Raw genomic sequence first — 438,963 nt, forward strand, 5'->3', positions numbered from 1 at the left:
ATAGGCATATTCTTTGTGGTGGCTCCCTTCGTAGCTAGGCTTGCCGCGAAGCTGATACACTTCATAGTTCACAGGCTTCAGGATTACGACATAATACCACCTCTAATACTCTCCCTCGTCCTGTTTACGGGCTACGGAGCTTACAAGGTCGGCTCTCCGGAGATACTCGGCGCCTTCACAGCAGGTCTTGCCCTTTCAAGACGCTTCGTGGTTCCCTTTGCCGCCTTCCTGAAGTTGGACGAGAAGGTTCTCCACAGCGTTGAGGAGAACATAAGACCCCTTGTCTGGGTCGTCTCCCCCATATTCTTCGTCACAGTGGGACTCGCTCTGAACTTCAAAGCCATAGACTTCAGCTCTTCCCAGTTCTGGCTCCTTTCCCTCTCACTCATCGCCGTTGCGGTTTTGGGGAAGGTGGTTTCCGGACTTTTAATACCCCTGAGCTTCCGGGACAGGTTGAATATAGGACTCTCCATGATGCCCCGCGGAGAGGTGGGTCTCATATTCGCCGAGTTCGGTAGGAGCTTCGGAGCTATTGATGAGGTAGGTTACGCTGTCGTCGTTTTCGTAGTCGCCGTTACCACTCTTATCGCCCCCGTACTCCTGAAACTGAACATCAGAACCTGAGAATGTAAAGGCTCAGGAGAGCAACAGCTGTTGAGAGTATGGCTACGGGAGTTCCGTACTTCATGAAAGTCAGGAAGGATATGTGGTAGCCCTCCTTCTCCGCTATCGCCGCGGCAACTATGTTCGCAGATGCTCCTATTATCGTGAAGTTACCTCCAAGACAGGCTCCGAGGGAGAGGGACCACCAGAGGGCATCAAAGTCCCCGGTTATATGTTGAGCCATGTTCTTGAGGACAAAGGACATGGACATAGTGAAGGGTATGTTGTCAACGAAACCGGATATTACCGCCGAAGAGGCTCCAATTATCCATATACCCTTGCTCACGTCCGTTCCCATTAAACCCATGAGATAATTGGCGGCTTCCGTAAAAACCCCCGTGTGTTCCAGAGAACCCACAACAATGAAGAGACCCACGAAAAAGAGGAGTGTTGTCCACTCAACCTTTTCAAGGACGTAGGCAGGGGAAAGGCCCGACCACATCATGAGAAGGGTGGAGGTAAAGAGCGCAATAATCCCCGGTTCTATGTGGAGGGTGTGCCCGAGGATAAAGAGGACTATCGTTCCCACGAAGGTTATTACTCCCTTCCTCATAAGGTCAGGGTAAACCTCCTCCGATTGGAGCTCTTCAAACTCCTTCAGGTCTATATCCTCCTTTCTCGGCTTCATCAATCCTTTGAACTGCAAATACAGTAGGTTTACAACGAGACCGACAACGAAACCGATTATTGCGTGGGGTGCAACGTGGATGAGGAAGTCGTTGAAGCTCTTCTTGGCTATGCTCCCTATGATGATGTTGGGAGGGTCACCTATCAGGGTAGTTGTTCCTCCCGTGTTTGAGGCTAATACGAGGGCTATCACGTAGGGGACGGGAGGTAAATCCAGAACCTTGGCAATCCTTATTATTATCGGTGTCATGAATAGAACCGTGGTGACGTTGTCTAAAAAGGCAGAAAAGACCGCCGTCAGAATGGTGAAGGTCAGGAGTATCTTGAAGGGGTTAGTCCCCGTTACCTTGAGAGCCTTTATTGCAAGGAGGTTAAAGAAACCGCTGTGGGCGAGGACCGTGACTATGTTCATCATACCGAAGAGGAGGAAAATGGTGTTGTAGTCTATAGAAGACCAGGCGTCGTGGGGAGAAATCACACCGAGAACCATTATCACTGAAGCTCCGAGGAGAGCGGCAACGGTCCTGTGGAAATACTTCTCCAAGACTATCATCACGTAAACGAGGATGAATATCCCGAGAGCTAGCTTCTGAAGACCAGTCTGAGAAATGTGTATGTGAAGAGCCTGAAGTAATCCCCCTATCTCGTGGGCTTCTATCATGGCTTTCCTCCACTAAGTTTGTATTAAGATTATATCGGAGGGTTTCGTAATGGGTATAACGGTTATAGGAAGAGAGAAGGAAGAGATAACGCATCTGACCGCTTACGCAAGGGATAACATAAGGGACATTAAGAGCTTCCTCATAATTTACTTAGTTCCTTCCGAAAGGGATGAGGAAAAGGCAAAGAGCGAGGTAGAAGAGGAGGTGAAGAAGATAAGCGGAGATACTCCTTATGAGATAAAGACCTTCACCGGAAGTCCGGATATGGCCATAGAGACCTTCCTCGCAAGGAGGGAGGACATAAGGATGGTGTTTCTGCACGTGAGAAGAAGGGATATAAGGGAGATCCTTGAAGACGACGAGTATACGGTTATATTAAGGAAATTGCAGAAGGGAGTTGTAAAGACCCCTGTAGTCTTTGTTCCCCACCGATGAGGGTTGAAGAATTTGATTACGAGCTTCCCGAGGAGCTAATAGCAAAGTATCCGGCGGTTCCGCGCCACTCGGCACGCCTTATGGTTCTTGACAGAAGAACCCAGGAGATTAAACACGATACCTTCTGGAACCTGCCCGACTACCTTGAGAGAGGAGACCTTTTGGTTTTTAACAACACCAAAGTTCTTCCGGCAAGGTTATACGGGAGAAAGTCAACAGGCGGCAAGGTGGAGGTCGTTCTGACGGACTATATAAAACCCGATATGTGGAGAGCCCTGATAGGTGGAAAGAAGATAAAACCCGGTCTTGTCATAGATATAGCCCCAGACTTCAAAGTAGAAGTCCTTGAGCACATAGAGGAAAGCAAGTTTCTTATCAGGCTGGTGGGGGATAACCCCTTAAAGCTCCTTGATAGATACGGGTACATACCAATACCACCTTATTTGGGTAGGGAAGAAGAGAGCATAGACAGGGAGTATTACCAGACCGTATTCGCAAAAGAGGAGGGAGCCGTTGCAGCCCCTACAGCTTCGCTGCATTTTTCGGAAGAGTTGCTCGGTAAACTTGAGGACAGGGGTATAGAAAAGACCTTTGTAACCCTGCACGTTTCCTACGGGACCTTTAAACCGGTTAAAGTAAATGAGGTTGAAAAACACCACGTTGAGCCGGAGTACGTGAAAGTGGACGAAGAAGCCGTTGAAAAGATAGTGAAAGCCAAGAGGAGGGGAAGTAGAGTTATAGCTGTTGGAACTACAGTGGTGAGAGCTTTAGAGACCAGCCCCTTTAAATCCTACGAGGGCTGGACGGAACTCTATATCTATCCCGGCTTTGGGTTCAAGGTCGTGGACGCTCTCATAACCAACTTTCACCTTCCGAGGTCCTCTCTCCTCTTCCTCGTCTGCGCCTTCGGAGGTAAGGATTTCGTTTTAAGAGCGTACCGCGAAGCGGTCTCTAAGAGATACAGATTTTACAGCTACGGGGACGGGATGCTTATACTTTGATAAAATATCTTCCCATGGCAGAGAAGATTGATATAAACAGGATAACGAGGGACATATTCATTGAGCACAAAGGAGAACCGTACAGGGTTCTGGATTACGAACACGTGAAGCCGGGAAAGGGTCAGGCTTTTGTAAGGGTCAGGGCAAAGAACATGCTCACGGGTAACGTGATAGAGATCACCTACAAATCCTCCGATACCATACCCCTCGCAGACTTTGAACAGTTTTTTGCCGAGTACTCCTACTCCGACGGAGAGAACTACTACTTTATGAACACACAGACCTATGAGATGGTGGCTATTCCAAAGGAAAAGATAGAGGAAGAAGCTAAGTTTTTGAAAGAGGGCATGCAGGTGGTCGTTTTCTTCTATCAGGGACAGCCGGTGGGTATAGAGCTCCCCAAGCACGTGGAGCTGAAGGTTGTTGAAACCGAACCTGCCTTCAAAGGTGACACGGCGGCAGGAGGAACGAAGCCTGCAAAGCTGGAAACGGGAGCTGTTGTCCAGGTTCCTTTCTTCGTTGCTGAGGGTGATTTAGTGAAGGTAGATACAAGAACAGGAACGTACATAGAAAGGGTGAAATGATGGACAGGGACTTTATAAGAGAACTTATAGAGCTCGTCAAGAACTCAAACATAAGGACCTTAAAGATTGAAAATCAGGAAGGAAAAATCGTAATAGAAACCCATCGGGGCGAGGATGTACAGCCGAAGGTAGAGAAGAAGCCAAGGCTTACCGATGAATACAGACACCAGGAACTTCTACCTCCTTCTGAAGACATAAGCGAGGAGGAGAAGAAGTACCACGTTATAAAGAGCCCTCTTGTTGGAACCTTCTACAGGTCTCCCGCTCCAGGGGCACCTCCCTTTATTGAAGTTGGAGACATAGTCTCTCCGGGTCAGGTTCTCTGCATCATAGAGGCTCTAAAGGTAATGAACGAGATAGAGAGCGATGTGAGGGGAAGGGTGGAAAAGATTTTGGTGGAGAACGGGGAGACCGTTGAGTACGGTCAGCCCCTATTTTTGATAGATACGGAGATTTAAGGGTTGTTTATACTCGCTGTCACATACTCCATCCCATCTATTGCGGTTCCGTCAAAGTAAAGGTTTAAGAGGTCTACGGTAGTCTTGTTGGAGGTGTATGCCACGAGGTCTCCCTTGCCTGCAGAGGAAGGATTGTCCGGGTACCAGTTATCGTCCCAGCCTGTAAGGGAACTTAAGTTGGGGAACGTGTAAGTGTAAGATGAGTTGTTCCCCAACCAGCCTATTGTCCAGTGTATGTACCAGTAATAGCTCCCTCCGAACATATACTCATTAAGCTTGTAAACCTGAGTCTGGTGCCCATTAAGCCCACTTGAGTAAGCGTTCCAACTTACCTGTATCCTCTCGGTGGAAAGGTTAGCGTCAACCACGGTAAAGGTGGCACCCTGTGTCATGTGGGGTGGAAAACCCTGACAGTTATAGTTACTTGGCTGGTCGTGAAACTCTTGAAAGCTTGTGGTAGCGCTGCCAGATGTGGCTGTTGATGCGTAGTTCCAGAAATCACCGTTTTGGAATAAGGAGCTCGGGATTAAAGGTTGATATGAACTACCTCCTATGTTGTAGATAGTAGTTCCACCGGCACTTAGGAAGCTTACACGGTGGCTATTTGTATTCGTATTACCACAGCTCCAGGTGTAAGATGTTGAATCAGCTGTGGGAGCATTTGTAAAGTCTACGTTGTGAACGGTGTTTGTAGTAACAGATACGTTTCTATCTATTACAACGTGAGAGTTTAGTATGTCCAGATTACCATCGTTTGAATTACCATCTTCAAGTATTGTTATGATATCATGGGTTCCCGGGGGGACACCAGGCGTGTTAAAAGCATAACTCCCAGACTGGGTAGTCTGCCAATACTGTGTGCTCCAATACACAAACTTATCTACACCAACATATTGTGGATTAAAAGACCCCGATAACGTGTACGTTGGCGTTCCACAATCAACGTATAATCTATTCCTCTCCGAAATCAGACCATGGAAAAGGTTGCCATTCATGTTTGAAGTGCAGAAAACGACAGCTCCGTATTTTCCTGACGCATCCGTAACGTTAAATTGGTAAGTATATTTGTATCCAGATATCGTCGGAGAAGCAGTCTGCCAAGCTCCAGCGCCGTCCTGATAGGCAAAGAAGACCTGACTTCCTCCATTATTGGCTACCTCAACGGTAACCACTCCGGCAGGTGAGTTGCCTCCACCTCCTCCACATCCTGATATAAAAGCTACTGCTAAAGCTGTTGGAATTAGAAAAATTTTTTTCATACATTTACCCTCCTGCATATATGTTAAGTTTCTTTACACTCTTTTATATGGTATTTTTCACAAAAGGATTAACTCACAGTATGTCTTATAAAGAGGATACTTCCGACGACCATTATAAAACCTAAGAAAGATAAAAGGGAAAGTCTTGAAGGTTTTAAGCCTTTAACCAGATTTAAGTGAATAACAATAGCGTAATAAATCCACATCATCAGGGTCAGAATCAGTTTGGGGTCGTTTATCCAGTGTTTACCGAGGTAGTTTTTTGCCCATATACTTCCGAAAATAAGCGTTAAAGTTAAAAAGATAAAACCGAGGTTTAATAAAACCCTTTCCATCTTTCTCAAAAGATTGACTGGAACCATGAATCCTTCTATGTGTTTGGCTTTGAGCTTTCTCTCAACTATGAACTTTACGCCCGAAGATATACCTGCGAGTATAAGGGAGGCGTAAGCTACTCCAGCGGAGAGTATGTGATAGACATAAAAGGGGTTCTTGTAGCCGACCTTCTGAGCCGGTAGTCCTACGAGGGTCGTGAGAAAGCCTATGAAAGCAACTATGAGCCCGAAGTCCGCCACGTTCTTTCTGAGTACAAGGTCAAGGGCTATAAAAATCAGCGTGAGTAAATTCCCCATCAGCGAGACCATACCGTAAACGTCCCCCACCGGAAAGCGTCCCGTAGAGTGGTAAACCCCGAAGAAGTGCAATATATAGAGTATTAGGGCAAGCAGCAGACCAAAGGTAGGAAGGTTCTTTAGATTTACACCGAAGAAGGTCCTCAGAAGGAAAAGGACACCGCTCAGGAGGTATATAATGACCGACAGGAGCAGTAAAAGCATAGGTTTATTTTATATGAGAAGGGATACCGGCTCTCCTGCTCGTTAAAAAGAGAAAGAAGAGTGTGAGCATTATGCTGAGGAGACTTATGTAGGAGGCTATTTTGAGTGCATCCTGAACGGCGTAGATACCGGCAAGGGTGTTCTGAAGTCTCGCCAGCATGAGTTTGAACTTGAGGGAGAAATCAGCGATGTCCTGACCGGAAAGGAAGGCTCTCAGGGCGTTTATTTCATCGTAATGAAAAGCTCTTCCGGTCTCAAACTGGTAGGTTGCTATTGATGTGGCAAAGGAAGCTCCCATGAGTCTTGCGTAGTTATAGACTGCAGAGCCGATGGGAATCTGAAGGGGCTTTAAGCTCTTAAAGGCAAGGGCTGTGAGGGGAGAAAAGAAGAAGCCCATGGCAAAACCGAGGAGACATAGGTAAAGGAATATCTTGGCTTTCGGTGTTTCGTAATCAAGGTGGGAGAGGAAGAAGAAGAGGGCTATAAATAGTGTGCTCTGGGATACGAGAAGGAGGAGCTTTGGTTCCATCCTGTCGCTCAGCCTTCCACCTACGAGGGCAAAGAGGGCTAAAAAGAAGGCAAAACCCACAAACTGCAAGCCCGTCTGAAAGGTGGGTACGTCCCTGAGCCTCTCAAAGTATATGGGTATTAGGTATATAGTCTGGAAGAACACAAACCCGTAAACCAGCACAAAGGTTATAAAGGCATACAGGTAGTTGGGTTCTTTGAAGATGCTGTAATCAATAAGCTTTCTTTCGCTGATAAGCTCGGACACCATGAAAAGAAGAAAGGTAAGCAGGGCTATATAAAAAACGTAAAAAGTCTTGTCCGAATAAAACCAACCCCAGCTCTCGCCCTTTGAGAGAAAGACTATGAAGCTTACGGAGGAAACCGAGAGGAGCGTGTAACTGAGCAAGTTAAAGGGAACGGGTTTCCTTTCCCCTATATCGGGAAGGAAGAAGTATGCAACGGGTATCAGCAGCACTATGACGGGCAGGTTCATGTAGAATATCCACCTCCAGGAGAAGTACTCTACGAAGTAACCCCTACGGCGGGTCCAAGACCGGGTGCAAAAGCTACAGCCATGGCGTAAAAGCCCATAGCCGTTCCCCTACTCTCAGGGGGGAAGAGGCTGAAGAGTATGGATTGGGAGGAGGGTATCAGGAGACCTTCCCTATTCCCTGCAAAAAGCGGGAGGCTATCATGAACTCCAGACTTCCCGCCTGACCGGAAAGAGCGCTGCCAAGTCCGAACAGAGAGAGTCCGAGGACGTAGGTGTTCTTGAGTCCTATCCTTGAGCTGAGAGCACTGAAGGCGAGTATTGTTATGGCGGTTGCGGTTATGTAACTTATAGCGACCCATTCTATACCGTATATATCCGTCTGGAGAGGAGCTATCATCTTGGGTATGGCTACGTTGGTGCTGGTTATCCCCAGGACGGCAAGAAAGGTTCCGAGAACTATCAGGAATGTATAGAACCAGACCATTCCTCAGCTGAGTTCTAACATCCTCTCTATCGGTCTCCTCGCTCTCTCTATAATATCCTCAGGGAGCTCCACCTCGTTTATCTCGTTCTTTATGGTCTCATAGACCTTTGGCAGGGTTATCCCCTTCATTGTGCAGCAGTAGACGGTTCCGCAGTAGTTCATTGACTCGGGGAATATGTACTCCTTGTTGGGGTTCTTCTTCATGAGGGTGTACTTGAGACCCACCTCTGTAATGACTATGACCCTCTTTGCGTCCACGCTCGTTGCGTACTTGATTATCTGGGAGGTAGAACCCACGAAGTCGGCGAGCTCTATGACCTTGGGATGGCACTCAGGGTGAACGGCAACCTTGGCGTCGGGATACTTCTCTTTCAGCTTCATGACCTCCCTCGCGGTGAACTCAAAGTGGGGAGGGCAGAAACCCTTCCATATTATGAACTCCTTTTCGGGAACCTGCTTCGCTACCCACTGACCGAGAGCCTGGTCGGGTAGAAAGACTATCTTCTTAGCTTCCAGCTTCTTTATTATCTTCGGGGCGTTGGCGGAGGTCACACATATATCTACCTCAGCCTTCACGTCGGCGGTGGTGTTTATGTAAGCCACGAACTCCGCATCGGGATGTTCTTCCCTTAACTTCCTAACCTGCTCGGCGGTTACCATGTCCGCCATGGGACAGCCGGATTCGGGGTTAGGGTGGAGAACCTTCTTCTGGGGGCTGAGAATCTTCGCGGTCTCGCACATGAACCTGACACCGCAGAAGACTATTATGTCCGCATCGGTATTCGCAGCCTTACGGGAGAGTTCTAAGGAATCTCCCACGAAGTCCGCTATATCCTGAACCTCCGGTCTCTGGTAGTAGTGGGCTAAGATTATTGCGTTCTTCTCCTGGGCTAACCTCCTCACCTCCTTCTGGAGCTCCTTTATCTCCTCGGCTGTGAGTTCCCTTTCCTGTATCTCAAATCCTACATTCATATCCTTCCTCCTGTGTTGGTAAATTTATAATTTAACGCCTGTGATATGAGGTTCAAGCCATGGGAAGAGTAGTGCTCGCTTCAGCCTCACCGAGGAGGAGGGAGATACTTTCCCTGTTGGGAATAGAGTTTGAAGTCGTCCCTTCCGGGATAGAGGAGCATACCCATGGGGACCCCATAACGACGGCGAGGAGGCTGTCCTACGAAAAGGCTCTGGACGTCTGGAAGAGTAATAAGGACGCTCTCGTGATAGGGGCGGATACCCTTGTCTTCGTTGGCAAGGAGATAATAGGAAAACCAAGGGACGAGGAGGAAGCCTTTCAGACCCTCTCTTTCCTTTCGGGGAGGTGGCACAGGGTGGTGACGGCGGTCTCCTTTGTCTCTAAAGGTTTCAGAAAAACGGTCCACGACGTTGCGAGGGTTAAGTTCAGAAAGCTGTCCGGGGAGGAGATAAGGTTTTACATATCCACCGGTGAGCCGATGGACAAGGCTGGAGCTTATGGGGTTCAGGGCTTTGGAGCCACAATAGTTGAGAGGATAGAGGGGAACTTTTACACGGTCATGGGTCTTCCCATCCACAAGGTCTATGAGGTTTTGAGGAAACTCACCATGTCATAGAAAAGCCTTATTTTTTACCTGAGATGGAAGAAGAGAAAGACCTGGGGAATGCGTGGGAGTACAGAGGATGCATAATCCCGAAAGAGCTTTACTACTATATAGACCTACAGGTCTGGGTAAAGGTGAATGAGGACGGCACCGTATCTTTGGGAATTACAGAGGTTGGACAGACCAGAGCCGGGAAAATACTCCACATCCGGGTTAAACCTGAAGGTAAGGAGGTCAGTAAGGGAAAACCCGTTGCTACCCTGGAGAGCGGAAAGTGGGCTGGACCTATCCCTGCTTTGGTTGAAGGCAAGATAGTAGATGTGAACGAGAAGGTTCTTGATTCTCCCGAAATTTTAAATTTGGACCCTTACGGAGAGTGGATAGTGAAGCTAAAACCTTTGAGTGAGGAAACCCTTAAGAGAGACTTAAGCGAGCTGGTGAGCGGCGAAAAAGCGTATGAGGAGATGAAAAACTACATAGGAGAGTGGGATATCATATGTATGAAGTGTGTAGAGGAGGAGCTTTACAAGAGAAAACCTGAGAAGTCACTTAGACCTCAAGACAGGCACGTAATACTCTTAACAGCAACGTGGTGTTCGGCAAGTCAAGAAGCGGACGCCATGTGGAGGAGGTTTAAGGAAGAACTTGGGTTTAAGTATGAAGCCTTAGATGTTGAAACGCCAGAGGGAAGATTTTGGGTCACGAAATTCCTAATAAAGAGTGTCCCTACCACTATCGTTGATAGAAACATCGCTTTTGTGGGCGTTCCGAAAGAAGAAGAGATAAGAGAGCTCATAACCTAAGGAGGATGTGGGTTGATTAAAGTCAAAAGAATCTATGAAAAACCGTCAGAAGAAGACGGACTCCGCATATTGGTAGACAGGCTGTGGCCAAGAGGGATAAAAAGAGAAGACGCAAGGGTTGACCTCTGGTTAAAGGAAATAGCACCCTCAGATGAGCTAAGGAGATGGTTTTCCCACAGGAGCGAGAGATGGGAAGGATTTAAAAGAAAGTACAAAGAGGAACTAAAGGGGAAAAAGGAATTAATAGAGCGGATAAAAGAGCTTGAAAGCAAGCATGGAACCGTAACGCTCCTGTTCTCAGCCAGGGATACTGAACACAATAACGCCGTTGTTTTAATGGAGGTGATAGAGGAAGGGAGCTGGTGAACCCTCAATTTCACCGCAGGAGTGTTTCAAAGAGCATCTCATTTCCCTCAACGGAAACCTTTATCCTGTCGGGTAGTCCATCGTACGTATTAAACTCCCTGTCCCTCTCATAGACCCTTATACTGAAGTCGTGGAAGGTGGCAACCCTCTGAAGCTTATCCTCCTCTATCTCGTCTATCGCTCCGTAAGGATAAGGGAACTCGTAGTAGTAGAGCCTCCCGTCTTTGAATATGTAAGCGCACTTGACCACCCCCCGATAGATGGTTCCTCCGCTCGTTATCATATAGAGGTTGTTGTTCTCTACCCTTATCCTCTTAGCTCCAGTTATCTTCCTCTGTATGTCCCAGAAGAGGGAAGCCTTAAGCTTCAGCCTTTCCGATTCCTCCGTTATACCAAGGCTTGAGTCTATGCCCCTTGAGAAGACCAGGAGGAGGGCGGAGAAGGTCAGTCCGAGGAGGGTGAGGACTACGAGAACCTCTATTAGGGTGAAAGCTCTAACCTTCATCTCTCAGGAGTTCCTCCACCTTTTCCTCCGGCATGGGTCTGGCAAGGTAAAAGCCCTGTGCGTAGGTGCATCCCATTTCCTTTAGTATCCTGAGCTGTTCTTCGGTCTCAACCCCCTCGGCTAAACTCTCCATCCCTATCCTGCCTGCGAACTCAACTATAACCTCCACAAGCGCCCTGTCCCTCTCACTCTCCATCATCCCCCGTATAAAGCCCATGTCTATCTTGACTATGTCCACGGGTAGTTCCTTCAGATAGGCGAGGGATGAGTATCCCGTCCCGAAGTCATCAACGGCGACCTTTGCGAACTCTCTTATCCTGCTTAGAATCCTCTTCGTCCTTTCAACATCTTCAACGAGAAGCCTCTCCGTTATCTCCACAACGAGCTTGCCGGGGAAGTCTTCAGCAAGACCGAAAAGCTTATCCATGAACTCATCGTTCCTGAAACTCCTCGCCGACACGTTCAGGGAGATGGGAACTCTGAACTTCTCAAGGAGTCTCCGAAGCTCTTCCAGGGAGGAGTTCTCAAAATCTCTCAGGAACCTGCTGTTTTCAAGGTAGTCTATGAACTCGGAGGGATAGTGAAGGGTTCCGTCCCTCTCCCTTATCCTTAGGAGGGCTTCCAGACCCGCCACCCCCATGTCCTTGAGCCTGAAGTAGGGCTGAAACTCAAAGACAAAGAGTCTTTCCCTTACGGCTTTTTCTAAAAGGCTCTCCGCCCTCACGAAACCTTCAGCTTTCCTCTCCATCTCCTCATCGTAAAACCTCACCTCGTTCTCTCCTTCCGATTTAGCCGCATGAAGAGCCACAGAAGCCTTCTCGTAAAGTTCGTGGAAGGTTCTACCGTCCGAGGGGAAGATGCTGACCCCCGCGTTCATGCCGAGGGTTAACCTCATGTTTTCAATTTCAACGGGCTGAGCGAGAACCTCCTTTAACTTCTCCGCAACTATGAGAGCGTCTTCCCTCTTTCTCATAGGGTATATAAAGAGGGCGAACTCATCCCCTCCTACCTTCGCGACAAGGTCGTAGTCCCTGAAGGTGTTTCTTAACCTGTTTGCCACTTCCTTCAGAACGGCGTCCCCTACCCTGAAGCCGTAGTTCTTGTTTATGAAAGCCATGTTGTAAAGGTCAAGGACTATGAGGGCTCCCGCTTTCTCTCCCTTCTTAAGGGTTTCGGAAACCTTCAGGGCGAGGTTGCTCAGGTTGAGCAGTCCCGTGAGGGCATCGTAAAACTTGAGCTTCTCAATCTCTTCCGACATCTCCAGCTCGCGGGTTATGTCCCTTCCGACGGAAACGAACCTTTTCTCACCTCCCGGCAGTTCCACGGGGGCGATGGTCTGTTCAATATGGAACAGCTCCCCGTCCTTCTTCCTGTTTACGAAGACCGCATGAAAGCTCTTTCCCGAGAGTATGGTCTCCCAGAGCTTCTTGTAGAAAGCCTCATCGTGTAAGCCCGACTTGAAAACCCTCGGATTTTTACCTATCAGCTCCTCCCTCTCGTACCCGCTTATCCTGCATACGGCGTCGTTCACATAGAGAATATTTCCGTTCCTGTCGGTAACGAGAACCCAGTCGTTGGTCAGCTCAAGAGCTTTAGAAATTATAAGAGCATTCCTGAACTCCCTCATCCTGCTGAGACCGAACTCAATATCTCCTTTCAGCTCCTCCAGAACTTCCCTGTTCTCCTCCTCAAAGAAGTAAGGTTCGGAAGCGTAGAGGTTCAGAACGTAAACCGTCTCACCCTCAACCTGAATGGGTACGGCACAGGAGGAGAGGTAGCCGCGCTTTAGCATCTCCTCCCTCCAGGGTCCCATCGCCGGGTTGCTCTTCGTGTCGGGGTTTATAACTATCCTCCCTTCCCTGAGGGCTGTTCCCGTGGGTCCTCTTCCCTCCGGCACTTCCGGGTTTACGGATATTCTGACCTTCTCAAGGTATCCCTCTTCGTGCCCGCACCTGACCACAGGTCTCACCCACCCATTTTCATCGGGCTTCCCCACCCAGACGAACCTCAGCCCCATCTTCTCGGTCAGGGCTCTGCATATCCTCTCAAAAAGCTCCTCCTCTAAAAGGGATTGGGTTATGGCTTGATTTACCTCTCTGATGAGCTTATAAAGTCCTTCAAGTCTCTTCCTCTTGGTTATGTCTATAACCACCACAAAGCCCGCATACTTCCCCTCGTAGAGTATGGTGCTGGAGAAGACGGAGGTCCAGACCTCTGAGCCGTCCTTCTTCCTGAACTTCAGTTCCCTATGAGTAAAGGTAAACTTCTCACCCGAAAGCCTCTTCCTTATGACCTCCCGTATTCTCTCCCTCTCCTCCTCCGCGACAACTATCTCCGCCGGCTTTCCTAAGAGCTCCTCTCTCTCATAGCCCAGAAGCTCACAGAGGTAGTTGTTCACATAAACAATCCCTTCCTGATATATGAGGATTCCCACCGCCGGGGCGTTCAGGACAGCCATCGCTATATCGTACTCCTCCCATCTTTTGAGAAGCTTCTCAAAGCGTTTCTCAAGCTCAAAAACCTTTTTAATATCCTCCTCGCCGGCGGGAACCACCTTCGGTAGTCTCAGAAGCTTATCCCTGATATCCACGACCCTTTCCCCTTTAACCATAAAGAGGTGGGAGGTTCCTAAGTTAATCCTTTCAATAACCTTCAGCTCTCTTCCTTTCCAGCTCTCAAGGTTCTCCTCATAGACTATCCCGTAATCGGCAACTCCGCTATCTACGAGCTGAAGGGTCTCCTCATGGCTCTCCGTATAGAGAACTCTGATTTTACCGAGGTCTATCCTTTCAAAGGCAAGGAGTCCGTACTTTACCGCTTTAAGGTCGGCGAGGGCTACCGTGTACTCCTCCTTTGGAGGTTCTTTTCCCACGAGGAGGAGCGAATCCTCCTGTTCCCTTATCTTCGCAGCGGGCATGTAGCCCTTCTTATACAGCTCTGCGGCAATACTCGGGCTTGCGTAGTATATGTCAAAGCTTTCCTCAAGCCTCTCCCTCTCCTCCCGGAAGGAGCTAAAGGTTATAAGCTTGACCTCTGATTCTGCTAACTTGCCGAGCTCACGGGTAAACTTTATCCACTTTGCAACACCCTTGTATGTATCGTGGGGGCAGACGGCGAATTCAAGCATCACCTAACTTTATATCGGACGAAGAACACGTCCCTGTAAGTGTAGGTCGTCTCTATTATCCGGGGGAAGTCGGGGAGTTTCTCCTCCCTTACCTCCAGACCCTGGTAGTCGTTCCTCTTTATCTTCCCGTCAAGGTAAAGGAAGTCCCTGAAGGTCTCCTCCGCTTCGGCGAGTCTGCTCCTTGCTACCGAAACGAGCTCTATCAGTGTAGTGAAACCCACGGCTATTATCGTGAGGGCAATTACAACCTCAAGGAGGGTAAACCCCTTAGAGGTTCCAGACATCTATGTCGTCCTCCGTTCCCTCCTCTCCGTCCGGACCCTTAGACCTGAGCTCGTAGGGGTGGTTCACTCCGGGGGATATGTAGATGAAGTCCCTGTCCCAGCCGTCCTTAGGAACCTTATCTAAGTACTTCCTCCACCTCGGAGGTTCGGGAGGAGTGGTGGGCTTTTCAACGAGGGCTTTGAGTCCCTGCTCGGTGGTTGGATACATGCCGTTGTCTAACTTGTACTGTTCTAAGGCGTCCTTGATAGCTTTGAGCTGTATCTTCGTTGTCTCTATCTTCGCCTCGTCCACTCTTCCCGTTATCCTCGGAACTATTATGGCGGCGATGAGACCTAAGATTATGAGGACTACGAGAACCTCTATGAGGGTAAAGCCCTTTTGCTTGTATTTATCTTCAAGGCTCTTCTCTATCCTTTTAGCAAACTTGTTGTAAACCGCCTGGGACACCAAGACCACTATAACCAGAAAAGGAATACCTATAAGTGCTGCAAGTATCAGAACCTTTAACAACCACAGTATCCATGCCCACAGGGTTATGTCCTGTTCCATAACCGCCTCCTTTATCCCAGAACTATGTTTATGAGTTTGTTCTTTACGTATATAAACTTCTTAATCTCTTTCCCGTCAAGGTAACTTCTAACCTTCTCATCGCTCAAGGCTATCCTCCTTGCCGTTTCCTCATCGGCATTGAAAGGCACCCTAATCCTTGTCCTGAGCTTACCGTTCACCTGAACAGGGACCTCCAGCTCCTCAACCTGCAGAGCTTTCTCATCAGGCTCCGGTATTGACTGAAGAGCTATGAGCTCCTCGTGTCCTAACCTCTGCCAGAGCTCCTCCGATAGGTGAGGTGCGATAGGTGCCAGCAAGAGTAGGAGAGTATCTATGCCCTCTTTTAACACCTTCCTGTCGGTTTCGTCCTCAGGCTCAAAATCTGAGAGCTCATTAAAGAGCTTCATTATCTTCGCTATCGCTGTATTCAGTTGGTATCGCTTCTCCATGTCCGTCAGGTAGTCTGCTATAGTCTGGTGCACAGCTCTCCTGAGTTCTCTGGCTTTCCCTTTCAGGTTGGCGAGCTCTTCCCTCGTGTAGGCAACCTCCCTGAGCCACTCTTCCCTATTAATTACAAAATTCCAAAGCCTGTTCAGGAACCTGTAAGCACCCTGTATGCCTTCGTCGGTCCACTCAAAATCCTGCTCAGGTGGGGCAGCGAACAGGATATAAAGCCTGACAGTGTCCGCTCCGTAACGTTCAACAGCCTCCTCAGGGTCAACCACATTCCCCTTTGATTTGGACATCTTTGCTGTTTCACCTATCTCGGACTCAAGCTTCTTCAAGAGTCTCTCATCGTCTATACCGAGCTTTTGCAAAAGAAGGACGATGTTGTCTCCCACGGAAAGCTGGTTCGCTTTCAAAAACTCGCTAATCTTCATCAAGGATACAATTATATCAGCCATGAAAAGGGCTATAGTAATTCCTGCCCGTTTAGCCTCCACCCGGCTCCCCAGGAAACCGCTGAAGGATATTGCCGGAAAACCCCTCATAAGATGGGTGGTTGAAGGGTGTCTAAAAACGGGAGAGAAGGTAATACTGGCAACAGACAGCGAGGAGGTAAAGGAGGCTGTATCAGGGCTGGGTGTTGAGGTTGTTATGACCCCTTCCGAACTTCCCTCCGGCTCAGACAGGGTAGCCCATGTGATTGAAAAAAGTGACATTGAGCTGGTGATAAACTATCAGGGAGACGAGCCTTTTGTATATCCAGAGGATGTAAAGAGGGTGTTTGATGAGCTTATAAGAGGGGAAGAGGTGGTAACCCTTGGAAAACACGATAAGACCTGTTACGAGAGTAGCTCAAATGTAAAGGTCGTTCTTGACAGGAGAGGCTATGCTCTTTACTTCTCAAGAGCTCCTATACCCTATTTCAGAGAGGCTAATGAGAACCTTTACCCCATAAAACATATAGGTATATACGGTTTCAGAAGAGGAACTCTTTTGGAATTTGTAAAGCTACCCCAGACTACCTTAGAAAGAACAGAGGGGCTTGAACAGCTGAGACTTCTGGAAAACGGATACAGGATAAAGGTCCTTCTGACAGAGAACTTCTACCACGGCGTTGATACGGAGGAGGACCTAAAACTTGTGGAGAGAGTCCTCAAACGTCAAAAATAAAAGCAACAGACAATTGGATTATCAACACCTTTACAGGTATCTATGATAGTAATCATTTACATATCTACGGAGGGGTTTTTATATAAAATTATCTGAGATGAACCCGCTGACGAAATTGAACTTGCTCCTGAGTTTTCTGTACCTGCTTATAGGAAGCTCTCTGGGTCTTATGCTCGGCTTTGAACCCGCACGAAACTTTCTATACTCGTTGAAAGGCATTCCATCTTACGCCCACGCTCATATACAGCTTGTTGGGTTCGTTACCCAGATGATAGTTGGAGTTACATACCATATAATCCCGATGTTAACCAGGGGAAAAGTTTACAGCTTCAGGCTGGGTTACTTACATACAGCTCTGCTGAATGTCGGTCTTGCGCTCCAAATTTACGGGTTTCTGTCCGGTAATCCCTACTTCAAAGCCCTGGGTTCCCTGATTTTGTTCTTGGCAATTTTAATGTATATCTTCAACATCTTAAAAAGCGGAGTCTGGAGGTGAATCATGAAACATAGCCTTTCAAGCTTTTTTCCCACATCCTCTCAGTTAAAGAAGGCTCTCCTGGTAGATTCCAAGGAGGCAAGGGTTATAGTGTTCTCTATGCCTGCAGGCAGTGAGATACCGGCTCACACAAGTCCTGCCAGAGTGCTTCTATACTGTGCCAAGGGAAGCGGTAAGTTTCTCAAAGGTGAGGAATGGATAGAGGTAGAGGAGGGAGACCTCGTCCCCTGTGAACCGCTGGAGCCTCACGGAATGAAAGCCGACAAGGACATGGTGGTCATGGCGGTGATAGCACCTGCACCTTGAAAGGAGGTGGAATATGATAGACAGGAACATGACCGTTAACGAGCTTTTAAGGAAGTTTCCCCAGGTGCAGTCTGTGCTTGACAGGTACTACATAGATTACTGCTGTGGAGGACACAGAACTCTGGAGGAAGCTGCCAAGGAACACAACTTCAATCTTGATGAGTTCATTAAAGAGGTTGAAGGCAAGATAGAGGAAAGCGGCAGTTCATAAGGGTAATAGGAAGCTCATAATCTCGCTTTTAAAAAGGACTCCTACGAAACACCCTAAGGAGAGAAAGGGTCCAAAGGGTATAACAAACTGAACGTTTTTGTTCCTCACTATGGAAGGCAGTGCAAATAGAAGACCAAATAAACTCCCAAGGAACAGAGCTGAGAACACTCCGTAAACCCCAGTTACAGAGCCTATCAAGGTGAGAAGCTTCACATCCCCGAAACCAAGCCCCTCCATCTTCCTTACTTTTACGTAGTAAAGGTATACAAATGCGGGTATAAGGAAACCAACTATCGCACCCAAAAAGCTCTGGGATACGGTTATGTCGGAACGAAAGAAGGAGCTGCCAAGACCAAGGACTATACCCGGCAGAGTGATAAGGTCTGGAATTATGAAAAATTTTAAGTCAATAAGGGAAGCCACCATGAGAGCTGAGAAGAAGGCAAAATATACCAGGGCATCAAGGCTCAAGCCCCACTTGAAGTAAGAATAAAGAGCGAGGAGTCCTGAGGAGAGCTCAACGAGAGGGTACTGGAGGGATATCCTTGCACCACAGCTTCTGCATTTTCCCCTCAAAAGCAGAAAGGAGATGAGGGGTATGTTGTCGTACCACCTTATCCTCTCCTTACACTCAGGGCAATGAGAAGAGGGAAAGACAACGGAGACATTTCTGGGAAGCCTGTAAATAAGCACGTTGTAAAAGCTCCCCAGGGTTATACCGAAAAGGAATACAACCAGATAGTCCATCAGGCTGTCTCTTCCTGAGATTCCTCTCTCCTGAGCCTTATAAATCTACCCATATCAAGAACAAAGGAGCTTGCCACAAACACCGATGAGAAAGTTCCAACCACGACACCTACAACAAAGGCAAACATTATGTTGGAAAGAGCGTATCCTCCGAGTATGAATAGGGTAAAGGCTGTGACGAAGGTTGTAAGCGAGGTCATTATCGTCCTGGAAAGGGTCTGGTTAATGGATATATCCATGACCTCCTCAAGGGGCAGGGTCTTCCTGAGACGAAGGTTTTCCCTTATCCTGTCAAATATCACAACTGTATCGGCAACGGAGTACCCCGCTACTATGAGCAAAGCCGAAACCACCTCAAGGTTAACCTCTCTGTACGTCAGGGAGTAAGCTCCCAGGACTATAAGAACGTCATGGACCAGAGCGAGGAGTGCACCGACCCCCCACACAGGTTGAAAACGGAAGGCAAGGTAAAGCAATATACCGCCCAGGGCGGTGAGTATGGCAAGGACGGCTTTTTCACGGAGTTCCTCGCTTATTACACCTCCTATCCTTTCCTCCCTCACCAGTTCGTATTTCCCAAACTTCTTTACCGCATCCTTTACAGCCTGGTAACTCTCTCCCTCCCTGACCTTTACTATGTAAGTTCCCTCCTTTGTCTCCTGAACAAGGAAGGACTCAATCCCGGCTTCCTTTATAGCCCTTCTGAGATCACCCGTCCCAGGCTTTTTCTCAAACCTCAGCTCAATAACCCTTCCACCGGTGAAATCAAGTCCAAGGTTTAACCCTTTGTAATAAAGAAGGAAAAGACTCCCAAGAACCAACAGGAGTGAAACAAAGTAAGATATGAAACGGTAGCGGAGAAACCTGAACCTGTACTCCATACCCTTTCCTATGAGAACTTACACTTAGTGTTTATAAGCCCGAAGTTGCCTCCTTTCTTCCTGTAGACGATCCTGAGGTTCCCGGTTTCTATATCAAGGAACGGGAGGAAAAAGGCATGGCTCTGCTCAAGTTCAAACAGCGCGTCTTCAACACTCATGGGTTTATCAAGTACAAGCTCTTCCTCCACTATAAGAGGCTTCTCCCTTTCCTCAGGTGCTATTGGCTCGGGAGCATGCATCTGCTCCTTTATCTTCGCAGACACTCGCCTCTGTTCAAGCCTTCTCTGCTTGAGTTTTATAAGCTGCCTTTCTATCTCGTCAAGAACCTGATCAAGGGCTGTAAATACGTCTATATCCTCCTCCCAGGCATGAATTGAGCCATGGGGGATATTCTTCAGGTACATATGCATATCAACCCTGTAAACAATGGGTTTGCTGTCCCCTGCAAAATCCTTATGTCTTGAACGTACAGCAGAAATGGAGACTATTATCTCTACCTGGTCTTCTCCCGCTTCCTTCAGGTACCTGTCAAAACGCTTAAGCTTGCCCTCAATAAAACTTTTCATCGCGTCCGTTATCTGGACGTCAACGCCTCTGAACTCAATGTTCATACCTTTACCTCCGTGTTTTTATTATTTTAACCGTACTCTTCTATTCTAAAAGCAGGGTTCTTCAAAAGTTTACCAGGTCTGGTTCCCGGATTGAAGGGCTGGCTTTCCTCATAGGAGTTGGGCACGAATATCACATCATCGGCTATGTTGCTGTTCTTCTTCACCTTCAGTTTTGTCCCTCTTATCTCTATCTCTTCCTTAACCCCTAACCTTTCCATGGTTTTACTGTTCATATAAGCTAACTGCTGACTCTCCATATCATGAGTCCATACGTTCCAGTGCCCAATTTCATCAACAAGCGTGTTATCACATAGCACGTAAATGCCTCTGTCCTCAACCTCATACAAGTTAAACTCCCCTTCCCACTCCTCTATGTAGGGTATATCTACGTCCGCTCCACCTTCTGCCTCTCTCACCTCCTCTAACCCTAACCCAAGCTCATTAAGAAATTCCTCTATGTCCCTTCCATTACCAAGGAGTTCGTGCGGGGCAAAGGAATTCTCAATGGAGGGGAGAACCTGAGGAGAGTAGGCAACCAAGCCGAAACCGTTTTTATAAGGGAAGAACTCTCTCTCTGCAAAGAGTTTAACAGGTATAACGAGGTCTACATTGTTTGCCGTAAGGTTAGGGAAGAGGGTAAGGTGGACGGTTCTCTTTTCCTTAAGCTTGTTTAGGAGGGTTTCATCCATGAACATTGCAGGGTTACCTGTAAGGAGCAGGCTATCAAAGTCTGTGAATTCTTTTAAAAACTCCTCAAGACCTTTAGCTTTGAGGGGAGACACGTTCCCAACTATACTGTAGTTAACCCTTACCTTATCTCTTATTCTCTTCAGAGCGCTTAGTACGTTGCCTCTCCATCTACTTCTTAATAGGGTTTCTCCTATGAGGATAAGGCTCTCCTTTACCAGGGATATAGATTTTGCGAGTCTTTCAATCTCCTCTTTGAACATCAGCTCCTTGTCCTTTCCCTCTATGTAGTCTGCCAGTTCCTCAATGAACCTTACCACAAGGGAAGGTTTTACAAGAATTCTCCTGCTTGCCTTTGCAGAGGTTGTACCGTATCTGGAAGAAACAGCTACTATATAGGAGGAGCGCTCAAAGGCGTCAACAAGCCAGCGGGTTGCCATTACCTCTGTGAACACCGTCTCACATTCAAGGGCAAGTATAACCCTCTGCTCCCTCCACTCCTGCGGTCTGAGGGTTGTAGCCCTGAAAGGTAAATAAAGGGAATCCGTATAGACGTGCTCGGTAAAGCCAACCGCTGAAACGTAATCCTTGAGGTCGGAAAATCTATCCAAGAATACAGCGACCCTTCCCTTTAAATTTCTATTTAGCCATTCAAGGGCGTCCTTTTGATCTATCTCCTTGTAGTTTCCTCCGTCTCTTAGGATAGCTTTCCTCAGCCTGAGTGGGTTCTTGGGTGTCTCCTGAATCAGGGTTAAACCCTTTGTACAGAAACTCCCTATACCGTTAGGGTCATGGGGATGCCCGTAAAGGTCAACGAGGTCTTCCCCTTTAAGGTAAGCTATGTATCCGCAAGCGCATCCACACCCGGCGCACACACCACAACGCTCGCAGTCAAAATCCTTTACCGTAAGGGGTACGTTTGTTGGTTTCAGGCTCACTTCTTGAAGACCCCTTCCTTTATCTCTTCCTCCCTTCCAAAGACTCCCATTATATGGTAGCCGTTGTCAACGTGTATTACCTCACCTGTAACACCTCTTGACCAATCACTGCACAGGTAAACCGCGGTGTCACCCACGTCTTCTATGGTTATGGGTTTACCGAAGGGATTAACCTTGGTGGTGTGCTCCATGAGAAGGTGGAAGCCGGTTATACTGTATGCAGCAAGGGTTTTCACAGGCCCAGCAGATATCGCGTTTATCCTGTGTCCATACTTAGCTATATCGTAAGCGAGATACCTGACCGTGCTCTCAAGGGCAGCCTTCGCTATACCCATAACGTTGTAATGAGGAACCACCTTCTCAGCTCCGTAATAGGATAAGGTCACTATTGACCCTTTCCTACCTTCCATAAGGGGTAGAAGTTCCCTTGTCATGGCTATCAGTGAGTACACGGATATATCCATGGCTACCTTGAAGCCATCCCTGCTTGTGTCTATAACCCCACCCTTAAACTCTTCCTTCGGAGCGTAAGCTATAGAGTGCACTATTATGTCAAGCTCCCCCCAATTCTCCTTTAAAAACTTCCTAAGGTTGGTTATGTCCTCATCAAGGGAAACGTCACACTTCACGGTAAGCTTGCTCCCGAACTCCTTTGCAACCTCCTCTACCCTCTTTTTGAGCTTATCGTTTGCGTATGTGAAGGCAAGTTCGGCTCCCTCCCTATGGAAAGACTCGGCTATTCCGTATGCTATGCTCTTTTCGTTAGCTATTCCTGTAATCAAAGCCTTCTTTCCTTCCAGAAGTCCCATTTAATACCTCCTAAAAAAACTTAATTGATACAAGGATATCTATGTTTGAGTTTGACCCAATATTTCCAAAGCCTCCTCAACACTACCACCTTCGTGGACTATCTTTGCCATAGCGCGAACCATAAGACCTGGGTCCTTAGCCTGAAATATATTCCTCCCTATAGAAAGACCAGAGGCTCCAGCCCTTATCGCGCCGTGAACCATCTCAAGAACGTCCCTTTCGGACTTCATCTTGGGTCCTCCCGCTATAACCACAGGTATGGGGGAGCCTTCGGTTGCAAGCCTGAAGCTTTCAGGGTCTCCCGAATAGGGAACCTTTACTATGTCTGCACCCAGTTCGGCTCCTATCCTTGCACAATGGGCGACAACCTTTGGATCGTACTGATTCTCAATCTTTGGACCTCTTCCATAGACCATAGCAAGAAGAGGCATCTGCCATTCTTCACAGGCTCTGGAGATAATACCGAAATCCCTGAGCATGTCTCTTTCCATATCTGCACCGATGTTTACGTGGATTGAGACGGCATCTGCACCCAGTCTTATCGCCTCTTCAACGGAACAAACCAAAACCTTATCATTCTTTGAAGGAGATAGGTCTGTGGAAGCGGAGAGGTGTACTATCAAACCTATATCCTTTCCTCCACCTCTGTGTCCAGCCCTGACCATTCCCTTGTGAAGAACAACCGCATTGGCTCCTCCCTCGGCAACCTTATCCACGGCGACTTTTATATCCTTTATCCCCTCTATGGGTCCAGAGCTTACACCGTGGTCCATCGGAACGATTATCGTCCTTCTTGTATTTCTGTTCATTATCCTCTCAAGCCTGACCACCTTACCTATGTTCATACGATTAACCTCCTCGGAAGCTGAAGGTTATTTCTCCCACTTGAACTTCTTCATCTTCAACCTTCTCAAACCTAATCCCTCTAACGTAAGTTAGCAGAGTATTATCTATATTAACATTTCCGCTCCTCTGAAGTAAGAGGGCTTTAACCACCCTCCCCTCCGGGGAGACCCATATTCTGACTCTGACAGCACTGGGGAACTCTGTTGATATAAGTTCCGGAGCCGGAGGCGTGTAAACTATACTCCTTGAACCTCCTTTTATCCTGACCTCCTTTCCCGTAAGCACAGCCGATAGAGAACCAACCTCCTTCTTTTTTGTTTCCCGTTTTTTTAGCCGACTTTCTATCTTTTTCTCCAGGGCTGAGAGTACAGAAACGTCTTCCTCCCTCTGAACCGGTACCTTGACGTCTCCTTTCTCGTGGGCTTTTGTAACTGTAGCTCCAACTTTCCTCTCTTTACCTACACCTTTCTTTTCCCTGGATATAGTCTTCCTCGCTTCCGACTTTGCCTCCACAACAGAGCGCTGCTTACGAGGCTTAGCGACCTCAACCTCCTTTATGTCAACCACTCTCAGAGGGTATATCTCAGGCACCTCTTTAACTTTAACGATAAAGACTGTGGTCAAAAGGGAAAGCAGGAGCAGGTTTATCAGTATTGATATAATCCAGTAAAGAGCTTCCTCCACCGCAGTCTTTAACATATTTGTTCAAATAGTATAATCCTAAGACATGAGGTTTGCTGTCATAGGAGGTGGACGCTGGGGGACAGCCTTGGGAGTGCACCTTGGGCGCAACGGAAATGAAGCCCTAATCTACGACATAAACGAGGAAACGGTGGGAAAGATAAATCAGGGAATACACCCCTATACGGAGGGGGTAAGAATACCAGAAGGTGTCAGAGCAACAACCTCAATACACAATGTGGAAGATTATGAGAATCTCGTGTGCGCCCTTCCAACCCAAACTGTGAGAAGCGTATTCTCCCAGATAAATCTCAAAGGCAAGAGGGTAATAAATGCTTCAAAGGGACTTGAGCTTAAAACTTTTAAGAGGGTTTCCCAGATAATAAAGGAGATAGAACAGGAGTGTAACGTTTTCGCTCTGTCGGGTCCGTCCTTTGCCGAAGAAGTGTCCAAGGGGTTGCCCACGGCGGTAGTCTTGGCTTACGAGCAAGATGAAGAGGGGGCTCATCAGCTCCAAAGGGCTATAAACAGTGAAAACTTCAGGGTTTACCTGAATCCGGACATAGTGGGTGTGGAGCTGGGAGGAGCTCTGAAAAATGTTATCGCCATCGCCTGTGGTATCTCCGATGGGTTGGGATTTGGTTACAATGCCCGTGCTGCTCTAATCACCAGAGGCTTAGTTGAGATGACCAGGATAGGCGTGAGGCTCGGAGCAAAGAAGGAAACCTTTTTTGGTCTGTCCGGGGCTGGGGACCTTATACTTACATCAACCTCAGACCTCTCAAGGAACAGAACCTTTGGTTTTTTACTCGGTAAAGGGTTAAGCCCTGAAAAAGCCCTCAAGGAAATCGGTCAGGTTGTGGAGGGCGTAAAGACAGCCGAGGCTTTAAAAGAGCTTACAGACAGGGAGGGTATATACGCACCTATAACCGAGGCAGTTTACAGGGTAATCATTCGTCGTGAGGAGTTGAAGGGGGTTCTTCGGGAGATGCTTCTCCGTTCTCCTGGGGAGGAGTTTTCTCTATAAGCTCTCCGTAGTAAAAGTACTCCCCACACCCATCACACCTCCAGATACCTCCACCGCAGCATTCCACTATCTCAAGGGGGTATCCACATAAAGGACAGCACTCCATGCCGATATAAGAGAATATAGGTTAGTTAAAGATGCTTGGGAATACAACAGGTCACACCATATTGATTGGTCTGGACAGAAGTAGCTTCGCCATGGTAGAAACCCTTCAGAGTTTCGGTGAGAGTGTGGTAGCCATAGAAACAGATGAGGAGAAGATTAAAGTCTTTAAAGAGTTCTTCCCTCATGTTCCAATTATAAAGGGAAGTCCAAAAGGGGAAGAAATCCTTGAACGTGCAGGAATAAGGGGTGCTAAAAGACTTCTTGTAAACACACCTTCGGATGAGGACAATGCTATCATCACAGCAATAGCAAGGACTATGAACCCGAGTATATTTATATCTTCACGAGTTATAAAACGGGAAAGCGAAGGTAAGCTCAGGGAAGCAGGGGCAAACCAAACCTATAGCCTTGAAGATATGAGCGGTAGAGCCGCGGTATTATCCACTGTGAAACCAGACATATCAAGGTTTATATCCGAGATATTGCTCTCTGAGAATACACCTTACATGATAGATTCCTTTGAGATAGGAAAGCACTCTCCAGTGGTTGGGAGGAGGCTTGAAGAATTCTATAATGCGGAAGTCTTTGGTATTCTGTTGGCTGTTGTAAAAGGGAACCGCTTACTGGTAAACCCTCCCAGAAGGACGGAGTTGCTGGTAGGTGACAGACTGATAGTCCTGGGTAGTCTTGAGCAGATAGAGAACCTGCTTAGTACAATAGGAGCTTAGGCAAGAAAGGTTTTTACACTTTCCTGGGCGTAATTGATATGCTCCTCAAGCTCCTCCTTGTCTATCCCTAAGGTCTTTGCAAACTCATAAACCTCTCCTCCGTCCATGAGGTCTATCAGCTTCAGATAAGGTTCAAGTCTCTTGTCTCCGTAAAGGTTCTTGATCTCTTCAGGAAGCTGCATGGAGTTGAAAAAGACCTCCGGTCTTACACCAAAGGCTGAAGGCATTTTGTAGAAGAGTCCCACAAAGAAGAGTTCATCCTTTGGTATACCTTGCAGATTTTTAGAAAAGCTTTCCAGTAAAAAGGCGTTGCTCAACATCTTCCTTATAAATTCTATGAAGCTTGGATCTTGTCCAAAAAACTGGGACATCCAGACCGCTATTAGGAATTTTTTCAAATTTTCAAGCCCAAGGTAGTTTATGGCGTTCTTTATAGACTCTATCTCCTTCCTGTGAGGGAAAAGTGGAGAGTTAACGTACTGAAGTAGCTTGGTTACAAGAGCCGGGTCTCCCTTTATAGTTTGAGTCAGAGAGTCAACGGAAGCTTCCTCTGAAAGCATAGATATAAGTCTTGACACAGCTCCCTGCATGTGTTTTAGAGAATTTATAATGAGAACATCCTCATACTCGCCTTCACAGAAGAAGTCAAAGCCCTCAACGTCTAAGCTCTCAGAGCATCCTATGGTGAGCTTACCTTCCAAGTGCACAGGCTCATCTTCAGAATATACGTAGGTTATATACTCAGAAAAGGTGTTGAATACCTCCCTGTTGCTTGAAAGCAACCTCTTATGTATAGAGAACAAAAATCCATTGTCCTGATAGTAGCCGAATAACTCTTTGAGGGCATTCAGGTGCTTTGAAGTCAAAGCCTTTCTGGGAAGTGTCAGATTGAGTATGAACTTTGTACCGTTAAGAACGTCTATTACGGACTTTGATACGAGCATATCCACGGGAATATCCACCAGCCCCCTTCTGCTCCCGAGCAGCTTCTCCTCAACCTCAGGAGAATAATTGGCAACGAGATGGAGTATAAGGCTATTTACGTCTACGGGCTCTCTTTCCTCTTCCCACTTGTCAATCCATACCTTATAGAAGGATATATCTCCAGCACTGTCTCTTATATTCTGCCTCTTAAATATAAAAGAACTAAGCTTTACCTCCATTTCCAACCCCTTCTAAAATTTAACCGCATATCTCACTCAGCTCTTCCAGGTATTCCCTGAGCATCTTCAGGTAGCTTTTATATCTTTCGCAACTTATCTCACCCTTTTTAACAGCCTCTTTGACCCCACATCCCGGTTCTTTAACGTGAAGACAGTCTGGATACCTGCACTCGTACCTTAGAAACTCTCTAAAGTAATTCTTTACACTCTTTCGGCTTACAAACTGCAAAACCTCAACCCGAGAGAAGCCCGGTGTGTCCCCGATAAAGGAGTTTTTCCCAAAAGGTATAAGCTTCACGCCCGTAGTGGTATGCTTTCCTCTCTGGGTTTTCTCGCTTATCTCTCCTATCCTGAGCTCTTCACCTGTAAGGTACTTAAGTATGGTGCTCTTGCCCACACCGGATGGTCCAGCAAGTATGCAGATATCACCTTCAACAAGTTCAACAACTTCCTCAATACCCTTTCCAGTTTTAGCACTGACATGAACGACCTCATACCCAGCCTTGGAGTATAGCTCGCTCCACCTTTCAAGCTCTCCTCTGCCCTCCTCATCAAGGAGGTCAGTCTTGTTGAATACCACAACAGGCTCACAACCCACATGGTCATACACAACGAGCAAGCTGTCAAGAAGGTAGTTATCAAACTCTGGTTTCTGAATTGTCATTACACATATAACCCTGTCCACATTGGCGATAGGGGGTCTTATGAGAATGTTTTTTCTCTCTTCCACTTCCTCTATCGCAAAGGTTTCGGCATCAACTATATTTCCCAGAACTCTATCCCCTGCATATATTTTGGTCCTCTTCAGGAGCTTTCCCCTGGGGATTCCTTTAAAGGTCTTCCCCACAGATGGAACGTAAACTCCTATCAGCTGGGCGACTCTCTCTATGACTAAGCCTTTTTCCACCTCAGTTTTTATTCTATACTTGACTGGAAAAGACCCTTTGCACAAGATACTTTTGATGCTTGATAAGTCAGAACTGGATGAGGAACTCCTCAGGGAAATAGCAAGTGTAAGCGGTGGTTATGGAGCCAAGATAGAGAAGTGTATGAAGGAGATGGAGAGGATAGAGAGGGCGGTACGTTATCTCAAAAAGAGGATAGAGAGAACCAGCGGGACTCCTGTCTTCTCAATAAAACTATCGGTTAGATTGAGAAAGAAGTTTTTCAAGCTGAAGGAAGAGGCTCTTGAGCAAAGAAGGTATCTAATCATATACAGGGAAGCTCTGGGGCTTTTAAAACACAGGGAAGTCTTTGAGATATACAACTTAGAGAGGTTTAAACTCTGACGGTGCAAACTTCAAGGAAATTCCTGAGTATGTCCATTCCGTGCTCTGAAAGAACAGACTCTGGATGGAATTGAACTCCAAACACCGGATACTCAACGTGCTGGATTCCCATAACCTCTTCATCCTCAGACCAGGCTGTAACTTTTAAAACTTCAGGAATACTGTTTCTGTCTATAACCAGGGAGTGATACCTTACGGCTGTGAACGGGCTTGGGATACCTTTGAATACGCCTTCACCCGTATGGTAAATCTTAGATACTTTACCATGCATAAGTCTCTTCGCTCTTACGATACTACCTCCGAAAGCTACCCCTATTGATTGATGTCCAAGGCATACACCCAAGATAGGCAGTTTCCTATAGAAGCTCTTTACAAGCTCAACGGATATACCAGCTTCAGCCGGTGTACACGGACCTGGAGATATAAGGATACCTTCCGGATGTATATCCTCCACCTCCTGCAGGGTTATCTGATCGTTTCTCTTTACCACAGTTTCAGCCCCCAGTGAGCCAAGGTACTGCACAAGGTTGTAGGTAAAGGAATCGTAGTTGTCTATTACAAGTATCCTCATATGAAATTAATATAGCTCAAAGAAGGGCTTCAATAGCTTCCCTGAGATTGGTAACGGGGATTACCTCCATATCCTCAACTTCCATATGTAAGCTTGCAGGTATAACTGCCTTTTTGAAGCCAAACTTCTTCGCCTCTTTAAGCCTCAAATCTCCAAAATGGACAGCTCTAACTTCCCCCGATAGACCAAGCTCGCCAAATATCACCGTATCTTCGGGCACGGTCTTATCCTTCTTGGAGGAAGCTATCGCAAGCGCTACCGCAAGGTCCGCAGCCGGTTCCCTAACTGATAAACCGCCGGCAACGTTCACAAAGACGTCCGAATCCCTCGTAAATATGTTTGCCTCCTTCTCAAGGATAGCAAGGAGAAGGGAAAGCCTGTTCACGTCAAAACCCTGGGTCTTCCTCTGAGGGGTGGTGTAGAGCGCAGGAAGAACCAGAGCTTGCACTTCAAGGAGTATGGGTTTACTACCTTCAGTGTGGGGAAATATGACGCTGCCGGGGGAGTTTACCCTTTCACCTATAAAGAAAGCGGATGGCTCTAAAACCTCTTCTAAACCGTGATCTCCCATCTTGAATACTGCAACCTCTCCTGTTGAGCCGAATCTGTTCTTAACTACCTTTACGACTCTATAGAAGTTAAAGCGTTCCCCTTCAAATTGGAGAACAGTATCAACTATGTGTTCCAGAACCTTTGGACCTGCTATCGCTCCCTCTTTTGTAATCTGTCCCACTACAAAGCAGGGAATTCCCTTTTCCTTACACAGCTCTGCGAGTCTGAAGGTAACCTCCCTGACCTGGGAGACAGAGCCTGCGGAGGATTCCAATCTTTCAGAGTAAAGGGTTTGGATAGAGTCCACAACCAATAGATTTGGTTCTTCTTGCTGCAGTACATCTACCACATTCTCAAATGATGTTTCAGGATAAAGCAACAATCTGTCGCTGGAAATTCCAAGCCTCCTCCCTCTGAGAGCTATCTGGGAACCTGATTCCTCACCAGACACGTAGAGAACCTTTCCGTACCTGGTGTATCTATCCGAAACCTGAAGGAGAAGGGTTGACTTCCCGATTCCTGGCTCTCCGGCTATGAGGACAACCTGTCCGGGGACTAATCCACCACCAAGAGCCAGGTCAAGGTTACAAAAGCCGGTACTCGTCCGCTCACCAGAGTCCTCTTCCCAGCTATTAATGGATAGCACCTTTACCTGACTGGGAATTTTGAAAACCTTACCCTTCTCTACAAGCTCTTCAACAAGGGTATTCCATTCTCCACAGGACGGACATCTACCCATCCACTTTACCGAGTAGTATCCGCAGGACTGACAGACATACCTAACACTTTGCTTGGCCATGCTCTTTAATATAAGTCATGAGCTCCCTTATAAGGGTTGCAGGCTCTACCTCCTTTGGACAGGTGCTGTTGCACTTGTCGCAGGAGAGACAGTGGTAGAGATGACCCTCCACGACAGCCTCCTTAAATCTGTATTCTTTATCCCTATCCCTCGGGTCTTCTAAAAACCTGTAAAACTTGGCGAAGAAGAGAGGACCCGCATACTCAGTCTCTAAGACTTGAGGGCAGTAAGATTGACAGGCAGAGCACAGGATACAGTCAGCCGCCTTCTCTATCCTTTTACTCACCTGTGGGGGTATCCTGACCTCTCCCTCATACTCCTTAATCCAGGTGTGAAATTTCTTCATCCTTTCTATAACATCCTCGTGGTTCACGGCAAGGTCTCTTATAATGGGAAACTTATCCAATGGCTCAACGATTATCTCCTCTTGTGTAAGTATATAAGGGAGAACCTGCTCTTTACAGGCGAGCTTGGGAAAGCCGTTTATGAAAACGGTGCAGGTTCCACATATCCCAGCCCTGCAGAAATGCCTGAAGGTAAGGCTTGGGTCAACATTTTCCTTTATCCTGTGGAAGGCTGTAAGGAACGTCATTCCTTCTTCGTATTCAACCTCAAAGGTATCAAAACCCTGCCTACCGTTGGCGGGGTCGTATCTGAAAACTTTCAAACGGAGTTTTAGTTCCATGGGGGAATAATATAGCCTGCAAGGTAGAAAATTCAAAGGGGAGACACTATGTCTGATATCCCACGCTATTGACACTTTATATCTTCCAGATTCAAAGGGTTTTGCTTTCAATTTAATTGAGCTATTCCGAGTTTGTAGGTGAAATTTACCTTAAAATTTCCTTATGGAAAAACCATGGTCTGGAAGGTTCTCGGAAGAGACAGATGAGTTTGTAGAGGAGTTCACCGAGTCGGTCAGTTTTGACAGGGAGCTTGCCCTTGAGGACATAAGGCAGGACATAGCCCACGTGAGAACCCTCCAGAAAGCCGGCATCCTCAGTGAAGAGGAAACAAAGAAGATAATAGAGGGACTAAAAGGTATAGAAAAGGACATAAGGGAGGGGAAGTTTGAGTGGAAGAGAGAGCTGGAAGACGTTCATATGAACATTGAGGCGGAGCTTATCAAGAGGGTAGGAGATGTAGGCGGCAAGCTCCACACCGGAAGGTCAAGAAACGACCAGGTGGCAACAGACGAAAGGCTATTCTTAAAAAAAGAAACCGAGGAGATAATAAACCTCCTCAAGGAATTGAGGAAAGCCCTCGTAATAACCGCTCGGAACAGCATAGATTTAATTCTTCCCGCATACACCCATCTCCAGAGGGCACAGCCTATCAGGCTCGCCCATTACTTCTTAGCCTTTAGGGAAATGTTTTTGAAGGATACGGAGAGGTTCTTGGACTGTTACAGAAGGATTGACGAACTCCCCTTAGGCAGCGGTGCTGTTGCCGGTGTGGACTTTCCTATTGACAGACACTACACGGCGGAGCTTCTGGGGTTCAATAAAATTGTCAGAAACTCTATATACGCTACTGCAGACAGGGACTTTATAGCGGAGTTCTTATTCGTGTGTGCTCTGACGGGCATGCATCTATCAAGGCTTGCCGAGGATTTGATAATCTGGTCTTCCGAGGAATTCAGTTACGTTGACCTTCCAGACAAGCTCTGTACGGGTAGCTCCATAATGCCCCAGAAGAAAAACCCTGACGTTTTGGAACTCATAAGGGGGAAGACAGGCAGGTTATACGGAAATCTCCTATCCCTTTTAACCGTGCTCAAGGGTATCCCTACAGCATACAACAGAGATTTACAGGAGGATAAGGAGCCTCTCTTTGACAGCGTTAAGACTTTAAAGGGTTCACTTATCGGTATAAGAAAGGTTATAGAGGGCTTGAGCTTTAAAGAGCATAAGATGTACCCAAATGCAGGAAATTTCGTTCTAATAACAGATGTAGCCAACTACCTAGCTCTGAAAGGCATACCCTTCAGGAAAGCCCACCACATAGCCGGAAGCATAGTTGCCTACCTTATTGAAAAAGGTAAAAGGCTTGAAGACATTACCCTTGAGGAGTTAAGGAGCTTTTCGGAGCTCTTTGAGGAAGATGTGTTTAACCTCTTCAAACCTGAAAACGTTGCGGATAGGAGAAAAACTTACGGAGGGACAGCAAGAGAACAGATTACAAAACTGATAGAGGTAGCCTTAAGGGAAGAGGGATTAAAGTAGGATTATAGTCTTTGCCCTGTGTCTGAGTATTGAAACGGCTACAACCAGTGATACGTAGGTCATCATAAAAGTCAGACCCAAAAAGGAAACGAGCTTGGCATAAGAAAAGAGAGGGTCTATATAACGTATCAGTAATCCGCTCACGTTATCAAGGAGGGCAAAAATCAAAGTAGAAGAACTTATAAGAACCTTATTTCTAACATTTGTAAAGAAAACAAAGTGAATTAGCGCGAAAAGGTAAACACCCATGGTTATAAAGTGGGGGTTTACGACCTTCAGAATACCTTCTAAGGTTTTTGGCTTCAAAAACTTCTCCGGTGCTCCGAGGTAGTACTCAGCTACGTGATGGGGGGCAAAGCCCAGTTTAACCAGGAACAGGAAGAAATTCAAGGTTGTAAAAAACAGCGTGAATAGGGAAAATATAAAAACCAAAGTATACAGGATTGAGCGTTCAGGGGGCTCTTCTTTCTCTTTAGAGAGATAAAGCTTGAGGGTAAGGAAGAGCATAGCCCCTGTGATTATCTGAAAGGAATAAAAGAAGAAGATTTTCAAATATATAAACAGGGGTGATACATAGTAAACCCCGAACGCTGACAACGGCTCAAGTATGCCAGCCAGAAAGGAGGAAGCTATCAACGTATACTTAATCCAATCCCTAACGCACTTATGTATGAATATTGAAGATAGGACTAAGATAAAAGTAACAGACATAAAGAGCTGTATATGTATATCCTCAAGGAGTTGACCTAAAGGCAGCCTTTCGGGAAAGCGGGGGTCCGTGAAGAAGTAAGCGTACATACGCTCGTAGGTAAGTCCAAACTTGAAATGGTAAAAAAACCAACTGACAACCCAGTAAAGTAGAGATGAAAGCAGGAATAAGAGCACGGTAACATAGAGAGGAGCGTTGCTCTTTATATTTGAAGATATAAAAAACCGCATCAGTTCTTACCCTCAAAGAGAACCTTCCATATAGCGAGGGCTCTCCGGGCAGCGTTAGTTAAAGCCCTTGCCGTAAGTGTTGCTCCTGTCATATTTGGTATGTCCCTTTTCAACTTCACAGAGTCTTTACCCAGAGTTTTACCCTTAAAAAGGGCAAGCCAGTTTTCGTCAGCCATATACTCAAGAGGCTCATTAAAAGACATAACCTCAACGAGCTCTATCTCACCGGCGGTGTTTATTACAAAGAGCACGCTTTCAGTATGGGTTCTCACCCTGTGGGTATCCACATAACCGTACGCTATCACCTTTCCCCCTTTGTGTACCAGATACACAGATATTAATCGGGTATCAAGGGGAACTTTTGCAATCTCCTCTACACGTCTCCTCTGCTCCTCGCTCAGGACTATATTCTCAACCTTTACCGTTGCTCCGGGAAAAAACGAGCTGAGAGCCTTTTCCGGGGTGTTGAACTCCCTTTCTTCAGAAAAGCTCACGAAGCTAAGGGCAGCCGCGATAAGAAGTATGAAAAGTCTCATGGTAATGAAATTATAATAAAAACTTACATTCAATCTCAATTTTAAAACCTCCGGTCTTTATTAGCATATTAGAATTTACTTATAGACACTGGTTGTTCAACGGGTGGGATATAATTACTCATTGAGCCGGAGTGGCGGAACTGGCAGACGCGGGGGACTCAAAATCCTCTGCCCGCGAGGGCGTGCGGGTTCGACTCCCGCCTCCGGCATTGAGGTAAAAGATATGCACGTTCTACTTATAGGTCTTGGCAATATGGGCATGAAGTATCTGGCAAAGTTAGAAGAACTTCAGGAGTTGCCTGTCCTATGCGATGTTGACCCCTACAAAAATATAGAAAGGTACCCGTTCTATTGTCACTTTGGCGAGGTTAAAGAGGAAATAAAGAGGGTGATAGTTGCCGTGAACCCTGAGCAGCACGTAGCCATAGCCAGGGAATTTCTCAGTAGGGATATACCGGTACTCCTTGAAAAGCCTCCAGCCAGAAAAAGTTCAGAGTTCAGGGAAATAGCCGAAAACAAGAACCTTGAGATTTCTGAAATAGAGCTGTACTCCTATCCTGTAAAGAACTTCCCCAGGGGAGTTGAGGTTAGAGAGATTCTTGTTGAACGGTTAAACAAGGGCAGAGGGTACATAAACCCCTTATGGGACCTAGCTTGGCACGATATGTACATTCTCCAGTACCTCTTTGGAGAGTTAAAACTTGAAGACTTTAAAGAAGGCAAGGTATGGGAGCTTACCGGGACCGCAGGAGGGATACCCTTCAGGATAAGGGTAGCCTGGGAATATGAGGGCAACGTTGTAAGGAGATGGGTATTGAAAACTTCCAAAGGGGATATCCTTATGGACCTTTTGAAGGAGGAGATAGCCTACGACGGAAAGGTTCTCCGTAAGAACCAGGGGGATAAGCTAAGGGAGATGGTGGAGGACTTTCTGAAAGGTATGAGAAGGGAAGGCTCTGCAGAAAGGGCACTTAAAAACCTTGAGCTTTTAGAGTCTCTAACCTAATCGTACCTTTCTGTCTTTATCTGTTTCCTGTCAACACCGAGTTCCAGAAGAAGCGCCTTCATGTCATCAACGAATAAGGGGGGACCACAGATGTAATAAAGGTTTGCGGGGATATCCTCAACCTCGTTGGTTATCTTGTTTGCATCTATCCTTCCCTTCAGTCCGTCCCAGTGGTCGGGAGCGCTCCTTGTAAGGGTAACTCTTACCTTTATGTTTGAATGCCTGCTTAAGTCCTGGAGCTCCTTCCTGTAGATTATCTCCTCGTAGGAGGTGTAAGAAACAAGGAGTGTAGCTCTGACGTTTTTGAGCTCTTTATCCCTTATATATCTAAGTATGCTCATGAGGGGAACTATGCCGCTCCCAGCACCGATAAGGACTATACGCGTAGAGAGTTCCTCAGTCCAGTAAAACCTTCCGTAGGGTCCCTTTATGTAAAACCGGTCTCCTTCTTTAACTTCAGTGGTTAAAAATACAGAGGCTTTACCTCCTTCCTTTCTCTTGACCGTTAGCTCCAGCCTGTCTTTCTTGAGTGGACTTGAAGCGATAGAGTAGGCCCTCTTGAGCTCTTCACCGGTTGGTGGGTAGGGAACTTTAAGCATAACGTACTGTCCTGGGTAAAAATCAAATTCCTGCCCCCTCAGGTCAAAGACGAGGGTTTTCGTTGTAGGTGTTTCCTCTATAACCTCTACAACAGGGGCAACAAATTCCACAAGGGGCTTCCTTTCAAGTTCGGTCACTGCTCCCTTTCCTTCTTAAGTTTCTCGTAGGTCGCTATTATATACCCTAAAAAGGCATTCTCAGGCTGGGCTCCAACAAACTCGGCAACGCCGTTATTTATAACTATCTTGGGGACACCAACAACCTGGAACCTTTCTGCCAGGTCCGGGTTTTCTGAGGCATCCACAACCTTTGCGGTTATGTAGTCACTGGCAAGGGCAAAGTTGTAAGCCATAACAGCAGCTGCAGGGCAGTATCCACAAGAGGTCGTGACAAAGACCATAAGCTCAAGAGGTATGTCCACCTGCCTCACCATTTCAAGGGTTTTCTCCGACAGGTTAGGCTCTCTCTTTGACACTTGGAGTATCCCTTGAATGAGAGTGCTAAACTCCAGACCGGCCGGCAATCCCACGTACCTTATGCCGTAATCCTTATCTCCTTCAATAACTATCGTAGGTATCCTGTCAACACCGTATTTCTGAGCAAGCTCCTGCTCCAAGACAGGAGTGTGAACCTCGTACTTCAGTCTGTCCTCTCCAACCACGCTAACAAGCTCCTGCAGGAGCTCTTCAACTGTCTGACAGCTATCACATCCTATCGCCTGGGAGAAAACTTTTAAAGTAACAGGCTCCTTAAACTCCTTCTCAAAGATGTCCTTTATCTGAGTTCTAACATCCAAGCCTAAGAGCATCTTTACACCTCCTTTTCAGGATATAAATATATTCTAATTTTCTTAAGTTGCACCGAAAAGGCTTCTCCTTCTAACCTGCTGAAGTAAGTTATGGGCAAGTCTAGTCGGTTCGGGTATGCGATACCTTGATGTTTCCAGAACCAAGTTTATAGCAGTTTTAAGACTTATCCTATGACCCACAGATACGAAGATAGGTGCGGTTTTGTCCTTCGTTCTGACCACAGCTCCCACCACTCTTTCTCCATGTTTGAGGTATGAATAAGCCCCTCTCCTCTCTTCGGGTTCTTTGTAGTGCCCAAAGAGTCTGGTTTTTGCAACTCCAACACTAACCTCTCCCGTTTCAACTCCAAAGTGGGAAGCTATTCCGCATCCACGGGGGTGTGCTGTCCCCTGCCCATCTATAAAATATACATCCGGTTTAACCTCGGTTTTCTCATATAGCTTTAGAAGTAAAGGCATCTCACGAAAAGCCAGAAAAGTTGGGATGTAAGGGAAGCTCACCATATCCTCTACCACCAAGCTGTATATGGGTTTTAAGGTTCTTATATCAATGACTACAAGGCTCGCCCAGGCTCTGGTTGGGTTCTCCTTCACGCTTTCAAAGGTAAGGTCCATACCGCCTACAGTTTGGAGCTTTTCAAAGTCGTCCCTGCCGATTACTCTCCTTGCACACTCAAGCTGAATTTTCTTAAGCTCTTCTATCCGCAGTTCAGAGCTTCTATCTTCCTGACTTCTCCCCACGGTTCAACCTCCTCAAATATCTCGCTTTCAAATCTGAAGACCCTGGTATCCGGGTCCTTCCAGCAATCTCTGTCAAGACCGGCTTTTAGACAAGTATTCTCAAGGAAATCTATAGGTTCCCACCCGTACCTGGGTGCTACCTGTGGTAGGAGTAATCCCCTGATACCATGCAAATCAACTATGAGCCCGTCTCTACCCACACATATACTATCAAGTAACAGTTCTTTTGGTACCTCTTCCGGCTCTGTAAGTATTGAAAGCTCCCAGACGATCTCCCCTAACTCCTCCTCCCTTAGGGGTGGAAAACGGGGGTCTTTAAAGGCTGCACTGACAGAGGAGTAAATCACAGCATACCATAAGGGGTACTGAGGGTAGGGAACCCCTATGCAGCCTCTCAAGTTTTTTTCCGGGTAGGTGAGCAGGGTGGTAAACACTCCCCTCTTGTAGGGGTATCTTTCCTTGATGGGTTCAGGGACTATTAACTTCCCTCCCCTAAAAACGCTTAAAACCGCATTTCTACCGAGGTGGATTAACTCCTTAGCCTCTTCTGAGTTCAGCATTAACTTTCTCCTCAAGGGCTTTGAACTTCCTCTCTTCCTCACCTCCCAGCTCATGGTCGTAACCGAGCAGGTGTATGATTCCATGAGCCAGAAGCCTTTCAACCTCCTCATCAAGACCGCATCCCCACTCTAAAGCTTGCCTGTTAGCTGTATCAAGGGAGATAACCACGTCCCCTAATATGAGTCTGTCCCCCACTTTCTCTCCTATAGGAAAGGAGAGAACGTCCGTAGGCTCGTCCTTCCCCCTGTACGCTTTGTTTAATTCCCTAATCTCTTCATCGGTCGTTATCAGGATACTCAGCTCAGAGTCTTTAACCCCTAAGATGTCCAGGATAAGCTCAGCTCTCTCCTTCAGCCACCTCTTCCTGAGCTTTCTTCTCTTCAACTTTATCGCTATCTCGTTCATGAGCCTCATAAGCCTCTATTATCCTGGCTACTATAGGGTGCCTGACTACGTCTTCCTGAGAGAACCAGACGAAATCTATCCCTGGAACACCCTTTAATACCCTTAAAGCTTCCACAAGCCCGGAATGCTCTTTCTTGGGAAGATCTATCTGGGTTATGTCACCGGTAACAACCACCTTTGAACCAAAACCTATACGGGTCAGGAACATCTTCATCTGTTCCTTGGTTGCGTTCTGGGCTTCGTCAAGGATTATGAAGGAGTCATTCAGCGTTCTACCTCTCATGAATGCGAGGGGCGCTATCTCTATTATGTTTCTCTCAAGCATATACATAGCCTTATCGTAATCAACCATGTCATAGAGGGCGTCGTACAGGGGTCTCAGGTAGGGGTCTACCTTCTCGGCTATGGTTCCCGGCAAAAATCCAAGCTTTTCACCCGCCTCTACGGCAGGTCTTGTAAGTATTATCTTGTTAACCTTTTGTTCCTTAAGGTGGGCAAGTGCCATAGCCATTGCCAGATAAGTTTTACCTGTCCCCGCGGGTCCAACTCCGAAGACCACGTCGTTGCTCTTTATTGCCTGTACGTACCTTCTCTGGGTAGGGGTTTTTGGTGCTATCGCCCTTCTTCTATGGGTTACAAGGATTATCTCCCCTTCCTCCTCAGGGATATTCTCGTGTCCCTCCGCCTTCTCAAGGAAGTCCTTGGCATACTCCCTAACTTCCTTTGATGTAAGCCTTTCCCTGTCAAGCCTCAGCATCGTGGCTTTCAGGAAGGCAGTGAACCTCCTCACCTTGTCGTCTTCACCCTTGATTATAAGCTCGGTGCCTCTTGGAATGATACGAACATCAAAGGGCTTTGAGAAGTATTTTATGTTCTCATCGCCCCTACCAACTATGGCGTAGAACCTCTCGTCGTACCTTCCGAGGTCTATCTTCTCTTCTAAGGCAACTCTACTCGTCATTTCCTCTTGACTTCTCAATAGCCGTAGAATAAATATAAATCCCCGTAAAGGGAATTACAACCACAGGAAGGAGGTTTATAAACATGGGATACATGCTGAGGACAGTGTTGCTCCTCGGACTACTTACCGGCATACTGCTCTTTATAGGAAACCTGATAGGAGGGCAGACCGGCGTAATAGTGGCTTTCTTGATAGCCGCTGTCATGAACTTTATGGCTTACTGGTTCTCGGACAGGATAGTTTTATCAATGTACGGAGCTAAGGAGATAAGCTACGAGGAGGCACCGTGGCTGCACAGGATAGTGGAGGAGCTTGCAAGGAGAGCTAACATTCCCAAACCCCCTATATACCTTGTTCCTATGGAACAGCCTAACGCTTTCGCCACTGGAAGAGGACCGGGACACGCAGCGGTGGCTGTAACCAGAGGTATCCTTGACATACTTGATGAGGAGGAGTTAAAGGGTGTTCTTGCCCATGAGCTTGCCCACATAAAGAATAGAGACGTTCTTGTAGCTTCAATAGCAGCTACCATAGCAGGCGCAATATCCATGATAGTTCACTGGCTTCAGTGGGCTCTGATATTCGGCTGGGGAAGGGACGAGGAGAACAATAATCCACTCTCAATAGTAGGTAGCATACTAATGATAATAATTACGCCTATAATAGCCGCCTTAATACAGATGGCTATATCCCGTTCAAGGGAATACCTTGCCGATGAGACAGGAGCCTACATATGTGGGTGCCCGTTGTCCCTTGCAAAAGCCCTTGAAAAGATACACAACTATGTGACACGGGTTCCTGCTCCTGTCAACGAAGGGACAGCCCATCTGTTTATAGAGAATCCTCTCAAGGGAGAGGGAATAATGGAGCTATTCTCAACTCATCCCTCCACCGAGAAGAGGATCGCAAAACTCGTGGAAATCGCAAGGAAGATGGGTCAGGTTAGCTAAGCAGTTGGGAGGGCAAGAAGCCCTCCCTTGCCATTCCTGACTTCTGATAAAATATAAACCCTGACGAATGCTGAAACTCATAATAGCAAGGCACGCTGAGAGCCAATGGAACCCCGTAGGACGTTATCAGGGTCTCCTTGACCCCGAACTTACGGAAAGAGGAAAGGCTCAGGCAGAAGCTCTCGCATATGAGTTCCAGAAGGAGAAAGTTTCTCGGATATATTCGTCCCCCCTCAAGAGGACCTTCCAAACTGCCAAGATAATATCCGACAAGCTTGCAGTACCCCTGCACAGGGAGGATAGGGTGATAGAGATAGACCACGGGAACTGGTCAGGCATGCTAGTTGATGAGGTGAAGGAGAAGTATCCCAGAGAATTTGAGATGTGGCTTAAAGAACCCCACAGGGTGAAGTTTGAAGGCGGAGAAAGCCTTGAAGATGTCTTCAGAAGGGTAAAGGACTTCTTAGAATACGTTAGGAAGGAACATGAAGATGAAACAGTGATCGTGGTTTCCCACACTGTACCGATAAGGTGTATGTACTGTGCACTTCTGGACATAGACCTTTCCAAGTTCTGGAGCTTTGGCTGTGACAACGCTTCATACTCTGTTGTTATTATGGAAGATGAAAGGAACGTTTTACAGAAGCTGAACATAACTTGTCATCTGGGGGAGTTGTATGTACAAGCCCATAAAGCTCTTTAGTTTTATACTTCTGGTGGCCTCCTTATCCCTTGGCTCAAACTTGAGTGAAAGTATAAGCCTGAAGGTGAAGGTTATAGGGAGGGTCGCTGAGGAAAAGCCACGTTTGATGCCTCCGGATACGGTCTCCCTTAAAGGGGACATACCACCCCTTGACCTCTCTGGAGAGTTGCTTGAACCACCAAAGACGATAGAGGAGCCGCCCATAGATATACCTAAGGAGGGAGGCGGGTGTGGAGAACCTAAGGATAAAACCTACTACATAGCCGGACTAAAACACTACGTTGAGGGGAACCTAAAGAGGGCGGAAAGTAGATTCCTGGATGTTCTATCCCTCCAGAGTTCTGCCTTTGTTCCCCAATCAGAGTACATGCTTGGGCTTATATACTCCAAAACCAACAGGGAGGAGGAAGCCCTAAAGTTCTTCCAAAGCTCCTGCTCAGCACAACATCCCTTTAAACAGGCAGCCTGCGAGTCTATGTACGCTCTTGAGTTCAAGTTGAAAGGAGAACCGGTTGAAACCGAAGAGCCGGAGCTATGGGGCAGGGTTTACGAGATAAAAACCTCCTCAGGCATAAAAGCCCCATACTGTGAGGGTGTCGTGTTCGTAAATTACTGCAGGTACGTTCAGGACTTTGCGGAAGGGAGGGTAAACGAAGACTACAGGGAAAGCACGGAGTTGAGGAAAGCTATAGTGCTTATGAATTCAGGAGACCTCGGTGGGGCTAAGAGCATACTCAGGAGATACAGCAAACCTCTGAGTCCTTACAGGGAGGAGGCTCTATACTATCTTGGGGTGATAGCCCTCAAGGAAGGCAGGAAAGAAGAGGCGTACAAGCTCGCCTCTCTTCTTGAGGTATCAAACAGTAACTACGCTCAGCATCTGTTTCTGATGCTCTCCCAGGAAGACGTCCTCTTTTCCAAGGTCGCCTATGAGGTAACGGGTTCAAAGGAAGCTCTCAGGAGCGCAGGAGTTCACTCCTACAACAGGGGAGATTACAGATTAGCCTATGCCGAGTTAACAAAGGCTGGGGAGTATCTAATTGCTGCTTACGCAGCCATCAAGGAGGGAGATTATCAGAGAGCCTATGAGTCTCTTCAAAAAGTGGAGAAAAGGGATCAAGGCTACTACACATGGCTACTGGAAACCCTTTACTGGCTTGGGAAGGACGGGGAGATGGAGAAAGTCCTGTCCGAGATAAAGGACAAATATCCCAAACTTTACAAGGAGTATAAAGGGTGGCTCGCCTTCAGGAAAGAGAACTGGATGGAAGCTTACAGACTTTTTGACGACCCCTATCACAGGGCTTTAGCCCTCTTCAACGCGGGCAAGTATCCGGAAGTTCTAAAGGTCATAAGTGAAGCTAAAGACCTAAAGAGCAGGCTTTTAAAGGCAAAGGCTGCCATCTCTTTAGGGAACGGGTCTCTTGCAAGGGAGTTTCTCACAGACCAGAGCGGTGAGGAGATATACCTTACGGGGATGAGCTTCTTCATTGAGGGGAAGTATCAGGAGGCTATAAACTACTTCAACAAACTCCTTGAAAACAAAGAATACAAGAGCAGGGCACTCCTGAGAATTGCAGACTCCTACTATAACCTCGGTGAATATGAAAGGGCAAAGGAGCTTTATAAGGAGATACTTACCTTTTACGCGGACTCCCCTGAAGCCTTAGATGCAACCCTCGCCTTAGCCCAAATAGAGCTACAGAAACCAACCAAAGACCTTGAAAGGCTCGTAAGGGACTTTGAAAGTAAGTTTCCTGGTTCCCCAATGATAACCGACCTCAAGTACCAGCTTGCGGGCATGTATATAAAGGAGAACAGAAGGGAAGAAGCCAGAAGTATACTTGAAGAACTACTTGAGAAAGAAAACTACAGAGCCAAGGCTCTTATAAGATTAGCTCAGATAGAGGAGGACCCCAAAAAGAAGGAGGACCTCCTGAAGGAAGCGATTCTGAAGGGAAGAGGTGAGGACAAAGAGAAAGCCACAGGCATGCTTATGAGCCTGTATCTTGAAAAGAAGGAGTTTGAAAAGCTCGCAGATTTTCTGAGTACCGGAGACTTTGATGACAGAAAGAAAGCCCTATCCATATACCTATCCGAGAATATAGAGAAGGCGATAAAGCTCTTTGATGAGCTGATCAAGGAAAATCCGTCTGATCAGGAGCTTAGAGATAAGGCTATGGAGCTTTACAATAAAACCAAGGGCAGAAAGTACCTGACGATAGCGAAAGATAGCCAGAACCCGAAGGTGAGAGCAAGGGCACTCTATCTGCTTGGACTCATTCAAAAGAAGACGGATAAGAATAAAGCCCTTGAGTATTTCGTTGAGGTCGTTCTCTCCGCAGAGGGAATTCAACCTTACTACAACAGAAGTATCCTTGAGGCGGTGGATATACTTCTATCAATGAACGCCCGTAAGGATGCATCGTGCCTACTGGCTAAGCTGGACTCCCGCTACCTTACCAAGAAGGACATAAAAAAGGTTAATATATTGAAGAATAAGTTACCCAAGTGTGAGGTGAAGAAGTGATGGAGGGAGCTTTAGGACAGGTGTTTGAGCTCATAAGGAAGGGTGGTATAGTTATGTACCCCCTGATCATACTCTCGGTGCTATCGTGGGTTTACATAATTGAGAGGGTAATAAACTTAAGGGTGGGCTCTTTCTTACCCTCTAACCTGAATGAGGTTAAGCTTCTTCTCCAGAAGATGGATGTTGACGGAGCCTACAAGGTGCTTTCCCTTAACAGGGACATATTCTCAAGAGCTTTAAAAACGACCCTTGAAGAGTACCTGAAGGGAAACAGAAGAAAACCTGAACTCACGGCAATCGCCGAAAGGGAGCTCTCGGCTGTAGTTCCGGCAGTTGAGAAGAACCTTATGCTTCTTTCCGCAATAGCCTCCATAGCTCCCCTGTTGGGTCTGTTCGGAACTATAACGGGTCTTATAAAGGTGTTTTCAGCTTACGCCTCCGTTCAAACGGAAGAAGCACTTAGGCTTTTGGCATCAGGGATAGGGGAAGCACTCACAGCTGCAGCCACAGGATTGATAGTGGCTATACCTGCCCTATTCGCCTACTGGATATTTAGAAATCTCGGAAGCGACATAATTGAAAAGGTTGAGAAGGAAGCTCGTGAGATATTAGACCTGTTGGAGTAACTTATGAACCTGAGAAAGAGAGCCCGCTTTGGCGCTGATGAGAGAGCCTATATAGACGTTGTCCCTCTCGTTGATACTCTTCTTGCGGTGTTCTTGTTCCTTGCTGTCCTTGCCTTCCAATCACCCTTAACTTTCATAGCCGTTAAACTCCCTGAGGCTGAAAAGGGTGAAACCCAGAGGATAAGAGCAGCAAGGGTTCAGGTTACCCAGAAGGGAGCCCTGCTTTTAGAAGGGAAACCCACAGATATAAAAACCATAGAGCGGTTCCTGAGCGATAAGAAGCCCCAATATCTGATAATTGAAGCCGATGAAGACACAAAACACAAATTTGTCGTTTACGTAATGGACACCGCCAAGAAAGCTGGTGTGGAGAATGTGATAATAGCTGTCCGTAAGAAACGTTAGACATGTTCTTCTTAAAGAAATTCATCTCTTACCTGATACTTCCACCCGGTATATTCATAGCTCTATTCCTTTTCATAGCCGTTTTAAGTCGCAAGAGAAAGATTGTCTACATACCTGCTCTGGCTGGAGCCCTATCCCTTTACCTGCTCTCCATAGAACCTTTTAAAGACCTGCTCCTATACCCGTTGGAAAGCCCCTTTAAGACCCCAAAGGTTGTAAGGGGAGATGCTATAGTAGTCCTCGGAGGGGGAGCCTACAACTCAGGTTATCTGAAGGCGAGCTCTTACAAGAGGCTCATTACCGGTTTCCTCCTCCATAAGAAAACAGGCAAGCCTATTATCCTCTCCGGAGGAGCGGCTATAGGTGTTATCCCAGAGGCAAAGGTTATGAAAGAGCTCCTTATGGAGTTCGGTGTGGAGGAGAAGGATATATACGCAGACCTGGAAAGTAGGGACACCTTTGAAAATGCCAAGTACGTCCTGGGTATATGTAAAAGAATTGGTTGCAGGAGTTTAATTTTGGTTACTTCAGCCTTTCACATGAGGAGGGCTCTCTCTGTGTTTGAGAAAACAGGACTTGAGATACAACCCTACCCCACCGACTTTAAGTTTGAGGGAAAGTACAACCTATACAGTATGTTTCCTAAGTACAGCGTTTTCTATGATTCCTCAATAGCCGTGAGGGAGTACATAGGTCTCGTGTTTTACAGCCTATACTATTGAAAAACTACCAGATGGTCCCTGTGTATAACCTCCTCCTTCTGAGTTTTTAAAAGTTTTTTTACCTCTGCTCCTTTCAGCCCCTTAACCTTTTCAATCTCATCCTTAGAGAAGTTCACTCTGCCCTTTCCTATGACGATACCTTCAGAGTTCATAACGCTAACCACATCACCTGCTGAGAAGCTCCCCTCAGCCCTTATAACACCAGCCGGTAGTAAGCTCATACCCTTCCTCAACGCCTCAACAGCTCCGTCATCTATCACGATGGCACCCTTAGGTTCCTCTATCATGGCGATGGATTTAAGTCTCCCCCTGAGCCTCCTCTGAACCGGTCTGAAGAGGGTCCCAGCGGTTTTTAACTCCCTTACCTCAACGAGGTTGTCCTCCTTCCCCGTTATGATAACGGGTATGCCTATTGATACAGCAAGCCTTGTAGCTTCAAGCTTACTTCTCATTCCCCCACTTCCAAACTTGCTTCCGGTCCCCTTCACAAACCTGAAGGCTTCTTCCATATCCCTTACCTCTTGCACCAAGTTGCCCTCCTCATCAAGTAGCCCTCCGGCACTGGACAGAATCACAAGGAGGTCAGCTTTAAGCATATAGCTCACGTATACTGACAGGAAGTCATTATCTCCAAAAACAAGCTCACTCACCGCCACCGTATCGTTCTCGTTCACAACTGGAATTACTCCAAGTTCAAGAAGCTTCTCAAGGGTATTCTGGGCGTTGGCAAACCTGTCTTCATTCTCCTTGCGAAAAATATCGTTGGTGAGCAGGACCTGAGCTACAGTTAGTCCGTAGTTGGAGAAAACCGTATCATACAGGTGCATAAGGTACGCCTGACCTATACCGGCAAGAGCTTGCCTCAGTGTAAGCTCATTAGGCTTCTCTCCGTATCCGAGTTTCTTTGCCCCGCACAGGACAGCTCCTGAGGATACGAGGAGCAACTGGTCTCCCTTTTCCCTGAGCTCTTTGAAGGACTCTGCGAGTTTCGCTATAAATTTAAGGTCAATATCGTTCCTCTCCGTTTGAAGGAGGTTTGAACCCACCTTAAAAACTATCCTCATCTGAGCACCTCAAAGAGTTCCAAAAAGAGGAGAGTCATGTTTTCAAGTTCATCTATGGCTATGCTCTCCCTGGCAGTATGACTGTCTTTCAAACTTCCAAATCCAAATACCACACAACGATATCCAGCTCTGTGAAAGTTAGCTCCGTCGGTCCAGGAGGGCATGGTTCCCAACTCAGGCTTTTTATTCAGAGCTCTCTCGTAAGCAAGGCTCAGCTTGTCAAGCAATCCTTCATAGTTAAACTCCAAGAAGTCTTCGGCATCCTCCAAAGTGTAATGCACCCTGCAGGTGGTTCTGACCTCCTTTATAGCCTCCCTTATCCTTTCTTCAACTTCCCTCCAGCTTTCTCCAGCCCATAGCTTTACCTCAAGCAGAGCCTCACAACTCTTCGGGACAAGGTAATTACCGTCGCCTCCATGAAGCATAAGCACGTTTACTGGCTTAGAAAGCCTGTTCTCTATGGTGTATATGAGCTCCATACAAACCCTTATAGGGTTTTCAACCTTCTCAAATTCAGCGCCATGGGCACTTTCCCCCTCAACCCTAAGAGAGAACTCAACCGCTCCGTTCTGAGCCGTGCAGAGAGCCCCGTAAGTCGGTTCAAGGACGAGGCAAAGCCTATCCTTACCAAGGACATCAACGACCTTCTGAGAACCTATAGCTGAGTTTGTCTCCTCATCAACCACAAAGGCAAGAGAAACAGGAAGTTCCTTTTCCTGGTTCTTTTCCTTAAAGAGCTCAACAGCCGTGAGGAGGGCAGAGAGAGCTCCTTTGACATCGCTTGCTCCTCTTCCGTATATCCGACCGTCCGTTTCTTTAGGCTCAAAAGCACCATCCATGTCAATAGGTGGAACCGTATCAACGTGGCAGGATATCACGTAGGGTGAGTCATTTAAATACACAAGGTTGAACCTGTCCTTATCAACCGCCTGCCTTTTAAGCTTAATCCCCACCCTGTTCAAACGGTTTTCTATGAATTCCTGTATCTCCCTTTCTTCTCCCGATACGCTCCTTATACTTATAAGTTCCTTCAAGAGGTTTTTTACCCTTTCCCTGACTTCCATAAGGAATAGTTTATCCCCTGTTCAAGGATACGATAGTATGGTTTATTTTAATTTTAGTGCTTTACAGGTTGTTAGCTTTCTTTCTTGTGGGAGGGGTTTTGGCTCTTATTTATGTCCTAAAACCTGCCCTCATAGAGCGTGTCTCTTTGAGGATTGAAGACACTAAGTTTTACGTGAGGAAGTCCCTTGGGCAGAGTCCAAAACCAACAGACAAGGTTGTAGTTGTTGCCATTGACGAGAAAAGTGTAAACAAGCTTGGGAGATGGCCCTGGAGCAGAAAGGTTATAGCCAAGCTCATAAGCGAGTTGTCCGTTGCAAAGGTAACAGCCCTTGACATCGTTTTTTCCGAGCCTGAGAATGAAGAGAGTGATAGGGAGCTTGCAAGGAGTATAGCTCAGGCTGGAAACGTGGTATTAGGTTTTTTCTTTCGGTTAAACTCAACCCAAAAGGAAGACCCTTACGCATTGAACCTCCTACGGGAAAGCGAGTTCCTGAGGTACACACTGAAGACCAAGAAAGTCGGGCTTTTAGATATACCCTATGTGGAGTTGAGTTTGCCGGAGTTTATGTCTGGTGCGCTGAGTGCAGGATACCTGAATGCGGAGCCGGACGTTGACGCCATATACAGAAAGTATACCCTCGCCCACCTATTTAGGGGGAGTGTATATCTTCCCCTTGCCCTTCAAGCATTACGCTTTTACGAAGGGAAGGACATACACATGGAACTTTCCGAAGGAGGTATAGATAAACTCCTCTTCAAAGGGGAAGAGGTCCCAATTTACGAAGGGAGATTTCACAGAATAAACTTCTATGACCCAGACGAGCTCAAGGTTGTATCAGCCGTTGACATAATTGAGGGGAGGGTTCCGAGAGAGAAGATTGAAGGAAAAGCGGTCTTTGTAGGTGCTACTGAGATAGGTATATATGATGTAAGACCCACACCGCTTGACCCGGTTATGCCAGGGGTTTTTCTACATGCGTTCGCATTCTCAAACTTTGAGGAGTTCCACTTCATAAAGCAAAGCCCCTACCTGGACTTATCCATCATATACCTAATGGCAGGTATTCCCTTTCTGTTAATTACGATAAGGAAGTTTGCTCACAGATTTTTCTTCTACACCACGCTGCTGGTTTGCTACCCAACCGTGTCTTACGGACTCTTCTCCCTTGGGAGTTATGACCTCAACCTATCCTATCCTCTTCTTGCCCTAATCCTTTCTCTTATATCTCAAGAGGGGCTTAAGATAATCACCGCTGAGAGGAACATACGGGAGCTTAGAAAGGCTTTTAGCAGCTATGTATCTCCCCAGCTCCTTGAGATAATAACGAGAAATCCAGACAAGCTGCGTCTTGGAGGTGAAAAGAGGGAGATAACCGTTCTGTTCTCAGATATCAGGGGGTTCACCTCACTCTCTGAGAATCTTAAACCAGAAGAGCTCGTAAACCTGTTGAATGAGTTTCTCACACCCATGACGGACATAATCCTGTCCCAAGGAGGGACACTTGATAAGTACATAGGTGATGCAATAATGGCTATATTCAACGCTCCTGTAGATGTTGATAGGCACGCGGACAGAGCCTGTAAGTCAGCTCTTGAGATGGTCAAAGCTCTCAAGGGTATTAATCACACCTTTAAAGAGACCTTCGGTGTTACCCTTGATATAGGTATAGGTATAAATACGGGGGAAGCCGTGGTTGGGAACATGGGTTCCAAACAGAGGTTTGATTACACAGCGATAGGTGATACGGTTAACCTCGCTTCCAGATTGGAAAGCCTGAACAAGCTATACGGTACGAGAATAATCATCAGCGAATACACGAAAGAAAAACTTGTAGATAACTTCCTGACGAGAGCACTTGATAAGGTAGTGGTAAAGGGAAGAAGGGAAGCCGTGAAAATATATGAGCTCCTTGAGGATACGGAAGAGAACAGGGAAAAGGCAGAAAGGTTTGAAAAAGCCCTTGAGCAGTACTTTGCCGGAAACTTTGAAAGTGCCATGTTGCTATTTGAGGAGGTAAGTATGAGGTTCGGTGATAAACCAAGTTTCGTGCTCCTAAAAAGGTGCAGAGAGATGATTGAAAAGCCTCCAAAGAACTGGAAAGGCATATACGTCGCAAGGGAAAAGTGATGAAGGTCAAAATTCTGGGTGCTTACGGAGGTCGCTTTGGAGACCTCGGAACTACCTGTATCCAGATTTCTGAGGATACGTTGATAGACGCTGGAAACATAATGCGCTCCCTGGGAGAAAGGTGTATACAGGTGAACAACATATTCCTCACCCACGCACACCTTGACCATATAGTGGACATACCCTTCATGATAGATTACACGTTCCGGTTCAGGGAGCAACCCCTCAACATCTACGGGCACAGAGAGACCATAGAGGCGGTCAAGGATTACATTATGAACTGGAATATCTGGCCGGAGTTCAGCTCCATAAGACTTATAAACTCTGGAGACTACGCCGTGAATTACTACGAGCTTCTGCCAGAAACGAGCTTTCACACGAACGGCTTTGACATATACGTGTTCCTGAGCAACCACACTGTTCCTACCCTGAGCTATGTGGTGAAGCAAAATGGTGTAGGCTTCCTTTTCACGGGTGATACATACCGCAACCCGGCTGTATGGGAGATACTGAACAGGGATAGGGAGATAAAGGTCCTCATCACAGAGGTTTCGTTTCCGAGTTATATGCATAACCTCGCCGAGGTGAGCAAACACCATACACCCAAAACTCTGAGGGAAGAGTTAAAATACCTTGAAAGGGATGACCTGGAAATTTACATAATGCACTTGAAACCTAACTCCTTGGAGGAGCTGAGGGAGGAGATAAGAGCTACGCTTCCCACTGTAAAAATCCTTGATGATGGCGATGAAATTATAATATAGAAAGGAGGGGAATTATGGAACCCACAAAGCTTACCGAAGAGCTTGTCAACCTTCTCAAAAACAGAGGAAAGGAAGAGACCTACAACCTCGGTGACATACTCATAGAGGAAGGGAAGGAGTCGGACAGGATATTTATAATTGAGAAGGGTTACGTGAACGTGACCAAAAAAGACCCTATGGGGAACGACGTCCTTATCGGAACAGCAGGACCAGGTTCAATAATCGGCGAAATGGGAGTTTTTATGGGAGTTGAGAGGACGGCAACCGTCAGAGCAGTATCAGACCTCAAGGTTATAAGCTTTGGGAAGGAAGAGTTCTTTGAGGTCATAAGCAGTATCCCCGAGGTCTCCTCCTACCTAATCGGGATTCTTACAAAGAGGCTCTATAACCTAAACAGGAGGCTAATAAACGCGATAAACTCAAAACTCATGATAGTTATGGGTAATTACATAATTGACAAGATAAGGGAAGGGAACGTTCAGGAAAGTTTTGGAGAGAACGCCAAAATCAGCTTTGACCTCTCAACGGCTGCTTTAGAAACGGGACTTGATATAGAAAAGGTGATAACAGCCCTGAACAACCTGGCGAAAGCGGGTGTACTGCAAGACTACAAGCTTATTGAAGAAGTAAGAGAAGGTGGGGGTGAAGGTGAAGAAAAGAGAACAGTGACAGAGCTTATAGCTGACCCCCAGCAGATAAAGTCTTACCTGAAAACTATCTCCTATATCTAAGAAGTAAAAAGCCGAGCAGTAGTGAAAACAGGCACAACATTCCCGCCGATGCAAGTACGAAGAGAGTTCCGTCATACCAGAACTTCATGGGATATATCCTCAGCAGTGTGTCCGTGTAATTGAATTTCCAGGAGTATGGGTCAAAAACATAATTGTGGAAAAGCTCAAAGGCAAGCTCGTAATTCGTTACTGAGAAGCCTCCAATCAAAAGGGTAAGGCACAGGGTAAAGAGGGAGGAGAGTGCAAGGGTTTTTCCAACCATTCTGAAATCCCTCAGATAAATCAGGCAAAGAAGGGAAAGGAAGGAAGATATGTAAACCAGAGGGAAAAAGAAACCAAGGAAGTTCTTAACATCTTCCATATGCCTTATCTCTTTTTCCCTGAAAGCTCTCCTACCGTCTGGAAGCTTCGCCCTTTTAAAGTCCTCCATACCCTCATCGGAGAGTACCGCTCTCAGTCCCAGCTTTGCAAGATACTTTCTGTATTCATCTTCCATACCGTATCTGTCCTTAGGAAAGCTCACCTTTGAGTACTCCCAATCTATAAACCATTCGTTGAAGGCAAGTCTGGTGGGAATACCGATGAAAATTATCGGACTAAGGAGAATGACTATTAAGGAGGCAAGCAATCTATCAACAGGGGTTTTCCTTCCAGACATCTTATCAGGTCTCCCACCCCTTCTCTCCTGATAAAGTATATCCTACCTCCGAAAGGGTCACCTTCTTCTTTGAGGGGTGTTATTCTCACATAGCCGTACTTAGAGGAGGCAACGTAGCCCGTGATGTAGTCTGGGTCGTCACTCCAGCATAGCTCAGCAACAACACCGCAATAAACGTTCTTCGTAGCTATTGCAAGGGCATCAAGGGTTCTCTCGGTAAAGCCCTGCCTCCTCAAATGCTCCATAACCTTGAAGCGGTCTCTCCAATCAACCCTAACTGTTCTTACACCCCTTTCGGGGTCAGGCTCAAGCCTTTCACCGGTTTCTATGTCCATGAGAACAGCACCTCTCGTATTTCCACCTCTTGGGTTCGGTCCCTCCGATAAAAGCTGAATCCCCCTTCTGACCGTGCTCTCCGGGACTCCGATCTCCACAAGTTTTTCAAGGGCAAACTTACGAGCTTCTTCAACCGAAGCAAATTCAAAGGAACTCACTGCAAGAGAGTATTCAAGAACCTCAACCTCACCTATTCTCTCCAGGGTAAGTTTCAAGAAATCGTGCTCCCTGGGTCTTTTTAGGAGCTCACATAAAGCTTCAGGTATCGCTTCTTCCGTGATTATTCTCTCTCCCCCGGATACGTGTTTTCCTTTTAAAGAAGCCCTCATACGGAGGCTTAGGAGAGACATCTTTGTATACTCTCTTCGTTCACAGGTTTTATTATTCCTCTCTCCGTAATTATTGCCGTTATATTCTCTGCTGGGGTTACATCAAAAGCCAAGTGGAGGGCAGGAGTATCTCCAGGAGCTATCGCAGCACCAAAACAGTTCTTAACTTCTTCTTCGCCCCTCTCTTCAATCGGTATATCCTCACCACTCCGTGTAGATAGGTCAAAGGTTGAGGAAGGTGCAGCAACATAAAAGGGAACTCCGTGCTCTTTGGCAAGAACCGATAGGGAATAGGTACCTATCTTGTTGGCAACATCTCCGACCGCTGTAATCCTGTCAGCACCAACTATCACAAGGTCAACCAACCCTTTCTTCATAAGGAAACCCGCCGTTGAGTCTGTAATGAGTTTGTGGGGTACGCCTTCCTTGAGAAGTTCCCAGGCTGTAAGTCTTGCCCCTTGAAGGTATGGGCGGGTTTCATCAACCCATACACTTATACCCTTGCCTGAGTAATGGGCTGTCCTTATAACCCCCAGAGCTGTCCCCCAGCCTGCTGTAGCCAAAGCTCCCGTATTACAGTGAGTCAGCAGCCTTGCCCCTTCCGGGATAAGCTCATTTCCAAGCTCTCCTATCCTTTTGTTGGCTTCGTAATCTTCCCTTTCTATGAGCTGTGCCTCCTGCTCTATGTCCTTTCCAGAGCTGAGAGCTGAGAGCATCCTATCCAACGCCCAGAAGAGGTTATAAGCGGTGGGTCTGGTGCTCTTTAGAACCTCATAAACCTCCCTTGGATCAACACCCCTTTTAACTCCAAGAACGAATCCGTAAGCGGCAACACAACCTATGGCGGGTGCACCCCTGACAGACATGTTTATTATTGCTTGAGCTACCTGAATATGGTCTCTGAGTTCAAGCCAAACCTCTTCCTGTGGCAGTTTCCTCTGGTCAAGGAGGAGAAGGTAGTCTCCCTTCCAGTAGAAGGCTTTAACTTCCATTCTCAGGCTCCGTACTTCTTCAGCCTGTGAGAGTTAGCCAGCAGTAAGTTCATAATTTTTTCGGCTGGTAATATCCCAAGCTCTCCTTTAAGGCACTCGCGCTCTGTGAGTCTATCCGAAGTCCCTCCCAGAACATAAGGTGAGTGTATAAGCAGTGGAACCGGATGCCAGGAATGTCCCTTTATTTTGGAAGGGGTTGAGTGATCTCCCGTTATGGCAAGGACGTCGGGCTTCAGTTCAAGGAATTGAGGTAAATGTTTGTCAAAGTCCTCTATGACGGAAATCTTACCTTCCCAGTTTCCATCCTCTCCGTAGGAATCCGTTTTTTTTATGTGAAGGAAGAAGAACTCATAACCTTCCCAAACCTTTTTCAAGGTATCTATCTCAGATTGAATTGTAGTCCCTTCAAACTCAACTATCTCCATACCCACGAGACTTGCAAGCCCCTTATACATCGGATACACAGCTATGCAGCAAGATTTAACTCCGAAGCGCTCTTCCATCGTGGGTATGTTCGGTTTCTGGGCAAAACCCCTAAGGAGAAGGTAATTGGCTTTAGGCTCGTCTCTCAAAATCTCCGCTACCTTCCCGATGAACTTCTTAACAACCTGGGCTACCTTTTGAGCATTTGGATTCCCTCCAACAGGCTCCAGAGGTTCCTTGCCTACCTCCTGGGGATCGGTATCGTTTATCTCATCACTTCCCTCCGGTAAAGGTTCTGGAAACCTAAGCACTATCGCTGTTCTATGCTCCATTCCCGGAGCAATTATCACCTGGACGCCATCTATCTCCTTTAAGTTCTCCTGTATCTTCTTAGTTATCCTCCTGTTCTCCTCGGTGGGTATCCTCCCAGCCCTTCTATCCTTAACTACAGGCTTACCGTCCACATACTCAACCGTAGCATAGTTTCCTCTTATAGCCACATCCGTATGCCTTACTTCAAGACCAAGACCAAGGGCTTCTAAAATCCCTCTCCCTATCTGGTACTTTAGAGGGTCATAACCGAATATGCCGAGGTGTCCTGGTCCACTACCGGGTGTTATACCGTAATCAACAGGTATATGCATTCCCAAGGCTGAGCTTTTGGCAAGTTTATCAAGGTTTGGAGTCCTGGCAAGTTCAAGCTCTGTTTTACCATCTTTTACGGGGAGCCCGCCGAGCCCATCAAGGACGACCATAAGTATCTTTGAGTTGCTCTTCTCCAAGAGACCTTTCAGGATGTCCATAAATTTAGTATGCCACAGCTATTCCTTGTTTAAAATGTTCGTGATAGATCCCAAGGAGGGTACTGAGATGAAAAAAGTGCTTACAGGAGTATTCGCTATTTCCTTGGCTTCAGAAATCGCCCTGGCGGGCGGTTACAAGATACCTGAGCAGTCCCTTCGCTCAACGGGAACAGCGGGAGCCTACTTCTCCTCTGCAAATGCACCAGACGCGGCTTACTTCAACCCGGCGAACATGTCCTTTATGAAGGACGGATGGGGCTTAGAGGTCGGTATGAGATATATAGTGCTCCCGAGTATAGACTTCAGCGGAAGAACTTTAGACCCTGCAACAACATCATTTACAGCCAATCAAAACTTTTCCTCTGAAAAGGAGTCTTTTCTCGCCCCCTACTTTCACTATGTAAGTCCAAAGGTAGGTAAATTAAGGTTTGGTTTATCCTTCACCACACCAGGAGGGCTTTCAAAGAAGTGGGAAGGAAATATAGCTCAGGCATACGCCAAGAACTTTCATCTGGAAGTTTACGAGGCGAGCCTATCCGCTTCCTATGAAATAACGGAGTCTATATCTGTAGGTGGTGGACTCAGGGGGGTTTACTCCAGGGGAGAAGTAGAGTTCGCACATCCTGGGGGAGGATACAGTATATCAATGGACGGGGATACGGCCATAAAACCAGGTTTGTTTATCTCTGCTTCCGTAAAACCTACAAAGGAGTTAACCATTTCTACACTATACAGATCCAAAGTTGATCTGAAGATAAAGGGTGACGCGAGCGGGTACTTTGTTACCAATCCCGGACCCCCACCTACGATATACTCCTTTGATACTTCCGGAAATGTAAAAATACCCCTCCCCGCTGAGTGGAGACTGGGAGCTTCTTACAAGTGGAACAAAACCACCTTTGAGCTAACCTACGAGAGAACCTTCTGGTCAGACTATGAAAAGCTGGACTTTAACTTTGGTGACCCTAACGTTGAAGGAAGCAGTTTTGGTGAAGCTAAACCCAAAGATTGGAAAGATACCAACACCTACCGCTTTGCGGTCCTTCACGAGTTCAACGACAAACTCACCGGTATGGCGGGCATAGCCTACGACGAAACACCTGTTCCCGAAAGGACGCTTGGATTTGAACTCCCTGACTCAGACGGATGGATACTCTCCGCCGGAGGCATTTACAAACCTGAGCCCAAGGTGGAGATAGGTGTGGCTTACCTGTATTTCATGAAGAAGGACAGAAGCGTAAACAACGATAGGATACAGGGAAAATTCAAAGACATCTCCGCTCATATGCTCACCCTTTCCATAGGATACTCCTTCTGAGGGTGAAGCCATGCCCTACAGGTTTAGAAACTTCTATGAGGTTATAGAAGAGAACACGAAGCGCTTTCCCAAGAAACCTATAATCTTCGAAGAGAAGTTAAAGATACGCTGGAAGGAACTTAAACACTACGTTGATTCCTTCGCAAGGTATTTAGAGCTTGTAGGTGTGAGGAAGGGGGACAACGTTGCTCTCTTGATGTCCAACTCCAAGGAGTTCGTTATAGCCTTCCTTGCCATAGGTAAGCTGGGAGCCGTTCCCGTCCCCCTCAACACCTTCCTGAAGAGAGCGGAGCTTGAGTACATACTCAACGACTGTGAAGCGAAGCTCGTTATAACTCAGGGAAAGTTCGCAGAGCTACTTGAGGGAATTGGAGGAAGCACCAGAGTTGAAAAACTTATATGGGCAGAAAACCCACCGCGTCTGGACGAGAAAAACCTGAGCTTTGAAGAGGGTCTCACGATAGAGGATTACGAGCACATAACACCTCAGGCAGAGCTTGAAGACCTTGCGGTTATGCTCTACACCTCTGGAACAACAGGAAAACCCAAGGGGGTTATGCTGACCTACAGGAACATCTTTTCCAACATAGAGAACATAGTCAAGGTTTTCGATATAAAACCCAAGGACAGGTTCATCGTTTACCTTCCCATGTTCCACGCCTTTACCCTCATCGCCACGGTTCTTCTTCCCCTATACACCGCGAGCCCGATAGTTATAGTGAAGTCCATAATGCCCTTCTCCAACGTGATAAAGCAGACCTTGTTAAAGAGGGTTACCGTATTCATGGGTGTCCCGGAGGTCTTCAACGCCCTCTCCAAGGCAAAGCTTCCCTGGTACTTCATGTGGTTCAACAGGATAAGGTACTTCGTCTCCGGAGGTGCACCTTTGCCTTTAGGCACCCTGGAGAGGATGAGGAAGAAGTTCAAGAGGGCTGTTCTTTTAGAAGGATACGGACTGAGCGAGTGCTCTCCTGTCGTTTCCGTAAACCTTCCGCACAAACAGAAGCCCCTTTCGGTGGGACCTCCTCTGCCTGACTACGAGGTCAAGATAGTTGATGACGAGCTCGTGGAACTCCCTGTAGGTCAAGTTGGGGAGATAATCGTTAAAGGGGATTGTGTGATGAGGGGTTACTACAAGAACCCTTATGAGACGGAGAACACTATAGTAAACGGTTGGCTCAGGACGGGAGATCTCGGTTACGTGGACGAGGAGGGTTTTATCTATATAGTGGACAGGAAGAAGGACCTTATCATATGCAAGGGTATGAACATATACCCGAGGGAGGTGGAGGAGGTTCTCATGTTACATCCTAAGGTGGAGCTCTGTGCTGTGGTAGGAAAGAAAGACGCCCACCACGGGGAGATACCGGTAGCTTTCATAAAACCTGCGGAGGGCGAGAGTATCACAGAAACCGAGTTGAGGAACTTCTTGAAGGAGAAGCTTGCCAACTACAAGATACCGAGACAGTTCATCTTTGTGGAGGAACTTCCTAAGAACGCCACAGGAAAGGTCTTGAAGAGAGTTATTAAAGAAAAATTGAACAAGGGGGAATTTGAACACGAGTTTACGAAAGGTAATTAACCCTGAAGCTACCTTTACATTGGCTTATAATGTAAAATATCCATTTTCCCGGAGGAGGACAGTTGGCAAAGGTCAAAGGGCTCAGGTGTAGAGAGTGTGGCAGGGATTACCCCGTAGAGCCTATACATGTATGCGAGTTTTGCTTTGGACCCCTTGAGGTCGTGTACGATTATGAAGAAATAAGAAAAAGAGTATCAAGAGAAAAGATAGAAAACGGTCCAAAGAGCCTATGGCGATACGTTGACCTTCTGCCTGTAGAGAACCCGACCGTAGGTTTAACGGCTGGTTTTACACCCCTAAAGAAAGCTGAAAAACTCGGTGAAGTGCTTGGGTTAAGAAACCTATACATAAAGGACGATTCCGTGAATCATCCCACCCTATCCTTCAAGGATAGGGTTGTTTCAGTGGCTATATCTAAAGCCCGAGAGTTCGGTTTTGACACCGCAGCCTGCGCCTCAACAGGAAACCTCGCCAATTCGGTAGCTGCCCACTGTGCACAGGCAGGACTTAACTGTTTTGTGTTTATACCCGCTAACCTTGAAACGCAAAAAATATACGGGAGTTTGGTTTTCAATCCTACAGTTGTTGCCGTTGAAGGGACTTACGATGACGTTAACAGGCTCTGCTCAGAGATAGCCAACGACCTTGGCTGGGCTTTCGTGAACATAAACATAAGACCCTATTACGCTGAAGGCTCAAAAACGTTAGCTTACGAGGTTGTGGAGCAGCTCGGATGGAAAGCTCCGGATGCGGTCGTTGCACCGGCAGCATCAGGCTCTCTCTACACAAAGATATGGAAAGGCTTGAAGGAAATGAAGGAAGTCGGTCTAATAGATTCTGTTAATACGAGGATGTACGGGGCTCAGGCTGAGGGTTGTTCTCCGATAGCTCAGGCATGGAGGGAAGGCAGGGACTTTATAAAACCTGTCAAGCCAGACACCATAGCTAAGTCAATAGCCATAGGAAATCCAGCGGATGGTATATACGCTCTGCAAACTACTAAGGAGAGCAATGGAGACTGGGAGACAGCAACAGATAGAGAGATAATTGAAGCGATGAAACTACTTGCCCAGACAGAAGGCATCTTCACCGAGACCGCCGGAGGTACAACCATAGCAGTGTTGAAGAAGCTAGCCCAGAAAGGTGCCTTTGACCCAGACGAGGTGGTAGTTGCCTACATAACTGGCAACGGATACAAGACCCTGGAAGTCCTTGATGGTCATCTCTCCGAGCCTGTTAGAATCCAGGCAACCCTTAGAGATTTTAAGGAAAAGGTTCTTGCTAAAGTTTGAGGAGGTAAGAAAAGATGGCGATAACTGTTAGAGTACCCACCCCTCTCAGAAGACTCACCGACGGGCAAGGGGAAGTTGAGGTTGAAGCAAAAACCGTCAGGGAAGCTGTAGAGAAGCTTGAAGAGCTCTACCCAGGCTTTAAGGAGAGAATACTTGATGAGAACGGTGAACTCAGAAGGTTTGTAAACCTGTACCTGAATGACGAGGATATAAGATTCCTTAAGGGAGTGGATACAGAATTAAAGGATGGAGATGTTCTCTCCATAGTGCCGGCAATTGCGGGAGGAAGATAAAGTCTACTTTTTAGGATGCTCCGGTTACTTTTACTGGGGCTGGAAGGGTAAATTCTACCCACAGGAGCTTCAGCCAAAAGAGTGGTTATCTTACTACGCCAGGCTTTTTAACACAGTTGAGATAAACTCCACCTTTTACAACTTTCCCAAGGTTTCCAACCTGAGGAGGTTTTACAAGGAAACACCCAGAGGATTCTTATTCTCTGTAAAGATGAACAGAACGATAACACACGTTAGGAAATTAAGAGACGTGGCAGATATGATAAGAGACTTTTACGGTGTGGTAAGGGAGGGACTTAGGGAGAAGCTTGGGTGTATCCTCTTCCAGCTACCTCCCTCCTATAAGTATTCAGAACAGAACCTTGAAAGAGTCCTGTGCCAGCTAGACTCTGATTTCAAAAACGTAATTGAGTTCAGACACGAAAGCTGGTGGAGGGATGAGGTTTATAAGGCTCTCAGAGACAGGGATATCACCTTCTGCTCTGTCAGCTCACCTAAGTTTCCTGAGGTTCTGATCCAAACCTCCGACACAGTCTACATCCGCTTCCACGGGAAAGAGGGCTGGTACAGATATAACTACTCGGAAGAGGAGTTGAAGGAGTGGGCAGAGAGAATAAGGAACTCTTCGGCGAGGGAAGTTTTCGCCTACTTTAACAACGACTACAACGCTTACGCTCCCCATAATTGCCTAAAGCTAGCGGAACTCTTGGATATCAAGCCATACCGGGAGGTATCCTGAAGGGAACGTTCATAAGGGGATTTTCCTCTTCCTGGGGGAAAACAGCATAAACACCAAAGCAGTATTTACCTATCTCAACCACCCTACCAACTTTGACCCCCGAATCATCTAAGATAAGCCCTATCTCCCATTCGGAGAGAACCTCTTCTGGGGGAGGTCCTTTATCCCTCTCTTCCTTCTTCCAGTCTATTACAGCCAGGTAGGCAAAGGGTTTTGCTACCCGCTTTAGCTCTTCCACAAAGGCTTTAGGGTCTTCCAGCTCGTGAAAGGTAAAAGCCATAAAGATAAAATCAACGGAGTTGTCGGGCAGAGGTATCCTGGTCTCCTCCGACTTAAGAACTTCTACGTTCTTTAAACCATCTCTTTCCACCCTCTCCTTAGCTCTCTTTATCATCTCTTCCTGAACATCTATCGCATAGACTTTGCCCTTATCTCCCACGAGCTTAGACAGGTAAGGAAGATAAAATCCTGGTCCGGTACCAACGTCAAGTACAACTAACCCTTCTCTTATACCGAACTCCTTTAAAACCTTCTCTGGGTCAAAGAGCTCAAGCCTTGAAGGGTCCTCAAGTTTATGCACGTTTTCGGGGTTGAATTTGTGAGCCATCTAAACCTCCTGAGATAGAAGGATAGCACCTCTACGCTCAGGCTTCTCTGACCTCAACCATAATATCACCGTAAGGCTCCTCCTGATAGAGTTCCACCTTTCCCTCGTAGTAGAGGTACATGAGAGCCATGAATTGAGGAACGAAGTTCACCCTGTCCAGAAAGGTGAAAAACTCTATCCTCTTACCAACATCCATGTTGCTGAAGAACTCCCACATATCCTTCAGTACATCTTCAAACCTTGATATGTGAAGGGGTATTATCCTTCCCCTCTTCCTCTTTCCGCCACCATTCTTAGAACTCTTCTTAAAGGCTTTCCTGACCTTTTCAAGGTTATCAGCAAGGTTTTCCTCAACCTCCTTGCTCTCCTCTTCAAACATCTCAACTATTTCTTCCAGGGTGTAATCTTTTCTCTCCCTCGGCTTCCTTTCGGGTTTTGGGAAGATAACCTCAACCTTCTTTCTCAGGAGAAAGGAAGCCGCAACGACAGCCCTCGCAGGAACTCTAAGGTCAAGGGTCTCCCTCTTCCTGAGCTCCTCTATGTAAAGGTTGGCAAGTTCAACTATGTCAACCTTCCATGGGTCAAGCTTTCCCTCTTCTATCAACGGAACCACAAGTGCGAAAGGATGGTCCTCTTCAAATACTAAACTCCCCATCTCTACCTCCAGATATTTTATTCGGTTTTCTGGGCATACTTTACAGTTCTGAGCTCCATAACTGCCTCCTCTGGCGCAACGCTCACTATCACGTTTTCCGTTTCAAGCTCAAAACCCCCGAAGACGGAAACACGCGGGAGTATCCTTATGTAGTATCGGTAATCCATGTCCCACGGTGGGGCAGACTGAAGGGTAAGGTTGTAAGGAAAGCTCTCCCCAAAAAAACTTTTTAAGAGCTTTACCGTTTCTCTGACCACTGAGGCTAACTCTTCAAATCTATTCTCAAATACAAAGGAGCTTATCCTCTCTTTGGGAACTATCCATATCTCGTAAGGTGTAATGGGAGCATAGGACATAAGGACGGCGAAGTGCTCTGAAACAAAAAGAACCCTTTCTTGAAGCTGGAGTTCCCTGACAAGAAAATCCCCAAGTATGTCCCTATTCTCCTTCTCGTACTTAGCCTTCTCCTTTAAAAAGCGAGCCGGATAAAAGGGGGTAGCCAGTATCTGAGAGTGAGGGTGGGGTATGGAAGCACCCGCGCTTTTTCCCCTGTTTCGGAACACGGCAACATACTTAACACCCTCTCTGTTGTAATAGTGGACAAGCCTTTCCCTGTAAGCCCACAGGAGTTTATCAAGGTGCCCGATACTGTCCAGGTCATCATCGTGTCCTGGAGAATCAACGACCACATCATGCATATGGGGTATAGCGGGGAACTTGTTAGGAATAACCCTCACAAGCCACCCGGATTCACCTTTAACCAGGTAAAGCTCCTTAGGGGTGAGCGACTCGTTCCCAGGGCAGAAGGGACATTGAAAAGGCTCCTCCTCAACAACTTCCTTTATAAAATGGGGTCTCCTGCTTCTGACGGAGGCTATAATCCTTCTATCACCTGTAAGGGGGTCTTCTCTGATAAAAAAACTCATAGCTATATTCTATAATCGGTACGTAAGCCAGTAGAAAACAGGCGCTGCGAAGATAACTGCGTCAAACCTGTCAGTAAAGCCACCGTGACCGCCAAGCACATGGGAGAAATCTTTTATTCCCAACTGGCGTTTTATAAAGCTCTTGAAGTAGTCTCCAGCGACCCCTGCCAGGAGAAACAGCACAGCTATAAGGAGCGATTTCAAGAGCGGAAAGGGGGAAAGTAGGGCAAACGCTAAGGCACCTGCGGCTATGCCTCCCAGAAACCCTTCCACTGTCTTTTTTGGAGAAAGCTTAGGAAGAAGGTGTGCCTTTCCGTATCTCTTGCCGATGTAATAGGCAAAGACATCGTTAGCCCAAACGCTCAGTACAAAGGCAAGTATCGTAGTGAAACCCATCTCCCTGATATGGACAAGGTATGAAGTAAAGAACCCAGTGTAAAACAGGATAAAAACTGACCTGAGAAAACTGTCAAGATTCCAAGTCCTGTAGCCATAAGCCAGAGCTATCAATCCGACGTAAATGCCTCCCAACGCAGGATCAATCACGAATAGAAGCGAAGAAAAGAACGTAGCTGGAAAAACGCTTTCAACCCCCAAGGCAAAGGATAGCTCCCTGCCTATAAGGAGGGCAAGAAACGCAACAACAAGTGTGAATATAGAGATGGGGAGAGCCAGGGCAAGTAGAGTAAGAGCCCCTATCAGTGCTCCGTAGAGTTCTCTATTCATCCAAGACTCTTCCAAACTTTCTCTTTCTTCCAGAAAAATCCTCAATAGCTTTGTGAAGTTCCTCAGGGGTGAAATCGGGCCAGTATGTCTCGGTGAAGTAGAGTTCTGTGTAAGCTATGTTCCAGAGTAGGAAATTTGATACCCTTTTCTCCCCTGCCGTTCTTATGAGAAGGTCTGGATCAGGTACGTCTCCAAGGTCAAGGAAATGAGAGAAAGTCTCCTCATCAATATAGTCAAATTCAAGCCTTATGAGTTTATTGACAGCTCTGAGTATATCATCCCTTCCACCGTAATCTACGGCAAGTATGACGTTTATCTTGCTGTTCCTTTCGGTATCCCTCTCAAGCCTTTCCATAAGAAGCCTCAGGTCCTTTCCTATCCTGTCCCTCCTTCCTATGAACCTGAGTCTTACCCCGAGCTCTATAAGCTCCTCTCTCTTCTCCTTCAGATAGTTCCTCAAAAGCTCAAAGAGGAGCTGAATCTCTTCTTCAGGTCTGTTCCAGTTCTCTGTTGAAAAAGCAAAAAGGGTCAGATACTCAACACCAAGCTCAATGCAAGCTTTGGTTATCTCTTCGGCTGCTTGAGCTCCTTTGTAGTGCCCCATTATACGGGGTAATCCCTGCTTTCTTGCCCAACGACCGTTACCATCCATTATTATCGCTATGTGTCTGGGAATATTCATAGGGCTATTCTCCCAGAAGGAGTTTTTGCTCCCTTGCTCTAACCGCAGCATCAGACGTTGGGAAGCGTTCTATCAGTGTAGAGTAATACTTGTTTGCTTCAGCGACGTTCCCTCTATCTATGTATATCCTCATCAACTGAAAGTATGCATCAGGAAGCTTGTTGCATTCGGGTAATTTTCCCTTCTCACACTTGTCCACCAAACTCTTGTATATCTCTTCCGCCCTCTGGGTATCCCCCAGCTCCTGGTATATCTTTCCGATCCAGAAGAAGGCGTTGTCCGTGTACTTGTTCTCAGGAAACTTCTTTATAAAATCTAAGAAGGCATCCCTCGCTTCATAGAGTTTTTTCACACTGTAAAGCTCTATAGCTTTTTTGTATGCAGTTTCAGCGTCCTCAACAGCCTGCTGCTCCTGCTGGGGTTGGACAGGGGCTTCCCCTCCTGTCTCCGAAGGAACAGGTACCTTCTCCGGAGAGAGTCTTGCTTGTGTGTCCATCGTTGAGGTTTCCTTTGGAGGTGCTTGTCCTGTCTCCCCTGTGCCCGTCAGCAATCTGAGCTTTAGCCTCTCTATCTCAAGCCTGAGCTCAGAGATAAGTTCCGTAAGCTTGTCTATCCTTTCGTTGGTTTTCTCAATGTCCTTCTCAATGTCCGCCTGCTTCTGTTCAAGGCGAGTGAGCTTTATCTCAACCTCGGAAACCCTTTCGGGTTGTTGGGATACAGGAGCACATCCTGCGAGAAGCGCTCCCGCCACAAAGAATGGAAGTATCCTCATGCCTCCTCTTCCTCCTTATAAAAATAATACTCTCTGTAAGGTATCCTGTGCTTGAAGTAATAGAAGTAATAAAGCTTCCCCGTTTCCTTATCCTTGGTTACCCTTACAAGTATCCCGTAGTTATCGCTCACCTGCTGGACATAATTGAATTCCTGGTCTGTCTTCTTGAAGTGTTCTTTTATAAGCTCCCTGATATCTCGCTTTATATCCTGAACGATACTGTAAAGTTTAACCTCCCTCTTCAGTTCCTCCTCGGTGAAGAACTTCCCCTTAAGCTTCTCTATCTGATGCTCGTGTATCATCCTTCCCTCCCGAAGGTCTCGGAATTAGTATTATATACGGAGGAGTGGTATGAAAAAGTTTACTATAATAGCGGGACCCTGCGCCATAGAGAGCGAAAAGACGGTTTTTCCCGTTGCCCAAAAGCTCAAAGAGCTTAGTGAGAAACTTCCAGAGGTGGACTTCGTGTTTAAGTCCTCTTTTGATAAAGCGAACAGGTCCTCTATAAACTCTTTTAGGGGGCACGGGCTTGAGTATGGACTCAATGTTTTACAGAAGGTTAAAGAGGAGCTTGGCCTAAAGGTAACTACTGACATACATGAGAGCTGGCAAGCGGAACCCGTAAGTCAAGTGGTGGACCTGATCCAGATACCCGCCTTTCTATGCAGACAGACGGATCTCCTGCTCGCCGCTGCGAAAACTGGAAAGGCTGTAAACGTGAAGAAAGGCCAGTTTTTAGCTCCCTGGGATGCTGAGAATATCGTAAAGAAGCTCCAGTTCGGAGGGGCAAAGGACATATTCATTACGGAGAGGGGGGTTTCCTTTGGATACAACAACCTGGTTGTTGATTTTAGAAGTCTCCCCATAATGTCAAAGTTTGCAAAGGTAATATTTGACGCCACCCATAGCGTACAGCTTCCAGGTGGGATGGGTGACAGGTCGGGCGGTCAGAGGGAGTTTGCCTTTCCCCTTATGAGAGCTGCAGTTGCGGTGGGATGTGACGGGATATTTATGGAAACGCACCCCAACCCGGAAGAAGCCCTATCCGATGGACCAAACCAGATACCTCTGAAAGACCTGGAGTACGTGATTGAGGCAGTGCTGGAGATAAGAGAGGTAGCTGTAAAGTACAGAGATGTGCTTGTAGGCTAAAAAAGTTTATATTGAAATCTCATATGGGAAACTTTAGTTTACCCTTTAACTTTGTGGACGTAGTTGATACCATTGAAGTTAGCAAGGAAGGGTGGGAGAGGCTTCTGTCAAGTCCAAGGGAATTCAAGATATACCTGGACAAATACCTCTGGCTTGCAGGAAGAACTCGCCGTGAAAGATTGATTCTTTCAGGTATAAGGTTGATGCCCTTCGGTCTGGGTAGAGAACCTATACTCATATCCCTGTGGAGAAGTGAATACCTGGGTTTCTATGAGGTGGAAGACCTGCTTAGAAAGGAAGGACCAAGAGCTCTCCTCAAAGTTGTAGAGGACCTACCCGAAAAAGTTGAGTTTGGACAGAGGGAGTTCAGGTACCTGTTAGTTCCCCCAGCGGAGGAGTTCACCAGGCTTACCTCATGGGTATTTAAACTCGGTAGAAAGGCTCCGGATATATTCGGCTGGCCTGAGGTAAAACACCCACCTCCCCAACAGGTGGAGAGAATCATAAAGAAAATGGAACTTGAAGGCATAAGACAACCTGAGAAGTATAAACCCCATCCCTCCTACAGACCTACAAACCTATCCTTCTTCCTGAAACTCTTCATCGTGGTATGGAGGAACGCCTTTCTTAAAGCCTACGGTCTGTCTATAAAGAAGGAAGGGGAAAGACTTATATATCTTGCGAGCCCTTATGAGGCAGAGGACTTACCCTTACCAACGCCCCTGAAGGAGATAGAGGGCATTGAGTTTACGAGCATAGGAAGTGGGGGTGTTGATAGGACTCTGGAGGAGGAAGCTACCGACCTCCTCTTTAACCTTGGCATCTGGTGACTATATTAAGAAAGGAAAGGAGGGTTTAGCTATGGAAGAGAAACCCAAGATAGAACCTACCGTTCCCGTTGAGCCTATAGACCCGGACGTGCATCCCGAATGGGAGCCAAGAAGACTCTGCCCTGACCAGAAGATAGACCATACAGTTCCAGATGAACCTACGGAGCCCTAATACTTTAAAATATTAAGCATGTACTCCCTCAGAATGGCAGAGTCGGTGACGGAAGGTCACCCTGACAAGATAGCCGACCAGATAGCGGACACTTTACTTGATGAGTTCCTCAAAAAGGACCCATACAGCAAGGTATCCCTTGAAATACTGGTCACCACAGGGCTCGTTATGGTAGGAGGCGAGCTCTCTACAGAAAGCTTTGTGGATATACCTAAGGTGGTCAGAGGTGTCGTAAAGGATATAGGTTACACAAAACCCGAGCTTGGTTTTGATGCGGACACATGCGCAGTAATAACATCTATAGATGAGCAGAGTCCAGAGATAGCCCTGGGTGTGTCTGGTGAGGGTGCAGGAGATACAGCCATAGTTGTTGGTTATGCAGTGAAGGAAGCTCCTAACCTTATGCCATGGGCTATAACCATTGCTCACAGGATAACCCGGAAGATATCAGAGCTTAGAAAAACTGGTAAGTGCCCATTTCTTAGACCTGACGGGAAGGTTCTGGTAAGCATGATATACGAAGACGGCAAACCCCAGTTCATCAAAGATATAGTAGCCTATGTGCACCATGACCCAGATATATCAATCCAGAATCTGCGAGAGCTTGTGATTGAAGAGGTTATAAGGAAGGAAGTTCCTTCTGAGCTCCTTGGGAACAGAACTAACATAAGGGTAAATCCAACGGGAAGATTCGTTATAGGAGGACCCGTTGCTGATACAGGACTGACAGGAAGGAAGATAGTTTCTGACGCATACGGGGATATAGGTTTTTCTGGAGGGAGTGCCTTTTCTGGCAAGGATCCCACAAAGACAGACAGGTCTGGCTCTTACATGGCAAGGATGATAGCCAAGCATATCGTCGCGGCGGGTTTGGCGGACAAATGTGTTGTTCAGATAGGGTACGCCTTTGGACTCACCGAGCCTGTGGCTTTTGATATAGAAACCTTTGGAACTGAGAAGGTGGATAAGGAGAGGATAGAGGATGCTGTTCTAAAGCTGTTCCCTTTGAAACCTTGCGACATAATAGAGCTCCTAGACCTAAGAAGACCTATATACAGGGACACTGCCTGTTATGGGCATTTCGGAAGGGAGAAGTTCCCCTGGGAGAGGCTTGATTACTTAGACAAGCTTAAGGAACTCCTCTAAGCTCACAAGGTAGTAGTCCTTTACCGTCGTGTATACCTTAACGTCCTTCTCGTCAGTTACAACCACGACCTTTTTGTATCCCTCGGAAAAAGCGTAATCTAAGGAATGCTCAAGGGCTCTCCTTACTATATCCCTACCAACCTTGTACCCCTTTGAACGTAGGAGTGAGGCTACTTTAAAACCGAACTTCTTTTTATGGGATAGGTCTATCACAAAGAAATCCTTCTCCTCAGGTTTGGGTTTTAACAGAGGGAGGAGTTTATCTATGTATACACTTCCACCTGTTGCAGGAAAACTCTCACCGTAAGCTTGGGATAGGGTATCGTATCTGCCACCCCCTGCTATGGGTGAGCCGATATTTGGATGAAAGAACTCAAAGACCACACCTGTGTAGTAAGGGAAATCTCTAACCTCAGAAAGGTCATAAATAAAATCAATCCCAGCTTCCTCCAGATGCCTGCCGAGCTCTTCAAGTTCAACCCTCTCCTCTTCAAGTCCCAGCTCCGACAAGACCCTCAAAGCCTCTTCCTTTCCTTGAATCAGCGGAAGCCGGGATATCAGCCCGTTGTCAAAAATCTCTCTTAAAAGGCTAAGGTTCCTCTCCCTAAAGGCTTCTCTCACCTCGTCCCTAAGTTCATCCTTCAGATTTTCCAAAAGCTTCCTGACTATGTTTACATGACCTATGGTTGCAACCACGCCCTTTATACCTAGGGTTTTTATATACTCCGCTGTTGCGGATATAACCTCGGCATCACCTTCAACATTTTTTACTCCTATAAGTTCAAGCCCTACCTGAAACCTCTCCCAGGTGTTGTTCTCTGAGGAGAAGAGAGTTCCAAAGTAGTAAAGCCTAAGGGGGAAGTGCCAGACCTTAAAGAAGCTAACGCTCCTCACAACTTGTGTAGTAAAATCTGACCTCAAGCCTATCAGCTCGCCCTCCTGTGTATCTTTAAAGACTATCGTCCCCGAAGATTTGCTCCCCAGGGCTTTCACGTGAACCTCATAGTGGTCAAAGGCAGGCAGTTTTATATAGTTATAGCCCCATCTTTCAAAAACCTCCATTGCGGTCAGTATGCTTCTCTTTATAAGGTTTGATTCAGGGACGGTAAGAATTCTCTCAAAGGGTAGGAGTGTAGGTTTTGTCATTTCACAGCTTCCTCCAGCTTTATCTCTTCTATTATGTCCCTTAACTCTATATATCTATCCGCTGCGTTAACCACCTCTATGGAAGAACTATCCCTGGTGGAAACACATACGACCTCTTTTCCAAAGGAGCGTAGAACGTTTATAAGCTTCTCAAAATCGCTGTCTCCGGAGCACAGGATAGCAACATCGTAGTTATCCTTAGTAAGGAGCATATCTATAGCCATTTCAACGTCAAGATTTCCCTTAAAGCTCCCATCCGGCAGGTGTTTTATCGGCTTTCTGACTACGGTTATACCACTGAAAGCCAACATCCTGTAAAACTTCTCTTGCTTTTCATCTTCCTCCCTGTAAGCCAGGTAAAAGAAGACGTTGTATATTGAGTAAAACCTCTTGAAATACTCCACAAATTTGACCAGGTCTATCTTCACATTCAGGTAGTTTCTCTGTATGAAGTACAGGTTTGTACCGTCTATGAATATACCTGCCCTCCTCATTTCTCTTCACCGACTGTGTACCATACCCTTATCCCCACAGAAACATGGGAATTTCTCTGCCAGAGGGTTTCAACATTTATAACCTTTACCCTGTTGAGTCTTATCCATTCATTTACCTGCTCCTCCAGAAGCTGTTCCATGCTTTCATCTTTAAAGGGTGCCAGCTTCCTGTGAAAGTCCTTAAACCTTATCTCCATCACGTTATCTCCTCTTCCGGCAGGGATACAACCACCTTTGCGGGTCTTATAACTTTCCCGTGAAGTTTGTAACCTTTCTGAAGAACCTTGACGACAGTGTTTGGTGGGTGTTCCTGAGCCTGGACGGTCTCAACCGCCTCTGCCAGGTAAGGGTCAAATTCTTTTCCTTGAATGTCTATCTCCTGAACATTGTACCTTTCAAGAATTCTTCTGAGCTCTGAATAAATCATTTCAACTCCTCTGAGCAAGGAGTCAAAGTCCTTCGTGGTAGCGGCAGCCGATAAAGCCCTTTCAAAGTTATCAAGCACATTGAGTATATCAAGGGTCAGAGCCTCATAACCAAACTTTCTCTGCTCCTCAATGTCCTTCCTGTACCTCTCTTTCAAGTACTCTATCTCTCTCTGGAGTTCCGCTGCCCTTATGTTTGAGTTCTTAGCTATGGTTTCAAGCTTCTTTACCTTTTCTTCCAGTTCTCTTATCCTGTTTTGGAGTTCTTCAACCTCTTCCTCTTCTTTCTTCAATTCTTCTTTAACCTCTTCAATTTCCTCTTTAAGCTCTTCCTTCCTTTCCATTCCTTACCTCCTGGTTCAATTCTAAGTATAAGGATAAGTTTAAGCTCAGCGATTTACAAGAGTTTGAGATGAGAGTGACGCCCTATACAGTTTAAAATAAGTCAAATGGAGAAACTGGGGCTCTGCACAGACCTGTACGAACTCACTATGGCTCAAAGCTACCTTGAACATGGAAAGACCGGCAATGCCGTCTTCAGCCTCTTTGTCAGAAAACTCCCGGAAGCGAGAAACTTTCTTGTATCCTGTGGACTGGAAACGCTCCTTGAACAGTTAGAGAGGTTTCGGTTCGGAGATGAAGAACTCAAATACCTCAAGAACCTGGGCAGGTTCTCCACAGACTTCCTTGACTATCTTAGGGACTATGAGTTCAGGGGAAACATATATGCGATACCTGAGGGAAGAATATTCTTCCAAAACGAGCCCATAGTTCAGTTTGAGGGGAGTCTCCCTGAAGTTCAGATACTTGAAACCCTGGTGATAAACATTATTCACTTCCAGACAGTTATAGCCTCAAAGGCTGTAAGAAGCTTCCTGGTTTCAAGGGGAAAAGCTCTGGTTGACTTTGGATTCAGGAGAGCCCACGGGCTTGAAGCGGGCATATACGCTGCAAGGGCTTCCTACATAAGCGGTTTTGCAGGGACATCTAACCTTGAAGCGGGAAGGAGGTTTGGCATACCTGTGTTCGGAACGGTTGCCCACTCCTACATAATGATCTTTGACCGGGAAGAAGAAGCCTTTAAGGCTTTCGCTGAAAGCTTCCCAAAGAACGCTGTCTTCCTCCTTGATACCTACGATACGATTGAAGCGGCAAAGAAAACCGTCCAACTCGCAAGGAAGGGGGTTCCCGTCGTGGGTGTGCGGCTTGACAGTGGGGATATAGAGTACCTTTCAAAGGAGGTGAGGAGAATCCTTGACGAAGGGGGACTAAAGGAGGTGAAGATAATAGTCAGCGGTGGTGTTGATGAGTACAGGATAGATAAGTGGCTCTCTAAGGGCTGTCCTATAGACGCCTTCGGGGTCGGAACCAAGTTCATAACCTCCGCAGATGCCCCATACCTTGACATGGCTTACAAACTGGTAGAGTACGAGGGCAAACCCAAGGTCAAGACAAGTCCAGGAAAAGCTACCTTCCCCTTTAAGAGACAGGTATACAGGTTTTACGGGGAAAAGGGGATGGAGCGGGATGAGGTTGTGATTTACGGAGAGGAGGCTGAAGGGGAAAGTCTCGTAGATAAGGTGATTGAGGGAGGATCTCTGAAGATAAAGCTACCGAGTTTGAACGAGATAAGAGAGAGGATGATGGAGGACATAGAAAGGCTACCCCCGGAGTTAAAGTCTTTAGAGAAACACGATTACAGGGTTATCATAAAATAATCAGTGCCCGTAGCTCAGATGGATAGAGCACGGGGCTCCGGACCCCGGGGTCGCGGGTTCAAGTCCCGCCGGGCACGTGAAAGGAAGATGCTGTTTCTGGAGAGTATAGAGAGAAGGCTTATTGAGGAGCTAAACCCAAAGGTACGGCTCGTTTTAGAAACCGGCAGATACCTTATAGAAGGCGGCGGGAAGAGGTTGAGACCACTTGTAACGGTCTTAGCCTGCGGTATGTGTGGGGGTGAACCCGAAAGAGCTCTCCCCTTAGGGGTAGGTCTTGAATACATACATGCTGCCTCGCTTCTTCACGATGACGTTGTAGATGGAGCTAAAAAGAGAAGAGGTAGGGAATCAGCAAACCTTATATTTGGAAACGAGGTGGCCGTTCTTACAGGAGACTACATGTATGCGAAAGCCCTTCACTTATTTTCAACTTACGGTACTATGGAGATGATAAAACTTGTCAGTCAGGCTGTTATGGACATGGCTGAAGCTCAGGTGCTTGAGTTGAGCAAGGTTGGTGAGCTTATAACGGAGGAGGAGTACTTTCAGATTATAGATGGAAAAACGGCAGTCCTGTTCGGGACATGTATGGCTGTCGGAGGTATGTCCGGAGGATGCGATAGTAAGGAAAAGCTCTACGAGGCTGGTTTGAGAATGGGGAGGGCATTTCAGCTCATTGACGACCTTCTGGACTACGCCGGAAATCCAGAAAAAACAGGCAAACCTGTGGGTAACGACCTCAGAGAGGGGAAAACCACCTATCCCCTACTATCTGTCCTAAAAGGTCTGGATGAAGATGAGGTCAGGAAAGTTTTAAGGGATACAAACCCATCACAAGAAGCTATAGATGACCTCAGAAGGGCGGTTCTAAGCCTTGGAGGCGACCTAAAAACTAAAGAAAGGGCAATACTGGAGCTTTCTGCAGCCAAGGACATACTGAGCGAGTTTCCGGACAACCCGTATAAGGAAGAACTTCTCAAAATCATGGACTTCGTAGCCTTCAGAGAACTTTAGCGAGAATAAAGCTTATATTATCACTCCCCCCACGGTAAGCTTTCTCAAAAAGACACACGGACCCTTCAAAGGTTGACATGCCCGTACAGAGACTCATATCACCTTCGTGGAGCTCTCCCCATAACCCGTCCGAGCATATAAGGAACAGGTCTCCGGGGTTTACGTCAACCTCATGAACGAACACTTCAAATTCCTCAAAGTACCCACCCGTAATAGCGGAGGTAAGGATGTTCCTGTAAGGATGATTTCTAATTTCCTCTTCGCCTATTATCCCCCCCTCATAGAGTTCGTAAGCCTCTGTATGGTCTCTTGTCAGTCTCTGGAGCTGTTCCCTCTTCCTATAAACCCTGCAATCTCCAACGTTGAAAACCACCGCTTTAGAGCTCTCAATAAAGATACCCGCAACGGCTGTACCCATACCCCTGCAGCGCCCATGGACTTCAACGTAGCTGTCAAGATGTCTTTTTGCTTTCTTTAAAAGTATCAGAAGCTCCTCCCTATCTGAAACATGAAAACCTCTGAGGTATTCAAGGGTGAGCCTGCTGGCTTCCTCACCACAGGGAAGACCTCCCATACCGTCCGCAACAGCTAAGGAAACTTGGCGTTCAACATGAAAGGTTTTCAGGACAGGCTTATCCAGGGACAGCCCACAGATAACTTCCTGGTCTATAAGCAAAGCATCTTCATTTTTGCTTCTTACCCTGCCCCTGTTTGTTAAATAGGAAACTTCCAGCCTCACTGTTGAAGCTCAAAGAGTCTCACCACAATTATATTTTTAAGCTTCTCAAACTGTTCGGGAGTAAGAGTCTCCCTTAAAAACCTGACACTTCTCGCGTTGAGCAGGGACATCTCCATTTTCACGGAAGCTATGTCAGCAAGCACTTCCCTGAGTTCCTTCTCATCACTTCCCTCAAGGATCATAAGTTTGGCTTTTCTGTTAAGGTACTCCAGTATCTTTGTGTTCCTTTCAGTTTCCTTCTCATTCTCCTTCACAAAGTTTTTTATCTTCTCCATCTGGGAGTTATCAAGTCCTATCTCATCTGCATATTTGAATACGAAGGGCATAAGGAACACCCTCTCTACAAGGTAATACTTACTCAAGCCTTCCTGAGAAAATGAGACTCCGATAAGAAGCATCAGCGAAAGCACCACTCTCTTCATACCGTAGAATATTATAGATGGACATAAAGAGCTTCGTTATCCCAGCTATAGATATAAAAGAGGGCAAAGTCATAAGGTTGTTCAGGGGTGAGTTTGATAAAGCCAAGGTGTATCCATACATTCCGGAGGAGCTTGCAGGAATTTTTGGTGCCGCAGGTTTCAAAAGGATACACCTGGTTGACCTTGACGGAGCTGAAGGCGGAAAGCCAAAGAATATCCAGCATATAAAAAGAGTCCGAGCCGTTTTTAACGGGGAGATAGAGTTCGGTGGAGGCGTAAGAAGCTACGGGCTTGCAAAAGCACTTTTTGATGAGGGGATAGACTACGTTGTAATAGGTACGCTTGCTCTGAAAGACCCTGATGAATTTGAGAGGATAATTTTAGACTTCCCCGGCAAGGTGATACTTTCCATAGATTCAAAGGAAGGAAAGGTGGCTGTCGGTGGGTGGAGAGAGGAGAGTTCCACAACCCCTGAAGAGCTCGCAAGTGCTTATGACAGCAAACCTATATGGGGCTACCTTTATACGATAATTGAGAGAGATGGAAGTCTTGAAGGCGTGGATGTTAAACCTTACAGGGAGATAAAATCGGTGGTTAAAAAGCCTGTCCTTGCATCCGGAGGCGTATCCTCTCTGGAGGACGTTGAAAAACTCTACGGTGTGGTTGATGGTGTGGTCGTAGGAAAGGCGATCTACGAGGGAAGGATCCCCGTAGAAGGGTTTTAGGAAAGGAGTGAGAATGCCCTACGTTTACAGGTTCAGACCCTGTCCCAATAAAAAGCAAGAAGAGCTCTTCAATAAACAGGTGAGACAATGCAGGGCAGCGTTAAATTCCTTGAAGGAAGGCTTCACCCGCCTTAAAAGGGTGGTAGGGGTGGACTGTTCCAAGCTCATACCTGTGGAGGGAATGCTTGTTCCCTGTGAAGAGGTGAGGAAGCCACAATGATATGGAAGAGGAGACTCTCTAAAAAGGTCGGTGTACCTCCTGGAACGCTGGTCTATACAGGTGAAAAGGAGGAAGAGTTTGAATTAAGCCTCATCACTTATTCTCCAGATAGTTACAGCGAGCGCAATCTTGAAAGGGTTGAGGAATTAATGCCCTTCAAAGACACCCAGACTGTAACGTGGATAAGGGTTGTGGGACTTCACAGGGTAGAGCAGATTGAGAAGCTCGGAGAGCTTTTTGGTATACACCCTCTGACCCTTGAGGACATTCTCAACGTACACCAGCGTCCGAAGATAGAGTTCTTTGAAGACTACATATTCGTCGTTATGAGGACACTCAGCTACGAGAAGGGTATGAAATCCGAGCAGATAAGTTTGGTCCTCGGGAGAAACTTCCTCATATCCTTCCAGGAGAGAAAGAGTGATATCTTCAAACCTGTAGAGACAAGGCTAAGGAATAACAAGGGGAGCATCAGAAAGAAAGGGGCTGACTACCTCCTTTACTCCTTCCTTGATATTGTGGTTGACAGCTACTTCGTCCTGCTTGAGACACTTGGAGAGGTCATTGATACCCTTGAAGATGAGGTCCTTTCTGAACCTTACCCACATATAGTTAAGGACATACACCTCCTTAAAAGAGACCTTAACTACGCCTTTAAGGTTTTCTGGACTACAAGAGATGAAATGAACAGGCTCCTGAGGGAGGATTCAAGCCTTATAAGGAAGAGGAGTCTTATATACTACAGGGACGTTTATGACCACATCATAAGGGTCATAGACATCACGGAAACTATGCGTGATACCGTGAGTGGGCTCCTTGACGTTTACTTTTCAAGCGTGAGTAACCGTATGAACGAGATAATGAAGGTTCTTACCATAATAGCCACGGTCTTTATACCTCTGACCTTCATAGCTGGCGTGTACGGTATGAACTTCAAGTACATGCCCGAACTTGAGTGGAAGTACGGATACCCGGCTGTTCTACTTTTTATGCTGCTCATAGGAATGGGGCTTCTTTTTTTCTTCCGCAGGAAGAGATGGCTGTAAAGAAAAACGTATGGTAATTAATCTGAGCAACCCAAGAGCCAGAATTATTCCTCCAAAGGTTAAAGCTGACTGAGTGGGAATCTCCTTGTTGGAGAAGGTAAGGACTATCAGCTCCCTTATGAAAAACACTATAGCTGTGTCAACCACGTAGGTTAGCTTTATCCTCTGAAGTTCAAAGGCACTGGTAAGGGTAACGAATATCTCATAGATAATCAAGATGTTTAAAAGCTTAACTACAAGCCTGTAAGTGAAGTCTGGAGTGCCGGGGAAGTTCTGGAGAGCCTGGAGTATAAAGCTCCCTATCTTCAACAACTCCAGGGCTATAACGAACCACATTAAAAGCTTCATCAGAAAGAAGAAAACCCTGTTTACATTTACAAAGAAAACGTCAGGTAAGCTCCTCTTCATGACGGTTTAACAGAATTTTAACAGAAGGTTTCTTTATTTTTATTTTAAAGGTTATGGAAGACAGGGAAATGAAAGTTTTCCTGATTGAGGATGATGAGGATATCGCCCTCGTTGTTCAGGAAGCCCTTAAGAGAGAGGGATTTGAGGTTACTCACTTCAAAAGAGCTTTAGAATTCTTCTCCCATATTGAGAAGGAAGTTCCGGACCTCGTGGTCATAGACATAATGCTCCCGGACTTTGACGGCTTCCGGATAGCGAGGTTTTTAAAGAACAGACCGGACTTTGCGGACATACCCGTTATCTTCCTGACCGCTAAGGTCTCCGAAAAGGACAAGCTGGAAGGCTTCGGGCTCGGAGCGGACGATTACATAACTAAACCCTTTTCCATAAAGGAGCTTGTAGCAAGGGTGAAGGCGGTTCTGAGGCGGGCAAAGGGGAAGAAGGATACCAAAGTCTTCAAGTTCGGCGGGCTTGAGGTGGACACGGAGAGGGTGAAGGTCACCGTTGAAGGTAAAGAGATAAAACTGACTCCTTCTGAGTTCAGTATCTTAAGGTTCTTGCTTGAGAACTACGGAAAGCCTGTGAGCAGAGAGAGAATAATAGAGGAGGTTTGGGGCTTTGATAGAGATTCAACCGACAGGACTGTGGACGTTCACATAAAGCACCTGAGGGATAAACTGGGGGAATACGGAAGGTTTATAAAGACAGTGAGGGGGTTTGGTTATAAGATTGAGGATTAACTCTCAGGTAAAGAAACCCTCACCTTAGTTCCCTTTCTCTCCTCGCTCTCTATTTCAAGTTCAGCTCCAAGGAAGTTTGCTATCTTCTTGCTTATCGCAAGCCCAAGACCCATACCCTTTTTATTTTTTCCTCCCACGAAGGGCTGGAATATCAGGGGCAGCTCCTCTTTGGATATCCCCTCTCCTGTGTCTTCAATTCTTACCTCAACCCCGTTAGGGGTTCTCTCAAGCTCAATAAGAACCTTTCCTCTCTCTCTGTTGTATCTGACGGCGTTCTCTATCAGGTTCTTGAGCAGAACGTATAGCTTCTCTCTATCGCTCTCAATCTCTACTTCTTCACCCTCTATCTCCACGCTCACCCCTCTGGTGTCTATCTCCTCTCTCAAGTCCTGAATCACGCTGGAAATCAGAGATTTCAGGGGAAGCCTTTCTCTGTTCAGCACAGCTCTGGTATCCAGCAGGACGAGAAACCTAAGAGCTTTTATAAGATTCTCTAAACCCTCCACACGCTTTAAAGCTTTCTCAACAAACTCCCTCTTCGGAGGTTCGTCCAGGAGTGCAGTCTCAAGGAGTCCCCTTATCGCGGTTATGGGCGTGCTAAGTTCGTGACTCACCGATGCGGCAAACTCCTTCTGGAGCTTTTCAAACCTGACGAGCTGTGTGATGTCCTCTATCTGGAAAGCCGGAATGTTCTCTAAAGGAACAGCTTTAAAGGTTCTTCCAGAAAGCTCAAAGTTCATAGGCTTTGCCTTACCCTCTAGAAGCTCCCGCACGAAACCTATGAGGTCAAGGCTTCTCATTACTTCATAGTACTTCCTTCCTGCGTAGTCTGGTGGGGTTATTCCTCTTTGGGTGCAGAATTCATTTGCATACTCTACAACTCCCTTTTTAGAGAGGATCACAACTCCTATTGAAACCTTATCCAGCACTTCCCTCATGACTTAAGGTAATAAAGATAAGCTTTAACAATTCCTTAACAATTCCTCCATAAAATTAGCTCAGTTATGAAACAAACTACAAGGAGGTGTTAAAATGAAAAAGGGAATGCTGAAGGCTGCCGTTCTCTCCGTAGGAACCGTTGCGCTGGTGTCCGCACCGGCAAAGGCGGTGCCCGTTATAAAGATTGACGGCTCTTCTACAGTTTACCCAATAACTGAGGGCGTAGCGGAGGAGTTTCAGAACGCCAAGAGGGGCAAGGTCAGAGTTACCGTAGGAATCTCTGGAACGGGAGGAGGTTTTAAGAAGTTCTGCAGGGGAGAGACTGATATATCTAACGCCTCAAGACCTATCCTTAAAAAGGAAATGGAAAAGTGTAAAGAGAACGGTATAGAGTACATTGAGCTTCCCGTTGCCTACGATGGTCTTGCGGTTGTCGTTAACCCTGAGAACAACTGGGCTAACTGTATGACTGTCCAGCAGCTTAGGGAGGTATGGAAGCCCGAATCTCAGGGTAAGACCTTCAAGTGGTCAGACCTAAATCCCAAATGGCCCAACGAACCTATCAAGCTATGCGGAGCGGGTTCAGACTCGGGGACCTTTGACTATTTCACGGAAGCTATCGTCGGAAAGGCAAAGGCAAGCAGAGGTGATTACACAGCCTCCGAAGATGATAACGTCCTGGTAAACTTTGTTTCCAGAGACAGGTACGCTCTCTGTTACTTTGGTCTTGCCTACGTTGTTGAAAACAAGGGAAAGGTTAAACCTGTTGCCATAAAGAATCCCAAAACCGGAAAGTGCGTATTGCCTTCAGAAAAAACGGTTAAAAGTGGTGAGTATCAGCCACTTTCAAGACCTCTCTTTATATACGTTAACGCCAAGAAAGCAAAGGAAAGACCTGAGCTTAAGGAGTTTGTTGAGTTTTACCTGAAGATAGCTCCTGAAATAGCCAAGGAGGTAGGCTACATACCCTTGCCAGAAAAGGCGTACGAGATGGCATTAGAGAGGTTCAGGAAGTTTGAGACGGGAACAGTTTTCGGAGGTCACCCAGAGGTAGGTCTTACGATAGAGGAACTCTTAACCAGAGAGCTTAAGAAATGAGGTTAGAGACGAAGAGGAGGCTGGACACTTTCCTTTACGCCTTTCTCTTCCTTATGGGTAGTGCCACCATACTGGTAACCTTAGGTATAATCTACGTTCTCCTAAGCGACGCCATAAGGTTCTTTACCCACCCCGATGGGGGTGGGTTTCCAAGTTCTCTAATAAGGTTCTTCACAGAAACCGAATGGTCTCCTACCTTCGTCACGAAAAAGATAGGCATATGGCCCCTGCTTTCTGGAACCTTTCTGATAGCAGGAATAGCCTTGCTTGTATCTTTACCCTTAGGTATTCTGATAGCGGTGTATCTGAGCGAGTATGCTTCTGTAAAGGTCAGAGAAACCGTAAAACCTTTCCTTGATTTCCTTGAAGCTGTCCCAACGGTAGTTTACGGATATTTTGCCCTCTTGCTTGTTACACCTTTACTTCAAAAATTACTGAGTCCTTTAGGTCTTACCCTTGAGGGCATGAATGCGCTGTCTCCGGGCATAGTCTTAGGTATCATGATACTTCCCTTCACCGCCTCTATGGTGGAGGATGCCCTCAAAGGGGTGCCCCAGTATCTGAGGGAGGCTTCCTATGCGCTGGGGGCTTCCAAACTGAAGACAGCTTTCTCAGTGGTTATACCCGCTGCCCGCTCCGGAATACTCGCCGCTTATCTACTCGGTGTATCAAGGGCTATAGGTGAAACGATGGTGGTTGCCATAGCCGCGGGTATGTATCCCCAGCTTACCTTAAACCCTCTTCAACCCGTTCAGACGATAACGGGATACATAGTGCAGGTAGCTCTGGGAGACCTGCCTTTTGGCTCCTTTGAATACCTATCCATATTTGCAGCTGGACTTACCCTGTTCGTTATTACACTTGTATTTAACTCTCTTGCCGTTTACGTGAAATCAAAGGTGGTAGGGTACTGATGGAACCGGTTGATGTAAGGCTGAGAGAAGAGATACTTAAGTTTGACGTGAACTCATACATATCTGGAGTTAAAAGGAAAGACCTTCTCTTTAGATTTCTCGGAGCCCTCGCGGTTTTCTTCGTTATAACGTTCCTCTTTGCGGTAGCTATAGACCTGCTTATAGACGGCTGGTCTAAGATCACAGACCCCAAGTTTTATACCTCCTTCCCCTCAAGGAAGGCTGAAAGGGCAGGCATCCTTTCGGCATGGGTCGGAACGATTTACGTGATGGGGGGAGCTATATTCTGGTCCATCCTATTGGGAATACCTGCAGGTATTTACCTTGAGGAGTACGGAAGCAAAGGTAAGATCGCAAGAATTATAGAGGCGAACATAGCAAACCTCGCTGCGGTTCCATCAATAGTTTACGGTCTCTTAGCTCTCGGAATATTCGTATACAGGCTCGGCTTCAGTGAAAGCATATTAACCGCTGGACTGACCCTAGGTCTTTTAATGCTCCCCGTTGTGGTAGTGGCAACGAGAGAATCTATAAGAAGGATACCCCGTTCCATAAGGGAAGCTGCTTACGCCTTAGGAGCAACCAGATGGGAAACGCTTTTTCATCATATACTTCCCTACTCTTCTGGAGGCATCCTGACTGGCGTGATAATAGCGGCTTCAAGGGCGGTGGGCGAAACTGCACCACTTATAACTATCGGAGCTCTCACCTACATAGCCTTTCTACCCCCAGCCCCATGGGAAGATTTTATAGGTATGCTCAAGTCTCCCTTTACCGTGTTGCCCATACAGATGTTCAACTGGGTATCCCGTCCGCAGGCTGAGTTCCACACAAATGCAGCAGCTACAGGCTTTGTCCTCCTTGTGGTAGCCCTTATCATGAATTCAGTAGCTTTCTATCTGAGATACAAAATAAGGAGGCGCTACGTTTGGTAGTACAGTCCGATAAGATATTTAAGGAGGAGAAGAAAGAGAGAATGGGCAAGGAGACTTTGAAGCTTGAGGTGAGAAACTTGAACTTTTACTACGGCAGCTTTCATGCCCTCAAGAACATAAACCTTCCCATATATGAAAAGAAGGTCACAGCCATAATAGGACCTTCAGGGTGTGGAAAAACAACCCTGCTCAGATGTTTCAACAGGATGCACGACCTCTATGAGGGGGCAAGATACGACGGTGAGGCTATACTTCATCCTGATGGCATAAACCTGATAAGCCCGAACGTTGATCCCCTCAAAGTCAGGATGAGGGTGGGGATGGTATTTCAGAAACCTAACCCCTTCCCAAAGTCTATATACGAAAACGTTGCCTACGGACTCAGGATAAGGGGGATAAAAAACAAAAATTTGCTGGACGAAGCGGTTGAGTTAGCCCTCAGAAGGGCAGCTCTCTGGGACGAAGTTAAAGATAGACTGCATATAAACGCCTACTCCCTATCGGGTGGACAGCAACAGAGACTCTGCATCGCAAGGGCTATAGCAGTTGAGCCTGAAATACTTCTCTTTGATGAACCGACCTCCGCCCTTGACCCAATATCAACCTCAAAGGTTGAAGACCTTATAGTTGAACTAAAAGAGAGAGTTACTATCATTATAGTCACCCACAACATGCAGCAGGCTGCAAGAATATCCGACTATACAGCCTTTATGTATATTGGAGAACTTGTGGAGTTTGGAGAAACTGAGAAGATATTCACGAAACCAAATGAGAAACTCACCGAGGACTACATAACCGGAAGGTTCGGCTGAGTATGAAAAGAGAGGAAAGGACAGAGTATATAGGGAAAACGTGGAACATCTTAAACTTGATATGGTTTGCAATGTTCTTTTCAGTCTTAGGGTACACTGTTTTAGGGCTTTTTCTGAAAGGTTACGTGGGCTTTGAGTTCGGAGAAGAATCCCTGAATAGACTGAGGACGCTTTTCTACCTCCTGAGTATAGGTACAATTACCTACTCGGTTTACGCAAGGAGAAGTTACCTAAGAAGGGCTGGGAAGGAGAAGAAATTAGAAAAGGCTCTTGAAGTTTACAGGATAGCGGTCATAGTCTCTTTAGCCATATCAGAGTTTATAGGTATATTCGGGTTTCTACTGCTCGTATTGGGAGACAGATTCTACGGCTTTCCTCTTCTGATAACCTCCGGACTCACGATGCTCTACCACAGACCTAAGAGGTCAGAGATACTTTCCCTTCAGTCTCTTAAGTAGTCTGGGAGCGTTTCCTTTCCTCCTCTTCAAACTTATGAATCCTGACCACAACCCACCACATACCGTGGGGTATCAGCAGGTAACCCAAAGTAGCAAAGGAAAGGAGTCCCTTCCAGAAGGAGCTGAAGACAGGACTTGAAACCATAACGTAAGCACAGTAGAGCATGAGCCCCATAAAGGCAAAAGCCACGTACTCGTACTTTCCGTCTCCCTTCAGTCTTTTGTAGGTATAGAAGAAAGTGTATCCACCCGCACCAAGGATGTAAAAGAAGCCGGCGGCGAGCAGCGCCACCACCTCATAAGGACTTATCATGCCGGTTTCACCTCCGCAACAGTTACCTTTTTACCTATCGTGGCAAGGTCATATAGGAGTACCAGATAGGATAGGAAGAATATAACCCCAAAGCCGAACCTCCAGAGGTAGGGTACGCTGACCCATGGGTGCATCTGGGCAGTTATGAAGTCCTGCCAGGTAGCACCGCCTACGGCTCTTTCAAAGAAGGTCTGGGCAAAGCCTGCCACCAACAGTGCACCAACCATTCCCACCATGGACACTATCATTCCTATATAAGCCACCTTCCAGGTCTTACTGTCAAGTATAGGACCTTCTGGGGCTCTTATGTGCTGGAGGGCTATATATATAAGGGCTACGTTCGTTGCAACGTAAGCTCCAAAGAAGGCAAGGTGCCCGTGGGAAGCTGACATTTGCGTTCCGTGGGAGTAGAGGTTTATCTGAGGGAGGGTGTGCATGAAACCCCATACGCCTGCTCCGAAGAAGTTCCCGAAAGCCTGAAGGAATATCCAGAAGAGGGCTGGTCTGTTGACTGTCTGGAGCTTGTGAACGCCAGCATCGTAAACGGCGTGGACTATCATGGCAACGAGAGGGAGGGGTTCCAAGGAAGAGAAGAAGCCGCCTATACCGAGCCAGTACTCGGGAGTTCCTATCCAGTAGTAGTGATGTCCAAGTCCTAAAATCCCTGTTCCAAAGACGAGGAGAACTTCAAGGTAAAGCCACCCCTCAACTATCCTTCTCGGAGTTCCCAAAACGGTCATTAGGGCGTAGCCCATAAGGACACCGACAAGAACCTCCCAGGTAGCCTCAACCCAGAGGTGAACAACCCACCACCACCAGAACTGATCATGAGTTATGTTCGGTGTGAAGAACATACCTGCCACGTACAGTCCGGCGAGGGCAAGGAGGTCTACAAGCAAGACGCCGAGAAGACCGGTTATCTTCCCCGCCTTGAGAACTGTAGCAGCCACGTTGAAGTATATTATGAGCATAACCGCGACTATACCAAGGTCTGCCCACCTCGGTGCTTCTATATACTCTCTCCCTTCCGTTATAAACCAGAGGGTAAAGATATCTCCCTTACCTATCTGCTTGAATAAGTAAACCAAAACAACGATGCCAACCGCTGCGGTCAGCAGGAACCAGGCGAGTTTACCGAGCTTAGCCCCCACAACGTCCCTGCCGGTTTCCGAGGGAAGGAGCCAGTATATACCGCCTATGAACCCCATCAGCAACCACACGACCATTGCGTTTATGTGAAGCATCCTGGTTACAGAGAAGGGAAGGATACCGTACAGGAAATCCGGGTTTATGTACTGGTAGGCGGCAATCAAGCCAAAGAAGAGCTGTGCCCCAAAGAGCACAATAGCCACGGAAAAGTAAAGGAGAGCTATCTTCTGACTTTCATAGAGTTTGCCCATCTTCAAACCTCCCTTTAATCAAGCTGGACAAGCTTTGAGTTCCCAAAGTGGTCAGGAAAACCGTTGGTATTTATGGCGGACATCCACTTCAGGTATGCAACCACTGCCTTAGCCTCATCCTCACTTAGATGGAGGTTTGGCATCCTCCTCGTCCAGGTAGCGTACCTGTCCGGGTGCATAAGAAACCTCACCATAGCTTCTTCTCTGGTTTTTGCTCCGGTCATCGGAATCATGATTTTCTCCCACTTGGGGTCAAGCCAAGCCTTCGTAAGGTCGGGAGCGTAGTAAGCTCCATTGCCCAAAAGGGTATGACAGTCCATACAGTTCCTGCTCTGTATAACGAGTTTTCCTTTAACAAGGAGGGCGGTAGCCTCCTCCTCACTGTAGGTTTTTCCAAAGAGGGGTTCATCACCCAGAATAACGGGAGTGAAGTAGCCCTTTTCAGCGTTCAGTTCATATCCTATCCTCTTGTTTATAACCGTGGGGTTTGGAACTCTGTCAGTTCCAACGGAAGTTTTGCTCAGGGTATCAAAGGTCAGAATCCATAAGAATACGAACATCACCAACGAGCCTATTATGGCAAATCTCTTCCAGAACACCGGGTCAAGCCAGCTTCTGCCTCTGGTAAGTATGGTGCCGCCAACAAGGGTGAGAAGTAAGGACGCTATGACTACTTCAAGCCATCCAAAATCCATCTCTCTTCCCTCCTGATATAAAAGTAAACACTTACTTTCAGATGTCAAGGGGTAAAAAACTTAAAATTAAGGTATGCCTCTCGTGTCGGGGAAACTTCTATTTGAGAGGGCTAATGAATTCGGCTTTGCAGTTGGTGCTTTTAACTTCAACAATATGGAGTTCCTAAAGGCTATCCTTGAGGCTGCTCAGGAAGAGGAAGCCCCGGTCTTTCTCCAAACTACAGAAAGTGCCATAGGATACGCCGGGATAGAGTTCCTTGCAGGTATGGTCCATGCGGTAAAGGACTCTTACAAGGTTCCCTTCGCCCTTCACCTTGACCATGGCAGGAGTGTGGAAAGTGTCTTGCTCGCGATTAGGTACGGATACACATCGGTGATGATAGATTATTCGGACAAACCTTACAAGGAAAACCTTGAAGTCACAAGGAAGGTTGTCTCCCTGTGTTCTCCACTGGGCATATCAGTTGAAGCCGAGCTTGGAAGGCTTGTTGGTAGGGAGGATGAGGTGGAGAGTGTGGAGGAAGTTTTAGTAGACCCGGAGCAGGCTAAGGAATTTGCCCTGGGCACTGGCATAGACGCCCTCGCACCGGCAATAGGAACAGCCCACGGAGCTTTTAAGTTTAAAGGGGAGCCAAGACTTGATTTTGAAAGGCTTAGAAGGGTGAAAGAGAGAACCAACCTTCCCTTAGTTCTTCACGGAGCTTCTGGCGTTTACTATGAATATGTGAACGAGATAAACATGTACGGCGGAGAACTGAAAGGTGCCAGGGGCGTGCCTGACGATGATGTAAGAAGAGCTATTGAACTCGGCATAAACAAGGTAAACACCGATACAGACCTGAGACTTGCCTTCATATCAACATTGAGAAGGATGATGAGTGAAGAAAGACGAAACGTTGACCCAAGAAAGTTCCTAAAACCTGCCATGGAAGAGGTAAAGGAGGTTGTCAAGAGGAGGATTCGCCTTTACGGAAGCTCAGGGAAGGCTTCTCTTTTCTGATTGCACTCTTCTTTGAAGTTCCTTTACCCTTTTGAAAAAGTCATCCCATACGTCACTGTATCTGTAATACATCCACTTGGCAACGGCTTCCCTTTCTTCCTCGGACATTCCCTGACCTATGGGTGGCATGGTTCCAAAGAATAGGTAAGCTGCAGGTTTACAAACACCTTTTACCCTTGAAGGGTGTGTTATATAGTCGTTTACAAACTGTACAAACTCAAGCTCAGTGGGATAGAACTCCTTAATCCTCGCGGAGACAAGGTTCATAGGAGGGGCATCTATGTTTTCTGGCTTCTGACCATTCAAGACGTTAAGACGAGCTTTCAGGAAGTCCCACAGGGTTGCCTGTTCCATATGGCATATAGAACAGTTGTTCTTGTAAACTTCGTAACCTTTCTCCAGGTCTTGCTTTGAGATCTCCTGCGGAAAGGAGAAGCTTACCAATAACAGGAATAAGTAAATAAGTATATTCATATTTTCTAATATATGAAATCCTGAGCCTTTAGTCAATTAAAATCCTCCTTATGAGGGAAGTTGTTGTAGTTTTTGGGCTTTCAGGTTCAGGAAAATCTTTTGTCTCAAGGATACTCCATGAGGAATTCGGATACGAGTGGTTGAGGAGTGATGTGATAAGGAAGGAGCTTATGGGTATGAAACCGGAGGAGGAGGCTAAGGCTGAGTTCGGAAAAGGTATATATACGGAGGACATAACCAGAAAGGTTTACGAAGAGCTTGTAAGAAGGGCAAAAGAGCTTTTGTCTGAAGGTAAGAGGGTGGTTCTTGATGCAACCTTCTTAAAGAGGTGGCAACGGGAGCTTGTGAAGGAGAACTTTAAAAACCCCCTCTTCATACTTGCAACGGCAGGTGACAGTGAGATAAGGAAAAGGCTCTCTGGCAGAAAAGACGTTTCAGATGCAGATTACAGGATATACCTAAAACAGAAACAAGTCTTTGAGCCACCCGAGGAAATTCCCTATATCCCGCTCAGCACAGAAAGAAGACGAGATGAGCTCAGGTCAGTCCTTGAGAACCTGGTCAAGGATTAACTCCGTTGCCTTTGGATTTGCAAAGGCTCCTATGGAATTCCTCATTCTCTTGAGGTTTGCAAACACTCTATCCACAAAGGCGATCAGCTTTTCAAGGTTCACCTCTTCCTGCCGCACTACGAATCCACCCCCAAGGTCTTCTATCTCTTTAGCGTTGTAATACTGGTGGTCTCCAGCTGCGTGAGGGAAAGGAATGAAGACTGCAGGAACCTTAAAGAGAGACAGTTCAGTCACAGTCCCAGCACCAGCCCGGCAAACGGCAACGTCTGACGCCGAGTATATAAGTCCCATATCAGTCCTGAAGGGGAAAACCTTCACCTTTTCAAGCTTAGTTGACAGCTCAAGAGTTCTCTCATAATCTTGCTCACCGGATAGTATCAAGACCTGTACCCCAGTCTTTCTGGCGAAGTCAATCCCTAACGTGTTAAGAAACCTCGCCCCTTGACTTCCTCCCATAAACAGGACCAAGGGGGACTTGGATTCAAAACCTAAAGCTTCCTTTGCGTTACCCTTTTCCATACTGAACTCTAAAAGCTCCCTTCTCACGGGCACTCCAGTCTTGACCACATGCTCTCCCCTGAAGAACCTCCTTGTATACTCAAAGGTTATGAAGACACTTCGGGCGAAGGGATAAAAGCTCCTATTGGTCATACTGGGCACGGAGTTCTGCTCATGGAGGAACAGTGCTCTCCTTTTAAAAAGGGTTAAAACACCCACCGGTACACTGGCGTAACCTCCGAATATCAGGGAACGAAAATCCCCACCTACCACACGCCTGAGCTCCATAAAACCTCTTACGTAACTAAGGAGGGCTCTCAGCTTATATTTAACGGAGACACCTCTGTAAGGGTAAATCTCCAAGAAGAGCTTTTCAGAGGGTATCTGGGATTCAAGCTTCTTTTCTATGCCCCTCTGAGCTCCAACGTAAAGCAGGTTTAGCTTTCTTTCCTTTGCAGACCTCAAAACTTCAAGAGCCGGGAAGAAGTGCCCTCCGGTACCTCCACCTGAAACAACCAAACGCATAGGCATAAATTCTAAAGGAAGGAGGTGAGTTATGGTTGCGATAATAACCCTTTTATTCTTGATAAACGCCGCCTTTGCTGTACATGAAGGGGAAATCCTGTTCAAGAATCACTGCATAAAGTGTCACGCTCAGGACAGCAAGAAGCCCTTGAAGTACCTCAGGCAGAAGTTTCAAAATAACCCAGAGGGTGTAATCCAGCTCGCTAAGAGGTGTCCGTGGGGGCAGGGACTCTCGGATATGGAGGTAAAGCTGATAGCGGAGTGGTTGTCGGGGAGTAAATAAGGAATTTATAATATAAGATAATGCTTATAGCAAAGCATCTTCCTTCCGCAAAGGACGCCCGAATATACATGTCCGTGGAAAGAACCTACCTGGGTTACATTAGGTTCTCCCTTTATACCCTCTCCTTCGGCGTGTTTCTGAGGAAGCTGGAGATACTTTCGGACTTCAAGCAGGTTATACACGTTTCCGTGCTGATAGACTTTCTCGCTAAGGCTTCTGCAGTCATTGGAGTTATTCTCATAGTGACCGGTCTTTTGACCTTTTACCTGGACTTAAAATACCTTGATGGAGGTGTTGAAGTGTCGCCCAAGGAAACCACGGACCCAAGGATATACATGGCTTCAGAGAGGACCTTCCTCGCCTGGATAAGGACAGCTATAGCACTGATAGTTTTTGGTTTCGTGATAGAAAAATTTGAGTTCTTCCTGAAGCAGCTAAAGGAGGTTTTTAACTTCCCCATAAAGGGAAACCATGACAGTTTGATAGGCATAGGGCTATTCATAATAATCGTGGGTCTTTTGACCCTTGCTCTTGGAACCCTTAACTTCTACAGGACGATAAGGCAGGTTGACGAGGGTAGATACAGGACCCACACCTGGCTCTACAAGGCATATGGACTCATAATATTCTTAGCCTGTCTGGTTCTTACCTTCCACATCTTGAGGGTGATATAACTTCCGGAGTGTTGTTCAGAGGAGCTGAAGCTATATACTAATTATATTAAGAGAGGTATAAATTGAAACATTTGACCGAGGAACAGGTAAAGGAGCTCAGGGAAAGTCTCCTCAAGATGAGGGAGAAGCTGATAGAATCTGCCCAGGAGCAGATAAGAGACCCTTCAAACGTCACCTTTGAGGGTGGAGACGAGATAGACAGAGCAGACCTTGAAGAGGAGAGGTATCTGACCTTCAGGATAAAGGGAAGGGAGGCAAAGCTGATACACAAGATAGACTATGCCCTCATGAGGATAGAATCGGGAACCTACGGTATATGTGAGAACTGCGGCGCTCAGATTCCTTACGAGAGGTTAAAGGCAAGACCTGTGACCACGATGTGTATTGAGTGTAAGGAGCTTGAGGAGGAATACGAGAATGACTGACAAAGAGATGGAGTGGGCTTTTCCAAGGATAAAGAGACTCCCCCCTTACGTGTTCGCTGTTGTGAATGAGCTCAAACACAAGCTTAGGAGAGAGGGAGAGGACATTATAGACCTGGGCATGGGGAATCCAACGACCCCTCCAGCCCCCCATATAATAGACAAGCTCTGCGAGGTTGCCAAGCGTCCTAATGTCCATGGTTACTCAGCTTCAAAAGGTATCCCCAGACTGAGAAAGGCTATATGTGATTTCTATGAAAGGAGGTTTGGAGTAAAACTAAACCCAGAGAAGGAAGCGATTATGACCATAGGAGCCAAAGAGGGCTACTCACACCTTATACTTGCAATGATAACTCCAGGAGACTCAATCTTAGTTCCTAACCCCACTTACCCGATACACTACTACGCACCCATAATAGCCGGGGGTGAGGTGAGAACCATCCCGTTGATATTTGGGGACGATGAAGATCCCCAGGAGGGTTTTTTGAGAAGGCTATATCAAACCGTAAAAGAGTCTATGCCGTCGCCAAAGGCAGTTGTTGTGAGCTTTCCCCACAATCCCACAACAATATGTGTTGAGAGAGAATTCTTCAAAGAGCTGGTTGGGTTTGCAAGAGAAAAGGGCATGTGGATAATCCACGACTTCGCTTACGCGGACATATCCTTTGACGGCTACAAGCCCCCCTCTATCCTTGAAATAGAAGGGGCAAAGGACGTAGCTGTTGAGCTTTATTCTATGTCAAAGGGTTTCTCAATGGCAGGCTGGAGGATAGCCTTTGCCCTTGGCAACGAAAGGATAATAAGGAACCTTGCCCATCTTAAAAGCTATCTTGACTACGGTGTATTTACCCCTATTCAGGTTGCAGCGGTTATAGCCTTAGACAGCCCTTACGAGATAGTTGAGAAAAACGCCAAAATTTATCAGCAGAGGAGAGATGTCCTCGTTGAGGGGCTTAGAAGTGCGGGTTGGGAAGTAGAAAAGCCAAAGGGCTCCATGTTCGTATGGGCAAAGATACCCGAATGGGTGGGCATGAACTCCCTGGACTTCTCCATGTTCCTGCTCAGGGAGGCAAAGGTTGCGGTCTCCCCCGGGATAGGTTTCGGAGAGTATGGTGAGGGGTACGTAAGGTTTGCCCTGGTTGAAAATGAACTCAGGATAAAACAGGCAATAAGGGGTATAAGGAGAGCCTTCAGAAAGCTCCAGGCAAAGGTATGAACAGGACCCTTTACTTCGGAGAAGGGCTCTTTGAGACTATAAAGTGGTTTGGTGAAAACGAGAAGCTCAAGCTCCACTACGAGAGACTTAAAACCTCCGCAGATTTTTTAGGGTTACCCTGCCCAAGTTATGAGGAGTTCCTGGCTTACATAAAGACCGTAGTGGGGGAAGATTCGGGGCTTTACGTCAAGTTTCTTCTTCTATCAAAGGGGAGCAGTTATTACGTAGACAAACCCGAAAGTTATGAGGTGAGGGTGCTGGTCCGAGAACCTTCTCCACCGCCCAAAAGTGTGGAGCTTGCCCTGTCTTCCTTTAGAAGACATTCCCAGAATCCTGTGTTTAGACACAAAACCACCTCTTACCTTTTTAACGTTTTAGTTAGGAGGGAAGCCAAGGAAAAGGGCGCCTTTGACTGTATAGTACTCAACGAGAGAGAAGAGTTAACAGAGTGCTCAGCGTCAAACCTGATACTTTTGAAAGGGAAAAGGTTTTACACTCCAGACAGGGAGAGCGGACTTCTATGGGGCACGACTCTGGAGTATTTGATAAGGAAGGGGGTAGATATACGGGAGAAGTCCTTAAAAGTTAAGGAGCTATCTGAGGCGGATTCGGTCTTTATAACAAACTCTCTAATGGGTGTTGTCCCGGTGAGGAAGTTTTTGGAGAGAGAGTTTACCGTCAATGAGAGCCTTTGCAAAGAGCTTAACAGCTTACTGGAACCTTCAGGGTGAGGAGCTCATCTCGGCTCCCAAAGTCCAGCCTCCTTAGCCTTCTCTATATAGCTCAGGGTTTCCTCATCCGATAATTGATGGAAATCCTTGTAAAACATACCCACAGCAAAACTCATCTCAGACGAGGAGTGATAGCAAATGAACTCATCCGCGTATCCCATGAACCTCTTTGCCGTTCCCTTTGGACACACAGGCACCGCAACTATAACTCTCTTGGCACCCCTCTTCTTGGCGAACCCTGCGCTCGCGACTGCGGTGTAGCCGGTAGCAACTCCATCGTCCACAACTATAACCTCTCTACCCGAGAGCTCTGGATATCCGTTGGGGAGAAACTTACGTTCCCTCTCTTTGAGCTCCTCCAGCTCTTTCTTGGCTATGCTTTCTATAGTTTTTTCATCAAGCTTTGCGTAACTTACCAGTTCCTGATCTAAATAAGTCTCTCCATCGGAATCTATGGCTCCAAAGCCTGCCTCCTCATTCCATGGCAGACCAAGCTTTCTGACCACAACTATGCTCATAGGTATCTGGAGCTTCTGGGAAACAGAGTAGGCTATAGGTATCCCGCCCCTGGGGATCGCAAGGATTATGGGTCTATCGTCAGGATGTATCTTATCTCTAAGAGCTTCAGCCAGTAAACTCCCTGCTTCCTCTCTGCTTTCAAAGATCATACCAACTTCTCAAAGAGAGAATTTATGCTGTCAAGTTTCCTGTAAGCTTGCATAACAACATAACTCAGCTGGTCACCCTCCGCTATGGAGAGGTCGTAAAGTATTGAGCTTACATCTTTCAACACCTGATAAAGGGTTGTGTAAAGTTCTTCTCCGAGCTTTTTACTAGGGTTGGGTATCTCCTTGTAAACTTCTAACACCGTATCGCTTATTCCCTTGAGATGCTGGGCAAGGGAAAGTATCTCAAAATCGTTTCTGTATATGTCAACTACATCGTTGTATCTCTCCTCAATCTCGGAGAACATAGTATTAAAGAGCATCTGTTCCAAAAAGCCTATTTCTTGATTCATAAAACTCCTCCGTTCCCTTAATAATTTCGTCATAGAAAGGGAATATTTCAAGCTGTTATTAATCAGTAATTTTTAATATCAATTGCCCGCGGTAGTTTTAAAGAACTCATCTACCTTCCCCAAGATTTCTTCCTTTGTACGTGCAAAATCCACACCTTCTATACCGTGGGTTTTGTATCCAACTATATACTTTCCCAGGATGAGAGCGTAGGCTATCTCCGAGAGAGTTCCCCAATGACCACCTATGGCGATCACCATCTCACCAGAAGCCACGACTATCGGGTTCCTGTTCCAGCCCATACCTGTATTTATCTTTATATCAACGTAAGGGTTTGCTTCATTCCCCTCGTAAGAAGGCATTATACCTATCGTAATGCCTCCCTCCTCCTTGGCTCCTCGGCACACAGCTTCCATCACCCCGGTCCTCCCACCACACACCACAGCTAAACCCCTCTTAGCCAGCTCTTTGCCAACCTCATAGGCTATCTGATACTCCTCCTCTGTAGAGTTAGAAGACCCGATTACAGCCACAACCCTCATGCTACTCCATAACCTTTATGTGAACCTCTTTCAGCTGTTTTGGTGTCACATAATCGGGAGCGGACGTGAGCATGCATATCCCCTTCTGGGTTTTCGGGAAGGCTATCACATCTCTTATGGATTCAAGCCCCCTCATTAAAGCCACGAGTCTGTCCAGACCGAAGGCTAACCCTCCATGGGGAGGCGCCCCAAACTTGAGAGCCTCAAGCAGAAAGCCGAACTTCTCCTGAGCTTCTACCTCACCTATGCCCAAAAGCTTAAATATCAGTCCCTGAAGGTCTGTCCTGTGAATACGGATTGAGCCGCCACCTACCTCTTCACCATTTATAACAAGGTCGTAAGCCCTAGCCCTGACAGAATGAACAAGCGCCTTCTTTTCTGCAAGGTCCTGGACCTTTACAGCCTCTTCAAGCTTTGGAATGTCTTCCTCTACCGGAGCGGTAAAGGGGTGGTGAAGGGAAAGGAATCTACCTTCCGTCTCATCCCATTCCATAAGGGGAAAGTCCACAACCCAGAGGACATCCCATTTACTCTTATCTACAAGCCCGTATGTCTTTGCAAGCTCAAGCCTAAGAGCTCCGAGTATCTTGTAGACCATCTCCTTAGTATCTGCCGAAAAGAATATAACGTCCCCTTCCTCAGCATTGACACGCCTAAGGAGGTTGTCGGTCTCCTGCTGGGAAAAGAACTTGACTATGGGCGATACGAGTTTTCCTTGCTCTACCTTTATCCAAGCAAGCCCCTTAGCACCGAGCTTCTGGACAAAGAGCGTTAGGTTGTCTATCTCCTTCCTTGATAGGTTGCTCCCTTTGAAGTTTATAGCCTTTATTACCCCTCCTTTATCAAGCACACTTCTGAAAACCTTAAATTCTGTATTCCCGAATATGTCAGAGAGCTCTATAAGCTCAAGACCAAACCTCCTGTCAGGCTTATCTGTACCGTAACGCTCCATGGCTTCCCGATAGGAAACCCTCTCAAAGGGGGTCTTCAGCTCAACACCCAGAAGCTCCTTAAAGAGTCTAACCACCAGCCTCTCAGCAATGTCCATAACTTCTTCTTCTCTCACAAAGGACATCTCATAATCTATCTGGGTAAACTCCGGCTGTCGGTCTGCCCTCAAGTCCTCGTCACGGAAGCACTTAACTATCTGGAAGTACCTGTCAAAACCGGAAATCATAAGTATCTGTTTGAACAGTTGAGGAGATTGGGGAAGGGCGTAAAATTTGCCTGGGTGTAACCTAGAAGGAACTATAAAATCCCGGGCACCCTCAGGAGTGGATTTGGTGAGGAAAGGGGTCTCTATCTCAATAAAACCCTCCTCTTCAAAAAACCTTCTCGTAGTCTGGTAAAACCTGTGCCTAAAGAGCATGTTCTGGCTCATGGAGAACCTTCTCAGGTCTATATACCTGTACCTGAGCTTGAGCTCTTCAGAAACATGGGTTTCCTCCTCTACCGGGAACGGGGGAACTTCAGACGTATTGAAGACCTTTATATCGCTCGCAAAGACCTCCACATATCCTGTTCTCAGCTTTGGGTTCTCTGTACCTTCTGGTCTCTTCCTAACCTTACCCACTACACCTATAACCCACTCGGGTTTAACCCTGTCCGCCTTCTCATAGGCTTTCGGGTTGGTTTTTTCCTCAATCACAACCTGGACTATACCTTCACGGTCCCTCAGGTCTATGAAGACAACGCCGCCGTGGTTCCTGACCCTGTGAACCCAACCGCACAGTCTGAGCTCCCTATCCACATCCTCTAAGGAGACTTCTCCACAGTATTTGTCCCTCTTGAAGTTTCCGAAGTCCTCTATCATGGAGGAATATTATAGGAGGTATTGGGTATTGAAGGGGGACGTGAGAGTCCCCCTGGCGGTTTTACTTGTGGCTGAGAATGAAATCGGCGAGAGCCTTGAGCTGGTCTTCGGGAAGGTTCTTAACCATGGTGAGCTGAGCCTTCATTATGGCTTCTTTCGCCGGGTCAACTATGGCAGGTGCTTCACCTTTCAGAAATTTAACAAGCTCACCTTCCTTACCTGCATAAGCCTGAGCTATCTTTTTAAGTCCGGGTCCAACGGTATCGGCTGCAGGTTGGTGGCAGGATGCACATCCCTTGGATTTGAATATGGCTGCACCATCAGCGGCAAAAGTCATTCCTCCAGCGATAAGCATTACTGCGAGTAGTTTCCTCATATTCGCACCTCCGTTTAAGGAAATTCTAATAATATGATAGCACATCAGAGGTATTCCCATACGTCCACATCGCTGCCTGAGGGTTTCCTTATCCCACCTGTTGCCACCTTAAAAATCACCTTTGCCACCTTTTCCGGGTGTACTCCACTGTAACCCGTCATTCTGGTAGCGGTCATCCCTGGATTCACCGCGTACACCTTTATGCCCCTCTCCTCCTCAGCAAGAGCCTGTGTAAAACCCCTCACACCGAACTTGGTAGCGCAGTAAGTGGTGAGCTCGGAAAAGCCTGTCTTGCCTGCACCGCTCCCTATGTTTATCACCATTTCCTTCACGTAGGGTAGTGCTGTTTTTGTAAGTTTTATCAGACCCTCAAGGTTGACCCTTATCTGGGTCTCTATCTCAAGGAAGCTCTGTTCCCTGAGGGGTTTCCAGGCAAGGACACCGGCGTTGTTTATCAGTATGTCTATGTTTCCATACCGCGAAGCGGTCTCTTTAACACAACTCATTATACTTTCGTTATCCAGAAGGTTCAGGTAAAGTAAGGTCGCACTCTGGGCTCCGAGTTCAAGGCATTTCTCCAGGGTCTTTTCCCCTTCCTCTTTGTCCCTGTAGTAAGTAAGCACAACGTTTGCCCCGGCTCTTGCAAACTCGTAGGCTGTGTACCTACCTATACCTACGCTTGAACCTGTTATCAGAACTACCTTACCCTTCAACTCTTCTCTTCAATTGGAGTACACCTGTTGACGTCTCCAAAGCACTCAGGGCAGAGGTCAAAAAATACAAGGAGACCCAAACCTCCAAGCATCATGTTTACCTGCGTTACCACGAGGTTTTCCTGTCTGTCAGGGAGTATCTGGTAGTTTTCCAGCTCCTTTCCGCATCCGGTTTTGTTCTCCGCATCTCCGAGTTTATGAAACTGGAACACGATTCGTTTCGTCCTCCTGCACTTCATCCACTTAGGACTAAGGTCAAGGATGACGAAGTTTATCTGAAGGTTCTCATCGGCAAGCTTTGCCTTCTGCATAAGCTTCTTAACCTTTTCCGGGTCAGTCATTGTTATACCTCCGCTCTGTAGTATTATATGTGTTCACAGAGGATGCAAAAATGATACCGATTAGAGACATAAACCCCTCAAGAACTTTCCCAGCCATGAACGTCACCATAATAGTCTTGTGCTCTATCGCCTGGCTTTACGAGTGGGGTTTGTCCCAGAAGGTGATAATAACTATACAGGGTCAGGTGAACGCCCTTGAGGTCTTCATAAGAGAGTTTGGTCTGGTACCGGCAAAAGTTCTTGAAAAACCCTATACACTGCTTACCCACATGTTCCTACACGGTGGCTGGTTCCACATTATCGGAAACATGTGGTTTTTGTGGGTTTTTGGGGACAACGTTGAGGACAGGTTAGGTAAGTTCAGATATCTGCTATTTTATCTAAGCGCAGGTTTATCCGCCGCACTGGTTCAGACCCTTATAAGTCTCCTTTTTGGAGGGGGGCACGTACCGATGGTTGGTGCGAGTGGTGCAGTCAGCGGTATCCTGGGAGCCTATATAAGACTTTTCCCCCACGCAAGGATACTTGCACTGGTTCCTGTTTTCTTCTTTATGACCTTTATGGAGCTTCCCGCAGCGGTATTCATAGGACTATGGTTCTTCATACAGCTTGTGAATGGTTTTGTATCCCTTCCCCTGGTAGGAATAGGAGGGGTAGCCTGGTGGGCTCACATAGGGGGGTTCCTCGCTGGATACTTTTTAATTGATAAGTTCCTTGGAAGGCGTAGATATTATTATTAATGAAGTATGAATACGTTACGGAAAGAGGGTCTCTGGTTAGAGCTCTATCCAACCTTGAGAACAGTCCCTATGTATTTCTGGATACGGAAACAGCGGGAAACAGGATAAGGCTCTTCCAACTGGGAAACGAGGAGAGCATATTTGTAATTGACCTCTTTGACCTGCCAGAAGCCGTTGAACTTATCAGGGAACTCATATCAAGGAAAGGTATCGTGGGACACAACCTCAAGTTTGACCTCAAGTTCATGTATCCTTTGGAAATTATCCCTTACGCTACCTTTGACACCATGATAGGTAGTTTTCTGTTAGGTTACGAAAGGCACTCCCTGAGCTATGTAGCAGAAAGGTTACTTGGATATACACTGGATAAATCCTTACAGCTCTCCGACTGGTCAAGAACGAACCTCACAAAGCAACAGATTGAGTACGCGGCGACCGACGTCCTCATAGTGAGAGAGCTCTTTGCAAAGATGAAGGAAAGACTCAACTCTATAGGAGGTACCGACAGAGGGGAGGAGCTGTTAAACACAAGAACAGCCCGTGTGTTCGGTCTTACAAATCCGGTAACCATAGTTGAGATGGCTTTTGTACAAGAGGTAGCAAAGCTTGAGCTGAGCGGCATACCTGTTGATGAAGAGGAGATAGAGAGGCTTTCCAGAGAGTTTGAAAAGAAGCTCCAGAGGTTAATAATGGACTTTTACATAAAGTACCGTATTGACCCTATGTCCCCTAAGCAGATAGGGAACTTTCTTACCAGGAGGCTTGGACTCAGCCTTCCAGAGACCCAAAAAGGGAACCTGTCAACGGACGATAAAACCCTCGCTGAGTTCTCCCACAAGAGGGAAGTTGGAGAGATACTTGAGATAAGAAGAATAAAGAAAGCCCTTGACAAGTTGAAGGAGTTGAGTGGCTACATAAGTAAAGGGAGGGTTTATCCTGACTTCAAGCAAATAGGGGCTGTAACCGGCAGGATGTCAAGTTCAAATCCTAACGTTCAGAATATACCAAGGGATATGAGGAGCCTCTTCAAGGCAGAGGAGGGTAACCTCTTTGTTATAGCGGATTTCTCTCAGATTGAGCTAAGGATAGCTGCGGAGTACGTTGGCGATGAGAGTATGTTAAGAGCCTTCCGTGAAGGGAAAGACCTTCACAGGTACACAGCAAGCCTCGTTCTTGAAAAACCGGAGGAGGAGATATCCAAGGAGGAGAGACAGCTTGCAAAGGCTATGAACTTTGGTTTGATATACGGGATATCTGCAAGAGGTCTATCTGAATACGCAAGGAGCAGTTATGGGGTTAATCTTGAACTGGATGCAGCTGACGTCTTCAGACAGAAGTTCTTCAAGTTCTTTCACGCCTTTAAGGAGTGGCACGACAGGGTGAAAAGGGAGCTAAAGGAAAACAAAGAGGTGACGGGAACGACCCTGCTGGGAAGGTCTTACAGGGCAACCACCTTCACCGATGCGGTCAACTATCCCATCCAGGGAACAGGGGCTGACCTGCTGAAGCTTGCAGTTCTGATGTTTGATGTTGAAATGCGTAAGAAAGGTCTGGAGGGGCGGGTTGTAAACCTGGTACACGACGAGATAGTCGTTGAGTGCCCTGAAGATTCAGCCCAAGAGGTGAAAAAAGCCCTTGAGCATGCGATGGTTCAGGCTGGACACATAGTCCTAAAAAATGTTCCTGTTGAAGCTGAAAGCGTTGTAAACGAGAGGTGGGTAAAGGGCTAAAGCTTTCTTGTCACCCTCTCAAGGATGTCCCTCCTGTAACTCTCAAACTTGCCTACTTCAATGGCGGTTCTAATATCTTCCATTAGTCTCAGATAAAAACGTAGGTTATGAATAGTGTTTAAAACGTAAGAGCTTATCTCCTCAGCCACAAAGAGGTGTCTCAGATAGGCTTTGGTGAAGTTCCTGCAGGTGTAACAGTCACAGTTAGGGTCAAGGGGAGAAAAGTCCTTCTTGAATTTCTCATGCCTTATGTTCACGATACCCAGAGAGGTAAAGAGGGTACCCGTCCTGGCGTTCCTGGTCGGGACAACACAATCAAACATGTCCACGCCGGCTGCCACAGCGTTAATAATATCCTCGGGTTTTCCAACTCCCATTAGGTAGCGAGGTTTGTCTGCCGGCAGGTATTCACAAACCAGTTCTGTCATTGAGTACATGATCTCCTTAGGTTCACCCACCGAAAGACCACCTATGGCGTATCCGGGAAGCTCCCTTTCCACAGTCCTCTTAGCCGCTTCAACCCTTAGGTCCTCAAAGAAAGCTCCCTGAACTATACCAAAGAGAGACTGCTCCTCTCTGCTCTTTGCCTTTATGCTTCTGTCAAGCCAGCTCAGAGTCCTCTCCAAAGCTTTTCTTGCGTACTCTTTGTCAACTGGGTATTCAACACATTCATCAAGGGGCATTATTATGTCCGAGCCGAAGGCTTCCTGAATCTGAACGACCCTCTCGGGTGTAAAAAAGTGGAGGTCTCCAGCGAGATGGTCCCTAAACTCAACCCCTTCATCGCTCACCCTTACCTTGGATTTTCTGTCTCCGAACCTCCCCTGCGCAAGGGAGAAGACCTGATAACCGCCGCTGTCGGTCAGTATCGGTTTGTCCCAGGATATGAACCTGTGAAGTCCTCCCGCCCCGGTAATCACGTCCAAGCCAGGTCTTAGGTAAAGATGGTACGTGTTCCCAAGGATTATCTGGGCTCCAATCTCTTCAAGGAGCCTGTGGGTCATCGCCTTAACGGTTCCCTGAGTTCCAACGGGCATAAAGACCGGGGTATCTATCTCCCCGTGAGAGGTCTTCAGCTTCCCCCTACGTGCCTTGCCGTCCCTGGTTATAACCTTAAAATCAAACATAGGTGGTATATTTTATTACTCAAAGAGAGGAGGGTGAGCCATGAAACTGTTGGTTTTTCTTTTATCGGTATTCTTCTCCGTATCCTGGGCTGATGAGTTCATAGAAAACATGATAAAGAAGCTTGATGAAAGGGGGGACAAAGCCTGGTGGTGGGATGAGAGGTGGTGGAACGATGGATACATAGAGCCTCCTAAGAATTATCAGGTTGAGGTTAACTGGGTTACCGTAAAGAACGGAGAGGTTGAGATTCCCGTGATGGTAGCCAGACCCAGAGAGAAAGGTAAGTTTCCGGGCGTTCTCTTCCTTCATGGAAGAAGGGGTTTAGATGAGTTATTCCAGCTCCACGCCAAAAGACTGGCGGCGAGAGGCTTCATTGTTGTAGCACCAGACCTTTACACGGGAAGGTTTATAGAGAAGTTTCCAATTGAGCACGACCCAGTGGTTGAAGAGGACGCCAACAAGGTGCTGGACTATGCCCTATCAAGGGAAGATATAGAGCCTAAAAAGGTCTGCGTTTACGGGCTTACAAGGGGAGGTTTTTACTCCCTCAGGCTTCTCGTGGCAAAGAACAGGCAGGTTAGGGACATAGCTTGCTGGGTTGGATACTATCCTCACCTGCAGGACCCAAACAGACCAGAACCCATGCAGGTTTACAGGTATCACGAAGATATAGAGAAGGTTACAGTTCCCGTAATGTTCTTCGTTGGAAGCGAGGAGCAGTATCAGCGGCTTAGACCAGCTCTTATGGCGATTGACTACCTGAAGAGCCATGGGAGAGAGGCATATATAGTCGTTTACCCAGGAGTTGGAAGGGGCTTTGACTTCAGGGATGGGAACAGAAGAAGGTTTGCCGATGACCTTGCCTCAAAGGACGCTATAGTGAGAGCGGCAAAGTTCATGGAAAAAAACCTTAAAGTTAAAGAAAGTCCTTGACTTATATAGAGCCTTAATCTATATTGTTCAGTGAACTTGGAGCCTAACGATAGGGGAGGGCGCCTTACCCTTTCGCGGTTTCAGGTTCAAAGAAATTTTTAGGAGGTTTTAGTTCCATGGGTCTCACAGGCACAGTTAAGTGGTTTAGCAAGGACAAAGGATACGGGTTTATCACCCGTGACGACAACGAGGGCGATGTTTTCGTCCACTTCACAGCCATCCAGAGAGAAGGCTTCAAGACCCTTGAGCAGGGTCAAAGAGTGGAGTTTGAGATTGAAGAAGACGCAAAGGGTCCAAGAGCCAAGAACGTCGTAATCTTAAACGGTCAGTAAAGAGCAAGCTCTCTAAGTATGTGAAGTTTTTGGAGGTTCCCCCTCTCCGGGGGAACTTCTTTATCACCTAATTTCAAACCCACCGGATAACCCAGTCTGATTAGCTCAATTGTAAGGTAAGCGAGTTTTGATAACCTTGTTTCTATGTCTCCCTCAACCATATCAAGGGTAAGCACAACAGGTTCTTTCTCCTCGTCAAGCATCTCTCTAACCAGCAGTTCATCCTTCTTAGCACTCAACTTCCAGTGAATGAGCTTTATAGGTTCGCCCGCATACTCCCTTATGCTCTTGAGTTCTTCATAGCCTTTGGTAAGAAAAGGATAGGGAGAGTGTCCCTCCATTGACGAACCTGAGCTCAATATGCGAAGGGAAGTTACGATAGGAGCAGGAAAGACCACAATCGGAACGTCCAGGGATATATCCATAGACCTTACAAACATACCGAGTGGGAAATCGGAGCTGAGGGTGAGCCTAACCCTATCAACTCTTCCCCGCTTTTCAAATAGAAAACCTAAATGTGTCTCCCTTTCCCTTCTGTCTACAATCGGGAACAGTGTCTCGTCTATTCCGGAGGAGACCCTTATCAAAAAGGAAGGAATAACACTGCTCTTTCTAGCGATAACCCTGAAGGATGCTCTCCTGTGGGCATAAATTTCTGGTGGTGGGATGAGGCGGACTTCTATGTTTTTAAGGTTTATTATTGAGCTAATACCAGATGTGAGCATAAGGGCAAGCATTGATGAGACAAGTATGTAAAGAAGGTTATTGCCCGTGTTTGCTGCAGCAACTCCTAAAAACACAGTTATCCCTATGAATATAGCCCCGGACCTCTTTACCTTAACCTTCATCTCTTCTTTATCAAATTGTCTCCCAGTATATTGAAGGCAAGTATCGTTAAGAATATAGCCATGCCTGGAGAAAGCATCCAGGGGAAAGAGGAGAGTATGTTCGTATTCCTGACCTCTGAGAGCATGTTTCCCCAGCTTGGTTCTGGTTCCTGTATGCCCAGACCCAGAAGACTCAAAGCAGCTTCGCCGAGTATGTAAGCAGGTATAGAAAGGGTAGCAGATACAATGAGGTAGTAATAGGTGTTTGGAAGGATATGTTTTCTGAGTATTCGGAAAGTTCCAGCACCGTAAGTTTTAGCTGCTAATACAAACTCCCTCTCTCTTATGGATAGGACCATACCCCTTACAACCCTTGCAAGTCCAGCCCAACCCAGGAGAGACAGAATGAAAACGATCATCAGAAATATCTGTCCACTGGAAAGTTCCAATGGGAATACAGCTCTCAGGGAGAGAAGTAGGTAGAAGGTCGGTATGGACATGAGAATTTCAACAAGTCTCATCGTAAGGGAGTCTATCCTTCCCCCGAAGTATCCAGAGATTCCTCCCACGATTGCGCCTATGAAGAAGGTCACCAATGTACCTATTATCCCCACACCGAGAGAGTACCTCGCTCCGTAAAGGAGTCTTGAGAATACGTCCCTACCCAGCTTATCACCTCCAAGCAGGTAGAGCTTACAGGGCTTTTCAACGCTTACGAGCTTAAAACCGAACTCCGTCTTTGATAAGAACCTCAGCCTACAGGATATACTTTCATTCTCCCTGTACACTTTAAACAATGGGTCCTGCAGCTCATAGAGATTAACGTAAGGTAAGGTGAGCCTTCCTTCCTTCACGATATGTACCCTTGTAGGAGGATGGTAAGGAGACTTCCTATTCTGAAGGTCGTAAGGATATGGAGCTATAAAGTCCGCAAGCAGGGCAGACAGGAAGAGCAAAATGATAAGTGTAAGAGAGAATTTGACCCCTGCGTTCATAGTCTGTTATTGATTATATCCTTACCCAAGTACCCTGCTCAGCAAGCTCTCTTTTTTCATAGAAAGAGCCTCCGGACCTAAGGAGAAAAGCCCAAAGGTTCTGAGTATGCGGTCATCTATAAGGACTCCTTCCCTGTTCCCCTCAAGCCTTTTGATAACCTGCTTCACCTCTATCTCCACTCTCCTCACGTCTCCATGGTACCGGTCTCTTTCAAGTATATCAGCGAGCCTTCTCTCAAGTCCTCCCTCAACGGCATTTAAATTCTCAATGAAATCCTTTGTCTTTCCACCTATGGGCGGTGGCTGTAAAGCCTCTTCCCGTATGAGCCTCTTCAAAAGGTTAGCCCTTATATGCCCTATCCCCTTTATACCTCCTAAGGAGCTGTACTCTTCCGTGAGTCCGTACTTCACCGAGTGGGCTATCCGGAGTATCTCTTCGTTTGACCAATCCAAGTCCCCAAAGCTCCTTATATCAAGGAGAATTCTCAGGAGGTGCAAGGCATCCGTCCCAAGATAGGAGAACTCACCGGGTGGGTTCTGAATATTCCTGTACTTAAAGGTCAGCCCTTCTATGTAGAAGAGAAACTGGTCCGTGTTGTCCGCAAAGCACTCACCACCGCAGGGTGCAAGCTTACTCCTTATGTAAAACTCATCTTCGGGGAAACTCTCTCCCCTCTTGACGAACTCGTACAAACCATCAAAACGCTTCACGAAGAGCAAAGGTCTGACAACTGTAAGCTTATCAAGCCTCAGAAGTTTCCTCCTCAGGAACTCTTCGTAGTTTATCGGGGACATACCTGACCTTATACAGAAGAGCGCTTTGTCTGATAACCTGTTGTTCTCTATGTACCCCCTTTCCTCAAGCCACTCATAAATATCATCTATCATGGGGTCTCTTGAATACTCTTTCAGGGAGAAGGTTCTCTTTAGGAAGTTTCTAAACTTCTTCCCCTCATACAGAAAGCCTATGAGAACAAATAAACTCAAAACCTTCTCAAGTTCCTCACTGAGCTCGCCTTCCTCAACCTGTTTCTTCATGTAGGGGGTGAATTCGCCCTCAAGGCTTTTCCGTAACTCTTCCTCAAGGGTGTGGGGTTTTGCCCCGTAAGGGAGGAGGTAGGAGTATCCCTTTTCCTTTATTCCAAGCCTTCCCGCTCTGCCTTCCATCTGGAGTATATCAAGCTGACTCGGAAATACCTTTATCTTCCCTTCCCTTCTGTCATAGAAGGCTCTCACACCTATCATAACGGTGTCGGCAGGAAGGTTTACCCCGTAGGCTAAGGTGTGGGTAGCCACCAGCACAGGGAGTTCCCCTTTCCTGAAGGCTCTCTCTATCTCCTCCCTCTCCTCCTTGGGTATGTCAGCGTTGTGAAAGGCAAGCTCCACCTCTTCACGCTCCTCCTTGTCAAAGGGGACGGTCTCGTTCATAACCCCTATCTTCTCCCTGTTGGCAAGTTCAAGAACCTTCCAACCAACGTTCTTCTTGTGGACGAAGAGTATAACCTGCTCGTCTGGCTTCTTTAGTTCGTAGAGGGCAGTCAGAAGCTTAGCTGCGAGCCTCTCATCCTGCTCCTTTACCTTTACAAATTCCCTGAACTCGGTTAGAGGTATGACCTTTCTTTCAAGGGGCACAGGCCTCCAGAAGGATTCTATGAAAAGCTCAGCCTTTATCCACTTAGCAAGGCTCACACTCCCGGGGAGAGTTGCAGAGAGTCCAAGGAGTTCAACTCCCCTCTCCAGAAGGTGAGTGATTATCTCCTCAAGAACCCAACCCCGTGAACCCATGAGGTGGTGAACCTCATCTATAACTATGCTCCCAGCCTCCATAACCCACTGGAGCTTGTTCCTCAAAGCAAGGGCTAAGTTCTCGTAGGTTGCTACAACGACTTCCGAGCGGCTCGTTTTATAGAGTTCAATTATGTCCCCCGTTCTGACATCAACCCTTTCACCGAACAAACCTTTGAGCTCAAGGGCTTTCTCATATACAAGGGATTTTGTAGGAGCCGTATAGACCTTCTTCCCCTTTTTTCCCTTCATAAAGGCAAAGGCTATCAGGCTCTTTCCTGCCGAGGTGGGAGCTGTCACAAGGGCGTTGCCTTTTCTGTATTTTTTGAAGAAGAGTGTCTGGATAGGGTTAAGAAACTTGAAGGGGACCCTTTCATCAAGGGTTCTCCCCTCCACAAGCTCCTCCCTTATGGGTTTGCCCGCAGGGGTTTTGTAAAGTAGCATTCCACCCGGAGGGTCTATGCTGAACTCGGAGCTCTCAAGGACAAGGTAGTGTTTCATACAGAGGTAATTATAAGCTTACGGGCAACCGCTACCATCAGTTTCAAAATACTCACCAAGGCACGCGTCAAAACAGAAACCCCAGTTGGGGAGCAATGCATGAACACCGTGTATTTTATAAACCTCTCCCCCAGTCCCAGCACAGCTCGCTAACTTTTCATAGGACAATTGGACATTTTTAGAAACAGAAACTACGTTCTGCATGGTATTTGTTCCGTCGGTCAAACTGCATACTGAGGGACCGAATCCAGAAGCCGGACAGGAGAAGTTCGTAGGAACCGTTTTATAATCGGATAGAAAAGCCTCAACGGCAAGAACTGCATTTTTAACATCGGATATGACCGTTCCTCTGTAGGCTTTGGTAACGTACCTTGTATATGCGGGTATAGCTATGCTGACGATTATCCCTAATATGGCAAAGACAACAAGTATTTCTATAAGAGTAAAACCTTTCCTCACATTCTCCTCCTTTCTTCAAGAAGCTTTTTCTTTATCGGGAAAAGCTCGCTTTCACTCCTTACTTTCCCATCTGGAGTTATATAAAACTTTCCACCCGCACTATCCTTCAAACCTTTCGGTATAAGTCCAGCAGTCTCAAGCTCTTCTATGCTTTTAGGGTTCCTTCCAAATTTAAGCCTGAATTGGTCTATGGCTTTACTTATCTCGTAAGCGGTCTGCAAAGTCTTAAGTCTTGAAGCCACAGCCTTTTTCATATTTTCATCTTTCATTATCCTGAGCTGCTCTCTGAGTAAAATTATGGCGAGCTCATACTTTCCTTCCTCATAGTAGAGCCTTGAAGCTAAAAGGGGCAGCAAGTTGTATTCCCTAGCAGATGGATGCCTCGCAGCTATCTTCAGATATTCAGCACCGTTCAGGTTGTCATTCAAGAAGTAAAAGTATATGAATCCTATATAAAAGGGAATTCGCCAATCGTCTATATGAACCATGCCCCTCTTCAATAGAGTTATAGCCTCCTCATAAAGTCCCACATCCCACGTGAGAAAGGCATTTGCCACGTAGTAAGGGTCAAAGTATCTGGGATTGTATGTTGTGATTGCGTCAAGACTTGTGTAAACCTTTAGCGCCACCTTTCTGTTGATATGACCTCTCCCCACATCCAGGGAGTAACCAATAAAGGAGAGAGTGTTTACAAAGTTCATGTCGCTAGTCCCGAAGTGGATATCCCTTGGCACAGCTATCAGGGCAGCCTTGTTTAAGAGAAGGTAACTTTCCGAAAAATCTCTCTTCAAGTCCTTGGCAATAAAATGAGACAGCATAAGATTCATGCAAAAGAAGAGTAGTGAAATAGAAAGTATAATAAATGACCTCATGAGAGCTCCCTTCTTCTAAATACAAGCATGCTAAGTCCTAAAAGGAAACCACTGTAAGTCAGAGATTTTAATAGCTCCAGCACAACCCTACCTACCTTTAAAGGTTCTGTACCCAGAATAACATCAACCCCAAGAGTTGAAAAGTTGGGCAGTGCATAAAACAGAATCTTAACAGCGTAAGCGACTAACGGGCTTACCTTGCCCTCATTAAAAGTTATGAAGTAGTAAAGGTTCTCTATAGAAGAACCTGCCAGGTAAATCACAACGCTTGCTAAAAAAACTAGAAAGAAGGTACTCATGAAGCTTGAGAAGAATATCACCACCGTGGAAAGAGAAAACAGCTTGACCCATAGAACTGCAATGACGACAAGCCCTTGAATAAGAAGTACTTCCTTTTTATAAGCATCGGGTATATAAACGTTCAATCCTTTCACAGACACAAGGAATAAAAATCCCAAAACAGCTGTCAGTATGAGTGTAAAAACTAAGAAACTGAAAGCTCTTCCTACCACATAACCATCCCTTGAGATACCCTTTGATATTATGGTGTATATAGCCTTCTTCTCTATATCCTTTGCCATTACATCCGTTGTTATAAAGAGCGTAGATACTACCAGAAAGAAGGTCAGGAAAGAGTAAGAAAAATCGGTTAAGAACTTGGTAAGGTCCTGAAGTGAAAATTCTGTCAATACCCTTGCAAATAGAAGCGATAAAAAGTATACGATGGCAACACCATAAAAGCTCTTCCTTCTGACATTTTCCTTAACCGTTATGTATGCAAAACCCAAGAGCCTGTTCAATCACAAAACCTCCTTCAATCCAGCTTCTTTAACCCTTTCAAGAAATAGCTCTTCTATGTTCTCAATATCTTTACCCTCAACTATATCTGTTAAGCGCCCCCCCACAATAACACCTACCCTGTCACACACCCTTTGGACATCGGGAAGTATGTGAGTGCTGAAGAAAACCGTTTTACCGTTAGCCTTCAATTCCAATATGAGATCCATGACTATCCTTCTCCCTATGGGATCCAAACCTGACATGGGTTCGTCAAGTATTATCAGTTCGGGTTCACATACAACAGTCTGAAGTATTCCAAACCTCTGGAGCATACCTTTTGAGTATTCTGACAGCTTCTTATCAAGAGCCCAGCTTATCTCCAACTTTTTCCCATAAATGTCAACCCTGTTCCAGAACTCCTTGGGCTCAACCCCTGAAACCAACCGAACAAATTTAAGAAACTCCTTTCCTGTAACGTTTGTGTAAAAGTAAGGATGCTCAGGAAGGAAGCCAACCTCTCTCTTCAGGTTAGAGTCGGTGTTTTCCTTTCCAAAGATAAAAACTTTTCCGGAAGAGGGCTTTATGAAACCCATTATTATCTTCATGGTGGTTGATTTTCCGGCGCCGTTTGGACCTATGAAGCCAAAGATCTCACCACGGTGAAGGGATAGGCTTATCCCTTTCAGGACCTCACGCTTGTTAAAGGATTTATGTATGTTTTCAAGCTTCAGAATTTCCATTAATCATATAAGAGCCCCCGCAAGGGGGGGCAATAGATTGATTACTGTACAACCCAACCTACGAGACCACCGCAACCTACACCGTTTAGGTCATCATTATCTGGAGTTGGAGCAGGTGGGTTAACAGGTAGTGCTCCTGCAGCGTTTCCAACGTAGGTGTCGTCTCTACATATATAGATGGCTGTTGAATCCGCGTCCTTAGCATACTCGGTATTTCCGTTGTTATGGTGTGCAGCCGCAACATATGTAGAACAGTTGGCATCCGTGTTAGCAACTATATCAACGTTTGCACTAACACCAAAGCCGACACCTGTAACAAGACCATCTGTAGCTCTTGTTCCTGCAACAGCAGCGCCTGCAACGGTTTGGGTTGCCCCGTTCAGCGGACCCGTGAGCGTAGCTCCGTTACCACAGGTACCTGTTAATCCATTCAATGGATTATTCTCTGAGCTACCGTATATCTGAAAGTCCGCATACAGAGCTTCTTCAGCGGTTGCAAGGTTCCTCAGGTCTGATTCTGCCGCGCTGTTGAATGCCCGCATCCTGTACTTTGCAAACTGCGGAATGGCTATAGCCGCAAGTATGGCGATAATTGCGATGACAACGAGGAGTTCAATCAGGGTGAAACCCCTCTCCCTGTTAAGCTTCCTTGCCTCTGCAAAGGCTTGGTAAAGGTCTCGCATGGCACACACCTCCTGTAAGGTTTGTTTACACATTATATCTTCATCGTGAAATTTTTGTGAAAGTTTAACTCGGCTTATGGCAATCTACCTATAAGGTCAACGGGGACGGGAAGCCCCGTGGTGTCAAACGAGGTGTAAATGGAGAGCCTTTACAACCTTTTCCTCCGCTTGCCTCAACCAGTCATAAGCTCTGCCGGGCATAAATTTAAGATACTATATTCCCGTTATGGAGAAGCGCACCTTTGAAGAGCTTGTAAAGGTTATGGAGGAGCTAAGGAGTAAGTGTCCCTGGGATAGGGAGCAAACCCACGAGAGTCTGAAGAAGTACCTCATAGAGGAAGCCTACGAGGTGTTGGATGCCATAGATTCTAAGGACGACGAAAAACTGAAGGAGGAGCTGGGAGACCTTCTACTCCAGCCCGTCTTCCACGCCCAGATAGCTAAGGAGAGGGGTGCCTTTAATATTTATGAGGTTATAGACAATCTGGTAAAGAAACTTATAGAGAGACATCCTCACGTTTTCGGAGATGCAAATCCCGAAGAAGTCTTAAAGAACTGGGAGAAGAAGAAGATGGAAGGAAGGGAAAGCGTTCTGGAAGGTATCCCCAAGCACCTGCCTGCCCTTATGAGGTCCCAGAAGCTCCAGGACAAGGCTTCACAGGTTGGCTTTGACTTCACGGACATATCTCAGGTATTTGAAAAGATAGAGGAGGAGATAAACGAGCTGAAGGAGTCCCTTGAAAAGGGGGACAGGAATAACATTAAACACGAGATAGGAGACATACTCACGGCTGTTGTAGAGCTGGCACGCTTCGTAGGAGTGGACGCGGAGGAAGCCCTGCAGGAGGCAAATGATAGGTTTATAAGAAGGTTCAGCTATATAGAGGTAAGGGCAAGGGAAGAAGGAAGAGACCTAAAGGATATGAGCCTTGAAGAGATGGATAAGTTGTGGGAGGAAGGAAAGAGGAAACTGGAAGGGGGTTCTCAGGGGTAATCCAGAACCCTGTCTATCTTCCTGCCTGTTATCTCCTCAAAGTACCTCTGTCCCACGCGTCCCAAAGAATGGGCTCCGAGAAGGATTATTGAAGTCTTCCCCTCGGCTATATCCTTCGCACTCTTCTCTATAAGTTTGGAAACCTCCTCCTCTTTATATCCCCTTCCGTCCTGAAGGGTGTCAGCAGGCACACCTATCAGGTTCTCTGCCTCTTCCTTGCCTATCAGGAGAACTCTCGTCTTTTCTGGCACGAACTCGGCATTTAATCTTACCTCTATTCTATTTTCAAGAAGCAGACCCTTGTACTCCTTTGGCACTCTGAAAGTAGGGGAGGTATGAGCGGGGATTTCTTCAAGAGGACAATCTTTCAGGCTGTCGGTTAAGATAATCCTTACGAATTGTTTGTTGAGGTAAAGGGTGTCTCCTACTACCCTTTCTACGTCTGCCCTTACTTTACCCCTTATCGGTTGTGAGTAGGGTACCACGATGGAGGGTATGGCTTTGTTATTAACCCAGACTCCTCCTTCCAGGAGTTTCCAGCCGAGGAAGGGAATTTCAAACTCCTTTACGGGAAGCTTAAGCTCTTCCACCTTAACTCTCAGGGTCTTTATAAATAGGCTCTCCTCCTTGGAGCCAGGTCTCCTTCCACTGAAGGATACGAGGTCCCAGAATATCTCCCCCTCTTTCTGTTTGAAGAGTCCATATATACAACCGCAGTAATCCTGCTGGTAAAGCTCGTTCTCCTTAGTCAGACGGAACATCTCCTGGGTCCCCCCGCCCTTTCTGTAATCGGGGGCTATGAATCTAACCCCATACTGCGAAGCAGTCTTCTCCCCGCTTTCCTTCAGCTGCTGAAATTTCTTCTTTGGGCTCATGAGCAGGGTTGTGGTAAAGCCCTCACACCCGAGTTCCTTTGCAAGCTGGGCAGACCTCTGCAGCCTCAGGTCAAAGCAAACGGAGCATCTTTCTCCCCTTTCAGGTTCATGTTCAAGACCCTTTACCGCCCCAAGCCAGCCCTCCACGTTATACTCACCCTCTATAAGCTTAATTCCCAGTCTATTGCAGGTTCTTTGGGTTTCAATGAGCCTCAGTTTATACTCCTCATAAGGATGGATGTTAGGGTCGTAAAAGAAACCTATAAGCTCTGAACCGGGATTGTCCTGCCGGAACCTTTCAAGGAAGTAAAGGGCATCGGGCGCACAGCAGATATGAACGAGAAACCTTCCCATGAAAAAGAGTTTACCTGCCCGCTTTCTTGGAGGGTATGATATCGTCCAGCTTCATAACCTTCCTTTTAGGAACGCTCACTATAGCCTTACGGAGGTCTTCACCCTCATAAACCTTTGAAAGTTCTGTCTGTATGAACTCAAAGAGTTGGTCTATCTGCTTCTGTAGCTCCTCAAGCTGCTCTTTCATATTGAGTATTATGTCAACACCTGCAAGGTTCACACCGAGCTCCCTTGTGAGGAATAGGATAAACTCAAGTCTCTCCAGGTCCTCTTCGGAGTAAAGGCGTGTATTCCCCTCAGTTCTTGAGGGTTTTAAAAGCCCCTCTCTTTCATAAAGCCTGAGAGTCTGAGGGTGTATATCATACATTCTTGCAACAACACCTATAGTGTAAAGTCCCTTCTTTTTCATGGCTCTTACCTCTTTTTAATTCTTTCGGGTTCTGGCAATAGCTCCTTAAGTTCTTTCAAGAGCTTCTCTACTTTCTTCCCGTCTTTAAACACCTTTTCCAGCATTCCTATCTTTGGCACTTCTATGTTTACCCTGACGTACATGTCCCCTCTACCGTTGCCCCTCAACCGGGGCATGCCGTGCCCACTCACCTTTATCAAGTCTCCATGCTGGGTACCCGATGGTATCTTTACCTTCACCTTTTCCCCTGAAATCGTCGGTACCTCTATCTCCGTTCCCAGGACTGCCTCGGGGAAGGTAACATTTACATCTATGTAGAGGTCATCACCTCTTCTCTCAAACATCTTGTGAGGTCTTACCCTGACCTGGATGTACAGGTTTCCGGGTGGTCCACCGAACCTGCCCGCATGACCTTTCCCTTCCACGAGGAGTTTTGAACCCGTATCAACACCAGGGGGAATTCTAACCTTTATGCTTTCAGTCTTTCTTACGGTTCCTCTCCCGTTACACTCCTTACAAAGCTCATAAACCACACCCTCACCGTAACAGGTGGGACAAGTCTGAGCTATGGTCATAAAGAACTGCCTCTGGACCACCTGCCCGCTTCCCCCACATGTAGGGCAGGTCCTCACACCCTTGCTCTGGTCATAACCCATGCCTTTACAGGAGGGGCATTCTACCTCTCTCTCCACGTCAACGTTAACAGTTGTTCCATTAAAAGCCTCCTCCAAGGACACCTCTACGGTTCTGTATATGTCATCTCCCCGGACAGGTCTGTGTCCTGCCCTTCTCTTTCCACGGGTAGCCCTCTCAAAAATGGTGTCAAAAAAGTCTCCAAATCCACCTCCACCAAATATCTCGTTGAGGAGTTCATCTATGCTCGGTATGTTCTGGTACACCTGCTCCTGAGCGCCCATACCTTCAAAGGCTGCGTGTCCATACTTGTCGTACAGCTTCCTCTTTTCCGGGTCTGACAGAACCTGATAGGCTTCGTTTATCTCTTTGAACTTTTCCTCCGCTTCTGGGCTCTTGTTAATATCAGGATGATACTTCCTCGCGAGCTTTCTAAAAGCTTTCTTTATCTCTTCCTGGCTCGCATTCTTTGGAACTCCAAGTATCTCATAGTAATCCTTCTTAGTGGAAGGCATTTATAAACCTCCTATAAATCTTTCTCCTGCGTTATTAAGATAAAATTTGAGTGGGTTTATGTCAAGTTTGTGAGCCCTCGGGCAAGACCAGCCTCTCCGGTTTCAAGATGGCGCTCTTAACGCTCCCTATCCCAACGAAGAGGCTATCAATGTAAATGGTAACATAACCGTCCTGCACCTTGTTCTTTATGAGGACAGGATTCCCGTTAAGAATCCTTTTTCCGGTAAAGAAGTCAAGGCTTATCTTGGGCAGAAAATAGAAGGCTTCTTCCATAGAAAGTACATAACTCCAGGGGTCAGAGGAGCTAAGGAATTCTTCAAGACCCACACTTTCCTGAAGTGAGAAGGGACCAACAGATTCTCTCACAAGCTCCTTAACTACAGCTCCTACACCAAGTCTCTGACCGAGGTCGTGGATAAGAGTTCTTACGTAAGTGCCGGAAGATACAACCATCTTCAGTTCAAGCTCAGGAGGTTCACACCTCTCCATACTCAGCTCGTATACTTTAACCTTTACAGGTTTTAACTGAGGTTGAATCCCCTTTCTCGCAAGCCTGTAGGCTCTCTTCCCCTCCACCTTTTTTGCCGAGAAGGGAGGTGGCAACTGCTCTATCTCTCCCCTGAAGTCTTCAAGGGCTCTTTTAACCTCACCACAATCTACAGAAACCTCGGCGGTTTTTAAAATTTTCCCCTCAACATCGTAGGTGTCCGTGCTGAATCCTAAGAGCGCTGTTACCCTGTAAGTTTTATCCATCTCCACAAAGAGCCAGGAAAAACGGGTAGCTTTCCCTACAAGTAGCACAAGAACACCCGTAGCTAAGGGGTCAAGGGTACCTGTATGACCCACCTTTGCTTTGAGCTTCTTCTTCACCTTTTCAACTACTCTGGTGGAGGTTATCCCTCTTGGTTTATTTATTACAAGAAGTCCATCCCTCATCAGCTCAAAAAGTCCTTGAGGTGTCTCTTCATAGCTAAACTTCTCAACTTTCTAAGAGCTCTCGTCTCAAGCTGACGGACCCTCTCCCTTGACACACCCAAGATGTCTCCTATCTCTCTAAGGGTTTTAGGCTCATTTCCCTTCAAACCGAAGCGAAGCTCAATAACCCTTCTCTCCTTCTCGGGAAGCTTATCAAGAAGGTCGTATATTTCCCTCTCAAGTACTTCCTGTATAACACTCTCTTCAACCTCAGCTGTTCCGTGTTTGCTGAGGAAGTCTACAAAGAAGGTATCCTCATTCTCCCCCACAGGTGCATCAAGGGATAACGGTATCCTGCATACCTGGAGGTATTTTTCAACCTCTTCTGGAGAGACCTTGTAGCCCTCCTCATTGAACTTCTCTTCTATCTCCTCTTCCGTAGGCTCCCTGCCGAGCTCCTTAGCTAACTCCTTGGCTATCATCTCCTTACTGAGCTGTTCGGCAACCTCTTCCGGTACAGGCTCCCTCTCAAGCTCCTTTGCCAGCTCTGCATATATAGTGCCTATCTTACTGATAAGATGAGATTGCTTCAGAGGTATCCTCACGGCACCGGTTTGTTGGGAAAGGGCTTGCATTATTGCCTGCCTTATCCACCATACTGCGTAGGATATGAACTTTACGCCCCTCTCCGGGTCAAACCTCTTGGCAGCCTCTAAAAGACCTAAGTTGCCTGCAGCTATCAACTCCGAGAAGGGAAGTCCGTAGCCTATGTACTGCTTCGCCACGCTTACCACGAACCTAAGGTTAGACTCTACTAGCTTCTTCAATGCCTCTTCGTCCCCAGCCTGAGCCTTGCGGGCAAGCTCTTTCTCCTCTTCAGGCGTGAGTAGAGGTATCTTTGAGATTCTCTTAAGGTACTGATTTATAAGTTCCTGTTCAGTGTCAGGCATAGCTTACCTCACCTTAACCTTAAAGCCACGTAAACATTGTTTTCGCCTCTGCGCACAAGGAGAAGGGCTTTCGCCTTCCCAGCCTCCCTTAGGGCTTCTATTATGTTCTGAAACTCCCTGACACTCTTCACCTCTTTATAGTTTACCCTCATTATAACATCTCCAGGTCTGAGTCCGCTTAAGTCCGCCAAGCTCCCAGGAACCACACCAACGACAAGGACACCTTCAACACCCAGACTCGCCTTCTCCTGAGGACTTAAATCTCTGAGGGAGATACCGAGGTCCTCAGAACCTCCTTCAATCTGGCCACTTCCCACCTTTTCAGGTAGTTCCCCTATCTTCACCTTTATATTTTTCTCCTTACCGTTTCTAATCACGGTAAGTTCAACTACAGTGCCCGGCTTCGTTTTCATCACAGTAAACTGGAGGTCTCTAACGCTGTCAATCTTCTTGCCATCCAAGGAAACTATGATGTCTCCCACCTGAAGCCCCGCTTTGTCCGCTGGACCACCTTTTACAACCTGTGCTACGAGTACACCCTCCTTTACACCTATAGCCTCCGCTATATCCGGGGTGATGTCTTGAATGACAACGCCAAGCCAGCCTCTAACGACCTTCCCGTGCTCAAGGATCTGGTCCATTACCCATTTGGCAAGGTTTATAGGAATGGCGAATCCGAGACCCTGTCCGGAAGCCACAATAGCCGTATTTATACCTATGACCTCTCCGTATATGTTTATGAGAGGTCCCCCGGAGTTACCTGGATTTATGGCGGCATCTGTCTGGATATAGCTCTCATACTGGGTTATGCCTATGCTTCTCCTGAGAGCAGAGACCACACCCACAGTAACGGTCCTCTCAAGTCCGTAGGGATTTCCTATAGCTATGGCGAGCTGTCCAACCTTCACCCTGTCCGAATCACCCAGGGTCGCAATCCTGCTCTGGGCATCCTCAATACCCTTAGCATCAACCTCTATAACCGCAAGGTCTGTCTTGGGATCGGTTCCCACCACCTTGGCAGGCTTTTCCGTATGCTTATCAAATCTGACAGTTATGCTTTTTGCATTCTCAACCACGTGGTTGTTTGTGAGTATGTAGAGTTTACCCTTGTCATACTTTACTATCACTCCAGAACCAAGGGAACGTCTTTCCCTCTTAAAGGGTTCTATGGGCAGGTTAAAGGGAAGGTCAAACTGTTCAAAGGGATTAAACTCTACCTCCTGCCTTGCGAATATGGTGACAACGGAGGGAGAAACCTTATCTATAACTTTTGAAAGTTCATTCTGAAAAGCTTCCAGAACACCTCCGCTGTTCATCTCATGCCTTGGCTCCGAAACGGTTGATATCTGCGGCTCCGCCTTACATCCCAGAAAGAAGGATAGCGTAAGTATGGAAATAAGGGTTAGGACTCTCATTCTGGTCCTCCTCATCATAGCCTTACATACAAAAATAGCACACGAAAGAAAGCTCTTTCTATAGAGTTTATCAGGTTCAGGATTTCCCTTTTGGTTAGAGGTCGTTTGCGAAGGGGATTAAGGGAGCTGCCTGTGTAATGAAAGAACTTGACCAACTCCCACCCCTGAAAGGGGACTTCTATATTCTCAAGGAAGTATGAGCTCTCATAACCTTCTACAAAGTTCATCACACGACTCACACTCGGGAAGGGGAAATTCAGTCCTTGGAGACTCCCCTCCACAGGTACAGCAAGCCCAATACCTTCCCTCGCGACCCTTAAAGCCTCCGGCAGGCTTCTGGAAAGCTCTGTCCAGTGAAGAGAGAAGTTACTCAGAACGAAGTCAAAACTCTTATCCTTAAAAGGAAGGTTCTCCGCATCCCCAACCACAGCAGTGCCGAACCTCTCCCTATAAGCCTGAGCCATCTTATCTGAAAGGTCAAGACCAAGGGTGACGCATCTGTCTGGAAGAAGAGAGGACACGAAGCCAGTTCCGCAACCAAGGTCAAGAATTACACCGCTCGGTCTTACAAGCTCAACGAGCCTCAGAGCGGTCTCTCTCTGGGGGAGAGCCCACTTTTCATAGGTCTTTGCCGACCTTGAGAAGCGTAGAGAGTAAGCCCGTTTCATCTTCAGCAGGGAAATGACCTCCAGGGAGGACTATAAGTTTACTCCCTTTTATAAAATTGTAAAGCTTTAAGGCTTCTACAAAAGGAACTATCCGATCTCTCTCCCCATGGATTATAAAGGTCTTCTTTCCAAGAAGCGATAGCCACGGTCTTAGGTCGGTCTCCACATAGTCATCAAGCATCTTCATAGCTTGGTCCTCTTCAAGCTTGTCTTCAAAATCTCTGGGGTAGGCTAACTTTCTGAAGTAAGAAAGTCCCTCCTTCTTGATTCTGAGTTTGAATGCCCGCAAGTTCTTCTCAGACCAAGCATCTCCGAAGTAAGGGGACGTTCCAACGAGGAACAGTCTGTTAACCTTGGAGGGAAATTTTAACGCAAGCAAGAGTGCTATTGTTCCCCCCATTGACCACCCTACAAGGTCATGCTTGCCAGGTAAAGAGAGAGCCAGGGAATTGACAAGGGAGTTGAAGTCTCTATAAGGCTCCCTACTCTCACCGTGGGCAGGGAGGTCTATCTTTATCCCCTCTAACCTTCCAAAGACCTTTGAGGAGAAAGCCCAACCGTGAATAAACACAGGACTTATCAGAGCCATAGAGGAAATATAATAAGAGAAACCCATGCTCAGAGCCAAAAACCTGAAAAAGAATTTCAAGGGTAGGAAGGTCATAAAGAACGTAAGCCTACGGTTGGAAAGGGGAGAGGTTGTTGGGCTTCTAGGACCAAATGGAGCGGGGAAAACAACCCTGTTCAACTCCCTTGTAGGTTTCGTGAAGGTAGATGGAGGTGTCATAGAGATTGACGGGGAGGACATAACCCACCTCCCACCCCACGAGAGGGCTAAGAAGGGGATAGCTTTCCTTCCTCAGGAGCATACTCTCTTTGAAGACCTGACGGTGATTGATAACCTACTGATCTTCCTTGAGTTCTTTACCGACAGCTGGGAAGAAGCTGTAACCAGAGCTGAGGCACTCCTTGAGGACTTTGGTCTTCTGTCCTTTAGAAACCAGAAAGCCTACACCCTATCAGGAGGGCAGAAGAGAAGACTTGAGATAGCCAGAAGCCTCATCACAAAACCAAAGTATATCTTCTTTGACGAGCCCTTTGCTGGACTTGACCCTATAATAGTCAGCGACATAAGGAAGATGGTAAGGGACCTTAAACATCAGGACATAGGTATACTCATAACAGACCACAACGTAAGGGAAACCATAAGCATAGTTGACAGGGTTTACATAATCTCAGAGGGAAAGATAATAGCCAAGGGGCATCCATCGGATGTAGTTGAGCTTGAAGATGTCAGAAAAACCTATCTGGGGGAGGACTTCAGGCTATAGCCCTTACATCTCCTTTACCGAAGTAGTATCCCTGTCCGAACCTTATCCCTATTCTCTTGACCTCGGTCAATTCCTCCTCGCTCTCTATATATTCCGCAACCAAGTCTATGGAAAACCTGTCGGCAAGGGTCTTTATGCTCTCAACTATAGCTCTGTTGTAAGGGTCTCTGTGTATGTTCTTAACAAAAGAGCCGTCCACCTTTATGAGGTCAAGATACTTGACAAAATGCCTTAGCTGGAATATTGAAGAAAAACCACTACCAAAATCATCCAGCACGACCCTGAAACCCATATTTTTCAGGTTCTCAATCTGCTTTAAAGCCCCTTCTATGTTTGCAAAAGTCTCTCTCTCTGTTATCTCTATGTATATCCTTGACCTCTGGTGTCTCGGTATCAAATTCAGCTCTGAGAGAACCCTACCTCTATCAAGGGAAGAAGGGGAAACATTTACAAAGAAGCAAAGGGACCAGAGTTCTTCATCCTGAAGGAGCTTAGAGAGCCTGGTTAAGGTAAGTCTGTCAATGTCCTCTATCAAACTCCGGTCTTCCACGTACTTGACAAACTCGCCCATAGAGATGGAGTCCTTCCCGTCAAAGACCCTGAACAGAAGCTCATATCCGAACACGCTATCGTTATTAAGGTCGTATATAGGCTGGAGGTGATGAACGGTTTCTCCCTTGCGCAGGTGAGCCCTGAGCTCCTTCTCTTTCCTGAAGCGTTCAAGAAAGAACTCCCTGTCGGAACCATCCAGCAAGGTCACCGTCCTGTCCTTCCCCTCCGACTTAGCCTTGTGAAGGCTTATGTCAGCCACTGTAAGGAGCTCCTCCGGCTTATCAGTATCCTCAGGAAAATTAGCCACACCAAGGCTCACGGTTATGTAAAGGACCTTACCTTTACCTATGTGAAGCCTCTTCCTCCTTACCGTTTCCCTTATCCTTTCAGCAAGCTCATAGGCTCCAACCTTATCGGTTTCGGGGCACAGCACCGCAAACTCTTCTCCTCCGTACCTGTAAACCGAGTCCGTTTCCCTCACGTTCTCCCCTATGAGCCTGGCTATCTTTTTAAGAACCTCATCTCCGGCGGAATGCCCGTAGGTATCGTTAATTCCCTTGAAGTTATCTATGTCTATCATTATCAAACTTAAGGGTTTTTTATACCTCTTTGCTATTCTTGAGTATTTCAGCAGGTCGTACTCAAGAACCCTCCTGTTTGGTATACCCGTTAGATGGTCTGTGGTTGCCAGGTAGGTAAGCTTTATAGTGCTAAAGAGATGCTGGCATATAACCTTCATGTAGCCTTCGTTCACTGAATCCATATCGCAGTCCATGTCCAAAACCACACCACCCCAGGTTATCTCATCTATCCGAAAGAGGGAAACACTGAGGCAACCTCTTCCACCGCTCTCCCTTATGCAGGCTGGCTCCTCAAGAAAGAGCTGTCCCTTCCTCTTCTCTTTGTAAACCTCAAGTAGGCGGTCAACATCCTCGTCGCTGAGTCCATCAGAATATACAAGGTAAGGGAACTTCCCACTTAGACCGTCCTCCACAACGAAGAGCGAACCCCTCACACCAAAGATGGTGTTGATCCTGTTTAAGGCTTCCTTTACGAAGTCGTAAATCTCCTCCGGGGAGCTTATGCTCCCGAGGGCGGTGTCAAGGACCAGCTCCAGCTTATCAAGTTTCCTCTTTGTTTCTTCAGAGAAAGCTCTGAGTAGCCTGGCTATGCTTCCAAACTCATCCTTAGCCTCCGTCATATCGGAAAATTCAACCCCGAAGTTTCCCCTCTCAAGCTCCCTGACTATATGCCTGAGCCTGTTTATGGGATAGTTTATGAGCCTCCCCCATATGAGGTAGGAAAGGGAAAGAAAAAGCAGGAATACGAAGTAAAGCCTTACATATAAGAAAACCCTCTCAACCACCAGTGCGCCTATTATGCTCCTGAGGGGAACGACAACGTACATACTGGCGTTGGAGTAATTATTGCTGTAAGAGACAAATATGTCCCCCTCGGAGACTTGGGGGCGTTTACCGAAATAAAACTCAGCTCCGTACTTAGCTATAGCTCCGAGCTTTTTAGAGAGCAAGTTTTCAATGTAAGGAACGTTGTGGCAGAAAAGGTAAGCCTTTCCGTTCCACCTAACAACGGATATACCAAGCCAGTTATCAGGAAAAAGATGGAAGTAAAGTACCCTTCCATTGGAGCTTTTCAATGCCTCCTCTACAAGCTCTCTCTTGATCTCCCCCAGGTAAAAGCCTTCACCTACAGCGCAGGTAGTAAAGGTACCCATGAATGGTTCCAGCGCTCTCGTTCCTTTCTCCTCCACTAGCCTTACAAGAGAAACATCAGCCTGGAAAAGACCGAGTATAACGCTCCTTATAGCAGTGGTCCGGAACTTGGCTCCCCTTTCTGCGGCAAGCTCTATATCCCTACGCACCTCCTTAACGGAATGGAGAACATCAACCACGAAGGCGAGAAACATGGAGAAGAGTATGATAAGGGCAAAGAGCAAAATCACCTTCATAGAGTAGCTGTGAATCTTTAGACCTTCCTCAATAAGCCTGTTCAGGCGGTAGTATAGCTTCACCGGAGGTGTAAATTATATCAGGTAGAGTAGGTTATGTCATGGTACAGGGAGAGGAGTGCCTTTGCCCCTTCCCCGGCGGCGGTTATTATCTGTTTGGCAAATATACTTGTGCAATCGCCAGCAGCGTAAACTCCCCGCTCTGAAGTTCTGTTGTTACAATCTACCACTATCTCACCCCTCTCGTTTCTCAGTATACCGAGCTGCTCTGCAAGCTCAGTCCTGGGGACAAGACCGATCTCAACAAAAACCCCTTCAACGGGAAGTTCATAAACCTTTCCATCGGTCAAGCTTTCCATAACAACACCTGTAACCCTCGCTCCATCTCCCTTTACCTCTTTAACTGCATGTTTCAGAAGGAGTTTAACCTTTGGAGAGGAGAGAACCTTGTCCTTTAGAACCTCATCGGCTCGCACGCTATCTGTTACCTCAACTATGTACACCTCTTCAGCGTAGTTTATAAGCTGTTCAGCCGCCTCAAACCCTGCGTTACCACCCCCAACAACCACGACCCTTGCTCCCTTGAAGAAGGGTGCATCACAGGTGTAACAGTAAGAAACCCCGCGACCTGTATACTCGGACTCTCCGGGAACGTTAAGTCGTCTGTGGTCTGAACCGGTGCAAAGTAAGAGTGTCTGTGAACTTATCTCCTTTCCTGACATAGTTTTAAGTGAAAAGCCATGCCCTTCCTTTCTCACCTCAACAACCCTGTCCAGGAGGGGTTCTATCTCAAAGTGTTTCATATGCTCCATCATCTTCTCTACAAGCTGAACACCGTCTATCTCCGAATAACCAAGGAAGTTTTCTATCTCCCCAGAAGTGAGGACCTGCCCACCCACAGCCTCTGTGACAAGGAGGAAGTTCAGTTTCTTTCTTGCAGCGTATATGGATGCGGATATACCTGCGGGACCGCCTCCGACTATTACAACTTTATACATACCTTCCCTCCTTTCTCCAACCTCCGTAATAGTATTTTGCCTTCTCCTCCCCCAAAATTTTCTTCGCGTAATCCAATCCGTAGTGGGGTTCAAAGGGCATCATATCGGAGCCAAACACCATATCTACCCCCAGAGAATCAAGCATGCTTATAGGTACACATTCCCTGTACCTTTTCTTCCCCAAAGCTTTCAGGTAGGTTTCTCTGAAGAAGGGTTTAAAGTTAGGTTGGACACAGATGAGAAGGTTTAGGTCCCTCGCCCTCAATGCCTGCTCCCTGCTCATAAGAACTGCGTGCTCAATCCTGTGATACTTCAGCGTGGGCTTGACCTCCTCAAAGGCTCTCAGGCATTCCTCAACAGCCCCGTCTCCTACAGCATGCAGAGAAACTCTCAGTCTCCTTTCCTCCAGCTCCCCTATTATCCTAACAAGTTCTTCCTTACCCCTCAGTAGGTTTCCCCTCCAACCCTTTTTATCTTCGTAAGGCTCAGAGAGATAAGCCGTTCTTGCCCCTACCGAGCCGTCCACGAAGACCTTGACCCAGCCCAGCCTTAGGCTCTTGAAAGCCCTTCCCTCAAAGAGCTGTACCACATCCATGTAGTTTTCATAGTAGGGCATCAGGACTATCCTTATAGGGAGTTCTGTATCAAGCTCACGGTAAAGCCCCGCAACCTCTGAATCAACGTAGTCATGAACTTCAATGACTCCCATTTTGAAAGCATACTGGGTTGCCTTTAAGAGCGTATCTCTCATCTTTCTGCCCTTAGGTTTCATCTTCTCAACAACGCCCCACAGTAAGGTTTCATAGAGAAAACCCCTATCGGGGTCAAAGAACTCCCCCTTTTCCTCTAAACCCATATCCTCTATGAGTTTGCTGTTGGCAACACCGACGTGGGCATCCATCCTGAGTAAGAGGACGGGAACGTCAACACTGTCAAGGTCTTCTCTGAGGGGTGCTCTGCCCAGTTTCTTCTCATCCCAACCCCAGGCGAGGATGAAATCCTCCCTAATATTCCTCAAGTAAGAAAGCAGCTCCTCTACAGAGCTTAAACTATCAAAGGGAACCTTTCTCAGGGCAAGAAGCTCTAAATGGGTATGGGCATCTACAAGGCTCATGTTTTAAAATAAATTCCATTGTGAGGGATAAGGTAGAGTGTGAGTTACACAGAAAGATAGTAAAGGGGGAGGCTCTGAGCGAGGAGGACTACAAGGTCCTAAGCGGGATAGTAAAGGAAGTTCTCACCTTCATGGCTAAGGAGAAGATACTACCTTCACCCCAGAACTACGAGAGGTGGTTCAGGATATTCTGCTACGCAAAGGAGAACAATCTCAACCTTTCTAAGAGTGAACTCATAGACCTTTACTTTGACCTTTACCAGGTGAAGCTGGAAAAGGGTGATTTGGAGTCCGCAAGCGTGGTTGAAAGGATAGCCGAGGAGTTATTTGAAGAGATACAGAAGGTTTTAAAGAGCGTCAGCGAGCACGATAGAGGGCTCTCTGAAGGGGGACAGAGGCTTGAAAGCATGGTCTCTTCCGTGCAGACGGAAGAACTTCAAAAGCTCCTCAACAGGATAATGCACGAGGTTAGGGGGCTAAAGAGTGTAAACAGGAAGTTCATAGTGAAGCTGGAAGAGCAGAGGAATGAGATAGAAAGGCTCAGAGAAGAGCTGAGGAGGGTGAAGGAGGAGGCAAACGTTGACCCCCTGACAGGTTTAAGGAACAGGCGCTCCTTTGAGAGAGCCCTTAACGAGTTCTACCGGGACTTCAAGAAGTTTGGCTATCCATTCTCCTTAATAATGCTTGACCTTGACAACTTTAAACAGATAAACGATACATACGGACACCTGGTTGGCGATAGGGTTCTGAGGGAGATAGGAAACATCCTCAGAAACTATCTTCGTGCAAAGGACGTTCCCGCCAGAACCGGCGGGGAGGAGTTCACCATAATCCTGCCCGGCATAACCAAGGAAGAAGCCCTGATGGTTGCAGAGAGGTTGAGAAAGGTTATATCAAACCACATCATAGAACACGAGGGCAAAAGCATAAGATTGACGTCAAGCTTTGGTGTCGCCGAAATGTCAGAGAATATTGAAAACCCCGAGGACCTGCTCAGACTGGCAGACCAAAGACTATACAAGGCAAAGAGGGAGGGCAAGAACAAGGTTGTAGGTTAGGCTACTTCCTCTTCCCTGCTTACGTACTTCTTCAGATATATACCCGTGTAAGAACCCCTGTGGGAGGCTATGTCCTCAGGAGTTCCTACCGCAACTATCTCCCCTCCCCTTTCACCTCCTTCCGGACCAAGGTCAATTATCCAGTCTGCGCACTTTATTACATCAAGGTTGTGCTCTATAACCACAACTGTGTTTCCTCTATCCACAAGCCTCTGGAGAACGTTTATCAGTTTCCTTATATCATCCATGTGAAGACCCGTGGTGGGTTCGTCCAGTAGATAGAGGGTTCTACCCGTTTCCCGTTTGGAGAGTTCCCGGGCGAGTTTTATTCTCTGAGCCTCACCGCCGGACAGGGTGGGCGCAGGCTGTCCGAGTCTGAGATAACCAAGCCCCACATCCTTAAGTAACTGGAGTTTCCTTCGGAGGGAAGGGATGTTCTCAAAGAACTCGTAAGCTTCGTCTATGGTCATATCAAGCACATCGGAGATGGTTTTGCCTTTATAGAGTATATCCAGGGTCTCCCGGTTGTACCGTTTGCCCTTGCAGACATCACAGGTCACGTAAACAGGAGGAAGGAAGTGCATTTCAACCTTAATTACACCTTCACCCTGACAGGCTTCGCACCTGCCCCCCTTAACGTTAAAGGAGAACCTTCCTGGCTTGTAGCCCCTCGCCTTTGCCTCCGGTGTGCTCGCAAACAGGTCCCTTATCTGGTCAAAGACCTTCGTATAGGTGGCTGGATTGCTTCTCGGGGTTCTACCTATGGGAGACTGGTCAACGTTTATGACCCTATCAAAGTTTTCAAGCCCTTCTATCCTGTCCACGTTTCCAGCCTGTTCCCTCAGACCTTGAAACTCTCCCTTCGCATACCTGTAAAGGACATCATATACAAGGGTTGACTTCCCGCTACCCGATACACCAGTTATGCAGACAAAAAGACCTACAGGTATCTCAACGGTTATGTTCTTCAAGTTATGTTCCTTTGCTCCCACAATTCTTATAAACTTATCCCTTGGCTTCCTCCTCTTTTGCGGAAGAGGTATCTCAAGCCTGCCGGAGAGGTAGGCTCCCGTCAGAGACCTTGGGTTCGTGAGTATCTCCTCAAGGTTTCCCGTTGCAACCACTTCTCCTCCAGCCTTACCTGCGCCCGGTCCGAGCTCAACTATGTAGTCCGCTGACTCTATGGTCTCAGGGTCGTGTTCAACCACTATTACCGTATTACCTATATCCCTGAGTTCCTTGAGAGTGTTTATAAGTCTGTTGGTATCTCTCGGGTGCAAACCGATAGAGGGTTCGTCAAGGACGTACAGAACACCGGTTAGCTTCGCTCCTACCTGGGTAGCAAGCCTTATCCTCTGCATCTCCCCACCTGAGAGGGTGGTGGCACTCCTTGACAGGGAAAGGTAGTCAAGACCCACCTCAACCAGAAAACCGAGCCTTTCAGATATCTCTTTTATGAGCCTCTGTCCTATCAGCAGGTCTTTCTCACCGAGTTTACGAGGAAGCTCCTCCATCCAAACCCTTGCCTTACCAACGGGCATATCCGTCACATCCCATATGCTCTTACCCTCTATGAGAACAGCAAGTGCTTCATCTCTCAGCCTTGAACCACGGCAGGAGGGACAGGGTTTCTCAAGTATGTAGTCCTGTATTTCTTCCCTTATCCTCTCAGAGTCCTCCTCCAGAAACCTCCTCTCAAGATGTCTTATTATTCCCTCAAACTCAAACTCCTGGGTGGAACCGTACAGAAGAATCTTCCTTGCCCTTTCTGGAAGGCTTCTGAAGGGCGTCCTGGGGTTCAGCCCGAGCTTCCTAAGAACGTTAGCAACAGGGAACTTCAGGTAGTTAAAGAGGGCAGAGTCCGCTATTCTAAAGGCATTCACCGCTGGCTCGTTCTCATCAATGAGAAGTCCTGGGTCAATCTCCCACTTGACACCGAGTCCCTTACAGCTCGGGCAGGCTCCGTAGGGAGAGTTGAAGGAGAAGAGCCTGGGTGATAGTTCAGGTATGGTGAAACCGTGGTCTGGACACACCAGCTTCTCACTGAACAGCTCCTCCCTACCGGTTTCCACATCCTCTATCTTTACAAGACCGGTAGCAAGCTCTAAAGCTCTCTCCAGGTCTGTCAGGAGTCTGGAACGCTCTTCCTCGTCAAGTGTTAGCCTGTCTATGACTATATCTATGCTGTGTTTTTTATTCTTCTCTAGGGGAGGTACCTCTATAATCCTCCTTAGCTCCCCATCAACCTTTATACGGGAGAAACCCATCCTGTCTATGTCTCTGAGCAGGTCTCTGAACTCTCCCTTCCTGCCCCGCACGACAGGTGCAAGGATCATAACCCTCCTGCCCCTGTACTTGTCAAAGACCTTTTCCAGTATCTCGTGGGCTGATAAACCCTCAAGCAGACGGTTGCACACAGGACAGTGAGGTTTTCCTATATTCGCCCAGAGAACCCTCATATAGTCGTATATCTCTGTCACCGTCCCGACGGTTGAGCGGGGGTTTTTTGAGGTGGTTTTCTGGTCTATCGCAATAGCCGGAGACAACCCTTCAATAAGCTCAACCTCCGGTTTTTCCATCACACCGAGGAACTGACGTGCATAAGAGGACAGGGATTCAACGTACCTCCTCTGTCCTTCAGCGTATATGGTGTCAAAGGCTAAAGAGGATTTGCCCGAACCCGAAGGTCCGGTTATTACAACAAACCTGTTCTTCGGTATCTCAAGGTCTATGTTCTTTAGGTTGTGCTGACGTGCCCCTTTTATAACTATCCTGTCCATATTCTTCTTATTTTAAGTTTTGTCCAGAACCGCTTCCACCCTCTAAGGAACCTCCGTGTCTATAACCACCTTCACGTTCCTATCACCCGCCTTTGCGGTTGCACCCCCAACAAGGTCCCCTTTCTGGGCTTCCGCCATTGAAGACTTGCTGACCCGGACGCTTATCAGGAGGTCACCCTCAATCAACCTGTCCTGCCTGATTTTGTTTTTCCCGGTGATTTTAAAGCTAAAGGGAAACTCAGGATTTTTCACTCTGAGGACAGCTATTGGCTGTGGGTCGTCAGGACTCTTAACTGCTATTATCAGGAAGAAGGGTTTCTCGGGAAGCCTATCCCTGAGTTTGTCATCCAAAACAACTACCCCTTTAACAAACTGGTTTTCATATCTCTCAAGCTTCTTTCTCCCTTCCTCACCCCTGTAATCCTTTGGAAGTTCTTGGCAGGAAAGGGTCAGAACGCCAAAGAAACTCAGTAAAAGGAGAAGAGCCTTCATTCAGAACCTTGCCTCCTTAACGTCCTTCCTCTTCCAGTATCCTATCGCTCTGTTTACCTCATATAGAGCCTTCTGCAATTCCACAAGCTCAGATATACCCTTTAGAGCCAGGTCAAGGAGGTTATCCAGCTCATCTCTCGTGAAGGTGTACTCCTCACCCATAGCCTGCACCTCAGAGAGTTTCCCCTCTCCTGTGCCAACGACATTCATATCCACCTGAGCCACGGAATCTTCCTCAAAGTTGAGGTCCAGAAGTTGTTTTCCGTTAACTATGCCCACACTCACCGCGGCAACGAAATCCTTTACAGGAACTGTCGGGATAGTACCATTCTCGTACAGCTTAATCAGGGCATCCGTAACCGCAACAAAGGCACCGGTTATTGAGGCTGTCCTTGTACCACCGTCAGCCTGTATAACGTCACAATCAACCCATATGGTTCTCTCACCGAGTTTAGTAAGGTCAACAGCCGTTCTGATGGCACGACCTATCATCCTCTGTATCTCATGGGTTCTGCCACTTATCTTTCCCTGAACGGACTCCCTTATGTTCCTTGTATGGGTAGCCCTTGGGAGCATTGAATATTCAGCCGTTATCCAGCCCTGTCCCTTCCCCTTCAGGAATGGTGGGACACTTTCCACCACAGATGCGGTGCATATAACTTTTGTGTCACCAAACTCAATCAGACACGAACCCTCCGGGTGGTTCAAGAAATCCCTAACGATTCTCACAGGTCTCAGCTCATCCTCTCTTCTTCCTTCTTTACGCATGGTGGACTATTTTAAATTAACACGCTCACAAAAGTGCACTACTTTATTCTTTCCACTCCTCTTAGCTTCGTAGAGAGCCTTATCTGCCTTTAAAAGGAGCCTCACAGGGTCGTCTTCCTGGGACAACTCGGCAACCCCAAAGCTTGCGGTTGAGACGACACCATTCTCAAACTCGCAGAGTTCCACCTTTTCCTTCAGTTTCTGAGCGACAAGGACAGCTTGTTCACAGTTGGTCTTCGGAAGTAGAACTATGAACTCCTCCCCTCCCCAGCGGGCTACTGTGTCTGACTCTCTCACATTTTTCGCAACCATGGAGGCTACCTCTCTCAGAACCATATCACCAAATAGATGCCCGAACGTGTCATTAACCTCCTTAAAGTTATCCAAGTCAAATATGATAAGGGAAAGCGGTTCACCGTAGCGTTTAGCTCTTTCCACCTCCTTATTCAGGAGTTCCTCAAAGAAGGCTCTGTTTAATAATCCCGTGAGGTTATCCTTCTGAGCTATACCCTGCCAAACTTCTCTGTATCTTTCTGACATCCACGCATAGAAATAGAGGATCACCGTTATAATTGCGTAGCTTAAGTAGGTATCTATAAGGGATTCAACATACACCCTCCTGACGAATAAGATCAGAGAAAGATGGATAGCCAGATAGGCTACGGACAAGAAAAGGGCTTTTCTTCCTTTTAGGATAAAGGATAGGGCGGGGACAACACTCAGCCACAGGAGGCTTGACCTATCTTCTGGGAGCTCGTCAAATACAGCCACTATTAAGACAAATCCAAAAAGCGCTATCGCAACCGTGGCAAGGTTTTCAATGTTTCTATACTTTCTGGCTACAAAGGGAGCAGCAAGGAGAAAGGAGCTAACCGCAAGCTCCGCTAACGCTACCGCAGTATCACCCTCCCTGAAATCTGCCAGTGAGTAAAACAGAGCCGCAATGGAACCTATGAAGGATAGGGCTGTCAGCAAACCGATTCTTAAGAAAACTGTACGATATATAAGTGGATTTGTAGCCCTCTCCTCCGGAGGTATAAGCTCAGATATAAAGCGGGAAACTCTTCCCCTAATCCCCATTTATTTACTTGGACTATTTTAAGTTATATATTTATCAGTATGGCAAAGAAGAAGGAAGAACTCAAGGTTGAGAGTTTAGAAGAGGAAGTTCAAGAGTTAAGGAAAAGCCTTTTTGGTATATTTGAAGCGCTACTACCACCCAAGGAGGTCAGGGAAGAGGTTTTGAAAAACCTTTATACAATTGAACTTTCCTTTTTAAAGGTCTTTAAAACCCTGCTTGATTATCAGGTTGAGAGCTTAGAGCATAAGATTGAGAAAAAGAGCTCCAGAAAGAGGGCTCAGAAGATAGAAGTTGAATAGTTAGAACCTCCCCTTTATCTCGTAGCCACATCTTCCACAGCTGCCGTTTACCAGGTCTATGTCCGTAATCAGGTAACCTCTCCTCCCTATCACCTTGTTCCCACACTTTGGACAGAATGTGCTCTCGTGGTCATTTCCGAAGACGTTCCCTACAAAAACATACTCTAACCCAGCTTCCTTACCTATCTGATACGCCCTTTCAAGCTCCTGTATAGGCGTTGGTGGAAGGTCCTTAGCTTTATAATGGGGGAAGAACCTTGATAAATGCCAGGGAACCCACGGAGCAAGCTCATCAGCTATCCATCTGGCTATTCCCTTTAACTGCTCTTCGTCAAGATAGTTGGGAACCAAAAGGGTTGTAAGTTCAACCCACTTTCCCCTTTCAAAGACATACTTTATCGTGTCTAAAACAGGTTGTAATCTACCCTTTGAATACTTTCTGTAAGAATCGTCAGAGAAAAACTTTAGGTCTATGCTGTAAGCATCCATGTACCTGTCTATTTCCTCAAGGGGTTCACGGTTTATGTACCCAGCTGTGACCATTATGTTTTTAAGCCCTTTTTCCTTAGCGAGTTTTGCCACATCAATCATATACTCAGCAAATATGGTGGGGTCTGAGTAAGAGTAAGATATACTCTCACATCCCTGTTCAAGGGCTTTTTCAACTACCAATTCAGGAGGGACATTGGTACTGACGAAGAAAGTGTTCTGGATTACTTCACCCTTTGGAACCTGGGAGATCTCCCAGTTCTGGCAACCCTTACAGTGTAGGTTACATCCAGGTGTGGCTATCGTCAAAGTCCCATGTCCCGGGTAAAAGTGGAAGAGGGGCTTCTTCTCAACAGGGTCAATAGCTGCAGAGATTACAGAGCCGTACGTGTAAGTGTAAAGCTGACCCCCATGGTTTACCCTCACTCCACAGGAACCTACCTGTCCATCCTTCAACTCGCATTTTACGGGACAGAGGTAACATTCAACCTTCCCGTTTATAGGCTTCCAAAACTTGGCTACCGTTTTCATTATCTAATAATATAAAGCTTAAATAATTTTAGTCTAGTCCTATAAAAGATATGCGTTTAACCCCACCTATCTCTATAACATTCCCAAGGTTCAGCTGAGGAGCGTAGGTGGTCTCACAACTTTAATGTAAAATACTTGGCATGTATTTCCAGGAGATAATCATGAACCTGCACCGCTTTTGGGCGGACAAGGGTTGTTTGATATGGCAACCTTACGATGTAGAAGTTGGAGCCGGGACAATGAATCCCGCCACCTTCCTCAAGGTTCTCGGCAAAAAGCCCTGGAACGTAGCCTACGTTGAACCCTCCAGAAGACCTCAAGACGGCAGGTACGGGGAGAACCCAAACAGACTCCAGCACTACTACCAGTTTCAGGTGATACTGAAGCCTGCCCCGGAAGATCCGCAGGGCATATACCTTGAGAGTCTTGAAAAACTTGGTATAAACGTTTCTGACCACGATATAAGGTTCGTAGAGGATGACTGGGAGTCTCCAACCCTTGGGGCGTGGGGACTCGGATGGGAGGTGTGGCTTGACGGCATGGAGATAACCCAGTTTACCTACTTCCAGCAGTCTGGAGGATTGGACCTTGACGAGATTTCAGTTGAGATAACCTACGGTTTAGAGAGGATAGCTATGTACATTCAGGAAGTAGACAGCGTGTTTGACATAGAATGGAAGGAGGGAGTAACCTACGGAGAGATATTCAAGAAGGCTGAGTGGGAATGGAGCACCTATAACTTTGAGAAGGCTGACACCGATATGCTCTTTAACCTCTTTGAGCTTTATGAAAAGGAATCCAGAAGACTTATAGAAGAGGGACTTGTGTTGCCGGCTTACGATTACCTTCTTAAATGTTCTCACACCTTCAACCTCCTTGATGCTAGGGGTGCCATCTCCGTTCAAGAGAGGGCAAGGTACATAAGAAGGATGAGCAACATGGCTAAGGAAATAGCCCAGCTCTACCTTGAGCTTATGCAGTAATATATTGTTAGCGATGGGTGACCTCCTCATTGAAATCGGGACAGAAGAGCTTCCCTCCTCGGTTATAGTTCCTGCACTTGACTTTTTCAAGGGTAAGTTTTCGGAGATTTTAGGTAGAGAAGATATAGATACTTACGGTACACCCAGGAGGCTTGTGTTTCACATTAAAGACTTTACCGATACAAAGGAAGTTAAGGAAGAGTTGGTGTTTGGTCCCCCCTGGGCAGTTGCCTTTGATGGAGAGGGAAAACCCACAAAGGCTTTGGAAGGTTTCCTGAACAGATACGGTGTAGGTCCTGAAAGAATAGTAAAAGAGAGGAAAGGAAAGGGGGAATACGCGGCTTTAAGGATAATTCACGAAGAAAAAAGCAGGCTTGAGCGCCTTAAAGAAGAATTTGAGGAGCTTCTCCTTTCAGTACCTTTCCCGAAGCGAATGAGATGGACATCTTCAAAAAAGATTACCTTCTCAAGACCGGTGAGGTGGATTCTCGCCCTGCATGGAGACAGGGTGGTTGAGCTCAGGTTTGGAGAGTTGTCTTCAGGCAATAAGACCAAGGGGCACCGATTTCTCTCAAAAGGTTGGATAGAAGTACGGAAAGCTGAGGATTACTTCCATCTTATGGAAGACAATTTTGTAATACCGTCTCTTGATAGAAGGAAGGAGCTTATACTTAAAGGTATAAAAGAGGAAGCCAAGAAGCTTGGAGCGGAGCCTAAATACCCTGATGGACTCCTTGATGAGGTTGCCAATCTTGTTGAATATCCCTTCGTAGTTACGGGCGGTTTTGAGGAAAAATATCTTGAACTACCTGAAATGGTGATAATAACCGTTGCAGCCCACCACCAGCGATTCTTCTGTCTGTCCAGAGAAGGGAAGCTCATAAATCGCTTTATAGGTATAAGCAATAACACTCCCAAAACAGACCTGATAAAAAAGGGGTATGAAAAAGTTTTAAGAGCAAGACTTGAAGATGCCCTATTCTTCTACAGAGAAGACCTGAGAACCCCCCTTGAAGAGCTTGTTCCAGCACTCAAAAACGTACTTATACACCCCAAGATAGGTACGGTTCTTGAAAAGGTTGAAAGGTTAAAGAGGATATCAAAGGAACTCTGTAGAAAGCTGGGATGCGATAAAGCTACGGAAAGAAGGGTTGAGAGGGCTGCCCTCCTATCAAAGGCTGACCTTCTCACAGAGATGGTAAAGGAGCTTGACGAGCTTCAGGGATACATGGGATACGTTTACGCCCTGAAACATGGTGAGGACGAAGAGGTTGCAAAGGCTTTATACGAGCAGTACAAGCCTAAGGGGGTGGAGGATACAGTTCCCCAGACACTCACGGGTGCAATCCTTTCCCTATCTGATAAGATTGACGACCTTATAAGCTTCTTCTCCGCTGGAGAGATACCAAAGGGCAGTTCAGACCCGTTCGGTCTCAGAAGGGCAGCTTTTGGTGTATTTAGAATCCTTGAAGACAAAGGATGGGATATTGACCTGAGGGAGTTCTTTCCCCTTTATCCAGAGGTTAAGAACACAGAAGAGCTGGAAAGGTTTCTTGCCCAGAGGTTGGAAAGCTATCTTGAAAGGTACGGTTACGATATCATAAGGGCGGTTCTCAAAGCTGAGAGTCCATTTAAGCCTTACAGTGTAATGAAAAAGGTTAAAGAACTGAGCAGGGTCAGGAACACCGAAGCGTTTGTGGATATATACGAAGGATACAGAAGAGTTGTTAAAATATTACCCAAGGAGTGGGAGAACTTTGAGGTGAACGAGGAGCTCTTAAAGGAAGCCCAGGAGATAAACTTATGGAGAGAGGTGAGGGAGTTGGAAGGAAGGGACTTTACCCTTGAGGAACTTGCAGGTCTCAGGAAACCCATAGATGAGCTCTTTGATAACGTCCTTATCATGGATAAGGATGAAAACATAAGAAACAACAGGCTGTCTCTACTAAACAGAGTTAAAAGACTGTTCAATAGATATGCTGACTTAAGTGAGGTAGTTTTGCAGGAGGTTTAGTATGAACAAAGAAGCTCTCGTTCTGTGGCTTGACGAACTCACAATTGAGGACATTCCAATTGCAGGAGGCAAAAATGCATCCCTCGGAGAGATGATAAAAAACCTCAGCCCCTTAGGCATAAACATACCTTACGGTTTTGTCGTTACCTCAACCGCCTATTACAGGTTCATTGAATTCAACAACTTGAGAGATAAGATAAGAAAGACTCTTGAAGGGCTTGATGTAAATGATGTCAGAGACCTCGCTAAGAGAGGATACGCCATAAGAGAGCTGATAAAGGGCGGTGAATTCCCACCCGAGATAGAGGAGTTGATAAAAGACTACTACCACAGACTCTCGGAAAAATACAACACCCATGCGGTAGACGTTGCCGTTCGTTCCTCCGCGACGGCAGAGGACCTTCCAGATGCATCCTTTGCGGGACAACAGGAAACCTACCTGAACGTAGTTGGAGCGGAAAACGTCCTGACAGCCATCAAAAACTGTTTCGCATCCCTCTTTACAGACAGGGCTATATCTTACAGAGAATCCTTTGGCTTTGACCACTTTAACGTAGGTATAGCGGTAGGTGTCCAAAAGATGGTCAGATCCGATATGGGAGCCTCAGGGGTTATGTTTACCCTTGATACAGAATCTGGCTTTGAGGACGTTGTGGTAATAAACGCCGCCTACGGTCTTGGTGAGCTCATAGTCCAGGGTATGGTTACACCCGATGAGTACATGGTTTTCAAGCCAACCTTTCAGAACGGTTACTCGGCGATCATAGAGAAAAAACTTGGCAAGAAAGACAGGAAAATGGTTTACGGTACTGGCGAGGAGAGGACAAAGATAGTGAACGTTCCCCTTACAGACCAGAAGAGGTTTGCCCTTGAGGACGATGAAATACTTAAGCTTGCCCAATGGGGAGTACTCATAGAAAAACATTATTCAGAGAAGAAAGGAAAATGGACTCCTATGGATGTAGAGTGGGCAAAGGATGGGCTTTTGAACGAGCTCTTCATAGTCCAGGCAAGACCTGAGACAGTTCATTCAAGAAAGGAAAAGAATGTAATAAAGGTCTACAAGATACTTGAACCTGAATACAAGCGTGCCGAAAAGAGGATAGTTCAGGGTATAGCTGTAGGGGATAAAGTAGCCACAGGCAGGGTGAGGGTGCTCTTTGACCTTAAGGACGCAGAGAAGTTTCAGGAAGGAGAGGTTCTGGTTACAGACATAACAGACCCAGACTGGGAACCTATAATGAAAAAGGCTGCCGCAATAGTTACAAACAGGGGAGGAAGGACAGCCCACGCCGCCATAGTAGCCAGGGAACTCGGAATTCCCGCCGTTGTGGGAACAGGAAATGCGACAGAGGTTTTAGAGACAGGTATGGAGGTAACTGTCTCCTGTGCCGAGGGAGAAACGGGGTACGTCTATAGAGGTATTTTGGAATTTGAAGTTGAAGAAGTAAACATAGAGCAACTCCCCAGACCGAAGACAAAAATAATGATGAACGTTGGAAATCCTGAATCTGCCTTCAGACATGCATCTATACCAAATGACGGAGTTGGGCTTGCAAGAGAAGAGTTTATAATAGCGAACTACATAAAGATACACCCGCTCGCCCTCATACACTACGAGGACATAAGGGAGCTTTATGAAAGGTTGGAGAAACAGGGACTCGTTGATGATAGAGGTTTTGTCACCTTCAGAGCTATATACGCGAATGCCAACGGGGCTTTGAAGGAGAAACTTTCTAAAGGAAAGGAAAAGAGAAACATAAATCTGAAGCATTTGCTTTCCGAGATAGACAAGTACACCTTTGGATACGACGACAAGAAGACTTACTACATAAAAAAGCTCTCCTACGGAATAGCAAAGATAGCAGCCGCCTTTTACCCAAATCCTGTGATAGTGAGGTTTTCAGATTTCAAATCCAACGAGTATGCAAACCTCATAGGGGGACAGCTCTTTGAACCTGAGGAAGAAAACCCTATGATAGGATGGAGGGGAGCCTCTCGTTACTACTCGCCCATATTCAAAGAAGCATTCGGTATGGAATGTCAGGCTATCCTGAGGGTCAGAAACAAGATGGGTCTTACCAACACAAAGGTGATGATTCCCTTCTGCAGAACCCCTCAGGAAGGTGAGAGGGTTCTCTCGGTTATGGAAGAGTTCGGGTTGAGGAAGGGAGAAAATGGACTTGAAGTATACGTGATGGCAGAGCTACCAAGCAACGTTGTGTTGGCGGACGTATACGCGGACATATTTGATGGGTTCTCCATAGGCTCCAACGACCTCACCCAGCTGACTCTTGGAATAGATAGGGACTCAGAGCTTGTCGCCCATCTTTACGACGAAAGAAACGAAGCTGTTAAGAGGTTAATAGCTCAACTCATAAAAACAGCCAAAGGAAAGAATAAGAAGGTTGGGATATGTGGACAGGCGCCTTCAGACTTTCCAGATTTTGCCCAGTTCCTTGTGGAGCAGGGTATAGACAGCATATCTCTAAACCCGGATTCCGTTCTTAAAACATTGCTCGCAGTAGCCGAAATGGAAAAGAAGATGGGGGTAGTCAAATGAAACTGGCATTGAAAATGCCGAGTCTGGGGAGGGTTTTCAAGAAAACCAAAACGGGTGTGTCCGTGTACTTAACTGACAAGGTATTCCGGGTCCTTGAGCTCGGTGCAGACCGGAAACCTATTTTTGAGCCTGTAGAGCTGGTGTTTGAGCATGAAACCGATGAGGAAAAGAGCAAAGTCATAACTAACGTTATAGATAAACACAAGCTCAGGGGCAAGGAAGTTGTGACCTGCTTAACCGCAGATGAGGGAATGCTGAAGTTTCAAAAATTCCCAATCGCCATGGCTAAGAAAGACCTCATGGAAGCTATTGACTGGTACATAAAGTCTGAAACCCAGCAGATCAAGGAAGAGACTATATACGACTATTACTTCCTTGAGAAGGAGCCAGATGATAAATACATCAGGGTAGTCATAACCATAGCCCGAAAGAACTCAGTTGATAAGCTTAAAGAGAACCTGAAAAGGTTTGGACTTACACCCAAGATAATAGACTATGAGATAGTTGACATAATCAATTACGGTTTGATGAATAAGCTCCCGCTTCCCTTCTCCATACTTTACATTGATTACTATGAAGCCGTTTTAACTTACTACTCAAAGGGAGCTATATCTTACAACAAGATAGAGTTTAACTATAAACGCTTCAAGGAGGATATGGATACAACCCTACTTGACACATTCCTGATTGAGGTGAGGAACCTGCTCGTAATAAACGAGATATCAAACGTTTACCTTGCAGGACCGATAATAGCGGATGAGGAAACCCTTGAAAATATCATGATGAACTTACCGGTCCTGGGAATACTTGACCTTGAAAACGTGCCTCCAGCCTTCTTTATACCTTACGTTCTATCGGTAAGAGGATTGGAGGAGTAGGAGATGATAAGGATAAACTTTATAAAGAAGGAGAAGAGGGGGTTCGCTCTCCCCAGCGTTTCCCTTGAACAGCTTAAGAAACTGGATGTAAGGGAACTCGCTAAGGACAAGGCTATACTTGCAATTCCAGCTGTGGGTGTTGCCCTTTTAGCTGGGGAAATATTCTACAGCTTCCAGCTCAAACAGGAGATAGAATCCTTACAGAGAGAGGTTAACAACCTTACAGCCCAAAGGAACGACCTTAAAAAGAAGGCGGATGCAATTCAGGCAAGAAAAAAAGCTCTAACGGCTGAGATAAACACCGTCAAGAACAGGATAAGACAGCTTGAACTGAGCAAAGACCTTATACTCGTCTTAAAAGGCTACTATGAACCTTTTAACAGCTCGCTGGTTTATCTATACAACTTTGTCCCTTCCACGGTGTGGTTTAACAGCCTATCCCAGAATATGGACTTTCAGAGGGTGAACGTTGAGCTCTCCTTTGGTTCCTACGATATTGACTCTATTAAGAATTTCTTCACCATAGTAAAGAAGGAGTTTCCCCAGCTTACGCCGAGTGAGATAAAGAAGCAAGAAAATCCAAACGGGATAATTTATTATGTATCCTCAATAAAATTTGGAAGAAACTTTACAAGTGGGGGAGAATAGATGCCTAGCATTAAAGAACAGTGGGAAGCTACACCTCTATGGCAGAAGGCTGTAGTTTCTGTAGCGCTACCTCTCGTAGCCATAGGGGCTGTTTGGTTTTACGTTATATCCCCGGACATGGAGAAGAAGGACAAGCTCTTGAAGGAGAAAGACCAATTAAATCAGGAGATTGCAAGGTATAAAAGATTAATAAGGCCTGACGCCTTGAAATCCCTTGAAGAGCAGTTAGAAAAACTTAAAAAAGAGGAAGAGGTTAAGAAACAGGAACTTGAAAAAGTAGTCGGTAAAATACCAACCCAGGAAGAGATAGAGAAGGTCTTTGGTGAAATAAACGATATAGCTGCCTCAAAGGAGCTCATAATAACCAGGATATCCATATCACCGCCAAGGACACAGAGCCTGGAGCTCGTTGAGAGCGAAGGCAAGAAGTTTGTCAAAACTGCAGCACAGCCTCAGCAGCAACAAAAGAGGAGGGGACGAGCGCCTCAAAAACAGGCTCAACCGGTCGCTGAGCGTGGTGTCCCCGTAACCACAATGGAGGTTTCCATGAACCTTGAGGGGACAACGGAAAATCTATACAGTTTCCTTGAAGCTATATACAAAAGGGGTCTGGTATCCTATCCTAAATCTTTGAGCATAAAGCCCGTTAGTGGTAAAGGAACAGTTGAGGCTGCCGTTACTATAGATGTAATATTGCAAAAATGAGGTGAGAACCATGAGAGGAAAGATTACCGTTCTTACAGCCGCATTGGTTATAGGTGTAATGCCCTCTCTCGGGAAGGACCCGTTTATGAATAAGGAAAACGCCGTAGGTTACATAGTGATTGACAACCAGGGAATGCCAGAGAAGTATCTGGTTCTTGAGAGTAAAGATGAAGGCGTCAAGCTTATAAGAACAGAGTACGAGCCAAAAGAAGTACTCAAGCAGGGAGGGAAAAAGAAATGAAAAGGGTTATAGTTGCTTTTCTCGTCTTGGTTTTTTCTATTTCATTCTCCCAGACAATCCAAGAGATGAAGTTTGAGGAGGTAAGCCTTGATACGGTCGTCAAAGCTCTGGCTAAAGCTGTGAAGAAGAACATAATAATAGATCCAGCCATAAAGGATATCCTAAGTACAAAGGCGAACATATATATACAGAAACCTGTCAGCGTCAATGAGGCTTTTAACCTGATACTTAAAGAATACGGTTTAATTGCCGTTCCGGTGAATGAAGGTATATACAAGATAACCAAGGCTGGAGAGCTTGAGATAAACGTAGGGGAGCTTGATGAATCCGACATGGAAAAGGTCATAGACCTCCTCAAGAGACGGGTGAGCCCTTCTGCCGAGATAGTCATAGATAAAACTTTGAAAACCTTATACATAAGAGACAGTGAGAGTAACGTAAAGAAGCTGGAAGGAATTTTGAAAAAATACATAGATAAACTGCTCGCCGCAAAGACGGTGGGCATTGAAGAAAGACCTGAGGCGGTAGTAACCAAGGTCTTTTACTTAAAAACCATAGGTATTGATGACGCAAAGCAACTCCTGGCTCCACACATATCAAAGGAGACGTTAATAACTGAAGCTCCTACTTTCAACGCCCTTGTGATAACCGACACCACAGAGAGGGTAAAGAAATACGAAGAGGTGCTCAAGGAGTTCCTTGTCTCGTCTCCTGCAGCCCGAAAACCGGTAACGGAGATATTCTATCTCAGGTACATAAGCCCCCAGGAATTCATAAAGATGATAGAACCTATCAGGTCGGAGGCAGGGCTTATACTTACAGGTGGAGCTGTAAAGGTTGAGAAAGGAGCTGCACCAGGTCAGCAGGGGCAGGCACAGCAGAAGGAAACTGTAACCCCAGTACTTAAGGAATTCAACGCCGTCATGATTACAGACTACCCTGAGGTCATAGAGAAGATAAAGGAGCAGTTCAGTGAGTATATAAGTGACGTTCCGCCCCAGGTAAAGATAGAGGCGAGGATTCTTGAGGTCAGGAACGAGGTCGTCAGAGAACTCGGTATAAACTGGAGTGCACTCCTCTCCAACGTCAAGGTCTCTCAGAGCTGGAGTGGAGGGGCAGGTGTTAACCTTGGAGTGGGGCAGGCAGGAGCCATAACACCAGGACTGAGTGCAACACCTGGAGGCATATTAACTTTCACCTACGCCAAAGGCGCTTTGAATGCGTTAAACCTCAGACTGTCCGCCTTTGAAAGGATAGGTAAGATAAAGAACTTGGCAAAACCAACCATAATAACCATAAACGGACAGAACGCTGTGATAAAACAGGGTCAGGAGATCCCCTATCAGACTGCTGTTATAGCAGGTGGAGCTGCCCAAGCCAACGTTCAGTTCAAGGAAGCTGTCCTTGAGCTTGACGTTCTGCCTATTATATCCCCGGACGGAAGGATACTACTTGACATAAAGCTAAAACAGGACACACCTGGTGTTCAAACACCCCAGGGACCGGCGATAAACAAGAAAGAGGTCACTACAAAGGTGATAGTTAACAACGGAGATACCATAGTCATAGGCGGAATTATAGATACCCAAAGCAACAAGACAAACGAAGGTGTCGCAGGGCTTGTAAGGGTTCCTATACTGAAGTGGCTGTTCGGTCAGGAGAGAATATCAAATACGGACGTTGAGTTGCTTATATTCATAACACCAAGTATCTTGACCGAATAGGCTACTCAACTCTGTAAACGAATTCAACTATAGCTCTCTCTGCCGAGGTCGCACCCCGGGCTTCTACCTGTATGGCGTAGACGTATGTTCCAAATCTGTTTATGTCCCCAAGGTAGGTTGCACTAACCGTATATCCAGGAATATTTGATACATATGTTTCCAGGTCTATGGAACCTCCAGCAGAGCATACACCTCCACCATTGCAGGATAGGGTTCCATCAAGTATCTTCTGAACTATGTATTCAGATGCGCCTTTTGCTGCTTCAAGAGCTCCGGAGTACCTTTTGCTTATACCGCTTATCTGAGTACCTGTAACCAGCATGAACATCAAGGCAGCAATTATAACAAGAGCTATCAATCCCAAAATGAGTGTCGTTATTAAAGCTATACCCCTTTCATTGCCGCCCATACTAAATCCTCCTAAAGGTTCATAGCTTTAACAAAGAGCTTTAGAACCTTCCATCTGTAATTCTGAAAGTCAACAGGCAGGTTTAGGTCCAGTGAGCCAGCTCCTGTGTCCGTCCTCACACAAGCTCCACTTGGAGACGTTCCGCAAGGCACGGTGTTTACAAAGGTAAATCCAGGGTCTATTCTCCCTTCCTGAACAAGTACGTATATGTTCACCTTCTTAAGCCCACTTCGTACTTCCTGAGAAGTGACAAGGCCATCATTGTCAAGGTCTAAGTCGTTGGTGTCCGTAGTAGAGTTAAAGACACCGTCGTAAACGTCTACGGAGCCATCTCCGTTTCTGTCTATGTCAAACCTCACTCTCCAGTCTGCTACACAGTTGAGTAACGGGTTTCCTGCACCGTCACCAACAGCTCTAAGAAGGTTTCGTGTATTGGGGTGACACGTGCTCAAGTTCTGTGAGTTACTTAATACATAACTTATCCGGTTACAGTACTGAGTGATACACCCACCAGTAACAGTATTATCGTAGGGTATGGCTACATAGAACCCACTGCCGGGGCAGGTGCCCACTGTACCATCAGCGATATACTCCCTGTTACCGGCTCCTAAGAACACTACGTTTGTCCCTGAAGGTATATCATCACCTGCAATCCTGGTATAACCGGCACTGCAATCAACAAGATTCCACCCAACAGTGCTCTGATTAGTATTGTTCATAACGGAACGTATGGTGAGCTGCTCTTTGTTTGGATACAGGGTATCAGATGTGGCAACATTACTAACTTCAACCGGCAGGTCGGGTTGGTCTTCCCCTATACCGTAGCCTGCGTGCTCTATATCAAGCCTAAGAAGCTCCAGGCCGACCGAAGTTTCCACCTGGGTTTCTATAGATTTACTCTCCCTCTTAAAGCCTCTGAGCAAATTCGTAAAGGCTATGTAAGCTCCCGCTAGAACTATGAATATTATTACCATAGTAACCAGAAGCTCAATTAACGTAAATCCCCTTTTCATGCTTTACCTTCCTATAAAAGTTCTGGTTTCGTAAGAGTAATTCCTTTCCCTATAAGTCCAGCAAACTTCCACGTATAACTCCTTTATGTTGGTCCTATCCGTAACCGTCCATCCCACTCTGTAATTTACATTAGTATTCCTTACCTGTCTGGTAACCACGTTAGCACCGCTCGTGTCCAGGCACGGTGTAGAAACGTTTACCGTGGTGTTGTCGTTACAGTCTATATTTACGACAGGTATATTAGCAAAGGGGGTTGACCTCATATTTTCAATACACTCCTGAGCCACGCTTCCAGCTTCCTCCCTCATAAAGTTTAAGAGGTTATACTGTAACGATATAAGCAGACCAGCCAGCAGACCGAATAAAATTATAGCCAGTATGACAAGAGCAACCAGAGCTTCCACCAGGGTAAAGCCCCTATCACCTCGGATTGCAGTTAGTTCCATCGTATACCCCCATCCTTACTCTTGTAACCACTGATACAACACAGCTGTACTGTGGGTTCACGTTCGCGGTACCGTTGTAAACTATAGAGCTGTTATTAAATACACCCCGATCTGTAATGGATATAGCACCTATAAAAGGATTCTCAAGATTTATGCAGTCTATATCTGTTGTGCCATCGTTTATACATATTACATGTCCATTAGCAACCACATTCAGATTCCTCTTCTGGGAAAAGGCTATCGCCCTCGCTTTCTGGACGAACACGTAAATGTCTTTCGTGTCAGCTTCAATTGACCACCTCACCCTCCAGTCCTTATACATAAGCGTAGCAAAGCCCAGCATCACAGCTATTATCAGGAACAGAATCAAAAGCTCTATCAGTGAAAGTCCCCTGTTCATTTCTCTATCCACAGAATAATCTTACCGGAAGCTCCACCACCGCTTGGTAGGGTAGGAGGCGATTCCGGTGTAGTTCCTTTGAACCATTCGGTCGTACTTCCACTCTCCTGAGTGAAACTTCCCTTGCCAACAACCTCAATATTTCCTCTGGAGAGCTGTAGCAGGACAGCCATGCTTTCCGGGACGTTAGCTATGTAATTGGGGCAGCTTGTATCAAGTAATCCTTGCCCGGTAGCACAGTTGAGCCCCCACAGCCGCGACCTACCCCCAAAACCGCACAGATTCCCTGTTGGCTGGGTTGTTGCAAACAGAACAACGTCAAAGCTTGTCACTGCAGGGTCGGATATGAGCCTCTCCTTTGAGAAATCTGTATCCTTTGGTGCAAGCTCCCTATACCAGCTGAAGAGACCGCTTCCACCCTCAAGCTCGCTGCAAGAGTTATTGGAACTCTTTGCTGCGTTTATGTTACAGCTCCCACCAGTCAGACAATCATCAATCCTGACACCATAGAGTTTCTCCTTGTCGTTAGCATTCTGCCCAGGTTCATCGTCCTTGTAGAACCACCGACCAGTACCGAAGAATATGTAGTTCATACCGAAGCACTTCATGTATTCAACTTTTGAGGTAACAGGCTCCACAGCACTGTTGAACACCTTTACAACATCCCAAGGATTCGTTGCGTCTGCCGGATTATCTCCAGTAACTTTAATACCCAGAACGTTACCCTGCCATGTGCTTCCAGAAAGTTTATTAACACCAAAGAAAACCATGTCCGTGTTGCCGTCCCCGTTGTAGTCTATCCCTTCTGTAAATAGACGACCGCCAAAGGAGTTGTTGAAACTTGAGAGGGTGCTATCCTCAATAACCGTATAGCCTGTTGTAACGGTCAGACGGGTAGCGTCATCAGCTACTATGTACTTGTTTGCTATCTTAAAGGAGTCATCCATTTCCAGTATAAAAAGCCTCAAGTCCTGAGCCGCATCACCACACAGGGAGGTCGGACCTGAAGCGAACATTATAAAATGCTTTCCGTTTACTTTTATATGGGCTGGTCCTGAGTATGTTAAACCCAGGTCAGGATGGGTGAACTCCCATAGAAATACGGGGTTTTGCGGGTCGGTTATATCAAGGGCGAAGTACGAAGAGTACCCAACACAGCTACTGGGGTCTGAAGGGTCTGAACAGGTATCCGAGGGGGGATTTGTACAGCATGTTGATGATGGTGTTGTAGTGCAACTGCCGGAGCACCCGCATCCTCCACCAAGTCTCATACCGCCTATGAGTATCGCCGTTTCTGGTATACCATCTCCATTCTTATCAAGGCGCATCACATAGGGCTGCATATCAACTATGTATATGTGGTTATAGTTAGGGTCAGCGAGTTTTTTTAGGTAGGGAAGGGCGTTCTTAGGAATGAAAGCCCACTCCTCGTCACCGAGTTTGACGTCTGTACAGTTACCCGTGAGCTCATCGCAGAGTTTGACTATGTCGTTTGTGGAGAGACCGTCTGTCCTGAGGGCACCCACTCTGAAGGCGTGAAGCATACCATCGTTTGCACCCACGTAAACCATCCCGTAGTTACCATAATCCACTATCGCAGGGGTTGAGTATACTATGTCCCCCAGCTTCCATACGTTACCCGAAGAGTCTGCACGTCTGTCTCTACAGCCGTCTACGTGCTCCCCCCTGATAAACTTGATTAGATCCTCCTCACTGCCGATACACCCAGGAAAGTCTGTCCCAAGGAGACTCTTAAACTTGTCCTTGTCAGCAACAGTAAACGTAACCATAACGTCGTTTCCGAAATTATCTTCTCCGACCGTATATATTGTTCTGTCATCAGGGTCTTTGTTTTTCAGGATTTCTCCGGCTTCCCAGACATCGTGAACTTCATCTAAGGAGTTGTAAGTTATGTCAGGGTTCACCGTTGGTGTGGTTGGATCGTCTCCGCGTATAATCAAGTTACCGGATGTATCCACATCAAAGTCAAGTATATAATCCTCATTTACGTTCAATACCCTATCCTCAACGGTATCCTCCCTTATCTCCTGGGCTGAAGATGTGTAATAGAACCAGTAATTGTATAGGTATCCTATCCAGTTGACCTTGTATCCTCCGAGGAAAGGCTTTTCCGGGTAGAATACAGCCTGTATGACTGAGTTACCCTTTGTTCCTCTCCTTGAGAGGATTGAGACCGAGCTTGCTGAGGATGTTTTCTTAAGGATATCCCTTATGAAAGCCAAGATACTGTCCTTTATCTGTACAGCGTTCTCGGCTTTGAGAAAAGTATCGGGCAAGCCGTCGCCGTTCTTGTCCCAGTCGGAGTAGGTTGTATCTATAATTCCGTCATCGTTCGGGTCACTCGGGAGAGGGGTGCATCCGCTACCTCTCCCGCTTCCACAGTCGTCCATTGTGCAAGTTTGCCAGGGATAGTGCGCACCAGAGCCGTTCCAGAGTGAACCTGAAGTTCCGCCGGGCCAAGTACCTACAGCGGTATCAAAAGAACCGTATATGGCTACGTTCTGCAAGGACCTTTCCCCTGTTCCACCGAGGAACATCCCGAGAGAGTAAACACCCGAAACGTTTATGTCATAATCCTCACCAAGGGTGCTCACCGTCCTAAGCACGTCAGTGTGTATCCTATAGGCAGGTACCACAGGGTCAACGGAGTAATTCTCATACCCAGAGCTGTCTATTGAACAACGCCAGTCGGCAGGGTTTCCTCCATAGTTCCACTGCCCATCGGAGGCGAGAATCACAAAGTTTTTTGCACAGGGTGCCAGCTGACAGTTCTGCTTCTTGTAGTCACATACGTACAGAGGGTCCTTATACTTGTCACTTGTCCCTGCAAGGTCAAAACCATTGGCGTAGTTATGGTCGTTACTCTGTTTAAAGTAATCGTAAGCTTCCCATAGGGCAATGGCTGTCCCTGTTACACCGTTTGGCTCAACCCTGTTTATAAACCTCTTCAGATAGGTATAGGGATGGTCAGGGTCAGCATCGCCTGGGTCACCGCTCCCCGTGTAAGGGTAGTCTCCTATATAGACCTTCTGGGACCTTAGCCCTGCAGAGTAAAAGAGGGCTCCGAACCTTGGCTTTGCAGGCTCGTTTTCCATAACCTGCAGTATCCCCTGTATCCTGGACTTTGGCACACGCACCCTTTCAAATAGAGGTGTAGCCTCAAGCACACAGTAGTCTCCAGTACAGACCAGGTCAGGGTCACAGTCGGTAGCAGTAAAAGCGTCACTGTAATCACACTCCCGTGGTCTTCCCCCGGTTATAGCCCACCTGAGGAGGTCTATCCTTGACATAAAGTGAAAGTTCAGACAGGAGCCCATGTAGAGCTTGTTATTGTCTATATAGTTGTATCTCTGAGGGCACGGCTCCGGAGTTCCGGTTGTCTCCTCCCAGTAACCTGCACTGTCGTTAAATCTGTACACGCGGTCAGGTATAAAGTAACCTTCCTCCTGCCCTGTGTATGTCCCCCTACAGGTTTCTGAACCGTCGCAAAAGCCAACTCCATCGTCCTTAGGATTATAGGCACTCCAGTCCATACTACCACTCACGTCTATCACGAAGAGTATGTTGGGAGAAACGGCTGTAGTCAGAAAAGGAGGCACGTTACAGGTAGCCGCACCGTAAACCAGACCAAAACTCATAAGAGTAAGTAAGGCTCCAAACAGACTTCTCATGGCTGCTCCCTCTCTTCCTTGTCTAACAGCTCTTCAATACCCAAGAGATGTACATCCCCGGGGTACTTACATGGGTTTGCTGTTGCCTTGAAGGCTATCTTCTTTCCAACATACAGGTCCAGCTGTTCAGGATTATTTGCAAGCAACTCCTGGACTCCATAACAATCGTCAGCTTTCACGTATACAAGTACCTTATTTCCCTCTATACCCTTTACTATACCTGTCGCTCTGTATTCTCCAGGGTAAGCCTGCCCCACCATAAAGAGCAACACCAATACAGACAGAATAGCCAGCACCTTCATACCTGAACCTCCACGCTTCTAAGGAAAGGATACAGAGGTTCTATGAAAGAATCGTGAACTTAAAAACAGACAACAACTGTGAATCTTCCCTTAGTTCTTATCCGCATACCAAACCCTAATTTTTCACATATATACCTCGCTATCTTTAAACCCAAGCCACTACCTTCTTCTCCTCCTTTTGGTTTCACATCATTACGAACGACCAGAATATTTCTCCTCTTATATCTGAGTAGGCGAACGTAAACCCTATTGTCAGAGTGCTTTATGGCGTTATCTACGAGGGTATCTATCAACATATACATGTAAGTCGGGTTTCCTTTCACTCTTATGCTTGAGTTTACCTGTAATCTTATATCTTTTTTACTGGTATCACCGTAAAGAACTGTTATTTCAAGCAACATCTGGGGTAAGTTTATACTTTTTACAGCTTCCTCTTGACCAGACTGGAGAGTCTCTATAGCATCAATGGTACTGTTGTAAGTGTTTTCAAGAACCTCTATACTTCGCCTTAGCCTCTGCTGGAGCGTTGGCTCTTTCATCAGTTCTACGTTCAGCTTGTGGGTCGCCAAGAAATTACCGAGCCTATGGGTCAAAGCAAGGAGCATAACATTTAAAAGCTCTTTGTTGTCTCTCTCTCTTCTTATGTATCTGTAAAGAGTATAGTAGAAAAGCAGCAGTAAGATTATCAGGGAACTTGCCTCCCAAAGAACAACAAAAGTTGTATAGGATATCAGCTTATCTTTGATATATTCATCCTTTACGAGTACATAATGTCTACCTGTATAGGCAAGAATTGAATAATCTTTTTTTAAAATCGGCTTTTCTGATAGAAGAAGGTACTCTGGATACGGTTCACTTCTGTTATAAAGAATTAATTTTGAATATATATACGCTTCTCTTATCAGATTGTCTTCAATTATAGCCTTTATATACAGGACAGTTGTTAAATTTATTATAGAAAAACTGGCAATTATAACTGTAATAAGTGTGATAATGATCTTATTTTCAAACTTCATCCTGAACCAGCTTGTATCCTACACCTTTATAGGTTTTTATATACTCAGGAGGAATCACTTTACGAAGCTCTTTTATGTATGCTCTGACTACATCCGTCCCCACGGGTTTGTCTTCCCATATGCAGTTCAGTATAGTTTGAGTGCTTACAACTCTTCCCCTATTCCTTATGAGTAGAGTTAGAAGTTCCCATGCTGTCTTGGAGATGTGGACTTCTTCACCTGACTTGCGAATTACCTTACCTCCCAAATCTATTTCAACATCTCCTATTGAAACCAAGTTATCCGTACCCCTTCTCCTGAGCAAAGCCCTGAGTCTGAGAATCAATTCCCTAGGTTCAAAGGGTTTGGTTATGTAATCATCGGCTCCAAGGTTAAAGCAAACCTCTTTATCCTGTAAGGTCCTCTTGGCAGTGAGGACAAGCACAGGAATATCTATACCTCTTTCTCTTAAATTCTTTAGTATCTCCTCTCCGCTTCCGTATTTCAGTATCAGGTCCAAGACCAAAACGTCATAAGCTTCCGCAACGGTTGGGTCGTAAAATTCCCTGTCATCCTGTATCCACCTTACCTCGCACCCTTCTCCCTCCAGGTACTCCTTCAAACTCTCCCCAAGTATAGGGTCATCTTCTATCAACAGAACCCTCATCTCCCAAAATTCTAATATATTTGAGATACTTAAAATATAAACCCGTGACACTTGACATCTATCATAACTGGGTTGTGGCACAAACAGATATTTATACTTGTAGAATTTAAAAATTAGGAGGTGCTGAAATGAGCTTTGAATACAATGAGAAGGTGCTTGACCACTTTTTAAACCCCAGGAACGTGGGTGTTCTTGAGGATGCAAATGGTGTGGGACAGTGCGGTAACCCTGCCTGTGGAGACGCCATGCTCTTTACGATAAAGGTAAATCCCGAGAATGACATAATAGAGGATGTCAGATTTAAGACCTTCGGATGCGGTTCCGCTATAGCGGTGAGTTCCCAGCTTACGGAGATGATAAAGGGCAAAGACATAAACTACGCCCTGAACCTGACTTACAAAGACATATTTGATGAGCTTGGAGGTCTGCCTCCCCAGAAGATACACTGCACAAACCTGGGTCTTGAAACCCTTCATGTGGCTATAAAAGACTATCTCCTCAAGCAGGGCAGAGAAGAAGAAGCCGCTAAGATACCTGACTGCTATGAAGAGGAGGAAGAAGAAGAACAGGGCGAGTTTGAGTTTCTAAGCACGTAATATGGAAAAGATAAGGGCTGTCGCTCTTCTTAGTGGAGGTTTGGATAGCAGCTTGGCTGTTCGTGTGATTCAGGAACAGGGTATTGACGTAAAGGCGCTACACTTTTACACAGGCTTCTGTATAACGGAGCACAAGAGGCGCCTTGGTATAACTAAAGAGAACGGTCAGCACTATATGAACCCAGCACTGAAGGCGGCAGCCCAGCTTGGAGTTCCCATTGAGATAATTGATATATCCCAAGAATACTACAACATAGTCTTAAACCCAAAATTTGGTTATGGAAGGAACGTAAATCCCTGTATAGACTGCAGGATATTTATGCTCAAAAAGGCAAAGGAGATAATGCAGAAAGAAGGTTATCACTTTGTAATTACGGGTGAAGTTCTATATCAGAGACCTATGAGCCAGACCCCAGACAGATTGAGGTTGATTGAGAAAGAGTCAGGGCTTGAGGGTTACATACTGAGACCGCTCTCAGCAAAGAGGCTATCCCCAACGATTCCAGAGATCAAAGGGTGGGTTGACAGGAGTAAACTATACGGGATAATGGGCAGAGGAAGAAAGAAACAAATGGAACTTGCCCAAAAGCTCGGTATAAAGGAGTATGAACAGCCCGCAGGTGGATGCTGTTATCTAACTGATGAAAACTACGCCTTCAGGTTCAAGGAGGCTTTCGCAAAGGAAAAGCAGATAACCAAAGATGACCTTGTTCTCTTCTCCGTGGGTCGCCACCTGAGACTCCCCTCTGGAGTGAAGCTGATAGTGGCAAGGAACGAAGGAGAGGTTAACTTCCTAAAGGGATTCAGAGGCAGATACAACTACGCTTACAGGAAGGACGGCAAGGGAACATTCGCCCTAATAAAGGGGGAACCCGAAGAAGGAGAGTTCCAAACTATAGCAAACATCATAGCAAGATACTCAAAAAGAGAAGAAAGTGATATAGAGATGAGGGTCGGAGATAAAACCCTTGTGCTTAGGGGCAAACCCGTTGAAGACAGATTTATTGAGCAGTTTAAGATATATAACAGAGAAGGAGCGCTAAAATGAAGTTGGACGATATAAAACCAGATATAGTTCATGATGTTACCGGCACCTACTGTCCAGTTCCAATAGCTGAGACGGCAAAGCAAATTAAAGAGATGGAAATCGGGCAAATACTTGAGCTTATAGCAGATGACCCTGGGGTAGTTGAAGACATTCCCGCCTGGTGTTCTTCTACGGGGCAAGAGTTCCTCGGAATGTATGAGGAAGACGGTGAGTATCACCTCTTTGTAAAGAAGGTAAAGGAGCTAACATGACGACGGTAAAGATTACGGAGGATATACTCCTTAAGGAGCTCTTTGAACTATTCCCAGAGGCTAAGGAGCTTCTTAAGCCATACGGCTACAGTAAGGTCGTTGACCTTGGGATTGAAGAGGTTGTGGTTGATAAGCTCTCACTTAAAGGACTTCTAAGGCTTGGAGAGGTAGAAGAGGAGAGGTTCGGTGAGGTTATAAGGGAAATCCAGTCCCTTTATAATAAAAAGCTGGAGGAGAAATGATGGTAGAGAAAGAGTTTGACGAGGTTGAGAAAATCCTTGAAAGGATAAGGCCAGCTCTCAAGGATCACCAAGGGAGCTTAAAGATAGTCAATATTAAGGATGGCGTTGTGTACCTCCAGTTCGTGGGAGGTTGCTCGGACTGCCCAGTGGTTGATGTCTCTCTCAAGAACGTGGTTGACATAGCCCTTAAGGGAAACCTTAACTGGGTAAAGAAGGTTGAGATACTTCCGGCAAAGATAGAGCTTTCATGAACCTTAAGGGTTCATCTCAGATATACGGGGTCATAGGGTACCCTGTACACCACTCTCTATCCCCTGTGTTTCAGAATGCCGCCTTTGAATATCTGGGTCTTGATGCCGTTTACATACCTCTGGAGGTGCACCCCGATAACCTTGAAAGTTTCTTGAAGGGCTTAAAAGGTTTGGAAAATTTTGTAGGCTTGAATGTTACAGTTCCTCACAAGGAGAAGGTTCTTAAGCTTGCAGATAGTCTCAGTGAAGAAGTTGAGAAGATAGGAGCTGCAAACACTTTGAAATTCAATAAGGGTAGGATAGAAGCCTACAACACAGACTGGCTCGGGTTCCTAAGAGCCGCTGAGCTTTTAAGTTCGTTAGAAGACAAGAGAGTCCTTGTCTTGGGGGCAGGGGGTGCTTCAAGGGCTATACTGTACGCCCTGAACAGGGTAGGCGCTCAGGTGTTCCTGTGGAACAGAAGTAAAGATAAAGCCGTCAAGCTATCTCGGGAGTTTGATGTCTCTGTAGTTGAAGACCTTGAAGAAACCCTTAGAGACAGCGACATCGTTGTAAACACAACCAGCGTGGGACTCAAGGAAGAGGATCCCCCCATCTTTGATTACTCACTACTAAAGCCTGAACATATCGTAATAGACATAATCTACAGAGAAACACCCCTTATAAAGGCTGCCAAAGAGATAGGATGCCTATATCAGACAGGATTTCCAATGTTGTTATACCAAGGGGCAGAGAGCTTCAAGATATGGACGGGATGCGAACCCCCACTGAAGGTTATGGAGCTTTCCTTAAAGGAGTATGGGTATCCTACAGAGAACTCCAGAACTCACCAGCAAACTTGATTCCAGCTCGCTTTATAGCTTTGAGAATGAGAGCGTCCTGAGAGGGAAGTTCATCGGTTCTCCTTATGCCTTTGGAACATTGACGGGCTGTTGTCTCCCCATCGTAGACCCCGCCAAATATCTGACTTCCAGTCTTAGTTTCAAATACCTTTGCAGCTATGAGTACCTCAGCTCTCCGAGTTACACAGAACTCCTCACCTCTTTTAGAAGACCCTTCTGAAAAATCAACCTTCAAGGGTTCAAGAATTATAAGCGTGTTTATATCAGACTCCTCTGCGAGTTTTACCACTTCTTCAGGTGTGGAAGCGGGTATTTTCTGGACTTCTTTTCGGGTTATAAGCACGAAGTCTATCTCTTTACCACTAAGAGTGCTCCTTATAGAGAATGTCACAGGCTTCTTCAATAGCTCGGTTTCAAATTCCCTGACGGTAGCTTTCTGGTAAGCGAAATCTATTTTTGGGTTCTCAAGTAGAACGATTTTAGCCCTCACAACATCCGAGTTAACTATCTTGTGTATGGAGGTTCTTGTGGAAGATGCACAGCCTAATATTAATCCGAATAACAGGAATAAATACAGAATTCTCCTCATCAGGATTAATATTTTAAACCTACAATGAGGAACGATGACAAACAAATATCCCGAGGAATATAATTTAAAGTGTAATGGGAGACATATACGCCCTGGGGGTTAATTTTAAAACTGCCCCTGTTGAAGTGAGGGAGAGGTTAGCGTGCAATTTAGAAGAAACCAAGAAGCTCTTACCTATTTTAAAAACCGAATCTGGGGTGGAAGAGTTATGTATACTCTCAACCTGTAACAGGGTAGAGATTTACGCTTACTCCTCTCTGGAGAGCAATATTGAGCTGCTCTTAGCTCTCTTCCTGAAAGAAAAGGGTATTGAAGAGGATAGAAAGCACATCTTCTTGTACAAAGGTGAACAGGCTGTTTTCCACGTGTTCAAGGTAGCCTCAAGCCTTGATTCAATGGTCGTAGGAGAACCACAGATAGTTGCCCAATTTAAAGAGTCTTTCGGAACAGCCCGCCAGCTTGGTGCTACAGGGAAGATACTAAACAGGCTTTTTGAGAAAGCCCTCAGAGCATCAAAGAGGGTTAGGCTTGAAACAGGCATAAGCAGAAATGCAGTTTCAGTGAGCTACGCAGCTGTTGAACTCGCGAAAAAGATATTCGGAGACCTAAAGAAGGCGAAGGTCTTGCTTGTCGGCGCAGGGGAGATGGGAGAGCTGGCTGCAAATTATCTGAAGCGCCTTGGCTGCCAGGTCTTTATAACCAACAGGACCTATGAGAAAGCGTTGAAGTTATCTCAGGAGCTTGGCGGAAACGCCCTTCGTTTTGAGGAACTTGAAGATTACCTATCAAGCATGGATATAGTTATAGTTTCAACAGGCGCCAAAAATTACATACTTACGGAGAATATAGTCAAGAGGGCAATGAAGCAGAGAAACTACGAACCCATGTTTCTGATAGACATATCCGTCCCCAGGAACATTGAACCTTCGGTGGGTGATGTTGACGAAGTCTTTTTGTATGACATAGATGACCTGAAAGAGGTTGTAGAGAGCAACCTCCAGGACAGGTTAAAGGAGGCAAAGAGAGGGGAAATCATCCTGTGGGATGAGGTAAAGAAGTTTATGAACTGGCTTGAGAGCCTCAAGATAGAGCCGTTAATACTCAAGCTCAAGGAGAGGACGAGAGAAATGGAGAGGGAAAACCCCTACGTAAGAAGGCTTGTTTTCAGGGCGATAAGGGAAATGAAGAGAAACCCAGAGGCTGCGTCTATAATATTCAGAATATTCAATGAGGAGGTAAAAGATGTCAACAGAAGAGAAGGTTTATCCTATGTCTATAACAGAGCTGATGGAACTTGAAGGAGAGAACGCCATAAGGGCTTATATACTTATAAAAGCAGATCCAAGGGAGATACCCTCCATAATGCTCGCTTTATCCACCTTTGAAGGTGTAAGAACCGCAGACGTTGTTACAGGACCCTACGACACCATTGTATTCGTTGAAGTACCCAACCAGGATGAGCTTGGAAGGCTTGTAATAAACAAGATACACTCCCTTGAGGGGGTTAGGGAAGCTCTTACCTGTGTAGTGGTGAGGATATGACTTACCCAAAGGTTATTGAAGAGAAGGACAGGATAATTGTTATATATTCCAGCGAGCCTGCACACTCCCAGGAGGAAGATGAAGGGATAATTATCTTCTACAATAAGCAAGGAGATGTTGTTAAGATAATAATTCCAAAGGATGATGAACACCACCTTATATTCCTCTGATACCTTTCTGATTGAGGGAGGAGCACACCTAAAAGGACAGGTAAAGATTTCCGGAGCCAAGAACGCCTGTCTACCGATAATATTCTCAACTATCCTTACAAAGGAAACCTGCCTCATAGAAGACGTACCAGACCTGCTTGATGTCAAAAATGCCTGTGAGCTTCTACATATTTTAGGGGCTGAAGGGTGTAAGCCTACGGAGGGCAAAATCTTAATAAACGCTTCGGATGTAAAGAGTTACGAAACACCTGAGGAGATAGTTCGGAAGATGAGAGCCTCGGTTCTGAGCATGGGACCATTGCTGGCAAGGTTTGGTAAAGCGAGAGTTGCCCTGCCTGGGGGATGCTCCATAGGAGCACGACCTATAGACCAGCACTTAAAATTCTTTGTGAGCGCAGGAGCTCAGGTTTCCGTGAGGAGTGGTTATGTAAACCTTGAAATAGAAAAGAAAAAACCTACAGAGTTTGAGTTTGAGCTTATAACCGTTACCGGAACTGAAAATGCCCTGCTCTACCTATCCAACGTGAAAGGCATAAGCATTTTAAAGAACATAGCCATTGAACCCGAGGTTATAGACCTTATTGACGTTCTTAGAAAGATGGGAGCCAACATTGAGCTTGAAGGAAGGACGGCTATAATTGAAGGTTCTGAGGAGCTCAGGGGCTTTGAACACAGGGTAATACCGGACAGGATAGAAGCCGGAACACTTATGGTGGCTGCGGTCCTGACCGAAGGTGAAGTGGAGCTTTTAAATGTTATCCCAAAGCACCTGGAAGCTGTTATAGAGAAATTGGAGCGGGCGGGCGGTGAGGTTCAGCAGATTGGTGAGGATAGAATCAGGGTAAGAAGGAGGGAGGAATTGAAGCCCCTTGAAATAGTGACAGCAGAATATCCTGGCTTTCCCACGGATATGCAAGCCCAGTTTATGGCTATGCTGTCTGTGGCTAAAGGCAACTCTATGGTATATGAGAGTATATTTGAGAACAGATTCCAGCACGCTTACGAGCTCAGAAAGATGGGAGCAAGTATAGAGATTAGGGGAAAGTCAGCCTTCATAAAAGGTGTGAAAAGACTAAAGGGAACGGAGGTAATATCCACGGACCTTCGTGCTTCCGCTTCCCTCGTCCTGGCAGGTTTAATAGCTGAAGGGACAACCGTAATCAGAGACATCTACCATCTTGACCGAGGTTATGAAAAGCTTGAGGAAAAATTAAATAAGCTGGGAGCCTATGTGGAAAGGCTCCCGGCAACAGTTAGCTGACCTGAATCTTAGCCTCTTTGGATACCTTTACCTTAGGTACCCTGATCTCAAGCACCCCATCTTTGTATTCTGCCTTTGCCTCTTCGGTCTTCACCTCTGTAGGTAGGGGGATTACCCTCTCTATAACCCCGTAGTACCTCTCAACCCTGTGGATATTCTCGGTCTTTTCTTCCTTCTCTTCCTTCCTTTCTGCCTTCAGGTGAACTGTGTTCTCTTTAATGGTGACGTCTATGTCCTCCTTCTTTACACCTGGGAGTTCTGCCTTAATAACCACTTCGCTGTCAGTTTCATATACATCCACGGGCGGTATTAGCGCCTGCTCCTTCTCACTAACGGGAAACACGTCCTCTAAGAGCCTATCAAATTCCCTTCTTATCCTTTCAAGTTCCGCAAAGGGTGTCCATACAGCTAACCCTCTTCTCATAGCTTCCACCTCCTTTACATTAGTTTTCTTATATAATTTTAGTCCATTATTATCAAATTGTCAAGAAGAAATCTCCCCTACTAAAAAGCAAGGAGTGGAAGGTTTAGATCAGGTAAGTTCTTTTACTTCAACCCCTACAGCTCCCATATCAAGCATAAGCTGAATAGCTCTCTCACTGTCTCCAGGATTCACATCCACACCCTTTATACCGTCAAGCAGGAGAAAAGCCTCATAACCCAGATTTATAGCCCCCAGAACGGTGTTCTTCACGCAGTAGTCTGTCGCTACACCCCCTATGAAAACCCTTCTAATACCCCTTTCCCTGAGAAGACTATCCAGAGGGGTTCCCTGGAAACCCGAGTAAGCATCAAAATCGGGCGATGTCCCTTTTGATATGATGAATTTGTTATCAAGGGGCATCTTGAGGTCTTTATGGAACATAGCCCCTTCTGTATTCTGAACGCAGTGAGGGGGCCACACACCACCGTGACCTTTGAAGGATATGTGGTTTTCGGGATGCCAGTCCCTTGTAAAGAATACCGGGAGACTCTTTCTCTCAAAAAGCTCTATGTACTCATTCAAACGGGGAACTATCCTATCACCCTCTGGAACAGGAAGGGCGCCCCAGGGCATAAAATCATTTTGCATGTCCACAACTATGAGAGCGTCCCTGTATCCTATCTTCACCTTCATAACCTACCTCCTACAGTCTTCAATATATAACAGGTATCTCCTCTTTTATGGTTATCTCTTCCAGATTGACCCTGCACACAAAGGCTCTGACAGTGAAACCCATACTGGAGAATCTTTTAAGGGCTTCTGAGAAAACCGGGTCCATGGTTTTGTTAGGTGTAAATCTCAGGGCGTCTTCTCTCTGGACTATAAATACAATTTCAGGTTTGTAAGTGTCAGCACTGCGTATAAGTTCCTCTACATGTTTACTACCTCTTGTAGTTGGTGCGTCCGGAAACATCGCCGTACCATCAATAACCAGGTTTACTGACTTGGTCTCCACCAAAATTCTTTTGTTTATGAGAAGGTCCAACCTTGAAGTCCCAACCCTGAACTCGTACTTGTAGTCTAAGAGCTTCCATGGATAACCTGTTTTGAGGGCGTACTCAACTAGAAGTTTTGGCGGCAGGTGAGAGTCAACACATACAAGAGTTTTATCTAGTCTGACAAGAAGTAGCTCATATCTGTATTTGCCTCCCTCCTTATACCGCAGATATACCTCCCTGCCGGGAGTGAGTAACTCCTTCAATCTCCCTGTATTTCTTATAAGGACTTTCTCCAGTTTGTCATTCAGATTCACAAGACATACAAACCTGTTCAAACGTTCTACAAAGGTTGCAGGTGTCAGCTCTCCCAACTCCATTAAAACTTCTTTATTTCTATACCGTACTTCTTTATACGATAATCAAGCTGTCTGAGCGTGTAGCCTAGAAGCTTAGCAGCTCTGGATTTCACATAACCTGTTGTTTCAAGGGCTTCTATTATCTTCTCTCTCTCAGAGGCTTGAAGCCTGTCGGGCAGGTTTGAAAGTCCCTCAAGGGCAGTCCGCCTACGGTAGGCGAGTATGTGGGGCGGGAGATCTTGACTTCTCACCGTGCCGTCATGCATCACGACAAGCCTCTCAACTGCGTTTTCAAGCTCCCTTATGTTTCCAGGCCAGTTATACTCTACCAGAGCTTCTACAGCGTCCGGGGATAGTCTGACCTTTTTCCCATATCTGGAGTTGTAGGTCTGGAGGAAGTGTTCCAAGAGTAAAGGAATATCTTCTTTGCGTTCTCTGAGGGGAGGCACATGGACCGGAACTACGTTAAGTCTGTAATAAAGGTCCTCTCTAAACTTTCCTTCATTCACAAGGGTATGGAGATTTTTATTTGTTGCCGCTATTATACGGACATCAACTCGTATCGTCTTTTCCCCACCAAGTTTTTCTATTTCTCTATCCTGCAAAACTCTGAGTATCTTTGCCTGTAGAGTAAGAGGCATATCTCCAATTTCATCAAGGAAGACCGTACCACCGTCTGCCAGTTCAAACTTTCCCTTCTTTGGGCTTTGAGCTCCCGTAAAGGCTCCCCTCTCATAACCAAAGAGCTCTGCCTCTAAAAGGGTCTCCGGTATAGCTGCACAGTTTATTGTTATAAAAGGTTTGTCCTTTCTGCGGCTGAGGAAGTGTATAGCTTTGGCTATCAGGCTTTTACCTGTGCCACTCTCACCAGTTATTAGTATGGTACTGTCTGTAGCAGCAGCTTTCTTCACCAATTCAACGAGATTAAGAATCGCATCACTTTGACCAACTATGCCGTGTATGCTGTAGTTTTTTTTGAGCTCCTCCCTCAGTGCCCTTTTCTCTTCCTCCCATTCAAGCCTTTCCTCTTCCACCCTTTCGCTGAGCCTGTAAAACATACCTATGAGAGTTCCCAGTATCATAAGGGTCTCTATTCCGCTCTCAACACTCTCACGGGATGAGAAGGTCTTGAATACGGAAAGGGTACCTACTATGTCTCCTCCTACCTTTATAGGAACAGATATAAAGGTTTCATTTCCTGTAAGTTTGCTTCCTATCTTCGTTTTATTCAAGAAAGCGGGGTTTGAAAGTACATCTGTTAAAACTACGGGTATTCCGCTCTTAAACACTTTACCTGTTATTCCCTCACCTTTTTTAAATATACCCCTCTTTATCTCCTCCTCAGAGAAGCCAAAAGCTTTCACTATTTGAAGTGCTTTCAATTCTCTGTTAAATATGGCTACAAAGCTAAGGTTCACATCCCAGAAGGAATACAGGACCTTCAATATGTCCCTAACCGCCTCCTCAAAGTCAAGAGTTCTACTGAGGACCCTTGCAACTTCGTTGACTATTGTAATCTCTTTGGTCTCTAAACTTTTTCTTCCCTTAAGGGTTTTCATACCGTACAACTTAAAAGTATAATTTATTATCCGTATAAAGGGGACGTAGCTCAGACCGGGAGAGCGCCGCCCTCGCACGGCGGAGGTCGGGGGTTCAAATCCCCTCGTCTCCATTTTCTATAGAAAACCTGAAGGTCTCTGACCAGTCTAGGATAAAAGGGAAGTTTAATGTATCTGGGGAGGGTGACGGGAGTCGAACCCGCGACATGGGGATCCACAGTCCCCCGCTCTGCCAGCTGAGCTACACCCTCCTTGCAGGGTTAAAATTATACCACCCTGAAGGTTGGATAAGCCTTCAATGGCTTACCTTCTTTTAATTTATGCAGAAAATCGTTAGCTTGAAGCGATAATTCCCTTACATTAATGGGAAGGGGTACTTTACATCTTTCTAACTGAGGAATTGCTCTCCTTAGAACGTTTTCCGCCCTTTTCTCTTCTCCGCTCTGGTAATGGTGTAAAGCTATAGCGAAGCGTATAACCCCTTGATAACATTCCTTTTTTTCAGGCTCCTTCACAAGTTCCCACACCTCCTCAAGCACCTCATGAGCTTCGTAAAATCTTTCCTCACCCCACAACCGCTCTGCAACCTTAAGGAGTTCAAATTCCCTGTTTATACCCAACAGGTGCTCAGTACCAATCCTCTTTGAGGGCACCCTTTCGTAAAGAAGATGTAAGAAAGCATAAGCCTCTATGGGTTTTATCCTCTTTTTTCTTGTAGCTTCTATAAGTCTAAAATAGCTCCCCGGTTCATTAAGAGACAGAGCTTCTCCTGTGCTTTTTGTAATAGGTATAAAAATATGAGGATTTATCATATAGCCAAGGTGGGTAGCTATATAAAATTTTTGGTTTTCGGGCAGGTCAACAATCTCAATCAACCTTCTCAAAAGCTCTTCTGGGTCTTTTTCTTCAAGGACACCTTCAACATCCATACTCCTAAAAAAACTTTTTAGCCAGCCAAAAGCCTGTTTCCTTCTTTCTTTATCCGATATCAAAACGTCATAAAAACTCTCCCACGAATTTATTAGAACAAAGGGAGAGAAACACTCTGCAAGGGTAAGGGTTTTTTCCTTTGCTATGTACCCAAAGTATCTCTTGTATATCTGAATTTGAGAGCTGTCCTCAAGCCACAGTGACAGGTGCTTCTTGGTTCTTTCAAGCATAGAGAGGGCGATGTTCTTAGGACCTTTACCAACACGAAAGTTAGTGAGAGCCTTTGAGGCTTCTAAAGGTAAGCTCCTCTTTTCTATATGGATATAAAAATACTGAGCTGCTCCTAATATTCTCTCTTCCACATAGAAAAGATTAAAGGAAAGAAGGGGGCAAGAAAAAGGAGATATATCAGGTTACACCTGAGCCCCCATGCTCTTAGCCTTCTCTACAACCTCCTCTATGGTTCCAACCATGTAGAAAGCGTTTTCGGGAAGATGATCGTACTTGCCAGAGAGTATTTCCTTAAAGGACCTAATGGTATCTTCAAGCTTAACGTATTTACCCGGCATACCCGTAAACTGTTCGGCAACGTGGAAAGGTTGAGCAAGGAACTTCTGTATCCTTCTCGCCCTGTTAACTATAGCTTTATCCTCTTCGGATAGCTCCTCCATACCGAGTATCGCTATTATCTCCTGAAGCTCTTTATACCTCTGAAGTATCCTCTTAACTTCCATGGCAGTTTCGTAATGCTCATCTCCGACAAACTCAGGGGCAAGGTACTTAGAAGTTGATTCCAGAGGGTCTATAGCCGGGTATATCCCAAGCTCTGCAAGCCTCCTAGCCAGAACGGTTGTTGCGTCAAGGTGAGCGAATATGGAGTAAGGAGCAGGGTCTGTTATATCGTCTGCCGGTACGTAAACAGCCTGAACTGCAGTGATTGAACCTTTCTTAGTTGAGGTTATTCTCTCCTGAACTTCACCAACGTCCGTATTAAGGGTGGGCTGGTATCCGACCGCTGAAGGCAACCTACCAAGAAGTGTAGAAACTTCAGAACCCGCCTGAACAAACCTGAATATGTTGTCTATGAACGTCAGAACGTCCTGCCCTTCAACATCTCTGAAGTACTCAGCCATGGTGATTCCTGTCTGAGCAACCCTAAACCTAACCCCTGGAGGTTCGTTCATCTGTCCATAAACCATAACAGTGTAAGGAAGAACTCCCGATTCTTTCATTTCAAGCCAGAGGTCGTTCCCTTCCCTTGTCCTCTCGCCGACTCCAACAACAACAGAGTATCCTTTGTGGAACTTAGCTATGTTGTGAATAAGCTCCTGCATGAGAACTGTTTTTCCAACACCAGCACCCCCAAAGAGGCCAACTTTTCCACCCTTAACGTAAGGTTCAAGGAGGTCTACAACCTTTATACCTGTTTCAAGTATCTCAACCTTAGTGGATTGCTCATCAAGAGCAGGAGGCTCTCTGAACATGGGCCAGTACTCCTTAGCCTCCACAGGTCCTTGCTCATCAATGGGTTGTCCCACAACGTTAAATATCCTCCCGAGAACTTCCTTCCCAACAGGCACTCTTATTGGTCCTCCAAGGTACTCAACCTCCTGTCCCCTCACCAAACCATCTGAGGCACCCATTCCTACAGCTCTGACCCTGCTCTCTCCTATATGCTGAGCCACTTCAAAGAAAAGCTCCTCCTGCGCCCAATTTCCCTTGTCGTCTATGTACCTCCTTACAGTTTTAAGTCCGTGTTTGATAGGGGGGAGTTCCTTTGTGTCAAACTCAACGTCCACAACGGGACCTATAACCTGAACTATCCTTCCCACAAGCTTCTCTGCCATTACAAAACCTCCTAAGTGTTTACTTCATCGCCTCAGCGGCACCAACTATATCAATAAGCTCAAGAGTTATAGATTCCTGCCTTGCCTTGTTGAATATGAGTGTCCACTGCTTAACGAGATCATCGGCGTTCTTGGTAGCGTTGTCCATAGCTACCATTCTGGCAAAGTGTTCCGCAGCGTTGGATTCAACCATAGCCCTGTAAAGCTGGAAATTAAGGTAGAGGTCAAGAATTCTGTTCATAAACTCCTCTTCATCAACCTCAAAGGTGTAAATGTTATGAGCGTCCAAGGTTTCCTCCTCGGGCAGCTCAAAGGGCAGGAACTTTCTTATAACAGGCTTGTAACTAGCCCTTGTTATCATCTCGTTGTTTACAAGGTAAACAGCGTCAACCTCGCCTTTTGTAAACCTATCCCTAACAGTTTCAGAGACTTCTTTGGCTATGCCAAAGTTAACCTCCTTCCTGAAAACCTCGTCATAACCCTTCACAACCTTGTAGTTTCTTCTTGAAAAGTACTGATATCCTTTACGTCCTATAAGTATAAGGCTTGCATCAATACCCCTTTCACCTTTCTGGGCTATAAATCTTTCCGTTTCCCTGATTATGTTTGAGTTAAAGGCTCCGGCAAGCCCCCTGTCCGCCGTCACAAGTATAACATCTATCCTCTTCTCGTCTCTATCTTGCAAGAGGGGGTGGCTTTCTCGGTCTACATGGGCTGCCATGTCTCTAACCAGCTCGTATAACTTATCGGAGTAGGGTCTAGATGAGTAAAGAAGTTCTTGGGCACGCCTCAGCTTTGCTGCCGAAACCACCTTCATCGCGTTGGTTATACGCCTCGTGTTCTTGATACCCTGTATCTTCCTTCTTATATCTCTAGGAGACAGCTTTGGCATAACGGAGAGGTATTATAGCATAAGTCCTGTGGTAAAATCTTTGCTCATGGAATACGCCTTCTTTGAAGGAAAATTCGTCCCCATAGAGGAAGCAAATATAAACATAAAGACAAACTCATTCCATTACGGCACAGCTATATTTGAAGGCTTAAGGGCATACTGGAACGAGAAGCAGGAGCAGCTTTACATACTTTTTGCCCAAGAGCATTATGAGAGACTCTTAAGAAATGCAAGGGCTCTGTTCATGGAGCTTCCCTACACGGTGAAGGAGCTTGTTGATATAACAAGAGAACTCCTGATAAAAAACAACATAAGGCAGGATGTTTACATAAGACCCATAGTTTACTTTAAGGACTTAGCTCTCACTCCTAAGCTTATAGGCTACACACCTGAATTAGCCATGTACACTTACAACTTTGGTAGGTATCTTGACACCTCAGAAGGTATAAAGGTAAAGGTCTCCTCATGGAGGAGGAACGACGATAACTCTATACCTTCAAGGTGGAAGGTTGCAGGTGCCTACGTGAACAGTGCCCTGGCTAAAACGGAAGCCCTCATGGCAGGATACGATGAGGCGATACTTCTCAACTCCCAAGGGTACGTTTCGGAAGGTTCTGGAGAAAACATATTCCTTATAAGGGACGGGAAGGCTATAACACCTTCGTACAACGAGCATATCCTTGAAGGGATAACAAGACGAGCCGTGATAAGTCTGCTTAGGAACGACCTTGTTGTGAAGGTTGAGGAGAGAGCAGTGGCTAGAAGTGAGCTCTACGTTGCTGATGAGATATTCCTAACAGGTACAGCTGCGGAAGTAACTCCCGTGATTGAGGTTGACAACAGGAAAGTGGGAACAGGGAAGATAGGAGAGGTCACCAAACAGCTCCAGGAGTTGTACTTCAACGCTGTTAGGGGGAATATAGAAAGGTACAGGAGTTGGCTTACGCCGGTATATGAGAAGTGAACTTTTAGAAGAGCTTAAAGAACTCACCTACTTCTTCTCAACACGTACCAGAGTGTCCTCATCGGAAGGGATAAAGGAGTCTCAGGACAAGGTTAGGGAATTCATAAAGAGGAAGTTAAAGCTACCTTTCATAGAGGAAAGCTTTGAGGTTGATAAGAATATACCCATTGAGGCAAGTATAAAACTTAACGGGACACAGGTGAAGGGATACCCCTTTGTAGGCAGCCTGTGGGGGGATAGGGAGGCTGAAGTTGTTAGAGAGGATGAAGATGTCAACGGGAAGATAGCCTTAGTTGAGGTCGGAGGGGAAAGGGAGGGCGAAAAGGTCAAAAAGCTCAAAGAAAGAGGAGCGGTTGGAGCGATATTTTACCTGGAAGAGCTTGAATCTCCCTACATAGGAAACGTAAGCGATGAACCCTATATGGCTCTTTCCGTTGACAGGGAAACTGCAAAAGCCCTGTTGGGAAAAAAGGTGAGAATTGAATCAAAGGTAAGGAAGTTGAGGGTAAAAGGTAAAAACATATACTTTGATATAGGGAAAGGACCCTTCCTATACATAATGGCACACCTTGACTCAAAGCCTTTCGTCTATGGAGCCCTTGACAATGCTGTTGCGGTTGCGTTTTTACTGATATTGGCTAAGGAGTTAAGAGATAGTTACTACTTCCCTTTCCGGCTACGATTTTTAGTCACAGACGGGGAGGAACTGGGACTTGAAGGGGCAAAGCACCATGTGAAGAACCTCAAGCACACTTACTATGCTATAAATATTGACTCTATAGGGTGGTTGAATCCTGCCGTGATATACAAGGATTCGGAAGGTTTCAATGGGGAAAAGATTATGGAAAAGTTTTATAAGCATCTCAGAGACCTGAAGATAGACATTCCCTTCCGGGAAGGGAAAAGGGGAAGGAGCGACCATATACCCTTTAAACAGAAGGGAGTTGAAACCCTCTTCCTGTCCTCTAACCCGTTTACCTTCAGGCACACCTTTTACGACAACTACGAGGCTATTGACTGGGACGTAATGGATATGTGGTTTGACGTTTTAAGTTCATTCCTGAGAAGATTCCACAAGCTGTGATATATTAGGCTCATGCTTCCCATAGCTATCCTGTTGTTAATGATAATACCCTTGACAGGTTTATCCTCAACTTTCAAAGAGCTGGAGAATAAGCTTCAAAACACAAAGAGTATAAGAGTTGTCTTTATCCAGAAAACTCAGTATTCCTGGTATCCCAAACCGGAACTTAGCAAAGGTGTCTTTTATGCCACAAAGGATGGGAAGTTCAGAATAGAGTATACATATCCGGATAAAGTGGTTATGGTGTCCAATGGAAAGGAGATAATAATACTGAATGAAGAGGACAAAGAGGCAATAATTGATAACGTTGAAAACAACACGTCTCCTGTAATAGAATCCCTCTTCTTCTTTTCCAAACCTCTCGGAGAGGTCTTTGAGCCTGTGGGCGAGCTTGAAAAGTCAGGGCTAAGAGTCCTCATACTCAAACCAAAACAGAGGGACGAAAATATAAAAGAGGTTTACGTGGAACTTGATGCGGAGCTTGAAGTGAAAAAGGTAAGGGTTGTGGACAGTGAAAATACCCAAACAACATTAGAATTCATAGAGGTCAGGAAGAACTTTCAGCCTTCCTCTGGACTGTTTAAAATAGAGCTTCCACCGGACGTGAAGGTCAGAAGAGCAGGAAGCCTGAAATGAGAAAGGAAAAGGTTAGTTTTGAGATAGAACGGGCAAGGGAAGACCAGCTTGACGAGCTTGCACGGTTATACCTTGAAGGTTACAAGGGGCTTGAAGAGTATTCCTACACACACCCGGATGATGTTAAGGCGTATATGGAGTGGCTCTGGAGAAGGGACCCAGAAGGGATATTCGTTGCAAAAGCAAACGGCAAGATAGTAGGTTTCGTGGCAGGAGACTCAAACTGGTTCAGCAAGAGGGAGCATAAGAAGGTTGGAGCTATACATGAAATCGTTGTCCACCCAGATTATAGAGGTATGGGCATAGGACAGGCTCTAATGAAGAGGATTCTTGAATATTTCAAGGAGAAAGGTCTTCACACAGCCGAGCTCTGGGTTGGGGATGAGAATTATAAGGCGATTGATTTTTACAGGAAGCTTGGCTTTAAGGAAAAGGGTCAGTACAACTACTGGGTCAGAATGACCCTTGACCTCAACCACAGTAAAGCTCAATGATCCTCTCTATTATCCTGGAGGTAGATATATCGTACTCAAAGGGTATAGTTTTCACCTCACCGCCGTAAGATTCTACGAATTCCCTACCAACGATGTTTTCAACATTCCAGTCACCACCTTTAACTAAGACATCGGGCTTCACGACCTTTATAAGCTCTAAGGGTGTATCCTCCTCAAAGACCACTACGTAATCCACCGGTTTTAAAGCCGATAAGACTTTAGCCCTGTACTCTTGAGGTATTACGGGTCTTTTATCTCCCTTTATTCTTCTTATTGAGCTGTCTGAATTCATACCGACGATCAGGATATCTCCAAGGGACTTTGCCTTTTCAAGGTAGTCAACATGACCTGCGTGAATTATGTCAAAACATCCGTTGGTAAACACTATCCTCTTGCTACCTCTGACAGGTATGAGGAGCTTTTCAATCTCCCTCTTTGTCACCATCATAGCTAAATGATAAATTTAAATCCATGGGTAAGTTCCTGCGCTTTCTTTTAGCCTGTGCCGGCTGTATAGGTTTTGCTGTAATTTTGTACCTGCTCCTCCATCTGGCAGGTATAATTTAAGAATCCCATGGTTGTTAACTTTTACAGACCCGTTGAGGTATTCTTTGGAAAGGGAGCCGTTAACAGGGTAGGTGAGATTGCTCGCAGATACGGGTTTAAAGCTCTGATAGTAACGGGAAAGAAGAGCGCAAGAGAGAGTGGAGCATTAGAGAAAGTTATAAGGTCTCTCAATTCCCACGGCATACAGGAGTATATCCTCTACAACGAAGTCATTCCCAATCCGACAGACCAGGTAGTGAACGAAGGTGCACGTATCGCGGTTGAGGAGAAGATAGACTTCATAATAGGACTTGGGGGCGGTAGCGCTCTGGATACAGCAAAGGCTATTTCTATAACTTCCTCAAACGAAGGTTCCGTATGGGACTACATGAAGTACCCTGAAGGTCCCAGGCTTGTTCCCTACCTGAACCGACCGGTGATATGTATACCCACAACTGCCGGAACTGGAAGCGAGGTTAACAAGTACTCTGTGATAACCAACTCATTAAGAAAGGAGAAGCTTGTTCTTTCCCACAGTTTGAATTACCCCAGGGTAGCCCTAATAGACCCAGAGCTATCCATTACAATGAATGCAGAGCTAACAGCCATAACTGGTTTTGACGCTCTCATCCATGCTTTAGAGTCCCTCACCAACAGGGCAGAGAACTTTATGGCTGAAGAACACTCTGTAAAGGCAATAGAGCTGATCGCAAAGTGGCTCCCGGTGGCAATAGAAGAGCCGGACAATTATAAAGCAAGGGAAGCGATGTCCTACGCTTCTATGCTGGCTGGTGTTGCCATTGACCATCTGGGTGTTGCGTTGATACATGCCATGGAGCATCCCGTTTCCGCTCACTATCCTGATGTCGCACACGGACTGGGTTTAGCTATACTTGCACCTTACGTAACAAAGTTCAACTACAAAGGAAATCCGGAGAAGTACGCTCTTTTTGCAAAGTTGATGGGCTACGAGGAAAAACCGGAACTCGCTGTTGATGCCCTCGTGGATTTTCTTGAGAGGATAGGTCTTTTAAGGACCCTAAAGGATGTGGGAGTTGAGGAGGGTATCCTTGAAAGACTGACAGAGGACGTTTACATGCTTGCAAGACACTCTTTCTTGATAAATCCCGTGGAACCCACCCTCGATGATGTGAGAAAAATCTATCAAGAAGCCTACGAAGGAAAGCTTTAGTGGTTATGGCTTTCCTTATGGGTAAAGTAAAGGGCTAAAGCTATACCTAGAGCTCCTACGGAAAGGTAAAGCACATCAAGGGGTGTCTTGTACTTCATCTCTACCGCCTGCTTGAAGAAGGTAACTATGAGAACCATTATGACCACCCTGCCTAACTTCGTTTTAAGGTCCTCAAGGTTGGTTATGAATAGGACCTTAGAGCTCTTTGGGTCCTCTTCAGCCACATCTATCTTTGATATGAAGAGCTCATAGAGTCCAAGAGCAAATATCAGAAGGAAGGTTGCTATGAGAAACATATCTATGGAAGCTATAGCAGACGCCACGAGCTTTTTGGAAAGCAGTTCATAATCAAAGCTCTTTAAAAATTTAAAGAGGGGTAAGAGGACTTCAACAAAACCGGCCAGAAAGAGGGCAAAGGCTCCTATCAGGGAACTTACAACCGCAAGGATAACTAAAAGCCTGGATTTCCACAACAGGCTTTCAAAGATATGTTCCAGCTTCTTCATGAAGTGGATATTATAGCCTTATCCTACCTTTGAACTCCCTCTCAAGCTCTCTTTTCACAGCTTTCTCTTTGAGTTCCTGTCTCCTATCATAGAGCTTTTTACCCTTCACAAGGGCTATCTCCACTTTAACCTTCCCGTTCTTCCAATAAAGCCTGAGTGGGATTATCGTATAGCCCTTTTCCTGGGACTTACCCAGAAGCCTCATTATCTCCCTCTTATGGAGAAGAAGCTTCCTCTTCCTCAGAGGGTCTGGAGGTTTTATGGTAGCGAATCTGTAGGGTGATATGTACAGATTATAGAGCCAAGCTTCACCGTTGTCTATACGAACAAAGCTGTCTTTAAAGGAGACGTTGGCTTTGCTTCTGAGAGACTTAACCTCAGGACCTTCAAGGGCTATACCTGCTTCATACTTCTCAATTATCTCATACTTAGCCCTTGCCTCTCTATTCTCGGCTATTGGTACAACTTTATCCGCCTTCTTTGTCATAGGTTTCCACCGGGGCGGTGGGAGTCGAACCCACAACCTCGGGATCCGTAGTCCCGCGCTCTATCCAGTTGAGCTACGCCCCGTTCCTCTTTAAGTAATTATAAGTTCTGAAGGGTTTAAAGGCAGAGGTTTACAACTTATTGGAAAGCTCTATAAACTCCTCCAACTTTCTCTTAGCCTTACCGCTGTCTATGGATTCTCTTGCCATTTCAAGAGCCACCTTCCTATCTTCCACTTTCCCCGAGGCAAGTATACCGAAGGTTGCGTTCAACAGAACTATATCCCTGTGAGGACCCTCTTCTCCCTCCAGAACGGAGAACCCAACCCGGAAGCTCTCCTCTGGAGAGGTTATGCAAATCTGAGCAAGCTCTTTCCTCTGAATACCCAGTTCCTCGGGTATAAACTCGTAAAGCTTGACCTCCCCTCTGTCCACCTCACCTATGAGGGTTGCATCGGATATGGAAACCTCATCTATGCCGTCCTTTCCATGTACAACAAAGGCTTTTATTATCCCAAGCCTGTTTAGAACCTGGGATAACTTGTCTACCAATTTATCCGAGAAGACTCCAAGTATCTGTCTCTTCGCACCGGCAGGGTTTGATAGGGGTCCAACCAGGTTAAATATTGAGCGCACACCGACCTCTCTCCTAGGACCTATGACTCTCTTCATAGCAGGATGGAAGAGAGGAGCGAACATGAAACCTATACCTATCTCCTCTATCATCCTTGCCACCTTCTCAGCAGGGAGGTCTATCTTTGCCCCTGTCTGCTCAAGGAAGTCGGCACTCCCGCATCTTGAGGACACAGAACGGTTTCCATGTTTTGCCACACGAATGCCAGCTCCGGCAACAACAAAGGCAGTCACTGTAGAAACGTTGAAGGTGCCGGACTTGTCTCCTCCGGTACCACACGTATCCACAAGCTCGTCGGGAGCTGAAACCTCTACCCTGGTTGCCCTCTCTCTGAAAAATCTCCCCGCTCCTTCAATCTCATCAATGGTCTCACCTTTCATCTTAGTGCCCATTATGAAGGCACCTATCTGGGCATCCGTAGCTCCGCCATCCACTATCTCTTCAAGAGCTCTGTACATATCCTCAGCAGAGAGGTTCTCTCCCTCTGAAATTCTGTGGAGTATTTCCCTCATATCCATGGCTAAATTTTATAACATGAAGCTTCTTGAAGGAAGAAAGGTGCTCTTAGGCATCACCGGCGGTATAGCTGCTTACAAGGTTGCTCAACTTGTAAGGGAACTGAGAAAAGCTAAGGCTGAAGTCAAAGTCATAATGACTCCCTTTGCTGAGAGGTTCGTGGGAAAGCTTACCTTCGCAACCCTCTCCGGAAACAAGGTTTACACAGACTCCAGTTGGGAAGAAGAACCCTTAGCCCACATAAACCTCGCCCGCTGGGCTGAGGTGCTTCTTCTCGCACCCTGCACGGTGAACACCCTTTCCAAACTCGCCTTAGGTCTTGGGGATAATCTGCTCACTACGACGGTTTTAGCTTACAACGGAACGCTACTCATAGCTCCAGCAGCCAACACGGTTATGTATAAAAACGCAGCTGTGCAGGAAAACCTCAAAAAGCTCAAGGAAAGAGGTGTGATAGTGATAGAACCGGAGTGGGGAGTCCTTGCCTGTGAAGAGGAAGGGGAGGGAAAACTCGCAAGTGAAGACAGGTTGATAGATTGGGTCATCTGGTCTTTTTACCCCAAACTACTTTTAGGTAGGAGAGTCTTGATAACCTGTGGCTCCACACGAGAGTACATTGACCCCGTCAGATTCATTTCCAACGACTCAAGCGGTGAAATGGGTTTTTCACTCGCAAGGGCGGCAAGGTGGCTGGGAGCTGAAGTGAAGGTAATAGCCGGGCATACAACCGCCAAAGAACCCCCCGAAGTTGAAATAGAGAGGGTTGTGAGCTCGGAAGACATGCTCAAAGCCGTTCTTAGAGAATTTGAAGAAAGCGATATAGTTATAATGAACGCCGCTGTTGCGGATTACAAGCCTAAAGAGGCAAAGAAAGGAAAGATTAAGAAACAAAGCTCCCTTACCCTTGAGCTTGAGAAAACAACCGATATACTCGCGGAGCTTGGGAGAAGAAAAAAGCACCAGATGCTGGTGGGATTCGCCCTTGAAAGTGAAAATCTCCTTGAGAACGCTATGGAAAAGCTAAAGAGAAAGAACCTTGACTTGATAGTTGCCAACCCGGTTGACGTCATGGGGGCAGTTCACCACAGAGGTTATCTGATAGACCCAGAGGGTTATAAGGAGTTTGAGTTCAAAACAAAGCTTGAGAGTGCAGAGTTTATCTTGAAGACTATCTCGGAGTTCATATCTTCCTAAGGTCAATATAAGAGCCACTCTCAAACTCCCTTAACTTTGGTAGGCTCTCAAATATGAGTTTTGCTGTCTCTTCAGGGGTTTTCTTTGGTGACTCAATTATCCTCTTTACAGAGGGAAAGCGCTCTGAATCCTGCTTCATAACCTCCTCAAGCATAGGTGTAAGGACCAATCCGGGAGCGAGAGCGATTATGTGGGTGCCCTCCATTTCACGGGAGTATAACTTCAGCAGGCAGTTTAGAGAAGCTTTTGATAAGGCGTAGGCGTTCCAGCCTCTGTTGCAGTTAACAGAAGCTCCTGAAGATATACCCACTATGCTTTCAACCCTTATTCCCATAGCCATCAAAGAGTCAAGTATCACTTTGTTTGCCCAAACGTTTACGTTCATAACTTCCTGAAATCTGTGGAGGGGTACCTCATGCATATCCCCAAATTCGCCCAAAATACCGGCGTTAAGTATAACAAGGTCTAAGGAGGATGTTCCCTCAAGCAGCTTCTGTAATCTTTGGTATACCCTCTCAAGCTCTCTCAGGTCAGCCTTAACGAACTTGACCTTTCCCGTGAGCTCTTGAGGCATATGTCTGCTCAGGGCATAGACTTCATATCCCCTTTTCAGGGCTTCCTCAGCCAGTGCCTTTCCAAGACCCGAACCTATACCGGTTATTAAGAGCTTCATCCTCTAACTCCCCCCTTACTGAGCAGGTCCTTAAGGCTCTTTGATATCTCCTTAACTATGGCGTCAAACTTCGGATTGAGTTCTTTAAGGGTGCTATAGAGCTCTTCAGGTGGAACTTCCCAAGTGCTTATAAGCTTATTCTTCAAATTGGTTAGTTTAAAAACATCCATATAGTACTCCTGGGGTATGACTCCTGCCTCAACCAGCTTGGAGAGACAGTCATCTCCAAACCTCTTGACACCAAACTTAGGAGCTAGATGCTTGCATATATCAAACAGCGAATCGTAAGCAACCTGGTAGAAGTACTTTACCCTGTCGTAGTACATGGGTTTAGACTTGAACTCGGCATAACCCTGCTGCAGAACAAAGTCTATCTTCTTCACCGACTCCTTTATGAACTTGGATTTCTCATTTAACAGGTCAAAGTCTATAAGAAGGTAGTTCCCTGTTGTTTCCTTTATGTAGTTAATAACAGCTCTAGCGTATTCCTTGAACATACTCAGGTTTTCTTTAAGAAAACGGTAGAGCTCTTCCGGAGACACTGCTTCCTTAAGGTCTCTATATTTGAAATAGAACTCGGTAAAATCCTGAAGCTTGTCAACCTCCTCCATACCTATATGTTGAGCGAGTTTAACGAGGCAATCCTTGGAGGAGGTCTTTAAGCCTAAAACGCTGGACATGTGCCTACACACCCTCATAGAGCTTTCAAAGGCTAAGTTGAAATCAATTCTAACCCTATCAAGAACAAGCTTATTACTGACGAATTCGTCTTCGGGCAGGGCTATATGCTTTTTCAGGTCAACGTAGGACTTCTCCAGGTTTTGAAAAGCTTCAACTATCAAACTTATCTTGAAACCCTTTTTCTTAACTCCGGACATCGTGCTTTAGAATAAAGGAGATAAAAGAGCAAGTCAAATGATGGGGGTCAATGACCTTACGCATGGTATTGTCATCACACCTCTATATTGTTATCTTATAAACTCAAGTGAGGTTAGAGCATGTTTGAAAAGTTTACAGAGAGAGCAAGACAGGTAATACTCCAGGCAAGGGAAGAGGCACTTGACCTGGGGCACAGCTATCTTGGGAGTGAGCACATACTGCTCGCTCTTATAAGAGATGAGGACATTCCTACTCTTGTCATGTCAAGGTTTGGCCTTACAACCGACAAGGTCAGGAAGGCTATAATGGGGCAGGTCAACAGGGGCTCCCATACGGGAGAGATACTCTTTGCCCCAGATGCCAAGCGTGTGATAGAGTTTGCCGTTGAGGAAGCAAGGATATTACATCATCAGTTTGTTGGACCTGAGCACCTTCTCATAGGTATAGTCAGGGAAAAAACCGGACTGGGCGGAAGGATACTCAGGGGTTTTGGTCTTGACGAGTATTCGGTTAGAAGGGAAGTACTCCAGATACTCGGTGAGCTGCCTCCTCAGGAAAGTGTCAAGTACGCCCCAACACCCAACCTGGACAGGTTCTCAAGGGACCTTACCCAGATGGCAAGAGAAGGTAAGCTTGACCCCGTAATAGGAAGGGAAAGGGAAATAGAAAGGGTTATCCAGATTCTCGTGAGGAGAAGGAAAAACAACCCTGTTCTCCTTGGAGACCCAGGAGTTGGTAAAACGGCTATAGTTGAAGGTCTCGCCCAAAGGATCGCCAACAAGGAAGTGCCAGAACCCCTTATAAATAAAAGGGTTGTAGCCCTTGACCTTGCGGCTTTGGTTGCAGGAACCAAGTACAGAGGTCAGTTTGAAGAGAGGCTTAAGAACATCCTCAAAGAGCTTGAGAAAGCCCCTAACGTAATTCTGTTTATAGACGAGATACATACCTTGGTTGGTGCAGGTTCTGCTGAAGGCTCAATAGACGCCTCCAATATGTTAAAACCAGCCCTCGCAAGGGGTGAGATTCAGGTCATAGGAGCAACAACCCTTGATGAGTACAGAAAGTACATTGAAAAGGACGGAGCCCTTGAGAGAAGATTCCAGCCTGTGCTCGTTGACCCGCCTTCTGAGGAAGACACCGTGCAGATACTCTACGGTCTGAAGAGGAAGTTTGAGGAGTTTCACAGTGTTGAGTACACACCCGAATCTTTGGAGAAGGCTGTAGGTCTTTCGGTTAAGTATATAACCGACAGGAACCTTCCTGATAAAGCCATAGACGTGGTTGACGAGGCAGGAGCCCTTGTCAAACTCAGAGCTATGGATTTACCTCCAGAGTTGAAGGAGCTTGAGGAAAGGATAAAGGAGCTTGAGAAGGAAAAGGAAGAGGCTGCAAACGAGCAAGATTATGAGAAGGCGGCAAACATAAGGGATGAGGAGCTAAGACTCAGAGCCAAGTTTGAAAACCTGAAATCCAAGTGGAAACAGGATATAGAGAAGAACAGACCGAAGGTTACAGCTGAGGACGTTGCTGAAGTTGTAGCCAGGTGGACCGGAATCCCTGTAAAGAGGGTTCATGAGAGCGACATGGAGAAGCTCCTCCACATAGAGGATGAGCTCAAGAAAAGGGTTGTAGGACAAGAAGATGCAATAAAAGCGGTTGCCAAGGCTATAAGAAGGTCAAGGGTAGGTCTAAAAGGTAAACACAGACCTATAGGTGTATTCTTGTTTTTAGGACCTACCGGTGTAGGTAAGACAGAAACCGCTAAGGCTCTGGCAGAGTATCTCTTTGGGACAGAGGACGCTTTAATAAGGTTTGATATGTCCGAGTACATGGAGAAGCATACAGTCTCAAGACTTATCGGTGCACCACCGGGATACGTAGGGTATGAAGAAGGTGGACAGCTCACGGAAAAGGTAAGGAGGAGACCTTACTCGGTTCTTCTGTTTGATGAAATAGAGAAAGCTCATCCCGATGTCTTCAACGTATTCCTCCAGATATTTGACGATGGAAGACTCACGGACGGGCTTGGAAGAACAATTGATTTCTCCAATACGATAATCATAATGACCTCTAACTTGGGTGCCCGTATGATAGTCCAGGGCGGCACAATGGGATTTGAGAAAAAGTTCGGAATGATAGATTTTGAGCAGATGAGAAGGAACGTGCTTGAACAGGTAAAGAGAACCTTCAACCCCGAGTTCCTGAACAGACTTGACGAGGTTATAGTTTACAGACCTCTTGAGAAGAAGGATGTTGAGAAAATCCTTGAGCTTCAGGTGAAAGAGGTAAACGAGAAACTAGAGGAATGGGAGATAAAGGTGAAACTGCACAAAAGCTTTGTGGACTGGATTATTGACAGGGAATACAAGCCCGAGTTCGGGGCGAGAAGCTTGAAACGTGCCTTACAGAAACACGTTGAAGACCTACTTGCGGAGGAACTCATAAAGGGAACTCTCAAGGACGTTGAGCTGGTTGAGATAAGGGTCAGAAACGATAAACCTTACATAAAGCCTGCTAAGAAGAAGAAAAAGTTAGAGGAGGCTCTGCTTAAGGAAACTTGAGGGTAGAGCCTCTCCTCTCCCTTATTCTGTTATAATACGTTCTCTGTGATAAGACTCTTCCTGAGTATCCTTTCAATTGTCCTCTGGATAAGTCTGTCCTTTTCCCAAGTTGTCAGCAGGATAGAGGTACAGGGCAACAGATACGTCCCCGAAGACCTAATAAAGGAGATACTCTTGACCAAAGAGGGCAGTGAGTTTTCCATAGATAAGGTCCGTAAAGATATAAGAAGACTTTTCAGCACTGGGTTCTTTAAAAGAATAGAGGTTCACAGGTTTGATGAGGATGGCAAGGTGAGACTCCTATACGTGGTTGAGGACCTTCCGGTTATATACAAGATAGAGTTTGAGGGTAACAAAGAGCTTGACGATGAAGACTTGGCGAACAAGCTCGGAATTGAAACAGAAGTCGGAAAGATGGACGTTGATGAGCTCATAACTGGTTACACCTCAAGCCCTGCTATAGAGGAAAGGCTTGAGATACAGAGAAAGATAAAACTCGGTAGGGTTCTTTCAGAGAAAGATATAAAGTTTCTCGTAGAAAGGATTAAAGAGATATACAGGGAAGAGGGATATCCGGACGCTGAGGTTACTTATGAGATAGTCCCTAAGAAGGGTGCCTCCAAGATAGTTTTCCACATACAGGAAAAGGAGCAGAAATACGTTGTAGATATAGTCTTTAAAGGGAACGAGACCTTCTCCAGCGGAGAACTTGAAGACCTGATGAAAACCCAGGACAGAAACATATTCATATTCAGACTGAAACCTCCCTTCAGTGAAGGGGTCCTAAAAGAGGATATAGAGAGTATAAGAGAGTTTTACAAAAACGAGGGTTTTCTTGAGGTCAAGATTGATTACAAGGTTGAAAGGAAAGACGGTAGGCATGACATATATATATTCATAGAAGAGGGACCCAGGTACAAACTCAAAGAGTTGAAGATTACAGGAAACACCTACTACGCCTACTCTGAGCTGGTGGGCAACTTTCTTGAAAAGAACAGGAGGAAAGGGGGGTTTTATAGGGAAAAGGTTATCCAGGACATAAAAAGGAACATCGGAGACCTTTACTCAGATATAGGCTTCGCCAACATATTCATAGAGGAGAAGAAGAGTGTAGACCCTGAGAAGAAGGAAGTCAGCGTAGTTCTGGACGTAAAGGAAGGAGAACCCGTTTACATAGAGAAGGTCAAGATAAAGGGTAACTACGAAACCAGGGATTACGTCATAAGGAGAGAGTTAAGGGTCCAGGAGCAGGAGCTGGCTGTAAAAGGAGGCATAAAGAGGTCAAGGAGCAGGATACTAAACCTCGGATACTATGAAGATGTTCAGATACAACCTTTCCCAGCGGCGGACAACAAATGGGACCTACTGGTAAACCTAAGGGAACGTTTTACAGGTCAGTTCTCCGTTGGTCTATCTTATAATGAAGTGACAAAGCTTTCAGGCTTTGTATCCATTAAAAAGGGGAACTTCCTTGGGACGGGAGATATCCTCGGGCTCTCCGTAAGTTACGGTTCTCAATATAAGGACAATACCTTATCCTACACGGATAAGTGGTTTATGAACAAGCCCATTGACCTGACATGGTCAATCTTTGACAGGAGGATAGAGTACACCACCTACACCGTTGAGAGGCAAGGTATAAGCGCTACTTTCTCCAGGGAGTTCTGGGAGTACTGGAGATGGGCGTTGGGTGCCAGTTTTCAGAGAATAAAGTATTCGGATATAGACCCGAGTGCCTCTTCCTTTATAAAGGAGCAGGAGGGAAAGAGAGAATCAAGGAAGCTCATATTCTCCCTGTCGCGGGACACCAGAGACTTCTTCCTCTTTCCAACGGAAGGTTCCTACGTCAACCTGAGCTACTCCGTAGCTGTTCCCGTATTGGGAGGCAGCGAAAAGTTTCACAGGGTTGAACTTACAGGTTCAAAATTCCTCAAAGATACCTACTTTGACTCGGGTTTTGTCCTGTCTACAAAGGGTACAGTTGGATTTGTAGAGCCTTATGGAGGCGAGGAAGTTCCCCTTGACGAGAGATTCTTTGTAGGCGGCGATTTCACCATAAGGGGATACGAGTACGGTATGGCTGGAGTTATTGACCAAAACAATGAGCCTATAGGTTCAACAAAGGAGCTCATACTTAACTTTGAGCTCAATTACAAGCTTCATGAAATGCTTTACACAGGTATATTCTATGACACCGGACTTGGAGCAAACAGCTGGGGAGACTTTAACCCTAAGAACTGGAGGGGAGGTTACGGTGTAGGCATAAGGTTCATAACCCCGATGGCTCCAATAAGGCTTGACTGGGCATGGAAGACAAAGAAGGTTCCGGGCGATACCTCAAGTTCAAGGATACATTTCGTTATAGGGGGCTTCTTCTAACCTATATTATTCTTCATGGAGAGAATTCCAAGAGCTCTTACCATAGCCGGGTCAGACCCGAGCGGAGGTGCGGGGCTTCAAGCTGACCTGAAAACCTTTACAGCTTTAGGTGTTTACGGTATGAGTGCCGTAACATCCGTAACTGTGCAGAACACAGAGAGGGTAGTTTACGCAAAAGAACTTCCACCAGAGCTTGTTTATGACCAGATAAAGGTTGTTGCAGAAGATATAGGTATTGATGCCGCAAAGACGGGTATGCTTTCTGGAGAGGAGGTGATACTGGCGGTTGCTAAAGCTGTTAGAGACTTCAAGATAGACCGACTGATTGTAGATACAGTTCTCAGGTCAAAGAGTGGTTATTCCCTGCTTAAAGATGAAGCTATCAGGGTACTTGTAAAGGAACTGTTTCCTCATGCCCTACTTATAACGCCAAATATTCCTGAAGCTGAAGTTCTGTGCGGTGACAGGTTGGTGAAGTTAAGGGATATTGAACTGTGCGCCAAAAAACTCCTTAGCATGGGACCTAGAGGAGTTCTAATAAAGGGAGGACACATGGAAGGGGATAAAGCCATAGACGTTCTGTACACAGGAGGAGATGAGTTTCATTACTTCGTTGGTGATAGGGTAAGGACAAAGAATCTTCATGGGACGGGATGCACCTTGTCTGCAGCCATAACCGCATTACTAGCAAAAGGCTATGAGTTTTACGAAGCTATAAAGAAAGCTAAAGACTATGTGCAGGGAGCCATAGAGAACAGCCTTCCTCTCGGAAAAGGACATGGACCTTTAAATCACATGTGGAACATAAAGGGATGCGTGGAAGACTTTTAGCTTACGGGGGACTTTTAGCAGTCCTCTTCATAGCTAAACTCTCGCCCCAACTCAATCTCCTGCCTCCCCTGTACATGATCGCACCCCTCTTCCTTATACCCGAGGAGAAGCTTGGCTTCAGAAATTACGGAAAGGGAGCCCTGTACGGCTCTTTGTTCTTGCCTTTGCTTTTGATAGCACCACCGGAGCTCTCCTGTCCAGGGTGGATTTTGAACCAGCTGGGTATATCTATCTCGGAGGAGGTATTCTTCCGTGGTTTTATGATGGGTAGCCTGGGAAACCTAAAAACCTCCTTCCTCTTCTCCCTCGCTCATCTTATACACTTCCCTACACTTAACTCTCTTCTGGTTTTCTTCCCTTCCCTTATATTCGGATACGCTTATATAAAAAGTGGTTCTATCCTTACCCCGATTCTGCTCCACTTTACGGCAAATCTATTCTATCACTCACTTGTAAAAGAGTTCCCGGAGCTTTACCACATCCTCCAGAGGCAACTGACCGGGAGCTAAACTTTCACCAAGGGAAGCGTAAGTTATAACCGACCCGAAGGCGTACCCGGCTATCCTGGAGACCCTACCTATATCACCCATAGCTATCAGTATCTTTTCATATTTCTCCTGAGCTCCAACGCACAGGAGCCTTGAAACGTCTTCATAGGAGTTTGCCTTCACGGCTAACTTTGGTATCCCTCCGTATCTGTGACCCTCTCGGAGAACCTCCCTCAATATCCAGTTAGGGGGAGTGAGCTCAAAGTTATGGAAAGAAACTATAAGTTTACCTCCATTCTTTGCAACAGCATTCCTGACAGGTATTATCATCTCCCGGGAGGACAACTCTATATCAGCAAAATCACACAGAGGGGCAACTTTATCAAATATATCCCTTCTATTTGCCACCTCTCTACCGCCCTCTTCTGGACTCCTAACGGTAAGGATAACCTTTAAACCTTCCTCCTTTGCCTTCCTCACACAATCTTCAACGAAACCCACTTCTGTATTCTGGAACTGGTCAACTCTAAGCTCAACTATATCGGCTCCCTTTTCAGCGACCTCCCTTATCCTCTGACTGAATTCCCTGTCAGTGAGCGGTACAGCTATCAGCATGGTTATTCATTATATCAGGCGCTTTTTACTCGCATACCAGAACAGGATGAGTCCAAGGATAGGAAAGGCTGCCATCAGGCATGCCGATAAAGGAAAGTTATTGTCAGTCAGGAGGAGAAAGGTGCCCCAGAGAAAAAGACCGGTTGTGGACGCAACCCTTTCCGTAAGGGACAGGAAAGACAACCTGATGGAGGCTTCCCCTTCGGGGAACTCGCTCAGTATAAGTACCCGGGATGTAGTCCATACATGAGCCAGAGATAAGCCAGCCCAAAGACCCCACACGAGGAGGAGGGATTTTGGAGCTAAAGGTAAGCTTGCAAGGAAGAGGGTCCATAAAAGGAAACCTAACGGAAACACCCTCCTGACTCCGAAGAGGTCGCTCAACTTACCCCATAGCAGACCTCCTAAAATTCCGCCAAAAGCTGAAAACCCTATGACTCTGTAAATCTCAACCCTATCTAACAGGTAAACCTCTTTAAGGTACACACCCATCATGGCAACCAGCGTGTTGGCAACTTCCGTAACGGTAAGTATGGACAGTATCAGTAGCAGGAAACTCCTATCTCTGAAAACCTCTTTCACACTGACCTCACTCCTGTGGTGAGGGTTCTCCAGTCTGATTACAGAGGGGAGAAGCAGCACAAAAAATATACCAGCTACTACGAAGTAAACCTCTGGTTCTTTAAGCTTATCTGCTAGAAAGATCAGTGCGAGAGCGGAACCCACATAACCGAGGGCAACGCCGAGACCGGAGGTAAAGCCCCTATACTCAAAGTCAAGGAGTAGAGAGTTATAAAAGACGAAAGCTTGCTGATGAGCCACAGCCATAAGGAGGAAGAAGAAAAGGGCAAGTGCAGGGTAGGGTAAAGATAGCCCCACAGAGATACATAAAAGAACCACAAGGATGCCAAAAATGGTAAAGAAGGGCTTTCTAAGGGCTCTTCTGTCTGCTTCCTTGCCAAGATAAAGGGCTAACAGAAAGGAAAGGAGAAAGGAAAAGCCGTAGAAAAAGCTATAGAGGGAGGGACTTATATGTTGAGTTATGTAAAGGGGGAAGAAGGTAGAAAACACGAGGGCACCGAGGATAGTCTCCCCGGTGTCAAACAATCCAAAGGAAAGCTTCTTTATCACCTACCTAATATCTCTACCTCGCAGACGTCAGATTCCCCGTATGGGTCTCTCTTGCACTGCTCAAGGGGTATAACCTTCCAGAACTTGCCGAGGTACTCTTCAAAGTTAGCAAGTATATCCTTTGCCCTGGGGCTATTGGTGTATTCATAGTGTCTCTGAATCAGGTTTTTGAGCTCTTCTATCTCATCCTCTCCCACAAGTCTCCTGGCATACACGTATGAGTAGTTGAGTTTGTGCTCAAGAGTTCCCTTCTCATCAAGTATGTAAGCGTGTCCACCCGTCATCCCTCCTCCAACGTTGTACCCCACATCTCCCAAGACAGCTATAACCCCACCGGTCATGTATTCACAGAGATGGTGACCTGTACCCTCAACCACGGCAACAGCTCCACTGTTCCTCACACCGAACCTCTCTCCCGCCCTACCTGCTGCATATAGTTCTCCACCTATAGCTCCGTACAGGCATGTATTTCCCATTATTACGTTCTCATGGCTGTTCTCAACTCCATCGGGAACAAGGATTATCTTGCCTCCCCACATACCTTTGGCAACGTAGTCATTTGCCTCACCGATAAGCCTGAGAGTCAGTCCCCTGTGGTTGAAAGCACCGAAACTCTGACCAGCTGTTCCTCTAAAAGTGAGTTTTATGGTATCCTCGGGAAGACCCTCATCCTTATACTTGAGAGCTATGTAGTAATTGAGTTTTGTAGGTATTGTTCTGTGGATGTTCCTTATCTGGTATTCTTTCTCAAAAGGTTCTCCCCTCTCTATATAAGGCAGCACCTCTTTGAGTATATCGTCATTAAAGTTGTGAGCCGGGTTATCATTACGCTCCACGAGGCACCTTCTCGGTCTATCTTCCGGATAGCTTTCCAGGAGAGCTTCAACTTTCATCCTCTTTGAACCAGGAAACTCATCGTAACGAACTACCTCTATGAGGTCTGTCCTGCCTATGACCTCATCTAGGCTCCTCACACCCATCTCGGCAAGTATCTCCCTAACTTCGCGGGCAACAGCTTTGAAGTAAGCCATTACGTTCTCAACCTTCCCCTTGAACTTTGCCCTGTACTTGGGGTCCTGGGTTGCAACACCGGTTGGGCAGGTATTCAGGTGGCAGGCTCTTGCCATGACACAACCTTCCGCTATCATAGCAGCCGTTCCGAATCCGAACTCCTCCGCTCCCAGCAGCGCTCCGATTATCACATCTTTGCCCGTCCTCATGCCTCCATCAACCCTAACCCTTATCTTGTCCCTCAAGTCATTTTCCATTAGGACTCTCTGGGTCTCCATTAATCCTATTTCCCAGTAATTACCAGCGTTTTTTATAGAGGAGTAGGGAGAAGCTCCGGTACCACCTTCAGCGCCGCTTATTTGGACTATATCGGCGTATGCCTTGGCAACACCAGCTGCTATAGTGCCAACACCATGCTCTGCAACGAGTTTCACACATATCCTTGCTTCCGGATTAGCCTGTTTGAGGTCATGTATTAGTTGAGCAAGGTCTTCTATTGAGTAGATATCGTGGTGGGGTGGAGGTGATATAAGGGTAACTCCCGGCTGGGCATGTCTCAACCTTGCTATATACTCGTTCACCTTGTGTCCGGGGAGCTGTCCTCCTTCTCCGGGTTTTGCTCCCTGGGCTATCTTTATCTCAATATCTTTTGCAGTAGCGAGATAGGTAGGCGTTACGCCGAACCTTCCGGAGGCAACCTGTTTTATAGCCGAGTTCCTTATAGTCCAGTACCTGGCTGGGTCCTCACCTCCTTCACCTGAGTTAGATTTCATACCTAACCTGTTGCAGGCTTCAGCTATCACCTCATGGGCTTCAGGTGATAGCGCACCAAGAGACATACCGCCGGTAACGAATCTCTTGAGTATCTCCTCCTCAGGCTCCACCTCCTCAATCGGAATAGGCTTTTCAGCCTTTCTGTAAGAGAGAAGGTGTCTTATAAAGGTAGGATGTTGGGAGTTTGCAAGCCTTGAAAATTCCTTATAGTCCTCATAGTCCTTCGTATCAAGGAACTTGTGAAGTGCCCTCACAACGTGAGGTGACCAGGCATGAAACTCTCCCCCTTTCCTGAACTTCATGTCACCCCCATAATCCAGCTGGGGTTCCTCGGTTTCATAGGCTGCGTTGTGCCTTGCAAGGGTAGAGAGTTCTATCTCATCTATACCATCAGCTTCAAGGGTTACAGGTGTTCCAGTGAAGAATCTGTCAACCACCTCCCTGTTGAGACAAATGGTGTCAAATATCTGAGCTCCATGATAAGAGTTCAAGGTAGATATACCCATCTTGGACATTATCTTTAGCAGTCCATCCTCAAGAGCCTTCTTGTAGTTGAAGACAGCCTCCTCATAGTGAATATTGAGCTTGCCGCTATCACAGAGCTCCTTTATAGTTTCGTAGGCGAGGTATGGATAAACCGCACTTGCTCCGTAACCTATAAGGCAGGCTATCTGATGGGTATCACGAGCCTCTCCCGTTTCAACTATAAAGGATACCTTTGTGGATAAGCCTTCTCTTGCAAGATGTTTAGTGCAAGCAGAGACCGCCAGCAGGCTCGGTATGGCAACCCTGTGCTTGTTAATGTATCTATCTGAAAGTATTATTATCTCAGCTCCATCCCTTACAGCCTCTTCAACCCTTCTCTGTAAGGTTTCTATACCCATCATAAGGTCGTTTATAGGTATCTCTTCGTAAAGGGCGTCCATTATAAGCTCGGAAATCCTCCTCTCTCCAGCCATGTCCTGAAGTTCAACTATGTTGTAACTCCTCTCTTTTGGGTAGCAGATGGGGATTCTCACCACCTTAAACTCGGTCTGTTCCTCTATAGCCTTGAGCTGGTAATCAAGCAGTATGGGGGAGTCTATCTGGAGACGTCTCGCATGCTCCGGTGTTTCTTTGAGAAAGTTCCTCTTGTGTCCAAGGTTCATCTTCAGGGACATGACAAGTCTTTCCCTTATCGGGTCTATAGGCGGGTTAGTTACTTGGGCAAACCTCTGCTTAAAGTATCTGAAGAGGAGTTTAGGTTTCTCGGAAAGGGGAGGAAGGGGTGTGTCATCACCCATGGAGAAGGTAGGCTCCTTACCTGTCTCTGCCATGTAATGGAGAATGTTTTTTATCTCTTCCTCTGTCCAGCCAAAGGCTACGAGCTTCCTAATCCTATCCCGGTCTTCCTCAGGAAAACCCAAACTCTTTCCTTCGGTAAGCTTTGATAGTCTTAGCAGGTACTTATCAATCCAGTCCTTATACGGTTTCTGAGAGGAGAGCTCCTTGAGTATCTCTTCCGTTTTCTTTACCTCTCCCTTGCTTAGGTCAGCAACGATGGTGTCTCCAGGTCCCAGCCTCCCCTTCTCTTTAATTCTCCTATCGGACAGGTCTATCATACCCACCTCTGACCCAAGAACCAAGATACCGTCCTCAGTGAGGACGTACCTGGCTGGTCTGAGTCCGTTCCTGTCCAGGTGAGCACCTATCTTATCCTTGTAGGTAAAGGCTATAGCGGCAGGACCATCCCAGGGCTTCATAAGAAGGGACTGGTACTCAAAGAAAGCCTTAACCTCTTCGCTTAGCTCAGGCACATGTTCCCACGCAGGAGGTATGAGCATGTTTATGGCGTGCTCAGGGGAAAAACCAACGATACACAGGAGCTCAAACACCTTGTCAAGGGAAGCTGAATCACTCTCATCAAAGGAAACCAGAGGCTTTATAAGTTCGGCTTCATCACCAAAAAGCTCATGTTCAAGCTCGTGTTGCAGCGCGTTCATCCAGTTCCTGTTGCCCTGGACTGTGTTTATCTCACCGTTGTGGGCAAGCAGTCTGAAGGGTTGAGCCAGTCTCCAGTTAGGGAGGGTGTTGGTTGAATACCTCTGGTGGAACAAGCAGTATGCACTCTCATAATCCGGGTCGTTAAGGTCCGGATAGAACTTATCAAGCTGAGGCGCCACAAGCATGCCTTTGTAAACGATAACCCTTGAGGAGAGGGAAGGTATATAAACCTTTCCAGCCCCGAACTTGTTTTCAATTCTCCTGCGTAAAAGGTAAAGTTTTACATCCCTCTGGTCCAGGGTTATATCCTCCGTATCCAGGAGGAGCTGCTTTATCTTCGGCATAACTTTTAGAGCGGATTTTCCAACCGCATCCTTGTCGGTAGGGACATCTCTCCAGCCAAGCACCTTTATACCAGACTTGGCGACCTCTGCGGTTATCTTGTCCTCAATATCCTCATAGAGGAAAAAGACACCAACAGCAAGATTATCAATATTTGAAAGCTCGTAACCGAGTTCCCTTATGACCTTTTCAAAAAACTTCTTAGGTATCTGAGTGAGAACACCTGCGCCGTCACCAGTCTTTCCATCACCACCGATGGCTCCTCTGTGTGTCAGGTTTTTGACCGCTTCCACACCCCAGCGAACTATCTGGTTATCAGCCTTCCCCTTTATGTTACAAACGAAACCAACTCCACAGGAATCGTATTCAAGTAGCTGCATTTTCACACCTCACGCAGAAAGTATATATAATATACTCCCTAACGCTCTTTTATGACGAAACTCCTTCCCCCTGGAACCTGAGAGTATATTATTTTCCTATGGAAAGAGAGATACTTCAGGCTCTTACGGAAGTGAAAGACCCTGAAATACCCATAGATATAGTTAACTTGGGGTTGATTTATGGGGTACGTGTTAGGGACGGCGTTGCATACATAGATATGACCTTGACCGTTCAAGGATGTCCTGCCAAACACTTCTTTGCAGAGCATATTAAGGAAAAGATATTAGAAAAGTTTCCTCAGCTGAAAGATGTTGTTGTAGAATTTGTATTTGAGCCTCCTTGGACGAAGGAGAAGATATCAGAAGAGGGAAAGGCTCAGCTGAGGAAGTTAGGATGGGATATCTGAAGGATAACATACGAGCTCTTGCCGAAGCGATAGAACGGGAGTCTGTTCTTATACACAGGGACGCACTCATTGACGGTTACAGAGACGTATACAAGCTCTCCAAACTTGGGATAGACCGTATCATAAAGAAAGCAGCCGAGTACGGTGGAAGGAAAGGAGCCAAGACCCTTAAAGAGAGGTACGGTGTATACACGGATAGGCTTGATGAAGCCCTTGAGCTGCTCACCATAATAGCGGAATCTTCAAGGCTCATAGACCTGCTTGAGTACGACATAGAAAGTCTGGAGATACATATAGAAGGCTCAATCCTGGTTGAAGCGATAGGTAAGAACCAGAAGCCCGTATGCAAGCCCATGGCTGGGTTCTTTAAAGGTTTCCTCAGCGACCTCTTAGACAAGAAGTATGAAGTTGAAGAGGTCACCTGTGCAGCACAGGGATATGAAAGGTGCACCTTCAAGATTAAACAGAAATAATTACCTCATAGACATAAGTTTTATCTCACATTCAAAGAGAAATTCATAGGCTTCGGCATGGAGGATGGCTCTCTCCATACTTTCACCCCAGGTGTAAAGCCCGTGAGAACCTATTAGAAAGCCATATACATTGCTGTGCTTTTTAATGTAGCCTTCCACCTTTTCAGAGAGCCTCTTCATGTCCTGGTCGTTTTCAAAGACAGGGACGCTCAGTCTTGTCTCGTGAGTCTTTATTTCAGGAAAAGCCTTCAAGAGTTCATAGTCCTCAAGCTCCACCCGTCCCTTGGCAATCCTTGATATAAGTGTTGCGTTTGGAGAGTGGGTGTGAACCACTGCGTTAACATTAGGAAAGGTTCTGTATACGAGAAGGTGCAAGAGAGTCTCGGCTGAGGGCTTCTTGTCGCCAAGAGCCTGTCCCTCAAGGTCTACAAGGATTATATCCTCGGGTTTGAGCCTTCCCTTATGCCTACCGGAAGCTGTTATGGCAATCTTATCTATATCAACCCTGACTGACAAGTTACCGCTGGTAGCAGGAACCCAACCCTTCGCATCAAGAAAGCGCCCTGCCTCAATTATCTCAACAATAACTTCTTCTAACTTTTTCATTTGATAAAAAATCTTATATTATCTTCAGTTGTTTGGAGGTGTGAGATGGACAGATACGAGAGCTTAATCATAGAGCTTTACGAAAAGTCTTCCCGATATGAGCCCCTTACAAGGGAAGAAGCCTTAGAGCTCTTGAAGGTGCCCGACGATTACGTGCCCTTCCTTACCCATTTTGCTCAGAAGTTGAAAAAACAGTTCTTTCCAGAGAATGAGCTTGAGTTCTGCTCAATAATAAATGCCAAGAGCGGAGCCTGTTCCGAGGACTGCAAGTTCTGTGCCCAGTCAAAGTTCTACAAGACACCTATAAACGTCTATAACCTTGTTCCCAAGGAGGAGATAGTAGAAGGTGCCGAGAGGGGTGTTGAGTTCGGTGCAAACAGATACTGCGTGGTGCTTGCAGGAAAGCAGGCTACACCTGAAGAGGTTGAGAAGATAGCCGACGCCGTGAGAGAGGTGAAGGAGGTTGAGAAGCTCCCTATAAACGTGTGCGTTTCGGCGGGAACTATGGACGAGGAAAGTCTGAAAAAGCTCAAGGAAGCAGGCGTAAAAAGGGTAAACCATAACCTTGAAGCGAGCCGGAACTTCTTCCCGAGGATAGTTACAACCCACAGCTGGGAGGATAGGTACGAGACCATAAAGAGGATAAAAAAGGTAGGGCTCTCCACCTGTTGTGGGGGAATATTTGGAATGGGTGAGACGGAAGAGGACAGGGTTGACCTTGCCCTAACTTACAGGGAGCTTGAGGTGGACTCTATACCCCTTAACTTTCTCATGCCCATTCAAGGGACTCCCCTTGAAAAAGCCCCCGGTATAACTCCCTTAGAAGCCCTTAAGGTCATAGCTATGTTCAGGTTCACTAACCCCAAGGCGGAGCTCAGACTGTGCGGAGGAAGAGAACAGAACCTCAGAGACTTCCACGGCATGGCTGTCCTGATGACTAACGCCATGATGGTGGGGGGATATCTGACAAGAGCCGGAAGGGACATAAAGAAGGACTACCAGCTCCTTGAAGACCTGAGAGCGAAAAGAAAGGAAGAGGTTCTAACCTGAATGGAAAGCAAAACGGGTGTTGTCCTTTTGAACATGGGTGGTCCCGACAGCCTTGAGGCTATCCAGCCTTTCCTATACAACCTCTTTTCTGACCACGACATAATAAGAATCCCGAGACCCATTCAGAAGCCGGTAGCGTGGCTCATATCAAGGATTAGAGCCAAGAAAACGAGGCACTACTACGAGGTCATGGGAGGAAAATCCCCTCAGAGAGAGCAGACCGAGGAGCAGGCGAAAGAGCTCCAGAAGCTCCTGGGAGAGGGTTACAGAGTTGTGGTTGCGATGAGATACTGGCACCCCTTCACGGAGGAAGCTCTGAAAGAACTCTTTAAAGAGGATATTGAAAGGATAGTTCTCCTGCCCATGTATCCCCAGTTCAGCACCACCACAACAGGCTCTTCCTTTAACGAGTTTTACAGGGTTTACCAAAGGAGAAACTACCCACAGGTGCCCGTCCTTGAGATAAGGAGCTACCACAACCACCCCGAATACATAAGGGCGATGGTTGAGAACATAAAGGAGAACCTACCTAACTGGAAGGGGTTCTTCTTCCTGTTTACAGCCCACAGCCTACCTATCTATGTGATAGAGGAGGGAGACCCCTACAAGGAGCAGACCGAGGAGACAGTCAGGTTGATAATGGAGCACTTTCCCGGGGTTGAACATGCCCTCGGTTATCAGAGCAAAGTAGGACCTGTAAAGTGGCTTGAACCCATGACCGACAAGCTTATAGAGGAACTGGCACGGAAAGGAGTAAAGAACCTATGTGTGATACCGGTGTCCTTCGTATGCGAACACTCAGAGACGCTATATGAGCTTGACGTTCAGTATAGGCAGCTTGCTGAGAGTCTTGGGGTTGATAACTTCGTAAGGATACCCACTCTAAGGACACACCCAACATTCATAAAAGCCCTCAGAGATATAGTGGAGAGCAGCTTGAAACCTGAGCAAAGCAGTTTCTTAACCTCTTGATAATTCTTAAAAATTTTTAAAGCTGACGAAGATCATATTTGCATTTTCAGTACATCTGCTTAAATTGTTGTGTAAGTAAGGGAGGGTTGAGATAGCCCTCATGGCTCCTTGACAACTGAATAGGGGAAAATTAGCTCAAACCCTTGTGGGACAGTCTAAATCAGAAACTCGTTGATAACTCTGCAAAATCGTGACGTTGAGTCTAATTGAGAACAATTCGCACTCTGTCCCCCTTGAAAATCAAGGACTTTTAAAGGACCTCTTGCAATGCCCTAAAGAAAGAGAGGGATTGCGACCCGTCCACGTCCTCAATCCACAGCCCCCCTACGATCCTCTTGCAATGCCCTAAAGAAATGGAGGGATTGCGACCGTATACTGCGCCCTCTTGTCTTAGGGAAATAAAACCTTGCAATGCCCTAAAGAAATGGAGGGATTGCGACATAAGAAAGTCAGCGTTTTAGCTACTGAGATAAAACATTTAGCTTGCAATGCCCTAAAGAAATGGAGGGATTGCGACCTGAGGTTCATTTTTCTTATTTCATCAATCATATCAGAAGACTTGCAATGCCCTGAAGAAAGAGAGGGATTGTCTCACAGGTTTTCTTTCCTATACATAAATGAATGCCTGTGAAACCTAAGATAGTTGTGAGCGCATGCCTTGCAGGTGAGAACGTCAGATACGACGGCAAGCCTGTTGAAGATGAGTTTTCCCAGAAGCTCATAAGATACACAGAGGTCATAAAGGTATGTCCGGAGGTTGAGCTCGGTCTCGGTGTGCCGAGGGACAGGGTCATAGTTTACCTTCAAGGTACAGAACTGAGGTTGTCTCAGCCCTCAACAGGTCTGGAGCTTACCGAGAAGATGTCCCAATTTTCTAAAGGCTTCCTTGAACAACTGCCGGAGGTTGACGGCTTCCTGCTCAAATCCAAATCACCCTCCTGTGGCGTCTCACGGACAAAGACTTACGGAGACTCTAAAGGTGAACATTACAGAGGTCTGGGAAAGGGTCTCTTCGCCTCAGAGGTTCTTAAGAGGTTTCCCCATCTGCCAGTAGAAGATGAGCTTAGACTGAGGTCCTATAGGGTCAGGCTGTTGTTCACGCTCTCGCTCTTCGCCCTCGCCTACGTCAGGGAAAGGTCAGCCGAAGAGTTTCACCGCAGGTTCGGTGAGCAACTCAGATACTTCCTCCCTCGGCTGGAGCGTAAGCTCAGAAGAGCGGACACACACACATACAGAAAACTGCTGTTAAAAGTCTTTGGAGGACTCCCTACGGGAGTGTTAAATACCCTTGCACAGAAGCTTGTTCCCCCAAATTTGCTTCCTTAGAGACTGCTGAGGAAATCCTTTAAGCGTCTCACAGCCTCTCTGAGCTCCTCCGTATCCCTCGTGTAGGCAAGCCTTATATACTCGTTCGTTCTGTTTCTGCCAAAGTCTACGCCGGGTGTCACGGCAACATGTGCTTCCTCAAGAAGCTTTAAGGCAAACTCGTAGGAATCCTGCGTGTATCTGCTGACGTTAGCCCAGATGTAAAAGGCACCCTGAGGTTTTGCATCTACTTCAAATAGCTCCTTTACACCCTCGTAGAGGGTCTCTCTTCGCTCTGCAAAGGTTTCCCTCACTCTGTTCAGATACTCCCAGTCAAAGGCTTCAAAGGCGGCATACTGGCTCAGGGTGGGTGCAGAGATGAAGACGTTCTGAATCACTATCTCTGCGCTCCTAACAAGCTGTGACGGGAGTATAGCCCAGCCTATCCTGAAGCCTGGCATACAGAAGAACTTGGAGAACCCGTTTATGACTATAGCTCTATCACTGAACTCAAGGGCTGTATGCTCCTTACCCTCATAGACAAGTCCGTGGTATATCTCGTCGGATATAAGGTATATGCCTTCCCTGTCGCAGTAGTCTGCCAGCTCCTGCAGTGTCTGTGCAGAGTACAGGTTGCCTGTAGGGTTTGAGGGTGAGGATATGTGGAGAGCCTTTACATCTCTACCTTTGAGCATGTCAGGTTTAATCTCGTATTCGGTTTCCTTTGATATGGGTATAAACTCTGGCTGTATATCAAGAAGGTGAGCAAAGTTCTTGTAGCAGGGATATGAGGGGTCTCCGAGGGCGATCCTATCACCTGCGTCCATCGTTACCGCATAGGCTACAAGGAAAGCTCCGGAAGTCCCGGTCGTTATAACAACCCTGTCGGGTGAGAGGTCAACACCATACTTTACCCTGTAAAACTCAGCCACCTTTTCCCTCAGCTCCGGAAGTCCGAGAGCGGGGGTGTAAAAGTAATTCCTGTCCTTTATAGCCTTTTCAAGAGCTTGAAGAACCTTCGGTGATGGGTCAAGGTCAGGTTCCCCTATCTCAAGGTGTATAACGTCCTCCATCTCTTTAGCTTTGGCGAGGATGTCCATCACTATGAAGGGTGTGAGCTTATCTATTCTGTGCACTCTTCTTCCTCCAGCTCATTATTATCTCCGTTACCACAGCCGCTTTCTTTGGGTCCATTGCAGCGAGTATCTGCCCAGCTTGACGCTCCTTAAGTCTTATAAGTATCTCAGCTGCTATGTGGGGTTTGACCTCATTCAGGATAGCACCCGCTTCATCTGCCGGGGTTTTGCTGACTATACCTATAAGTTTCTCAACCTCCTTCTCCTCTTCCTCCGTTAAAGGTCTCTTTCTGAGAGCTTCAAGCCTCTCCCTCTCTTCAGTTAACTTCTTAAGTTTCTCCTCTATAACCTTCTCAAGCTCCTTTAAGCGTTTCTCCTGCTGACTGCTTTCCATCTCTTTGAGCTTCTCTTGCACGGCACTCTGGGCAAAGGTAAGGAGTGAGAATAGAAGCAGAAGCTTAAAACCCTTTTTAAATAGCTGGATTAAACCAATCTGCAGAAACTCCCTCTTCAAACTGTTGGCGTAATCCTCATAGGCTATTTTATCTTTCAGTATCTTTACGGCTCTCTCTTCCCTCTTGAGCTCCTTCAATCCCTCGGCTTCTTTCTCTTTGAGGCTTTCAAGCTCCTTTATCTTATTTTCAACACTCTCTATCTTCTGAACAAAAGCTTTCTGTTGAAAAATCAGCCTCATAGCTTCTTGAGACTTAACAAGCTGCTCCTGGCAGAGCTTTAACTCTTCCTCATACTTTCTCTTCTCTTCAAGGAGACTTCTTATCTGCTCCTCTATATCTTTCAACTTCCTTGATTTTTCCTTCTCTTCAATCTTCTTTATACGCAGAATTCTTTTCAGGTTCATCTTATCTTCTCCAGCAGCAGTGAGAGGTCTTCTCTTGTGTTCATGTTTATAAAGGAAGCCAATTCTGGGTCAACAGGCTTTACACTTTCTTCGGTGATAACCTTACAGGGGACGTTTTCAAGGAAACCTACAAGACTTCTCTTGCCAAGGGCTATATACTCTTCAAGAGCCTTCAGAATTTCTGTTGAGTATATAGCCGTCAGAGGGTAAAGCTTTCCATTGATTGAAAACAAGGTGACAGGCGAGCTATAGCTATCCATAAGCAGTTTTAATACCTCTTTCTTTACAAGAGGCATATCTCCGGTCAGTATTAGAACCTCCTTTGAACCTGAACTCTTCAGGGCTGTATAAACACCCACTATGGGTGCCTGAAAAGGAAGTAAATCCTCAAGGACAGGGATATGTAAGTCTTTAAACTTTTCCCTGTCCTTTGCAACTATGAATACCTTATCGCATACCTTCTGAGCTTCCTCAATTATGTAATCTATAGTTCTCTTTGAACCGAGCTTATACAGAATCTTGTCCTCTCCGAACCTCCGACTCTGACCCCCTGCAAGGATAAAACACTCCATCACTCTTTAATATATAAGACCGCACCGTTACTGAGGGTAATCATCTTAGTTTTAACGTTAAAATCTTCCCCAACTCCTTTGATAACTATCCTCTCACTTCCCCTCTCAGGGGGCTTCTTATGAGTTTTTCCCTTTTTGGCTCTATTGACTTTACCTTTTAAAGTGGGTTTAGTTTTTACCTCAACCACAGGTTTAGGAGTTATAACTTTTGCAACCTTCACAGGCCTGGGCTTGGTTTCTTTACTTTCCTCTTTCACTCTCTCAGGTGGCTTTGTTTCAGTCCTCCTGGACTCAGGGAGAGGTTTAGAAAATACTCTCTGAGGTACGTCGGTAATTAAGGGAGCGCTTGCCAATTTTATATCCACCTTCTCAGGTAGGTAAACGTAAGTACCAGCGGGTATGTAAGAACCCTTGATGTGGGGGTTGAGGTCCTTGAAGGTACTCTCTTTTATGCTGAGTTTTTCAACAAAGCTCCTGACCTTCTCCGGCTTATCAACAACCTTTTTCTGAATGTTAAGGCTATCCAGGTCAACATTTATACCGTACTTATGGGGAGACTTAGCGATAAGAAGAGCAGCGAAGAACATCGGGACATATTTTCTCGTTTGCTCAGGTAAAGCCCACTTAGACCTCCAGAAGTCAACACCTTTTGTCCTTCTGCTTACGCAGCCCTCCCCGCAATTATACGCTGCAAGGACAAGCTCCCAGTTTCCAAAGAGCTCATGAAGGTCCTTCAGGTATTGGGCGGCAGCACGGGTGGATTTGACAAGGTCAAAACGCTCATCAACTTTTCCGTCCACTCTAAGACCGTACCTCTTGGCGGTAAAGGGCATAAGCTGCCATATACCACCTGCTCCTGACCTTGAAAGGGCAAAGGGGTTAAAACCACTCTCTATAAAGGGGAGAAGCGCAAGCTCCTCAGGCAGACCGTACTCTTCAAGTATAGGTTTTATGTAGGGTATGTAAAGGTTTGCCCTTTTCAGAGCTATTTCCAGACTTCTCTTATCCCTCAAAAAGTAAATCAGATGTTCTTGTACCTCTTTCCTGTTGGGAAAGTTTATCCCCAACTTCTGGGCTTCCTGGTTTATGAACCTATCTTCCTCCTCCGCAAAGAGGAACTTCCCTTCCTTAACTATGACGATATCCTTTTTCCCTTTATAGAGAGCTACCTCCTTCACCGTGGGCGTACACCCAGCAAGAAAAAACGTTCCCACCAAGAGTAAGAGTTTCTTCATCCTCAATAATTATAAGCTTCGGAAGAAAACCAAAAGTTTATAATTTTACTTACCATGAACAACCAAAAATTAATTCAGGAAGCATTAGAAGTATTACCAGGTGGTGTAAACAGCCCAGTGAGAGCCTTTAAGGCTGTTGGTGGAGAGCCTGTGGTCCTGGTTAAAGGCAGGGGTTGCAGGGTATGGGATGCGGACGGCAATGAGTACATAGACTTCCTTGCCTCATGGGGTCCACTCATACTTGGGCACGCGTATCCCAAGGTGGTTAAAGCTGTCAAGGAAGAGGTAGAAAGGGGCTTGTCCTTTGGTCTTACAAACCCACACGAGGTGAAGCTCGCTCAACTTGTAGTTGAGATGGTACCAAGCGTAGAAAAGGTCAGGTTTGTAAACTCTGGAACAGAAGCTACTATGTCCGCTATAAGGCTTGCGAGGGGAGTGACAGGAAGGAAACTTGTGGTGAAGTTTGAAGGGTGCTACCATGGACACTATGACAGCCTTCTTGTCAGTGCGGGTTCAGGTGTCGCGACCTTTGCCATACCGGGAACCCCTGGAATCCCAGAGGAGATAGCGAAACTTACTCTCGTTGTACCTTTTAACAACAGAGAGGCTGTAAAAAAGGTGTTTGAGGAGTACGGAGAGGATATAGCTTGCGTGATAGTTGAACCTGTAGCGGGAAATATGGGAGTTGTCCCACCGAAAGAAGGCTTCTTGAAGTTCCTCAGGGAGATAACTGAAGAACATGGCTCATTGCTCATATTTGACGAAGTTATAACGGGCTTCAGGCTCTCCAAAGGTGGGGCTCAAGAGCTTTTTGACGTGAATCCAGACCTGACTTGCCTGGGAAAGATACTTGGAGGGGGTCTTCCCGTTGGGGCTTACGGTGGTAGAAAGGAGCTTATGTCCCAGGTGGCTCCCGAAGGACCCGTATACCAGGCAGGAACCCTCTCAGGAAACCCTGTGGCTATGGTTGCAGGTGTAGAAACATTGAAGGAGTTAAGGGACAAGGAACCTTATGAAGAACTTGGAGAGAAGGCGAAGAGGGTCTCAGAGGCTGTATCCGGTATGCTGAAGGAAAAAGGGATACCTCACCGTATAAACAGGGTAGGTTCAATGTTTACCGTATTCTTTACAGACAAGGAAGTTGTGGACTTTGAAAGTGCAAAGTCCTCGGACCTTGAACTCTTCGGAAAGTTCTTCCGAAAGCTCCTTGAAAAGGGTATTCTCATACCTCCGGCACAGTTTGAAGCCTGGTTTTTAAGCACAGCCCACGAGGAGGAAGATATAGAGGAAGCCCTTAACAGAATAGAGAGCGCTATTAGAGAACTCTGATGAGGAAGACATTCATATACGGGACCATAATTCTTGTGGTTATTCTCCTGATGAGCTTCTCCTACATAATTTTTAAGACTGTAACGAAGGAGACCCTCGGTGTACTCCTGAATTTAAAGAAAAGGTATCTCCTGTTGACATTCTTGTTTTTGATTCTCTACCACACCTTTGATAACCTTAGGCTTTACATACTTTCAAGGGCTGTAAACCTTAAATACTCACTCTTCTACGGTTACGTAATGTCCTTTGTAAACACCTTCGGAGCAACGGTTACACCCGCCCACGTTGGAGGTGAGCTGGCTGCAGTGTATATGCTCCTCAGAAAGGGTGCAAGCGTCCACAAGGTTATGAGTATAGTTACGATGAAGACAATATCCGGTCTTTTCTTCTTTATACTGGGCTTGCCCATATTTCTGTGGCACCTTTACAGGAACCCCCAGCAGGTCATACCTGTTTTACAGATATTCATCGGTGTGGTTGTCGTCTTTGGTTTAGCCTACGTTGGTGGGAAAATCTTATTCCAGAAAAGTATAAGCAGACCATCGGTTAAGAAGATTAAGGAAGGGTTAAAAAGGTACATTTACTACATGAAGATATTCGGCTACAAAAGGAAGGGCTATTTTTTAGGTTCAATCCTATCAAGTTGTGGTCTTTACATATCTTTTCTTCTCATAGCCCCAGCCCTTGCCAAATCCTTTGGGAGGGATGAAGGCTTTTTTGAGCTTTTCTTATCCCAGATAAGCCTCCTTTACGTAATATTCATGAGTCCTACCCCTGGAGGCAGCGGTGTGGGAGAGCTCGGAGGGTTGGCAGTATTCGCAGCCTTTTTGGAGCCTTTTGAGCTTGGCGTATTCGTCATACTGTGGAGGTTAATAAGCCAGTATATAAGTGCTCTCATAGGAGGTGTGCTCTTTACCCTATGCTTGATAAAGGACTTAAGAAGATAATCTTTTCAGCCCTCTTTGGCATACTTTTTTACCTGTCCTTTTCAAAGTTCAACCTCTGGTTTCTGTCCTTCCCTGCGTTCTTCCTGCTGTACAACTTCAGGTCATTCACATCCTGGTTTCTTGCTGGGGTTTTCTCCTTCTTCCCTTCACTCCTATGGATAAGGATAGCGATGGTTGATTACGGTGAGGTAAATCCCCTCACAGCCTACTCCCTTATAGCGTTGTTGGTTTTGTTTCTCGTGCTGATTCAGTTTTCCGTGGTCTTTTTACTTTGGAAGTTCTTCAGATTCAACATGCTTGTGTTGCCTTTTCTTTGGGTTGGTATGGAGATGCTCCGCTCCCATATACCCTATGGAGGTTTTCCCTGGCTCTTAACGGGCGAACTCATCGTTGATGCACCCCTGCTCAACAACTACCTGAGTGCGGGAGGTGTTTACTTAGGCTCACTGTTGGTCCTTATGTTATCTATGCTTCCCTTTGGAGCGGTAGACAGGAAGTTTGTTACAGCAGCTGTAGTCTCCTTACTTTTACCTATACCTTTTATAAACTCTGAGTTCAAGGCTCCCAAAGATATAAAGATAGCCATAATCCAGCCCTACGTTGAGGAGAGTATAAAGCTGGACAGGGAGAAGTTTTATAACTACCTGCCTGTGTACTGGAAGCTCCTTAAACGTGCCGCCGAGGAAAAGCCAGACATAGTTTTCCTTCCAGAATCTGCCTTCCCCTTTACGGCGAACAGGCTGCACTCAGAAGGTAAGAAACTTATGTCCTTCTCAAAGGAATTCCTGATCGTTACAGGGTTAATAGACATAAGATTTGGCGACAGTTGGGAACCTTACAACTCGGTATTTGTTCTGGGAAACGGCAAAGTGATTGACTTCTATGACAAGGTCAAATTACTTCCATTCGGGGAGTATGTTCCCTTTCCTTTTGGTTTTGCAAAGGAAGTATTCGGCGCCATAGGAGGAACCGATTACGTCCCCGGGAACGAACCCAGATGCCTAAAAACCAACGGTATAAGTATCGGAACACCCATATGCTTTGAAGTTTCCTATTACCAGTTAGTTAAGAAGTTTTCCAGGTGTGCAGACCTTATAGCAGTCTTCACCAACGATGGCTGGTTTAAAGACTCGGATGGGACGTTCCAACACCTGAGACAGGCAAGGGTTAGGGCTGTTGAAAACAGGAGATACGTCCTCTGGGTGAACAACACTGGACCCTCGGCAGTTATATCCCCTACGGGTAAAATTCTCAAGCAACTCCCCTATGGCGAAGAGGGTATTATCTTCTTTTCCTTTCAGGAGTAAAGCCTTGAGCAGGCTTCAACACCCTCAACGGATTTTATAGACCTCATGACCTCTCTCAGGTGTTTTTTATTGGTGACATCTATGGTAAAGTCCATAAAGGCAGTCCCATCTCCCATAGTTTTTGTACTGGATTCCCATATATTTGAACCTCTCTCCGCTATATTCTTAGCTATCTCAGACAGTATACCTATTCTATCACGGGCTTTTACCCTTATCCTTGTCTTGAACTTACCCTCCGGTTTCATCCTCACCCTGAAGACTTTTTCAGGAAAGTGTTGAATCAGATACTTAAGGTTTGAGCAGTTCTTCTCATGAAGGACTATACCCTTACCTTTTGTAACCACACCGTATATCTCATCACCAGGAACAGGGTTGCAGCAGCCTCCAACTTCATACATAACACCTTCAAGCCCATCCATAGACACGCGGCTTCTGTTCTCTCCTTTGGCTTTCTCAGCGGAGGCTTTCTTCTTGGGTGAGAGAAGGTTAATCACTTTATTAATTGTGAGCTTTCCACTCCCAAGGGCTATATAAACCTCCTCCTCATCCTTAAAACGCACTTTAGTTCTAAGCTTTGCAAGGAAATCTTCCGACGATAGGTTGAGGGCCTCACGTGCCTTTTCAAACAGCCTCTTTCCATTGGCTATAAAGCTTTCCCTCTCCTGCTGCTTTATGTAATGTTTTATTCTATTCTTGGCTTTTGATGTGACAACAAACTTCAGCCAGTCCAGATTCGGTTTCTTGTTGGGGCTTGTTATTATCTCTACCTGGTCGCCGCTCTGAAGTCTGTAGTTCAGAGGAACTATCCTGCCGTTAACCTTAGCTCCCGCACAGTGATTCCCCACTTCGGTGTGTATGTGGTAAGCGAAGTCAATAGGAGTAGCTCCAACCGGAAGTACGATAAGGTCTCCCTTCGGAGTGAAGACAAAAACCTCCTCGGAAAATAGCTCTCTCTTCAGGTTATCAAGAAGTTCAACGGGGTTCTTACTACCTTGAATGTTTTCAACTAGGTCTCTCAGCCAAGAGAATATCTCCTCATCATGTGCCCTAACCTTGCCCTCCTTATACGCCCAGTGGGCTGCTATACCCTTTTCAGCTCTGAGGTGCATCTCCCACGTCCTTATTTGAAGCTCCACCATCCTACCCTTTGGGGCTACCACTGTCGTGTGTAGAGATTGGTACAGGTTAGGTTTGGGCAAGGATATATAATCCTTGAACTTACCTGGTACGGGCTTAAAGAGGCTGTGAATTATTCCAAGAACTATGTAGCATTCCTGAACGGTATCCACTATTATTCTTACGCCTAACAGGTCATGGACCTCTTCAAGGCTTATGTTCTTCCTTATGGTTTTTTGCCATATGCTGTAGAGGTGCTTCGGTCTGTATGTGATCTCAGCCTTGATTCCAGCTTTTGCTATCTCTTCCTTTATCTTCGGTATAACGAACTTTTTAAGGTAAACCTCCAGGTCCTCTAAGGACTGGCTTACAAAGCTCCTAACCCTTTCATACTCCTTTGGATATAAATACTTAAAGGACAGGTCTTCTAAGTTCCTCTTTATCTCCCATATACCCAGCCTATGGGCTATGGGCGCGTAGACCTCTAGGGTTTCCTCCGCTATGCGTACCCTCTTGTCCCTGCGAAGGTAGTGGAGTGTTCTCATATTGTGAAGTCTGTCTGCAAGTTTAACTATTACTACCCTTATGTCTTTGGCAGTGGCAAGGATTAACTTTCTGAAGTTCTCAGCCTGAGCCTCCTTCAGGTTTTTAAACCTTATCTTGCCTATTTTGGTAACACCCTCTACTATATCCGCCACATCTTTACCGAAGAGTTTCTCCACCTCCTCATAGGTGGCATCCGTATCCTCTAAAACATCATGGAGAAGCCCAGCCACTACGGTCGTGGCATCCATATTCAGTTCTGCAAGTATCCTTGCTACGTGTAGAGGATGGGTAACGTAAGGCTCTCCTGACTTCCTTAACTGCTCCTTATGCTTTTCCGATATGTACTCGTAGGCTTGGTGTATAAGCTCCCGCTTATCGGGGTACTTTCCCTCCAGTTCCTCTAAAATTTCACCAAGCTTTAATTCTTTAACTGCCATTAGAATAAATATAAGCGCTTTTTAGGGGAGGAAAGATGCTGTTAGACAAGATTTTTGGTTTTCTTTCCAACAACGTGGGTATTGACCTGGGAACAGCAACTACGGCAGTTTACATGCAGGGTAAAGGCATAGTTATGTACGAGCCCTCTATAGTTGCCATTGATGTGAAGACAAGAAAAGTCCTTGCGGTAGGTAAGGAAGCTAAGGATATGGTGGGAAAAACGCCGGAAAATATCCAGGCTATACGCCCACTTAGGGACGGTGTTATAACCGATTTTGAGGTTACCCAGGTAATGCTTTCCTATTTCATAAAGAGGGCTTTGGGTAGCACCCTATTTAAGCCCAAGCCTCGTGTGGTGATAGGTGTACCAACCGGTATAACTCCTGTTGAAAAGAGGGCTGTTATAGATGCCGCAAAAAGCGCCGGTGCAAGAGAAGTGTTTCTCGTTGCCGAGCCTATGGCCGCAGCCATAGGAGCTGACCTGCCTGTAGATGAACCTCTGGGTAATATGGTCGTTGATATAGGCGGGGGAACAACTGAGATAGCCGTTATATCCCTCGCAGGAATCGTGGTCTCTAACTCCCTCCGTGTGGCAGGAGACGAGATGAACGAAGCTATAATCCAGTACATAAAGAGACAGTTCCACATACTGATAGGCGAACAAACTGCCGAAAGGATAAAGATAGAGCTGGGCAGTGCGGTTATGGAAGATGAAGAGAGAAGTATGGATATAAGAGGAAGAGACATGACCGGTCTTCCAAGAACCATAAAGATTACCAACCACCATATAACCGAAGCCCTTGAGGATACAATAAGCTCCATAATAAACGCCATAAGGGTAACCCTTGAGAGGACGCCTCCAGAGCTTGCAGCGGATATAGCCGATAGGGGTATAGTGTTAGCTGGAGGGGGGTCCCTCCTGAAGAATATGGACAAGAGGATACAGCTTGAGACGGGAATCAAAGCTTACTACTGCGAAGAGCCGTTAATAGCCGTGGCAAGGGGTGTGGGAAAGATACTTGATAACCTTGAGCTTATAAGCAGAATATCTATGGAATGACTGGAAAAAGATTTCACCTGCTTTCTATTCTGGTAGTCCTTCTTGGTTTGCTCCTGTTCTTTTCTGAGCTTTCCCGTTTCTCTTATGTGAGAGCTTTCGTGAAGGTTACAAACATGTTGATATCACCTGTTATTGAATTTAAGGAGCAAACTACCGCTGAACTCAAGGAAGAACTCAGCGCATACCTTTACTTTGTTGAAGCGGAAAAAGAGAATATCAAGCTGAGGAGAAGGCTTAACTCCCTGCTTCTCACCGAGAAGGAGCTAGACGCCTGTCTGTCTGAACTTGAAAGTGTAAGCAGAAAGCTCAGGGCTTCCACTAACTTTAAAAGGCTCAACTACGCTGTATCAAGAGTCATATACTATGACCCTTCGGGTTTTGACCTATTTATAGTTATTGAGGGTGGTGAGGATAAGGGATACAGTGAAGGTGACTTGGTTGTCACTGAAAATAAAGTCGTTGGCATCGTTGAAACCGTTTATGGTTCCACAAGCAGGGTGATAACCCCCTTCAATGAAAAGTTCTCCACCTCTGCAGTGGTGGGTGCCTCTCCCAAGAAATACATATACAAGGGAGGATACCCAAACGGAAACTTACTCCACGTGAACGTTGAGGACGACGTTGCTCCTGAAAAGGATGTATATATGGTAGATATAAAGGAGGTTCTCCCTCCCTTCCTTATAGGGAAGGTTGTAAAAGTTGAACGGGGAAGGGACCCCTTCTTTAAAGAGGTTAAAGTTAAACCTGAGATTGACCCCAGGGCAGAGGAGTATGTGTTCGTAGTTAGGAGGAAACATTGAGATACACGGCTCTATTCTTAGTGCTTCTTTTCTTTGAAGCTGCAGTTCTCCAGACCCTTTTCAAACCTGGATTTATAGCCCCAGACCTGGTTCTAATAGCTTTAATATCAAGGGCTTATCTTCTTGGACGCTCAACTGTCCTATGGGCTGTATTTGGAGGTACAGTCCTTGACCTTATGACTGATACCGTAGGACTCCATATGTCCCTTGAAACTCTGTCTGTTTATATATTCCTGCTTATACATGAGAGACTCCTTTTCCGTACCGTACTGACCTACATAGTTCCAGGGACAGGTGTACTTCTACTTAAAAAGTCTCTCGCTTTCCTAATAATGAGGAGCAAGTTCTCCTTTGAACTGTCTCCAGAAGCATTTTTCCTGTCATGGCTTTTTGAGGTAGGTTTGCTATTTTCCATATACTATCTGTATATCAGAAGATATGAACAGGCGTAAGTTTATACTCCTATTAAGCTTCTTTGTTGGTATATTCCTGTTGATCTTCAGCAGGCTCTTTCAAGTTCAGGTTCTAAAGAGAGAAAGGTACAGAGAACTGTCAAAGAGGAATTATCTGCGTGTAAGAAACCTGTACCCCCCCAGGGGAGACATATACGATAGAAACGGAGAGAAGTTAGCCTATGATGAGCCAAGGTACGTTCTCAGTCTGGACTATAACCGGTTGAATAAGGAAGAGCTAAAGAAACTTGAAATCTCCCTTAAAGAAACCTTTGGGATTGAACTAAGTAAGGTGATTGAAGAGCAGAAAAGCGGTATTGAACCGATAAGACTTAAGGAAAACCTGACCCAGGAGGAGCTTGACCTTTACTACTCCAACGCGTACAGGCTCCCTGGTGTATTTATTGAAACTGTGCCTAAGAGGGTTTACCCCTTTGGGAAAAAACTCTGCCACGTCATCGGATACGTGGGCTACCCTTCAAAAGAGGAACTAAACAAGTATGGAGACAAGATAGCCCCAAAAAGCTTTGTAGGTCAGCTTGGAATTGAGAAGAGTATGGATGATGTCCTCTTGGGAGAGCTTGGCAGGGAAGAGGTCATGATAAATGCCGTTGGAAAGGTCTTGAAGACCCTTAACAGGAAAGAACCCAAAAAGGGAAAAAGCCTAATTCTCACCATAGACATGAGGATGCAGAGTATCGTAGAGGACGTTTTTTACGAATCAGGACAGCCTGCAGGAGCGGTTGTTCTGATGAATGCAAAAACTGGCGAGATTCTCGCCTTGGCAAGCTTCCCCGGATACGACCCGAATAGGGTATACGACGAGTGGGAGAAGCTTAGTAAAAACAAGTTAAATCCCATGTTCAACAGGGCAACCAGTGGAAGGTACCCCCCTGCCTCGGTCCTAAAGGTAGCTGTATCTTACGCCATACTTGAAACCAAAACCGCCTCTCCCTGGGAGAAAGTTTTATGCACCGGTAGCTTTTATCTTGGGAATAGGAGGTTTTTTTGCTGGGACATATACGGGCACGGCTCTGTAAACATGATTAAGGCTCTGCAGGATTCCTGTGATGTTTATTACTACACTTTCGGGTACGACCTTGGTCCTTCAATGATAATAAGCTATGCCAGAAAGTTCGGTTACGGAGAGGATATACCCCTTGAAATACCTGTTAAAAGAGGGTTCCTACCCACACCGGAGTGGAAACAGAGACGTCTCGGAGAGCCGTGGTACGATGGGGATACAGTTAACCTAAGCATAGGGCAGGGTTATATGCTTTCAACCCTGATGGAGCAGACCCTTATGATGATGGGGATAGTGAACAATGGCGTGATATATCAGCCAACGCTCATAAGGGAGATAAGAGACCCTTCAGGTAAAATCGTGTGGAAGAATACGAGAAAGGTGTGGAAGGTTGTAAAGGGGAAGCAGGAGTACTTTGCGCTGATAAGGAGAGGTCTCAGAGAAGCTGTTAAAAGGGGGACAGGATACGGAGCTTTCTCAACCATTGTGGACATAGCCGGGAAGACCGGGACAGCTCAGGTTGCCTTTATACAGAGAGGCAGAAGGAAAAGAACGCTCCCCTGGAAACTCAGAGACCACGCTTGGTTCATAGGGTTTGCTCCCTATAGGGACCCCCTCTTTGTCATAGGTGTCCTTGTAGAGCATGGAGAATCTGGAGGCAGGGTTGCAGCCCCTATAGCGAAGAGAATAATGGAAAGAATATACATAGAAAAGCTGAATAAAGAGCTCTAAACCTCGTCAGAAAAGATGACCTCTGGTATGTCTGTCTTTATTATTCCCTTCTCCTTGCCCAGCCTCAGGAGTAGCCTTACGGCTTCTCTCCCATCCTCTCCGTAATCAACAGTCCTCCGATTTACATACATACCCACAAATCTGTCCGTCCTCTCCCAATCTTCCTCAAGGTCCCTCGCATAATCTATAGCGTAGGAGAGAGCCCTCTCTCGTTCCCTGAGAGAGTATTCAACGCTTTTCCTCATAAGCCTCTCTATCTTCCTGATGGTCTCTTCTCCAAGGTCCTTTCTCACTATATTGCATCCGAGTGGTAAAGGAAGGTCATACATCTCTTTCCACCACTCCCCCAGGTCAACTATCTTAACAAGCCCATGGTCAGAGTAAGTGAGCTGTCCCTCGTGTATAACCAAACCTGCATCAACGTTTCCCTTCAAAACTTCATCAATTATCCTGTCAAAGGCAACTACAACCTCTTCAAAGTCTGGTTCATAAAGCTTGAGCGTTAGAAAAGCGGTGGTAAGAGTCCCCGGAACTGCTATCCTTTTCCCCTTCAGGGAATCGTATTTTTCCTTTGCGACAACAACAGGTCCGTACCCTTCCCCTACACTTCCTCCACTGGGCAAGACCAAATATTTATCAGCAACATAAGGGTAAGCGTGAAAAGATATAGCCGAAACTTCATAAGTGCCTTTCAAAGCCTCCCTGTTCAAGGTCTCTATGTCAGCAAGCACATGCTCAATTTCAAGACCTTCTGTGTCTATTTCACCCTTTACCAGGGGGTAGAACATGAAGGCATCATCCGAATCGGGACTATGGGCTATACGTATCTTCATGGCTGAACTATTTTAGCAGTAGAAAGAGGATAATGGAAGTAATTATCCCTGCAACGAGGTCGTCCATCATAACTCCGTAGGCTCCGTGTAGCTTTTCAAATAGGTTTATGGGAAAAGGCTTGAATATATCAAGGAGCCTGAAGAGTATAAAGGCCAATATGTACGTTTTTAGAGTGGGTTCAACAAAGGTAAAACAGGCTATGTAGCCAACTATCTCATCTATTACGACTTCTTCTGGGTCCTGGTCTCCGGTTAGCTTTATGACTTCGTTTGAGCTTACGAGTCCTACGACAAACAGTGCGACTACAGTTGTTATTACTGTCCATGAGTTAAAGGAAACGAGATATACAAGAGGTACACCCAGCAGAGTACCTAAAGTCCCCGGAGCATAAGCGAGCCTTCCTACAAAGAATCCTGTGGCTATAAATTCGTGGAGCATGGTTTACCTGTTATTCAAACGGTACCGGCTAACTTCTTCCTGTAAGCTTCAAACTCCTCAGGAAACTTCTCCATAGCCTGCTTTATAAGCCTACCTGCAACGGCACCCAAACCGCATATTGAAGTTGGTTGTATGTATCTATTCACAAAGAGAAATCCTTCCCAGTCTTTTTCAGTGGCTTCGCCTCTGCGAATCCTATCTAACAGAACAGCCTGCTCATGACAACCAACCCTACAAGGTGTGCACTGCCCACAGGTCTCATGTTCATAGAATCTGGCTACCTGAAGGCAGGCTTCAACTATATCATCATCCTCCGTAAAGGCTATTACCGTTCCAGTCCCTCCAAAACCGAAGGGTGAGTAGTCCATCGGCATATCAAGCTCATCCCCAGCAAAGCAATCCAAGGCACCAGAGAAGACCGCTTTCACTTTTTTGTTGCCTATGGTCCCTCCCGCATACTTGTATATCACTTCTCTTAAAGTTGTATTCATGGGTAATTCGTAAACACCGGGCTTCTTAACCTTACCACTTACAGGAAATAGCTTAGGTCCAGCATAATCACTGGGTCCTATGTACCTGTACTCTTCCCACCCCATGTTTATGATGAAAGGAACGTTACATATGGTTTCCACATTGTTCACCACTGTCGGTCTTCCAAAGAGTCCGTACTGAACCGGGTAGGGGGGCTTAAGCCTGGGATGTCCCCTTTTGCCTTCCAGAGATTCTATCAGTGCCGTCTCCTCTCCACAGATGTAAGCCCCTCCTCCTCTTGCAACGTATATCTCAAGGTCAAAGCCTGAACCGAGGATGTTCTTACCCAAGAAACCCTTTTCTCTTGCCTCCCTTATAGCATCAAGGAGTATATAGTACCCAGCCGTATACTCACCCCTTATATAGATGAAAGCTTCATTTGCACCTATGGCGTAGGAGGAGATTATTATTCCCTCCAGAAGCAGGTGAGGGTCTCTCTCTATTAGAATCCTGTCTTTGAAGGTACCCGGTTCTGATTCATCAGCGTTACATATAAAATATCTGGGTGTAGGGTTCTGAACAGCGAACTTCCACTTTGTTCCTGTGGGGAATCCCGCACCTCCACGTCCTCTGAGGGTACTCTTTTCAACCCAGTCTATTATCTCTTCAGGAGACATATTAAAGGCTTTCTCAAGAGCCTGATAACCGCCGTCTTTCAGATACTCTTCTATGGAATGTACCCTCGGTTTTTTTGCTCTCTTCAGGAGCATGTTAAGGGTTGTCTCTGCATATATGTTAGGTATAGCGGGATAGGATTTCATTTAACTTCTCCTCTCCTTCAAATTTATAGGTATCCTCATTGACCATGAAAACTGGCGCCTCAGAACACGCCCCAAGGCACTGCACGGGAACTATCTTAAACTTCCCGTCTGGCGTAACTTCCCCAGGTTTAATCTTCAAAGTTTTCTCCAGAGCCTTTAGAAGCTCCTGCTTTCCCAGGAAATGACACACGACACTCACGCAAACCCTGATTCTGTACTTGGCTGGGGTTTCCCTGTCAAACATATCGTAAAAGGCAACAACCTGCTCCACATGGTTCAAGGGAAGGTCAAGGAGTTCAGCCAGGGGTCTCAGGCTTTCACGAGGAACGTACCCGTAATGGTCCTGTATCGCATGAAGACACAGGAGTATTGCCTGCTCTTTACGGGGAAAGTAATTTATGTGCTGGCTAAGCTTATCAAGCAACTCCTGCTCAAACATGGTTATAAATTTTACATTCCCAAAGGGAAAATGCAAAGTCTGAATTTATCAAAGTTTCTACCCTTCTTTATATCGCTTAAGAACCTGAAAAATCTTGATTCAGAACCGCGGTATAGCTCCCAATCTCCTGAAGATTTGCAGTTTATCAATCCCTCCTTAACAAGGGCTATTGCGGGAGTTTTCAACTCCTCAGGTCTTACGTTTCTTATAACCACCCTGTCGGCGTAAAAGGGTAGATTATGGTGGTAGGCGCCCACCTCATAGGTTCTGTACCTTCCTTCAGGGTCAATCTCCCGAATCTTATTGCCTATCTCCCTGTAGGGTCTGTGTTTTTCAACTTCCGGTAGAAGAACCCCCGATAGGTACAGCAAGAGACCAAAACCCGCAGCCGCAGGGGCAAGCTTTAGGTTTCTTTTCAGGAGGAATGTCAGGGTTAAAAGCGTAGCCAACCCCAGGAAGAAGATGTTAACTTTAAACATAAAAGCTCCTACCCATACGGCAGCCGTTATCAAAACTGACAGAAAGATAGAAGCCATTACAAAGGCTCTCCTGTAGCCTTCTGAGGCAAGGAAAGTTCCGACGACCACAGCCATAGCAGGAAAAGCCGGCATTATGTAAACGGGTATCTTCATCTTCACAAGGGAGAATAGAAAAAAGGTGAGAAAGAACCATGTAAGGGGGAAAAGCAGCTCCTTCCTCTTCTCCCTCAAAGCCCATACCAAAGCCATATAAAAGATGAAGGAATAGGGCAGAAAGGAGACATTTATATCAAGGAGGTAGAAATAGACCGGGTCCTCCTGAAGGGCATAAATCCTCTTCACGTTCTCCTTCAGGAAAACTTCAAGGAAAGCCTCCCTGTTCACAACATACTGGTAAAGGAACCACCATCCCGCCGTCAGGATAACAAAGAGGGTTCCAAGATAGTACTTTGGGTTCAATAACTCTCTCCTGTCCCTGAACAGGAGATACAGGAATATCACCCCAGCTGGAAGCAGAAAACCTACGGGTCCCTTTGTGAGAACTGCAAAGGTTGAGGAGATAAGAGCAAGTAGGAAAAGGAGGTTGCTTTTCCTTTCATAGCTCAGATACCAGAGGTAAAGGGATAAGGTTACGAAGAAGGTAAGCAGTATCTCCGGAGAGGTATACCTTGCGTTTGCCACAAACTGAACAGAGAGGGTAAGAGCGAGAAAGGAATAAAGGGCAGCCCTCTCCCCGGAGAGCCTTCTTGCGAACAGGTAGGTAACTACACCTGTACCAAGTCCGGCAAGAACCTGAAAGAGCCTTAGGGAAAATTCGTTAACTCCAAAGAGGAAGAAGCTAAGAGTGGTCAACCAGTAGGTCATAGGAGGCTTGTTCAGCCGCAGCTCACCATTGTAAATAGGAGTTAAAAGGTTTCCAGTCTTGAGCATATTCCTTGAAGCGTCAGCGTAAAAGGCTTCGTTCGGTTGCCATACTTGATTAAGCCCAAGGTTGTAAAAGTAAAGGAAGAAAACAGCCAGAAAGGGTATGTATCTGAGCATGTCAAATATCTTACTTGAGAAGTTACCGGGCAGCATAAGGTATAACTCCAGCTACGCAGAGCACACCCTCAAAGCTTGGCTATCTTTCTGATGGAGTCTTTCAGCACATCAAGCACATAACTTATATCCTCTTCGGAAATAACCAGGGGCATCATGAGGACCATAACGTCCCCAAGTGGTCTGAGGAAAACCCCCCTCTCCCAACACAGCTTAGCTACCTTAAATCCAGTCCTTTCGCCGTAGGGGAAGGGTTCTCCTCTCTCCTTATCCCTGACGAGTTCTATCCCAGCCATAAAGCCGAGCTGACGAATGTCTCCCACATGCTCAAGCTCCCAAAACTCTTTAAGTCTCTCCGTAAGAAGTTCAATCTTTGGCTTCAGTCTATCAAGAGTTTTTTCCTCCTCAAAGAGGTCAAGATTCGCAAGGGCTACAGAGCAAGCGAGATTGTTTCCTGTATAGGTGTGTCCGTGGTAAAAGTGTTTTGCCTCTCCAAACTCTCCAAGGAACGCCTCAAATACCTCATCGGTAGTCAAGGTGGCAGCAAGAGGAAGGTAGCCTCCTGTTATACCCTTTCCCAAACACATAAAGTCTGGAGTTATTCCCTCCTGCTGGCAGTAAAACATTGTTCCCGTCCTGCCAAACCCTGTAGCAACCTCATCCACTATGAGCAGAACGTTATTCCTCTTAGTAAGCTCCCTTACCTCCCTCATAAAACCCTTTGGATAGGGGAGCATGCCCGCCGCAGCTTGTATTCCACTCTCTAAGACCACAGCAACAACATCTCTCCTTGCCCTCAGAAGTTCCTGAAGTTTCATCACAAGGTCAGCCATGCAAGTGGGGGATAGCTCCCCAAATTCCTTCTTGCAATAAAGATACGGTGATGGAAGTCTTATAGTTTCAAAGAGAAGGTCTCTGTAAGTCCCGTGGAAGAGGTCTATACCTCCTACACTTACAGCACCTATGGTGTCTCCGTGGTACGCTTCAGACAGAGTTATGAACACCCTCCTCTCTTCTCCCTTGTTCCTCCAATAGTGGTACGCCATCTTTAAAGCTATCTCAACAGCTTCTGCACCGTCCTCTGAGTAGAAAACTTTTGTTAGTCCTTCAGGAGCTATTTCGGAAAGCCTTTTAGCCAGAAGTATAGCTGGAACGTTAGAGCTTCCAAGTGTGGTTGTATGGGCAACTTTACATAGCTGTCTCATTAGAGCATTGTTCAGTTTAGGATGGTTATGACCATGAACGTTGCACCATAAAGAAGATATAGCGTCTATGTACCGCTTACCGTATATATCCCAGAGGTAAACCCCTTCTCCCCTTTCAAAAATGATATTCTCCTCCTCTCTGTAAACCTTCATCTGGGTAAAGGGGTGCCAAAAGTGTTCCTTATCCCACTTTTCCAGCTGCTCAGGTCTTATTTCCATGGTGCTTAATTTTATAACAATACCCTTGTAGCGGTTGATAGGTAATTCAATTAAAATATTTCCATGAAGAGAAGACCAATACTGGTAGTGAACTTTGGCTCCCAATACGTTCAGCTTATAGCAAGGAGAGTCAGAGAGCTGGGAATTTACAGCGAGATAGTCCACTGGGATACACCTATAGATGAACTTAAAGAAAAGGAACCTTACGGGCTTATATTTTCTGGAGGTCCCGCCTCAGTATACGCCAAAGATGCACCTCTACCTCCCAAGGATATATACGAGCTTGGAGTCCCCATACTTGGTATATGTTACGGACTTCAAGTTATAGCTCACCAACTTGGAGGAAAGGTTGAAAAGTCTGACCATCAAGAGTACGGAAGGGCACGGCTTAAAGTAGTTAAGAGGGATAAGATATTTGAAGGTATCCCCGATGAGTTTGATGTATGGATGAGCCATGCAGATAAGGTTGCACAGCTCCCAGATGGTTTTGAAACCTTGGCAGTATCTGACAACTCCCCTCATGCGGTTATAGCCTCAAGGGAGAGAAAAATATATGGTTTTCAGTTCCACCCAGAGGTGGTCCATACGGTTTACGGTAGGGAATTGCTTTCTAACTTCGTTTACGGGGTGTGTGGAGCCGAAAGAAACTGGGAGATGGGGGACTTCATTTCAGAGAAGATTGAAGAGATAAGGAATATAGTTGGAAACGCTCAGGTGATAGCAGCTTTATCTGGGGGTGTTGACTCAACTGTGGCTTCCCTTTTGGTCCATAGGGCTATAGGTGATAGGCTCCATTGCTTCTTCATAGACCACGGGCTCCTCAGATTGGGAGAGAGGGAAGAGGTTGAAAACAACCTCAGAGCCCTCGGGCTACCTTTGAAGGTTGTTGATGCAAGCGAGCTGTTCCTTGAACGTCTCAAAGGTGTTGAAGACCCAGAGGAAAAGAGGAAAATCATAGGAAATACATTTATAGAGGTTTTTGAGAGGGAAGCGAAAGGTGTAGAGAGGGCGGAGTTCCTGCTTCAGGGAACTTTATATCCTGATGTGGTTGAAAGTGCGGGGATCAAAGGCTCTGCCAAGATAAAGACCCACCACAATGTAGGAGGGCTCCCACAGAGGATGCACCTTAAGTTAATTGAACCTTTCAGGGAACTCTTCAAAGACGAAGTAAGGGAGATAGGAAAGCTGCTGGGTATTCCGAAGGAAATCCTTGGAAGACATCCATTCCCTGGACCGGGTCTCGCCATAAGAATCATAGGTGAGGTGAACAGGGAAGATTTAGAGATACTCAAAAAGGCAGACAGGATATTTATTGAAGAGCTAAAGAAGAACGGTTTTTATGACAGGATATGGCAGGCTTTTGCGGTGCTACTGCCCATCCGCTCTGTGGGAGTTATGGGTGATGTAAGAACCTATGAAAAGGTGATAGCTCTTAGGGCTGTTGAGAGCACAGACGGAATGACCGCAGACTGGTACAGGTTCCCCTACGATTTCCTTGACCATGTGATGCGAAGAATAATTAACGAGGTTCGGGGGGTAGGAAGGGTTGTTTACGACGTATCTTCCAAACCCCCCTCTACGATAGAGTGGGAGTAATCATTTAGGAGGACACTTGGGTGTCTTCGGTCTGTTTTTAAATCTGAGGTCCCACTCTATAGCCTCCTTGACGGCTTCTCTCTTCTCCTCCTCGCTCAATTCCGTTTTGTACTTTAGAACCCAACCCTGAGCTAAAATCCAGGGATCACTTCCTATCTTGTCCCTGTTCAGGTTATATATGGAAGGCCAGTAAAGGGTATTCCCGTATACCCTCTCCGATATATCCCACAGGGTATCACACCATCCAACGGTAACCTCTCCGTACTCAGCCTGGGCTGGTGCTACCTCTTCAGGGGGAGGTGGAGGTGGTGGCGGTGTGTGGGCTTGTTTATCCGCCGCGTGGGCTTCCAGCTTTTCCTTTGCGGATTCAAGTAGTCTCTTAGCGTCACTCAAGAGGTTTCTGCTCTCTTTAAGGTTGTTTTTAGCCTGAGCCACATTCTCCTTGGGTTCTTGGGCTTCCTTTTCAACCTCCTCAAGGGCAGACTTCGTTGCACAGGATTGGTTTACCACAAAGGCTGCGGAAAGCCCGAGAACAGGAAGAAGGGCAATTATCTCTCTTCTCATACCTTCTCCTCCTTACTGCTGAAGACCCGGATGTAGAGTCTTGTCGCTCATATGCTCTTCTATCTTCCTGCTGAGCTCTTCGGCAGCATTTTTGGTTTCCTGAGCTTCCTTCTTAACTTCTTCTGTTTCCTTCTTGACCTGTTGGGTTTCCTCTTTAAGAGCCTCTACCTCCTTCTTTAAAGCTTCTACCTCGGACTTGCTGGCACAGGATGAACCAAAGAGAACCAGCCCTGTCACTCCGATAACTGGGAGTATAGCTTTAATCTTTTTCATACTTGTTCCCTCCTATGTTTAGTTGTATCGTCTACTATAATATCATTTTTAATGCCCAAAAGAGAAGACTTGAAGAAGGTACTTATCATCGGCTCAGGTCCAATCGTTATAGGTCAAGCTGCCGAGTTTGATTACTCAGGAAGCCAAGCCTGCAAAGCCCTGAGGCAAGAAGGTTATGAGGTTATACTTGTAAACTCAAACCCTGCTACCATAATGACAGACCCAGAGGTGGCAGACAGAACTTACGTTGAACCCCTTGAGTTAGAAGTGATTGAGGAGATAATAAAGAAAGAGAGACCCGATGCACTCCTACCAACCCTTGGTGGACAGACGGCTCTTAACCTTTCCGTAAAGCTGTATGAGGAGAAAGTTCTTGAGAGTTACGGAGTTGAACTGATAGGAGCAAGCTATGAAGCCATAAAGAAAGGGGAGGACAGGGAGCTCTTCCGGGAAGCTATGAGAAATATAGGGCTTAAAGTTCCAGAGAGCGCTGTTGTTTCTTCAGAGGAGGAGGGTTTAAAAGCTGTAGAGAGTATAGGTTTTCCCGTTATACTGAGGCCTGCCTTTACCCTGGGTGGAACGGGAGGTTCCATAGCTTACAACGTAGAGGAGTTTAAGCAGAAGTTAGCCGTGGCTTTAAAGACTTCTCCCATACATCAAGTTCTTTTGGACAAGTCCCTTATAGGCTGGAAAGAATTTGAGTTTGAAGTCATAAGGGATAAGGCAGATAACGTGATAATAGTTTGCTCCATTGAGAACTTTGACCCCATGGGTGTACACACGGGAGATTCTATCACGGTCGCTCCAGCTCAGACCTTGACAGACAAGGAGTACCAGATTCTAAGGGACGCCTCCATAGCCGTCATAAGGGAAATAGGAGTTGATACGGGGGGCTCAAATATACAGTTTGCAGTAAGCCCCGAGAACGGTGATTTCTACGTTATAGAGATGAATCCAAGGGTATCAAGGTCATCGGCTTTAGCCTCCAAGGCTACGGGCTTCCCAATAGCCAAGGTTGCGGCGAAGCTCGCCGTAGGTTACACCCTTGATGAATTAAAGAACGATATAACTAAGTTTACTCCAGCTTCCTTTGAGCCTTCCATAGACTACGTGGTGGTCAAGATTCCTCGCTTTGACTTTAGGAAGTTCCCAGAGGTTGACCCAACCTTGACCACCATGATGAAGTCCGTAGGGGAGGTTATGGCGATCGGAAGAACCTTCAAGGAGGCTTTACTCAAGGCTATAAGGAGTCTTGAACTTGACAGGTACGGGCTTGCCTTTCCGAAGATGGAAGTACCAGACCAAGAGCTTGTAAGGAACTTAAGAACCCCTAACGAAAACAGACTGTGGTACATAGCCGAGGCTTTCAGAAGGGGATATCCTCTGGAGGAAATTTACAGCTATACGCGTATAGACCCATGGTTTCTACATAACATAGAGGATATAGTTCTCTTTGAGAGGAGACTCAAAGAAGAGGAGCTTACAGAAAACCTACTCAGGGAAGCAAAAGAGCTTGGATACTCAGACTTGGAGATAGCTCTCTTGCGTGGGGTAGATGAAAAACATATAAGAGAGTTAAGGGATAGGTTTTCTATAAAACCTACCTTCAAGGGGGTTGATACCTGTGCAGGCGAATTCGTAGCCTACACACCCTATTACTACTCCTCCTACGAGGTTCCCTATTACTCTGTGGATGGACAAACCTTCTTAGATGAGGATTAGTGTATTAGCATATTTTTATAACTTTTCCGAATATTAAAAACTCTTATCTTGAAGTCCACCCCAGTGAGGATTTAATAGTATTCCATCAAAGTCATCAGGGAGGTGGAAAAATGAAAAGGGTTTTATTTAGCTTCCTTTTAGCCGGAGGTGTGAGCCTGGCTCAGCCGGTCTTTATGGATGGGGAGTGGGCTAAAGCCTTCTGCGAGGTCTGGAATAACACGCCAGCCTTAGTGAACGAGCTGGGACAGAACGATGCATGGAAAGAGGTTCCTGAGAGGAAGCTGTTCCTTTACAGAAAGGACTGCGGTGACGAGAAGATAGTTCAGCTCACCATAAAGAATGAAAACAACCAGGCTATGTGTGTCTATGGTGGTCCTAAGAAGGACGATATCACTGATAATGACTTCCTTATGTACGCGGACACGGAAAGGTGGCTTGAAATGGGCAGGAAGGAGTATGGACCAATGAGGGCTATGATGTTTGGGAGACTTAAGTTCAGAGGACCAAAATTTGTAGCGATGAAAAATATGGGACCCTTTGAGTCTTTTCTGGACGCCGTAGATGAGGTAAAATCTGATACGAACAAATGTCCATAAAGGTTCTGTATAGAGGTAAGGAGATAGAGCTACCCGAAAATAAGCTGAAAGCTAAGGAACTTCTGAGGAGATTGGGGCTCTCGCCCCTCTCTTCCCTTGTAATTAAGAACAACGAAGTTATATCCGAGGATGACTACGTTGAAGAGGGAGATAATATTAGAGTTATAAATGCGATTTCTGGGGGAGTTTAGGGGCTTAGACTGGGTTCTCTTGTTACTGCTCGCGGGCATACAGCTCTTTGGTATTGTAGGTGTGCTCAGCGCCTCTTACAGCGAAGGTATGCCGATTCTATTCAAAAAACACCTGTTGTACGTAGCCTTGAGCTGGTTGATAATCTTTCTGCTATCAAGAGAAAAATTCAGAAATATACTTGACCTTTCACTGTACATATACCTCTTCAATCTCTTTCTTTTGGTTTTGGTACTTATTATGGGTAGAGAAGTTTACGGTGCAAAGAGGTGGTTAAACCTTGGGTTCATAAACATACAACCTTCTGAGTTTATGAAACTCTCCCTTATACTCCTGACGGCTTACGTTCTACCTCACATAAGGAGGTTAAGGGACAGGAAGGTTCTTCTCCTGGTTTTTGTATTCTCAATACCTGCAGTTGTTACCCTCAAACAACCCGACCTTGGGACTGCAGCAACGTACTTTGTTCCTTTAATGGTGATGCTATTTGTCAAAGGTGTCCGAATCAGATACTTTATCCTCGCAGGTCTAACCCTACTGATAACGTCCCCTCTTATATGGAATCTTCTTAAAGACTACCAGAAGAAGAGAATCCTTGCGGTTATTGATCCTTACAGCGATTACCTTGGAAGTGGCTATCAGCTCATACAGTCGGTTATAGCGATAGGCTCAGGTGGTATAACGGGTAAGGGAGTTTTAAAAGGTACCCAATCCCAGCTGATGTTTCTACCTGAAGCCCATACAGACTTTATCTTCTCAGTTATAGGAGAGGAACTCGGCTTTATGGGAACATCTCTCTTTGTCCTTCTTGTATTCTTTTTCCTCCTAAGGATATTCAGCTATCTCAGAATAGCTATTACCAGCTCAGAAGTGCTGTTCATAGCAGGAGTTTTCTCTCTGTTTTTCTTTCAGTACTCGGTCAATATCCTTATGACCCTTGGACTGTTCCCTGTAGTGGGAATACCGCTACCTTTTGTGAGCTTTGGGGGCAGTTCAATGCTTACCTTCAGCATTATGATAGGTATACTTATGAGTATATATCGCGAGCTGACGGGTGTCGTACCCGTTCTCGCCAAAGAAGTAAATTATGAGTAATGGTGAAAGGAATTTATATTCACATACCCTTCTGCTCTTACAAGTGTCCCTATTGTGATTTTACGTCCGTAGTAAGCTATCCCCTGAAGCATGAAGATTACATAAAACTCCTTATAAGGGAGGCAAAGCTGTACGGTGATGTCAGTGCGAAGATAGAGAGCGTTTACTTTGGTGGAGGAACCCCAACCCTTTTACCTCCCTACCTGTTGGGCAAGCTCCTTGAAGAGTTAGACAGGCTCTTCAACCTATCTGGAGTTCTGGAGATAACGGTTGAATGTAACCCTGAAACTTACCGATACAATGAGTTTAAAGAACTGCTCAGTGCAGGTGTAAACAGGTTGAGCATAGGCGTTCAGAGTTTTACCGAAAAGGGTCTCAGGATACTGAGCAGAGAGCATAGTGTTGAAGAATCTATTAGGGCTTACATGGACGCCAGAGAAGCAGGTTTTGAAAACGTAAACCTTGACCTTATATTTGCCTTCCCGGAGCAAAAGCCAGAGGATATCAGCACAGAGCTCAATTGGATTGGCAGCTTGAAGCCAGATCACGTATCAGCGTATATGCTTACACCTTACGGGGGTACACCGATGGGTAATAAGATACTGGGAGGAGAAATGCAAACTCCAGAAGAGGAAACCCTTGAGGATATATATACAAGGCTGTGGAAAGGACTAAAGGAGCTGGGTTACGGAAGATACGAGATATCCAACTGGGCTAAGGAGGGAAAGGAGTGCAGGCACAACCTGCTGTACTGGACGATGGAAGAGTTTCTTGGACTCGGTGTTTCCGCCTGGGGTTTCTTAGAAAAGAAACGCTATGGAAACAGCAAGAACATAGGAAGCTATATAAAGGCAGTTTCCGAGCTCAAAAGACCTGTGCAGAGCGAAATAGGGCTGAGTGAAAAAGAGCTCTATGAAGAAGAGCTCATGCTTAAACTCAGGCTCAAGTGGGGTTTAAGGGAAGAGGAGTTAACTTTGGTTCCAGAGCATTTAAGGGGGTTTTTTGAAGTAAGAGAAGGGAAGGTGGGCATAAGGGAAGAGTTTATGCTCTTGACTAACGAATTAATAACGGATGTCCTGTTATATAATTCTGATAGAAACATAACGGAGGTAAGGAATGGCTAAGATATACTACGACAGCGACGCTTCCCTTGAACCTATCAAGGGAAAGAAGGTAGCCATACTTGGTTACGGCTCTCAAGGCCACGCTCACGCCTTAAATCTTAAGGACAGCGGAGTGGACGTTGTTATAGGCCTTCATGAAAAGAGCAGGTCCAGGGAAAAGGCAAAGAAGGACGGCTTTGAAGTTCTGACACCCTCCGAAGCTTCCAAGGTAGCGGACATAATAATGTTTCTTGTTCCAGATACGGTTCAACCTGACCTTTACAGAGAGTGTGTTGAACCCAACCTTAACCCTAAGAAAACCCTCGCCTTCGCCCACGGGTTTAATATTCACTTTAAGCAGATAGTTCCTCCCCCGGATGTAGATGTCTTTATGGTTGCCCCAAAGGGTCCAGGACATCTGGTCAGATGGATGTATGAGGAAGGAAAGGGGGTTCCGGCACTTGTAGCCATATACCAGGACGCCACCGGAGGCTGTTTGGATAAAGCCCTTGCTTACGCCAAGGGGCTCGGTGCCACAAGGGCTGGGGTTATAGAAACCTCCTTCAAGGAGGAAACGGAGACAGACCTATTCGGAGAACAATCGGTGCTGTGTGGAGGGGTGACAGCCCTTATAAAGGCTGGTTTTGAAACCCTTACTGAAGCCGGGTATCAACCGGAAGTGGCTTACTTTGAGTGTCTCCACGAGCTAAAGCTCATTGTTGACCTTATATACCAGTACGGAATAGCCGGTATGAGATACTCAATCTCTGACACCGCAAAGTACGGAGACGTTACCCGTGGTGAGAGAATATACGAAGCCGTTAAACCCTTGATGAAGGATATACTTACAGAAATTCAGAAGGGTGAGTTTGCAAGGGAATGGGTCCTTGAGAACAAAGCGGGAAGACCTGTTTACCACGCCCTCCTTGAAAGAGACAGGGAACACCTGATAGAGAAAGTGGGAGAAGAGCTTAGAAAGATGATGCCCTGGATTACGGGGAAGGAGCTTAAATGAACCTCACCAGCAAGAGAGAAAATCTTAAGAAACTTTACGTTCCTCTGGGGCTTGCGATCGCAAGGACGGGAATACACCCCAACCTTATAACTCTGATCTCCCTGTTCCTTGGCACAGTCTCCGCCTACTTCTTCTACAACGAAAAGGTCCTCACGGCTGTGAGCTTTCTGATTCTTTCCGGACTCTTTGACCTCATAGACGGAGTTGTAGCCCGTGAGACGGAGAGAACTTCCAAGTTTGGGGAGGTCTTTGACTGGGTTGCAGACAAATGGGTGGACGGTTTCGTGCTGGGTGCGGTAGGCTTTGCCTTTGCCTCTCCCTTTGTTGCTACAACTGCCGTTGTGGTCTCCATGCTTCACTCCTTTATAAAGCCTGTAGCCTATGCAGAGATCGGATATTCAGAGAGGGTGAGGGGTAAGATAAAAGACCCTCTTGAAGGTATAGGTTTCTTTGGAAGGCCTGAAACACACCTTACCCTTATAACCTTTGCACTGCTGGAACGTGCTCATTTCCCCCTGGGACTTAACTTTGGAATCAAGCTTGTAGCTCTTTTAACCCTAATATCCTTGCTGGTCAGGATAATTTACCTTTACAAACACTACGGTAAGGAGTACGAATAATGGAAAAGAGACCGTACGTAATAATTGTTTCAGAGGTGAGTATAGATGGGAAGCTTACCCTTTACAGGGGAGCTTCATCTAAAGAGCTTATGAGCCTCATGGATGAGGAGGCTTATCGTTATCTCCACGAGATCAGGGCGAAGGTTGACGGGATAATGGTCGGCTGCGAGACCGTAAGGACTGATAACCCAAGCCTTACAGTAAGGTACGTGAAGGGGAAGAACCCAACAAGGATAATACCCTGCTCAACGGCAAACGTCCCCCTTGATGCAAACGTTCTGAACACCGAAGAAGCACCAACCATAATAGCAACTACAGAAAGGGCTCCCAAGGACAGAATTGAGAAGATAAAGGAAAAAGGAGCCCAGATAATCTTTGCAGGGGACGAGCTTGTAGATTTTGACCAGCTCTTACCAAAGCTCTACGACATGGGTATAAAAACCCTTATGGTTGAAGGCGGTGCCTCCATAAACTGGGAGTTTGTGAAGAGGAAAAAGGTTGATGAGATAAGGCTTATACACCTACCTGTCATAGTAGGTGGAGAAAACGTTCCAACCCTTGTAGGAGGAGAGGGCTTTAAAAAACTTAAGGATATCCTTCATCTCAGGCTCAGGTCTCACTTTAAAAGGGGAAATCAACTCATAACCGAGTGGGAAGTGGCCAGGTAAAAGTTGGTAATAGTCTTCGTGCTATCCTTCTTCCTCCTGCTTTCAGGATACGTGGTTAGCACCCTCCAATCCACGAGTTCAACAATCAATATAGTTGAAAAGGTTTACAAAAAGCAGCAGTCCTACCATGCTCTCCTATCCCTACTTCCCTACATAATTCAGAGTTTGAAAAGTGAGGATGCCAGTTACGATGCCCTCTCCGACCCATGGGCGATGCCCTTTGCGGTTCAAACCGAGAAAGGTAGCCTTGAGGTTGTAATATACGACGAGGACAGGTTCTTAAACCTCAACAAAGTGGGAGAAGACCCCCTGTACAGAGAAGTCTTTGAGAGACTCCTCAACCTCTTAGGGGTAAGTCAGGGTTACACCGATAGACTCTTAGCGTGGATAGGGAAAGAGCCTAAGAACTTTGAAAGCGAGTATCCTTTAAAGAGAGCTCCGATGGATTCCCCCGAGGAGCTTGAATTCCTGGGTATGAAAAGGGATGAGCTGTACGGAAAAACTGAGGGGGACATAAGTTATCCAGGAGTCCTTAGCCTGGTGACCACGTACTCCTCAGGAAAGATAAACGTGAATACGGCACCAAAGTATATCCTAATGGCTCTTGACCCGGGGATAGATTCCAGTTTGGCAGATAGAATTATTGAGTACAGGGCTAAAAAGCCCTTTAAAAGCATCAACGACCTTGTTCTTGTGGAAGGTATGAGTTTTGATATCCTTTACAGAATTCAAAAGGTGATAGACGTTAAGAGCTCCTTCTTCAGGTTAAAGGAGACGGTTAAAACAGGGGATGTTGAAACCACCCTTGAAGTGGTCTACGATAGAAGTAAAAATGAGATAGTCTACAAGAGGCTCTATTGATGGCTGAGTACATATACGAAGGCATAAAAGAGGGAAAGCGGATCAAAGGCAAGGTTGAAGCGAGCACAAGAAGAGAAGCCTTAAGCAGACTTAAAGGGGAAGGTGTACTTCCCACCTCAGTAGAGCCTGTATCACAGAAGACACCCCTGTGGAAGAGGGAGTTCCATCTCGGTAAACCCTCGGAGGAAGAGCTGTCCTTTATCCTCCTACAACTTTCCATACTTATTGAATCAGGCATACCTCTCTCCAAAGCGCTTGAACTTGTATCCTCCCAGACAAATGACAGTAGGATAACCAGTGCCCTGCTTGATATCAAAAGCAGCGTTGAGCGTGGAGAAAACCTCTCTTCAGCTTTCAGGAAGAGCGGCATATTTCCTGAGTTCCTCTCAGAGATGCTAACAGCGGCGGAAACAGGGGAAAACCTGGAGAAAGTCTTTGAGGTAGCAGGTAAACATCTTGAAACGGTAGCCGAAATGAAGTCCAGGATAGTAAGTGCCATAACCTACCCCTCCGTGGTTATAGGTTTCAGTATCTTTGCCCTCTTCATAGCCATAAAATTTGTTGTCCCACGGATAGCAAAAGTTCTTGAAGGCTTCGGTAAGGAACTTCCTCTGGTAACGAAGGTTGTTATTCTCTTCTCAGACCTGTTGACCTATGTTCTTTACCTCTCCCCGTTGATATTACTGGGGTTCCTCTACAGAGAGAAGCTTATCGGAAAGGGTAGGATAGACAGGCTTGTCCTAAAAGTCCCAGTGGTAGGAAGGGTTGGTTTTTACTTTAACCTGTCAAGGTTCGCTTACACCCTTTACATGACCCTCCTCTCCTCAGTCCCCATAACAAACGCTTTCAGGATAGCCACAGGAAGTGTATCAAACACCTACATAAGGAGCAGACTGGAGGTCCTATCTCAGGAGATAGACAGGGGGCAGAGTCTTTCTTGGGTGTTGAAAAAGACAGGGCTTTTCCCCCCTCTCTTTATAAACCTTGTAGAAACAGGGGAAAGCAGTGGGGAGCTTGAAAGAATGCTACGTCTTGTTTCAGAGCTTTACCAGAAGGAAGCCCTCAGACTTATAAACCTCTGGGTTAGACTCATTGAACCGATATCAATCTTGCTGATAGGAGTGATAGTTGGTGTGATAGTTGTGAGCGTTCTCCTGCCTTTAACAGAGATAACTTCAGGCATAAAGAGGTAGTAAAATTTAATTACCTTGGTAAGGGAGCTAAAACATCCAATACTACTCCACAAGCTCAACAGGATGAGAGACCTATCAACCCACCGTGAAGTGTTTAGGAAGCTTCTTGAGGAGTTAGCCACCCTTATGGTTTACGAGGCTCTTGCAGACCTAAAGACCCATGCCAGGGAGATAGAGATATGGACGGGGAGAAGGGAGTTTTCCTTCGTAAACGAAGAAGAAGTCGTATTTATCCCTATACTGAGGGCTGGAGTTCCTATGCTTGAAGGGGCGCTGAAGGTGTTGCCTAACGCCAGCTCAGGCTTTTTAGGTATAAAGAGGGACGAGGAGACTTTAGAGTCAAAGATATACTACTCAAGGCTTCCCAAGCTTAAGGGGAGAATAGCGGTTATCCTTGATCCGATGCTCGCAACAGGAGGGACACTTTTGAAAGCCCTTGAGGAGGTTGCTAAAGGCTATCCTTTAAAAACACTGAGCATTCACATAGTATGTTCACCGGAGGGCATTGAAAGGGTCTGCAAGGAGAACGTCCAACATGAGCTCTTTACGGTTAGTGTAGATGAAGGACTTAACGATAAAGGATACATAATACCCGGGCTTGGGGATGTAGGGGATAGGCTTTTCTCCTAAAAGTAGGATATGAGCCTTAGGGATAGGGTTTGCTTCTCGGATTCGGGCTGGAGTACGTAGCCGCTACCGTAAGGCTCGGGTTCCGAACGTTTAAATTTAACATAGGAGTAAACCAGCTCAACTCCGTAAGACGCTCCTTTCATACCAACCCCCAGTTCATAGGCAGGTCCCATCTTGGGTCTGAGTTCGGGAATTCCCTCAAGGGAAGCTTGCATGCGGGCATCCCTGAGCATGAGCCTGTAGGTACCAAAGGCGTACAGTTCCCCAGAGGAAACCTTTAATCCCAAATCTAACGAATCAAAAAACCATCTCTCCGAGTAGCCGACCGCCTCAGAGGTAGATTCTATATCCCTGACCCACAGGTCAAAGTGGTAAAGTGCCTCTCCTCTAAACCTGATAACCTTTCCCGTCTCAAACCACATCCCACCCGCCAATGATGTCCCAATGTAGTTGGTGTCAGTCTGGACGGGGTCTCCAACCTGAGTCTGACCGTCATAGTCCACCGTCCCTCCGTAAAGTTCCGCTTTTCCCGTAAAGTAGCCCACATCTCCTCTCAAACCAAGACCCAGCAGGAAACCAGATTCCTCCAGGAGCTTTCCTCCTGCAGGACTGAACTCTTTCCAGAGGAAATACTGGGGGTAAAGGTACACCTCAAGTGAGAAGGCAAACTTAAACAGAAGTAGAGAAGCGGCTATCTTTCTCACAGAGCTATTATAAGACCTTTAAAATTCTGTCCACCGCTTCTGAGACTTCCTCCTCCCCGTTTAAGAGTCCAAAGGAAAAACGCACCATACGGGTTGCCTCCTCCTGGGAGAACCCCATCTTTATAAGGTGTTCATTAGGAATGACTTCTCCAGAAGAGCAGGCTGACCCAGAAGAGCAAAACAGGTCTCTCTCAGACAAACCATTCACTATATCCCGGCTGTTTCCTCTGGGAAATATCACGGCTGATATTGAAGGGCTTCTCCTGGAATACTTACCGACAATCTTTACGTCAGGAATTTTTTCCAGAAGCAGGCTTTCAAAAGAGTCTCTCAGTTTCTCAACTTTACTTATGTTCTCATCAAGGTTTTCGTATATAAGTTCTAAAGCTTTTGCCATGGCAAGTATACCGGGTAAGTTCTGGGTTCCACTCCTGAGTCCTCCCTCCTGACCTCCGCCCAACAGGAGTGGTTTTAGAACACTTCCCTCCCTAACAAACATAAAACCTACACCTTTGGGGGCGTGGAACTTGTGGGCGGAAAAGGTAGCGTAATTAACCCCTTGAAGGGAGAAGTTGACCTTGCCCAAAGCCTGAACAGCATCAGTATGGAAAGGTACACCTCTCTCCATGCAAAGTTTTGATATCTCATGTATGGGCTGGATAGTTCCGAACTCGTTGCTAACGCTCATCACAGAAACAAGTAAAGTATCTTCGTCAATTAAAGTTTGTAAAGCTTCAAGCTCAACAATTCCATCTGTTCCGACTATAGCTTCCCGAAGCTCTATACCCTCCTTTTCAAGCTCTCTGGCTACCGCCTTAACAGATTTGTGCTCTATGGAGGAAATGACTATATTCCCCCTTCTTTTCAGATAAAGCACATTTCTCAGAACCGTGTTGTTCCCCTCGGTAGCACAAGAGTTAAAAACTATCTCTGACGGTAATACGTTCAAGAAGCTCGCTATGTTCTCTCTGGCAAGTTCAAGGAGCTCTCTGGCTTCCTCCCCTATCCTATGAGAGCTTGAAGGATTTCCATAAAGTTCAAGGGCACGACACATAAAATCCTTTACTTCCGGAAGCAAAGGCGTCGTTGCTGCGTTATCTAGGTATATCCTCTTCATAGCTCCCCCTGGCGGGAGAGGGAGGGAATTGAACCCTCCGGAGACCCCCTGCAGGACCTCCCACGGGATTTGAAGTCCCGGGGCGGCACCAGCCTACCAACCTCTCCCTACTCCTCCACTTTACTACAATCTATATCTTCCTTGATTATAACCCCTTTAATCTCTTCATATACCTCTTCTACCCGTTGTAAATTTCTCAACTCCTCCGGTTTTGTAGCCTTTATCTTCGCTATCCAGTAGGTGTAAGGCTTCCTGTTTACCAGTTCTGGGTTTTTTATCACCTCTTCATTAACGGCGACCACCTCACCGGATAGAGGTGTTGGAAAGGTTGCGATTCTCTTACCCGCTTCAACAGTAGCTAAGTTATCATCAAACTCCAGATTAGTTCCAACCGGTTTAACCCTTATAGAGTAAAGGGGATAGGATAGGGCTGCAAGGATAGAAACCATACCAACGGAATAAACTCCGGCACCCTCATCTTTAACCCATTGGAAGAGCATTCTATAGGGTTCTATCCTGTAGAGTCTATCAGCCTTTAGGGTACATCCGAGAACCTTTACATCTTCTCCCATGGCTAACCTAGAATACAATAGAGGAAAAGCAAGGACAGCCTTTATGAAGTCCCTCCTGAGCATACTCAAAAACCCAACAGGTTCTTTTCCACCTTCGTGTAACCTTCACCTTCAGCCCACAGGTCAAGGCTGACAGAAGCGATATCTTCAAGGTCAGGGACTGCAAGACCGTCCTTCCTCATATCAACGAGCTTTATGTACCTGTGGCACTGGGTGCAGGCTTGCAGCTCAATATAGCTAACATCCTGACTGACAAAGTAATCAAGTTTATCGTCCTCATTGTTCCCACACTCAACACATTTAGTCCTTATGTAAAGCCAGTCCGTCAGGCACAGGCTACACCTTAAGAGTCTGCCTCCTTCCCATTCTTCCGTATCGGTTAAGAAAGATACTGAAGGTTTGGAGCCACATACTGGACAGGTATTCTTGAGCCAAGCTTCCTGTTTAAAGCTCACGCTGTCGGAGACCACGTAAAGAATCGGTTGCAGAAAAGCCATGAACAGTAATCTCTCTATCGGGTTAGTTTCCATACCCTCTGTGAAATTAACGAGCTGAGCCAAAAGCTCCTCCTGAGAGGAAAGTCTTAACCTGTCTGCCTCAGCCTTGATTTCCTCCGTTCCGATATCAGAGGCGATGTCTAAGAGCTCCCTCATGTAAGGCAGGAAGGGCTTCCAGTCCACAGAACTCAGATTAAGGGCTGGCTTTCCGTGTTTTATCCTGCCCTGCGCTTCAGAGGTGTCTATCGGAATACCTTTCTCCGAGATGTCTTCAATAACCCTGTTCTGAAACTCAAGAATCCTTTCCATAAAGTCAAGTATCTGTCTTGACTCTGGAAACTTTTCCTTAAGTTGCTTTACCCTTGCCAGGGCAAACTCTCTTTCCTTCTGCTTGAATATATTCATCTAATCACCCCACAGGCTATTCTCTTGCCGGCATTCCCAGCCGGGTCAGAGGTGTAATCATCCGGTCCTCCGTGAACCATCAAAGCGGTCCCACCCTCCTTAAAGAGGCTATTCTTCTCTCCCCTTCTTAGTGTTACGAAAGTGTTCAGAACCTGAACCTTTACGTTTCCCCTTCCGTCCGTGTAAATATTGGGCATGTCTCCCGCATGGGGTCCCTCAGGATTCAAAAGCCCATGTTTACTCCCGTAAGGATTGAAGTGTCCACCAGCACTCTTGAAGTCAGGAGGTTCACATACACCGAGCTCATGAATGTGAAAAGCGAGCTCAGCGTTTGGAGGAAGGCCACTCGCCTGGAGCTTTATAAGAACTCCAGAGGTTGTTTCTATAAGCTCAGCCCTACCAATAACCTTACCTTCGCCATTTACCAACTCAGCCTGAGCTTTAAGCTCCTGAGAGTAAGAGAGGGAAAGGAGGCAAAAGCCCCCAAGGAGAATAGATACGAAAGTTTTCACTTCTTCACCTCCCTGTACCACTTGGGGTGATGAAACTTAGCCCACGTGGCGGATACCTTCCCCCCTATCATGGATCCCAGTGTGCCCGGAACCCCGATGGTTCCCATGTAGATGTGTATTATCGTGAAGGCTCCGGCTATTATGAAACTTATCTCGTGTATAACCACAGACCAGCGCACAAGTCCCATACCGAAGTTCTCGGGGAACCACATGACTATACCTGTCAGGAAGAAGACTACGGCACTAAGGAAGACTATCCAGGCGTATAGCTTCTGCCCTGCATTATATTTTCCGACCTCGGGAAGTTCCTCGTGCCTTCCGCTTATGTAGGCTTTTATCTTCGTCAGCCAGAGTACGTCCTCACCGGTTATCACCATGTCCCTCGCCCATTTGAGGATCATGAGAACCGCACCTATTGAAAAGACGACGCCGGCCCACGGGTGGAGCCAGCGGGCAAACTCACCACCACCGAGAAAGGTCAAAAGCCAGTGAAACTTCGGATAGGCTATACCTATACCCGAAAGAAGGCAGTAAAGGAAGGATAGGGCTGTAGCCCAATGGAGCACCCTATCAATCGCAGAAAACCTCTCTATCTGCTCCTCATAAACCTTTGTGCTTTCAACAGCCATGATCAACCCTCCTCACTCTTTTCCTCTTTTCCGCCGAGAACCCTTATCGGTCCCCAGAGGACAAGCTGCAGAAATGCCCCAAGCAGCGTACCCCAAAGAGCAACACTGCCTATCCATTTCAGAGGTCCCTTCCAGAGACCTATTGATGCGTCTATCCTCGGGTTTTCCGGGAGGTTGTAATCCTTAACATGGTCTCCATGGGGTAGAACGTACATATAACCCGTTCCATTAACCCCTGGAGGGTCATAGAGGATTGCATTCGGGTAACCCATGTTCTTTAGCCTTTCCACTATCTTCTTACCCTTCTCAACCATATCCTCCTTCAGGCCGAAGGTCAGACAGTTGGTAGGACAGGTCTTAACGCAGGCAGGTTCAAGACCAGCCTCAACCCTGTCTATACAGAAGTTACACTTCCAAGGCTTGTTGTTGGCGTCGTACCTCGGAACGTCAAAGGGACAACCAACCAGACACATCTTACATCCTATGCACTTGGAGTGGTCAAAGTCCACCACGCCGTTCTGGTACTGAATAACAGCTCCAGGGGAGGGGCAGGCAATCAGACATCCTGGTTCCCTGCAGTGCATGCACTGGTACTTGGTTATGAACCAGGTGAACCCCCTGCTCGTCTCCCCCTCGTTAAATTTCATCAGCATGAATAGGTCCGGTCTGAGGTCTGGATGAGACTGATAACCTGCGATCTTTCTCTGAACAACCTCTTCAGGGGTCATTATAGGCGGTGTTAGGTCGTGCCATTGCTGACAAGCAGCTTCACAGGCTTTACAGCCTATACATGAAGATATATCAACGAGTATAGCCAGATCCGGGTAGCTTTTTACAGTTGTGTCCGGCTCCTTAGAGGCGGACATTCTCCTTATCCCAAGTCCAACAGTTCCACCGGTTGTTAATGCACTCATCTCATATCCCTCCTTAAGCTCTCACCTTTTCAATATTTGCAAGGAAACCCTTGAACTCAGGCGTCCTTGAGTTAGGGTCCCAAACGTTTGGCGTTATGAAGTTGGCTATCGCACCCTTTACAAGACCTTCAAAACCCCAGTGTATCGGTATACCTACCGTGTAAACGGTCTTGTCTGCAACCTTTAGGGGTTTTATCCTCTTCGTGACTAAGGCAACCGCCTCTATGGACGCCCTCGCCGTCTCCACTTTAACCATGTCTCCATTTTGTATTCCTTTCTCCTTTGCAAGCTCTTCGGGTATCTCAACAAACATAACCGGTGCTAAATGAGAGGTCCCATAGATGTGCTTTGTCCAGAAGTGGTAATGTTCGGTTAGTCTGTAAGTTGTAGCTACGTAGGGAAACTTATCGGGCGTGCCTAAGAGGTCTATGTCTGCCTTGTACACTTTTGCAACGGGGTTGTGGGGAACGTTGGGGTGGAGGATGTTGGCAACCGGGGACTCGTAGGGTTCGTAGTGCTCCGGCAGTGGTCCTTCAGCAAAGGTGGCGTAGCTCTTTGCGGCAAAGAGTCTTCCTCTTCCCTCTGGGAGCATTATGAAGGCACCAATCCCTGCTTCTGGAGGTTTTGTAGCAGCCGTGTCGGGAGTATCTCCTACCCACATACCCTTTTCAGGGTCCCATCTCAGGAGTGGTCTCTCCGGGTCCCATGGTCTTCCCTTTTCATCGCAGGAAGCTCTGTTGTAAAGAACCCTCCTGTTGGCGGGCCAGTTCCAGGCGTAATTGGGGTAGGTTCCCAGCCCAAGTGGGTCGCTCAGTTCCGTTCTCTTAGCCAAGTTGCCTTCCGGCGGGAAGACACCCGAGTAAAGCCATCCACCGCATGCGGTAGAACCATCATCCTTCAGAGCTGTAAATAGCTTTACCCTCTCCCCTTTCTTGTGCTCCTCCACATCCCTGGTATAGTACCCGTTTATCTCAGTTAGTATCTCCTCGGCGGTCGGATAGTAAGGGTTCTGATAGGGCCAGACGAGGTTGAGTATAGGGTCGGGGAACGCTCCTCCTTCCTTCTCATAAAGCTCTTTTATCCTCATGAAGAACTTTCCGAATATCCAGTACTCGTCCTTGGCGTCCCCGGGAGGATCGGTAGCCTTATACTTCCACTTTATCCACCTCGCACTGTTGGTCATTGAGCCTTCCTTTTCAAGGAATGTTGCCGTCGGTAGAACAAGTACCTCGGTCTTAATATCAGCAGGGTTTATACCCTCAGCCTTCCAGAACTGGGCAGTCTCTATCATGAAGGGGTCCATTACGACCATCCATTTGAGGTTCTGCAGGGCTCTTACCGTCTTCTTGGCGTTAGGTGTATTGTTAACGAAGTTAAGAGCTGCCGTTACAACCCCCTCTATCTTTCCTTTGTACATGTCGTCTATAAACTTGTCCCAGGAGTTGTAGCCTCCTTCAGGTTTGTAGAGGTAGTCGTAGGCGAAGTCATTTTCAGGCGTTGCGGCGTCACCCCACATACACTTCAGGAAGCTTATAAAGAACTTGGGATAGTTTGCCCAGTAGTTCATGCTTGTGGGATGGAGCTTTTTAGGTGTTCTGTTCTTAAGGTGTTGCTCCAGGGTTTGCTCATCCGGTTTTGGTGGCTTTATGTAAGTGGGCAGGTTCTTGTTTTGCCCGGCGAGGTCCGTCATACCCTGAACGTTGGCGTGCCCTCTGAGGGCGTTTATGCCTCCCCCAGCGACACCGATGTTACCAAGGAGCAGCTGGAGCATACAGGCTGTTCTTATGAGCTGGGTTCCGTAGGAGTGGTGGGTCCATCCGAGAGCATAGAGTATGGTCATATTCCTGTCAGGTGTACCACACTTGGCAACCTCTTCAGCTATCTGAAGGAACTTCTCCTTGGGGATTCCCGTTATCTTCTCAACTACCTCAGGTGTATAACGGGAGTAATGTTCTTTCAATATGTTCAGCACACATCTTGGATGCTTTAAGGTTGGATCCATCTTTGGGTACCCTGTGGCTGGGTCAAACTCATAGTCCCAGGTAGTCTTGTCGTAACTCTTTGTCTTGGGATCGTATCCAGTAAAGAGACCGTCCTTGAAGCCGTAATCCTCTCTAACTATGAAGGGTGCGGTCGTATGGAGTTTTACGTACTCCTTCTGGTACTTTTCATTCTGGAGTACGTAGTTAATAAGACCACCCAGGAGGGCTATGTCCGAACCTGGTCTTATCTGGGCAAATATGTCTGCAACAGCCGCGGTTCTGTTGAACCTTGGGTCTATGCATATTATCTTCGCCCCCCTCTTCTCACGAGCCTTTATAGCCCACTTGAAACCGCAAGGGTGGTTTTCCGCCGGGTTTCCTCCCATAACAAATACGAGGTCCGAGTTGGAGATGTCCACCCAGTTGTTGGTCATAGCTCCTCTTCCGAAGGTTGGGGCCAAACTGGCCACCGTAGGTGCGTGTCATATAGTCGCCTGCGTTTCTCGTGCCGAAAGACCTAAGGCAATACCAACTTTGACCATGAGCCACCCCTCTTCATTACCGAGGGGAGAGCCTACAGCCCAAACTATGGAGTCACACCTGTTTACAACCCTGCCTGCCTTATCCTTGTGTACAAAGGTCCTGTCCCTCGTGTCCTTTACCCATCTTGCGAACTTCTCTATAGCCTCATCCCAGGTTATCTCCTTCCACTCGGAGGCTCCGGCAGGTCTATACATAGGCTTCTTCAGTCTGTCGGGAGCGTTCACGAAGTCCCTCAGGGTTGCTCCCTTAGGGCACAGAGTTCCCCTGTTTATCGGGTCGTCCGGGTTACCCTCAATGTGTATTATCCTGTCCTTAACGTTCATAGCTCCGTCCGAAAGGGAGTAAGCCAAAACTCCGCAGGAAACAGAGCAATATGGGCAGATGCTTTTGGTTACCTTTGCCTTTGCGATCTTCAGCTCCCTAACGCGAGCATGAGCCTGGGTGAGGTCAAAACCGAGACCTCCAATGACACTGGCTCCCAAACTCCCAGCCGAGAGCTTGAGAAATCCCCTCCTTGAAAGCTCCATACTTGCACCTCCTATACGAAAGATTCTTCCCTTTAATATAAGGGACCTTTGTAAAACACCAAAAACACGTCCTTCCGGGCAGCCATAAGCGACAGGAAAAGAAAGCGAAAGGAACCAGGTTTAAAACCTTGTGCTACAAGAGATATGAAAATTTAATTTTATTAGAATGTCTTTATATAACCTGGAGATTATATTTAAATTTTAAAATTTTCAGTTTTAATATTTAACAAAGTCTTTTAAAACATCGTTTTGGAATTTAAAATTAGGAACTCTATAAGTTCCTGGGCGATGATAGGAACCGGTCTGCTCCTGTCTCTGATAAGGTAAAACCTTCTGGTAACAGGTTCAAAGTTTGCTATTCTGAGCTTCACGAGAAAGTTATCCTTGCGCACAGCGTATTCGGACAGGAAGGAGAAACCAACAACATACCTGAGTATGCCTTTTATAGCCTCATTGCTTCCGACGGTAGCAACGATGTTCATATCCTTTATGGACACTCCGTACCTCATGAGGACCTCTTCCACCTTCCTTCTCGTACCTGAACCCTCCTCCCGAATCACCAGGGGAACTTCCTTAAGCTCCTCAAGGTGGTAAGTTCTCTCTTCAAGTTCTGGGTTTGCCACAGCCCATATCCTGTCTTCATAGAACTGCATGGATTCTACCCTCCCCTTTTCGGGGAGGTAACCTACGATACCGAAGTCAAGCTCACCCCTCAACACTCTTGCGTACACATCTATGCTGTCTCCAATAACAAGCTCAACACTTACGTTCCCCCTGTAATCCTCCATAAACTTCCCTACGAGTTCCGGGAGTATGTGGTTCCCCGGAATACTGCTTGCACCTATTCTGACAAGACCTCCCCTCTTACCTGAGTACCTGCCTATATCCTCAATCAATCTGAGTTTAAAATCCATAAGCTCTTTCGCATAATCGTAGAGTCTATCAGCTATGGTCGTTGGGACAAGCGACTTACCCTTCCTGTAAAAGAGTTTCTGCCCAACCTGCTTTTCAAGGTTCTTTATATGGAATGATAGGGTTGACTGGGAGGCATGTAAGCATTTGGTAGCCTCCGTAAGGCTCTTCTTTTCATAAACACAGCAGAATATCTCCAGTAGCCTGAGGTCAATATCCCTCAGCAATCCGCCACCCCCAGAGTTTGATTATAGCAGCCTGAAGTCAATATTTTAGGCTCCAGATCATAAGCGGGCAGGCAGTACCCATAACCTCTCGTTTCCAACCCTTCTCGTGATACCAAGGTTATCAAAGTACTCTAAGAGGGGAATAAGGTACTTTCTTGTCAGTCCGAGGACCTCCTTTGCCTCCTGAACAGAAAACCTGTCACCCAGAGTTCTGAGTTTCCTCTCGTAGTTCTTAAGAAGGTCATCAGAGACTATGAGAAACTCCCCCAGTCTGTGGGCGTATCTTCTCTTTATTGAAAGGCTGAGTATCTCCTTTGGAACTCCAGAGTTTAAAAGCTCCCTCTCCTCCTTTATACCTTCTCCAAGTAGCTCCATAAGCTTTAAAAAGTCTGGATTCTCTTTAAGGTCTGAGGCTCTCTCATCTATCACATACTCCCCTATAACCCTGAGGACTCCCGCCTGAGCCAGAAGGTATTCCAAAAGGACATCATTTAAGCCGAAGCGCTCTATCAATTCAGCTTTCTGAACACCGAATACTCCTCCTTTTATCTTTGCACGGATAAAGCTATCCACTTTACTTTTCAGATTACCCAGAAACTCCTTGGAGTAGAAACGCTCTCCCAGCTTCACAGATACCTTGTCCAGAATACCGGTGTTTGGCGCCCTCCCTGTCAACCTCCTGAAGAACTCCCCTGATAGACCCTCAGGACCGAGCTCCAAGACAAGATACTCCTCATAACCATTTATAAGGAGTTTAAGATTCTCTCTCAGGAAACCCTTCTTCAGAATTCTGGGTAGGGGGTGTAAAACCTCTGCACCTCCCTCAAGTTTTCCGGAAGAATCCAAAATGACAAACCTATCTCCCCTACGAGCCACAACCTCATCTTCAAGCCTCAGCACATAGGTTTCATTGCCCACGCTGGAGAAACGCCCCTTAACCTCTTTCATTCCAAAGAACAAGGTGTATACGCGACCGCTCTTTAGACTGGTACCCGAAGACACTACGAGCTTCCTCGTTTTCACGTAGGAATCGGGTTTGAGAACCCAAGAGCCTCTTTCAACCTTGTCGTGTTCAATGTCGGGCAGGTTTAAAGCCACCCTCTCTCCTGCCTGGGCTTCCTTCACGAACCGCCCATGGTTCTGAATTTTCCTAACCTTTGAACTCATACCCAGAGGTTCCACCACAACCCTTTCACCCTCTTTAACCTTACCTTCAACACAGCTACCCCTCAAAACAGTTCCGTATCCCTTTACCAAGAAAGCAGAATCAACAAGTATCCTAAGGGGGATGGTTTCCTTACTCTCAAGGCTTGCAAGAGCCTCCTCTCTCAGAGCGTTTTTGAGGGCGTCAATACCCTCTCCTGTCAGAGCCGAAACCTTGACGACAGGAATGTCAACCCCTTCTCTCTTCAAGAACTCCTTGAGTTCCTCCTCAGCCAGCTCAAGCAGTTCCTCCTCAATTCTATCTATCTTGGTCAGAACAGCTACACCGTGCCTGACACCGAGAGCCTTTGCAACCATAAAGTGTTCTAAGGTTTGGGGCATTACACCTTCCCCCGCATCCACTACAAGTAGAACTCCAGAGACTGAAGATAGTCCTGCTATAGCATTCTTTATGAATCTTTCATGTCCAGGGACATCAATAAGTTCAAGCCTTAGATCGTCCTGAGGAAAGTCAAGGTAGGCAAAACCAAGGTCTATTGTAAGCCCTCTCTTCTTCTCTTCCGGGAGCCTGTCGGTATCAATCCCCGTTAGAGCCTTTACAAGGGTTGTCTTTCCATGGTCAACATGACCTGCCGTTGCGAACAGAACAAACTTCATTTCCCGTACTTTAACTCTACCTTACCACGAACACCTATATCAAAGTTACTTTCACTACCACCCTTTGGTGCGCAGGAAAAAACCGTACATACGAAGAGGAGCCACAGAACACCCCACATTAATTAAGATTATAGTAGTTATGGATAAGCTTCTAAGGGAAATACCTCAGGTGGCAAAGATAATTGAAAGGTTCAAGGGGGTTTACCCGGAGGAAGTCATAAAGAGAGCCGCACGTGAGGTCACCCAGGAGTACAGAAGGGAGATAAGGAACGGGCTGAGGGACAGAACAGATACTCTACTTGGAGATGTGGAAAAGAGAATAAGAGCCCTTCTATCAACGAACCTCAGAAAGGTCGTAAACGCAACAGGAATAGTGATTAACACCAACCTGGGGAGGGCACCTCTACACAGGGAAGCCCTTGAGTTTGTAAAGGAGATAGGAGAAGGCTACTCAAACCTTGAGTATGACTTGAAGAAGGGTGAGAGGGGCTCAAGAAACTCTCACGTAGAGGGAATACTCTGTGAGCTTACCGGTGCTGAAGCCGCTTTGGTGGTGAATAACAACGCGGGGGCAGTCTACCTCGTGTTGAACACCCTCGCAGCAGGAAAAGAGGTTGTTGTGTCCAGAGGAGAGCTGGTGGAGATAGGTGGGAGCTTCAGGATACCGGACATAATGAAGGCTTCCGGTGCGGTGTTAAGGGAAGTGGGAACCACCAACAAAACAAAGACAAGAGATTACGAAGAGGCTATAAGTGAGAACACTGCCCTGCTTATGAAAGTTCATAGAAGCAACTTCTATATGGAAGGTTTCGTTCAAGAGGTAAACCTTGAAGAGTTATCCCAGCTCGGCAAGAAATACGGCGTTCCCACTTATTACGATGCCGGCAGCGGTTTGCTAATAAACATAAGGGAGATGGGGATAAACTCCCAAGAGCCGAGCTTTGGTGAATGCTTAAGAAAGGGAATTGACGTGGTCTCTGGAAGTGGGGATAAGCTGCTTGGGGGTCCCCAGGCTGGGATAATACTTGGTAGGAGAGAGCTGTTGGAGAAGGTCAAGAGAAATCCTATGGCACGCGCTCTCAGGATTGACAAGCTGACCCTGGCAGTCCTTGAAAAGAGCCTAAGACTGTACCTTGAGGGGAGATACAGGGAAATCCCCGTTATAAGAATGCTTTCTCAGACAGAGAAGGAGTTAAGAGGGAGAGCAAGAAAGCTCGCACGCATGCTTAGGAAACTTGAAGTGTTTGAAACTGAAGTTTTGAAGGATATGGCAAAACCCGGAGGTGGGTCTATACCGGAGGTGGAACTACCAACTTACTGCGTAGCTGTGAAACAGAAAGGTATGAACCCGGAGGAGCTTGCAAGGAGACTGCGCCTGTGTGAGCCTCCAGTAGTGGGCAGGATAAAGAGAGACGTTCTTCTCCTTGACATGAGAACGGTATCGGACACAGAGCTCACGGATATACTGAGAGCCTTCACCTCACTTCTATAAGGAGCAGCTTCTTACCGAACTCGTTGCCCTTGAGGAGAACCATTGCCCCGGGAAAGTCCTTTAGGTCCCTCTCCTCCACCACAACAAGGGCTGGCTTTTCAATCTCTCGCAGTGAGGAGACTTTCTCTATAAACTTCCTCGTGTAGAAAACGAGGGCTGAGTTCTCCGTCTTATAGAAATAAACCTTTCCTACGTAGGATTTCAGAACCTCAGCAGCTTTGGGCACGAAACGCCCCTGCTCAACCTCATGGGTGTAAAGGACCAAACCGGTAAGGGTCAGGACAGAGACGATAAGAACAGCGGTGATATATCTCCTGCCTACGTATCTGCTCAGCATTATCGCAAGGGGTGGATACAAGAAAAGGACGTAGTGATGGAGCTTGTTCTTTGCGAGGCTGTAAAAGAGGAAAACGAATACAAACCAGAGGAGGTAAGGGTTGAGCCTTCTGTCCCAGCCCCTTATAAGTGAAGGGAACTTCGGAAGGTAAAAGAGGGAACTCGCCACCACCACAGGGACGTAATACCAGAAGGGATAGGGGTGGATACTCTTGTGTCCCGTGTAGCGCATTATGTTTTCATACAGGAAGAACTTGTAAAAGTAAGCAAAACCGAACTTCCAGAGCATTACAAGATACCAGGAGGAGCCTATGAGAAAGAAGAGAACTATGCCACTAAAGTTAATTAACCTTAGGTCTCTCCTCCACAGGAGGTAAACGCCCACCGGAAGGATAACACCAACCGGACCCTTTGCCAGAAAAGCAAAAGCCAGGGCTACCCAGCCAGCCCTGAATCTACCTTTAAGAAACAGATATAAACCGAGTGTCATAAAGAAAGTAAGGAGAATTTCAGGAGTCGCAGCCCTTGCCTCCACCCAGTTGTGAACCAGTGTATCAAACACAAGCGCAGAGAAGAGAGCCCCCTCTGGTCCGAAGCTTTCCAAAGCCATGAGGTAAGTGAACACATCTACCCCCACTGCCGAAAGACCAGAGACAAGCCTCCCGCTAAACTCGTTCACGCCGAAGAGAGAAAAAGACACATCAGTAAGCCAGTAAAATAGAGGAGGTTTTTCAAACCTGTAATTACAGTTGTACTTGGGAATTATAAAGTCCCTATTCTCAAGCATTCTGAGGGCTGTGTCAAGGTTCTTGCCTTCATCGGGTGAGGTTACAGAGAGGGTCCAGCTTCCGAATATCAGGAAGAAAGAGGACAGGACAACAACGAGAGCTAAAGAGCGGCTCATAGATTTTTGATTTTATCAAAGGGGAAGGCTTGTAAGCTTCTAAAAACTCTAAAGAAAACCAGCTTTCACAGGCTTTAAACTTTTAGGCATGGCAGAACTTCTCAAGCTCGTTCGCTCCTCTGGTTGAGCTGCCAAGCTGGGTCCGGGGGACCTGCAGGAGATACTGGAAGGGCTCAACGTTTACACGGACGAGCATACGCTCGTTACTGTGGGAGACGATGCGGGAGTCTATGAGTATGGAGGTGTGGTTTGGGTTCACACCGTTGACTTCATAACCCCTATACTCAACGACCCCTACCTGTGGGGCGCGATAAGCTCTGCCAACTCCCTGAGCGACGTTTACGCTATGGGAGGAGTTCCCTTAAACGCCCTTGCCATAGTGGGTTTTAACAACTGTGACCTGGAGGTGAGCACTTTTAAGGAAGTTATGAGGGGGGCGGTGGACAAGCTAAGAGAGGCAAAGACGGTCCTCCTCGGGGGGCACACGATAGACGACAAGGAGCCTAAGTTCGGTCTCGCCGTTGCAGGCGTGTGTCCCGAAGGTAGATACATAACCCAGGGCGGAGCAAAACCGGGACAGCTCCTCATCCTGACCAAACCGATAGGGACAGGGATACTCGTAAAGGGAGTTAAGGAAGGGCTTCTTAGGGAGAAGGACATAAGCAATGCCATTGAGAACATGCTCACCCTCAACGATAAGGCGAGGACCCTGATGCTCTCCCTCGGAGCTACCTCCTGCACTGACGTTACCGGTTTCGGGCTTCTCGGGCATGCATGGAACGTATGTAAGAGTTCAGAGGTCGGTATGAGGATTTACTTTGAGAAGGTTCCTGTTTATGAGCTCTCTGCCCATCTAGTTAAGAAGAAGATCTATCCCAAAGGAGCGATGGACAACCTGAAATTCGTTAAGGAGAACTTAAGAAGCGATCTGGATCTCTGGAAGCTTATTCTTCTATGTGATCCCGTGACCTCTGGAGGGCTTCTTTTCACGGTTGATAGAGGAAAAGAAGGTTATTTACAGAACAAAGCTAAGGAACTCAACGTTAACCTCTGGATCGTAGGGGAAGTTTTGCCCGAGAGGGTCTTAGAGGTAGTTTAATTGATGACGGCTCTTTCAAAATTTGAGCAGGTCTTACTGCTCTGTCCAAGAAATCTGTTAGGGTCTCCCTGACCTGAGTATTCTCCCGTCCTCATCAACTCCACCACACCCATCTCTCATACCACCTGAGCCATCATCAGCGTGTTCATTATCCCAACCATAAACACAAGCTCCTTCCTCATGTTATCAAACCTCTTGCTCACTACATACTCTCCAAACCATCGCTTGAAGGTTGAAAAGAAGCTCTCAATAAGCCACCTCTTGCCATATCCCACCGCCTCCTTCCATTTCTTCTTCCCCTTCCTTATCTGCCTTATCACCCTGTCCCTCACGGGATTTCCTTTTATCTTAGCCCCCTTTCTCACAAGTACTGCAGGCTCTATACCTTCCTCTCCTAAATACCTGAAGAACTCATGAGTATCATATCCCGCATCCGCTATAACCTTGCTAACCCTCTTCCCTTTTCCCTCTGCCTTCTTCTTTGACTTCTCTATAAGCTCTTTAGCCTTCTGGGAATCATGAACTCTCTCATCTGTTACTTTCATAGCCACCACCTTCTTCCTCTTCAGGTCTAAGGCTACGTGTAGCTTTATCCACCCTTTCCTTGTCTTCTTCCCATGCTTCTTCCTTAGCCACTCCCCTCTATTTGTTACCTTCACTCCCGTAGAGTCAAGAATGATTACAAAGTCGTCAGGTAGTTCTTCAGGATCAGGAAAGTCAGATAGGTTGAAGTTAGAGGTTGTGAACCTATAGTGGAGTGTTCTAAAGTTAGGCACCTTTAGTCCCAAGGAACCGAATAACTCTCTTGTAAGTCCTTCAGTTTGCCTGTAGGGAAGTCTGAGGGCAAACTTTATGAATAGCAGAACCCAGATAAGCTGCCATGGATATGTATATGGTCTTTCCCGCTTCTTTGCTTTTTCCTCCCTTGGGCTGAAATTGGAGGAGTCAATTAGAATCTCTCCTCTCTTAACAGGCTCCTCGTTATACTCTCTCCAGTTCCTGCCTATGGACAGGTATTTTATCTAATACAGCCTTGTTGGACAACGTTCCGAGCGTATCTAAAGTTCCGCTGAAGCGGAATTTGGGCGGAGCGTCGAAGGCGCGAAGCTAGATTCGTTCTGTTAGGCGACGTGTGTGCTTTTCAAATCGTAATTACCTCACTTCTTCTATATTTTGAGTATATTTGAGCAGAGGATGAAAATACTCCCAAAAATATATTTACACTATACCTATTTTGAAGACTTCTCTTGATGAGATCGGTATGATAACCACCTTTTCCCGAAACTATCAATGAAGGTGCTATATGAGCGGGTCGATTAGATTTGTTCTTCTTCTTAAGAAGAGAAGGCATTAATTCATTTACGATCCCGATAAAATTAATAATCATCTCGGGAGAGGGGTTATAATGTTTTGCTTCTGCAAAGGAAATCAGAGACTCATTTGGAATGAAGTAGAGTTTTCGCATACCTCGGTAATATCGCCAATCTCTTTTGGAAGCAATGTTATTTTCACATATCACGATATCTGGGGTGATAAAAATATTACTATCATGTTTCGATTGTACTGGAATATTGTGGCGGATCTCATACTGAAAAGTTTTTGGATTTTTTCGGTAGAGGTAAGTTTTTGAAACGATAAAATAAGAAAAATTATGTGGGTATCCTAAAGGTCCCAATTTATATTTGAAACTTCGAGTCTTTTCATCCAAATTTTTTACTTGGACAGTGAATCCCGAATTTTCATAGTATTTGATGATATAGTTGTAACATGAAATTTCGAAATATGTGGAGATTTTTGAGGTATGTTGAATTAAAGTGCTGCCATATTTTTCTAGAAAATTATTAATTCCCCATATTAATAGTCTCTTATCCTTGAAGGGACTTTTATGATTCATATTTGTCTCTCTCTTTAAGTTCCTTTATATTTTGCAAAAACTCTTCTATCCTATCAAAATCGAAAAATCTAGCATTAAAACCAAATCTATTTAAAATCCTCTCGAATTCTTGAACAGCACTGGAAAGCTCTATTAAATTCTCTGGTGTTAATTTAATAGAACCTACTTTCACATTTGGGACACCTAATCGGTTCACACGATTTGTAAATTCAACACTTCCAGAAATTGGATCAATCACTCTTCTATAAAATATACCTAAAGAAAGTAAGTATTTGACTACTTCGACATCTTCATCTTCAAGCCATTGGTATTTATCTGGTTTCCTTTTTAATAGGTACTCTAATTCTCTTTCCCTTGACTTGTATTCCGAAATTATCTGATTCCGCAATTCAGACGGCAAATTCTCAATAAAACTCAGTACCATGGTAGAACCTCGTCCTCCATATGTCGCCTAACTCAATCATATCCGCATTGCGGATATCCTGATGATTTGGTGGTATATACGCAATATTGCGGATATACATCCCTCTGGGTGCAATCATGGTTTCCTCTCCTTAAAAATTGTGTCAATAGGGCTTTTTATACTTGCTATGCTTGCTTTACTAACATGTGTATAAATCTCCGTTGTTTTACTACTTTTATGTCCGAGTATTTCCTGAATGTATCTTAAATCAATCCCACTTTCAAGAAGATGGGTAGCAAAACTATGTCTTAATGAATGAACTGTTACATCCTTTTTTATTCCTGCCTTCCTGCATGCCTGTTTGAAGATTGCCTGAACGGTCCTTGTTGAAATGTGCCCGCCTTTCCTTGCACCTTCAAATAACCATTTTGAAGGCTTGTATTCCTTATAATACTCTCTTAAAATCTTCAAAGCAGTTTGAGAGAGAATTGTATATCTGTCCTTACGCCCTTTGCTGCCTTTGATATGAATTAGTCCTCTCTCTGAATCAATATCCTCGGGCTTGAGTTTTACCACCTCTCCAACTCTTAAACCTGCTGAATATACTACCATCAATATTACCTTATGTTTAATGTTGGAAGGTGCATTCAAAATTTTATGAACCTCTTCTTTGCTCAAAACTACAGGTAATTTTTTATCCTTTTTAGGACGCTTTACTTCATAGATAAACTCCTTTCCTAAAACTTCTCCATAATAAAATTTCAGTGCATTTATAATAATGTTCAAAGTAGAAGTAGCTACTCTCTTTTTCTCTACCATATAATAAAGATACTTTTTAATATCTTCATTTTTGATCTCCTCTGATTTCTTCCCTGCAAATAGGAGAAAATCTCGATTGTACCGCACATAAGATTTAATTGTTTTTCTGGAATATTTCCTTATTGAAAGTTCCCTTTGCAATGGGATAAGATAAAAGTAAGGGTCAATAAAAAGATTTTCACCAAAAAGATTTTGAAGTTTTGCTATTAAACCATCACTGTAAGGAACTTCCCAATATTTTCCTTGTGGATTCCATTTCCTTCCAGAAACTGTCTTTATTTTCCTTATCAATTCCTGATCATAAGGAACACGGATTATAACCTTGTTATCCTTTCCAGATTCAATTTTCACAGCAGGGATTTTTCCTTCCCTTGTAGTTTTTAAATATTTTGCGGTCTCCTTAAGGGTCATTATTTCAGAGAGACCTTTTATCATAAGGTTAACTCCTTCATACGATAATTGATATATAGCAAAAGAAAAGCAAAAGGTCAAGTTCCTCTGTGCGGGTAAGTCGGAAGGAGACTCTGAAGGAGTTTGAAACAGCTATCAAAATGGCTCCGGGGGAGGGATTCGAACCCCCGACCAGGTGGTTAACAGCCACCCGCTCTGCCGACTGAGCTACCCCGGATGCAGAACTTTAATTTTATCCTTCGGTTCTTCAAAAATCAAGGTCGTAGTCCTCATCGGAGAAGCTCTCTTCCTCTTCAAATATTTCCTCTTCCGCCTCTCCAACAGGTGTGGTAAGGGAGGCAAACTTAGCGAAGTCTTTTATGAACGCAACCTTTATTATGCCTGTTGGACCCTGTCTCTGTTTTGCAACTATAACCTCTGCTATACCCTTTTCCTCTGGGGAAGGATTCTTCTTGTAATACTCCGGTCTGTGAAGGAATATTATCAGGTCTGCATCCTGCTCTATCTGTCCTGACTCCCTCAGGTCTGCCAACTGTGGACGCCTGTCACTCCTGTGCTCTACCTGCCTTGAGAGCTGGGCAAGAGCCAGCACCGGAATTGAGAGTTCCTTCGCAAGGGCTTTGAGATTTCTTGATATCTCTGCAACCTCCTCCTGACGGGAGGATTTCCTAACGGGTGAGCGAAGCATTTGAAGATAGTCAACAGCTATGAACTCAATCCCTTTTTCTTTCTTAAGCTTCCTTGACTTTACTCTAAGCTCGGTGGTAGTTAAAGCTGGGGTATCATCTATATATATCTCTGCCTTTGAAAGCTCCAAAGCCGCAGAGAGGAGCTTTTCCCTTTCATCATCGGTAATAAATCCAGACCTCAGCTTCTGAAGGGGAACCTCAGCCATACCTGAAAGCAGCCTCATAACGAGCTGTTCCTTGCTCATCTCAAGGGAGAATATAGCAACGGGTTTCTCTTCCACGAAGGCAGCGTGACTTACCAGTGTGAGCATAAAGGAGGTTTTACCCATACCCGGACGGGCGGCAAGGACTATAAGGTCTGAAGGGTGAAAACCCGTGGTCATCATATCAAGTTCGGTGAACCCGGTTGAGAGTCCGGTAACGAGCCTCTCTGTTTTACGGAACTTGTCTATTATCTCTATCACCTCTCGGGCAACATCCTTAATATGGTGGTAATGGGTAACCGTCGTCTTTTCTGATATCTCAAATATCTTTGATTGGGCGACCTCTATTATCGTGTTGAAATCCTGAAGCTCTTTGACATCCTTTATCAGGTTCACCGAAAGCTCAAGAACAGACCTGAGACCTGCCTTCTCCTTAACTATTCTGCACGCTGTTTCCAAAGTATTTATAGGCGCAGCCTCTTCGTATATGCCGAGTATCCACTCAAAGGGCAGTCTCTCCTCAAGACCTTCCTTCCTGATATAGTCCCCGAGAATTACCTCGTCCCAGTTATTTCCGTGCTCCTGCCAGAGTTTGACTATTATATTGAACAGGAGTTTATGCTCCTCTATGTAAAAGTCTTCCTCGGTGAGATACTCAAGGACAACGGGTATATTGTCCGGGTCGGCGAGCATCGTGCCGAGAACCGACCTCTCAGCAGCCGGGTCGTGGGGAGGTTTTATGTTAAGAGAAAGCATACTTAATAAATTTAAACCTTTACAGCGGTAACCTCTACTTCTATTTGAGCACCCAAGGGGAGTTCTTTTACCCCAACGGTAACACGAGCAGGCTTTGGTTCTATCCCTTGAAAGAAGCTCTCATAAAGGGAGTTAAACTCTTTGAACTTCGTTATATCTGTCAGGTATATAACCACCTTAACTATGTCTCCCTTTGAGTAGCCTGCCTCCTGTAATACGGCTTCCACATTCTTAAGAACTTGCTCAGCCTGCCCCTCAAAGCTTTCCCTCAGCCGATTAGTCCCAGGGTCTATACCTATCTGTCCAGAGACGTAAAGGGTCCCATTAACTTCAATAGCTTGGGAGTAAGGACCAACGGGTGCAGGGGCGCCCTCTGTAAAAATAGCCCTCTTCATAAAAAGAGATTATAAAAGGAAGGGGAGGCAGGATGGAAGGACTTAATCAACGGGCTTGGCATCTACAACGTCATCTCCGCCTTCCTTCTTATCCCCTTCCCCTGCCTGTTTGCCAGCACCTTCATATATACTGGAACCGACCTTAGAGGAAACGTTCAGAACTTTGTCCATAACAGTCTTAATCTCCTCTACCGATTGGGCTTCCTGCATGACCTTCTTAGCTTCCTCCACAACTTCCTGGGCTTCCTTCACTGTATCTTCTGGAAGCTTGTCCTTGTTCTCGTTCACTATCTTCTCAAGGTTGTAAACCAGCTGGTCAAGCTGGTTCTTGGTTTCTATGAGCTCTTTCTTCTTCCTGTCCTCCTCTGCGTGAGCCTCCGCCTCTTTAACCATTTTCTCTATCTCCTCCTGAGTGAGCCCAGAAGAGGGCTGAATCTTTATAGACTGTTCCTTACCCGTACCCAGGTCCTTGGCTGTAACGTGGAGGATGCCGTCTGCGTCTATATCAAAACATACCTCTATCTTGGGGACACCCCTAGGTGCTGGAGCTATCCCTGTAAGGAAGAACTTTCCTAAAGACTTGTTGTCCTTTGCCAGGGGTCTCTCACCCTGCAGGACGTGAATCTCAACCTCAGTCTGGAAGTCTGCTGCCGTTGTGAACACCTCACACTTTTTATAGGGTATAGGAGTGTTTCTCGGAATAAGCGTCGTCATCACACCTCCGTATGTTTCAACACCCAGCGATAAGGGAGTAACGTCAACGAGGAGTATCTCCTTAACCTCTCCCGAAAGGACACCAGCCTGTATAGCAGCTCCAACCGCAACAACCTCATCGGGGTTAACCCCCTTATGGGGCTCCTTACCGAAGAATTCTTTAATCCTTTGCTGTACAAGAGGTATCCTTGTAGAACCTCCAACGAGAACCACGTCATCTATATCCTGGGGTTTTAACTTGGCATCCTCAAGAGCTTTCTTGACTATATCCATGGTCCTATCTATGAGGTCTTTAATCATCTCCTCAAGCCTTGCTCTGGTCAGCTTCTTCTGAAGGTGAAGAGGCTGGTTGCTATTTGGGTCTATGGTTATGAAAGGAAGGTTTATCTCCGTCTCAAGTTTGAAGGAAAGCTCCTTCTTAGCCTGCTCTGCCGCCTCTTTGAGTCTCTGAAGGGCGGTTTTATCTCCCTTGAGGTCTATACCCGTCTCCTTCTTGAATTCTCCTATGAGCCACTCCATTATTCTCTCATCTATGTTTGCTCCACCCAGATGGGTATCTCCACTCGTAGCCTTAACCTCTATAACACCGTCTCCCCCTTCAAGGATTGAAACATCAAAGGTTCCACCTCCGAAGTCATAAACCAGTATCTTGACGTCGTTCTTCTTATCCAGACCATACGCAAGAGCCGCAGCCGTAGGTTCGTTAAGAATTCTGAGGACTTCCAGTCCCGCTATCCTGCCTGCATCCTTCGTTGCTTGCCTTTGCCTTTCATTAAAGTAGGCAGGCACAGTTATTACAGCCTTTGTAATCTTCTCTCCGAGGTAAGCTTCGGCTGCCTCCTTTAGCTTCCTTAAAACATGAGCTCCAACCTCTTCAGGTCTTACCAGCTTTCCAGCGTTAGGAACGTCAAAGGCAGCGTCTCCTTTATCGTCCGCGACAACCTTGTAAGAGACCCTTTTGGCTTCCTCCTTTACCTCTTCGTACTTCCTACCTATAAACCTCTTGGACTCGTATATGGTGTTCTCAGGGTCCAAGACGGCTCTCCTCTTTGCCGGTTCTCCAACTAAAATCTCCTTATCCTTCGTCCACGAAACTACAGAGGGTGTTAATCTTGCTCCCTCCTGATTCTGTATAACTTGGGGTTCATCCCCTATTATCACCGCAACTACAGAGTTCGTTGTCCCAAGGTCTATACCAAGAACCTTCTCCGCCATCCTTCACACCTCCTCTTTTCTGAAAGATATTTTAAACCTTTAGTCTTTCTATGTCAAGTTTTATAAAAAGAACTTTATTAACTTACAAAGAGCCAAACCTCAACCTATGAGATACCAGTGTTTGGATTCGGGGTACTTAGTCCTTCTTTACTATTGAATTTATAAGTCTATCAACGTCAAGTATCTCCATCAGACCGTACTCGGTCTGTGCTACATTGCTCACAAAGGCACTGTATCTGCCCGCCATAGGGTTGGGTTCAAGCTTCTCCTGGGGAACCCTTACAACTCCTATTATTCTGTCCACCAGAACCCCAGCCTTTCCGTGAACGGAATCAAGCACGACTATCCTTGTCGTTTCCCTCTCCTCTCTCAAACCCAGGAGCTGTTTCAGGGATAGAACGGGGATTATCTCCCCTCGCAGATTTATCACACCCACGATGTAACTGGGGGTGTAAGGTACCTTAACCGCATCAAGGACCTTTGATATCGTCAACGTCTTTTTCAGGGGTATACCTATCAGCTCCCTTTCAAGAGATATACCGAGAAACTCTTCAACACCTGTGAGAGCCACGCTCGGCTTTGTCTCTCCAACCGGCATTATGTCAGCCATAACATTCACCTCAAACAAGACTTAATGTTCTCATCTCACGCTTCAGTATTCCATCAAGGTCAAGTATGAGCACAACCTTTCCGTCCCCCGTTATGGTAGCTCCAGATATGCCCTGTATCTCACCTATTATCTTCCCTAAAGGTTTAACGACTACCTCCTCGTCTCCAAAGAGCTCTTCCACAGTAAACGCTACCTTCTGGCTTCCAACCTGTGAAACTATAACGTAACCTACGTTCCCCCCACCCATCTCAAGGGCTTCCCCAAGGTTTATTAGAGGTATAGTAAGCTCCCTAAGTATAAGGACTTCCTTGCCGGAAACCGTTGTAATCTGAGCGTCCTCGCCCTGAATTATCTCAAGGACAGAGTATATGGGTATGGCGAAGAGTCTTCCACCTACTGAAACGAGAAGAGAACGGATTATCCCAACTGTGAGAGGGAAGGACAGGATTATCCTGGTTCCGTTGTTATGCTCGGTCTCAATATCTATAGTTCCCCTGAAAGCGGAGACTGTATTCATAACCACATCCATCCCTACACCCCTTCCCGAAACTTGCGAAACTCCTTCAGCTGTTGAGAAACCAGGATGGAATATTAGAAAGAGGAGGTCCTTTTCGGTCATCTTTTCAGCCCTGTCGGGAGAAATTATGCCCTTTTCAAGGGCTTTCTTCTTCACCCTCTCAATGTCTATGCCCCTCCCGTCATCAGCTATCTCAATAAATATTCTGTCTCCATGGTAATAGGCACTGAGCTTCACAGTGCCTTTTCTGGGTTTGCCAAGTCTTACCCTCTCATCGGGGAGTTCTATCCCATGATCCACAGCGTTCCTTATAAGGTGTATAAGAGGCTCTTCCAGCTTCTCAAGGACGGTCTTATCCATCTCTGCATCTTCACCCTCAAGGACAAGCTCAACTTCCTTACCCAACATCCTCGCGAGGTCTCTTACAACCCTGGGAAACTTCTGAAAGAGTCTCTTTACCGGTTGCATACGGGTTTTCATAACGGCAAGTTGCAGGTCTCCAACTATCCTGTCAAGGGAGGACATCACGGTCTCAAACTCATCAACAGTCTTTGACTGATACTCTTCATAAAGCTTTTGGAACACCCTGAGGAGTCTGTTTCTCTCAAGAACAAGCTCCCCAACTAAGTTCATGAGAGCTTCTATCTTTTGAACATCTATCCTCAAAATCTTCTCGCCTTCCGCTTTTACAGGTGCTTTCTTCGTTTCCGGCAAGACTTCCTCTTTCTCTTCAGGCTTAGGTTCTCCTTCTAACTCCTCTTGAACTGTTTCAAGAGCCCTTTCCTCCGGAAGTGCAACCTCCTCGGGAGCCCCACCGCTCGCCACTATCTTGTCAAGCTCATCTATCAGTTCAAGGGGTCTCTCATCAGGAGGAAGGAGTATCAGCTCCTCAAGTATATCCTCAATGGGCTTGCCCTTAAGATGAGCGAATCCGTATCTTTCAAGAAGGTCATCTATACTGCTCTCTCCTTCCCCTTTTTGGGCAACTGCGCTTCCAGACTGAAGCTCCCTGAGCCTTTCTATCAGGTCTCTTGGGGTTTCAACCTGTTCACCGGACTCATAAAGGGAAAGAGCAGAACGTATAAAATCAACCGCTTCAAGCACAGCATCGTTTATCTCCGGGGTCAAGGTGAGCTCCCCACTTCTCAGCTTTCCGAGAACATCCTCCGCAGCATGGGCTACTTCAACTATGGCGTTCAGCCCAAGAAAACCGGCACCCCCCTTGAGGGTGTGCATAGCCCTAAAGGTAGCGTTAAGGAGTTCCTCGTTTTTGGGGTCTCTTTCAAGCTCCAGCAGAGCCTCTTCAACCCTATGAAGGTTCTCCTCAGCTTCAACGACAAACTCATTGAATATCTCTCTCATATCGTCGCTTATCATACCTGCTCTCCTCTCATAGCAAGCTTATTAACCATCTCAAGAAGCTCCTCGGCATCAAACTTGACTATAAACCCGTCCGCGTTCACTCTGAAAGCTCTCTGTCTGTTGGACTCATCGCTCAGGGTCGTGTTCACAACAACTGGAAGTCCCATAAGTCCCACCGTTTCCTTTATCTTCTTGGTCAGGGTGAGCCCATCCATGTTAGGCATCTCTATGTCGGTTATGACAAGCTGAATAAACTCTGTGATAGCCTTACCTTCCTCCTTTGCCTTGTTGAAATATTCATTCAACAAGTTCCACGCCTCAAGTCCGTCCTCAGCGAGGATAACACTGTGGCCGGCAGCTTCAAGGATGTCCTTTACGATTTTCCTCGCAACGGGTGAGTCCTCAGCCACAAGTATGGTAGCTGACTTTTTAGTTTTCTTTGCCTCTTTATAGGCTTCGGCTTCGTGAAAGACCTTTAAGAGTCCTATGTCATGGAGGATACCTTCAAAGTCAAGGACTATAAGAAGCCCATCTTCCGTGTCCACAACTCCGGTTATCCTACCTCCCATCTTCTGGTTAAGGGTGTCCGGAGCCTTCTTTATATCCTTCCAGCTTATCCTCCTTATCCGCTTGGCATCGTGAACTATAACACCTACGTTCTCTCTGAGAAATTCAAGGTGTAGGAGAAGTTTCTTCCTCTCGGGAGGTTCATGTATACCCATCCAGCGGGCAAGGCTTATAACGGGGACAAGTTTTCCCCTAATCTCTGCCATACCCTCAACTTCTGGGGGGAGGTTTGGTACCTTTGTTATCTTTGGTATTCTGAGAACCTCCCTAACTTTTGCAACGTTAACCCCAAATATCCACTCGTAAACCCCTTCCTCCCTATCCTCATATATCCTGAAGTCAACTATCTCAAGCTCATTCTTCCCCGTTTCCAATATATCGGGAAGAGCACCCGTTCTCTCAGGCTTCATGCTTATCCTCCACACTCAGGGCTTTTGTAAGCTGGTCAACTATCGTCTTTATCTCCTTAGAAAGCTTGGAGGTGTTATCGGCAAGCTTTCTGAACTCCGTAGCAACAACAGCAAAACCCTTCCCAGCTTCGCCAACCCTCGCAGCTTCTATGGCAGCGTTGAGAGCAAGGAGGTTTGATTGCTTGGATATCTTCATAAGGTTCTCAGTTAACTTTGAAAGCTCCTCCATATACTTTGCACATTCCTGAACTTTCTCCTCAGCCATCCTAAAGCCTCCAGTTTTACATTATAGGTTTTATATCGGAATGTTAATACTAAAATCTATGAAAGGTTGATGCAAAATTCACGTTAGCTTTGCTATATTTAATCTCATGGCGGAAGAGGATTTCCTCTCTCAGGAAGAGATAGATATGCTCCTCCAAAGCCTCGGGAAGGAAGAGGAGAAGAGCGAAGAGCAGATTAAGTATAGACCTTTTGACATAAACGAGCTTGAGAGGATATCACCAACAAGGCTCGTGAAGCTTGAGCAGGTGGTTAACAGATGGGTTGCAGGCGCTACCGTTGAACTAAGGGGGATAATCTTCAACCTTGACAACATATCCCTTTCCGGGATAAAAACGGAAAAGATATCAGACTTTGTTCTGAAGATACCCCTTCCGGCAGCGATAGCAGTCCTGCAGATAGAGTCCTTGAACGGCAGAGTTTACATGGTATTAGACACACGTCTTATATACACGATAATCAGCATAATATTTGGGGGACCTGCCCAGCCTTACAAGGTGGAAGGAAAGAGCTTTACCAAGTTTGAACAGAAAATAATAAACAACCTGATTGAGCTCCTCGTTAAGCACTTGAACAACACCTGGGTTGAGCTGGTTAGGGAAGGAGAAATTAGGTTTATAGGAATTGAAGATAATCCAAGGAGGCTTATAACAGTCAGCAGGAACGAGATAATGATAATAATAACTCTGGAAGTAGAGATAGAAGGCTTTAAAGGAAACATATACCTGGCGATACCCATGAAAACCATAGAACCGATAAAGGATATACTCAGGACTACAGACACCGAGAGTGGCAACTACAGGGACTTAATTCTTGCAAGCCTTATGAACACCTCAGTAACACTGGAGGCAACATTCCCGGTCATGAAGATGCGTGTAAGGGAACTCCTTGAGTTAAAAGAGGGAGATTTTGTACCCCTCTCTCCACGAGCTCCAAACTCGGTAACTGTTAAAGTTGCAGGCGTCCCCATGTTTACAGGAGTTCTTGGAGAGTCTTCAGGTAGAAAGGCTGTTAAAATAAAATCATTCGTTAAGCACCACGTTAGAGGAACAGAATGAAGGAACTTGAGGAGATAATCAAGGAGCTTATAAGCAACGTAAAAGAGCTTGAAAATGTAATAGAAGGCATTAAGAAACCGGTTAGTGAAAGCTCCCAACTCTTACCAGAAACTGCAAAGAACATTGAAGATGTTATGGTTTTCCTTGAGCAGACCTCACACACCATAATGAACTACCTTGAAAAGGTGAACGAGAACTCCGAGAGCATAGAAAAGGACGTTGAATTCCTGCTCTCCTTGAGCCCAATACCGAAAGTAAGGGAGAGGTTAGAGAATATAAAGGGCAAGAATCAGGAGAATTTAAAAATACTCATGGAGCTATACACCCACATGTCCTTTCATGACCTCGCAGGACAACAATTGAAAACCGTTTTGCAGGTTCTTGAAAATATTAAGAGAACTCTCTTAGACATAATTGTTTCCCATGTGGCAGCGGGCAAGAATCTGAAAGCTGAAGAGGTTTCTGGAATAAAAGGTAAGGTGAGTGAACTCCTGTCCCAGGATAGAATAAATCAGGAGGATGTTGATAAGCTCCTTGAAGAGTTTGGACTTTAGGAGGTTAGAGGATGCCGATGCCCCCTACCAGCATAAAGATTCTCGTGGTTGACGACATGAGCACTATGAGGAGGATAATAAAGACCATACTTAATCAGCTGGGTTATACAAACATAGAGGAAGCTGAGAACGGAAAACAAGCTCTTGCGAAGCTCAAAAAGGAGAAGTACGATTTTGTTGTGACCGACTGGAATATGCCTGAAATGGATGGACTCTCTCTAGTCAAAGCTATAAGGAACGATGAAGAGCTGAAACATATACCCATACTTATGGTAACCGCGGAAGCCAAAAAGGAGAATGTAATGGAAGCTCTGAAGGCCGGTGTGAACAACTACATAGTTAAGCCTTTCACACCGGAAGTGCTTAAGGAGAAGATGGAAAAGATATTCAAGTGAGGTGAGCTATGTTTTGGGGTAACAAGGAGGAGTTAAGGAAACTAGAGGGGGAACTCGCAAAGTGTAAGGAAGAGAACCTTCTTCTGAAAGAGCTTATGAACCTTATGGAGGAAGGTGTCATCCTATTTGAGAACGGAAAGATATACTTTATGAACGAGAAGGCAAGAGAGATATTAGGCGGCGGTTCACCCGAGGAACTTTCAACAGAGAACATAGAGATAGTAGCTCAGAGGCAAAACTTTTTGGTTTTCAGGGAGAAAAAGGAAGAGGTTAAAGAGGAGAAACCAAAAGAGGAAATTGAAGAAAAGTGCATTGAGGGTGTGACCTCAAGGATAGAGCCCCTCGTTGAAGAACTGAACAGGCTCTCATCTCAGTCAGCGGCAAGCTTTACCGAACTGGACGAGGTTTTCAGGATAGTTACGAATGGTTTAGCCATAGTACAGGAGATGAACGAAGCTGCAAGGAAAACAGAAGAATCTCTGAGAAAAGATATGGAGATAATAAACGAGCTAACCCACCAATCTGAGAACATTATCAAGATACTCTCCCTTATAAATGAGATATCTGAGCAGACAAACCTCTTAGCCCTAAATGCGGCGATAGAGGCTGCGAGAGCTGGGGAAATGGGAAGAGGCTTTGCGGTGGTTGCCGATGAGGTGAGAAGGCTGGCGGGGAAAACTATGGAGTTTACCGACAATATAGACAGTGTCCTTAAGGAGATAGGTAAGAAGATAAACGAGGCAAAGAAGCACATAGAGGAGGTGGCAAGGGAAGCTGACCTTCAGAAGGAGCAGTCTTCAAACGTTGAGGAGCTCTTCTATCTTGTACAGTACAGAATGGAAGCTCTAAAAAGCAAGTATGAGGAAGTCACTGCAAACCTTGAATCTCTAATGAGCCTGATGCAGGATACAGTGAGAGTGATAGAGTCCCGTTCTTCAGAGGGAAGCTGATGAGCTTCTTCTGCAAAAAGGTGATTGAGTATATGTACGAGAATCGTCTGAATCAGTTCATATCTTCCTTCTACGAGCTTTACCAGAGCTACAAAGACCTGGGAGAAGAGAGATTTCTCAGGGAATGGTTCCACCGTTCAATAATACGTAGCCTGCTCCTCTACTTCCCGCCTTCAACCCTTATAGACTCCTTTGGAGAGTTTGAGAGTTCAAAGGGACACCTACTGAAGACCTACGTGAAGACTTACTGGAGCTTTTGCAGAAATCCCAAGAAGCACCCCGTCAGAATTGAGGAAGCCATAGAGTTTTTCGGGCTTAAAAACCTCACAGAGTCAGAGCTGAAATCCTGCTACAGAAAACTTGTCAGGAGATACCATCCCGATAGGATTGGTAAAAGCAGAGAAGCCCACATGACCATGGTGAAGATAAACTATTATTATCAGATTCTCAGGAGGTATTTGAGTGACAGACGCAACCAAGCTCTTCCGGTCGGGTAAGCGCTACAGGGGATTCGCTCAAGTGAATGGAGGTTACCAACCGGTAGCCTTCACCCTTTACGCAGTAAATGAGAGAGAAGTCCGTCTTAAACACATCTTTCCAAACAGCCTTACGAGCAGGTTTAAAGAGGGTAACGTGATATACGTGCTAATAGAGGAAGAGAAGAGACTTATAGGGGAGCTCAGGGTTGTTGAAAATGACCCGGATAAGAAGTTTATCCTTGCCAGACTTGATTTTTTGACGGAGGATAGGAGAAAACTACCGAGGGTTTCTGTAGAAGGCAATTTGGATATAGAAGCGAAGTTAACCTGTGGAGGCAAGAGGTTTGAGGGTAAGGTCAGGGACATAAGTTTAGCCTCCGCCAGTATTGAAGTTGGCACAGACCTGAAAGAGCAGGAGTGTGAGGTTGAGCTCAACTACAGGGGTTTTAAAACGAGAGCGGCTGGAAAGGTTGTCAGGAGCTCAGGAGGAAGCGTAGTTATAGAATTTACCAGCGATGCGGACGATATAGCAAGCCTGCTAAGCAGGGTTTACTCAGACCTCTTCCTTAAACTCCAGAGAGAATCTTAGGAAGATAGAAGCTTTTTCCCTTTGCCTTTGAGAACCCTCTGCTCTCCCCTTTCCACGGCAAGGGCTTCATCGGGAACATCCTTAGTTATAACCGACCCACCAGCTATGTAAGCATAGTTCCCTATCTTAATAGGCGCCACGAGCAGTGAGTTGCTCCCTATAAAGGCATTTTCTCCTATCTCTGTTTTGTGTTTTCTTCTGCCATCGTAATTTGCCGTAACCACACCAGCTCCTATGTTTGCGTTATCCCCTACGGTTGCATCCCCTATATAGGCAAGGTGTTTAGCCTTTACCCTACTACCTAATCTGCTCTTCTTCACCTCAACGAAGTTGCCTATCTCACCCTTCTCGCCTATAACTGAATTCTCCCTCACGTGAGCGTAGGGTCCAACAATGGCACCAGCTCCGACCTTGCTCTTTCTTATAAAGGAGTAGGGCTCTACAACCACACCCTCTCCAAGCTCGGAGTCCTCTATGACCGCTCCCGTTTTCACCACAACATCCTTAGAGAGCTTCGTCTTCCCCCTCAGGGTTACGCCGGGGAATATCTCCACGTTTCTGGAAAGGGTTACATCGGGCTCTATCCAGACAGTTTCAGGGATATGGAAAGTTACGCCCTTTTCAGCCCAGAACTTTATCAGCTTGAGCCTGAGGATATTCTCAGCAAAACTGAGTTCCCAGCGGGTATTTATACCCAGTATCTCTGTCGGGTCAGAGGCCATAAAACTCCTCACCTCATAGCCCCTTGAAACCATGTAACTTACCACGTCAGTAAGGTAGAGCTCTCCGGTTACCTCGCTGGGCTTTATTTTGAAAAGTGCCTCAAGAAGGTAGGGCACATAGAACATATAGACACCGCCGTTCACCTCCCTTATATTCCTCTCCTGCGGGCTTGCGTCCTTCTCCTCCACAATTTTAAGTATTTTGTCAGTTCCCTCCTCCTTGACGATCCTTCCGTACCCGGTTGGGTCACTAAGCACCGAGGAAAGCACAACCCCGGCAAGCTTAACTTTTTCATACTCTTCAACAAGCATCAGGAAGCGCTGCATATTCTTTATGGTGTCAGAGGTGACAAGGGGTGTGTCCCCATTTATTATCAGGATGTAGCCCTCATGGTTTCTCCAGAAGTCCATTGAGGACAGTACCGCGTTCGCAGTTCCTCCCTTGGGATTTTCCTGCAAGAAATACTTAAAACCGTCACCGAGAGCCTTCTTCACCTCCTCAGCTCCGTATCCTACCACTATAGCGATGTCCTCTATACCTCCTCGCTCCACAGCGTTGACCACATACCAGAGCACGGGTTTCCCAAGAATTTCATGCAAGACCTTAGGTTTATCGCTCTTGAAACGTGAACCGAGCCCAGCGGCGAGGATAACAGCTTTCATATCTCCTCCTGTCAGGCGCCAGCATCCCTAGCGACGCCTCTCTTTGAGCTTTCTATAAAGTTTATCAGGAGCTCTACGTCTTCGTTATCTTTAAACTCTTTCTTCAATATATCAATAGCCTCTTTCCTCAGGAGATTGCTTCTGAATAGAATCCTGTAAGCCCTCTTTATAACCGCTATCCTCTCGGAGGAGAAGCCTCTCCTCTGCAGCCCGAGGGTATTTACGCCGTAGAGCTGAGCATGTTGACCGGAAGCCCTTGTAAAGGGAGGAATATCAAGGGATACGCCTGTAAGCCCTCCAACCATGGAGTAGGGACCTATCCTTGCCCACTGGTGAACTGCCGATAAGCCCCCGATGAAGGAGTACTCACCAACCTCAACGTGACCTCCCAAGGTAGCACAGTTTGCCATTATAACACCTCTTCCAACCACACAATCATGGGCTACATGGGAGTAAGCCATTAGCATAACATCGTCCCCTATTATAGTTTTCATCTTGTCAATCTTGGTTCCCCTGTGTATGGTTACGTACTCCCTTATGAGCACGTTATTTCCAACTATCACTTCGCTTTCCTCCCCCTCATACCTGAGGTGTTGGGGCTCTTCACCTATAACCGCACCATCATATATTCTGCAGTTTTCCCCTATTTTGGTCTTTCCTTTTATGGTAACCCTGTTGCCTATCTTAGTTCTATCGCCTATCTCAACCTTACCCTCTATGACGCAGAAAGCTCCTACCTCTACATCTTTGCCAAGCTTGACTTCGTCTCCAATTATTGCCGTTGGATGAACCTTCATGTTGCCTCCTCTAAGATAAGTTTCCTCAATTCATTAAATGCTACCTGAGAAGACAGAAAACGGTTGGGATTTCTACCCGCCCCGAAAACCCTCTCCTCTATATGGAACTTCTCTCTGTAATATACTCCTATGTACGTTAGTCCCTCAGGTTTGTGGTCTGAACCGCCAGGTCCAGCTACACCTGTTATCGCTATCCCTGCATCGGTTCCAAACTTTTTCCTCAGTCCCTCAAGCATCTCCAGGCACGTCTCCCTAGAAACAGCCCCAAACTCATTGAGTGTCTCCTCTTTAACACCGAGAAGCTTGACTTTCAATTGGTTTGAGTAAACCACGACGCCCCCTAAGAAATACTCCGAGCTCCCCGGAACGTTAACGATTCGTGCAGAAAGGAGTCCACCGGTGCAACTCTCAGCTGTACTCAAGGTTTCCCCTCTCCTCTTTAAAAGTCTTCCAACCACTTCCTCCATAGAGGAGGTGTCTGTGGAGTACATATTTATCCCAACTTTCTCCCTTGCCTTCCTCCAGTCCTCCTCCTTTTCAAAAAGTATATCAACACCTGAAAGGGTAACCTCAAGCTTAAAATCAAGTCCCCGTAAACTCACTTCAATCTCTTCCGGAGAGAGGTCAAAGGTTCTCAGTATAAAACCCTCTCTGAAGTCCTTTTCCTCAGAAAGACATACCTCACAACCCATAGATAGGAAGTTATTATAAAGGGAAACATCAGCGGCAATTAAGAGTGTATACTTAAAGCATGAACTTTGACCCCAACAGATATCCGAGACCTCCTCAGGTACCTAAAGGTTTTATAGCCCTCGGTGTGGTCTTGGTGGCTCTTGTGTTATTAGCTCTTTTATCCAACCCGTTCGTAGTCATACCGAGCGGATACGTAGGTGTAAAGTTAACCCTTGGAAAGGCAAGCCCTGATGAGCTGAGCCCTGGTCTGCATCTTATAGTGCCTTTTATCCAGAGGACGGAAAAGATGTCAGTCAGAACCCACAGCTATGACCTTACAGGACTAAACTCCATAAACGCTCTCTCTAAGGACGGGCTAACTATAAACGTAGAGCTCACAACCCTTTACAAGATAATGCCCGATAAAGCGGCAGAGATATTTATAGAGTATGGACTAGCCTACGAAGACAGGATCATAAAACCCGTGATAAGGTCTGCGGTCAGGGACGTAATATCCACCCTTGATAGCGCCCAGGTATACCAGGAAAGGTCAATGATACAGCAGAGTATAGCCAGACAGGTGAGAAATGAGCTTGAAAAGAGGTTCATCCTCCTTGATGAGATACTTATCAGGGACATAAGACTGCCTCAGAAGGTTGTAGAGGCTATAGAACAGAAGAGAAGAGCCCTTGAGGAAGCTCAGAGAATGAAGTTTTTGGTAGAAAAAGAAAAACTTGAAGCTGAGAGAAGGAAGATAGAAGCTCAGGGGATAGCAGAGGCAAATAAGATAATAGCCGGCTCTCTGACCAAAGAATACCTGATGTGGAAGTTCCTTGAAAACATAAAGTCTTATGCGGAGAGTGGAAACAACACTATAATCCTCATTCCTTATGATACCAAAATGACACCGATAATCCAGCTCCCCGAGATGAAGAAGAAATAGTAAGAACTATATTTATAAACCTGTAATGGAGGAAAAAATAACGGTAATAGGAGGAGGTCTTGCAGGTTCAGAGGCTGCCTGGAGACTGGCACAGGACGGGCATAAGGTTATCCTGTATGAAATGAGACCTAACAGGTCAACACCAGCCCATAAAACAGATAGACTCGCCGAGCTTGTCTGCAGCAACACCCTCGGAGGAACAGAAATAACTACCGGAGCCGGACTTCTGAAAGCGGAGATGAGTATATTGGGGTCTTTAGTTATAGAGGCAGCGAAGGAGGCGAGAGTTCCAGCGGGTGGAGCGTTGGGAGTGGACAGGGAAGTTTTCTCAAACTACATAACGGAAAGGATCACCGGTCATCCGAACATTGAAGTCATAAGGGAAGAAGTAAAAAGGATTCCTGAGGACCGGATAGTAATTGTTGCAACCGGACCCCTTACCTCAGAAGCGCTTACCGAGCATATAAGGGAATTGGTAGGACACGAGACCCTTTACTTTTACGATGCTATCTCCCCTATAGTTGAGGCTGAGAGTGTAGATTTCACAAAGGGTTTTTGGGGCTCAAGGTACGGAAGGGGGGGAGACGATTACTTCAACTGTACTCTCACAGAGGAGGAGTACAAGGTTTTTTACGAGGAAATTTTAAAGGCGGAGAAGGTCAAACCGAAAGATTTTGAGAAAGCGGTTCACTTTGAAGGGTGCCTCCCTATAGAAGAAATGGCTGAGAGAGGCTATCAGACACTCCTCTTTGGTCCGATGAAGCCCGTAGGTCTCAAAGACCCAAGAACGGGGGAGCAGCCCTTCGCAGTAGTTCAGCTTAGGAAAGAGAACAGGGAAGGGACCCTCCTATCCCTTGTAGGTTTTCAGACGAAACTGACTTACCCTGAACAGAAAAGGGTCTTTAGACTCATACCCTGCCTCAGGAACGCCGTCTTCGTTAGACTGGGTTCAATGCACAGAAATACCTTTATTCAGTCAAACAGGAGCCTCACACCCTTTCTGAACATGAGGAAGAGAGAGAACATATTCTTCGCGGGTCAAATAACTGGGGTTGAGGGATATGCTGCCTCAGCTGCAACGGGAATACTCGCCGGGATAAACGCAGGCAGGCTTTCACGGGGAAAAGAACTGGTGGTTCCCCCTGAAGAGACTATGCTTGGCTCCCTTGTAAGGTACGTAACCTCCAAAGAGGGTGAGCTCCAGCCGATGAACCCGGTTTTTGGGCTCCTTCCCCCTCCAGAGAAAGGAATAAGGGGCAAGAAGAGAAGAAAGGAGTTCCTTGCGGAGAGGGCTTTGAATAGAATGGTGGAATGGGTAGAAAACCTTCAAAGAGGGTGATACTTACACGCTCCCGTGAAGATATAGAAAGGGACAGAGCCTTATTTGAGAAACTCGGCTTTGAGGTGATAGAACTTCCCCTTATAAAGACCGAGCCCTTAGACTACGAAGTTAGGGAGGAGGATATCAGTTACATAGTCTTTCAAAGTACCAAGGCTGTGAAGTATTTCTTGCGAAGGTCAGGAATCCCTGAGGACGCTAAGGTGGTGGCTGTTGGAGAAAAAACCAAAAAGGAACTTGAAAGTCTGGGCTGTAAGGTATGGCTTGTACCTGAAGACATGAGTGCCGAGGGCATCCTCAAAGAATTTCCAGAAGGGAAAGGAGAGAAAGTCCTTATACCCAGATCGGAGCAGGGAAGGGATGAGCTTATAGAAGGTTTATCCAAGAAAGGTTATAAGGTGCTACCCTTGAACGTTTACAGGACGGTCAGATTAATTCACCCAAAAGAGACATTGATGAACCTACTTAAAGGAGGAGGCTTTATTATATTCGCCAGCCCTTCCGCCGTTCAGGGATTTTTTGAAAATTTGCAAGAAAGCACGGCACTGGCTTTACTGAACAACCTCATAGTAGTTTCCATTGGCAAAACTACAAAAAAAGAGCTGGAAAAGTTCGGGATAATACCGAACATAATCCCAGAGAAACCGTTGATGGAAGAGGTTGCGGGTAAAATTCACAGGTTTTGGCAAGAAAATTGCATAGGTTAATATTGCTATGAAACAGAGGACTATAAAGGAATCTTTGGAATTTGATGGGGTTGGCATACATTCGGGAGAAAGAACCAAGATAATACTACACCCGGAAGGAGAAAACACCGGCATAAGCTTCTACAGGGACGGTGTCAGGATACCTGCGAAACCAGAAAACGTGGTAAACACCTTTCACTCTACAGATTTAGGTAAGGACGGAGTGGTTGTAAAAACGGTTGAGCACCTCCTTGCCACATTGCATCTTTTAGGAATAAGCAACCTTACCATAGAAGTTCAAGGAGGAAGTGAAATCCCAATAATGGACGGGAGCGGATACTTCTTTTACCGAAGCTTAAAGGATAAGGTTATCAAGCAGGAAGAGGACTTGGAAGTCTTGCAGATAAAGGAAGAAGTCAGGGTTCAGAGGGGAGATTCCTATATAGTTGCTCTCCCGTGTTCCTGCTTTGAAATCACCTATGAGGGGGAGTTTCAAACCTACTTCGGCAGACAGAAGTACACTTTCCGAGGAAACGCAAGGGATATAATCCTTGCAAGAACTTTCTGTTTTGAACACGAGATAGAGTTCATAAGACAAAACGGACTCGGGAAGGGTGGAAGTCTTGATAACACACTGGTTATAGGTAGGGATAAGGTATACAACAAAGGGGGTTTAAGGTATCAGGATGAACCCGTCAGACATAAGGTCTTTGACCTTATAGGAGACCTTTACCTCCTTGGTGTATCCGTGAGAGGAAAGTTTATATCATACAAAGGAGGACATTCCCTGAACTACGAGCTCGTTAAAGCCCTGTATAAAAAGGCTGTTGCCGCATAGATAAAGGGAGATGCCCCCCCTCGGAAGGGGGCATGAGTTATCTTACAGGTTTTGGGGTTTCCTTCGTGGAGGGAGGAAGCACAGGTAATTCAAGGGCGTGTTTGGGAACCTCTCCGTCAAGAGCCTTTAAGAAGGCTACTATCTTCTTGACCTGGTCCTTGGAAAGCTCCTTTCCCAGCTGAACCTTCGCCATAACCTGAACCGCATCCTCTAAGTTCCACACGGAGCCGTCGTGGAAGTAGGGGTAAGTCCTTGATATGTTCCTGAGGGATGGAACCTTGAAAACGTAAAGGTCTTCTTCCTTATGGGTAACCGCAAACTTGCCTACATCCATAGGCATAGTTGGTTTCTCAAGGGTGACATAGTCCCTTGTTGCGTTCCAGTACGCTTCAACTATACCGAACCTCGTAAACATGTTCCCTCCAAGGGCTACACCGTTATGGCAGCTTGCACATCCAACCTCTATAAAGGTTTTAAGTCCTTCCTTTTCCTCTTTGGTAAGAGCTTCCGTGTTTCCTCTAAGGAAGTCATCAAACCTTGAGGGTGTGGTAAGGGTTCTCTCAAAAGCGGCTATCGCCTTAGCAATGTTTTCATAATTTACAGGGTTTCTATCATTGGGAAATGCTCTATTGAAGAGCTCCACGTATTCCGGTATTGAGCTTATTCTTTTAACAACCTCTTCTGGAGAGTCCATAGCCATCTCTATAGGGTTCAGTATGGGACCCTTCGCCTGCTCCTCAACATCTTTAGCCCTTCCATCCCAAAACTGAGCTACATGGAAAGCGGCATTCAAGGTCGTGGGTGCGTTTCTGGGACCAAGCTGCCACCTGTGTCCCACCGAGGTGGGAAGGTTGTCCACTCCATAAGTTGCAAGGTTGTGGCAGGTATTACAGCTTATGAGACCGCTCCTTGAAAGCCTCGGTTCATAGTAAAGCATCTTGCCTAATTTCACCTTTTCCGGGGTGACAGGGTTGGTCTCACTCTTGGCTACACTGGGCAAAGGTTGAAAGTATTTCCTTGCCTCTTCAAGGAGTTTCGCGTCTTCAACCTTGCCTGCCCCTGCGAGCAAAGCACCACCCACCGATAAAGCTATCACGGCTGCAACCTTTTTCATCTCTTACCTCCTTATTTATAAGTAAATTGTAATATCATTATATAATAATTGCGAATTATTCTCAAGTAGATTTTCTGTAAAATATACCCATGAGGATAATCCTATTCTCAGGAAAGGGTGGAGTTGGTAAAACCACGGTTTCCGCTGCAACAGGGTACAAACTTGCAAGACTCGGATACAGGACGATAGTGGTTTCCCTGGACCCCGCCCACTCACTCGCAGACGCCTTTGATATACCCGACAGGGAGAAGTTTGAAGCCAGAGGACTTCCCATAAAGATAAACGATAAACTGCATATCCAAGAGATAGATATACAGGAAGAGATAGACAGATACTGGGGAGACGTTTACAGGTTCCTTGAACTCCTCTTCAACACTACCGGGCTTGATGAAGTTCTGGCAGAAGAGCTCGCCATACTGCCCGGAATGGAAGAGGTTACGAGCCTCCTTTACGTGAACAAATATTACAAAGAGAAGGAGTATGATGTTCTTGTACTTGACCTTCCTCCGACCGGAGAGTCTCTTAGATTCGTCTCTATGCCCACAGTCTTGAAGTGGTACATGAAAAAGATATTTAAGACAGAAAGGCTTGTAATGAAGGTAGCCAGACCTGTAGTTGGAAGGCTTACAGATGTTCCTCTTCCCGACGAATCCTACTTTAAAGCCCTGGAGAATTTCTATGAAAAGTTAAAGGGTGTAGATGAGATACTTATAAATCCTGAGATAACCTCTGTCAGGTTGGTCTCCAATCCCGAAAAGATGGTCCTCAAGGAGAGCCAGAGAGCCTTTATGTATTTCAACCTGTTCGGTGTAAACGTTGACGGTGTTATAGTGAACAAGGTTATACCGCCCGATGCAGGCGACTGCACCTATCTCAGAAACTGGATCAGTATTCAGAAGAAGTACGTGGAAGAGATAGAAGACTACTTCTCGCCCGTACCCGTGTTTAGAATACCTCTCCTTGAGGATGAAGTCTTCGGTCTTGAGAGGCTTGAAATACTCTCTGACCTTATATACAGAGATAGAGACCCTTCGGAAGTCTTCTTCAAGGAAAAGCCCTACGAGTTTATTCAGGAAACAGGGGAGTACGTAATAAGGGTCCGAGCACCCTTTATAAAAAAGGAGAGCGTATCCCTCCTCAAAGGGGAGGACGAAGTTATCATAAGGGTTGGAAACTTTAAAAGCCATATAATGCTCCCCAGAAAACTGAGGGACCTGGAACCCAAAGGGGCAAAAATTGAAGATGGTTACATATACGTGAGGTTAGGCTGAAAACTCCCTGGTAGCCCTGCCTATATCTGTCCTGGCTATTATCCCAACCAGTATTCTGCTTCCTTTCTTTTCCACCACAGGTAATCGTCCCACCCCTTTCGTAGTCATCAACCTGAAGGCGTTTGCCAGACTATCCTCTGGCGTAACCACTATAAGATTTGTGCTCATAACTTCATGAATCCTAACCTTACTCCTATCCCCTGGTGCGACGGAGAGAACATCGCTCTTGGTTATTATCCCTACAAGCTTGCCCTCGTTAACAACCGGCAGACCTCCTATAAGTTTTTCAGTCATTATCTTGTAAGCCTCCTCAACCGTATCGTAGGGCTTCACAAATACAGGTTTATTCATGTAATCACCCACTTTAAGTTTTTCAAGCACATAAAGCCCCCACTCCTCCATATGGGCTGGTGAATCAAGCCGTGTATTCACCTGACTGGGGAAAATACTCCTTTCACCGCTTAGAAAGTAGGAGATGAAAACCGATATCATTGCCGGAACGAGAAGCTCGTATCCCCCGGTCATTTCAGCTATGAGGATGAGCGTAGAGAGAGGAGCCTTTGCCGCCCCTGCAAAGAGTGCAACCATACCCACTATGGTAAAGGAAGGGACATGTAAAAAGAGGGAGTAGTATTCATTCAAAGCGGTGCTGTAGAAAGCCCCAGTAAGTCCTCCGATCATAACTGAGGGTCCAAATATACCTCCAGAACCTCCCGAACCCAACGTCAATGAAGCCCCAAGCATCAGTGCGATAGCACCCATACCTATGAAAGCCAGGTTGTTGAGTTCACCGTTGATTACAAGCTGGAGCCAACCGTAACCGTTACCGATAGCAACAGGAACAAAAGCCCCTGCTAACCCAGCCATAAATCCTCCGAGGGCAGGCTTCAGGTAAGGAGGTATATTCATCCTTTCAAAGAACTCTTTAACTTTGAAAAAGAGAAAGGTAAAAACCCTAACTACGATGGCACAAAAAATTCCAAGACCTACATAGGCAAGAAGAGAAAGAGGGTGCACGTTAAGAAACTCGGGTATGTGAGCTGAAAATATCGGATGAAAGCCAAAAAAGAAGCCGAACAGGCTGTAGGATGTAATTGAAGCCACAAAGCCAGGGATCATAGCTTCTATCTCAAAGTCCCTCTTAAAGAAAACCTCTGCGCTGATTATCGCTCCAGCGAGGGGTGCCTTGAAAATGGCAGCTATGCCCGCACCCAGACCCACAGCCAGAGCTGTCCTCTTCTCCTTGGGGTCAAGTCTAAAGAGCTGTGCAACTGTTGAACCCACACCCGCGCCTATAAGGGCAATGGGACCCTCTCTTCCAGAGGTACCTCCGCTACCTATGGTCACCGCAGAAGTTAAAAGCTTAATTATGGAGGACTTTAAAGATAACTTCTCCCGGTTGTGGTAAGCCTTTATAGCAGCATCAGTTCCAACACCGGCAGATTCTGGAGCCAGGAAATGGGCAAGCAAACCGGAAACCAGTCCGGCAAAGGCAACGGTTAGCGGAAGCAGGTAAGGTCTCTGGGGGTAAAAGGTGAAATGCTCTCTCCCGCCTTCACCAGCCGGCAAAGGCTGAACATAACCTACAAAAAGCTCAAGAACATAGTGATTAACATATTCAATTGCGAAAACAAATAGGACGGCGAATGCCCCTGTAACTATCCCTATAACAACAGGAAGCAGCAGGTACCTCCTGAGCATAGGTTAGAATTTTAGCCGATGCTGGAGCTTGATGGCTCTTACGGGGAAGGTGGAGGTCAGATAGTAAGAACAGCTCTGTTCCTGAGCACCCTTCTAAAAATCCCTGTAAGGATAAAAAATGTACGGGTAAAAAGGGAAAAACCCGGACTGAAGAGACAGCATCTGCACATAGTAAAACTCCTCAAAAAGTTTGCTTGCGCCAAGGCAGAGGGAGACAGACTCGGTTCTTTAGAGTTAACCTATATACCTGGAGAGCTGAAGCCTGGTTACTACCACGTTGACTTCGGGAGTGCGGGTTCTATAAGCCTCTTCCTACAGACCGTACTTCCCCTTTCCCTATTGACACCAGGAAAGGTTGAAATTGAAGCTATAGGGGGAACTGAAGTTCCTATGAGTCCAACGATAGACTGGGTGAGATTCGTTTACCTTCCTCAGATTAGCTCCGTCGCGAAGCTTGCAAGAATAGAGGTTCTCAGACGTGGGTACTATCCTGCAGGCGGCGGTATCATAAAACTCACCGCCGAGGGTGCGGTTCTCAGAGAGGTTGGGAATTTAAAATCTCTGAGGGAATTTTTAAAAGGGAAGCTCAACCTTTTTAAAGAAAAGCAGGGTCTGGTTAAAAAAATCCACCTCCTTTCTATAGCTGAAGAAAGGCTCAGAGAGAGAAGGGTAGCTGAAAGACAGGCTCAGGGAGCCGTTGAGTTCTTGGAAGGGATAGGCATGCAAAAACCGGAGGTTTACAGACAGTATGTAAGAAGTTTATCTATTGGAACGAGTGTAACCTTATGGTTGGAGGATACGGAAGGGAATACAATGGGTGCCGATAGCCTTGGTGAAAAAGGTAAACTTGCAGAATTAGTAGGTCAGGAATGCGCTCAAAAACTATGGGAGGATTGGAGCAAGGAAGCTACAGTGGATAGACACCTTGCAGACCATTTAATTCCTTGGATTGGGCTCGCAGGCGGTAAGGTAAAAGTTCCGATGTTCACAGGGCATCTGGAGACTAACCTTTGGGTGTGTGAAAGGTTTCTCGGAGAAGGGGTTTTTAGAGTCTCAAGGGAAGAAGGAACCATTGAGGCTGTGGTATAATAAGGTCAAATGGAAATCATTGAAGTCCCTATAGAAGAGGAGGTAAAGCAGTCTTATATAGACTACGCGATGTCTGTCATAGTGGGGAGGGCAATCCCCGATGTCAGGGACGGATTAAAGCCCGTTCAGAGAAGGATACTATACGCCATGCACGAGATGGGGCTTACCCCTGAAAAGCCCTTTAAGAAGAGTGCGAGGGTGGTCGGTGAGGTCCTTGGAAAATTTCACCCCCACGGAGATCAGGCGGTTTACGATGCGTTAGTGAGGATGGCTCAGGACTTTTCTATGAGGTATCCTCTCGTGATAGGTCAAGGGAATTACGGGTCCGTGGACGGTGACCCTCCGGCTCAAATGCGATATACAGAAGCAAAGCTCTCCAAGATAGCGGTGGAGATGCTTGAAGACATTGAAAAGGAGACGGTAGATTTCATACCGAACTTTGATGAGTCCCTTACCGAACCTACGGTCCTGCCCTCCAAGTTTCCCAATCTCCTGTGCAATGGAACAGCCGGAATAGCTGTGGGGCTCGCCACCTCCATACCACCCCACAACTTAAGGGAGGTTGGAAAGGCTCTGATAGAGCTTGCCAAAAATCCAAACCTGACCACTGGAGACTTACTTCAGATAGTGAAAGGTCCGGACTTCCCAACGGGCGGAGTTATAGAAAACGCTAAAGAGCTGATTGATATATATGAAACTGGTAGGGGGATAGTCCAGGTAAAAGCTAAAGCTCACGTTGAGAAGGTACCCGGAGGAAAGGAGCAGATAGTTGTCTCAGAGATACCCTATCAGGTCAACAAAGCCGAGCTTATAAAGAAGATAGCAGACAACGTTAGAAGTGGAAGGCTCAAGGAAATTTCGGATATAAGAGACGAATCGGACAAGGACGGGGTGAGGATAGTTATAGAGTTGAAGAGGGAGGCAAAGGGTGAAAAGGTACTCAAAAAACTCTTCAAATACACCCAGCTTAGAAAAGGTTTTCCGGTGAACCTTGTTGTTCTCATAAATGGAGAGCCCAAGCTCGTAGGTATAAAAGAGCTTCTCAGGGAGTTCCTCAAACACAGGTTAGATGTGATACTCAGGAGAACACTCTTTTTTCTCACAAAAGCTCAAGACAGGCTTCACGTTGTTCAGGGACTCCTTATAGCCCTCAACAGTCTTGATGAGGTTATTGATGGCATAAGGAAATCAAAGGACGTAGCAGAAGCCAGGGATATGCTTCAGGCTCGCTTTGGGCTTACAGAGAGACAGGCACAAGCTGTCCTTGACCTGAGACTCCACAGACTCACGTCCCTTGAGAGGGATAAGCTCAGGCAAGAAGAAGCGGAGCTACTCCAGAAGATAGAGTACTACAAGAAGGTTATTGGGAGCGAAGAGGAGAGAATCAAGATATTCATTGAGGAAACCGAATCCCTCGTGAAAAAGTATGGCGATCCGAGGAGAACCTACATAGAGGGAGTTGAGGAGGAGATAGAAGAGGGTTCGCTTGTGGTTGCCATACTTGAAAATGGTAAGGTTACACCCATAGAGAACATGCCCGAGGGAGAAGCTCCGGTAGTTGACATTCTTGACGTGCCCTTTACAGAAGGTCTCTTCCTGGTATCCAATAAGGGGAGGGTTTACTGGCTAGCCGGCTCCCAGGCTCTTCAGGGGAGTAAGGTCAACTTTAAGGAGTCCGAAGAGTACATAGTTGGAGCCTTCATAAGGGAACAGTTTGCAGACAGACTCCTCCTAGCCACCAGAAATGGGATGATAAAGAAGATTCCCCTTGTGGAGTTTGAGTACAAAGCCCAAGGAATGAAGATAATAAAGCTCTCCGACGATGATGAGGTTGTCAGCATATCCCAATCCATTGACAAGAGCGACATACTTCTCTTTACAAAGAGGGGTAAGGTTGCCCGTTTCAGCGTGAGGGAGATACCAGCGGTAACCGCGGGAACCAAGGGCGCACAAGGCATAAAGGTTGAGGAAAACGATGAAGTAGTTGGGACGAGGATAGTAAAGGAAGAGGAACCTTTCCTGATAGTGGTAACCTCCGACGGAAAGGTAAAGAGGATATACCAGCAGGAGATAAGTGTAAGAAACAGGGGAGTAAAAGGTATAAACGTCATCGGTTCCGCGAGAGAGAGGCTTGTTGATATACTACCCATAAAAGATGAGCTGGAAGTTCTCATAACAACTAAACTCGGCAAAGCCTTTTATGACAGGATAAAGGTTGATGAGGTTCCCCTCTCCAAGAGGGACAGACTTGAAAAAGAGCGTTGGAGACTTGAAGAGGATGATGAAATCCGCAGGATAGTTATAAAATCTGAGAGGAAAAGTTATGAAGAGAGTGAGGATTCTGATAAAACCTAAAGAGGGTCTTCTTGACCCGCAGGGGAGAGCCGTAGAAGAAATGCTAAGAGACAACGGTTTCAACGCTCAGCACGTGAGGGTTGGTAAACTCGTAGAGATGGAGGTTCCTAAAGGGGAAGATGTAAAAAGCATAGTTGAGAAGTTCATAATAAACCCATTGATAGAGGACTACGAGATAGAGGAACTCTAATGAAATTCGCCGTATGTGTCTTTCCGGGTTCAAACTGCGACTACGATACCTACTACGTCATAAGGGATGTGCTTGAGAGGGACGTTGAATTCGTGTTTTACAACGAGAAGGACCTATCAAGGTATGACTGCATAATTCTACCTGGAGGCTTTTCCTTCGGCGACTATCTGAGACCAGGGGCTTTAGCTGCGAAAACGCCCCTCGCGGAAGCGGTTTACGAATCAGCCCAGAGGGGTAAGTTCGTTATAGGCATATGTAACGGTTTTCAGATACTCACAGAGCTTCATCTCCTTCCTGGAGCTCTGCTTCCAAATCTTAATATGCGTTTTATATGCAAAGACGTGTTTCTCAGGGTTGAGAATGGGGAAACCCCCTTTACAAGGGAATTTGATAGGGGTGATGTGCTGAGAATTCCCATAGCCCACCATGACGGAAGATATTACGTGAGTGAAGCTGAGCTGAAAGAAATGGAAGAAAGAGGACAGATCCTTTTCAGATACGTTGATACGGAAGGAAAACCGACGGAATCTGCGAACCCGAACGGCTCCGTTTCCAATATAGCCGGGGTCATGAATAAGGAGGGGAACGTATTTGGTATGATGCCCCACCCAGAGAGAGCTTCGGAGGACATCCTTGGGAGTCACGATGGTCTTATGCTCTGGTATTCATTGATAAGCGAGTGATGCCAAAGGAAGGCTGACAATAATAAAGCTGACGTAAACTTTGTGCTATCCTCATATAGGTGATTGACGTTAGCCTCGTCAGGGAAGCTATAAAGCAAAGAAAGGCGAGATCCGAATCTTTCCTTGGCTTTGAGTATTTACGCTTTTCTGACGACTATAAGGATATACCCCGTGGGACAGCTGTATTTCAGGACACGATAATATGGGGTTATCCCCACATAGGAAGGATATTCATGCTTGAAAAGGGTCTAAAGGAACACTTCAAAAACCCCTTCTGGGTTGAAGAGAAGGTTGACGGGTATAACGTCAGGATATTCAAGGTAAGAGACAGGGTTATAGCCCTCTCCAGGGGAGGTTACCTATGTCCCTTTACTACAGATAGGGTGGGCGATTTTATAGACCTAAAGTTCTTTGAAGAGAACCCTGACCTCATACTCTGTGCAGAGGTGGCAGGTCCTGACAATCCGTACATAGAAGAAAGTCCACCCTTCATAAGGGAAGACATAAAGTTCTTCGTCTTTGACGTAATGAAGAAAAACCAGCAGACTTTCCTAAAACAGGAGGAAAAACTCTCGCTCTTGGAGAGGTATTCCTTACCCGGAGTAGAGGTTTTTGGGAGGTTTACCAGCGGTGATACAGAGAAACTCAAAGAGCTATTACTAAAACTCAACAAGGAAAAGAGAGAGGGTGTAGTTTTCAAGGAGGATTCAGAAGAAAACAGGAGGGCAAAATATATAACCAGTTACGCAAATCTCAACGACATAAAGGTAACCACCAAGAACATGCTCCAGCTCCCTCCTGAGTACTATACAAACAGGATTTTAAGGCTTGTCCTCTTCATGGAAGAGGAAGGCATAAACAGGACGGAACATCTGTACGAAGAGCTGGGCAGGGCTTTCATAGACGGGCTCTTTGATGCCATAGAGCAGTTTAAAAAGGAACACAAAGTTTACAGAACTTTCAGGTGTAAGTTTAGGAACAAGGACAACGCTGTAGCGCTTATGGAGCTATTACATAGAACATCAAAGCATATACAGGTTATAGAAAGGGAGTTGAAACAAGAAGGGGAGTTCTGGGTTCTCACCTTTGACAAGGTATTCCTGAATATGACAGGGTTACTTGGACACCTACTAAGCGGAGGTCTTGTGTTTGATTAAACTTTCAAGGATTCCCCTGAAGTTCCTTGGATTTATAAGCTTTATACCCACCTTGTCAGCCCACCTTCTCAGACCTTCATCCGCCGTAACCACCGTGCCGTCAAGCTCGTAAGCGAGGAGGAGCACATCCACATCCTCCCTGCTGTCTATTATTCCCTGCCTTAAAGCGTCTCTGTACTTTTCCCTGAGCTTATTTATAACCTTACCCACATCGGCTTCAGTTATTTTCCCCGCTTCCTTGGTATGCTCTTCGGCTATCCTCAGCCCCTTGTTTATCCTATGCCTTACTTCCTCTATAAGCTCGTAGAGAACTTCGCTGGGTATCCTTATATCGTACTTCCTCGGAGAGCGTATCCTCACAACCATCTCAAACTCTGCAGACAGAGGTCCAAGGTCAAGCATCTTTAACATCTCATCGTAAACCGAGGAGGGCATGTAAAATTTAGCCCCCGAGTGAATGGCGAGGTGTATAAAGTTTTCTATTGCCCCAAGCTGGTCTCTCTCTCCGAAGGTTTCGTAAACATCCGGGTTGGTGAAGACGCTTGTATCAAGTACAAAATTCTCCATAAGTCTTATTTTAATGCAGGAAAGCATTTCTAATTGACAGTGCTGTGAAATGTGACAAAATTGACACTCATGGAAGTGAGCATCCTGGTAATTGAAGACGATGAAAGCCTTAACAGGCTTCTCACTAAGAAGCTAAGGCAGAAGGGTTTCAGGGTAGACTCCACAAGGAGCGGGGAAGAGGCTGAAAAACTCCTTAAGGAGAACAATTATGAGATAGCTCTCGTTGATATAAAGCTGACCGATATGAGCGGGCTTGAGCTTATCAGGGAGTTATCCCCCCACACCAACACAAAGTTTATAGTGGTTACGGGGTACGGAGATGTAAACACGGCAGTTGAAGCTATGAGGGCAGGTGCATCCGATTTCATACAGAAGCCTTTCAGTTTTGATATCCTTGAGGTTAGCATAAACAGAGCGATAAGAGAGAAGCAGCTTGAGGAGGAAAACAGGACTCTGAGAAGTTTCCTATTTGAAAAGGAGCATGATATAACCTTTGAGACAAGAAGCCCCATCTTCAGACAGGTCTTGGAGATTATAGAGAATGCGGCGCGCAGCGATATAAATATACTGCTCAGGGGTGAAACTGGAACAGGAAAGGAGGTCATAGCCCGTTACATCCACAGGGTATCGGACAGGAGAGATAAGCCTTTTATAGTCGTGGACTGCAGCGCTATACCAGAGCATCTTTTTGAAAGTGAGCTCTTCGGACACGAAAAGGGAGCTTACACCGGTGCGGTTCAAAGAAAGGTGGGACTCGTAGAGATCGCAGACGGTGGAACACTCTTTTTAGATGAGATAGGAGAGGTACCTCTACCTGTTCAGGCGAAGCTCCTCAGGTTCGTTGAAACGAGGAAATTCAGAAGGGTCGGTGGACTCAAGGAGATAGGTGTGAACGTTCGGATAGTGGCTGCAACCAACAGGAATCTGAAGGAGATGGTCCAAAAAGGCGAGTTCAGGAGTGACCTCCTTTACAGGTTAAACAGTATGGAGGTGGAGATACCACCTCTAAGAGAAAGGAAGGAAGACATACCTATGCTCGCCCAGCTCTTTCTAAAGAGGTTTAAAAAGAAAATTGGGGAAAAGGGAATAAAACTCCTTATGGGCTATGACTGGCCTGGAAATGTAAGGGAGCTTAAGAATACTATAGAGAGGGCTTCTTTACTTTCTAAAGGAGACTACGTAGACGATAGCTTATGCCTTCCATCTATATCGGAGGAGGAAGCCTGCCTTGAAGACCTATTCTCCAAGATGCCCACTTTAAGAGACCTTGAACTCTTCTATGTGAGCTATTTATATCGGAAGCTCGGAAGTGCTGAGAGGGTTGCAGAGGTCTTAGGGTGTAGCAGGCGAACCGTTTTCAGGAAACTCAAGGAGCTGAGGGATAGGAACGGAGACCTTGAAGGTAGACCCCTCCCCTGGAGTGCTCTTGACATCAATTGAACCACCGTACTCCCTAACTATGCTGTCAACGATAGCAAGCCCCAAACCCGACCCTTCCTTCTTGTTTTTGCCCTGGTAGAAGGGTATGAATATCTTGCTCAGCTCTTCCTGGTCTATTCCAGGTCCATGGTCCGCAACCTCCAGTATCCATCTACCCTCCTCCCTGTAAAGCCTCACGTGAACCTTCTCCCCTTCAGGGGAAGCTTGTATAGCGTTCAGGACAAGATTTAAAACCAGATGTCTTATATCGGTCTCGTTAGCCAGGAAGTAGCCTACCTCCTCAAGCTCAAACTCCAAAGATACGCCCTTTTCCTTGGCGTACACCTTTAAAAGGTCAACAGCATCGGAAACGGATTTGGTTATATTTACAAGGTCCCGGTTTGAACTTCTCTTGACAAGGAACAGGAGCTTATCAACGTAATCCTTGCAAGTATTGACCGCATTCCTTATAAGTTCGGTCTCATCGCTTGCCCCAAGCTTCTCCTCCAGGTCCTCTAACGCCAGAAGTATAGTTCCAAGGGGCGTACTCAATTGATGGGCTATACCAAGAGCGAGGAATCCTACAGAGCTGAGTTTCTGGGACAGGCTGAAGAGGTAGTACTTCTTTTTATCGCTCCTTATATCCCTGATTATCTGGACTATCTTCTCCCCGTTTTCTATAGGGAAGGCGCATATCTCAACGGGAACCTCCCGGTCGTCGTGGGTATAGTGGGTGTGAACAACGTTCACTGACTTGCCCGTTTTTTCTATTTCCCTGAGGGGACAAGGATGGCACTCCCCTTCACAGGGCTGATCCTGGTGATGGGAAACGGTGTAACAGAAGTCTCCTATTATCTCCTCAGGGTCTGAATAACCCATATCCTCGGCATACTTCCTGTTTGCGTACACTATCCTGTAGTTCTTGTCTATAACCACCACCTCTTCTTCAAAGTGGTCAAAAATGGAGAAATCCATCGGACTTAATTTATGCCCAACTACATTTATGGAAAAGATGTCAGAAATGGCTCCGGCAGTGTCAATTTTGACACTACCACAAGGGAGGTTTTTTTGTTTAAGTTTTTGATAAACAAGGGTTTTTAAATTGGCATGATACTTGCATAAAATGAAGAGAAAAACTCTAAAGGGGGTGTTTGAGATGAGTGTAAGCAGGAGGGACCTATTAAAGGCTACAGGAGTTGGAGTGGCACTCGCTGCAACGGGCGGGGCTTTTAACTTCACCTTCGCTAAAACGACAGATACACTCAACCTTCCCAAACCATCAAAGGGCTCGCCAAGGGTAGTTATAGTCGGTGGTGGTTGGTCCGGGTCAACGCTGGCTAAGTACATAAAGAAGAACGACCCAAACATTGACGTGGTTCTCATAGAGAAGAACAACGTTTTCATGTCCTGTCCAGTTAGCAACCTCTGGCTCGTTGATCTGGTTGACTTGGAGTTCTTGATTCACGATCACCTCAAAGCCGCTGACAAGTACGGCTACCATTTTGTAAATGCTGAGGTTCACGATATAGATAGGAAAAAGAGGGTTGTCTACACGAGCTTGGGGAAGCTCCACTATGACTACCTTGTTCTCGCAACAGGTATAGACTATGACTATTCCCAGTGGGTAGGAACTGACCCCAAAGATATAGAGATAGCTATGAAAAGGTACCCGGCTGCCTTTAAACCCGGAGAGGAGCATTTCCAATTAAAGAAGAAGATCAGGGACTTTGAAGAAGGAAACTTCGTTATAACCGTCCCGCCTGGTATTGATTACAGATGTATACCTGGTCCTTATGAGAGAGCCACCCTGATAGCATGGTACTTCAAGCAAAATAACATACCCGGAAAGGTTATACTCTTAGACCCGCACAATGACCCTCCTGTAAAGGCAGAAGGCTTTCATAAAGCTTGGAATGAGTACGTAAAGGGTTACATAGAGTACTATCCCCAGACAGACATAAAGGAGGTTGATTTTGGAAAGAAGAGGATAGTTACAAGCCTCGGAGACTTTGACTTCACAGACCTGAACCTTTACCCGAGATGCAAGTCTGCACCCCTGGTTTACAAGGCAGGTTTAGTTCCCAAGGGAGATAGGTGGCCTGCCCTCAGATGGCCTTGGTATATGGCTCAGGCAGATGAGAGGATATTCTGTACCGGAGACGCAAGGAACCAGCCCTTCTCCAAGAGTGGAAATACGGCAAACTCTGAAGCTCACATAGTCGCTGACCTCATAGTTAAACTTGCCCACGGAAAGAGCATGGACTACAAACCCCCCAGAACCCTATGTTACTCAGGTGTTGATAAGGGTAAGGCGGTATGGGTGGACCTGACCTACAAATATGACCCTAAAAAGAACGAGTTTGCCTTCCATAACGTCAAGATGGACAACAACCCAACGGAGGCAAACTGGAAGGCTTATCTAGAATGGGCTAAGGCTATGTACAGGGACATGTTCAGCTGAGCGGAGGAGGAAATGGACAGGAGGGGATTCATAAAGACGTGCACTGCCGTTGCCGCCGCTTCCCTTGCTTCCCCCTCCTTTTTTCTTAGCTCTTTAAAAGCTCAGGAGCTTGAACTTAAACCTTACAAGAAGGCTGTTTTGCTCAAAAAGGATGGAACGCCTTTGAAACCGGAAGATATAGACCCTGCAAAGCAGTACATATTCTTTTATCCTTACAGGTCAACCCCGTGCGTGCTTGCGAATCTTGGCAAAGAGGTTCCCCCTACGGAGGTTAAACTCTCAAACGGTACAAGTTATACATGGCAGGGGGGTGTGGGACCCCGGAAAAGCATCGTCGCTTACTGTGCCATATGCCCTCATCAGCTCAGCTACCCTACGCCAGAATTCTCCTTCATAAATTACTATCCAGAAAACATACCCTCCAAGATAGTCAAAAAGGGAGGTATTATTCAGTGCTGTGCCCACCTATCGGTCTTTGACCCCTCCCAGGGCGGCAGGGTTATAGACGGACCGGCTCCATTCCCCCTCACAGCCATAGTCCTGAGTTACGAGGATGGGAAGCTGTACGCGGTTGGTACACTTGGCAAGGAACTCTATGAGGACTTCTTTGATGCCTTCAAACCAGACCTCAGAGAACGTTATGGCTCTTCAAGGAAAGCTAAGCAGCTCGTTGATAAGTGCGAAGTTATAGAGGTGAATGAGTATGCAAAAGAAGTCATCAGGTGTTAGCAGGAGAGGGTTCATAACAGGCTCGGCTATCGCTTTAGCCATGACGGGAGTTCCCACTGTTGTAGCCAAGAGCAAAACCTCCCTGCTTTCCGAACCAAGGGGCAAGAGGGTCGTTGTGGTCGGTGGCGGTTACGGAGGGGTCACAGCGGCAAAGTATATAAAGAAAGAGAATCCTGAAGCTGAGGTTGTTCTCATAGAAAAGAACCAGCTCTTCGTATCCTGCCCCCTGAGCAATCATTATCTCGTTGGTTTGATAGACTATGGACAGCTTTGTTTTCCCTACAATAAACTTTACACAAAGTACGGGGTCAAGGTTATAAACGACCTTGTAGTTGATATAGACCTAACCAAGAGGAAGGTGTTTACATCAAGAGGTTACATAGATTACAACTACCTGGTCCTATCCACAGGGATAGAGTACGATACGGAAAACTACCCCTTCTATAAGGAAGCACTCTGGCACTTTCCTGCAGCCTTCAGTCCAGGTTCAGAGCACCTTTACCTGAGAAGACTGATAGAGGAGTTTGAGGGTGAGAACGTAGTCATAACGGTCCCAAAGATGCCCTACCGCTGTCCCCCAGCACCCTACGAGAGAGCTGCGATGCTACTTAGTTACATAAAGGAGAACGGACTTAAAGCTCACATGTACTTCATAGACGCCAATGAACATCCACCTGTGCTGAGCGATGGCTTTATGAAAGCCTACGAAGACTTTTACAGGGGAACAGCCACCTACATTACTGGGGCAACGGTTAAAGATATAGACGTGGGGAAAAAAAAGGTTATAACCGACAAGGGTGAATTCGTCTTTGATTTTGGCTCCCTAATACCACCTATGAGGGCTCCCCGTTTCCTGAAAGAAGTGGGTCTTCTCGGAAAAGGCGACAGGTGGGTTTCGGTTGATCCGATGACTTACGAGACAGAGTTCAAGAACGTCTTTGTCATAGGGGATTCCTGTGAAACCTACCTGCCAAAGAGCGGATACGCAGCAAACTCTGAGGCTAAAGTGGTAGCCAAGATAATAGGTGGAAGAATAAAGGGCAAGGAATACAGGGGTGAGCTTATACAGCACGGAATTTGCTATGCAATGGTGAACCTCAAGTCCGCAATAGTCATGGAAGTAGAGTACAAATACAACGTGGAGACACGGGAGATACAGAAGATCCTCAGGGAAGACAACACATGGAAGGTATCCACCGCAAAGAGATACTACGAATGGGCAAGGGGTCTTTGGAGAGACATGTTCCTGTAATAAGGCTCCCCTCACCCCCTTTTCCTTTTTTTTAAACTCTTAAGCCCCCGTGCCGTATAGTATAATCATGACGGGAGGGATAGGTATGTTAAAGGTGGTCACGGCTATAGCCCTGCTTGTAAGTGTAGCCTTTTCCTTCAGAGTTACCCAAGGAATAGACGAAGCCCAGAGGGCTGTGATAAAAGCCTACAACGTTGGAGCAAAGGATAAAGCCCCCTACCTGTACTCAAAGACCAGAGGATACAAGGAGGTAGCCTCCGTACTGGCATCAGAAGCTGACGATGTGGGTTCAAGGGTTTTTGCTATACGTACTATGAACTACGCTTCTAAAGCTATAAGTGCAGCTTTCAGTGGCAAAGAAGAGCTGACACCTGTTGACACTGTTCCAAAAATCACCGAGGAGAAAAAGGACGTTTTTCAGCTTGTTGATATAAACGACATCAAGAACAGGATAGAGTTCCTTAGAGAAAACCGGGGTGTGAGCTGCTCGCCCCGAGAGCTTGGCAGGGCTGAAGCCTTTTACGATGCTCTCCTTTACGAGCTGGGCAAAGAGGAGCCAAACTCAGCCCTTATACTGAAGTTCTACAATGAGGTCAGCACAGAGAGCAAGATAGCCGAGAGTAAACTTAAGGTAGCTATGGAGAACGAACTTGAGTGTTACACAGGCGTTAGGAAGGTTGTTACACCACCCCCTCCGGTGGAGGAGAAACCCAAGGAGGAAACCGTAGCAAAGGAGGAGGAGAAGAAGCCTGAAGAGAAGAAAGAACCCCAGATAATTGAGGAACCGCTGAAGATAACGGCAAGAATCCACTTTGATTTTGATAAGTACAACATAAGGAGAGAGTACATACCTATACTCAACGAAGTTGTCAAAACCCTGAAGGAAAATGAGTTTATAAAGGTAAGGATAGAAGGCTTTACTGACATAATAGGAACGAAAGAGTACAACGAGAAGCTGGCAAGAAAGAGAGCTGAGGCAGTCAAGAGTTACTTGCTTGAGAACGGCATACCTGAAGACAAGATTGAGGTCGTCGGTTTTGGAAAGGAAAGATTTATAGCGAGCAACGAGGACAAGATAGGTAGACTAACCAACAGAAGGGTTGAGTTCATAGTTATTAAGCTTCAAGAGGAGTAACATATGCCCGATATCCTTATGGGCGTTGGAAAAGCCGGACTCAAGGAGTCTGGCAAACCCGATATACTGGTAGTGGTTCTGCCCTACCCATGTGTGTCTTCCTTCCTTTTTACCGATAACTACTTCAAGGCAGGGTCTGTGATTTACTCTGAGAGGGTAGCCAAAAGGACAGAGAAAGTCAGTGCTCTCGTTATAAACAGCGGGAATGCGAACTGTGGCACAGGAGAGGAAGGGATTATGCACGCCGAGCTCATGGCACGCCAGGTTGCCCAGAAACTTGATATAAAGCACGACGAAGTCCTAGTTTTTTCCACGGGAATAATAGGTAAACCTCTGCCCATTGACAGGGTTCTAAAAGCAATAGATGATGCCTGTTCTATCCTAGAGCCCTTAGACCTGGAGAGGGCTTCGGAAGCGATATCTACAACGGACAGCTTCCCAAAGTTTGATTTTGTGAAAAAGGAACAGCTTGAGACCTTTGGTTTCGCTAAAGGGGCAGGAATGATAGCTCCGTCTATGGCAACTATGCTTGCCTTTGTATTTACCAAAGCGGATGTGGATTATGAAACCTTGAGGCAGATACACAGAGATGTGAACGAAAGAACCTTTAACTCTATAACCGTGGACGGGTGTGAAAGTACCAACGATAGCTTTGGATTGATAGCCTTAGGAGAAGTTCAGGCTAACCCAGAAGATGTGAAGGCTCAGGTCTTTGAAGTTACGGAAAACCTTGCAAAGAAGATAGTTGAGGACGGAGAAGGGGCGACAAAAGTCATAAAGGTCACCGTAAAGAGGGCAACCCTTGAGATGAAGGCTAGGGAGATAGCCAGGGCTGTCGCAAACTCACTCTTGGTCAAAACCGCTATGTACGGCAGAGACCCTAACTGGGGAAGGATAGCCGCAGCAGCCGGAAGCACCGAGTTCCCCATTGATCCTTTTTCAATGAAGATTTACATAGGGGGGCATCTCTTATACGACGGAAAACCTCACCCAAAAGCGGGAAGCATGGCAAAGAGATATCTTGAAGAGGAAAAGGAGATAGAGGTTGTTATTGACTTAAACGAAGGCAGAAACTCCTGGACTTACTATTCCTCAGACATAGGTTATGAGTATGTGAGAATAAATGCAGAGTACCACACGTGAGGTTGAAAATGAGAGGTTTGATTGAAGCCTTACCCTTTTTCATATTCGTGGCGGTGTTCTTAGCTATAGCCATGGGTGGAAACATATTCAAGTACATAGGAGGGTTTGCCATGATTTTCTCCCCGATAGTTGTCCTCGTTATATTAGTAATAATCTTCTTGCTCGCTGCAATAAAGATAATACCTGAGTACGAAAGGGCAGTTGTTTTCCGTTTGGGGAGAGTTATCGGAGCAAAAGGTCCCGGACTGATAATCATAATACCTATAATTGACCGTATAGTCAGGGTGTCTCTCAGGACGATAACCCTTGACGTCCCGACCCAGGACATAATTACGAAAGATAACGTCTCAGTCCAGGTTGATGCGGTCGTTTACTTCAGGGTTGTTGACCCTATCAAAGCGATAATTGAAGTTGAAGATTACCTCTACGCTACCTCCCAGATAGCACAGACCACCCTGAGGAGTGTCTGCGGTGAAGCGGAGCTTGACGAGCTCTTAGCCCAGAGGGAACAGATAAACCTCCGACTTCAGGAGATAATAGACAGGCAGACAGACCCGTGGGGTGTCAAGGTTACAGCTGTTGAGCTCAAGAAGATAGACTTGCCTGAAGACCTGCGAAAGGCTATAGCGAGACAGGCTGAGGCGGAAAGAGAGAGAAGGGCTAAGATAATATCCGCTGAAGCGGAGTTTCAAGCTGCTCAGAAACTACTTGATGCTGCCAAGATACTCGCAACAGAACCTATAGCCATACAGCTAAGATACCTTGAGACGTTACACACAATAGGTTTGCAGAACACTAAAACCGTAATATTCCCTTTCCCCTTTGAGTTCGTAGAGTTTATAGGGAAGAAGAGGGAAGGAAAGGATACCTCCTCCCCCCAACCATAGTTTAAACGTCAGGCGCTCAACAGTATACTTCGCAGTTCCTCGGACTGCCTGTGCTCACCAACTATACCCCTTTCGTGCACCTGTTTGTCAACCCTCTTAGGCTCCAAGGTATTAACTATGTACTCCATAGCCCTGTAAGCTTTGGACGGGTCTCCGCAGGTGTACACATCAATGGTAGCAAGACCATGCTCCGGCCATGTGTGAATTGATATGTGAGATTCGGCAAGAAGGACAACTCCTGTAGCTCCGTGGGGCTGGAACTGGTAGTAGTGAGATGATATTTTTGTGAGGTCGGCGACCTTAACGGCGGTCTCCAAAAGGTTTCTGATATCCTCTACGCGGTCAATACGCTCCGCGTCAACACCGTAAAGGTCCGCTAGGATATGCAGTCCGAGGGTCTTTGCCATTTCCTATCCTCCCTTGAAAAGTTTTGGAAAAGCTTGAAAAACATAAAGCAGCTCATGGCTGAATACCTCCTAAAAAGCAAATATACAGTATAATCTCTTTTTGTGAAAAAGACAAGAAGGGTTCAAAAACTCCGCCCCACCTCTTCCCTGGTAAAAAACGCCCTTTTCAACATACTTGGGAATATTGAAGATTTGGCATTCCTTGACCTGTTCGCTGGAACAGGACAGATAGGGCTTGAGGCTGAAAGGAGAGGTGCACAGGTAATATACGTAGAGAAGAACCCGAGTCGGGTACTTGAGATAAAGAAGAAGGCAAAGGGAAAGGTTATAAGAGGTGATGCTCTGAAAGTCCTTGACAGACTTGATATCCAGCCCAACATAATATTCGCTGATCCACCTTACAACTTTGAGGAGTATGAGCTCCTTATACATAAATCTTTAAAAGCTCTTGCCCCCGGAGGGCTCTTTATCCTTGAGCACGACAAGAGGAAGGAGTTCCAAGCTGATGAGGTTAGGATTTACGGAGACACCGCTTTATCCTTCTGGAGGAAAAAGGAATGAAAAAAGCTGTGTACCCGGGAACCTTTGACCCGCCTCACCTGGGACATCTTGACATAGTAGAAAGAAGTCTAAAGCTGTTTGATAAGGTGGTTGTGGCTATTGCAAAGAACCCGAGGAAGAACATCCTCTTCCCACTGGAGGAGCGCTTGGAGATGTTCCGTGAGATGACCAAACCTATGGGTGACAAGGTTGAGGTAAAAGGATTTGACTCTTTACTGGTTGACTTTATGAAGAAAGAAAAGGTGGACATAATAGTCAGGGGGGTAAGGCTTTTCACAGACTTTGAGTACGAGCTACAGATAGCCATGACCAATTTCAAACTCGCCCAGGTAGAAACTGTGTTCATGATGCCCTCCCAGGAATACATACACATAAGCTCAACCATAGTCAGGGATATAGCCTCCTACTGTGGAGAACTGGAAGAGCTTGTTCACCCCTTCGTAGCCCAGAAGCTCAGGGAGAGGTTCAGATGCGGGTAATCCCTTTAGCGTTAGCTTTATACTTCAGTCTCGTCTTCTCAGAACCTTTCTGTATAAAGGGGGTGGAAAACGATACCAGAGAGCCCTATCTGAACTACGCCCTCCTAAAGACCGTGGAAAAGGCTGTCCTTGAAATAGGTGGAGAGTTAAGGTGTGAAGGTGATGCTAAGGGGATACTCATACGTATAAAAAATTTCAAAGAAACCCCCATAGCCTACACACCACAACAGAGAGTCAGTTCTTACAACTTAAACCTTTCCTTTGAAGTGGTGGTTGGGGATAGAAGTTTTTCTCTCAGCGGGGTTGTGCCTTACTCACTGGTAAGCGGTGGACTTGGAGATATACCGAGAAGGAGAGCGATTGACGACCTACTTGATAAAATATACCTGGATTTACTTCAAAACCTAAGGAGGTAAGAAAATGCTCATAAACGTTGAGAGCGCCAAAAGCGTTGAAGAGGTCAGACAGAAACTTGAAGAAACAGCAAAGGCTAAAGGTTTCGGTGTAATGAGCACCCACGAAGTTACAAAGATACTTGAGAGCAAAGGACAGCCCATAAACTATTCCTGCGTGATAGTTGAGATATGCCAGCCCAGAGCAGCGAGCCAGGTTCTGTCAAGGAATCCTTACATATCAACGGCTATGCCCTGTAGGGTAGCAATATTTGAGCAGGGTGGTAAAACCATCCTCAGCACTATCGCACCCACAGAAATGCTTAACATGTTTAACGAGCAGGAGCTTGAAGGTATAGCTCAAGAGGTAGAGAAGCTCGTAAGAGAAATAATGGAAGAATCAGCTAAATGAATGAAGCCGGTTACATGTCCCTTGCCCTTTCCCTCGCCCGGAGGAGGAAAGGTCTGACCCATCCAAATCCAACTGTAGGTTGCGTGGTGGTGAGGGAAGGGGAGATAGTCGGTCTAGGATACCATGAAAGGGCTGGGTACCCCCATGCCGAAGTTGTAGCTTTAGAGCAGGCTGGAGATAGAGCCGAAGGAGCAACAGTCTACGTGACCCTTGAACCCTGTACCCACTTTGGCAGAACTCCCCCCTGTACAGATGCACTCATAAGGGCAAAGGTAAAGAAGGTTGTCGTAGCGGTTCAGGACCAGAACCCCATGGTGAGAGGAAAGGGCATCCAGAAACTCCAGGAGGCAGGCATAGAGGTCGTTACAGGTGTACTTGAAAGGGAAGCTTACGAGCTGAACGAAGACTTCTTTACATACGTGACAAAGAAGAGACCTTACGTTACCCTTAAACTTGCCCAGACAGTAGATGGAAAGATAGCTACCCTATCGGGGGACAGTAAGTGGATAAGCTCCCCTCAGAGCAGGCGCTTTGCTCACAGGCTAAGAGCTGAAGCCACCGCTGTACTTGTAGGTATAAACACGGTCCTGAGGGACAACCCCTCTTTAACGGTCAGGCATATACCCTTTGAGAGGCAGCCTACAAGGGTGGTCATTGACCCGGAACTTGACATACCCATTGATTCTGACCTCGTCCGTGATGGTATAGCTCAGACCCTTGTCGTTTTCTCACAGCGAAAACCCAGCAAGGAGGAAGGACTGCTAAGGTTGGGGGTGCAACTGCTTCACATGGAGGAAATTGACCTCACGGAGCTTCTGGGAGAACTTGCAAGGAGAGATATACTTCACCTCCTGGTAGAGGGAGGAGCTTACACGGTTAGCACCTTTATAAGAGAGGGTTTATGGGACAGACTGGTTTTATTTCAAGCTCCCAAACTCTTGGGAGAAGGAGTATCCCTGAGCGGTTTAGGAATTGAAAGGATAAGCGACTGTTTGAACCTTAAGCTCAGGAAAGGCTATAGGCTTGGAGAAGACATGGTTTTTGAGTATGTCCCCGTCATGGAAAGAAGGCTCTTGAAATGGTAAAGTCATTTCAATGAGGTGGATAAAGCTCAACAGGAGCAAGATAAAGGTATTCGGAAAACCTGTAAAAATCCTTATGAAGGGTATGACAGCGCCAGAGGAACACACCCATTTCCTGCACAGCCTTCTTACCAATAACATAAAGGCGCTCCAGCCAGGAAGTTTTAACTACAACCTATGGTTAAAACAGAACGGACAGCCTGTAGGTGATTTCTTTGTTTACAGGGTAGGAGAGTACTACATACTTGATACGGAGAAGCCTGCCCATGAGGTTATAGAAGAGTTCAACCGCCTCAAGCTCTCTTTAAAGGTCTTCTTTGAGGATTTGACCTCTGAAATGGAACACATTTTCATCTTCGGTGAGGGAAGCTCGGAATTTATAGAGAGCAACTTCAACACAAAGCTTGAAGACTTACACTTTAAAGAGGTTGACGGCTTAATAATAGCCAAGAATCCGCTGAGGTTGAGGCAGACAGGCTACGACCTCATGGGAGACCTGTCGCATGTAAGAGAGATACTGCCCAAAGATAAATCTATTCATGAAAAAGAGTTTGAGGATGAGAGGATCAGAAACTGTGTACCTAAGATCGGCAAAGAACTCGGGGAAGGATATTCTCCCTTAGAAGCTGGGGTTTTAAACTACGCTATAGACATGAACAAGGGATGCTATGTGGGGCAAGAAGCCATAGCACGGGTTTACTTCAGGGGAAGGACTCCAAGGGTACTCACAAGGATGGTAAGGTTAGAGGGTGAGATCTCAGAGGGAGATAAGCTCCAGGTTGGAAATAAGGCTGTGGGCATAATAACCTCTCTAAACTCCGAAGGCAGCCTTGCTCTGGGATACGTTTTAAGAAGCCTTTACGAGCCTGGCAAAGAACTGGAAACTCAGAAGGGAAGGGTTAGGCTGGAGGAGAGTTGTGAACAAGAGAGAAAGAGCTAAAGAGCTTTTAGGTGAGCTATTAGAGAAAGCTTGTCAGGGTCTTGAGCAGGAGGAGAAGGACAGTAAAAGCCTTTTCTTCTGCAGAGGTGAACTTGTCGGGTCTGTAGTCCAGCTAGGGGAGGATAGGCTTGCCGTAAGCGTGTATTCCCAAAAGATAGATGACCCCATTCACAAAGAGTTCCTTAATAGGGTCAAGGAGACCTTTGAAGGTCAGATTCTAGAGCATGGAACAAAACTCTCAAGTGGTGTTGAACAAAACTTTTACTACACCTATGTTCATGTAAAATTATGAAAGGAGGGAACAGGTATGGGAAGGAATGTAGAGTTTGAGGTTAGTGGGGTGAAAGTTACCGGATACCTGGCAGAGCCTTCAAACAAAGGACCTGCGGTTTTGATAATACATGAGTGGTGGGGACTGGATTCTCCCCTATCAAACATAAAGGAGCTCACAGATAAACTTGCAGGGGAAGGATTTGTAGCCTTTGCCCCAGACCTGTACAAAGGCAAAAGTGCAGATAATCCGGACGATGCGGGCAAGCTTATGACGGATATGTTTCAGAACAGGATGAACGAAGTGGATGCTATGTTCAGGGCGAGTGTTGAATACCTCAAAAACCTGGACATAACAGAACCAGCAAAGGTTGGTGTAACGGGTTTCTGCTGCGGTGGAACCCTTTCTATGTACTTTGCAAGCAAGTTTCCTGAGCTGATTGACGCGAGCGTTCCTTTCTACGGATTGCCCCAGCTTGCCCCAATTGACCCGCATACGATAAAAGTTCCAATATTCTTTATCATGGCACAGAACGATGAGTTTGTGGACAACGACAGTGTAATAGACCTTTTCAAAGGGGTATGGAAGAACGGCGTTGAAGCTCAAGCGAAGGTCTATCCGGGTGTGAACCACGCCTTTCTTAACGACAGGAGGCCTGACGTTTACAACGAAAGCTGCGCAAAGGATGCCTGGAATCTGGCAGTTGAGTTCTTTAGGAGACATCTCGGCTGATTTCTGATACAATATTTCACCTTCTGGAGGTAAAGTATGGCTGCCTGTGAGATATGCGGTAAGAGAGTTATGCACGGAAGGAGAGTTACCTTCTCTGCAGAGAGGAACCCCAGACTGTTCAAGCCCAACGTCCACAAGTTAAGGGTCAGATTGCCCGATGGGACTGTAAAAAGGGTATACGTCTGCACCAAGTGTCTAAAAGCTGGCAAGGTTGTAAAGGCTGTTCGCGTCCCGAAAGAGTAGTAGATGTCCCTTCGCGTTCTCCGATTCCTAACCGCAGGGGAGTCCCACGGTAGAGGACTCACAGCTGTCCTTGAGGGCATACCTGCTAACCTTGATATATCCACAGAGTATATAAACAGGGAGCTTCAAAGGAGGCAGAGGGGGTACGGTCGTGGGGGGAGGATGAAGATTGAAAAGGACAAGGTTGAGATACTCTCAGGTGTTCGTTTTGGAAAGACAATAGGGTCCCCTATAACCCTCTGGATAGAAAACAAAGACTGGAAAAACTGGGAAGATAAGATGGCTGTGGAGGGAGAACCTACGGAGAGCGTAGTTCCCTTTAAGAGACCGAGACCAGGGCACGCGGACCTGGTGGGGGGTATAAAGTACAACCAGAGAGACCTGAGAAATATTCTTGAAAGAGCCTCCGCAAGAGAGACAGCAGCCAGGGTAGCTATCGGTGCCGTCTGTAAAAGGTTTCTTGAAGAGTTTGGCATACGGGTCGGTAGCTACGTTATAAACATCGGAGAGTGCTCATTTCCACTGGAAGAAAAGGACCTTCTCAAAAGACATGAGCTTGCCGAGCAATCGGAATTGAGATTCCCAGACCCTTCAAAGGACGAAGAATTCAAGAGGTACATAGACAGTGTGCGGGAGAAAGGAGAGAGCGCCGGCGGAATGTTTGAGGTGTTTGCAGTTGGTGTTCCACCTGGTCTTGGAAGTCATATCCAGTGGGACAGAAGGATAGATGGAAGGATAGCACAGGCTATGATGAGTATTCAGGCTATGAAAGCCGTTGAAATAGGGCTTGGTGTAGAATCCGCTACAAGACTTGGTTCTGAAGTCCATGATGAGATAGGCTATGACCCGGAGAGAGGCTACTTCAGGTATTCTAACAACCTGGGCGGTACAGAGGGAGGGATAACCAACGGCATGCCCATTCTGGTGAGGGTTACAATGAAGCCCATACCAACCTTAAAAAACCCCCTCAGGAGCGTGGATATAGATACGAAGGAAGAGCTCAGTGCAGGCAAGGAAAGGACAGACGTCGTTGCAGTACCAGCTGCTTCCGTTGTTGGAGAAGCTATGCTGGCTATAGTTCTTACAGACGCCCTTCTTGAGAAGCTCGGAGGCGATTTCATGGAAGAGGTGAAAAGCCGGTTTGAGATCTATATGAAACACGTAAAAAGCTTCTGATATCCTATTTTTAAAATGAACTGGTTTGTAAAACTCACCGAAGAAGTTGGGAGGGCTTCTCTCCTAGCACTTCAGGCTGTGTACTTTTTATTTAGAAAACCTCCCAAACTTAAACACTTTGTAAGTCAGTTTACCTACATAGCAGCGGAGACTTCCCTGGTTGTTCTTGTAACCTCAACCTTTACCGGAGGGGTGATAGCCCTTCAGACTTATTCAACGTTCCACAGGTTCAACGCGGAGTACTTGATAGGTGCGGTTGTAGCTCTTTCCATGGGAAGAGAATTGGGGCCCGTGCTCACCTCCCTTATGGTCGTTGCAAGGGTAGGCTCGGCTATGACAGCTAACATCGGAACCATGAGGATCACCCAGCAGATAGATGCGCTTGAAGTTATGGCTGTTAACCCTGTAAGGTACCTTGTTACACCACGTCTGTTTTCCACCACCATAGGTGTTCCTTTCCTTACAGTTCTTTCAAACGTCGCTGGTATGTTCGGGGGATGGGTTGTTGCAACAAAGCTCTTTCAGGTAAACGAGTACCTGTACTGGCAAAAAATGGTGGACCTTACGGAGTTTTACGATATACTCGGTGGGCTGTATAAGGCTGTAGTGTTCGGTTTCATAATAGCCACGGTAAGCTGTTACTTCGGTTTTTACACAGAGGGTGGGACAGAAGGTGTAGGCAGAGCAACCACCAATTCGGTGGTAACCTCCTCAATGCTCATACTCATAACGGACTACTTCCTGACGGCGATAATATTCTGAAAACCCAATTCTGATAAATTTTTAGCATGGACAGGAAAAACAGCGTAAAGGTTCTCGGGATAAGCTTAGCTCTGGTATTCTCCTTTGCCCTCGTTGAACTTGTGGGTGGGTTTCTCACCAACAGTCTCGCTCTCCTATCGGACGCAGGGCACATGCTCACCGACAGCGTGTCTCTGCTCATAGCTCTCATAGCCCAGCTCATAGTCCAAAGGGCACGTGGAAAGAGGATGACCTTCGGACTTTACAGGTTAGAGGTTGTTGCCGCACTTATGAACGGAATATTCCTGATTGGACTTATAGGTTACATAGCCTACGAAGCCTTTCAGAGGTTTTTAAATCCGGAACCCGTGCTTGGTCCTCAGATGTTAGCCATAGCAGGTGTAGGTCTTCTGATAAACCTAATGGCTGGTTACATGCTCTTTAAAAGTGCCGAAGAGAACATAAATATTAAAGCGGCTTTTCTTCATGTTGTTACAGATACTCTGGGTTCTATAGCTGCAATAATAGCCGGTATTGCTGTTTCCCTGTGGAAGTTTTACCTTGCAGACCCCATACTGAGCGTAGCCATATCCCTTTTGATACTTCCAGGAGCCTACACTGTGATAAAGGACTCTCTTAATGTCCTCCTTGAGCTTGTACCTTCTGCGATTGACCCGGAGGAGATAGAGGAGGAGATAAGAAAACTCCCTGGAATAATTGACGTCCATGACCTTCACGTATGGTCAATAACTTCCGGGAACGTGGTGCTTACAGCTCATGTTGTGGTAAGCAACATAGAAGCGTGCAATGATGTGCTCAAAAGTATAGAGGAAGTAGCGTCAAGATACGGGATAAACCATACCACCATACAGGTTGAAAGGGAAGGGTACTCCTGTCCTCCCTCGTGTCCTCTCCTGCACAGAGAAGGGGGTTTAGAGCACCACCATCACCACCATTGATATAATATTCTCCAGTGGTAGAGATAAAAGGTGTCACCCTTCCTGTAATAGCTATCAGGATAAAGGAAACAAAGGACCTGAACTCTGTAAAGGAAGAGATAAAGAGCAAAGTGAAGGGAAAGCTATTTCAGGGAAGTTACTTTATCCTTGAGAACGCTGAAGAGTTACCCGAAAACTGGCTCCCAGAGTTAGAGAGCTTTCTCAAAGAGATGAGCCTGGAAAACATAAGCAGAATGGGCAGGGACCAACAAAGAGAGACAAAATGCGACAGACTCCTGGTAGTTGACCGTTCCCTAAGGTCAGGGCAAAAAGTAGAGCACGGTGGAGATGTTCTCGTACTGGGCGATGTAAATAAAGATGCAGAAGTGATAGCAGTAGGTAATATTATTATTATGGGTGCGCTGAGGGGTATAGCTATAGCCGGCGCTCTTGGTGATGAGAATGCAGTGGTTGTTGCTATGAAGATGGAACCTCAACAGATAAGGATAGGAAAGAAGATAGCCATATCCGACGAATCAGAACGTGTATCACCAGGCTACCCTGAAGTAGCCCGTGTTGAAGATGGTATGATAGTTTTAGAGAAAGTTTAAGAGGTGGGGATATGACAGAGGTAATCGTTGTTACATCGGGAAAGGGAGGTGTAGGCAAAACAACCCTCACCGCCAATCTGGGAGTGGCTCTCGCTAAACTGGGAAAGAAGGTCCTCCTTATAGATGCCGATATAGGACTTAGAAATCTTGATATGATTCTGGGACTTGAAAACAGAATAGTTTACGACATACTTGACGTTCTGGAGGGGAGGATTCCCCCTGAAAAAGCTTTTGTAAAGGATAAGAGGGGGTTAAACCTCTTCCTCTTACCGGCAAACCAGACAAAGAATAAGGATGCAATAAACACCGACAAGTGGTTGGAGCTTATAAATAGCATAAAATCTAAAGGTGATTTTGACTTCATAATAATAGACTCCCCCGCCGGTATAGAGCAGGGTTTCAAGATAGCAGTTACTCCCGCAGACAGAGCGTACATAGTTGTAAATCCAGAAGTTTCATCTGTAAGGGACGCTGACCGAGTGATAGGTATCCTTGAAAGCATGAACAAAGAGGACTACTGGGTCATAGTTAACAGGATAAGGTGGAAAATGGTAAAAAGAGGAGAGATGCTCTCAGTGGAGGACATAGTTGACATACTGAAAGCTCCCCTTATAGGGGTTATACCCGAAGAGGAAAAGCTGGTGGACTTTACCAACAGAGGAGAACCTATAGTTTTACATCCCAAATACAACGCTGCAAAGGCTATAATGGACGTAGCGAGGAGAACTTTGGGCGAGGAAGTACCCTTTGAACGCTACGGGGAGAAAGAAGGATTTTTAAGTAAGTTTTTTGGAGGTTAAGGCTTGTTGAATATAGGCTCGTTTTTTAGAAAGAAGAGTAAGGACGTAGCAAAACAGAGACTTATGCTCGTCCTGAGCTACGAGAGGCAGGGTCTCCCTCCAAGTATGGTTGAGAAATTAAAGGAAGACCTTATATCTCTTTTTTCCAAATACCCCCAATTTGATGCAGAAGGTATTGATGTGGCCCTTAAGAAAAACGAGGAAGAGAGGGAGGAACTCTGGATAAGCATACCTTTCAAAGTTAGTTAAGCCGTTTCAACCAGCTTAAGCCTTTCTTCCAGCTCCTTTGCCCGCAGAGCATCTATAATCTCGTCCAGCTTGCCTTCCAGTACATCCTGAAGTTTGTAAAGGGTGAGATTTATTCTGTGGTCTGTAACCCGGTTTTGAGGAAAGTTATAAGTTCTTATCTTCTCGCTTCTTTCACCTGTTCCTACCTGCTCTTTTCTCTCCTTTGCAATCTCCTCCATCTTCTTGCGCTCATAAAAGTCCTTGAGCTTTGCATAAAGGATCTTAAGAGCCTTCTGTTTATTCTGAAACTGGGACCTCTCATCTTGGCAAGATACAACTATACCGGTGGGTATGTGGGTTATCCTTACAGCGGTCTCCGTCGTGTTTACATACTGCCCCCCAGCACCGGAAGCTCTGAAAGTTTCAATTTTAAGGTCCTGAGGATTTATCTCAATTTCTGTTTCGTCAGCCTCCGGGAGAACCGCTACCGTTGCTGTTGATGTATGAATCCTGCCACCGCTCTCGGTTGCAGGGACCCTCTGAACTCTGTGGACTCCACTTTCATACTTTAGTCTTGAATAGGCTCCTTCACCCTCTATAAGTGCCACGACCTCCTTGTAGCCACCAAGTCCAGTTTTGTTAGCACTAAGAATGGAAAACTTCCAACCTTTATCCTCCGCGTATCTCTGATACATCCTTAAAAGATCTGCAACAAAAAGGGCTGCCTCCTCTCCGCCAGTACCGGCTCTTATCTCAAGTATCACGTTTTTTGAATCATTCGGGTCCTTCGGAATAAGGAGGAGTTTCAGTCTATCCTCAACTTCAGAGAGTTCTTTTTGAAGCTTCTCAACCTCCTCATGGGCTAACTCCCTAAGCTCCTTCTCGGAGCTTTTAAGAAGTTCTCTTGCCTCCTTTAACTCCTTCTGGAGTTTTTTGTACTCCTGATAAAGCTCGTACAACTCAGAAAGCTCTTTATGTTCCCTGCTGAGTGCCCTGTAGCGATCTATGTCCTTGATGACTTCAGATTTAGACAACTCCTCTTCAAGCCTTTTATACTTTTCCGAGAGCTTCTCCAGTTTATCTATAAGCTCTCTCTTGAGCATCAACCTTCCTTCTTTTCACCGGGTGAAGCAAGTTCTAAGAACATCGGCTTCAACCTTAACTTGCCGGTGTAAAAAGGATGACACTGATTACACACTTCAACATGAATGGTTCCCCCTTTAGTGGAAAGTAAGGTGAAGGTATTTCCGCAACCGCACACAAAGGTAGTAGGTTGAAGTTCGGGGTGTATGTCTCTCTTCATCTCAAACCTCCGTTCCTGAAGCTAAATATTATACTATGCATTCATAGCTTTAAGAAACTCCCTGTTGGTTTTAAATCTCTTAAGCTTGTCTATCAAGAACTCCATAGCTTCTACAGGGTCCATCGTTGAGAGAAACTTTCTGAGAACCCACATCCTCTGAAGTTCCCAGTCTTCCACGAGGAGCTCTTCCTTTCTAGTTCCGGATCTCTCTACGTTTATTGCAGGGAAAACCCTACGCTCCATAAGCCTTCTGTCCAAGTGTATCTCCATGTTACCTGTTCCCTTAAACTCTTCATAGATAACATCATCCATCCTTGAGCCTGTCTCTATAAGGGCGGTAGCTATTATCGTTAGGGAGCCTCCTTCCTCTATATTCCTTGCTGCTCCAAAGAACTTTTTTGGTCTCTGAAGGGCGGTAGCCTCTATACCTCCTGAGAGCACCCTTCCTGTAGGTGGGGTAACAGCGTTGGAAGCTCTTGCAAACCTCGTCATTGAATCAAGGAGTATCACAACGTCGTTCTTTAGCTCAACAAGCCTTTTAGCTTTCTCAATAACGAGTTCCGCAACCTGCATATGTCTCTCAGGGGGTTCATCAAAGGTAGAAGCTACGACTTCTGCACCGTCACCGACAATCCTACGCATCTCCGTAACTTCTTCGGGTCTCTCATCAATCAGCAATATTATTAGATGAACTTCTGGGTGATTCTCTATCAAAGCCCTTGATATCTTCTGAAGCAGAACAGTTTTACCCGCCTTGGGAGGTGCCACCAGCATACCTCTCTGTCCTTTACCTATAGGCGCTACCAGGCTTATAACTCTGGTTGATAGTTCCCTTGGGTCGTATTCAAGGTTAAACCTTTCGGTGGGGTGGTAAGGTGTCAGTTTATCAAAGGTAGGCCTACTTCTTAGAACTTCCGGGTCAGCTGTAAGTCCGTTAACAGCCTCCATCTTTATAAGAGCCTTATACTTTTCCCCCTCCTTCGGAAGGCGCGCAAAACCAACTATGGTGTCACCTGTCCTGAGCCCGAACTTCTTTATCTGAGAAGGTGCAACGTACACGTCTTCCCAGCTTGGCATGTAGTTGTTCTGGGCGCTCCTCATGAAACCGTAACCTTCTGGGAGGACCTCAAGGACTCCCTTAACAAAGACCAGACCACCATCCTTAGCCTGGGCACCCAAGATCCTCTCAATGAGCTCTTCCTTCTTCAGACCTGTAGTTCTCTGAAGCCCAAGCTCCTTACCCAGCTTCTGAAGTTCCTGGAGAGTAAACCTCTTAAGCTCTTCAAGGGTGTAAATCTTCTGAAGTTCCTGCATACTGTCCTCCTGTTATTTTCCTATGCAAAATCTTGAAAATATACTTCCCAATACATCTTCGGTAGTTATGTAACCCACTATCTCTCCCAGGTAATCGGACGCCTCCCTTACATCAAGCATGGCTATCTCCGGACTTATATACTCCTTTTCATAGGTTTCCCTGAATCTTTCAAGGGTATCCTTAGCCTTCTTAAGAAGTTCCTCATGCCTAACTGAAACATAGATGTTTAATCCTTCTTGAGCTAAAGCTCCTGCCTTTTTGAGAATTTTCTCTTCAAGGTTTTTTAGTCCATACCCCTTGAGGGCACTAACCTTTATTATAGAATGTCCTTCAAAAATTTCAAGAGGGACTACATCTCCGAGGTCGGTCTTGTTGAATACCACGATAAGGTCCCTATCCTTGATCTGCTCGTAAAGTTTCAGGTCCTCTTCACCAATGGGTTGTGAAGCGTCAACCACAAATAAGACAACATCAGCTTCCTCTATCTTCTTCAAACTCCTTTCAATGCCTATCCTTTCAACTGGGTCATGAGCTCTCCTTATACCGGCTGTGTCTATAAGTCTGACAGGTACACCCCTTAGGTTAAGGGTCTCCTCTATATAGTCTCTCGTTGTTCCCTCTATATCGGTAACTATAGCCCTGTCCTCTTTCAGAAGGGCATTAAATAGGGAGGATTTACCAACGTTGGGTTTACCGACTATCGCAAGCTTCATTCCTTCCCTTAGGAGTTTTCCCACCTTTGCAGTTCTCAGGAGCTGGTCAATTCCTTCAATAACCCTGTTAACCATCTCTATAACCTGATCCCTGGTTAAAGTGGGGATATCCTCTTCCGAGAATTCTATATCCGCCTCTATAAAGGCTGAAAGCTCAAGGAGGCTTTCTCTGAGAGAGTTCACATACTTGCTCAACTCGCCTTTTAGTTGTCTCATGGAAGCCCTACGAGCTAATTCGGTTTTTGCAGATATGAGTTCAGCGACCGCCTCCGCCTGGGCAAGGTCAAGCTTCCCGTTGAGAAAAGCCCTCTTGGTGAACTCACCTGGCTCGGCAAGTCTGCAACCCGCTCTAAGGAACAGCTCTATGGCTCTCTGGAGTATGAGGGGGTTTCCGTGAAGGGATAGCTCAATCATATCCTCTCCCGTATAGCTGCGAGGTGCTTTGTAGTAGATAAGCACTCCTTCGTCAAGCACTTCCCCCTCCTCGTCCGTAAGGGTGCCGTAGTGGGCATACCTTGGCTTTATATCAGAATTGGTTCTGAAGAATTTCTTAGCTATTTCTAAAACACCTTTACCTGTAAGCCTAACGACCCCTATGGCACTTTCTCCAAAGGGTGTTCCTATAGCAACTATGGGTTCTCTCATGGGGAAGTCTTAAAATATAATATAGCTCTTCGTCAGGGGGTATGGCGGAACTGGCAGACGCAGCGGACTTAAAATCCGCGGGCCGCACGGCCGTCCGGGTTCGACTCCCGGTACCCCCATGAGAAAAGAATGAAAACAATTCAAGAAGGTAAAGCTCAGATATTCGTCCCTGAACTTAGAGAGATCGTCTCCTCCGATATGCCCGTCTTCTATAACCAGAAAATGAGAGTGAACAGAGACCTCGCAGTCCTTGGTTTGGATTATCTGTGCAGGAAACTGAGAAGGGAGCTGAAGGTAGCAGACCCTCTGGCTGCAAGCGGTATAAGAGCGATAAGGTTTATCAAAGAAACCAACTGCGTCGGTAAAGTTTACGCTAACGATATAAACGAAAAGGCAACAAAGATAATGGAGGAGAACTTCAGGCTGAATGAAATTTCTCCAGAGAAATATGAGATTCACAGGGAGGACGCCAACTTCTTCCTTAGAAAAAGCTGGGGCTTTGGTTTTGATTACGTTGACCTAGACCCCTTCGGAACTCCTGTTCCCTTCATAGAATCAGCAGCCCTGAGCATGAAGAGGGGAGGGATATTGAGTCTGACCGCCACCGATACCGCACCCCTCTCTGGAACTTATCCCAAAACATGTATAAGGAGATACGGAGCAAAGCCTCTAAGGAACGAGTTCAAGCACGAGGTAGGCATAAGGATACTCATAAAGAAGGTCATAGAGCTCGCAGCCCAGTATGATATAGCGATGATACCGATATTCGCCTACTCCCACCTTCACTACTTCAAGCTCTTCTTCGTCAAGGACAGGGGTGCCAGGCTGACCAACTCCCTCATAGACCGGTTCGGATACGTCCTTTACTGCTTCAACTGCATGAACCGCGAAGCGGTCTTTGACATCCTGAAAACTAAAGAGCACTGCCCCGTGTGCGGGACGAGGTTCAACGTGGGAGGTCCCATGTGGCTCGGGGAGCTCTGGGACGAGGAGTTTACCGATTTCCTTTACAGGGAGGCTCATGAGAGGGAAGAGATAGCTATGGAGACTAAGAGGATTCTAAAGTCAATCTGGGAGGAAGCGAGACTCCAGACTGTAGGCTTTTACACCGCCTCAAAGTTAGCTGAGAAAATAGGGATACCCCAGCAACCTCCGATAAGGAAGGTGGTGGAGTTTTACGAGGGTGTGAGAACCCACTTTGAGGGGGACGGCTTCAGGACAACTCTCCCCCACGAGGAAGTTCTGAGAAGGTCGGAGGAGTTAAAGGTTATAATAGAACGGCGTTTGAAAGGAGGGGTGTGATGAGTCCTGAGGAGATGCTCAAGAGTTTTCCCAAACAACTTGAGTGGGAGAAGCTTGATATAGACCGCTCACTATATCACACGATAACCTTCTGCGGAATGGGTGGCTCCGGAATAGTGGGAGACATAGCAAGGTCCTGGCTGGAACACAAGGGATGTAAGGTAATAACGAGCTCCCACAGGGGTTACGGACTCCCTAACTACATAAGCGGCGAGGAACACCTCGTTGTATGCATAAGTTACAGCGGAAACACGGAGGAGACCCTGAGCAACTTCGCAGAGGCTCAGAAAAGAGGAGCGAGCATAATCTCAATAAGCTCTGGCGGGAAACTTGAGGAACTCTCTGAAAAGAGCGGAGTACTTCACCTTAAGGTCCCCAAAGGGTTTGCTCCCAGGTATGCCCTCGGATACATGCTCTCAAAGGTTCTTGCGGTCTTGGGAATAGAGAAGGAAGAGCTTGAGGACGCAAGGGAAAACATAGAGAAGAACTACGAAGAGATAAAGAAGAAGGGAGAGGAGATAGCAGAAAAGCTCTACGGTTATATCCCAATAATCTACGCAACGCCTCTGACCGAGGTGGCAGCCTTCAGGTGGAAGACGCAGATAAACGAGAACTCCAAGACTCAAGCTTACTTCGCCACCCTCCCGGAGATGCACCACAACGAAGTGGTAGGTCTTGACAACGCCGAGATAAGGTCAAAGTGTGCCTTTGTGGTCATGTTTGACCCCAAGGACCACGACAGGGTAAGGAGAAGGGTTGACCTGACGATAAGACTACTTAAGGACCTCGGGATAGTCCCGATAGCTATCGGAGGGGACGGGAACTCTTATCTGGCGAGGCTCCTTCACCTTATACACGTTGGGGACTGGGCGAGCTACTATTTGGCGGGTAAGTACGGCTTTGAGCCTCTCCCCGTTAAGGTTATAGACTGGATAAAATCGGAGCTTTCAAAGGGTTAGGTCTCCTTATTGAAGGATGATACAACCCTCTTTAGTAACTGGTTTCTGTCCTCGCTTACAATTCTCAGGATGGGTTCCGTTACCTCGGATAAATCTTTGGATAAGGATGCACTGCTTAAAACTGGCAGAAGGTGGGTGTTAAGGAATCTAAGTTGAGCCATTTCGTTTTTCCGAGCATCAGCAAAATTACCTATTTCTAAGAGGTAGAGCTCCTCCTGAAGTTTTGCCGCTATAAAGCCAAACATAGCCGTGAGGCTATCCGGCTCTATATCAGTTATCTCATATCCTTCTCTTGAGTAAAACTCCATCAATGTTTTAGGTATTAACCCTCTGGAAAACTCCTTAACGTTCGGTTTAAGGTATCTCGCCTTCAGCTTTACGGTTTTATCCTTTAACAGCTTTCTCTTCTTTATCAAACTCAATAGCTTCTGCTCCTTTTCCTTCAGAAAATCTTTCACTTCCTCCGGTAATCTTTCTCCCGTTTCCAGAGCTTTAAGTAAAAGGAAGAGGGAGAGGTAAAGGGAAAGCCTCTCCCTGACTAACTGAATATCTTCAAAGGGATCACCATACAAGGTAAGGGACCTCAAACTTGTGTTTTTTTCCGGTAACCTTTACCTGTGCAGGCGTATAGTAGAAAACCTGTGCAGCACCAAGCCAGCTCAGGAGGGGCCACTTATCCAGGGATGGGTCGTACATCTCCACGGGATTGGGCGATACTCCGTTGAACCTCCACTTGTCCGGATAAAGACCGTTTTCATAATACTGGGCTGGGCTCTTTGTAAAGAGGATCCTTTTAACCGTTTTGGGTAAGCTCCGTACAGGGTTTACAGCTTCTTCTGGTATATCAACCTTATCGGGTAGGTTTTGCAGCGTCTTTGCAACCTTTTCTTCTTTAGGGATAAAGTACTTGGGTTTAGATACTACCGTATCGCTCCATCTTCCGAAACCGTAGGGTATGTGAATTGAACCTCTCTCAACGGTCGGTTCCACGAGAACGGGAACCTCCAATTTTCCTGTTGGTGTATCAACTTCAATAACGTCACCTGTACTTACACCCAATTCTCTTGCGGTCTCCGGATGAATAACAGCGAAGTTTTCAGGAGTAATCTGAGCTATGTAGTAATAAAACTGACTCCTGTGCTTGGTGTATAGGGGACCTGTTGAGAACATAAGTCTGTAAGGATACTCTTTGAAAAGGTCCGGAAGCGAACGATTATCGGCAAAGGGTTTTGGTTCGTAGTACCTAGCTCCCCCCCAGAACTTCTCTCCCGTTATGGTATTGACGGTTTTGGCGATATCCTCGCTCCACACCATAAGGACATGTTTGTAAGTCTTTCTCTTTTCGGGTATTTTTCTCTTTGAAATGCCTTTCTCGTCAAAGGAGCTTTCATAGTCGGTAAACACACCACCTCTTGCAAGGCAGTAAGCCACATACTTCCACTCTTCCTCCGAGAGTATATCTCTGAACTTAGCGACAGGGTAATTGTTGTTTACAAACTCAACCTCTTCAGGAGGAACATCTTTCGGGACAAGCCCTCTCTCCATAGCGTGGTAGGCGCCGTTAGCGTAAACCCTGAGTATGTATTCCCAGAAGCAGTTCAGGGAATAGCTTCTCCCCTCGTTGTGTTTTAGCCCCTTTACGGCTCCCTCTCCAAATCCGGGCATACCTAAAGACTTTCCGAGGTCTATAAAGAACTCCCAGAAACTCGCATATCTCGGGTGTCCGTCGGGGCAGGTTCCTATCTTTTCGGTTTTGGGCATCACTGCTGGCGTACGCCACGCTTCTGCAAGGAGGACACCCCCGCTTGTGGCGTAAAGGTACTGTATCCCCGAAGTACCCGTCTCAAGGTAGGTGGTGTCGGGAACTATGTAGTCCGCATACATGAAAGTTTCGTTAATCGTTGTGGTTATACCTATAAAGAGGGGCAGCTTCTCAGGGTCCGAGAGAACTTCAAGGAACTTTATCCCGTAGTTAGAAGAAAGGACTGGGTTTGCGTAAAAGAGTATAAGGGCTTTTATGGAATATGGATAGGAGTAAAACATACCTGCGAACATTTCTGTATAACTTTCCTCTGCTGACAGGGGATACCAGGGTCTCTTAGTAGGGTAGGGTTTACCCTCCCTTAACCTTATCCAGTACTCCAAGGTTTTTTCGTAGCCGTATTTACATCTATCTATGGGAGGTCCCCATTTCGGTGGCTCACCAAATTTCTTCTTATCTACATGGTATATATACTTGTTGTACTTTGTATGTCCCGCCCTTGCCAGCAGTCCTCCTTTTCTGTGGTAGTTTCCAATCAGTATATCCAGCATTCTGTAAGCCATTACGTTGTATTCCCCCTGAGGGTGCATGGCTACACCTCTGTGTATGTATGTAGCGCTGTAGGGTGCGTTGTCCGTAAAGTCCTTCGCCATTGACACTATAAGGTGCACAGGAACACCGCATATATCGGACCACTCCTCTATACTCTTTGAAAAGGCTTCCTCCTTCAGTATCTGGAGGGCTGTCTTAACTTTTACTTTCTCACCCTTTATATAAACCTCTCCTTCATAAAAGAGTTCGGCTCTTTCAGTTTTATCGGCTGGTACAAACTCGCCGTTGGAAAAGACCAAAGGAGTCTCCGAGTCCTCAAGTCCGAGGTCCTTCGCCTTAAGGAATTCGCCACTTCCCGGTCCCTCCGTTATTACGAGCCATGTGGCGTTTGAAGGAACCGGGTAACCCTTCCTCTTTGCGCTTTCCTCGTTTGGTATCTCCAGATACTCCCTGTTGAATCGCTCATTCTCAAATATCCACCTGAGCATACCCATGGCAAGGGCACCGTCGGTGCTGGGCTTTATGGGAACCCAAACTATGTTGTCGCTGGCAAGGGTTCTGGGTGCTACGGGGTTCACGTAATAGACCTTAACCTCACCCCTAACGGCTCTCTCTATGAGTAGACCTTGTCCTGTAGCCCCTGGGTGAAGCCTTCCCATGGAAGCGCCCGCCATTATCACAACCTTCGCGCTTCTGATGTCCGCCTGTATGTCGTGATAACCAAAGATATGCTTGTCTGCCGTGTAGTATGCGTTTTGACAGGCTGAGGTGTGCCTGAGCCAGTTCACACTTCCGAAGGCGGCGATCCATCTTGCTGAAAAGTAATCCGTATGTCCCTGACCCCTTCCCCTCATGTAAACGACCTGATTTGCCTTTGTGCCCAAGTCCGGTCTGTCAGGATCTATAAGGATGTCCTCAAGTTTCAAGCCACGCTCCCCGAGGATGTTGCTCCACTTAGCCTTGAACTCCTCTACGAGTTTTTTTGGATCTTCCCCCTCCTTCGCCTTTTTAAGGATGCGTTCTGTGTCTTCCTTCATTTCCTTTAAAATTGAGTTGGGGTCATCAAATCCAGCCTCTTTCAGTTTCCCATACACGAAGAGGTCTTTAAGTCCGGGCAATTTTTCCCCCGTCTCTTCAATCACTCCACCTTCCACTATCTCCCTTATGAGCTGCTCCCAGGATATAACCTTCCACTTTCCACTACCCCTCTTACCGGCTCTCTTAAGAGGTTTTAGAACACGGTAAGGGTCGTAAAGGTAATGTATGCCGTCCTGACCTCTCGGACACAAAGAGCCAAACCATTTGTATGCCTCCTTAACGGGTGTTGAGTAGGGGAGGGCATCGTACTTTACCGTCTGCTTTTCAAAGCTCGCAGCCCTGTTGTAGGGATGGTAAGGGTTTCCCTCTATCCTGTCTACTATCTCCTCGTTTCCGACCTTTCTCACTCTGACCCTTATGCCGCACCTGACGTTACATCCCAAACAGGAGGAGTAAACATATCTAACATCTTTCCCGCTCTGAGGATCAGGAAATACACGCTCCCACTTGGGGCGGAAGACTCTGTTCAGGACTGGAAGGTAGGACAGAACGCCAGCACCAAGTAGACCGCCCGCTATCGCTCCCTTTAAGACCTCTCTTCTATCAGCCATTTTCCACACCTCCGAGGATCCTTCTCTCAAAAACCTTCATAGATATCAGGGCGTAGAGACCAAAGGCGAAGAAGAAGAAGGCTAAAGCCTCCGGCAACCAGTGAGATAGAGGGACGTTGTAGTCTAAAGTGGTGAGCGTTGTTTTTGAAACGAGCTGGGTGTTCACAACGATATTCCACCTGTCTAAGACAAGGGCAATTATGGTCAGGACCGAAGAAAGCAAGTTCAGTAGGGAAACCCCTTTGAAAGTTGAAAGATAGGATAAGCCGAGAGCTAAGAGAAACAGGAAAAGGGAAAGCGTATTGAGTCCTGAGTAGACTTTGGAAGCGTTTTCCAGTAGAGGTGTTCCTCCAAAAAGGATAAAAAGTCTTAAGCCCTCAAGAGCTCTCAGGAAAAGGAAGGAAACCAATGTCCAGAAAAGAATCTTGGAGGAAAGGGAATTTATCCTTCCGGAAAGGAAACCGTAAAGGCTCACGGAAAGGAGTATCGCTCCAAGGAAAAAACCCATGGGAAGAAGGGGAAGGAAGTTGTAAAGGTAAAGCTTTGTATCGGCAGTTATGAGCAGACCGGCGTAGTAGGTAGACCATACAGCTCCAAGGAATAAGGCAATGTAAGCCAAGAATTTTGAAACCACTGGCTTCCGTTTAAGGAAGAAGAGGGTTCCCCATACAGATAGGACAAAAGGTAACCAAAGGTTGGCAAGTATGGCTATGAGGGAGGAACCCGGATGGGTCTCTGATGGAAATATATGGGAATAAATAAGGACGAATATTCCCCTTTCAGGATGTCTTATATCTGCCAGAGGACCGAGCAGTATTACGGGAGAGGTGGCTGCCGCCAGTTTTAGGAAGAACAACCTGTTCTCCCTGAACCACGTCCACGGCGTAATAACACCCAAAGCTCCGATAATAGCCGAACCGGAAGCTATTGATATAAGCAAGGTATAGGCAACCATAACCGGGAGCCACAGAATCGGCTCAAAAAACTCATTCGGGTAAAGGTAACCGTGAGGATAGGCAAAGTAGCTCATCTTGCCGCCTCCTTAGGAAGGTTTTTGTAGAAATACTTGGGCTTAGTGCCGTATTCGGGCTTGAGCACCTGAACGGGTGTATGACTGACGTACTTCCTAACTTCTGTTTCTTCGTCTAAGATGTTGCCGAAAACTCTTGCCGCCGTTGGACAAGCCTCAACACAGGCGGGTAACCTTCCTTCGTAAATCCTGTGAACGCAGAATGTGCATTTATCTGCAGTCCCTGTTACGGGATTCATAAACCTCGCACCGTACGGACAAGCTTGAACGCAAGAGGCACAGCCTATACATATCTCGCTGTTGACCAGAACTAACCCATCCTCGTTTATATAGGTGGCTCCTGTTGGACAGGGTTTCACACAAGGAGGGTTCTCGCAGTGATTGCATTGCTTCGGAACAAAAACTACCCTTCCGTCCTCAAACACGTGTCTCTCTATCCACGTTCTGAAGGATTCAATAGGAACGTTATTTTCCGCCGCACATGCAACGACACATGCCATACAACCGTAGCACTTATCAACGTCAATGAACATAGCCCACTTTATCTTCTTCCCCTCTTCTGTTTTCACTGCCGCAGCTACGGGAGCTAAAGAGAACAGCTTTATCGCCTCTCTCCGGCTGAGCTCTACCTTCGTTCCCATCTCACCCTCCTGAATGAGCATTCATTAATTCTAATTATATGACAAAAATCATGAAAGTCAAGAGATGGTGAATAAAGATTCAGAGCTTTCTGTACTTCCCCTTCCTCGCCTTGGCCATACCCTTCCAGTAGATAAGAAGGATGCCATGAATAAAGGCAACGACGAGTACAAGGGCTACAACGTCACTCATAGTAAAACTCCCTGGGAGCGCTTACTTCCCCGACCTTTACCAGTATGTTCTTAACCTTGTGGGCTTCTCTCAGAACTTCAAGGTAGTCAAGCTCACCCCTCTCTATCCTGTCCATCGCCTCCTCAAGTCTTCTCGTGAGTTCCTCGCTCGTGTAGTCCGGATAATGCTTCCTCAGGTAGTTGTAAACTTCTATACCCATCTTTGTGGGAATGAGCCTTCCCCTCTCTTCTTTTACGTATCCCCTGTCCAGAAGGGTCTGGACTATATGGGCGTAAGTTGAGGGTCTTCCGAGACCTCTTCTCTTCATCTCCTGAATGAGCGTTCCCTGGGTAAAGAGGGGAACCTTTGGAACCTCTCTGAACTCCACGGGCTTTATATCAAAGGGTTCTTTCTTCTCAAAGACCCTGAAGGTGGGGAACATGAGGTCAAAGCCGTGTTCTATAACTTCCGTTACGACCTCTTCCTCCCAGTCGTAGTAGGGAAGTTCAACATGGAGCTTCTCTACCCTCACCCTGGCGGGTCTCATCTGGGAAGCAATGAAGCGTTTAAATATGAGCTTGTAGAGTTTCAGGGCGTCTTCGGGCTCTTCAAGGTCTATAAGTCCGGCGGTTATCATGAACCTGAGGTTTGAAGGCTCCAGGGGTCTGGTGGGCCTTATGCACTCGTGGGCTCCTCCCTCTCCCCAGCTCCTCGGATAGAAGTACTCTTCGCCAAACTTCTCGCTTATGTAAGGCTTCGCCACGAGATACCTTCCAGCCTCGGAGACACGGGTGGAGTCCGTCCTGTGGTAGGTGATGAGTCCCGCTTCAAAGAGATTCTGTAGAAGTTTCATAGTCTTTTGTGCAGAGAAGTGGAGTTTCTCGCTCGCATCCTCCAAGATGGTGTCCGTAGAGTAGGGAGGCAGGGGCTTCTTCTCTGTCTCTTCGGGAGAGTGGGTATAGACCCTTGCAAGCTCGAGCTCCTCGTAAACACTTCGGGCAACCGTCAGGTCCTCTATCTCCGCTCTGAAGCTCTGTCCGTTTACCTCAAAGATAACCTCCCCTTTCTTCTCCCTGGACTTTTCGTACCTCTCTATCACCCAACCTAAGACGGGCGTCTGAACCCTTCCGGCGGAGAACCAGTTCTTGTTAAAGACCTTCCATAGGACCCTTGAGAGGGTGAAGCCGACCCACCTGTCCAGGACCCTCCTCACTATCTGGGCTTTGACCATGTTTACGTTAAAGTCCCTAGGACTCTCCACAGCTTCCTGGAAGGCTCTGGGCGTTACCTCGTGGAACTCGGCACGTTTCAGGTTCACGTTGAAGGGTCTCAAAAGGAGAAAGAGGTCGTAGGCTATCTTTTCACCCTCTGCATCGGGGTCCGTGGCTATGAAGACCTCGTCCACCTCGTAATCAACTTCCCTCAGCCCCTCAATAATTGTAAGCTTGTCTTCTATCTTTCCCCTGCACCTCTCTTTAAGATACTCGTAGTCCGTGTGCTGTATCCCCTGAGGCTTACACCTCTTTATGGTGTCGTAGACGGGTATGAACCTGTCCCTGTCCTCCAAGACACCGAAGAATCCTTTATCGGTTACAAGGTCAAGGACGTGTCCGAGGGAGGCGGTAATCACGAGAAGCCTCTCACCAAGGGGAACCTCGTAGGCTATTGTGTCCTTGACGAGCCTCATCTGGGGCTTTCCGAAGAAGCTCGCTATTGTTTTAGCCTTGTTGGGAGATTCCACGACCACGAGGGTTGTCTTGAATAGGTCCTTTATCTTTTGAGCAACCTTGTGCTCTAAAATGAGCCTTGCCCTCCCCCTGTCCTCATCTATCTCCTTTATAAGCTTCTCAAGGTCTATCTCTTCAAGGCTCTTGAACTCAACGTCCGACTGCATGAAGTAGGCAGCGAGCCTTCTCTTCAGAGACCTGAAAGCCTTGGGGTCGGAATAGAAGAGGATGGAGAGTCCCTTTGTCATCCCTCCCGCTATGAACCGTGATGTTCTCCCCGAAGCCTGGATGTAGGAGTTCGCATCCCCGACGACCACGAAGAGCTGTCCATCTCTATGGACGAGGGATATATCCTCCGACTCCTCAATCTTTTTCAGGAACTCCCTGTCTGTGAGAAAGCCTTCCAAAAAGTCCTTTATCTCCTGAACCCTCTCCTTTATACGTGGGTACTTATCTAAGTCCTCATCCCTCATCGTCAGGTATCTCTTCAGGTAGTTTATGTACTCAATAGCCTTGAGCCTGTCCTCCTCCTCAAAGAGGTTCAGAAGAGCTAAGAGCATGGAGTGGAGGAGGGAGGGCTGGAGCGTTAGCTCCGTCGGAAATACGTGCTTGGGAGGGTCTAAGAAGATGGCGTAGCGAATCACGTGAGGCAGATCTAACCCCCTTACGAGCGGGTTCGTTATGTGGGATATTCCCATCGCAACGTCAAACTCACCCTTCTCTAAAGTTTTGTAAAGCTCCTCAGCTTTATAATCAAGGTAGTTTATAGCCTTAATCCCTCCCTTCCTGTAAAACTCAACAACCTCCTCAACCTTGTCCTTTCCATAAAATACGGATAGATAAACGAGCCCTCCTTTTCCGAGCTTCTTAATTAACTCCGCCGAGCGTCCAAGGGCGTCCTCCAGGTCCTTAGCAGGCTCAGCTACGTCCACTATGTTCCTTACGGTTGTTACAGCCTTCTGAACGTCAAAGCCTAAGAGGTTTCTGAAGAGGAAGACCCTGTTCCCTTTGGGTTTCAAGGTTGCGGAGGAGACTATCAGAACCGTATCCCTCTCCCTCTTCCTTATCTGGGAAAGCCTGTCCCAGTCCTTCTCGGTCTTGTTCTCTTTAAGAGCTAACTTTATCTCGTAATCGGTAAAGCCAAGGAGCTTGAAGAGGTTATCTACGTTCTTTGAACGCTTCAAAAAGGAGTCTATGTCGTCTATGAAGATGAATTTGAACCTGAAGTTCATTAGGTTTTCAAAGTTCCTGTGAAGGAACATGTTCGTCCCGCAGAGGATATCAAAACCACCGCTAAGGAACTGTTCTTTAACCTTCTTCTTTGATTCATAAACGAGTATCCTCTTCTCAAGTCCAAGTCTTTGTGAGAGCTCCCTTAACCTTTCTCCTGCCTGATTGGCAAGGAGTTTCGTGGGAAATATCAGGAGAGCTTTGGGCTCTAAAAAAAGGGAGGTAACGAAGCCGAAGGTCGTCTTACCAACCCCCGTAGGGGCAACTATAGCAAAGGATTCCTTTCTAAGAACCCTCTTAGCCCAGAGCCTCTGGAGGCTCCAGGGTCTTGCCCCTACTGCCCTTTCAAAGAAGCTCTCAAACTCACCGAGCCTTCTGTCGGTCTCGCAGTAGGGTTTGAGTTCCCGAAGTTTATTTAATTTCTCAAGAGCCTCACATACCTCTTCTTCCGGTTTTGGAAGACATTTAGAACAGGGAAGCCCCTTAGACAGCCTCTCATCGCTAATCGCTCCCCCGCAGTTAGGACACCCCCTCTCTATTATTAGTAAGCTCATGGGGAAATTATATCTTTAATGCCTCATTATCTCCTTTACTATCCTGTCTATATCTTCGGCGAGTTTGAAGTCCCTCTCCGTTATACCTCCCGCCTCGTGGGTGGTGAGCTTGACCTTAACCCTCTTAAAACCTACCTCAAGGTCTGGATGATGCCAGTGGGCTTCGGCAAGGGCTGCTATGGCGTTCACCACAAATATCGTCGTCTTCCAGTTTTTGGTTTCATAAACTTTTGTTATGTAATTTCCTTCCAAGCTCCAGTCTTCAAGCTCTTTAAGTCTTCCCTCTATATCCTCAGGACTCAGCCTCTCCATCTAAAGCTCCATGTCCAGCTCGTTAAAGACCCTGTAAACGTTTCTCAGATGGAAGACGTCGTACATCGGAAGGTTCTTATAGGGGGTATCCTTCAAAGCTTCCCTTATTTCATCTATAAACTTCCCCTCATCTTTGAGCCTTGCTACATTTTCCCTAACAAAGGCTATGTAATCCTGCGTTTCCTTTATAACCTCCAAACCTCCCGGTTCACCGTGTCCGGAGAGGACGAGTTTAGGCTTGAGTTCTTTCAGTTTGTTCAGCACTTCAACCCAGCCTTTAGAGGAGGCGTTTCTATCCCCCATGAACACTATCCTCCTTTTGGCTGTAAGGTCTCCCGCAAAGAGAACCCTATTCTTGAAAACAACTATATCCGTGTTCGTATGTGCCGGTGTCATGGGAATTATCAGGAAGGTGTCATTTCCAACCCTCAACTTAACCCTGCTGTCCACCACCACATCCGGGGGTGTGAGCTTCACGTTATCAAAAACACCCGGGAAAGAGCTTTTAACGCCATTAAGGACCGAATCCGCCTCTCCTGAATCGTAGAAATCCTTCAGATTCTTGTGAGCAACTATCTTCGCCCCTGCTTCCTTAAAGGCTGATGCTCCGAACCAGTGGTCCATATGGTAGTGGGTAACTATCGCATAGAGGATAGGAGCGTCCTTAATTTTTTTAAGTTCTGAGATGAATTCCCTCCCAAGCTCGGGAGTTGATAAAGTATCCACCACAACCCACCCTTCATCTGTAAGGACGGCGTAAGCGTTGGACATAAATCCTCTGTTTTCTTTAGAGGGAAGTGCGTTTACTCCCTGAGCCATATAGATGCTCTCGGAGACTTTCTTCAGCTCCATACCGAAGATGAACCCTAAAGAAATTAGAAATGTTAGCAAAGTCCTTACCATCTCCTCTTCCTCCCGCTCTAAATTTAATCTCCCCGATGGTTACGTTCAAGGATCGCGCTTGAGATAACACCACCGTGAACGAAACCCAGATGCTGGAGGTGGTAGTCTTTTATATCTATACTCAGAATAGCTCTATCTCTGCTTAGCTCTTCCACGACCGCACCGATGTGTTCAAGAAAAGGGAGCCTCACATCGTTCATACTATAATTACTTTAAGATAGCTGAGAAAGGAGGGTCTGATATGGACTTTTTGGGAAGAGAAGATTCACCCCTGACCGCCGAGGAGTGGAAACAGATAGACGAAGCGGTTATAAGCGTTGCAAAAAACACCCTCGTGTGCAGAAGGTTCGTTCCCGTCATGGGTCCCATAGGTCCCGGCCATCAGATGGTTTCTTACGATGTCATCTACGGAATGGAGCCGGGAGTCTGCGAGATAAAGCCCGGACAGGAGTACGAGACCTGTGAGCCTGTCAGGACGGGGGTTAGAAAACACATACCTATACCTACACTATACAAGGACTTCATAATATCCTGGAGGGACCTTGAGTATTACAGACAATTCAATATGCCCGTAGACACCTCTAACGCAGCGGCTGCAGCGGTGGCAACGGCTGTTGCTGAGGACACCCTAATACTGTTGGGGAACAAAAACCTCGGACTTGAAGGTCTTATGACGGCAGAAGGTATAAACACCATGTCTATGAGTGACTGGTCGCAGGTGGGAAACGCCTTCAGCGACGTGATAGCTGGAATTTCCAAACTCGTAGAGCAGGGTTTTTACGGTAACTATTACCTTATAGTTAACCCCAAGCAGTATTTCCAGCTTAACAGGATGCACGACAACACGGGCTTGCTGGAAATTGAGCAGATTAAGAAGGTAGTTGAGAACGTCCTTCAAACACCTATAATCCCTGAGAACAGAGCACTTCTCGTATCTGCTGGACCTCAAAACTTTGACCTCGTGATAGCCCAGGACATATCGGTGGCTTACGTTGAGTCCACCAACATGAATCATGTCTTCAGAGTACTGGAGATGGCTGCTCTGAGGATAAAGAGACCAGGCTCTATCCTCGTCATAGGGAAAGGTAAGTAAAAGCTATTAAATGTGGGTTCTTGGACAACACGACGAACATTACCGGAAGGCGAGAAACTCTGTACTAAACCTGATTGGCAATACTCCGCTTGTAAAGATAAACAAGGTTATCCCCGAGGATGTGTCTCCTGAGATAGAGATCTATGCAAAGCTTGAGAGTTTTAACCCTGGAGGTTCCGTCAAAGATAGACCGGCACTATCCATGTTTCTCACAGCTTTGAAAGAAGGTACTATCCAGAAAGGAAAGGTGGTGATAGATGCCACCTCAGGGAATACGGGGATAGCCCTTGCTATGGTGGGAGCGGCACTTGGAATTCCTGTTGAACTTGCCATGCCCGCCAACGTTAGCGAAGAGCGTAAGAAAATAATAAAAGCCTACGGTGCCAAAGTCTATCTTACAGACCCTCTTGAAGGAACTGACGGAGCCATACTGTACGTTAGGGAGCTTGTAGAGAAAGACCCAGAAAGATACGTATACTTAGACCAGTACAACAACCCCGCCAACTGGAAAGCCCACTTTTATTCAACAGGCATAGAGGTCTGGAATCAAACCGAAGGAAGGGTGACCCACTTCGTCGCCGGCATAGGCACGGGTGGAACGATAATGGGGACGGGGAGGAGGCTAAAAGTTTACAACCAGAATATACAGGTGGTTGGAGTCCAGCCCGCTTACCCCTTCCATGGGATTGAGGGGTTAAAACACATAGAGAGCTCCATAAAACCGGGCATATTTGATGAGAACTTCCTTGACAGAACCATATTCGTTGAAACAGAAGATGCTTACGAGTGGGCACGTAAACTTGCGAGGGAGGAGGCTATATTCGTAGGACAGTCCTCGGGAGCAGCTCTGTGGGCATGTATAATGCTCGCAAGGGAGCTCACGGAAAGGGGAGAAAAGGCGGTCATAGTAACCGTATTTCCCGACGGAGGGGAGAAGTACCTGACCACAGCTCTCTTTGAATAGGTCAGGTTATTTCCTCTATAGACTTGCCTTTAGCCTCTATACCGAACAGGCTCCATAGCAGAAACGCTAAAACACCAACAAGCCACAGGGAAAAAAGTCCGTATATACCATAGGTATAGCCAAACTGGGATACGCTAACAAGCAACGGCGGAGCCATAACGCCACCGAGCCTGCCAATTATTGATATAAGCCCTACTGCTGTAGCCCTTATGAACGAGGGGAATATCTCTATAGCACTTACATAAGCCACGCTTGCAAAGGAAAAAGCTATAAACGAGTATATAGCGAAGGCTGTATAAAAGTTATCAAGGTGGACAAGGGTAAGGGTGCTTAAAGCTGAGAGGAGAGCGACCCCTAAACCGGTCGTCTTCCTTCCAAGAAGGTCAGAAAATATAGACACGACCACACCACCAAAGAATCCCCCAACGCTCCCTATCAGAAATAGGTTTGGCACGTCCTCCGAGGGAATCCCCATAGAAGGCGCAAGGCTTATGGGCAGGAGGCTTACAAGTCCGTAATAGGTAGTAAGTATAGTAAGGCTGAGGGAGCTGGCAAAGACGAACCTCCAGGTGTACCTGCTCATGATGAACCTCAACCCATCAACAAGGCTGCCTTCAAATACCGGAACAGGACACTTAACCGCCACAGGAACTACACCAGCTTCCCTCTCCAGCTCCTCAACTATCTCCTCAGCTTTCTCCTTTTTACCTTTGGATAGAAGCCATCTTGGAGACTCCGGGACACTCCTCCTGACCCAAACTATTAGCAGAGCTATAACCCCTCCCAAGAAGAAGGCAAACCTCCACCCCCATTCAGGTGACAGATTCTCAAGAAGAAAAAGAGCTACAACAGAGGCGAGTAAACTCCCTATGTTCCAGGAGGCAACCACAAAGCCGTCCACTTTCCCCCTATGTCTTGCCGGTATGAACTCATCAATGGCGGAGTGTATAGCCGCGAATTCACCCCCTATACCCGCTCCGGCTAAAACCCTAAGGAAGAAAGCACTGTAAAAGTCCCAGGCAAATCCTGTCAGAAAGGTTCCAAAGGAGTAAAGGAAGAGGGTAATCAAGAATACCCGTTTCCGCCCGAACCTGTCCGCAAGGTAACCGAAAAGAAAGGAGCCTATTATAGCGCCAGCGAGAAAACCGCTTATAACTAAGGAAGCTTGAAAGGGATTCAAGTTTAAAGATTCGGTCATACTTCCGAGAACGTTTCCGACTATAACGACCTCAAAAGCGTCCAGAACCCAAGTTATTCCAAGCGCTAAAAGGAATTTAGTGTGAAACCAGCTCCAGGGCAAAGCATCCAGTCTACAGGTTATATCTGTCTCTATAAGACGCATCCGTAAGAAGTATAAAAGAGTGATAACATATTAGACATGCCCTACGTCAATGTGAAGGTAGCCGGTAAACTGACCAAAGACCAGAAGAGAAAGATAGTTGAAGGTATAACTAATCTCCTTGCAGAAGTTGCCAATAAACCCCCTTCGGCAACATACGTGGTTATAGAGGAGATTGACAGGGATAACTGGGGTAAGGGCGGGGAACTTCTATCTGACAGGGACTGATGGGAAAACTTTACGTTGTTCCCACCCCCATAGGAAACTTGAAGGACATAACTCTGAGAGCCCTTGAAGTGCTTGAAAGGGTTGAGTACATAGCCTGTGAGGACACAAGAAGAACGAGCATACTACTGAACCATTATAAAATTAAGGGTAAAAAACTTATCAGCTATTATGAACCCAAGGAGGAAAAACAGATTCCCAGGATTCTCAAGGTTCTCAAGGAGAAAGATGTAGCTCTGGTCTCCGATGCAGGTACCCCGTCCATATCTGACCCGGGCTACAGGCTTATAAGAGCCTGCCTTTCGGAGGGAATAGAGTTTGAAGTCCTCCCCGGTCCATCGGCAGTGATAACGGCTCTGGTCGGTTCAGGTCTTCCAACAGACAGATTTCTGTTTGCGGGATTCCCTCCTAAGAAAGGTACGAAGAGATTTCTTGAAGAGCTCTTGAGCTGTGGAGAGGTAACCTTTATACTGTACGAATCTCCCAAGAGGGTACTGAAAACCCTTTCCCTTCTGAGGGAGTTGGTTGGTGAGGCAGATGTATGTATAGCAAGGGAACTTACAAAGCTCCACGAGGAGTATATAAGAGGCAGCCTATCCCATGTCATTGAAGAGCTTGAGAGGAGAAGTAACCTAAAAGGTGAGGTGGTGCTGATATTCAGTCGGAAAAGAGTTTTTACCTCTTAGTGGTTCTTGCCTGTATAGGGGTAACTTTCGTTGCCTCCTACATACACCACAGGGTTATCCTCGGTATACCCCAAACCGAACTGTCCCAGTATGTGGTTCCGTTCTTCGTAGGTTCGCTCTTTGGCTTACTTATATCACACCTTATAAGACTCCACAGGGCTCTCAAGCAGAAGGAGAAAGAACTTAAGGAGCTTGCGTTAAGAGACCCCCTTACGGGGCTTCCAAACAGGAGGATCCTTATGGACTTCCTGGGTTTTGAGATAAACAGAGCAAATAGGAAAGGAACCCCTCTCTCTATTGCTTTCGTTGACATTGATGATTTCAAGCAGATAAACGACACCTATGGACACCTGGTGGGGGACAGGGTTTTAAAGGCTCTATCCGGGATACTCAAAAAGAACCTGCGTTCAACAGATCTGGTGGGAAGGTATGGGGGTGAGGAATTTTTGATAATCATGCCAGAGACAGACCTTAAAACAGCGGTCAAGGTTATGGAGAGGCTCAGGAAGAGAATTGAAGAAACCCACTTTGAACCTGTCGGTAGGGTAAGCGTTAGCATCGGCATAACGGAGCTCAGAGCAGGGGATGATATGAACTCCGTTCTTGGAAGGGCAGACGAAAAACTTTACCAAGCGAAGAGGGAAGGTAAGAACAGGGTTTTAGCCGGTTAACTGGCTTTCGCCTCCTCTTTTTTGTCCTCCTTTACCTCTTCAGCCTTCACCTCTTTAATCTTCTTCTTCTCCTCCTCTTCAACCTCCAGTTCTCCCGAGAGAGCCTTTTTAAAGTTCCTTATACCAGCTCCCAGAGCTTTACCTGCTTCAGGAAGCCTGGACGCACCAAAGAGTACAAAGACTATCAAGAGGATTATAAGGAGCTCCGGAATAGTTGGCATGTGAAACATACTTTTAACCTCCTTACGGTATACAGTTCATTAATATAAACCTTTAACAGCATCTTATCCACTCCAAAGGTGAGTGTTCAAGTCCCATTCTCCTGTGCCAAGCGTGGAACTCTTCCAGAAGGTCAGGGTAAGCCTCCAAAAAGAAAAGCTTGTAAGGGTTTGGAAGCCCGAAGTAATCGGAGAACACAAAGAAGAGGAAGACCTCATCAAGCTTCCTCGCCTCCCTCGCAAACTCCTGACCGAACTTGAGTCTATAGAACTCAGATATAAACTCAAACAGCCTCATGCCTGCACTCTCCTGCCTTCGGTTCTGATAGCATTCACAGACTCCAGAATTATCGCAATTTCCAGCATGAGTATTATCCCACTCACACCTGCGAGCAGATAGTCTCCCTTCACAGCGTTATTGACCAGGTTTAAGAACATAGCCAGTGATGTAATTATCAGAACCAGAATCAGCGGAACCAAAACGTAAAGGGTGGGTCTGTTTTCCCTTCTCAGATACAGATAGGTTACAAGAAGGGCAAGACCAGCAAGGAGTTGGTTCGCAGCACCAAAAACAGGCCAGAACAGTAGCCCCCCTTTCCCTCCTTCCTTTGCAAGGACTAAACCCATTGAGCTCAGCACGGCAATAAGCGATGCAAACCACCCATTCTTAAGGGGCTTTATAGAGTATATCTGTCCAAGTTCATTCAGAATGTACCTCTGAATTCTAACGCTTGTATCCATGGTGGTAGCTGCAAAGAGGACTATCAGTGTTGCCAGGAGAGTACTGGAGAGACCGGTACCTATACCCAGGGAGGATACGAGATTAGCTCCGCCTTCAACCACAGCTGGGATAGCGGATTTGTTTATGTTCGCCCATGAAGAGTATAACTGTGCAAACCTGTCTGAGGAGACCATAGCTATACCCGCTGTGCAGGCAACTATAACCGCTACCGCAAGGGAACTCTCACCCAAAAAGCCAAGATACCCTACAGTTCTGGCGTCACTCTCCCTGTAAAGCTGTTTTGAAGTCGTACCGGAGGAAACGAGGGCATGAAAACCGCTTAAAGCACCGCAGGCTATGGTTATAAACAGGAAAGGGAATATGGGAGGGGCTCCTTCAGGGAAAAGGGTGAAGGAAGGGGCTGCCACCTTAGGATTTGCAAAGAGCGCACCTATGTATACAAGAACGAGAAGGACCAACACCTGAAGACCGTTTAAGAAATCCCTTGGTTGCAGGAGCAGCCATACGGGAAGGGCAGAGGCAAAGAAGGTGTAAATGAACAGTACAATTATCCAGAACATAACAGGACCGACCCCCAGAGAGGAGGAAACCGGTCCTATATCAACAGGATAAAGACTGCCCACGTACATAGACAGGTAAAGGAGGAGTAAAAAGACAACCGTAGGCACGAGGAAGTTTATCTTAAGCCTGTATACACTGAAGCCAAAGAGGATAGCCAGGGGAACGATGACCCAGGCTGGAATGACACTGGAAGGGTACTTTATAAAGAGCAGAGCTATGACGTAGGCAAAAACCGCGTTCACAAGGATTGCGAGGGCAAGTATAAGCAATAGGAATAAAACCCTCGCCCTTTCCCCGGCGTACTCGCCAAGGATAGTACCTATGGACTTTCCCTTGTGTCTAATTGAGGCTACGAGAGCTCCCAGGTCATGAACAGCGCCTATAAACACGGCACCGAGGACAACCCACAGGAGTGCAGGAACCCATCCCCATATAACCGCTATAGCTGGACCAACTATCGGTCCCGCTCCTGTAATGGAGGTAAAGTGGTGCCCCAAGAGTATCCACTTGTTGGTAGGAACGTAATCAACCCCATCCTCAAGTTCGTGGGCTGGTGTCTTCCTCCTATCATCAAGCCTGAAAACCTTCTCGGAGAGAAACCTTGAGTAGAAGATGTAGCCAAGGGCGTAAACCAGAAAAGCGAAGGCTATCAAACCTACCGCATTCATAACGGAAAAATTATAAAACGCCCTAAAAGGGACATGTTTTATATTAAGGTTTATGAATATCCTTATAATCGGAAGTGGTGTCATCGGGCTATCTACAGCCTTTGAGCTTAGCCTCAGAGGGCATAAGGTGAGGGTTTTGACCAGAAACTATGAAGAGGGAGCCTCATGGGTTGCAGGCGGAATGCTCGCCCCCTTCTCTGAGGGGCTTGAAGGAAATCTTCTGGATTTTTCCCTGGAGAGTTTGAGGCTTTACCCCGACTTCGTGGAGAGGCTTGAGGAGGTTTCCAAGATAAAGCTCTTCTATAACAGAAACGGCATACTGAGACTGAGCCTGACGGAGGAGGAGCACAAAGAGATAAAGGAAAATGCGGAAAGGTATAGAAATATGGGCATAGAACTGGAAGAGATACCTACAGAAGAGCTTGAAAAGAGAGAGCCAAACATCTCCAGGGAGATTTTTGGGGGGGTCCTCTTCAGAGAAGAGGGAAACGTGGACGCTGAGAAGCTTATGGACGCCCTCATATTTGCCTGTGAAAGTTTAGGTATAAAGATTTTGATAGATGATATAACCGAAATAGAGCGCTCTGGGGAAAGTGTAGAATGCATAAAGGGATACAGAGATACCTACAGAGCTGACTTTTACGTTTTTGCCACTGGGGCGTGGAGTAAGTCCCTCCTCAAAGTTCCCGTTTACCCTGTTAAGGGGCAGATTCTAAAGGTAAAAGGTCTTGAACTGGAAAAGGTTTATTACTCCAGCATCTCCTACATAATACCTAAAGAGAACCACGTACTCATAGGTGCCACCTCCGAGGATGCTGGATTTGATAGCAGGACAACTCTCTCAGGGATAAATAGGCTTATAGAAGGTGCTGTGAGGGTGATACCTGCTCTAAGTGAGGCTGAGCTTTTGAGTGTAAAGGTCGGTTTCAGGCCCGGTACTCCCGATGAGATGCCCATATTTGACTTTGGGGAAAACTTCGCCATACTGACAGGGCACTACAGAAACGGTATACTGTGGGCACCGGCAAGCGCGAGTTTAGCCCTTGACCTCATAGAAAATGGTAGCATCTCCAGGTACTTTGAGCTTTTTTCTCCCAAGAGGTTCGTAAAAAAATGAGAAAAAACCGTCAAAAATCATATTGTTATTTGCAGGAAAGATTTTTATTTTTTTAAAAGTTCAAACCATAGGAGGAAGGATATGCTTAGAGCTGAATGGGTTGAAAAGAGGAGCAAATTTAAGAATAAAAGCCAGATGCACTTAGCCCGTCAGGGGATAATCACCGAAGAAATGGAGTATGTGGCAAAGAGAGAGGGACTGCATCCAGAGTTTGTACGACAGGAGGTTGCAGCTGGCAGGATGATAATACCGGCGAACGTAAACCACCTTCACCTGGAGCCTATGTGTATAGGTATGAACTCAAAGGTAAAGGTGAACGCCAACATAGGAAACTCCGGGCTTGCATCGGATATACCCACGGAAATTGAAAAGGCGAGAGTTGCTATAAAGTACGGGGCAGACACCATAATGGACCTCTCTACAGGAGACGCTATACCTGAAACCAGACAGGCGATAATAGAGGCAAGTACGGTTCCCGTAGGGACTGTCCCTATATACGAAGCCTGGAAGCTGGCTAAAGGGGATATAAAACAGTTGACCATAGACTTGATACTTGACGTGATAGAGGAGCAGGCAAGACAGGGCGTCTCTTACATGACCATACATGCAGGCATACTGAGGGAGCATCTTCCCTTCGTTCAACACAGAGTGATGGGTATAGTGTCAAGGGGCGGAGCTATTTTAGCTCAGTGGATGACCGAGCATAACAAACAAAACCCCCTCTACGAACATTTTGATAAGATATGCGAGATATTTAAAAAGTATGATGTTTCCTTCTCTCTTGGAGACGCTCTCAGACCCGGTTGCATAGAGGATGCCACTGACGATGCTCAACTTGCAGAGTTGAAGGTCCTTGGGGAGCTCACCGAAAGAGCCTGGAAACACGATGTACAGGTCATGGTGGAGGGACCGGGACACGTTCCACTTCACGAGGTTGAGTTCAACATGAAGATTCAGCAGCTCTGGTGCAAAGAGGCTCCCTTCTATATACTAGGACCGCTGGTTCTTGATGTTGCTCCAGGATACGACCACATAGGTAGCTCTATAGGGGCAGCCGTTGCAGGTTCCGTTGGTGCTTCCATGCTATGTTATATAACTCCGAAGGAGCATCTCGGACTCCCCAATATAGAGGATGTGAAACAGGGTGTAATAGCATACAAGATAGCTGCCCACGCTGCGGACATAGCCAAGCATTGGCCTGGTGCAAGGGATTGGGACCTTGAGATGTCAAAGGCAAGGTACGCCTTTGATTGGAACAGGCAGTTTGAACTTGCCATGGACCCGGAAACTGCAAGAGCTTACCACGATGAGACCCTCCCACAGGACGGTTACAAAACCGCAAAGTTCTGTTCAATGTGCGGTCCTGAGTTCTGTTCCTATAAGATATCCCAGAAGGTCCAGGAAAAGGTTGAACCTGCCGAACTGCTCGCCAAGGATAACTGGGTAGCGCCATGAGGTCCTGGACTTACTTTATACAGCTTGTAGGAAGAAACGATAAGGGAGAAGAGATGCAAGAGGGGGCACTGTACATAGTCGCGGTGCCCCTGGACAAAAACCTATTTCAGGCGCAGAAACTCAGCTGTTTCTCAGAGCATTATCTTCCAGAAGAGAGCGCAATAAATCACGGAAAGGCTTTCGCGGTGGGGGTAGAGTTTGAGGTCAAAGACCCGGATAGCTACGGGCTTAGCTTTTACAGGGAAGATGACGAACTGTACATATTCAAGGAAGGTATAAGCATGAAGGAAGGGCTAAAGAGGGTTTACCGCCTACTCATGGATAGACTCAAAGAGCAAGGTTACGGGGTTGATTACGATACCATAGTGGACATGGGTAATCCCTCAGAGGAGCTGATGAGAGAGTGCCTCCTTGAAGCCATAAAAGGATTTGAACCCAGTAAATAAAACGTCGTTTTAGTCTGTTGACCTATCTCATACTTTATGCCTTGACAATATAAGAAATTCCTAATAAATTGTAGGCTACTTACACAGGAAGTGAGCGGAGGTCAAAGTAATGGATAAAGAGAAACTTGTCACACCAGGACCATCGGGGTATATACCCGAACCAGCAGCTTTTATGGGCGTTGAATTGCCACCACCTGGCAAGGCTCTCCTTTACGGTGAAATAGTTGATGAAGAAACAGCTATGAGAGAAGCGGCTAAAGCCATGCTTACCAGGAAGAATCCGACCATATTCCCAGGACCACTGGTCTTGTGGGGATGGAACGCTGGAGCCATGGAGAAGGCGAAAGCCGTTCTTGAACTCGCGATGGAGATACCGAACTGCAGAATAATTCCCATGCCCGACTACAGACCCAAGTATCCCAAGATAGACCCGGAGGCTGAGATAAACCCAAACCACCCAAACCTCACCATACTTCACAACAAGATAGAAGCCTGCATATTCGTTGGAGTTCACTGCCACTATGCAAACCTTTCCCTAAGAATGATAAGGGCAGGCACAAACTGCTTTACGATAGCCCTATGTGCCGAAATGGGACACGAAGACGCCATGGTATCCCTCAGGGATGTTCACGCTGAAGAAATAAGGAGATTCAAGGACGTTCTCATCCAGGTAAGGAACGAGCTCGGAATAAAATGGGAGCCCAAACCACCACCAGAGAACCCATCTCTTCCAAAAGAGGAGTGGACAAAGGTATCCGCGCTGGACTTCGGTGAGTATGCAGCCTTGCTAATGCCCAGAAGGGGCGAAGTAATTGAGGAATCTGAGTAAATTTTAGGAGGTGTATTATGCCTGAGCAAAAAGTTGTTGAACCTGAGGAGCTTCTTTTAAAGGCTCCCAGAGAGAAAAAGTTTATAACCGGTTCACAGGCTTTTGCAGAAGCTGTAAAGAGAGCTAACGTTGATATAGCCATAGCCTACCCGATAACCCCCCAGTCGGAGACCATGCACCTGGTTGGAGATTTATACGCCCAGGGTTACGTTAAAGACTACTACAGGGCTGAGGAAGAGTACGGAACCATGTCAGCCATCGCCGGTGCCGTCAGAGGCGGAGCAAGAGCTTTTTCTGCAACCTCCGGACCGGGACTCCTGAGAGGTCTTGAAGCTATAGTCTCATGGCCAGGACACAGGATACCTGTAGTTCTAGGTGTTATGACGAGGGTTGTTAATGCACCCTTGTCCATACAGCCCGACAACGTGGAAATAGCCTACCTCCTACACTCTGGACTCGTCGTTCTTCATGCGGAGAACCAGCAGGACGTATTTGACTTCACCCTGGCTGGCTTCCCCATATCGGAAAAGGTTGACGTATATCTTCCAGTGGTAGTGGCAACCGAAGGTTTCTTCGTGACTCATGCTAAAGGGTACGTTGAGTTGCCCCCTGAGGACATGAAGCTTCCGCCGAGAGACCCTTACAAGGCTCCTGTTCCTCCAACGGACTGCGAGATACCCCCTGCAAGGATTCAGAGGGATGCTCCCGTCCAGAAGTCAAACTTCATGAGCTATCTGATCCATGCGGTATGGCAGCAGGAGGTCTGGTCAGCTAACAGAAGAGCTATGAAATGGATTTACCACTATCTCGGTGGACCGATAGAGGTTGTCAATCCGGATGCTGAGGTGTTCATAGTCGCCTCCGGATGTGCGGCAGCACAGGGAAGGGAAGCTCAAAGATACGCTGAGCTTGAAGGTTTACCTGTGGGTTTAATAAAAGTTAAAGCTCTCAGGCCTTTCCCTGAGAAGGAGATAAGGGAGGCGCTGAAAAACGCAAAAGCCGTTATAGTTCCCGAGCACAACATAGTTGGATGGCTCGCCAAAGAGGTAAAGGCAGCCATACCTAACGGAGGCATAGTTGTGGACGGACCGAGGGTTTACGGCGGAATGACTCTCCCCGTTGAGCTGATCATGGATGAGGTTTACAAAGCCCTCGGCATTAAGAAGGAAAAAACCTTAGCTTAAATTAAATGATAGGAGGTGCATCATGGGACTTGAGTACGTAAAGATATCACCAGGATTTGAGAAATACATGCCCAGGGACTACGTTGACCTGGTCCAGTTCGGGCAGTTTGGGAAGCAGATAGACGTTATGCAGATGGGGCAGTTCAAAGAGCTCGTAGAAGAGCACCCCATGTGTGCAGGATGCTACATGGCTTACTTCATAAGGGTGTTTTACGCAGCCCTGCCAAACCCTGAAGACACAATAGTCTTGGGAACGGCTGGATGTGCAAGATTAGCCCTTTCACAGGCTGCAGTTCCTTTCATATATGGAAACTACGGAGATACGAACGCTGTCGCTTCTGGTCTGAAAAGGGCACTCTCCATAAGGTTCCCCGATAAGGTAAAGGACGTTGTAGTGATGGCAGGTGACGGTGGTCTGATGGACATAGGCTTCGGTATGACCATGCACTCCTGGTTCAGAAGGGAGAAGTTCACCACCATTATGGTGGACAACGAAGTGTACGGAAACACCGGAGGACAAGAGAGCGGAATGTCCCCCAAGGGGATACAGCTCAAGATGGCACCCACCGGGAAGAAGTTTGACAAGATAAACGCTGTTGAACTCGCTCAGGTTGCTGGGTGTGTTTACGTTGCAAAGATATCACCAACCAACCCCAAGAGGATAGCAAAGACGATAAAGAGAGCCATACTCGCTGCAAGGGAGTTTGGTCCTACCTTCATTCACGCCTACACTTCCTGTAACATTGAATACTCAATACCCACCAGAGAAGTTCTTGCAGATGCAAGGAACAGAGAAAAGCAGGACTTCAAGTTCTACGAATGGATGACCGACGAGGTTAAGGAGTACCTTGAAGAGATAGAGAGGAAGGAGAAGGAAAAGGCAAAGGAGGAGGTAGGTCAATGAAAAGGTATAACATAAGGATAGCAGGTGTCGGTGGGCAGGGGGTCGTTACCTCCGCCCACATCCTTGGTAACGCTATGTCTGCGGCAGGTAAGTACGCATCGTTAGTTCCCTTCTTCGGTTCTGAAAAGAGGATGGCTCCCGTTGAGGCATACGTGAGAGCTTCAGACCAGCCGATATATGAGGTCGGTGAGGTTGTTTATCCAAACGTAATAATGATTTACCACCCTCAGGTCATCACCCACGGTAAGTCTTACACCATGCCCTTTTACACGGGGCTGAAGCCCAACGGTATGGTGATAATCAATACAGATGTAGATATAATTCCCGAGGAGGACAAGCAGGTTCTTGAAGAACTGAATGCGAAGATATTCATGATACCTGCAACCCAGATAGCCAGAGATATAGCCGGAACAGAGCTGGCTACCAATATGGCTATGATTGGACTCTTCTTTGGAATAACCAAACTCGTCAGCTTAGAGCATATAGAGAAGGCTCTCGTGGAAAGGTTCCTTGGGGGAACCTTTGTGGCCTCAGGTGGAACAACAGCCCTTGATAGCGCCATAGAGAAGAAGTTTAAGAAGAAGCAGGAGCTTCTATCAAAGAATATGGACGTTATAAAGTACACGATAAAGTTGGCAGAGGAAAACAAGTGGGTGGAGGAGGAAGAGGAGAAAGTAGCTACCTGAGGAGGTTATGAATGTATTTTGTGGCTGAAGTAAATGAAAAGGAGTGCGCAAAGTACAACTGTAAACAGTGCGTCCTGTTCTGCCCTGAGCCTAACTGCCTGAACTACAAGGAAAGCGACCATACCGCTTGGGTCTGGTCTGACAGGTGCAAAGGTTGTGAGATATGTGTCTACGTGTGCTCTGACCTGCTTAAAAGGCACTGTATTGAAATGGTTATGGTAAAAACAGGAGACTGACCTAAACCCGCCGTACGGCGGGTTTCTTATCCCTTTACAAAAACAGTGGTCGTAGTCTAACATATTAGCCAAAAGCTAACCGGAGGTATAGTATGGACAGAGAAGTGAAGGAAAAGTTTGAAAGGCTTGCTCAGGAGCTTAAAGACCTAATGGCAAATCCAGACATTGACATTGAGGTCTGCTTCAAGGACATTGAAATGGGTGATAGCTGTGACATTGACAAAAAAATACCCTACGTGAAGGTCAAGTATATTACCGAAGAACACGACGTTCATGAGAAGGACATTGAAATAGCTGAGGATAACTGGAGTAAGAGCGTTGAAGAGCTTAAGGAGTACGTGACCTTCATGATAGAGCAGTTTATGGAGGAGATAGACAGCGTTGAATACGGCGGTGAGTGATGACCCCCGCCTACGTTATAACCGGCTTTCTTGGGAGTGGGAAGACAACCCTTCTCCTAAACTCGGCAAAGGAGTATTTCAGAGATAAGAAGGTAGCGGTCATAGTGAACGAGTTCGGCGAGGTGGGGGTAGATGGAAAGGTTCTTCAGAACGCCTATTCCAAGGTTATGGAGCTTCCGGAGGGTTGTATCTGTTGCACCTTGCACGCAGAATTTGAAAAGGGGCTTGCACAGATAAGAGCCGATTACAACCCAGAAGTCCTCTTTGTGGAAACCTCTGGAGCCTCAGAACCTTTTCCTGTAATGATGAGCCTTCAGAACTTAGGCTGTTCAATAGAAGCAGTTATCTGCGTGGTGGACTCTAAAAACTTCCATAAGTACAGAGAAAACCCCACAGCCCTGCACCAGATAGGAAGCTCCAACGTCATAGTTCTAAACAAAGCAGACCTGGTGGACGAGGAAGAGTTAAAAAACCTTGAAGGTGAAATAAGAGACCTGTGGGAAAGATACAAGCTAAAAAACCTCTTTACAGGAGAGGAAATTTTCAAGAGGGTTGCTGTTTACAGAGCTGTTTACGGAAAGGTTCCTCCAGAGGTATTCAGCGGTTCTTATACTATGAAGGAACTCATTGATATTCCCTCTCATGCCCATGAGCTCAAACTCTCTCAGGAGGTCCTCCTGCTTGAGGAACCTGTGAATTATGAAGAGCTGGAGAAGTTTATAAACTCCCTCCCTGAAACCATAGTCAGGGCAAAGGGTATAGTGAGGCTTGAACATAGTCCAAACCCTGTTCTTGTGAACTATTCCTTCGGACTCTTTGAGATAGGTACAGAGGTGCCAGACTTCAGGGGGCGCTCCTTTTTAATTCTAATAGGTGAACCTGGTCATAAAAAGGTAGAGTTGAATCTGTAAAATATTGCGAGACAAGAAGGCTGAATCATGGAAAGGTTGGTTCTTGTAACGGTTCTGCTGCCTTTAGTATCTGCCCTTGTAGTTCTGCTCGTAAAAAGCGAGCGGCTCTTTCCTAAGATAAGTACGAACCTTACACTGCTCAACTTTCTCTTGAGCCTTACACTTCTTATCTTTGGAAGGGGAGAGAGTCTTAAAGCAGGTTCTTTAGAACTGTACACTGACAACCTCGGGCTTCTACTTTCAACTTACATACTCCTTGTTAGTCTTGTGGTTCACAAGTTCTCAGAGAAGTATATGGCTGATGAAGAGGGTTACAGAAGATTCTACTTCCTCTTAGACCTTATGACCGGCTCTCTCGTGCTTCTGGTTCTATCTGCCAACCTTCTGGTCTTTGCACTTTGCTGGCATCTTATGGGTTTTATACTTTACTACCTCCTGAGTCAGAACTTAAAACGCAAAGAAGCGGTCAGATATGCAAACCTTACCTTCTTTACCCACAGGCTTGCCGACGTACCACTTCTGTTTGCTCTCTTCCTACTTTACAGAGAGTTTGGAACCTTCAGCATGACTGAGATATTTGGAAAAGCTCTTGAAAACGGCTCGGAGGTGCTTCCCTTAGTCACCTTGCTCCTTACCTTGAGCGGAATGCTCAAGTCAGCCCAATTCCTGTTCCACCACTGGATAGTTTATACAATGGAAGGACCCACACCGGTCTCAGCACTGATGCATGCGGGCATAGTGAATGCAGGAGCCTTTCTTGTGAACAGGTTCGCACCCCTGTATACCCATGACAAGCTTGGTCTTCAGCTTGCATTCATAGCAGGTTCAATAACCGCAATAGTGGGTTCAGTTCTCATGCTCCTCCAGAGCGATATAAAGAAATCCCTTGGCTACTCAACGGTAGGTCAGATGGGTTACATGGTTATGGAGCTGGGGGTGGGAGCTTTTGCCCTGGCAGTCTATCATATGATGGCTCACGGTATATTCAAGGCTACCCTTTTTCTATACTCAGGAAACGTCATACACACGGCAAGACATGACCCCAACATACCTGAGGATGAGGTATATACAGCCTTGAAAAGAAGGACAGAGATAACTCGGGCTATACCATGGGTAGTTTACGGAGTACTTACGATAGCGATACCTCTCTTTCTCGTTTTCTTCTCCCACTACATAATTGAGGAGAGGCTTTTAGAATACAAGACATCCCTTGTTCTTCTATTCTTCGGGTGGGTAACGGCAGCTCAGGTACTGATAAGCGTCTTTAAGCTCGGTAGGGAGAGACCTCTACTTACAGCTTTGATGGCTGTCCTGTCATTGACTGTAGTCCTGATGGGTTACGTTATAGTAGGTCACAGCCTACAGAAGTTCCTCTATCCCCAGGAGAGGTTAGTGGAGAGGATATATGAGGTTGCCTTCGCCTCTTGGGAGATATTCCTCTTTGAGGTCATATTCATGGTTCTAGTAATAGGTGTTGGCTGGTTCTTCATATACAACGCAAGCAGAGAAAGATATCTACCCCTGTATATAAACCTTTACACCCATTTTTCAAGGGAGCTCTACATCCATGATATCTATGACATACTGAAAGCGCTATTTCTAAGGTTTGCTTCCCTTACATCAAGGTTCTCATTCTTACCGGCGGCAGGTGGCTCTGCCCTTTTCTTCCTTGGAACTCCCTCTGAGAGGGATATTATGTTACTGATATTAGCCCTGTTTATACCCCTCTTTCCTCTCAGCCTCCTAACTTCAAGAGTCCTTTACAGGTTTGGTTTGCCCATTTATTTACTATTCCCACTTGCGGGATACGCTCTTATGCAGTTTTACGAACCTCCACAGTTTGCAGAGCTCATAGCCACCTTCACTTTCCTGTTTCATTCTCTCAGAATGTTTACAGTTAGGAACTTCAAGGCGGTTGGAGCGGAGCTCTACTGCTCCCTAATGCCTGTCTTGTATATCTCTGAAAGCATTTACCTCCTCCTGGCAGCGCTTCTGCCATTGGCGGTTAGACTCCTTGGAGTGTTTCTTGAGAGGGAGTTCGGAACTGGAGAGATAACTTATCTGAAGGGTCTTGTAGCTAAGATGCCCCTTTTCTCCTTCCTCCTCTCTCTCTTTATATTACTGTCTTATTCGGTTACCCTCCCTGTTATGACTTCTCTTGATGGGGTAACCCTACTCCTATTTATCGCAGGCTCCTTCTTCCTCAGCCTTGCCCTGCTTACAAATGCGGCTAAGGTTCTCTGGGGTGAACCCGATGGTAGGTTCGTGTATAGGGACCTCCTTGGAGGTGGTAGATGGACTTAGGAAGGAAGCTCTGGATAAGGTCTCTCGTAAACGTTTCAGCCGAGCCCATACCCTACTTTTGGCCTATGAGAACTTTCGTTCACCATAACCCCTTGCATGAGCTTGAAGAGCTCTCTTTCTGGGAGGCGGTAAGAGAAGGGGAGAGGATATTCGGAGGAAGGGGTTTTCTGAGCAGGGAGGGGTATCAATACCTTATGGAGAGGGGGAGGATAAGGGAGGAGTACCTCAGAAACAGGGTGGTAGAGTTCCTTGAAGAGGAAAACCTCCATATATCCGGGCTGGATACAGCAGAGTTGGTGGTAAGGTTAATAACGGATAGAAGAAATTTAAATCCGAGGGTAAACAGAATCAGGAAGGATATACCGGAGGACTTGGTTGAGTTCGTCTTAGGGGAGTTCAGGGAAGACCCGGCAGAGGAGATGGAGACGTTGTTCACGTCCGTTGGAAAAGAACGTACCCTTTATGAAGCGATAGATGAGCTGACTGGTTCTGACCTATCCTCCGTAATAGATGACCTTGTGGCGAGGAGCATGATAGGGTTCCTGGACGAGGGTCAGGCGGCTGTTGCTATGCCCAGGAGGGAACTTGGACTTTTCAGGGCATGGAAGGAGCTTGCAAAACACAACGTAAGGTTTCTCTTGAGAGCCGGCTTTGGGTTCTGGAAGCTGGTTCAGAAGTTTGAGGAACCTGAAGAGGCTATAGAATATGTACTCCAGGACCTCAACATACCCGAATACCTGTGGAGTGATTACATAACGAGGGAACTTTCCCGTCTTAAGGGGATAGTTGGGTTCTTGAGGTGGAGACAACACAACAGGGACTACTTCTGGCAGAAAAAGTATCCCGCAGACGTTGTAGATTATGCTGCTGTAAGACTCATTATAGTCAGGGCGGTTCTGAGCTTCAGAGCGAGAAGCATACCCTTCGGAGCCGATTATAGGTGCCTGGAAAAGCTCCTCAGGGAGGATAGGAAGAGAGCTTACCTTATGAGAGAGTACTTTAGCGGAAGGGCGGTTCCCCGCTACGCCGAAAAACTCCCCGAATACTTTAAAAATCCAGAGAGTATAATTGAGGAATATTTGAGAGAGAAAGCCCTCTGGAATGCTAAGGTTTTCCTGTCTTTCCTGTACGAGTGGCTCTCCCTCTCAGGTATAGGGCTTGAGGACATAGGTCATTCCGAAGTTCTGGGGCTCGTGAAACTCCACAGAAGGCTTCAAGAGAAGGAAGGTGTTATATGGCTCAAGGCTATGGAGGATACACTCCTTGAGTCCCTGGTATCCGGTATGAAACCTGTACGTAGAGAAGAGGATAAAGTTGCCCAAGCTCTATTCTGTATAGACGTTAGGTCGGAGAGGTTCAGGAGAAACCTTGAAGCCCTGGGAGGGTATGAAACACACGGTATAGCCGGCTTTTTCGGAGTTCCCATGGCTTTCGTTGAGTTAGAGAAGGGGCACGAGGAGTTTCTTTGCCCTGTAATCCTGAGACCGGGGAACGTTGTCCTTGAGCTTCCCGTCAGGAGGGAGAGCTCCACCTCACCAAAGGGAGCTGTAGAGGAGATATTCCATGACCTGAAGGAGAACGTCCTTACTCCATTCGTTACAGTTGAAGCCATAGGTTTTCTCTTCGGTTTTGACTTTATAGGTAAGACTTTCCTGCCCACAGTCTATTCACGGGCGAGGGAGAAGGTTCTGGAGCGGAAACCTCCCACCCGTTTGCTTCTGGAGAAGCTTGGTGATGAGGAGATAGAGCATGTTGTGAAGTCTGTTCTTGGAGCTATCGTTAGAGTAGCCCTTGACAGGGAGTTAGGAATAAAAGCTGACGTGAGGACAACCGAAGAGGTTTTGGAAACCATCCTTGAGGGTAAGGAGCTCTGTGAAAGCCTTCCTGTGAGTGAAGAGAGGCAGAGGGAGTTCTTCAAGAAGCTCAGAACAGATTACAGGGTGGACAGAGGGTCTGCAAGCCTCATAAGGGAGAAACTCAAGCACGTAGGTTTCTCTCTGGAGGAGCAGGCTGCTCTGATAGCTGTTGCTCTGAAGTCAATAGGTCTGGTTAAAGACTTTGCTCCTATAGTCCTGGTTCTGGGACACGGCAGCAGGTCTGAAAACAACCCTTACGAATCCGCCCTGGACTGCGGAGCCTGCGGTGGGGCTTCGGGAACCCATAACGCCCGGGCTTTCTGTGTAATGGCGAACAATCCAAAGGTAAGAACCATACTCAGGGAGAGGTTTGGCATAGATATACCAGAGAGCACCTACTTCGTTCCAGGGTTGCACAACACCACAACGGATGAGATTAAACTCTATGACCTTGAACTTCTACCTCCCAAGCTTTTACCCCTCTTGGAGAGGATAGAGGAGGACCTCAGGAGAGCCGGGGAGACCACAGCCCTGGAGAGAGCCAAGGAACTCGGTGTGGGGCAGGTCTATAGAAAGGTGGTGGAGAACGCCTATGACTGGTCCCAGGTCCGCCCCGAGTGGGGACTCTCGGGCAACTACGCCTTTATAATCGGAAGGAGGGAGCTTACCGCCGGTATGAATCTGGGTGGAAAGGTGTTCCTCCACTCCTACGATTACAAGGTGGACCCAAAAGGTTTCCTCCTGGAGAACATACTTTCGGGACCTCTGGTGGTAGGACAGTGGATAAACATGGAGCACTACTTTTCCACGACGGACAACGAAGTCTACGGGAGCGGTAGTAAAGTCTATCATAACGTTGCAGGAAGGATAGGAGTGATGACCGGAAATCTGAGCGACCTCAGGACGGGACTCCCGGCTCAGACAGTCTTGAAAAAGGGAAAACCCTTCCACACCCCCGTGAGGTTGATAGCTCTGATTGAAGCACCCTTGGAGTTTGTGAAGAAGGTGGTGGGCAGAGTCCACAAGATAAGGGAACTGGTCCATAAAGAATGGATAAACATGGTAGTTCTTGACCCGGAGAGGAATACCTTTTACAGGTTTATGGATGGAGATTGGGTTGAGATAAAGAGCATATCCGAGGAGGTAAAAACATGAAAGACCTGAAGCTCTATTCTATGAAGAAGGTTGAGATAATAGTCCGGGGAGAGGATATAGATTTTGTTATTGACATCCTGGAAAGAGCTGGAATAAGCGGTTACACCATATTTCACAACCTTTCAGGTAAAGGCAGCCATGGTTTTCATGAAGGACACCTCCTCTTTAACGAAGAGGATACACTGGTTATGGTGGTTTCGGTCATGCCCGAGGAGAAAGCCCTCTCTATTCTGGAAGGGCTAACGCCCTTTCTTAACAAGCACTCTGGGGTAGTATTTATTTCCGACACAATGGTGAGCAGGCTTGAAAAGTTCAAGAGATAGTTTACTTCAGGTCTTTAAACTCCTTCTGGTCTCTTATGGAAAACAGAATTGGTGGCCTGTAGACAGAGAGTATCACAGGAAGGAAGGAAGTGACCCCAGAGAGGAGATAGTTATCGGTGCCATACTAACCCAGAACACCTCCTGGAGGAACGTTGAAAAAGCCCTTCAGAACTTGAAAAGGGTAAAGGCTCTCTCCTTCAAAAGGATTATAGATATCACTCCTGAAGCTCTCCAGGAGCTCATAAGACCAGCGGGTTACTACAGACAGAAAGCCGTATATTTAAAAGAGGTGGCTTTTAGGCTTTACCCGGTGTCAAAGGTTGAAAAAGTAAGCAGGGAGGAACTCCTTGAGATAAAGGGTATAGGAAGGGAAACCGCAGACACGATTCTCTTGTATGCAGGAAATAGACCTTACTTCGTTATAGACGCCTACACTAAGAGGATAGTTAAAAGGGTATTCGGGATAGAGGACAATTACGAGGGGCTTAGGAAATTCTTTGAGGAAAATTTGCCTGAGGACATAGAACTTTACAAGGAGTTCCATGCTCTTTTAGATGAGCACGCCAAGAGGTTCTGCAAAAAGATTCCCCAATGCGAAGGCTGCATTCTCACTCAGCTCTGTACTCAGCCTTTGAGGTAGAGGTCTCCCAGAGAACAACCTTAACTACCTGAACCTCGCCCAAAAGCCCTGCATCCTTAAGCCTTTCAGTGAGGAAGTCATAGAAGAACTTTGCGAGGGCTTCTGCTGTTGGGCAAAAATCCACAGGAAAGACCTTCATTGCCCCGTACTTAGTAGCCACTTCCTCCAGCTCAGGATATATAGGGTCGTTCCTGTCCACTATGAAACTGTGGTCTATCCTATCTATAAGCTCTTTAAGGGCGTTCTTTATGTGGTAGAAGTCCATAACCATGTCCTGCTCGCTGAGGGTATCAGAACCAACGGTAACCTCCAGAAGGTAACTGTGACCGTGCAGATTTACACACTTGTTCTGGGGAACTTCCACGTTTCTTGTAAACTCTGCACCCCTACCGTAGGTGAGATTTTGCTTCCATACCCTGTGCCCCGCTTCAAACCTGAAGGTTTTTGATATCTCCCATCTCACCAGACTATAACCCTCCTTGAAGCCTCAATGAGCTCAACTATCTCCTCATACCCCTTCATAAATTCTTCGGGAACTTTCAAGCCTCTGGCTAGCGCATCCTCTTTACAAACGTACCATCCCTTTCGGGTAGGCCACCTGAGAACACCATCCTGTATAAGGATAACCACATCGTTGTCGGAGAGAAGCTCTGAGGAGAAGTCTCCCAGCTTTCTGACAAGCCAGAGGGTGTTCACCATACGTAAACCACCTCCGCAGAGTTTATCAGCTCACTTATCTCCTCGGCAGACTTAACCTTGACCTGGCACACGAAATCTGCCTCCTTTAAGCCTCTCTCCTGGATAGATGCATCCTCAACCACCAGCTCTATGTTGACATGCTCAAGCACGTCATAAAACTTTTCAAAGGTTTCAACACCAAGCTCCTCCGGAGACCATCTGGTAAGGGTATAAACGCCATCCCTTATAAGGACAAAGGTAAGCTCATGGTTCATGCCGACAGCAATAGCTATTCTAAACGCCTCGTGAGCCTTCCAGGAAAAGGGGTCTCCCTTAAGTATGAATACGACTTTCATATCATCACCTTCAGTTGAAAACTATCACTTTATCAAACTCACCCATCATGCGGGAGAGGTTATAGGTGGAGCTGCTCTGTGCCCATCCCGGAAGCTTGTCCACCCCTCTCTGGTGGGCAGAGTGGGCACAGAAGTATACCTTCACACCCAGCTCCGAGAGCTGAGAAGCATCTGGTCTTATAAGGTAGTAAGAACCGTTACCAGAAAGAAAAATAGAAACGTCGTGTCCCTTATCCCTTAGCTTCTTAGCTATGTTCAGGATAGTGTTATAGTCTTTTGCGAAGGGTACACTTGTTATAACTATAAGAACCCTCATCTCTTCTTTCTTACTATTATCTCCCAGAGGTTTTCCCCTATCTTGTTAACCGCTATGACATCTTGCCCTTCCTCTCTCATACTCTTGGGAACGTTCTCCGCTGAGGGCTCGTAATCTATAAGAACCCTGAGAACTTCCCCTTCGTCCATCTGCTCAAGGACAAGCTTGCTCTTCACAAAGGTGAAGGGACAAACCTCACCTCTAATATCAAGCTCTTTATCAACCTTTACTTCCTGCATAGTTATAAAATTATATGCCATGGGAGTCTTTAGGAAAGAGGATATAGTGGCAAGGAGCGTTAAGATAGAGGTTGTCGGGGAAATAGAGAGGTGTCATAGGGCTGAGGATACGAAGTTTTACTGCCTCCCCGTAAAGATACACTTTGACAACGGGGAGGTGAGAAACTACGTTCTCAAGTCCCATAACGAACCTAAAGGGTTAGAGAACTTCCTCCAGAATAAGAAAGGCATAAGGGATAGACTTGAAAGGAGTTTCGTTCTTTTAAAGAATGGGGATATAAGGGTTGTCTACGAAGCAGGAGAGACTACCGCCAAAGCCAACTGAACATCCTTCTCAATCTGAGACTTCAACTCCTCTACCGAGGGAAACTTTCTCTCTTCCCTCAGGAACCTTATAAACTCAACCTTTATGCTCTTGCCCCTTAAATCTCCTGAGAAGTTAGGAATGTGCACTTCAAGAACCCTCTTGCTCCCCTCAAAGGTGGGCCTGAAACCGAAGTTTGCAACACCGGGCAGTCCATCATCAACTAAAACGGCGTACACACCTTCTTTTAAACAGAGTTCCTCCGTATCTTTCAGATTTGCCGTAGGGAAACCTATCCTTGAGCCTCTTCCATCCCCCTTGATTACCTCTCTCCTTATCCAGTATCTCCTACCGAGGAATTGTGCAGCCTCTTCAAGCCTCCCCTCAGACAACAAACGCCTGACAAGGGTACTGCTAACTATATGCCCGTTCTTCTTAAAGGGTTTTGCAAGTTCAACCTCAAAGCCAAGCCTTTCACCTACCTCTTTAGCAAGCTCTATCTCACCCTCCCTGCGATAGCCGAACCTCCAGTCGTACCCAACAAGGAGATACTTACACCCAAGCCTGCGGTATATCACCTCTTCAAGAAAGTCTTTTGCACTCATACGAGAGAAGTCTTCATCAAACCTTATGAAGCATAAATAATCTATCCCTTCCTCCTTAAGAAGTTCCATCTTCTCCTCGGCAGTTGAAAGCTCACACAGAAACAGCCTAGGTGCAAGAACCTTTAAAGGATGTGGGCAGAAGGTAACGACCATAGACTTTAATCCTTTCTCGTGAGCTCTTCTCTTAAGAGTATCTATGAGGTACTTATGTCCCAGGTGGAGTCCGTCAAAGTTTCCCACTATCAGAGCTGTATCCTCACTTACTCTCTCCAGAAGGTCAACCCCTATAGGACACCTTTGCTCCGATAACTTAAGAAAAAAAGGTTTCATGCTTTATCCCGGAGGCCAGCCCATAGCCCTTCCGCCTATTAGGTGGAGGTGAAGGTGAAAAACACTCTGTCCAGCATCCTTACCAACGTTAAAGACCAGCCTGTACCCACCGTTCAAGCTTTCATCTGGAGCAAGCCCCTGCTCCTGAGCTATCTTCTTTGCCACATAGAACATATGCCCTACAAGGCACTCGTCCCTCTCTTCCAGCTCTTGGATACCGAATATGTGCTTTTTGGGAATTATGAGTATATGGACCGGGGCAACCGGGTTGATGTCGTGAAAGGCGTAAACACTTTCGTCTTCATAAACTTTCTTTGAGGGGATTTCCCCCTTCACTATCTTGCAAAAGATACAGCTCTCGTGCTCCATAGAAATTATTTTATCATCTCAAGCTCCTCAAAAGCCTCCTCCGCCCTTTTCTCACTCAGAGACTTTGCTATCTCCCTAACTCTGGCTTTCTCGTACGTTACAAAATCCTCCCTTGATATACACCCCCTCGCAAAGGCTATGCCTCTCTTCTTGTCGTACTCAACGTTCTTTACCCTAAGGTTGCCCTCCACAAAGAGGGAGAGCTTACTGTCCTCAACTACTGAAAGTATAAACCTACGCTCTTTCTGGTTCTTCACTTCCCTGAAGTTTTCGTAAACTGCCTTCTTTATAAGCCTCTTTAGCTCCTCCTCCATCTTCGGGTAAAGCTTATCCTTAGCCTCTTCTACGGCTGACATGTAGCCGTAAGCGTGGGTTGATACACACAAGCTCCCCCTCTCATCCTTCATATACCAGTCAGGAGCACCTTCCACATTTACCTTCGTGCCGTCCCTCACGGAGCTTTCAAAGATAAATACCACGATCGTCTTGAGCAGAGCTACTGCTAGAGATTCAAGCATTATATTATTTTTCCAAACTCCTCAAACTTAAATCTGTAAGCTCTTGGAAGTAGTTCCTTTTCCGGATGCTTATAACCTATAGCTATTATCAGAGGCACGAGTTTATCCTTCCCTATACCCAGGAATTTTTTAAGTTTTGCCTCGTCAAACCCCTCCATCGGATGCGTTTCAAGTCCAAAGTATCGGGCTATTATCATGACACTCATAGCAAAGAATGCGGAATCCCTTATAGCCTTCCTCTTTCTCTTTTCAGGGCTCTTCCATCCTGAGAGTATCTGTTCCCTGAGAGTGTTCCTATCCTTCCTCTGGATGTATCCGAGTTCAACCCAGCTATCTAAAACCCTGTCCACGTGTTCCTCAGCAGCATTTAAGTTAGCTATCACAACTATGTTAGCGCTTGCATCCTCAGCCTTCTGTTGACCGTAACATATATCCTTCAACTTCCTTTTCTTGTCTTTGCTCTTTACTACTATAACTTCCCAAGGTTGGATGTTATAACCTGAAGGAGCAAGGGCTGCCGTATTGAGTATCTCTATTAAAACCTCATCGGGCACCTCCCTGTTGGGGTCAAAGAAGGTGATAGACCTCCTCTCCTTTATATATCTGAGACACTCCTCTCTCTTCTCCTTCTCACTGACCTCCTCTACCCCCTCAAGGACACCCGTTATTACCTCTCTTACGCTCGCGGTTGCCTTTCCTGTAAGTTCCTGGAGAGTTCTTACAACACTCTCAAACCTTCCCCCCACGTCCTTTCTCACATCCTGTATTCCTTCAAGGATGCCCTCCGTAATCTCCTTTACCTTCTCCTTTGATGGCTGCATACCCTTAAAGGTTTTATCGGTAAGCTCTTTTATCGTCTGGGAGGTGGCTTTCTGAATATCCTTACTCTTCTCAAAGAACAGCTTAAATAGGTCTCTTGCTTCTTCCCTTAATCCTTTTTCTTCTTTCTTCTCCTCGCTCATCACTTTCCCTCCTTCACTTAATAATAATAAGTCTCCGGAGCGAGGTCATCTATCTGAATGCTTCTCAATAGCAACCTCTCCTCCCATACCTACTCTGAGCAAGTTTTTTTGCCCCTTGGTTATCTCAACCTTCACAGGTATACGTTGGGCAACCTTAGTAAATTCTCCTGCCGTTATATCCCTAGGTATAACCGCAAACTTTGCGGCTGTAGCTCTGTTTATCTCCTTTACAACCCCTTCAAACTTTATATCTGGGAAGGCATCAATTGTAATACTCACTCTGTTCCCCTCCTTAACTCCTTTAAGCTTAGTCTCTTCAAGGAGAACAAGGAGGTAAAGGTCCTTAGGGTCGTAAACTGCGTAAACGTACTGCCCCTCCCTGACCACATCTCCTTCACTAACGAACCTTTTGACCACGTATCCGTCTATAGGACTCCTGAGAAGCGTTTCACCTATCATGTTTTCTAGGTCTTCCTTTCTCTTAAGGAGCGCTTCTATCTGTCTACTGAGTGCTTCTATTTTCCTATCAAGTTCTTGAGTCTGTTTTAACTTCGCTTCTAGAACCTTTCTCTGAGATAGAGTTGCTACCTTTTTAGCTTCAAGAGCCGCTATCTCTTTATCCAGAGAACGCAGGTTTGTATCCACGTCTTCAAAGGTTCGGGAGGGAACAACACCTTTAGCGTAAAGTTTTTCAAAACGTTCCCGGTCTCTCTCAAGGAGCTCCTTCTTCACCACAAGGGAATCTATCTGTTTCTGGACTGCTTTCGCCTCCAGGCTTACAAGTTCCATGCTTCTTCGTAATTCTTCCCTTAAAGCCTTTGCCTTAACCTGCAAAGCTTCCCTTTCCTTACGAACCTGGTCTATAGTACTCTCAAGCTCCTGCAATCGTACCACGTAATCTCTGTCATTTATCTTGGCAAGGGGTTCTCCCTTCTTGACCTTATCACCCTCCTCCTTGAAGAGTTTCTCTATCCTGCCGGAAACCCTCTTGTAGGCTACCTTTGTAAAAGTCTCACTCTCCACGAATACGGCATCAGTTATAGCATGAGTTAACCTGTAATGGAGCCACTTTATACCCACGAGGATAAAACTCAGGGTAAACAGAAGCAACAGGAGTAAGCCAGCTACCCTTTTACCTCTCATAACCCACCACCCTTAAGAGTCTAAAGCGCTGGAGCAAAAGTTCATACTCGTTTATCCTGAGGGTGTTTTCTGCCGTTATAAGGTAGTTCTGGGCGTCCAGAACCTCCGTATTGGTCCCAAGCCCAGCCTTGAACTTCTCCTGGGCTATCCTAAGGTGCTCTTTGGCATCTTCAAGCTGCTGACGTGCAAGCTCTATCTTTGCTTTAACAGCCTTTATGTCTTCAAGAACCCCATCAAGTTCAAGTGCCAGCCTTTGCTCAGTGTCCCTGTATCTCTCGTAGGTTTGTCTCTTTGTAAGCTCACTGAGCTCCAATGCTCTGAATCTCCTAAAACCGCTGAAGAGATTCCATCTGAACGCAAAGCTTATCAAGTATCTGTCCTTCGGGAATATATCGGACTCCTCTGTCCTCTGGTAAACAGCTTCAAGAACAGCAACAGGATAAAAGGAGCTTCTGGCAAGCTCAACGTAGCTTTCAGACAGTTCAAGGTTACCCTTCATATACTTCAGTATGGGTCTATTTTCAAGTAGAGCCTCAAAGAGTTCCTGTCTTGAAAGTTCCGTCAGGTCGGGCTTTTCCCGGTCTTCAATCGGTTTTACCTCTTTGACCTCAACCCCCGTCAGATAAGATAGGTACTGGAGAGACTTCACGTAATCGGCTTCCGCCTTTGCCAGCTTTTCCTTAACCTCGTACAGTCTGACCTTTGTTTCAAGTATGTCCTTAAAGGCTACCACCCCCTCCTTGTAAAGCTCCTGAACATCCCTGAGGTGAGCCTGGACGAGTTCCTCGTGTTCCTTGTATATCTCAACTACGGCTTTTGCCTTTAAAGAGTTTATGTAAGCCTCCCTGAGTCTGTAGAGAACTTCATTTTCCCTCTCCGCTACGAGGAGCTCCTGGAGGCTTTCAGCCTTTCTGGCTATTTCGTATTCTCTGAAATTCTTCAGATTGAAAAGCTCCTGTACCGCCTGAAGATTGAACTTAGTATAGCTCCCCTTCTGGAAGGTTATCTCCTGTGGGGGAGAGAGGGGAAAGGTAAAGCTCTGTTTCTTAGCCAGGTTAAAGGAAGCTTCAAGGTTCAGGGTGGGCAAGAAACGTCCAAAGCTTTCAAGCCTCTCCTGGGTTTTCTTTTCACTCTCAAGCCTTTCAATCTTCAACTCAGAGAAGTTTTTAAGTGCCAGGTTCTCCGCTTCCCTAAGGTCTATTGAAAAGGAAACCACTACGAAGCTCAGGAGTATACACCAAGCTCTTTTAAAACCTCTCTCCATGTTTCAAGTACCTCTTCTCCGGTAAGAATCAAAAGCTCTATAAGGTGCCTTGCGGTACCCATTAACATATGAGCCTTTATAGCCGGGTTATCAACCTTCAAAAGCCCGAGAACTTCCTTGGTGTTTTGAAAGAAGAGTTCCTTGCTCTCCCTGTAAAAGTTCTGGAATTTGCTGTCGGTGCATATAGCCTCAAAGAAGAGAATTTTGGCAAGCTCCTTCTCTTGAACCATAAGCTCAAAGGACTGTAGAAAGACGAGTTTCTTTCCTGCTTCAACGTCTCCCTCCGCTATATACCCTTTCCCCTCCTCAAAGAGTTTCAACATCTGCTCTCTCACCGAAAGCAATAGCTCTAACAGAAAGTCCTCCTTACTCTTGAAGTACAGATAAAAGGTTCCGTGAGCGAGCCCAGCTTCAGAGGTAATGTCAGATATCCTTGCGCCGTGAAAGCCCTTTTCAAATATCACCTTCTTCCCGGCTTCAATAAGCATCTCCTTGGTTTCTAACCTTGATGACTGACTCATCAGTTAGAAATATATCATATGTTCTTCAACGGATAAAGCGTTTTGTGAGAAGGATTAACAGAAGCAGAAGACCTAAAGGACTTAAGGAGGCTGAAGTACACCCACCCGTTCCAACTCCTAAAGGATTGTATTCAAAGGCTCCCCTGTCAACCACAGGAATCTCATCTGCGTTGCCGTCTACCTCTCTGGGGTTCGTATCTATGTCCTTTGTGCCGAGGTATGCCCCAGCGGGGAGGTCAGAGGTTCCCGAGTCTATCGCCGGTGAGGTTCCCTGGAGCCTGAAGTCTCCACCCTGCGGGTTCACAAACTTAGGGTCGGTGAACAGGTTTGCGTTGTAAGAATACATTGAGGCACTTGTGTCCTTCAGATAAACCCCTTCGGAGACAACAGTATCGTCGGAAGTCCCGTCCGCATCCGGGTCAAGGAGGAAAGCCTGTCCCATGAAGTTGTTGAAAATCCTGAGCCTCCCGGAGTTAGCTAAGACCGTAAGGCTCTTGCCCGCAAAGGCGGTTTCTCCAGTTTTCCAAACTATGTTGTTGTATAGGTTTATCTCGGCGTTCTGGTCAGAGAGCCGTGCGTAAATACCAACCATGTCGCTCCCGTATATGGTGTTGTTTACAACGTGGGCTTTCCCCGAAACGTCCATGTACAGGACACCGTAGGGCATATTCACAGAGCTGTTGTTAGCTAACAAGTTCCCCGTAAAGGAGCAGTTGTTGCCAGAAGCATTGAGATAGACGGTTGAATCACCGAGGTTGTTTAAAAAGGTGTTCCTCTCTATGAGAGCAAAGTCCAAAGAGGAGTAAGAGAAACAGGGTGTGTATAGGGCAGAACCCTCTCCGTAAGATGTGTTCCCTTCAAAGCGGTTGCCAGGGATGAACACCTTGCCGACGGTGTTAGTCACAAAGACGGCTCCTCCCTTCCTTGCGGTGTTGCTTATGAAGGTGGAGTTCCTCAGGAAAAAGGCAACGGTAGCCTCTCCCGATACGTACAGGGCTCCTCCGTCCTCGCTCCCGGCGTTACCGTTTTGGAACACAAGCCCCTCTATGGTAACCTGCGTCTCCACAAAGGACACCTTCATTATCCTTAAGTTCCCTCCCCCATCAAGGACTGGCATTTTATCAGGGTCAAGGGGCTTTATAGTAAGTCTCTCCTTATCGCTCACGTTAACCTCAAGGGTATTTCCTATGAGGTAAGTTCCCGGACTTACGTATATCGTGTCCGACTCTTCGTTACCTTCCGCCCTGCTGAGGGCTGTCTGGAAGGAGCAGGGGAAGAACTGGTCGCAGGCGTCTCCTTGATGAACGGGGGATACGTAAAGGTCTTCCCCATATATAAGCCTAAACAAGGCGAAAATACAGACTATCAGAAAGGTTAAGCCACTCATATCAATCCTCCTTGCTTATCACATAGCAATTAACATGCCAAGCGGACCAAGTCCGACAGACAACTGTTACACCTTGATTTAAAGAGGTTCTCTGAGAACCTGACTGTAAACAGTTGTAAAGAGGTTTTACACAAAAAGCTATCCTTCCACCCCAAACCCTTGTCAGACAGTGTTAAAGGGAAGTGTAAACAAGCTTTACACAGTGTAAATAATTTTTATACCTCCTCGTCCTTGTAGCGTTCTCTTATTTCCATGACCTCATCAATGTTTTCAAAGAAGAGGTCTATCAACTCTGGGTCAAAGGCTTTGCCTTTCAGGCTCCTCATGTGCTCCGTGGCTTCCTCCAAACTCCACGGCTCTTTATAGGGTCTCTTGGAGAGCAGGGCGTCAAAAACGTCCGCTATGGAGGTTATCCTCCCCCAGAGGCTTATCTCCTCTCCCTTCTTTCCGTTAGGATAGCCCGTTCCATCCCACTTTTCATGGTGGTCTAAGGCAACGAGGGCTGCCATCTGAAGAAGCTCGCTTGAGCTGTCCTTGAGAATCTCATACCCTATGATGGTATGTCTCTTCATAACCTCCCATTCCCAGTCGTTGAGCTTTCCCTTTTTCAGAAGTATCGCGTCAGGTATCCCCAGCTTTCCTATATCGTGCATAGGAGCGGCGAGCATAAGGTTTTCACACACCTCCTTCTCAAGACCCAACCTTTCACCCATTAGTCTTGCATAGAGTCCTACCCTGATTATGTGGTTGTAAGTTTCCGGGTCTTTATACTCTGCCGCATGGGAGAGCCTCATTATCGCCTCCCTGTAAGCCTCCTTTATCTTCGCTTGCAATATTGAGTTCTCTATCGCCGAGGAGGCATAACCTCCCAGAAGAGTAAAAAGCTCTACGTCTTCTTCAGAGAATCCGTTTTTAAGTTTGTTCACCGCCTGAAAAACGCCCAGCAGATTACCTCTCTTATCAAATAGAGGTATCGCAAGTATGTTCTTGGTTCTATAACCGGTTTTCCTGTCAATCTCTGGATTAAACCTCTTATCCGAATAGGCGTCGTTCACGACGAGACTCTTCCCATGCTGGGCTACCCAACCGACTATTCCCCTATCCGCCGGGACCCTTATCTCCTTAACTCCATGGGCTACTTTAGTCCAGAGCTCGTTTTTCTCCCTGTCAAGGAGGAACAGACTGCACCTGTCAACATCTAAGACCTCCCTTGCCAGGTCTGAAAGCAAAACAAGGAGTTTGTCAACATCCTGCTCCCTGCTTATCCTCTCCGCAGAGGAGAGAAGGATCTTTATTCTTCCAAGCTCAGACATAACTAAAATCTAACCCAGCTTATAATTATTTACCATGCAAAAGGTAAGGGTTGGATGGAGCATCACCCATCAGGAGTTCACTATAACCGATTACTACTACTTCTCCTTATTACAGAGGGAGGCTCAGAAGGCTGGAATAGAGATAGATGAGGTGAACGACTGGAAGAAGCTGGGTGAATACGACACTATAGTATTCAACTACCCGGAGATTCCTTTTAAAGAGGAAGAGGTGAACGAGGTTGAGAGATGGGTATGGGAAGAGGGTAAGAAGGTTATACTACTCGGTTATTACAAGAACGAAGACCACATAGCTGACACCTGTAACACCCTTGCAAGAAGGTTTGGAATGGAGCTGAACTCCGATGAAGTAACTGATGAGGTGAATAACCACAACGGAGACATGTACTTTGTGGTCACATCCAAGATAAGAAGGTACAACAAAAGTGAACGGAACGAGGTGAACGTGGAGAAGATAGTCTTGCCCTGTACAGCCTCCATAAAACCGATAATGCCCGATACAAAGATAGTAGTCAGAGCCGAAGATACAGCCCAATCCAACCAGGGAAATTACACCCTCCTCATAGCGGAGCAGATAGCCCCCCCAAGCGGAGGATACTTCTGCCTTGCCGGAACCTGTGTGTTCTGGGACAATTACTCTATAACACTTTATGACAACCTAAACTTTGCCCTCAACCTACTTAGACACAAGCCTCCCGTTAAAGAGATGCCGGGAGGCGGCAAGCCTGTGAGATTTGGGCTCTAATATATGAGGAAGAAAACGCCAAGATTGAAGTGATGGACCACGTTTCCATCGTAGTCTCCCGTCATAAATATCTTGCCCTTGTACTCCCCAAGGATTCCAAAGGTAGGAAAGATATTGTACTTAGCTCCCACAAAGAACTGGAGACCGAGGTTTGAATCCTCGTTAGTCAAACTTCCGGCTCTCTCCTTTAGTCTGTTAATAGAACCACCGAAACCCGTATAAGCCCTGAGGTTGTGGGACAGGTTGAGTTCAACAGATGGGTTCAACTCAAGGGAGGTGTATATTACAGTTCTGCTCCTTGTCATCTTACTACCGGTTGAAAGCTCAATGGACGCACCAGCATTGAACCCCGCTGTGGTACGAGCCCCCATGTATCCGTATGCGGATAGGAACTCCTCCAGAGTTTTGTCTGGTTTAGAGCCATCCACACTGTCGTACTTCACCTTAACCAGTCCGGTCTTAACACCGAACTCTCTGACAACGTCACCCTCAAAGTACTGGGCAAAACCAATGGAAGCCATAAGCGGCAGCGTAAGAAGAAGTTTCTTCATTCTTTCTCCTCCTTTTGATGTTCTCTTATCAGTAGAAGTTTATCACCCTTCCTGAGCCGATAGGAGAACCTTGGAAAGTAAACAACCCTCCCATCCCTAACAACACCTACTATCCTGTAACCCTTATGCTCCAACTTCTTTTCAGCTTCTTCTACGGAAGAGTCCTCCTCAAGGTCAAGGGTTGCCAGGTCTATGTGCTCCACTATATGACTGAAGAATTCTCCGTAAAACTTCTCCCTGGCAAACTTTGCTATTATCATACCCAGCAGCTCTCCACCGATTATTATGTAGTCGGCTATCCTCCTCCTCTTTATGAGTTTTGCGTTCTCTCTCAGGAGCACCTCCAAGACGAGTATCACATCCTTATTTACGTCCCTTATCTGCATCCCGGTGAGTATCGTCCTGGCATCTACCGAATCTTCTGAGAAACCAGGGAGCTTCTCAGCAAGCACTATAACCATGAAAGCCTTGTCCACACCAGCGTCAAGAAGTATATCCTCCCTACCGAAGTCCCCCTTCTTGTAGTGGAAATCTTCAGGCTTGGGAATGTCCTGGGTAGTTATGAGGAGTATGTCCCTCTCAAGGGGTTTAAGGCTCTCAATTATCACCTGTGCTGTTTCATTCCAGCCACAGATAACGATATGGTCTTTCATATCCTTAAAGCTTATCATACCCATTCTCACCATCTGGACATAGTTAAAGAATCCCGCACTTACTACCGCTATAGACATGGAGAACAGAAATAGTCCACCCGCACCGAGAAGCATGGAGAGAACCTTACCCTCCCAGGTAACCGGGGTTATATCCCCGTACCCCACAGTGGTCATAGTTATAACGACAAGGTAGAGGGCATCAAAGAGGTCTTGAACTCTTGGGTTCCCAGAACCTTTCTCAAGGGAGTACGTTATAACTACCGAGGATACGAAGAAGAGGAAAAAGAGGGAAAAGAGAAAGTAAAACTCAAAGGATACGGTTCTGAATATAAAGAGTATACCTTTGACAAAGTATCTATACCTGTAAGCCACCCTCATAAGCCTCGCCGCTATGACAACAAACCTTAACAGTCTGAAGGGCTGAAAGTAGGGTATGACAGCTATGAGGTCAAGCACGGAAAGTGGGCTTAAGACATACTCCAACTTGCGGGCAGCTAAAATAAACCTACCTGTGTACTCAAAGAGTATCACTCCCGATACAAAAAACTCAAAATCCCTTATCAAGGGGTGTATATCGGAGTGAAAACCCTTCAGCTCATCGTAAAGGGTGAAAACTATAGAAAGCATAAGGACGCTGAAGGAGAAACTCTGGTACAGGATAAAAACCCTTGAACGGTCGTTTTCAAGGATATCGTAGAATAGGGCTCTAACCATATCTGATAAGTATAATAGAAGCATGAGAGCGGTCATATCCGTTTACAGGAAGGAAGGAGTAGAAAAACTCGCCAAGGCTCTTCAGAGGCTCGGATACGAAATACTGTCAACAGGTGGAACAGCTAAATATCTGAGAGAGCATGGTATACAAACTGAAGAGATAGCAAAGGTTACCGGTTTCCCGGAGATACTAAATGGCAGAGTAAAGACCCTTCACCCGGTCATACACGGAGGGATACTCTACAGGGACTGGATTGATAAAGACAGAGAGGAGATAGAGGAGCTGGGAATTATACCCGTTGATATCGTGGTCGTGAATCTTTATCCCTTTGAGGAGATGATGAAGGAAAACCTTGAAGAAGAAGAGTTGATGGAGTTTATAGATATAGGGGGTCCGTCCCTCATAAGGGCTGCTGCCAAAAACTACTTCAGGGTCATAGTACTGGTTGACCCAGAAGATTATGGGTGGGTGATAGATAAGCTGGAAAAAGGTGAACTTGAAAGGAAAGACAGGGCATACCTTGCCTGGAAGGCTTTCTCCCACACAGCCTATTACGATAGCGTAATCTCCAACGCTCTAAAGCGACTCTTCAAAATAGAGGAAGAGGGTAAGGAGCTCAGCCTACCTATGAAACTCGGTACAAGACTGAGGTACGGGGAAAATCCCCATCAGAGAGGAATTCTTTACCACAACCCCTTTGAAGACATAGGCATAGCCAAATCGCAGGTTTTACAGGGTAAGGAGATGTCCTTCAACAACTACCTTGATGCGGACTCTGCTGTAAGGATAGTCCTTGAGTTCCCTAACGACCCTGCCTGTGTGATAGTTAAGCACAACAATCCCTGCGGGGTAGCCACAGGGAGCGACTTGAAAGATGCCTTTCTAAAAGCGAGGGAGACAGACCCTGAGTCGGCTTTTGGGGGCATAGTTGCCTTCAACAACACGGTTAATAAAGAACTCGCTGAGGAATTGACCTCCATGTTCCTTGAAGTAGTCATAGCCCCCGCCTATGAAGAAGAAGCCCTTGAAGTTCTATCAAAGAAAAAGAATCTCAGGGTTATAAAGTTCTTAGGCATGTCCTACTCCTACGATATCAAGAAGGTAAGCGGTGGTTTTCTTTTGCAGGATGAAGACAGAGAACTATACGATACCCTGCAGGTGGTAACGGAGAGGAAACCAACCGAAGGAGAGTTCAACGACCTCATCTTTGCCTGGAAGGTCTGCAAATACGTGAAATCCAACGCCGTAGTTATAGCCAGAGGTGGAAGAAGCCTTGGAATAGGCTCAGGACAGGTTTCAAGGGTTGACAGCCTGAGATGTGCCATAGAGAAAGCGGTCAGACACGGTTTTGACTTAAAGGGAGCTGTCCTTGCATCGGAAGCCTTCTTCCCCTTCAGGGATTCCATAGACATAGCAGCAGAGGCTGGTATAACGGCGGTTATACAACCGGGAGGCTCAATAAGAGACGATGAAGTTTTATCGGCGGCAAACGAGCACGGTATGTCTATGGTGTTCACAAAAATGAGACACTTCAGGCACTGATGGATATCCTTTTCTACTCTTTACTTCTTTTCCTGGGTACTCTACTGGGAAGCTCCCTTACTCTTATCTTCAGGAAATTCCCCTTAGGTATAGGTGTGAGCCTGTCTTTCTCAGGAAGCGTAATGCTGGTTGCCTCTTTCACCAGCCTCATAATCCCCGGTATGGAGCTTGGTGGGTTTTTACTCTCCGCTCTGGGAATATCTCTGGGCTTTGCCTTTATGGCTCTCATTGAAAACCTGTCACCTCACGAACATGTTCTTAAAGGTTATGAGGGTAGGATAGGTGCCCTCAGGACGAGGAGACTTGCCCTCATAGTCATAGGTGTTACGATTCACAATATACCCGAGGGGCTCAGCGTTGGGAGTGCGACACTTTACTCAGAAGAGGAGGGTCTTAAGTTGGCTCTGGCAATAGCTCTGCAGGACATTCCAGAGGGTCTGGTCGTGAGCCTTCCTATGTTAGCCATCACAGGGCGCACCCTCATACCGGTACTAATGGGTGTGCTCAGCGGCGGTATTGAATCCTTTTTCTGTCTTTTGGGTTTTTACCTGCTTGACTTAGCGAGGGTACTCCTACCGTTAGGACTCAGCTTTGCAGGTGGAGCGATGATATACGTTACCGTCAAGGAAGTGTTCCCGGAAGCCTTTTCCGAGGGGAAAGACTTTCAGGTAACCTTATCTTTTCTGACCGGCTTTTTACTTATGCTCTTGCTGGAAAGTATAATCTAAACTCATGTTTCCATACCTTGTATGGCTAAGAGAAACCGACTCAACCCAAAGGAGATTGAAAGAGGGAAATTATCCCTGTGGCACAGTCTTTGTGGCTGATAGGCAAAAAGAGGGAAAAGGGAGAAAAGGAAGGAGGTGGGAGTCCCAGGAGGGAGGCTTATACTTTAGTTTCGTCCTTTGTGAAGAGGATTTTAGAGACTACGCCCAGCTCCCTCTGATAGTAGGTTTTTCCGTTTCTGAATACCTTGACAGCCTTGGAATAAGGACTGCTATAAAGTGGCCAAACGACGTATACTCAAGGGGAAGGAAGATATCTGGTGTCCTCGTAGAGAAAAGCTCCAACAAGATAGTGGTGGGCATAGGCTTGAATGTAAACCAGGATAGCTTCCCAAAGGAGCTTGAAAACAGCGCTATATCCATGAAACTTGCAAGCGGTAAGGAATACGACAGGAAGAGGGTTTTGACCAGCCTGCTGGACTTCCTCTCTAAAAATCTGAATGACTACAGAGAAAAGGGATTCACCGCCTTTAAGGAAAGGATAGAGGATAAACTCCTCTTCAAAGAGGAGGAGGTAGTGATACTCGGTGAGGAGCCTGTGGTCGGTATACTCGTGGGTATTGATGACAATGGTCATTTGCTCCTTCAAACCTCAGAGGGGCTTAAAAGTATCGCAGCAGGAGACCTGAGCCTCAGGCTCTACAGGTGATATGTGATAGTAATCATTTGTTTATTGTAAACATATGTTAACTTTTCCCTAAAGTGTCAGGAGGTAAGAGTATGCTGATAAGACCCAACGAGATTCAAAAGGTGGCAAACATGTTCTTCAACGCCGTGCATGAAGATGAGATAGAGCTGATAAACCAGCTCTACGACGCCTTGAAGGCTAACGATATTGAAAAGGCAGACAAGCTCTTAGATGAGCTCATTGTGGACGTTGAAGACCACTTCTCAACGGAAGAGGCAATGATGAAAGAGGCGGACTTCTTTGGTTACCCGATGCACAAAGCAGACCACGATAATATGAGAAAGGAGCTTAGCAAGGTCCATCAGGAGTGGAAGGAGAGGAAAGAGCCTAAGAGAGTTACAGATTTCCTTGAGAACAAGCTTGTTCCCTGGCTAAAACTTCATGTAGCCCAGTGGGATTCGGTAACGGCGATGCATATAGGAGATTAATTGAGCTTCTTCCAGAGTATGTAAGAAGGGGGAAGCCCCTTAATTTCAGCTTTACAGGCGTTATATTTAAGCTCCTGTATCCACTCGCTCTTGAGTTCTTTCCCCTTCATTACAAAAACGTAATCTCTTGCCAGCCTCTCAAGTATCCTGTAAACTTCCTCAAACTCGCCCATAGCTCTTGAAACAACTATGTCAAATTTCGTATCCACCTCCTCAGCCCGCTGACACAGGACGGTCCAGTCAAGCTCAAGTCTCACCTTAAGATACTCAAGGAAGCTACATTTCTTGGAAACGGATTCTATAAGGAATAGGTTTACGTCTTTCAAATATATCTTGAGGGGAACGCCGGGAAAACCCGCACCGCTCCCGACATCTGCGATGCTCTTTCCCTTCCAATCAACATTAACCTCACGAAAGCAATTTACAAGAGAAAGGGAGTCAAGGAAGTGCTTTCTGATTATGTCCTCGTCCCTTTTAAGGGAGGTAAGATTGTGAACCCTGTTCCACTTCTTCAACTCCACGAGGTATACACCAAACTTTTCTACGTCCTCCGGGGAAAGCTTGAAACCCGCCTCCGAGAAAATGCTCCCAATAAGCTCACTCACCCAAGCTCTCCAGCACCCTTTCTACGACCTTTCCTGGGTCAGCGCTCCTGTAAATATCCCTACCCATAACTATTATGTCTGCACCCTCGCTGACGGCTTTGTTAGGTGTGAACACCCTCTTCTGGTCCCCGTAATCTCCAGAAACCCTTATCCCCGGAACCACGGTGAGCAATCCTGTTCTTCTCTTTATCTCGTAAACTTCCTGAGCCGAGCAAACAACACCATCCAAACCTACGTCCTTCGCGATATCTGCCAGGTAAAGGGCAAGCTCCTTAACGCTGGGAAAGCGGGTCTTTATAAAATCAAGGTACTCCTCACCCTGGCTGGTAAGTATAGTTACACCCAGGAGATTGGTCTTCCTCCTGGCGCTTACAGCACTCTCCAGCATCTCTCTACCGCCGAGGGTGTGGAGCGTAAGGTAGTCTACTCCGAGCTTTTCCGCCTCCTCAACGGCAAGTTTAACGGTGTTAGGTATGTCGTGGAATTTCATGTCCAGGAACACCTCCCTCCCATAGCCCTTCACGACCTCTATCACCTCTCTCCCAGCCTCCAAAAACAACTTGGGTCCAATCTTAAAAACCAGAGGATACCCCGATAGGCTCTCAATCAGTCTGTAAGCCTCCTCCCTGTCAAGGTCTAAAGCTACACATAACTTAGGCATCCTGAATATTAAAGCATGAGAGGTAGCGAAGAGATGGGTTCTCCCCTGAGTTTGTAAGCGAGCTTCAAAAAGATAAGGGCGGTCATGTAAGCGTCATCAAGGGCTGAGTGAGCTCCTACCGCAGGGATATCAAGCTCCTGGGCTATCTCTTTTAGACTTTTACCCGCTCCACCTCTCCTCTTCCAGAGATGAAAAACGTCAAGCCTGTAGTTTGAAAGGGGAATGCCAAAGAGAGAATAGGTGTATTTCTCTACCATCCTCTTGTCAAATTCAACGTTAAAACCTACAATCACACTTCCCTTTACGTAGGTGAGGAATAACTCCAATACCTCTCTCAAGGGTTTCGCCCTGCTTTCAAGTTCCAAAGAGGTTATCCCGTGCACCTCCACAGAACTTCTTGAAAGCTCATCAGGTTTTACGAATTCATGAAAACTGCTGGAGAGGTTAAGAGACATACCTTCTATCCTCACAGCCCCTATAGAAACGAGTTCTGCCCTCTTCGGGTCAAGACCCGTAGTTTCCGTATCAAAGACAACAAAGGTTGTATCCATGACCTTCTGGTTCAGGTTTACATCGGAGAAGAACCTTTTGAAAGCAGGATTGCTCCCGTACTTCCTCAGGAGACACTTTCTCTTTATCCTAAGTTGAAAGCTCATTTCGGGAGATGGGCGGTGTAACGCCTCTCTATAAAGCTTTGAAACTCTTCTACTATCCTGAGCGTATCCTTAAGCAGGTCCCTTTCAAGTTTGCTGAGTTTTTCCGGGTTCACGTAGTTATCGGGTGTCTTACCTTCCCTGAGCTTCTCAATCTGATTCTTCAACCTCAGAGTCTGGAGAAAGGTATAGGCTTCCCTCAGGTCTGAGGCGAGGTCTGAGGGCAGAAGGCTTAGCTCCCTGAGTTTCTCTATCCTGCCAAGGGTTGATGTCTCGCTGACCTTGCCTTTTAAAGACAGGGCTCTCACCCCCTGGGTAATTGGGAATACACCACCTTTTTTTATATCAAGCTCACCTCTGTGTTCCCCCCTTGTCTCCAGCACCAGCCTTCTCATAAAACCTATGGGAGGTTTAAAACGAACAGCATCAAGGAGCATGTAAGCTATGAATAGGTCTTCCCCTTCCAACGTCTTGAACACAAATCTCCTCAAACGCTCTACAAGCTCCTTATTCCCGAAGGCGTTCCTGAAATCAAAGAAGATACCCAGCTTCAAGGTGTGTTCAGGCTCAGGTTTGAGAAGCCAGCTCTTCAGCTTCCTCTCCCACTCGCTTATCCCCATACGCCACTCTGGATTTGCAACCATAACATTCCCCGGGCAGGGCGGAAAACCTATATCTATCAAGATTGCGGTGTACCTCTCCCCAAACCTGTCAAAGTACTCCTTCACATCAACGTCAAGCATAGGGTAGGTATCATCGTATATGAGGGCGTTGTCCTGGTCGGTTTTAAGGGTTTGTTCCCTTCTCCCTTCGCTTCCCAAGACCATTACGCTGAAGGGAACGGGTGGTTCCATCTGTAGCTCCTGTATGGTAAGGAAAACCGCTCTTGTCATAAGTTTATCGTTTATCTCCGATATGAGCCTGCTTATGTAATCAACCTTCAAACCTTCAGAGAAGAGGTCTATAACCATGTCCTCAATAAGGGAGTAAACGTACCTGAGGTCTTCAACGCTGCGCGCCTTTTCTATCTCCTTTATAAGGACTACAAGGTTCTTGCTCTCGTAGGCTATTATGTCCTTATCCTCAAGGACACCAATGAGTTTCCCCTTACTACTCACCCCAATCCTTCTTATGTTCTTGTTTGCCATCTCTATTATCGCTTCAAATAGGAAACTCTCTTCATCAACGTGAATAACTGGGTAGCTCATAACCTCTGAAAGTCTAGTCTCTAACGGGTCTCTTCCCTCGGCAACAACCCTCTTTATTATGTCCCGCTCAGTGACTATTCCCGTCTCCTTTCCTTCCACAAATACGCACGAGAAGTTCTTTTCCTTCATTATTTTTGCAGCCTCAAGAACGTTTTCTTCACCTTTCAGGAAGGGAACGGGTGTAACCTTTATGTCCTTAACCCTGAGGGTCAAAAACCTTTCCAGAGAACCTACATCTCTGACTGGAGTCTTTACAAGCTTCACAGTCGCTGAGAGCTTTTTAGCGAGATTCTTCGCAAAGAAAAGCTCAAATTCCTCATACTTTTCTATAAGCTTTAAGAAAATCTCCTTCGGAAGGAGGTAGAGTATGGCATCCTGAACTACCCTCGCCGTTGATGTGGGTGGTTCACCGCTCAGGAGTGAGGGGTAACCGAACACGTCCCCCTCATGAAGGAAGTCTATCTCACGACCATCAAACTCAAGGGAAACAGCACCCTTACGGACTATGTAAAGGTACTCAAGGGGCTTGGAGCCTTCTTCAAAAATGACCTCACCACTGGGGTAGTAACGGACTATTAGATGAAAGGAAATGGCTCCCAGAGCCGAGTCCGGGAGCCTTGAAAAGGGGTAATGCTCCTTCAGGAACTGCTCAACGTCATGTATCATACCTCGTGAATCTTCTTAGGATACCTCAAGTCTTCAACGAGTTTCTGTATCCTCTCGGAAGGTGGAGGTGTGACCATGGTAACTACAACCGTGACTATAAGGTTAGCGATAAGTCCGAACAGTCCGGAGGCGGTGTGCTGTATGCCCCATATTGAGAAGCCTTGAGTCTTGTTGAGATATATGTACAGGATGGTTACAAGGAGTCCAACTATGAGACCAGATATAGCCCCCTGTCTATTGAGCCTCTTCCAGAACACACCCAGAACGAGCGCCGGGAAGAAGGAGGCTGTTGCAAGGGAGAACGCCCAAGCAACTATTTGAACTATGAAGGCTATCTTCTGGGCAGCCACGAATCCACCTATAACGCCGGCAACAGCAACAGCTACCTTACCTATCAGAACCACTCTCTTCTCCGGAGCCTCAGGGTTTATCATCTTGTTGTACAGGTCGTTAGAAACAGCCGCAGCTATAACGAGCAGGAGTCCGTCTGCGGTTGAAAGAGCCGCTGCAAGACCGCCAGCCATAACGAAGAAACCCACAACGGCTGCAAGCCCGGCTATCTCAGGGGTTGCAAGAACCACTATGTCCCTGTGTATGTTCAACTCCACCCACTGGATTATGCCGTCTCCGTTTTTGTCCAGAACTTTAAATAGACCGGTTTCAGCCCACTTCTGAGCCCAGGCAGGAAGCTGATCAATGGGCTTCCCTACAACGTCCTTGAGAACAACGAACCTTGAAAAGGCTGCGTATGCCGGGGCTGTAAGATAAAGTATGGCTATGAAGAAGAGAGCCCATCCTGCGCTTATCCTGGCGTCCCTGACGGAGGGTGTCGTGAAGAACCTCATGAGAACGTGGGGTAGGGCTGCCGTTCCGGCCATGAGGACGAAGGTAAGGGCAAGAAACTGAGCCATGTTGAACTTAACATAGGGTTCAACGTAGTGGGGGGATATTCCGTACTGGGTCTCAAGCTCAACGATGTTCTGAAGAACCTGCCCGTAAAGGAACTGAGGCAGAGGAACTCCGAACCACTGGGTAGCGAGGATGGAAACGGGAAGCAGGTATGCGGTTATAAGGACTATGTACTGGGCAACCTGAGTCCAGGTTATGGACTTCATTCCTCCCAGCACAGTGGTTGCGATAATGATTATCATCCCTATTGCGATACCAAGTTCAAAGGGGACGCCAAACAACCTTCCCATTATGATTCCGACACCGGCAACCTGACCAACCATGTAGGTGAAACTTATGATTATCGCGGTGATCAGTGCCACAAGCCTTGCGAAGTTACTTTCGTACCTCTCGGCTATGAAGTCGGGAACTGTGTACTTACCGAACTTCCTCAGGTACGGTGCTATCAGCAAGGCGAGGAGAACATAACCACCTGTCCACCCCATTATGTACGCGAGCCCATCGTAACCGAGAGCGTATAAGGCTCCCGCCATGGATATGAAAGAGGCTGCACTCATCCAGTCCGCAGCAACCGCCATACCGTTCCAAAAGGCTGGTATCCTTCTACCGGCGACGTAGAACTCGGCAGCCTCGGTGGCTCTGTTGTATATGGCTATCGCCATGAAAAGGATAACTATACCGAAGACTATTATGTAACCCACTAAGTTTTCCATGGCTCACTCCTCCACTCCGTACTTTTGGTCAAGCTTGTTCATCAAGAAGGCATAAACGAAGATAAGAACCACGAAGGTTATAACCGACAGCTGGGCACTCACCCAATAATGAGCTGGGAAACCAAACAGTATGGTTTTGCTCAAGGGCTTTGCAAGTATAGCCCCCACGTAGGAAACAACGAACCATATTACCAAGAGAATGGTGATAAGTCGCACATTCTCCCGGTGGTATGCCTCAAGTCTTTCCTTGTCCATCCCGCACACCTCCTTCTAAAATTTCGTTTTAAAGTTTACAAAATGGTGTTTATATTGTCAAACTTTTTTGTTAAATAAAACATTGTTTTAATTTAAAAGGGGTGATTTGGGGTTAAAATCTACCACTAAAGAGCAAAATTCACCTCCTCAAAAAAGGATAGCGACCTTTAAATTCCATACGCATTGAAAGCCTATAAAAATAGGGATTATAAGGATATCAGAATATTTTTAAAATAAAACATTGTTTTAAAATAAATAAAGGTTGTTAACCTTCAAAACAAAGTTTAAAATTTAAAAACAAACCTGAAAATAGGAGGTGGAACTATGGCTGAGCAGGAGAAAGCTGAAGTCCTTTTAAAGGTAAAGGAGAAATATGAACCTCCAAAGGAAATAGTAGAAAGGGCTTGGATTAAAGATTATGAATCTCTCTATCAGGAGTCTGTAAAGGATAGAGAGGGTTTCTGGGCAAAGGTCGCTGAAGAGCTTCACTGGTTCAAAAAATGGGATAAGGTCCTGGAATGGAACTATCCCTACGCAAAGTGGTTTGTCGGAGGAAAAACCAACATAACCTACAACTGCCTTGATGTACATGTTCAGAACGGAAAGCGTAATAAGGTTGCTTACATATACCTTGACGAGGACAACAACGAGAAGAAGATAACTTACGGTGAGCTCCTGGAACTCGTAAACAGAATAGCTAACGGACTCAAGTCCCTAGGTGTTCAGAAGGGGGACAGGGTTTCCATATACATGCCCAACACCATTGAGGCTGTGGCTGTGATGCTTGCCTGCGCCAGGATAGGTGCCATACATAGCGTCGTGTTTGCCGGTTTCTCGGAAGGGGCTCTAAGGACAAGGATAGAAGACGCAAAGGCGAAGGTTGTTTTTACAGCAAGCTATACCAAAAGGAGAGGTAAGAGGATAGACCTCCTTCCCACCGTTGAGAAGGCTATAGACGGCCTTGATTTTGTAGAGAAGGTAGTTGTGTGGGACAGAGGCGGAGATGTTCTATCCGAGGAAAAAGGTGAACTCTTTGTTAACTTTGATGAGCTTATAAAGAATTCCTCTCCCGATTGTGAGCCTGAGGTTATGGATGCCGAGGACCCTCTCTTCATCCTCTACACCTCGGGAACCACCGGAAAGCCTAAGGGAGTCCTTCACACCACCGGAGGTTATATGGTTCAGACTTATTACACCTCCAAGACGGTCTTTGACCTCCACGAAGACGATATATTCTGGTGTACAGCCGATATAGGATGGATCACAGGTCACTCCTACATAGTTTACGGAATACTCGCCAACGGTGTTACCTCCCTGATAGTTGAGGGGGCGCCGGACTATCCCAATCCGGGAAGGTGGTGGAGCTACGTAGAGAAGTACAGGGTAAACGTCTTCTATACAGCTCCGACCGCCATAAGGATGTTCATGAGATACGGAGAGGAGTGGCCCGCCAAGTACGACATGTCTTCTCTCAGGATACTCGGCTCTGTGGGAGAACCTATAAATCCCGAAGCCTGGCACTGGTATTACGAGAACATAGGGAAAGGTAAGTGTGTGATAGTTGATACCTGGTGGCAGACCGAGACGGGAGCTCATATGATAACCACGGTTCCCTCCTATCCTGCCAAGCCCGGTAAAGCGGGCAAGCCCTTTTTCACCTTAGAGGTGGATATAGTTGACAAGGATGGGAAGAGGTTACCGCCAGACACGGTAGGCTTTCTTGTTATAAAAACGCCCTGGCCCTCCATGCTCAGAACCTGCTGGGGTGAGCCAGAGAGGTATGAGAAGTACTGGAACACGATACCCGGTGTTTACTTTGCAGGGGACCTTGCCTCCTATGACGAGGAAGGCTACATAATGATCCTCGGAAGGGCTGATGACGTCATAAACGTTGCAGGACACAGGATAGGGACTATGGAGGTGGAGAGCGCCCTCGTTGACCATCCTGCGGTGGCTGAGGCTGCGGTAATAGGAAAGCCCCATGAGGTGAAGGGAGAGTCCATAAAAGCCTTTGTAATACTGAAAAAGGGTATAGAACCCTCCGATAAACTGGTTGAGGAGCTCAAACTCCACGTTAGAAACGAGCTCGGAGCCATAGCGGTCCCAGACGAGATAGAGTTCGTGGAAAAGCTCCCCAAAACCAGAAGCGGAAAGATAATGAGAAGGGTCCTCAAAGCCCAGGAACTCGGTCTTGATGTAGGAGACGTATCCACCTTAGAGGATTAACAGTAAGGGGGCTCCTCGCCCCCTTTTAAACTATACTCAGGTAAGTTCTCTTTATAGAGTCCCTTTCCATCAGCTCCTTAGAAGCTCCCTCATCAACCACCTCACCAAGGTCAAAAACGTAGGCTCTTCTGGAAATCTCAAGAGCCAAAGATACCTCCTGCTCCACGAGAAGTATAGAGAGTCCTTCTTTCTCTTTTATATCCAGCAGTATTTGGGCGAGCCTGTCAACAATCGCCGGAGCGAGACCTAAAGAGAGCTCATCAATCATGAGGAGTTTTGGCTGAGACATAAGAGCCCTACCTATTGAGAGCATCTGTTGCTGACCTCCCGAGAGGTCTCCTGCAAGGGTTTTTCTCTTCTCCTTAAGCTCTGGGAAGTAGGAGTAAACCCTTTCAAGGTTCTCTTTGACACGTGGGCGTTTAGTCCACCCACCAAGTACAAGGTTTTCCTCCACGCTCATTCCAAGGAAGAGGTTTCTGCCCTCACCAGCCAGAGCCAGTCCCCTCCTAACCCTATCAGAAGGGGGAAGGTCGTTTATGCGCTCCCCAAATAGGTCTATCGTGCCTCCCCAGGGTCTTAACAGACCCGCAATGACTCTCAAGAAGGTACTCTTCCCAGAGCCGTTTGAACCAAAGATAGCAACAGTCTCCCCTTCTTCCACGTAGAGGTTTATTCCCTTGAGCACCTCTATGTCACCGTAACCGGCGGTGAGTCCCTTCACATCAAGTACCCTTTTCTCCAGCATACCTCTCTCCCAAGTAAGCCTTTATAACCTCAGGGTTCTTGACCATACCTTCCGGAGAACCATCAAATATAAGCTTCCCTTCGCTGAGAACCAGAACTCTACCCGTAAGCTGAAAGAGAGCCTTTAGGACGTGCTCCACAAGTATAAGGGTAATACCTTTATCAGAGCTAAGTCTTGCAAGGAGCTCCACAATCTCTCTGATAGATACGGGGTTCAGTCCAGCGAAGACCTCATCAAGGAGCAGGAGTTTAGGCTTTAAAGCTAGAGCTCTCGCTAGCTCTAATCTCTTTCTCTGAGCAAGGGACAGGGAGGCTGCCTTTTCTCTAATCTTATGACTTAAGCCTACCAGCTCTATAAGCTCCTCCGCCACCCTTCTACCAGCAGGAAGGGGGGAGCCGTAATGTAATGGGACAAGAACATTTTCCAAAACTGTGAGGTTTGAAAAGAGCCTGGTGACCTGAAAGGTTCTCCCTATGCCTAACTTTGCCCTTGCGCTCGGTCTCAAAAACCCTATGTCCCTACCCTCAAAGATAAGGCTACCTCTATCCTGCCTGAGTATGCCCGATATTACATTCAGCAGGGTTGTTTTACCGGACCCGTTGGGTCCCACTATCCCTAAGACCTCTCCTTCGCCTACAGAAAAGCTCACACCTTTGAGAACGTGGTTGCCTCCGAAGCTCTTGTGAACGTCCCTGACCTCCAGCAATTTCATTTCCTTACCCCTGTAAGACCTCTTGGTAACAATAAGACAGAGAGCATTATCAGAGCGCCAAGCACGATGCCGTGGAGCTCAAGGAACCTGCTCCATACAAGCTCGGAAAGGAGCTCAAGGAAGAAAGCTCCAAGGAAAGGTCCCACCGTTGTGCCCAAACCTCCCAGAAGGAGGGCGACAAAGGTTTTCACCGATATAACAGGGTCAAAGACCGAAGGCGGGTCTATGTAAGTAATCCAGTGGGCATAAACCCCACCTGCAAGCCCGGTAACAAAAGACATCAGGGTGAAGGACACACTCTTGAACAGGAGGGTATTGACACCCAGACTCTCGGCGGCAATCTCATCTTCCCTTATAGCCTTAAGGGCGTAACCGAAGACTGACCTGTCCACGTAAAGGTTCAGCAGAAAGGCAAAAAAGGCAACCGCAAAAAACAGAAGGTAGAAGATGTATCCCTCAAGAAAGCCTCTGTATATAGGCAGGTTTATCCCGTAAGAGCCTCCTGTGAACTCAAGATTTGCAACCACCTCCGCCATAGCCAGCTGGAGGGCAAGGGTAGCTATGGCAAAGTAATGGCTCTTCAGCCTCATAAACACAGGAGCCAGGGCAAAACCCATCAAGGCAGCCACAATACCACTCCCAAGAAGAGAAGGTAGGATGGGAGCACCGAACTCCTTTGAGAGGATACCTGCAGTGTAACTACCAACACCAAAGAAGGTTATCCCCCCAAAAGCCGGATAACCTGTGTAGCCTAAGAGGATATTCTGGGCAAAAACCAGCGAGGTGAGCAACAGAGCAGAGCTTAAGATTCTAAGGATATAACCTGACGGAAGAGAATTTTCCAATAAACTCAATGGAAAGGGAAGAAGTAACAGCAATGCAAAAAAGCTCAGCAAAAGCTTCTCAGACCTCTCCATAGTATTTCCCACCAAAGAAACCTCTCGGCTTGAAAAGGAGAACCACAATCATGACCAGAAGGGAGGCAAAGAGCTTCCAGCTCTCCCCTGCATAAAAGGATACAAAAACCTCTATAAAGCCCAGAAAAATCCCTCCTACAAGGGCGCTCTCAACCCTCCCGAGCCCCCCAATTATGCTTACAAGAAAAGCCTTTACCGTCAAGAAACCACCGTCAAAGGGCGTGAATCCCTGAAGAAGTCCGTAAAGGTTCCCCGAGGAAAAGGCTATCCCAGTACCTATACCGGAAGCTACAAGGAACACCTTTACCGGTTCTATACCGACGAGCTGGGCACCTTCTCTGTCCAGGGCAACAGCCCTTATAGCCCTTCCCGTCCACGAGAACTTCAAGAAAAGGTAGAGGAAAAGGGTAAGGGTAAGAGCAAGGAAAAAGACCATTAGCTTAACCTCAGAGAGAATAAGGTTTCCGATGAACCAGCTACCCTCAGCGTAGGGCACATCTATGGAGCGGATGTCCGCCCTGAAGAAAAGGTTAAGGGTATGGGAAAGGAGTATGTCAAGACCGAAGGTGAGTATCAAAACCATGAAGGGTTCAAAACCCATCAGCCTCTGGAAGAGAAACCTCTGGATAGCAACTCCAAAGAGGAGTCCAACACCAAAGCTAACAGGGAGTGATAAAAGGGGGTCTAAACCCAACCACAGGTGGAGAACGTAGGCAAGGTAAGAACCGATGACTATATAGCTGCCGTAAGCGAGGTTAAGTATGTTGAGAACTCCCCAGGTTAGGGAAAAACCCAGAGACATAAAGGCGTAAAAGGAGCCCAAGAGTATGGACTCAACAATCAGCTGAGGGAGTATCCCCATCAATCCCATTCAGGTTTAGGATAGACAGGCTTAGCCTCCTGGAACGGGTATACGGTAACGGGCTTTCCATTTTGTATTTGAATGACAGCCATGGGTTTGGTAACTATCTTTCCAGTTTCGTCAAAGCCTATGACACCGTAAAAGGTCTCTTCCCTCATGCTCAGGAGGGCACTTCTGACCTTATCCACCTCAAGGGAGCCTGCCTTTTCAAGAGCAAGCTGGAGAACAAGGGCTGCAGCAGTTCCACCGGCAGCGTGGTATTCGGGGTCCTCACCGTACTTCTCTCTGTATGCCTCAACGTATCCCCTCGTGCTTCCAAAGAGCGGGTCTCTGTAAGAGAAAGCTTTAGTCCACTGAACGGGTCCGAATATGTGCTCCGCATCCTTACCGAGAGCTTCCACAAAAGCCGGCACAGGAGGACCTACGGTTAGCCCTAAAAACTTCGGGTTTATCTTGAACTGCTTTAGCTGTTTAACAACAAGTACGGAGTCCTTAAAGTGTCCTGCCCCTATGACCACATCCGGGTTACTCAACCTAACCTTTAGCATCAGAGAGGAGAGGTCCTGGCTTCCTTTCGGGTAGCTTTCAAAGAGAACCACCTTTAAACCCTTTCGCTTCGCTTCCTCAAGGGCGCCTGTAGCAGCATCCTCAGAGAAGATATCCTTCTCGTAAACTATGGCTACGGTTCTGGGTTTTGGTTCCAGACTCAGGGCAAGGTCTATAAGGTTTTTTCCGTAGTCAGGGGCTACGTTGAATACACCAAAGACGTGTTTGTATCCCTGTTTGTATATCTTTGAAGAGGCTCCTCCCCCTTGAACCATAAGAGCTCTGTACTTTTCCACTACACCCGCAGCGGCAAACACCTGGGAACTTCCGTAGGGTCCAAGGATAAAACTCACTCCGTCTTCGGTTATGAGCTTCTCAACGAGCTTCGCCGTTGTCTTCGGGTCGCTCTGGTCGTCGTAGTAGATTATATCCACCCTGTAGCTCTTATCGCCTATCTTTACACCGCCCTGGGAGTTTACCCTGTCTTTCCAGAGCTCGTAGCCCCTTTTAAGGAGCTCACCTTCCTTAGCATACTTACCCGAAAAAGAAATGGCAGCTCCAAGTTTTAAAACCTCCTGGGAAAAGGAAAGGGAAACAAAGATTGTTAAAAAGAAGAGCAAGAACCTCATGGCTCTGACCTCCCTACTTCTCTATTATGCTCTCCTCCACCTTCATACCAAAATGCCTTCCGGCTTCCTCTATGTAGCCCAAAACCTCATCACCCTCTTTAAGCTCTGCAACGGATATCGGTGTCCCGTCAGGCTTTGTGAGCCTTATAGTTTCCGCGTTCTGAAGTATGCAGCTCAGCTTTCTGTTCTCATACTTCGCCTCTATGAGGAGCATCGGTCTCCTCTCAACCTTAGACCTGCCCACGTAAACTACCCTTCCCTCTCCCTTGTAGTTATAGACCATGACCTGGTCGCCAGCACTCAGCTCACACAGATACTTGGTTCTGTTTCCGGGCACCCTCACATACATGTGAACAGCTCCCGCGTTAACTCTGAACGGTCTTGCGGCAACGTAGGGGTTCTCCTCAGTCTCCGCATGAACCAGGAACATACCCCCTGAGGAGTTCCCCACGAGCATACCCTCTCCCCGAACCATAAGGGAAGTGGTGTCCACACAGACCCTGTCACCAAGACCGAGGGGAAGTATCCTCGTCACCTTCACCGTGACCAGCGGTAGTTTCTCTTCGGACTCCTCTATCAGCCTGCCGACCCTCTTTATCTCATTAATATCCTGAGTCTTTAAAACCACACCTTTCACACCCCTCTCAAGGGTCTGGAGGGCAACCTCAGCCTCATGGGCGTTCTTAACGACAGCGTAGAGCTCCTCCCTCTGGGCTATGAGGTTCTCAAGGGGGATGACAGTCCAGTCTGTGGTTTCCACTATCACTTTGACATTGGGTGGATACTTTGCAGCTTTCTCCTCGTCCTCTTTGCCCTCAATCTTCACGTAAACCACCTCTTCACCCAGCTTGAGGTCTCCCTTGGGGGATATAACCCTTGTCCTCGCAAGCTTCTTGACCTCTTCAGCTCTCTTTTCGTCTGGAACCACTATCGCCGTGGCACCGGATTCAAGGGCTGTGGTCACGAGCTTCTTATCGTAAGGCTCAATCCATACCCAGAACTCTTTCATGGAGAAAAGTATAACTTATAATGGAACCTGAGGAGCCCGAAGCGGAGAGATGAGGAAGCTACCTCTTGTGGTTTTCGGAGCTATACTCCTTGTTCTCTTCTCCGTTGGAGCGGTGCAGGTTTACGCCAGCAAAAAGGCAGAGGAGGAGGTAAAGGAACTCCTCGCAAAGGTTGGACTCAAGGAACAGGCTTCCTACTCAAAGGTTAGCTACTCCCTCCTCAAAGGGACAACCGAGGTCAGAGACCTGAGGATAAGGACAAAGGGAGGTACAAGCCACGCTGCAAGGGTTCTGATAACCAAGTTTACGGACACAGACCTTGAGCTATCAATAACGGGCATAAGGGGGGAGGACCCGGAGTTTGAGAAGTTTGAAAGACAGCTCAGAGAGCTCGGCTACGAGGAGGTGTACATCAACGCCATGCTGTCCTTCAGCTTTTATGCGGACAGCGGGGAGCTTCTGATAAGGAAGGTAAGGATAGAGGTGCCTGGAGCCTTCAGACTTGAGCTCAGCCTGAACCTTTCGGGTGTTGACAGGGAGTTGATAAGAGCCGTTACCGAAAACGGAGGGGAGGACGTCAACTACCTTGCCCAGAAGCTGAGCGTTGTTACACTCAAAGGAGGAAGCCTTACCCTTTCAGACCTCGGTCTGAGGGAAAGACTCCTGAGAAAGGAAGCGCAGATAACAGGTAAAGAGGTGGAACAGGTCAAAAGGGAGATTGCACAGCAGCTCAAGCCAAAACGAAGCTCCGAGTTTGATGCTAAACTCTACGGAGCCCTGAAGGAGCTTGTTGAAAGGGGAGGGAGTATCAGCCTGGAGGCAAAACCCGAGGAACCGGTGGAATTTCAGGAGCTTGTGGTTGCTTCCCTTTTAGCTCTCCAGACCAAGGACCCCTCTGAGCTTGTTGACAGGCTGGGTATTAAGGTGAATTACTCACCCCATCAACACTGAAGGGCGGTCAACTGTACAGAAATAAAAAAGCCCCGCACGGGGCGGGGCTGGGAGTTTTCGGAGTTAGGAGTTAGAAGTTGTACCAGAAGGCGAGGGTTACGTCGGTCCAGGAGTCCTTATTGGGTGCACTCTGGTTGTCATCCTTCACCCTGTCTATGGAGAGGGCTATCCTGTTTCCGACTCCCTTGACATAGAGCTGACCGGTAACACCTATAACGCTGGACTTCTCAAAGGTTACGGGAGCATCATCGTCCTTGTTAGACTGAGCCCATCTCACACCTATTGCGGGCTTTCCAAGTATCGTGTCCTGATTGAAGAGAAGCTGTCCCTGAACTATCCAACCGCTCCTATCTCTACCGTCAACCCCACGGAAGTTTTCATGCTTAACGTAACCGACGTTTATGTTGGGAGTGACAGCACCGAAGTTCTGCTCCCAGAGGGCATCAATACCGAGGGACTTGTTGTTATTGCCACCGGTCTTCTCGGTAAAGTAGGCAAGACCCACCGTCAGAGTGTTCTGCTTCCCAAGGTAAGTTTCCTTGAGAACGTAGCCGGGGTGACCTTTATACCCTGCCATGGTAGGAGCGAACTCAACCCTCACACCGTATCCGGTTTTTGCTTCGTTTGTAGAATCTTCGTCCCTTGCGTCAACCAGGTAGAGGTAGTACTTGAACATGCCGTCTGCAACCTTACCCCATACACCGAGCTGTGCAGCACGCGAACCTGAACCAGCAGCCCTCTCTCCGTCAGCCGCAGGGTTTGTAAAGGGCTGGTTTGCAAGTCCGTAATTAGGTCCAGTAGGCATGATGAAAGACCATCCTGACTGTATACCGGAGTGAAGTTCAAAGGGAAGCTTTATGAAGCCGGCATACACTTTAGCTTCCTTGGCAAAGTCAAGCATAATGAAGGCATCAACTATTTTGAAAACACCAAACCCAATAGTATCTCCATCATTGTCTTTTATGCTACCAGCAAAATCTCCCTGCCATCCCCACTTGAATATCTTGGATATAGAACCCTTTGCGTATATCCTGGAGTTTGGAACGCTCAGTGCAAGGTCAGCCTTGTCGTTGTCATCCCTCTTGCCCATGTAAGTTCCATGAATCTTAGCCCTGAAGCCCATGTTGAAGGACTTGCCCTCACCGAGGTCAATCTTGACCGCATGTGCCTGACCTGCAAAAACTGCCGCACCCAGTATGGCTGCTGCTGCTAAGTAGCTCTTTTTCATAGCATACCCTCCTCTCAAAATTTTTCAATAGAGATTATAGTCATATAAGGGTAAATTTGTCAAGTCTTTTTGTATCAAGGGTTTAAATTTGCATAAAATCCAAACGCTTGAAAAACAAGGCTTTGAGATTTGCAATTTTGCAAAGGTTATCTTATCTCCTCAATTGTCTTTCTTCTCTCATAAACTCTGGGTATGAGCAGGGCGTACCCCCTGTGCTGCCAGTGTAAAAGCTCGGTTATAGCTGAAGGAACGAGCTCCACGAAGGGAGGAAAGTCCTCGGGTTTATAGCCGTATATGAGCTCCGCCGCCATGGCGCAGACCTTGAACTTCACCCCGTACATCTCCATTCCTTCAATCCTTTCCCAGATGTCCCTGTACTTTTCCCTGTTCTTCTTCACGAGAGTAGCTATCTCCGTTCCGTGAACTATCACCACCACGTCTATGTCCTCTCCCGGAGTGAAGTTGTAGGGTTCCCTGGAAAGGACGTAGATTATGTTGGAGACCCATTCCAGGGCGGGTCTTATCTTCTCCGGTTCATCAAAGTAGAACTCAACAACCGCCCTGAAGGGTGCCTGATACTCTGTCTGAACGAACTTCGCTCTCTCCTGAGAAAAAACAACCGACAGGATAAGCAGAACTCCCATTAAAATTCCCCTCATAGCTCCCACCTCCTTTTTAGAACTTAATCCCTGTGCTATACTTTCTGTATGAGAACGGTTATAAGGGGAAAGGTCTGGAAGTTTGGAGATAACGTTGACACCGACCAGATAATTCCGGCGAGGTATCTCAACACCTCCGACCCTTACGAGCTCGCCAAGCACGTTATGGAGGACTCGGAGCACCCGGAGTTTGCAAAGGAACACAAAGAAGGGGACATTATCGTGGCGGGAAGGAACTTCGGCTCAGGCTCTTCAAGGGAGCACGCTCCCATTGCCATAAAGTTCGCCGGTGTTCCTGTTGTGATAGCCAAGTCCTTCGCGAGGATATTCTTCAGGAACGCGATAAACATAGGTCTCCCCATAGTGGAGGCTCCCGAAGCGGTTGACGAGATAAACCACGGGGACGAAGTAGAGGTTGATTTAGAGAAGGGAATTGTCAGGAACCTGACCACAGGAAAGGAGTATAAGGCTACAAAGTTCCCCGAGGAGCTTCAGGCAATCCTCAGGGCAGGCGGACTCATGGAGTATGCGAAGAGTAAGCTCAAAAAGTCCTGAAGCGGTCCGCTTAGCCTCGGAAGTTCTCTCTGAGGGTGAGTTCGTAGTTGCACCAACGGATACCATATACGGTATTCTCGCCGACGCTTTAAACTACGAAGCCGTTCAGAGACTCAAAAGACTGAGGAGACCCTCCGGAAGACCTTTCTTAGTCCTCGTTCCCGATGTGTTCTGGGTCAGAAAGCTCGGTCTTGAGGCGGACAGAAGGACTATGAAGCTTCTTGCCGTTCCCGGTCTTACCCTCGTCCTTAAAAAAAGGAAGAACCTCTACCACTGGCTCGGTGGTCAAACAGTAGCGGTCAGATGTCCGAGGAGGGGGTTTATCGTGGACCTCCTCAGGGATTTCGGAAGACCCGTTGTGGCTCCGAGCGCAAACCTTGAGGGAAAGCCTCCGGCAAGTACGATAGAGGAAGCCATTAAATACTTCGGGGACAGCGTATCCCTTTACGTGGACGGCTGTAAGATAGAGGGGAAACCCTCCACGATTCTGAAACTCACCGGCGGGGATATTAAGGTTATCAGGAGCGGGAGGTTAAGCTCTTCCTGCTTGAAGAGGTTGTTAAGAGGAGCTAAACTTTAAAGCATGATAGAGGAAGGAAAGGTAACCCTTGAGCTCGTTTACGAAGTGGTTGAGGAGAGAACCGCCAAGCTTAAGGAGAGCATAAACAAACTAATACTCAGAAGATCCTAAATCTCTATGACCTTTCCGGGATTAAACAGGTTCTTGGGGTCAAATAAAAGCTTTATTCCTCTTAACAGCTCGTAGCCCGTATCTCCAAACTGCCACTTTAAAAACTTCTTCTTGGTAAGACCCACGCCGTGCTCTCCCGTTATGGAGCCATGATAGGAGAGGGCGAGCTCAAAGACCTCATCCACAGCCTTTTCGGCTCTCTCCTCCTCTTCCCTGTTGGCTTTATCGTAAAGGAAATTTACGTGAAGGTTCCCGTCCCCTATGTGTCCGAAGACCACCATCAGGAGGTCGTACTTCTTGGCTATCTCCCTGAGTTTTGGAAGGGCTTCGGCGAGGTATGTCCTCGGAAAGACTATATCCTCGTTTATCTTACCGCTCCTGAGGTTCCCTAAAGCAGGTCCCAGATTCTTCCTTGCGGTCCAGAGCTTCTCGGCTTCTCTCTCGTCGGAAGCGACCCTTACCTCTATACCCATACCGGTGAGCAGCTGCTTCACCTCCTCTATCTGCTCCCTCACCGCAGTCTTTGAACCGTCCACCTCAATCAGGAGGAGTGCCTCCACGTCTTTCGGAAGTCCTACAGGTTTGTAGTCCTCAACGGCTCTTATGGCATCCCTGTCCATGAACTCTAAAGCGGAAGGGAATATACCAGAGGTCATTATCTTCGTAACTGCTCTGCCCACCGTCTCAAGGTCGTCAAAGAGCGCCAGAGCTGTTGCCCTCGCCTGAGGCTTAGGGATAAGCTTGAGTGTCGCCTCCGTAAGGAGTCCGAGAGTTCCCTCCGAACCGACGAAGAGCTTTGTTATGTCGTACCCCGCAACGTCCTTGAGTATGGGGTTTCCCGTCTTAAGAACCTTTCCTTCCTTTATGACAGCCTCAATACCTAAGACGTACTCCCTCGTTACACCGTACTTCAGACACCTGGGACCTCCAGCGTTCTCCGCTATGTTCCCTCCGATGGTTGAGTACTTGAAGGAGGAGGGGTCAGGAGGATAAAAGAGCCCCAGTTTCTCAACATGCTCCTGAAACTCATAGGTGACAACTCCCGGCTGGACTCTGGCGGTTGCATTGTCCACATCAACCACGAATCTGGTCATCTTTTCAAAGGACACAACAACACCCCTTTCAGTTGTAGGGACAGCCCCTCCTGTGAGACCAGAGCCAGCACCCCTTGGAAAGATGGGAATATCCTCTTCGTAGCACACCTCTACGAGTTTTATCACATCCTCTCTATTTTCTGGAAAAATCACAGCCGACGGAACCGCCCTTTCTATGGGGATGGGGGTAGCATCGTAGGAATACAATTTTCTCTCCACCAGTGAGGTGTTAACCTTTTCCTTACCAAGAACATCTATTAACCTATCTATACCCTTTTTCTTGACTATTCCAAACATAAGGAAAATATATCATTCCTTCTTTACAGCGATTATGTTTGTGAACATGGTTGAGTTAGGAATGAGGATAACCTCTCCCTCTCTTTCAATCACCGTGTAGCGGAAGTTCACCTCAACCACCTTTCCCTCGTACCCACCAACCTTTATCACATCACCTATCTTGAAGGGGTTATAGAGGATTATAAGGATTCCAGAGAGAAGGTTAGAGATTATATCCTTCAGGGCAAAACCGAGGGCGAAACCTGTAAGACCAAGACCTGCAATAAGAGCACTCACGTTCACACCCAGCATCCCGAGAGACGTTATGAGACCTATTGAGACCACAGTAACATAGAGAAAGTTAGATATGAGGCTCAGAACGCTGAGCTTCTCACTGCCGAACCTCTCCTTCAGGGAGTAAACCCTTCCCTTTACCAAAGAGGCAAGGATAAAGGAAGCGAAGAGCACCAGGGCTGACAAGAAGACCTTTTGAAGGGTATCACCATCCATGTGAAACCAAACCTCCTCAGCAGTTTAAAATATACAACCATGAAAAAGCTTATCCTCCTGCTGGGACTATTACTTATAATTGCTATCATGCTTACTGCTGTACTTTCCAGAATCCCTGTAGGGGACAGGGTGGCAATAGTAAAGATAGCTGGTGTTATAGTGAATCCCCTGCCTACGGTAAAGAAGATTGAAAAACTTAGAAAGGATAAGAGCGTCAAGGCTCTGGTCATAAGGGTTGACAGCCCTGGCGGTTCGGTTGGAGCCTCTCAGGAGATATACAGGGCAATAGAGAGGTTCAGAGCGGAAGGTAAGCCGGTGGTTGTTTCTATGGGTAACGTCGCCGCTTCTGGGGGTTACTACGTCTCCGCTCCGGCGGATTACATCTTCGCCAATCCGGGAACAATAACGGGAAGCATAGGTGTGATAATCCAGCACGTGGCTTACAAGGAGCTGATGGAGAAGATAGGAGTTAAGGCAACAGCCATAAAAACGGGTAAGTTCAAGGATACTTTAAATCCCTTTAGAGAGCTAACACCTGAGGAAAAGAAGTACCTTCAGGAGACTATAAACGAAGCCTACGAGCAGTTTATTCAGGCAATCCTGAAGTACAGAGGTAAGAAGATAAGCGAGGATAAGCTCAGAGAGGTCGCAGACGGAAGGGTTATGACAGGTGAGAAGGCTAAGGAGCTCGGTTTAGTTGATGAGGTTGGCGGTCTGGAAGATGCGGTTGAGAAGGCTAAGGAGCTTGCAGGAGTTCCAAAGGCACGGGAGTTCTTCGTTCCTGAAGAAAAGACCTTACTACAGAAGGTTTTGGGCGGTGAGATAGAAGAGCTGAAAGTTTTGAACTCCTACAGCCCCCTCTTCTACCTGATGAGCTTCTGAAGATGGAGTTCGTTGTAGGGAAAACGGACGGAGACACCCTTTTCAGACTTGTCTTAGGTCTTATAGTTCCGAGACCCATAGGCTGGGTCTCCACCGTAAGTAAGGAGGGCGTGAGGAACATAGCTCCTTTCAGTTTCTTCAACGCCGTGAACGACGAGCCGCCGGTCCTTATGATATCGGTGAGTGACAGGGACGACGGAACTCCGAAGGATACGGTGAAGAACATCCTTGATACGGGAGAGTTCGTTGTGAATATGGTCACCGAAGACCTCTTTGAGAATATGCTTACCACTTCGGAGGGATTCCCGCCGGAGGTAGATGAGTTTGAGATGGCAGGGTTGACCCCAGAAGACAGCATACTAATTAAAGCGCCCAGGATAAAGGAAGCAAAGGTAAGTTTTGAGTGCAGGCTCTTCAGGCACGAGAAGGTTTACGATATGCACCTGATTCTGGGGGAAGTGGTCCTTATAAAGGTTCAGGATGGACTTGTAGATGAGGAGGGAAGGGTTAATTACAGCTTCTACAGACCCATTGGGAGACTTGGAGGAGCTTACTATTTGAAGCTCCACCCTGAGTGTATAATACGCATATGAATGTAGCTGTTGTTTTCAACGAGGACTTTTCGGGAGTCTTCAAGCTCAGAAGCGTTCCCACGAAGGAAAGGTACACAAGGAAGGTTGTAGAGGAAATAGCTGAAGCTCTCAGGTTTAATGGACATAAGGTAGAGGTCTTTGATGCGAACCTCTCACTCTTTGAAAACCTATTGTCTTTCGTAAAAGAGCATGGGTCTGATAGTACCGCGGTTTTCAACCTCGCCTATGGGATACAGGGGGAATGCAGGTATTCCCACATACCGGGGGTTCTTGAACTCTTGGGTATCATGTACACAGGGTCAGGACCACTCGGACACTCGTTAGCTCTGGATAAGGTTGCAACCAAGCTGATATTCCAGACATGGGGAATACCGACCCCCGAATTTTGGGTAGTATCAAAAATTGAAGACTTGCCCAGTGAGCTTTACTTTCCCCTTATAGTGAAACCAAGAATGGAGGCAAGCTCATTCGGTATCCATCTCGTGTGGAATAGGGCTGAACTTGAGGAGGCTGTTTACAACGTAATTGAGAACTTCCACCAGGATGCACTTATAGAAAGGTTTATAGAAGGTAGGGAATTCAATATAGGCTTAATAGGAAACGGCGAAGAGCTCAAAGAGCTACCAATCACAGAGATAGATTTTGGAGACACCGCTTTCGGTATATACACCCATGAAGCCAAGTTAAAAACCTCTTACAGAAGGCTCTGCCCTGCACCCCTTGAAGAAGAAACCATTGATGAGATCGCAAGGCTCTCTAAAAAAGCCTTCCGTGCCCTGAAGTTGAGGGATTACGCAAGGTTTGATATTAGGATGGATAAGGACGGTGAACTCTACTTCCTAGAGGTAAACTCAATGGCTCATCTCTCCAGGAATGCCTCCTTTTTCCTTGCAGCTCAGACAACAGGCTACACCTACGAGGAATTTATAAACGAAATACTTAAAGTGGCCCTGAGGAGGTACGGTGTAGATGCTTGACCTTGAAAGTATAGAGGGTGGATTCAGTCCTTCGGGGAACGGCAAATTTACCGAAGCTGAAAACTGTATGGTTTCAACAGCACACCCAGAGGCAACCAAGGCCGGGGTTGAGATGCTCAGAGCTGGAGGGAACGCCGTTGATGCCGCTTGCGCTGCAGCGTTGGCTCTATCGGTCTGTGAACCTCAGGCGAGCGGAATAGGCGGTCAAACGATGATGCTGATATATACGGGAAAGAAGGTTATAGCGATAGACGGCTCTTCAAGGGCACCTTCCTTAGCTCATGTGAATGCAATATACAGAGAGGATAGAGAGGTGGGTTACAGGGCTACAACCGTACCGAGCACGCTCGCGGTTTTAGGTTACGTTCACAGAAAGTACGGCTCACTACCCTGGAGTCTTATCTGTGAGCACGCCATAAGGGTTGCCTACGAGGGCTATCCCATAACGGAGCTCCAGCATCGTCTTCAACTCAGGGAACTTGAAAACTTCAAAAAGGTGGAGTCCTTTTCCGGCGGAAGGTACTTTCTGAAGGACGGGAAACCTTACAAGCCAGGTGATATATTCAAACAGCCTGACCTTGGGAAACTTTTAGAAGATATAGCTGCAAACGGATTTGAGTACTTTTACCAGGGCAAGCCCGCAAAGGTCATAGATGCGGATATGAGGGAGAACGGGGGACTCCTTAGGTATGATGACCTCGCTCTCATACCCCTTCCCATAGAGAGAAAGCCTGTTGTAGGGAGTTTCAGGGGACTCAAGGTGGTCAGCATGCCTCCTCCCGGAGCGGGTAGACCCTTGATATACGCCCTTCACATGTTTGATTCTGTCCCACCCGACGAGCTTCACAGGGAGAAGATACCTAAGGTTCACCTGCTCATTGAGGTCATAAGGGAAGCTATCCGAGAGTGGACCGGAAGACCTTACGACCCTAACCTGTATCCTCAGCTCTCCCCCAGAAGGATGCTCAGTAAAGAGTACGCCAGGAAGGTTGTAAAGAAGATAATGAGTTCAATAGAGATACACCTCCCTATACATGAAACTTACGACGAGTTCAAAGGGGAGACCACCCACCTGTCAGTTATGGATTCTAAGGGTATGGTGGTGAGCCTCACCCAGTCCATAGAGCGGGTTTACGGTAGCAAAGCCGCCGCCGAAGGTCTCGGATTCCTTTATAACAACTACCTTATGGACTATGAATACGAAAAGGTTGACCACCCCTACTACCTTAGACCCAACTCCATACCCTGGGCAAGCGTTGCACCGACAATCGTATTCTTAGGAGATAAACCATGGCTTGTAATGGGAAGCCCAGGAAGCGAGCGGATATTCTCTGTCCTCACCCAGTTTCTTATAAACATAGTTGATGTGGGCATGTCCATAGACAAAGCAGTAGGCGAGAAGAGAATTCACTCCTCCCTTGGAGGACTGGTAAGCGTTGAGGAAGATGGCTTTGATGAAGAGGTCCTAAGTTACCTTAAAAGAGAGGGTTACAGGGTAAGGATAAAGGACTCCTTCTTCTTTGGCTCAATACAGGCTATCCTCAAGACGAGGAGGGGAACATTCCAAGGGGTTGCAGACCCAAGAAGAGATGGTACTGCGGAGGGGTTTTGATGTTTCCTTGCCTTCTGTCCATACCCCACGGAGGGACGGAGGTTCCCAAGGAAGTTGAAAACCTTTTAATCTTATCACCCGAAGACCTCCTTGAAGATGGAGACCCTTTCACTCAAGAGCTTTACGACCTTGATGCTATTTCAAAGGTTGTTATGAAAGTTGCCAGAGCCATAGTTGATGTAAACAGGGCGCCCAACGACCTACCACCGGAGAACCCAGATGGTGTTTTAAAGACAGAGACCGCTTTCGGAAAGCGAGTATACAGGACGTTTCCCAGCAGGGAGCTAATGGAGGAGCTTCTCAGAAAGTATTACTACCCTTACCACAGGAGAATTCAGGAGGAACTGGATAAAGAGGAAGTACTTATAGCCTTTGATTGCCACTCAATGGCTCCTGTAGCACCCAAGATAGCACCAGACAAGGGGAAGAGACCAGCCTTTTGTTTAGGAGACGCCCACGGTAGGGCATGTCCAAGAGACTTAACTGAGCTTCTGAAAAAATGTCTGATGGAAGTCTTTGAGCTTCCTGACAAGGAAGTCACTATAAACTTACCCTTTGCAGGAGGCTACATAACCAGAACCTACGGGCTAAAACGAAAACCCTGGATACAGATAGAAACAAGAAGAGACCTTTATATGAACTGGGATAAGCTTAAAAAAGACGATAGAAAACTTCTTAAAGTAAGGAGGAAGCTATCCCTTAGTCTGAGCCTGTTCTTTGACAGAGCTTACCTTTAAAATAATTACATGCTGATAAAGCACTTCTCCGATAAAGACCATTTCTACAGGTTCTTAAAAAACAGGGTTGGTGTGTTCTTCAAGGAAGCCGAGGATAGAGCCTTTGAAGGGGTCTTTCACTGCCTCTACTTTGAGTTCACCGAAAATCCGGAACCTATATTCCTATCCGCTCAGAAGAGCTGTATCTCCGTCTTTTCAAACGGAGAAAAGTTCCTTTTATGTGGCAGCGAATCCAACATAAGAAACTTCTGTTCCGAGCTGGTAAGCTACACTGAGACGAAGAGCTTAGCAAGGGAAATACTTGAAGCCTTCATAAGGTACAGGAAGAAAAACTTTCAAATCCAGTATAACAGAAAGATTTTGCCTCTTGGTCTGAAGACAGCAATAATGGGAGTCCTCAACGTCACTCCCGATTCCTTTTCTGACGGAGGACTCTACTCCAAACCAGAGGAAGCCCTAAAAAGGGCTATCCAGATGTACGAGGAAGGCGCTGAGATAATTGACATAGGTGGGGAATCAACGAGACCGGGTTCTGAGAGAATCCCTGCAGAGGAAGAACTCAAAAGGGTTCTCCCAGCTCTTAAACTTATAAGAAAGGAGCTTCCGGAGGCGTGGATATCCGTAGATACTTACAAGTCCGAGGTAGCAAAGGCTTGCCTTGAAGAAGGAGCTGACATCATAAACGACGTGAGCGGTGGCACCTTTGATGAAAAAATTTTTGAGGTCATATCAGAGTATGGCTGCCCTTACGTCCTGACCCATATAAAAGGCAGACCCGAAACCTGGAAAACAGAGCCTATAGTTTACGAAGATGTGATGAATGAAATGGTAAGTTGGTTCAAAGTAAGGCTGGAAAGGATAAGAGAGCTGGGTTATAGAAGGGAAGAGAATCTTATCCTTGACCCAGGGATAGGATTTGGGAAACTTCCAGAGCACAACATAGAGATTCTCAGGAGGTTTGAAGAGCTAAAGGTATTCGGTAAACCTCTTATGGTTGGTGTCTCAAGAAAGTCCTTCATAGGACTCGTCCTGGAAGGTTTCCTCAACAGAAAAACCCAGCCAAAAGAGAGACTGTACGGAAGCTTGGGAGCAGTTGCTCCAGCCGTAATCCAGGGAGCCCATATAGTAAGGGTACATGACGTAAGGGAGACGAGAGAGTTTTTAGCCTTGATTGATGCGGTGAGGACCTACGATGTTTTTTGAACTCCTTAAAGAGCTCTTCGGTTTCAGAGACATTATAGATATCATCACCGTAGCCCTTTTTATTTACGGGATAATCTATTTCTTAGCGGTAACGAAGGGATTTCAGATACTCAGAGGGCTTGTCTTTCTGGGTTTATTCTGGTTTGCTTCTGAGATAATACAGCTCAGAACCTTATCCTGGATATTTGAAAAACTATGGACTCTGGGTTTATTCTCAATAGTGGTCATATTTCAACCTGAAATCAGAAGGACCTTAGCCCGTATAGGTGAAAAAACTAAGGTTATAAAGTTCTCCTCTGTGGAGGAGAGAACCATTGAAAGAATCGTAAGGGCATGCAGGTTCATGTCCGATAGACAGATAGGCGCACTAATTGTAATAGAGAGAAACCAGGATATTGAGGATATAATTGAGGGTTGCGTTTACATAGATGCAACGGTATCCGTTGAGTTGCTCATAACCGTATTCTATCCCATGACACCACTTCACGATGGGGCAGTAGTTATAAGGGGGGAGAGGATAGCCTTTGCCTCATGCGTTCTTCCCCTATCAAAGACCACAGAACTGCCAAAAAAGTACGGTACAAGGCATAGAGCAGCTCTGGGAATAAGTGAGGAGAGCGACGCCATAGCGGTCGTTGTGTCAGAGGAAACCGGAGAGATATCCCTTGCGGTAGAAGGAAAACTTGAGAGGAGTTTAGACCCTGAAATACTCAAGGATAGATTAAGCGAACTTCTGGGGTTAAGACATGAGACTACTTAGAGAGATATTTGTAAAGGACTGGAAGTATAAACTTGCAGCACTGCTTATATCTGTTTCCCTATGGAGTGTTGTTAATTTCGGGAGCAGAACAGCGATAACTGTATCAAGGTACGTGGAGGTGAGAAACCCTAAACCCGAGTTTAACTACAAACTTGAACCGGACAGGGTTGAGATAACCGTCTACGTGGTAGAAAGGCTTCTTCTGTCAAAATTGATAAGCCATGTGAGGGCTTACGTTGATGTTTCTAAGATTGATAAACCTGGAGTTTACAAATTGAACGTTATATCTGAGACTGCCGTTCCTGTGCTGATACACCCAGCGAGTGTGGAACCCCCCGTGATAAAGGTAAGGGTTTTAAAGAAACCGCCCGAGTAGGGCGGTCCTTTTATCAGCCGCAGCTGAATGAGCTTCCGCAGCCACATCCACCAGAGGCGTTGGGATTCCTTATGGTGAATCCACCACCCATGAAGTCAACCACGTAGTCCAGTTCCGCACCGTTTACGTAGGGCATAGAGAAGGCATCTATAACTACCTTAACTCCACCCTGTTCAAAGACGTGGTCTCCCTCTTCAATGGTGTCATCAAATCCCATAGCATACTGAAATCCTGAGCATCCCCCAGGGACAACTCTTACCCTGAGAATAGGATTCTCTATGTTGTTTTCCTGAGCAACCTTGAGTATCTCCTCGGCTGCCTTTTCGCTAACCCTAAACACCATAGTTGTCTGCTGCTCTTGCATATTCCAACCTCCTTTATAAGAATTTGCTTATAAGATACTTCATGAAGATAGCTTCTTTATGACGTAAGTCAAGGGAAAGAAGAGCATTCCCAGTATAAAACCCAAGAAAAAGGAAATCAGAACGATAAGACCCACAGGTAAGGACGGGGTTCTTGTATTTCCCCACAGAACCAACTCAACATTCTGACCGGAGTTCATCAGAAAGAAGTATAGGGATACACCAAACAATATGAGGAACAGCAGTATAAATATTAGACCTTTCATGCTTTAAGATTGTGTATCAATTTCTCAAGAAGTTCAAGGGCTTTCAGACTTGGGTTTTCCTTAGCCAGACCCTTCCACGCTATATCGTAAGCGGTCCCGTGGTCCGGCGAAGTTCTCGGGAACGGAATTCCTACGGTGAGGTTAACACCTTCTTCAAAGGCTAAAAGCTTAAAGGGAATAAGTCCCTGGTCATGGTACATGCATAGGAAGAGGTCATAGTCCTCTCTCTTAAGAAAGGCTGTGTCCGGAACCAGAGGTCCTTCAACCTTAAAGCCTTTCTTCTTAAACTCTTCAACCACCGGAAGTATCTCCTCCATATCTTCCTTTCCTATCTCTCCAAGCTCCCCTGCGTGGGGGTTCAATCCCAGAACACCTACCTTTGGCTCGTACCCGAACAATCTCTTGAATTCCCTGAATATAAGGTTTAGCTTTGAGGATACGTTTTCTCTCTTAACCTTTCTGGGAACTTCACTTACAGGTATATGGGTGGTAAGGAGAACGACCTTTACCTCCTCTGAGTACATAACCATAGCGTACTCTTTAGTGTTTGTAGCCTGAGCCAGATACTCAGTCTGCCCTTCGTAGCTGAATCCGGCTCTACTTGCCCAGAACTTGTTTATAGGCATGGTAAGAAGCCCATCTATGTTCCCGTACACTGCGTCAACAACAGCTCTCGCAAGGTATGCCACCGCAACCTTCCCGGAACTAATAGAAGGCTGAGGCACAGGTTTCTCAAGTATGTTCATATCCAGGATGTAAACTCCAGGATTGTCCACTTCCTGAGCGGAATTTACCTTCAGGTAGTCAAACGCTACGCCCAAGAGAGCTCTTGCCTCAAGAAGCGTCTTCTCCTCACCGTATATAAGGTAAGCTGCATCCTCCTTGAAGTGTTTATACAGCTTGATTATCAACTCCGGACCTATTCCAGCCGGGTCTCCAATGGTTATACCCACCTTATTCACTGTACTCGGCTCCACAATTTTCTGTCTCCCATACCACAACCTTTTTAAGGGTAGGATACCTCTCCTTTACCTTCTTGTAGAGCCACATCGCAAGATTCTCTGCACTGGGAGAGAAGTCAAAAAGCTCATTCAGGAGTTTATAGTCAGGGAGGAGGTCCTTAAGGAAGTTGTCTATTTCAACAAAGTCTATCCCCATACCGCCTTTATCAAGCTCATAAGCCTCCAGATAAACCTCAACCCCCCACGTGTGCCCGTGCAAGGGCTCGGGACTTCCGTGGTAGTCCGTTAGAAAATGTGCTGCGTTAAACTTCCTCTTTACCCTTATCGTCCACGGCATATTTGCGAACCTCTTTAAATATGCTTTTTGACCTGTACATCCTGCTGTCCGCCACATCTATGAGCCTATGTAGGTCCGAACCATCGTTAGGGAAACAAGCGTAGCCTACACTCAAGGTTACGTTTATATCCTCATACTTAACGGAGAAATCACTCACAAGTCTGTTAGCTATCTCCAGTATGTTAGCCTCTTTTTCGGCAGGAAGGATTATAAGAAACTCGTCACCGCCCCATCTCGCTATCATGTCGTACTCCCTTAGCTTGTGCCTGAGCTCCTGAACCACCATCTTAAGAACCAAGTCTCCAGCGTTATGCCCGTACCTGTCGTTCACCTGTTTGAAGTCGTTCAGGTCAACCAGTAATATACAGAACTGCTCCTTCAACCTGCTGGCTTTTTTAACCTCTTCCTTTATATACTCCTCTATGAAGTTCCTGTTGTAAGCTTTCGTAAGCGGGTCATAGAAGGCTGTATGCTCAAGGACTTTCACCGACCTCAGATAGCCGGCAAGCTTTATGACCGATATGGCTATCATGAAGTATCCAACGGCTGTGGTAATGTAAAAGAAAGGGACGAGAGCTTCACTTCCCCAGAATATGTACACCCTTGACAGTGTGACAGCGAGCAACCCTCCAAAAAACCACAGGAGCTCCTTTATGCCTTTGTTTTTCCAGGCTACGAAGAGCAGAGCTGCCATAACTATAAGGAGAAGAAAAGCTTCGTAAATAAGGATTTTAATCATCCTCTATATCCTCTCCCCTCAGGAGACGCTGGGCATAGTTCACACAGTTAAGAACCATGAAGAGGAGAGCGTGTTTATGGGTATCTTCAAAGTTCTCCTTCACCCAGACCGTTCCATCTTCCTTTTCCACAAGACTTATATACTTTAGGGCTTCTTCAGCGAGGGCTTTATTTTGAACCTTCTGTAGTATCCTCTCCCTGACCCAGTCCGGTAAAGGTTTTTCAACCTCAGACATCAACAAACCTCCAACAAATCGGAGACAAACAAGGGCTTAACCCCAAACAGCAACCTCCCGACCTTTAAAGCATAAGTATATCCCAAAACTATATAAAAACCACCCTCCAAGTGAGAAAATTTCGCATTTGAGCCTATAGACTCCCTTTTATCCCCGTACCTGGAGATCAGAACTACATAGGTGTTGTTAAAGGGTGAGTAAACGTTGATGGAATTCTCTTCAATCCAGACAAAGGAGGGTTTACTGGAAAAGGATATCAGGTTAATTCCTTCCTTTATAGACTTTAGCAAGTCTTTCCCGCTTTCTATAGGTGTTCTACTGGTAACGAAATTTCTCATAACTGAGAAGGAAAGCTCGTAGGAAGGTACCATGAGTCTTTTCTTAACCTCTCTAAGGTAAAGCTTCACGTGATGGTCTAAACCTCCCACAACCTTACAGAGCCAGCCCTCCTTAAAATACCTTTCCACGTAAAGCTCAGTGTTTATCAACTTAGTATAGTTGCTGATGATTCTTCTACCAAGGATAGGATACAGGAGGAAGCCTATAAAGAGATAGAGTATAAGTTTGAGCTTGTTTTCAAGGAGTGCATCTCTCAAATCTACAAGCTCAAAGAGATAGTCCCTGGTTTTCTCCAGCTTCCACCTGTACTTACCCCTGAAATGGTGGGCTATAACCTTCAGGTCCCCGATCTCAAGGAGGTCTCCCTGGAGGTTACCCTTATCATCGTTAAGTTTTATCTCCTTTCCCGCTATAAGTTTGTCATCGGCAAAGTTTTTTATATGGTCGTTCCCGTGGTCGGTTACTATGACGTAATCTATCCCCGCCTCCTCCCTTGCCCTTATCACATCCTCAGGCTTCCCAAGGGAATCGTAAGAAAACTGAGTATGAATATGGAGGACATAGGAGTACACGAACACATCGGGAGGCTCCATCAATGGGGCATTAGGTGAAACATCCTTAACAAACCTCACAGGAAAGGCAAAAAACCACAGGGACAAACCCATAAAAAGAGCTAATACCAGTAGGACAATTTCTATCATTTGAGGTTCATGGCTTCCCTAACTTCTGCCATAGTCTCTTGGGCGGAATTCCTCGCCCTCACAGAACCCTCTATGAACACCTCTTCCACCTTCTTTATGTTTTTCTTTATCTCTTCTCTTTTTTCCCTCACAGGGGACAGAAACTCCTCAAGACCCTCAAGCATGAATTTTTTACAGTCCACACATCCGAGCTTTCCACTTCTACAGTCCCTATCTATCTGCTCTATCTTTCCCCTGTCCTTTGTGAAGAGTTTATGATACATGAAGACGGGGCATATCTCCGGTCTTCCGGGGTCGTTCTTCCTCAGCTTCTGAGGGTCGGTGAACATCTTCATTACCTTGAACTGAACTTCCTCCTTACTGTCGGCAAAGAATATGGCGTTGTTGTAGGACTTGCTCATCTTCCTGCCGTCCGTTCCGGGAACCTTCGGAGTCTCTGTGAGTAAAGCCTCCGGCTCGGGGAATACCTCCCCGTAGAGGTAGTTGAACCTCCTCGCTATCTCACGGGTTAGCTCTATGTGGGGGAGCTGATCCTCACCGACAGGAACTCCCTGACCTTTGTATATGAGTATGTCAGCCGCCTGAAGGACAGGGTATCCCAAAAAGCCGTAGGTATCCGTCTCGTAGAAGTCCCTCTTGGAGACGTTGAGATTTTTGAGGAGTTCAGGTTCTATCTCTCCCTCAAATAGGGCGGCTATGAAGGCGTCGGCGAGGTTATCAAGGAGGTGTTCTTCAAACCTCTCAAAGTCCTCAACCTTGTAGGGAATCATGTTTATGAACTCCCTAACCACGTCCCTGAGCCCTCCCCTGAACTGGAGAGCTATGTCCTGAAGCCTCAAGAGGTTGTACTTCATATCCTTGTAGGTCGGGTTCCATTCAAGCCAGCTTTTGGGGGTAATCATGGAAAAGAGCAGGTGGAGCTCAGCGTGCTCCTTTACCTTTGACTGAATGAATAGGATGCTCTTTTCAGGGTCAAGACCGAGGGCGAGCCAGTCTAACATAACCTCTCTAATGTTCCTCTGAAGCTCGTTGGTCTTCTTGTATGCTGTGGTTAAGGCATGCCAGTCCGCTATGAAGAAGAAGGTTTCGTGCTCCTGCTGAAGCTCTGTCCAGTTCTTTATAACGCCAAAGTAATGCCCGAGGTGGAGCTTTCCGGTGGGTCTCATTCCGCTGACTATACGCATAATGAAGTATTTTAGCCTTTTATATCCAGACGGTGTGCTCTTCCTACAAGCTGGGTAAACTTTTCTATATTTTTCTCCTTCATAAAGCTTCCAATTCCCTCAATAACTTTCAGAGGCGATAATGGGTCATAAAAGTTAGCCGTTCCAACTTGAACCGCCGAAGCGCCGGCGTAAATATGTTCCAAGGCATCCTCATGGGTCGTTATCCCTCCCACCCCTATTATCGGGACGGCGGAGCCGTACCTTTCATAGGTCTGCCATATCATACGTACCGCTATGGGGAGTATGGCAGGTCCCGAAAGTCCCCCAGTTTTGGTAGAAAGCTCCGGCCTCTCCTTGTAAATGTTTATCCTCATCCCCAAGAGCGTGTTTATCAGGACGAGTCCATCGGCTCCAGAGTCTATACATACCTTTGCGAACTCCGTAACGTCCGTGACGTTTGGTGAGAGCTTCACGAGGAGGGGTTTCTTTATGCGCTTCTTTGTGTTCTCAACGAGGTTTCCCAAGACAGCAGGGTCATGCCCGAACACGATACCTCCCTTCTTAACGTTGGGGCAGGAGACGTTAAGCTCGTAAGCCACTATCTTGGGTGCATCCTCTAAAGCCAGGCAGACCTCAACGTACTCCTCCTCAGTCTCCCCAAAGACGTTGGCTATGAAGTGGGTGTCTATCTTCTCAATCTCGGGGTATAGCTCCTTCAGAAACTTCTCCACGCCCGGGTTCTGGAGCCCTATGGAGTTGAGCATCCCGCAGGGGGTCTCCACTATCCTCGGAGGCTCGTTTCCAAGGCGGGGTCTTAGGGATATTCCTTTCGTAACTACGGCTCCGAGCTTTGAAACGTCGTATATCTCTCTCGCCTCCAGTCCGTAACCGAAGGTTCCGCTCGCAACCCATACCGGGTTTTTGAAGGTTATTCCGAAGAGGGTTATGGAGAGGGTGGGATTTGCCTGCATCTCTTATTTAGTATAGGTTAAAAAGGGGGTTTGGTATGGACAAAACTCTGCTCATCCTCTACCTTGTAGCGCTGGGAGGAAGTGCCCTATACCTTGGCTATGCAGCATTCATACAGAGGAAAGCTCTAAGGAGGCAAGGGGATAACCATCTCGGTAGAAGATACGGAATAAGCTCCGATGTAGCTTTAGCCATAGGCTTATTTTCCCTCCTACTATCCGCTCCCTTCTTTTACATAGAGAGGGATAAGATACCTTCGGTCTTCTTTAAAAACCCTCCAACGCTCCTATTTCTTCTCTTCTCTTTCATAGGATTGGGCTTCATACTTTACGCCGTTTTTAAATTCTTAAAAGGAAGAAGCGTATCCAAGAAGCTCCTAATATCGGAGATTGACCTCTCTCCGAGAGGTGTTCTAAGTGGAGTGGTAAGGTTCAAGGGAAAGGAGATTAAGAGGGAGGGTCTTAAAGTAAGGCTCATCCTCCAGAGGGCTTACGTGGCTTCCAAAAGGGAACTCAGAATCGGAGAAGTTCCTCTCTGGTCACAGGAGATAGAGAGCGTGCCCTACTTTATGGGAAACGCCCTTGAAGTTCCCTTCAAGTTTGAGCTAGGGGAGAGCTTTCCCTCTTATGAGGACTGGGAGGAGGGGTACGAGCTTCTTCTACTACTGGAGGGCAAGGAGTTCGGCGTTGAGGTTTTCCCGATTAAATCAAAGGGAGCTCCTACTGAGGATATTTCCCTTGAGGAGGTTTTCAGAGAGCCTGTAATTCCACGTTCAAAGACCGCAGGTGAGGTGTTAGCTGAGAGGCGGTATTCAAACCCGTGGTACGGACTCATAACTTCTTCTTTCTTGGTTGTGTTTCCTCCCTTTATGTGGTTTCTGGTGAGAGAGAAAGAGGCGTTTGAAATAGAAGCGATAAAGAGGTTCCTTTTGAGCGGCCTAGTGGGAGTGATTGTCTTCTATTTACCTATTTATCTATCCGTGAAGAAACTCAGAGAGGGTAAAGTTGAGGAAAAGAAGATGATGGTAAAGAGGATAAGGAATACAGCACTTGTCCTTTTAATGGGATCGTTCATCGGTTGGGGATACGTTCTATTCAGGTTCTTGAGAGGTGATAGCGTTCCTGTGGAAAGACTTATGGAGTTCTTAGAGATATACTTCATTGATGGTCTCCTAGGAATGTTCTTCCTATTGGGTATATACGCCCTTTTCGTGAGCCTGAGAGACCTTCTGACAAGAGAGAGCACGCTTCCTTAAGGGAGTATTCCCTTCAGGGCTTCTTTTCTCTGTCTGCAGGTGGGACACTCACCGCAGGGAGGTTCCGTTCCCCTGTAGCAGGAGTAAGTTTTCTCGTAGGGAACTCCGAGTTCTTTGCCGAGCAGGGCTATATCCCTCTTGGTCATACCTAAGAAGGGTGCCCAGACGTGAATCCTCAGCTTCCTCTTAGCCGTAAGGACTGAGCCAGCGTTTATTGCCGCTTCCGCCGAAGTTATGAATTCCGGTCTGCAGTCGGGGTAGGGGGTGTCTAAGGCGTGGACTCCTATACCTATATGGTCTATTTCGTAAGCGTCGGCAAAGGCGGCGGCTATTGCCAGGAAGTTCAGATTCCTCATGGGAACCGTGGTTATAGGAGGTTCGTTCTCAGGATACTCACCGGACGGGACATCAACGGACTCGTCTATAAGAGCGCTTCCCTTTATGCTCCTGTATATAGGCGTATCAACTATTATGTGCTCCTCCACACCGGCGATAGAAGCGAGTTCCTTGGCGTACTTTAGCTCCACCCTGTGCCTCTGCCCGTAATCAAAGGAGATAGCCCATACTTTATTAAAGTCTCTCTTGGCAAGCCACAGAAGCGTAGCTGAGTCCATGCCACCCGAAAGGAGAACTATAACTTTATTCATGAGCTAAATTTTAATTCATGAACATACTCAGGGAATACAGACTTATACCTAAGGAAGAAGAGAACGGAGTTCTTAAACTCCTTGTCCCAAGGTCTTTTAAAGAGGAGGTTATTGAAGAGATAAGGTTCAGAACAGGGAAAGACATTGAACTTATAATCCTTCCCGAAGACGAGTTCGCCAAGGAGCTTCAGGAAAGACTTTCAGCAGAAGAGATAAGGGTAGAGAGTGGGGAAGAAGAGAAGAGGGAAGGCTTAGACCTTTTACTGGCTCAGGACGATAGCCCCGCTGTAAGCCTTGTAAACCAAGTTCTGATAAAAGCCTCAACGGTAGGTGCCTCGGATATACACTTTGAGCCTTATGAAGACGAAGCGGTGGTGAGGCTGAGAATGGACGGTGTCCTCCACGATATACTTAAGGTCCCAACTTCCACCTACCAGAATGTAGTCTCAAGGATAAAAGTCATGTCAAACTTAAATGTTGCAGAGAGAAGGGTTCCGCAGGATGGACGCATTCGCGTAAAGATAGGCAGCAAGGATCTTGATATAAGGGTATCGGTAGTACCCACCGTATTCGGGGAGAGGGTTGTCCTGAGGCTCCTTGATAAAACCGGTTCACTTCTTACCCTTGAACAGCTCGGTCTGTCTGAGGAGGATAGGAGAAAGGTGGAGAGACTTGCCAAGAAACCTTACGGTATAGTATTGGTGACGGGTCCAACGGGAGCAGGAAAGTCAACAACCCTCTATGCTATGCTCCTTTACGTAAAGGACCCCAAGAAGAACATAATCACGATAGAAGACCCTGTGGAATATCAGATAAAGGGAATAAGCCAGATACAGGTGAACCCAAAGGTTGGTCTGACCTTTGCCAGCGGTCTTCGTTCTGTTCTAAGACAGGACCCGGACATAATAATGGTCGGGGAGATAAGGGATTCGGAAACGGCGGACATAGCAGTTCACGCTGCCCTGACGGGGCACCTTGTTCTATCAACACTTCATACCAACGATGCACCCTCTGCCGTAACCAGACTTGCAGACATGGAGATAGAACCTTTCCTGATCGCTAGCTCCTTAGAAGGGGTGATAGCCCAGAGACTGGTCAGGCGTATATGTGACAGCTGCAAGGAGCCTTACAAACCTGAGGGTGAAGAACTCAGGGAACTTGGAATAAAGGAATACGAAGGTGAGTTTTTCAGAGGAAGAGGCTGTGAAAGGTGCCTTGGAACAGGTTACAGGGGAAGGGTTGGCATATTTGAAGTTCTTGAGATGGACGATGAATTGAAAGCCTTAATAATAAAATCACAGGACTCAAACGACATAAAGAGGCTTGCAAGGCAAAAGGGCTACAGAACTATGCTTGAAGATGGCATAGAGAAGGTTAAGAAAGGGGTAACAACCTCAAGTGAGCTGATAAGTGTGGTCAAGAGCTAAGAACCTTCTATCACCTTATAGGATATATCTAAAAATTTCCGCTTCCTCTCAAGGGAGCCTATCTTCTCGGCTAACCTGTTCACAAGTTCGTAGGCATCCTCCTTGGTCAGATGTCTCAAATCAAACCCCCTGTCCCTAACGATTGATTTAAATACTATGTTCGCAGCGGGACCTATTTCGTTTTTAAACTCTTCCAGAATCATATCTACCTGAAAGGGGGTAAGAAACTCCCCCTCATAGACCGGTTTACTCTCCTGACTCTTTTTGAGAAAATCAACCTTCTTTGATTTCAGTATCTTATCAAGCTCCCCGGACTTGTTCTTCAACACTTCAGATAGAACCCCCATGGACTGATAAAGTTTAAGCAGGTTCGCATCCTCGGAAAAGATACCCAAGAAGCATATATCGGACGAGATGGGAGCCAGATAGACTAAGTTATTCCCGAGCTTCCCAAGGAAGAAAGAGTCTCCACTCTCCAACTTGCTCAGTTCCGACACAACGCCGCAAAAGGTATTGACCAGAGTATTAACCTCTCTCTCATTCATATCGTGGTCTTCTATCCTGACGAATCCGTTTTTGCTAAATATTACGAGGGCTTTCGCCTTTGACAAGCTCCTTTCTTTTGCAAGCAACTCCTGAACACTTCTCTCGTCCACAGAACTCATTCTACCATTTCATAGAGAGCCTTTATGCTAAGCCTGATTTTCTCAAAGGCTTCAGCAAGCTGGGCTATCTCATCGTTACCTTTTACCTCAACACTGACGTCCACCTCTCCTGTGCTCACCTTATCCATCAACTCCGTAATATGGTTTATCTTTGACAGTATAAGCTTCTCTATCATCAACTTTATCCCAAGTATGGGTCCAACAAGCCAGAGCAACTCCATAAAGACAGCCAAACCAACCGAGTATCTCAGAGCCAAATCGTCCTTAACCCCGCCCTGAACGAGGGCAAAATAGGTAAGCATACCCACAAAAGCGGCTCCCATAACAGAGCCCAAAATTACAATAGACATTATCTTCTTGATAACGCTCTTTCCGCTCATCTTTTCTCTACCTTTGACATGAGTAACTTCAGACTCCTCCTCATACGCTCAAAGGCTTCCGCCATCCTGCCTATTTCATCGTCTGAGTCTATGTTCACCTTAGCATCCACATCTCCCTCGGTTATCCTTAGTATCACCTCGGTTATGTTCTTAACTCTGCTCATAATGTACTTATCTATAAGGACCCTTATAACATAGACGGGAACAAGAAAAGAAACTCCTATAAGTGCTCCGTAAATGAGGGCTCTTCCAGTGGCTTCTTCTTGGGGCACACCAGCCAGAACAAGCACAAAATAAAGAGCAAAGGTTGTAATGGCAGCGCCAGCAACTGCTCCTCCAAGAACTATAAGGGAAATCTTATCAAGGACGGTCATATCATATTTAAGATTAGTCAACCAGGAACACTACACGCTATAAATTCTCTTAATGCTCTTATCAGACTTAAAAATATATGAATATTTTTAAAAGGGCTTTTCTGGAACCTTTTCCCAGTCTTTGAGGAATAGCTCTATGCCTTTATCGGTTAGAGGATGTTTGAAGAGCTTCTCAAGAACCGCAAAGGGCATAGTGCAGATATCCGCTCCTATCAGAGCTGCTTCAAGGACGTGCATAGGATGCCTTATGCTTGCAACTATTATCTCGGTGTCCATCTCGTAGTTATAGAAAATCTCCTTTATCTCCCTTATCAGCTTCATACCTTCTCCGGAAATATCGTCAAGCCTTCCCACAAAGGGGGAAACGTAAGAAGCTCCAGCCTTTGCAGCTATCAGCGCCTGCATAGGCGAAAAGACAAGAGTTACGTTGGTTGGGATGCCTTCCGATTCCAACACCTGGACAGCTTTCATACCCTCAGGTGTCATGGGTATCTTCACTACCACGTTCTCCCCAAGCTCAGCAAGGAGCCTTCCCTCCTTAACCATACCTTCCGCATCCAGGGAAACGGTTTCCAGGCTTACAGGTCCATCTACCTCTTCAAGAATCTCCTTTACAACCTCTTTAAAGGGTCTCCCTGTCTTGGAGACCAGGGTGGGGTTTGTGGTAACTCCGTCAAGTATACCCCAGCTGTTTGCTGTCTTTATCTCGTTTATATCTGCCGTGTCCAGGAAAAACTTCATGCTTTCACCTCCTGAAAAAGTTTATCCTCCTTCTGAGCCCCAAGAAACACCTTGATTACCTTCCCCTCTTTGACCACCAACGTTGTGGGTGTTCCAAGTATACCGAACTGCTTGGCAAGTTCAAGACCCTCCCTCTGAGAGACATCTATCCTTTTAACCTTTGTGCTCTTTGACAGTTTCTCAATTACAGGCTCCATCTTTCTACAGGCTCCGCAGCCGGGAGAGTAGAAGTATAGGACGACGTCTCTGCCCAGCTTTTTGGGTATATCCCTTCCCACAAGCTTCTTTGTTCTCCATCTGGCAAAGAGTTGCAAACCTAAAAGGAGGATTAAAGTCCCTGCAACACCAATAAGGAATATCTTCAAGAACTCCATCAGTCTGAATATTTTAAACCAACTGCTGAGAGAAGCTGTCTGAGTTCTCTCTGGGTGAGCTCCCTCCACTTACCGGTGGGTAACTTTCCAAGCTTCAGAGGTCCAAGGGCTACCCTCTTTAGCTTCAGGACAGGATGCTTAAAGGCGGCAAGGAAACGCTTAACTATATGCTTCCTTCCCTCATGGAACACTATCTCAAGCAAGGTGTTTTCTCCCTCATACCTAACTATGCGAAGGTCGTCAGGTTTAGCAAACCCGTCCTCAAGTTCCACACCTTGTTTCATCTTTCTTAAAGCGTTCTTAGATACCTTCCCCCTGACAAGGGCAAGATACACCTTAGGTAGTTTGTACCTTGGATGTAAAACCCTGTGAGCAAGCTCTCCGTCGTTGGTGAGCAACAACAGTCCCTCTGTATTGTAATCAAGCCTGCCGACAGGATACACCCTCTGGGGGATATCCTTTATAAGCTCTTCTATTGTCTTCTTCCCACCTTGAGTTCTTCCGAGCTGGGTTAAATAGCAGCAGGGCTTGTTCAGTATTACATAAACCTTCTTCGGGGGCTTTAACTCTTTTCCGTCAACCTCAACCTTATCTGTATCAGGGTCTATCTTCAGCCCAAGGTCCTTGACCACTTCCCCGTTTACCTTTACCCTACCCTCCTTTATGAGCTGGTCAGCCTTTCGGCGGGAGGTAACCCCGCACATGGAGAGGTAACGGTTTAGACGAATTAGCATATAAAGAGTTTAATCGCTCTCAAGGTCCTTTATAAGTTCTTCCTTAACCTCTGGAGGCAGTTCTGTAATAGCCTTATAATTTTCATGGTTTATCTCTATCCTTACAGGTTCTCTCTTGAAAGCTTCCACCTGTTCCGGTGTAAAATCCCATTTCAAGAAATGAACAACTGAAGCCTTCCCAGACTCGTAATCCATCTGACTCCTTTCATCTGCACGGGCTTTTATGGTGTACTTGTTCCCTATATGTATGTAAACGGCATCATGTATACCAACCAGCTTTGGTAGTGCTTCCTTTCTCTCTCCCTCGTCGGGTATCTCTATAAACAGAGTGGCGGAGAGCTGGTTCTTATCAGGTATGAGCTCGTTATAGGTATCTATCTCAAACTGTATATCCTCATCCTTAACGAGTCTCTCTATCCTTATCATCTCCTGTATCTGAAACCACACTGTATCGTAGTTTTCAAAGACTAAGGTAACTTTATCCCCCACGGGAACCCTTCTTTTCTTCTTAAGCTGTGTAATCTCCGCCAGTTTTTCTGGTCTTACCTTTTCGTATTCGTAAATATTCAGGATATCCTCTTTACTAACCTTTCTCATTTTAATCTCCTCCATAAGCGCGATAAAGAACCTCAAGGGGGTGTAAGGGTTGTTTCCCTGTGCCCAGCTCTATCATATGGGAAGCCAGAGGACAGTCAGAAACGTAAAGGTCCGCTTCCTGCGCTTTAAGGTCGTCAAAAAGTCTTGAGCCCACTTTGAAAGCGTAGTCAAAGGTTTCCTTCTTAACACCGAAAGTTCCATCGTGCCCTGAGCATCTGTCAACTATCCTAACCTTAGTCTCGGGTATAAGCCTCAGGAGCGCAACACCCTTATACCCAACGTTAAGAGATTTGAGATGGCAAGGAATGTGGTAAGCTATGTTACCCATTGACACCTTGAAGTCCTTGTTGAACTTTCCTTCTTCGTTCAGTTTCCAAAGATATTCATGAACGTCGTAAACCTTTTCGGCAACAGCTTTCGCATCGGGTTCATCGGGGAGCAACAGAGGGTATTCATACTTGAGCTGAAGGGCACATGTAGGTATGGGAACTATTATGTCAAATCCCGCATCCACGTAAGGTTTTAGGTTGCGCACATTCCTCTTTGCTTTCTGGGCAGCGGAGTCAATATCTCCGAGGTCAAAGTATGGGATTCCACAACACTCCTGGGTTTCGGGGAGCTCAACGTAAACATCGTTCTTCTCAAGAACTCTCGTCAAGGCTATCCCCTTCTGGAGAAAGTTGTAGTTCAAAAGGCAGGTTGAAAATAAAACTACCTTGCCGTTTTCTCCCTTCACAGGTCTTTTGTTCTTCTTAAACCAGGATGGGAAGCTCTCCGTATTGAACTGAGGAAGTTTGGCTCTCTGGTCCACCCCCATAAAGTTCTCAAGGATAACCCTCACGGGTTTTGTATTCATTAGAGCGTTCAGGATGTGTGCCTGGGGTCCAACATTGAGCTTCCCGTTGAGATCGGTATTTACCATTAATTTATCTGTTAGTTTTGCACCTTTATTCTTAAACTTCCAGGCTTTGTATCTAAGAGAGAGATGGGGGAAGTCAATCTTCCACTCGTGGGGAGGTGTATAGGGACATCTAAAGTAACACTGTTTGCAGTGGAAACAGAGCTCTAAGGGCTTAGCAAGCTCCTCCTTTGTAAGTTTCTCTATGTCGTCATCTTTAGCATCAACAGCATCAAAGAGTGAAGGAAAGGAAGGACAAAAACCCACGCACATACGGCAGTCTTTACATTTGGAGTATACTCTCTTCGCTTCCTCCCATATGGCTTCCTCATCGTAGAACTTTGGGTCTTTAAGGTCAAAGTTGAATTCTTTAACACCGCCTATACCGGATTCGTACATCATCTCTCTCCTGAGTGTTTCAGAAAGGGGGGACACCCCCCTTAAAGGTTAAGCGGAAGCTTTGTACTGCTCAAGGGCTTTCTGGAACCTTCCAGCGTGGGACTTTTCAGCCCTTGCGAGGGTTTCCATCCACTCCGCTATCTCGTCAAAGCCTTCCTCCCTGGCTACCTTTGCAAAGCCGGGGTACATCTCGGTGTACTCGTAGGTTTCACCGGCTATTGCGGACTCAAGCATCTCCTCAAGGGAGTTTATGGGCTTTTCCGTTGCGGGGTCCACACCGCCATACTTTCTGAGCATGTCAAGGTGACCGAAAGCGTGTCCGGTTTCACCCTCAGCAGTTTCTCTGAAGATGTTGGCTACATCGGGGTAACCCTGGATGTCAGCCTCCCTTGCAAAGTAGAGATACCTTCTGTTAGCCTGGGATTCCCCAGCAAAGGCATGCTTTAGATTCTCAAGAGTTCTTGTTCCTTGTAGGCTCTTGCTCATGGCTTTCACCTCCTCCTTAGGATTTTATCTATTATTATATGCGAAAAATTTTCAAAGGACAAGAGGGACTTTACAAAATCGTACAAGCCTTCCCTGTAAAGCCGTATGTAGCTCTCCTCCCCTCTAAGGAGTTTCAGGAACCTGTCCATGGTAAAACCACCAGCCATACGGAAGGCTGCCCATTGGAAGCTGTAAGCGAGCTGGGCTATCTTACCTGCGTAAATAAGGTCGGGTAGGATTTCTTTTCTTAGCTTCTCTCCATAAAGGGTAAGGGCATTGGAAGGGTCTTCCGTGATGGCTTCAGCGAGAAGTCTTCCCCCCAGAACCCCGTAATAGATGCCTTCCCCCAGGAGAGGGTCAACGAGGTTAGCCGCATCTCCAACCAGCAGTACGTTCTCTTTACCGAGCTGCAACTCTCCTTCTGAGGTTATGAAAGGTATCATCCAGCCTTTCGCTTTTTTGACCTCCCCGAACTTTATCAGCTTGTGTTTGGCTGTGTAGTCCTTCAGAACCGAGAGAGTGTTCTCCTTTCCTGTTGTGGCAAGCCCAACGCTAACCATATCCCCCTTGGGAAATATCCAGGCGTAGCCCCTTTTGACTACACCTATGTCTATCACAACTCTGTCCCGTAGGTCTCCCTCAGTCCAGAACTCTACAGAACGAAAGTATTTTTCCTTTCTATATCCGAGCTGTCTACCAACCCTGGTGTAAAATCCGTCAGCCCCCACAAGGAAGTTCGCTTCCACCGTTCCCTTGTCAGTTTTTACGCGAAGCGTCCCTCCAGGTTCAAAACTCAGAAATTCGGTCTCCTCCCACAGCACTGTGCCTTCCTCAACCGCACTATTCACAAGAAAGCGATCAAAGCTGGACCTGTCCACTATATAAGCTACAGACTCCGGCTCAAGCTTCTCATGGAATACCTCCCCTCTGAATCCCAGGAGTCCCCCCCTTACTTTGTTTAAGACTTCCGATTCCCAGCCCTTTGGCAGTAGTGGGGTTATCCTTGCAGAGAGACAACCCGCACAAAGCTTGAACCTAGGAAGTTTTCTCCTCTCAATAAGGAGAACCTTTGCGCCCTTCTGAGATAAGTATCTGGCAGTGCTAGCCCCTGCCGGACCTCCTCCTACAACAACTACGTCGTACTTCACAGCTCTATAATTATCTCCCATGGAGCTTAAGGATGCTTTTATTCTGGGGATTGTGGAGGGGTTAACCGAGTTTCTTCCTGTTTCTTCAACAGGACACCTGATACTTACAGCCCACATCTTGGGTATCTCCCATACTGAGTTTACAAAGAGCTTTGAGATAGCCGTTCAGCTTGGTTCAATCCTTGCCGTTGTTTTTATCTACCTTGAACGTTTTATAAAGGACTTTGAGACCTGGAAGAGGGTAGTCTTAGCCTTTATACCTACCGGACTTGTAGGTTTTCTTCTTTACAAGTTGATAAAGGGATACTTTATAGGAAACGACTTGATAGTGGTAGTTAACCTGTTTTTAGGAGGTATCATACTTATAATCGCCGATAAATACTGTGAGAGGTTCTGTTCCCTTAAGGATATAGATGAACTCCCTATAAAAAGGGCTCCTATTATAGGCTTATTTCAGGCTCTTGCGGTCATGCCAGGAGTTTCAAGGTCCGGGGCAACCATAATAGGAGGTATGCTCATGGGTCTTTCGCGCAAAAGTGCCGCCGAGTTTTCCTTCATACTCGCAGTCCCAACAATGCTTGCCGCCACCTCTTATGACCTGTTGAAAACGGGAGGTCAGTTTGGAAGCTCCCAGTGGGAACTTTTAGGGATAGGTTTTGTAACAGCCTTCTTCACCGCACTGGTAACAGTAAAAGCCTTTCTAAAGTTCCTCAACTCTCACGGCTTCATGGTCTTTGGTGTTTACAGGATAGTTATAGCCCTGGTCTATGCGGCAGCCTTCCTTCTATAACGTATCTGGGTAAGCCTTACTATGGTAAACACAATTGTCCCAGTGAATCCAAGCATGCCCAGTAGGAACAGGTATCCTCTGAACTTCTCCGGCAGAGCCACCTCACCCCTTGCAATCCTGAGAGCGTTGGCAAACTCAAGTTTATCAAAGGTTACTCCGTACATGTACTTGCGTATTACCATATCTTTATCAAGGAAAACTATCAGGTTAGGGTGGACAAAGTCCCTGTTAGGGAGGGTAGCGAATCTGAAGTCTATAGCATCAAGGAGTTTAAAAAGCTGGGTCCTGTCTCTGACGAGGACTACCTTCCATCCCTTGTAATTCAGTCCGTGTTTCTCTGCAAAGCTTTTCAAGTCAGGAACCGTATCCTGTGGGTCAAAGGTCAGAGTCAGAATGTAAAAGTCTTTACCTACCTCTCCGAAGAGCTTTATGACCTTTTTAAGGCTCTCGGTTATTATGGGACATGCGGAGGTACAGTGGGTATAAACGGGACTTATTATTACGGGTTTCCCCCTTAGGGAGTATAGGTTAAACTCCGTGCCCTCTGAGTCCACGAGTAAAACGTCGGGGACTCTATTTCCCAGGGTTCTACTTTCATTGGGAGGTATACCGGTCCCACCTGTCTGGGAGAAGGAAAAAAGAAAGAGAAGAAGGAGGGAGACGAGGGGAGCCAGAAGAGACATATCACCTCTCCTCCCTCAGGGAAAGCTCCTTACTCTCCTTCTGGGTCTGCTGTAGTTGCTTTAGTGGTATGGGATATTGCTCGTTGTAAGCGGGTGAGTTCTGAAAGACACCTCTCTGGGTAACATCGTAGAGTGGAGGTATGTAGGAGAGAACGGCGAGGAGAACAGCCGCGACGGTCCAGCCTTTAAGGTTGTTCAGCACGGTGGAGGGTCCGTCGTGATAAGCCTCCGCTATAGGGAACTCAACCGTAGCCTCCCTGACTTTTGGAGCGAGAAGCGTTCCTAAAAAGGCTATAAGGAAGAAGAGAAAACCAATACCAAGAAGCACACCGCCCACAACGGAAAGCTGGGCGTAACCTACCCACTCAGGTCTGTAGAGGGGAGAGTCTGGGTTAAGGTAAGTGAGTCCGGCGTTTGTCCTTCTTGGAAAACCTTCAAGGGCACCCCCAACCATCATAGCGTAGGAGAACATGAACATCCCCTGCATCCAGAAGTAGGGAGCTAAGGCGGCAAGACCCTTGAACTTTACCTCCGTTCCCCTAAGCTTGGAGACCATGTAGAGGGACATCCCTAAGAAGGCAAGGAGGACTAATCCTCCGACGGTTGTGTGGAAGTGTCCGGGTACGTAAGCTGTGTTGTGAACGGCTAAATTAAGGTTGTAAGAGGCGTTTACTATCCCTGTAATGCCTCCAAAGAAGAAAAGAACGAGCCCTGCGAAGAGGTAGGATAAGAGCCACTTATCCCCCTCAAGCCTAAGATAGGGTAGTCTCATCCACCAGTAGAACTTGGAGTTCTTCACAGAAGGGTCTTCAGCCTTTGCAGAGTATTCAAGGGAGGCAGCAACGGTAAAGGCAGTTATAAGACTTGGAAGGGCAACACAGAAGGTAAAGATGGCGTGGATGAGCTTCCAAGCGTTGGATATACCAGGCTCTGTAAACTGGTGGTGGAGTCCAACAGGAAGGGAGAACAGGAGAAAGAGTATAAAGGCAAGCCTCGCAGCCTGGTCAGAGTAAAGTTTTCCTTTTTCTGAAGCTATCTTTGGAAGCATCGTATAGAGCATCACGTAGGCTGGAAGGAGCCAGAAGTAAACGACAGGATGTCCAAAGAACCAGAAAAGTGTCCTTGCAAGGAGCGGATTTATCTCATCAACCCAACCCACAGAAAGTGGAAAGAGCTGGAAAAGAATTTCTATAGCAACGGGTACTATCATTATAGTCCAGAGGGTATGGTTTACGAAGACTCCGAATACCGCAAGGGGTAGCTTTTCTTGTTTTTCCCTCCTCCACGCTATGGCGTTAGGTATCCAGTCAAAGAAAAAGGGCAACAGCGAACCCACAACAAGAAGAACTGTTCCTATATAGAAAGTCCAGTGCCCTATCAGGGGAGGGTAAAAGGTGTAGAGGAGTGTTGCCTTCTTTGTGAACATAGCCCAGGCTGCCATTAACGTCCCGCCTACCATGAGTATCCAAGAAAGCCACTGAATCGCCGGTCTCAGAGGTTTCTTCAAAAGATACAGAACTACGGCGTTTCCAAAGGCAACGGCAAAGAAAGTGGTGAAGACTATCGCGTTTATAACCCCATGTAAGGTGAGCCCCTGGTAGTAGTCTATCCCCAGGAAGGAGTCAGCTTTAATTATCCCCGCTCTGTATAGAACCTGCATGACGCCGTGATAAACACCGAAAACAAGGAGGAGAATGGGAAAAACTATCTCACTCAGGATTATGAACCTGATGCTACCTTCCACTCTCATCTCACAACCTCCTCACTTAACTACTATCTTTCCCTGCATAGCTTGATGACCCACGCCGCAGAATTCGTGGCAGACAACGTGGTAAACCCCCGGTTTCTCAAACCTGTACCTTGCGTAGTTCACCGTTCCTGGTATTGCCATGAGGTTTACGGTAGTTCCATTCACATGCATACCGTGAACGACATCGGCGGATGTGAGGTAAAAGTCAACGGTTGAGCCTACTGGAAGCTCTATCTCGGTTTGCCCCTGATTAAAGTCAAAAAACCACATCCTTGCAACAACGTGGAGCTCATACCTATCAGGAGCATGCTGTATCAATCTTCCCTCTTTGAAGGGCTGGACATCCGTTATACAAGTTGGAAGGTCTATCTTGAGACCCTTTGCAGCATAAACTATAAGGACGAAGAAGAAGAGGAGTAAAGCTATCGCAATAGTAAGAGCGTTTCTCTCAGCTCTATCCATGGCAAACACCTCCTATCAGGAAAAAGAAAGGAGCAATAGGTAAACCAGCGCCCAAAGGAAAAGGTAAAAACCCACAAGGAGACCAAAGAAGCTCACGGCTCCAGATGGGAAAAACCCTTCTCTGCCTTCCATGACAGAACCTCCTTAAGTTAGTAAGTTATAGCTAACCATCATAATAAAACAGGTGGCTCAAAAATGCAAGTCTTTATTAAATTGAAATTCTCCTCAGAAAATCCTTATAAATTTAAAAGGCGGGGGCAACGCCCCCGAAAGAACGGCTCAGGAGGTTGCTCAAGTTCTAAAAGACGGGAGGTGCGCCGTACTTATAAGGGTGGTAATCGGGTTCTACTTTGGGGTGCTCCTCACCGAAGTTATCAACGGGAGCCGGTGAAGGTATCTGCCACTCAAGGGACTGGGACTGCCACGGGTTGTCGGGAGCCTTCTCTCCTGCGAAGAGCCCCTTGAGTATGCCTATCGTAAAGACGAGCACACCGAGACCGAGGATAAGCGCACCAACAGTCTGTATATTGTGCAGGGTTACCCATTCGGGTATGGGAGGATAGTCGGGATACCTTCTGGGATTACCGAGCATTCCGACCACCATCTGGAAGAAGTAGAAGAGGTTTGCACCTATGAAGGTGAGCCAGAAGGATACCTTTCCAAGGTTTTCGGGATACATCTTTCCGGTCATCTTGGGGAACCAGTAGATTATGGCACCGAAGAGACCAAGCGTCAGAGCCATTCCGAGAACGTAGTGGAAGTGTCCGACGATGAAGAGGGAGTCGGAGATTCCAAGGTCTATGGCGACCATGGCGTTGGGTATTCCCGTCAGTCCACCTATGAGGAACATGAATATTCCGCCGAGAGCATAGAGCATTGGAGATCTGAGTATTATAGCTCCACCGTGAAGGGTCCCTATCCAGTTGAATATCTTTATACCGGTGGGAACCGCAATCAGTATCGTGGTGTAAGACATTATCACCCTTGCCCAATCGGGTACACCGGAGACGAACATGTGGTGTATCCAGACCTCAAAACTTAGGAGGGTTATCCCCCACACGGCAAATATCATAGACTTGTATCCAAAGAGCGGTCTTCTTGCGAAGGTGGGGACTATCTCAGAGAAGAAGCCAAATACAGGGAGTATCTGAACATAAACAACGGGATGGGAATAGAACCAGAAAACGTTCTGGTAAAGAAGCGGGTCTCCTCCCTTAGCGGGATTGTAGAAGTTGGTTCCGAGGTACTTGTCAAGGAGGAGCATCGTAACCGCACCTGCAAGGGAAGGGACACCTACGAGCTGTATAACGTTCGCCGCTATCAGACAGTGGACGAACATGTTTGTGTTCCAGAAGTTTATTCCGGGCGCCCTCATCTTTATGTAGGTGGTTATGAAGTTTACCGCGGTGGCTATGGAGGAAACTCCTACGAGGTGGATTATGAAGACGTAAAGGGCTGTAACTCCAGCATCACCGCTCGCTGAGTAGGGAGGGTAACCAGTCCACATCATCTTTATGTGGTTTCCAGGTATAAGCGTTAGTAGAACAAGAACGCTCGCGCCGAAGAAAGCCCACCAGCTCAAAGCGTTGAGTCTGGGGAAGGCAACGTCCTTGGCACCTATCATAAGGGGTAGGAGGAAGTTACCGAACCCACCTATGTGGGAGGCTATCGCCCACCACAGGAGAAGGACAGCTCCGTGTCCCGTGAGCAGGTAGTTGTAAAAGTCCGGCTGAACCAGCTGTATTCCAGGAGAGGTCTGCTCAAACCTTATTATCAGACCAAAGAACCCAGCCACGAGGAAAAATATGTAAGCGGTGGACAGGTAAAGGATACCTATCTTCTTGTGGTCCGTAGTGAAGAGCCACTCTTTTAAACTCGCACCGAAGTAAGGGACAGATATGGCCTCTCTCATCTCACAACCTCCTTAAAGATTCCCCTTTATCTGATTGGACTTGTTAGCAAGGTTGGTCTCACCTTTTAGCCACAAGGTGAACTGTTCTGGGGGAACAACCTTCAGTTTTGTAAACATGTGGGAGTGCCCGGTTCCGCAGAACTCCCTGCAGAATATCCAGTACTCTCCAGGCTTGTTTATCTGGAACCAAAGGTGGGTTATCCTGCCTGGAACCATATCCTCGGTTATCCTTGCCGGCATAACGTAGAAAGAGTGAATGACGTCAAGGGAAGTGAGGAGTGCTTTAACGGGTTTGCCTGCAGGGACGACTATCTTCTGGTCATCGGGCACCTCATAACCTGTGGGGTTAAAAGTGGTGACAACGGTCTTTATAGTATTACCTTTCTCATCAAGATATTCCGCCTGCCAACCCCACATGAAGCCAGTAACCTTAATGGTCATAGCGTCCGGGGGAGCTGTCCTCTGCTTCTTGAATATAGCGAAGGAGTAGGTTGCAAGGACGAGGACTATTATAGTGGGAACTATGGTCCACAGAGCTTCAAGTCCCCAGTGTCCGTGTTTCTCATGGTCTCCTATCTCCCTCTCGCCCGGCTTGAACCTGTACTTCATTATGAAGTACAAACCCGGGACCGCAACCACAACGTAAATAACGACCGCAACCACCAGCCACACGGTTACGGCTTCGTTCCACCACTTTGCTGGAAAGGCGAGCACCTGCTCCATCATTGCACCTCCCTTTTAACTAACTTACTTGATATAAAAGCCAGCATAACCACACTCCCAAGCGCCGCAAAACCAACCCCTCCAAAGATTATGGTGGGATTGACAACAAAAGCGCTCCTTGAGGGGTCGTAGGTATAGCAGACCAGGAGCGCAAGGTCAACCACCGAGTTTGTTGATATCCTTCCGCCCTCAGCTTCAGCCAAGGCTATCCTTACATCCCTTTCGGCGGGGTTTATACCAAACAGATACCTAGTTATCCTCCCATCGGGAGCAAGGAATACGTAAACGTTAGTATGAACAAAGGTCTTATCCCTTTCGGAGAAGAAAAACCTAAAACCAACACTATTCGTAAGGGTCTCTATATTCTCCTTGGGGATTAAACCGAAAACCCACTGGGAGGTGAAGGGTCCATGAGACTCTTTAAACTTCTTCAGTGTTTCAAGGTTATCCTTCTCATCAAAGGATAGGACAAGAACCCTGAAATCCCTATTCAGGAGAGAGTCAGACCTCTTTATAAGCCTGTTTAGGTTGTCTATACGTATAGGGCATGAACCCTCACAGGTATAGTAGGAGAAAAGGAGTACGGTAGGTTTACCCTTGAGGAGTTCATAAAGTTTGACCCTTTCACCCCTTTCAAGAACAACCTCGGTATTTGACACGTAGTTACCCAGATACTTGCTCGTATCTATCTTCAGGAGCTCTGGGTCAAAGAAGTCCTTTCTCAGGGCGTTGTTAGCTCCAACAGCTTCTGCAAATGTCATACATGTGCTCAGAAGAAGGACAGCAAACAACGCCTTAATCATATCGCCGTAGACCCCACGAGGTATGCGGTTCCTGCAACGAGCATCCACATGACATCAACGAAGTGCCAGTATGCAGACACCGCTGCCATCATTGTCGGCTTATCCTTGTTCATCTTTCCGGTAACAAGCAGCCACATTACGTATATCTGGGATATCAAGCCCACCAACACGTGGGAGGTGTGAAGTCCTGTAAGAGCATAAAAGCCTGTTCCGTAAGCGTTGGCACTTAGAGTAAAGCCCTCGTGCCAGAGGTGCATCCACTCCCTCATGTGAAGAACTACGAAGAGCCCGCCGAGTAAAAAGGTTAGGAATGTCCAGGTTAGAGCTTTACCGTTATCTCCCTCTTCCTCAAGGGCAAGCTCAGCCTTGAATATGGTGAAGCTTGAAGCCCAGAGTATCAAGGTAAGGAATCCTGCCATACCGAGGCTTATCCCCTCGGGAACCCACTCATGCCATTTGTCAGCGTGGGCGGTCCTTGCTGTCCAGAAAAAGGCAAAGAGGGTTCCGAATATCACTATCTCGGAGAGAATGAAAGTTAAGATACCAAGCCACCCGTATCCCATATCCTTCTCAACCTGGAAGTGCTCGCTTGCCCAGCCTGCAGCACCCACAAGTATGAGCACAAGTCCGACACCCCCGAGGACAAGCCCTGGCATCTGCATGCCGTAGTGGAAGAAAAGGGTAAAGGCTATGGGTAACAGAAGTGTCCCTATCCCTATAGGGAAGGGCCAGACACTGGTTTCATGGTGCGGATGATGAACAGCTCCCTGTGCCATCTCAATCCCTCCTTAGGAAAAAGCTTCCGCTCAATAATGAGCTAAATCAGCTGAGGTATATCATATAACTCTCCCACACCCTTTGCAAGATTTTTAAATCAAAAAGTGAGCTGTATGTCATTTATTCCGAGCCTTTAATAATAATGGTTTAAGCTCTTTATTGGTTAGTATGTTCTAACAATCCTAAACATATTAAACCATAAGTTATTTATAATTCGTTAAGTTTATGCCATAAAGCCTGAAGCCTCATGTCAACCAGAAAACACAACTAAAGAGTTTACAACTAAGTAAACCCGAATTTATAATAAAGTTAGCGCTTACTAATAGTGGAAAGGAGGTGAAAGATATGGAAAAGCACGTTGTAATCATAGGAGGCGGAATAGGAGGTATAGCAACCGCGTACAACCTCAGAAAACTTGACAAAAACCTCAAGGTCACGATAGTCTCCAACAAACCTTACTTCGGTTTTACCCCTGCTTTCCCCCACTTGGCTTTAGGTTGGAGAAGGTTTGAAGACATAACTATACCCCTTGCCCCCCTTCTTCCTAGGTTCAACATAGGATTTATAAACGAAGCCGCAGAGTCTATAGACCCAAAAAGTAATAAGGTAAAGCTCAGGTCTGGCAAAGAGATTGAGTACGATTACCTCGTCATAGCGACAGGTCCGAAGTTGGTGTTCGGTGCCGAAGGGCAAGAGGAGAACTCCTCCTCTGTCTGTACTGCCGAGCATGCCATGGAAACCAACAGAAAACTGCAGGAGTTTTACCAGAACCCTGGACCAGTTGTCATTGGAGCCATACCAGGTGTCAGCTGTTTTGGACCAGCGTATGAGTTTGCTTTTATGCTCAACCATGAGCTGGTAAAGAGAAACATAAGGCACAAGGTTCCCATAACTTACGTTACCTCCGAACCTTATATTGGTCATCTCGGTCTGGGTGGTGTTGGTCCCTCAAGGAGGATGATGGAAGACCTCTTTGCTGAAAAGGACATAAAGTATATAACCAATGTAAAGGTTACAAAGATTGAAAAGGATAGGGTGGTTTACGAGGACCTTGACGGTAACTCCCAGGAACTTGAGGCGAAATTTACGATGTTTATGCCGAGGTTCCAGGGTCCCGAGGTTGTTGCTTCTGCTGGAGATGAAGTTGCAAATCCAATGAATAAGATGGTCATAGTTAACAGGTGCTTCCAGAACCCTACTTACAGAAACATATACGGTGTGGGAGTTGTAACAGCTATACCACCGGTTGAGAAAACCCCCATACCCACAGGAGCACCTAAAACGGGTCAGATGATAGAGGGAATGGCAATGGCTGTTGCTTTGAACATAATAAACGACATTCACAACTCACCCGACAGGTACGCACCAACACTCGCAGCGATATGTATAGCGGATATGGGTAAGGAGGCAGCAGGCTTTATCGCAAATCCCGTGATACCTCCAAGGGCATGGGTAAAGACAAAGAAAGCCAAGTGGGTCCACTACCTTAAGACCGCCTTTGAGAAGTACTTCCTGTGGAAGGTAAGAAGAGGAGATATAGCTCCATGGTTTGAAGAAAAGGCTCTTGAGCTATTTTTACACCTTAAACCTGCAGAACCCTGTAAAGATTGTGAGGGTGCTCCAGGCTCAAGATGTTAAACTTTAAAATTAGGATTGAACATGGTGAGCACTAGAGAGAGGATCATCAAGGCGGGGGCTCAGATAATAGCTCACGAAGGGCTCAGAATGTTTACAGCCAAAAGGATAGGGGAGAAATTGGGTATCTCAGACGCCGCCATATTCAAACATTTTCCCACTATGGACAGTATAGCGGAGGAGATAATCTCAAGGTACACGACCGAGTGCTTAAGGAGAACAGATGAGGCTATCAGGAACGGGAAAAATGCTGTAGAAAGGCTTGAGCTGATACTGGAGGGACACATTGATTACCTGGAGGAGACGCGGGGCATAAGCCCCGTCCTCTGCTTTGAATTCTCCCGAAGCAACAGGAGAAAGTTAAAGAAACTGATCTTTGACTTCCTGAACAGCTATGCAGATAAGGTCGGTTGGGTGATACAGGAAGGCATTAAGGAGGGAACTATAAGGAGAGATATTGATATAGAGGAGGTGAGCTTTTCCTTTATAGGTCTCATGCAGGCAAAGGTCTTCCAATGGTTCATAAGGGGAAGAAAAGGGAGGATAGTCAAAGATAGAGAATCTCTAAAGAAGATGATTCTTAACGGTCTCGTTACCCGCCAACCCTGAACATCTCAACCTTTTTAGCCCCTCTGGCACCCTCTAAACTTCTTAACTCTGAGTACCTATCCTCCCTGTCAGACCATACACTCCTAATATACTCAACCAACTCAGTATCGCTGGCTCCTGAACGGATAAGTGCTTTCAGGTCATAGCCCCTTCCAGAAAACAGGCAGGTGAAGAGCTTTCCCTCTGCCGAAAGTCTAAGCCTGGTACAACCCCTGCAGAAGGGTTTGGTAACGGAAGCTATAATGCCAAATTCTTGTCCAGTGTCTCTGTACTTAAACTTCATGGAGGTCTCACTAAGGTCTCCGGTCTCCTGGGCTTCAATGCCGTATCTTTCATTCAAAAGGGCGAGTATCTCCTCTGCAGGGACAACCCTGCTCATACTCCAGCTGTTCAGGGTCCCAACATCCATGAACTCTATAAACCTTAAAATCAGGTCATTCTTACGACAGAACTCAGCCATATCCAATATCTCATCATCGTTAACACCTCTCACAACAACCATGTTCACCTTTACAGGCTCAAGTCCCACCTCCTTAGCTATCCTTATACCTTCTATCACCCGTCCAAGGTCAACCTCCCTACCAACCATAGAAGCAAACTTTTCCCTGTTGAGACTTATCAGACTCACAGTTATTCTCCCCAGACCAGCGTTCTTTAACTTTTCAGCTTTCTGGTCAAGAAAGTACCCATTCGTAGTAAGGGCTATATCCTTAAGTCCCTCTATACCGGAGAGCTCCTCTATAAGGTTTTCTATGTGGGCTCTAACAAGGGGTTCACCGCCCGTAATCCTCGCCTTTTTCACTCCGAGGGAAACAAGCAGTCTAACGATTCTGGTTATCTCTTCATAGGTAAGGAGTTCCCCTCTATTCAGGAACTCTATCTTCTTATCCGAAGGCATACAGAAGAAACACCTGAAGTTACATCGGTCTGTTACAGATATCCTTACGTCCTTCAGAACCCTTCCAAGCCTATCCTCAACCATCTAAGCCCCCAAAACCCACTCTCCCCTTCCGGAGGAGAAAATCTCCTTCTTCCATATGGGAGCCCTTTTCTTTGTTTCATCCACAGCGTACCTGCAGGCTTTGAAGGTTTCATCCCTGTGACCACCAAAGACCACAACCAGGAAGGATTGCTCTCCAACGGGTACCACACCCAGCTTATGATGGATAAAAACCTCCTCCACACCAAACTTCTCCAACGTCTCTTTCCTTATCTTCTCCATCTCTTTAAGAGCCATCTCAGGGTAGGCTTCGTAATGCAGCTCCCTTACATCCCCATCCTCAGGGGCGCTCCGCGGTATACCTATGAATATTGAAGATGCTCCGCAGGAAGGAGGTACCTTATATTCGGCAAGTATGCTCTCAACCCCAAACCACTCATACCCTATGTAAACTCTGGGTATCATGCTCTCCTCCTTATATGACAAACATGTCATATATTATTTTAGCTACAAGTCTCCCTTTGACAAGGTTTTTCTTTTGTATAATTTCAATTCAAAAGAAGGAGGGAAAATGGAGGTAGAAACAAGGACTAGAGAGATACGCCTCATAGACGTTATACAGAGGGCTGTCCAGCAGGACGCCAGCGACATACACATAACCTCAGGAGCCCGTCCTGCCATAAGAGTTGACGGTAAGATCACCTTCCTGAATGAGTTTCCTGTCATGACCCCTGAGGTTACCCAAAAGTTAGCCTACTCCGTTATGTCCGAAAGACACAGGAAGACCCTAGAAGAGAGAGGACAGGTTGACTTCTCCTTCGGGGTGAAGGACCTGGGAAGGTTCAGAGCCAACGTATTTTACCAGAGAAGTTCCGTTGCGGCTGTTTTCAGAAGACTGCCTTACAAGATAAGAACGGTTAACGAGCTGGGTTTGAGTGAGAAAGTTTTAGAGCTCTGTCACAGAAAGATGGGTCTTGTGCTCGTAACAGGACCGACAGGTTCTGGTAAGTCCACCACCCTTGCAGCGATGATAAATTACATAAACGAAAATTTTCCTCACCACATAATAACCATTGAAGACCCGGTTGAGTATATATTCCATCACAAGCAGAGTATAGTCAACCAGAGGGAACTTGACCAGGATGTTTACTCTTTCGCTGATGCACTCAGAGCAGCTCTGAGGGAAGACCCGGATGTCATACTTGTGGGTGAAATGAGGGATAAGGAAACCATTGAGATAGCTCTCAGGGCAGCGGAAACAGGTCACCTTGTATTTGGAACTCTACACACAAACACTGCCATATCAACCATAACCAGGGTGGTAGACGTATTCCCGGCAGAGCAACAGGAGCAGATAAGGGTCCAACTGTCCCTAACCCTTCAGGGTGTTATCTCCCAGAGGCTGCTTCCGAGAGTGGGCGGGGGAAGGGTTCTCGCCTATGAGTTACTCATACCAAACGCAGGTATAAGAAACCTGATAAGGGAAAACAAGCTTCAGCAGATATACTCCTTGATGCAAAGCGGACAGATTGAAAGTGGTATGCAGACTATGAACCAGAGTCTATACAGGTTGCACAAATCTGGATACATATCCTTAGATGAAGCGCTGAGAGCTTCGCCCGATATAAAAGAACTGGAGAGGATGCTGGGGATAACAGGTAAGAGGGTCTGAGAATGCCAAGGTATAAGGTAAAGGCATACACAGAAGAGGGGAGCTTGGTAGAGGAGCTTATAGAAGCTTCCAACTTCAACGACCTCATGGAGAAGGTGCGAAGGAGGGGACTGAACTTCGTAAATGCCGATGAGGTGATTGAAGCCCCTGCAGTTAAAGAGGAAAAGAAGGAGAAAAGGAAGGGATTTTCACTTTTTGGTGGTGTTGGGGATAGGGATATAGCCCTCTTTTGCCGACAGCTGGGTGCAATGGTTAGTGCAGGAGTGGGAATAATAGATGCCCTTGACATAGTTGCAGAGCAGATGCCCAATAAAAAGCTTGCGCAGGCTGTAGCCGAGGTCGCAAAGGAAGTTAGCGAAGGTATGTCCATGTCAAACTCTATGTCAAAGCGGACCAACATATTCCCTGAGCTTGTCGTCAACCTGGTCGCTGTGGGTGAAGAGACGGGTGAGCTTGATAAAGCACTGCTGAGGGCGTCAGAGTACTATGAGAAACTCGCCATGATAAAGAGCAAGATAAAGAGTGCCTCCTTCTACCCTGTGTTTGTTCTCGTTATAGCAACGGTTATAGTTACTGGAATTCTTTATTTTCTGGTACCCACATTTGCTGAGATATACGCAAGCTTCGGCGGTTCTCTCCCGCTACCGACACAAGTTCTTATAAACTTATCCAACGCCTTGAGGGAAAACATCCTGTACATAATAGGCTTCATAATCTTGTTCTCCATAGTATTCAGATTTCTTTACACAAGGAGCTATGGTTTCAGGAAGGGTGTACATAAACTTATACTCAGGCTTCCAAAGTTCGGTGACCTTGCCGTCAAGAGTGCCATGGCAAAGTACGGAAGGACTATGGCCACTCTCTTTGCCAGCGGAGTTTCTATTGAAAGAGCCCTAGAGGTAGCAGGTAACGTAACGGGGAATCTTGTTATACAGGAAGCCGTGGAGAGAGTAAAGAAGGATGTTACAGAGGGGCAGAATATGTGGTCCTCCATGGAGAAAACGGGACAGTTCCCTAAGCTAGTGGTGGCTATGGTTAAGGTTGGTGAGGAAACGGGAAGACTTGACGAGATGCTGGACACAATAGCAAGGTTTTTTGAGGACGAGGTTGATAGAACTGTTGAGGGACTCATAACGCTTATAGAGCCTATGCTCATAGTCGTTCTCGGTACAATAGTCGGAGGCATACTTATAGCCCTCTATATGCCGATATTCAAGATAGGTGAGCTGGTCAAGTAACGCGGCTATAAACCAACCTTACCAATGACTCTATCTCAGAGCCATCTAAAGAAATCTCTCTGAGTTTTTCCAGTAGTGAGTTATACATGGTTTTTGCCCTTCTTCTGGCTTCCTCCTCTCCAAGCAAAAGGAAAAAACCATCCCTGTCAAGTATATCGTCAGCAAGTTGAAAGAGCAGTCCAAACTCTCTACCAACCTCTTCAAGGACAGGAAGACGGTCCTCCCTATGGGAGACTATGCCTCCGCACATAAAACAAGCCTCAAAGAGAGCTGCAGTTTTCTTTATATTCACCTTCTCAAGGTCTTCCTCACCGCCTATGTCAAGAGCTTGCCCGCCAACCATACCAGATACGCCAGACTTAACGGCTATGATATTCACAATATTCAGTATGTCCTTAGGAGAGAGGGTTTTAAACGCCCCTTCTCTGGTAAGAACCTCAAAGGCGTAGGTGAGTAGAGCATCACCTGCCAGTATGGCTATCCCTTCCCCAAACTTCACATGACATGAGGGAAGTCCTCTTCTGAAAGCGTCGTTATCCATAGCTGGGAGGTCATCATGTACAAGGGAGTAGTTGTGGATTATCTCTATAGCACAGCCGGCTGTTATAGCGTCATTTTCATCACCTCCAAGGGAGTGAGCAACAGCAACAGTTATAAGGGGTCTTATCCTTTTACCTGGCTGGAAGACATAGTAAGTCATAGCGTCGTAAAGCTCACCCGTCGCCAAAGGGGAAAACAGTTCCCTTAACCTCCCCTCTATCTTTTCCTTCCAGAGAGAAAGCCTGTCCATAGGACTTAAAATTATAGAGAACTGAAGGAGGCGGTTACTTGAAAATCGGTGTATTTGACTCAGGGGTCGGTGGTTTGACGGTTTTAAGAGCCATAAGAAAGAGGTTTTCCAGAGTTGATATCTACTACCTCGGAGACACAGCAAGAGTCCCTTACGGAACCAAGTCTCCTGAGACAGTAATCAGGTACAGCCTTGAGTGTGCAGAGTTCTTAAGTGAAAGGTCAATTGACGTACTCGTTGTTGCGTGTAACACTGCAAGCTCATACGCACTGGATACACTGAGGGCTACCCTTTCCGTCCCGGTAATAGGCGTGGTTGAGCCGGGTGTAACGAAAGCCTTATCCTGCACAAGAGGGATTGTAGGCGTTATAGGCACGAGCGCCACCATAAAGAGCAACGCCTATCAGAGCCGTTTAAAAGCTGCCGGCGTTGAGGTTTACTCAAAGGCGTGTCCCTTGTTCGTTCCCCTCGTGGAAGAGGGTCTCTTGGAAGGAGAGATAACCCAAAGGGTGATTGAGATGTACTTGAAGGAGTTTAAGGATATAGGCATAGATACCCTAATACTTGGGTGTACCCACTACCCACTGCTGAAGGGAGCTATACAAGAATTTTTGGGGAACGTTGAGGTTGTGGATTCTTCCGATGCCGTTGCAGAAGAACTCTCTTGCATAGTGAGAGATGAAGGAAACGCAAAAACTGAGCTGTTCTTTACAGATATGTCTCAAAACCTTGAGAACTTAATTGAGGTTATCCTGGGGAATAAATTACAGCCAAAGATACTCAAAGAGTGGGCGCACAGAGCTTAACCGTATATTTCAACGAGACTTTTCCTTCTAAGCTCTTTTATAAGCTCATCTTCTTTCTCCTTTAGCTTCTTGGTAGTCAGTTCCTCTTTAATATCCTCCTCACTTCTTCCGGATATCAGCTTTACCTCCCTAACCACCCTGGCGAGATATATGTGCTCCTGGTCTTCCGCTACAGCTATGTCTCCTACTTTTGTTTTCCAAAGCTCGTTGTCAAGGGCAGCCACAAGCTCGCCTTTTTTGACCTTTAACTTTTCCACCTTCTCACCCAGCTCGTTTGCAAGTTTGTCCATATCCGTACCGTACTTTTCCATCAGGGAAAGAAGCTTCTCCTTGTTATCCTTACCTATAACGAGTAGTTCAATCTCCTTTAAGTACTCTATATCTCCTCTCTTCAGCCTTTCAAGCTCTATCTCAAGGTCAGTAACGTTGACTTTGCTCATAAGATATTCCTTCAATCCCAGGGTTGAAGCGAGTTCAACTCTGATCAAAGCCTTCAAATCTGAAGGGGAAAGCCCATTCTCATAAAGCTCCCTGTAAAGGGCGTCTATTGTTTTCCCGTTGGATTTGGCTATATCCTGAATTACACTCTCTATGTAGCTTTCTGGTATGTTTAACCCTTTCTCATGCAAGAACTGAGCTACAAGATGCTTCTGCACAAGAAGCTGTATAAGCTGCTTTCTGTCCTTTATGCCGTAAAAGACTTGAGCCACCTTGATCTCGCTCTCAAGGATAGGCTCTCCGTTCACATTGGCCACAACCCTGTCAAGTAGCTGACCAAATGCTGTCCAAGTCACAAAAAACAGGAAAACTACAAGTTTTTCAGGTATAACTCCAAACGGTAACTTTTTAGTACCTCTCTGAACCATTCCTCTAAAACCTCCTGTTTCTTTATCCTCAAAATCTTACGCCTGACCTGCTCTCTAACCTCTGACAGGGGCAAAACTCCAGCTTTTCTCTTATCTGTAATCTTAAGTATCAGATAGCCAGTTTCAAGTTCTATTGGTCTTGATACAGACCCTATATTATAGGGATACAGTCCCCTTCTTATCCGCCTGGGCAGAGCCTGAATGGAGTACCAATGTTCCCTTCCCACTATAACTCCTTCTACCTCTTCCGGAATACCTCCCCTCTTTAAACGCTTGTACACCTCGTTAGCCTTTTCTCTGGAGTCAGCGACCACCCTGAGCAGCTTAACCTGGTCTGGATAATAAAACTCCCTCCTGTTGAGGAGGTAGTAAGCCTCCACCTCACCATCGCTCACTGAGATATTCTTTGCAAGCCGCTCCTCTAAAGCTTTAACTATCAACTCCCTCCTCGCAAGTTCCACAAGTATAGGCTCAGGGTTTCTACCAAAGGTTTTTAGCTCCCTCACAGCCTCCTCCTCACTTACCTCTATTCCCATACTCTTTGCGAGGTCTTCAATGATAAGTCCTTTTATATATTCAAAAAGGAACAACCTTTTATCCTCAGGAGTAGGCTTCTTGGGGGAGAAATGCAACATCTCCTTCCAGTACACTTGGAACACACTCTCAAACTCTTCCTTGGTTATCACTTTCCCGTTAACCTTAGCAACTATACTTTCTGCGGCAAAGGAGAAGTACACGAAAAAGAGCAGGAAGAGAAACATCAGACCTTATTATATCTCCAGCTCCAAAAAAGCAGTAAAAGAGGCAACAAACCCAGAATCGCGAAGACTCCACTCCACACAAAAAGGTCCTGGAAGGCATAGGAGTACGCGAGTTTGGTCTGAATTGCCCCAAAGGAGTAGTAGGCTTTGGTTAGGGCTTCACCAACGGTTGAGGAAGTGTTGATGAAGTTGTAAGCTATCCCCTCTATACTCCCTTTAACATAGTGGTAATTTTGAGACTGAAGGGTTGAAATTTCATCGTAGTGAAAGGAGGCGTTGCCTTTTATTACGTTGGTAGCTATAGCTGTCCCGAAAGAGCCACCTATAAAACGAATATAGTCCAAGAGACTTATAACGAGGATCGTCTTCTCCTCAAGCCCTCTTAGAGCTATCACCGTGACCGGTGCAAAGAAGAGACCCATACCTATCCCCATGAGGGAAAGTTCTAAAGAGGCTTCCGCCTTTGGAGTATATAGATCGTAATGTCTCGTAAATAGAAATATAGAACCAAGATACAAGACTATAGCTACGAAGAGTGTACCCCCTGCACTCCACCTGTCACTCAGGACACCCGCCACCACGGAGAAAAGGGCTATTGAAAAGGCAAAGGGTAAGAGAAGTAAGCCGGTGGTGAAGGTGCTCAAGCCTTTGAGGAATTCAAAGTATAGGGGTATAGCATAGAAAAGAGCGTACATAGAAAAACCAAGAACCAGCATGAAAACCACGAAGGAAACGGAGAAGTTTAAGCTCCTAAATACATTAAGATCAATAAGTCTATTGCTGGAGAATAAGTCAGACACGAAATAAAGAAGGTATCCCGCAAGGGCTAAAACTGTAAGGAAAGCTATGGTATTTGATGTAAACCAACCAAACTGTTGTCCCTTTGACAGGACTATAAGGGTGCTTACCGTTGCTACCGATATAAGGGTAAAGGATAACAAGTTGAAGGGAAGGAGCTTCCTCTCCAAGGAAACTTCTTTCAGAAAGAATAGGGAGGCTGTTGTGAGAACTATACCAACAGGTATGTTTATGAAAAATATCCAGTTCCAGCTCAGATGCTCGGTAAGCCAGCCACCCAAAGTAGGACCAACAGCAGGGGCAAAGGAAGCCCCCAAGCCAAAAACGCCCATAGCTATACCCTTTTGCTCCGGGGGATATATGGTGAAGAGGATCGCTTGAGCGGAAACTATTATAAGGGCTTCAGCAAATCCCTGAATGGCACGGAATACTACAATCTGATAAAGCTCCGTAGAGACCCCGCACAGGTAGCTTGAGAGACCGAAAAGAGCCACACCCGCTATATACATAGCCTTTAAACCAGTGAGTTTTTCAAGCCACTCTATCAAGGGTAAGGTGACGGCAGCAGCTATCATGTAGGCGGTAACCACCCACTGGATACCATACAGGTCGGTTTTTAGAGGAGCCATCATCTTTGGAAGGGCTATGTCTACTATGGTGGTATCCAAAATAGCCATAAAAGCCCCAGCCATAACTATCAGGGTGTGAACAATGAGCTCACCTCTATTCAGAGAATATGACTGACTCATCAGTTATTATATTAATCAGGAAAGGTAGAAAGCTCCCATCCTTTTTACCTTACCCTCAATCTCCATCTTTGTGAGTAAGGCAAGAGTTTCCCCCTCACTCAACTTTAGAAAATCTCTTATATCTTCCAGGCTCCTTGGGACTTTCAAAAAGTCTATAAGGTCGTTCTTGCCTTCTCCACCAGAATGTCCAAACAGGTCAAAGCCGTCCTTTATCAGGGTAGCTTTACCTTCCCTCAAAAGCTGGTAACATCCTTCCCAGTTGGGCGACCTGCCTATACCTATATGAACGTAGACCCTCTTTCCCTGCTCAAAGGCGTAGCCTGCAGTTATCATAGAGCCACTGCCTTTACCAGCCTCGGGGATAACAAGAAACTCGGATAGGGCTGCTATTAACCTGTTTCTCCTGGGGAAGGTATGCCTACTCCCAGGTTCGTGGGGTAAAAACTCTGTAAGCAAAGCTCCTCCTGCGTCCTCTATCCTTTTAAATACGCTTCCTCTCGCTTTTAGAATTCCGTAACCCAACACACAAACCGTGTAACCTCCGTTTTCAATCGCACTCTCATGGGATTTTGAATCAACTCCAGGAGCTCCACCAGAAACTATACCGTAACCCTTTGACAAGCCCAGTTTAACAAGGTCTTCTATGAAAGAAAGTGTGTAAGGGGTCGGTTTTCTTGTACCAACTATACCAAAAAGAGGAAGTTCCCTTAGATTCCCCTTCAGGAACAGCAAAGCCGGAGGGTCCTGCAAAGTCCTGAAGTGCTCGGGGTACGTATCGTCTTCAATAGTCATTACCTTTAAGGAATGTCTTTCAATGGTGTCAAGAAGCCTGCTAAAGATTTCTCTGTCATACTCACCCTTCACCAGGGCGTTGGCTTTTTTCTCCCCTATAAGGCTCTTTAACTCATCAAAGTTTGCAGATACTATCCTCTCCGCGTCTCCGAAAAATCTGTAGAGCTTTGCTAAAGTTCTGTCCCCGAGACCTTTTGTTAACTTAAGCCTGAGCCACAGATCTACCTTTTCCATATAGTCCTAACATATATCATAGGGTAAACCCTTGTTTTCGTATAAGGATTCTCTTATATTGTTTATCACTATCATCTGTGAGGAGGCAGGAAAATGTATTACGTTGCTCAGGTGATTCGTGATGAGTGCAGCAAATATAACTGTAAGCAGTGTACCCTATTCTGTCCAGAACCTAACACCCTTATGTATACGGATGAAGGTCACCATGCCTACGTTATGACCGAGAGATGCAAGGGTTGTGCGCTTTGCGTATACGTATGCTCTAACCTTCTAAAGAGAGATTCTATAGAAATGGTTTATGCAGAAAACAGGGATGTTGCTGGAGTTAGATAACTTTTTGGAGGTAAGTTATGGCTAAATTGGGACCCTCAGGATACTCACCCTATCCTGTTGCTATGTATGAAGACATTTTAACACCACCTCCCGGAAAAGCCCTTCTCTTCAATGAAATAGTTGATGAAGAGATAGCTATGAGAGAAGCGGCTAAGGCTATGCTAACCCGGGAGAACCCAACCATATTCCCAGGACCTCAGGTGCTCTATGCCTGGAATGAGGAGGCTAAGGAGAAGGCAAGGCTTGTAAGGAAGATAGCAGAAACCCTTGGAGCAAAGATAATTCCAATGTACGATTACAGACCAAAGTATCCAAAGATAGACCCCGAAAAGGAGATAAACCCTAACCACCCTAACCTAACGATATGGCACAACAACATAAAAGCGTGCATCTTCATAGGTGTTCACTGTCACTATGCAAACGTGGCTCTGAAAATAATAAGGGCGGAGACAGACTGCTTCACGATAGCTATGTGTGGTAACGCAGGACACGAAGATGCGATGATCACCCTAAGAGACCAGCATACCGAAGAGCTTGAGAAGTTCATAAGGGTTGCTGAAGAAGTGAAGAAGGAGTTGGGCAAGTGAAGGTGTCCAGCGTGAAGGTAGAGCTAAATCATGTATGTTCCCGAAGCAGGGAATAAATTCAAAAGAGCTTTTTAAGGAGGTGCAGTGATGCAGAAAACCGAACAGGTTCAATATAATAGAGCGGGGCAGAGGATAGTTTCACCAGACTATCTGCTCTTTGAAGCACCAAGAGAAAAACAGTTTATGACAGGCTCAGAGGTTGTTAAAGAAGCTGTTAAAAGAGCTAGCGTTGACGCTTCTGTTTCGTACCCGATAACCCCCCAATCGGAGGCAGCACATCTTATAGGTGAACTATGGGTAGAAGGGTACGTCGGGGTTTACTTCAGGGGTGAGTCAGAGTTCGGAGTTATGTCCGAGGTAGCCGGTTGCTCCATGGCAGGTGCCAGAACCATAACTACCACATCCGGACCCGGAACCCTGAGAGCAATGGAGAACTTCCCCATGTGGGCGGGCTCACGTCTACCTATACAACTTGTCCTTATGGCAAGGGGTGTGAACGCTCCTTTGACTATACAGCCTGATAACCTGGAGATATCCTTCCTCCTTGACACAGGCTGCATGATATGGCACGCAGAAACAGCTCAAGAGTTGTTTGATATGATACTCGCTGGTTTTGTTGTCGCAGAGCAGCCGGACGTTCACGTTCCTGTCATAACAGCCATAGATGGCTTCTTTATATCCCATACGAGGGAAGCCGTTATGCTCCCCCCCGATGATATAGCACTTCCTCCCTATAACCCCTACAAGTCCCCCATGGTTCCCCTTGACATGGAGATGGCACCCGGCAGGTTCCTAAGAGACCCGTACGTTATGAAGTCTAACTACATATCCTATGCAGCCCATACAAGCTGGCAGTTTGAAGTAAGGGCAGCTATAGAAAGGTCAAAGCCTTATGCTAAGCACTATCTTAGGGGCTTAATAGAAGAGTTTGGAGACCCTGAAGCCGAGATAGTCTTCGTTGCGTCAGGAACGGCGGCAGCCCAGGCTAAGGAAGCTACCCTTATGCTCCTTCATGATGAAGGGGTGAAAGCCAGGGTTGTAAGGCTCAAAACTATAAGACCTTTCCCCACAAAGGAACTTATAGAAGCCCTCAGGGGCGCTAAGTACGTTTTCGTTCCTGAGTTTAACGTTATAGGCTGGCTTGAAAGAGAAGTAAGGCGTGCCCTTTACGGAAATCTTGATGTCCCCGTTATAGGTTCTCCAAGGGTCGCCGGTGGTATGACCATGCCACCTGAGTTTATAGTTAAGGAGATTCTCCAATTCCTTGGAAAGGAGGTGAAACATGTCGTATAAGATTTTTAAAATAAACGAAGACCTTAAAGATTTCATGCCACCTGAAATAGTTGACCTTGAGGAGAAAGCTACCTGGGGGAATCCCAAGCGTGGAGTCATGGACCTGCCCTACTCCAAAGAGCTCATTGAAGAACACTCCCTCTGTGCAGGGTGTCCAGAATCAGCAGCCTTCAGGTATATCCTTGCATCTCTTCCGAACCCTGAAGACACGATAATAGTTAACTCAACAGGTTGCACATCCCTCGTCTTTCCTCACATAGCCCTACACACAGTTCACTCCCTCTTTGGAAACCAGAACGCCGTTGCCTCTGGCATAAAGAGAGTCCTTGAATGGAGGTTTCCGGACAAGGTCAAAGACGTGATAGTCCTTGCAGGAGACGGAGCAACGGTTGATATAGGTCTTGACTGTACCCTCCAATCCTTCTTCAGACAGGAGAAGATAACCACCATATGCTTTGACAACGAAGTTTACGCTAACACCGGAGGGCAGGAGAGTGGAATGACCGTTAAGGGGCACGTCTTTAAGATGGCTCCTAAGGGCAAACAGTGGGATAAGGTTCCCATGTGGCAACTTGCTATAGACTCCGGGTGTCACTACGTAGTCAGAATGACCGTCTCATCACCTAAGAAGGTTGAAAAGGTTATAAAACAGGCTATATACGTGGCGAGAGAAGTTGGACCAACTTACATACACCTTTACACACCCTGCATACTTGAGATAGGGCTTAACGCCGATGATGGTCTTGAAGAGATGAGGAGAACGGATAAAGAAAGGTTTAAGTTCTTTGAATATATGACGGATGCGGCTAAGGAAGTCATTGAGAGGAAGAAAGAGGAGGGTCTGATATGAGCCAGCCAAAGAGGAGAAGGGTTAACGTAAGAATGCCTGCCATAGGCGGACAGGGTGCCGTTACAGCAGCCCATATTATGGCTACAGCGGCAGACTACGCCGGGTACTACGCCGTTTCAAATCCCTTTTTCGGAGCTGAGAAAAGGATGGCTCCCGCCGAGAGCTACGTGAGGATAGGCGTTGACCCCATATACGACAGGGGTGAAGTGGTTTATCCGGACGTAATTATGGTTTTCCATTCCCAGGTTATAACCATGGGTAAGTCCTACACTATGCCCTTTTACTCAGGTATAAAGAAGAACGGACTGATAATAGTGAACACAGAGGAAGACCTCCTCACAGATAGAGACCATAAGTTCCTTGAATCACTCAATGTAAAGGTGTTCAATTTTCCCGCCACCAAGTTTGCTATGGAGATAGCTGGAACTGAACTTGCCACCAACATGGCTATGTTGGGAGCTTTCTTTGGAGCTACCCAGATAGTAGGCATGGACGCTATTGAGGAAGGTATAAAGGCAAGGTTCCTTAAGAAGTTTGTCGCTTCTGGTGGTACCATGTCCCTTGACTCGGCAATAGAAAGGAAGTTCAAGAAGAAGCTTGAACTTATTGAGAAAAACATAAATACCGCAAAGGCAGCCTATGAGATAGCACAGGACTGGGCAAAGAGCCAGGGTGTAGAGGCTTGGCTGCCAAAACCCGAAGAAGTAGCAAAGGTCTGAACAAAAAGGGGGCTAATAGCCCCCCTTTCCTTACCACTGAGATGTAATCTTTGCCTTTTTGTTTATGAACTTGTCCACCGCAAGGGCTGCTTTACATCCATCGGCTGCAGCTATCACAGCTTGTTTTATGTTGGTACATAGAACGTCACCTGCTGCAAAGACACCGGGCACAGAGGTCATCATTTCCTCGTTGACAACTATGCAGTCTCCATCTGTCATCTCAACCTGACCCATAAGGAAGTCAACAGAGGGTTTTGTCCCACCGAGGAATATGAAGACCCCATTTACCTCAAGGAGTTTCTCCTCCTGCTTTGCAACATCTTTGAGCTTCAGTCCCTTTACAAGTTGGTCTCCAACTATCTCAAGAACCCTGTGTCTTAAAAGTACCTCAACGTTATCAAGCTTCTCAAATTCTTCAATAACCTCCGCGGGAGCTTTTATCTTGCTACCGGGAGCAACGAAATAGACTTTACTTGCAAAGCGGGCGATGAACTCTGCCTCTTCTACTCCGTAGTCGTCTTCACCTACAACGGCAACAGGCTGGTCTTTGAAGAAAGCAGCATCACATACACCGCAGTAAGAGACACCCCTTCCAAGAAATTCATCCTCTCCCTTGAACTTGTTAGCTCTCTCCATAGCTCCGGAAGCTATTATTATCGCCTTGCCTCTGAACTCCCTTCCGTCTATGGTAAACACCTTTTTTACCTCATCAGAGAAGTCTGTAGCGATAACCTTACCCCTCACAAACTGGGTTCCAAAGCTTTTAGCCTGTTCCCTCATTATCTTTAGAAGTTCATATCCAGATACGGGTCCGGGAACACCAGGGTAGTTTTCTATCTGCTGGGTGACTCCAAGGGCACCGTCAGCCTCGGCTCTGTAAAGGACAAGGGTTTTTAGCCCTGCTCTTGAAGTGTATATGGCGGCGGTAGAGCCGGCTGGACCGGCTCCTATAATGATGACGTCGTATAGCTCTTCCGGTTGGTAGTTTAGACCGAATCCTACACCCATATCTCTCCTCCGCAGTAATTTTAACCTATACCTCTACGTGCAAGCTCTGTGCCAAATCATCCAAGTGCCTCATGGACCCTGCCAACTATCTCTTCGGAAGGTTTCAGGGTTTTTCTTCCAGGTTCCCACTTTGCCGGGCAGGCTTCATCGGGATGACTCATAAGGTACACGTTAGCCTTCATCTTCCTGACAAGTTCCTCAGCGTTTCTGCCAACGTTGTAGAAGTTTACCTCTGAGCCAACAAGCACACCGTCGGGGTTGATTATAAATGTACCTCTGAGAGCCAAACCTGTATCCTCATCGTACACGCCGAACATCCTCGCTATTTTTCCGGTGGGGTCTGCACCCATTGGGTACGTTACGTTTTCCAGGAGTTTCTCAGACTGGTGCCAAGCCAGGTGCACATACTTGGTGTCCGTTGATACGGATATGACTTCCACACCCAGTTGGGTGAGTTCCTCATAGTGCTCTGCAAGGTCGGCAAGCTCCGTTGGACACACAAAGGTGAAATCCGCAGGATAAAAGAATAAAACCAGCCATCTCCTCTCTCTTATAAAGTCTTCAAGGGAAACCTTACCAAAGCTCCTCGTCTTTGGATCATAAACTTCCATCTCAAAGTTTGGAACCTTCTTACCCACACTTACCATCTCCATACCTTTTACCTCCTTCAATTCTCTTATTGAGAATATCTATCAAATAAGAAAATTTGTCAATATGACAGGGCTCATTCAAGCACATGCTCAGGATTCACAAGGGTATCCCTTCTGAAAACTTCCCTCTCGTAGGGGTAGTCGGAGCGATAATGAACTCCCCTGCTCTCTTTTCTTGAAAGGGCACCTTCTACAGTTGCAAGAGCGACAAGTAAGATGTCAAACAGTTGCCTGTTTTCCACAGAAGGCTCAGCCCTCTTCAAACTCTCAAACCACATCAAGAGTGTACGCTTTGCCTTCAGGAGCTCCTCCTCATTCCTCTCCAGACCGACCTTATCCCACATGAGGGCTTTGAGCTCTTCAAAGCTAAAACCTGGTATACCCTGAGCATCTCTCAAGTTCTTAAAGTTTGAGCTGTTTTTCTTTAGAAACTTCACGTCAAGGTACAACCGGTAGGCTACCCTGTAACCGAACACAACGCCCTCAAGGAGAGAATTAGAGGCGAGTCTGTTAGCCCCGTGAACCCCAGTACAGGTACACTCTCCAACCGCGTACAAGCCTGCAAGAGATGTCCTGCCTGAGGTGTCAACCTCAACCCCACCGATATAGTAATGGGCAGCCGGGACTACCGGGATCGGCTCCCTTTCAGGGTCTATCCCTCTCTCCTTTAAGAAGGAAACGATCGTGGGAAAACGATTCTTGAGGTCAATTCCCTTCCCAATAAGGGGTCTAAGGTCTAAGAAAACTTCCTGGTTGTGCTTTAGAACGTTGAATATGGCACGAGCAACCACGTCTCTGGGTTGAAGCTCGTCCACAAAACGGTTGCCAGAGCTATCTATGAGGTAAGCCCCTTCCCCTCTAACCGCCTCCGAGATTAGGAGATTCGTTCCCTTTAAGACCGTAGGGTGAAATTGAACGAACTCTGGGTTCTTTATGCTTGCCCCAGCCCTGAAAGCTATACCTATACCGTCCCCCCTGACCTTAGAAGGGTTAGAGGTATGCCTGAACATAGAGGCTGCGCCTCCGGTTGCCAAGATAAGTGCCTTTGCTCTAATGAAACGGAGCCTTCCTTCACAGGAATATATGAGTCCCTGAAGAGTATCTTCACCAAGAATCTCCTGAAGTTCCCCCTGAAGGACGGGTATGCTTAGCTCTTCAACCTTTCTCAGCAGCTTGGTGTATATCTCCCTTCCGGTGTAGTCTTTTACCTTTAATACTCTAGGAAAGGAGTGCCCCCCCTCGGTTGTCGTTGCGTAGGCATCACCTTCCCTATCAAAGTTAACACCCCACCTTTCCAAATCCGCAATTCTTAAAACTCCATCGTTAACGAGTATCTCAGTTGCCTTCTCATCGTTGAGGTATCTTCCGGCTCTCAAAGTATCAAGCAAATGAACGTAAGGGCTGTCAGAGGGGTGTAGAGCTCCAGCTATACCTCCCTGTGAATAGTAGGTGTTGCCTATCCCTCTTGTGAGTAACAGTGGAGAGAGACCAAGCTCTTTGAGAACTATAGCCGCTGTGAGTCCTCCTATTCCGCTTCCGCATATAACTATATCCGCCTCCTCGGTTGGTAACCTGGAGGTGTCAAAGCTCAGAAAATACCTCATTACGAACAATTTTAACGATAAGGTCTGTAAGTCTATCGGGATCGTGCCTAACAAAATTATCCTTATCCCCTATCAAATCTTCAGCGAATACCTTCACACCTTCTCTGGCTATCTTGGCTATATCCGGTGTGACAGGCTCCTGACCCTGCTCCAGATACCTTTTGAGGATGTCGCCGGAAGGCATCTTTGTGTTCACTATAACGGCATCTATACCCTTTAAACCTGTAAATTTAAGAAAAGTTTTCATGTGGTCGTAGGCTGTGAACTCGTCCGTCTCTCCCGGCTGGGTCATAGCGTTGACAATCAGAACTTTTAAAGCTGGACTTCTATTAACAGCTTTCCTTATATCCTTGATTAGGAGGTTGGGGATTATACTAGTGTACAAGCTACCAGGTCCAAAGAGTATAATGTTGGCTTTTTCAATAGCCGCTATAGCTTCTATTGGTGCTTTAGCACTCTCAGGTTCTATCCATATTTCCTCTATCTTTGCAACTCCCTTTTTCCCGTACTCGGTTATCTCTTCCTCTCCCTCAACGACTGTCCCATCACTAAAACGGGCAACCAGATGAACATCCTCAATAGTTGAAGGTATTATGTTACCCTTTGTTCTTAATATCTGGGAGGTTAGTTTCACAGCTTCCAAGAAACTACCTGTAATGTCCGTGAGGGCTGTCAAAAAAAGGTTTCCAAAGGCATGTCCCCCAAGACCGTCACCCCTGAACCTGTATTGGAAGAGACTCTGCATTATATCCTCACTCTCTGAGAGAGCCACTATACAGTTCCTTATGTCACCGGGAGCAGGTATGTTGTATATCTTTCTGAGTCGCCCCGTACTCCCACCGCTGTCAGCGACAGTCACTATAGCGCTCAGTTCATCAATCGTCTCTCCAACTTCTCTCTTTAACCCCTTGAGAAGGGTTGATAGTCCCGTTCCCCCACCAATAGCAACCGCTTTCATATTTTGACCTCCGTTATGTATAATCGGCAGTTTTCCCCACCGTTAATGTCCCACACCCTCCTATTTTATCTTTTCTGAATCTATTTGATAGGGTAACTTTCACCCCCAGAGAACGTAGCAACAGAAAGGCTCTCTCGTATTCCTCAGGAGACATCTGAGGATAATCAGAGACGCTGTTGTAGTATAGGAGGGCAACACCAACACCCAGCTCCTTAGCCAGCTGTGCAAGTTTAATAAGTTCACCCTCTGAATCATTGACATCCTTTATGAGCAGGTATGCCAGACTCAGTTTTTTCTTCCTGCCCTTTGGTAGCAGAGGTAGTTCCTCCTTCAAAAACTTGACAAGACGGTTCAGATCGCCCCCGTAAGGCATAAGAGCTTTCCTCTTGTTTCTATCAAGGGAGTGAAGGGATACGCTTACACCGTTATGCTGCATAAAGAGTAATTCCCTTAAGTTCTCTAACGGAAATCCTGTTGTGTAAAAGGAGACCTTAAGCCCCTTCTCCTTAAACTCATAAAAGGCTGCCTTGACCTCGCCCCAGTTGGCAAGAGGTTCCCCTATTCCGGCAACAGCTATACGCCTTATGGGAAGGAAGGAGCTTACCACATAGTACTGGGAGAGGATCTCTTCTCTCCTCAGGTTCCTCAGAAGACCGTGTTTTCCAGAAGCACAGAAACCACATCTAACATGACAACCGACCTGGGTTGATATACATAGAGTATCCCCTCTGTAGTGAACAGCTTCTATCGTAGAACCGTCCTGAAGTTGAAATATAAATAACCTGTTATGTTTACTTTCAATTGTGCGCAATAAATTCATAGTTGGCGCTATCCTCGCTCACCCTTCTACAACAACCACCACAGGCTTGGCAGCTTTTGATAACTTTCTCGTAATCTTTGGGAAGAATTTCGCTTAAAGGTATTTCTTTTGTCTTATCTTCAAAGCTCAGAATGACCAAGCCCCTCATAGGGTCAACCTCAATCAGCTTTGCTACCTTGTTATCTATGCATAGCTGAGAGCCTTTTTCAGGGAGTAAGTGCTTCACAAGATAGTTGTCCTTTTCAAAGGACATGCAACATATTAGCCTCCCGCAGGGTCCTGTAAATTTTGAAGGTGAAAGGGGGAGGTTCTGCTCTTCTATATCTTTAAGAGATATAGAGTCAAACTTGTCCATAAATTTCATGCAACAGGGTACCTCTCCACACAGACCTACCCACCCCAAAATCTGAACCGCATCCCTAACACCGACCTGTCTCATCTCTATACGTTTCTTGAAAACCTTAGCAAGCTCTCTGACAAGATTCCTGAAATCAACCCTTTCCTCAGAAGTATAGTAAAAGAATATCTTTCTTGAGCTGAGTGGTATATAAGCCTTTAATAGATGCATTTCAAGTCCCTGCTCTTTAATTTTCTCTTTGCAGGTTTTAAAAGCTTTGCTGCTCTCCTCCTCATTCCTGCTAAAGATTTCCATATCTTGAGGTGTTACTTTTCTAACGAATTTATACCTCACACCCGTAGGGCTATCCTCTTTAGAAACTCCCAAAACGCGAACAACGTCCTCTCCCTTTTCATCCGACTCAATTACGACAACCTCACCTCTTGACAGTTCCTCGTCACAACCCTCCAGAACACCAACCTTGTTGGTGTCAAAACTCCTAACCTTTATGTAATTCATCTTTCTTACCTCCATAATGCGTAAAGGGAAAGGAGCCCAAGGCTAAATCTTAAGCCTCTTCCGAGTCCCGCTCTGACCTCGGAAATTCTCTTAACGAGCATATCAAATCTATCATAACTTAATCCTTCTTTTAAAAAAGTCTCCCTCAATTTATCTTCCAGAAGGTCAAGGAACAGTTCCTTGTCTTCAACCTCCCTCTTATCAAGCTTTATGGCAACCTCATAAACCTTATCAGGACGGAGTGAGAGAAATTCGCTCAGAAGTTTTATAAGCTCTCCCTTCTCTTCTATAATTTTGGCAACGGTATAACTACCACCAGAACTTTGATAAAGGTCCCTGTCTTCCCTTCCTAAGAGTTCATAAAAGGCTTCCTCTTCCAGAGGGAAAAATTCAATCTGGTAAGTTCTTGAGACTATCGTAGGGAGTACTTGCTCCTTCCCGTTAGATATCAGGATGAAAAGCGTGTCTGCAGGAGGTTCCTCAAGGATTTTCAGGATCGCGTTCCCAGCTTCAGTGGTCATCGTGTGGGCATCGTCCACTATGATTACCTTCCTGTGGGAAAGAGCCGGTCGCATGTAAGCGAACTCCCTCAAAGCTCTAACCTGGTCTATCTTTATACTCCCACCCAGAGGAGGTAGATAAACGAAATCAGGATGCTCTCCAGACAGGTACTTAAAGACCCTCTTACCGTTGCTATCCTCATAAACGGATATGCTTTCCCAGTTGCCGGAGACTATATCCTGAACTACCCGTCCGTAATGGATACAAGACACACACTCATTACACCCCCAAGCCTCCCCTTTTAAACAGAGAACCCCCTTAGCAAAGTCCAAGGCTGCGGTTGTCTTTCCCACACCTGGAGGTCCGTAAAAGAGAAAACCTCCCGGAAGCTTACCCTCCCTGTAGAGTTTCTCAAGAAACCCCTTAACCTTGCTCTGGTCCTTTAGGTGCATTCTTTAAATTTAAGCTCTTACATGACTACTTGTTTAACGAAAAGTATCTCAGGTATACTTACAAGGTCTTCAATCACATGTTCAGGCACCCTGTCGTCAAGGTTGAGTATTCCAAGGGCTATCCCGCCCTTCTTCTCTCTTCCAAGCCTGAAACCGGCTATGTTTACACCAGCACTCCCAAGGACCGAACCTATCTTTCCTATAACACCGGGTACATCCTTATTCTCAAAAACCAGGAGGATTCCTTCCGGTTCTATATCAACCCTGTATCTGTCTATCTGAACTATCCTTAGCAGTTGCCCTTCAAGAACTGTTCCGGCAACAAGCTTCTCAGTCCCGTTTGAACGCACGACCACCTTTATATAGTGTTTAAAGTCAGGGGCTTCCTCCGAGTAGAGCTCTTCAACCTTTATACCCCTGTCCTTAGCCACGTAGGTGGCGTTTATTATGTTTACAGGAAAATCAACCACCTCTTCAAGGATACCTTTAAGGACGGCTGCCGAGATAGGGTGAAAATGCTCGGATATATCTCCTCTAACCTCTATATGGACTTCCCTTATACCTTCCTCAGCCCATTGAACCATAAACTTTCCCATCCTCTCAGCGAGGTCCAGGTGTGGTTTTATAAGGGTCAGTACGGAAAGGTCTGGGAAGGGAGCGTTTACAACGTACTCAACGGTCTGACCCTTTAAAGCCTTTATAACCTGCTGAGCAACTATCACCGCAACGTTTTCCTGAGATTCATAAGTGTTTGCACCTATATGAGGTGAAAGCGAAACATTTTCAAATTTCTTAAGACGGTCTATAAACTCTGGTGCAGGGGGTTCCTTTGAAAAAACGTCTAAGGCTACCCCTCTTACCTTCCCGTTCTCAAGGTTTTTTAGGAGAGCTTCTTCGTTTACTATACCGCCCCTCGCACAGTTAACTATGTATACACCCTCTCTCATGAGGTCAAATTCAGCATCACTTATCATGTTCCTAGTTTCATGGGTAAGCGGAGCATGAATCGTAAGGACATCTATCTCTCTGAGCATGTCGTGGAGGTTATCCATGAGCTTCACACCGAGTTTGTCAGCCTTCTCGCGGGGTATGTAAGGATCATAAGCAAGAACGGTCATACCAAAAGCCTTCGCCCTTATAGCAACTTGAGAGCCTATGTTACCGAGACCTATAATACCTAAGGTTTTACCGTATAGTTCCGTCCCCATAAACTTTTTCCTATCCCATCTGTGTTCAAGGAGGGATTCATGAGCTCTGTGTCCATTTCTGAGTATCGTCAGCATGTGCATCATGGTGAGTTCAGTTGCGCCGATGGTGTTAGCCCCAGGGGTGTTCACCACAAGGATACCCCTCCTGGTGGCTTCCTCTATATCAACATTGTCAACACCAACTCCCGCTCTTCCAACCACCTTTAAACGTCCTGCCCTGTCAAGGAGCTCCTTGGTAACAGGTGTCCTTGAGCGTGTGATTATGCAGTCGTAGTCTCCGACTATTTCAAGGAGCTCTTCGTAAGATATCTCCGGCTCGTTGTAAACCTCAATATCCGGTTCCCTCTGAAGGAGCTCTATACCTTTTGGAGCTATTGGGTCAGTGATAAGCACCTTATGCAATTTCTTCCTCCGAAAAGAGTGGCTTAGAGGAAATTATTATATAACAATTAACCTTTAGAACCTTTCCACAGTAGTAAAGTATTTGCTACAACACTTACCGAAGAAAGAGCCATCATAAGTCCAGCAAGTTCAGGTTTTAGATACACACCAAACTTATAGAACAGCCCTGCTGCCACGGGGATACCGACAACGTTGTAAACGAAAGCCCAGGCGAGGTTCTGCCTAATCTTGTTGCTCACAGACTCACCAAGCCTAAAGGATTCCGGAAGTTTTCCTATTCCTGATAGGAGAACCACGTCACCAACCTGTTTGGTGATATCAACACCGTGAGGAACTGCAAAGGAAAGGTCTGCCTGAGCCAGGGCGGGAGCATCGTTAACACCATCCCCCACCATAGCTACCTTAAATCCCTCTTCCTGCAAACTTGCCACTACCCTCCTCTTCTCCTCCGGTTTCACCTCAGCCATAAAGCTGTCAAAGCCAAGCTCCTTTGCGACAAACTTGGTAGTTTTTGTCCTATCTCCTGACAGTAAAACCGTCTTAAGCCCAAGCTTTTTCATCTCACCAACAACGAGTTTTGCCTCCTGTCTGAGGGTGTCCTTTAAATAGAAGACCGCAAGGATTTCACCGTTCCTCTTCAGAGCAACAGCCTTCCACACGTCCTCAGGGAGAGCTTCCTCTTCATACTCTCCTATGAAATACTCCCCGCAAACTATGCCTCTTCCCAGGAGCTCTTTACACCCGTCAAGTTCAATAGCCCTCGCCCCTTGCTTTTTGGCAAAATCCCTTATAGCTTTAGCTATCGGGTGGTTTGAGTATCCTTCCATCGTATAAACTACGTCAAGAGCTTCAGAGGAACGCAGCTCATACCTGACAACCTGAAACCTACCTTCCGTAAGTGTCCCTGTCTTATCAAAGACCACCATGTTTATCTTCGGAAAGACTTCCAAGGTAGAGGGTCTCTTTATAAGAATACCCCTGGTTAGAGCCTTTGAAATTCCAACAGCGACAGCGAGGGGGGTTGCTATTCCCAGGGCACATGGACAAGAAATAACCAGTACCGCAAGAGCAAATTGAACAGCCTGCTCAAAGTTTGCACCCAGTTTTATCCAGGAGAGGAAGGTCAGCGCGGAGATCAACACCACAGTCTGGACAAAGTAATGGGACACACGGTCAGCGAGTTTTTGAATCTTAGGTTTTTCGGAGAGAGCCTCTTCAATCATCCTGTTTATCTTAGAAACGTAAGAGTCTTCATAGGAAGCCTCTACCCAGATTTTAAGCATACCGCTTTCAAGGAGAGAGCCGCTTATCACCCTGCTTCCGGGCTCTTTAAGGATGGGCTCAGGTTCTCCTGTAAGGACTGCCTCAGAAACGTAACCCTTCCCACCGATAACCACTCCGTCCACAGGTACCATGTCTCCAGGTCTGCAGAGGATAAGCTCACCCTTCCTGAGCTCACGAACGTTCCGCTTTAACTCTTCTCCATTCTCAATAACCGTTACCTCAGAATGTTGAAGCGTAAGCATATCCTTAAGTAACTTTAGAGCCTTTCGTTTAGCCCTATCCTCAATAAGCCTTCCAGCCTTTACAAAGGTTATGAGGAAGGCGTTGGTCTCAAAGAAAGGAGTCCCTGGGATAATACCAAAGAGTGAAAGTAAGCTGTAAAGGTACGCACCAGTGGTTCCAAGAGCCACAAGCACATCCATTCCAGCCACACCGTTTCTCAGGGAATTGTAGGCTCCCTTATAGAATGTCCAGCCACCCAAAGCTTGAACGAGCGTTGATAGAGCCAGCTGAATATAAACAGAACCCTCAAAGGGGCGGAACATAAGCCCCATTATCAAGAGAGCCGATAACCCAGACAGGAGGAGTATGTACATCTCCCCACCTCCCTCCTGCTCTTCAACAACCCTGTATCCTAATTGCTCTATAACCCTTGTAATTTCCTCCTCGGATATTTTGCTCTCATCAAACTCTATCCTTACCCTCCCTAGCTCAAAGGAAACGTCAACCTTCTTCACGCCCTCCCTCTTTTTTAGAGCTATGTCTATGGTGCGGGCACAGTTCACACAGGTCATGCCCTCAACCTTTAAGGTGCGTCTCATTTAATTAAGCTTATTCCCCTGTGGACGTTAAAACAATCCTTTAATTTCATGTTAAAAGTTTCATAACCTCCTCTTCCATACCCTCTCTGTTGCTGCGGGTAAGTTCTATCAAAACGGCGCCCTGAAGTTTCCTCAATTCCCTTACAAGTGGATGCACGTCCCTTATGGGCAGGGTTGCCAGAATTTTTGACTTTGGGTCTCTGGCTATACTACTTACAAGCTCCCTGAATTCCTTTGAAAAGAGCTCCATCTTTCCAACTTCATCTATAACTATCACTTTATCCCTTTCCTTTAACGCTCTCTTCAGAATAGGGAGCACAACCTCTTCAAACCTTTTCACATTAACACCGTAGGAACCAACAAGATGCTTTGATGTGAAATTTTTACTTGCGAAGAGGGCTTCTTTGCCTTCCGTGGTCACAACCTTGAACCCAATCCTCCTGCGAGTTTTTCTATCCCTAACTTCCTGTGTCCAAAAACCCAAAGCTTTATCTCCAAGCCTTTGAACTATCTTCTTAATCAGCGTGGTTTTCCCTACACCGGGTTCTCCTGTGATAAATATCTTCATGGGTCCTCCTTTATCCTTTCAAAGAGTTCTTTAACCTGCCTTAGGGTCTTCTCAAGTCCGTTAGAGTTGTCTATTACATAGTCCGCATACTTCACCTTCTCCTCTATGTCCATCTGGTTCCTCCACCTTCTTTCAAAATCTTCTTCAGTAAAGCCTTTTCTCAGAGCCCTCTCCTTACAAACCTCATAAGGGGCGTATACTACAACCGTTCTGTCATAATTCTTGTAAGTTCCTTTCTCAATAAGAAGACTCGCCTCCACCACAACTATAGTGTCCTCTTTCAACTGGGAATAGAGCCTCTCCAATTCCTGATAAAGGGCTCTGTGGGTTATCTTCTCAAGCTTCTCAAGCTTTTCCCTGTCCTTGAAAACAATATCTGCAAGTTTCCTTCTGTCTATATCTCCGTTCTCAGAGAGTATTTCCTCCCCAAACTCCTCAAGAACCTCCTGATAGACAGGGCTTCCTTTTCTGTAAAAGGAACGTATGACCTGGTCTGCATCAACAGTAAAAGCTCCAAGCTCCCGGAACATACCGGCTACCGTTGACTTTCCACACCCAATGTTGCCCGTAAGTGCAACCTTTTTCATATCTAAGTAATTCTCACATAGAATAAAGTAAAATAGCTATCCTATGCGTGTACTCATAACCGGAGCTGCTGGCTTCATAGGTTCCCATCTCTGTGAGAGGTTTTTAAGAAACGGTCATGAGGTGATAGGACTGGACAACTTTTTAACTGGTTCTCCCGATAATATAGCTCACCTCTTTGAGAATCCCAGCTTCACCTTTATAAAGTACGATGTCACCAATTTCGTTTACGTTGAGGGTGAGCTTGACCTGATACTCCATTTTGCCTGCCCAGCTTCACCCGTTGATTACCTGAACCATCCCATACACACCATGAAGGTTGACTCCCTCGGAACTCTCCATACCCTCGGACTGGCCAAGCTCAAAGGTGCCCGCTACGTTTTTGCCTCAACTTCCGAGGTTTACGGAAACCCAACCCTGCATCCTCAACCTGAGACTTACTGGGGAAACGTAAACCCAATAGGACCGAGGAGCGTTTACGATGAAGCCAAGAGGTTCTCGGAAGCCTTAACTATGGCTTACCACAGGGAACACGGGATAGACGTGAGAATCGCAAGGATATTCAACACCTATGGACCCAGGATGAGAATGAATGACGGGAGGGTAGTTCCAAACTTCATTACCCAGGCTCTTATGGGAAAACCCCTGACTGTCTATGGAGATGGCTCTCAGACCAGAAGTTTCTGTTACATAGATGACTTGGTTGAAGGAATATACAGACTCGCCACCTATAAGGACCTTGCAGGGGAGGTATTCAACCTCGGAAACCCAGAGGAGTATTCCGTCCTTGAGCTTGCAAAACTCGTGATTGAACTAACAGGCAGCGGATCTGAGATAGTTTTCAGAGAAAGACCTGTTGATGACCCGGACAGGAGAAAACCTGATATAACGAAAGCCAGGAGGATTTTAGAGTGGGAGCCAAGAACACCGGTAAGGGAAGGTTTGGTTAAAACAATAGAGTGGTTCCGAGATAAAATTTAGGCTGTCTTCTTCTCCTCCAACTCCTTCTCTTTTACGGTGAGGCACTCCTTAAATACAACATAGGGACACTGCTCCCTGCAGTAATCGTGGTCTATCCTTGCAAAGAGCTCAACTATTGACTGACCCTTGGAGTCAAAGACGAGCTCGTGTTTTACAACCTCACCGAAACCAGCGTTTTCAAGGAGAGGATAGACATCACATCCTATATTGGCAAAGGCGGCTTCCGCACCCAGAGCCCTTATAGCCTTTATGAGCCTTATGAGCGCTTCAGAGCCTGTCGCGTCGGTGTAGTTCACCGCTTCCATGTCTATGAGAACAAACTTCAGGGGACCTTTCAAAAGCCTTTCTCTAACTTTTTCAACTATATATTCGTACACGTACTGAGCGTTCCCGAAGTATATGGACATATTCGGTCTTATATAGAGTATCTGAGGGCACTCCGGGAGCTCCCTCTTTTCAACGTTCACAAAAGTCTTTGACTCTGGGTCTCTTGAAAGAATGACTATCCTGGGATACATAGTCCTGTAAACGAATGTTCCAAGTGAAAGAATAACCCCAAGAGTTATCGCAACCCATAGGTCCATGAAAAAGACCGAGATAAAGGTAAGCCCACCCACGACACCGTCTACCTTGTTTATCTTGTAGAGCCTGATTATGTCCTGTGGTCTTATAAGGTTTATTACAGCTGAGAGAACTACGGCAGCAAGGGTGGCCTTGGGCAGGTAATAAAAGACCGGAGCTAAAAGGAACAGAGTCACACCTACCAGAGCACCGGTTACTATGCTGGCTAAAGGTGATTTCGCTCCAAGAGCGTAATTCAAGGAAGACCTTGAAAAGGAACCACCGGCAGGGAAGCCTTTAAAGAAGGCAACGGCTATGTTAGCAAGCCCCTGACCTATAAGCTCCTGGTTCGGGTCCCACTTGTCCCCTGTCCTTATGGCAAGGGTTTTTGCAATTGCAACCGCCTCTATTAAACCAAAGAATGCAACTACCAGGGCACCTCCCCACATCTGACTCATAACCTGAAAATCTATGGGTGGAAGAGTAGGGTCTGGAAGTCCCTGAGGAACTTCCCCAACTATAGCGACACCTTTACCTTGAAGCTTAAACAGGTAAGTCACCAAAGCCGTTAAGAAGACCGCTATCAGAGCCCCAGGCAGATAAGGGTTCACCCTCTTGGCACCCCAGATTATCAGATAGGCTCCCACACCTATAACAAGGGTGTAAGGATTTGTAAGCTCTATCTTCTTGATCATATCCGCAAGGACGGTAAATATATGAGTGCTGCTTACCACCTGATAACCGAGCATGTGCTTGAACTGGGACAAGGCTATCACGATCGCACCTGCGGCTGTAAAACCTATAACCACACTGTTTGATATAAGGTCAACGATAAAACCAAGCTTGAAAACACCCACAAGAAGCCTCACTATACCCACCATGAGGGCTAAAAGACCCATGTAGGCTACCCACTGGTCTGACTGGGGTTGAATGTGAAGGCTAAAGAGTACCGATGCAGAAAGCAGACAGGTCATTGCAACCGGACCTGTACCTAAAAACCTTGAACTTCCAAAGAGGGCGGCAACTATCGTGGCTATGAAAGCCGTATATAAACCTGTTATGGGAGGCATTCCCGCCAGGAGAGCGTAAGCCATAGCCTGGGGAACGTAAACAGCCGCAACGGTTATACCGGCTACAAGGTCCCTGACCAGTGAGTCCTTGGAGTACCCTTTAAACCATCTTGGGAAAGGAAAACCGAAGTAAACGGGTAAACTCTCAGTTTTCATTGGTTTTTTAAATTATAAAACAGCTTTTGAGTTTTGTATTATAAGAATCTATTAATGTTTTTATAAGATGAAATAAAAAGGGGGCGCTAAGCGCCCCCTTAGAAACTTACAGCGCTATGTTAATCAAGTTCGGGCATATCGGTAGGGGTCATGTCCTTCTTTTTGTCCTCGGGAAGGTCTGCTATGAGAGCCTCTGCGGTGAGCATCGTTCCAGCTACAGATGCAGCGTTCTCTATGGCTGTCCTTACCACTTTGGTTGGGTCAATTATACCGGTATCCATCATGTCAACGTACTCACCCGTTGCAGCGTTGAATCCCCAGTTCTTACCCTTCTCTTTTCCGAGCTCTATAACCTTCTCAAGAACTACAAAACCTTCATAACCAGCATTGAGGGCTATCTGCCTTAGAGGCGTCCTGCAAGCTTTCTTTATTATCTCAACACCGAGCTTCTGGTCTTCATTATCAACGTCAAGGTTTTCCAGAGCTTCGGAAGCTCTTACGAGTGCTACACCACCGCCCGGAACTATACCTTCTTCAACGGCAGCTTTGGTAGCATGGACAGCGTCCTCAACCCTGGCTTTCTTCTCCTTAAGCTCGGCTTCGGTGGCAGCTCCAACCCTTATGACAGCCACACCGCCGGAGAGCTTAGCGAGTCTCTCCTGGAGCTTCTCCCTATCGTAATCAGAGGTTGTCTCCTGTATCTGTTTCTTAATCTGTTCTATTCTTGCCTTTATCTGGTCTGAAGAACCCTTGCCTCCGACTATCGTCGTAGTCTCCTTGTCAACTACTACCTTGTCAGCCCTTCCGAGCATATCAAGGGTAACAGACTCAAGCTTGATTCCAAGGTCTTCCATTATGGCTGTTCCACCTGTAAGAACAGCTATGTCCTGGAGGTAATCCTTTCTCCTCTGACCAAATCCAGGAGCCTTCACAGCACAGGCTCTGAGAACTCCCTTGATGTGGTTTACCACAAGGGTTGCAAGTGCTTCACCTTCTACATCCTCAGCTATAACAAGGAGAGGCTTTCCAGCCCTGACAACCTGTTCAAGGACAGGAAGCATATCCTTTACGTTGGATATCTTCTTCTCATATATAAGTATGTAAGGGTCTTCAAGAACACATTGCATCTTGTCCGGGTCGGTTATGAAGTAAGGGGACAGGTATCCTCTATCAAACTGCATTCCTTGAACGGTTTCAAGGGTAGTCTCTGCAGACTTGGACTCTTCAACGGTGATAACACCGTCCTTTCCAACAGCTTCCATAGCGTCAGCTATTATCTTTCCTATCTCAGGGTCGTTGTTAGCGGATATGGTTGCAACCTGTTCTATCTCTTTCCTTCCTTTAACATCTACGGACAGGGATTTAACCTCTTCCACGACAGCTTTAACAGCCTTGTCTATACCCCTCTTAACATCCATGGGATTAGCACCGGAAGCTATAGCCTTGAGTCCTTCGTGGAATATAGCCTGGGCGAGTATTGTAGCGGTGGTGGTTCCATCACCAGCAACATCGGCGGTTTTGGAAGCAACCTCCTTGACGAGCTGAGCTCCAATATTTTCGTAGTTGTCCTTGAGCTCTATTTCCTTGGCGACGGTAACACCATCCTTTGTAACCAGGGGTGTACCCCAGTTCTTGCCTAAGATAACTTCCCTACCCCTTGGTCCAAGGGTAACTTTCACCGCATTTGCAAGCTTATCAACACCAGCCTTAAGCTTTGCTCTTGCTTCTTCACTATAGATAATTCCTTTTGCTGCCATCTCTCACACCTCCTTCTCTTGGTTTTTAATTAGGCTGTAACTTTTGCATCTTCAACTATCGCAAGAACTTCGTCCTCTGACATTACAAGATACTTTTCCCCGTCAAGCTCAACTTCCGTTCCAGCATACTTGTTAAAGAGAACCACATCCCCTTCTTTCACCTTGAGAGGTTTGAGCTCCCCGTTGTTCAGGAGCTTACCCTCTCCAACAGCTATAACTTCGCCCATCTGGGGCTTTTCCTTCGCGGTATCAGGAATGATAATTCCAGACGGAGTCTTTTGCTCTTGCTCCTCAAACCTTCTTACCACAATCTTATCGTAAAGCGGCTTCAGCTTTGCCATCGGTACCTACCTCCTTCCGTTTTTATTTCGGTAAAAATTATATTAACTTTCTCGTCCCATGTCAAGAGGTCTTTTATAAAAAGATGAGTCTTATATGCTAAGATTATTTTAGCCAATAAGAATCACAACCCAACCTCATTGTGTGTTTTATAGGCTTATAAGTTTTTCTTTTGGTTGCATAAGAGGGAATTGTTCTAACATAACACGTAAGTTTTAAAGATTTTAAGGAGGAGCCAGTATGGAGACGATAAAGGAACTGTACACTCACCTGTTCCGCCGCCAGTGGCCAGCATGGATAGGTGGGATAAGTATGGGTTTCATCGTAGTCCTCATGTTCGTATGGGGTGCTCCCTGGGGTGTTACCAACGGGATCCTGGTTTGGGGAGACAACATACTCAAGCCTATACTTTACCCAGATTCAGACGTGCAGAGTCCGATATGGCAGTTTACAGCTTTGATAAACTGGGCTTTCCTTCTGGGAGCTTTTATCTCTGCGCTCCTTGGAGGGGATTTCAGGATAAGCATCCCCTCTTTTAAAGAGTTCCTAATGGGCGCCTTTGGGGGGACGTTGATGGGTATAGGAGCCTTTCTCGCCTTTGGATGTACAATAGGAGCTTTTCTCGTGGGCTTTGGAGCTCTTTCAGCTTCCGGTATAACGATGATGATAGGTTTGGGTATAGGAACGTATACCGGGTTGAGGCTATATATGTGGCTCCTTACAAAGGGCTGGGGCACACCAGGTAGGGCTATTGAAGTTCCGGTAAATTTTCAGGTGATACTCGGTGTTGTACTCATGGTAATAACCCTTGGACTTATAGTCTTACTTGATAAGAAGGTGTCCACTTACTCCCCAGCCCTTGGGCTGGGTTCCGTTCAGGTCACCGCTGGCTCTTTAATATTCTTCGGAGCTATCCTTGGAATAATCAACCAGAGGACAAGGTTCTGCTTCGTAAGAGCCTTCAGAGAACCCTTCATGACCGGTGAGGGTAACATGACGAGGGCTGCAGCTCTCGCCCTCATAGTGGCCGCAGTTTTTGGTCTTATAGTCAAGTTCTCACCTCTTACTAACGTCCTTGAGATACCAGACGTTAAAGACATACTGGCAATAGAGATGACTGCTCCTCCTTCTATAAAGGCTATGATGATAGCTCCCTCCTTTCCCATAGGTTCATTGATAGGAGGTTTTATCTTCGGCATAGGTATGACCCTTGCAGGTGGCTGCTCTGTGGGTAGCTTCTGGCGGGCGGGAGAAGGCTCCCTGAAGAACATGACGGCTATACTCTTTTATGCCTTAGGAGGTTCTCTCTTCGCTTTCCTTTACAGGAAGATAGAGCCTGCCATACTGAGCACCTTCTCCGGTCTTTACGAAAAACTCGGAGCAACTAACGCAACGGGTATAAGGCTCTTCCTTCCGGATGCTCTTGGTCCTGGGTGGGCTCTCGTCATATTCCTCGCCTTCGCCCTGGCATGGCTCCTGTTTGCAACCTGGAACGAGAGAACGATGAAGTTTACCTTATAGATTCAATTATCGGACATACGGAGGCGGGGACGTCCCGCCTCTTCCTTAAGAGACCCTCCAGGAGTTTCTTCTGGGAATTCAGCTCCTCTATGAGATTTTCTATCTCACGGATTTTTCCCTTTATCTTCTCCTCAACACACCCGCAGGGTGTCCTTCCCGAAAACTTCAGGGAGATAATCTCCTTTATGTCCTCTAACTTAAAGCCGACCGCTTTCGCTTTGAGGATGAACTCGCAGAGCTTGAGGTGTTCTTCCGTGTAAACTCTGTAACCCGAACTGTTCCTTGACGGTGGTGGAAGGAGACCTATCTCCTCCCAGTATCTTAGGGTCTTGGGATTCAGTCCAAGCCTCTTGGCAAGCTCACCTATCCTCATAGGTATATAGGTATGTACCCTTCTTTAACTTTCAAGACGTGGTACTCAAAGCCAGACCTAACGACCTCAACACCGTCAAAGAGCGCCTCCTCGGAAACATTAAACATATTCATGGCGACCTTACAAGCCTTGAACTCAACACCGTGGAGCATGAGGTTCTCTATCCTCTCCTCAAACTCTCCGTTCTCAAACCTGTCAAGAAAAGTTATCCCCTCATCGTAAGCAACCACCTCTATGTCCGCACGCGCTTCCCAGAGGTTTATAGCTCCCCTTATCCTTAGAAAGACCTTCTTCCACCTCTTCCTGTCCCTGAAGGTAACGGGGAATAAAAGTTTGATCTCCTCATTAGAGGAAGCTCTCAGGGGAGTTAAAAGGGTAAGCACTCCGGCGGTTCCCAAGAGGAGGTCTCTCCTTCTCACAACCACACCTCCAGAAAGTTTTTAAAGAAGTAACCTGAGAGTATCAGGAAGATTGTTCCAACGAGTCTGTTTATGTGAACGTAGTGGGCTTTAAGAAAATCAGCGAGGTAGCTTACAACCACACCTGAGAGGAAGACAGGTATAGCCCTGCCGACCGCATATACACCCATTAGAAAGACCGAAGCAGTCAGGTTACCCGTTGAGGTACTCAGAACTATTGCTCCGAGGAGTAGGGAGGTGCAGGAGGGACATAGGGAGAAGGTGTAAGCAACCCCGAGAAGGAAGCTGCCTGTGCCCGCTCCCCTGAAGGGATTGAGCTTAGCCACTTGAAGGGAGAAGGGAAGTACGTTGAGGAGGTTGAGGGCAATCAAAAGGAGAATAGCGGCGAGGAAAAGGTTGAAGATATCAGTCCTGAATATCTCCGAGAGGACTATAGCGCCGGCGGAGGCGATACCCCCGACAAAGGCATGGGTGAGGAGAAGGGCAACAGAGAAGCCGATCACGCTCAGGGTTATATCCCTCTTGGAGCTGTGCTTAGTAACGAGTATTCCGAAAACCACCGGCAGGAAAGGTAGGGTGGAGGGTCCAAGGCTCGTTAAGAAACCGAGAATAAAGAGTATTAACGCTAAAAGTAGGAAGGGCTGTTGCTCCTGAAGAAGGGAAGAGACGAAGAGGCTGAGTCCCGTAAAGTTTATGAAAAGACCAATAGCGAGTATAAGGGAAAAGCCCGTTATTGCCGGGACCGCCGGTATCAGGAAGGTAAGAACTTTAAGAACCTTCTCCGGCAGTAGTATGAGTATAAGGGTGGGGAGGGTGACAAAGAGAGCGTAAAGATTAAATATCAGAAAAGGACTCTTGAAATAAAGGGAATAGAATGCAAGGAGGGCTATAAAGGGAAGGCTGCAGTAGGTGAGACTGAAACCCAGAGCCACACCAGGAGGGAACCTTCTGTGGTGGAAGAAGAACTGAGGTGAGAAATCAATGGGTGCTATCCCGAATCTCCTCATGAGGGGAAAGCCGAGGATGAATATCCCAGCAACAATTCCTTGAACGACCAGAAGAGTCTCCAAGGAGGGAGTAAACCTCTTTGAGAGAATATAGAAGAGAAAGGCGATGAGATTGAAGAGAAGGAAGCGAGATAAGAAGAGAAGGGGTATCTCTAAAACGCTTCCCTTCTTCACGTAAGCCCTCAGCAGTAGATTTACATTCCACATGCAGGGGGTGAAAAAGGACAGGGCTCCGAGGAGGGGAACTATATAAACGGGGCTCAGGATATCTCCTCCTCTATAGCTTTCCTTATATTCTCCTCTGAAGGCACCACACCGGCGAACTTCACCTTTCCGTTTATCACCACCGCCGGGGAGGTCAGAATGCCGAGCTCCGTTATCCTGTCCACATCCTCTATGGGGTCGAGCATCTTTACCTCAGCGCCAAGCTCCCTCGCCACCTTAACAACCCTATCCTTAACCACCGCACACTTGGGGCAGAAGTTTGACTCCAAGAGCTCAACGGCCACCATAGATGAGAATATAAACCTTCCAGCTAACTGGAAGGCAAGGGCTAAAAGCTGACCACCTTGTCCGCCCAGCTCACGAGCTCATAGAGGTCATTCATTGAGCCGACAGGACAGGCAGCCCCCTCCTTAGAGTTCCTAACCTCTAAACATACCCCGCAGGCAACGACCTCCCCTCCGTTCTCTTTAAAAAGTTTCATCTGCTCCCGGACGTTGAACTTCTCGTTTTCTATCCCGAGACTCTCAACACCCTTTCCGAGAAGGAAGACCTTAACCTCATCCCCCTGAGCCAAGGAGAAGACGCCGAACCTGAAGGCGTTCCACACGGTCTCAGGGTCGTTGCTATAAACTACTATCCCCACTCTCATCCAGAACCTCCCTTTTGAGCTATATTTAATCACATGGAAGAGGTAAGGGAAAAGAAGTACGGAGAGATAGCGATAGAGCAGGCGGAGCTTGAACCCTGGGAGAACCCGACTCCTGAGAGGGACTACATGATAGAGATAACCTTCCCCGAGTTCTCCTGCCTGTGCCCGAGGTCCGGATATCCAGACTACGCGACCATAAGGATACGCTACATACCTGACAGATACATAGTTGAGCTCAAATCCTTAAAGCTCTGGCTCAATAAGTTCAGGAACAGGTATATCTCCCACGAGCAGGCGACCAACGAGATATACACCGCCCTATACGAGACCCTGAAGCCGAGGTTCTTAGAAGTGATAGGGGACTTCAACCCGAGGGGAAACGTCCACACGGTGGTGAAGCTCAGGAGTGACGGGAAATATGATTAAGGAAGAGAAGCTTTGGTATCTCAAGAACCTTGACATACTTTCCGGACTATCCGAAGAAGAGCTGAAGTTTTTAGACGATAACTCAGTGGGTCTTAACGTTAAGAAAGGAACCACCATATACTCTCCAGAGGAAAAGGAAGAGTTTCTTTACTTCGTAAAAAGGGGAAGTGTCAGACTCTATAAAGTTGACAGCAATGGTAAGGAGATAACCTTCGCGATACTTGGGGCTGGTGACATATTCGGTGGTATATCTCCCTATGACAGAGACATGTACGGTGAGTTCGCCGTTGCCCTGGAAGACACATTCATATGTCTCGTAAACAAAAGGGTTTTCTTCAGCCGTATGAGTAGGAACCCCACGATTATGCTTAGGTTGAATAAGTTTCTTGGTTTAATGACCTACGAATTGGAACTCAGAATTGAAGAACTCGTAGCCAAACCGGTTTTAACCAGGCTTGCCTCCCTGTTGTTGAGGCTCCAAGACAGGTTCGGCGACCCTGAAGGTGACATAAAACTGTCCCTATCCCACAGAGAGCTCGCAAGCCTTATAGGGGCAACCAGGGAAGCGACCACTATAGCCCTTAATGAGCTCAAGGATATGGGTGCGATTGAGATCGGCAGGAAGAAGATAAAGGTCATCAGTAGGAAACTCCTTGAAGAGCTCTCTACATTTTGACCAGCACTCCGACAGATACAAGCCTGGACATGAAGTTCTCAAGGTAGGGTATAACCTCCTCAAGTTCAAATTCAAGTTCCCTTCTCTCAAGGGCGGTTTTTGGGCTCACTCCTCCTACCACCTCTTTCAGGTAGCCATAAACAAACTCCGTCAGCTCCACACTCTTCACATTCTCATCTCTATCCCTGTACATAAGCAGGTAGTAATTACCCTTAGCGGCAATCATCTCCTCATAAGACATAGAGTTAAACCTGTGAACGGGAAAGGAAAAATGAAGAATCTTAGCCGATGATGAGAGCCTGTAGCTCCCCTTCCATGAGAAACCTTCAGATAATCTCTCATCAGGTGCGTTAAAGAGTTCCACTTCCAGCCATTCGTATAGGGCAAGCTCCTCAAGAAAGGGCAGTTTAGCCTTCAGGGGGAGTTCTTTTCCTCTAAAAAAATCAACGAACTCGTTTCCAAGGTCTAACAGAAGCGGGCTTGTATGCTTCAACCTCATAAACTCCCTGACAAGTGGTTCAAGCTCATCTCCGAGGTATTGAGAAAGTGACGGAAGCGAAGTCTCTATGAATTCCTCAAACCTGTTGTAGACAAGCAGAAAGTATAGCTCTAACCTCTCATTTTCGGGAGGCGTGATTCCCTTGGCTGTGGCAAAAAGTTTCCTCATCTCAGCAAGCTCTCTTTGCACCTCTAAAACTCCTCACTTCTTCAAGCTCGCTCATCAGCTCTCCGTACGAAGGTATGTTGTTGTCCCTCTCCAAGAGAACAGGGATATCAGGTTTCTTTGATAGAACATAGGCAAGAAGCTCCAGAACTTCCTCCTTAACCTTCTCTCCATGGGTATCTATAAGAATCCTGTCATCCTTATCGTGTCCAGCTATATGTATGTAAGCTACCCTATCCAAAGGCATACATTCTATAAACTCGTAAGGGTTGTATCCATGGTTAACCGAGTTCACGTAAACATTGTTAACATCAAGTAGCAGGTAAGCCCCACTCTCCTCCAAAACTCCCTTTATAAACTCCCATTCCTCCATATCCTTCAATGGAGTATAGTAATAAGAGATGTTCTCAATTATCAATGGTATTTCAAGGAATTCCTGAACCTTCCTTATCTTATCCGAAACAAACTTTATCGTATTATCAGTAAAGGGCAAAGGGAACAGGTCATGCAGGTATTCACCACCCATAGAGGAAAAACTAAGGTGCTCCGAATAAACCTTAATATCAAAGTCCTTTAAAAAACTCTTTATCTGCTTGAGGAAGGCGTAATTGAGTTCATCTGGAGAACCTACAGAAAGGGAGAGTCCGTGACAAACTACAGGGAAACGCTCCCTAACCCTCTCAAGGACCCTTCTGAAGAAACCTCCCCTCCTCAGCCAGTTCTCAGGTGCGATTTCAAACCACTCAGGTGATGAGTCATAATTTACTACCTCTTCAGCGAATGAATATCTGAGACCGAGTCCAAAGCCTTTAGGTAAGTTTAAGTCCATGTCCAAGTATAAACTTAACCCAAATCCTCGTATATTTGGTGAGATAGATTACAGATAACTTCCGTGGAGAGTCTATAGTTAAGTTACAAGGAGGTGTAGAAGCCATGAACGGAAAGCAAAAACTTATGGGCCTTTTAGGTTCAGCAGTCCTACTCGGACTGGGAGCAGAAGGAGTAACACCAGCCCATGCTGGTGAAGGTAAGTGTGCGGGTAAAACAGGCGGGACCAGTACGGAGAAAGCCAAAGAGGCTACCTGTGCTGGAATGAAGAAGGAAGGCAAGGAAGCTACCTGTGCCGGCACAAAAGAGAAAAAGAAAAAAACTAAGGAGATGACATGCGCAGGACCTGGGGGATGCGGTGGGAAGATGAAAAAGGACGGCTCAAAGTCCTAAACCGAAGACCCAATTAAAAAGCTGGAGGGAACGCTATGACTTCAAACCTAAGCGGTGTGGTTCGCCTTTATGAAAAGGGGCTAAATCTCCTGCCTCCCCTCCAGTCTCTTTTCCTTCTTTTTGTGAGACTTTACTGGGGATGGCTCTTTGCCCAAGCAGGATACGGTAAGCTCACCCATATAGATAGAACAACAGAATTTTTCGGAAGCCTTGGGATGCCATTTCCCGAATTTAACGCTTACTTTATAGGTCTTACAGAGTTTCTTGGAGGTGTTCTTATAAGCCTGGGACTTGGGACAAGACTGGTGGGTGCCTTTCTGGCTGGAGAGATGTTCGTTGCATACCTGGTAGCTCACAGGAGTGAGCTCATGAGCGTATTTTCAGATCCAAGCGAGTTTTACACTGCACCACCCTTCACCTTTATGTTTGCCTCTCTGATACTATTTCTGTTCGGTGCAGGGAAGATATCCCTTGACAATCTGGTTACCAAGGTCACAAGAGGTTTAGAATAAACTTATGCCCTCAGAAAGCGAATATGCTGAGGAAAGAAGCCGGCTCTTTGAAGAAACGCTTAAAAAAGCCACGGAAGACATCAAGGTTGACTGCCGAAGGGGCTGTACTTACTGCTGTTACGGGGTTACCCTCTGGATAAAGAGAGTTGAAGCTGTCCTAATGGTTGATTTTCTGAATAGGCTACCGTTAAAGGAAAGGAAGGAAATCTGGCACAGGATAAAGAATTACGCAAAGCTCTATGAGGAAGAGGCTAAAAGGGTAGGGTACGCACCTAGTTTCCCCATCAAAGAGGAGGACCTTGATATAGAAAAGCTGGGTGTGATCGGCGGTTTAGGTATGAACGAGGTACCTTGTCCCTTCCTTGAAGAACACACGGGAGTATGCCTCATATATGAGGCAAGGCCGGACATGTGCCGACTCATGCTCTATGAGAACAGTTCTGTATGTAAAAGAGACTGGGAAAACCCCCTCGGCTTCCTGTGGAAGAGGGAGATAGCACCCTTTATGGACGATATTAAGGCGAGGTTTTTCCCAAGGTGGAAGCTCAAGAGAGGAGAGCTCTCAAAGAAGTTCCCAAGTTTGGAGCAAGAGAAGCTTGAGGGAGAAGTGGGCTTCGTAACCCACTTTATAAGGTTTGACCCTGTGAGAAAGGTTTTCAAGGTTACCGGTTAGGGAGTCTGCAGTCCCTGAAGGTTTCCCATACGTATCTATTCAGCGGGTAGTTTAAGTACTCCCATTCACGCTTTGATGCATCGTAAACTCTCATTCCTTGATAACCGGCAAAGTCCATAACCATATAGAGAAAAGCTGCACCAGTGCCTCCAAAGCAAAAGAGCAGGACTTCATCTTCCCTCTTAATACCCTGATTCTTCAAAAACTCATCTACATAGGCAGGGATTTTTATCAGGAGCTTGTTGGTCCTCTTATCTCTCTGAATCCACCACTCCCAAGGTAAAGAGATAGAACAGGGAACATGTCCGTACTTTTTAGCAGCTGGAAACTTGGATATACCAAAGTAATGCCCTACAGGTCTACCATCTAAGATAGGTTTCTTACCTATGCTATTGAGCAGGTAATCCGCATCTATCTCCTTCCTGGGGTTATAGTTTGCCCTGAAGTTTCCTTCCTTTATCTGTGGCTCATCGTAACTTACAGGAAAACCCTTGTTACTCCAGCCAGACCAACCTCCATCCAGCAGGGCTACCTTCTCGTGACCAAGAAGATGGAAAATCCAGTATGCGTAGACAGCACCGAGAATCTCATTGGTGTTGTTACCCTTATAATAAAGGACAACTTTTGAGCTGTTGTTTATGCCCCACTTCCTGAAGAGTTTCTCGTACTCCTTGAGAGGTTTCTTAACAAGGGCTCCTGTTTTCTCATCCATTACCCTCCACTCCTCTTTTTCCGTAAGTCTTGCACCCGGTATGTGCCCCTCAACGAGATAGCTCTGAGAGTCTGAGAATTCAAGGATAACGATCTCCGGGTCTCCCAGATGCTCTTTCAACCATTCTGGTGACACCAGCTTGGGCAATGAGAAGGACACCCCTATCATAAGGAGAAGCACAATCAAGAAGTTCATGTGAATACCTCCTGAGCTCCTTTCAGAAAAATAAACCCATCTGTTAACCGGAAGTCAAGTATTAAGCTCACAAAAACAAATTGACATATCACTTAATCACCACATATTTAAGAGCATGAAGGTGTTTACCCTTGAAGAAGCGAGGAACCTACTTATAAAGATAAAGCCGATAGTGGAGGATATAAACATAAAGAAGTCTGAACTCTATGAGTTTTATTCCCGTTTGGAGGATGAACAGGACGAGCTAGAAAAGATGTACTATCAAACCAAGGTTAAGGAACTGGAGAGTCTGATAAAGCACGGCTTCTTAAGGATTGAGGAGTTTGGAGGAGTGATAAAGGGTGTGGACCCTATACTCATTGATTTCCTCTCCTACCACGAGGGAAGGTACATATGGCTATGCTGGAAGGAGGATGAGGAAACCATAATGTTCTGGCATGAGCTCAACGATGGCTTTGCTGGAAGGAAACCTGTTGATTACCTAGAAGGCTCAGAGAGGCTCCTTTGAAAGCTTTTCCGAGTAAACGTAGTAAAACCATATAACCCTCTTCACGTACCTTCTTGTTTCATCGTAGGGTATGGTCTCTATAAAAACAAAATCGTCCTCGTACTGTTGCCAGCTCTTTACAGCTCCCTGACCGGCGTTGTAGGAGGCTACAGACCTAACCAAATCCCCGTTCCAGAAATCAAGTAGATATCTCAGATAGGCTACTCCAAGGGTTATATTTGTTTCAATGTCATAAATATCATCATACACAAACCCAATACGCTCAGCCTTCCACCTTGCCGTTGTGTCAAGCAACTGCATAAGCCCCTTTGCATTGGATTTAGAGAGTGCTCTTGTATCAAATAGACTCTCCTGTCTCATAACAGCATAAATAAGCGCCTCTTTAACGGCAAACTTATCAGAAATTCTCTGCACAAGCGGTCTGAAAGGTAAAGGATAGGCTATACCTCTATAAAAAGGGGAGTTAGCCCCGTAATTGCGAGCGGCAACCTTTAGGGCTAGGTACGGGTCAACCTTAAGGATTTCAAGTATATCCTCTGGGAGAAGCTCCTCCGCTCTGTTGAGAGCTTCAAGTCTCATATAGTAATTGAACCCGAGGCTCTGTATACCCAGCAACCTGATACCGAGAGGAGATGGCTTCCCAACGAGCTTAAATTCCCCCTTTTCATACACTGGCAAGCCCAGAAATTTTCTCGCTACGGAGGCGTAGAATCCTTCGTACCTTGCACTCTCCTTTAGATAGTATTCTGCAAGTTCTCTTTCTCCAAGCTTACTTAAGACCTTATACTTCCAGAAGCTCACCTGCGCTCTCTCCATATTTCCTGCTGCAAACCTCTGAGCTTCCGAAAAGTTCTCATAGGCGAGTCTGTATCTTCCGAGAATGAAATCTATGAGCCCCACGCGGAACAGAGATTCAAAGTTATAGCCAGACCTAAGGAAAAACTTCCTTGCCTTCTTTAAGTCTCCCTTAGAAAGAAGATGCCAGGCGTACTTATAATAAAGGTCTTCTCTACCAGCCTGTCTGAGGAAATCCTCTGCCCCCTTCGTATCACCAAGCTTTATATAAACAAGGAGGGCGTAAACCTTCGCCCTATCGTCCTGACAATTGGTCAACTCACCCAAACTCCTCTCATACTCCCTGAGTCTGAAAAGAGACAAGCCCCTATAAAAACAGCTCTCAGATATATTCAGAACTTCCTTGTAAAGTCCCTTTGACAGGAGCCTGCTGTACACCTTCTCCCTTTCCTGCTCATTTAACTCAACCTTTGGCAAAAGCTCTATGGCGTGCTCAGGGAACCTCAGCACAAGGACTTTCTCCTCCAAGCCTAAAGATAGCCACAGCTTTGCAACGGTTTCCCCGTATTCATCTCTAGCGTTATCTAGGTTTATACCGGTAAGTATGAACCTGGCTCTATCCTTATCCCCAGATTCTGCAAGCAATTTAGCAACTTCTACCTTAAGCTCGTCCTTAAAGACAGCGTCTGGATAATTGTTTAATAGAAAAAGACCAACCTTAACATCCTTTGTATCTCTAAACTGTTTGAGAAGCTTATACTCAGCTGGTACTTGAGAGAAAACAAAGGCTGTGAGGAGGAAAAGGACGGGGAGCAGTTTCACTCGTACATCTCCTTTATCCTGCTGATACCCGTAGCTTTACCGCTGGTCTCGTCTATGTCAACACTAACAGCGTTGAAAACAACCTTTTCCTTTTCTTCCACCCTGAACTTACGAGGTAAAGCGTATATGAATCTCTCTATTGGCTCTTTATAATTCATGCCTATTACTGAATACCAAGCTCCCGTCATACCAACATCAGTTACATAGGCAGTGCCGTTCTTTAAAAGGGTCTCGTCAGCTGTGGGAACGTGAGTGTGAGTCCCATAAACCACCGAAGCTCTTCCATCAGCGTATATACCAAAAGCCCACTTCTCAGAAGTTACCTCTGCATGAAAATCCACAAGGACTATATCCACCTCCTTAGAAAGCAACTCGTATATACGGTCAAAAACCCGGAAGGGATTATCCAGATTCGGTTCAAGGAATACCCTACCCATAAGGTTTACAACCCCGAACCTGATATCCCCCTTTTCATAGATACCAAATCCCTTACCTGGTACACCCTCTGGGTAGTTGGCAGGTCTGAGAAGGTCTCCAGCCTTGTCAATGAATTCATATACTTCTTTTTTGTCCCAGATATGATTCCCCGAAGTAAACACGTCTATTCCATAAGACTTAAGCTCCTCATACACCTTCCTGGTTATACCAAACCCTCCAGCTGCGTTTTCCACATTTGCGATAACAACATCAAACTCGCCACCTCTATCTTCAAGGAATCTGCGGACTCCCTTTCGTCCGGGACTGCCTATGATATCACCTACTATCAAAAACCTCATAATTTATTTTTGTAATGCGGGTGGAGGGAGTTGAACCCTCACGCCCTAACGGGCACCGGATCCTGAGTCCGGCGCGTCTGCCAGTTCCGCCACACCCGCGCTAATAATTATTATTTAGCATACTCTACACGTCTTAGCTCTCTAATTACAACTACCTTTATCTGTCCGGGATAGTCCATCTCCTCCTCTATCTTCCTGGCTATATCCTTTGAAAGGATGTAGGCTTCCTCATCGCTTATCTCTTCAGGATTCACTATAACCCTAACCTCTCTTCCAGCCTGGACAGCGTATGCATTAGCAACTCCCTTAAAGGATTTCACTATCTCCTCAAGCTTTTCAAGTCTCTTCAGGTATGCCTCAAGGGTCTCCCTTCTTGCACCGGGTCTCGCTGCGGAGAGAGCGTCTGCTGCACACACCAGAGCAACCTCAGGATACCTAACCGGCTCCTCTTCGTGGTGGGCTTTTATAGCGTTTATGACAGCGTCGGGCTCTCCGTACTTTTTACAGAGTTCCACACCTATATCCGTATGGGAACCTCCAAGCTCATGGGATACGGCTTTACCTATATCATGGAGTAGTCCAGCTCTCTTAGCCAGTTTAGCATCCAGTCCCAACTCCTCAGCCATGAGTCCTGCGAGGTACGCGACCTCCTTAGAATGAAGGAGAACGTTCTGGGAGTAGCTTGTTCTGAAGTAGAGTTTCCCTATATAGTAATGGAGCCCCGGATTTATATCGTGAAGGTCAAGCTCAAAGGCTGTCTCCTCACCCATCTTTCTTATCTTTTCATCCATCTCCTTCTTTACCTCATCCACTATCTCCTCAATCCTTGCAGGATGTATCCTGCCGTCCTCTATTAGCCTTTCAAGAGCCTCCTTTGCTATCTCTCTTCTTAAAGGGTCAAAGGAAGAGATCGTCACAACGTCAGGAGTGTCATCTATTATCAGGTCTACACCGGTAAGGAGCTCAAAGGTCCTTATATTTCTACCTTCCCTTCCTATAATCCTACCCTTAAACTCGTTGCTGGGAAGCTCCACCGAGGTAGTTGTGTAGTTTATGGCTATCTGGGGAGATATCCTCTGAACGGCAGTAGTCACAACCCTCTTTGCCTCAAGTTCTGCCTTCTCCTTTGCCTCCTCCTCTATTCTCTTCATCAGTTTAACCGCCTCTATCCTGCTTTGCTCTTCAACTCTTCTTAGCAGCTCTTCCTTTGCTTCTTCCATAGTCATGGAAGCTATCCTTTGGAGTTCCAAAGTTTCCTGTTCCTTCAGCTTTCTTATCTCCTCCTGCTCCTTAGCCAGACTCTCCTCAAGCTCAAGGATCTCCTTCCGCCTTATCTCAACCTGTCTTTCAAATTCCCTAACCTCTTTCTCCCGTCTGTATATCTCCTCTTCCCTTCTCTCTATGGTCTCCCATTTCCTCTCAAGCTGCCTTTCTTTTGCGAAGAGGTTTTCCTCAAATTCCTTTAGCTCCCTCTTCTTTTCCTCCAGCTCCTTTCTAAGCCTCTCCGCTTCGCGCTGGGCTTGTTCTATTATCCTATGAGCCTTTTCATCAGCCTCCTTCAAAGCCGCTTCAGCCTTTTGCTGAGCCTCTCTTATAAGTTTCAGAGCCTCCTCCTCAGCCCTCTTCAACTCGCTCTCCACGTCAACGCTGATTGGCTTGCCCTGAGGAGTTTCCTTCTTGCCCCTCATCAGGAGAAATACAGCAAGACTACCCACCAGAATTCCAAGTGCTATACCAATCAAAACCAACGGCTCCATTTCAACACCTCCTTATCACTTCCTTTTCTGTAACAACTATGTCAACAGGTTTGTCCCAAGTGTCCCTGGGAACTCTATCAAGCACCTGAAAGGAATAAGCAACCCCAACCTTAGGAGCGCTCACTCTTTCCAGGAGCCTGTCGTAGTAGCCTTTACCAAAACCTATCCTGTACCCATTCACGTCAAAGGCTATTCCTGGCACCACCACCAGATCTAACTCTTCGGGGGTAACACTGATACCATCTTCAGGCTCCAGTATGTTAAAGGCTCCCGTGGAAAGACAGGTAAGGTTGTTTACCTCCAGCAGGAGGAGCTCGTCCTCTTCTACCTTCGGAAGTACAAGCTTTTTTCCCTGTGAGAAAAGCTGGTCAAAGAGAGGTGTAAGGTCAGGCTCCCCTTTAATGGGGCAGTACAGAAGAACCCTGTTCGCATGCCTAAACTCGGGCAGTGTCCTTAGCCCTGCCCTTATACGCTCATCGTAGGAGGACTTCAGCTCTGAAGGCAGAGTAACCCTTTTACTTAAGAGTTCCCTTCTTATATCTCTCTTTGTCTCTACCAATTCTTCTTCCACCTCCTGTTTCCAGGAGGAGAAGGCAAGTGGTGTTAAGGACCCACCCTGCCGTGACCTCCAGAGACTTCGTGGGCCTCTCGTCCTAAGGTGGGTACCCTCTCGGAGAGCCTTTAAAGACACCCCCGAAGCCGGGTTCCCTTACAGCCCACTTGTAGGCCCCATTGATTATCCCTGGGCCACGCACAGGGCAGGAGGTCTTTATCTTATTTCAACCTGCAGCTCTTCTCTCAACCTCCTAACCAGCTGATCAATTAACTCGCTTACCTCCTCGCTTGAAAGACTTCCCTTCAGGCTCCTGAAGGTAATCCTAACACCTACACTCTTCTTGCCTTCCCCTACCTTGGCATCCGCATAAAGGTCAAACACCATAACATCTTCCACCAAATCTCTAAGCTGAGATTTAATCTCATTTAATAATTTACTCACCGAGAGGTTTTTGTCCATAACAAAAGCTAAATCCCTTATAACCGGAGGAAACTTGGATAGAGGGCTGTACTGAGGTAGAACAGACCTTGTAAAGGGCTCAAGTTTTAGCTCGCACAATACCGGCTCTCCTCTGAGCTCAAGCTTCTGGGTCAACTCAGGGTGGAGCTTACCTACAAAACCCACCCTTTTACCATCAAACACAAGCTCAGACTGAACGTGGGGATGCAAAAATTCAAACCCTGAAGGCTCCAACTCAAAAGGTAACCCCTTACTCTCAAAGATACCTTGTACAACCCCAAGGAGACGAAGAGGGTCCCACGACTCCCCAGGGTAATCATTTACAGAACCCTTCACAAGGATACCGAGTCTATCCTCTTCACCTTCCCTAAAGAATACCTTCCCCAGCTCAAATATAGCCAGGTCATAGTTATAGTGGCTGTCGTTAAATTTCGCCACCCGCAGAAGGGAAGGGATAAGAGAGCTTCTCATAAACCTCTGGGTGGGAACGAGAGGATTAAGTATGTCAACCGCAGGTTTATCCAAGCCCAGGAGGTTATAAAGGTCTTCCTCCTCATAGGAGATGTTTATTACTTCACTCAAACCTTTATCTATTAAGTACTTTTTAATCTCCAGGTACTCATCCCTCCAGAGCTTTCCTGTTAAGGGTAACTTTAATGTATCCGAGGCATAGTAATCGTAGCCTTTCACTCTCATAAGCTCTTCAATTATGTCAACGTCACGGTCCAGGTCAAAGCTCCTATGGGAAGGGATTAAAACCTCAATACCGCATCTTTTTATCTCGTGAGGTATCTCAAGAGCTGAAAGTATTGAAGAGGCTTCTTCATTCTTGTAGCTCTCCCCCGCGTACCTCATGAACTTTCCCATAGACAGAAATACCTTCTTGGGCTCGTACCTCTCCACATACAGGTCTTTTACTGCCGAGACCTCACCCCCTGCGGTTTTCAAGATATAGTCAACGGCTATATCCTGGGCTTTATCTACCCTTTCAATATCTACATTCCTTTCAAATCTGTAGCTGCTATCCGTTTGGATGCCCAGCTTTTTGGAGGACCTCCTTATACGGGAAGGCTCAAAATAGGCTGCCTCCAGGAGAACGTTCTTCGTGCTTTCCACTACGCCTGTATCAAGCCCTCCCATAACACCCGCAACAGCAACAGGTCTTGAGCTGTCTGCTATGACAAGGACACACTCCTCAAGCTCCCTTTTTTCCCCATCCAAGGTTGTTATTGTCTCCCCCTTCCTTG

Annotated in this window: 481 protein-coding genes, 9 tRNA genes, 1 pseudogene and 1 CRISPR repeat array (2 of these 492 cut by a window edge); of the genes and pseudogenes, 218 read left to right on the plus strand and 273 right to left on the minus strand. The window is 46.5% G+C overall.

The features are described from left to right. Positions 1-624: the 3' portion of a cation:proton antiporter gene (locus BCF55_RS05705; protein ID WP_121011269.1), read on the plus strand. The gene continues 600 nt to the left of window position 1, outside the view; the window shows 624 of its 1,224 coding nt (coding positions 601-1,224); the start codon falls outside the window, past its left edge; its stop codon occupies positions 622-624. Here BCF55_RS05705 and BCF55_RS05710 read toward each other — a convergent pair. Further along, on the minus strand, positions 614-1,951 hold the full coding sequence (locus BCF55_RS05710) for an ArsB/NhaD family transporter (protein ID WP_121011272.1): 1,338 nt from the start codon (positions 1,949-1,951) through the stop codon (positions 614-616). The two genes, BCF55_RS05705 and BCF55_RS05710, sit on opposite strands and share 11 nt — an antisense overlap. A gap of 49 nt (positions 1,952-2,000) precedes the next feature. Between BCF55_RS05710 and BCF55_RS05715 the strand changes: the two genes are divergently transcribed. The 4 genes from BCF55_RS05715 to accB are packed head-to-tail and all read left to right on the plus strand — an operon-like array spanning position 2,001 to position 4,430. Beyond that, the gene (locus BCF55_RS05715; RefSeq protein WP_121011275.1) at positions 2,001-2,387 is read left to right on the plus strand and encodes a hypothetical protein; all 387 of its coding nucleotides are present in this window, start codon (positions 2,001-2,003) and stop codon (positions 2,385-2,387) included. Further along, positions 2,384-3,388 (plus strand): tRNA preQ1(34) S-adenosylmethionine ribosyltransferase-isomerase QueA, encoded by a 1,005-nt coding sequence (gene queA, locus BCF55_RS05720; RefSeq protein ID WP_121011278.1) that lies wholly within the window; start codon positions 2,384-2,386, stop codon positions 3,386-3,388. Before BCF55_RS05715 ends, queA begins: the two co-directional genes overlap by 4 nt. A gap of 14 nt (positions 3,389-3,402) precedes the next feature. Then, positions 3,403-3,972 carry an elongation factor P gene (gene efp, locus BCF55_RS05725; RefSeq protein ID WP_121011281.1) on the plus strand — a complete coding sequence of 190 codons (570 nt, stop codon included), beginning with the start codon at positions 3,403-3,405 and terminating at the stop codon, positions 3,970-3,972. Beyond that, positions 3,972-4,430, plus strand: coding sequence for an acetyl-CoA carboxylase biotin carboxyl carrier protein (gene accB, locus BCF55_RS05730; protein ID WP_170144760.1), 459 nt, complete (start codon positions 3,972-3,974; stop codon positions 4,428-4,430). Before efp ends, accB begins: the two co-directional genes overlap by 1 nt. Here the strand turns inward: accB and BCF55_RS05735 are convergent. The 5 genes from BCF55_RS05735 to nadA all read right to left on the minus strand — a co-directional run bounded on the left by BCF55_RS05735 (position 4,427) and on the right by nadA (position 8,984). Next, positions 4,427-5,689, minus strand: coding sequence for a hypothetical protein (locus BCF55_RS05735; protein WP_121011287.1), 1,263 nt, complete (start codon positions 5,687-5,689; stop codon positions 4,427-4,429). The genes accB and BCF55_RS05735 overlap by 4 nt on opposite strands. A 68-nt stretch (positions 5,690-5,757) precedes the next feature. Next, positions 5,758-6,525 (minus strand): cytochrome c biogenesis protein CcsA, encoded by a 768-nt coding sequence (gene ccsA / locus BCF55_RS05740; RefSeq protein WP_121011290.1) that lies wholly within the window; start codon positions 6,523-6,525, stop codon positions 5,758-5,760. A 4-nt stretch (positions 6,526-6,529) separates the two neighbouring features. Further along, a complete protein-coding gene (locus BCF55_RS05745; RefSeq protein WP_274542105.1) occupies positions 6,530-7,528 on the minus strand; it encodes an MFS transporter in 999 nt (332 codons plus the stop codon). A 157-nt stretch (positions 7,529-7,685) separates the two neighbouring features. Further along, positions 7,686-8,012, minus strand: a complete 327-nt coding sequence (locus tag BCF55_RS09830) for an MFS transporter (RefSeq protein WP_274542106.1) — start codon at positions 8,010-8,012, stop codon at positions 7,686-7,688. Positions 8,013-8,015: 3 nt separating this feature from the next. Further along, positions 8,016-8,984, minus strand: a complete 969-nt coding sequence (gene nadA, locus BCF55_RS05750) for a quinolinate synthase NadA (RefSeq protein WP_121011293.1) — start codon at positions 8,982-8,984, stop codon at positions 8,016-8,018. A 59-nt stretch (positions 8,985-9,043) separates the two neighbouring features. Here nadA and BCF55_RS05755 point away from each other — a divergent pair, with 59 nt between their 5' ends. The 4 genes and pseudogenes from BCF55_RS05755 (at position 9,044) to BCF55_RS05765 (ending at position 10,758) form a co-directional block, all read left to right on the plus strand. Continuing rightward, positions 9,044-9,601: a Maf family protein gene (locus BCF55_RS05755; RefSeq protein WP_121011295.1), complete on the plus strand. Its 558-nt coding sequence runs from the start codon at positions 9,044-9,046 to the stop codon at positions 9,599-9,601. A gap of 23 nt (positions 9,602-9,624) precedes the next feature. Further along, positions 9,625-10,098 (plus strand): annotated as a pseudogene (gcvH, locus tag BCF55_RS05760) (glycine cleavage system protein GcvH); the annotation flags it as partial. Continuing rightward, positions 10,090-10,392: a thioredoxin family protein gene (locus BCF55_RS09835; RefSeq protein ID WP_211322896.1), complete on the plus strand. Its 303-nt coding sequence runs from the start codon at positions 10,090-10,092 to the stop codon at positions 10,390-10,392. The pseudogene gcvH and the gene BCF55_RS09835, both read left to right, overlap by 9 nt. A 12-nt stretch (positions 10,393-10,404) precedes the next feature. Next, entirely contained in the window at positions 10,405-10,758 is a 354-nt protein-coding gene (locus BCF55_RS05765; RefSeq protein WP_121011298.1) for a DUF488 domain-containing protein, read from the plus strand. Between the two features lie 10 nt (positions 10,759-10,768). Here BCF55_RS05765 and BCF55_RS05770 read toward each other — a convergent pair whose 3' ends face one another. The 5 genes from BCF55_RS05770 to BCF55_RS05790 form a co-directional block, all read right to left on the minus strand. Further along, positions 10,769-11,263: a prepilin-type N-terminal cleavage/methylation domain-containing protein gene (locus tag BCF55_RS05770; protein WP_121011301.1), complete on the minus strand. Its 495-nt coding sequence runs from the start codon at positions 11,261-11,263 to the stop codon at positions 10,769-10,771. Then, the gene (locus BCF55_RS05775) at positions 11,253-14,390 is read right to left on the minus strand and encodes an EAL domain-containing protein (RefSeq protein ID WP_121011304.1); all 3,138 of its coding nucleotides are present in this window, start codon (positions 14,388-14,390) and stop codon (positions 11,253-11,255) included. The genes BCF55_RS05770 and BCF55_RS05775 overlap by 11 nt, the downstream gene beginning before the upstream one ends. Then, positions 14,390-14,674, minus strand: coding sequence for a type IV pilus modification PilV family protein (locus tag BCF55_RS05780; protein ID WP_121011307.1), 285 nt, complete (start codon positions 14,672-14,674; stop codon positions 14,390-14,392). The genes BCF55_RS05775 and BCF55_RS05780 overlap by 1 nt, the downstream gene beginning before the upstream one ends. Continuing rightward, positions 14,658-15,086, minus strand: a complete 429-nt coding sequence (gene gspG, locus BCF55_RS05785; protein ID WP_245960435.1) for a type II secretion system major pseudopilin GspG — start codon at positions 15,084-15,086, stop codon at positions 14,658-14,660. Before gspG ends, BCF55_RS05780 begins: the two co-directional genes overlap by 17 nt. 149 nt (positions 15,087-15,235) lie before the next feature. Next, a complete protein-coding gene (locus BCF55_RS05790) occupies positions 15,236-16,105 on the minus strand; it encodes a class I tRNA ligase family protein (protein WP_121013159.1) in 870 nt (289 codons plus the stop codon). A gap of 22 nt (positions 16,106-16,127) precedes the next feature. Between BCF55_RS05790 and kdsB the strand changes: the two genes are divergently transcribed. The 4 genes from kdsB (at position 16,128) to BCF55_RS05810 (ending at position 17,854) form a co-directional block, all read left to right on the plus strand. Further along, positions 16,128-16,841 (plus strand): 3-deoxy-manno-octulosonate cytidylyltransferase, encoded by a 714-nt coding sequence (kdsB, locus tag BCF55_RS05795; RefSeq protein WP_121011313.1) that lies wholly within the window; start codon positions 16,128-16,130, stop codon positions 16,839-16,841. Positions 16,842-16,938: 97 nt separating this feature from the next. Further along, positions 16,939-17,337, plus strand: a complete 399-nt coding sequence (locus BCF55_RS05800) for a hypothetical protein (RefSeq protein WP_121011316.1) — start codon at positions 16,939-16,941, stop codon at positions 17,335-17,337. Positions 17,338-17,340: 3 nt separating this feature from the next. Beyond that, entirely contained in the window at positions 17,341-17,643 is a 303-nt protein-coding gene (locus BCF55_RS05805; RefSeq protein ID WP_121011319.1) for a cupin domain-containing protein, read from the plus strand. A gap of 13 nt (positions 17,644-17,656) precedes the next feature. Beyond that, entirely contained in the window at positions 17,657-17,854 is a 198-nt protein-coding gene (locus BCF55_RS05810; RefSeq protein ID WP_121011322.1) for a DUF542 domain-containing protein, read from the plus strand. On the opposite strand, the gene BCF55_RS05815 is transcribed toward BCF55_RS05810, so the two are convergent. The 7 genes from BCF55_RS05815 to BCF55_RS05845 are packed head-to-tail and all read right to left on the minus strand — an operon-like array spanning position 17,849 to position 24,073. Then, positions 17,849-18,601, minus strand: coding sequence for a prepilin peptidase (locus BCF55_RS05815; RefSeq protein ID WP_121011325.1), 753 nt, complete (start codon positions 18,599-18,601; stop codon positions 17,849-17,851). The genes BCF55_RS05810 and BCF55_RS05815 overlap by 6 nt on opposite strands. Beyond that, entirely contained in the window at positions 18,601-19,482 is an 882-nt protein-coding gene (gene secF, locus BCF55_RS05820; RefSeq protein ID WP_121011328.1) for a protein translocase subunit SecF, read from the minus strand. Before secF ends, BCF55_RS05815 begins: the two co-directional genes overlap by 1 nt. Before the next feature lie 8 nt (positions 19,483-19,490). Continuing rightward, positions 19,491-20,093 (minus strand): ribosome hibernation-promoting factor, HPF/YfiA family, encoded by a 603-nt coding sequence (hpf, locus tag BCF55_RS05825; protein WP_121011331.1) that lies wholly within the window; start codon positions 20,091-20,093, stop codon positions 19,491-19,493. Positions 20,094-20,119: 26 nt separating this feature from the next. Further along, a complete protein-coding gene (locus BCF55_RS05830) occupies positions 20,120-21,718 on the minus strand; it encodes a molybdopterin-dependent oxidoreductase family protein (RefSeq protein WP_121011334.1) in 1,599 nt (532 codons plus the stop codon). Further along, positions 21,715-22,527: an enoyl-ACP reductase FabI gene (locus tag BCF55_RS05835; RefSeq protein WP_121011337.1), complete on the minus strand. Its 813-nt coding sequence runs from the start codon at positions 22,525-22,527 to the stop codon at positions 21,715-21,717. The genes BCF55_RS05830 and BCF55_RS05835 overlap by 4 nt, the downstream gene beginning before the upstream one ends. A 39-nt stretch (positions 22,528-22,566) precedes the next feature. Further along, the gene (locus tag BCF55_RS05840; protein ID WP_121011340.1) at positions 22,567-23,373 is read right to left on the minus strand and encodes a 2-amino-3,7-dideoxy-D-threo-hept-6-ulosonate synthase; all 807 of its coding nucleotides are present in this window, start codon (positions 23,371-23,373) and stop codon (positions 22,567-22,569) included. 4 nt (positions 23,374-23,377) lie between these two features. Continuing rightward, complete coding sequence (locus BCF55_RS05845) at positions 23,378-24,073, minus strand: TonB family protein (RefSeq protein ID WP_121011343.1); 696 nt, start codon at positions 24,071-24,073, stop codon at positions 23,378-23,380. Between the two features lie 28 nt (positions 24,074-24,101). Between BCF55_RS05845 and BCF55_RS05850 the strand changes: the two genes are divergently transcribed. Next, positions 24,102-25,082 carry an NAD(P)H-dependent glycerol-3-phosphate dehydrogenase gene (locus BCF55_RS05850; protein WP_121011346.1) on the plus strand — a complete coding sequence of 327 codons (981 nt, stop codon included), beginning with the start codon at positions 24,102-24,104 and terminating at the stop codon, positions 25,080-25,082. A gap of 137 nt (positions 25,083-25,219) precedes the next feature. Beyond that, on the plus strand, positions 25,220-25,915 hold the full coding sequence (locus tag BCF55_RS05855; protein WP_121011349.1) for a potassium channel family protein: 696 nt from the start codon (positions 25,220-25,222) through the stop codon (positions 25,913-25,915). Here BCF55_RS05855 and BCF55_RS05860 read toward each other — a convergent pair. Next, complete coding sequence (locus tag BCF55_RS05860; RefSeq protein WP_121011352.1) at positions 25,912-27,078, minus strand: HDOD domain-containing protein; 1,167 nt, start codon at positions 27,076-27,078, stop codon at positions 25,912-25,914. The two genes, BCF55_RS05855 and BCF55_RS05860, sit on opposite strands and share 4 nt — an antisense overlap. A 19-nt stretch (positions 27,079-27,097) precedes the next feature. Further along, on the minus strand, positions 27,098-27,985 hold the full coding sequence (gene rsgA / locus BCF55_RS05865) for a ribosome small subunit-dependent GTPase A (RefSeq protein ID WP_121011355.1): 888 nt from the start codon (positions 27,983-27,985) through the stop codon (positions 27,098-27,100). A gap of 55 nt (positions 27,986-28,040) precedes the next feature. Here rsgA and BCF55_RS05870 point away from each other — a divergent pair, with 55 nt between their 5' ends. Next, positions 28,041-28,367 carry a hypothetical protein gene (locus BCF55_RS05870; protein WP_121011357.1) on the plus strand — a complete coding sequence of 109 codons (327 nt, stop codon included), beginning with the start codon at positions 28,041-28,043 and terminating at the stop codon, positions 28,365-28,367. Here the strand turns inward: BCF55_RS05870 and BCF55_RS05875 are convergent. From BCF55_RS05875 to BCF55_RS05885, 3 genes are read right to left on the minus strand one after another with little or no spacing between them, the layout of a single operon-like run. Beyond that, a complete protein-coding gene (locus BCF55_RS05875; RefSeq protein ID WP_121011360.1) occupies positions 28,357-28,938 on the minus strand; it encodes an anthranilate synthase component II in 582 nt (193 codons plus the stop codon). The two genes, BCF55_RS05870 and BCF55_RS05875, sit on opposite strands and share 11 nt — an antisense overlap. Positions 28,939-28,954: 16 nt before the next feature. Beyond that, positions 28,955-30,289 carry a DNA repair protein RadA gene (gene radA / locus BCF55_RS05880; protein WP_121011363.1) on the minus strand — a complete coding sequence of 445 codons (1,335 nt, stop codon included), beginning with the start codon at positions 30,287-30,289 and terminating at the stop codon, positions 28,955-28,957. Continuing rightward, the gene (locus tag BCF55_RS05885) at positions 30,270-30,974 is read right to left on the minus strand and encodes a succinate dehydrogenase/fumarate reductase iron-sulfur subunit (protein ID WP_121011366.1); all 705 of its coding nucleotides are present in this window, start codon (positions 30,972-30,974) and stop codon (positions 30,270-30,272) included. The genes radA and BCF55_RS05885 overlap by 20 nt, the downstream gene beginning before the upstream one ends. Positions 30,975-31,137: 163 nt before the next feature. On the opposite strand from BCF55_RS05885, the gene argH reads away from it, so the two are divergent. Next, positions 31,138-32,514 carry an argininosuccinate lyase gene (argH, locus tag BCF55_RS05890; RefSeq protein WP_121011369.1) on the plus strand — a complete coding sequence of 459 codons (1,377 nt, stop codon included), beginning with the start codon at positions 31,138-31,140 and terminating at the stop codon, positions 32,512-32,514. Here argH and BCF55_RS05895 read toward each other — a convergent pair. Together BCF55_RS05895 and BCF55_RS05900 are read right to left on the minus strand one after the other, a co-directional pair. Continuing rightward, positions 32,506-33,453 carry a hypothetical protein gene (locus BCF55_RS05895; protein ID WP_121011372.1) on the minus strand — a complete coding sequence of 316 codons (948 nt, stop codon included), beginning with the start codon at positions 33,451-33,453 and terminating at the stop codon, positions 32,506-32,508. The genes argH and BCF55_RS05895 overlap by 9 nt on opposite strands. After that, entirely contained in the window at positions 33,453-33,989 is a 537-nt protein-coding gene (locus tag BCF55_RS05900; protein ID WP_121011375.1) for an FMN-binding protein, read from the minus strand. Before BCF55_RS05900 ends, BCF55_RS05895 begins: the two co-directional genes overlap by 1 nt. Positions 33,990-34,114: 125 nt before the next feature. On the opposite strand from BCF55_RS05900, the gene BCF55_RS05905 reads away from it, so the two are divergent. Beyond that, positions 34,115-34,198 (plus strand) — tRNA-Leu (locus BCF55_RS05905). Between the two features lie 14 nt (positions 34,199-34,212). Further along, positions 34,213-34,995: a Gfo/Idh/MocA family oxidoreductase gene (locus BCF55_RS05910; RefSeq protein ID WP_121011378.1), complete on the plus strand. Its 783-nt coding sequence runs from the start codon at positions 34,213-34,215 to the stop codon at positions 34,993-34,995. On the opposite strand, the gene BCF55_RS05915 is transcribed toward BCF55_RS05910, so the two are convergent. Genes BCF55_RS05915 through BCF55_RS05940 form a run of 6 tightly spaced genes read right to left on the minus strand, consistent with a single transcriptional unit; the run spans position 34,992 to position 39,071 of the window. Then, complete coding sequence (locus tag BCF55_RS05915) at positions 34,992-35,732, minus strand: ferredoxin reductase (protein ID WP_121011381.1); 741 nt, start codon at positions 35,730-35,732, stop codon at positions 34,992-34,994. The genes BCF55_RS05910 and BCF55_RS05915 overlap by 4 nt on opposite strands. After that, positions 35,729-36,403: a protein disulfide oxidoreductase gene (gene pdo, locus BCF55_RS05920; RefSeq protein WP_121011384.1), complete on the minus strand. Its 675-nt coding sequence runs from the start codon at positions 36,401-36,403 to the stop codon at positions 35,729-35,731. The genes BCF55_RS05915 and pdo overlap by 4 nt, the downstream gene beginning before the upstream one ends. 42 nt (positions 36,404-36,445) lie before the next feature. Next, on the minus strand, positions 36,446-37,144 hold the full coding sequence (locus tag BCF55_RS05925) for an endonuclease V (RefSeq protein WP_245960410.1): 699 nt from the start codon (positions 37,142-37,144) through the stop codon (positions 36,446-36,448). Continuing rightward, positions 37,102-37,704 (minus strand): TIGR00296 family protein, encoded by a 603-nt coding sequence (locus BCF55_RS05930; protein WP_121011387.1) that lies wholly within the window; start codon positions 37,702-37,704, stop codon positions 37,102-37,104. Before BCF55_RS05930 ends, BCF55_RS05925 begins: the two co-directional genes overlap by 43 nt. After that, positions 37,682-38,119 (minus strand): rRNA maturation RNase YbeY, encoded by a 438-nt coding sequence (ybeY, locus tag BCF55_RS05935; protein WP_338033025.1) that lies wholly within the window; start codon positions 38,117-38,119, stop codon positions 37,682-37,684. The genes BCF55_RS05930 and ybeY overlap by 23 nt, the downstream gene beginning before the upstream one ends. Next, a complete protein-coding gene (locus BCF55_RS05940) occupies positions 38,043-39,071 on the minus strand; it encodes a PhoH family protein (RefSeq protein WP_121011393.1) in 1,029 nt (342 codons plus the stop codon). The genes ybeY and BCF55_RS05940 overlap by 77 nt, the downstream gene beginning before the upstream one ends. Before the next feature lie 83 nt (positions 39,072-39,154). Between BCF55_RS05940 and BCF55_RS05945 the strand changes: the two genes are divergently transcribed. From BCF55_RS05945 to BCF55_RS05970, 6 genes are all read left to right on the plus strand, one after another. Then, a complete protein-coding gene (locus BCF55_RS05945) occupies positions 39,155-40,021 on the plus strand; it encodes a zinc metalloprotease HtpX (protein WP_121011396.1) in 867 nt (288 codons plus the stop codon). 67 nt (positions 40,022-40,088) lie between these two features. Continuing rightward, positions 40,089-40,724: a phosphoserine phosphatase PspA gene (gene pspA / locus BCF55_RS05950; RefSeq protein ID WP_121011399.1), complete on the plus strand. Its 636-nt coding sequence runs from the start codon at positions 40,089-40,091 to the stop codon at positions 40,722-40,724. Beyond that, entirely contained in the window at positions 40,699-43,254 is a 2,556-nt protein-coding gene (locus BCF55_RS05955) for a tetratricopeptide repeat protein (protein WP_121011402.1), read from the plus strand. Before pspA ends, BCF55_RS05955 begins: the two co-directional genes overlap by 26 nt. Continuing rightward, positions 43,254-43,880, plus strand: a complete 627-nt coding sequence (locus BCF55_RS05960) for a MotA/TolQ/ExbB proton channel family protein (RefSeq protein ID WP_121011405.1) — start codon at positions 43,254-43,256, stop codon at positions 43,878-43,880. The genes BCF55_RS05955 and BCF55_RS05960 overlap by 1 nt, the downstream gene beginning before the upstream one ends. Before the next feature lie 3 nt (positions 43,881-43,883). After that, the gene (locus BCF55_RS05965; protein ID WP_121011408.1) at positions 43,884-44,285 is read left to right on the plus strand and encodes an ExbD/TolR family protein; all 402 of its coding nucleotides are present in this window, start codon (positions 43,884-43,886) and stop codon (positions 44,283-44,285) included. 2 nt (positions 44,286-44,287) lie between these two features. Continuing rightward, positions 44,288-45,007 carry a YdcF family protein gene (locus BCF55_RS05970; RefSeq protein ID WP_121011411.1) on the plus strand — a complete coding sequence of 240 codons (720 nt, stop codon included), beginning with the start codon at positions 44,288-44,290 and terminating at the stop codon, positions 45,005-45,007. Here BCF55_RS05970 and proB read toward each other — a convergent pair. Together proB and BCF55_RS05980 are read right to left on the minus strand one after the other, a co-directional pair. After that, positions 45,001-46,071 carry a glutamate 5-kinase gene (proB, locus tag BCF55_RS05975; protein WP_121011414.1) on the minus strand — a complete coding sequence of 357 codons (1,071 nt, stop codon included), beginning with the start codon at positions 46,069-46,071 and terminating at the stop codon, positions 45,001-45,003. The two genes, BCF55_RS05970 and proB, sit on opposite strands and share 7 nt — an antisense overlap. After that, the gene (locus tag BCF55_RS05980; RefSeq protein ID WP_121011417.1) at positions 46,068-47,135 is read right to left on the minus strand and encodes a M20 family metallopeptidase; all 1,068 of its coding nucleotides are present in this window, start codon (positions 47,133-47,135) and stop codon (positions 46,068-46,070) included. The genes proB and BCF55_RS05980 overlap by 4 nt, the downstream gene beginning before the upstream one ends. A gap of 56 nt (positions 47,136-47,191) precedes the next feature. On the opposite strand from BCF55_RS05980, the gene BCF55_RS05985 reads away from it, so the two are divergent. Genes BCF55_RS05985 through BCF55_RS05995 form a run of 3 tightly spaced genes read left to right on the plus strand, consistent with a single transcriptional unit; the run spans position 47,192 to position 50,759 of the window. After that, positions 47,192-49,264: a CHASE2 domain-containing protein gene (locus tag BCF55_RS05985; protein ID WP_121011420.1), complete on the plus strand. Its 2,073-nt coding sequence runs from the start codon at positions 47,192-47,194 to the stop codon at positions 49,262-49,264. Then, a complete protein-coding gene (locus tag BCF55_RS05990) occupies positions 49,264-50,028 on the plus strand; it encodes a 3',5'-cyclic-nucleotide phosphodiesterase (RefSeq protein WP_121011423.1) in 765 nt (254 codons plus the stop codon). The genes BCF55_RS05985 and BCF55_RS05990 overlap by 1 nt, the downstream gene beginning before the upstream one ends. A gap of 14 nt (positions 50,029-50,042) precedes the next feature. Then, entirely contained in the window at positions 50,043-50,759 is a 717-nt protein-coding gene (locus tag BCF55_RS05995) for a Crp/Fnr family transcriptional regulator (RefSeq protein ID WP_121011426.1), read from the plus strand. Here BCF55_RS05995 and BCF55_RS06000 read toward each other — a convergent pair. From BCF55_RS06000 to BCF55_RS06015, 4 genes are read right to left on the minus strand one after another with little or no spacing between them, the layout of a single operon-like run. Continuing rightward, entirely contained in the window at positions 50,743-51,417 is a 675-nt protein-coding gene (locus tag BCF55_RS06000; RefSeq protein WP_121011429.1) for a TIGR01906 family membrane protein, read from the minus strand. The genes BCF55_RS05995 and BCF55_RS06000 overlap by 17 nt on opposite strands. Further along, a complete protein-coding gene (gene bioW, locus BCF55_RS06005; RefSeq protein ID WP_121011432.1) occupies positions 51,372-52,103 on the minus strand; it encodes a 6-carboxyhexanoate--CoA ligase in 732 nt (243 codons plus the stop codon). Before bioW ends, BCF55_RS06000 begins: the two co-directional genes overlap by 46 nt. Next, positions 52,091-53,074, minus strand: coding sequence for an S-methyl-5-thioribose-1-phosphate isomerase (mtnA, locus tag BCF55_RS06010; RefSeq protein WP_121011435.1), 984 nt, complete (start codon positions 53,072-53,074; stop codon positions 52,091-52,093). Before mtnA ends, bioW begins: the two co-directional genes overlap by 13 nt. A gap of 2 nt (positions 53,075-53,076) precedes the next feature. After that, positions 53,077-54,300 carry a 2,3-bisphosphoglycerate-independent phosphoglycerate mutase gene (locus tag BCF55_RS06015; RefSeq protein ID WP_121011452.1) on the minus strand — a complete coding sequence of 408 codons (1,224 nt, stop codon included), beginning with the start codon at positions 54,298-54,300 and terminating at the stop codon, positions 53,077-53,079. A gap of 67 nt (positions 54,301-54,367) precedes the next feature. On the opposite strand from BCF55_RS06015, the gene BCF55_RS06020 reads away from it, so the two are divergent. From BCF55_RS06020 to BCF55_RS06040, 5 genes are all read left to right on the plus strand, one after another. Next, positions 54,368-55,618 carry an OmpP1/FadL family transporter gene (locus BCF55_RS06020; RefSeq protein ID WP_121011455.1) on the plus strand — a complete coding sequence of 417 codons (1,251 nt, stop codon included), beginning with the start codon at positions 54,368-54,370 and terminating at the stop codon, positions 55,616-55,618. A 10-nt stretch (positions 55,619-55,628) separates the two neighbouring features. Further along, a complete protein-coding gene (locus BCF55_RS06025; protein ID WP_121011458.1) occupies positions 55,629-57,200 on the plus strand; it encodes a fatty acid--CoA ligase in 1,572 nt (523 codons plus the stop codon). Between the two features lie 62 nt (positions 57,201-57,262). Beyond that, entirely contained in the window at positions 57,263-58,492 is a 1,230-nt protein-coding gene (gene thrC / locus BCF55_RS06030; RefSeq protein ID WP_121011461.1) for a threonine synthase, read from the plus strand. Positions 58,493-58,506: 14 nt separating this feature from the next. Further along, positions 58,507-58,785 (plus strand): ubiquitin-like small modifier protein 1, encoded by a 279-nt coding sequence (locus tag BCF55_RS06035; RefSeq protein ID WP_121011463.1) that lies wholly within the window; start codon positions 58,507-58,509, stop codon positions 58,783-58,785. Further along, the gene (locus BCF55_RS06040; RefSeq protein ID WP_121011466.1) at positions 58,769-59,524 is read left to right on the plus strand and encodes a DUF72 domain-containing protein; all 756 of its coding nucleotides are present in this window, start codon (positions 58,769-58,771) and stop codon (positions 59,522-59,524) included. The genes BCF55_RS06035 and BCF55_RS06040 overlap by 17 nt, the downstream gene beginning before the upstream one ends. Here the strand turns inward: BCF55_RS06040 and BCF55_RS06045 are convergent. The 7 genes from BCF55_RS06045 to BCF55_RS06075 are packed head-to-tail and all read right to left on the minus strand — an operon-like array spanning position 59,499 to position 64,194. Next, positions 59,499-60,131, minus strand: coding sequence for a class I SAM-dependent methyltransferase (locus BCF55_RS06045; RefSeq protein ID WP_121011469.1), 633 nt, complete (start codon positions 60,129-60,131; stop codon positions 59,499-59,501). The genes BCF55_RS06040 and BCF55_RS06045 overlap by 26 nt on opposite strands. 37 nt (positions 60,132-60,168) lie before the next feature. Continuing rightward, positions 60,169-60,786 (minus strand): segregation/condensation protein A, encoded by a 618-nt coding sequence (locus BCF55_RS06050; RefSeq protein WP_121011472.1) that lies wholly within the window; start codon positions 60,784-60,786, stop codon positions 60,169-60,171. A gap of 17 nt (positions 60,787-60,803) precedes the next feature. Next, positions 60,804-61,712 carry a galactose-1-phosphate uridylyltransferase gene (locus tag BCF55_RS06055; RefSeq protein WP_121011475.1) on the minus strand — a complete coding sequence of 303 codons (909 nt, stop codon included), beginning with the start codon at positions 61,710-61,712 and terminating at the stop codon, positions 60,804-60,806. Positions 61,713-61,721: 9 nt separating this feature from the next. Continuing rightward, the gene (locus BCF55_RS06060) at positions 61,722-62,438 is read right to left on the minus strand and encodes a phosphatidate cytidylyltransferase (protein ID WP_121011478.1); all 717 of its coding nucleotides are present in this window, start codon (positions 62,436-62,438) and stop codon (positions 61,722-61,724) included. Further along, a complete protein-coding gene (gene uppS, locus BCF55_RS06065; protein ID WP_121011481.1) occupies positions 62,431-63,120 on the minus strand; it encodes a polyprenyl diphosphate synthase in 690 nt (229 codons plus the stop codon). Before uppS ends, BCF55_RS06060 begins: the two co-directional genes overlap by 8 nt. Before the next feature lie 4 nt (positions 63,121-63,124). Then, entirely contained in the window at positions 63,125-63,892 is a 768-nt protein-coding gene (locus BCF55_RS06070) for a tetratricopeptide repeat protein (protein WP_121011484.1), read from the minus strand. Then, entirely contained in the window at positions 63,889-64,194 is a 306-nt protein-coding gene (locus BCF55_RS06075; protein ID WP_121011487.1) for a hypothetical protein, read from the minus strand. Before BCF55_RS06075 ends, BCF55_RS06070 begins: the two co-directional genes overlap by 4 nt. A gap of 49 nt (positions 64,195-64,243) precedes the next feature. Between BCF55_RS06075 and kdsA the strand changes: the two genes are divergently transcribed. The 4 genes from kdsA to metK are packed head-to-tail and all read left to right on the plus strand — an operon-like array spanning position 64,244 to position 67,192. Next, complete coding sequence (gene kdsA / locus BCF55_RS06080) at positions 64,244-65,044, plus strand: 3-deoxy-8-phosphooctulonate synthase (RefSeq protein WP_121011490.1); 801 nt, start codon at positions 64,244-64,246, stop codon at positions 65,042-65,044. A gap of 23 nt (positions 65,045-65,067) precedes the next feature. Next, positions 65,068-65,874, plus strand: coding sequence for a hypothetical protein (locus BCF55_RS06085; RefSeq protein WP_121011493.1), 807 nt, complete (start codon positions 65,068-65,070; stop codon positions 65,872-65,874). A 31-nt stretch (positions 65,875-65,905) separates the two neighbouring features. Next, complete coding sequence (locus BCF55_RS09700; RefSeq protein ID WP_170144762.1) at positions 65,906-66,046, plus strand: hypothetical protein; 141 nt, start codon at positions 65,906-65,908, stop codon at positions 66,044-66,046. 18 nt (positions 66,047-66,064) lie between these two features. Beyond that, on the plus strand, positions 66,065-67,192 hold the full coding sequence (gene metK, locus BCF55_RS06095; protein ID WP_121011499.1) for a methionine adenosyltransferase: 1,128 nt from the start codon (positions 66,065-66,067) through the stop codon (positions 67,190-67,192). Here the strand turns inward: metK and BCF55_RS06100 are convergent. The 4 genes from BCF55_RS06100 to BCF55_RS06115 are packed head-to-tail and all read right to left on the minus strand — an operon-like array spanning position 67,166 to position 69,601. Then, a complete protein-coding gene (locus BCF55_RS06100; protein ID WP_121011502.1) occupies positions 67,166-68,338 on the minus strand; it encodes an ATP phosphoribosyltransferase regulatory subunit in 1,173 nt (390 codons plus the stop codon). The genes metK and BCF55_RS06100 overlap by 27 nt on opposite strands. Beyond that, complete coding sequence (locus tag BCF55_RS06105) at positions 68,335-68,832, minus strand: LabA-like NYN domain-containing protein (RefSeq protein ID WP_121011504.1); 498 nt, start codon at positions 68,830-68,832, stop codon at positions 68,335-68,337. The genes BCF55_RS06100 and BCF55_RS06105 overlap by 4 nt, the downstream gene beginning before the upstream one ends. Beyond that, positions 68,829-69,029, minus strand: coding sequence for a hypothetical protein (locus tag BCF55_RS06110; protein WP_121011507.1), 201 nt, complete (start codon positions 69,027-69,029; stop codon positions 68,829-68,831). The genes BCF55_RS06105 and BCF55_RS06110 overlap by 4 nt, the downstream gene beginning before the upstream one ends. Further along, positions 69,029-69,601 (minus strand): nucleotide exchange factor GrpE, encoded by a 573-nt coding sequence (locus BCF55_RS06115; RefSeq protein WP_121011510.1) that lies wholly within the window; start codon positions 69,599-69,601, stop codon positions 69,029-69,031. Before BCF55_RS06115 ends, BCF55_RS06110 begins: the two co-directional genes overlap by 1 nt. A gap of 105 nt (positions 69,602-69,706) precedes the next feature. On the opposite strand from BCF55_RS06115, the gene BCF55_RS06120 reads away from it, so the two are divergent. The 3 genes from BCF55_RS06120 to BCF55_RS06130 all read left to right on the plus strand — a co-directional run bounded on the left by BCF55_RS06120 (position 69,707) and on the right by BCF55_RS06130 (position 71,989). After that, positions 69,707-70,975: a nicotinate phosphoribosyltransferase gene (locus BCF55_RS06120; protein WP_121011513.1), complete on the plus strand. Its 1,269-nt coding sequence runs from the start codon at positions 69,707-69,709 to the stop codon at positions 70,973-70,975. 3 nt (positions 70,976-70,978) lie between these two features. Next, positions 70,979-71,052: transfer RNA gene (locus tag BCF55_RS06125), tRNA-Arg, on the plus strand. Positions 71,053-71,062: 10 nt separating this feature from the next. Then, positions 71,063-71,989 (plus strand): polyprenyl synthetase family protein, encoded by a 927-nt coding sequence (locus BCF55_RS06130; protein ID WP_121011516.1) that lies wholly within the window; start codon positions 71,063-71,065, stop codon positions 71,987-71,989. Here the strand turns inward: BCF55_RS06130 and BCF55_RS06135 are convergent. Both BCF55_RS06135 and BCF55_RS06140 read right to left on the minus strand, forming a co-directional pair. After that, positions 71,976-72,728 carry a PP2C family protein-serine/threonine phosphatase gene (locus BCF55_RS06135; RefSeq protein WP_121011519.1) on the minus strand — a complete coding sequence of 251 codons (753 nt, stop codon included), beginning with the start codon at positions 72,726-72,728 and terminating at the stop codon, positions 71,976-71,978. The two genes, BCF55_RS06130 and BCF55_RS06135, sit on opposite strands and share 14 nt — an antisense overlap. Then, positions 72,725-73,150, minus strand: coding sequence for a hypothetical protein (locus tag BCF55_RS06140; protein ID WP_121011522.1), 426 nt, complete (start codon positions 73,148-73,150; stop codon positions 72,725-72,727). The genes BCF55_RS06135 and BCF55_RS06140 overlap by 4 nt, the downstream gene beginning before the upstream one ends. A gap of 17 nt (positions 73,151-73,167) precedes the next feature. Between BCF55_RS06140 and hisA the strand changes: the two genes are divergently transcribed. The 3 genes from hisA to corA are packed head-to-tail and all read left to right on the plus strand — an operon-like array spanning position 73,168 to position 75,141. Then, the gene (gene hisA / locus BCF55_RS06145; RefSeq protein WP_121011525.1) at positions 73,168-73,875 is read left to right on the plus strand and encodes a 1-(5-phosphoribosyl)-5-[(5-phosphoribosylamino)methylideneamino]imidazole-4-carboxamide isomerase; all 708 of its coding nucleotides are present in this window, start codon (positions 73,168-73,170) and stop codon (positions 73,873-73,875) included. Positions 73,876-73,888: 13 nt separating this feature from the next. Continuing rightward, positions 73,889-74,095, plus strand: coding sequence for a hypothetical protein (locus tag BCF55_RS06150; RefSeq protein ID WP_121011528.1), 207 nt, complete (start codon positions 73,889-73,891; stop codon positions 74,093-74,095). Continuing rightward, entirely contained in the window at positions 74,092-75,141 is a 1,050-nt protein-coding gene (corA, locus tag BCF55_RS06155; protein WP_121011531.1) for a magnesium/cobalt transporter CorA, read from the plus strand. Before BCF55_RS06150 ends, corA begins: the two co-directional genes overlap by 4 nt. Here corA and BCF55_RS06160 read toward each other — a convergent pair. Further along, positions 75,076-75,549, minus strand: a complete 474-nt coding sequence (locus tag BCF55_RS06160) for a phosphate-starvation-inducible PsiE family protein (protein ID WP_121011534.1) — start codon at positions 75,547-75,549, stop codon at positions 75,076-75,078. The two genes, corA and BCF55_RS06160, sit on opposite strands and share 66 nt — an antisense overlap. A 53-nt stretch (positions 75,550-75,602) precedes the next feature. On the opposite strand from BCF55_RS06160, the gene BCF55_RS06165 reads away from it, so the two are divergent. Beyond that, positions 75,603-76,289: a response regulator transcription factor gene (locus BCF55_RS06165; RefSeq protein ID WP_170144763.1), complete on the plus strand. Its 687-nt coding sequence runs from the start codon at positions 75,603-75,605 to the stop codon at positions 76,287-76,289. Here the strand turns inward: BCF55_RS06165 and BCF55_RS06170 are convergent. After that, positions 76,286-77,227 carry a sensor histidine kinase gene (locus BCF55_RS06170; protein WP_121011536.1) on the minus strand — a complete coding sequence of 314 codons (942 nt, stop codon included), beginning with the start codon at positions 77,225-77,227 and terminating at the stop codon, positions 76,286-76,288. The genes BCF55_RS06165 and BCF55_RS06170 overlap by 4 nt on opposite strands. A 94-nt stretch (positions 77,228-77,321) precedes the next feature. On the opposite strand from BCF55_RS06170, the gene BCF55_RS06175 reads away from it, so the two are divergent. From BCF55_RS06175 to BCF55_RS06195, 5 genes are read left to right on the plus strand one after another with little or no spacing between them, the layout of a single operon-like run. Continuing rightward, positions 77,322-78,326: a PstS family phosphate ABC transporter substrate-binding protein gene (locus tag BCF55_RS06175; protein ID WP_121011539.1), complete on the plus strand. Its 1,005-nt coding sequence runs from the start codon at positions 77,322-77,324 to the stop codon at positions 78,324-78,326. Further along, on the plus strand, positions 78,323-79,240 hold the full coding sequence (gene pstC, locus BCF55_RS06180; RefSeq protein WP_121011542.1) for a phosphate ABC transporter permease subunit PstC: 918 nt from the start codon (positions 78,323-78,325) through the stop codon (positions 79,238-79,240). The genes BCF55_RS06175 and pstC overlap by 4 nt, the downstream gene beginning before the upstream one ends. Next, positions 79,240-80,175 carry a phosphate ABC transporter permease PstA gene (pstA, locus tag BCF55_RS06185; protein ID WP_211322883.1) on the plus strand — a complete coding sequence of 312 codons (936 nt, stop codon included), beginning with the start codon at positions 79,240-79,242 and terminating at the stop codon, positions 80,173-80,175. Before pstC ends, pstA begins: the two co-directional genes overlap by 1 nt. Before the next feature lie 41 nt (positions 80,176-80,216). Further along, a complete protein-coding gene (pstB, locus tag BCF55_RS06190) occupies positions 80,217-80,987 on the plus strand; it encodes a phosphate ABC transporter ATP-binding protein PstB (RefSeq protein WP_121013162.1) in 771 nt (256 codons plus the stop codon). 2 nt (positions 80,988-80,989) lie between these two features. Further along, positions 80,990-81,445 (plus strand): hypothetical protein, encoded by a 456-nt coding sequence (locus BCF55_RS06195; RefSeq protein WP_121011545.1) that lies wholly within the window; start codon positions 80,990-80,992, stop codon positions 81,443-81,445. Here the strand turns inward: BCF55_RS06195 and BCF55_RS06200 are convergent. From BCF55_RS06200 to BCF55_RS06210, 3 genes are read right to left on the minus strand one after another with little or no spacing between them, the layout of a single operon-like run. Next, positions 81,438-81,758 carry a hypothetical protein gene (locus BCF55_RS06200; protein WP_121011548.1) on the minus strand — a complete coding sequence of 107 codons (321 nt, stop codon included), beginning with the start codon at positions 81,756-81,758 and terminating at the stop codon, positions 81,438-81,440. The two genes, BCF55_RS06195 and BCF55_RS06200, sit on opposite strands and share 8 nt — an antisense overlap. Then, complete coding sequence (locus tag BCF55_RS06205; protein WP_121011551.1) at positions 81,755-83,158, minus strand: cbb3-type cytochrome c oxidase subunit I; 1,404 nt, start codon at positions 83,156-83,158, stop codon at positions 81,755-81,757. Before BCF55_RS06205 ends, BCF55_RS06200 begins: the two co-directional genes overlap by 4 nt. A gap of 14 nt (positions 83,159-83,172) precedes the next feature. Further along, a complete protein-coding gene (locus tag BCF55_RS06210; protein WP_121011554.1) occupies positions 83,173-83,853 on the minus strand; it encodes a c-type cytochrome in 681 nt (226 codons plus the stop codon). 73 nt (positions 83,854-83,926) lie between these two features. Here BCF55_RS06210 and fba point away from each other — a divergent pair, with 73 nt between their 5' ends. Then, positions 83,927-84,853, plus strand: a complete 927-nt coding sequence (gene fba / locus BCF55_RS06215; protein ID WP_121011557.1) for a class II fructose-1,6-bisphosphate aldolase — start codon at positions 83,927-83,929, stop codon at positions 84,851-84,853. Here fba and BCF55_RS06220 read toward each other — a convergent pair. Further along, positions 84,830-85,327, minus strand: a complete 498-nt coding sequence (locus tag BCF55_RS06220) for a c-type cytochrome (RefSeq protein ID WP_121013164.1) — start codon at positions 85,325-85,327, stop codon at positions 84,830-84,832. The genes fba and BCF55_RS06220 overlap by 24 nt on opposite strands. A gap of 50 nt (positions 85,328-85,377) precedes the next feature. Between BCF55_RS06220 and BCF55_RS06225 the strand changes: the two genes are divergently transcribed. Further along, entirely contained in the window at positions 85,378-85,899 is a 522-nt protein-coding gene (locus tag BCF55_RS06225) for a P-loop nucleotide/nucleoside kinase family protein (RefSeq protein ID WP_121011560.1), read from the plus strand. On the opposite strand, the gene murG is transcribed toward BCF55_RS06225, so the two are convergent. Next, the gene (gene murG / locus BCF55_RS06230) at positions 85,870-86,922 is read right to left on the minus strand and encodes an undecaprenyldiphospho-muramoylpentapeptide beta-N-acetylglucosaminyltransferase (protein WP_170144764.1); all 1,053 of its coding nucleotides are present in this window, start codon (positions 86,920-86,922) and stop codon (positions 85,870-85,872) included. The two genes, BCF55_RS06225 and murG, sit on opposite strands and share 30 nt — an antisense overlap. Positions 86,923-86,953: 31 nt before the next feature. Between murG and BCF55_RS06235 the strand changes: the two genes are divergently transcribed. The 5 genes from BCF55_RS06235 to BCF55_RS06255 all read left to right on the plus strand — a co-directional run bounded on the left by BCF55_RS06235 (position 86,954) and on the right by BCF55_RS06255 (position 90,248). After that, the gene (locus BCF55_RS06235) at positions 86,954-87,205 is read left to right on the plus strand and encodes a c-type cytochrome (RefSeq protein ID WP_121011566.1); all 252 of its coding nucleotides are present in this window, start codon (positions 86,954-86,956) and stop codon (positions 87,203-87,205) included. Positions 87,206-87,225: 20 nt separating this feature from the next. After that, the gene (locus BCF55_RS06240; RefSeq protein WP_121011569.1) at positions 87,226-87,879 is read left to right on the plus strand and encodes a DUF202 domain-containing protein; all 654 of its coding nucleotides are present in this window, start codon (positions 87,226-87,228) and stop codon (positions 87,877-87,879) included. Between the two features lie 62 nt (positions 87,880-87,941). Further along, a complete protein-coding gene (dksA, locus tag BCF55_RS06245) occupies positions 87,942-88,304 on the plus strand; it encodes an RNA polymerase-binding protein DksA (protein WP_121011572.1) in 363 nt (120 codons plus the stop codon). Beyond that, positions 88,297-89,517 (plus strand): aminotransferase class I/II-fold pyridoxal phosphate-dependent enzyme, encoded by a 1,221-nt coding sequence (locus tag BCF55_RS06250; RefSeq protein ID WP_121011575.1) that lies wholly within the window; start codon positions 88,297-88,299, stop codon positions 89,515-89,517. Before dksA ends, BCF55_RS06250 begins: the two co-directional genes overlap by 8 nt. Then, on the plus strand, positions 89,514-90,248 hold the full coding sequence (locus tag BCF55_RS06255) for an aminotransferase class IV (protein WP_121011578.1): 735 nt from the start codon (positions 89,514-89,516) through the stop codon (positions 90,246-90,248). The genes BCF55_RS06250 and BCF55_RS06255 overlap by 4 nt, the downstream gene beginning before the upstream one ends. Positions 90,249-90,253: 5 nt before the next feature. Here the strand turns inward: BCF55_RS06255 and BCF55_RS06260 are convergent, their stop codons facing one another. The 7 genes from BCF55_RS06260 to BCF55_RS06290 all read right to left on the minus strand — a co-directional run bounded on the left by BCF55_RS06260 (position 90,254) and on the right by BCF55_RS06290 (position 95,049). Next, on the minus strand, positions 90,254-90,916 hold the full coding sequence (locus BCF55_RS06260; RefSeq protein ID WP_121011581.1) for a phosphoribosyltransferase: 663 nt from the start codon (positions 90,914-90,916) through the stop codon (positions 90,254-90,256). Continuing rightward, entirely contained in the window at positions 90,913-91,266 is a 354-nt protein-coding gene (locus BCF55_RS06265) for a hypothetical protein (RefSeq protein ID WP_121011585.1), read from the minus strand. The genes BCF55_RS06260 and BCF55_RS06265 overlap by 4 nt, the downstream gene beginning before the upstream one ends. A gap of 78 nt (positions 91,267-91,344) precedes the next feature. Beyond that, on the minus strand, positions 91,345-91,806 hold the full coding sequence (locus tag BCF55_RS06270) for a TIGR00725 family protein (protein ID WP_121011588.1): 462 nt from the start codon (positions 91,804-91,806) through the stop codon (positions 91,345-91,347). 1 nt (position 91,807) lies between these two features. Next, positions 91,808-93,619: an aspartate--tRNA ligase gene (gene aspS, locus BCF55_RS06275; protein WP_121011591.1), complete on the minus strand. Its 1,812-nt coding sequence runs from the start codon at positions 93,617-93,619 to the stop codon at positions 91,808-91,810. Positions 93,620-93,680: 61 nt separating this feature from the next. Then, complete coding sequence (locus BCF55_RS06280) at positions 93,681-93,995, minus strand: c-type cytochrome (RefSeq protein ID WP_121011594.1); 315 nt, start codon at positions 93,993-93,995, stop codon at positions 93,681-93,683. Positions 93,996-94,039: 44 nt separating this feature from the next. Beyond that, positions 94,040-94,708 carry an SDR family NAD(P)-dependent oxidoreductase gene (locus BCF55_RS06285; protein ID WP_121011597.1) on the minus strand — a complete coding sequence of 223 codons (669 nt, stop codon included), beginning with the start codon at positions 94,706-94,708 and terminating at the stop codon, positions 94,040-94,042. Then, the gene (locus BCF55_RS06290; protein WP_170144765.1) at positions 94,705-95,049 is read right to left on the minus strand and encodes a hypothetical protein; all 345 of its coding nucleotides are present in this window, start codon (positions 95,047-95,049) and stop codon (positions 94,705-94,707) included. The genes BCF55_RS06285 and BCF55_RS06290 overlap by 4 nt, the downstream gene beginning before the upstream one ends. Before the next feature lie 50 nt (positions 95,050-95,099). Between BCF55_RS06290 and BCF55_RS06295 the strand changes: the two genes are divergently transcribed. Continuing rightward, the gene (locus BCF55_RS06295; RefSeq protein WP_121011603.1) at positions 95,100-95,789 is read left to right on the plus strand and encodes a rhomboid family intramembrane serine protease; all 690 of its coding nucleotides are present in this window, start codon (positions 95,100-95,102) and stop codon (positions 95,787-95,789) included. Next, positions 95,789-97,519 carry a bifunctional 3'-5' exonuclease/DNA polymerase gene (locus BCF55_RS06300; RefSeq protein WP_121011606.1) on the plus strand — a complete coding sequence of 577 codons (1,731 nt, stop codon included), beginning with the start codon at positions 95,789-95,791 and terminating at the stop codon, positions 97,517-97,519. The genes BCF55_RS06295 and BCF55_RS06300 overlap by 1 nt, the downstream gene beginning before the upstream one ends. Here BCF55_RS06300 and tgt read toward each other — a convergent pair. Next, entirely contained in the window at positions 97,516-98,646 is a 1,131-nt protein-coding gene (gene tgt, locus BCF55_RS06305) for a tRNA guanosine(34) transglycosylase Tgt (RefSeq protein WP_121011609.1), read from the minus strand. The genes BCF55_RS06300 and tgt overlap by 4 nt on opposite strands. A 40-nt stretch (positions 98,647-98,686) precedes the next feature. Here tgt and BCF55_RS06310 point away from each other — a divergent pair, with 40 nt between their 5' ends. Together BCF55_RS06310 and BCF55_RS06315 are read left to right on the plus strand one after the other, a co-directional pair. Continuing rightward, positions 98,687-99,580, plus strand: coding sequence for a dienelactone hydrolase family protein (locus tag BCF55_RS06310; RefSeq protein ID WP_121011612.1), 894 nt, complete (start codon positions 98,687-98,689; stop codon positions 99,578-99,580). Positions 99,581-99,696: 116 nt separating this feature from the next. Then, positions 99,697-99,912 (plus strand): cold-shock protein, encoded by a 216-nt coding sequence (locus tag BCF55_RS06315; RefSeq protein ID WP_121011617.1) that lies wholly within the window; start codon positions 99,697-99,699, stop codon positions 99,910-99,912. Here BCF55_RS06315 and BCF55_RS06320 read toward each other — a convergent pair. The 8 genes from BCF55_RS06320 to BCF55_RS09860 are packed head-to-tail and all read right to left on the minus strand — an operon-like array spanning position 99,906 to position 107,554. After that, positions 99,906-100,760, minus strand: coding sequence for a DUF58 domain-containing protein (locus BCF55_RS06320; protein ID WP_121011620.1), 855 nt, complete (start codon positions 100,758-100,760; stop codon positions 99,906-99,908). The two genes, BCF55_RS06315 and BCF55_RS06320, sit on opposite strands and share 7 nt — an antisense overlap. Further along, positions 100,757-101,734 carry an ABC transporter permease gene (locus BCF55_RS06325; protein WP_121011623.1) on the minus strand — a complete coding sequence of 326 codons (978 nt, stop codon included), beginning with the start codon at positions 101,732-101,734 and terminating at the stop codon, positions 100,757-100,759. The genes BCF55_RS06320 and BCF55_RS06325 overlap by 4 nt, the downstream gene beginning before the upstream one ends. A 21-nt stretch (positions 101,735-101,755) precedes the next feature. Then, positions 101,756-104,020: a DEAD/DEAH box helicase gene (locus tag BCF55_RS06330; protein ID WP_121011626.1), complete on the minus strand. Its 2,265-nt coding sequence runs from the start codon at positions 104,018-104,020 to the stop codon at positions 101,756-101,758. Between the two features lie 18 nt (positions 104,021-104,038). Continuing rightward, entirely contained in the window at positions 104,039-104,479 is a 441-nt protein-coding gene (locus tag BCF55_RS06335) for a type IV pilin protein (protein ID WP_121011629.1), read from the minus strand. Continuing rightward, the gene (locus BCF55_RS06340; RefSeq protein ID WP_121011632.1) at positions 104,476-105,351 is read right to left on the minus strand and encodes a tetratricopeptide repeat protein; all 876 of its coding nucleotides are present in this window, start codon (positions 105,349-105,351) and stop codon (positions 104,476-104,478) included. Before BCF55_RS06340 ends, BCF55_RS06335 begins: the two co-directional genes overlap by 4 nt. After that, entirely contained in the window at positions 105,348-106,151 is an 804-nt protein-coding gene (locus BCF55_RS06345) for a hypothetical protein (RefSeq protein WP_121011635.1), read from the minus strand. The genes BCF55_RS06340 and BCF55_RS06345 overlap by 4 nt, the downstream gene beginning before the upstream one ends. Further along, entirely contained in the window at positions 106,152-106,871 is a 720-nt protein-coding gene (locus BCF55_RS06350; protein WP_121011638.1) for an ABC transporter ATP-binding protein, read from the minus strand. A 41-nt stretch (positions 106,872-106,912) separates the two neighbouring features. After that, on the minus strand, positions 106,913-107,554 hold the full coding sequence (locus BCF55_RS09860) for a prepilin-type N-terminal cleavage/methylation domain-containing protein (RefSeq protein ID WP_121011641.1): 642 nt from the start codon (positions 107,552-107,554) through the stop codon (positions 106,913-106,915). A 226-nt stretch (positions 107,555-107,780) separates the two neighbouring features. Here BCF55_RS09860 and mazG point away from each other — a divergent pair, with 226 nt between their 5' ends. After that, positions 107,781-108,548, plus strand: coding sequence for a nucleoside triphosphate pyrophosphohydrolase (gene mazG / locus BCF55_RS06360; protein ID WP_121011644.1), 768 nt, complete (start codon positions 107,781-107,783; stop codon positions 108,546-108,548). Here the strand turns inward: mazG and BCF55_RS06365 are convergent. From BCF55_RS06365 to BCF55_RS06400, 8 genes are all read right to left on the minus strand, one after another. Continuing rightward, positions 108,539-109,777 (minus strand): epoxyqueuosine reductase QueH, encoded by a 1,239-nt coding sequence (locus BCF55_RS06365; RefSeq protein WP_121011647.1) that lies wholly within the window; start codon positions 109,775-109,777, stop codon positions 108,539-108,541. The two genes, mazG and BCF55_RS06365, sit on opposite strands and share 10 nt — an antisense overlap. A gap of 10 nt (positions 109,778-109,787) precedes the next feature. After that, entirely contained in the window at positions 109,788-110,186 is a 399-nt protein-coding gene (locus BCF55_RS06370) for a heat shock protein transcriptional repressor HspR (RefSeq protein ID WP_121011650.1), read from the minus strand. A 5-nt stretch (positions 110,187-110,191) separates the two neighbouring features. Beyond that, the gene (gene dnaJ, locus BCF55_RS06375) at positions 110,192-111,334 is read right to left on the minus strand and encodes a molecular chaperone DnaJ (RefSeq protein WP_121011653.1); all 1,143 of its coding nucleotides are present in this window, start codon (positions 111,332-111,334) and stop codon (positions 110,192-110,194) included. Between the two features lie 61 nt (positions 111,335-111,395). Beyond that, entirely contained in the window at positions 111,396-112,271 is an 876-nt protein-coding gene (truB, locus tag BCF55_RS06380; RefSeq protein WP_121011656.1) for a tRNA pseudouridine(55) synthase TruB, read from the minus strand. Beyond that, the gene (locus tag BCF55_RS06385) at positions 112,271-113,200 is read right to left on the minus strand and encodes a sigma-70 family RNA polymerase sigma factor (RefSeq protein WP_121011659.1); all 930 of its coding nucleotides are present in this window, start codon (positions 113,198-113,200) and stop codon (positions 112,271-112,273) included. The genes truB and BCF55_RS06385 overlap by 1 nt, the downstream gene beginning before the upstream one ends. Before the next feature lie 8 nt (positions 113,201-113,208). Beyond that, complete coding sequence (locus tag BCF55_RS06390; RefSeq protein ID WP_121011662.1) at positions 113,209-114,615, minus strand: Do family serine endopeptidase; 1,407 nt, start codon at positions 114,613-114,615, stop codon at positions 113,209-113,211. Between the two features lie 14 nt (positions 114,616-114,629). Further along, positions 114,630-115,283 (minus strand): class I SAM-dependent methyltransferase, encoded by a 654-nt coding sequence (locus BCF55_RS06395; protein ID WP_121011665.1) that lies wholly within the window; start codon positions 115,281-115,283, stop codon positions 114,630-114,632. After that, positions 115,234-115,872: an alpha/beta fold hydrolase gene (locus BCF55_RS06400; protein ID WP_121013165.1), complete on the minus strand. Its 639-nt coding sequence runs from the start codon at positions 115,870-115,872 to the stop codon at positions 115,234-115,236. Before BCF55_RS06400 ends, BCF55_RS06395 begins: the two co-directional genes overlap by 50 nt. A 25-nt stretch (positions 115,873-115,897) precedes the next feature. Between BCF55_RS06400 and lptB the strand changes: the two genes are divergently transcribed. Beyond that, entirely contained in the window at positions 115,898-116,614 is a 717-nt protein-coding gene (gene lptB / locus BCF55_RS06405; RefSeq protein ID WP_121011668.1) for an LPS export ABC transporter ATP-binding protein, read from the plus strand. Here lptB and BCF55_RS06410 read toward each other — a convergent pair. From BCF55_RS06410 to BCF55_RS06420, 3 genes are all read right to left on the minus strand, one after another. Continuing rightward, a complete protein-coding gene (locus BCF55_RS06410; protein ID WP_121011671.1) occupies positions 116,604-119,135 on the minus strand; it encodes a putative bifunctional diguanylate cyclase/phosphodiesterase in 2,532 nt (843 codons plus the stop codon). The two genes, lptB and BCF55_RS06410, sit on opposite strands and share 11 nt — an antisense overlap. 80 nt (positions 119,136-119,215) lie before the next feature. Beyond that, positions 119,216-120,133: an NAD(P)/FAD-dependent oxidoreductase gene (locus tag BCF55_RS06415; RefSeq protein WP_121011674.1), complete on the minus strand. Its 918-nt coding sequence runs from the start codon at positions 120,131-120,133 to the stop codon at positions 119,216-119,218. After that, positions 120,126-121,247: an amidohydrolase family protein gene (locus BCF55_RS06420; protein ID WP_121011677.1), complete on the minus strand. Its 1,122-nt coding sequence runs from the start codon at positions 121,245-121,247 to the stop codon at positions 120,126-120,128. Before BCF55_RS06420 ends, BCF55_RS06415 begins: the two co-directional genes overlap by 8 nt. Positions 121,248-121,267: 20 nt before the next feature. Between BCF55_RS06420 and BCF55_RS06425 the strand changes: the two genes are divergently transcribed. Further along, a complete protein-coding gene (locus BCF55_RS06425; RefSeq protein WP_121011680.1) occupies positions 121,268-122,305 on the plus strand; it encodes a GGDEF domain-containing protein in 1,038 nt (345 codons plus the stop codon). On the opposite strand, the gene uvrA is transcribed toward BCF55_RS06425, so the two are convergent. Genes uvrA through BCF55_RS06445 form a run of 4 tightly spaced genes read right to left on the minus strand, consistent with a single transcriptional unit; the run spans position 122,302 to position 127,425 of the window. Further along, positions 122,302-125,085 (minus strand): excinuclease ABC subunit UvrA, encoded by a 2,784-nt coding sequence (gene uvrA, locus BCF55_RS06430; RefSeq protein WP_121011683.1) that lies wholly within the window; start codon positions 125,083-125,085, stop codon positions 122,302-122,304. The two genes, BCF55_RS06425 and uvrA, sit on opposite strands and share 4 nt — an antisense overlap. Before the next feature lie 42 nt (positions 125,086-125,127). After that, positions 125,128-125,577: a c-type cytochrome biogenesis protein CcmI/CycH gene (locus BCF55_RS06435; RefSeq protein ID WP_121011686.1), complete on the minus strand. Its 450-nt coding sequence runs from the start codon at positions 125,575-125,577 to the stop codon at positions 125,128-125,130. Then, a complete protein-coding gene (rph, locus tag BCF55_RS06440; protein WP_121011689.1) occupies positions 125,578-126,345 on the minus strand; it encodes a ribonuclease PH in 768 nt (255 codons plus the stop codon). It abuts the gene before it with no gap. A gap of 6 nt (positions 126,346-126,351) precedes the next feature. Further along, positions 126,352-127,425, minus strand: coding sequence for a GGDEF domain-containing protein (locus BCF55_RS06445; protein WP_121011692.1), 1,074 nt, complete (start codon positions 127,423-127,425; stop codon positions 126,352-126,354). A gap of 39 nt (positions 127,426-127,464) precedes the next feature. Here BCF55_RS06445 and BCF55_RS06450 point away from each other — a divergent pair, with 39 nt between their 5' ends. Then, positions 127,465-127,725: a hypothetical protein gene (locus tag BCF55_RS06450; RefSeq protein ID WP_121011695.1), complete on the plus strand. Its 261-nt coding sequence runs from the start codon at positions 127,465-127,467 to the stop codon at positions 127,723-127,725. Here BCF55_RS06450 and amrS read toward each other — a convergent pair whose 3' ends face one another. Continuing rightward, a complete protein-coding gene (gene amrS / locus BCF55_RS06455; protein WP_121011698.1) occupies positions 127,726-128,745 on the minus strand; it encodes an AmmeMemoRadiSam system radical SAM enzyme in 1,020 nt (339 codons plus the stop codon). Between the two features lie 140 nt (positions 128,746-128,885). On the opposite strand from amrS, the gene BCF55_RS06460 reads away from it, so the two are divergent. From BCF55_RS06460 to BCF55_RS06495, 8 genes are read left to right on the plus strand one after another with little or no spacing between them, the layout of a single operon-like run. After that, on the plus strand, positions 128,886-129,728 hold the full coding sequence (locus BCF55_RS06460) for a glycine--tRNA ligase subunit alpha (protein ID WP_121011701.1): 843 nt from the start codon (positions 128,886-128,888) through the stop codon (positions 129,726-129,728). A 13-nt stretch (positions 129,729-129,741) separates the two neighbouring features. Next, the gene (gene glyS / locus BCF55_RS06465) at positions 129,742-131,742 is read left to right on the plus strand and encodes a glycine--tRNA ligase subunit beta (protein ID WP_121011704.1); all 2,001 of its coding nucleotides are present in this window, start codon (positions 129,742-129,744) and stop codon (positions 131,740-131,742) included. A 1-nt stretch (position 131,743) separates the two neighbouring features. Further along, positions 131,744-134,305, plus strand: coding sequence for a pyruvate, water dikinase (gene ppsA / locus BCF55_RS06470; protein WP_121011707.1), 2,562 nt, complete (start codon positions 131,744-131,746; stop codon positions 134,303-134,305). Then, positions 134,302-135,183 (plus strand): type IV pilus biogenesis protein PilM, encoded by an 882-nt coding sequence (locus tag BCF55_RS06475; protein WP_245960411.1) that lies wholly within the window; start codon positions 134,302-134,304, stop codon positions 135,181-135,183. Before ppsA ends, BCF55_RS06475 begins: the two co-directional genes overlap by 4 nt. A 3-nt stretch (positions 135,184-135,186) precedes the next feature. Further along, positions 135,187-135,831 carry a hypothetical protein gene (locus BCF55_RS06480; protein WP_121011710.1) on the plus strand — a complete coding sequence of 215 codons (645 nt, stop codon included), beginning with the start codon at positions 135,187-135,189 and terminating at the stop codon, positions 135,829-135,831. Next, the gene (gene pilO, locus BCF55_RS06485; RefSeq protein ID WP_121011713.1) at positions 135,832-136,536 is read left to right on the plus strand and encodes a type 4a pilus biogenesis protein PilO; all 705 of its coding nucleotides are present in this window, start codon (positions 135,832-135,834) and stop codon (positions 136,534-136,536) included. 10 nt (positions 136,537-136,546) lie between these two features. Next, on the plus strand, positions 136,547-136,777 hold the full coding sequence (locus tag BCF55_RS06490; RefSeq protein ID WP_121011716.1) for a hypothetical protein: 231 nt from the start codon (positions 136,547-136,549) through the stop codon (positions 136,775-136,777). Next, the gene (locus BCF55_RS06495) at positions 136,774-138,501 is read left to right on the plus strand and encodes a type IV pilus secretin PilQ (RefSeq protein ID WP_121011719.1); all 1,728 of its coding nucleotides are present in this window, start codon (positions 136,774-136,776) and stop codon (positions 138,499-138,501) included. The genes BCF55_RS06490 and BCF55_RS06495 overlap by 4 nt, the downstream gene beginning before the upstream one ends. A gap of 1 nt (position 138,502) precedes the next feature. Here the strand turns inward: BCF55_RS06495 and BCF55_RS06500 are convergent, their stop codons facing one another. The 8 genes from BCF55_RS06500 to BCF55_RS06535 are packed head-to-tail and all read right to left on the minus strand — an operon-like array spanning position 138,503 to position 146,426. After that, entirely contained in the window at positions 138,503-138,910 is a 408-nt protein-coding gene (locus BCF55_RS06500; protein ID WP_121011722.1) for a hypothetical protein, read from the minus strand. An 11-nt stretch (positions 138,911-138,921) separates the two neighbouring features. Further along, positions 138,922-139,923: a PilW family protein gene (locus BCF55_RS06505; RefSeq protein ID WP_121011725.1), complete on the minus strand. Its 1,002-nt coding sequence runs from the start codon at positions 139,921-139,923 to the stop codon at positions 138,922-138,924. 3 nt (positions 139,924-139,926) lie between these two features. Further along, positions 139,927-140,370, minus strand: a complete 444-nt coding sequence (locus tag BCF55_RS06510) for a type IV pilus modification PilV family protein (RefSeq protein WP_121011728.1) — start codon at positions 140,368-140,370, stop codon at positions 139,927-139,929. Continuing rightward, positions 140,345-140,770, minus strand: a complete 426-nt coding sequence (locus BCF55_RS06515; protein ID WP_121011731.1) for a hypothetical protein — start codon at positions 140,768-140,770, stop codon at positions 140,345-140,347. The genes BCF55_RS06510 and BCF55_RS06515 overlap by 26 nt, the downstream gene beginning before the upstream one ends. After that, the gene (locus tag BCF55_RS06520; RefSeq protein ID WP_121011735.1) at positions 140,767-144,462 is read right to left on the minus strand and encodes a pilus assembly protein; all 3,696 of its coding nucleotides are present in this window, start codon (positions 144,460-144,462) and stop codon (positions 140,767-140,769) included. The genes BCF55_RS06515 and BCF55_RS06520 overlap by 4 nt, the downstream gene beginning before the upstream one ends. Continuing rightward, the gene (locus tag BCF55_RS06525) at positions 144,459-144,764 is read right to left on the minus strand and encodes a hypothetical protein (protein WP_121011738.1); all 306 of its coding nucleotides are present in this window, start codon (positions 144,762-144,764) and stop codon (positions 144,459-144,461) included. The genes BCF55_RS06520 and BCF55_RS06525 overlap by 4 nt, the downstream gene beginning before the upstream one ends. 59 nt (positions 144,765-144,823) lie before the next feature. Further along, positions 144,824-145,780, minus strand: a complete 957-nt coding sequence (locus BCF55_RS06530; RefSeq protein WP_121011741.1) for an ATP-binding protein — start codon at positions 145,778-145,780, stop codon at positions 144,824-144,826. Continuing rightward, entirely contained in the window at positions 145,770-146,426 is a 657-nt protein-coding gene (locus tag BCF55_RS06535; protein ID WP_121011743.1) for a response regulator transcription factor, read from the minus strand. The genes BCF55_RS06530 and BCF55_RS06535 overlap by 11 nt, the downstream gene beginning before the upstream one ends. A gap of 128 nt (positions 146,427-146,554) precedes the next feature. Between BCF55_RS06535 and BCF55_RS06540 the strand changes: the two genes are divergently transcribed. From BCF55_RS06540 to BCF55_RS06565, 6 genes are read left to right on the plus strand one after another with little or no spacing between them, the layout of a single operon-like run. Continuing rightward, positions 146,555-147,022, plus strand: coding sequence for an iron-sulfur cluster assembly scaffold protein (locus BCF55_RS06540; protein ID WP_121011746.1), 468 nt, complete (start codon positions 146,555-146,557; stop codon positions 147,020-147,022). Between the two features lies 1 nt (position 147,023). Next, positions 147,024-148,070, plus strand: a complete 1,047-nt coding sequence (locus BCF55_RS06545) for a hypothetical protein (protein WP_121011749.1) — start codon at positions 147,024-147,026, stop codon at positions 148,068-148,070. Beyond that, entirely contained in the window at positions 148,067-148,321 is a 255-nt protein-coding gene (locus BCF55_RS06550) for a sulfurtransferase TusA family protein (protein WP_121011752.1), read from the plus strand. The genes BCF55_RS06545 and BCF55_RS06550 overlap by 4 nt, the downstream gene beginning before the upstream one ends. Continuing rightward, on the plus strand, positions 148,318-148,563 hold the full coding sequence (locus BCF55_RS06555) for a DUF1858 domain-containing protein (RefSeq protein ID WP_121011755.1): 246 nt from the start codon (positions 148,318-148,320) through the stop codon (positions 148,561-148,563). Before BCF55_RS06550 ends, BCF55_RS06555 begins: the two co-directional genes overlap by 4 nt. Then, entirely contained in the window at positions 148,563-148,814 is a 252-nt protein-coding gene (locus tag BCF55_RS06560; protein WP_121011758.1) for a NifU family protein, read from the plus strand. The genes BCF55_RS06555 and BCF55_RS06560 overlap by 1 nt, the downstream gene beginning before the upstream one ends. After that, the gene (locus tag BCF55_RS06565) at positions 148,811-149,656 is read left to right on the plus strand and encodes a shikimate dehydrogenase (protein ID WP_121011761.1); all 846 of its coding nucleotides are present in this window, start codon (positions 148,811-148,813) and stop codon (positions 149,654-149,656) included. The genes BCF55_RS06560 and BCF55_RS06565 overlap by 4 nt, the downstream gene beginning before the upstream one ends. Here BCF55_RS06565 and BCF55_RS06570 read toward each other — a convergent pair. Then, complete coding sequence (locus BCF55_RS06570; RefSeq protein ID WP_121011763.1) at positions 149,622-150,245, minus strand: hypothetical protein; 624 nt, start codon at positions 150,243-150,245, stop codon at positions 149,622-149,624. The two genes, BCF55_RS06565 and BCF55_RS06570, sit on opposite strands and share 35 nt — an antisense overlap. Before the next feature lie 74 nt (positions 150,246-150,319). On the opposite strand from BCF55_RS06570, the gene hemA reads away from it, so the two are divergent. From hemA to murA, 4 genes are read left to right on the plus strand one after another with little or no spacing between them, the layout of a single operon-like run. Further along, the gene (hemA, locus tag BCF55_RS06575; protein ID WP_121011766.1) at positions 150,320-151,543 is read left to right on the plus strand and encodes a glutamyl-tRNA reductase; all 1,224 of its coding nucleotides are present in this window, start codon (positions 150,320-150,322) and stop codon (positions 151,541-151,543) included. Further along, complete coding sequence (locus tag BCF55_RS06580; protein ID WP_211322884.1) at positions 151,515-151,787, plus strand: Lrp/AsnC ligand binding domain-containing protein; 273 nt, start codon at positions 151,515-151,517, stop codon at positions 151,785-151,787. The genes hemA and BCF55_RS06580 overlap by 29 nt, the downstream gene beginning before the upstream one ends. Then, positions 151,784-151,957 (plus strand): hypothetical protein, encoded by a 174-nt coding sequence (locus BCF55_RS09705; RefSeq protein ID WP_170144766.1) that lies wholly within the window; start codon positions 151,784-151,786, stop codon positions 151,955-151,957. The genes BCF55_RS06580 and BCF55_RS09705 overlap by 4 nt, the downstream gene beginning before the upstream one ends. Further along, the gene (gene murA, locus BCF55_RS06585; RefSeq protein ID WP_484496817.1) at positions 151,932-153,218 is read left to right on the plus strand and encodes a UDP-N-acetylglucosamine 1-carboxyvinyltransferase; all 1,287 of its coding nucleotides are present in this window, start codon (positions 151,932-151,934) and stop codon (positions 153,216-153,218) included. The genes BCF55_RS09705 and murA overlap by 26 nt, the downstream gene beginning before the upstream one ends. On the opposite strand, the gene BCF55_RS06590 is transcribed toward murA, so the two are convergent. From BCF55_RS06590 to BCF55_RS06605, 4 genes are all read right to left on the minus strand, one after another. Then, complete coding sequence (locus tag BCF55_RS06590) at positions 153,211-153,642, minus strand: Hsp20/alpha crystallin family protein (RefSeq protein ID WP_121011775.1); 432 nt, start codon at positions 153,640-153,642, stop codon at positions 153,211-153,213. The genes murA and BCF55_RS06590 overlap by 8 nt on opposite strands. Positions 153,643-153,750: 108 nt before the next feature. Then, positions 153,751-154,335 carry a nicotinamidase gene (locus tag BCF55_RS06595; RefSeq protein WP_121011778.1) on the minus strand — a complete coding sequence of 195 codons (585 nt, stop codon included), beginning with the start codon at positions 154,333-154,335 and terminating at the stop codon, positions 153,751-153,753. 19 nt (positions 154,336-154,354) lie between these two features. Beyond that, positions 154,355-155,017, minus strand: a complete 663-nt coding sequence (gene sfsA / locus BCF55_RS06600; protein ID WP_121011781.1) for a DNA/RNA nuclease SfsA — start codon at positions 155,015-155,017, stop codon at positions 154,355-154,357. Then, a complete protein-coding gene (locus BCF55_RS06605) occupies positions 155,017-156,555 on the minus strand; it encodes a sigma-54 interaction domain-containing protein (protein ID WP_121011784.1) in 1,539 nt (512 codons plus the stop codon). The genes sfsA and BCF55_RS06605 overlap by 1 nt, the downstream gene beginning before the upstream one ends. Before the next feature lie 39 nt (positions 156,556-156,594). On the opposite strand from BCF55_RS06605, the gene BCF55_RS06610 reads away from it, so the two are divergent. Further along, a tRNA-Ala gene (locus BCF55_RS06610) sits at positions 156,595-156,668 on the plus strand. 62 nt (positions 156,669-156,730) lie between these two features. On the opposite strand, the gene BCF55_RS06615 is transcribed toward BCF55_RS06610, so the two are convergent. From BCF55_RS06615 to BCF55_RS06630, 4 genes are all read right to left on the minus strand, one after another. Next, positions 156,731-156,806, minus strand: a tRNA-His gene (locus tag BCF55_RS06615). Between the two features lie 15 nt (positions 156,807-156,821). Further along, positions 156,822-157,847: a DUF309 domain-containing protein gene (locus tag BCF55_RS06620; RefSeq protein ID WP_121011787.1), complete on the minus strand. Its 1,026-nt coding sequence runs from the start codon at positions 157,845-157,847 to the stop codon at positions 156,822-156,824. 51 nt (positions 157,848-157,898) lie between these two features. Continuing rightward, entirely contained in the window at positions 157,899-159,332 is a 1,434-nt protein-coding gene (gene atpD, locus BCF55_RS06625; RefSeq protein ID WP_121011790.1) for a F0F1 ATP synthase subunit beta, read from the minus strand. A gap of 19 nt (positions 159,333-159,351) precedes the next feature. Further along, entirely contained in the window at positions 159,352-160,224 is an 873-nt protein-coding gene (locus BCF55_RS06630; RefSeq protein ID WP_121011793.1) for a F0F1 ATP synthase subunit gamma, read from the minus strand. A 46-nt stretch (positions 160,225-160,270) separates the two neighbouring features. Between BCF55_RS06630 and ilvE the strand changes: the two genes are divergently transcribed. The 4 genes from ilvE to BCF55_RS06650 are packed head-to-tail and all read left to right on the plus strand — an operon-like array spanning position 160,271 to position 163,402. Continuing rightward, on the plus strand, positions 160,271-161,188 hold the full coding sequence (gene ilvE / locus BCF55_RS06635) for a branched-chain-amino-acid transaminase (protein WP_170144804.1): 918 nt from the start codon (positions 160,271-160,273) through the stop codon (positions 161,186-161,188). Beyond that, complete coding sequence (locus BCF55_RS06640; RefSeq protein ID WP_121011799.1) at positions 161,178-162,272, plus strand: M28 family peptidase; 1,095 nt, start codon at positions 161,178-161,180, stop codon at positions 162,270-162,272. The genes ilvE and BCF55_RS06640 overlap by 11 nt, the downstream gene beginning before the upstream one ends. Before the next feature lie 12 nt (positions 162,273-162,284). Next, positions 162,285-162,908, plus strand: coding sequence for a LolA family protein (locus tag BCF55_RS06645; protein WP_211322885.1), 624 nt, complete (start codon positions 162,285-162,287; stop codon positions 162,906-162,908). Continuing rightward, a complete protein-coding gene (locus tag BCF55_RS06650; protein WP_121011802.1) occupies positions 162,905-163,402 on the plus strand; it encodes a GNAT family N-acetyltransferase in 498 nt (165 codons plus the stop codon). Before BCF55_RS06645 ends, BCF55_RS06650 begins: the two co-directional genes overlap by 4 nt. On the opposite strand, the gene rfaE2 is transcribed toward BCF55_RS06650, so the two are convergent. Beyond that, a complete protein-coding gene (gene rfaE2, locus BCF55_RS06655; protein WP_121011805.1) occupies positions 163,380-163,850 on the minus strand; it encodes a D-glycero-beta-D-manno-heptose 1-phosphate adenylyltransferase in 471 nt (156 codons plus the stop codon). The genes BCF55_RS06650 and rfaE2 overlap by 23 nt on opposite strands. A gap of 126 nt (positions 163,851-163,976) precedes the next feature. Between rfaE2 and BCF55_RS06660 the strand changes: the two genes are divergently transcribed. Then, on the plus strand, positions 163,977-165,140 hold the full coding sequence (locus BCF55_RS06660; protein WP_121011808.1) for an iron-containing alcohol dehydrogenase: 1,164 nt from the start codon (positions 163,977-163,979) through the stop codon (positions 165,138-165,140). On the opposite strand, the gene BCF55_RS06665 is transcribed toward BCF55_RS06660, so the two are convergent. The 4 genes from BCF55_RS06665 to trpD form a co-directional block, all read right to left on the minus strand. Beyond that, a complete protein-coding gene (locus BCF55_RS06665; protein ID WP_121011811.1) occupies positions 165,137-165,646 on the minus strand; it encodes a YqhA family protein in 510 nt (169 codons plus the stop codon). The two genes, BCF55_RS06660 and BCF55_RS06665, sit on opposite strands and share 4 nt — an antisense overlap. Positions 165,647-165,656: 10 nt before the next feature. Continuing rightward, positions 165,657-166,133, minus strand: a complete 477-nt coding sequence (gene smpB / locus BCF55_RS06670; protein ID WP_121011814.1) for an SsrA-binding protein SmpB — start codon at positions 166,131-166,133, stop codon at positions 165,657-165,659. Between the two features lie 9 nt (positions 166,134-166,142). Continuing rightward, a tRNA-Arg gene (locus BCF55_RS06675) sits at positions 166,143-166,216 on the minus strand. Positions 166,217-166,263: 47 nt separating this feature from the next. After that, complete coding sequence (gene trpD / locus BCF55_RS06680) at positions 166,264-167,277, minus strand: anthranilate phosphoribosyltransferase (RefSeq protein WP_170144805.1); 1,014 nt, start codon at positions 167,275-167,277, stop codon at positions 166,264-166,266. Positions 167,278-167,281: 4 nt separating this feature from the next. Here trpD and coaBC point away from each other — a divergent pair, with 4 nt between their 5' ends. Then, positions 167,282-168,475: a bifunctional phosphopantothenoylcysteine decarboxylase/phosphopantothenate--cysteine ligase CoaBC gene (gene coaBC, locus BCF55_RS06685; protein WP_245960412.1), complete on the plus strand. Its 1,194-nt coding sequence runs from the start codon at positions 167,282-167,284 to the stop codon at positions 168,473-168,475. On the opposite strand, the gene BCF55_RS06690 is transcribed toward coaBC, so the two are convergent. Both BCF55_RS06690 and BCF55_RS06695 read right to left on the minus strand, forming a co-directional pair. Continuing rightward, positions 168,462-169,148 carry an SDR family NAD(P)-dependent oxidoreductase gene (locus tag BCF55_RS06690; RefSeq protein WP_121011820.1) on the minus strand — a complete coding sequence of 229 codons (687 nt, stop codon included), beginning with the start codon at positions 169,146-169,148 and terminating at the stop codon, positions 168,462-168,464. The genes coaBC and BCF55_RS06690 overlap by 14 nt on opposite strands. Continuing rightward, entirely contained in the window at positions 169,145-170,026 is an 882-nt protein-coding gene (locus BCF55_RS06695; RefSeq protein ID WP_121011823.1) for a DUF86 domain-containing protein, read from the minus strand. Before BCF55_RS06695 ends, BCF55_RS06690 begins: the two co-directional genes overlap by 4 nt. Positions 170,027-170,146: 120 nt before the next feature. Between BCF55_RS06695 and BCF55_RS06700 the strand changes: the two genes are divergently transcribed. The 4 genes from BCF55_RS06700 to BCF55_RS06715 are packed head-to-tail and all read left to right on the plus strand — an operon-like array spanning position 170,147 to position 176,307. Then, a complete protein-coding gene (locus BCF55_RS06700; RefSeq protein ID WP_121011826.1) occupies positions 170,147-172,588 on the plus strand; it encodes an ATP-dependent Clp protease ATP-binding subunit in 2,442 nt (813 codons plus the stop codon). 45 nt (positions 172,589-172,633) lie between these two features. Continuing rightward, positions 172,634-174,967, plus strand: coding sequence for an outer membrane protein assembly factor BamA (gene bamA, locus BCF55_RS06705; RefSeq protein ID WP_121011829.1), 2,334 nt, complete (start codon positions 172,634-172,636; stop codon positions 174,965-174,967). A gap of 15 nt (positions 174,968-174,982) precedes the next feature. Continuing rightward, positions 174,983-175,798, plus strand: a complete 816-nt coding sequence (gene thiD, locus BCF55_RS06710) for a bifunctional hydroxymethylpyrimidine kinase/phosphomethylpyrimidine kinase (RefSeq protein ID WP_121011832.1) — start codon at positions 174,983-174,985, stop codon at positions 175,796-175,798. Continuing rightward, positions 175,780-176,307, plus strand: a complete 528-nt coding sequence (locus tag BCF55_RS06715) for a CPBP family intramembrane glutamic endopeptidase (protein ID WP_121011835.1) — start codon at positions 175,780-175,782, stop codon at positions 176,305-176,307. Before thiD ends, BCF55_RS06715 begins: the two co-directional genes overlap by 19 nt. Here BCF55_RS06715 and aroD read toward each other — a convergent pair. The 3 genes from aroD to gltB are packed head-to-tail and all read right to left on the minus strand — an operon-like array spanning position 176,245 to position 182,522. Then, positions 176,245-176,901 (minus strand): type I 3-dehydroquinate dehydratase, encoded by a 657-nt coding sequence (aroD, locus tag BCF55_RS06720; RefSeq protein WP_121011838.1) that lies wholly within the window; start codon positions 176,899-176,901, stop codon positions 176,245-176,247. The genes BCF55_RS06715 and aroD overlap by 63 nt on opposite strands. Before the next feature lie 9 nt (positions 176,902-176,910). Next, entirely contained in the window at positions 176,911-178,032 is a 1,122-nt protein-coding gene (locus BCF55_RS06725) for an MFS transporter (protein WP_121011841.1), read from the minus strand. After that, the gene (gene gltB / locus BCF55_RS06730) at positions 178,029-182,522 is read right to left on the minus strand and encodes a glutamate synthase large subunit (protein WP_121011844.1); all 4,494 of its coding nucleotides are present in this window, start codon (positions 182,520-182,522) and stop codon (positions 178,029-178,031) included. Before gltB ends, BCF55_RS06725 begins: the two co-directional genes overlap by 4 nt. A 98-nt stretch (positions 182,523-182,620) precedes the next feature. On the opposite strand from gltB, the gene BCF55_RS06735 reads away from it, so the two are divergent. Both BCF55_RS06735 and BCF55_RS06740 read left to right on the plus strand, forming a co-directional pair. Next, complete coding sequence (locus tag BCF55_RS06735; RefSeq protein ID WP_121011847.1) at positions 182,621-182,929, plus strand: metal-sulfur cluster assembly factor; 309 nt, start codon at positions 182,621-182,623, stop codon at positions 182,927-182,929. Next, complete coding sequence (locus tag BCF55_RS06740) at positions 182,917-183,402, plus strand: V4R domain-containing protein (RefSeq protein ID WP_121011850.1); 486 nt, start codon at positions 182,917-182,919, stop codon at positions 183,400-183,402. The genes BCF55_RS06735 and BCF55_RS06740 overlap by 13 nt, the downstream gene beginning before the upstream one ends. Here the strand turns inward: BCF55_RS06740 and BCF55_RS06745 are convergent, their stop codons facing one another. Continuing rightward, entirely contained in the window at positions 183,403-184,008 is a 606-nt protein-coding gene (locus BCF55_RS06745; RefSeq protein ID WP_121011853.1) for a methylthioribulose 1-phosphate dehydratase, read from the minus strand. It lies immediately after the preceding gene. Positions 184,009-184,053: 45 nt separating this feature from the next. On the opposite strand from BCF55_RS06745, the gene bioB reads away from it, so the two are divergent. From bioB to BCF55_RS06760, 3 genes are all read left to right on the plus strand, one after another. After that, complete coding sequence (gene bioB, locus BCF55_RS06750) at positions 184,054-185,058, plus strand: biotin synthase BioB (protein WP_121011856.1); 1,005 nt, start codon at positions 184,054-184,056, stop codon at positions 185,056-185,058. Next, positions 185,059-186,030, plus strand: coding sequence for a ferrochelatase (gene hemH, locus BCF55_RS06755; RefSeq protein ID WP_121011859.1), 972 nt, complete (start codon positions 185,059-185,061; stop codon positions 186,028-186,030). 261 nt (positions 186,031-186,291) lie between these two features. Then, a CRISPR array of direct repeats spans positions 186,292-186,623; the repeat unit is 35 nt; unit sequence CTTGCAATGCCCTAAAGAAATGGAGGGATTGCGAC. Positions 186,624-186,651: 28 nt separating this feature from the next. After that, entirely contained in the window at positions 186,652-187,356 is a 705-nt protein-coding gene (locus BCF55_RS06760) for a 2-thiouracil desulfurase family protein (protein WP_121011862.1), read from the plus strand. Here BCF55_RS06760 and BCF55_RS06765 read toward each other — a convergent pair. The 4 genes from BCF55_RS06765 to BCF55_RS06780 are packed head-to-tail and all read right to left on the minus strand — an operon-like array spanning position 187,353 to position 191,077. Then, positions 187,353-188,471, minus strand: a complete 1,119-nt coding sequence (locus BCF55_RS06765; protein WP_121011865.1) for a pyridoxal phosphate-dependent aminotransferase — start codon at positions 188,469-188,471, stop codon at positions 187,353-187,355. The two genes, BCF55_RS06760 and BCF55_RS06765, sit on opposite strands and share 4 nt — an antisense overlap. Then, on the minus strand, positions 188,455-189,270 hold the full coding sequence (locus BCF55_RS06770; RefSeq protein ID WP_121011868.1) for a MotE family protein: 816 nt from the start codon (positions 189,268-189,270) through the stop codon (positions 188,455-188,457). The genes BCF55_RS06765 and BCF55_RS06770 overlap by 17 nt, the downstream gene beginning before the upstream one ends. Continuing rightward, positions 189,267-189,842, minus strand: coding sequence for a molybdenum cofactor guanylyltransferase MobA (gene mobA, locus BCF55_RS06775; RefSeq protein ID WP_121011872.1), 576 nt, complete (start codon positions 189,840-189,842; stop codon positions 189,267-189,269). The genes BCF55_RS06770 and mobA overlap by 4 nt, the downstream gene beginning before the upstream one ends. Then, the gene (locus tag BCF55_RS06780) at positions 189,842-191,077 is read right to left on the minus strand and encodes a transglycosylase SLT domain-containing protein (RefSeq protein WP_121011875.1); all 1,236 of its coding nucleotides are present in this window, start codon (positions 191,075-191,077) and stop codon (positions 189,842-189,844) included. Before BCF55_RS06780 ends, mobA begins: the two co-directional genes overlap by 1 nt. A gap of 54 nt (positions 191,078-191,131) precedes the next feature. Between BCF55_RS06780 and hemL the strand changes: the two genes are divergently transcribed. Genes hemL through lnt form a run of 3 tightly spaced genes read left to right on the plus strand, consistent with a single transcriptional unit; the run spans position 191,132 to position 194,660 of the window. Then, positions 191,132-192,406, plus strand: coding sequence for a glutamate-1-semialdehyde 2,1-aminomutase (gene hemL, locus BCF55_RS06785; protein WP_121011878.1), 1,275 nt, complete (start codon positions 191,132-191,134; stop codon positions 192,404-192,406). Beyond that, positions 192,406-193,353 carry a flippase-like domain-containing protein gene (locus BCF55_RS06790; RefSeq protein ID WP_121011881.1) on the plus strand — a complete coding sequence of 316 codons (948 nt, stop codon included), beginning with the start codon at positions 192,406-192,408 and terminating at the stop codon, positions 193,351-193,353. The genes hemL and BCF55_RS06790 overlap by 1 nt, the downstream gene beginning before the upstream one ends. After that, positions 193,326-194,660 (plus strand): apolipoprotein N-acyltransferase, encoded by a 1,335-nt coding sequence (lnt, locus tag BCF55_RS06795; RefSeq protein ID WP_121011885.1) that lies wholly within the window; start codon positions 193,326-193,328, stop codon positions 194,658-194,660. Before BCF55_RS06790 ends, lnt begins: the two co-directional genes overlap by 28 nt. On the opposite strand, the gene BCF55_RS06800 is transcribed toward lnt, so the two are convergent. Continuing rightward, positions 194,651-196,759 carry a RelA/SpoT family protein gene (locus BCF55_RS06800; protein WP_121011888.1) on the minus strand — a complete coding sequence of 703 codons (2,109 nt, stop codon included), beginning with the start codon at positions 196,757-196,759 and terminating at the stop codon, positions 194,651-194,653. The genes lnt and BCF55_RS06800 overlap by 10 nt on opposite strands. 35 nt (positions 196,760-196,794) lie before the next feature. Between BCF55_RS06800 and BCF55_RS06805 the strand changes: the two genes are divergently transcribed. The 4 genes from BCF55_RS06805 to mrdA are packed head-to-tail and all read left to right on the plus strand — an operon-like array spanning position 196,795 to position 200,828. Further along, a complete protein-coding gene (locus tag BCF55_RS06805) occupies positions 196,795-197,820 on the plus strand; it encodes a rod shape-determining protein (RefSeq protein ID WP_121011892.1) in 1,026 nt (341 codons plus the stop codon). Next, entirely contained in the window at positions 197,817-198,620 is an 804-nt protein-coding gene (locus BCF55_RS06810; protein ID WP_121011895.1) for a rod shape-determining protein MreC, read from the plus strand. Before BCF55_RS06805 ends, BCF55_RS06810 begins: the two co-directional genes overlap by 4 nt. After that, positions 198,617-199,072 (plus strand): rod shape-determining protein MreD, encoded by a 456-nt coding sequence (gene mreD, locus BCF55_RS06815; RefSeq protein WP_121011898.1) that lies wholly within the window; start codon positions 198,617-198,619, stop codon positions 199,070-199,072. Before BCF55_RS06810 ends, mreD begins: the two co-directional genes overlap by 4 nt. After that, positions 199,059-200,828 (plus strand): penicillin-binding protein 2, encoded by a 1,770-nt coding sequence (gene mrdA, locus BCF55_RS06820; RefSeq protein WP_121011901.1) that lies wholly within the window; start codon positions 199,059-199,061, stop codon positions 200,826-200,828. The genes mreD and mrdA overlap by 14 nt, the downstream gene beginning before the upstream one ends. Here mrdA and BCF55_RS06825 read toward each other — a convergent pair. From BCF55_RS06825 to bioA, 6 genes are read right to left on the minus strand one after another with little or no spacing between them, the layout of a single operon-like run. Continuing rightward, on the minus strand, positions 200,825-201,661 hold the full coding sequence (locus BCF55_RS06825) for an MqnA/MqnD/SBP family protein (RefSeq protein ID WP_121011905.1): 837 nt from the start codon (positions 201,659-201,661) through the stop codon (positions 200,825-200,827). The genes mrdA and BCF55_RS06825 overlap by 4 nt on opposite strands. 7 nt (positions 201,662-201,668) lie before the next feature. After that, complete coding sequence (locus BCF55_RS06830) at positions 201,669-202,100, minus strand: phosphatidylglycerophosphatase A family protein (RefSeq protein ID WP_121011908.1); 432 nt, start codon at positions 202,098-202,100, stop codon at positions 201,669-201,671. A gap of 14 nt (positions 202,101-202,114) precedes the next feature. Next, positions 202,115-203,392 (minus strand): complex I 51 kDa subunit family protein, encoded by a 1,278-nt coding sequence (locus BCF55_RS06835; RefSeq protein WP_121011911.1) that lies wholly within the window; start codon positions 203,390-203,392, stop codon positions 202,115-202,117. After that, the gene (gene nuoE / locus BCF55_RS06840; protein WP_121013169.1) at positions 203,367-203,831 is read right to left on the minus strand and encodes an NADH-quinone oxidoreductase subunit NuoE; all 465 of its coding nucleotides are present in this window, start codon (positions 203,829-203,831) and stop codon (positions 203,367-203,369) included. Before nuoE ends, BCF55_RS06835 begins: the two co-directional genes overlap by 26 nt. Positions 203,832-203,842: 11 nt before the next feature. After that, on the minus strand, positions 203,843-205,387 hold the full coding sequence (locus BCF55_RS06845; RefSeq protein WP_245960413.1) for an ArnT family glycosyltransferase: 1,545 nt from the start codon (positions 205,385-205,387) through the stop codon (positions 203,843-203,845). Between the two features lie 32 nt (positions 205,388-205,419). Continuing rightward, positions 205,420-206,772 (minus strand): adenosylmethionine--8-amino-7-oxononanoate transaminase, encoded by a 1,353-nt coding sequence (gene bioA / locus BCF55_RS06850; RefSeq protein WP_121011914.1) that lies wholly within the window; start codon positions 206,770-206,772, stop codon positions 205,420-205,422. Positions 206,773-206,835: 63 nt separating this feature from the next. Between bioA and guaA the strand changes: the two genes are divergently transcribed. Further along, entirely contained in the window at positions 206,836-208,368 is a 1,533-nt protein-coding gene (gene guaA, locus BCF55_RS06855; RefSeq protein WP_121011917.1) for a glutamine-hydrolyzing GMP synthase, read from the plus strand. Here guaA and BCF55_RS06860 read toward each other — a convergent pair whose 3' ends face one another. After that, complete coding sequence (locus tag BCF55_RS06860) at positions 208,369-208,932, minus strand: LysM peptidoglycan-binding domain-containing protein (RefSeq protein WP_121011920.1); 564 nt, start codon at positions 208,930-208,932, stop codon at positions 208,369-208,371. 12 nt (positions 208,933-208,944) lie between these two features. Next, positions 208,945-209,205, minus strand: coding sequence for a hypothetical protein (locus tag BCF55_RS06865; RefSeq protein WP_121011923.1), 261 nt, complete (start codon positions 209,203-209,205; stop codon positions 208,945-208,947). 51 nt (positions 209,206-209,256) lie between these two features. Here BCF55_RS06865 and carB point away from each other — a divergent pair, with 51 nt between their 5' ends. The 11 genes from carB (at position 209,257) to upp (ending at position 218,897) form a co-directional block, all read left to right on the plus strand. Beyond that, a complete protein-coding gene (gene carB / locus BCF55_RS06870) occupies positions 209,257-210,927 on the plus strand; it encodes a carbamoyl-phosphate synthase large subunit (RefSeq protein WP_121011926.1) in 1,671 nt (556 codons plus the stop codon). Between the two features lie 110 nt (positions 210,928-211,037). Continuing rightward, complete coding sequence (locus BCF55_RS06875) at positions 211,038-211,523, plus strand: SCP2 sterol-binding domain-containing protein (protein WP_121011928.1); 486 nt, start codon at positions 211,038-211,040, stop codon at positions 211,521-211,523. Further along, on the plus strand, positions 211,514-211,714 hold the full coding sequence (locus BCF55_RS06880) for a MoaD/ThiS family protein (protein ID WP_121011930.1): 201 nt from the start codon (positions 211,514-211,516) through the stop codon (positions 211,712-211,714). Before BCF55_RS06875 ends, BCF55_RS06880 begins: the two co-directional genes overlap by 10 nt. Then, positions 211,692-212,807 (plus strand): rod shape-determining protein RodA, encoded by a 1,116-nt coding sequence (rodA, locus tag BCF55_RS06885; protein WP_121011932.1) that lies wholly within the window; start codon positions 211,692-211,694, stop codon positions 212,805-212,807. The genes BCF55_RS06880 and rodA overlap by 23 nt, the downstream gene beginning before the upstream one ends. Continuing rightward, entirely contained in the window at positions 212,807-213,931 is a 1,125-nt protein-coding gene (gene hemW / locus BCF55_RS06890) for a radical SAM family heme chaperone HemW (protein ID WP_121011934.1), read from the plus strand. The genes rodA and hemW overlap by 1 nt, the downstream gene beginning before the upstream one ends. Next, positions 213,924-214,925 carry a ketol-acid reductoisomerase gene (gene ilvC, locus BCF55_RS06895; protein WP_121011936.1) on the plus strand — a complete coding sequence of 334 codons (1,002 nt, stop codon included), beginning with the start codon at positions 213,924-213,926 and terminating at the stop codon, positions 214,923-214,925. Before hemW ends, ilvC begins: the two co-directional genes overlap by 8 nt. Continuing rightward, positions 214,922-215,545, plus strand: a complete 624-nt coding sequence (locus BCF55_RS06900; RefSeq protein ID WP_121011937.1) for a CDP-alcohol phosphatidyltransferase family protein — start codon at positions 214,922-214,924, stop codon at positions 215,543-215,545. Before ilvC ends, BCF55_RS06900 begins: the two co-directional genes overlap by 4 nt. Further along, positions 215,545-216,213, plus strand: coding sequence for a dihydrofolate reductase family protein (locus tag BCF55_RS06905; RefSeq protein WP_121011939.1), 669 nt, complete (start codon positions 215,545-215,547; stop codon positions 216,211-216,213). The genes BCF55_RS06900 and BCF55_RS06905 overlap by 1 nt, the downstream gene beginning before the upstream one ends. Positions 216,214-216,216: 3 nt before the next feature. Next, the gene (locus BCF55_RS06910; protein ID WP_121011941.1) at positions 216,217-217,074 is read left to right on the plus strand and encodes a type II secretion system minor pseudopilin; all 858 of its coding nucleotides are present in this window, start codon (positions 216,217-216,219) and stop codon (positions 217,072-217,074) included. Next, positions 217,074-218,267 carry a type II secretion system F family protein gene (locus BCF55_RS06915; protein ID WP_121011943.1) on the plus strand — a complete coding sequence of 398 codons (1,194 nt, stop codon included), beginning with the start codon at positions 217,074-217,076 and terminating at the stop codon, positions 218,265-218,267. The genes BCF55_RS06910 and BCF55_RS06915 overlap by 1 nt, the downstream gene beginning before the upstream one ends. Positions 218,268-218,282: 15 nt before the next feature. Then, positions 218,283-218,897 (plus strand): uracil phosphoribosyltransferase, encoded by a 615-nt coding sequence (upp, locus tag BCF55_RS06920; protein ID WP_121011945.1) that lies wholly within the window; start codon positions 218,283-218,285, stop codon positions 218,895-218,897. On the opposite strand, the gene BCF55_RS06925 is transcribed toward upp, so the two are convergent. The 12 genes from BCF55_RS06925 to BCF55_RS09840 all read right to left on the minus strand — a co-directional run bounded on the left by BCF55_RS06925 (position 218,894) and on the right by BCF55_RS09840 (position 230,378). Beyond that, complete coding sequence (locus BCF55_RS06925) at positions 218,894-219,601, minus strand: hypothetical protein (RefSeq protein ID WP_121011947.1); 708 nt, start codon at positions 219,599-219,601, stop codon at positions 218,894-218,896. The genes upp and BCF55_RS06925 overlap by 4 nt on opposite strands. 7 nt (positions 219,602-219,608) lie before the next feature. After that, entirely contained in the window at positions 219,609-220,718 is a 1,110-nt protein-coding gene (locus BCF55_RS06930; protein WP_121011949.1) for a cysteine desulfurase family protein, read from the minus strand. Positions 220,719-220,727: 9 nt separating this feature from the next. Beyond that, positions 220,728-220,826, minus strand: a tRNA-Sec gene (locus tag BCF55_RS06935). Then, positions 220,826-221,353 carry a biotin/lipoyl attachment domain-containing protein gene (locus tag BCF55_RS06940; RefSeq protein ID WP_121011952.1) on the minus strand — a complete coding sequence of 176 codons (528 nt, stop codon included), beginning with the start codon at positions 221,351-221,353 and terminating at the stop codon, positions 220,826-220,828. Before BCF55_RS06940 ends, BCF55_RS06935 begins: the two co-directional genes overlap by 1 nt. Before the next feature lie 2 nt (positions 221,354-221,355). After that, positions 221,356-222,192, minus strand: coding sequence for a formate dehydrogenase accessory protein FdhE (locus tag BCF55_RS06945; RefSeq protein WP_121011955.1), 837 nt, complete (start codon positions 222,190-222,192; stop codon positions 221,356-221,358). Beyond that, a complete protein-coding gene (locus BCF55_RS06950; protein ID WP_121011958.1) occupies positions 222,189-222,704 on the minus strand; it encodes a superoxide dismutase family protein in 516 nt (171 codons plus the stop codon). Before BCF55_RS06950 ends, BCF55_RS06945 begins: the two co-directional genes overlap by 4 nt. Continuing rightward, complete coding sequence (locus BCF55_RS06955; RefSeq protein ID WP_121011960.1) at positions 222,701-223,333, minus strand: formate dehydrogenase subunit gamma; 633 nt, start codon at positions 223,331-223,333, stop codon at positions 222,701-222,703. Before BCF55_RS06955 ends, BCF55_RS06950 begins: the two co-directional genes overlap by 4 nt. A gap of 2 nt (positions 223,334-223,335) precedes the next feature. After that, on the minus strand, positions 223,336-224,247 hold the full coding sequence (fdxH, locus tag BCF55_RS06960) for a formate dehydrogenase subunit beta (RefSeq protein WP_121011963.1): 912 nt from the start codon (positions 224,245-224,247) through the stop codon (positions 223,336-223,338). Positions 224,248-224,260: 13 nt separating this feature from the next. Next, the gene (gene fdnG, locus BCF55_RS06965) at positions 224,261-227,299 is read right to left on the minus strand and encodes a formate dehydrogenase-N subunit alpha (protein WP_121011966.1); all 3,039 of its coding nucleotides are present in this window, start codon (positions 227,297-227,299) and stop codon (positions 224,261-224,263) included. Positions 227,300-227,535: 236 nt separating this feature from the next. Then, positions 227,536-228,438, minus strand: coding sequence for a selenium metabolism-associated LysR family transcriptional regulator (locus tag BCF55_RS06970; RefSeq protein WP_121011969.1), 903 nt, complete (start codon positions 228,436-228,438; stop codon positions 227,536-227,538). A gap of 57 nt (positions 228,439-228,495) precedes the next feature. Further along, complete coding sequence (gene selB / locus BCF55_RS06975; RefSeq protein WP_121011972.1) at positions 228,496-230,259, minus strand: selenocysteine-specific translation elongation factor; 1,764 nt, start codon at positions 230,257-230,259, stop codon at positions 228,496-228,498. Further along, positions 230,256-230,378, minus strand: coding sequence for a hypothetical protein (locus tag BCF55_RS09840; RefSeq protein WP_274542107.1), 123 nt, complete (start codon positions 230,376-230,378; stop codon positions 230,256-230,258). Before BCF55_RS09840 ends, selB begins: the two co-directional genes overlap by 4 nt. Before the next feature lie 20 nt (positions 230,379-230,398). On the opposite strand from BCF55_RS09840, the gene selA reads away from it, so the two are divergent. Continuing rightward, a complete protein-coding gene (selA, locus tag BCF55_RS06980; RefSeq protein WP_121011975.1) occupies positions 230,399-231,751 on the plus strand; it encodes an L-seryl-tRNA(Sec) selenium transferase in 1,353 nt (450 codons plus the stop codon). On the opposite strand, the gene BCF55_RS06985 is transcribed toward selA, so the two are convergent. After that, positions 231,735-232,991, minus strand: coding sequence for an ArnT family glycosyltransferase (locus BCF55_RS06985; protein WP_121011978.1), 1,257 nt, complete (start codon positions 232,989-232,991; stop codon positions 231,735-231,737). The genes selA and BCF55_RS06985 overlap by 17 nt on opposite strands. Positions 232,992-233,127: 136 nt before the next feature. Between BCF55_RS06985 and selD the strand changes: the two genes are divergently transcribed. Beyond that, complete coding sequence (gene selD, locus BCF55_RS06990; protein WP_121011981.1) at positions 233,128-234,090, plus strand: selenide, water dikinase SelD; 963 nt, start codon at positions 233,128-233,130, stop codon at positions 234,088-234,090. Positions 234,091-234,206: 116 nt separating this feature from the next. Here the strand turns inward: selD and BCF55_RS06995 are convergent, their stop codons facing one another. From BCF55_RS06995 to BCF55_RS07050, 12 genes are all read right to left on the minus strand, one after another. After that, positions 234,207-235,112 (minus strand): IS5 family transposase, encoded by a 906-nt coding sequence (locus BCF55_RS06995; protein ID WP_425480289.1) that lies wholly within the window; start codon positions 235,110-235,112, stop codon positions 234,207-234,209. 119 nt (positions 235,113-235,231) lie between these two features. Beyond that, positions 235,232-235,984: a hypothetical protein gene (locus BCF55_RS07000; protein ID WP_121011987.1), complete on the minus strand. Its 753-nt coding sequence runs from the start codon at positions 235,982-235,984 to the stop codon at positions 235,232-235,234. Beyond that, on the minus strand, positions 235,974-236,408 hold the full coding sequence (locus tag BCF55_RS07005; protein WP_121011990.1) for a hypothetical protein: 435 nt from the start codon (positions 236,406-236,408) through the stop codon (positions 235,974-235,976). The genes BCF55_RS07000 and BCF55_RS07005 overlap by 11 nt, the downstream gene beginning before the upstream one ends. 114 nt (positions 236,409-236,522) lie before the next feature. Next, complete coding sequence (xerA, locus tag BCF55_RS07010; RefSeq protein WP_211322886.1) at positions 236,523-237,641, minus strand: site-specific tyrosine recombinase/integron integrase; 1,119 nt, start codon at positions 237,639-237,641, stop codon at positions 236,523-236,525. A gap of 117 nt (positions 237,642-237,758) precedes the next feature. Further along, positions 237,759-237,834 (minus strand) — tRNA-Asn (locus tag BCF55_RS07015). A 30-nt stretch (positions 237,835-237,864) separates the two neighbouring features. Next, positions 237,865-239,265, minus strand: coding sequence for a replicative DNA helicase (gene dnaB, locus BCF55_RS07020; RefSeq protein ID WP_121011993.1), 1,401 nt, complete (start codon positions 239,263-239,265; stop codon positions 237,865-237,867). An 11-nt stretch (positions 239,266-239,276) separates the two neighbouring features. Then, entirely contained in the window at positions 239,277-239,660 is a 384-nt protein-coding gene (locus tag BCF55_RS07025; RefSeq protein WP_121011996.1) for a RidA family protein, read from the minus strand. A 42-nt stretch (positions 239,661-239,702) separates the two neighbouring features. Next, entirely contained in the window at positions 239,703-241,589 is a 1,887-nt protein-coding gene (dnaK, locus tag BCF55_RS07030) for a molecular chaperone DnaK (protein WP_121011999.1), read from the minus strand. A gap of 136 nt (positions 241,590-241,725) precedes the next feature. Further along, positions 241,726-242,199 carry a chemotaxis protein CheW gene (locus BCF55_RS07035; RefSeq protein WP_121012002.1) on the minus strand — a complete coding sequence of 158 codons (474 nt, stop codon included), beginning with the start codon at positions 242,197-242,199 and terminating at the stop codon, positions 241,726-241,728. A gap of 10 nt (positions 242,200-242,209) precedes the next feature. Next, complete coding sequence (locus BCF55_RS07040; RefSeq protein WP_121012005.1) at positions 242,210-244,093, minus strand: chemotaxis protein CheA; 1,884 nt, start codon at positions 244,091-244,093, stop codon at positions 242,210-242,212. After that, positions 244,090-245,055, minus strand: a complete 966-nt coding sequence (locus tag BCF55_RS07045) for a chemotaxis protein CheV (protein WP_121012008.1) — start codon at positions 245,053-245,055, stop codon at positions 244,090-244,092. The genes BCF55_RS07040 and BCF55_RS07045 overlap by 4 nt, the downstream gene beginning before the upstream one ends. Continuing rightward, positions 245,045-245,320, minus strand: coding sequence for a methyl-accepting chemotaxis protein (locus BCF55_RS07050; RefSeq protein ID WP_121012011.1), 276 nt, complete (start codon positions 245,318-245,320; stop codon positions 245,045-245,047). Before BCF55_RS07050 ends, BCF55_RS07045 begins: the two co-directional genes overlap by 11 nt. Positions 245,321-245,426: 106 nt before the next feature. On the opposite strand from BCF55_RS07050, the gene BCF55_RS07055 reads away from it, so the two are divergent. The 6 genes from BCF55_RS07055 to BCF55_RS07080 are packed head-to-tail and all read left to right on the plus strand — an operon-like array spanning position 245,427 to position 249,362. Continuing rightward, positions 245,427-246,395 carry a flagellar motor switch protein FliM gene (locus BCF55_RS07055; protein ID WP_121012014.1) on the plus strand — a complete coding sequence of 323 codons (969 nt, stop codon included), beginning with the start codon at positions 245,427-245,429 and terminating at the stop codon, positions 246,393-246,395. After that, positions 246,392-246,949 (plus strand): protein phosphatase CheZ, encoded by a 558-nt coding sequence (locus tag BCF55_RS07060; RefSeq protein ID WP_121012017.1) that lies wholly within the window; start codon positions 246,392-246,394, stop codon positions 246,947-246,949. The genes BCF55_RS07055 and BCF55_RS07060 overlap by 4 nt, the downstream gene beginning before the upstream one ends. Before the next feature lie 11 nt (positions 246,950-246,960). After that, on the plus strand, positions 246,961-247,344 hold the full coding sequence (locus BCF55_RS07065) for a chemotaxis response regulator CheY (RefSeq protein ID WP_121012021.1): 384 nt from the start codon (positions 246,961-246,963) through the stop codon (positions 247,342-247,344). An 8-nt stretch (positions 247,345-247,352) separates the two neighbouring features. Then, a complete protein-coding gene (locus tag BCF55_RS09845; protein WP_121012024.1) occupies positions 247,353-248,294 on the plus strand; it encodes a methyl-accepting chemotaxis protein in 942 nt (313 codons plus the stop codon). Beyond that, positions 248,294-248,791: a J domain-containing protein gene (locus BCF55_RS07075; RefSeq protein ID WP_121012027.1), complete on the plus strand. Its 498-nt coding sequence runs from the start codon at positions 248,294-248,296 to the stop codon at positions 248,789-248,791. The genes BCF55_RS09845 and BCF55_RS07075 overlap by 1 nt, the downstream gene beginning before the upstream one ends. Further along, entirely contained in the window at positions 248,757-249,362 is a 606-nt protein-coding gene (locus BCF55_RS07080) for a PilZ domain-containing protein (protein ID WP_121012030.1), read from the plus strand. Before BCF55_RS07075 ends, BCF55_RS07080 begins: the two co-directional genes overlap by 35 nt. Here the strand turns inward: BCF55_RS07080 and glmU are convergent. The 3 genes from glmU to BCF55_RS07095 are packed head-to-tail and all read right to left on the minus strand — an operon-like array spanning position 249,359 to position 252,236. Continuing rightward, positions 249,359-250,747: a bifunctional UDP-N-acetylglucosamine diphosphorylase/glucosamine-1-phosphate N-acetyltransferase GlmU gene (gene glmU / locus BCF55_RS07085; RefSeq protein WP_121012033.1), complete on the minus strand. Its 1,389-nt coding sequence runs from the start codon at positions 250,745-250,747 to the stop codon at positions 249,359-249,361. The two genes, BCF55_RS07080 and glmU, sit on opposite strands and share 4 nt — an antisense overlap. An 11-nt stretch (positions 250,748-250,758) precedes the next feature. Then, positions 250,759-251,544, minus strand: a complete 786-nt coding sequence (lpxA, locus tag BCF55_RS07090) for an acyl-ACP--UDP-N-acetylglucosamine O-acyltransferase (protein ID WP_121012036.1) — start codon at positions 251,542-251,544, stop codon at positions 250,759-250,761. Further along, positions 251,541-252,236: a CinA family protein gene (locus BCF55_RS07095; RefSeq protein WP_121012039.1), complete on the minus strand. Its 696-nt coding sequence runs from the start codon at positions 252,234-252,236 to the stop codon at positions 251,541-251,543. Before BCF55_RS07095 ends, lpxA begins: the two co-directional genes overlap by 4 nt. Positions 252,237-252,295: 59 nt before the next feature. On the opposite strand from BCF55_RS07095, the gene BCF55_RS07100 reads away from it, so the two are divergent. Genes BCF55_RS07100 through lpxC form a run of 4 tightly spaced genes read left to right on the plus strand, consistent with a single transcriptional unit; the run spans position 252,296 to position 256,022 of the window. Further along, positions 252,296-253,159, plus strand: a complete 864-nt coding sequence (locus BCF55_RS07100; RefSeq protein WP_121012041.1) for a prohibitin family protein — start codon at positions 252,296-252,298, stop codon at positions 253,157-253,159. 25 nt (positions 253,160-253,184) lie between these two features. Beyond that, positions 253,185-254,498: an FADH(2)-oxidizing methylenetetrahydrofolate--tRNA-(uracil(54)-C(5))-methyltransferase TrmFO gene (gene trmFO, locus BCF55_RS07105; protein WP_121012043.1), complete on the plus strand. Its 1,314-nt coding sequence runs from the start codon at positions 253,185-253,187 to the stop codon at positions 254,496-254,498. Next, a complete protein-coding gene (locus tag BCF55_RS07110) occupies positions 254,471-255,205 on the plus strand; it encodes a uroporphyrinogen-III synthase (RefSeq protein WP_121012046.1) in 735 nt (244 codons plus the stop codon). Before trmFO ends, BCF55_RS07110 begins: the two co-directional genes overlap by 28 nt. Before the next feature lie 7 nt (positions 255,206-255,212). Then, a complete protein-coding gene (gene lpxC, locus BCF55_RS07115; RefSeq protein ID WP_121012049.1) occupies positions 255,213-256,022 on the plus strand; it encodes a UDP-3-O-acyl-N-acetylglucosamine deacetylase in 810 nt (269 codons plus the stop codon). A 37-nt stretch (positions 256,023-256,059) separates the two neighbouring features. Here lpxC and BCF55_RS07120 read toward each other — a convergent pair whose 3' ends face one another. Continuing rightward, positions 256,060-257,136, minus strand: coding sequence for a cytochrome-c peroxidase (locus BCF55_RS07120; RefSeq protein ID WP_121012052.1), 1,077 nt, complete (start codon positions 257,134-257,136; stop codon positions 256,060-256,062). Positions 257,137-257,225: 89 nt separating this feature from the next. Between BCF55_RS07120 and BCF55_RS07125 the strand changes: the two genes are divergently transcribed. Continuing rightward, on the plus strand, positions 257,226-258,407 hold the full coding sequence (locus BCF55_RS07125) for a TRC40/GET3/ArsA family transport-energizing ATPase (protein ID WP_121012054.1): 1,182 nt from the start codon (positions 257,226-257,228) through the stop codon (positions 258,405-258,407). Here the strand turns inward: BCF55_RS07125 and BCF55_RS07130 are convergent. Then, entirely contained in the window at positions 258,399-260,108 is a 1,710-nt protein-coding gene (locus BCF55_RS07130; protein ID WP_121012057.1) for a chloride channel protein, read from the minus strand. The two genes, BCF55_RS07125 and BCF55_RS07130, sit on opposite strands and share 9 nt — an antisense overlap. Before the next feature lie 18 nt (positions 260,109-260,126). Here BCF55_RS07130 and rtcA point away from each other — a divergent pair, with 18 nt between their 5' ends. Genes rtcA through BCF55_RS07155 form a run of 5 tightly spaced genes read left to right on the plus strand, consistent with a single transcriptional unit; the run spans position 260,127 to position 265,582 of the window. Beyond that, a complete protein-coding gene (gene rtcA / locus BCF55_RS07135) occupies positions 260,127-261,197 on the plus strand; it encodes an RNA 3'-terminal phosphate cyclase (protein WP_121012060.1) in 1,071 nt (356 codons plus the stop codon). Between the two features lie 9 nt (positions 261,198-261,206). Further along, positions 261,207-263,552, plus strand: a complete 2,346-nt coding sequence (locus BCF55_RS07140; RefSeq protein WP_121012063.1) for a DNA gyrase/topoisomerase IV subunit A — start codon at positions 261,207-261,209, stop codon at positions 263,550-263,552. Continuing rightward, positions 263,521-263,742: a phosphoribosylformylglycinamidine synthase subunit PurS gene (gene purS / locus BCF55_RS07145; RefSeq protein WP_121012066.1), complete on the plus strand. Its 222-nt coding sequence runs from the start codon at positions 263,521-263,523 to the stop codon at positions 263,740-263,742. Before BCF55_RS07140 ends, purS begins: the two co-directional genes overlap by 32 nt. Next, positions 263,742-264,425 carry a phosphoribosylformylglycinamidine synthase I gene (gene purQ / locus BCF55_RS07150; protein ID WP_121012069.1) on the plus strand — a complete coding sequence of 228 codons (684 nt, stop codon included), beginning with the start codon at positions 263,742-263,744 and terminating at the stop codon, positions 264,423-264,425. The genes purS and purQ overlap by 1 nt, the downstream gene beginning before the upstream one ends. Positions 264,426-264,484: 59 nt before the next feature. Continuing rightward, entirely contained in the window at positions 264,485-265,582 is a 1,098-nt protein-coding gene (locus BCF55_RS07155; protein ID WP_121012072.1) for an RNA ligase, read from the plus strand. Here the strand turns inward: BCF55_RS07155 and BCF55_RS07160 are convergent. Further along, positions 265,556-266,149 (minus strand): RNA ligase partner protein, encoded by a 594-nt coding sequence (locus BCF55_RS07160; protein WP_121013172.1) that lies wholly within the window; start codon positions 266,147-266,149, stop codon positions 265,556-265,558. The two genes, BCF55_RS07155 and BCF55_RS07160, sit on opposite strands and share 27 nt — an antisense overlap. Positions 266,150-266,218: 69 nt before the next feature. On the opposite strand from BCF55_RS07160, the gene BCF55_RS07165 reads away from it, so the two are divergent. After that, positions 266,219-267,589: a sigma-54-dependent transcriptional regulator gene (locus tag BCF55_RS07165; RefSeq protein WP_170144767.1), complete on the plus strand. Its 1,371-nt coding sequence runs from the start codon at positions 266,219-266,221 to the stop codon at positions 267,587-267,589. Here the strand turns inward: BCF55_RS07165 and BCF55_RS07170 are convergent. Further along, entirely contained in the window at positions 267,482-268,543 is a 1,062-nt protein-coding gene (locus BCF55_RS07170; protein ID WP_121012075.1) for a two-component system sensor histidine kinase NtrB, read from the minus strand. The two genes, BCF55_RS07165 and BCF55_RS07170, sit on opposite strands and share 108 nt — an antisense overlap. A 148-nt stretch (positions 268,544-268,691) precedes the next feature. On the opposite strand from BCF55_RS07170, the gene BCF55_RS07175 reads away from it, so the two are divergent. From BCF55_RS07175 to BCF55_RS07200, 6 genes are all read left to right on the plus strand, one after another. Then, positions 268,692-270,029, plus strand: coding sequence for an FAD-dependent oxidoreductase (locus BCF55_RS07175; RefSeq protein ID WP_245960414.1), 1,338 nt, complete (start codon positions 268,692-268,694; stop codon positions 270,027-270,029). A 12-nt stretch (positions 270,030-270,041) separates the two neighbouring features. Beyond that, positions 270,042-270,758, plus strand: coding sequence for a twin-arginine translocation signal domain-containing protein (locus tag BCF55_RS07180; protein WP_121012078.1), 717 nt, complete (start codon positions 270,042-270,044; stop codon positions 270,756-270,758). Next, on the plus strand, positions 270,733-272,010 hold the full coding sequence (locus BCF55_RS07185) for an NAD(P)/FAD-dependent oxidoreductase (protein ID WP_121012081.1): 1,278 nt from the start codon (positions 270,733-270,735) through the stop codon (positions 272,008-272,010). Before BCF55_RS07180 ends, BCF55_RS07185 begins: the two co-directional genes overlap by 26 nt. Before the next feature lie 85 nt (positions 272,011-272,095). Then, a complete protein-coding gene (locus tag BCF55_RS07190) occupies positions 272,096-273,145 on the plus strand; it encodes an OmpA family protein (protein WP_121012083.1) in 1,050 nt (349 codons plus the stop codon). A 3-nt stretch (positions 273,146-273,148) separates the two neighbouring features. Continuing rightward, the gene (gene argJ / locus BCF55_RS07195) at positions 273,149-274,288 is read left to right on the plus strand and encodes a bifunctional glutamate N-acetyltransferase/amino-acid acetyltransferase ArgJ (protein ID WP_121012086.1); all 1,140 of its coding nucleotides are present in this window, start codon (positions 273,149-273,151) and stop codon (positions 274,286-274,288) included. An 8-nt stretch (positions 274,289-274,296) separates the two neighbouring features. After that, positions 274,297-275,175, plus strand: coding sequence for a slipin family protein (locus tag BCF55_RS07200; RefSeq protein WP_170144768.1), 879 nt, complete (start codon positions 274,297-274,299; stop codon positions 275,173-275,175). An 8-nt stretch (positions 275,176-275,183) separates the two neighbouring features. On the opposite strand, the gene speD is transcribed toward BCF55_RS07200, so the two are convergent. Further along, on the minus strand, positions 275,184-275,582 hold the full coding sequence (gene speD / locus BCF55_RS07205; protein ID WP_121012089.1) for an adenosylmethionine decarboxylase: 399 nt from the start codon (positions 275,580-275,582) through the stop codon (positions 275,184-275,186). A 102-nt stretch (positions 275,583-275,684) separates the two neighbouring features. Here speD and BCF55_RS07210 point away from each other — a divergent pair, with 102 nt between their 5' ends. From BCF55_RS07210 to minE, 15 genes are read left to right on the plus strand one after another with little or no spacing between them, the layout of a single operon-like run. Continuing rightward, positions 275,685-276,143 (plus strand): RsmD family RNA methyltransferase, encoded by a 459-nt coding sequence (locus tag BCF55_RS07210; protein WP_121012092.1) that lies wholly within the window; start codon positions 275,685-275,687, stop codon positions 276,141-276,143. Beyond that, entirely contained in the window at positions 276,140-276,622 is a 483-nt protein-coding gene (gene coaD, locus BCF55_RS07215; RefSeq protein ID WP_121012095.1) for a pantetheine-phosphate adenylyltransferase, read from the plus strand. Before BCF55_RS07210 ends, coaD begins: the two co-directional genes overlap by 4 nt. Continuing rightward, complete coding sequence (locus BCF55_RS07220) at positions 276,613-277,038, plus strand: hypothetical protein (protein WP_121012098.1); 426 nt, start codon at positions 276,613-276,615, stop codon at positions 277,036-277,038. The genes coaD and BCF55_RS07220 overlap by 10 nt, the downstream gene beginning before the upstream one ends. A gap of 4 nt (positions 277,039-277,042) precedes the next feature. Next, positions 277,043-277,426: a DUF302 domain-containing protein gene (locus tag BCF55_RS07225; RefSeq protein ID WP_121012101.1), complete on the plus strand. Its 384-nt coding sequence runs from the start codon at positions 277,043-277,045 to the stop codon at positions 277,424-277,426. Beyond that, the gene (gene ribD, locus BCF55_RS07230; protein ID WP_121012104.1) at positions 277,423-278,511 is read left to right on the plus strand and encodes a bifunctional diaminohydroxyphosphoribosylaminopyrimidine deaminase/5-amino-6-(5-phosphoribosylamino)uracil reductase RibD; all 1,089 of its coding nucleotides are present in this window, start codon (positions 277,423-277,425) and stop codon (positions 278,509-278,511) included. Before BCF55_RS07225 ends, ribD begins: the two co-directional genes overlap by 4 nt. 10 nt (positions 278,512-278,521) lie before the next feature. Further along, positions 278,522-279,448: a CAF17-like 4Fe-4S cluster assembly/insertion protein YgfZ gene (gene ygfZ / locus BCF55_RS07235; protein ID WP_121012107.1), complete on the plus strand. Its 927-nt coding sequence runs from the start codon at positions 278,522-278,524 to the stop codon at positions 279,446-279,448. Continuing rightward, positions 279,426-279,740, plus strand: a complete 315-nt coding sequence (locus tag BCF55_RS07240; RefSeq protein ID WP_121012110.1) for a hypothetical protein — start codon at positions 279,426-279,428, stop codon at positions 279,738-279,740. The genes ygfZ and BCF55_RS07240 overlap by 23 nt, the downstream gene beginning before the upstream one ends. Before the next feature lie 15 nt (positions 279,741-279,755). Continuing rightward, on the plus strand, positions 279,756-280,451 hold the full coding sequence (locus BCF55_RS07245; protein WP_121012113.1) for a dienelactone hydrolase family protein: 696 nt from the start codon (positions 279,756-279,758) through the stop codon (positions 280,449-280,451). A 36-nt stretch (positions 280,452-280,487) separates the two neighbouring features. Beyond that, on the plus strand, positions 280,488-280,694 hold the full coding sequence (gene rpmB, locus BCF55_RS07250) for a 50S ribosomal protein L28 (RefSeq protein ID WP_121012116.1): 207 nt from the start codon (positions 280,488-280,490) through the stop codon (positions 280,692-280,694). A 3-nt stretch (positions 280,695-280,697) separates the two neighbouring features. Continuing rightward, positions 280,698-281,870, plus strand: coding sequence for a chorismate synthase (gene aroC, locus BCF55_RS07255; protein ID WP_121012119.1), 1,173 nt, complete (start codon positions 280,698-280,700; stop codon positions 281,868-281,870). Between the two features lie 15 nt (positions 281,871-281,885). Then, positions 281,886-282,632, plus strand: a complete 747-nt coding sequence (locus BCF55_RS07260; protein ID WP_121012122.1) for an MlaE family lipid ABC transporter permease subunit — start codon at positions 281,886-281,888, stop codon at positions 282,630-282,632. Between the two features lie 26 nt (positions 282,633-282,658). Next, complete coding sequence (locus BCF55_RS07265) at positions 282,659-283,570, plus strand: cation diffusion facilitator family transporter (RefSeq protein WP_121012125.1); 912 nt, start codon at positions 282,659-282,661, stop codon at positions 283,568-283,570. Between the two features lie 14 nt (positions 283,571-283,584). Further along, positions 283,585-284,160: a septum site-determining protein MinC gene (minC, locus tag BCF55_RS07270; RefSeq protein WP_121012128.1), complete on the plus strand. Its 576-nt coding sequence runs from the start codon at positions 283,585-283,587 to the stop codon at positions 284,158-284,160. A gap of 11 nt (positions 284,161-284,171) precedes the next feature. After that, positions 284,172-284,960, plus strand: coding sequence for a septum site-determining protein MinD (gene minD / locus BCF55_RS07275; protein WP_121012131.1), 789 nt, complete (start codon positions 284,172-284,174; stop codon positions 284,958-284,960). Positions 284,961-284,966: 6 nt separating this feature from the next. Beyond that, the gene (gene minE / locus BCF55_RS07280) at positions 284,967-285,209 is read left to right on the plus strand and encodes a cell division topological specificity factor MinE (protein ID WP_211322887.1); all 243 of its coding nucleotides are present in this window, start codon (positions 284,967-284,969) and stop codon (positions 285,207-285,209) included. Here minE and prfA read toward each other — a convergent pair. From prfA to mnmE, 4 genes are read right to left on the minus strand one after another with little or no spacing between them, the layout of a single operon-like run. Next, complete coding sequence (gene prfA, locus BCF55_RS07285) at positions 285,206-286,291, minus strand: peptide chain release factor 1 (RefSeq protein WP_121012137.1); 1,086 nt, start codon at positions 286,289-286,291, stop codon at positions 285,206-285,208. The two genes, minE and prfA, sit on opposite strands and share 4 nt — an antisense overlap. Continuing rightward, positions 286,291-286,491 carry a 50S ribosomal protein L31 gene (gene rpmE, locus BCF55_RS07290; RefSeq protein WP_121012140.1) on the minus strand — a complete coding sequence of 67 codons (201 nt, stop codon included), beginning with the start codon at positions 286,489-286,491 and terminating at the stop codon, positions 286,291-286,293. Before rpmE ends, prfA begins: the two co-directional genes overlap by 1 nt. Before the next feature lie 33 nt (positions 286,492-286,524). After that, complete coding sequence (rho, locus tag BCF55_RS07295; RefSeq protein ID WP_121012143.1) at positions 286,525-287,805, minus strand: transcription termination factor Rho; 1,281 nt, start codon at positions 287,803-287,805, stop codon at positions 286,525-286,527. 12 nt (positions 287,806-287,817) lie between these two features. After that, positions 287,818-289,164 (minus strand): tRNA uridine-5-carboxymethylaminomethyl(34) synthesis GTPase MnmE, encoded by a 1,347-nt coding sequence (gene mnmE, locus BCF55_RS07300; RefSeq protein WP_121012146.1) that lies wholly within the window; start codon positions 289,162-289,164, stop codon positions 287,818-287,820. A 35-nt stretch (positions 289,165-289,199) separates the two neighbouring features. On the opposite strand from mnmE, the gene BCF55_RS07305 reads away from it, so the two are divergent. The 3 genes from BCF55_RS07305 (at position 289,200) to BCF55_RS07315 (ending at position 291,425) form a co-directional block, all read left to right on the plus strand. After that, a tRNA-Leu gene (locus BCF55_RS07305) sits at positions 289,200-289,283 on the plus strand. Between the two features lie 10 nt (positions 289,284-289,293). After that, entirely contained in the window at positions 289,294-290,466 is a 1,173-nt protein-coding gene (locus BCF55_RS07310) for a tRNA (guanine(10)-N(2))-dimethyltransferase (RefSeq protein WP_121012149.1), read from the plus strand. Then, positions 290,466-291,425, plus strand: coding sequence for a bifunctional phosphoglucose/phosphomannose isomerase (locus BCF55_RS07315; protein ID WP_121012153.1), 960 nt, complete (start codon positions 290,466-290,468; stop codon positions 291,423-291,425). Before BCF55_RS07310 ends, BCF55_RS07315 begins: the two co-directional genes overlap by 1 nt. Here BCF55_RS07315 and BCF55_RS07320 read toward each other — a convergent pair. The 8 genes from BCF55_RS07320 to BCF55_RS07355 form a co-directional block, all read right to left on the minus strand. Further along, positions 291,422-291,997, minus strand: coding sequence for a hypothetical protein (locus BCF55_RS07320; protein ID WP_121012156.1), 576 nt, complete (start codon positions 291,995-291,997; stop codon positions 291,422-291,424). The genes BCF55_RS07315 and BCF55_RS07320 overlap by 4 nt on opposite strands. Next, complete coding sequence (locus BCF55_RS07325; protein WP_121012159.1) at positions 291,987-295,388, minus strand: molybdopterin-dependent oxidoreductase; 3,402 nt, start codon at positions 295,386-295,388, stop codon at positions 291,987-291,989. The genes BCF55_RS07320 and BCF55_RS07325 overlap by 11 nt, the downstream gene beginning before the upstream one ends. After that, on the minus strand, positions 295,381-296,418 hold the full coding sequence (locus tag BCF55_RS07330) for a hypothetical protein (protein WP_121012162.1): 1,038 nt from the start codon (positions 296,416-296,418) through the stop codon (positions 295,381-295,383). The genes BCF55_RS07325 and BCF55_RS07330 overlap by 8 nt, the downstream gene beginning before the upstream one ends. Further along, positions 296,415-297,080 (minus strand): 4Fe-4S dicluster domain-containing protein, encoded by a 666-nt coding sequence (locus BCF55_RS07335; protein WP_211322888.1) that lies wholly within the window; start codon positions 297,078-297,080, stop codon positions 296,415-296,417. The genes BCF55_RS07330 and BCF55_RS07335 overlap by 4 nt, the downstream gene beginning before the upstream one ends. Positions 297,081-297,241: 161 nt before the next feature. Next, positions 297,242-300,739, minus strand: a complete 3,498-nt coding sequence (rgy, locus tag BCF55_RS07340; RefSeq protein WP_121012168.1) for a reverse gyrase — start codon at positions 300,737-300,739, stop codon at positions 297,242-297,244. Positions 300,740-300,754: 15 nt separating this feature from the next. Further along, positions 300,755-301,051, minus strand: a complete 297-nt coding sequence (locus BCF55_RS07345; protein ID WP_121012171.1) for a 4a-hydroxytetrahydrobiopterin dehydratase — start codon at positions 301,049-301,051, stop codon at positions 300,755-300,757. Then, positions 301,052-301,954, minus strand: coding sequence for an MBL fold metallo-hydrolase (locus tag BCF55_RS07350; protein ID WP_121012174.1), 903 nt, complete (start codon positions 301,952-301,954; stop codon positions 301,052-301,054). A gap of 23 nt (positions 301,955-301,977) precedes the next feature. Further along, positions 301,978-302,145: a PaaI family thioesterase gene (locus BCF55_RS07355; protein ID WP_245960415.1), complete on the minus strand. Its 168-nt coding sequence runs from the start codon at positions 302,143-302,145 to the stop codon at positions 301,978-301,980. Between the two features lie 50 nt (positions 302,146-302,195). Here BCF55_RS07355 and BCF55_RS07360 point away from each other — a divergent pair, with 50 nt between their 5' ends. Together BCF55_RS07360 and cysM are read left to right on the plus strand one after the other, a co-directional pair. Next, a complete protein-coding gene (locus BCF55_RS07360; RefSeq protein ID WP_121012176.1) occupies positions 302,196-303,047 on the plus strand; it encodes a family 1 encapsulin nanocompartment shell protein in 852 nt (283 codons plus the stop codon). 10 nt (positions 303,048-303,057) lie between these two features. Further along, on the plus strand, positions 303,058-304,011 hold the full coding sequence (cysM, locus tag BCF55_RS07365; RefSeq protein WP_121012179.1) for a cysteine synthase B: 954 nt from the start codon (positions 303,058-303,060) through the stop codon (positions 304,009-304,011). Between the two features lies 1 nt (position 304,012). Here the strand turns inward: cysM and BCF55_RS07370 are convergent, their stop codons facing one another. After that, entirely contained in the window at positions 304,013-305,353 is a 1,341-nt protein-coding gene (locus tag BCF55_RS07370; protein ID WP_121012182.1) for an MFS transporter, read from the minus strand. 36 nt (positions 305,354-305,389) lie between these two features. Here BCF55_RS07370 and BCF55_RS07375 point away from each other — a divergent pair, with 36 nt between their 5' ends. Genes BCF55_RS07375 through BCF55_RS07385 form a run of 3 tightly spaced genes read left to right on the plus strand, consistent with a single transcriptional unit; the run spans position 305,390 to position 306,932 of the window. Further along, the gene (locus BCF55_RS07375; RefSeq protein WP_121012185.1) at positions 305,390-305,578 is read left to right on the plus strand and encodes a tautomerase family protein; all 189 of its coding nucleotides are present in this window, start codon (positions 305,390-305,392) and stop codon (positions 305,576-305,578) included. Then, complete coding sequence (gene rsmI, locus BCF55_RS07380; protein WP_121012188.1) at positions 305,578-306,261, plus strand: 16S rRNA (cytidine(1402)-2'-O)-methyltransferase; 684 nt, start codon at positions 305,578-305,580, stop codon at positions 306,259-306,261. Before BCF55_RS07375 ends, rsmI begins: the two co-directional genes overlap by 1 nt. After that, positions 306,261-306,932, plus strand: a complete 672-nt coding sequence (locus tag BCF55_RS07385; protein ID WP_170144769.1) for a GGDEF domain-containing protein — start codon at positions 306,261-306,263, stop codon at positions 306,930-306,932. The genes rsmI and BCF55_RS07385 overlap by 1 nt, the downstream gene beginning before the upstream one ends. Here the strand turns inward: BCF55_RS07385 and tatA are convergent. From tatA to BCF55_RS07400, 3 genes are read right to left on the minus strand one after another with little or no spacing between them, the layout of a single operon-like run. Then, positions 306,929-307,162, minus strand: coding sequence for a twin-arginine translocase TatA/TatE family subunit (gene tatA / locus BCF55_RS07390; protein ID WP_121012194.1), 234 nt, complete (start codon positions 307,160-307,162; stop codon positions 306,929-306,931). The two genes, BCF55_RS07385 and tatA, sit on opposite strands and share 4 nt — an antisense overlap. A 43-nt stretch (positions 307,163-307,205) precedes the next feature. After that, positions 307,206-307,448 carry a cory-CC-star protein gene (locus BCF55_RS07395; protein WP_121012197.1) on the minus strand — a complete coding sequence of 81 codons (243 nt, stop codon included), beginning with the start codon at positions 307,446-307,448 and terminating at the stop codon, positions 307,206-307,208. Next, positions 307,445-309,121, minus strand: a complete 1,677-nt coding sequence (locus BCF55_RS07400) for a carbon starvation CstA family protein (RefSeq protein WP_121013176.1) — start codon at positions 309,119-309,121, stop codon at positions 307,445-307,447. The genes BCF55_RS07395 and BCF55_RS07400 overlap by 4 nt, the downstream gene beginning before the upstream one ends. Before the next feature lie 52 nt (positions 309,122-309,173). Here BCF55_RS07400 and thiO point away from each other — a divergent pair, with 52 nt between their 5' ends. From thiO to BCF55_RS07470, 14 genes are all read left to right on the plus strand, one after another. Beyond that, positions 309,174-310,238, plus strand: a complete 1,065-nt coding sequence (thiO, locus tag BCF55_RS07405; RefSeq protein ID WP_121012200.1) for a glycine oxidase ThiO — start codon at positions 309,174-309,176, stop codon at positions 310,236-310,238. A gap of 81 nt (positions 310,239-310,319) precedes the next feature. Continuing rightward, the gene (gene thiC / locus BCF55_RS07410) at positions 310,320-311,693 is read left to right on the plus strand and encodes a phosphomethylpyrimidine synthase ThiC (protein WP_121012203.1); all 1,374 of its coding nucleotides are present in this window, start codon (positions 310,320-310,322) and stop codon (positions 311,691-311,693) included. Then, on the plus strand, positions 311,690-312,139 hold the full coding sequence (locus BCF55_RS07415; RefSeq protein ID WP_121012206.1) for a hypothetical protein: 450 nt from the start codon (positions 311,690-311,692) through the stop codon (positions 312,137-312,139). Before thiC ends, BCF55_RS07415 begins: the two co-directional genes overlap by 4 nt. Before the next feature lie 109 nt (positions 312,140-312,248). Then, a complete protein-coding gene (locus tag BCF55_RS07420; RefSeq protein WP_121012209.1) occupies positions 312,249-312,968 on the plus strand; it encodes a carbon monoxide dehydrogenase beta subunit family protein in 720 nt (239 codons plus the stop codon). A 17-nt stretch (positions 312,969-312,985) separates the two neighbouring features. Then, positions 312,986-314,152: a transketolase C-terminal domain-containing protein gene (locus BCF55_RS07425; RefSeq protein WP_121012212.1), complete on the plus strand. Its 1,167-nt coding sequence runs from the start codon at positions 312,986-312,988 to the stop codon at positions 314,150-314,152. Positions 314,153-314,174: 22 nt separating this feature from the next. Beyond that, the gene (locus BCF55_RS07430) at positions 314,175-315,056 is read left to right on the plus strand and encodes a thiamine pyrophosphate-dependent enzyme (protein ID WP_121012215.1); all 882 of its coding nucleotides are present in this window, start codon (positions 314,175-314,177) and stop codon (positions 315,054-315,056) included. Beyond that, complete coding sequence (locus tag BCF55_RS07435) at positions 315,053-315,742, plus strand: 2-oxoacid:ferredoxin oxidoreductase subunit gamma family protein (protein ID WP_121012218.1); 690 nt, start codon at positions 315,053-315,055, stop codon at positions 315,740-315,742. Before BCF55_RS07430 ends, BCF55_RS07435 begins: the two co-directional genes overlap by 4 nt. A gap of 11 nt (positions 315,743-315,753) precedes the next feature. Beyond that, positions 315,754-315,978 (plus strand): ferredoxin oxidoreductase, encoded by a 225-nt coding sequence (locus tag BCF55_RS07440; RefSeq protein ID WP_121012221.1) that lies wholly within the window; start codon positions 315,754-315,756, stop codon positions 315,976-315,978. 92 nt (positions 315,979-316,070) lie between these two features. Further along, a complete protein-coding gene (locus tag BCF55_RS07445) occupies positions 316,071-316,379 on the plus strand; it encodes a hypothetical protein (RefSeq protein ID WP_121012224.1) in 309 nt (102 codons plus the stop codon). After that, complete coding sequence (locus BCF55_RS07450) at positions 316,379-317,290, plus strand: CobW family GTP-binding protein (protein WP_121012227.1); 912 nt, start codon at positions 316,379-316,381, stop codon at positions 317,288-317,290. The genes BCF55_RS07445 and BCF55_RS07450 overlap by 1 nt, the downstream gene beginning before the upstream one ends. Before the next feature lie 27 nt (positions 317,291-317,317). Further along, a complete protein-coding gene (locus BCF55_RS07455) occupies positions 317,318-319,594 on the plus strand; it encodes a proton-conducting transporter transmembrane domain-containing protein (protein ID WP_121012230.1) in 2,277 nt (758 codons plus the stop codon). Further along, on the plus strand, positions 319,585-322,605 hold the full coding sequence (locus tag BCF55_RS07460; protein WP_121012233.1) for a DUF2309 domain-containing protein: 3,021 nt from the start codon (positions 319,585-319,587) through the stop codon (positions 322,603-322,605). Before BCF55_RS07455 ends, BCF55_RS07460 begins: the two co-directional genes overlap by 10 nt. Further along, on the plus strand, positions 322,602-322,928 hold the full coding sequence (locus tag BCF55_RS07465) for a DUF190 domain-containing protein (RefSeq protein WP_121012236.1): 327 nt from the start codon (positions 322,602-322,604) through the stop codon (positions 322,926-322,928). Before BCF55_RS07460 ends, BCF55_RS07465 begins: the two co-directional genes overlap by 4 nt. After that, positions 322,909-323,568: an endonuclease III domain-containing protein gene (locus BCF55_RS07470; RefSeq protein ID WP_121012239.1), complete on the plus strand. Its 660-nt coding sequence runs from the start codon at positions 322,909-322,911 to the stop codon at positions 323,566-323,568. The genes BCF55_RS07465 and BCF55_RS07470 overlap by 20 nt, the downstream gene beginning before the upstream one ends. Here BCF55_RS07470 and BCF55_RS07475 read toward each other — a convergent pair. From BCF55_RS07475 to BCF55_RS07495, 5 genes are read right to left on the minus strand one after another with little or no spacing between them, the layout of a single operon-like run. Then, entirely contained in the window at positions 323,537-324,031 is a 495-nt protein-coding gene (locus BCF55_RS07475) for a 6-pyruvoyl trahydropterin synthase family protein (RefSeq protein ID WP_121012242.1), read from the minus strand. The genes BCF55_RS07470 and BCF55_RS07475 overlap by 32 nt on opposite strands. Further along, complete coding sequence (locus BCF55_RS07480) at positions 324,028-324,267, minus strand: sulfurtransferase TusB (protein ID WP_121012245.1); 240 nt, start codon at positions 324,265-324,267, stop codon at positions 324,028-324,030. The genes BCF55_RS07475 and BCF55_RS07480 overlap by 4 nt, the downstream gene beginning before the upstream one ends. Continuing rightward, complete coding sequence (locus BCF55_RS07485) at positions 324,261-324,602, minus strand: DsrE family protein (protein WP_121012248.1); 342 nt, start codon at positions 324,600-324,602, stop codon at positions 324,261-324,263. Before BCF55_RS07485 ends, BCF55_RS07480 begins: the two co-directional genes overlap by 7 nt. Positions 324,603-324,612: 10 nt before the next feature. Then, positions 324,613-324,918, minus strand: coding sequence for a DsrE family protein (locus BCF55_RS07490; protein WP_121012251.1), 306 nt, complete (start codon positions 324,916-324,918; stop codon positions 324,613-324,615). After that, on the minus strand, positions 324,915-325,157 hold the full coding sequence (locus tag BCF55_RS07495) for a sulfurtransferase TusA family protein (protein WP_121013177.1): 243 nt from the start codon (positions 325,155-325,157) through the stop codon (positions 324,915-324,917). Before BCF55_RS07495 ends, BCF55_RS07490 begins: the two co-directional genes overlap by 4 nt. 19 nt (positions 325,158-325,176) lie before the next feature. Between BCF55_RS07495 and BCF55_RS07500 the strand changes: the two genes are divergently transcribed. Then, complete coding sequence (locus BCF55_RS07500) at positions 325,177-325,482, plus strand: hypothetical protein (RefSeq protein WP_121012254.1); 306 nt, start codon at positions 325,177-325,179, stop codon at positions 325,480-325,482. On the opposite strand, the gene BCF55_RS07505 is transcribed toward BCF55_RS07500, so the two are convergent. From BCF55_RS07505 to BCF55_RS07545, 9 genes are all read right to left on the minus strand, one after another. After that, positions 325,446-326,396 carry a bifunctional riboflavin kinase/FAD synthetase gene (locus BCF55_RS07505; RefSeq protein WP_121012256.1) on the minus strand — a complete coding sequence of 317 codons (951 nt, stop codon included), beginning with the start codon at positions 326,394-326,396 and terminating at the stop codon, positions 325,446-325,448. The two genes, BCF55_RS07500 and BCF55_RS07505, sit on opposite strands and share 37 nt — an antisense overlap. A gap of 3 nt (positions 326,397-326,399) precedes the next feature. Next, the gene (locus tag BCF55_RS07510) at positions 326,400-326,765 is read right to left on the minus strand and encodes a histidine triad nucleotide-binding protein (protein WP_121012259.1); all 366 of its coding nucleotides are present in this window, start codon (positions 326,763-326,765) and stop codon (positions 326,400-326,402) included. Positions 326,766-326,770: 5 nt separating this feature from the next. After that, a complete protein-coding gene (locus BCF55_RS07515) occupies positions 326,771-327,283 on the minus strand; it encodes a hypothetical protein (protein ID WP_121012262.1) in 513 nt (170 codons plus the stop codon). Further along, positions 327,283-328,245, minus strand: coding sequence for a nitroreductase family protein (locus BCF55_RS07520; protein WP_245960416.1), 963 nt, complete (start codon positions 328,243-328,245; stop codon positions 327,283-327,285). Before BCF55_RS07520 ends, BCF55_RS07515 begins: the two co-directional genes overlap by 1 nt. Positions 328,246-328,290: 45 nt before the next feature. Next, positions 328,291-329,388 carry an HlyD family secretion protein gene (locus BCF55_RS07525; protein WP_121012265.1) on the minus strand — a complete coding sequence of 366 codons (1,098 nt, stop codon included), beginning with the start codon at positions 329,386-329,388 and terminating at the stop codon, positions 328,291-328,293. Further along, complete coding sequence (locus BCF55_RS07530) at positions 329,378-330,652, minus strand: TolC family protein (protein ID WP_121012268.1); 1,275 nt, start codon at positions 330,650-330,652, stop codon at positions 329,378-329,380. The genes BCF55_RS07525 and BCF55_RS07530 overlap by 11 nt, the downstream gene beginning before the upstream one ends. Continuing rightward, on the minus strand, positions 330,613-331,173 hold the full coding sequence (locus BCF55_RS07535; protein WP_121012271.1) for a TetR/AcrR family transcriptional regulator: 561 nt from the start codon (positions 331,171-331,173) through the stop codon (positions 330,613-330,615). The genes BCF55_RS07530 and BCF55_RS07535 overlap by 40 nt, the downstream gene beginning before the upstream one ends. A gap of 25 nt (positions 331,174-331,198) precedes the next feature. Then, positions 331,199-332,560, minus strand: a complete 1,362-nt coding sequence (locus BCF55_RS07540; RefSeq protein ID WP_121012274.1) for a right-handed parallel beta-helix repeat-containing protein — start codon at positions 332,558-332,560, stop codon at positions 331,199-331,201. A 215-nt stretch (positions 332,561-332,775) separates the two neighbouring features. Then, entirely contained in the window at positions 332,776-333,873 is a 1,098-nt protein-coding gene (locus BCF55_RS07545; RefSeq protein WP_121012277.1) for an HD domain-containing phosphohydrolase, read from the minus strand. Positions 333,874-333,907: 34 nt separating this feature from the next. Between BCF55_RS07545 and BCF55_RS07550 the strand changes: the two genes are divergently transcribed. Further along, the gene (locus BCF55_RS07550; RefSeq protein ID WP_121012280.1) at positions 333,908-334,636 is read left to right on the plus strand and encodes a hypothetical protein; all 729 of its coding nucleotides are present in this window, start codon (positions 333,908-333,910) and stop codon (positions 334,634-334,636) included. Here BCF55_RS07550 and BCF55_RS07555 read toward each other — a convergent pair. Both BCF55_RS07555 and BCF55_RS07560 read right to left on the minus strand, forming a co-directional pair. Then, positions 334,633-335,187: an outer membrane beta-barrel protein gene (locus BCF55_RS07555; protein WP_121012283.1), complete on the minus strand. Its 555-nt coding sequence runs from the start codon at positions 335,185-335,187 to the stop codon at positions 334,633-334,635. The genes BCF55_RS07550 and BCF55_RS07555 overlap by 4 nt on opposite strands. Next, positions 335,184-336,554: an ion channel gene (locus BCF55_RS07560; protein WP_121013179.1), complete on the minus strand. Its 1,371-nt coding sequence runs from the start codon at positions 336,552-336,554 to the stop codon at positions 335,184-335,186. Before BCF55_RS07560 ends, BCF55_RS07555 begins: the two co-directional genes overlap by 4 nt. 22 nt (positions 336,555-336,576) lie before the next feature. Between BCF55_RS07560 and purH the strand changes: the two genes are divergently transcribed. From purH to BCF55_RS07580, 4 genes are all read left to right on the plus strand, one after another. Next, on the plus strand, positions 336,577-338,097 hold the full coding sequence (gene purH / locus BCF55_RS07565) for a bifunctional phosphoribosylaminoimidazolecarboxamide formyltransferase/IMP cyclohydrolase (RefSeq protein WP_121012286.1): 1,521 nt from the start codon (positions 336,577-336,579) through the stop codon (positions 338,095-338,097). After that, entirely contained in the window at positions 338,097-338,825 is a 729-nt protein-coding gene (locus BCF55_RS07570; RefSeq protein WP_121012289.1) for a ZIP family metal transporter, read from the plus strand. Before purH ends, BCF55_RS07570 begins: the two co-directional genes overlap by 1 nt. Before the next feature lie 4 nt (positions 338,826-338,829). After that, a complete protein-coding gene (locus tag BCF55_RS07575) occupies positions 338,830-339,531 on the plus strand; it encodes a biotin--[acetyl-CoA-carboxylase] ligase (RefSeq protein WP_121012292.1) in 702 nt (233 codons plus the stop codon). Between the two features lie 71 nt (positions 339,532-339,602). After that, positions 339,603-339,998: a bacteriohemerythrin gene (locus tag BCF55_RS07580; protein WP_121012295.1), complete on the plus strand. Its 396-nt coding sequence runs from the start codon at positions 339,603-339,605 to the stop codon at positions 339,996-339,998. On the opposite strand, the gene rsmG is transcribed toward BCF55_RS07580, so the two are convergent. Genes rsmG through BCF55_RS07610 form a run of 6 tightly spaced genes read right to left on the minus strand, consistent with a single transcriptional unit; the run spans position 339,995 to position 345,668 of the window. After that, positions 339,995-340,603, minus strand: coding sequence for a 16S rRNA (guanine(527)-N(7))-methyltransferase RsmG (rsmG, locus tag BCF55_RS07585; RefSeq protein ID WP_121012298.1), 609 nt, complete (start codon positions 340,601-340,603; stop codon positions 339,995-339,997). The two genes, BCF55_RS07580 and rsmG, sit on opposite strands and share 4 nt — an antisense overlap. Next, entirely contained in the window at positions 340,596-341,264 is a 669-nt protein-coding gene (pyrF, locus tag BCF55_RS07590; RefSeq protein ID WP_121012301.1) for an orotidine-5'-phosphate decarboxylase, read from the minus strand. The genes rsmG and pyrF overlap by 8 nt, the downstream gene beginning before the upstream one ends. An 8-nt stretch (positions 341,265-341,272) precedes the next feature. After that, entirely contained in the window at positions 341,273-341,920 is a 648-nt protein-coding gene (locus BCF55_RS07595) for a 3'-5' exonuclease (RefSeq protein WP_121012304.1), read from the minus strand. After that, a complete protein-coding gene (locus BCF55_RS07600; RefSeq protein ID WP_121012307.1) occupies positions 341,917-343,791 on the minus strand; it encodes a putative nucleotidyltransferase substrate binding domain-containing protein in 1,875 nt (624 codons plus the stop codon). Before BCF55_RS07600 ends, BCF55_RS07595 begins: the two co-directional genes overlap by 4 nt. Beyond that, positions 343,788-345,413 (minus strand): sodium:solute symporter family protein, encoded by a 1,626-nt coding sequence (locus BCF55_RS07605; protein WP_121012310.1) that lies wholly within the window; start codon positions 345,411-345,413, stop codon positions 343,788-343,790. The genes BCF55_RS07600 and BCF55_RS07605 overlap by 4 nt, the downstream gene beginning before the upstream one ends. Positions 345,414-345,416: 3 nt before the next feature. Further along, complete coding sequence (locus tag BCF55_RS07610) at positions 345,417-345,668, minus strand: DUF4212 domain-containing protein (RefSeq protein WP_121012313.1); 252 nt, start codon at positions 345,666-345,668, stop codon at positions 345,417-345,419. Between the two features lie 324 nt (positions 345,669-345,992). Here BCF55_RS07610 and acs point away from each other — a divergent pair, with 324 nt between their 5' ends. Then, complete coding sequence (gene acs / locus BCF55_RS07615; RefSeq protein ID WP_121012316.1) at positions 345,993-347,894, plus strand: acetate--CoA ligase; 1,902 nt, start codon at positions 345,993-345,995, stop codon at positions 347,892-347,894. Positions 347,895-347,919: 25 nt separating this feature from the next. On the opposite strand, the gene BCF55_RS07620 is transcribed toward acs, so the two are convergent. From BCF55_RS07620 to BCF55_RS07645, 6 genes are read right to left on the minus strand one after another with little or no spacing between them, the layout of a single operon-like run. Beyond that, positions 347,920-348,639 (minus strand): ABC transporter ATP-binding protein, encoded by a 720-nt coding sequence (locus BCF55_RS07620; protein WP_170144770.1) that lies wholly within the window; start codon positions 348,637-348,639, stop codon positions 347,920-347,922. After that, positions 348,617-349,351 carry an ABC transporter ATP-binding protein gene (locus BCF55_RS07625; RefSeq protein ID WP_121012319.1) on the minus strand — a complete coding sequence of 245 codons (735 nt, stop codon included), beginning with the start codon at positions 349,349-349,351 and terminating at the stop codon, positions 348,617-348,619. Before BCF55_RS07625 ends, BCF55_RS07620 begins: the two co-directional genes overlap by 23 nt. Beyond that, the gene (locus tag BCF55_RS07630; protein ID WP_121012322.1) at positions 349,348-350,268 is read right to left on the minus strand and encodes a branched-chain amino acid ABC transporter permease; all 921 of its coding nucleotides are present in this window, start codon (positions 350,266-350,268) and stop codon (positions 349,348-349,350) included. Before BCF55_RS07630 ends, BCF55_RS07625 begins: the two co-directional genes overlap by 4 nt. Next, positions 350,255-351,130 carry a branched-chain amino acid ABC transporter permease gene (locus tag BCF55_RS07635; protein ID WP_121012324.1) on the minus strand — a complete coding sequence of 292 codons (876 nt, stop codon included), beginning with the start codon at positions 351,128-351,130 and terminating at the stop codon, positions 350,255-350,257. Before BCF55_RS07635 ends, BCF55_RS07630 begins: the two co-directional genes overlap by 14 nt. Further along, the gene (locus BCF55_RS07640; protein WP_121012327.1) at positions 351,130-352,305 is read right to left on the minus strand and encodes an amino acid ABC transporter substrate-binding protein; all 1,176 of its coding nucleotides are present in this window, start codon (positions 352,303-352,305) and stop codon (positions 351,130-351,132) included. The genes BCF55_RS07635 and BCF55_RS07640 overlap by 1 nt, the downstream gene beginning before the upstream one ends. A 13-nt stretch (positions 352,306-352,318) precedes the next feature. Continuing rightward, positions 352,319-353,314, minus strand: coding sequence for a 3-dehydroquinate synthase II (locus BCF55_RS07645; protein WP_121012330.1), 996 nt, complete (start codon positions 353,312-353,314; stop codon positions 352,319-352,321). A gap of 49 nt (positions 353,315-353,363) precedes the next feature. Here BCF55_RS07645 and BCF55_RS07650 point away from each other — a divergent pair, with 49 nt between their 5' ends. Beyond that, a complete protein-coding gene (locus BCF55_RS07650) occupies positions 353,364-354,263 on the plus strand; it encodes a hypothetical protein (protein WP_121012333.1) in 900 nt (299 codons plus the stop codon). Positions 354,264-354,333: 70 nt separating this feature from the next. Here the strand turns inward: BCF55_RS07650 and BCF55_RS07655 are convergent, their stop codons facing one another. Then, the gene (locus BCF55_RS07655) at positions 354,334-355,491 is read right to left on the minus strand and encodes a porin (protein WP_121012336.1); all 1,158 of its coding nucleotides are present in this window, start codon (positions 355,489-355,491) and stop codon (positions 354,334-354,336) included. 146 nt (positions 355,492-355,637) lie between these two features. Then, the gene (locus BCF55_RS07660) at positions 355,638-356,150 is read right to left on the minus strand and encodes a DsrE family protein (protein ID WP_121012339.1); all 513 of its coding nucleotides are present in this window, start codon (positions 356,148-356,150) and stop codon (positions 355,638-355,640) included. A gap of 48 nt (positions 356,151-356,198) precedes the next feature. On the opposite strand from BCF55_RS07660, the gene leuD reads away from it, so the two are divergent. Both leuD and BCF55_RS07670 read left to right on the plus strand, forming a co-directional pair. Next, entirely contained in the window at positions 356,199-356,705 is a 507-nt protein-coding gene (gene leuD / locus BCF55_RS07665; protein WP_121012344.1) for a 3-isopropylmalate dehydratase small subunit, read from the plus strand. After that, on the plus strand, positions 356,677-357,285 hold the full coding sequence (locus tag BCF55_RS07670; protein WP_121012347.1) for an L-threonylcarbamoyladenylate synthase: 609 nt from the start codon (positions 356,677-356,679) through the stop codon (positions 357,283-357,285). The genes leuD and BCF55_RS07670 overlap by 29 nt, the downstream gene beginning before the upstream one ends. 107 nt (positions 357,286-357,392) lie before the next feature. On the opposite strand, the gene BCF55_RS07675 is transcribed toward BCF55_RS07670, so the two are convergent. Then, complete coding sequence (locus tag BCF55_RS07675) at positions 357,393-358,787, minus strand: FAD-binding oxidoreductase (RefSeq protein WP_121012350.1); 1,395 nt, start codon at positions 358,785-358,787, stop codon at positions 357,393-357,395. A gap of 12 nt (positions 358,788-358,799) precedes the next feature. Next, a complete protein-coding gene (locus tag BCF55_RS07680; RefSeq protein WP_121012353.1) occupies positions 358,800-359,276 on the minus strand; it encodes a mechanosensitive ion channel family protein in 477 nt (158 codons plus the stop codon). A 39-nt stretch (positions 359,277-359,315) separates the two neighbouring features. On the opposite strand from BCF55_RS07680, the gene sppA reads away from it, so the two are divergent. The 8 genes from sppA to BCF55_RS07720 are packed head-to-tail and all read left to right on the plus strand — an operon-like array spanning position 359,316 to position 366,416. Next, positions 359,316-360,158 carry a signal peptide peptidase SppA gene (gene sppA / locus BCF55_RS07685; RefSeq protein WP_170144772.1) on the plus strand — a complete coding sequence of 281 codons (843 nt, stop codon included), beginning with the start codon at positions 359,316-359,318 and terminating at the stop codon, positions 360,156-360,158. Between the two features lie 2 nt (positions 360,159-360,160). Then, positions 360,161-360,751, plus strand: a complete 591-nt coding sequence (locus tag BCF55_RS07690) for a flavin reductase family protein (RefSeq protein WP_121012356.1) — start codon at positions 360,161-360,163, stop codon at positions 360,749-360,751. Next, the gene (locus BCF55_RS07695) at positions 360,748-361,728 is read left to right on the plus strand and encodes a D-alanine--D-alanine ligase family protein (RefSeq protein ID WP_121012359.1); all 981 of its coding nucleotides are present in this window, start codon (positions 360,748-360,750) and stop codon (positions 361,726-361,728) included. Before BCF55_RS07690 ends, BCF55_RS07695 begins: the two co-directional genes overlap by 4 nt. Beyond that, positions 361,721-363,340 (plus strand): gamma-glutamyltransferase family protein, encoded by a 1,620-nt coding sequence (locus BCF55_RS07700; protein WP_121012362.1) that lies wholly within the window; start codon positions 361,721-361,723, stop codon positions 363,338-363,340. The genes BCF55_RS07695 and BCF55_RS07700 overlap by 8 nt, the downstream gene beginning before the upstream one ends. Then, positions 363,340-364,077, plus strand: a complete 738-nt coding sequence (locus BCF55_RS07705) for an N-formylglutamate amidohydrolase (protein WP_121012365.1) — start codon at positions 363,340-363,342, stop codon at positions 364,075-364,077. The genes BCF55_RS07700 and BCF55_RS07705 overlap by 1 nt, the downstream gene beginning before the upstream one ends. Positions 364,078-364,086: 9 nt before the next feature. Continuing rightward, positions 364,087-365,280: a dihydropteroate synthase gene (gene folP, locus BCF55_RS07710; RefSeq protein ID WP_121012368.1), complete on the plus strand. Its 1,194-nt coding sequence runs from the start codon at positions 364,087-364,089 to the stop codon at positions 365,278-365,280. Beyond that, positions 365,270-366,040, plus strand: a complete 771-nt coding sequence (gene cdaA / locus BCF55_RS07715) for a diadenylate cyclase CdaA (protein WP_121012371.1) — start codon at positions 365,270-365,272, stop codon at positions 366,038-366,040. The genes folP and cdaA overlap by 11 nt, the downstream gene beginning before the upstream one ends. Further along, positions 366,027-366,416: a YbbR-like domain-containing protein gene (locus BCF55_RS07720; protein WP_121012374.1), complete on the plus strand. Its 390-nt coding sequence runs from the start codon at positions 366,027-366,029 to the stop codon at positions 366,414-366,416. Before cdaA ends, BCF55_RS07720 begins: the two co-directional genes overlap by 14 nt. A 13-nt stretch (positions 366,417-366,429) precedes the next feature. On the opposite strand, the gene erpA is transcribed toward BCF55_RS07720, so the two are convergent. From erpA to BCF55_RS07765, 9 genes are read right to left on the minus strand one after another with little or no spacing between them, the layout of a single operon-like run. Continuing rightward, on the minus strand, positions 366,430-366,780 hold the full coding sequence (gene erpA / locus BCF55_RS07725) for an iron-sulfur cluster insertion protein ErpA (RefSeq protein ID WP_121012377.1): 351 nt from the start codon (positions 366,778-366,780) through the stop codon (positions 366,430-366,432). A gap of 39 nt (positions 366,781-366,819) precedes the next feature. Next, positions 366,820-367,044, minus strand: a complete 225-nt coding sequence (locus tag BCF55_RS07730) for a LapA family protein (protein ID WP_121012380.1) — start codon at positions 367,042-367,044, stop codon at positions 366,820-366,822. Beyond that, positions 367,041-368,021 carry a 4-hydroxythreonine-4-phosphate dehydrogenase PdxA gene (gene pdxA / locus BCF55_RS07735; RefSeq protein ID WP_245960417.1) on the minus strand — a complete coding sequence of 327 codons (981 nt, stop codon included), beginning with the start codon at positions 368,019-368,021 and terminating at the stop codon, positions 367,041-367,043. The genes BCF55_RS07730 and pdxA overlap by 4 nt, the downstream gene beginning before the upstream one ends. Then, entirely contained in the window at positions 367,999-368,343 is a 345-nt protein-coding gene (locus BCF55_RS07740) for a 6-pyruvoyl trahydropterin synthase family protein (protein WP_121012386.1), read from the minus strand. Before BCF55_RS07740 ends, pdxA begins: the two co-directional genes overlap by 23 nt. Continuing rightward, on the minus strand, positions 368,309-369,082 hold the full coding sequence (locus BCF55_RS07745; RefSeq protein WP_121012389.1) for a GGDEF domain-containing protein: 774 nt from the start codon (positions 369,080-369,082) through the stop codon (positions 368,309-368,311). Before BCF55_RS07745 ends, BCF55_RS07740 begins: the two co-directional genes overlap by 35 nt. Beyond that, on the minus strand, positions 369,075-369,317 hold the full coding sequence (locus tag BCF55_RS07750; RefSeq protein WP_121012392.1) for a hypothetical protein: 243 nt from the start codon (positions 369,315-369,317) through the stop codon (positions 369,075-369,077). Before BCF55_RS07750 ends, BCF55_RS07745 begins: the two co-directional genes overlap by 8 nt. Further along, positions 369,317-370,357 carry a PHP domain-containing protein gene (locus BCF55_RS07755; protein WP_121012395.1) on the minus strand — a complete coding sequence of 347 codons (1,041 nt, stop codon included), beginning with the start codon at positions 370,355-370,357 and terminating at the stop codon, positions 369,317-369,319. Before BCF55_RS07755 ends, BCF55_RS07750 begins: the two co-directional genes overlap by 1 nt. Next, positions 370,354-371,541, minus strand: coding sequence for a tryptophan--tRNA ligase (gene trpS / locus BCF55_RS07760; protein WP_121012398.1), 1,188 nt, complete (start codon positions 371,539-371,541; stop codon positions 370,354-370,356). The genes BCF55_RS07755 and trpS overlap by 4 nt, the downstream gene beginning before the upstream one ends. An 11-nt stretch (positions 371,542-371,552) precedes the next feature. Next, positions 371,553-372,494: a dihydroorotate dehydrogenase gene (locus tag BCF55_RS07765; protein ID WP_121012400.1), complete on the minus strand. Its 942-nt coding sequence runs from the start codon at positions 372,492-372,494 to the stop codon at positions 371,553-371,555. 35 nt (positions 372,495-372,529) lie between these two features. Between BCF55_RS07765 and BCF55_RS07770 the strand changes: the two genes are divergently transcribed. After that, positions 372,530-373,747 carry a hypothetical protein gene (locus BCF55_RS07770; RefSeq protein ID WP_121012403.1) on the plus strand — a complete coding sequence of 406 codons (1,218 nt, stop codon included), beginning with the start codon at positions 372,530-372,532 and terminating at the stop codon, positions 373,745-373,747. Here the strand turns inward: BCF55_RS07770 and queC are convergent. Then, entirely contained in the window at positions 373,744-374,394 is a 651-nt protein-coding gene (gene queC / locus BCF55_RS07775; RefSeq protein WP_121012406.1) for a 7-cyano-7-deazaguanine synthase QueC, read from the minus strand. The genes BCF55_RS07770 and queC overlap by 4 nt on opposite strands. A gap of 17 nt (positions 374,395-374,411) precedes the next feature. On the opposite strand from queC, the gene BCF55_RS07780 reads away from it, so the two are divergent. After that, positions 374,412-375,821 carry a GspE/PulE family protein gene (locus tag BCF55_RS07780; RefSeq protein ID WP_121012409.1) on the plus strand — a complete coding sequence of 470 codons (1,410 nt, stop codon included), beginning with the start codon at positions 374,412-374,414 and terminating at the stop codon, positions 375,819-375,821. On the opposite strand, the gene BCF55_RS07785 is transcribed toward BCF55_RS07780, so the two are convergent. The 10 genes from BCF55_RS07785 to BCF55_RS07830 all read right to left on the minus strand — a co-directional run bounded on the left by BCF55_RS07785 (position 375,818) and on the right by BCF55_RS07830 (position 382,638). Then, entirely contained in the window at positions 375,818-376,477 is a 660-nt protein-coding gene (locus tag BCF55_RS07785) for a DUF8082 domain-containing protein (RefSeq protein WP_147425012.1), read from the minus strand. The two genes, BCF55_RS07780 and BCF55_RS07785, sit on opposite strands and share 4 nt — an antisense overlap. 5 nt (positions 376,478-376,482) lie before the next feature. Beyond that, complete coding sequence (locus tag BCF55_RS07790) at positions 376,483-376,866, minus strand: HAMP domain-containing protein (RefSeq protein WP_121012415.1); 384 nt, start codon at positions 376,864-376,866, stop codon at positions 376,483-376,485. Then, positions 376,863-377,240 carry a HAMP domain-containing protein gene (locus BCF55_RS07795; protein ID WP_121012418.1) on the minus strand — a complete coding sequence of 126 codons (378 nt, stop codon included), beginning with the start codon at positions 377,238-377,240 and terminating at the stop codon, positions 376,863-376,865. Before BCF55_RS07795 ends, BCF55_RS07790 begins: the two co-directional genes overlap by 4 nt. Before the next feature lie 87 nt (positions 377,241-377,327). Then, positions 377,328-377,981, minus strand: a complete 654-nt coding sequence (fsa, locus tag BCF55_RS07800) for a fructose-6-phosphate aldolase (protein WP_121012421.1) — start codon at positions 377,979-377,981, stop codon at positions 377,328-377,330. Continuing rightward, positions 377,978-378,355 (minus strand): thioredoxin family protein, encoded by a 378-nt coding sequence (locus tag BCF55_RS07805; RefSeq protein WP_121012424.1) that lies wholly within the window; start codon positions 378,353-378,355, stop codon positions 377,978-377,980. Before BCF55_RS07805 ends, fsa begins: the two co-directional genes overlap by 4 nt. Continuing rightward, on the minus strand, positions 378,355-379,089 hold the full coding sequence (locus BCF55_RS07810) for a pseudouridine synthase (RefSeq protein WP_121012427.1): 735 nt from the start codon (positions 379,087-379,089) through the stop codon (positions 378,355-378,357). The genes BCF55_RS07805 and BCF55_RS07810 overlap by 1 nt, the downstream gene beginning before the upstream one ends. Before the next feature lie 9 nt (positions 379,090-379,098). Next, a complete protein-coding gene (locus BCF55_RS07815; RefSeq protein WP_121012430.1) occupies positions 379,099-379,686 on the minus strand; it encodes a DUF3501 family protein in 588 nt (195 codons plus the stop codon). 1 nt (position 379,687) lies between these two features. Continuing rightward, positions 379,688-380,986, minus strand: a complete 1,299-nt coding sequence (locus BCF55_RS07820; RefSeq protein WP_245960419.1) for a heterodisulfide reductase-related iron-sulfur binding cluster — start codon at positions 380,984-380,986, stop codon at positions 379,688-379,690. A gap of 45 nt (positions 380,987-381,031) precedes the next feature. Next, a complete protein-coding gene (locus BCF55_RS07825) occupies positions 381,032-381,469 on the minus strand; it encodes a rubrerythrin family protein (protein ID WP_121012433.1) in 438 nt (145 codons plus the stop codon). A 5-nt stretch (positions 381,470-381,474) separates the two neighbouring features. Beyond that, the gene (locus BCF55_RS07830) at positions 381,475-382,638 is read right to left on the minus strand and encodes a geranylgeranyl reductase family protein (protein WP_121012437.1); all 1,164 of its coding nucleotides are present in this window, start codon (positions 382,636-382,638) and stop codon (positions 381,475-381,477) included. Here BCF55_RS07830 and uppP point away from each other — a divergent pair. Further along, positions 382,637-383,407, plus strand: a complete 771-nt coding sequence (gene uppP, locus BCF55_RS07835) for an undecaprenyl-diphosphatase UppP (RefSeq protein WP_121012440.1) — start codon at positions 382,637-382,639, stop codon at positions 383,405-383,407. The two genes, BCF55_RS07830 and uppP, sit on opposite strands and share 2 nt — an antisense overlap. On the opposite strand, the gene BCF55_RS07840 is transcribed toward uppP, so the two are convergent. From BCF55_RS07840 to BCF55_RS07870, 7 genes are all read right to left on the minus strand, one after another. Beyond that, a complete protein-coding gene (locus tag BCF55_RS07840; protein ID WP_121012443.1) occupies positions 383,383-384,090 on the minus strand; it encodes an SCO family protein in 708 nt (235 codons plus the stop codon). The genes uppP and BCF55_RS07840 overlap by 25 nt on opposite strands. A gap of 1 nt (position 384,091) precedes the next feature. Next, positions 384,092-385,840 carry a cbb3-type cytochrome c oxidase subunit I gene (locus BCF55_RS07845; RefSeq protein ID WP_121012446.1) on the minus strand — a complete coding sequence of 583 codons (1,749 nt, stop codon included), beginning with the start codon at positions 385,838-385,840 and terminating at the stop codon, positions 384,092-384,094. Between the two features lie 12 nt (positions 385,841-385,852). Then, the gene (locus BCF55_RS07850) at positions 385,853-386,302 is read right to left on the minus strand and encodes a cytochrome c oxidase subunit II (protein WP_121012449.1); all 450 of its coding nucleotides are present in this window, start codon (positions 386,300-386,302) and stop codon (positions 385,853-385,855) included. A 298-nt stretch (positions 386,303-386,600) separates the two neighbouring features. After that, positions 386,601-388,214 carry a cytochrome c oxidase subunit I gene (locus BCF55_RS07855; protein ID WP_121012452.1) on the minus strand — a complete coding sequence of 538 codons (1,614 nt, stop codon included), beginning with the start codon at positions 388,212-388,214 and terminating at the stop codon, positions 386,601-386,603. A 12-nt stretch (positions 388,215-388,226) separates the two neighbouring features. Then, a complete protein-coding gene (gene coxB, locus BCF55_RS07860; RefSeq protein WP_121012455.1) occupies positions 388,227-388,937 on the minus strand; it encodes a cytochrome c oxidase subunit II in 711 nt (236 codons plus the stop codon). Then, the gene (locus BCF55_RS07865; protein ID WP_121012458.1) at positions 388,937-389,740 is read right to left on the minus strand and encodes an SCO family protein; all 804 of its coding nucleotides are present in this window, start codon (positions 389,738-389,740) and stop codon (positions 388,937-388,939) included. The genes coxB and BCF55_RS07865 overlap by 1 nt, the downstream gene beginning before the upstream one ends. Beyond that, on the minus strand, positions 389,737-390,516 hold the full coding sequence (locus BCF55_RS07870) for a cytochrome c oxidase subunit 3 (protein ID WP_121012461.1): 780 nt from the start codon (positions 390,514-390,516) through the stop codon (positions 389,737-389,739). Before BCF55_RS07870 ends, BCF55_RS07865 begins: the two co-directional genes overlap by 4 nt. Positions 390,517-390,862: 346 nt before the next feature. Between BCF55_RS07870 and BCF55_RS07875 the strand changes: the two genes are divergently transcribed. Then, a complete protein-coding gene (locus BCF55_RS07875; protein WP_121012463.1) occupies positions 390,863-392,155 on the plus strand; it encodes an NAD(P)/FAD-dependent oxidoreductase in 1,293 nt (430 codons plus the stop codon). Positions 392,156-392,176: 21 nt separating this feature from the next. Then, positions 392,177-392,761: a TetR/AcrR family transcriptional regulator gene (locus BCF55_RS07880; protein WP_121012466.1), complete on the plus strand. Its 585-nt coding sequence runs from the start codon at positions 392,177-392,179 to the stop codon at positions 392,759-392,761. On the opposite strand, the gene moaA is transcribed toward BCF55_RS07880, so the two are convergent. Next, entirely contained in the window at positions 392,745-393,743 is a 999-nt protein-coding gene (moaA, locus tag BCF55_RS07885; RefSeq protein ID WP_121012469.1) for a GTP 3',8-cyclase MoaA, read from the minus strand. The genes BCF55_RS07880 and moaA overlap by 17 nt on opposite strands. Then, the gene (locus BCF55_RS07890; RefSeq protein ID WP_121012472.1) at positions 393,744-394,166 is read right to left on the minus strand and encodes a molybdenum cofactor biosynthesis protein MoaE; all 423 of its coding nucleotides are present in this window, start codon (positions 394,164-394,166) and stop codon (positions 393,744-393,746) included. 106 nt (positions 394,167-394,272) lie between these two features. Here BCF55_RS07890 and BCF55_RS07895 point away from each other — a divergent pair, with 106 nt between their 5' ends. Both BCF55_RS07895 and BCF55_RS07900 read left to right on the plus strand, forming a co-directional pair. Beyond that, positions 394,273-395,373: a type IV pilus twitching motility protein PilT gene (locus BCF55_RS07895; RefSeq protein WP_121012475.1), complete on the plus strand. Its 1,101-nt coding sequence runs from the start codon at positions 394,273-394,275 to the stop codon at positions 395,371-395,373. Positions 395,374-395,375: 2 nt separating this feature from the next. After that, positions 395,376-396,611 (plus strand): type II secretion system F family protein, encoded by a 1,236-nt coding sequence (locus BCF55_RS07900; protein WP_121012478.1) that lies wholly within the window; start codon positions 395,376-395,378, stop codon positions 396,609-396,611. Here BCF55_RS07900 and BCF55_RS07905 read toward each other — a convergent pair. Then, positions 396,604-397,401 (minus strand): polyprenyl synthetase family protein, encoded by a 798-nt coding sequence (locus tag BCF55_RS07905; RefSeq protein ID WP_121012481.1) that lies wholly within the window; start codon positions 397,399-397,401, stop codon positions 396,604-396,606. The genes BCF55_RS07900 and BCF55_RS07905 overlap by 8 nt on opposite strands. A gap of 38 nt (positions 397,402-397,439) precedes the next feature. Between BCF55_RS07905 and murI the strand changes: the two genes are divergently transcribed. Next, entirely contained in the window at positions 397,440-398,207 is a 768-nt protein-coding gene (gene murI, locus BCF55_RS07910; RefSeq protein ID WP_121012484.1) for a glutamate racemase, read from the plus strand. Here the strand turns inward: murI and BCF55_RS07915 are convergent. The 4 genes from BCF55_RS07915 to dprA are packed head-to-tail and all read right to left on the minus strand — an operon-like array spanning position 398,204 to position 402,407. Continuing rightward, a complete protein-coding gene (locus BCF55_RS07915; protein WP_121012486.1) occupies positions 398,204-399,073 on the minus strand; it encodes a SurA N-terminal domain-containing protein in 870 nt (289 codons plus the stop codon). The two genes, murI and BCF55_RS07915, sit on opposite strands and share 4 nt — an antisense overlap. Continuing rightward, complete coding sequence (locus tag BCF55_RS07920) at positions 399,016-399,834, minus strand: peptidyl-prolyl cis-trans isomerase (protein WP_121012489.1); 819 nt, start codon at positions 399,832-399,834, stop codon at positions 399,016-399,018. The genes BCF55_RS07915 and BCF55_RS07920 overlap by 58 nt, the downstream gene beginning before the upstream one ends. Beyond that, positions 399,834-401,381: a DHA2 family efflux MFS transporter permease subunit gene (locus BCF55_RS07925; protein WP_211322889.1), complete on the minus strand. Its 1,548-nt coding sequence runs from the start codon at positions 401,379-401,381 to the stop codon at positions 399,834-399,836. Before BCF55_RS07925 ends, BCF55_RS07920 begins: the two co-directional genes overlap by 1 nt. A gap of 15 nt (positions 401,382-401,396) precedes the next feature. Then, complete coding sequence (gene dprA / locus BCF55_RS07930) at positions 401,397-402,407, minus strand: DNA-processing protein DprA (RefSeq protein ID WP_121012493.1); 1,011 nt, start codon at positions 402,405-402,407, stop codon at positions 401,397-401,399. A gap of 93 nt (positions 402,408-402,500) precedes the next feature. Between dprA and BCF55_RS07935 the strand changes: the two genes are divergently transcribed. The 5 genes from BCF55_RS07935 to BCF55_RS07955 all read left to right on the plus strand — a co-directional run bounded on the left by BCF55_RS07935 (position 402,501) and on the right by BCF55_RS07955 (position 406,189). After that, positions 402,501-402,740 (plus strand): 4Fe-4S dicluster domain-containing protein, encoded by a 240-nt coding sequence (locus BCF55_RS07935; RefSeq protein ID WP_121012496.1) that lies wholly within the window; start codon positions 402,501-402,503, stop codon positions 402,738-402,740. A gap of 17 nt (positions 402,741-402,757) precedes the next feature. Further along, a complete protein-coding gene (locus tag BCF55_RS07940; RefSeq protein ID WP_121012499.1) occupies positions 402,758-403,327 on the plus strand; it encodes a carbon monoxide dehydrogenase beta subunit family protein in 570 nt (189 codons plus the stop codon). Between the two features lie 87 nt (positions 403,328-403,414). Beyond that, on the plus strand, positions 403,415-404,620 hold the full coding sequence (locus BCF55_RS07945) for a transketolase C-terminal domain-containing protein (protein WP_121012502.1): 1,206 nt from the start codon (positions 403,415-403,417) through the stop codon (positions 404,618-404,620). Then, positions 404,610-405,470 (plus strand): thiamine pyrophosphate-dependent enzyme, encoded by an 861-nt coding sequence (locus tag BCF55_RS07950; RefSeq protein ID WP_121012505.1) that lies wholly within the window; start codon positions 404,610-404,612, stop codon positions 405,468-405,470. Before BCF55_RS07945 ends, BCF55_RS07950 begins: the two co-directional genes overlap by 11 nt. Then, positions 405,467-406,189: a 2-oxoacid:ferredoxin oxidoreductase family protein gene (locus BCF55_RS07955; RefSeq protein WP_121012508.1), complete on the plus strand. Its 723-nt coding sequence runs from the start codon at positions 405,467-405,469 to the stop codon at positions 406,187-406,189. The genes BCF55_RS07950 and BCF55_RS07955 overlap by 4 nt, the downstream gene beginning before the upstream one ends. Positions 406,190-406,219: 30 nt before the next feature. Here BCF55_RS07955 and trxB read toward each other — a convergent pair whose 3' ends face one another. From trxB to coaE, 11 genes are all read right to left on the minus strand, one after another. After that, on the minus strand, positions 406,220-407,197 hold the full coding sequence (gene trxB, locus BCF55_RS07960) for a thioredoxin-disulfide reductase (RefSeq protein WP_121012511.1): 978 nt from the start codon (positions 407,195-407,197) through the stop codon (positions 406,220-406,222). 56 nt (positions 407,198-407,253) lie between these two features. Then, positions 407,254-407,850, minus strand: a complete 597-nt coding sequence (locus BCF55_RS07965) for a peroxiredoxin (RefSeq protein ID WP_121012514.1) — start codon at positions 407,848-407,850, stop codon at positions 407,254-407,256. A gap of 71 nt (positions 407,851-407,921) precedes the next feature. After that, positions 407,922-409,451, minus strand: coding sequence for an L-aspartate oxidase (nadB, locus tag BCF55_RS07970; protein WP_121012516.1), 1,530 nt, complete (start codon positions 409,449-409,451; stop codon positions 407,922-407,924). Next, positions 409,429-410,409 carry a gluconeogenesis factor YvcK family protein gene (locus tag BCF55_RS07975; RefSeq protein WP_121012520.1) on the minus strand — a complete coding sequence of 327 codons (981 nt, stop codon included), beginning with the start codon at positions 410,407-410,409 and terminating at the stop codon, positions 409,429-409,431. The genes nadB and BCF55_RS07975 overlap by 23 nt, the downstream gene beginning before the upstream one ends. 13 nt (positions 410,410-410,422) lie before the next feature. After that, positions 410,423-411,229 (minus strand): radical SAM protein, encoded by an 807-nt coding sequence (locus tag BCF55_RS07980; protein ID WP_121012523.1) that lies wholly within the window; start codon positions 411,227-411,229, stop codon positions 410,423-410,425. Next, on the minus strand, positions 411,207-412,085 hold the full coding sequence (locus tag BCF55_RS07985; protein ID WP_121012526.1) for a PSP1 domain-containing protein: 879 nt from the start codon (positions 412,083-412,085) through the stop codon (positions 411,207-411,209). The genes BCF55_RS07980 and BCF55_RS07985 overlap by 23 nt, the downstream gene beginning before the upstream one ends. 5 nt (positions 412,086-412,090) lie before the next feature. Then, positions 412,091-413,038, minus strand: coding sequence for a DNA polymerase III subunit (locus BCF55_RS07990; RefSeq protein ID WP_121012529.1), 948 nt, complete (start codon positions 413,036-413,038; stop codon positions 412,091-412,093). A 17-nt stretch (positions 413,039-413,055) separates the two neighbouring features. Then, the gene (serA, locus tag BCF55_RS07995) at positions 413,056-414,648 is read right to left on the minus strand and encodes a phosphoglycerate dehydrogenase (RefSeq protein WP_121012532.1); all 1,593 of its coding nucleotides are present in this window, start codon (positions 414,646-414,648) and stop codon (positions 413,056-413,058) included. A gap of 47 nt (positions 414,649-414,695) precedes the next feature. Further along, entirely contained in the window at positions 414,696-416,753 is a 2,058-nt protein-coding gene (locus BCF55_RS08000; protein WP_121012535.1) for a heavy metal translocating P-type ATPase, read from the minus strand. 46 nt (positions 416,754-416,799) lie between these two features. After that, positions 416,800-417,321, minus strand: coding sequence for an NTPase (locus BCF55_RS08005; protein ID WP_121012538.1), 522 nt, complete (start codon positions 417,319-417,321; stop codon positions 416,800-416,802). Next, positions 417,318-417,908: a dephospho-CoA kinase gene (coaE, locus tag BCF55_RS08010; protein ID WP_121012541.1), complete on the minus strand. Its 591-nt coding sequence runs from the start codon at positions 417,906-417,908 to the stop codon at positions 417,318-417,320. Before coaE ends, BCF55_RS08005 begins: the two co-directional genes overlap by 4 nt. Positions 417,909-417,951: 43 nt before the next feature. On the opposite strand from coaE, the gene BCF55_RS08015 reads away from it, so the two are divergent. Further along, the gene (locus BCF55_RS08015) at positions 417,952-418,887 is read left to right on the plus strand and encodes a UDP-glucuronic acid decarboxylase family protein (protein WP_121012544.1); all 936 of its coding nucleotides are present in this window, start codon (positions 417,952-417,954) and stop codon (positions 418,885-418,887) included. On the opposite strand, the gene BCF55_RS08020 is transcribed toward BCF55_RS08015, so the two are convergent. The 3 genes from BCF55_RS08020 to groES form a co-directional block, all read right to left on the minus strand. Continuing rightward, complete coding sequence (locus BCF55_RS08020) at positions 418,884-420,674, minus strand: SulP family inorganic anion transporter (protein WP_121012547.1); 1,791 nt, start codon at positions 420,672-420,674, stop codon at positions 418,884-418,886. The two genes, BCF55_RS08015 and BCF55_RS08020, sit on opposite strands and share 4 nt — an antisense overlap. Before the next feature lie 119 nt (positions 420,675-420,793). Then, complete coding sequence (groL, locus tag BCF55_RS08025; protein ID WP_121012550.1) at positions 420,794-422,431, minus strand: chaperonin GroEL; 1,638 nt, start codon at positions 422,429-422,431, stop codon at positions 420,794-420,796. A gap of 29 nt (positions 422,432-422,460) precedes the next feature. Continuing rightward, positions 422,461-422,772: a co-chaperone GroES gene (gene groES / locus BCF55_RS08030; protein ID WP_121012553.1), complete on the minus strand. Its 312-nt coding sequence runs from the start codon at positions 422,770-422,772 to the stop codon at positions 422,461-422,463. 238 nt (positions 422,773-423,010) lie between these two features. Here groES and BCF55_RS08035 point away from each other — a divergent pair, with 238 nt between their 5' ends. Then, on the plus strand, positions 423,011-424,291 hold the full coding sequence (locus tag BCF55_RS08035; RefSeq protein ID WP_121012556.1) for a YeeE/YedE thiosulfate transporter family protein: 1,281 nt from the start codon (positions 423,011-423,013) through the stop codon (positions 424,289-424,291). Here the strand turns inward: BCF55_RS08035 and BCF55_RS08040 are convergent. From BCF55_RS08040 to BCF55_RS08060, 5 genes are all read right to left on the minus strand, one after another. Continuing rightward, positions 424,281-424,664 (minus strand): heavy metal-responsive transcriptional regulator, encoded by a 384-nt coding sequence (locus BCF55_RS08040; protein ID WP_121012559.1) that lies wholly within the window; start codon positions 424,662-424,664, stop codon positions 424,281-424,283. The two genes, BCF55_RS08035 and BCF55_RS08040, sit on opposite strands and share 11 nt — an antisense overlap. Next, a complete protein-coding gene (locus tag BCF55_RS08045) occupies positions 424,661-425,083 on the minus strand; it encodes a DsrE family protein (protein WP_170144773.1) in 423 nt (140 codons plus the stop codon). Before BCF55_RS08045 ends, BCF55_RS08040 begins: the two co-directional genes overlap by 4 nt. Next, positions 425,080-426,264 (minus strand): cytochrome c biogenesis CcdA family protein, encoded by a 1,185-nt coding sequence (locus BCF55_RS08050; protein ID WP_170144774.1) that lies wholly within the window; start codon positions 426,262-426,264, stop codon positions 425,080-425,082. The genes BCF55_RS08045 and BCF55_RS08050 overlap by 4 nt, the downstream gene beginning before the upstream one ends. 86 nt (positions 426,265-426,350) lie before the next feature. Beyond that, complete coding sequence (locus tag BCF55_RS08055) at positions 426,351-426,602, minus strand: thioredoxin family protein (protein ID WP_121012568.1); 252 nt, start codon at positions 426,600-426,602, stop codon at positions 426,351-426,353. A 41-nt stretch (positions 426,603-426,643) separates the two neighbouring features. Beyond that, entirely contained in the window at positions 426,644-426,964 is a 321-nt protein-coding gene (locus BCF55_RS08060) for a DsrE family protein (protein WP_121012571.1), read from the minus strand. Positions 426,965-426,997: 33 nt separating this feature from the next. Between BCF55_RS08060 and queF the strand changes: the two genes are divergently transcribed. Next, on the plus strand, positions 426,998-427,390 hold the full coding sequence (gene queF, locus BCF55_RS08065; RefSeq protein WP_121012574.1) for a preQ(1) synthase: 393 nt from the start codon (positions 426,998-427,000) through the stop codon (positions 427,388-427,390). Continuing rightward, positions 427,383-428,066 carry a Crp/Fnr family transcriptional regulator gene (locus tag BCF55_RS08070; protein WP_121012577.1) on the plus strand — a complete coding sequence of 228 codons (684 nt, stop codon included), beginning with the start codon at positions 427,383-427,385 and terminating at the stop codon, positions 428,064-428,066. Before queF ends, BCF55_RS08070 begins: the two co-directional genes overlap by 8 nt. On the opposite strand, the gene BCF55_RS08075 is transcribed toward BCF55_RS08070, so the two are convergent. Together BCF55_RS08075 and BCF55_RS08080 are read right to left on the minus strand one after the other, a co-directional pair. Beyond that, positions 428,056-428,754 carry an HvfC/BufC family peptide modification chaperone gene (locus BCF55_RS08075; RefSeq protein ID WP_121012580.1) on the minus strand — a complete coding sequence of 233 codons (699 nt, stop codon included), beginning with the start codon at positions 428,752-428,754 and terminating at the stop codon, positions 428,056-428,058. The genes BCF55_RS08070 and BCF55_RS08075 overlap by 11 nt on opposite strands. Further along, complete coding sequence (locus BCF55_RS08080; protein ID WP_121012583.1) at positions 428,735-429,559, minus strand: MbnB/TglH/ChrH family RiPP precursor modification enzyme; 825 nt, start codon at positions 429,557-429,559, stop codon at positions 428,735-428,737. The genes BCF55_RS08075 and BCF55_RS08080 overlap by 20 nt, the downstream gene beginning before the upstream one ends. Before the next feature lie 104 nt (positions 429,560-429,663). On the opposite strand from BCF55_RS08080, the gene BCF55_RS08085 reads away from it, so the two are divergent. From BCF55_RS08085 to BCF55_RS08095, 3 genes are read left to right on the plus strand one after another with little or no spacing between them, the layout of a single operon-like run. Then, a complete protein-coding gene (locus BCF55_RS08085; protein ID WP_121012586.1) occupies positions 429,664-429,951 on the plus strand; it encodes a hypothetical protein in 288 nt (95 codons plus the stop codon). A 35-nt stretch (positions 429,952-429,986) separates the two neighbouring features. Continuing rightward, positions 429,987-430,463 carry a DoxX family protein gene (locus tag BCF55_RS08090; RefSeq protein ID WP_121012589.1) on the plus strand — a complete coding sequence of 159 codons (477 nt, stop codon included), beginning with the start codon at positions 429,987-429,989 and terminating at the stop codon, positions 430,461-430,463. Positions 430,464-430,467: 4 nt separating this feature from the next. Next, a complete protein-coding gene (locus BCF55_RS08095) occupies positions 430,468-431,136 on the plus strand; it encodes a YkgJ family cysteine cluster protein (RefSeq protein WP_121012592.1) in 669 nt (222 codons plus the stop codon). Here BCF55_RS08095 and BCF55_RS08100 read toward each other — a convergent pair. Continuing rightward, positions 431,126-432,043 (minus strand): sulfurtransferase, encoded by a 918-nt coding sequence (locus tag BCF55_RS08100; RefSeq protein ID WP_121012595.1) that lies wholly within the window; start codon positions 432,041-432,043, stop codon positions 431,126-431,128. The genes BCF55_RS08095 and BCF55_RS08100 overlap by 11 nt on opposite strands. A gap of 115 nt (positions 432,044-432,158) precedes the next feature. Here BCF55_RS08100 and BCF55_RS08105 point away from each other — a divergent pair, with 115 nt between their 5' ends. Continuing rightward, positions 432,159-432,551, plus strand: a complete 393-nt coding sequence (locus BCF55_RS08105; protein ID WP_121012598.1) for a DUF2203 domain-containing protein — start codon at positions 432,159-432,161, stop codon at positions 432,549-432,551. Here BCF55_RS08105 and BCF55_RS08110 read toward each other — a convergent pair. The 6 genes from BCF55_RS08110 to pheT all read right to left on the minus strand — a co-directional run. Further along, complete coding sequence (locus BCF55_RS08110) at positions 432,534-434,168, minus strand: lytic transglycosylase domain-containing protein (RefSeq protein WP_121012601.1); 1,635 nt, start codon at positions 434,166-434,168, stop codon at positions 432,534-432,536. The two genes, BCF55_RS08105 and BCF55_RS08110, sit on opposite strands and share 18 nt — an antisense overlap. After that, a complete protein-coding gene (locus BCF55_RS08115) occupies positions 434,165-434,944 on the minus strand; it encodes a TIGR00282 family metallophosphoesterase (protein WP_121012604.1) in 780 nt (259 codons plus the stop codon). Before BCF55_RS08115 ends, BCF55_RS08110 begins: the two co-directional genes overlap by 4 nt. A 15-nt stretch (positions 434,945-434,959) precedes the next feature. After that, a tRNA-Leu gene (locus tag BCF55_RS08120) sits at positions 434,960-435,043 on the minus strand. Between the two features lie 11 nt (positions 435,044-435,054). Beyond that, positions 435,055-436,701, minus strand: a complete 1,647-nt coding sequence (gene rny / locus BCF55_RS08125; protein ID WP_121012607.1) for a ribonuclease Y — start codon at positions 436,699-436,701, stop codon at positions 435,055-435,057. A 1-nt stretch (position 436,702) separates the two neighbouring features. After that, a complete protein-coding gene (locus tag BCF55_RS08130; RefSeq protein ID WP_245960421.1) occupies positions 436,703-437,272 on the minus strand; it encodes a 5-formyltetrahydrofolate cyclo-ligase in 570 nt (189 codons plus the stop codon). A gap of 198 nt (positions 437,273-437,470) precedes the next feature. Beyond that, positions 437,471-438,963, minus strand: the 3' portion of a protein-coding gene (pheT, locus tag BCF55_RS08135; RefSeq protein WP_121012613.1) for a phenylalanine--tRNA ligase subunit beta. The gene runs 826 nt beyond the window's last position; the window shows 1,493 of its 2,319 coding nt (coding positions 827-2,319); its start codon lies beyond the right edge, outside the window; the stop codon is at positions 437,471-437,473.

Source organism: Hydrogenivirga caldilitoris (genome assembly GCF_003664005.1).
In the GTDB taxonomy this organism is placed as follows: Bacteria; Aquificota; Aquificia; order Aquificales; family Aquificaceae; genus Hydrogenivirga; species Hydrogenivirga caldilitoris.

What these genes read in the sequence shown, in the direction of transcription:
- BCF55_RS07990 (WP_121012529.1), bottom strand. Translation starts at nt 413,038, where the DNA reads ATGCACCTAAAGGACCAGAGCAAGGTTAAGGGGTTTCTTGAGAAACTC.
- BCF55_RS07450 (WP_121012227.1), top strand. Translation starts at nt 316,379, where the DNA reads ATGACCCCCGCCTACGTTATAACCGGCTTTCTTGGGAGTGGGAAGACA.
- BCF55_RS07050 (WP_121012011.1), bottom strand. Translation starts at nt 245,320, where the DNA reads ATGGCTGAGGAGAAAGTTCAGGAATGTGCAAAGTATATGGAGGAGCTT.
- hemL (WP_121011878.1), top strand. Translation starts at nt 191,132, where the DNA reads ATGAACAACCAAAAATTAATTCAGGAAGCATTAGAAGTATTACCAGGT.
- BCF55_RS06905 (WP_121011939.1), top strand. Translation starts at nt 215,545, where the DNA reads ATGGAAAAGAGACCGTACGTAATAATTGTTTCAGAGGTGAGTATAGAT.
- BCF55_RS07375 (WP_121012185.1), top strand. Translation starts at nt 305,390, where the DNA reads ATGCCCTACGTCAATGTGAAGGTAGCCGGTAAACTGACCAAAGACCAG.
- BCF55_RS07165 (WP_170144767.1), top strand. Translation starts at nt 266,219, where the DNA reads ATGGAAGTGAGCATCCTGGTAATTGAAGACGATGAAAGCCTTAACAGG.
- BCF55_RS08115 (WP_121012604.1), bottom strand. Translation starts at nt 434,944, where the DNA reads ATGAGGTTTTTGATAGTAGGTGATATCATAGGCAGTCCCGGACGAAAG.
- erpA (WP_121012377.1), bottom strand. Translation starts at nt 366,780, where the DNA reads ATGCAAGAGCAGCAGACAACTATGGTGTTTAGGGTTAGCGAAAAGGCA.
- BCF55_RS06035 (WP_121011463.1), top strand. Translation starts at nt 58,507, where the DNA reads ATGGCGATAACTGTTAGAGTACCCACCCCTCTCAGAAGACTCACCGAC.
- mtnA (WP_121011435.1), bottom strand. Translation starts at nt 53,074, where the DNA reads ATGGAAGTTAAAGCCTTCTACTGGAAGGGAGACTACCTTCTCCTCCTT.
- BCF55_RS06810 (WP_121011895.1), top strand. Translation starts at nt 197,817, where the DNA reads ATGACTGGAAAAAGATTTCACCTGCTTTCTATTCTGGTAGTCCTTCTT.
- BCF55_RS07065 (WP_121012021.1), top strand. Translation starts at nt 246,961, where the DNA reads ATGCCGATGCCCCCTACCAGCATAAAGATTCTCGTGGTTGACGACATG.
- BCF55_RS05875 (WP_121011360.1), bottom strand. Translation starts at nt 28,938, where the DNA reads ATGAGGATACTTGTAATAGACAACTACGATTCCTTTACCTACAACCTT.
- BCF55_RS05870 (WP_121011357.1), top strand. Translation starts at nt 28,041, where the DNA reads ATGCTTGATAAGTCAGAACTGGATGAGGAACTCCTCAGGGAAATAGCA.
- pyrF (WP_121012301.1), bottom strand. Translation starts at nt 341,264, where the DNA reads ATGCCTAAGTTATGTGTAGCTTTAGACCTTGACAGGGAGGAGGCTTAC.
- BCF55_RS06880 (WP_121011930.1), top strand. Translation starts at nt 211,514, where the DNA reads ATGTCCATAAAGGTTCTGTATAGAGGTAAGGAGATAGAGCTACCCGAA.
- BCF55_RS06515 (WP_121011731.1), bottom strand. Translation starts at nt 140,770, where the DNA reads ATGAACAGGGGACTTTCACTGATAGAGCTTTTGATTCTGTTCCTGATA.
- BCF55_RS07790 (WP_121012415.1), bottom strand. Translation starts at nt 376,866, where the DNA reads ATGAGCGGAAAGAGCGTTATCAAGAAGATAATGTCTATTGTAATTTTG.
- BCF55_RS07350 (WP_121012174.1), bottom strand. Translation starts at nt 301,954, where the DNA reads ATGGTAAGGACTTTGCTAACATTTCTAATTTCTTTAGGGTTCATCTTC.
- hemA (WP_121011766.1), top strand. Translation starts at nt 150,320, where the DNA reads ATGGGAGACATATACGCCCTGGGGGTTAATTTTAAAACTGCCCCTGTT.
- BCF55_RS06160 (WP_121011534.1), bottom strand. Translation starts at nt 75,549, where the DNA reads ATGAAGAGGAGCTTACCTGACGTTTTCTTTGTAAATGTAAACAGGGTT.
- BCF55_RS07680 (WP_121012353.1), bottom strand. Translation starts at nt 359,276, where the DNA reads ATGGATGGTGATACCCTTCAAAAGGTCTTCTTGTCAGCCCTGGTGCTC.
- folP (WP_121012368.1), top strand. Translation starts at nt 364,087, where the DNA reads ATGCTGATAAAGCACTTCTCCGATAAAGACCATTTCTACAGGTTCTTA.
- BCF55_RS05990 (WP_121011423.1), top strand. Translation starts at nt 49,264, where the DNA reads ATGAAGGTCAAAATTCTGGGTGCTTACGGAGGTCGCTTTGGAGACCTC.
- efp (WP_121011281.1), top strand. Translation starts at nt 3,403, where the DNA reads ATGGCAGAGAAGATTGATATAAACAGGATAACGAGGGACATATTCATT.
- BCF55_RS07060 (WP_121012017.1), top strand. Translation starts at nt 246,392, where the DNA reads ATGAAGGAACTTGAGGAGATAATCAAGGAGCTTATAAGCAACGTAAAA.
- BCF55_RS06565 (WP_121011761.1), top strand. Translation starts at nt 148,811, where the DNA reads ATGAACCTTAAGGGTTCATCTCAGATATACGGGGTCATAGGGTACCCT.
- BCF55_RS07655 (WP_121012336.1), bottom strand. Translation starts at nt 355,491, where the DNA reads ATGAAAAAGAGCTACTTAGCAGCAGCAGCCATACTGGGTGCGGCAGTT.
- BCF55_RS07670 (WP_121012347.1), top strand. Translation starts at nt 356,677, where the DNA reads ATGCGAAGAGTAAGCTCAAAAAGTCCTGAAGCGGTCCGCTTAGCCTCG.
- BCF55_RS06225 (WP_121011560.1), top strand. Translation starts at nt 85,378, where the DNA reads ATGAGGGAAGTTGTTGTAGTTTTTGGGCTTTCAGGTTCAGGAAAATCT.
- BCF55_RS07335 (WP_211322888.1), bottom strand. Translation starts at nt 297,080, where the DNA reads ATGCTCATTCAGGAGGGTGAGATGGGAACGAAGGTAGAGCTCAGCCGG.
- nuoE (WP_121013169.1), bottom strand. Translation starts at nt 203,831, where the DNA reads ATGTTTGAGCAGGAGTTGCTTGATAAGCTTAGCCAGCACATAAATTAC.
- BCF55_RS06390 (WP_121011662.1), bottom strand. Translation starts at nt 114,615, where the DNA reads ATGAGAGTCCTAACCCTTATTTCCATACTTACGCTATCCTTCTTTCTG.
- BCF55_RS06580 (WP_211322884.1), top strand. Translation starts at nt 151,515, where the DNA reads ATGTCTATAACAGAGCTGATGGAACTTGAAGGAGAGAACGCCATAAGG.
- acs (WP_121012316.1), top strand. Translation starts at nt 345,993, where the DNA reads ATGGCTGAGCAGGAGAAAGCTGAAGTCCTTTTAAAGGTAAAGGAGAAA.
- fba (WP_121011557.1), top strand. Translation starts at nt 83,927, where the DNA reads ATGCCTCTCGTGTCGGGGAAACTTCTATTTGAGAGGGCTAATGAATTC.
- BCF55_RS07170 (WP_121012075.1), bottom strand. Translation starts at nt 268,543, where the DNA reads ATGGATTTCTCCATTTTTGACCACTTTGAAGAAGAGGTGGTGGTTATA.
- BCF55_RS07805 (WP_121012424.1), bottom strand. Translation starts at nt 378,355, where the DNA reads ATGGAGTTCTTGAAGATATTCCTTATTGGTGTTGCAGGGACTTTAATC.
- BCF55_RS07730 (WP_121012380.1), bottom strand. Translation starts at nt 367,044, where the DNA reads ATGAAAGGTCTAATATTTATACTGCTGTTCCTCATATTGTTTGGTGTA.
- BCF55_RS07505 (WP_121012256.1), bottom strand. Translation starts at nt 326,396, where the DNA reads ATGAAACCTTTTTTTCTTAAGTTATCGGAGCAAAGGTGTCCTATAGGG.
- BCF55_RS06945 (WP_121011955.1), bottom strand. Translation starts at nt 222,192, where the DNA reads ATGAATATATTCAAGCAGAAGGAAAGAGAGTTTGCCCTGGCAAGGGTA.
- BCF55_RS07500 (WP_121012254.1), top strand. Translation starts at nt 325,177, where the DNA reads ATGGGAGTCTTTAGGAAAGAGGATATAGTGGCAAGGAGCGTTAAGATA.
- BCF55_RS05840 (WP_121011340.1), bottom strand. Translation starts at nt 23,373, where the DNA reads ATGAACATAGGTAAGGTGGTCAGGCTTGAGAGGATAATGAACAGAAAT.
- BCF55_RS06070 (WP_121011484.1), bottom strand. Translation starts at nt 63,892, where the DNA reads ATGAGGATACTTCCATTCTTTGTGGCGGGAGCGCTTCTCGCAGGATGT.
- BCF55_RS07370 (WP_121012182.1), bottom strand. Translation starts at nt 305,353, where the DNA reads ATGCGTCTTATAGAGACAGATATAACCTGTAGACTGGATGCTTTGCCC.
- aroC (WP_121012119.1), top strand. Translation starts at nt 280,698, where the DNA reads ATGTCCCTTCGCGTTCTCCGATTCCTAACCGCAGGGGAGTCCCACGGT.
- gltB (WP_121011844.1), bottom strand. Translation starts at nt 182,522, where the DNA reads ATGCAGCTACTTGAATACGATTCCTGTGGAGTTGGTTTCGTTTGTAAC.
- BCF55_RS07345 (WP_121012171.1), bottom strand. Translation starts at nt 301,051, where the DNA reads ATGGAGAGGCTGAGTCCTGAGGATATAGAGGGAAGACTTAAAGAGCTT.
- BCF55_RS06415 (WP_121011674.1), bottom strand. Translation starts at nt 120,133, where the DNA reads ATGTATAAAGTTGTAATAGTCGGAGGCGGTCCCGCAGGTATATCCGCA.
- mnmE (WP_121012146.1), bottom strand. Translation starts at nt 289,164, where the DNA reads ATGAGAGAACCCATAGTTGCTATAGGAACACCCTTTGGAGAAAGTGCC.
- BCF55_RS06140 (WP_121011522.1), bottom strand. Translation starts at nt 73,150, where the DNA reads ATGAAGAGAGTGGTGCTTTCGCTGATGCTTCTTATCGGAGTCTCATTT.
- trmFO (WP_121012043.1), top strand. Translation starts at nt 253,185, where the DNA reads ATGGAGGAAAAAATAACGGTAATAGGAGGAGGTCTTGCAGGTTCAGAG.
- BCF55_RS07545 (WP_121012277.1), bottom strand. Translation starts at nt 333,873, where the DNA reads ATGTCTGAGCTTGGAAGAATAAAGATCCTTCTCTCCTCTGCGGAGAGG.
- BCF55_RS07605 (WP_121012310.1), bottom strand. Translation starts at nt 345,413, where the DNA reads ATGGAAAACTTAGTGGGTTACATAATAGTCTTCGGTATAGTTATCCTT.
- BCF55_RS07620 (WP_170144770.1), bottom strand. Translation starts at nt 348,639, where the DNA reads ATGCTGGAGAAAAGGGTACTTGATGTGAAGGGACTCACCGCCGGTTAC.
- BCF55_RS06545 (WP_121011749.1), top strand. Translation starts at nt 147,024, where the DNA reads ATGGAAAAGATAAGGGCTGTCGCTCTTCTTAGTGGAGGTTTGGATAGC.
- BCF55_RS05940 (WP_121011393.1), bottom strand. Translation starts at nt 39,071, where the DNA reads ATGACGAGTAGAGTTGCCTTAGAAGAGAAGATAGACCTCGGAAGGTAC.
- BCF55_RS06195 (WP_121011545.1), top strand. Translation starts at nt 80,990, where the DNA reads ATGAAAAGAGAGGAAAGGACAGAGTATATAGGGAAAACGTGGAACATC.
- BCF55_RS07895 (WP_121012475.1), top strand. Translation starts at nt 394,273, where the DNA reads ATGGAGGTAGAAACAAGGACTAGAGAGATACGCCTCATAGACGTTATA.
- BCF55_RS06550 (WP_121011752.1), top strand. Translation starts at nt 148,067, where the DNA reads ATGAAGTTGGACGATATAAAACCAGATATAGTTCATGATGTTACCGGC.
- kdsB (WP_121011313.1), top strand. Translation starts at nt 16,128, where the DNA reads ATGAAAAGGGCTATAGTAATTCCTGCCCGTTTAGCCTCCACCCGGCTC.
- ybeY (WP_338033025.1), bottom strand. Translation starts at nt 38,119, where the DNA reads ATGAGGCTCATGAACGAGATAGCGATAAAGTTGAAGAGAAGAAAGCTC.
- rpmE (WP_121012140.1), bottom strand. Translation starts at nt 286,491, where the DNA reads ATGAAGAGAGACATACACCCCGAACTTCAACCTACTACCTTTGTGTGC.
- BCF55_RS08105 (WP_121012598.1), top strand. Translation starts at nt 432,159, where the DNA reads ATGAAGGTGTTTACCCTTGAAGAAGCGAGGAACCTACTTATAAAGATA.
- rtcA (WP_121012060.1), top strand. Translation starts at nt 260,127, where the DNA reads ATGCTGGAGCTTGATGGCTCTTACGGGGAAGGTGGAGGTCAGATAGTA.
- BCF55_RS06320 (WP_121011620.1), bottom strand. Translation starts at nt 100,760, where the DNA reads ATGAAGGTTAAGGTAAAGAGGTCCGGGGCTATATTCATAGGGATAACT.
- BCF55_RS08020 (WP_121012547.1), bottom strand. Translation starts at nt 420,674, where the DNA reads ATGAAAACTGAGAGTTTACCCGTTTACTTCGGTTTTCCTTTCCCAAGA.
- metK (WP_121011499.1), top strand. Translation starts at nt 66,065, where the DNA reads ATGTACTCCCTCAGAATGGCAGAGTCGGTGACGGAAGGTCACCCTGAC.
- BCF55_RS07035 (WP_121012002.1), bottom strand. Translation starts at nt 242,199, where the DNA reads ATGGCTGACATAATGCCGGTTGGAGAGACAAAGCCGAGCGTGGCTCTC.
- BCF55_RS06745 (WP_121011853.1), bottom strand. Translation starts at nt 184,008, where the DNA reads ATGAAAAAGTTAGAAGAAGTTATTGTTGAGATAATTGAGGCAGGGCGC.
- BCF55_RS06315 (WP_121011617.1), top strand. Translation starts at nt 99,697, where the DNA reads ATGGGTCTCACAGGCACAGTTAAGTGGTTTAGCAAGGACAAAGGATAC.
- BCF55_RS09860 (WP_121011641.1), bottom strand. Translation starts at nt 107,554, where the DNA reads ATGCGAGACCTTTACCAAGCCTTTGCAGAGGCAAGGAAGCTTAACAGG.
- BCF55_RS06900 (WP_121011937.1), top strand. Translation starts at nt 214,922, where the DNA reads ATGAACCTCACCAGCAAGAGAGAAAATCTTAAGAAACTTTACGTTCCT.
- dnaK (WP_121011999.1), bottom strand. Translation starts at nt 241,589, where the DNA reads ATGGCGGAGAAGGTTCTTGGTATAGACCTTGGGACAACGAACTCTGTA.
- ribD (WP_121012104.1), top strand. Translation starts at nt 277,423, where the DNA reads ATGAATGAAGCCGGTTACATGTCCCTTGCCCTTTCCCTCGCCCGGAGG.
- BCF55_RS07795 (WP_121012418.1), bottom strand. Translation starts at nt 377,240, where the DNA reads ATGACCGTCCTTGATAAGATTTCCCTTATAGTTCTTGGAGGAGCAGTT.
- BCF55_RS06780 (WP_121011875.1), bottom strand. Translation starts at nt 191,077, where the DNA reads ATGAAGAAACTCTTACTCTTGGTGGGAACGTTTTTTCTTGCTGGGTGT.
- BCF55_RS07540 (WP_121012274.1), bottom strand. Translation starts at nt 332,560, where the DNA reads ATGAGTGGCTTAACCTTTCTGATAGTCTGTATTTTCGCCTTGTTTAGG.
- BCF55_RS06930 (WP_121011949.1), bottom strand. Translation starts at nt 220,718, where the DNA reads ATGAAGAGGATATACCTAGATAACGCAGCAACGACGCCTTTGCTTCCG.
- BCF55_RS07875 (WP_121012463.1), top strand. Translation starts at nt 390,863, where the DNA reads ATGGAAAAGCACGTTGTAATCATAGGAGGCGGAATAGGAGGTATAGCA.
- BCF55_RS05755 (WP_121011295.1), top strand. Translation starts at nt 9,044, where the DNA reads ATGGGAAGAGTAGTGCTCGCTTCAGCCTCACCGAGGAGGAGGGAGATA.
- BCF55_RS07315 (WP_121012153.1), top strand. Translation starts at nt 290,466, where the DNA reads ATGAGTCCTGAGGAGATGCTCAAGAGTTTTCCCAAACAACTTGAGTGG.
- BCF55_RS07850 (WP_121012449.1), bottom strand. Translation starts at nt 386,302, where the DNA reads ATGGATAGAGCTGAGAGAAACGCTCTTACTATTGCGATAGCTTTACTC.
- BCF55_RS06735 (WP_121011847.1), top strand. Translation starts at nt 182,621, where the DNA reads ATGGAAAGAGAGATACTTCAGGCTCTTACGGAAGTGAAAGACCCTGAA.
- BCF55_RS06985 (WP_121011978.1), bottom strand. Translation starts at nt 232,991, where the DNA reads ATGAGCCGCTCTTTAGCTCTCGTTGTTGTCCTGTCCTCTTTCTTCCTG.
- queA (WP_121011278.1), top strand. Translation starts at nt 2,384, where the DNA reads ATGAGGGTTGAAGAATTTGATTACGAGCTTCCCGAGGAGCTAATAGCA.
- BCF55_RS07140 (WP_121012063.1), top strand. Translation starts at nt 261,207, where the DNA reads ATGGAAATCATTGAAGTCCCTATAGAAGAGGAGGTAAAGCAGTCTTAT.
- BCF55_RS07575 (WP_121012292.1), top strand. Translation starts at nt 338,830, where the DNA reads ATGTTTCCATACCTTGTATGGCTAAGAGAAACCGACTCAACCCAAAGG.
- BCF55_RS07510 (WP_121012259.1), bottom strand. Translation starts at nt 326,765, where the DNA reads ATGGAGCACGAGAGCTGTATCTTTTGCAAGATAGTGAAGGGGGAAATC.
- bioW (WP_121011432.1), bottom strand. Translation starts at nt 52,103, where the DNA reads ATGTCTCTCCTAAGCCTCCGTATGAGGGCTTCTTTAAAAGGAAAACAC.
- BCF55_RS09830 (WP_274542106.1), bottom strand. Translation starts at nt 8,012, where the DNA reads ATGGTCTGGTTCTATACATTCCTGATAGTTCTCGGAACCTTTCTTGCC.
- BCF55_RS05845 (WP_121011343.1), bottom strand. Translation starts at nt 24,073, where the DNA reads ATGTTAAAGACTGCGGTGGAGGAAGCTCTTTACTGGATTATATCAATA.
- fsa (WP_121012421.1), bottom strand. Translation starts at nt 377,981, where the DNA reads ATGAAGTTTTTCCTGGACACGGCAGATATAAACGAGATAAAGACAGCA.
- BCF55_RS07330 (WP_121012162.1), bottom strand. Translation starts at nt 296,418, where the DNA reads ATGAGCTACTTTGCCTATCCTCACGGTTACCTTTACCCGAATGAGTTT.
- BCF55_RS07445 (WP_121012224.1), top strand. Translation starts at nt 316,071, where the DNA reads ATGGACAGAGAAGTGAAGGAAAAGTTTGAAAGGCTTGCTCAGGAGCTT.
- BCF55_RS06875 (WP_121011928.1), top strand. Translation starts at nt 211,038, where the DNA reads ATGAAAAGGGTTTTATTTAGCTTCCTTTTAGCCGGAGGTGTGAGCCTG.
- BCF55_RS06450 (WP_121011695.1), top strand. Translation starts at nt 127,465, where the DNA reads ATGGCAAAGAAGAAGGAAGAACTCAAGGTTGAGAGTTTAGAAGAGGAA.
- rho (WP_121012143.1), bottom strand. Translation starts at nt 287,805, where the DNA reads ATGCAGGAACTTCAGAAGATTTACACCCTTGAAGAGCTTAAGAGGTTT.
- secF (WP_121011328.1), bottom strand. Translation starts at nt 19,482, where the DNA reads ATGGAGTACAGGTTCAGGTTTCTCCGCTACCGTTTCATATCTTACTTT.
- mazG (WP_121011644.1), top strand. Translation starts at nt 107,781, where the DNA reads ATGGAGAAGCGCACCTTTGAAGAGCTTGTAAAGGTTATGGAGGAGCTA.
- BCF55_RS07325 (WP_121012159.1), bottom strand. Translation starts at nt 295,388, where the DNA reads ATGGCTGATAGAAGAGAGGTCTTAAAGGGAGCGATAGCGGGCGGTCTA.
- BCF55_RS06570 (WP_121011763.1), bottom strand. Translation starts at nt 150,245, where the DNA reads ATGAGGAGAATTCTGTATTTATTCCTGTTATTCGGATTAATATTAGGC.
- BCF55_RS07440 (WP_121012221.1), top strand. Translation starts at nt 315,754, where the DNA reads ATGTATTTTGTGGCTGAAGTAAATGAAAAGGAGTGCGCAAAGTACAAC.
- trxB (WP_121012511.1), bottom strand. Translation starts at nt 407,197, where the DNA reads ATGGGTGTAGGATTCGGTCTAAACTACCAACCGGAAGAGCTATACGAC.
- thiO (WP_121012200.1), top strand. Translation starts at nt 309,174, where the DNA reads ATGAATATCCTTATAATCGGAAGTGGTGTCATCGGGCTATCTACAGCC.
- BCF55_RS06085 (WP_121011493.1), top strand. Translation starts at nt 65,068, where the DNA reads ATGGGAAACTTTAGTTTACCCTTTAACTTTGTGGACGTAGTTGATACC.
- BCF55_RS06590 (WP_121011775.1), bottom strand. Translation starts at nt 153,642, where the DNA reads ATGAGAAGAGGGTTAGCTGTATGGACACCCTTTGCGGAACTTGAAAGG.
- rph (WP_121011689.1), bottom strand. Translation starts at nt 126,345, where the DNA reads ATGCGTAAAGAAGGAAGAAGAGAGGATGAGCTGAGACCTGTGAGAATC.
- coaE (WP_121012541.1), bottom strand. Translation starts at nt 417,908, where the DNA reads ATGAAAAAGGTTGCACTTACGGGCAACATTGGGTGTGGAAAGTCAACG.
- BCF55_RS05790 (WP_121013159.1), bottom strand. Translation starts at nt 16,105, where the DNA reads ATGAAGATTAGCGAGTTTTTGAAAGCGAACCAGCTTTCCGTGGGAGAC.
- BCF55_RS06270 (WP_121011588.1), bottom strand. Translation starts at nt 91,806, where the DNA reads ATGAGGGTTGTGGCTGTAATCGGGTCTTCTAACTCTACAGAGGAGGAG.
- BCF55_RS07570 (WP_121012289.1), top strand. Translation starts at nt 338,097, where the DNA reads ATGGATATCCTTTTCTACTCTTTACTTCTTTTCCTGGGTACTCTACTG.
- BCF55_RS06460 (WP_121011701.1), top strand. Translation starts at nt 128,886, where the DNA reads ATGTATTTCCAGGAGATAATCATGAACCTGCACCGCTTTTGGGCGGAC.
- BCF55_RS06955 (WP_121011960.1), bottom strand. Translation starts at nt 223,333, where the DNA reads ATGGCTGTTGAAAGCACAAAGGTTTATGAGGAGCAGATAGAGAGGTTT.
- BCF55_RS06510 (WP_121011728.1), bottom strand. Translation starts at nt 140,370, where the DNA reads ATGGAACTAACTGCAATCCGAGGTGATAGGGGCTTTACCCTGGTGGAA.
- minD (WP_121012131.1), top strand. Translation starts at nt 284,172, where the DNA reads ATGACAGAGGTAATCGTTGTTACATCGGGAAAGGGAGGTGTAGGCAAA.
- BCF55_RS05770 (WP_121011301.1), bottom strand. Translation starts at nt 11,263, where the DNA reads ATGAAGGTTAGAGCTTTCACCCTAATAGAGGTTCTCGTAGTCCTCACC.
- BCF55_RS06150 (WP_121011528.1), top strand. Translation starts at nt 73,889, where the DNA reads ATGCCCTACGTTTACAGGTTCAGACCCTGTCCCAATAAAAAGCAAGAA.
- BCF55_RS05855 (WP_121011349.1), top strand. Translation starts at nt 25,220, where the DNA reads ATGCTTGGGAATACAACAGGTCACACCATATTGATTGGTCTGGACAGA.
- BCF55_RS07905 (WP_121012481.1), bottom strand. Translation starts at nt 397,401, where the DNA reads ATGGACAGGCTTTCTCTCTGGAAGGAAAAGATAGAGGGGAGGTTAAGG.
- BCF55_RS07130 (WP_121012057.1), bottom strand. Translation starts at nt 260,108, where the DNA reads ATGCTCAGGAGGTACCTGCTGCTTCCTGTTGTTATAGGGATAGTTACA.
- BCF55_RS08015 (WP_121012544.1), top strand. Translation starts at nt 417,952, where the DNA reads ATGCGTGTACTCATAACCGGAGCTGCTGGCTTCATAGGTTCCCATCTC.
- pstA (WP_211322883.1), top strand. Translation starts at nt 79,240, where the DNA reads ATGGAACCGGTTGATGTAAGGCTGAGAGAAGAGATACTTAAGTTTGAC.
- hemW (WP_121011934.1), top strand. Translation starts at nt 212,807, where the DNA reads ATGGTGAAAGGAATTTATATTCACATACCCTTCTGCTCTTACAAGTGT.
- BCF55_RS06100 (WP_121011502.1), bottom strand. Translation starts at nt 68,338, where the DNA reads ATGACAAAACCTACACTCCTACCCTTTGAGAGAATTCTTACCGTCCCT.
- BCF55_RS07000 (WP_121011987.1), bottom strand. Translation starts at nt 235,984, where the DNA reads ATGAATCATAAAAGTCCCTTCAAGGATAAGAGACTATTAATATGGGGA.
- BCF55_RS07495 (WP_121013177.1), bottom strand. Translation starts at nt 325,157, where the DNA reads ATGCAGGAAGTAAAGGTTGATAAAGAGCTTGATATTAGAGGTGAGGTT.
- BCF55_RS06365 (WP_121011647.1), bottom strand. Translation starts at nt 109,777, where the DNA reads ATGGGAAGGTTTCTCGTTCATATCTGCTGTGCGCCCGATGCCCTTTAC.
- BCF55_RS07075 (WP_121012027.1), top strand. Translation starts at nt 248,294, where the DNA reads ATGAGCTTCTTCTGCAAAAAGGTGATTGAGTATATGTACGAGAATCGT.
- dprA (WP_121012493.1), bottom strand. Translation starts at nt 402,407, where the DNA reads ATGGAAAAGGTAGATCTGTGGCTCAGGCTTAAGTTAACAAAAGGTCTC.
- smpB (WP_121011814.1), bottom strand. Translation starts at nt 166,133, where the DNA reads ATGACAAAGAAGGCGGATAAAGTTGTACCAATAGCCGAGAATAGAGAG.
- thiC (WP_121012203.1), top strand. Translation starts at nt 310,320, where the DNA reads ATGCTTAGAGCTGAATGGGTTGAAAAGAGGAGCAAATTTAAGAATAAA.
- sppA (WP_170144772.1), top strand. Translation starts at nt 359,316, where the DNA reads ATGAAAAAGCTTATCCTCCTGCTGGGACTATTACTTATAATTGCTATC.
- BCF55_RS07415 (WP_121012206.1), top strand. Translation starts at nt 311,690, where the DNA reads ATGAGGTCCTGGACTTACTTTATACAGCTTGTAGGAAGAAACGATAAG.
- bioB (WP_121011856.1), top strand. Translation starts at nt 184,054, where the DNA reads ATGGACAGATACGAGAGCTTAATCATAGAGCTTTACGAAAAGTCTTCC.
- thiD (WP_121011832.1), top strand. Translation starts at nt 174,983, where the DNA reads ATGGAGAGAATTCCAAGAGCTCTTACCATAGCCGGGTCAGACCCGAGC.
- BCF55_RS05850 (WP_121011346.1), top strand. Translation starts at nt 24,102, where the DNA reads ATGAGGTTTGCTGTCATAGGAGGTGGACGCTGGGGGACAGCCTTGGGA.
- BCF55_RS07915 (WP_121012486.1), bottom strand. Translation starts at nt 399,073, where the DNA reads ATGGTTCAGAGAGGTACTAAAAAGTTACCGTTTGGAGTTATACCTGAA.
- BCF55_RS05980 (WP_121011417.1), bottom strand. Translation starts at nt 47,135, where the DNA reads ATGGAAGTCAGGGAAAGGGTAAAAAACCTCTTGAAGGAACTTATAAGT.
- BCF55_RS09835 (WP_211322896.1), top strand. Translation starts at nt 10,090, where the DNA reads ATGAAGTGTGTAGAGGAGGAGCTTTACAAGAGAAAACCTGAGAAGTCA.
- queF (WP_121012574.1), top strand. Translation starts at nt 426,998, where the DNA reads ATGGAAGAGGTAAGGGAAAAGAAGTACGGAGAGATAGCGATAGAGCAG.
- BCF55_RS07950 (WP_121012505.1), top strand. Translation starts at nt 404,610, where the DNA reads ATGTCGTATAAGATTTTTAAAATAAACGAAGACCTTAAAGATTTCATG.
- speD (WP_121012089.1), bottom strand. Translation starts at nt 275,582, where the DNA reads ATGGCAAAGACCCTCGGACTGCATATCCTAGCGGACCTTTACGGTGTT.
- uppP (WP_121012440.1), top strand. Translation starts at nt 382,637, where the DNA reads ATGGAGCTTAAGGATGCTTTTATTCTGGGGATTGTGGAGGGGTTAACC.
- BCF55_RS06505 (WP_121011725.1), bottom strand. Translation starts at nt 139,923, where the DNA reads ATGAAAAGGGGATTTACGTTAATTGAGCTTCTGGTTACTATGGTAATA.
- ccsA (WP_121011290.1), bottom strand. Translation starts at nt 6,525, where the DNA reads ATGCTTTTACTGCTCCTGTCGGTCATTATATACCTCCTGAGCGGTGTC.
- BCF55_RS06800 (WP_121011888.1), bottom strand. Translation starts at nt 196,759, where the DNA reads ATGGCAGTTAAAGAATTAAAGCTTGGTGAAATTTTAGAGGAACTGGAG.
- hpf (WP_121011331.1), bottom strand. Translation starts at nt 20,093, where the DNA reads ATGAACATTGAGTTCAGAGGCGTTGACGTCCAGATAACGGACGCGATG.
- BCF55_RS07040 (WP_121012005.1), bottom strand. Translation starts at nt 244,093, where the DNA reads ATGATAAGCGACGATATGAGAGAGATATTCAATGAGTTTGTCGTTGAA.
- BCF55_RS07870 (WP_121012461.1), bottom strand. Translation starts at nt 390,516, where the DNA reads ATGGCACAGGGAGCTGTTCATCATCCGCACCATGAAACCAGTGTCTGG.
- BCF55_RS06940 (WP_121011952.1), bottom strand. Translation starts at nt 221,353, where the DNA reads ATGCTCAGGAGGGACTTCATAAAGGCTGTCCTTGCTTTTCCTCTATTG.
- BCF55_RS06240 (WP_121011569.1), top strand. Translation starts at nt 87,226, where the DNA reads ATGCTTATAGCAAAGCATCTTCCTTCCGCAAAGGACGCCCGAATATAC.
- ppsA (WP_121011707.1), top strand. Translation starts at nt 131,744, where the DNA reads ATGAACAAAGAAGCTCTCGTTCTGTGGCTTGACGAACTCACAATTGAG.
- BCF55_RS07260 (WP_121012122.1), top strand. Translation starts at nt 281,886, where the DNA reads ATGAACTGGTTTGTAAAACTCACCGAAGAAGTTGGGAGGGCTTCTCTC.
- carB (WP_121011926.1), top strand. Translation starts at nt 209,257, where the DNA reads ATGCCCAAAAGAGAAGACTTGAAGAAGGTACTTATCATCGGCTCAGGT.
- BCF55_RS05775 (WP_121011304.1), bottom strand. Translation starts at nt 14,390, where the DNA reads ATGCTTGAATTCGCCGTCTGCCCCCACGATACATACAAGGGTGTTGCA.
- BCF55_RS08095 (WP_121012592.1), top strand. Translation starts at nt 430,468, where the DNA reads ATGCCCTCAGAAAGCGAATATGCTGAGGAAAGAAGCCGGCTCTTTGAA.
- pstB (WP_121013162.1), top strand. Translation starts at nt 80,217, where the DNA reads ATGGGCAAGGAGACTTTGAAGCTTGAGGTGAGAAACTTGAACTTTTAC.
- BCF55_RS07985 (WP_121012526.1), bottom strand. Translation starts at nt 412,085, where the DNA reads ATGAATTACATAAAGGTTAGGAGTTTTGACACCAACAAGGTTGGTGTT.
- BCF55_RS07845 (WP_121012446.1), bottom strand. Translation starts at nt 385,840, where the DNA reads ATGAGAGTGGAAGGTAGCATCAGGTTCATAATCCTGAGTGAGATAGTT.
- BCF55_RS07695 (WP_121012359.1), top strand. Translation starts at nt 360,748, where the DNA reads ATGAATGTAGCTGTTGTTTTCAACGAGGACTTTTCGGGAGTCTTCAAG.
- BCF55_RS05745 (WP_274542105.1), bottom strand. Translation starts at nt 7,528, where the DNA reads ATGAACCTGCCCGTCATAGTGCTGCTGATACCCGTTGCATACTTCTTC.
- BCF55_RS06715 (WP_121011835.1), top strand. Translation starts at nt 175,780, where the DNA reads ATGCGTGGAAGACTTTTAGCTTACGGGGGACTTTTAGCAGTCCTCTTC.
- lnt (WP_121011885.1), top strand. Translation starts at nt 193,326, where the DNA reads ATGCTTGATAAAGGACTTAAGAAGATAATCTTTTCAGCCCTCTTTGGC.
- BCF55_RS07945 (WP_121012502.1), top strand. Translation starts at nt 403,415, where the DNA reads ATGCAGAAAACCGAACAGGTTCAATATAATAGAGCGGGGCAGAGGATA.
- purS (WP_121012066.1), top strand. Translation starts at nt 263,521, where the DNA reads ATGAAGAGAGTGAGGATTCTGATAAAACCTAAAGAGGGTCTTCTTGAC.
- BCF55_RS06290 (WP_170144765.1), bottom strand. Translation starts at nt 95,049, where the DNA reads ATGACTGACCCGGAAAAGGTTAAGAAGCTTATGCAGAAGGCAAAGCTT.
- BCF55_RS07675 (WP_121012350.1), bottom strand. Translation starts at nt 358,787, where the DNA reads ATGTTTGGAATAGTCAAGAAAAAGGGTATAGATAGGTTAATAGATGTT.
- rsmI (WP_121012188.1), top strand. Translation starts at nt 305,578, where the DNA reads ATGGGAAAACTTTACGTTGTTCCCACCCCCATAGGAAACTTGAAGGAC.
- tgt (WP_121011609.1), bottom strand. Translation starts at nt 98,646, where the DNA reads ATGTTTGATTTTAAGGTTATAACCAGGGACGGCAAGGCACGTAGGGGG.
- BCF55_RS09840 (WP_274542107.1), bottom strand. Translation starts at nt 230,378, where the DNA reads ATGTGGGGTGTTCTGTGGCTCCTCTTCGTATGTACGGTTTTTTCCTGC.
- BCF55_RS07175 (WP_245960414.1), top strand. Translation starts at nt 268,692, where the DNA reads ATGAAGAGAAAAACTCTAAAGGGGGTGTTTGAGATGAGTGTAAGCAGG.
- BCF55_RS07520 (WP_245960416.1), bottom strand. Translation starts at nt 328,245, where the DNA reads ATGAGCGAGGAGAAGAAAGAAGAAAAAGGATTAAGGGAAGAAGCAAGA.
- BCF55_RS07465 (WP_121012236.1), top strand. Translation starts at nt 322,602, where the DNA reads ATGAAAGACCTGAAGCTCTATTCTATGAAGAAGGTTGAGATAATAGTC.
- amrS (WP_121011698.1), bottom strand. Translation starts at nt 128,745, where the DNA reads ATGAAAACGGTAGCCAAGTTTTGGAAGCCTATAAACGGGAAGGTTGAA.
- BCF55_RS06000 (WP_121011429.1), bottom strand. Translation starts at nt 51,417, where the DNA reads ATGTCTGGAAGGAAAACCCCTGTTGATAGATTGCTTGCCTCCTTAATA.
- BCF55_RS07480 (WP_121012245.1), bottom strand. Translation starts at nt 324,267, where the DNA reads ATGGTGAACACCCTCTGGCTTGTCAGAAAGCTGGGAGACTTCTCCTCA.
- aroD (WP_121011838.1), bottom strand. Translation starts at nt 176,901, where the DNA reads ATGCTGATAGCTGTACCGCTCACTGACAGGGAATTCAGTCAGAGGATA.
- BCF55_RS07825 (WP_121012433.1), bottom strand. Translation starts at nt 381,469, where the DNA reads ATGAGCAAGAGCCTACAAGGAACAAGAACTCTTGAGAATCTAAAGCAT.
- pilO (WP_121011713.1), top strand. Translation starts at nt 135,832, where the DNA reads ATGCCTAGCATTAAAGAACAGTGGGAAGCTACACCTCTATGGCAGAAG.
- moaA (WP_121012469.1), bottom strand. Translation starts at nt 393,743, where the DNA reads ATGGTTGAGGATAGGCTTGGAAGGGTTCTGAAGGACGTAAGGATATCT.
- BCF55_RS07690 (WP_121012356.1), top strand. Translation starts at nt 360,161, where the DNA reads ATGGAGTTCGTTGTAGGGAAAACGGACGGAGACACCCTTTTCAGACTT.
- rny (WP_121012607.1), bottom strand. Translation starts at nt 436,701, where the DNA reads ATGGAGCCGTTGGTTTTGATTGGTATAGCACTTGGAATTCTGGTGGGT.
- BCF55_RS07750 (WP_121012392.1), bottom strand. Translation starts at nt 369,317, where the DNA reads ATGTCTGAGGTTGAAAAACCTTTACCGGACTGGGTCAGGGAGAGGATA.
- BCF55_RS07245 (WP_121012113.1), top strand. Translation starts at nt 279,756, where the DNA reads ATGGGAAGGAATGTAGAGTTTGAGGTTAGTGGGGTGAAAGTTACCGGA.
- BCF55_RS06170 (WP_121011536.1), bottom strand. Translation starts at nt 77,227, where the DNA reads ATGAGGGAAGTGCTGGATAAGGTTTCAATAGGAGTTGTGATCCTCTCT.
- rodA (WP_121011932.1), top strand. Translation starts at nt 211,692, where the DNA reads ATGCGATTTCTGGGGGAGTTTAGGGGCTTAGACTGGGTTCTCTTGTTA.
- BCF55_RS06370 (WP_121011650.1), bottom strand. Translation starts at nt 110,186, where the DNA reads ATGAAAAAGAAGGGACTTTACACTATAGGTGTTGTTGCAAGAATGTAT.
- BCF55_RS08060 (WP_121012571.1), bottom strand. Translation starts at nt 426,964, where the DNA reads ATGAGAGTGGGGATAGTAGTTTATAGCAACGACCCTGAGACCGTGTGG.
- BCF55_RS06555 (WP_121011755.1), top strand. Translation starts at nt 148,318, where the DNA reads ATGACGACGGTAAAGATTACGGAGGATATACTCCTTAAGGAGCTCTTT.
- BCF55_RS07125 (WP_121012054.1), top strand. Translation starts at nt 257,226, where the DNA reads ATGAGGATAATCCTATTCTCAGGAAAGGGTGGAGTTGGTAAAACCACG.
- BCF55_RS05800 (WP_121011316.1), top strand. Translation starts at nt 16,939, where the DNA reads ATGAACCCGCTGACGAAATTGAACTTGCTCCTGAGTTTTCTGTACCTG.
- BCF55_RS07180 (WP_121012078.1), top strand. Translation starts at nt 270,042, where the DNA reads ATGGACAGGAGGGGATTCATAAAGACGTGCACTGCCGTTGCCGCCGCT.
- BCF55_RS07360 (WP_121012176.1), top strand. Translation starts at nt 302,196, where the DNA reads ATGGACTTTTTGGGAAGAGAAGATTCACCCCTGACCGCCGAGGAGTGG.
- BCF55_RS06530 (WP_121011741.1), bottom strand. Translation starts at nt 145,780, where the DNA reads ATGAAGTTTGAAAATAAGATCATTATCACACTTATTACAGTTATAATT.
- guaA (WP_121011917.1), top strand. Translation starts at nt 206,836, where the DNA reads ATGAAGAGAAGACCAATACTGGTAGTGAACTTTGGCTCCCAATACGTT.
- BCF55_RS05810 (WP_121011322.1), top strand. Translation starts at nt 17,657, where the DNA reads ATGATAGACAGGAACATGACCGTTAACGAGCTTTTAAGGAAGTTTCCC.
- glmU (WP_121012033.1), bottom strand. Translation starts at nt 250,747, where the DNA reads ATGAAAGCTGTTATCCTCGCCGCTGGGCTCGGTTCACGTTTCAAGAGC.
- BCF55_RS07745 (WP_121012389.1), bottom strand. Translation starts at nt 369,082, where the DNA reads ATGATTAAAATCCTTATTTACGAAGCTTTTCTTCTCCTTATAGTTATG.
- BCF55_RS07720 (WP_121012374.1), top strand. Translation starts at nt 366,027, where the DNA reads ATGAGACTACTTAGAGAGATATTTGTAAAGGACTGGAAGTATAAACTT.
- BCF55_RS07705 (WP_121012365.1), top strand. Translation starts at nt 363,340, where the DNA reads ATGTTTCCTTGCCTTCTGTCCATACCCCACGGAGGGACGGAGGTTCCC.
- BCF55_RS06665 (WP_121011811.1), bottom strand. Translation starts at nt 165,646, where the DNA reads ATGAAGAAGCTGGAACATATCTTTGAAAGCCTGTTGTGGAAATCCAGG.
- corA (WP_121011531.1), top strand. Translation starts at nt 74,092, where the DNA reads ATGATATGGAAGAGGAGACTCTCTAAAAAGGTCGGTGTACCTCCTGGA.
- BCF55_RS07975 (WP_121012520.1), bottom strand. Translation starts at nt 410,409, where the DNA reads ATGAAAGCGGTTGCTATTGGTGGGGGAACGGGACTATCAACCCTTCTC.
- BCF55_RS07535 (WP_121012271.1), bottom strand. Translation starts at nt 331,173, where the DNA reads ATGAGTCAGTCATCAAGGTTAGAAACCAAGGAGATGCTTATTGAAGCC.
- BCF55_RS06535 (WP_121011743.1), bottom strand. Translation starts at nt 146,426, where the DNA reads ATGAGGGTTCTGTTGATAGAAGATGACCCTATACTTGGGGAGAGTTTG.
- BCF55_RS07660 (WP_121012339.1), bottom strand. Translation starts at nt 356,150, where the DNA reads ATGAGGGGAATTTTAATGGGAGTTCTGCTTATCCTGTCGGTTGTTTTT.
- BCF55_RS07810 (WP_121012427.1), bottom strand. Translation starts at nt 379,089, where the DNA reads ATGCTAATTCGTCTAAACCGTTACCTCTCCATGTGCGGGGTTACCTCC.
- BCF55_RS07595 (WP_121012304.1), bottom strand. Translation starts at nt 341,920, where the DNA reads ATGAGCTTTCAACTTAGGATAAAGAGAAAGTGTCTCCTGAGGAAGTAC.
- lpxA (WP_121012036.1), bottom strand. Translation starts at nt 251,544, where the DNA reads ATGAAGGTTCATCCAACGGCAATAATTGGAGACGAAGTCAAGCTTGGC.
- leuD (WP_121012344.1), top strand. Translation starts at nt 356,199, where the DNA reads ATGAGAACGGTTATAAGGGGAAAGGTCTGGAAGTTTGGAGATAACGTT.
- BCF55_RS06200 (WP_121011548.1), bottom strand. Translation starts at nt 81,758, where the DNA reads ATGATAAGTCCTTATGAGGTGGTGGCGCTGCTCGCCGCCGGCTTCTTT.
- BCF55_RS07630 (WP_121012322.1), bottom strand. Translation starts at nt 350,268, where the DNA reads ATGGAGAGGTCTGAGAAGCTTTTGCTGAGCTTTTTTGCATTGCTGTTA.
- BCF55_RS09845 (WP_121012024.1), top strand. Translation starts at nt 247,353, where the DNA reads ATGTTTTGGGGTAACAAGGAGGAGTTAAGGAAACTAGAGGGGGAACTC.
- BCF55_RS06210 (WP_121011554.1), bottom strand. Translation starts at nt 83,853, where the DNA reads ATGGATTTTGGATGGCTTGAAGTAGTCATAGCGTCCTTACTTCTCACC.
- BCF55_RS06165 (WP_170144763.1), top strand. Translation starts at nt 75,603, where the DNA reads ATGGAAGACAGGGAAATGAAAGTTTTCCTGATTGAGGATGATGAGGAT.
- BCF55_RS07160 (WP_121013172.1), bottom strand. Translation starts at nt 266,149, where the DNA reads ATGGAGAATTTTGTACTTGATACAAGCGTCTTCACCAACCCGGATGTT.
- BCF55_RS06105 (WP_121011504.1), bottom strand. Translation starts at nt 68,832, where the DNA reads ATGAGGAGGGCAGGTATATTCATAGACGGTACAAACCTGTACTTCATA.
- BCF55_RS08070 (WP_121012577.1), top strand. Translation starts at nt 427,383, where the DNA reads ATGATTAAGGAAGAGAAGCTTTGGTATCTCAAGAACCTTGACATACTT.
- pstC (WP_121011542.1), top strand. Translation starts at nt 78,323, where the DNA reads ATGAGGTTAGAGACGAAGAGGAGGCTGGACACTTTCCTTTACGCCTTT.
- BCF55_RS05960 (WP_121011405.1), top strand. Translation starts at nt 43,254, where the DNA reads ATGGAGGGAGCTTTAGGACAGGTGTTTGAGCTCATAAGGAAGGGTGGT.
- BCF55_RS07525 (WP_121012265.1), bottom strand. Translation starts at nt 329,388, where the DNA reads ATGAGAGGTAAAAGGGTAGCTGGCTTACTCCTGTTGCTTCTGTTTACC.
- sfsA (WP_121011781.1), bottom strand. Translation starts at nt 155,017, where the DNA reads ATGGAGTTGGGAGAGCTGACACCTGCAACCTTTGTAGAACGTTTGAAC.
- BCF55_RS06760 (WP_121011862.1), top strand. Translation starts at nt 186,652, where the DNA reads ATGCCTGTGAAACCTAAGATAGTTGTGAGCGCATGCCTTGCAGGTGAG.
- BCF55_RS07120 (WP_121012052.1), bottom strand. Translation starts at nt 257,136, where the DNA reads ATGAAAAAGGTTGCAGCCGTGATAGCTTTATCGGTGGGTGGTGCTTTG.
- BCF55_RS05710 (WP_121011272.1), bottom strand. Translation starts at nt 1,951, where the DNA reads ATGATAGAAGCCCACGAGATAGGGGGATTACTTCAGGCTCTTCACATA.
- BCF55_RS06050 (WP_121011472.1), bottom strand. Translation starts at nt 60,786, where the DNA reads ATGGGGAGTTTAGTATTTGAAGAGGACCATCCTTTCGCACTTGTGGTT.
- BCF55_RS06115 (WP_121011510.1), bottom strand. Translation starts at nt 69,601, where the DNA reads ATGGAAAGGAAGGAAGAGCTTAAAGAGGAAATTGAAGAGGTTAAAGAA.
- BCF55_RS05715 (WP_121011275.1), top strand. Translation starts at nt 2,001, where the DNA reads ATGGGTATAACGGTTATAGGAAGAGAGAAGGAAGAGATAACGCATCTG.
- BCF55_RS06020 (WP_121011455.1), top strand. Translation starts at nt 54,368, where the DNA reads ATGAAAAAAGTGCTTACAGGAGTATTCGCTATTTCCTTGGCTTCAGAA.
- BCF55_RS06060 (WP_121011478.1), bottom strand. Translation starts at nt 62,438, where the DNA reads ATGAATAGAGAACTCTACGGAGCACTGATAGGGGCTCTTACTCTACTT.
- BCF55_RS05895 (WP_121011372.1), bottom strand. Translation starts at nt 33,453, where the DNA reads ATGCGGTTTTTTATATCTTCAAATATAAAGAGCAACGCTCCTCTCTAT.
- BCF55_RS07005 (WP_121011990.1), bottom strand. Translation starts at nt 236,408, where the DNA reads ATGGTACTGAGTTTTATTGAGAATTTGCCGTCTGAATTGCGGAATCAG.
- BCF55_RS06805 (WP_121011892.1), top strand. Translation starts at nt 196,795, where the DNA reads ATGCTGTTAGACAAGATTTTTGGTTTTCTTTCCAACAACGTGGGTATT.
- BCF55_RS07185 (WP_121012081.1), top strand. Translation starts at nt 270,733, where the DNA reads ATGCAAAAGAAGTCATCAGGTGTTAGCAGGAGAGGGTTCATAACAGGC.
- cdaA (WP_121012371.1), top strand. Translation starts at nt 365,270, where the DNA reads ATGTTTTTTGAACTCCTTAAAGAGCTCTTCGGTTTCAGAGACATTATA.
- aspS (WP_121011591.1), bottom strand. Translation starts at nt 93,619, where the DNA reads ATGATAGAGGACTTCGGAAACTTCAAGAGGGACAAATACTGTGGAGAA.
- BCF55_RS06770 (WP_121011868.1), bottom strand. Translation starts at nt 189,270, where the DNA reads ATGAACCTGAAAAGAATTCTGCGTATAAAGAAGATTGAAGAGAAGGAA.
- BCF55_RS07055 (WP_121012014.1), top strand. Translation starts at nt 245,427, where the DNA reads ATGGCGGAAGAGGATTTCCTCTCTCAGGAAGAGATAGATATGCTCCTC.
- BCF55_RS07780 (WP_121012409.1), top strand. Translation starts at nt 374,412, where the DNA reads ATGAACATACTCAGGGAATACAGACTTATACCTAAGGAAGAAGAGAAC.
- atpD (WP_121011790.1), bottom strand. Translation starts at nt 159,332, where the DNA reads ATGGCAGAGAAGCTTGTGGGAAGGATAGTTCAGGTTATAGGTCCCGTT.
- BCF55_RS07220 (WP_121012098.1), top strand. Translation starts at nt 276,613, where the DNA reads ATGCGGGTAATCCCTTTAGCGTTAGCTTTATACTTCAGTCTCGTCTTC.
- BCF55_RS06395 (WP_121011665.1), bottom strand. Translation starts at nt 115,283, where the DNA reads ATGAAACGGGCTTACTCTCTACGCTTCTCAAGGTCGGCAAAGACCTAT.
- BCF55_RS07920 (WP_121012489.1), bottom strand. Translation starts at nt 399,834, where the DNA reads ATGTTTCTCTTCCTGCTCTTTTTCGTGTACTTCTCCTTTGCCGCAGAA.
- BCF55_RS06385 (WP_121011659.1), bottom strand. Translation starts at nt 113,200, where the DNA reads ATGCCTGACACTGAACAGGAACTTATAAATCAGTACCTTAAGAGAATC.
- selB (WP_121011972.1), bottom strand. Translation starts at nt 230,259, where the DNA reads ATGAAGTTTGTTCTGTTCGCAACGGCAGGTCATGTTGACCATGGAAAG.
- BCF55_RS05945 (WP_121011396.1), top strand. Translation starts at nt 39,155, where the DNA reads ATGGGATACATGCTGAGGACAGTGTTGCTCCTCGGACTACTTACCGGC.
- BCF55_RS07880 (WP_121012466.1), top strand. Translation starts at nt 392,177, where the DNA reads ATGGTGAGCACTAGAGAGAGGATCATCAAGGCGGGGGCTCAGATAATA.
- coaBC (WP_245960412.1), top strand. Translation starts at nt 167,282, where the DNA reads ATGGCTAAATTTTATAACATGAAGCTTCTTGAAGGAAGAAAGGTGCTC.
- BCF55_RS07815 (WP_121012430.1), bottom strand. Translation starts at nt 379,686, where the DNA reads ATGAGAAAGGTTAGTAAAGAGGATATCCTGAATATTTACGAATACGAA.
- BCF55_RS05860 (WP_121011352.1), bottom strand. Translation starts at nt 27,078, where the DNA reads ATGGAGGTAAAGCTTAGTTCTTTTATATTTAAGAGGCAGAATATAAGA.
- BCF55_RS07600 (WP_121012307.1), bottom strand. Translation starts at nt 343,791, where the DNA reads ATGATACATGACGTTGAGCAGTTCCTGAAGGAGCATTACCCCTTTTCA.
- BCF55_RS07265 (WP_121012125.1), top strand. Translation starts at nt 282,659, where the DNA reads ATGGACAGGAAAAACAGCGTAAAGGTTCTCGGGATAAGCTTAGCTCTG.
- ilvC (WP_121011936.1), top strand. Translation starts at nt 213,924, where the DNA reads ATGGCTAAGATATACTACGACAGCGACGCTTCCCTTGAACCTATCAAG.
- BCF55_RS07770 (WP_121012403.1), top strand. Translation starts at nt 372,530, where the DNA reads ATGGACAAAACTCTGCTCATCCTCTACCTTGTAGCGCTGGGAGGAAGT.
- BCF55_RS07740 (WP_121012386.1), bottom strand. Translation starts at nt 368,343, where the DNA reads ATGCCGTGGACGATAAGGGTAAAGAGGAAGTTTAACGCAGCACATTTT.
- truB (WP_121011656.1), bottom strand. Translation starts at nt 112,271, where the DNA reads ATGAGGGATGGACTTCTTGTAATAAATAAACCAAGAGGGATAACCTCC.
- accB (WP_170144760.1), top strand. Translation starts at nt 3,972, where the DNA reads ATGGACAGGGACTTTATAAGAGAACTTATAGAGCTCGTCAAGAACTCA.
- BCF55_RS06520 (WP_121011735.1), bottom strand. Translation starts at nt 144,462, where the DNA reads ATGAGAAGTCTGTTTGGAGCCTTACTTACTCTTATGAGTTTTGGTCTG.
- argH (WP_121011369.1), top strand. Translation starts at nt 31,138, where the DNA reads ATGGAAAAACCATGGTCTGGAAGGTTCTCGGAAGAGACAGATGAGTTT.
- BCF55_RS07430 (WP_121012215.1), top strand. Translation starts at nt 314,175, where the DNA reads ATGGGACTTGAGTACGTAAAGATATCACCAGGATTTGAGAAATACATG.
- BCF55_RS07395 (WP_121012197.1), bottom strand. Translation starts at nt 307,448, where the DNA reads ATGAGGCTGTTTGAGTTTATATCTGAGTTCTATAGACTCAAGTTCGGT.
- BCF55_RS05995 (WP_121011426.1), top strand. Translation starts at nt 50,043, where the DNA reads ATGGAACCCACAAAGCTTACCGAAGAGCTTGTCAACCTTCTCAAAAAC.
- BCF55_RS06660 (WP_121011808.1), top strand. Translation starts at nt 163,977, where the DNA reads ATGGTTGTTAACTTTTACAGACCCGTTGAGGTATTCTTTGGAAAGGGA.
- BCF55_RS07640 (WP_121012327.1), bottom strand. Translation starts at nt 352,305, where the DNA reads ATGAGGTTCTTGCTCTTCTTTTTAACAATCTTTGTTTCCCTTTCCTTT.
- glyS (WP_121011704.1), top strand. Translation starts at nt 129,742, where the DNA reads ATGGGTGACCTCCTCATTGAAATCGGGACAGAAGAGCTTCCCTCCTCG.
- BCF55_RS07840 (WP_121012443.1), bottom strand. Translation starts at nt 384,090, where the DNA reads ATGTCTCTTCTGGCTCCCCTCGTCTCCCTCCTTCTTCTCTTTCTTTTT.
- BCF55_RS05885 (WP_121011366.1), bottom strand. Translation starts at nt 30,974, where the DNA reads ATGGAACTAAAACTCCGTTTGAAAGTTTTCAGATACGACCCCGCCAAC.
- dnaJ (WP_121011653.1), bottom strand. Translation starts at nt 111,334, where the DNA reads ATGCCTTCCACTAAGAAGGATTACTATGAGATACTTGGAGTTCCAAAG.
- BCF55_RS07610 (WP_121012313.1), bottom strand. Translation starts at nt 345,668, where the DNA reads ATGGACAAGGAAAGACTTGAGGCATACCACCGGGAGAATGTGCGACTT.
- queC (WP_121012406.1), bottom strand. Translation starts at nt 374,394, where the DNA reads ATGAATAAAGTTATAGTTCTCCTTTCGGGTGGCATGGACTCAGCTACG.
- BCF55_RS07940 (WP_121012499.1), top strand. Translation starts at nt 402,758, where the DNA reads ATGGCTAAATTGGGACCCTCAGGATACTCACCCTATCCTGTTGCTATG.
- lptB (WP_121011668.1), top strand. Translation starts at nt 115,898, where the DNA reads ATGCTCAGAGCCAAAAACCTGAAAAAGAATTTCAAGGGTAGGAAGGTC.
- murA (WP_484496817.1), top strand. Translation starts at nt 151,932, where the DNA reads ATGAACACCACCTTATATTCCTCTGATACCTTTCTGATTGAGGGAGGA.
- BCF55_RS06015 (WP_121011452.1), bottom strand. Translation starts at nt 54,300, where the DNA reads ATGGACATCCTGAAAGGTCTCTTGGAGAAGAGCAACTCAAAGATACTT.
- BCF55_RS06265 (WP_121011585.1), bottom strand. Translation starts at nt 91,266, where the DNA reads ATGAATCAAGAAATAGGCTTTTTGGAACAGATGCTCTTTAATACTATG.
- argJ (WP_121012086.1), top strand. Translation starts at nt 273,149, where the DNA reads ATGCCCGATATCCTTATGGGCGTTGGAAAAGCCGGACTCAAGGAGTCT.
- BCF55_RS07515 (WP_121012262.1), bottom strand. Translation starts at nt 327,283, where the DNA reads ATGCTTGAATCTCTAGCAGTAGCTCTGCTCAAGACGATCGTGGTATTT.
- BCF55_RS06690 (WP_121011820.1), bottom strand. Translation starts at nt 169,148, where the DNA reads ATGAAGCTCTTAATAACCGGTATAGGTTCGGGTCTTGGAAAGGCACTG.
- BCF55_RS07700 (WP_121012362.1), top strand. Translation starts at nt 361,721, where the DNA reads ATGCTTGACCTTGAAAGTATAGAGGGTGGATTCAGTCCTTCGGGGAAC.
- BCF55_RS07435 (WP_121012218.1), top strand. Translation starts at nt 315,053, where the DNA reads ATGAAAAGGTATAACATAAGGATAGCAGGTGTCGGTGGGCAGGGGGTC.
- BCF55_RS07635 (WP_121012324.1), bottom strand. Translation starts at nt 351,130, where the DNA reads ATGGGGATACTCCCTCAGCTGATTGTTGAGTCCATACTCTTGGGCTCC.
- BCF55_RS06300 (WP_121011606.1), top strand. Translation starts at nt 95,789, where the DNA reads ATGAAGTATGAATACGTTACGGAAAGAGGGTCTCTGGTTAGAGCTCTA.
- BCF55_RS09705 (WP_170144766.1), top strand. Translation starts at nt 151,784, where the DNA reads ATGACTTACCCAAAGGTTATTGAAGAGAAGGACAGGATAATTGTTATA.
- BCF55_RS07820 (WP_245960419.1), bottom strand. Translation starts at nt 380,986, where the DNA reads ATGATGTACGAATCCGGTATAGGCGGTGTTAAAGAATTCAACTTTGAC.
- BCF55_RS08100 (WP_121012595.1), bottom strand. Translation starts at nt 432,043, where the DNA reads ATGAACTTCTTGATTGTGCTTCTCCTTATGATAGGGGTGTCCTTCTCA.
- BCF55_RS07100 (WP_121012041.1), top strand. Translation starts at nt 252,296, where the DNA reads ATGAACTTTGACCCCAACAGATATCCGAGACCTCCTCAGGTACCTAAA.
- BCF55_RS07980 (WP_121012523.1), bottom strand. Translation starts at nt 411,229, where the DNA reads ATGAATTTATTGCGCACAATTGAAAGTAAACATAACAGGTTATTTATA.
- BCF55_RS07625 (WP_121012319.1), bottom strand. Translation starts at nt 349,351, where the DNA reads ATGAAATTGCTGGAGGTCAGGGACGTTCACAAGAGCTTCGGAGGCAAC.
- BCF55_RS07560 (WP_121013179.1), bottom strand. Translation starts at nt 336,554, where the DNA reads ATGGTTAGAGCCCTATTCTACGATATCCTTGAAAACGACCGTTCAAGG.
- BCF55_RS06500 (WP_121011722.1), bottom strand. Translation starts at nt 138,910, where the DNA reads ATGGGCGGCAATGAAAGGGGTATAGCTTTAATAACGACACTCATTTTG.
- uppS (WP_121011481.1), bottom strand. Translation starts at nt 63,120, where the DNA reads ATGAATATTCCCAGACACATAGCGATAATAATGGATGGTAACGGTCGT.
- groES (WP_121012553.1), bottom strand. Translation starts at nt 422,772, where the DNA reads ATGGCAAAGCTGAAGCCGCTTTACGATAAGATTGTGGTAAGAAGGTTT.
- BCF55_RS06640 (WP_121011799.1), top strand. Translation starts at nt 161,178, where the DNA reads ATGAGAAGTGAACTTTTAGAAGAGCTTAAAGAACTCACCTACTTCTTC.
- BCF55_RS07865 (WP_121012458.1), bottom strand. Translation starts at nt 389,740, where the DNA reads ATGATTAAGGCGTTGTTTGCTGTCCTTCTTCTGAGCACATGTATGACA.
- BCF55_RS07530 (WP_121012268.1), bottom strand. Translation starts at nt 330,652, where the DNA reads ATGGAGAGAGGTTTTAAAAGAGCTTGGTGTATACTCCTGAGCTTCGTA.
- coaD (WP_121012095.1), top strand. Translation starts at nt 276,140, where the DNA reads ATGAAAAAAGCTGTGTACCCGGGAACCTTTGACCCGCCTCACCTGGGA.
- BCF55_RS07900 (WP_121012478.1), top strand. Translation starts at nt 395,376, where the DNA reads ATGCCAAGGTATAAGGTAAAGGCATACACAGAAGAGGGGAGCTTGGTA.
- BCF55_RS06860 (WP_121011920.1), bottom strand. Translation starts at nt 208,932, where the DNA reads ATGAGAAGAGAGATAATTGCCCTTCTTCCTGTTCTCGGGCTTTCCGCA.
- BCF55_RS08055 (WP_121012568.1), bottom strand. Translation starts at nt 426,602, where the DNA reads ATGGTGGCCGTTGAGCTCTTGGAGTCAAACTTCTGCCCCAAGTGTGCG.
- BCF55_RS06055 (WP_121011475.1), bottom strand. Translation starts at nt 61,712, where the DNA reads ATGAGTTTTTTTATCAGAGAAGACCCCCTTACAGGTGATAGAAGGATT.
- pspA (WP_121011399.1), top strand. Translation starts at nt 40,089, where the DNA reads ATGCTGAAACTCATAATAGCAAGGCACGCTGAGAGCCAATGGAACCCC.
- dnaB (WP_121011993.1), bottom strand. Translation starts at nt 239,265, where the DNA reads ATGCTTTCTCTTAACATAAAACCTCCCCACGACCCGGCTGCTGAGAGG.
- purH (WP_121012286.1), top strand. Translation starts at nt 336,577, where the DNA reads ATGAGAGCGGTCATATCCGTTTACAGGAAGGAAGGAGTAGAAAAACTC.
- BCF55_RS06445 (WP_121011692.1), bottom strand. Translation starts at nt 127,425, where the DNA reads ATGGGGATTAGGGGAAGAGTTTCCCGCTTTATATCTGAGCTTATACCT.
- BCF55_RS05900 (WP_121011375.1), bottom strand. Translation starts at nt 33,989, where the DNA reads ATGAGACTTTTCATACTTCTTATCGCGGCTGCCCTTAGCTTCGTGAGC.
- BCF55_RS05780 (WP_121011307.1), bottom strand. Translation starts at nt 14,674, where the DNA reads ATGTCTGGAACCTCTAAGGGGTTTACCCTCCTTGAGGTTGTAATTGCC.
- BCF55_RS08085 (WP_121012586.1), top strand. Translation starts at nt 429,664, where the DNA reads ATGAACGGAAAGCAAAAACTTATGGGCCTTTTAGGTTCAGCAGTCCTA.
- ygfZ (WP_121012107.1), top strand. Translation starts at nt 278,522, where the DNA reads ATGAGGTGGATAAAGCTCAACAGGAGCAAGATAAAGGTATTCGGAAAA.
- BCF55_RS06825 (WP_121011905.1), bottom strand. Translation starts at nt 201,661, where the DNA reads ATGAAGATACGTATAGCCCATAGTCCCGATTCGGATGATGCCTTCATG.
- BCF55_RS07955 (WP_121012508.1), top strand. Translation starts at nt 405,467, where the DNA reads ATGAGCCAGCCAAAGAGGAGAAGGGTTAACGTAAGAATGCCTGCCATA.
- nadB (WP_121012516.1), bottom strand. Translation starts at nt 409,451, where the DNA reads ATGAGGTATTTTCTGAGCTTTGACACCTCCAGGTTACCAACCGAGGAG.
- BCF55_RS07485 (WP_121012248.1), bottom strand. Translation starts at nt 324,602, where the DNA reads ATGAAAGTCGTATTCATACTTAAGGGAGACCCCTTTTCCTGGAAGGCT.
- BCF55_RS06605 (WP_121011784.1), bottom strand. Translation starts at nt 156,555, where the DNA reads ATGAAAACCCTTAAGGGAAGAAAAAGTTTAGAGACCAAAGAGATTACA.
- BCF55_RS07045 (WP_121012008.1), bottom strand. Translation starts at nt 245,055, where the DNA reads ATGAAGCCTGAGAGAACGGGTGCTCTTCCCGATATATTGGAAACGGGG.
- prfA (WP_121012137.1), bottom strand. Translation starts at nt 286,291, where the DNA reads ATGCTCAAGAGAGAGCTTATAGATAAACTGGAGAAGCTCTCGGAAAAG.
- BCF55_RS07225 (WP_121012101.1), top strand. Translation starts at nt 277,043, where the DNA reads ATGCTCATAAACGTTGAGAGCGCCAAAAGCGTTGAAGAGGTCAGACAG.
- BCF55_RS06220 (WP_121013164.1), bottom strand. Translation starts at nt 85,327, where the DNA reads ATGAATATACTTATTTACTTATTCCTGTTATTGGTAAGCTTCTCCTTT.
- BCF55_RS06110 (WP_121011507.1), bottom strand. Translation starts at nt 69,029, where the DNA reads ATGGAGATAAGGTTTAAGGACTTTCACAGGAAGCTGGCACCCTTTAAA.
- BCF55_RS05955 (WP_121011402.1), top strand. Translation starts at nt 40,699, where the DNA reads ATGTACAAGCCCATAAAGCTCTTTAGTTTTATACTTCTGGTGGCCTCC.
- BCF55_RS08005 (WP_121012538.1), bottom strand. Translation starts at nt 417,321, where the DNA reads ATGAAGATATTTATCACAGGAGAACCCGGTGTAGGGAAAACCACGCTG.
- BCF55_RS06410 (WP_121011671.1), bottom strand. Translation starts at nt 119,135, where the DNA reads ATGAAGGTGATTTTGCTCTTTGCCCTTATCATACTCTTCTCCATGTTT.
- pdo (WP_121011384.1), bottom strand. Translation starts at nt 36,403, where the DNA reads ATGCTCTTAGGCTTGGATGTTAGAACTCAGATAAAGGACATCTTTGAG.
- BCF55_RS06490 (WP_121011716.1), top strand. Translation starts at nt 136,547, where the DNA reads ATGAGAGGAAAGATTACCGTTCTTACAGCCGCATTGGTTATAGGTGTA.
- BCF55_RS06650 (WP_121011802.1), top strand. Translation starts at nt 162,905, where the DNA reads ATGAGAAAGGAAAAGGTTAGTTTTGAGATAGAACGGGCAAGGGAAGAC.
- BCF55_RS06595 (WP_121011778.1), bottom strand. Translation starts at nt 154,335, where the DNA reads ATGAAGGTGAAGATAGGATACAGGGACGCTCTCATAGTTGTGGACATG.
- BCF55_RS06630 (WP_121011793.1), bottom strand. Translation starts at nt 160,224, where the DNA reads ATGCCAAAGCTGTCTCCTAGAGATATAAGAAGGAAGATACAGGGTATC.
- BCF55_RS08040 (WP_121012559.1), bottom strand. Translation starts at nt 424,664, where the DNA reads ATGAGGATAGGTGAGCTTGCCAAGAGGCTTGGACTGAATCCCAAGACC.
- coxB (WP_121012455.1), bottom strand. Translation starts at nt 388,937, where the DNA reads ATGGAGCAGGTGCTCGCCTTTCCAGCAAAGTGGTGGAACGAAGCCGTA.
- BCF55_RS07310 (WP_121012149.1), top strand. Translation starts at nt 289,294, where the DNA reads ATGAAAACAATTCAAGAAGGTAAAGCTCAGATATTCGTCCCTGAACTT.
- BCF55_RS06175 (WP_121011539.1), top strand. Translation starts at nt 77,322, where the DNA reads ATGAAAAAGGGAATGCTGAAGGCTGCCGTTCTCTCCGTAGGAACCGTT.
- BCF55_RS06495 (WP_121011719.1), top strand. Translation starts at nt 136,774, where the DNA reads ATGAAAAGGGTTATAGTTGCTTTTCTCGTCTTGGTTTTTTCTATTTCA.
- groL (WP_121012550.1), bottom strand. Translation starts at nt 422,431, where the DNA reads ATGGCAGCAAAAGGAATTATCTATAGTGAAGAAGCAAGAGCAAAGCTT.
- BCF55_RS06325 (WP_121011623.1), bottom strand. Translation starts at nt 101,734, where the DNA reads ATGAACGCAGGGGTCAAATTCTCTCTTACACTTATCATTTTGCTCTTC.
- mobA (WP_121011872.1), bottom strand. Translation starts at nt 189,842, where the DNA reads ATGGAGTGTTTTATCCTTGCAGGGGGTCAGAGTCGGAGGTTCGGAGAG.
- rgy (WP_121012168.1), bottom strand. Translation starts at nt 300,739, where the DNA reads ATGAGCTTACTAATAATAGAGAGGGGGTGTCCTAACTGCGGGGGAGCG.
- BCF55_RS05835 (WP_121011337.1), bottom strand. Translation starts at nt 22,527, where the DNA reads ATGGGACTTCTGGAAGGAAAGAAGGCTTTGATTACAGGAATAGCTAAC.
- BCF55_RS08000 (WP_121012535.1), bottom strand. Translation starts at nt 416,753, where the DNA reads ATGAGACGCACCTTAAAGGTTGAGGGCATGACCTGTGTGAACTGTGCC.
- BCF55_RS05930 (WP_121011387.1), bottom strand. Translation starts at nt 37,704, where the DNA reads ATGCTGAACTCAGAAGAGGCTAAGGAGTTAATCCACCTCGGTAGAAAT.
- BCF55_RS07095 (WP_121012039.1), bottom strand. Translation starts at nt 252,236, where the DNA reads ATGGGTTGTGAGGTATGTCTTTCTGAGGAAAAGGACTTCAGAGAGGGT.
- murG (WP_170144764.1), bottom strand. Translation starts at nt 86,922, where the DNA reads ATGCGTTTGGTTGTTTCAGGTGGAGGTACCGGAGGGCACTTCTTCCCG.
- proB (WP_121011414.1), bottom strand. Translation starts at nt 46,071, where the DNA reads ATGAGGATAGTTTTTAAGGTGGGTTCAAACCTCCTTCAAACGGAGAGG.
- BCF55_RS06420 (WP_121011677.1), bottom strand. Translation starts at nt 121,247, where the DNA reads ATGAGCCTTGTAGATGCCCATACCCATTTAGAGCTTCTTGCCCTGAGA.
- BCF55_RS06480 (WP_121011710.1), top strand. Translation starts at nt 135,187, where the DNA reads ATGATAAGGATAAACTTTATAAAGAAGGAGAAGAGGGGGTTCGCTCTC.
- BCF55_RS07580 (WP_121012295.1), top strand. Translation starts at nt 339,603, where the DNA reads ATGCTGATAAGACCCAACGAGATTCAAAAGGTGGCAAACATGTTCTTC.
- BCF55_RS07555 (WP_121012283.1), bottom strand. Translation starts at nt 335,187, where the DNA reads ATGAAGAAACTTCTTCTTACGCTGCCGCTTATGGCTTCCATTGGTTTT.
- hisA (WP_121011525.1), top strand. Translation starts at nt 73,168, where the DNA reads ATGGACATAAAGAGCTTCGTTATCCCAGCTATAGATATAAAAGAGGGC.
- BCF55_RS07765 (WP_121012400.1), bottom strand. Translation starts at nt 372,494, where the DNA reads ATGCAGGCAAATCCCACCCTCTCCATAACCCTCTTCGGAATAACCTTC.
- BCF55_RS07425 (WP_121012212.1), top strand. Translation starts at nt 312,986, where the DNA reads ATGCCTGAGCAAAAAGTTGTTGAACCTGAGGAGCTTCTTTTAAAGGCT.
- BCF55_RS06865 (WP_121011923.1), bottom strand. Translation starts at nt 209,205, where the DNA reads ATGAAAAAGATTAAAGCTATACTCCCAGTTATCGGAGTGACAGGGCTG.
- BCF55_RS06700 (WP_121011826.1), top strand. Translation starts at nt 170,147, where the DNA reads ATGTTTGAAAAGTTTACAGAGAGAGCAAGACAGGTAATACTCCAGGCA.
- BCF55_RS06025 (WP_121011458.1), top strand. Translation starts at nt 55,629, where the DNA reads ATGCCCTACAGGTTTAGAAACTTCTATGAGGTTATAGAAGAGAACACG.
- BCF55_RS06830 (WP_121011908.1), bottom strand. Translation starts at nt 202,100, where the DNA reads ATGCTCCACGAATTTATAGCCACAGGATTCTTTGTAGGAAGGCTCGCT.
- BCF55_RS07650 (WP_121012333.1), top strand. Translation starts at nt 353,364, where the DNA reads ATGAGGAAGCTACCTCTTGTGGTTTTCGGAGCTATACTCCTTGTTCTC.
- rpmB (WP_121012116.1), top strand. Translation starts at nt 280,488, where the DNA reads ATGGCTGCCTGTGAGATATGCGGTAAGAGAGTTATGCACGGAAGGAGA.
- BCF55_RS06235 (WP_121011566.1), top strand. Translation starts at nt 86,954, where the DNA reads ATGGTTGCGATAATAACCCTTTTATTCTTGATAAACGCCGCCTTTGCT.
- BCF55_RS06260 (WP_121011581.1), bottom strand. Translation starts at nt 90,916, where the DNA reads ATGATCTTTGAAAGCAGAGAGGAAGCAGGGAGTTTACTGGCTGAAGCT.
- trpD (WP_170144805.1), bottom strand. Translation starts at nt 167,277, where the DNA reads ATGAGGGAAATACTCCACAGAATTTCAGAGGGAGAGAACCTCTCTGCT.
- nadA (WP_121011293.1), bottom strand. Translation starts at nt 8,984, where the DNA reads ATGAATGTAGGATTTGAGATACAGGAAAGGGAACTCACAGCCGAGGAG.
- ilvE (WP_170144804.1), top strand. Translation starts at nt 160,271, where the DNA reads ATGGAATACGCCTTCTTTGAAGGAAAATTCGTCCCCATAGAGGAAGCA.
- BCF55_RS06560 (WP_121011758.1), top strand. Translation starts at nt 148,563, where the DNA reads ATGGTAGAGAAAGAGTTTGACGAGGTTGAGAAAATCCTTGAAAGGATA.
- BCF55_RS07420 (WP_121012209.1), top strand. Translation starts at nt 312,249, where the DNA reads ATGGATAAAGAGAAACTTGTCACACCAGGACCATCGGGGTATATACCC.
- BCF55_RS06255 (WP_121011578.1), top strand. Translation starts at nt 89,514, where the DNA reads ATGAACAGGACCCTTTACTTCGGAGAAGGGCTCTTTGAGACTATAAAG.
- BCF55_RS06310 (WP_121011612.1), top strand. Translation starts at nt 98,687, where the DNA reads ATGAAACTGTTGGTTTTTCTTTTATCGGTATTCTTCTCCGTATCCTGG.
- purQ (WP_121012069.1), top strand. Translation starts at nt 263,742, where the DNA reads ATGAAATTCGCCGTATGTGTCTTTCCGGGTTCAAACTGCGACTACGAT.
- BCF55_RS08080 (WP_121012583.1), bottom strand. Translation starts at nt 429,559, where the DNA reads ATGGACTTAAACTTACCTAAAGGCTTTGGACTCGGTCTCAGATATTCA.
- BCF55_RS06915 (WP_121011943.1), top strand. Translation starts at nt 217,074, where the DNA reads ATGGCTGAGTACATATACGAAGGCATAAAAGAGGGAAAGCGGATCAAA.
- BCF55_RS06330 (WP_121011626.1), bottom strand. Translation starts at nt 104,020, where the DNA reads ATGAAACACTACCTTGTCCTTGAGAGCTCCGAGTTCAGCATAGACCCT.
- selA (WP_121011975.1), top strand. Translation starts at nt 230,399, where the DNA reads ATGGATAAGCTTCTAAGGGAAATACCTCAGGTGGCAAAGATAATTGAA.
- BCF55_RS07965 (WP_121012514.1), bottom strand. Translation starts at nt 407,850, where the DNA reads ATGGAGATGGTAAGTGTGGGTAAGAAGGTTCCAAACTTTGAGATGGAA.
- BCF55_RS06435 (WP_121011686.1), bottom strand. Translation starts at nt 125,577, where the DNA reads ATGAAGGCTCTTCTCCTTTTACTGAGTTTCTTTGGCGTTCTGACCCTT.
- BCF55_RS06280 (WP_121011594.1), bottom strand. Translation starts at nt 93,995, where the DNA reads ATGAGGAAACTACTCGCAGTAATGCTTATCGCTGGAGGAATGACTTTT.
- fdxH (WP_121011963.1), bottom strand. Translation starts at nt 224,247, where the DNA reads ATGAGTGCATTAACAACCGGTGGAACTGTTGGACTTGGGATAAGGAGA.
- xerA (WP_211322886.1), bottom strand. Translation starts at nt 237,641, where the DNA reads ATGATAAAAGGTCTCTCTGAAATAATGACCCTTAAGGAGACCGCAAAA.
- BCF55_RS07025 (WP_121011996.1), bottom strand. Translation starts at nt 239,660, where the DNA reads ATGAAGAGGGCTATTTTTACAGAGGGCGCCCCTGCACCCGTTGGTCCT.
- BCF55_RS06205 (WP_121011551.1), bottom strand. Translation starts at nt 83,158, where the DNA reads ATGGGCAAACTCTATGAAAGTCAGAAGATAGCTCTCCTTTACTTTTCC.
- BCF55_RS06790 (WP_121011881.1), top strand. Translation starts at nt 192,406, where the DNA reads ATGAGGAAGACATTCATATACGGGACCATAATTCTTGTGGTTATTCTC.
- BCF55_RS05965 (WP_121011408.1), top strand. Translation starts at nt 43,884, where the DNA reads ATGAACCTGAGAAAGAGAGCCCGCTTTGGCGCTGATGAGAGAGCCTAT.
- tatA (WP_121012194.1), bottom strand. Translation starts at nt 307,162, where the DNA reads ATGTTTCACATGCCAACTATTCCGGAGCTCCTTATAATCCTCTTGATA.
- BCF55_RS06120 (WP_121011513.1), top strand. Translation starts at nt 69,707, where the DNA reads ATGGAGAAACTGGGGCTCTGCACAGACCTGTACGAACTCACTATGGCT.
- BCF55_RS08090 (WP_121012589.1), top strand. Translation starts at nt 429,987, where the DNA reads ATGACTTCAAACCTAAGCGGTGTGGTTCGCCTTTATGAAAAGGGGCTA.
- BCF55_RS06645 (WP_211322885.1), top strand. Translation starts at nt 162,285, where the DNA reads ATGCTTCCCATAGCTATCCTGTTGTTAATGATAATACCCTTGACAGGT.
- BCF55_RS06540 (WP_121011746.1), top strand. Translation starts at nt 146,555, where the DNA reads ATGAGCTTTGAATACAATGAGAAGGTGCTTGACCACTTTTTAAACCCC.
- BCF55_RS07490 (WP_121012251.1), bottom strand. Translation starts at nt 324,918, where the DNA reads ATGAGGGTTCTTATAGTTATAACAAGTGTACCCTTCGCAAAAGACTAT.
- BCF55_RS07645 (WP_121012330.1), bottom strand. Translation starts at nt 353,314, where the DNA reads ATGAAAGAGTTCTGGGTATGGATTGAGCCTTACGATAAGAAGCTCGTG.
- radA (WP_121011363.1), bottom strand. Translation starts at nt 30,289, where the DNA reads ATGGCCAAGCAAAGTGTTAGGTATGTCTGTCAGTCCTGCGGATACTAC.
- BCF55_RS06525 (WP_121011738.1), bottom strand. Translation starts at nt 144,764, where the DNA reads ATGAAGGTGCTGGCTATTCTGTCTGTATTGGTGTTGCTCTTTATGGTG.
- BCF55_RS06400 (WP_121013165.1), bottom strand. Translation starts at nt 115,872, where the DNA reads ATGGCTCTGATAAGTCCTGTGTTTATTCACGGTTGGGCTTTCTCCTCA.
- BCF55_RS07400 (WP_121013176.1), bottom strand. Translation starts at nt 309,121, where the DNA reads ATGAATGCGGTAGGTTTGATAGCCTTCGCTTTTCTGGTTTACGCCCTT.
- cysM (WP_121012179.1), top strand. Translation starts at nt 303,058, where the DNA reads ATGTGGGTTCTTGGACAACACGACGAACATTACCGGAAGGCGAGAAAC.
- trpS (WP_121012398.1), bottom strand. Translation starts at nt 371,541, where the DNA reads ATGCGTATAGTCAGCGGAATGAGACCCACCGGAAAGCTCCACCTCGGG.
- BCF55_RS05815 (WP_121011325.1), bottom strand. Translation starts at nt 18,601, where the DNA reads ATGGACTATCTGGTTGTATTCCTTTTCGGTATAACCCTGGGGAGCTTT.
- BCF55_RS06740 (WP_121011850.1), top strand. Translation starts at nt 182,917, where the DNA reads ATGGGATATCTGAAGGATAACATACGAGCTCTTGCCGAAGCGATAGAA.
- BCF55_RS06845 (WP_245960413.1), bottom strand. Translation starts at nt 205,387, where the DNA reads ATGCTGCCCGGTAACTTCTCAAGTAAGATATTTGACATGCTCAGATAC.
- BCF55_RS06075 (WP_121011487.1), bottom strand. Translation starts at nt 64,194, where the DNA reads ATGATACACGAGCATCAGATAGAGAAGCTTAAGGGGAAGTTCTTCACC.
- hemH (WP_121011859.1), top strand. Translation starts at nt 185,059, where the DNA reads ATGGAAAGCAAAACGGGTGTTGTCCTTTTGAACATGGGTGGTCCCGAC.
- BCF55_RS05970 (WP_121011411.1), top strand. Translation starts at nt 44,288, where the DNA reads ATGTTCTTCTTAAAGAAATTCATCTCTTACCTGATACTTCCACCCGGT.
- BCF55_RS07855 (WP_121012452.1), bottom strand. Translation starts at nt 388,214, where the DNA reads ATGAGAGAGGCCATATCTGTCCCTTACTTCGGTGCGAGTTTAAAAGAG.
- BCF55_RS07190 (WP_121012083.1), top strand. Translation starts at nt 272,096, where the DNA reads ATGTTAAAGGTGGTCACGGCTATAGCCCTGCTTGTAAGTGTAGCCTTT.
- BCF55_RS07460 (WP_121012233.1), top strand. Translation starts at nt 319,585, where the DNA reads ATGGACTTAGGAAGGAAGCTCTGGATAAGGTCTCTCGTAAACGTTTCA.
- BCF55_RS09700 (WP_170144762.1), top strand. Translation starts at nt 65,906, where the DNA reads ATGGAAGAGAAACCCAAGATAGAACCTACCGTTCCCGTTGAGCCTATA.
- BCF55_RS05910 (WP_121011378.1), top strand. Translation starts at nt 34,213, where the DNA reads ATGCACGTTCTACTTATAGGTCTTGGCAATATGGGCATGAAGTATCTG.
- rfaE2 (WP_121011805.1), bottom strand. Translation starts at nt 163,850, where the DNA reads ATGATGGTGACAAAGAGGGAGATTGAAAAGCTCCTCATACCTGTCAGA.
- BCF55_RS07830 (WP_121012437.1), bottom strand. Translation starts at nt 382,638, where the DNA reads ATGGGAGATAATTATAGAGCTGTGAAGTACGACGTAGTTGTTGTAGGA.
- lpxC (WP_121012049.1), top strand. Translation starts at nt 255,213, where the DNA reads ATGAAACAGAGGACTATAAAGGAATCTTTGGAATTTGATGGGGTTGGC.
- BCF55_RS06350 (WP_121011638.1), bottom strand. Translation starts at nt 106,871, where the DNA reads ATGGAAATTCTGAAGCTTGAAAACATACATAAATCCTTTAACAAGCGT.
- BCF55_RS06295 (WP_121011603.1), top strand. Translation starts at nt 95,100, where the DNA reads ATGATACCGATTAGAGACATAAACCCCTCAAGAACTTTCCCAGCCATG.
- BCF55_RS06475 (WP_245960411.1), top strand. Translation starts at nt 134,302, where the DNA reads ATGAAACTGGCATTGAAAATGCCGAGTCTGGGGAGGGTTTTCAAGAAA.
- BCF55_RS06835 (WP_121011911.1), bottom strand. Translation starts at nt 203,392, where the DNA reads ATGAAATCCTATCCCGCTATACCTAACATATATGCAGAGACAACCCTT.
- BCF55_RS07200 (WP_170144768.1), top strand. Translation starts at nt 274,297, where the DNA reads ATGAGAGGTTTGATTGAAGCCTTACCCTTTTTCATATTCGTGGCGGTG.
- uvrA (WP_121011683.1), bottom strand. Translation starts at nt 125,085, where the DNA reads ATGGACAGGATAGTTATAAAAGGGGCACGTCAGCACAACCTAAAGAAC.
- BCF55_RS06130 (WP_121011516.1), top strand. Translation starts at nt 71,063, where the DNA reads ATGCTGTTTCTGGAGAGTATAGAGAGAAGGCTTATTGAGGAGCTAAAC.
- BCF55_RS07935 (WP_121012496.1), top strand. Translation starts at nt 402,501, where the DNA reads ATGTATTACGTTGCTCAGGTGATTCGTGATGAGTGCAGCAAATATAAC.
- BCF55_RS06045 (WP_121011469.1), bottom strand. Translation starts at nt 60,131, where the DNA reads ATGGCTCACAAATTCAACCCCGAAAACGTGCATAAACTTGAGGACCCT.
- BCF55_RS07550 (WP_121012280.1), top strand. Translation starts at nt 333,908, where the DNA reads ATGCAAAAGGTAAGGGTTGGATGGAGCATCACCCATCAGGAGTTCACT.
- BCF55_RS07890 (WP_121012472.1), bottom strand. Translation starts at nt 394,166, where the DNA reads ATGATACCCAGAGTTTACATAGGGTATGAGTGGTTTGGGGTTGAGAGC.
- BCF55_RS07110 (WP_121012046.1), top strand. Translation starts at nt 254,471, where the DNA reads ATGGGTAGAAAACCTTCAAAGAGGGTGATACTTACACGCTCCCGTGAA.
- BCF55_RS05805 (WP_121011319.1), top strand. Translation starts at nt 17,341, where the DNA reads ATGAAACATAGCCTTTCAAGCTTTTTTCCCACATCCTCTCAGTTAAAG.
- bioA (WP_121011914.1), bottom strand. Translation starts at nt 206,772, where the DNA reads ATGGAAATAAGACCTGAGCAGCTGGAAAAGTGGGATAAGGAACACTTT.
- BCF55_RS07925 (WP_211322889.1), bottom strand. Translation starts at nt 401,381, where the DNA reads ATGAGTCAGTCATATTCTCTGAATAGAGGTGAGCTCATTGTTCACACC.
- BCF55_RS08035 (WP_121012556.1), top strand. Translation starts at nt 423,011, where the DNA reads ATGGAGACGATAAAGGAACTGTACACTCACCTGTTCCGCCGCCAGTGG.
- BCF55_RS07755 (WP_121012395.1), bottom strand. Translation starts at nt 370,357, where the DNA reads ATGATAGAAATTGTCCTACTGGTATTAGCTCTTTTTATGGGTTTGTCC.
- BCF55_RS05735 (WP_121011287.1), bottom strand. Translation starts at nt 5,689, where the DNA reads ATGAAAAAAATTTTTCTAATTCCAACAGCTTTAGCAGTAGCTTTTATA.
- mrdA (WP_121011901.1), top strand. Translation starts at nt 199,059, where the DNA reads ATGAACAGGCGTAAGTTTATACTCCTATTAAGCTTCTTTGTTGGTATA.
- kdsA (WP_121011490.1), top strand. Translation starts at nt 64,244, where the DNA reads ATGAAAAAGTTTACTATAATAGCGGGACCCTGCGCCATAGAGAGCGAA.
- BCF55_RS07455 (WP_121012230.1), top strand. Translation starts at nt 317,318, where the DNA reads ATGGAAAGGTTGGTTCTTGTAACGGTTCTGCTGCCTTTAGTATCTGCC.
- BCF55_RS06340 (WP_121011632.1), bottom strand. Translation starts at nt 105,351, where the DNA reads ATGAGGTCATTTATTATACTTTCTATTTCACTACTCTTCTTTTGCATG.
- BCF55_RS06250 (WP_121011575.1), top strand. Translation starts at nt 88,297, where the DNA reads ATGACTGACAAAGAGATGGAGTGGGCTTTTCCAAGGATAAAGAGACTC.
- BCF55_RS06695 (WP_121011823.1), bottom strand. Translation starts at nt 170,026, where the DNA reads ATGTCCGGAGTTAAGAAAAAGGGTTTCAAGATAAGTTTGATAGTTGAA.